The sequence below is a fragment of the Afipia felis ATCC 53690 genome (assembly GCF_000314735.2).
Lineage (GTDB): Bacteria > Pseudomonadota > Alphaproteobacteria > Rhizobiales > Xanthobacteraceae > Afipia > Afipia felis.
Genome location: NZ_KB375270.1, coordinates 2081054 through 2542426 on the forward strand (window position 1 = coordinate 2081054; position 461373 = coordinate 2542426).

432 protein-coding genes, 4 tRNA genes, 1 other RNA gene, 4 pseudogenes and 1 riboswitch (2 of these 442 only partly in view) are annotated in these 461373 nt (G+C 59.7%); of the genes and pseudogenes, 191 read left to right on the forward strand and 250 right to left on the reverse strand.

What is annotated here, in order from left to right:
• The 3 genes in view from hisS to HMPREF9697_RS09900 are tightly spaced (at most 47 nt apart) and all read right to left on the reverse strand, a layout consistent with a single transcriptional unit that may run on beyond the window.
• On the reverse strand, positions 1–1377 hold the 5' portion of the coding sequence (gene hisS / locus HMPREF9697_RS09890) for a histidine--tRNA ligase (RefSeq protein WP_002717064.1). The gene continues 156 nt to the left of window position 1, outside the view; only the first 1377 of its 1533 coding nucleotides appear in the window; it begins with the start codon at positions 1375–1377; its stop codon lies off the left edge, out of view.
• Positions 1378–1424: 47 nt separating this feature from the next.
• Entirely contained in the window at positions 1425–3092 is a 1668-nt protein-coding gene (locus HMPREF9697_RS09895; RefSeq protein WP_002717065.1) for a pilus assembly protein TadG-related protein, read from the reverse strand.
• Positions 3092–3529 carry a TadE/TadG family type IV pilus assembly protein gene (locus HMPREF9697_RS09900; RefSeq protein WP_002717066.1) on the reverse strand — a complete coding sequence of 146 codons (438 nt, stop codon included), beginning with the start codon at positions 3527–3529 and terminating at the stop codon, positions 3092–3094. Before HMPREF9697_RS09900 ends, HMPREF9697_RS09895 begins: the two co-directional genes overlap by 1 nt.
• Before the next feature lie 185 nt (positions 3530–3714).
• On the opposite strand from HMPREF9697_RS09900, the gene aptA reads away from it, so the two are divergent.
• The 3 genes from aptA (at position 3715) to HMPREF9697_RS09915 (ending at position 7668) form a co-directional block, all read left to right on the forward strand.
• Positions 3715–5055, forward strand: coding sequence for an omega-aminotransferase AptA (aptA, locus tag HMPREF9697_RS09905; RefSeq protein ID WP_002717067.1), 1341 nt, complete (start codon positions 3715–3717; stop codon positions 5053–5055).
• A gap of 157 nt (positions 5056–5212) precedes the next feature.
• The gene (locus HMPREF9697_RS09910; protein WP_002717068.1) at positions 5213–6652 is read left to right on the forward strand and encodes an EAL domain-containing protein; all 1440 of its coding nucleotides are present in this window, start codon (positions 5213–5215) and stop codon (positions 6650–6652) included.
• Between the two features lie 155 nt (positions 6653–6807).
• Complete coding sequence (locus HMPREF9697_RS09915) at positions 6808–7668, forward strand: TIGR01459 family HAD-type hydrolase (protein ID WP_002717069.1); 861 nt, start codon at positions 6808–6810, stop codon at positions 7666–7668.
• Between the two features lie 79 nt (positions 7669–7747).
• Here the strand turns inward: HMPREF9697_RS09915 and HMPREF9697_RS09920 are convergent, their stop codons facing one another.
• The gene (locus HMPREF9697_RS09920; RefSeq protein WP_002717070.1) at positions 7748–8140 is read right to left on the reverse strand and encodes a response regulator; all 393 of its coding nucleotides are present in this window, start codon (positions 8138–8140) and stop codon (positions 7748–7750) included.
• A 203-nt stretch (positions 8141–8343) separates the two neighbouring features.
• Between HMPREF9697_RS09920 and HMPREF9697_RS09925 the strand changes: the two genes are divergently transcribed.
• The 8 genes from HMPREF9697_RS09925 (at position 8344) to mutL (ending at position 18933) form a co-directional block, all read left to right on the forward strand.
• Positions 8344–9330, forward strand: coding sequence for a bifunctional riboflavin kinase/FAD synthetase (locus HMPREF9697_RS09925; RefSeq protein WP_002717071.1), 987 nt, complete (start codon positions 8344–8346; stop codon positions 9328–9330).
• A 118-nt stretch (positions 9331–9448) separates the two neighbouring features.
• Entirely contained in the window at positions 9449–12424 is a 2976-nt protein-coding gene (ileS, locus tag HMPREF9697_RS09930; RefSeq protein ID WP_002717072.1) for an isoleucine--tRNA ligase, read from the forward strand.
• Between the two features lie 3 nt (positions 12425–12427).
• Positions 12428–12928, forward strand: coding sequence for a signal peptidase II (gene lspA / locus HMPREF9697_RS09935; protein WP_002717073.1), 501 nt, complete (start codon positions 12428–12430; stop codon positions 12926–12928).
• Positions 12929–13009: 81 nt separating this feature from the next.
• A complete protein-coding gene (locus HMPREF9697_RS09940; RefSeq protein ID WP_002717074.1) occupies positions 13010–13729 on the forward strand; it encodes a hypothetical protein in 720 nt (239 codons plus the stop codon).
• A 124-nt stretch (positions 13730–13853) separates the two neighbouring features.
• Entirely contained in the window at positions 13854–15251 is a 1398-nt protein-coding gene (locus tag HMPREF9697_RS09945) for a M16 family metallopeptidase (RefSeq protein WP_002717075.1), read from the forward strand.
• Entirely contained in the window at positions 15248–16600 is a 1353-nt protein-coding gene (locus HMPREF9697_RS09950; RefSeq protein ID WP_002717076.1) for a M16 family metallopeptidase, read from the forward strand. Before HMPREF9697_RS09945 ends, HMPREF9697_RS09950 begins: the two co-directional genes overlap by 4 nt.
• Positions 16601–16634: 34 nt before the next feature.
• Positions 16635–17051 (forward strand): alternative ribosome rescue aminoacyl-tRNA hydrolase ArfB, encoded by a 417-nt coding sequence (gene arfB / locus HMPREF9697_RS09955; protein ID WP_002717077.1) that lies wholly within the window; start codon positions 16635–16637, stop codon positions 17049–17051.
• 79 nt (positions 17052–17130) lie between these two features.
• Positions 17131–18933 carry a DNA mismatch repair endonuclease MutL gene (gene mutL / locus HMPREF9697_RS09960; protein ID WP_002717078.1) on the forward strand — a complete coding sequence of 601 codons (1803 nt, stop codon included), beginning with the start codon at positions 17131–17133 and terminating at the stop codon, positions 18931–18933.
• A 1-nt stretch (position 18934) separates the two neighbouring features.
• Here the strand turns inward: mutL and rsmD are convergent, their stop codons facing one another.
• Both rsmD and HMPREF9697_RS09970 read right to left on the reverse strand, forming a co-directional pair.
• Complete coding sequence (rsmD, locus tag HMPREF9697_RS09965) at positions 18935–19492, reverse strand: 16S rRNA (guanine(966)-N(2))-methyltransferase RsmD (protein WP_002717079.1); 558 nt, start codon at positions 19490–19492, stop codon at positions 18935–18937.
• A gap of 2 nt (positions 19493–19494) precedes the next feature.
• On the reverse strand, positions 19495–21543 hold the full coding sequence (locus HMPREF9697_RS09970) for a pseudouridine synthase (RefSeq protein WP_002717080.1): 2049 nt from the start codon (positions 21541–21543) through the stop codon (positions 19495–19497).
• A gap of 137 nt (positions 21544–21680) precedes the next feature.
• On the opposite strand from HMPREF9697_RS09970, the gene HMPREF9697_RS09975 reads away from it, so the two are divergent.
• Positions 21681–22127: a nucleoside deaminase gene (locus HMPREF9697_RS09975; RefSeq protein WP_002717081.1), complete on the forward strand. Its 447-nt coding sequence runs from the start codon at positions 21681–21683 to the stop codon at positions 22125–22127.
• Between the two features lie 13 nt (positions 22128–22140).
• Here HMPREF9697_RS09975 and HMPREF9697_RS09980 read toward each other — a convergent pair whose 3' ends face one another.
• Both HMPREF9697_RS09980 and purD read right to left on the reverse strand, forming a co-directional pair.
• Positions 22141–22587: a GNAT family N-acetyltransferase gene (locus HMPREF9697_RS09980; protein WP_002717082.1), complete on the reverse strand. Its 447-nt coding sequence runs from the start codon at positions 22585–22587 to the stop codon at positions 22141–22143.
• Positions 22587–23852 carry a phosphoribosylamine--glycine ligase gene (gene purD, locus HMPREF9697_RS09985; RefSeq protein WP_002717083.1) on the reverse strand — a complete coding sequence of 422 codons (1266 nt, stop codon included), beginning with the start codon at positions 23850–23852 and terminating at the stop codon, positions 22587–22589. Before purD ends, HMPREF9697_RS09980 begins: the two co-directional genes overlap by 1 nt.
• An 81-nt stretch (positions 23853–23933) precedes the next feature.
• On the opposite strand from purD, the gene xseA reads away from it, so the two are divergent.
• Together xseA and HMPREF9697_RS09995 are read left to right on the forward strand one after the other, a co-directional pair.
• Positions 23934–25376, forward strand: coding sequence for an exodeoxyribonuclease VII large subunit (xseA, locus tag HMPREF9697_RS09990; RefSeq protein WP_002717084.1), 1443 nt, complete (start codon positions 23934–23936; stop codon positions 25374–25376).
• Positions 25377–25601: 225 nt separating this feature from the next.
• Positions 25602–25829 (forward strand): DUF2093 domain-containing protein, encoded by a 228-nt coding sequence (locus tag HMPREF9697_RS09995; RefSeq protein WP_002717085.1) that lies wholly within the window; start codon positions 25602–25604, stop codon positions 25827–25829.
• Between the two features lie 3 nt (positions 25830–25832).
• Here HMPREF9697_RS09995 and lpxK read toward each other — a convergent pair whose 3' ends face one another.
• The 6 genes from lpxK to HMPREF9697_RS10025 are packed head-to-tail and all read right to left on the reverse strand — an operon-like array spanning position 25833 to position 31353.
• Positions 25833–26843 carry a tetraacyldisaccharide 4'-kinase gene (lpxK, locus tag HMPREF9697_RS10000; RefSeq protein WP_002717086.1) on the reverse strand — a complete coding sequence of 337 codons (1011 nt, stop codon included), beginning with the start codon at positions 26841–26843 and terminating at the stop codon, positions 25833–25835.
• On the reverse strand, positions 26836–28140 hold the full coding sequence (locus tag HMPREF9697_RS10005; RefSeq protein WP_002717087.1) for a 3-deoxy-D-manno-octulosonic acid transferase: 1305 nt from the start codon (positions 28138–28140) through the stop codon (positions 26836–26838). The genes lpxK and HMPREF9697_RS10005 overlap by 8 nt, the downstream gene beginning before the upstream one ends.
• On the reverse strand, positions 28133–28846 hold the full coding sequence (locus HMPREF9697_RS10010; protein WP_172583897.1) for a lysophospholipid acyltransferase family protein: 714 nt from the start codon (positions 28844–28846) through the stop codon (positions 28133–28135). The genes HMPREF9697_RS10005 and HMPREF9697_RS10010 overlap by 8 nt, the downstream gene beginning before the upstream one ends.
• Entirely contained in the window at positions 28843–29088 is a 246-nt protein-coding gene (locus HMPREF9697_RS10015; protein ID WP_002717089.1) for a DUF4170 domain-containing protein, read from the reverse strand. The genes HMPREF9697_RS10010 and HMPREF9697_RS10015 overlap by 4 nt, the downstream gene beginning before the upstream one ends.
• Positions 29089–29129: 41 nt before the next feature.
• Positions 29130–29945, reverse strand: coding sequence for a 3'(2'),5'-bisphosphate nucleotidase CysQ (locus HMPREF9697_RS10020; RefSeq protein ID WP_002717090.1), 816 nt, complete (start codon positions 29943–29945; stop codon positions 29130–29132).
• Positions 29932–31353 (reverse strand): TldD/PmbA family protein, encoded by a 1422-nt coding sequence (locus HMPREF9697_RS10025; RefSeq protein ID WP_002717091.1) that lies wholly within the window; start codon positions 31351–31353, stop codon positions 29932–29934. Before HMPREF9697_RS10025 ends, HMPREF9697_RS10020 begins: the two co-directional genes overlap by 14 nt.
• Before the next feature lie 270 nt (positions 31354–31623).
• On the opposite strand from HMPREF9697_RS10025, the gene HMPREF9697_RS10030 reads away from it, so the two are divergent.
• Positions 31624–32154, forward strand: coding sequence for a DUF6101 family protein (locus HMPREF9697_RS10030; RefSeq protein WP_002717092.1), 531 nt, complete (start codon positions 31624–31626; stop codon positions 32152–32154).
• 20 nt (positions 32155–32174) lie between these two features.
• Here the strand turns inward: HMPREF9697_RS10030 and ubiA are convergent, their stop codons facing one another.
• Positions 32175–33110 carry a 4-hydroxybenzoate octaprenyltransferase gene (gene ubiA / locus HMPREF9697_RS10035; protein WP_040307893.1) on the reverse strand — a complete coding sequence of 312 codons (936 nt, stop codon included), beginning with the start codon at positions 33108–33110 and terminating at the stop codon, positions 32175–32177.
• Between the two features lie 39 nt (positions 33111–33149).
• The gene (locus HMPREF9697_RS10040; protein WP_002717094.1) at positions 33150–33872 is read right to left on the reverse strand and encodes a hypothetical protein; all 723 of its coding nucleotides are present in this window, start codon (positions 33870–33872) and stop codon (positions 33150–33152) included.
• Between the two features lie 172 nt (positions 33873–34044).
• On the opposite strand from HMPREF9697_RS10040, the gene HMPREF9697_RS10045 reads away from it, so the two are divergent.
• From HMPREF9697_RS10045 to HMPREF9697_RS10075, 7 genes are all read left to right on the forward strand, one after another.
• Positions 34045–34803 (forward strand): 16S rRNA (uracil(1498)-N(3))-methyltransferase, encoded by a 759-nt coding sequence (locus tag HMPREF9697_RS10045; protein ID WP_002717095.1) that lies wholly within the window; start codon positions 34045–34047, stop codon positions 34801–34803.
• 197 nt (positions 34804–35000) lie between these two features.
• Positions 35001–37163 (forward strand): TonB-dependent receptor, encoded by a 2163-nt coding sequence (locus tag HMPREF9697_RS10050; protein WP_002717096.1) that lies wholly within the window; start codon positions 35001–35003, stop codon positions 37161–37163.
• A gap of 153 nt (positions 37164–37316) precedes the next feature.
• Positions 37317–38456, forward strand: a complete 1140-nt coding sequence (locus HMPREF9697_RS10055; protein ID WP_002717097.1) for an ATP phosphoribosyltransferase regulatory subunit — start codon at positions 37317–37319, stop codon at positions 38454–38456.
• The gene (hisG, locus tag HMPREF9697_RS10060; RefSeq protein ID WP_002717098.1) at positions 38453–39430 is read left to right on the forward strand and encodes an ATP phosphoribosyltransferase; all 978 of its coding nucleotides are present in this window, start codon (positions 38453–38455) and stop codon (positions 39428–39430) included. The genes HMPREF9697_RS10055 and hisG overlap by 4 nt, the downstream gene beginning before the upstream one ends.
• Positions 39431–39514: 84 nt before the next feature.
• Entirely contained in the window at positions 39515–40570 is a 1056-nt protein-coding gene (locus tag HMPREF9697_RS10065) for a glycosyltransferase family 2 protein (protein ID WP_002717099.1), read from the forward strand.
• Complete coding sequence (locus tag HMPREF9697_RS10070; protein ID WP_002717100.1) at positions 40567–41403, forward strand: ChbG/HpnK family deacetylase; 837 nt, start codon at positions 40567–40569, stop codon at positions 41401–41403. The genes HMPREF9697_RS10065 and HMPREF9697_RS10070 overlap by 4 nt, the downstream gene beginning before the upstream one ends.
• 123 nt (positions 41404–41526) lie before the next feature.
• Positions 41527–42339, forward strand: coding sequence for a DUF2076 domain-containing protein (locus HMPREF9697_RS10075; RefSeq protein ID WP_002717101.1), 813 nt, complete (start codon positions 41527–41529; stop codon positions 42337–42339).
• Positions 42340–42414: 75 nt separating this feature from the next.
• On the opposite strand, the gene HMPREF9697_RS10080 is transcribed toward HMPREF9697_RS10075, so the two are convergent.
• The gene (locus HMPREF9697_RS10080; protein WP_002717102.1) at positions 42415–43164 is read right to left on the reverse strand and encodes a L,D-transpeptidase; all 750 of its coding nucleotides are present in this window, start codon (positions 43162–43164) and stop codon (positions 42415–42417) included.
• Positions 43165–43462: 298 nt separating this feature from the next.
• On the opposite strand from HMPREF9697_RS10080, the gene HMPREF9697_RS10085 reads away from it, so the two are divergent.
• On the forward strand, positions 43463–44227 hold the full coding sequence (locus HMPREF9697_RS10085; protein WP_002717103.1) for a protein phosphatase CheZ: 765 nt from the start codon (positions 43463–43465) through the stop codon (positions 44225–44227).
• Between the two features lie 60 nt (positions 44228–44287).
• On the opposite strand, the gene HMPREF9697_RS10090 is transcribed toward HMPREF9697_RS10085, so the two are convergent.
• Both HMPREF9697_RS10090 and HMPREF9697_RS10095 read right to left on the reverse strand, forming a co-directional pair.
• The gene (locus tag HMPREF9697_RS10090) at positions 44288–45490 is read right to left on the reverse strand and encodes an MFS transporter (RefSeq protein WP_002717104.1); all 1203 of its coding nucleotides are present in this window, start codon (positions 45488–45490) and stop codon (positions 44288–44290) included.
• 67 nt (positions 45491–45557) lie between these two features.
• Complete coding sequence (locus tag HMPREF9697_RS10095; protein ID WP_002717105.1) at positions 45558–46055, reverse strand: hypothetical protein; 498 nt, start codon at positions 46053–46055, stop codon at positions 45558–45560.
• Positions 46056–46342: 287 nt separating this feature from the next.
• Between HMPREF9697_RS10095 and HMPREF9697_RS10100 the strand changes: the two genes are divergently transcribed.
• The 4 genes from HMPREF9697_RS10100 (at position 46343) to HMPREF9697_RS10115 (ending at position 51376) form a co-directional block, all read left to right on the forward strand.
• Entirely contained in the window at positions 46343–46639 is a 297-nt protein-coding gene (locus HMPREF9697_RS10100) for a co-chaperone GroES (RefSeq protein WP_002717106.1), read from the forward strand.
• A gap of 50 nt (positions 46640–46689) precedes the next feature.
• Complete coding sequence (gene groL / locus HMPREF9697_RS10105; protein WP_002717107.1) at positions 46690–48342, forward strand: chaperonin GroEL; 1653 nt, start codon at positions 46690–46692, stop codon at positions 48340–48342.
• Between the two features lie 237 nt (positions 48343–48579).
• Entirely contained in the window at positions 48580–49803 is a 1224-nt protein-coding gene (locus tag HMPREF9697_RS10110) for a hypothetical protein (protein WP_002717108.1), read from the forward strand.
• A 37-nt stretch (positions 49804–49840) separates the two neighbouring features.
• Positions 49841–51376, forward strand: coding sequence for a phytoene desaturase family protein (locus tag HMPREF9697_RS10115; RefSeq protein WP_002717109.1), 1536 nt, complete (start codon positions 49841–49843; stop codon positions 51374–51376).
• A 21-nt stretch (positions 51377–51397) separates the two neighbouring features.
• Here the strand turns inward: HMPREF9697_RS10115 and HMPREF9697_RS10120 are convergent, their stop codons facing one another.
• The gene (locus HMPREF9697_RS10120) at positions 51398–51793 is read right to left on the reverse strand and encodes an META domain-containing protein (RefSeq protein ID WP_002717110.1); all 396 of its coding nucleotides are present in this window, start codon (positions 51791–51793) and stop codon (positions 51398–51400) included.
• Positions 51794–51942: 149 nt separating this feature from the next.
• Positions 51943–53604: an L-lactate permease gene (locus tag HMPREF9697_RS10125; RefSeq protein ID WP_002717111.1), complete on the reverse strand. Its 1662-nt coding sequence runs from the start codon at positions 53602–53604 to the stop codon at positions 51943–51945.
• 314 nt (positions 53605–53918) lie between these two features.
• On the opposite strand from HMPREF9697_RS10125, the gene HMPREF9697_RS10130 reads away from it, so the two are divergent.
• Positions 53919–55649 carry an ABC transporter ATP-binding protein/permease gene (locus HMPREF9697_RS10130; protein WP_002717112.1) on the forward strand — a complete coding sequence of 577 codons (1731 nt, stop codon included), beginning with the start codon at positions 53919–53921 and terminating at the stop codon, positions 55647–55649.
• Positions 55650–55712: 63 nt separating this feature from the next.
• Here the strand turns inward: HMPREF9697_RS10130 and HMPREF9697_RS10135 are convergent, their stop codons facing one another.
• Positions 55713–56696, reverse strand: a complete 984-nt coding sequence (locus HMPREF9697_RS10135; protein WP_002717113.1) for a TorF family putative porin — start codon at positions 56694–56696, stop codon at positions 55713–55715.
• A gap of 411 nt (positions 56697–57107) precedes the next feature.
• Between HMPREF9697_RS10135 and HMPREF9697_RS21320 the strand changes: the two genes are divergently transcribed.
• Positions 57108–57689: a hypothetical protein gene (locus HMPREF9697_RS21320; RefSeq protein WP_172583898.1), complete on the forward strand. Its 582-nt coding sequence runs from the start codon at positions 57108–57110 to the stop codon at positions 57687–57689.
• Here the strand turns inward: HMPREF9697_RS21320 and glcF are convergent.
• From glcF to HMPREF9697_RS10160, 4 genes are all read right to left on the reverse strand, one after another.
• Positions 57617–58966, reverse strand: a complete 1350-nt coding sequence (glcF, locus tag HMPREF9697_RS10145; protein ID WP_002717115.1) for a glycolate oxidase subunit GlcF — start codon at positions 58964–58966, stop codon at positions 57617–57619. The genes HMPREF9697_RS21320 and glcF overlap by 73 nt on opposite strands.
• Positions 58963–60207 carry an FAD-binding protein gene (locus HMPREF9697_RS10150; RefSeq protein ID WP_002717116.1) on the reverse strand — a complete coding sequence of 415 codons (1245 nt, stop codon included), beginning with the start codon at positions 60205–60207 and terminating at the stop codon, positions 58963–58965. The genes glcF and HMPREF9697_RS10150 overlap by 4 nt, the downstream gene beginning before the upstream one ends.
• Before the next feature lie 12 nt (positions 60208–60219).
• Positions 60220–61713: an FAD-linked oxidase C-terminal domain-containing protein gene (locus tag HMPREF9697_RS10155; RefSeq protein WP_002717117.1), complete on the reverse strand. Its 1494-nt coding sequence runs from the start codon at positions 61711–61713 to the stop codon at positions 60220–60222.
• Positions 61714–61852: 139 nt separating this feature from the next.
• Complete coding sequence (locus tag HMPREF9697_RS10160) at positions 61853–62527, reverse strand: TetR/AcrR family transcriptional regulator (protein WP_040307895.1); 675 nt, start codon at positions 62525–62527, stop codon at positions 61853–61855.
• A 60-nt stretch (positions 62528–62587) separates the two neighbouring features.
• Here HMPREF9697_RS10160 and HMPREF9697_RS20915 point away from each other — a divergent pair, with 60 nt between their 5' ends.
• Positions 62588–62836, forward strand: a complete 249-nt coding sequence (locus tag HMPREF9697_RS20915) for a hypothetical protein (protein WP_002717119.1) — start codon at positions 62588–62590, stop codon at positions 62834–62836.
• 26 nt (positions 62837–62862) lie between these two features.
• Here the strand turns inward: HMPREF9697_RS20915 and ftsH are convergent, their stop codons facing one another.
• The 21 genes from ftsH to HMPREF9697_RS10260 all read right to left on the reverse strand — a co-directional run bounded on the left by ftsH (position 62863) and on the right by HMPREF9697_RS10260 (position 80721).
• Entirely contained in the window at positions 62863–64779 is a 1917-nt protein-coding gene (ftsH, locus tag HMPREF9697_RS10165; protein WP_002717120.1) for an ATP-dependent zinc metalloprotease FtsH, read from the reverse strand.
• A gap of 198 nt (positions 64780–64977) precedes the next feature.
• Positions 64978–66021 carry a tRNA lysidine(34) synthetase TilS gene (gene tilS / locus HMPREF9697_RS10170; RefSeq protein ID WP_002717121.1) on the reverse strand — a complete coding sequence of 348 codons (1044 nt, stop codon included), beginning with the start codon at positions 66019–66021 and terminating at the stop codon, positions 64978–64980.
• Entirely contained in the window at positions 65996–67027 is a 1032-nt protein-coding gene (gene ybgF, locus HMPREF9697_RS10175) for a tol-pal system protein YbgF (protein WP_040308211.1), read from the reverse strand. Before ybgF ends, tilS begins: the two co-directional genes overlap by 26 nt.
• A 157-nt stretch (positions 67028–67184) precedes the next feature.
• Positions 67185–67679 carry a peptidoglycan-associated lipoprotein Pal gene (gene pal, locus HMPREF9697_RS10180; RefSeq protein WP_002717123.1) on the reverse strand — a complete coding sequence of 165 codons (495 nt, stop codon included), beginning with the start codon at positions 67677–67679 and terminating at the stop codon, positions 67185–67187.
• Positions 67680–67923: 244 nt separating this feature from the next.
• The gene (gene tolB, locus HMPREF9697_RS10185) at positions 67924–69243 is read right to left on the reverse strand and encodes a Tol-Pal system beta propeller repeat protein TolB (RefSeq protein WP_172583926.1); all 1320 of its coding nucleotides are present in this window, start codon (positions 69241–69243) and stop codon (positions 67924–67926) included.
• Between the two features lie 59 nt (positions 69244–69302).
• Positions 69303–70244: a cell envelope integrity TolA family protein gene (locus HMPREF9697_RS10190; RefSeq protein WP_002717125.1), complete on the reverse strand. Its 942-nt coding sequence runs from the start codon at positions 70242–70244 to the stop codon at positions 69303–69305.
• Position 70245: 1 nt separating this feature from the next.
• The gene (gene tolR / locus HMPREF9697_RS10195) at positions 70246–70698 is read right to left on the reverse strand and encodes a protein TolR (RefSeq protein WP_002717126.1); all 453 of its coding nucleotides are present in this window, start codon (positions 70696–70698) and stop codon (positions 70246–70248) included.
• Positions 70699–70718: 20 nt separating this feature from the next.
• A complete protein-coding gene (gene tolQ / locus HMPREF9697_RS10200) occupies positions 70719–71432 on the reverse strand; it encodes a protein TolQ (RefSeq protein ID WP_002717127.1) in 714 nt (237 codons plus the stop codon).
• 391 nt (positions 71433–71823) lie between these two features.
• Positions 71824–72324, reverse strand: a complete 501-nt coding sequence (locus HMPREF9697_RS10205) for a DUF2852 domain-containing protein (RefSeq protein WP_002717128.1) — start codon at positions 72322–72324, stop codon at positions 71824–71826.
• Positions 72325–72425: 101 nt separating this feature from the next.
• Positions 72426–73082, reverse strand: a complete 657-nt coding sequence (locus HMPREF9697_RS10210; protein WP_002717129.1) for a TetR/AcrR family transcriptional regulator — start codon at positions 73080–73082, stop codon at positions 72426–72428.
• Between the two features lie 50 nt (positions 73083–73132).
• Positions 73133–73609: a tol-pal system-associated acyl-CoA thioesterase gene (ybgC, locus tag HMPREF9697_RS10215; RefSeq protein WP_002717130.1), complete on the reverse strand. Its 477-nt coding sequence runs from the start codon at positions 73607–73609 to the stop codon at positions 73133–73135.
• 17 nt (positions 73610–73626) lie between these two features.
• Positions 73627–74667 carry a Holliday junction branch migration DNA helicase RuvB gene (gene ruvB, locus HMPREF9697_RS10220; RefSeq protein WP_002717131.1) on the reverse strand — a complete coding sequence of 347 codons (1041 nt, stop codon included), beginning with the start codon at positions 74665–74667 and terminating at the stop codon, positions 73627–73629.
• On the reverse strand, positions 74664–75281 hold the full coding sequence (gene ruvA, locus HMPREF9697_RS10225; protein ID WP_002717132.1) for a Holliday junction branch migration protein RuvA: 618 nt from the start codon (positions 75279–75281) through the stop codon (positions 74664–74666). Before ruvA ends, ruvB begins: the two co-directional genes overlap by 4 nt.
• Complete coding sequence (gene ruvC / locus HMPREF9697_RS10230; RefSeq protein WP_002717133.1) at positions 75278–75793, reverse strand: crossover junction endodeoxyribonuclease RuvC; 516 nt, start codon at positions 75791–75793, stop codon at positions 75278–75280. Before ruvC ends, ruvA begins: the two co-directional genes overlap by 4 nt.
• Before the next feature lie 37 nt (positions 75794–75830).
• Complete coding sequence (gene mgtE, locus HMPREF9697_RS10235) at positions 75831–77198, reverse strand: magnesium transporter (RefSeq protein ID WP_002717134.1); 1368 nt, start codon at positions 77196–77198, stop codon at positions 75831–75833.
• Positions 77199–77430: 232 nt separating this feature from the next.
• Complete coding sequence (locus tag HMPREF9697_RS10240) at positions 77431–78177, reverse strand: YebC/PmpR family DNA-binding transcriptional regulator (protein WP_002717135.1); 747 nt, start codon at positions 78175–78177, stop codon at positions 77431–77433.
• A gap of 117 nt (positions 78178–78294) precedes the next feature.
• A complete protein-coding gene (locus tag HMPREF9697_RS10245; protein ID WP_002717136.1) occupies positions 78295–79122 on the reverse strand; it encodes a TIGR00282 family metallophosphoesterase in 828 nt (275 codons plus the stop codon).
• Between the two features lie 5 nt (positions 79123–79127).
• Positions 79128–79712: a 5-formyltetrahydrofolate cyclo-ligase gene (locus HMPREF9697_RS10250; RefSeq protein WP_040307897.1), complete on the reverse strand. Its 585-nt coding sequence runs from the start codon at positions 79710–79712 to the stop codon at positions 79128–79130.
• Between the two features lie 48 nt (positions 79713–79760).
• A non-coding RNA gene (ssrS, locus tag HMPREF9697_RS20385) (6S RNA) lies at positions 79761–79921 on the reverse strand.
• An 81-nt stretch (positions 79922–80002) separates the two neighbouring features.
• Positions 80003–80386, reverse strand: coding sequence for a cell division protein ZapA (locus tag HMPREF9697_RS10255; protein WP_002717138.1), 384 nt, complete (start codon positions 80384–80386; stop codon positions 80003–80005).
• Entirely contained in the window at positions 80383–80721 is a 339-nt protein-coding gene (locus HMPREF9697_RS10260; protein ID WP_002717139.1) for a DUF4164 domain-containing protein, read from the reverse strand. The genes HMPREF9697_RS10255 and HMPREF9697_RS10260 overlap by 4 nt, the downstream gene beginning before the upstream one ends.
• A gap of 307 nt (positions 80722–81028) precedes the next feature.
• On the opposite strand from HMPREF9697_RS10260, the gene tkt reads away from it, so the two are divergent.
• The 10 genes from tkt to HMPREF9697_RS10310 all read left to right on the forward strand — a co-directional run bounded on the left by tkt (position 81029) and on the right by HMPREF9697_RS10310 (position 92049).
• Positions 81029–83035: a transketolase gene (tkt, locus tag HMPREF9697_RS10265; protein ID WP_002717140.1), complete on the forward strand. Its 2007-nt coding sequence runs from the start codon at positions 81029–81031 to the stop codon at positions 83033–83035.
• Between the two features lie 97 nt (positions 83036–83132).
• The gene (gene gap / locus HMPREF9697_RS10270) at positions 83133–84140 is read left to right on the forward strand and encodes a type I glyceraldehyde-3-phosphate dehydrogenase (protein WP_002717141.1); all 1008 of its coding nucleotides are present in this window, start codon (positions 83133–83135) and stop codon (positions 84138–84140) included.
• 147 nt (positions 84141–84287) lie between these two features.
• Positions 84288–85487 (forward strand): phosphoglycerate kinase, encoded by a 1200-nt coding sequence (locus tag HMPREF9697_RS10275; protein WP_002717142.1) that lies wholly within the window; start codon positions 84288–84290, stop codon positions 85485–85487.
• Positions 85488–85602: 115 nt separating this feature from the next.
• Positions 85603–86631 carry a class I fructose-bisphosphate aldolase gene (locus HMPREF9697_RS10280; protein ID WP_002717143.1) on the forward strand — a complete coding sequence of 343 codons (1029 nt, stop codon included), beginning with the start codon at positions 85603–85605 and terminating at the stop codon, positions 86629–86631.
• A 114-nt stretch (positions 86632–86745) separates the two neighbouring features.
• Complete coding sequence (locus HMPREF9697_RS10285) at positions 86746–87429, forward strand: thiamine phosphate synthase (protein ID WP_002717144.1); 684 nt, start codon at positions 86746–86748, stop codon at positions 87427–87429.
• On the forward strand, positions 87426–88517 hold the full coding sequence (locus HMPREF9697_RS10290; protein WP_002717145.1) for a tetratricopeptide repeat protein: 1092 nt from the start codon (positions 87426–87428) through the stop codon (positions 88515–88517). The genes HMPREF9697_RS10285 and HMPREF9697_RS10290 overlap by 4 nt, the downstream gene beginning before the upstream one ends.
• 123 nt (positions 88518–88640) lie before the next feature.
• Positions 88641–89432, forward strand: a complete 792-nt coding sequence (locus HMPREF9697_RS10295; protein ID WP_002717146.1) for an inositol monophosphatase family protein — start codon at positions 88641–88643, stop codon at positions 89430–89432.
• Positions 89433–89568: 136 nt separating this feature from the next.
• On the forward strand, positions 89569–90576 hold the full coding sequence (locus HMPREF9697_RS10300) for a MotA/TolQ/ExbB proton channel family protein (protein ID WP_002717147.1): 1008 nt from the start codon (positions 89569–89571) through the stop codon (positions 90574–90576).
• Between the two features lie 4 nt (positions 90577–90580).
• Positions 90581–91600 (forward strand): peptidoglycan -binding protein, encoded by a 1020-nt coding sequence (locus HMPREF9697_RS10305; protein ID WP_002717148.1) that lies wholly within the window; start codon positions 90581–90583, stop codon positions 91598–91600.
• A complete protein-coding gene (locus tag HMPREF9697_RS10310; protein ID WP_002717149.1) occupies positions 91597–92049 on the forward strand; it encodes a GNAT family N-acetyltransferase in 453 nt (150 codons plus the stop codon). The genes HMPREF9697_RS10305 and HMPREF9697_RS10310 overlap by 4 nt, the downstream gene beginning before the upstream one ends.
• Here the strand turns inward: HMPREF9697_RS10310 and HMPREF9697_RS10315 are convergent.
• Positions 92046–93896 (reverse strand): ABC transporter transmembrane domain-containing protein, encoded by a 1851-nt coding sequence (locus HMPREF9697_RS10315; protein ID WP_002717150.1) that lies wholly within the window; start codon positions 93894–93896, stop codon positions 92046–92048. The two genes, HMPREF9697_RS10310 and HMPREF9697_RS10315, sit on opposite strands and share 4 nt — an antisense overlap.
• 180 nt (positions 93897–94076) lie before the next feature.
• Between HMPREF9697_RS10315 and rpmE the strand changes: the two genes are divergently transcribed.
• Positions 94077–94304, forward strand: a complete 228-nt coding sequence (gene rpmE, locus HMPREF9697_RS10320; protein WP_002717151.1) for a 50S ribosomal protein L31 — start codon at positions 94077–94079, stop codon at positions 94302–94304.
• Between the two features lie 85 nt (positions 94305–94389).
• On the opposite strand, the gene rcdA is transcribed toward rpmE, so the two are convergent.
• Together rcdA and HMPREF9697_RS10330 are read right to left on the reverse strand one after the other, a co-directional pair.
• A complete protein-coding gene (rcdA, locus tag HMPREF9697_RS10325) occupies positions 94390–94896 on the reverse strand; it encodes a protease adaptor protein RcdA (protein WP_002717152.1) in 507 nt (168 codons plus the stop codon).
• A 314-nt stretch (positions 94897–95210) separates the two neighbouring features.
• Positions 95211–95402 carry a DUF1192 domain-containing protein gene (locus tag HMPREF9697_RS10330; protein ID WP_002717153.1) on the reverse strand — a complete coding sequence of 64 codons (192 nt, stop codon included), beginning with the start codon at positions 95400–95402 and terminating at the stop codon, positions 95211–95213.
• A gap of 141 nt (positions 95403–95543) precedes the next feature.
• Between HMPREF9697_RS10330 and HMPREF9697_RS10335 the strand changes: the two genes are divergently transcribed.
• Together HMPREF9697_RS10335 and HMPREF9697_RS10340 are read left to right on the forward strand one after the other, a co-directional pair.
• Positions 95544–96542 carry an NAD(P)H-quinone oxidoreductase gene (locus HMPREF9697_RS10335; protein WP_002717154.1) on the forward strand — a complete coding sequence of 333 codons (999 nt, stop codon included), beginning with the start codon at positions 95544–95546 and terminating at the stop codon, positions 96540–96542.
• 107 nt (positions 96543–96649) lie between these two features.
• Positions 96650–99652 (forward strand): EAL domain-containing protein, encoded by a 3003-nt coding sequence (locus HMPREF9697_RS10340; RefSeq protein WP_002717155.1) that lies wholly within the window; start codon positions 96650–96652, stop codon positions 99650–99652.
• Between the two features lie 20 nt (positions 99653–99672).
• Here the strand turns inward: HMPREF9697_RS10340 and HMPREF9697_RS10345 are convergent, their stop codons facing one another.
• Complete coding sequence (locus HMPREF9697_RS10345; RefSeq protein ID WP_002717156.1) at positions 99673–100326, reverse strand: YqgE/AlgH family protein; 654 nt, start codon at positions 100324–100326, stop codon at positions 99673–99675.
• A 96-nt stretch (positions 100327–100422) separates the two neighbouring features.
• Between HMPREF9697_RS10345 and HMPREF9697_RS10350 the strand changes: the two genes are divergently transcribed.
• Positions 100423–101274, forward strand: coding sequence for a protein-disulfide reductase DsbD domain-containing protein (locus HMPREF9697_RS10350; RefSeq protein ID WP_002717157.1), 852 nt, complete (start codon positions 100423–100425; stop codon positions 101272–101274).
• A gap of 72 nt (positions 101275–101346) precedes the next feature.
• On the forward strand, positions 101347–101832 hold the full coding sequence (locus tag HMPREF9697_RS10355) for a peroxiredoxin (protein WP_002717158.1): 486 nt from the start codon (positions 101347–101349) through the stop codon (positions 101830–101832).
• Positions 101833–101881: 49 nt separating this feature from the next.
• Here HMPREF9697_RS10355 and rnhA read toward each other — a convergent pair whose 3' ends face one another.
• The 3 genes from rnhA to ispH all read right to left on the reverse strand — a co-directional run bounded on the left by rnhA (position 101882) and on the right by ispH (position 104448).
• Positions 101882–102337: a ribonuclease HI gene (gene rnhA, locus HMPREF9697_RS10360; RefSeq protein ID WP_002717159.1), complete on the reverse strand. Its 456-nt coding sequence runs from the start codon at positions 102335–102337 to the stop codon at positions 101882–101884.
• Positions 102334–103314, reverse strand: coding sequence for a homoserine kinase (locus HMPREF9697_RS10365; RefSeq protein WP_002717160.1), 981 nt, complete (start codon positions 103312–103314; stop codon positions 102334–102336). Before HMPREF9697_RS10365 ends, rnhA begins: the two co-directional genes overlap by 4 nt.
• A gap of 141 nt (positions 103315–103455) precedes the next feature.
• Positions 103456–104448 carry a 4-hydroxy-3-methylbut-2-enyl diphosphate reductase gene (gene ispH, locus HMPREF9697_RS10370; RefSeq protein ID WP_002717161.1) on the reverse strand — a complete coding sequence of 331 codons (993 nt, stop codon included), beginning with the start codon at positions 104446–104448 and terminating at the stop codon, positions 103456–103458.
• A gap of 286 nt (positions 104449–104734) precedes the next feature.
• Here ispH and HMPREF9697_RS10375 point away from each other — a divergent pair, with 286 nt between their 5' ends.
• On the forward strand, positions 104735–105436 hold the full coding sequence (locus HMPREF9697_RS10375; RefSeq protein WP_002717162.1) for a DUF1013 domain-containing protein: 702 nt from the start codon (positions 104735–104737) through the stop codon (positions 105434–105436).
• A gap of 58 nt (positions 105437–105494) precedes the next feature.
• Here HMPREF9697_RS10375 and HMPREF9697_RS10380 read toward each other — a convergent pair whose 3' ends face one another.
• From HMPREF9697_RS10380 to HMPREF9697_RS10410, 7 genes are all read right to left on the reverse strand, one after another.
• The gene (locus tag HMPREF9697_RS10380) at positions 105495–106196 is read right to left on the reverse strand and encodes a DsbA family protein (protein WP_040307898.1); all 702 of its coding nucleotides are present in this window, start codon (positions 106194–106196) and stop codon (positions 105495–105497) included.
• A 40-nt stretch (positions 106197–106236) separates the two neighbouring features.
• Positions 106237–106497 (reverse strand): hypothetical protein, encoded by a 261-nt coding sequence (locus HMPREF9697_RS10385; RefSeq protein WP_002717164.1) that lies wholly within the window; start codon positions 106495–106497, stop codon positions 106237–106239.
• A 12-nt stretch (positions 106498–106509) separates the two neighbouring features.
• Positions 106510–106716 (reverse strand): DUF6494 family protein, encoded by a 207-nt coding sequence (locus tag HMPREF9697_RS10390; protein ID WP_002717165.1) that lies wholly within the window; start codon positions 106714–106716, stop codon positions 106510–106512.
• Between the two features lie 79 nt (positions 106717–106795).
• Positions 106796–108715 (reverse strand): propionyl-CoA synthetase, encoded by a 1920-nt coding sequence (locus tag HMPREF9697_RS10395; RefSeq protein ID WP_002717166.1) that lies wholly within the window; start codon positions 108713–108715, stop codon positions 106796–106798.
• A gap of 33 nt (positions 108716–108748) precedes the next feature.
• Positions 108749–110020 carry a DUF1850 domain-containing protein gene (locus tag HMPREF9697_RS10400; RefSeq protein ID WP_002717167.1) on the reverse strand — a complete coding sequence of 424 codons (1272 nt, stop codon included), beginning with the start codon at positions 110018–110020 and terminating at the stop codon, positions 108749–108751.
• 40 nt (positions 110021–110060) lie between these two features.
• Complete coding sequence (locus HMPREF9697_RS10405) at positions 110061–112193, reverse strand: TRAP transporter permease (protein WP_002717168.1); 2133 nt, start codon at positions 112191–112193, stop codon at positions 110061–110063.
• 153 nt (positions 112194–112346) lie between these two features.
• Positions 112347–113300, reverse strand: coding sequence for a TAXI family TRAP transporter solute-binding subunit (locus tag HMPREF9697_RS10410; RefSeq protein WP_002717169.1), 954 nt, complete (start codon positions 113298–113300; stop codon positions 112347–112349).
• Positions 113301–113386: 86 nt separating this feature from the next.
• On the opposite strand from HMPREF9697_RS10410, the gene HMPREF9697_RS10415 reads away from it, so the two are divergent.
• Positions 113387–114601 (forward strand): hypothetical protein, encoded by a 1215-nt coding sequence (locus HMPREF9697_RS10415; protein WP_002717170.1) that lies wholly within the window; start codon positions 113387–113389, stop codon positions 114599–114601.
• A gap of 26 nt (positions 114602–114627) precedes the next feature.
• Here HMPREF9697_RS10415 and HMPREF9697_RS10420 read toward each other — a convergent pair whose 3' ends face one another.
• The 4 genes from HMPREF9697_RS10420 to soxC (HMPREF9697_RS10435) form a co-directional block, all read right to left on the reverse strand.
• A complete protein-coding gene (locus tag HMPREF9697_RS10420) occupies positions 114628–115191 on the reverse strand; it encodes a c-type cytochrome (RefSeq protein ID WP_002717171.1) in 564 nt (187 codons plus the stop codon).
• Positions 115172–116464, reverse strand: coding sequence for a sulfite dehydrogenase (soxC, locus tag HMPREF9697_RS10425; protein ID WP_002717172.1), 1293 nt, complete (start codon positions 116462–116464; stop codon positions 115172–115174). The genes HMPREF9697_RS10420 and soxC (HMPREF9697_RS10425) overlap by 20 nt, the downstream gene beginning before the upstream one ends.
• 360 nt (positions 116465–116824) lie before the next feature.
• Positions 116825–117391, reverse strand: coding sequence for a c-type cytochrome (locus tag HMPREF9697_RS10430; protein ID WP_002717173.1), 567 nt, complete (start codon positions 117389–117391; stop codon positions 116825–116827).
• On the reverse strand, positions 117378–118658 hold the full coding sequence (gene soxC / locus HMPREF9697_RS10435) for a sulfite dehydrogenase (RefSeq protein ID WP_040308212.1): 1281 nt from the start codon (positions 118656–118658) through the stop codon (positions 117378–117380). Before soxC (HMPREF9697_RS10435) ends, HMPREF9697_RS10430 begins: the two co-directional genes overlap by 14 nt.
• A gap of 425 nt (positions 118659–119083) precedes the next feature.
• Here soxC (HMPREF9697_RS10435) and HMPREF9697_RS10440 point away from each other — a divergent pair, with 425 nt between their 5' ends.
• The gene (locus tag HMPREF9697_RS10440; protein ID WP_002717175.1) at positions 119084–119668 is read left to right on the forward strand and encodes a TetR/AcrR family transcriptional regulator; all 585 of its coding nucleotides are present in this window, start codon (positions 119084–119086) and stop codon (positions 119666–119668) included.
• Between the two features lie 125 nt (positions 119669–119793).
• A complete protein-coding gene (locus HMPREF9697_RS10445) occupies positions 119794–120744 on the forward strand; it encodes a DMT family transporter (protein WP_002717176.1) in 951 nt (316 codons plus the stop codon).
• A 3-nt stretch (positions 120745–120747) separates the two neighbouring features.
• Here HMPREF9697_RS10445 and HMPREF9697_RS10450 read toward each other — a convergent pair whose 3' ends face one another.
• A complete protein-coding gene (locus HMPREF9697_RS10450; protein WP_002717177.1) occupies positions 120748–121650 on the reverse strand; it encodes a LysR family transcriptional regulator in 903 nt (300 codons plus the stop codon).
• A gap of 181 nt (positions 121651–121831) precedes the next feature.
• On the opposite strand from HMPREF9697_RS10450, the gene HMPREF9697_RS10455 reads away from it, so the two are divergent.
• Genes HMPREF9697_RS10455 through HMPREF9697_RS10465 form a run of 3 tightly spaced genes read left to right on the forward strand, consistent with a single transcriptional unit; the run spans position 121832 to position 125031 of the window.
• On the forward strand, positions 121832–122848 hold the full coding sequence (locus HMPREF9697_RS10455; protein WP_002717178.1) for an ABC transporter substrate-binding protein: 1017 nt from the start codon (positions 121832–121834) through the stop codon (positions 122846–122848).
• Between the two features lie 32 nt (positions 122849–122880).
• Positions 122881–124221, forward strand: coding sequence for a glucarate dehydratase (gudD, locus tag HMPREF9697_RS10460; RefSeq protein ID WP_002717179.1), 1341 nt, complete (start codon positions 122881–122883; stop codon positions 124219–124221).
• Positions 124222–124242: 21 nt separating this feature from the next.
• On the forward strand, positions 124243–125031 hold the full coding sequence (locus HMPREF9697_RS10465; RefSeq protein ID WP_002717180.1) for an HpcH/HpaI aldolase family protein: 789 nt from the start codon (positions 124243–124245) through the stop codon (positions 125029–125031).
• Positions 125032–125046: 15 nt separating this feature from the next.
• Here HMPREF9697_RS10465 and HMPREF9697_RS10470 read toward each other — a convergent pair whose 3' ends face one another.
• Positions 125047–127971 carry an EAL domain-containing protein gene (locus HMPREF9697_RS10470; protein ID WP_002717181.1) on the reverse strand — a complete coding sequence of 975 codons (2925 nt, stop codon included), beginning with the start codon at positions 127969–127971 and terminating at the stop codon, positions 125047–125049.
• Between the two features lie 197 nt (positions 127972–128168).
• On the opposite strand from HMPREF9697_RS10470, the gene HMPREF9697_RS10475 reads away from it, so the two are divergent.
• Positions 128169–128555, forward strand: coding sequence for a cupredoxin domain-containing protein (locus HMPREF9697_RS10475; RefSeq protein WP_115622272.1), 387 nt, complete (start codon positions 128169–128171; stop codon positions 128553–128555).
• Between the two features lie 45 nt (positions 128556–128600).
• Here the strand turns inward: HMPREF9697_RS10475 and HMPREF9697_RS10480 are convergent, their stop codons facing one another.
• A complete protein-coding gene (locus HMPREF9697_RS10480) occupies positions 128601–129614 on the reverse strand; it encodes a hypothetical protein (RefSeq protein WP_051053912.1) in 1014 nt (337 codons plus the stop codon).
• Between the two features lie 299 nt (positions 129615–129913).
• On the opposite strand from HMPREF9697_RS10480, the gene HMPREF9697_RS21215 reads away from it, so the two are divergent.
• On the forward strand, positions 129914–130075 hold the full coding sequence (locus tag HMPREF9697_RS21215) for a hypothetical protein (protein ID WP_002717184.1): 162 nt from the start codon (positions 129914–129916) through the stop codon (positions 130073–130075).
• A gap of 50 nt (positions 130076–130125) precedes the next feature.
• Here the strand turns inward: HMPREF9697_RS21215 and HMPREF9697_RS10485 are convergent, their stop codons facing one another.
• The 11 genes from HMPREF9697_RS10485 to HMPREF9697_RS10535 all read right to left on the reverse strand — a co-directional run bounded on the left by HMPREF9697_RS10485 (position 130126) and on the right by HMPREF9697_RS10535 (position 140542).
• Positions 130126–131148: a cytochrome-c peroxidase gene (locus tag HMPREF9697_RS10485; RefSeq protein WP_002717185.1), complete on the reverse strand. Its 1023-nt coding sequence runs from the start codon at positions 131146–131148 to the stop codon at positions 130126–130128.
• A gap of 117 nt (positions 131149–131265) precedes the next feature.
• Positions 131266–131430 (reverse strand): cbb3-type cytochrome oxidase assembly protein CcoS, encoded by a 165-nt coding sequence (gene ccoS, locus HMPREF9697_RS10490; protein ID WP_002717186.1) that lies wholly within the window; start codon positions 131428–131430, stop codon positions 131266–131268.
• Positions 131431–131479: 49 nt separating this feature from the next.
• On the reverse strand, positions 131480–131974 hold the full coding sequence (locus tag HMPREF9697_RS10495; protein ID WP_002717187.1) for a FixH family protein: 495 nt from the start codon (positions 131972–131974) through the stop codon (positions 131480–131482).
• Entirely contained in the window at positions 131971–133527 is a 1557-nt protein-coding gene (gene ccoG / locus HMPREF9697_RS10500) for a cytochrome c oxidase accessory protein CcoG (protein ID WP_002717188.1), read from the reverse strand. Before ccoG ends, HMPREF9697_RS10495 begins: the two co-directional genes overlap by 4 nt.
• A 115-nt stretch (positions 133528–133642) precedes the next feature.
• Entirely contained in the window at positions 133643–134512 is an 870-nt protein-coding gene (gene ccoP, locus HMPREF9697_RS10505; protein ID WP_002717189.1) for a cytochrome-c oxidase, cbb3-type subunit III, read from the reverse strand.
• Position 134513: 1 nt separating this feature from the next.
• Positions 134514–134666, reverse strand: a complete 153-nt coding sequence (locus HMPREF9697_RS10510; protein ID WP_002717190.1) for a CcoQ/FixQ family Cbb3-type cytochrome c oxidase assembly chaperone — start codon at positions 134664–134666, stop codon at positions 134514–134516.
• A gap of 10 nt (positions 134667–134676) precedes the next feature.
• Complete coding sequence (gene ccoO / locus HMPREF9697_RS10515; protein ID WP_002717191.1) at positions 134677–135408, reverse strand: cytochrome-c oxidase, cbb3-type subunit II; 732 nt, start codon at positions 135406–135408, stop codon at positions 134677–134679.
• 13 nt (positions 135409–135421) lie between these two features.
• Positions 135422–137044: a cytochrome-c oxidase, cbb3-type subunit I gene (ccoN, locus tag HMPREF9697_RS10520; RefSeq protein WP_002717192.1), complete on the reverse strand. Its 1623-nt coding sequence runs from the start codon at positions 137042–137044 to the stop codon at positions 135422–135424.
• 174 nt (positions 137045–137218) lie between these two features.
• On the reverse strand, positions 137219–138265 hold the full coding sequence (locus HMPREF9697_RS10525) for a carbon-nitrogen hydrolase family protein (protein WP_002717193.1): 1047 nt from the start codon (positions 138263–138265) through the stop codon (positions 137219–137221).
• Between the two features lie 39 nt (positions 138266–138304).
• Positions 138305–139408, reverse strand: coding sequence for an enolase C-terminal domain-like protein (locus HMPREF9697_RS10530; RefSeq protein WP_115622231.1), 1104 nt, complete (start codon positions 139406–139408; stop codon positions 138305–138307).
• A 246-nt stretch (positions 139409–139654) separates the two neighbouring features.
• Positions 139655–140542 carry a LysR family transcriptional regulator gene (locus tag HMPREF9697_RS10535; protein ID WP_002717195.1) on the reverse strand — a complete coding sequence of 296 codons (888 nt, stop codon included), beginning with the start codon at positions 140540–140542 and terminating at the stop codon, positions 139655–139657.
• Between the two features lie 337 nt (positions 140543–140879).
• On the opposite strand from HMPREF9697_RS10535, the gene HMPREF9697_RS10540 reads away from it, so the two are divergent.
• Positions 140880–141773, forward strand: coding sequence for a LysR family transcriptional regulator (locus HMPREF9697_RS10540; protein ID WP_002717196.1), 894 nt, complete (start codon positions 140880–140882; stop codon positions 141771–141773).
• 38 nt (positions 141774–141811) lie between these two features.
• Here HMPREF9697_RS10540 and HMPREF9697_RS10545 read toward each other — a convergent pair whose 3' ends face one another.
• From HMPREF9697_RS10545 to HMPREF9697_RS10565, 5 genes are read right to left on the reverse strand one after another with little or no spacing between them, the layout of a single operon-like run.
• Positions 141812–143092: an ABC transporter substrate-binding protein gene (locus tag HMPREF9697_RS10545; RefSeq protein WP_002717197.1), complete on the reverse strand. Its 1281-nt coding sequence runs from the start codon at positions 143090–143092 to the stop codon at positions 141812–141814.
• Positions 143093–143115: 23 nt separating this feature from the next.
• Positions 143116–143823, reverse strand: a complete 708-nt coding sequence (locus HMPREF9697_RS10550) for an ABC transporter ATP-binding protein (protein WP_002717198.1) — start codon at positions 143821–143823, stop codon at positions 143116–143118.
• On the reverse strand, positions 143820–144572 hold the full coding sequence (locus HMPREF9697_RS10555) for an ABC transporter ATP-binding protein (RefSeq protein WP_002717199.1): 753 nt from the start codon (positions 144570–144572) through the stop codon (positions 143820–143822). Before HMPREF9697_RS10555 ends, HMPREF9697_RS10550 begins: the two co-directional genes overlap by 4 nt.
• Positions 144573–144577: 5 nt before the next feature.
• Positions 144578–145585: a branched-chain amino acid ABC transporter permease gene (locus HMPREF9697_RS10560; protein ID WP_002717200.1), complete on the reverse strand. Its 1008-nt coding sequence runs from the start codon at positions 145583–145585 to the stop codon at positions 144578–144580.
• A complete protein-coding gene (locus HMPREF9697_RS10565) occupies positions 145582–146436 on the reverse strand; it encodes a branched-chain amino acid ABC transporter permease (protein ID WP_002717201.1) in 855 nt (284 codons plus the stop codon). The genes HMPREF9697_RS10560 and HMPREF9697_RS10565 overlap by 4 nt, the downstream gene beginning before the upstream one ends.
• A 614-nt stretch (positions 146437–147050) precedes the next feature.
• On the opposite strand from HMPREF9697_RS10565, the gene HMPREF9697_RS10570 reads away from it, so the two are divergent.
• From HMPREF9697_RS10570 to HMPREF9697_RS10580, 3 genes are read left to right on the forward strand one after another with little or no spacing between them, the layout of a single operon-like run.
• Positions 147051–148115 (forward strand): carbon-nitrogen hydrolase family protein, encoded by a 1065-nt coding sequence (locus HMPREF9697_RS10570; RefSeq protein WP_002717202.1) that lies wholly within the window; start codon positions 147051–147053, stop codon positions 148113–148115.
• A complete protein-coding gene (locus tag HMPREF9697_RS10575; protein ID WP_002717203.1) occupies positions 148108–149475 on the forward strand; it encodes a malonyl-CoA decarboxylase in 1368 nt (455 codons plus the stop codon). The genes HMPREF9697_RS10570 and HMPREF9697_RS10575 overlap by 8 nt, the downstream gene beginning before the upstream one ends.
• Positions 149476–149493: 18 nt before the next feature.
• A complete protein-coding gene (locus tag HMPREF9697_RS10580; RefSeq protein WP_002717204.1) occupies positions 149494–151023 on the forward strand; it encodes a malonate--CoA ligase in 1530 nt (509 codons plus the stop codon).
• Between the two features lie 14 nt (positions 151024–151037).
• Here the strand turns inward: HMPREF9697_RS10580 and HMPREF9697_RS10585 are convergent, their stop codons facing one another.
• Together HMPREF9697_RS10585 and HMPREF9697_RS10590 are read right to left on the reverse strand one after the other, a co-directional pair.
• On the reverse strand, positions 151038–151991 hold the full coding sequence (locus HMPREF9697_RS10585) for a pyridoxamine 5'-phosphate oxidase family protein (protein WP_002717205.1): 954 nt from the start codon (positions 151989–151991) through the stop codon (positions 151038–151040).
• Between the two features lie 13 nt (positions 151992–152004).
• On the reverse strand, positions 152005–152625 hold the full coding sequence (locus HMPREF9697_RS10590; protein ID WP_002717206.1) for a glutathione S-transferase family protein: 621 nt from the start codon (positions 152623–152625) through the stop codon (positions 152005–152007).
• A gap of 103 nt (positions 152626–152728) precedes the next feature.
• On the opposite strand from HMPREF9697_RS10590, the gene HMPREF9697_RS10595 reads away from it, so the two are divergent.
• Positions 152729–153643: a LysR family transcriptional regulator gene (locus tag HMPREF9697_RS10595; RefSeq protein ID WP_002717207.1), complete on the forward strand. Its 915-nt coding sequence runs from the start codon at positions 152729–152731 to the stop codon at positions 153641–153643.
• A gap of 20 nt (positions 153644–153663) precedes the next feature.
• Here the strand turns inward: HMPREF9697_RS10595 and HMPREF9697_RS10600 are convergent, their stop codons facing one another.
• Positions 153664–154383 (reverse strand): DJ-1/PfpI family protein, encoded by a 720-nt coding sequence (locus HMPREF9697_RS10600; protein ID WP_002717208.1) that lies wholly within the window; start codon positions 154381–154383, stop codon positions 153664–153666.
• A gap of 203 nt (positions 154384–154586) precedes the next feature.
• Between HMPREF9697_RS10600 and HMPREF9697_RS10605 the strand changes: the two genes are divergently transcribed.
• Complete coding sequence (locus tag HMPREF9697_RS10605; RefSeq protein ID WP_002717209.1) at positions 154587–155933, forward strand: aminotransferase class I/II-fold pyridoxal phosphate-dependent enzyme; 1347 nt, start codon at positions 154587–154589, stop codon at positions 155931–155933.
• 28 nt (positions 155934–155961) lie between these two features.
• Here HMPREF9697_RS10605 and pyk read toward each other — a convergent pair whose 3' ends face one another.
• From pyk to HMPREF9697_RS10630, 5 genes are all read right to left on the reverse strand, one after another.
• Entirely contained in the window at positions 155962–157371 is a 1410-nt protein-coding gene (pyk, locus tag HMPREF9697_RS10610) for a pyruvate kinase (RefSeq protein ID WP_002716249.1), read from the reverse strand.
• Between the two features lie 66 nt (positions 157372–157437).
• Complete coding sequence (gene glxR, locus HMPREF9697_RS10615) at positions 157438–158328, reverse strand: 2-hydroxy-3-oxopropionate reductase (protein ID WP_002716252.1); 891 nt, start codon at positions 158326–158328, stop codon at positions 157438–157440.
• A 131-nt stretch (positions 158329–158459) separates the two neighbouring features.
• On the reverse strand, positions 158460–159452 hold the full coding sequence (locus tag HMPREF9697_RS10620) for a 2-hydroxyacid dehydrogenase (protein WP_002717210.1): 993 nt from the start codon (positions 159450–159452) through the stop codon (positions 158460–158462).
• 15 nt (positions 159453–159467) lie between these two features.
• Positions 159468–159896 (reverse strand): GlcG/HbpS family heme-binding protein, encoded by a 429-nt coding sequence (locus HMPREF9697_RS10625; protein WP_002717211.1) that lies wholly within the window; start codon positions 159894–159896, stop codon positions 159468–159470.
• A 71-nt stretch (positions 159897–159967) separates the two neighbouring features.
• Positions 159968–160963, reverse strand: a complete 996-nt coding sequence (locus tag HMPREF9697_RS10630) for a 2-keto-3-deoxygluconate permease (protein ID WP_244598019.1) — start codon at positions 160961–160963, stop codon at positions 159968–159970.
• Between the two features lie 170 nt (positions 160964–161133).
• On the opposite strand from HMPREF9697_RS10630, the gene HMPREF9697_RS10635 reads away from it, so the two are divergent.
• Entirely contained in the window at positions 161134–161994 is an 861-nt protein-coding gene (locus HMPREF9697_RS10635) for an IclR family transcriptional regulator (RefSeq protein ID WP_244597941.1), read from the forward strand.
• Positions 161995–162058: 64 nt separating this feature from the next.
• Positions 162059–162811, forward strand: coding sequence for a bifunctional NADP-dependent 3-hydroxy acid dehydrogenase/3-hydroxypropionate dehydrogenase YdfG (gene ydfG / locus HMPREF9697_RS10640; protein ID WP_002717214.1), 753 nt, complete (start codon positions 162059–162061; stop codon positions 162809–162811).
• A gap of 55 nt (positions 162812–162866) precedes the next feature.
• Here the strand turns inward: ydfG and HMPREF9697_RS10645 are convergent, their stop codons facing one another.
• The 9 genes from HMPREF9697_RS10645 to HMPREF9697_RS10685 all read right to left on the reverse strand — a co-directional run bounded on the left by HMPREF9697_RS10645 (position 162867) and on the right by HMPREF9697_RS10685 (position 173351).
• Entirely contained in the window at positions 162867–164402 is a 1536-nt protein-coding gene (locus HMPREF9697_RS10645) for a hypothetical protein (RefSeq protein WP_002717215.1), read from the reverse strand.
• 11 nt (positions 164403–164413) lie between these two features.
• Positions 164414–164752: a DUF3325 domain-containing protein gene (locus tag HMPREF9697_RS10650; RefSeq protein ID WP_002717216.1), complete on the reverse strand. Its 339-nt coding sequence runs from the start codon at positions 164750–164752 to the stop codon at positions 164414–164416.
• Positions 164745–166304 carry a PepSY-associated TM helix domain-containing protein gene (locus HMPREF9697_RS10655; protein ID WP_002717217.1) on the reverse strand — a complete coding sequence of 520 codons (1560 nt, stop codon included), beginning with the start codon at positions 166302–166304 and terminating at the stop codon, positions 164745–164747. The genes HMPREF9697_RS10650 and HMPREF9697_RS10655 overlap by 8 nt, the downstream gene beginning before the upstream one ends.
• 1 nt (position 166305) lies before the next feature.
• A complete protein-coding gene (locus tag HMPREF9697_RS10660) occupies positions 166306–166638 on the reverse strand; it encodes a hypothetical protein (protein ID WP_040307899.1) in 333 nt (110 codons plus the stop codon).
• 2 nt (positions 166639–166640) lie between these two features.
• Positions 166641–168878 carry a TonB-dependent receptor gene (locus HMPREF9697_RS10665; protein WP_244597945.1) on the reverse strand — a complete coding sequence of 746 codons (2238 nt, stop codon included), beginning with the start codon at positions 168876–168878 and terminating at the stop codon, positions 166641–166643.
• Positions 168879–169220: 342 nt separating this feature from the next.
• On the reverse strand, positions 169221–170261 hold the full coding sequence (locus HMPREF9697_RS10670) for a Bug family tripartite tricarboxylate transporter substrate binding protein (protein ID WP_002717220.1): 1041 nt from the start codon (positions 170259–170261) through the stop codon (positions 169221–169223).
• A gap of 50 nt (positions 170262–170311) precedes the next feature.
• Complete coding sequence (locus tag HMPREF9697_RS10675; protein WP_002717221.1) at positions 170312–171826, reverse strand: tripartite tricarboxylate transporter permease; 1515 nt, start codon at positions 171824–171826, stop codon at positions 170312–170314.
• A gap of 29 nt (positions 171827–171855) precedes the next feature.
• Positions 171856–172338: a tripartite tricarboxylate transporter TctB family protein gene (locus tag HMPREF9697_RS10680; protein WP_002717222.1), complete on the reverse strand. Its 483-nt coding sequence runs from the start codon at positions 172336–172338 to the stop codon at positions 171856–171858.
• Positions 172339–172574: 236 nt separating this feature from the next.
• The gene (locus tag HMPREF9697_RS10685; protein WP_002717223.1) at positions 172575–173351 is read right to left on the reverse strand and encodes an aldolase; all 777 of its coding nucleotides are present in this window, start codon (positions 173349–173351) and stop codon (positions 172575–172577) included.
• Positions 173352–173554: 203 nt separating this feature from the next.
• On the opposite strand from HMPREF9697_RS10685, the gene HMPREF9697_RS10690 reads away from it, so the two are divergent.
• Positions 173555–174157 (forward strand): helix-turn-helix domain-containing protein, encoded by a 603-nt coding sequence (locus HMPREF9697_RS10690; protein ID WP_002717224.1) that lies wholly within the window; start codon positions 173555–173557, stop codon positions 174155–174157.
• A 206-nt stretch (positions 174158–174363) separates the two neighbouring features.
• Here HMPREF9697_RS10690 and HMPREF9697_RS10695 read toward each other — a convergent pair whose 3' ends face one another.
• From HMPREF9697_RS10695 to HMPREF9697_RS10705, 3 genes are all read right to left on the reverse strand, one after another.
• Positions 174364–175743, reverse strand: coding sequence for an MFS transporter (locus HMPREF9697_RS10695; RefSeq protein WP_002717225.1), 1380 nt, complete (start codon positions 175741–175743; stop codon positions 174364–174366).
• A gap of 586 nt (positions 175744–176329) precedes the next feature.
• Positions 176330–177478, reverse strand: coding sequence for a Rieske 2Fe-2S domain-containing protein (locus HMPREF9697_RS10700; protein ID WP_002717226.1), 1149 nt, complete (start codon positions 177476–177478; stop codon positions 176330–176332).
• 33 nt (positions 177479–177511) lie between these two features.
• Positions 177512–178507, reverse strand: coding sequence for a PDR/VanB family oxidoreductase (locus HMPREF9697_RS10705; RefSeq protein ID WP_081602532.1), 996 nt, complete (start codon positions 178505–178507; stop codon positions 177512–177514).
• An 83-nt stretch (positions 178508–178590) separates the two neighbouring features.
• Between HMPREF9697_RS10705 and HMPREF9697_RS10710 the strand changes: the two genes are divergently transcribed.
• Positions 178591–179487: a LysR family transcriptional regulator gene (locus HMPREF9697_RS10710; protein WP_169333031.1), complete on the forward strand. Its 897-nt coding sequence runs from the start codon at positions 178591–178593 to the stop codon at positions 179485–179487.
• A gap of 59 nt (positions 179488–179546) precedes the next feature.
• On the opposite strand, the gene HMPREF9697_RS10715 is transcribed toward HMPREF9697_RS10710, so the two are convergent.
• Genes HMPREF9697_RS10715 through HMPREF9697_RS10725 form a run of 3 tightly spaced genes read right to left on the reverse strand, consistent with a single transcriptional unit; the run spans position 179547 to position 185622 of the window.
• A complete protein-coding gene (locus HMPREF9697_RS10715) occupies positions 179547–181148 on the reverse strand; it encodes an efflux transporter outer membrane subunit (protein WP_002717230.1) in 1602 nt (533 codons plus the stop codon).
• Positions 181145–184399 carry an efflux RND transporter permease subunit gene (locus HMPREF9697_RS10720; RefSeq protein ID WP_430642239.1) on the reverse strand — a complete coding sequence of 1085 codons (3255 nt, stop codon included), beginning with the start codon at positions 184397–184399 and terminating at the stop codon, positions 181145–181147. Before HMPREF9697_RS10720 ends, HMPREF9697_RS10715 begins: the two co-directional genes overlap by 4 nt.
• A gap of 44 nt (positions 184400–184443) precedes the next feature.
• On the reverse strand, positions 184444–185622 hold the full coding sequence (locus HMPREF9697_RS10725) for an efflux RND transporter periplasmic adaptor subunit (protein ID WP_040307904.1): 1179 nt from the start codon (positions 185620–185622) through the stop codon (positions 184444–184446).
• Positions 185623–185976: 354 nt separating this feature from the next.
• Between HMPREF9697_RS10725 and HMPREF9697_RS10730 the strand changes: the two genes are divergently transcribed.
• Together HMPREF9697_RS10730 and HMPREF9697_RS10735 are read left to right on the forward strand one after the other, a co-directional pair.
• Positions 185977–186651 (forward strand): response regulator transcription factor, encoded by a 675-nt coding sequence (locus tag HMPREF9697_RS10730; protein WP_002717233.1) that lies wholly within the window; start codon positions 185977–185979, stop codon positions 186649–186651.
• Between the two features lie 5 nt (positions 186652–186656).
• Positions 186657–188015 (forward strand): sensor histidine kinase, encoded by a 1359-nt coding sequence (locus HMPREF9697_RS10735; RefSeq protein ID WP_002717234.1) that lies wholly within the window; start codon positions 186657–186659, stop codon positions 188013–188015.
• A 652-nt stretch (positions 188016–188667) separates the two neighbouring features.
• Here the strand turns inward: HMPREF9697_RS10735 and HMPREF9697_RS10740 are convergent.
• A complete protein-coding gene (locus tag HMPREF9697_RS10740) occupies positions 188668–189669 on the reverse strand; it encodes an NAD-dependent epimerase/dehydratase family protein (RefSeq protein WP_040307905.1) in 1002 nt (333 codons plus the stop codon).
• Positions 189670–189816: 147 nt separating this feature from the next.
• On the opposite strand from HMPREF9697_RS10740, the gene HMPREF9697_RS10745 reads away from it, so the two are divergent.
• The 3 genes from HMPREF9697_RS10745 to HMPREF9697_RS20125 all read left to right on the forward strand — a co-directional run bounded on the left by HMPREF9697_RS10745 (position 189817) and on the right by HMPREF9697_RS20125 (position 192302).
• Entirely contained in the window at positions 189817–190482 is a 666-nt protein-coding gene (locus HMPREF9697_RS10745) for a response regulator (protein ID WP_040307906.1), read from the forward strand.
• Positions 190479–191780: an ATP-binding protein gene (locus tag HMPREF9697_RS10750; protein WP_002717238.1), complete on the forward strand. Its 1302-nt coding sequence runs from the start codon at positions 190479–190481 to the stop codon at positions 191778–191780. The genes HMPREF9697_RS10745 and HMPREF9697_RS10750 overlap by 4 nt, the downstream gene beginning before the upstream one ends.
• Before the next feature lie 324 nt (positions 191781–192104).
• Positions 192105–192302, forward strand: a complete 198-nt coding sequence (locus tag HMPREF9697_RS20125) for a hypothetical protein (RefSeq protein ID WP_147293891.1) — start codon at positions 192105–192107, stop codon at positions 192300–192302.
• On the opposite strand, the gene HMPREF9697_RS10760 is transcribed toward HMPREF9697_RS20125, so the two are convergent.
• The 3 genes from HMPREF9697_RS10760 to HMPREF9697_RS20130 form a co-directional block, all read right to left on the reverse strand.
• Positions 192299–194494 (reverse strand): tetratricopeptide repeat protein, encoded by a 2196-nt coding sequence (locus HMPREF9697_RS10760; RefSeq protein WP_169333032.1) that lies wholly within the window; start codon positions 194492–194494, stop codon positions 192299–192301. The two genes, HMPREF9697_RS20125 and HMPREF9697_RS10760, sit on opposite strands and share 4 nt — an antisense overlap.
• A gap of 410 nt (positions 194495–194904) precedes the next feature.
• Positions 194905–195222 carry a hypothetical protein gene (locus tag HMPREF9697_RS10765; RefSeq protein WP_002717242.1) on the reverse strand — a complete coding sequence of 106 codons (318 nt, stop codon included), beginning with the start codon at positions 195220–195222 and terminating at the stop codon, positions 194905–194907.
• A gap of 88 nt (positions 195223–195310) precedes the next feature.
• Positions 195311–196912 carry a porin gene (locus HMPREF9697_RS20130; RefSeq protein WP_002717243.1) on the reverse strand — a complete coding sequence of 534 codons (1602 nt, stop codon included), beginning with the start codon at positions 196910–196912 and terminating at the stop codon, positions 195311–195313.
• A gap of 406 nt (positions 196913–197318) precedes the next feature.
• On the opposite strand from HMPREF9697_RS20130, the gene HMPREF9697_RS20920 reads away from it, so the two are divergent.
• Positions 197319–197459, forward strand: coding sequence for a hypothetical protein (locus tag HMPREF9697_RS20920; RefSeq protein WP_002717244.1), 141 nt, complete (start codon positions 197319–197321; stop codon positions 197457–197459).
• A gap of 27 nt (positions 197460–197486) precedes the next feature.
• Here the strand turns inward: HMPREF9697_RS20920 and HMPREF9697_RS10775 are convergent, their stop codons facing one another.
• The gene (locus tag HMPREF9697_RS10775; protein WP_002717245.1) at positions 197487–198689 is read right to left on the reverse strand and encodes an MFS transporter; all 1203 of its coding nucleotides are present in this window, start codon (positions 198687–198689) and stop codon (positions 197487–197489) included.
• Positions 198690–198800: 111 nt separating this feature from the next.
• Here HMPREF9697_RS10775 and HMPREF9697_RS10780 point away from each other — a divergent pair, with 111 nt between their 5' ends.
• A complete protein-coding gene (locus tag HMPREF9697_RS10780) occupies positions 198801–199586 on the forward strand; it encodes an AraC family transcriptional regulator (RefSeq protein ID WP_002717246.1) in 786 nt (261 codons plus the stop codon).
• An 85-nt stretch (positions 199587–199671) separates the two neighbouring features.
• On the opposite strand, the gene panD is transcribed toward HMPREF9697_RS10780, so the two are convergent.
• Positions 199672–200019 (reverse strand): aspartate 1-decarboxylase, encoded by a 348-nt coding sequence (gene panD, locus HMPREF9697_RS10785; protein ID WP_002717247.1) that lies wholly within the window; start codon positions 200017–200019, stop codon positions 199672–199674.
• A 544-nt stretch (positions 200020–200563) separates the two neighbouring features.
• On the opposite strand from panD, the gene HMPREF9697_RS10795 reads away from it, so the two are divergent.
• Positions 200564–200659, forward strand: a tRNA-Sec gene (locus tag HMPREF9697_RS10795).
• 46 nt (positions 200660–200705) lie between these two features.
• A complete protein-coding gene (gene selB / locus HMPREF9697_RS10800) occupies positions 200706–202505 on the forward strand; it encodes a selenocysteine-specific translation elongation factor (protein WP_002717248.1) in 1800 nt (599 codons plus the stop codon).
• 88 nt (positions 202506–202593) lie between these two features.
• Here the strand turns inward: selB and HMPREF9697_RS10805 are convergent, their stop codons facing one another.
• The 3 genes and pseudogenes from HMPREF9697_RS10805 to HMPREF9697_RS10815 all read right to left on the reverse strand — a co-directional run.
• Positions 202594–203520, reverse strand: a complete 927-nt coding sequence (locus tag HMPREF9697_RS10805) for a 2Fe-2S iron-sulfur cluster-binding protein (protein WP_002717249.1) — start codon at positions 203518–203520, stop codon at positions 202594–202596.
• Positions 203517–205370: an NAD(P)H-dependent oxidoreductase subunit E gene (locus HMPREF9697_RS10810; protein WP_002717250.1), complete on the reverse strand. Its 1854-nt coding sequence runs from the start codon at positions 205368–205370 to the stop codon at positions 203517–203519. Before HMPREF9697_RS10810 ends, HMPREF9697_RS10805 begins: the two co-directional genes overlap by 4 nt.
• A gap of 63 nt (positions 205371–205433) precedes the next feature.
• Positions 205434–207353 (reverse strand): annotated as a pseudogene (locus HMPREF9697_RS10815) (molybdopterin oxidoreductase family protein); the annotation flags it as partial.
• A 68-nt stretch (positions 207354–207421) separates the two neighbouring features.
• Between HMPREF9697_RS10815 and HMPREF9697_RS20925 the strand changes: the two are divergent.
• Both HMPREF9697_RS20925 and selA read left to right on the forward strand, forming a co-directional pair.
• Positions 207422–207787 (forward strand): hypothetical protein, encoded by a 366-nt coding sequence (locus HMPREF9697_RS20925; RefSeq protein WP_002717253.1) that lies wholly within the window; start codon positions 207422–207424, stop codon positions 207785–207787.
• A gap of 20 nt (positions 207788–207807) precedes the next feature.
• Positions 207808–209223, forward strand: coding sequence for an L-seryl-tRNA(Sec) selenium transferase (gene selA / locus HMPREF9697_RS10825; protein WP_002717254.1), 1416 nt, complete (start codon positions 207808–207810; stop codon positions 209221–209223).
• Positions 209224–209237: 14 nt separating this feature from the next.
• Here the strand turns inward: selA and selD are convergent, their stop codons facing one another.
• On the reverse strand, positions 209238–210287 hold the full coding sequence (selD, locus tag HMPREF9697_RS10830; protein ID WP_002717255.1) for a selenide, water dikinase SelD: 1050 nt from the start codon (positions 210285–210287) through the stop codon (positions 209238–209240).
• A 337-nt stretch (positions 210288–210624) separates the two neighbouring features.
• Between selD and HMPREF9697_RS10835 the strand changes: the two genes are divergently transcribed.
• Entirely contained in the window at positions 210625–211218 is a 594-nt protein-coding gene (locus HMPREF9697_RS10835) for a TlpA disulfide reductase family protein (RefSeq protein WP_002717256.1), read from the forward strand.
• Positions 211219–211243: 25 nt separating this feature from the next.
• Positions 211244–212353 carry a transglutaminase-like domain-containing protein gene (locus HMPREF9697_RS10840; protein WP_002717257.1) on the forward strand — a complete coding sequence of 370 codons (1110 nt, stop codon included), beginning with the start codon at positions 211244–211246 and terminating at the stop codon, positions 212351–212353.
• Between the two features lie 317 nt (positions 212354–212670).
• On the opposite strand, the gene HMPREF9697_RS10845 is transcribed toward HMPREF9697_RS10840, so the two are convergent.
• The 11 genes from HMPREF9697_RS10845 to HMPREF9697_RS20140 form a co-directional block, all read right to left on the reverse strand.
• Positions 212671–213789 (reverse strand): M20 family metallopeptidase, encoded by a 1119-nt coding sequence (locus HMPREF9697_RS10845; protein ID WP_002717258.1) that lies wholly within the window; start codon positions 213787–213789, stop codon positions 212671–212673.
• A 7-nt stretch (positions 213790–213796) separates the two neighbouring features.
• On the reverse strand, positions 213797–215491 hold the full coding sequence (locus HMPREF9697_RS10850; RefSeq protein ID WP_002717259.1) for a thiamine pyrophosphate-requiring protein: 1695 nt from the start codon (positions 215489–215491) through the stop codon (positions 213797–213799).
• Positions 215492–215529: 38 nt separating this feature from the next.
• Positions 215530–216540 carry an ornithine cyclodeaminase family protein gene (locus HMPREF9697_RS10855; RefSeq protein WP_002717260.1) on the reverse strand — a complete coding sequence of 337 codons (1011 nt, stop codon included), beginning with the start codon at positions 216538–216540 and terminating at the stop codon, positions 215530–215532.
• Between the two features lie 23 nt (positions 216541–216563).
• Positions 216564–217622, reverse strand: a complete 1059-nt coding sequence (locus tag HMPREF9697_RS10860; RefSeq protein ID WP_002717261.1) for an ABC transporter substrate-binding protein — start codon at positions 217620–217622, stop codon at positions 216564–216566.
• 64 nt (positions 217623–217686) lie between these two features.
• Complete coding sequence (locus tag HMPREF9697_RS10865; RefSeq protein ID WP_002717262.1) at positions 217687–218535, reverse strand: ABC transporter permease; 849 nt, start codon at positions 218533–218535, stop codon at positions 217687–217689.
• Positions 218528–219406, reverse strand: a complete 879-nt coding sequence (locus HMPREF9697_RS10870) for an ABC transporter ATP-binding protein (protein WP_002717263.1) — start codon at positions 219404–219406, stop codon at positions 218528–218530. The genes HMPREF9697_RS10865 and HMPREF9697_RS10870 overlap by 8 nt, the downstream gene beginning before the upstream one ends.
• A gap of 577 nt (positions 219407–219983) precedes the next feature.
• Positions 219984–220943 (reverse strand): PDR/VanB family oxidoreductase, encoded by a 960-nt coding sequence (locus HMPREF9697_RS10880; protein ID WP_002717265.1) that lies wholly within the window; start codon positions 220941–220943, stop codon positions 219984–219986.
• 54 nt (positions 220944–220997) lie between these two features.
• Complete coding sequence (locus HMPREF9697_RS10885) at positions 220998–221681, reverse strand: GntR family transcriptional regulator (protein WP_002717266.1); 684 nt, start codon at positions 221679–221681, stop codon at positions 220998–221000.
• Between the two features lie 22 nt (positions 221682–221703).
• Complete coding sequence (locus tag HMPREF9697_RS20135) at positions 221704–222984, reverse strand: RidA family protein (protein WP_002717267.1); 1281 nt, start codon at positions 222982–222984, stop codon at positions 221704–221706.
• 1 nt (position 222985) lies between these two features.
• Positions 222986–224023, reverse strand: coding sequence for a D-2-hydroxyacid dehydrogenase (locus tag HMPREF9697_RS10895; protein WP_051053915.1), 1038 nt, complete (start codon positions 224021–224023; stop codon positions 222986–222988).
• Positions 224024–224042: 19 nt separating this feature from the next.
• The gene (locus HMPREF9697_RS20140) at positions 224043–225227 is read right to left on the reverse strand and encodes an aromatic ring-hydroxylating oxygenase subunit alpha (RefSeq protein WP_002717269.1); all 1185 of its coding nucleotides are present in this window, start codon (positions 225225–225227) and stop codon (positions 224043–224045) included.
• 113 nt (positions 225228–225340) lie between these two features.
• Here HMPREF9697_RS20140 and HMPREF9697_RS10905 point away from each other — a divergent pair, with 113 nt between their 5' ends.
• Together HMPREF9697_RS10905 and HMPREF9697_RS10910 are read left to right on the forward strand one after the other, a co-directional pair.
• Entirely contained in the window at positions 225341–226768 is a 1428-nt protein-coding gene (locus HMPREF9697_RS10905; RefSeq protein ID WP_002717270.1) for an NAD-dependent succinate-semialdehyde dehydrogenase, read from the forward strand.
• A gap of 93 nt (positions 226769–226861) precedes the next feature.
• Complete coding sequence (locus HMPREF9697_RS10910) at positions 226862–228268, forward strand: L-serine ammonia-lyase (protein WP_002717271.1); 1407 nt, start codon at positions 226862–226864, stop codon at positions 228266–228268.
• Positions 228269–228308: 40 nt separating this feature from the next.
• Here HMPREF9697_RS10910 and HMPREF9697_RS10915 read toward each other — a convergent pair whose 3' ends face one another.
• Positions 228309–229706: a UbiD family decarboxylase gene (locus HMPREF9697_RS10915; RefSeq protein ID WP_002717272.1), complete on the reverse strand. Its 1398-nt coding sequence runs from the start codon at positions 229704–229706 to the stop codon at positions 228309–228311.
• Positions 229707–230049: 343 nt separating this feature from the next.
• Between HMPREF9697_RS10915 and HMPREF9697_RS10920 the strand changes: the two genes are divergently transcribed.
• From HMPREF9697_RS10920 to HMPREF9697_RS10935, 4 genes are all read left to right on the forward strand, one after another.
• On the forward strand, positions 230050–231315 hold the full coding sequence (locus tag HMPREF9697_RS10920; protein ID WP_002717273.1) for a flavin-containing monooxygenase: 1266 nt from the start codon (positions 230050–230052) through the stop codon (positions 231313–231315).
• A gap of 85 nt (positions 231316–231400) precedes the next feature.
• On the forward strand, positions 231401–231823 hold the full coding sequence (locus HMPREF9697_RS10925) for a RidA family protein (protein WP_002717274.1): 423 nt from the start codon (positions 231401–231403) through the stop codon (positions 231821–231823).
• Positions 231823–232497: a DUF1028 domain-containing protein gene (locus HMPREF9697_RS10930; RefSeq protein WP_040307909.1), complete on the forward strand. Its 675-nt coding sequence runs from the start codon at positions 231823–231825 to the stop codon at positions 232495–232497. Before HMPREF9697_RS10925 ends, HMPREF9697_RS10930 begins: the two co-directional genes overlap by 1 nt.
• Positions 232498–232560: 63 nt before the next feature.
• A complete protein-coding gene (locus HMPREF9697_RS10935) occupies positions 232561–233496 on the forward strand; it encodes a LysR substrate-binding domain-containing protein (protein WP_002717276.1) in 936 nt (311 codons plus the stop codon).
• A gap of 8 nt (positions 233497–233504) precedes the next feature.
• On the opposite strand, the gene argE is transcribed toward HMPREF9697_RS10935, so the two are convergent.
• Positions 233505–234659: an acetylornithine deacetylase gene (gene argE / locus HMPREF9697_RS10940; RefSeq protein ID WP_002717277.1), complete on the reverse strand. Its 1155-nt coding sequence runs from the start codon at positions 234657–234659 to the stop codon at positions 233505–233507.
• Between the two features lie 210 nt (positions 234660–234869).
• Between argE and HMPREF9697_RS10945 the strand changes: the two genes are divergently transcribed.
• Positions 234870–236291, forward strand: coding sequence for an aspartate ammonia-lyase (locus tag HMPREF9697_RS10945; RefSeq protein ID WP_002717278.1), 1422 nt, complete (start codon positions 234870–234872; stop codon positions 236289–236291).
• A gap of 36 nt (positions 236292–236327) precedes the next feature.
• Here HMPREF9697_RS10945 and HMPREF9697_RS10950 read toward each other — a convergent pair whose 3' ends face one another.
• Both HMPREF9697_RS10950 and HMPREF9697_RS10955 read right to left on the reverse strand, forming a co-directional pair.
• Entirely contained in the window at positions 236328–236942 is a 615-nt protein-coding gene (locus tag HMPREF9697_RS10950) for a UbiX family flavin prenyltransferase (protein WP_002717279.1), read from the reverse strand.
• A 45-nt stretch (positions 236943–236987) separates the two neighbouring features.
• Complete coding sequence (locus HMPREF9697_RS10955) at positions 236988–237518, reverse strand: TIGR02444 family protein (RefSeq protein ID WP_002717280.1); 531 nt, start codon at positions 237516–237518, stop codon at positions 236988–236990.
• 192 nt (positions 237519–237710) lie between these two features.
• Here HMPREF9697_RS10955 and HMPREF9697_RS21220 point away from each other — a divergent pair, with 192 nt between their 5' ends.
• The gene (locus HMPREF9697_RS21220; RefSeq protein ID WP_147296381.1) at positions 237711–238133 is read left to right on the forward strand and encodes a hypothetical protein; all 423 of its coding nucleotides are present in this window, start codon (positions 237711–237713) and stop codon (positions 238131–238133) included.
• A gap of 205 nt (positions 238134–238338) precedes the next feature.
• On the opposite strand, the gene HMPREF9697_RS10960 is transcribed toward HMPREF9697_RS21220, so the two are convergent.
• The 10 genes from HMPREF9697_RS10960 to HMPREF9697_RS11005 form a co-directional block, all read right to left on the reverse strand.
• A tRNA-Phe gene (locus tag HMPREF9697_RS10960) sits at positions 238339–238414 on the reverse strand.
• A 128-nt stretch (positions 238415–238542) separates the two neighbouring features.
• A complete protein-coding gene (gene yacG / locus HMPREF9697_RS10965) occupies positions 238543–238743 on the reverse strand; it encodes a DNA gyrase inhibitor YacG (RefSeq protein WP_040307910.1) in 201 nt (66 codons plus the stop codon).
• 2 nt (positions 238744–238745) lie between these two features.
• Positions 238746–239369 carry a Maf-like protein gene (locus tag HMPREF9697_RS10970; protein ID WP_002717282.1) on the reverse strand — a complete coding sequence of 208 codons (624 nt, stop codon included), beginning with the start codon at positions 239367–239369 and terminating at the stop codon, positions 238746–238748.
• 95 nt (positions 239370–239464) lie between these two features.
• The gene (locus HMPREF9697_RS10975; RefSeq protein ID WP_002717284.1) at positions 239465–239932 is read right to left on the reverse strand and encodes an arsenate reductase ArsC; all 468 of its coding nucleotides are present in this window, start codon (positions 239930–239932) and stop codon (positions 239465–239467) included.
• 61 nt (positions 239933–239993) lie between these two features.
• Positions 239994–240491, reverse strand: a complete 498-nt coding sequence (locus HMPREF9697_RS10980) for a UPF0262 family protein (RefSeq protein WP_002717285.1) — start codon at positions 240489–240491, stop codon at positions 239994–239996.
• The gene (gene hisD / locus HMPREF9697_RS10985) at positions 240488–241783 is read right to left on the reverse strand and encodes a histidinol dehydrogenase (protein WP_002717286.1); all 1296 of its coding nucleotides are present in this window, start codon (positions 241781–241783) and stop codon (positions 240488–240490) included. The genes HMPREF9697_RS10980 and hisD overlap by 4 nt, the downstream gene beginning before the upstream one ends.
• A 99-nt stretch (positions 241784–241882) precedes the next feature.
• Positions 241883–242347 (reverse strand): DUF2948 family protein, encoded by a 465-nt coding sequence (locus tag HMPREF9697_RS10990; protein ID WP_002717287.1) that lies wholly within the window; start codon positions 242345–242347, stop codon positions 241883–241885.
• A 55-nt stretch (positions 242348–242402) separates the two neighbouring features.
• Positions 242403–243692, reverse strand: a complete 1290-nt coding sequence (gene murA, locus HMPREF9697_RS10995) for a UDP-N-acetylglucosamine 1-carboxyvinyltransferase (RefSeq protein WP_002717288.1) — start codon at positions 243690–243692, stop codon at positions 242403–242405.
• An 87-nt stretch (positions 243693–243779) separates the two neighbouring features.
• Positions 243780–244343 (reverse strand): hypothetical protein, encoded by a 564-nt coding sequence (locus tag HMPREF9697_RS11000; RefSeq protein WP_002717289.1) that lies wholly within the window; start codon positions 244341–244343, stop codon positions 243780–243782.
• A 78-nt stretch (positions 244344–244421) separates the two neighbouring features.
• A complete protein-coding gene (locus HMPREF9697_RS11005; RefSeq protein WP_002717290.1) occupies positions 244422–244610 on the reverse strand; it encodes a hypothetical protein in 189 nt (62 codons plus the stop codon).
• Between the two features lie 301 nt (positions 244611–244911).
• Between HMPREF9697_RS11005 and HMPREF9697_RS11010 the strand changes: the two genes are divergently transcribed.
• The 6 genes from HMPREF9697_RS11010 (at position 244912) to HMPREF9697_RS11035 (ending at position 249761) form a co-directional block, all read left to right on the forward strand.
• Positions 244912–244986 (forward strand) — tRNA-Thr (locus HMPREF9697_RS11010).
• Between the two features lie 80 nt (positions 244987–245066).
• Positions 245067–246602, forward strand: a complete 1536-nt coding sequence (locus tag HMPREF9697_RS11015) for a DUF6538 domain-containing protein (protein ID WP_002717291.1) — start codon at positions 245067–245069, stop codon at positions 246600–246602.
• Entirely contained in the window at positions 246599–246841 is a 243-nt protein-coding gene (locus tag HMPREF9697_RS11020; protein WP_002717292.1) for a hypothetical protein, read from the forward strand. The genes HMPREF9697_RS11015 and HMPREF9697_RS11020 overlap by 4 nt, the downstream gene beginning before the upstream one ends.
• Positions 246842–246951: 110 nt before the next feature.
• Positions 246952–247260 (forward strand): hypothetical protein, encoded by a 309-nt coding sequence (locus tag HMPREF9697_RS11025; RefSeq protein ID WP_002717293.1) that lies wholly within the window; start codon positions 246952–246954, stop codon positions 247258–247260.
• A gap of 1140 nt (positions 247261–248400) precedes the next feature.
• Positions 248401–248901, forward strand: a complete 501-nt coding sequence (locus tag HMPREF9697_RS20930) for a hypothetical protein (protein ID WP_002717294.1) — start codon at positions 248401–248403, stop codon at positions 248899–248901.
• 182 nt (positions 248902–249083) lie between these two features.
• A complete protein-coding gene (locus HMPREF9697_RS11035; RefSeq protein WP_002717295.1) occupies positions 249084–249761 on the forward strand; it encodes a recombinase family protein in 678 nt (225 codons plus the stop codon).
• A gap of 82 nt (positions 249762–249843) precedes the next feature.
• On the opposite strand, the gene HMPREF9697_RS11040 is transcribed toward HMPREF9697_RS11035, so the two are convergent.
• Complete coding sequence (locus HMPREF9697_RS11040; RefSeq protein WP_002717296.1) at positions 249844–250590, reverse strand: abortive infection family protein; 747 nt, start codon at positions 250588–250590, stop codon at positions 249844–249846.
• Entirely contained in the window at positions 250587–251186 is a 600-nt protein-coding gene (locus tag HMPREF9697_RS11045; protein WP_002717297.1) for a hypothetical protein, read from the reverse strand. Before HMPREF9697_RS11045 ends, HMPREF9697_RS11040 begins: the two co-directional genes overlap by 4 nt.
• A 781-nt stretch (positions 251187–251967) precedes the next feature.
• On the opposite strand from HMPREF9697_RS11045, the gene HMPREF9697_RS20145 reads away from it, so the two are divergent.
• Together HMPREF9697_RS20145 and HMPREF9697_RS20390 are read left to right on the forward strand one after the other, a co-directional pair.
• Complete coding sequence (locus HMPREF9697_RS20145; protein WP_081602536.1) at positions 251968–252813, forward strand: ParB N-terminal domain-containing protein; 846 nt, start codon at positions 251968–251970, stop codon at positions 252811–252813.
• Entirely contained in the window at positions 252810–253526 is a 717-nt protein-coding gene (locus HMPREF9697_RS20390) for a helix-turn-helix domain-containing protein (RefSeq protein WP_002717300.1), read from the forward strand. The genes HMPREF9697_RS20145 and HMPREF9697_RS20390 overlap by 4 nt, the downstream gene beginning before the upstream one ends.
• Before the next feature lie 458 nt (positions 253527–253984).
• Here the strand turns inward: HMPREF9697_RS20390 and HMPREF9697_RS11060 are convergent, their stop codons facing one another.
• The 7 genes and pseudogenes from HMPREF9697_RS11060 to HMPREF9697_RS11090 form a co-directional block, all read right to left on the reverse strand.
• Positions 253985–255073: a lipocalin-like domain-containing protein gene (locus HMPREF9697_RS11060; RefSeq protein ID WP_002717301.1), complete on the reverse strand. Its 1089-nt coding sequence runs from the start codon at positions 255071–255073 to the stop codon at positions 253985–253987.
• On the reverse strand, positions 255063–257528 hold the full coding sequence (locus HMPREF9697_RS11065; protein ID WP_002717302.1) for an FtsX-like permease family protein: 2466 nt from the start codon (positions 257526–257528) through the stop codon (positions 255063–255065). Before HMPREF9697_RS11065 ends, HMPREF9697_RS11060 begins: the two co-directional genes overlap by 11 nt.
• Positions 257525–258178, reverse strand: a complete 654-nt coding sequence (locus HMPREF9697_RS11070; protein ID WP_002717303.1) for an ABC transporter ATP-binding protein — start codon at positions 258176–258178, stop codon at positions 257525–257527. Before HMPREF9697_RS11070 ends, HMPREF9697_RS11065 begins: the two co-directional genes overlap by 4 nt.
• A gap of 79 nt (positions 258179–258257) precedes the next feature.
• The gene (locus HMPREF9697_RS11075; RefSeq protein WP_147293892.1) at positions 258258–258503 is read right to left on the reverse strand and encodes a hypothetical protein; all 246 of its coding nucleotides are present in this window, start codon (positions 258501–258503) and stop codon (positions 258258–258260) included.
• An 85-nt stretch (positions 258504–258588) separates the two neighbouring features.
• Positions 258589–258765, reverse strand: coding sequence for a hypothetical protein (locus tag HMPREF9697_RS21225; RefSeq protein ID WP_002717305.1), 177 nt, complete (start codon positions 258763–258765; stop codon positions 258589–258591).
• A 261-nt stretch (positions 258766–259026) separates the two neighbouring features.
• Positions 259027–259920, reverse strand: a pseudogene (locus tag HMPREF9697_RS11085) (radical SAM protein); the annotation flags it as partial.
• Between the two features lie 169 nt (positions 259921–260089).
• The gene (locus tag HMPREF9697_RS11090) at positions 260090–260923 is read right to left on the reverse strand and encodes a universal stress protein (protein WP_002717307.1); all 834 of its coding nucleotides are present in this window, start codon (positions 260921–260923) and stop codon (positions 260090–260092) included.
• Positions 260924–261105: 182 nt separating this feature from the next.
• On the opposite strand from HMPREF9697_RS11090, the gene HMPREF9697_RS11095 reads away from it, so the two are divergent.
• The 4 genes from HMPREF9697_RS11095 (at position 261106) to HMPREF9697_RS11110 (ending at position 266480) form a co-directional block, all read left to right on the forward strand.
• Positions 261106–262872: a PHA/PHB synthase family protein gene (locus HMPREF9697_RS11095; protein WP_002717308.1), complete on the forward strand. Its 1767-nt coding sequence runs from the start codon at positions 261106–261108 to the stop codon at positions 262870–262872.
• Between the two features lie 93 nt (positions 262873–262965).
• Positions 262966–263352, forward strand: a complete 387-nt coding sequence (locus tag HMPREF9697_RS11100) for a hypothetical protein (protein WP_002717309.1) — start codon at positions 262966–262968, stop codon at positions 263350–263352.
• Between the two features lie 20 nt (positions 263353–263372).
• The gene (mgtA, locus tag HMPREF9697_RS11105) at positions 263373–265937 is read left to right on the forward strand and encodes a magnesium-translocating P-type ATPase (protein WP_002717310.1); all 2565 of its coding nucleotides are present in this window, start codon (positions 263373–263375) and stop codon (positions 265935–265937) included.
• Between the two features lie 69 nt (positions 265938–266006).
• Positions 266007–266480, forward strand: coding sequence for a hypothetical protein (locus tag HMPREF9697_RS11110; protein ID WP_002717311.1), 474 nt, complete (start codon positions 266007–266009; stop codon positions 266478–266480).
• 48 nt (positions 266481–266528) lie between these two features.
• Here the strand turns inward: HMPREF9697_RS11110 and HMPREF9697_RS11115 are convergent, their stop codons facing one another.
• Positions 266529–268898 (reverse strand): phosphoketolase family protein, encoded by a 2370-nt coding sequence (locus HMPREF9697_RS11115; protein ID WP_002717312.1) that lies wholly within the window; start codon positions 268896–268898, stop codon positions 266529–266531.
• A 131-nt stretch (positions 268899–269029) separates the two neighbouring features.
• On the reverse strand, positions 269030–269710 hold the full coding sequence (locus HMPREF9697_RS11120; protein ID WP_002717313.1) for a helix-turn-helix domain-containing protein: 681 nt from the start codon (positions 269708–269710) through the stop codon (positions 269030–269032).
• Positions 269711–269866: 156 nt separating this feature from the next.
• Here HMPREF9697_RS11120 and HMPREF9697_RS11125 point away from each other — a divergent pair, with 156 nt between their 5' ends.
• A complete protein-coding gene (locus HMPREF9697_RS11125) occupies positions 269867–271126 on the forward strand; it encodes an acetate/propionate family kinase (protein ID WP_244597948.1) in 1260 nt (419 codons plus the stop codon).
• A 137-nt stretch (positions 271127–271263) separates the two neighbouring features.
• The gene (locus tag HMPREF9697_RS11130; protein ID WP_002717315.1) at positions 271264–271527 is read left to right on the forward strand and encodes a hypothetical protein; all 264 of its coding nucleotides are present in this window, start codon (positions 271264–271266) and stop codon (positions 271525–271527) included.
• Positions 271528–271643: 116 nt separating this feature from the next.
• Here HMPREF9697_RS11130 and HMPREF9697_RS20395 read toward each other — a convergent pair whose 3' ends face one another.
• On the reverse strand, positions 271644–272372 hold the full coding sequence (locus HMPREF9697_RS20395; protein ID WP_002717316.1) for a CBS domain-containing protein: 729 nt from the start codon (positions 272370–272372) through the stop codon (positions 271644–271646).
• A gap of 81 nt (positions 272373–272453) precedes the next feature.
• Entirely contained in the window at positions 272454–273437 is a 984-nt protein-coding gene (locus tag HMPREF9697_RS11145) for a zinc-dependent alcohol dehydrogenase family protein (RefSeq protein WP_002717317.1), read from the reverse strand.
• 127 nt (positions 273438–273564) lie between these two features.
• On the opposite strand from HMPREF9697_RS11145, the gene HMPREF9697_RS11150 reads away from it, so the two are divergent.
• Entirely contained in the window at positions 273565–274038 is a 474-nt protein-coding gene (locus HMPREF9697_RS11150) for an Hsp20/alpha crystallin family protein (protein ID WP_002717318.1), read from the forward strand.
• 67 nt (positions 274039–274105) lie between these two features.
• Here HMPREF9697_RS11150 and HMPREF9697_RS11155 read toward each other — a convergent pair whose 3' ends face one another.
• Positions 274106–274501 carry a hypothetical protein gene (locus HMPREF9697_RS11155; RefSeq protein WP_002717319.1) on the reverse strand — a complete coding sequence of 132 codons (396 nt, stop codon included), beginning with the start codon at positions 274499–274501 and terminating at the stop codon, positions 274106–274108.
• A 167-nt stretch (positions 274502–274668) separates the two neighbouring features.
• Here HMPREF9697_RS11155 and HMPREF9697_RS11160 point away from each other — a divergent pair, with 167 nt between their 5' ends.
• The 3 genes from HMPREF9697_RS11160 to HMPREF9697_RS11170 are packed head-to-tail and all read left to right on the forward strand — an operon-like array spanning position 274669 to position 277705.
• Positions 274669–275802: an ABC transporter permease gene (locus HMPREF9697_RS11160; RefSeq protein WP_002717320.1), complete on the forward strand. Its 1134-nt coding sequence runs from the start codon at positions 274669–274671 to the stop codon at positions 275800–275802.
• A gap of 2 nt (positions 275803–275804) precedes the next feature.
• Entirely contained in the window at positions 275805–276584 is a 780-nt protein-coding gene (locus HMPREF9697_RS11165; protein WP_002717321.1) for an ABC transporter ATP-binding protein, read from the forward strand.
• 8 nt (positions 276585–276592) lie between these two features.
• The gene (locus tag HMPREF9697_RS11170; protein WP_002717322.1) at positions 276593–277705 is read left to right on the forward strand and encodes an ABC-type transport auxiliary lipoprotein family protein; all 1113 of its coding nucleotides are present in this window, start codon (positions 276593–276595) and stop codon (positions 277703–277705) included.
• Positions 277706–277753: 48 nt separating this feature from the next.
• On the opposite strand, the gene HMPREF9697_RS11175 is transcribed toward HMPREF9697_RS11170, so the two are convergent.
• Positions 277754–278083, reverse strand: coding sequence for a c-type cytochrome (locus HMPREF9697_RS11175; RefSeq protein ID WP_002717323.1), 330 nt, complete (start codon positions 278081–278083; stop codon positions 277754–277756).
• 186 nt (positions 278084–278269) lie between these two features.
• Between HMPREF9697_RS11175 and HMPREF9697_RS21715 the strand changes: the two genes are divergently transcribed.
• The 8 genes from HMPREF9697_RS21715 to HMPREF9697_RS11215 all read left to right on the forward strand — a co-directional run bounded on the left by HMPREF9697_RS21715 (position 278270) and on the right by HMPREF9697_RS11215 (position 287886).
• On the forward strand, positions 278270–278512 hold the full coding sequence (locus HMPREF9697_RS21715) for a lipoyl domain-containing protein (protein WP_002717324.1): 243 nt from the start codon (positions 278270–278272) through the stop codon (positions 278510–278512).
• A 51-nt stretch (positions 278513–278563) separates the two neighbouring features.
• Positions 278564–279025 (forward strand): baeRF12 domain-containing protein, encoded by a 462-nt coding sequence (locus tag HMPREF9697_RS11185; RefSeq protein ID WP_002717325.1) that lies wholly within the window; start codon positions 278564–278566, stop codon positions 279023–279025.
• A gap of 259 nt (positions 279026–279284) precedes the next feature.
• Positions 279285–280394, forward strand: a complete 1110-nt coding sequence (locus HMPREF9697_RS11190; protein WP_002717326.1) for an HlyD family secretion protein — start codon at positions 279285–279287, stop codon at positions 280392–280394.
• Entirely contained in the window at positions 280391–283153 is a 2763-nt protein-coding gene (gene rbbA / locus HMPREF9697_RS11195; RefSeq protein WP_002717327.1) for a ribosome-associated ATPase/putative transporter RbbA, read from the forward strand. The genes HMPREF9697_RS11190 and rbbA overlap by 4 nt, the downstream gene beginning before the upstream one ends.
• 7 nt (positions 283154–283160) lie before the next feature.
• Complete coding sequence (locus HMPREF9697_RS11200) at positions 283161–284288, forward strand: ABC transporter permease (protein WP_002717328.1); 1128 nt, start codon at positions 283161–283163, stop codon at positions 284286–284288.
• 90 nt (positions 284289–284378) lie between these two features.
• Positions 284379–286715, forward strand: coding sequence for an HAD-IC family P-type ATPase (locus tag HMPREF9697_RS11205; protein WP_002717329.1), 2337 nt, complete (start codon positions 284379–284381; stop codon positions 286713–286715).
• 170 nt (positions 286716–286885) lie between these two features.
• Positions 286886–287536: a BON domain-containing protein gene (locus HMPREF9697_RS11210; RefSeq protein ID WP_002717330.1), complete on the forward strand. Its 651-nt coding sequence runs from the start codon at positions 286886–286888 to the stop codon at positions 287534–287536.
• Positions 287537–287652: 116 nt separating this feature from the next.
• Positions 287653–287886, forward strand: a complete 234-nt coding sequence (locus HMPREF9697_RS11215; protein WP_002717331.1) for a hypothetical protein — start codon at positions 287653–287655, stop codon at positions 287884–287886.
• A gap of 80 nt (positions 287887–287966) precedes the next feature.
• Here HMPREF9697_RS11215 and HMPREF9697_RS11220 read toward each other — a convergent pair whose 3' ends face one another.
• Positions 287967–289325, reverse strand: a complete 1359-nt coding sequence (locus HMPREF9697_RS11220) for a cyclic nucleotide-gated ion channel (RefSeq protein ID WP_002717332.1) — start codon at positions 289323–289325, stop codon at positions 287967–287969.
• A gap of 84 nt (positions 289326–289409) precedes the next feature.
• Here HMPREF9697_RS11220 and HMPREF9697_RS11225 point away from each other — a divergent pair, with 84 nt between their 5' ends.
• Positions 289410–290963 (forward strand): thymidine phosphorylase family protein, encoded by a 1554-nt coding sequence (locus HMPREF9697_RS11225; protein ID WP_002717333.1) that lies wholly within the window; start codon positions 289410–289412, stop codon positions 290961–290963.
• Positions 290960–292552 (forward strand): MBL fold metallo-hydrolase RNA specificity domain-containing protein, encoded by a 1593-nt coding sequence (locus HMPREF9697_RS11230; RefSeq protein WP_002717334.1) that lies wholly within the window; start codon positions 290960–290962, stop codon positions 292550–292552. The genes HMPREF9697_RS11225 and HMPREF9697_RS11230 overlap by 4 nt, the downstream gene beginning before the upstream one ends.
• A 110-nt stretch (positions 292553–292662) precedes the next feature.
• Here HMPREF9697_RS11230 and HMPREF9697_RS11235 read toward each other — a convergent pair whose 3' ends face one another.
• Positions 292663–294684, reverse strand: coding sequence for a protein-L-isoaspartate(D-aspartate) O-methyltransferase (locus tag HMPREF9697_RS11235; RefSeq protein WP_002717335.1), 2022 nt, complete (start codon positions 294682–294684; stop codon positions 292663–292665).
• Between the two features lie 227 nt (positions 294685–294911).
• On the opposite strand from HMPREF9697_RS11235, the gene HMPREF9697_RS11240 reads away from it, so the two are divergent.
• The 4 genes from HMPREF9697_RS11240 to HMPREF9697_RS11250 all read left to right on the forward strand — a co-directional run bounded on the left by HMPREF9697_RS11240 (position 294912) and on the right by HMPREF9697_RS11250 (position 297166).
• Complete coding sequence (locus HMPREF9697_RS11240; RefSeq protein WP_002717336.1) at positions 294912–295469, forward strand: nitroreductase; 558 nt, start codon at positions 294912–294914, stop codon at positions 295467–295469.
• 45 nt (positions 295470–295514) lie between these two features.
• Positions 295515–295733, forward strand: a complete 219-nt coding sequence (locus HMPREF9697_RS20400; RefSeq protein WP_002717337.1) for a ChaB family protein — start codon at positions 295515–295517, stop codon at positions 295731–295733.
• A 108-nt stretch (positions 295734–295841) separates the two neighbouring features.
• Positions 295842–296417 carry a nucleoside deaminase gene (locus HMPREF9697_RS11245; RefSeq protein WP_002717338.1) on the forward strand — a complete coding sequence of 192 codons (576 nt, stop codon included), beginning with the start codon at positions 295842–295844 and terminating at the stop codon, positions 296415–296417.
• A gap of 137 nt (positions 296418–296554) precedes the next feature.
• Positions 296555–297166 carry a GAF domain-containing protein gene (locus tag HMPREF9697_RS11250; RefSeq protein ID WP_002717339.1) on the forward strand — a complete coding sequence of 204 codons (612 nt, stop codon included), beginning with the start codon at positions 296555–296557 and terminating at the stop codon, positions 297164–297166.
• A 105-nt stretch (positions 297167–297271) separates the two neighbouring features.
• Here HMPREF9697_RS11250 and HMPREF9697_RS20935 read toward each other — a convergent pair.
• Positions 297272–297370, reverse strand: a pseudogene (locus HMPREF9697_RS20935) (IS5/IS1182 family transposase); the annotation flags it as partial.
• A gap of 126 nt (positions 297371–297496) precedes the next feature.
• A complete protein-coding gene (locus HMPREF9697_RS21475) occupies positions 297497–297607 on the reverse strand; it encodes a universal stress protein (protein ID WP_347329771.1) in 111 nt (36 codons plus the stop codon).
• 315 nt (positions 297608–297922) lie between these two features.
• On the opposite strand from HMPREF9697_RS21475, the gene HMPREF9697_RS11255 reads away from it, so the two are divergent.
• On the forward strand, positions 297923–298609 hold the full coding sequence (locus HMPREF9697_RS11255) for a CBS domain-containing protein (RefSeq protein ID WP_002717340.1): 687 nt from the start codon (positions 297923–297925) through the stop codon (positions 298607–298609).
• A gap of 226 nt (positions 298610–298835) precedes the next feature.
• Entirely contained in the window at positions 298836–299681 is an 846-nt protein-coding gene (locus HMPREF9697_RS11260; protein ID WP_002717341.1) for a universal stress protein, read from the forward strand.
• A gap of 331 nt (positions 299682–300012) precedes the next feature.
• On the opposite strand, the gene HMPREF9697_RS11265 is transcribed toward HMPREF9697_RS11260, so the two are convergent.
• Positions 300013–300552, reverse strand: coding sequence for a cytochrome b (locus tag HMPREF9697_RS11265; RefSeq protein ID WP_040308240.1), 540 nt, complete (start codon positions 300550–300552; stop codon positions 300013–300015).
• A 245-nt stretch (positions 300553–300797) separates the two neighbouring features.
• Positions 300798–301205, reverse strand: coding sequence for an EF-hand domain-containing protein (locus HMPREF9697_RS11270; protein WP_002717343.1), 408 nt, complete (start codon positions 301203–301205; stop codon positions 300798–300800).
• Positions 301206–301417: 212 nt separating this feature from the next.
• On the opposite strand from HMPREF9697_RS11270, the gene HMPREF9697_RS11275 reads away from it, so the two are divergent.
• The 3 genes from HMPREF9697_RS11275 (at position 301418) to HMPREF9697_RS11285 (ending at position 305290) form a co-directional block, all read left to right on the forward strand.
• Positions 301418–302305, forward strand: coding sequence for an MBL fold metallo-hydrolase (locus HMPREF9697_RS11275; protein WP_002717344.1), 888 nt, complete (start codon positions 301418–301420; stop codon positions 302303–302305).
• Between the two features lie 310 nt (positions 302306–302615).
• Entirely contained in the window at positions 302616–303311 is a 696-nt protein-coding gene (locus tag HMPREF9697_RS11280) for a VIT1/CCC1 transporter family protein (RefSeq protein ID WP_002717345.1), read from the forward strand.
• Positions 303312–303313: 2 nt separating this feature from the next.
• Complete coding sequence (locus HMPREF9697_RS11285) at positions 303314–305290, forward strand: heavy metal translocating P-type ATPase (protein WP_002717346.1); 1977 nt, start codon at positions 303314–303316, stop codon at positions 305288–305290.
• Between the two features lie 194 nt (positions 305291–305484).
• Here the strand turns inward: HMPREF9697_RS11285 and HMPREF9697_RS21765 are convergent, their stop codons facing one another.
• Positions 305485–305781 (reverse strand): hypothetical protein, encoded by a 297-nt coding sequence (locus HMPREF9697_RS21765; protein WP_488225857.1) that lies wholly within the window; start codon positions 305779–305781, stop codon positions 305485–305487.
• Here HMPREF9697_RS21765 and HMPREF9697_RS11290 point away from each other — a divergent pair.
• The 8 genes from HMPREF9697_RS11290 (at position 305752) to HMPREF9697_RS11330 (ending at position 315291) form a co-directional block, all read left to right on the forward strand.
• Entirely contained in the window at positions 305752–306675 is a 924-nt protein-coding gene (locus HMPREF9697_RS11290) for a TolC family protein (protein WP_488225858.1), read from the forward strand. The genes HMPREF9697_RS21765 and HMPREF9697_RS11290 overlap by 30 nt on opposite strands.
• Positions 306672–309953, forward strand: coding sequence for an efflux RND transporter permease subunit (locus HMPREF9697_RS11295; protein WP_244597953.1), 3282 nt, complete (start codon positions 306672–306674; stop codon positions 309951–309953). The genes HMPREF9697_RS11290 and HMPREF9697_RS11295 overlap by 4 nt, the downstream gene beginning before the upstream one ends.
• Before the next feature lie 107 nt (positions 309954–310060).
• Positions 310061–310600, forward strand: a complete 540-nt coding sequence (locus tag HMPREF9697_RS11300) for a cytochrome b (RefSeq protein WP_002717349.1) — start codon at positions 310061–310063, stop codon at positions 310598–310600.
• 433 nt (positions 310601–311033) lie between these two features.
• Positions 311034–311336, forward strand: coding sequence for a hypothetical protein (locus HMPREF9697_RS20410; RefSeq protein ID WP_002717350.1), 303 nt, complete (start codon positions 311034–311036; stop codon positions 311334–311336).
• A gap of 74 nt (positions 311337–311410) precedes the next feature.
• Positions 311411–311728, forward strand: a complete 318-nt coding sequence (locus HMPREF9697_RS20415) for a YMGG-like glycine zipper-containing protein (RefSeq protein WP_002717351.1) — start codon at positions 311411–311413, stop codon at positions 311726–311728.
• A 718-nt stretch (positions 311729–312446) separates the two neighbouring features.
• On the forward strand, positions 312447–313265 hold the full coding sequence (locus tag HMPREF9697_RS11320) for a chromate resistance protein ChrB domain-containing protein (RefSeq protein ID WP_002717353.1): 819 nt from the start codon (positions 312447–312449) through the stop codon (positions 313263–313265).
• A 23-nt stretch (positions 313266–313288) separates the two neighbouring features.
• A complete protein-coding gene (gene chrA / locus HMPREF9697_RS11325) occupies positions 313289–314428 on the forward strand; it encodes a chromate efflux transporter (protein WP_051053920.1) in 1140 nt (379 codons plus the stop codon).
• A 185-nt stretch (positions 314429–314613) separates the two neighbouring features.
• A complete protein-coding gene (locus HMPREF9697_RS11330) occupies positions 314614–315291 on the forward strand; it encodes a recombinase family protein (protein WP_002717355.1) in 678 nt (225 codons plus the stop codon).
• On the opposite strand, the gene HMPREF9697_RS11335 is transcribed toward HMPREF9697_RS11330, so the two are convergent.
• The 8 genes from HMPREF9697_RS11335 to HMPREF9697_RS11370 all read right to left on the reverse strand — a co-directional run bounded on the left by HMPREF9697_RS11335 (position 315266) and on the right by HMPREF9697_RS11370 (position 325147).
• Positions 315266–316876 (reverse strand): DUF4365 domain-containing protein, encoded by a 1611-nt coding sequence (locus tag HMPREF9697_RS11335; protein WP_002717356.1) that lies wholly within the window; start codon positions 316874–316876, stop codon positions 315266–315268. The genes HMPREF9697_RS11330 and HMPREF9697_RS11335 overlap by 26 nt on opposite strands.
• Positions 316877–316918: 42 nt before the next feature.
• A complete protein-coding gene (locus HMPREF9697_RS11340) occupies positions 316919–317299 on the reverse strand; it encodes a hypothetical protein (protein WP_002717357.1) in 381 nt (126 codons plus the stop codon).
• A 144-nt stretch (positions 317300–317443) separates the two neighbouring features.
• The gene (locus HMPREF9697_RS11345) at positions 317444–319735 is read right to left on the reverse strand and encodes an AAA family ATPase (RefSeq protein ID WP_002717358.1); all 2292 of its coding nucleotides are present in this window, start codon (positions 319733–319735) and stop codon (positions 317444–317446) included.
• Positions 319736–320007: 272 nt separating this feature from the next.
• Positions 320008–320223: a hypervirulence associated TUDOR domain-containing protein gene (locus HMPREF9697_RS11350; protein WP_002717360.1), complete on the reverse strand. Its 216-nt coding sequence runs from the start codon at positions 320221–320223 to the stop codon at positions 320008–320010.
• Positions 320224–320301: 78 nt separating this feature from the next.
• The gene (locus HMPREF9697_RS11355) at positions 320302–322668 is read right to left on the reverse strand and encodes a TonB-dependent receptor (RefSeq protein WP_002717361.1); all 2367 of its coding nucleotides are present in this window, start codon (positions 322666–322668) and stop codon (positions 320302–320304) included.
• A gap of 151 nt (positions 322669–322819) precedes the next feature.
• Positions 322820–323998 (reverse strand): MFS transporter, encoded by a 1179-nt coding sequence (locus HMPREF9697_RS11360; protein ID WP_002717362.1) that lies wholly within the window; start codon positions 323996–323998, stop codon positions 322820–322822.
• Positions 323999–324089: 91 nt separating this feature from the next.
• Positions 324090–324668 (reverse strand): TetR/AcrR family transcriptional regulator, encoded by a 579-nt coding sequence (locus HMPREF9697_RS11365; RefSeq protein WP_002717363.1) that lies wholly within the window; start codon positions 324666–324668, stop codon positions 324090–324092.
• Positions 324669–324682: 14 nt separating this feature from the next.
• Positions 324683–325147: a nuclear transport factor 2 family protein gene (locus HMPREF9697_RS11370; protein ID WP_002717364.1), complete on the reverse strand. Its 465-nt coding sequence runs from the start codon at positions 325145–325147 to the stop codon at positions 324683–324685.
• A gap of 115 nt (positions 325148–325262) precedes the next feature.
• Between HMPREF9697_RS11370 and HMPREF9697_RS11375 the strand changes: the two genes are divergently transcribed.
• The 3 genes from HMPREF9697_RS11375 to hemA all read left to right on the forward strand — a co-directional run bounded on the left by HMPREF9697_RS11375 (position 325263) and on the right by hemA (position 328708).
• Complete coding sequence (locus HMPREF9697_RS11375) at positions 325263–326186, forward strand: DMT family transporter (protein WP_002717365.1); 924 nt, start codon at positions 325263–325265, stop codon at positions 326184–326186.
• A 93-nt stretch (positions 326187–326279) separates the two neighbouring features.
• Positions 326280–327311 (forward strand): biotin synthase BioB, encoded by a 1032-nt coding sequence (gene bioB / locus HMPREF9697_RS11380; RefSeq protein ID WP_002717366.1) that lies wholly within the window; start codon positions 326280–326282, stop codon positions 327309–327311.
• Positions 327312–327481: 170 nt separating this feature from the next.
• Positions 327482–328708, forward strand: a complete 1227-nt coding sequence (gene hemA / locus HMPREF9697_RS11385) for a 5-aminolevulinate synthase (protein ID WP_002717367.1) — start codon at positions 327482–327484, stop codon at positions 328706–328708.
• A 20-nt stretch (positions 328709–328728) separates the two neighbouring features.
• Here hemA and HMPREF9697_RS11390 read toward each other — a convergent pair whose 3' ends face one another.
• Positions 328729–329379 carry a response regulator transcription factor gene (locus tag HMPREF9697_RS11390; protein ID WP_002717368.1) on the reverse strand — a complete coding sequence of 217 codons (651 nt, stop codon included), beginning with the start codon at positions 329377–329379 and terminating at the stop codon, positions 328729–328731.
• A gap of 189 nt (positions 329380–329568) precedes the next feature.
• Here HMPREF9697_RS11390 and HMPREF9697_RS11395 point away from each other — a divergent pair, with 189 nt between their 5' ends.
• Positions 329569–333138 (forward strand): hybrid sensor histidine kinase/response regulator, encoded by a 3570-nt coding sequence (locus HMPREF9697_RS11395; protein ID WP_002717369.1) that lies wholly within the window; start codon positions 329569–329571, stop codon positions 333136–333138.
• On the opposite strand, the gene HMPREF9697_RS11400 is transcribed toward HMPREF9697_RS11395, so the two are convergent.
• Positions 333117–333794, reverse strand: coding sequence for a response regulator (locus tag HMPREF9697_RS11400; protein WP_002717370.1), 678 nt, complete (start codon positions 333792–333794; stop codon positions 333117–333119). The genes HMPREF9697_RS11395 and HMPREF9697_RS11400 overlap by 22 nt on opposite strands.
• Positions 333795–334548: 754 nt before the next feature.
• Between HMPREF9697_RS11400 and HMPREF9697_RS11405 the strand changes: the two genes are divergently transcribed.
• On the forward strand, positions 334549–336210 hold the full coding sequence (locus tag HMPREF9697_RS11405) for an MFS transporter (RefSeq protein WP_002717371.1): 1662 nt from the start codon (positions 334549–334551) through the stop codon (positions 336208–336210).
• A 99-nt stretch (positions 336211–336309) separates the two neighbouring features.
• Here the strand turns inward: HMPREF9697_RS11405 and HMPREF9697_RS11410 are convergent, their stop codons facing one another.
• Together HMPREF9697_RS11410 and HMPREF9697_RS11415 are read right to left on the reverse strand one after the other, a co-directional pair.
• Positions 336310–336870 (reverse strand): hypothetical protein, encoded by a 561-nt coding sequence (locus HMPREF9697_RS11410; protein WP_002717372.1) that lies wholly within the window; start codon positions 336868–336870, stop codon positions 336310–336312.
• 24 nt (positions 336871–336894) lie between these two features.
• Positions 336895–337518 (reverse strand): 2-hydroxychromene-2-carboxylate isomerase, encoded by a 624-nt coding sequence (locus HMPREF9697_RS11415; RefSeq protein ID WP_002717373.1) that lies wholly within the window; start codon positions 337516–337518, stop codon positions 336895–336897.
• Positions 337519–337811: 293 nt separating this feature from the next.
• Between HMPREF9697_RS11415 and HMPREF9697_RS11420 the strand changes: the two genes are divergently transcribed.
• The 5 genes from HMPREF9697_RS11420 (at position 337812) to HMPREF9697_RS11440 (ending at position 340368) form a co-directional block, all read left to right on the forward strand.
• Positions 337812–338165 (forward strand): AtpZ/AtpI family protein, encoded by a 354-nt coding sequence (locus tag HMPREF9697_RS11420; protein ID WP_002717374.1) that lies wholly within the window; start codon positions 337812–337814, stop codon positions 338163–338165.
• 67 nt (positions 338166–338232) lie between these two features.
• Positions 338233–338982: a F0F1 ATP synthase subunit A gene (locus HMPREF9697_RS11425; protein WP_002717375.1), complete on the forward strand. Its 750-nt coding sequence runs from the start codon at positions 338233–338235 to the stop codon at positions 338980–338982.
• 47 nt (positions 338983–339029) lie between these two features.
• Positions 339030–339257 (forward strand): F0F1 ATP synthase subunit C, encoded by a 228-nt coding sequence (locus HMPREF9697_RS11430; RefSeq protein WP_002717376.1) that lies wholly within the window; start codon positions 339030–339032, stop codon positions 339255–339257.
• Positions 339258–339323: 66 nt separating this feature from the next.
• On the forward strand, positions 339324–339878 hold the full coding sequence (locus HMPREF9697_RS11435) for a F0F1 ATP synthase subunit B family protein (RefSeq protein ID WP_002717377.1): 555 nt from the start codon (positions 339324–339326) through the stop codon (positions 339876–339878).
• A 4-nt stretch (positions 339879–339882) separates the two neighbouring features.
• Positions 339883–340368 (forward strand): F0F1 ATP synthase subunit B family protein, encoded by a 486-nt coding sequence (locus HMPREF9697_RS11440; RefSeq protein WP_002717378.1) that lies wholly within the window; start codon positions 339883–339885, stop codon positions 340366–340368.
• A gap of 114 nt (positions 340369–340482) precedes the next feature.
• On the opposite strand, the gene HMPREF9697_RS11445 is transcribed toward HMPREF9697_RS11440, so the two are convergent.
• The 12 genes from HMPREF9697_RS11445 to coxB form a co-directional block, all read right to left on the reverse strand.
• On the reverse strand, positions 340483–341172 hold the full coding sequence (locus tag HMPREF9697_RS11445; protein ID WP_002717379.1) for a hypothetical protein: 690 nt from the start codon (positions 341170–341172) through the stop codon (positions 340483–340485).
• A 126-nt stretch (positions 341173–341298) separates the two neighbouring features.
• Positions 341299–341886, reverse strand: a complete 588-nt coding sequence (locus HMPREF9697_RS11450; RefSeq protein WP_002717380.1) for a GNAT family N-acetyltransferase — start codon at positions 341884–341886, stop codon at positions 341299–341301.
• Positions 341887–341975: 89 nt separating this feature from the next.
• Positions 341976–343265: a M16 family metallopeptidase gene (locus tag HMPREF9697_RS11455; RefSeq protein ID WP_002717381.1), complete on the reverse strand. Its 1290-nt coding sequence runs from the start codon at positions 343263–343265 to the stop codon at positions 341976–341978.
• Positions 343265–344680 (reverse strand): threonine synthase, encoded by a 1416-nt coding sequence (thrC, locus tag HMPREF9697_RS11460; protein ID WP_002717382.1) that lies wholly within the window; start codon positions 344678–344680, stop codon positions 343265–343267. The genes HMPREF9697_RS11455 and thrC overlap by 1 nt, the downstream gene beginning before the upstream one ends.
• 124 nt (positions 344681–344804) lie before the next feature.
• Complete coding sequence (locus HMPREF9697_RS11465) at positions 344805–345557, reverse strand: SURF1 family protein (RefSeq protein ID WP_002717383.1); 753 nt, start codon at positions 345555–345557, stop codon at positions 344805–344807.
• The gene (locus tag HMPREF9697_RS11470) at positions 345554–345955 is read right to left on the reverse strand and encodes a DUF983 domain-containing protein (RefSeq protein WP_002717384.1); all 402 of its coding nucleotides are present in this window, start codon (positions 345953–345955) and stop codon (positions 345554–345556) included. Before HMPREF9697_RS11470 ends, HMPREF9697_RS11465 begins: the two co-directional genes overlap by 4 nt.
• 135 nt (positions 345956–346090) lie before the next feature.
• Positions 346091–346948 (reverse strand): cytochrome c oxidase subunit 3, encoded by an 858-nt coding sequence (locus HMPREF9697_RS11475; protein ID WP_002717385.1) that lies wholly within the window; start codon positions 346946–346948, stop codon positions 346091–346093.
• A gap of 55 nt (positions 346949–347003) precedes the next feature.
• The gene (locus HMPREF9697_RS11480; RefSeq protein WP_002717386.1) at positions 347004–347621 is read right to left on the reverse strand and encodes a cytochrome c oxidase assembly protein; all 618 of its coding nucleotides are present in this window, start codon (positions 347619–347621) and stop codon (positions 347004–347006) included.
• Position 347622: 1 nt separating this feature from the next.
• Complete coding sequence (locus HMPREF9697_RS11485) at positions 347623–347790, reverse strand: hypothetical protein (protein WP_002717387.1); 168 nt, start codon at positions 347788–347790, stop codon at positions 347623–347625.
• 7 nt (positions 347791–347797) lie between these two features.
• The gene (locus HMPREF9697_RS11490) at positions 347798–348739 is read right to left on the reverse strand and encodes a heme o synthase (protein WP_002717388.1); all 942 of its coding nucleotides are present in this window, start codon (positions 348737–348739) and stop codon (positions 347798–347800) included.
• 109 nt (positions 348740–348848) lie between these two features.
• Positions 348849–350474, reverse strand: a complete 1626-nt coding sequence (gene ctaD, locus HMPREF9697_RS11495) for a cytochrome c oxidase subunit I (protein ID WP_002717389.1) — start codon at positions 350472–350474, stop codon at positions 348849–348851.
• A 64-nt stretch (positions 350475–350538) separates the two neighbouring features.
• Entirely contained in the window at positions 350539–351384 is an 846-nt protein-coding gene (coxB, locus tag HMPREF9697_RS11500) for a cytochrome c oxidase subunit II (RefSeq protein WP_002717390.1), read from the reverse strand.
• Between the two features lie 423 nt (positions 351385–351807).
• On the opposite strand from coxB, the gene HMPREF9697_RS11505 reads away from it, so the two are divergent.
• The 3 genes from HMPREF9697_RS11505 (at position 351808) to lepB (ending at position 354669) form a co-directional block, all read left to right on the forward strand.
• The gene (locus tag HMPREF9697_RS11505) at positions 351808–352350 is read left to right on the forward strand and encodes an invasion associated locus B family protein (RefSeq protein ID WP_002717391.1); all 543 of its coding nucleotides are present in this window, start codon (positions 351808–351810) and stop codon (positions 352348–352350) included.
• Between the two features lie 127 nt (positions 352351–352477).
• Positions 352478–353905, forward strand: coding sequence for a metalloprotease TldD (tldD, locus tag HMPREF9697_RS11510; RefSeq protein ID WP_002717392.1), 1428 nt, complete (start codon positions 352478–352480; stop codon positions 353903–353905).
• Positions 353902–354669 carry a signal peptidase I gene (gene lepB / locus HMPREF9697_RS11515; RefSeq protein WP_002717393.1) on the forward strand — a complete coding sequence of 256 codons (768 nt, stop codon included), beginning with the start codon at positions 353902–353904 and terminating at the stop codon, positions 354667–354669. Before tldD ends, lepB begins: the two co-directional genes overlap by 4 nt.
• Before the next feature lie 9 nt (positions 354670–354678).
• On the opposite strand, the gene HMPREF9697_RS11520 is transcribed toward lepB, so the two are convergent.
• From HMPREF9697_RS11520 to HMPREF9697_RS11530, 3 genes are all read right to left on the reverse strand, one after another.
• Positions 354679–355263, reverse strand: coding sequence for a PAN domain-containing protein (locus HMPREF9697_RS11520; RefSeq protein WP_040308245.1), 585 nt, complete (start codon positions 355261–355263; stop codon positions 354679–354681).
• Positions 355264–355408: 145 nt separating this feature from the next.
• Entirely contained in the window at positions 355409–356779 is a 1371-nt protein-coding gene (locus HMPREF9697_RS11525) for a glutamate--cysteine ligase (RefSeq protein ID WP_002717395.1), read from the reverse strand.
• Between the two features lie 96 nt (positions 356780–356875).
• Positions 356876–357355 (reverse strand): MarR family winged helix-turn-helix transcriptional regulator, encoded by a 480-nt coding sequence (locus tag HMPREF9697_RS11530; protein WP_040307919.1) that lies wholly within the window; start codon positions 357353–357355, stop codon positions 356876–356878.
• Between the two features lie 295 nt (positions 357356–357650).
• On the opposite strand from HMPREF9697_RS11530, the gene HMPREF9697_RS11535 reads away from it, so the two are divergent.
• A complete protein-coding gene (locus HMPREF9697_RS11535; RefSeq protein ID WP_002717397.1) occupies positions 357651–360818 on the forward strand; it encodes a tetratricopeptide repeat protein in 3168 nt (1055 codons plus the stop codon).
• 16 nt (positions 360819–360834) lie between these two features.
• Here the strand turns inward: HMPREF9697_RS11535 and HMPREF9697_RS11540 are convergent, their stop codons facing one another.
• Complete coding sequence (locus tag HMPREF9697_RS11540) at positions 360835–362151, reverse strand: Nramp family divalent metal transporter (protein WP_002717398.1); 1317 nt, start codon at positions 362149–362151, stop codon at positions 360835–360837.
• A 46-nt stretch (positions 362152–362197) separates the two neighbouring features.
• The gene (locus tag HMPREF9697_RS11545) at positions 362198–363124 is read right to left on the reverse strand and encodes a class I SAM-dependent DNA methyltransferase (RefSeq protein ID WP_002717399.1); all 927 of its coding nucleotides are present in this window, start codon (positions 363122–363124) and stop codon (positions 362198–362200) included.
• A gap of 236 nt (positions 363125–363360) precedes the next feature.
• Between HMPREF9697_RS11545 and HMPREF9697_RS11550 the strand changes: the two genes are divergently transcribed.
• Positions 363361–363660: a DUF6460 domain-containing protein gene (locus tag HMPREF9697_RS11550; RefSeq protein WP_002717400.1), complete on the forward strand. Its 300-nt coding sequence runs from the start codon at positions 363361–363363 to the stop codon at positions 363658–363660.
• Between the two features lie 32 nt (positions 363661–363692).
• Positions 363693–365033, forward strand: coding sequence for an MATE family efflux transporter (locus HMPREF9697_RS11555; RefSeq protein WP_040307920.1), 1341 nt, complete (start codon positions 363693–363695; stop codon positions 365031–365033).
• Here HMPREF9697_RS11555 and HMPREF9697_RS11560 read toward each other — a convergent pair.
• Positions 365008–366102 (reverse strand): quinone-dependent dihydroorotate dehydrogenase, encoded by a 1095-nt coding sequence (locus HMPREF9697_RS11560; protein ID WP_002717402.1) that lies wholly within the window; start codon positions 366100–366102, stop codon positions 365008–365010. The two genes, HMPREF9697_RS11555 and HMPREF9697_RS11560, sit on opposite strands and share 26 nt — an antisense overlap.
• Positions 366099–366443: a DUF952 domain-containing protein gene (locus tag HMPREF9697_RS11565; protein WP_002717403.1), complete on the reverse strand. Its 345-nt coding sequence runs from the start codon at positions 366441–366443 to the stop codon at positions 366099–366101. Before HMPREF9697_RS11565 ends, HMPREF9697_RS11560 begins: the two co-directional genes overlap by 4 nt.
• 195 nt (positions 366444–366638) lie before the next feature.
• Between HMPREF9697_RS11565 and HMPREF9697_RS11570 the strand changes: the two genes are divergently transcribed.
• Positions 366639–367262, forward strand: coding sequence for a S24 family peptidase (locus HMPREF9697_RS11570; protein ID WP_002717404.1), 624 nt, complete (start codon positions 366639–366641; stop codon positions 367260–367262).
• A gap of 71 nt (positions 367263–367333) precedes the next feature.
• Positions 367334–368086, forward strand: coding sequence for a carbonic anhydrase (locus HMPREF9697_RS11575; protein WP_002717405.1), 753 nt, complete (start codon positions 367334–367336; stop codon positions 368084–368086).
• A 16-nt stretch (positions 368087–368102) separates the two neighbouring features.
• On the opposite strand, the gene ybaK is transcribed toward HMPREF9697_RS11575, so the two are convergent.
• From ybaK to HMPREF9697_RS11590, 3 genes are read right to left on the reverse strand one after another with little or no spacing between them, the layout of a single operon-like run.
• A complete protein-coding gene (ybaK, locus tag HMPREF9697_RS11580; protein WP_002717406.1) occupies positions 368103–368576 on the reverse strand; it encodes a Cys-tRNA(Pro) deacylase in 474 nt (157 codons plus the stop codon).
• Between the two features lie 11 nt (positions 368577–368587).
• A complete protein-coding gene (locus HMPREF9697_RS11585) occupies positions 368588–370237 on the reverse strand; it encodes a lysine--tRNA ligase (protein ID WP_002717407.1) in 1650 nt (549 codons plus the stop codon).
• A 48-nt stretch (positions 370238–370285) separates the two neighbouring features.
• On the reverse strand, positions 370286–371089 hold the full coding sequence (locus tag HMPREF9697_RS11590) for a transporter substrate-binding domain-containing protein (RefSeq protein WP_244598027.1): 804 nt from the start codon (positions 371087–371089) through the stop codon (positions 370286–370288).
• Between the two features lie 206 nt (positions 371090–371295).
• On the opposite strand from HMPREF9697_RS11590, the gene HMPREF9697_RS11595 reads away from it, so the two are divergent.
• Positions 371296–373284 carry a glycosyltransferase family 2 protein gene (locus tag HMPREF9697_RS11595; RefSeq protein WP_002717409.1) on the forward strand — a complete coding sequence of 663 codons (1989 nt, stop codon included), beginning with the start codon at positions 371296–371298 and terminating at the stop codon, positions 373282–373284.
• Here the strand turns inward: HMPREF9697_RS11595 and HMPREF9697_RS11600 are convergent.
• The 4 genes from HMPREF9697_RS11600 to HMPREF9697_RS11615 all read right to left on the reverse strand — a co-directional run bounded on the left by HMPREF9697_RS11600 (position 373275) and on the right by HMPREF9697_RS11615 (position 375983).
• On the reverse strand, positions 373275–373868 hold the full coding sequence (locus HMPREF9697_RS11600; protein ID WP_002717410.1) for an SCO family protein: 594 nt from the start codon (positions 373866–373868) through the stop codon (positions 373275–373277). The genes HMPREF9697_RS11595 and HMPREF9697_RS11600 overlap by 10 nt on opposite strands.
• 145 nt (positions 373869–374013) lie before the next feature.
• The gene (locus HMPREF9697_RS11605; RefSeq protein ID WP_002717411.1) at positions 374014–374475 is read right to left on the reverse strand and encodes a PCRF domain-containing protein; all 462 of its coding nucleotides are present in this window, start codon (positions 374473–374475) and stop codon (positions 374014–374016) included.
• A 193-nt stretch (positions 374476–374668) separates the two neighbouring features.
• Positions 374669–374742, reverse strand: a tRNA-Gly gene (locus HMPREF9697_RS11610).
• 98 nt (positions 374743–374840) lie between these two features.
• The gene (locus HMPREF9697_RS11615) at positions 374841–375983 is read right to left on the reverse strand and encodes a 2'-deoxycytidine 5'-triphosphate deaminase (protein WP_002717412.1); all 1143 of its coding nucleotides are present in this window, start codon (positions 375981–375983) and stop codon (positions 374841–374843) included.
• Between the two features lie 62 nt (positions 375984–376045).
• A riboswitch (SAM riboswitch) is annotated at positions 376046–376125 on the forward strand.
• Between the two features lie 76 nt (positions 376126–376201).
• On the opposite strand from HMPREF9697_RS11615, the gene HMPREF9697_RS11620 reads away from it, so the two are divergent.
• On the forward strand, positions 376202–377404 hold the full coding sequence (locus HMPREF9697_RS11620; RefSeq protein ID WP_002717413.1) for an O-succinylhomoserine sulfhydrylase: 1203 nt from the start codon (positions 376202–376204) through the stop codon (positions 377402–377404).
• Between the two features lie 59 nt (positions 377405–377463).
• Here the strand turns inward: HMPREF9697_RS11620 and HMPREF9697_RS11625 are convergent, their stop codons facing one another.
• From HMPREF9697_RS11625 to HMPREF9697_RS11635, 3 genes are read right to left on the reverse strand one after another with little or no spacing between them, the layout of a single operon-like run.
• Positions 377464–378399, reverse strand: coding sequence for an SGNH/GDSL hydrolase family protein (locus HMPREF9697_RS11625; RefSeq protein WP_002717414.1), 936 nt, complete (start codon positions 378397–378399; stop codon positions 377464–377466).
• Positions 378400–378401: 2 nt separating this feature from the next.
• Complete coding sequence (locus HMPREF9697_RS11630; protein ID WP_002717415.1) at positions 378402–379160, reverse strand: SGNH/GDSL hydrolase family protein; 759 nt, start codon at positions 379158–379160, stop codon at positions 378402–378404.
• On the reverse strand, positions 379160–380383 hold the full coding sequence (locus HMPREF9697_RS11635; protein WP_002717416.1) for an OpgC domain-containing protein: 1224 nt from the start codon (positions 380381–380383) through the stop codon (positions 379160–379162). Before HMPREF9697_RS11635 ends, HMPREF9697_RS11630 begins: the two co-directional genes overlap by 1 nt.
• 248 nt (positions 380384–380631) lie before the next feature.
• On the opposite strand from HMPREF9697_RS11635, the gene apaG reads away from it, so the two are divergent.
• Entirely contained in the window at positions 380632–381024 is a 393-nt protein-coding gene (apaG, locus tag HMPREF9697_RS11640; protein WP_002717417.1) for a Co2+/Mg2+ efflux protein ApaG, read from the forward strand.
• A 27-nt stretch (positions 381025–381051) separates the two neighbouring features.
• Here the strand turns inward: apaG and HMPREF9697_RS11645 are convergent, their stop codons facing one another.
• From HMPREF9697_RS11645 to HMPREF9697_RS11655, 3 genes are all read right to left on the reverse strand, one after another.
• Complete coding sequence (locus HMPREF9697_RS11645; protein ID WP_002717418.1) at positions 381052–382032, reverse strand: Hsp33 family molecular chaperone; 981 nt, start codon at positions 382030–382032, stop codon at positions 381052–381054.
• 79 nt (positions 382033–382111) lie between these two features.
• Positions 382112–383035: an ornithine carbamoyltransferase gene (argF, locus tag HMPREF9697_RS11650; protein WP_002717419.1), complete on the reverse strand. Its 924-nt coding sequence runs from the start codon at positions 383033–383035 to the stop codon at positions 382112–382114.
• Positions 383032–384252, reverse strand: a complete 1221-nt coding sequence (locus HMPREF9697_RS11655; RefSeq protein ID WP_002717420.1) for an aspartate aminotransferase family protein — start codon at positions 384250–384252, stop codon at positions 383032–383034. Before HMPREF9697_RS11655 ends, argF begins: the two co-directional genes overlap by 4 nt.
• Before the next feature lie 465 nt (positions 384253–384717).
• Here HMPREF9697_RS11655 and HMPREF9697_RS11660 point away from each other — a divergent pair, with 465 nt between their 5' ends.
• Positions 384718–385224: a GcrA family cell cycle regulator gene (locus HMPREF9697_RS11660; RefSeq protein ID WP_002717421.1), complete on the forward strand. Its 507-nt coding sequence runs from the start codon at positions 384718–384720 to the stop codon at positions 385222–385224.
• A gap of 77 nt (positions 385225–385301) precedes the next feature.
• Here the strand turns inward: HMPREF9697_RS11660 and phoB are convergent, their stop codons facing one another.
• The 10 genes from phoB to HMPREF9697_RS11710 all read right to left on the reverse strand — a co-directional run bounded on the left by phoB (position 385302) and on the right by HMPREF9697_RS11710 (position 394839).
• On the reverse strand, positions 385302–386006 hold the full coding sequence (gene phoB, locus HMPREF9697_RS11665) for a phosphate regulon transcriptional regulator PhoB (protein ID WP_002717422.1): 705 nt from the start codon (positions 386004–386006) through the stop codon (positions 385302–385304).
• 11 nt (positions 386007–386017) lie between these two features.
• A complete protein-coding gene (gene phoU / locus HMPREF9697_RS11670) occupies positions 386018–386734 on the reverse strand; it encodes a phosphate signaling complex protein PhoU (RefSeq protein WP_002717423.1) in 717 nt (238 codons plus the stop codon).
• 25 nt (positions 386735–386759) lie between these two features.
• Positions 386760–387545: a phosphate ABC transporter ATP-binding protein PstB gene (gene pstB / locus HMPREF9697_RS11675; protein ID WP_430642240.1), complete on the reverse strand. Its 786-nt coding sequence runs from the start codon at positions 387543–387545 to the stop codon at positions 386760–386762.
• A gap of 35 nt (positions 387546–387580) precedes the next feature.
• Positions 387581–388426: a phosphate ABC transporter permease PstA gene (gene pstA / locus HMPREF9697_RS11680; protein ID WP_002717425.1), complete on the reverse strand. Its 846-nt coding sequence runs from the start codon at positions 388424–388426 to the stop codon at positions 387581–387583.
• A 3-nt stretch (positions 388427–388429) separates the two neighbouring features.
• The gene (pstC, locus tag HMPREF9697_RS11685) at positions 388430–389419 is read right to left on the reverse strand and encodes a phosphate ABC transporter permease subunit PstC (RefSeq protein ID WP_002717426.1); all 990 of its coding nucleotides are present in this window, start codon (positions 389417–389419) and stop codon (positions 388430–388432) included.
• A 112-nt stretch (positions 389420–389531) separates the two neighbouring features.
• Entirely contained in the window at positions 389532–390542 is a 1011-nt protein-coding gene (gene pstS, locus HMPREF9697_RS11690; protein WP_002717427.1) for a phosphate ABC transporter substrate-binding protein PstS, read from the reverse strand.
• Positions 390543–390672: 130 nt separating this feature from the next.
• Positions 390673–391974 carry an ATP-binding protein gene (locus tag HMPREF9697_RS11695; protein ID WP_002717428.1) on the reverse strand — a complete coding sequence of 434 codons (1302 nt, stop codon included), beginning with the start codon at positions 391972–391974 and terminating at the stop codon, positions 390673–390675.
• A 14-nt stretch (positions 391975–391988) separates the two neighbouring features.
• Entirely contained in the window at positions 391989–393020 is a 1032-nt protein-coding gene (locus HMPREF9697_RS11700) for a lysylphosphatidylglycerol synthase domain-containing protein (RefSeq protein WP_002717429.1), read from the reverse strand.
• 112 nt (positions 393021–393132) lie between these two features.
• Positions 393133–393441, reverse strand: a complete 309-nt coding sequence (locus HMPREF9697_RS11705; protein WP_002717430.1) for a hypothetical protein — start codon at positions 393439–393441, stop codon at positions 393133–393135.
• 3 nt (positions 393442–393444) lie between these two features.
• Complete coding sequence (locus tag HMPREF9697_RS11710; RefSeq protein ID WP_002717431.1) at positions 393445–394839, reverse strand: OmpA family protein; 1395 nt, start codon at positions 394837–394839, stop codon at positions 393445–393447.
• A 162-nt stretch (positions 394840–395001) separates the two neighbouring features.
• On the opposite strand from HMPREF9697_RS11710, the gene HMPREF9697_RS11715 reads away from it, so the two are divergent.
• The 7 genes from HMPREF9697_RS11715 to HMPREF9697_RS11740 all read left to right on the forward strand — a co-directional run bounded on the left by HMPREF9697_RS11715 (position 395002) and on the right by HMPREF9697_RS11740 (position 401043).
• Complete coding sequence (locus tag HMPREF9697_RS11715; protein WP_002717432.1) at positions 395002–396060, forward strand: polysaccharide deacetylase family protein; 1059 nt, start codon at positions 395002–395004, stop codon at positions 396058–396060.
• Between the two features lie 109 nt (positions 396061–396169).
• Entirely contained in the window at positions 396170–397579 is a 1410-nt protein-coding gene (locus HMPREF9697_RS11720; protein ID WP_002717433.1) for a cytochrome ubiquinol oxidase subunit I, read from the forward strand.
• Positions 397576–398589 (forward strand): cytochrome d ubiquinol oxidase subunit II, encoded by a 1014-nt coding sequence (cydB, locus tag HMPREF9697_RS11725; RefSeq protein WP_002717434.1) that lies wholly within the window; start codon positions 397576–397578, stop codon positions 398587–398589. Before HMPREF9697_RS11720 ends, cydB begins: the two co-directional genes overlap by 4 nt.
• On the forward strand, positions 398586–398717 hold the full coding sequence (locus HMPREF9697_RS20730; protein ID WP_085947183.1) for a DUF2474 domain-containing protein: 132 nt from the start codon (positions 398586–398588) through the stop codon (positions 398715–398717). Before cydB ends, HMPREF9697_RS20730 begins: the two co-directional genes overlap by 4 nt.
• A 114-nt stretch (positions 398718–398831) precedes the next feature.
• Positions 398832–399443 carry a L,D-transpeptidase gene (locus tag HMPREF9697_RS11730; protein WP_002717435.1) on the forward strand — a complete coding sequence of 204 codons (612 nt, stop codon included), beginning with the start codon at positions 398832–398834 and terminating at the stop codon, positions 399441–399443.
• 42 nt (positions 399444–399485) lie between these two features.
• Entirely contained in the window at positions 399486–400538 is a 1053-nt protein-coding gene (locus HMPREF9697_RS11735; RefSeq protein ID WP_002717436.1) for an amino acid ABC transporter substrate-binding protein, read from the forward strand.
• Positions 400539–400548: 10 nt separating this feature from the next.
• Positions 400549–401043 carry a VOC family protein gene (locus HMPREF9697_RS11740; protein WP_002717437.1) on the forward strand — a complete coding sequence of 165 codons (495 nt, stop codon included), beginning with the start codon at positions 400549–400551 and terminating at the stop codon, positions 401041–401043.
• Position 401044: 1 nt separating this feature from the next.
• Here HMPREF9697_RS11740 and feoB read toward each other — a convergent pair whose 3' ends face one another.
• The 3 genes from feoB to HMPREF9697_RS11755 all read right to left on the reverse strand — a co-directional run bounded on the left by feoB (position 401045) and on the right by HMPREF9697_RS11755 (position 404530).
• Positions 401045–402928 (reverse strand): ferrous iron transporter B, encoded by a 1884-nt coding sequence (gene feoB / locus HMPREF9697_RS11745; RefSeq protein WP_002717438.1) that lies wholly within the window; start codon positions 402926–402928, stop codon positions 401045–401047.
• Positions 402929–402939: 11 nt separating this feature from the next.
• Complete coding sequence (locus HMPREF9697_RS11750; RefSeq protein ID WP_002717439.1) at positions 402940–403224, reverse strand: FeoA family protein; 285 nt, start codon at positions 403222–403224, stop codon at positions 402940–402942.
• A gap of 136 nt (positions 403225–403360) precedes the next feature.
• Positions 403361–404530: a mandelate racemase/muconate lactonizing enzyme family protein gene (locus HMPREF9697_RS11755; protein WP_002717440.1), complete on the reverse strand. Its 1170-nt coding sequence runs from the start codon at positions 404528–404530 to the stop codon at positions 403361–403363.
• Positions 404531–404638: 108 nt separating this feature from the next.
• On the opposite strand from HMPREF9697_RS11755, the gene HMPREF9697_RS11760 reads away from it, so the two are divergent.
• On the forward strand, positions 404639–405100 hold the full coding sequence (locus tag HMPREF9697_RS11760; RefSeq protein ID WP_002717441.1) for an MEKHLA domain-containing protein: 462 nt from the start codon (positions 404639–404641) through the stop codon (positions 405098–405100).
• 13 nt (positions 405101–405113) lie between these two features.
• Here the strand turns inward: HMPREF9697_RS11760 and HMPREF9697_RS11765 are convergent, their stop codons facing one another.
• The gene (locus HMPREF9697_RS11765; RefSeq protein ID WP_002717442.1) at positions 405114–405590 is read right to left on the reverse strand and encodes a hypothetical protein; all 477 of its coding nucleotides are present in this window, start codon (positions 405588–405590) and stop codon (positions 405114–405116) included.
• Between the two features lie 29 nt (positions 405591–405619).
• Entirely contained in the window at positions 405620–406156 is a 537-nt protein-coding gene (locus tag HMPREF9697_RS11770) for a DUF488 domain-containing protein (protein WP_002717443.1), read from the reverse strand.
• A gap of 71 nt (positions 406157–406227) precedes the next feature.
• Between HMPREF9697_RS11770 and HMPREF9697_RS11775 the strand changes: the two genes are divergently transcribed.
• From HMPREF9697_RS11775 to HMPREF9697_RS11785, 3 genes are all read left to right on the forward strand, one after another.
• Positions 406228–406413, forward strand: a complete 186-nt coding sequence (locus HMPREF9697_RS11775) for a hypothetical protein (RefSeq protein ID WP_002717444.1) — start codon at positions 406228–406230, stop codon at positions 406411–406413.
• A 314-nt stretch (positions 406414–406727) separates the two neighbouring features.
• Positions 406728–407027: an HU family DNA-binding protein gene (locus tag HMPREF9697_RS11780; protein WP_002717445.1), complete on the forward strand. Its 300-nt coding sequence runs from the start codon at positions 406728–406730 to the stop codon at positions 407025–407027.
• Between the two features lie 90 nt (positions 407028–407117).
• Positions 407118–407324: a hypothetical protein gene (locus tag HMPREF9697_RS11785; protein WP_002717446.1), complete on the forward strand. Its 207-nt coding sequence runs from the start codon at positions 407118–407120 to the stop codon at positions 407322–407324.
• A 251-nt stretch (positions 407325–407575) separates the two neighbouring features.
• Here HMPREF9697_RS11785 and HMPREF9697_RS11790 read toward each other — a convergent pair whose 3' ends face one another.
• The 11 genes and pseudogenes from HMPREF9697_RS11790 to HMPREF9697_RS11835 form a co-directional block, all read right to left on the reverse strand.
• Positions 407576–408337, reverse strand: coding sequence for an SDR family NAD(P)-dependent oxidoreductase (locus HMPREF9697_RS11790; protein WP_002717447.1), 762 nt, complete (start codon positions 408335–408337; stop codon positions 407576–407578).
• A 23-nt stretch (positions 408338–408360) separates the two neighbouring features.
• Positions 408361–409353, reverse strand: a complete 993-nt coding sequence (locus HMPREF9697_RS11795; RefSeq protein WP_002717448.1) for a quinone oxidoreductase family protein — start codon at positions 409351–409353, stop codon at positions 408361–408363.
• A gap of 14 nt (positions 409354–409367) precedes the next feature.
• Positions 409368–410108 (reverse strand): sulfite exporter TauE/SafE family protein, encoded by a 741-nt coding sequence (locus tag HMPREF9697_RS11800; protein ID WP_002717449.1) that lies wholly within the window; start codon positions 410106–410108, stop codon positions 409368–409370.
• Between the two features lie 51 nt (positions 410109–410159).
• Positions 410160–410480 (reverse strand): Rieske (2Fe-2S) protein, encoded by a 321-nt coding sequence (locus HMPREF9697_RS11805; protein ID WP_002717450.1) that lies wholly within the window; start codon positions 410478–410480, stop codon positions 410160–410162.
• Positions 410464–411189: an FAD-binding oxidoreductase gene (locus HMPREF9697_RS11810; RefSeq protein ID WP_244598030.1), complete on the reverse strand. Its 726-nt coding sequence runs from the start codon at positions 411187–411189 to the stop codon at positions 410464–410466. Before HMPREF9697_RS11810 ends, HMPREF9697_RS11805 begins: the two co-directional genes overlap by 17 nt.
• Before the next feature lie 90 nt (positions 411190–411279).
• A pseudogene (locus HMPREF9697_RS21650) lies at positions 411280–411516 on the reverse strand (2Fe-2S iron-sulfur cluster-binding protein); the annotation flags it as partial.
• Positions 411513–411878, reverse strand: coding sequence for a Rieske (2Fe-2S) protein (locus tag HMPREF9697_RS11815; protein ID WP_002717452.1), 366 nt, complete (start codon positions 411876–411878; stop codon positions 411513–411515). The pseudogene HMPREF9697_RS21650 and the gene HMPREF9697_RS11815, both read right to left, overlap by 4 nt.
• Before the next feature lie 3 nt (positions 411879–411881).
• A complete protein-coding gene (locus tag HMPREF9697_RS11820) occupies positions 411882–412955 on the reverse strand; it encodes an amidohydrolase family protein (RefSeq protein ID WP_002717453.1) in 1074 nt (357 codons plus the stop codon).
• Positions 412956–412988: 33 nt separating this feature from the next.
• Positions 412989–414542: a tripartite tricarboxylate transporter permease gene (locus HMPREF9697_RS11825; protein WP_002717454.1), complete on the reverse strand. Its 1554-nt coding sequence runs from the start codon at positions 414540–414542 to the stop codon at positions 412989–412991.
• A 10-nt stretch (positions 414543–414552) separates the two neighbouring features.
• A complete protein-coding gene (locus tag HMPREF9697_RS11830; protein ID WP_040307922.1) occupies positions 414553–415146 on the reverse strand; it encodes a tripartite tricarboxylate transporter TctB family protein in 594 nt (197 codons plus the stop codon).
• 28 nt (positions 415147–415174) lie between these two features.
• Positions 415175–416140 (reverse strand): Bug family tripartite tricarboxylate transporter substrate binding protein, encoded by a 966-nt coding sequence (locus HMPREF9697_RS11835; protein ID WP_002717456.1) that lies wholly within the window; start codon positions 416138–416140, stop codon positions 415175–415177.
• A gap of 138 nt (positions 416141–416278) precedes the next feature.
• Here HMPREF9697_RS11835 and HMPREF9697_RS11840 point away from each other — a divergent pair, with 138 nt between their 5' ends.
• Together HMPREF9697_RS11840 and HMPREF9697_RS11845 are read left to right on the forward strand one after the other, a co-directional pair.
• Entirely contained in the window at positions 416279–417367 is a 1089-nt protein-coding gene (locus tag HMPREF9697_RS11840; RefSeq protein ID WP_002717457.1) for a mandelate racemase/muconate lactonizing enzyme family protein, read from the forward strand.
• Positions 417333–418178 carry an IclR family transcriptional regulator gene (locus HMPREF9697_RS11845; protein ID WP_244597957.1) on the forward strand — a complete coding sequence of 282 codons (846 nt, stop codon included), beginning with the start codon at positions 417333–417335 and terminating at the stop codon, positions 418176–418178. The genes HMPREF9697_RS11840 and HMPREF9697_RS11845 overlap by 35 nt, the downstream gene beginning before the upstream one ends.
• Before the next feature lie 116 nt (positions 418179–418294).
• Here the strand turns inward: HMPREF9697_RS11845 and arsB are convergent, their stop codons facing one another.
• The 3 genes from arsB to HMPREF9697_RS11860 are packed head-to-tail and all read right to left on the reverse strand — an operon-like array spanning position 418295 to position 420248.
• Positions 418295–419344, reverse strand: a complete 1050-nt coding sequence (arsB, locus tag HMPREF9697_RS11850) for an ACR3 family arsenite efflux transporter (RefSeq protein WP_002717459.1) — start codon at positions 419342–419344, stop codon at positions 418295–418297.
• 3 nt (positions 419345–419347) lie between these two features.
• Positions 419348–419875, reverse strand: coding sequence for an arsenate reductase ArsC (locus HMPREF9697_RS11855; RefSeq protein ID WP_002717460.1), 528 nt, complete (start codon positions 419873–419875; stop codon positions 419348–419350).
• 7 nt (positions 419876–419882) lie between these two features.
• The gene (locus HMPREF9697_RS11860) at positions 419883–420248 is read right to left on the reverse strand and encodes an ArsR/SmtB family transcription factor (protein ID WP_002717461.1); all 366 of its coding nucleotides are present in this window, start codon (positions 420246–420248) and stop codon (positions 419883–419885) included.
• A gap of 46 nt (positions 420249–420294) precedes the next feature.
• On the opposite strand from HMPREF9697_RS11860, the gene HMPREF9697_RS11865 reads away from it, so the two are divergent.
• Both HMPREF9697_RS11865 and HMPREF9697_RS11870 read left to right on the forward strand, forming a co-directional pair.
• On the forward strand, positions 420295–420807 hold the full coding sequence (locus tag HMPREF9697_RS11865) for a DUF6428 family protein (RefSeq protein WP_002717462.1): 513 nt from the start codon (positions 420295–420297) through the stop codon (positions 420805–420807).
• A 31-nt stretch (positions 420808–420838) separates the two neighbouring features.
• Positions 420839–422014 (forward strand): MFS transporter, encoded by a 1176-nt coding sequence (locus tag HMPREF9697_RS11870; protein ID WP_002717463.1) that lies wholly within the window; start codon positions 420839–420841, stop codon positions 422012–422014.
• Between the two features lie 194 nt (positions 422015–422208).
• On the opposite strand, the gene HMPREF9697_RS21485 is transcribed toward HMPREF9697_RS11870, so the two are convergent.
• Both HMPREF9697_RS21485 and HMPREF9697_RS11875 read right to left on the reverse strand, forming a co-directional pair.
• The gene (locus tag HMPREF9697_RS21485; RefSeq protein WP_081602589.1) at positions 422209–422568 is read right to left on the reverse strand and encodes a hypothetical protein; all 360 of its coding nucleotides are present in this window, start codon (positions 422566–422568) and stop codon (positions 422209–422211) included.
• 137 nt (positions 422569–422705) lie between these two features.
• Positions 422706–422972, reverse strand: a complete 267-nt coding sequence (locus tag HMPREF9697_RS11875) for a metal-sensing transcriptional repressor (protein WP_002717464.1) — start codon at positions 422970–422972, stop codon at positions 422706–422708.
• Between the two features lie 336 nt (positions 422973–423308).
• Here HMPREF9697_RS11875 and HMPREF9697_RS20940 point away from each other — a divergent pair, with 336 nt between their 5' ends.
• The 12 genes from HMPREF9697_RS20940 to HMPREF9697_RS11935 all read left to right on the forward strand — a co-directional run bounded on the left by HMPREF9697_RS20940 (position 423309) and on the right by HMPREF9697_RS11935 (position 436901).
• A complete protein-coding gene (locus HMPREF9697_RS20940) occupies positions 423309–423611 on the forward strand; it encodes a hypothetical protein (RefSeq protein WP_002717465.1) in 303 nt (100 codons plus the stop codon).
• 199 nt (positions 423612–423810) lie between these two features.
• Complete coding sequence (hisE, locus tag HMPREF9697_RS11880) at positions 423811–424356, forward strand: phosphoribosyl-ATP diphosphatase (RefSeq protein ID WP_002717467.1); 546 nt, start codon at positions 423811–423813, stop codon at positions 424354–424356.
• Positions 424353–426005, forward strand: coding sequence for an NRAMP family divalent metal transporter (locus tag HMPREF9697_RS11885; RefSeq protein ID WP_002717468.1), 1653 nt, complete (start codon positions 424353–424355; stop codon positions 426003–426005). Before hisE ends, HMPREF9697_RS11885 begins: the two co-directional genes overlap by 4 nt.
• A 379-nt stretch (positions 426006–426384) precedes the next feature.
• A complete protein-coding gene (locus HMPREF9697_RS11895; RefSeq protein WP_040307926.1) occupies positions 426385–428376 on the forward strand; it encodes a carbohydrate porin in 1992 nt (663 codons plus the stop codon).
• 515 nt (positions 428377–428891) lie between these two features.
• Positions 428892–430073: a tyrosine-type recombinase/integrase gene (locus HMPREF9697_RS11900; protein ID WP_002717470.1), complete on the forward strand. Its 1182-nt coding sequence runs from the start codon at positions 428892–428894 to the stop codon at positions 430071–430073.
• The gene (locus HMPREF9697_RS11905) at positions 430063–430905 is read left to right on the forward strand and encodes a hypothetical protein (RefSeq protein ID WP_002717471.1); all 843 of its coding nucleotides are present in this window, start codon (positions 430063–430065) and stop codon (positions 430903–430905) included. Before HMPREF9697_RS11900 ends, HMPREF9697_RS11905 begins: the two co-directional genes overlap by 11 nt.
• Positions 430906–431251: 346 nt before the next feature.
• Positions 431252–432271, forward strand: a complete 1020-nt coding sequence (locus HMPREF9697_RS11910; RefSeq protein ID WP_002717472.1) for a hypothetical protein — start codon at positions 431252–431254, stop codon at positions 432269–432271.
• Between the two features lies 1 nt (position 432272).
• Positions 432273–432902: an asparagine synthase-related protein gene (locus HMPREF9697_RS20945; RefSeq protein ID WP_002717473.1), complete on the forward strand. Its 630-nt coding sequence runs from the start codon at positions 432273–432275 to the stop codon at positions 432900–432902.
• A complete protein-coding gene (locus tag HMPREF9697_RS20150; protein WP_002717474.1) occupies positions 432871–434349 on the forward strand; it encodes a DNA cytosine methyltransferase in 1479 nt (492 codons plus the stop codon). Before HMPREF9697_RS20945 ends, HMPREF9697_RS20150 begins: the two co-directional genes overlap by 32 nt.
• On the forward strand, positions 434336–435022 hold the full coding sequence (locus HMPREF9697_RS20155) for a class I SAM-dependent methyltransferase (RefSeq protein WP_002717475.1): 687 nt from the start codon (positions 434336–434338) through the stop codon (positions 435020–435022). Before HMPREF9697_RS20150 ends, HMPREF9697_RS20155 begins: the two co-directional genes overlap by 14 nt.
• A gap of 142 nt (positions 435023–435164) precedes the next feature.
• Positions 435165–436061 (forward strand): hypothetical protein, encoded by an 897-nt coding sequence (locus HMPREF9697_RS11930; RefSeq protein WP_002717476.1) that lies wholly within the window; start codon positions 435165–435167, stop codon positions 436059–436061.
• A gap of 264 nt (positions 436062–436325) precedes the next feature.
• The gene (locus tag HMPREF9697_RS11935; RefSeq protein ID WP_002717477.1) at positions 436326–436901 is read left to right on the forward strand and encodes a hypothetical protein; all 576 of its coding nucleotides are present in this window, start codon (positions 436326–436328) and stop codon (positions 436899–436901) included.
• 147 nt (positions 436902–437048) lie between these two features.
• On the opposite strand, the gene HMPREF9697_RS11940 is transcribed toward HMPREF9697_RS11935, so the two are convergent.
• On the reverse strand, positions 437049–440726 hold the full coding sequence (locus HMPREF9697_RS11940; RefSeq protein WP_002717478.1) for a DEAD/DEAH box helicase: 3678 nt from the start codon (positions 440724–440726) through the stop codon (positions 437049–437051).
• Positions 440727–440971: 245 nt separating this feature from the next.
• Here HMPREF9697_RS11940 and HMPREF9697_RS11945 point away from each other — a divergent pair, with 245 nt between their 5' ends.
• The gene (locus HMPREF9697_RS11945) at positions 440972–444385 is read left to right on the forward strand and encodes a TM0106 family RecB-like putative nuclease (RefSeq protein ID WP_002717479.1); all 3414 of its coding nucleotides are present in this window, start codon (positions 440972–440974) and stop codon (positions 444383–444385) included.
• A gap of 531 nt (positions 444386–444916) precedes the next feature.
• Here HMPREF9697_RS11945 and HMPREF9697_RS11950 read toward each other — a convergent pair.
• Together HMPREF9697_RS11950 and HMPREF9697_RS11955 are read right to left on the reverse strand one after the other, a co-directional pair.
• Complete coding sequence (locus HMPREF9697_RS11950; protein ID WP_002717480.1) at positions 444917–445165, reverse strand: DUF6894 family protein; 249 nt, start codon at positions 445163–445165, stop codon at positions 444917–444919.
• Between the two features lie 286 nt (positions 445166–445451).
• Positions 445452–445949, reverse strand: coding sequence for a YciE/YciF ferroxidase family protein (locus HMPREF9697_RS11955; RefSeq protein WP_002717481.1), 498 nt, complete (start codon positions 445947–445949; stop codon positions 445452–445454).
• Positions 445950–446304: 355 nt separating this feature from the next.
• Here HMPREF9697_RS11955 and HMPREF9697_RS11960 point away from each other — a divergent pair, with 355 nt between their 5' ends.
• The 5 genes from HMPREF9697_RS11960 (at position 446305) to HMPREF9697_RS11980 (ending at position 448572) form a co-directional block, all read left to right on the forward strand.
• Complete coding sequence (locus tag HMPREF9697_RS11960) at positions 446305–446502, forward strand: hypothetical protein (RefSeq protein ID WP_002717482.1); 198 nt, start codon at positions 446305–446307, stop codon at positions 446500–446502.
• A complete protein-coding gene (locus HMPREF9697_RS11965; RefSeq protein WP_002717483.1) occupies positions 446489–446938 on the forward strand; it encodes an Hsp20 family protein in 450 nt (149 codons plus the stop codon). Before HMPREF9697_RS11960 ends, HMPREF9697_RS11965 begins: the two co-directional genes overlap by 14 nt.
• A 74-nt stretch (positions 446939–447012) precedes the next feature.
• Positions 447013–447339, forward strand: coding sequence for a hypothetical protein (locus HMPREF9697_RS21490; protein ID WP_081602541.1), 327 nt, complete (start codon positions 447013–447015; stop codon positions 447337–447339).
• 208 nt (positions 447340–447547) lie between these two features.
• Positions 447548–447712: a hypothetical protein gene (locus HMPREF9697_RS20950; protein WP_002717485.1), complete on the forward strand. Its 165-nt coding sequence runs from the start codon at positions 447548–447550 to the stop codon at positions 447710–447712.
• A gap of 671 nt (positions 447713–448383) precedes the next feature.
• A complete protein-coding gene (locus tag HMPREF9697_RS11980) occupies positions 448384–448572 on the forward strand; it encodes a hypothetical protein (protein ID WP_002717487.1) in 189 nt (62 codons plus the stop codon).
• 33 nt (positions 448573–448605) lie between these two features.
• Here the strand turns inward: HMPREF9697_RS11980 and HMPREF9697_RS11985 are convergent, their stop codons facing one another.
• The 4 genes from HMPREF9697_RS11985 to HMPREF9697_RS12000 form a co-directional block, all read right to left on the reverse strand.
• Entirely contained in the window at positions 448606–448893 is a 288-nt protein-coding gene (locus HMPREF9697_RS11985; RefSeq protein ID WP_002717488.1) for a hypothetical protein, read from the reverse strand.
• Between the two features lie 22 nt (positions 448894–448915).
• On the reverse strand, positions 448916–449239 hold the full coding sequence (locus tag HMPREF9697_RS11990) for a hypothetical protein (protein WP_040307929.1): 324 nt from the start codon (positions 449237–449239) through the stop codon (positions 448916–448918).
• 300 nt (positions 449240–449539) lie between these two features.
• Positions 449540–449824 carry a hypothetical protein gene (locus HMPREF9697_RS11995; protein WP_002717489.1) on the reverse strand — a complete coding sequence of 95 codons (285 nt, stop codon included), beginning with the start codon at positions 449822–449824 and terminating at the stop codon, positions 449540–449542.
• Between the two features lie 124 nt (positions 449825–449948).
• Positions 449949–450164 (reverse strand): hypothetical protein, encoded by a 216-nt coding sequence (locus tag HMPREF9697_RS12000; RefSeq protein WP_002717490.1) that lies wholly within the window; start codon positions 450162–450164, stop codon positions 449949–449951.
• 743 nt (positions 450165–450907) lie between these two features.
• Between HMPREF9697_RS12000 and folE the strand changes: the two genes are divergently transcribed.
• Both folE and trpB read left to right on the forward strand, forming a co-directional pair.
• Positions 450908–451510 carry a GTP cyclohydrolase I FolE gene (gene folE, locus HMPREF9697_RS12005; RefSeq protein ID WP_051053986.1) on the forward strand — a complete coding sequence of 201 codons (603 nt, stop codon included), beginning with the start codon at positions 450908–450910 and terminating at the stop codon, positions 451508–451510.
• Between the two features lie 160 nt (positions 451511–451670).
• Positions 451671–452882 (forward strand): tryptophan synthase subunit beta, encoded by a 1212-nt coding sequence (gene trpB, locus HMPREF9697_RS12010; RefSeq protein WP_002717492.1) that lies wholly within the window; start codon positions 451671–451673, stop codon positions 452880–452882.
• Between the two features lie 132 nt (positions 452883–453014).
• Here the strand turns inward: trpB and HMPREF9697_RS12015 are convergent, their stop codons facing one another.
• Positions 453015–453899: a LysR family transcriptional regulator gene (locus HMPREF9697_RS12015; protein ID WP_002717493.1), complete on the reverse strand. Its 885-nt coding sequence runs from the start codon at positions 453897–453899 to the stop codon at positions 453015–453017.
• A gap of 102 nt (positions 453900–454001) precedes the next feature.
• Between HMPREF9697_RS12015 and HMPREF9697_RS12020 the strand changes: the two genes are divergently transcribed.
• The 3 genes from HMPREF9697_RS12020 to HMPREF9697_RS12030 all read left to right on the forward strand — a co-directional run bounded on the left by HMPREF9697_RS12020 (position 454002) and on the right by HMPREF9697_RS12030 (position 459172).
• A complete protein-coding gene (locus HMPREF9697_RS12020) occupies positions 454002–455573 on the forward strand; it encodes a proton-conducting transporter transmembrane domain-containing protein (protein ID WP_002717494.1) in 1572 nt (523 codons plus the stop codon).
• Positions 455574–455598: 25 nt separating this feature from the next.
• Positions 455599–458022: a YbcC family protein gene (locus HMPREF9697_RS12025; RefSeq protein ID WP_002717495.1), complete on the forward strand. Its 2424-nt coding sequence runs from the start codon at positions 455599–455601 to the stop codon at positions 458020–458022.
• Positions 458023–458275: 253 nt separating this feature from the next.
• On the forward strand, positions 458276–459172 hold the full coding sequence (locus HMPREF9697_RS12030) for a DUF6671 family protein (protein ID WP_002717496.1): 897 nt from the start codon (positions 458276–458278) through the stop codon (positions 459170–459172).
• A 337-nt stretch (positions 459173–459509) separates the two neighbouring features.
• On the opposite strand, the gene HMPREF9697_RS12035 is transcribed toward HMPREF9697_RS12030, so the two are convergent.
• Positions 459510–459932, reverse strand: coding sequence for a response regulator (locus HMPREF9697_RS12035; RefSeq protein ID WP_002717497.1), 423 nt, complete (start codon positions 459930–459932; stop codon positions 459510–459512).
• Between the two features lie 114 nt (positions 459933–460046).
• Positions 460047–460418 carry a DUF2147 domain-containing protein gene (locus HMPREF9697_RS12040; RefSeq protein ID WP_040307930.1) on the reverse strand — a complete coding sequence of 124 codons (372 nt, stop codon included), beginning with the start codon at positions 460416–460418 and terminating at the stop codon, positions 460047–460049.
• A gap of 183 nt (positions 460419–460601) precedes the next feature.
• On the opposite strand from HMPREF9697_RS12040, the gene HMPREF9697_RS12045 reads away from it, so the two are divergent.
• On the forward strand, positions 460602–461012 hold the full coding sequence (locus HMPREF9697_RS12045; protein ID WP_002717499.1) for a DUF2177 family protein: 411 nt from the start codon (positions 460602–460604) through the stop codon (positions 461010–461012).
• Here the strand turns inward: HMPREF9697_RS12045 and HMPREF9697_RS12050 are convergent.
• On the reverse strand, positions 460996–461373 hold the 3' portion of the coding sequence (locus HMPREF9697_RS12050) for a hypothetical protein (protein WP_040307931.1). It continues 195 nt past the right edge of the window; 378 of the gene's 573 nt are visible here — the last part of the coding sequence; its start codon lies off the right edge, out of view; it ends in the stop codon at positions 460996–460998. The two genes, HMPREF9697_RS12045 and HMPREF9697_RS12050, sit on opposite strands and share 17 nt — an antisense overlap.

The following is a 461373-nucleotide window of genomic DNA, read 5'->3' on the forward strand; positions in this document are numbered from 1 at the left end:
CTTGATCTGCACGATACCCTTCGCCTTCTCGTCGCCGCCCTGAATGATGGCGCAAGGCGAGTTGCGACGGTCGGCATATTTGAACTGCACACCGAGATTGTTCTTCGGATTGCCGAGATACATCTCGGCACGGATACCGTCATTGCGTAAGCTCGTGACGAATTTCTGGTATTGCGCGATCTCGTTGCGATCCATCACCAGCACGACGACGGGGCCGGCTTCCGGCGTGGTGTCGACCTTGCCGAGCAGAGTGAGCGCGGCCTGCAGGCGCGAGACGCCGATGGAGAAACCCGTCGCGGGCACCGGCTCGCCACGGAAGCGCGACACGAGGCCATCGTAGCGCCCGCCGCCACCGACCGAGCCGAACCGCACCGGGCGGCCCTTCTCGTCCCTGGTCTCAAGCAGGAGTTCAACTTCGTAGACCGGACCGGTGTAATATTCGAGGCCGCGAATGACGGACGGATCGATCTTGATCCGGCCAGCATACTGCTCGGAGTAGAGCTTCGACATCTGCGCGAGTTCGTCCACGCCTTCGATGCCGACTTTGGAATTTCCAACTCGGTCGCGCATGTTGGCGAGCGTGGCCTCATCCGATACGCCGATTGCGCTCGTACCTTCACCACTGCCGATGAAATTGATGATCGCGTTGATCTGGGAGTCTTTCAGACCAGCGCCCTTGGTGAAATCGCCCTTGCCTTCTTCGCCACCATCCCAACGGCCAGGGCCAAGCAGCTTGATGATCTCGTTCGCATGAAATTTGTCGGCTTTATCTATTGCGCGCATGACGGTGAGCCATTGCCCATCGTCGGTGACTCCTTCGTTTTCACGAATGCCGTCGAGTACCTTGCGATTGTTGATCCTGACAATGCACTGCGAAGCACCGATGCCCAGCGCCTCCATCGTATCGGCGGCCATCATGCACATCTCGGCGTCGGCGGCGGGCGAAGCGGAGCCCACCGTGTCGGCATCGAACTGCATGAACTGACGGAAGCGGCCCGGGCCCGGCTTCTCGTTGCGATAAACATAGCCGTTGCGATAGCTGCGATAAGGCTTCGGCAGCGTGTCGAAATTCTCCGCCACATAGCGCGCGAGCGGCGCGGTGAGATCGTAGCGCAGCGAGATCCACTGCTCGTCGTCGTCCTGGAACGAGAACACGCCTTCGTTCGGCCGATCCTGATCGGGCAGGAATTTGCCGAGCGCGTCGGTATACTCCATCGCCGGCGTCTCGACCGGCTCGAAGCCGTAACGTTCATAGACGGCGCGGATTTTTTCCACCATCACGCGCGTCGCAGCGATCTCGGCGGGGGTGCGGTCAACGAGGCCGCGCGGCAGGCGGGCACGAAGTTTCTGCGGTTTTTTGGATTTCTTGTCGGACATGGGCGGTTGGTACCAGCCGCCTAAACGTCCGGCAAGCGCCCAAGAGGTCAGTTCACCAGCACGGCGCCGTCGCAGCGGATACCCGCGACCCAGACGTCCGCCTGACCGAGGCCGACCCCGAGCGTCTGCAGCACGGTGTTGAGCAGCGTGTCGATCGAGCCGGTCGCGCCCGAAATAATCGACGTCACCTGCGGCCCCAGTCCGGGGATCGGCAGCGCCAGCGGGCCGAGCTGGATCGCGAGCGTCAGATCACCGAGCAGGCTCCCCGTGAGCGAGGACGTGAACGAGGTGGTGTTCACGGTCTTGCGCGTCTGCGCCTGAATGTCGGCATAGGTGAAATTCACATTGGTCGGCGCGGAATTCGCCATCGTCGCATGGGCACGGCCCGTGACCTTGATGGCGCCGAGATCGACGATGGTCGCGGCCGGCGGGTTTGGCTTGCTGGTAAAGTTCGCCATGTCGGCACTGGAGACGCCGCCGATCCACGCATCGACGATACCGGGCGAGACGCCAAGTTGCGCCGTCGAAGACGAAATATTGGGATAGCCGCAACTTACATTGTTGAGCGTCGCGGTGCCGGCCGCGACTTCGACATAGACTGGCAGGTTCACCGCCCCGACCGATCCGCTGCCCAGCAAATTGACCACCGCGAGGATACGGGTCTGCGCGGTGTGCACGCTCGCCCCCGCCTGCCCGATGGTGATCCAGCTCGATCCTACCGGCCGTTCGCCGACCGTGATCTGGAGCGCCACAGACGCGATTCCGGGCAGGCCGAGTTGGAGGTTGGTCGCGATCTGATGCGTGCCATTGGCAAGCTGCGCCGTCGCCGACAACAGGTCGAGCGCGGCGAGATCGACGCCGACCTTCGGCCGCTGGCCTACAATCATATCACTGTAGGGACCCGCATTGATCAGATTGCCGAGCATAACCTTGGTGGTGACGCCTGCCAGCGACGAGCCGACGCTCGATAACGCGCTGCTCGCCGTGCCGGTGACGCCACTCGACTGTAGCGCGGCAACAATGTCCGTGACCTTCAAATTGGATTGCAGCAACGAGTCGTAACTGACGCCGGTCAAATTCGCACGCGTCGCGAGCGCCGACATGAAGTCGAACAGGTTGATCTTGGCATTCGCCAGCGCCTGATAGTCCATCACCGAGAGCGACAGCGACGTGCCGAGCATCTGCCCAAGCAACTGGTTGAGCAGTCCACCGTTCAGCGAGGCGAGCCGCGAACCGATCGCGAAGGTCGCAAGCTGCGTAGTGCTCGCGACCGAGGTGACCCGCAGATTCATCGTCGAATCGCCGGTCAGCACCTTGCCAAAGAACAGCGGCGTCCTGGTCTGCATGGTCACGCGCACGGCGTTGGCAGGCGTGCCCCCGACAGAAAAGCGCTGCTGCGGCACGAGCGACGTGTCCGCTTTGTAGATGCCGGTCTCGACAGCCACGAGCGAGTCCGGCGGGAAGTTGTTTTTGGCCACGGTGGCCGCAGCAGCGCGAGGAGCACGGGTGATGTCGCTCGCCGCCACGATGGCAGCGAGATCGGCCGCGCTTTGCGCGCGGCGTTTGTCGGTGAAGATCGCGCCGACATCGACACCGAGCGCGGCGCAGCCTGTCACGACCAGCATGCAGGCCGCCGCCATGATGGCGATGTTGCCGCGCTCGTCGATGATGAAGCGACGACCAAGGTGCCACCCGATCTTTTCCGATCGCGCCATCAATAGCCTCCGCGCGGAATGGCGGCCGAGCGCACGATGACCGGCGGCGGCGCGGGGACGAAGGATGGCAACGAATAAATGAACGTATTCGAAGCGTCGTAGTTGACGGTGACGACGAACACATTGGGATCGGCGCCGGAGGTAGCAGCGTTCACGGAAAGATGCGCGGGCACGATCAACGGATAGCTCGCCGCATTCTGGGTGACATAGTTTGCGGCGAGCGCCTTGCGTTCAGTTTCGCTCAGCCCCGCGACCGAGGTGCGCGCGGCTTCGGCCGCCAGTTGCTGCACGTCGTGGACCATTGCGAGGTAAGCGCCGAACATCACGATGCCGAACACCAGCAGCATGAACACCGGCAACACCACCGCGAATTCGACGGCGGACGCGCCTGAATGCGCGCGGCAAAAATCAGGGAAGTGGTGAAAGCGCGGTGTCATGTGGGCATGATGCACACACAACTTTTAACAGGTGACAAAAGATATATACTATCTCTGGTAGTATAAATATGCCGTCGCAGATGCGCAGGACAACGGAGGCCAGCGATGCGCGCGCCGTCGTTCCGCTTGCAATGCCGACCTGATAGGGTCCGCGCCATCTGCCTGCCGCAGGAAGGAAATCTATCTTGAATATTCAGCAGTCCCGCTCCGTTTTGTCGCCGAACGACCTCGCCGCCTATTGGATGCCGTTTACCGCCAACCGCGCCTTCAAGCAGGCGCCGCGCATGCTTACCGGCGCAAAGGACATGCACTACTTCACCAGCGACGGGCGCCAGATCATCGACGCCGCCTCCGGCATGTGGTGCTCGAACGCGGGCCATTGCCGCGAACCAATCACGCAAGCGATCGCCAAGCAGGCGGCGACGATGGACTACGCGCCGCCGTTCCAGTTCGGGCATCCGCAGGCGTTCGAGCTTGCCAATCGCGTCGCGGCGCTTGGCCCGGAGGGGCTCGACCATGTGTTCTTCTGTAATTCGGGATCGGAAGCGGTCGACACCGCGCTGAAGATCGCGCTCGCCTATCATGCGACGCGTGGCGAGGCGTCCCGCACGCGGCTGATCGGGCGCGAGCGCGGCTATCACGGCGTCGGCTTTGGCGGCATCTCGGTCGGCGGCATGGTCAACAACCGCCGCCTGTTCGGTGCGCTGCTGAACGGCACCGACCATTTGCCTACCATCTATGAGCGGGAGCATCAGGCCTTCACCAAGGGCGAGCCTGAATGGGGCGCGCACCTCGCCGACGAACTCGAGCGCATCGTCGGAATTCACGGCAAGGACACCGTCGCCGCTGTGATTGTCGAGCCGATGGCGGGCTCGACCGGCGTGCTGGTCACGCCGAAGGGCTACCTCCAGCGGCTGCGCGCGATCTGCGACAAGTACAACATCCTCTTGATCTTCGACGAGGTCATTACGGGCTTCGGCCGCCTCGGCTATGCCTTCGCCGCCGAGCGCTACGGCGTGGTGCCGGACATGATCACCTTCGCCAAGGGCATCACCAACGGCGCGGTGCCGATGGGCGGCGTGCTGATCCGCAACGACATCCACGACGCCTTCATGAAGGGGCCGGAGCACATCGTCGAACTGTTCCACGGCTACACCTACTCAGCACATCCGCTCGCCTGCGCCGCGGGTCTCGCGACGCTCGACATCTACCGCGACGAGGGACTGTTCGAGCGCGCCCGCAAGCTGGAGCCGCTGTTCGCCGACGCCGTAATGGAACTGCGCAAGGAACCGAACGTCATCGACATCCGTACCGTCGGCCTGACCGCGGGCATCGACCTCGCGCCCAAGGACGGCCAGGTCGGCCTGCGCGGCCTCACGGCGCTCGCCAACGGCTTCAGCGAGCATGACGTGATGATCCGCGTGGCGGGCGATACGATCGCCCTGACGCCACCCTTGATCGTGAGCGAGGCTCAGATCGGCGAGATCATGGACAAGGTCGCCGCCGTCATCCGCTCGGTCGCCTGAGCCAGCACCCATCCCTTCCCCGGCGCCTTGATAGCCAAGGCGCTGGGCGGCTTTTTGCTCCCCGACCATGCACCCGGCGGTGGAGAAACACCGACGGAACTTCCCGGCGTATCAATCTTGATGCTAGAATCACCCGTGCCGGGGGGATAACTGCTGCATGGTTCGCGTATCGACGATTTTCATCGCCATTTGCATGGTGCTGATCGCGGCTTCGCTCGGCCTGATTCTGTATGTGATGACCGGCCTGAGCATGCGCGAGTCCGCCCTCGTCGCGCTCGCCACTCTGACCTGCCTCATTCTCTACAACGCCATCTCGATACGCATCCGTGGCCGCGCCGACGTCAACGGCCAGATCGCAGATCTGTCGCGTGGCACCGCCGATCTCGCGCGGCAGGTCGCCGAATACGGCCGGCGCATGACGCTGATCGAAACCAGGCTCGCCAATGCGGACCATGCCGCGCAGGATCGCGCCCGCTCGGTGATGAGCGAGATCGGCGAGCTTGGCCTCATGATCAAGAACCTCGCCGGATCTGTTGCGACCCATGACGAATTGCTGACTTCAGCGACAAGCCTCACGGCCGCGCATCACCCTTCCCAGTCTCAAGTGGCGAGTGCACCTCAAGTTACGCCCATCGAGCCGCCCCGTGTGATCGAACAGCCCGCTCCGGCATCCGCCTCGCTGCAGGCCGCCGCGGAGGCGATCTCAAATCTTCCGGACGTGATCGCCGCCATCAGGAGCGCGGCGGAAGCCAACCGCATCGACCTCTATCTGCAACCGATCGTGTCGCTGCCCCAGCGCAAGGTGCGGTTCTATGAGGCCGTCTCACGCCTGCGCGACGAGAAGGACCACGTGTTCACCGCGGGCCAGTTCATCGACATCGCGGAATCGAGCGGCCTGATCGGTCAGATTGATTACACAGTACTGTTCCGCTGCGTTCAGGTACTCCGCCGCCTGCAGGTGCGGACCAAGGACGTCGGCATGTTCTGCAACATCTCCGGCGCCACGCTCGCGAACCCGGATATTTTCGGCGAGTGCATCGCCTTCCTCGAAGCCAATCGCGCGCTCGCGCCGTCACTGGTGCTGGAATTCAAACAAAGCGCATTCCGCAACTTCGGCCCCATCGAGATCGAGCATCTCGCGGCCCTGAAGCGGCTCGGCTTCCAGTTCTCGATCGACAACATCACCGACTTCAGGATCGATGGCCGCGAACTCGCCGACCGCGGCGTGCGCTATCTCAAGGTGCCGGCCCCACTCCTGCTCGACCAGCAGGACGCCGCGTCGTCCGACATCCATGCCGCCGATCTGTCGAGTCTGCTCACGCGCTTCGGCGTCGATCTGATCGCGGAAAAGATCGAGGGCGAGCGCTCCGTGCTGGATCTGCTCGACTACAATGTGCGGTTCGGCCAGGGCTTTCTGTTCTCCGCACCGCGTCCGCTGCGTCCCGAAGCCGCAGTGCCGACCCCGGTCGCCGCGAGCAGCCAGCCGAAAGCGTCCGCTCCCCCGCCTGCCGAGCAGGTCGCGATGCCAGCCCGCACGGCCGCCGAGACGCGCCTCTCGGGCACTGCCGCGCTCGCGCGGCGGATCGCGCAAAGCTAGTGTCCCGAATTCGAAATTCACCTCGATCTGCAGCAAGTTTCTTGGCTAACTTCTGAACCACCACACTGGTGCGGCCTTTCCTTCTTCGCCGCATCGTGGCAGGGGTTGATCGTGAGCGCGGCTCCCGCGCCTGATCCTTTCCCCGGACTTTCCTGATGACCCTACCCCGCTTCGCCCCGCATCTGCGCGACCTCGTTCACGACACCGACGTTCTCATCAGCGACATCTGGGGCGTGGTCCATAACGGCGTGGTTGCGTTTCCCGAAGCCTGCAAAGCCCTGCAGACATTCCGCAAGCAAGGCGGCACCGTGGTGATGCTGACGAATTCACCGCGCCCGACACCTGCCGTACAGGAGCAATTGCGCGAATTGCGCGTGCCGGACGATTGCTATGACGACATCGTCACCTCCGGCGACCTCTCCCGCCACTACATCGCGACACGTCCCGGCGAGCCGCTCTATCAGATCGGGCCTGATCGCGACGGGCCTGTCTTTCATGGTCTCGACATCGATTTCGCGCCGCTGGAGCGCGCGGATTACATCGTCTGCACCGGGCTGTTCGACGACGAGACCGAGACGCCGGAAGATTATCGCAAGACATTGCTCGCGGCCCTGGATCGCAAGCTGCCGATGATCTGCGCCAACCCCGACATCATCGTCGAGCGCGGCCACAAGATGATCTATTGCGCAGGCGCCGTCGCCGAACTGTATCGCGAACTCGGCGGCGAAGTGACGTTCTACGGCAAGCCGCACCGCCCCGCCTATCAACGTGCGTTCGAGCTCGCCACCGCACGGCGCGGTTTGGTCGTACCACGCGAGCGCATGCTGGCGATCGGAGATTCAGTGCGCACCGATTTGGCCGGCGCCAACAATTTCGGCATCGACTGCGTGTTCGTCACGCGCGGGATTCATTCGGCCGAATTCGCAAGCCTTGAGGAAATCGACGCCACCACGTCGAAACAATTATTCGGCGATACCAAACCGCCCTTCGTTCTGATGCGGGACTTGCGCTGGTAAGCGCTGGAGCAACTGCCAAAAGCAAAATGCCCGGCGCGAGCCGGGCATTTCAGAAACGAATTCGCCGTTCGATCGATGCTTAGGCGTTGCTGTCAGGGAACACCGCGTCGATCTTGGTCTTGAGCGTCGCCGCATTGAACGGCTTGACGATATAGTTGTTCACGCCGGCCTTCTTCGCCGCGATCACGTTCTCGGTCTTGGATTCGGCGGTGATCATGATGAAAGGCGTCGTCGCGAGATTGGGATCGCCACGCACTTCCTTGAGCAGGTCATAGCCCGTCATCGGCTCCATGTTCCAGTCGGAAATCACGAGCCCGTATTTCTTGCCGCGCATCTTGGCGAGCGCGGCCGAGCCGTCGCTGGCGTCGTCGATGTTCTCGAAACCGAGTTGCTTCAACAGATTGCGGATAATGCGGATCATGGTGTTGTAGTCATCTACCACCAACACCGGCATCGATAAGTCCATAGCCATCGCTCAGCTTCCCCTGAACGCCCCACACATGGGCGCGCTTCGTCTATATTCTATAGTGGCGCGATCCGGACCTTTCAGCCCCAGCTCAGCCTCAGGGGGAAATTGCTAGCATCCCGGCTTAAACAGCCAGTTAATCCGTTTCATCGCCTTGACTTCATCCCCGCCAGCCGGTCACTTCCAGCATCCTGTTTGCACTTGGCGTTATGATAAAAAATCCGTTTCAAATCATCCGCGACGCCACTCCGTCCGCCGACATACCGCGCGGCGCGGTCATCGCGCTCGGCAATTTCGACGGCGTTCACCTGGGACACCGGACCGTCATCGCGGCCGCCGAGAAAATGGCGAAAAGCGCCGGGAAAAAAGCTTTCGCGCTGAGCTTCGAGCCGCACCCGCGCAGCTTCTTCACGCCGACTGCCGCGCATTTCCGTCTCACCAATGAGCAAGCCAAGCTGCGCCTGCTCGCAGGCACCGGGCTCGACGGCGCAGTGGTGCTCGATTTCAACGCCGCCCGCGCCGCGACCACCGCACTGGATTTCATTAACCAAGAACTCGTCGAGCGGCTTGGCGTGTCCGGAATCTCCGTCGGCGACGACTTCCATTTCGGCAAGGGCCGCGGCGGCTCGCCTGCGACTTTAGCCGAACAGGGCGAGCGTCTCGGCATCAAGGTTCACATTCAATCGCATGTCGATTTGTCCGACCTGCCGATTTCATCCAGCGCCATCCGCGCCGCGCTCGCCGAAGGCCGCATCCGCGATGCCACCGCCATGCTCGGCGGGCCGTGGTTTGTCAGCGGTACGGTAATCCACGGCGAGAAGCGCGGACGCGACCTCGGCTATCCCACCGCCAACATCCGGCTCGATCCGCATGTCGATCTCAAACACGGCATTTACGCCGTGCGCGTCGGGCTCGGCGGCGGCAGCGATCCGCAGCGCTTCAACGGGGTCGCCAGTTATGGCCGGCGGCCGACCTTCGACAACGGGCCGCTGCTGCTTGAGGTCTTCCTGTTCGATTTCAACGCCGACCTCTATGGCCAGACGCTCGACGTCGCCTTTATCGAATATCTCCGCGACGAGCTGAAATTCGACAGCGTACCAGCGCTGATCCAGCAGATGGACGACGACAGCCTGCGCGCACGCGCCGTGCTGGAGGCCGCGCCCGGGGCATTTCCAACCCTCGGCGCAATCGGCTGAACGAGAAGCCGTCTTTCCCGTTCAACCCGGTCCACATGGGGCAAAAACATCGGCCTGATGAGGGTATTTACCGTTTTGGACCGTTTCCCCACGGCCAGAAAATGCTATTCACCCCGCCATGACCGAGAAGCCCAAATCCGACGCCCCCGATTATTCCAAGACCCTTTACCTGCCGCAGACGGATTTCCCGATGCGCGCGGGCCTGCCGCAGCGCGAGCCGGACTTTTTGGCGCGCTGGAACGAGATCGGCCTGTACGAGCGGCTGCGCGAACAGTCCACGGGTCGCCCAAAATTCGTACTGCACGACGGCCCGCCCTACGCCAACGGCAACATCCATATCGGCCACGCGCTCAACAAGATCCTCAAGGATCTCGTGACCAAGAGCCAGCAGATGCTCGGCTTCGATTCCAATTACGTTCCGGGCTGGGACTGCCACGGCCTGCCGATCGAATGGAAGATCGAGGAAGGCTATCGCGCCAAGGGCAAGAACAAGGATGCGGTGCCGATCAACGAATTCCGCAAGGAGTGCCGGGTCTTCGCGCAGAAATGGGTCGACATCCAGCGCGAGGAATTCAAACGCCTCGGTGTGATCGGCGACTGGGCACACCCCTACACCACCATGAACTTCGCGGCCGAAGCGCAGATCGCGCGCGAGATCATGAAGTTCGCCGCCAACGGCCTCCTGTATCGCGGCTCCAAGCCGGTGATGTGGAGCGTGGTCGAGAAGACCGCGCTCGCCGAGGCCGAAGTTGAGTACGAGGACCACATTTCCGATACGGTGTGGGTGAAGTTTCCGGTGAAAGCCGCGTTCGGCCGTCTCGCCAATGCGTCCGTCGTGATCTGGACCACGACACCATGGACGCTGCCCGGAAACCGCGCCATCTCGTTCTCCTCCAAGATCGCCTACGGTCTCTACAAGGTCATCGATGCGCCCACCGACAATTGGGCGAAGACCGGCGATCTGTTGATTCTGGCCGACAAGCTCGCGCCGGACGTGTTCAAGCAAGCGCGCGTCACTTCCTTCGAGCGCGTGTCGGACATCGACAGCGGCATCCTCGACGCACTCGAATGCAGCCATCCGCTGAAAGGTCTGGACGGTGGCTACGAATTCACCGTGCCGCTGCTCGATGGCGATCACGTCACCGACGACACCGGCACCGGTTTCGTCCACACCGCGCCGGGCCATGGCCGCGAAGACTTCGACATCTGGATGGCAAATGCGCGCGAGCTGGAAGCCCGCGGCATCTCGTCGACGATTCCCTATACGGTCGATGCCGACGGCGCGCTGACCGCGCAGGCCCCCGGCTTCACCGGCAAGCGCGTGCTTACCGACAAGGGTGAGAGGGGTGACGCCAACGACGCCGTCATCAAGACTCTGACCGAGCGCGGCGCTCTCTTAGCGCGTGGCCGCCTCAAGCATCAATACCCGCATTCCTGGCGCTCGAAGAAGCCGGTGATCTATCGCAACACACCGCAATGGTTCATTGCGATGGACAAGGACATCCTCAACAGCGGCAAAGCGAAGCCCGGTGACACGCTGCGCCACCGCGCGTTGCAGGCTATCCAGGTCACCCAATGGGTGCCCGAACAGGGCCAGAATCGCATCACCGGCATGATCGCGGGCCGCCCCGACTGGGTGGTGTCGCGCCAGCGCGCCTGGGGCGTACCGATCACCGTATTCGTGCGCGAAAAGGGCGACGGCTCGGTCGAGATTCTCCGCGATGAGACCGTCGATCTGCGGATCGCGGAAGCCTTCATGAATGAGGGCGCCGACGCCTGGTATGCCGACGGCGCACGCGAACGCTTTCTCGGCTCGCACGCCAACGAAGCCTGGAAGAAGGTCGACGACATTCTCGACGTCTGGTTCGATTCCGGTTCGACGCACGCCTTCGTGCTGGAGGACGCGCAGCAGTTTCCTGGCCTCGCCGGTATCAAACGCAAGGTCGATGGCGGCAACGATACCGTGATGTATCTCGAGGGAAGCGACCAGCATCGCGGCTGGTTTCATTCCTCGCTGCTGGAAAGCTGCGGCACACGCGGCCGCGCGCCCTACGACATCGTTCTCACCCACGGCTTCACGCTCGATGAGCATGGCCGCAAGATGTCGAAGTCGCTCGGCAACACCACCGCGCCACAGGACGTCATCAAGCAATCCGGCGCGGACATCCTGCGCCTGTGGGTAGCGCAGTCAGATTATTCCGACGATCTGCGGATCGGGCCGGAAATCCTCAAGGGCACCATCGAGACCTATCGCAAGCTGCGCAACACCATCCGCTGGATGCTAGGCAGCCTCGCTCACTTCCACGACGAGGACCGCATCAGGGTCGACGAGATGCCCGAGCTCGAACGGCTGATGCTGCATCGGCTGAGCGAGATCGATGCCATTGTGCGCAAAGCTTATGCCGAATTCGACTACAAGACGGTGATCGCCGCATTGTCGCATTTCATGAACACCGAACTGTCGGCGTTCTATTTCGACATCCGCAAGGACACGCTGTATTGCGACCCGCCGTCATCGGTCGCACGCAAGGCCTCTCTCACGGTGATCGACTATCTGTTCCGCAGCATCGTGACCTGGTTCGCGCCAATTCTATCGTTCACCGCCGAGGAAGCGTGGCTGTCGCGCTATCCCGACGCCACCTCCGTACATCTGGAGTCGTTCCAGAAGGTGCTCGCCGCATGGCGGGACAATGCGCTGGCGCAGAAATGGAACACGATCCGCGACGTGCGCCGCGTCGTCACCGGCGCGCTGGAAGTTGAGCGCGCAGCCAAGCGCATCGGCTCTTCGCTGGAAGCTTCGCCACTGGTCTACGTCTCGGACATGGCGCTGCTCGGCACCCTCGCCGATATCGATCTGGCGGAAATCTGCATTACCTCGAATGCGATGGTGACAAACGAGACGCCGCCCGCCGGTGCATTCACGCTCAGTGACGTGCCGGGCGTTGCTGTCGTGGTTGAGAAAGCCGCCGGCAAAAAATGTGCGCGCTCGTGGAAGATTCTCCCGACCGTCGGCGACGATTCCGAATATCCGGATGTCACGCCGCGCGATGCGCAGGCGCTGCGCGAATGGAAGGCGCTGGGAAGGACGGCCTAGCCGATGTCTCCCCTGCTGCGCTCCGGGCTGATTGCCGCCGCTGGCGCCCTGATCGCCGATCAGGCCTCCAAGCTGTGGCTGCTGTATGTCTTCGACATCGGCCGCCGCGGCATGGTGCAGGTCACGCCCTTCTTTGATCTCGTGCTCGCCTGGAACACAGGCATCAGCTACGGCTGGCTGCAGGACATGGGCACGACGGGCCAGACACTGCTGCTGGCCGGAAAGGCGCTTGCCGTCGTCCTGCTTGCGGTGTGGATGGCACGCTCGCAAACGCGACTCGCGGTGATCGCGCTCGGCCTCATCATCGGCGGCGCGATCGGCAACGCCATCGACCGCATCGCCTACGGAGCGGTGGTGGATTTCGCCCTGTTCCACATCGCCATCGCGGGAAAAACCTATAGTTGGTATGTGTTTAACCTTGCCGACGCGGCGATTGTTGCCGGTGTCGCCGCCCTGCTATATGACTCCCTCTTCGCGCCAACCGCCGCAAAAACGCCCCGATAAACGGCGATATACGGTCCGGCTGATGGCGCTTAAGTGACTGTGCTGTCGCCATATTTCCTGTCGAAAGCTGGACGGATCACGATGATTTCCCTGCGCCCCGATGACACCCTCACCGCCAAGGCCGCGCTGATGCGCCTGTTCAAGGTTGCCGGAATGGCCTGTGCCCTGACGCTCGTTGTCGCTTCCAACGTGGCTCGCGCCGAGGACGACGGAGAGCAGCAGCCGGAAATGAGCTTCGAGCACAAGATGATCGACGGCCTGCTGCGCGGCCTCGGCGGCCAGACCATGGAAGATAACAACAAGGGCATCGAATATCGCGAGCGCTCACCTCTGGTGATCCCGTCCAAGCTCGATCTGCCGCCACCCGCCTCGAAATCCGCGCCCGCGGTTGCGAACTGGCCGAAAGATCCGGACGTTCAGGCCCGCAAGGAAGCTATCGAAGCCAGCAAAAGATCGGCTCCGGATTGGGATGCGGCCAAACGTCCTCTGCTGCCGAGCGAGCTTGCCAAGAAGCCTTCGTCCAAGAGAAGTGCGACGGCACTTAATGACGATCGTCCCGGCATGGACAATTCCAATTACAATCTGCTGAGCCCGTCGCAGCTCGGCTTCAAGAACAGCATGATGTCGGACCTGTTCGGCGGCGGGAAGAACGAGAGCGTCAAGTTCGTGAAGGAGCCTGAGCGGAGCGAACTGAGCCAGCCGCCAGCCGGCTATCAGACGCCTTCGCCGAGCTACGCCTACGGCTCGGGTCCGATGGAAAGCAAGACCAAGAGAGACTACAATCCGCTCTTCGATAAATAGTCCGTGCAGGCGCTCCGGCTCGCACATTGATTTGTCGTAAGCTTGCATCGCGCGCCATGATCCCGCCATCTGGACGGCTCACTCACGGCTGTTCTTCGCATTCTTTCGGAGTCGATATCGGATCATGCGCGATCTCAAAATCATTTCCCGACGTGATGCACTGCGCGGTATCGCGCTGACCGCCACGGCGCTGACCACACCATGGCCCGCTTTCGCGGATACGGCGCCGACCTCGAACCAGCCCTCGACCTTCACCATCGCCAACGGCCTTCAGGTCGTGGTCATTCCCGACCATCGGACGCCGACCGTCACCCAGATGATCTGGTACAAGGTTGGCTCGGCCGACGAGACGCCGGGCAAATCGGGGCTCGCGCATTTTCTCGAACATCTGATGTTCAAGGGCACCGCGAAGCATCCGGCCGGGGAATTCTCGCAGAGCGTGGTCCGCGTCGGCGGCAGCGAGAACGCCTTCACCTCGTTCGATTACACCGGCTATTACCAGAGTGTGCCGCGCGACAAGCTCCCGCTGATGATGGATTTCGAATCCGACCGCATGACCGGGCTGATCCTCAAGGACGAGAATGTCCTACCCGAGCGCGACGTCGTGCTGGAAGAATACAACATGCGCGTCGCCAACAGCCCGGATGCGCGGCTGACTGAGCAGATCATGGCAGCGCTCTATCTCAATCATCCCTACGGCCGTCCCGTCATCGGCTGGCGCGCCGAGATCGAGAAACTCAACCGCGAGGAAGCGCTCGACTTCTATCGCCTCCACTACGCCCCCAACAATGCGACACTCGTGGTCGCGGGGGACATCACGGCCGAGGATCTGCGGCCGATGGTCGAGGCTACCTACGGCAAGGTTGCGCCGCAGCCTTCGATCCCCGCCAAGCGCATCCGCCCGCAGGAGCCGCCACCTGCGGGTCCACGCACCGTGACACTCGCCGACCCACGCGTCGAGCAACCGAACCTGCGCAGGCTTTATCTGGTGCCTTCGGCGGTCACGGCTGCTGCCGGCGAGAGCGAGGCGCTGGAAGTGCTCGCGCAGCTGATGGGCGGCGGCATCAACGCCTATCTATTCCGCGCGCTCGCGGTGGATCAGAAAATCGCGGTGAGCGCCAATGCCTGGTATCAAGGCACGGCGCTCGATCCCTCGCAGTTCGGCATCGCCGCCTCGCCGAAGCCCGGTGCCAGCTTCGAAAAGATCGAAGAGGCGATCGACAAAGTGATCGCGACCGTTGCGCAAACGCCGGTACCGGCCGAAGACCTCGAGCGCGCCAAGACGCAGTTGATCGCGGAATCGGTGTATGCGCGCGACAGCCAGAGCACGATGGCACGATGGTACGGCGCAGCAATCACTGTCGGCCTCACGGTTGCCAGTATTCAGAGCTGGCCGGACCGCATCCGCACGGTCACTGCGCAGCAAGTGAGCGATGCAGCGCGCAAATGGCTCGACAAGAAGCGCTCCGCGACGGGCTATCTCATCAAGGAAGCGCATTCGCGCGAGGAGAAACGCTCGTGAGAAACGCTTTGAAAAATCTCGTCCGGCCCCTCGCTTTCGGCGCGGCGCTGCTCGCTTTCGGCCATGTGCCCGCGCAGGCGGCAGCGAAAATCCAGCGCGTGGTTTCACCGGGCGGCATTGAGGCCTGGCTTGTGCAGGACGCGACCGTACCGCTGGTCGCAATGCAGTTCGCCTTCACCGGCGGCAGCGCGCAGGACCCCGCCGACAAGCCCGGTGTAGCCCAATTGATGGCCGACAATCTCGACGAAGGCGCGGGCGACCTCGATTCCAACGCCTATCATGAGCGGCTGGAGCGCCGCGCGATCCAGATGAACTTCACCGTGACGCGCGATCAGATCCGCGGCTCGCTGCGGATGCTGAAGGACAACCGCGATGAGGCGTTCGACCTGCTGCGCCTCGCGCTGACCGCGCCGCGTTTCGATGCCGAGCCGCTGGAGCGCGTCCGTGCGCAGACGATATCGATCCTGCGCCGTGAATCGGTCACGCCCGGCTCGATCGCCGGCAACAAGTTCTTTGCCGCCGGATTCCCGAACCATCCTTACGCGCATTCGCCGCGCGGTACACTGGAGAGCGTTCCCACGATTACCGCTGACGATCTGCGCACCTACCGCGAAAAGGTGTTCGCACGGGACGGGCTGACCGTTGCCGTGGTCGGCGACATTGATGCCGAGGCGCTGGGCCAGCTGCTCGACAAGACATTCGGCACCTTGCCCGCGAAAGGCACTCTAGCTCCCGTGCCTGATGTAACGATTGCCACAGGCGACAACAGAATTTTCGTGCCGCTCGATGTGCCGCAGACCAACATTCTATTCGGCGGACCATCAATCAAGCGCGACGATCCCGACTTCATGGCGGCCTATATCGTCAACCACATTATCGGCGGCGGCTCGCTGTCGTCGCGGCTCTATCACGAAGTGCGGGAAAAGCGCGGCCTCGTCTATTCCGTCTCCACGTCGTTGTGGTGGATGGACAAAACCTCGATCTTCCTCGGCAACACCGCGACCCGCGCCGACCGAGCCAATGAGACGGCAGACCGGATCGCCGCCGAGCTGAAGCGCATCGCCGACGACGGCCCAACCCAGCAGGAGCTGGACGAGGCCAAGTCCTATCTCAAGGGCTCGCAAATGGTGGCGCTGGATTCGTCCACCAAATTCGCCGGGGCGCTGCTGCAATACCAGCTCGACAAACTCGGCATTGACTATCTCGACCGCCGGCCGGCGATCATCGATGCCGTGACACTGGACGACGCCAAACGCGTCGCCAAGAAAATCTGGAGCCATCAGCTTCTGACGGTCAGCGTCGGTCGCCCGCCCGCAGAAGCCGCCACGCCCAAGCCGATCAAGAACTAGGTCGTTTCCGTCTCGGCTGTGCTATCTGTGATCCATGATCCGGGTCACACGCGATATCGTCATCGACGAGAGCGACATCGACATCTCCTTCGTCCGCGCCTCCGGGCCGGGCGGGCAGAATGTCAACAAGCTCTCCACCGCGGCGCAACTGCGCCTCGATGTGGGCCGCCTGCAGCTTGCCACCGATACGCTGACGCGCCTGCAGACGCTCGCGGGCCAGCGCATGACGAAGGACGGCGTGCTGGTACTGCATGCCCAGCGCTTCCGTACCCAGGAACGCAACCGTGCCGACGCTATCGAGCGCCTCCTCGTCCTGCTGCGCGAAGCGGCTGTGCGTCCGAAGACGCGCCGTCCTACCCGGCCGACGCTCGGCTCGAAAAAGCGCCGCCTTGATGGCAAGAAACGCCGCTCCGATATCAAGGCGGGTCGAAGCACGCGGTTCGACGACTAAGCGAATCAACGGCGCTACCTTGTGCGCAAGCGCAAAGGCGGCCTCCCTATTTGGACCAAACCTCCATAAAATCCGCACCATGCCCGTCCGTCAACTGCCCGAACAGATCGTCAACCGTATTGCCGCCGGTGAGGTAGTGGAGCGGCCTGCGAGCGCCGTGAAAGAACTCGTCGAGAACGCCATCGATGCGGGCGGCTCGCGCATCGACATCTTCACCGAGGGTGGCGGCCGGCGGCGCATCGCCATCACCGACGACGGCAGCGGCATGACGCGCGGCGACCTCGCGCTTGCGGTCGAGCGCCACGCCACCTCGAAACTCGACGACGAGGATCTCTTACGCATTCGCACGCTCGGCTTCCGTGGCGAAGCCCTGCCCTCGATCGGCTCCGTGGCGAAACTCGCGATCACCACACGCCACGCCAGCGAGCCGCACGCCTGGGCGCTCGAAGTCGACGCAGGAACGAAATCCGGCATCACACCCGCAGCGCTCGCCCACGGCACCCGCGTCGAGGTGAGCGACCTGTTCTATGCAACGCCTGCACGGCTGAAGTTTCTGAAAACCGACCGCACCGAAGCCGAAGCGATCCGCGAAGTCGTGCGGCGGCTGGCGATGGCGCGGCCTGACATCGCCTTCACGCTCGCGGGCGAGGAACGCGCGCCCATCACATGGGCGGCCGCACTACCCGGCGCGCCGGGGCGGCTGACGCGGCTCGGCGACATTCTCGGCAGCGATTTCCGCACCCATGCCATCGAGGTGCGCGCCGAGCGCGAAGATGTTTCTGTCGAGGGTTTTGCCGCGGCACCGTCGCTGACCCGCGCTAACGCGCTCGGGCAATATCTGTTCGTCAACGGCCGCCCGGTACGCGACAAGCTCATTCTCGGGGCGGTGCGTGCCGCCTATTCCGATTATCTGCCACGCGACCGCCATCCGATCGTGGCGCTGTTTGTCACGCTCGATCCGCAGGAGGTCGACGCCAACGTTCACCCGGCCAAGACCGAAGTGCGTTTCCGCAATGCAGGCCTCGTCCGCGCGCTGATCATTCATGCGCTGAAGGACGGCCTCGCCCGCGAAGGGCGGCGCACGGCTGCCAACACCAACGGCGCCGCAATCACGACGGCCTTCCGCCGGGAAGATTTGCCGCGCGGCGGTTACGACTGGCGATCATCGCCTGCTGCGCCTTTTGCTTCTCACCCGTCTTCTACTGCAATGGCGTTCGACGAAGCGCCGCAGGCGACTTTCGACGCTTATGCACCGAGCGCGGACGCACGAGGCCATGACACACCGCTTACCGACGCCGTCAACCAACCGCTTGGCGCCGCGCGCACGCAACTTCACGCGAACTACATCGTGGCGCAGACCAACGACGGTCTCGTGCTGGTCGACCAGCACGCGGCGCACGAGCGCATCGTCTACGAACGGCTCAAGGCTTCCCTCGAAAGAAACGGCGTGCAGCGCCAGATGCTGCTAATCCCCGAAATCGTCGAGATGGACGAGGCCGTGGTCGAGAAGCTGCTCGCGCGCACGGATGAACTTGAGAAATACGGCCTCGCCATCGAATCTTTCGGCCCGGGTGCAGTTGCGGTACGCGAGACGCCGTCGCTGCTCGGCAAGACCAACGCAGCGTCGCTATTGCGCGATTTAGCCGAGCACATGGCGGAATGGGACGAGGCGTTGCCGCTGGAACGGCGGCTGATGCATGTCGCCGCCACCATGGCCTGCCACGGTTCGGTGCGCGCGGGCCGCATTCTCAAGGTCGAGGAAATGAACGCATTGCTGCGCGAGATGGAAGCGACGCCGAATTCCGGCCAGTGCAACCATGGCCGCCCGACCTATGTGGAATTGAAACTAGCCGATATCGAGAAGCTGTTCGGACGACGCTAGATCAATCACCAGCGCGCAGAAATACGAACTCGGTATCGTCATAAGCGCGGCGCTCAAGTTCTTCGTAACCCTCAGGCGCAGCAAATGCCGCCGCCGTCGTCTCTTCAACCACCACGAGCGCACCCGGCACGAGCCATTTGCCTTCGCGCAGCGAGGCGAGCGCCTTTTCCGCAAGACCCTTGCCGTAAGGTGGATCGAGGAAGGCTAGCGTGAATGGCTCCATCGGATGTGCGGGCCCGAGTTGCGTGGCGTCGCGGCGATAGACCTTGGTGACGCCACCGAGACCCAGCGCCTCGACATTATTGCGCAACAGCGCGCGCGCCTCCGCGCCATTGTCGATGAACAGCGCGAACGACGCACCGCGCGACACCGCCTCGATGCCGAGCGCGCCGGTGCCTGCAAACAGGTCGAGCACCCGGGCATCGACCGCGGGATTCTCGTAGGCGTGCATCAGGATATTGAACACCGACTCGCGCAGGCGATCCTGCGTCGGCCTGATATCCTTCGACGCAGGCGAGGCGATGTTGCGCCCTCGCATCCTTCCGCCGACGACGCGCATCCTTAGTCCTTCGGCGTCAGATCGCGCTTGCCGTGATAGCCGCGCTTCGGCTTGCGCGGCGGACCATAACCGTTGGCCTCGGCTTCGTTGCGCGCGCGCTTCTCGTCGCTGCCGCTGCGCTGCACCACGACGGTACGGCCCTTGCGATCCTCGATCTTCGAGCGCTTGATCTTCTTGTTGTCGGCCTTGGTGCGAAGCGGCGTGCCGTCCCGGCCCACCTTCGGGCCTTCGTCATCGCGCACTGGCTTGTCGAACTGCGCGCCGGACATCGTGGCGATCTTCTCACCGAGCTGCTCGCGCAGCACCCGGCTCTTGATCTCCTCGACCTGCCCTTCCGGGATTTCGCCGAGCTGGAACGGACCATAAGAGATGCGAATGAGCCGGTTCACCTCAAGTCCGAGATGAGCCATCACGTTACGCACCTCACGGTTCTTGCCCTCGCGGATCGCGAAAGTCACCCAGACGTTGGCACCCTGATCGCGCTCAAGCGTCGCATCGATCGAACCATATTTGACGCCATCAACCTCGACGCCGTTCTTCAGCTCATCGAGTTGCGCTTGGGTCACCTCACCGTGTGCACGGACGCGATAGCGCCGCAGCCAGCCGGTGTCAGGATGTTCGAGCGCGCGTGACAACCCGCCATCATTGGTGAGCAGCAGCAGGCCTTCGGTGTTGAAGTCGAGCCGGCCGATCGAGATCAGGCGTGGCAAGCCTTCCGGCAGATGATCGAACACCGTCGGGCGGCCTTCGGGGTCGTCGTGCGTCGTCATCAACCCACGCGGCTTGTGATAGAGGAACAGCCGCGTGCGCTCGCGCTCCGGCAACGGCTTGCCGTCGATTGTAATGACGTCGCGCACGGTGACATCGAGCGCGGGCGAATTGATCACGCGGCCGTTGACGGCAACGCGCCCCTGCGTGATCCATTCCTCCGCATCGCGCCGCGAGCACAACCCTGCCCGCGCCACGGCCTTGGCAATCCGCTCGCCGGTCTTGTCCTTCTTCGGCGCGGCGCGCGGTGCGCGCTTGTCGGAATCCGCAGGCCGCTCGCGGTAAGCTCCACGGCCACCAAAGGCCGGACGCTTGGCGAAAATCTTGCTGTCGTCCTCATTGTCACGGCGCGGGCGCTCGTTGCGGTCGGCGCGGCCATGCCCCTCGCTGCGCGAATGCTCCTGCCAGGCATTGCGGCGCGGCGCGCGGTCGTCACCATCCCGCTCGAAACGCGGACGGCCGAAGCCTTCACGCTTGCGCTCAAACCGCTCGCCACCCTCGGGGCGATCTTCACGCGGGCGCGAAAAACGCGGCCGGTCGCTTGCACCACGATCGTCGCGGCGCGGCGCGCGCTTTTCCCACGGCTTCTCATTGCTGCGATCGTTGCGATCCGTGAAGTCCCGACGCGGGCCGCGCGAGGGACCTCGCTCGTCGCGGTTGAAACGCGGGCGGTCATCACGCTGTGGACGATCGTCGCGGCTAAATCGCGCCGGGCGCGACTCACCGCGCGGGCCATCCTTGCGGAAGCCCTCGCCGCGCGGCGTATAAGGCCGCTTTTCGCCAAACTTCTTGTCGCCGAATTTTTTGTCGCCAAAGCCACCCGAACGACTGGGGCGCGCATCGCCACGCGGCGCACGATCTTCACGCGGCTTGAAGGGACGCCCCTCGCCACGACCGCTCGCGCCGAATTCCTTGCGCGGACCACGCGCCGGACGATCACCCCGATCTTCGCGCGGTTTGAACGAGCGACCTTCACCACGGTCATCGCGCGAAGGCCGGTCGTCCCGGTTGAAGCGTGGACGCGGACGGTCGCCGTCTCCGTCCTTGCGGTAACCTTCGCCACGGGGCGTGTACGGCCGCTTCTCACCGAAGCTGCGCCCGCCGGGCTTTTTGTCGCCGAATTTCTTGTCACCGAACTTGCGGTCGCCGCGAGGCGCGGAGGATCGCGCGGGACGCTCGCCGGAAAACCGGCCCTTGCCGCCATCCCCGTCTCGGCCGCGTCCAGGCGGGCGGCTGCGCGAGCCGGAGCCGCTTCTGTTGTTTTTATCGTTGTCGCGGGGCATGTAAGGTCTCGCTTGAGGGGCGCCCGGGGCGCAAAAGCCGGTCCGAACGGTCGCGCTCCCCTGATCAGGGCCGCCTGTCGCCAAAGCCGGTGGATTAAGGGCGCTCTCATAACAGACTTCGGCACGGGAAACGAGGGATGACGGCACAAAGTTTCATGGATTTGGCCCTGAAACAGGCCGAAATCGCGGCTTTGAGCGGCGAGGTGCCGATCGGCTGCGTCGTGGTCCATGACGGAGCCGTGATTGCGCAGGCGGCCAACCGCACCCTCATCGACCGCGATCCGACCGCGCATGCCGAAATGGTCGCACTCCGCGAGGCGGCGCAAAAGCTCGGCCGCGAACGGCTGACCGATTGCGATCTCTACGTGACGCTGGAACCCTGCACGATGTGCGCGGGCGCGATCTCATATGCCCGCATCCGCAGGCTCTATTACGGCGCGCTAGACCCGAAGGGCGGCGCAGTCGACAGCGGGGTGCGGTTTTTCAACTCGCCCACCTGTCATCACACCCCGGATGTCTATCCGGCGGTCGGAGAGGACAAGGCGGGGACGCTGCTGCGGGATTTCTTCAAGGCGCGGCGCTAGTACCCGCTTTCCGTTACAGATCGACCGTCATCGCCTCGTGCGACATCCGCATGCCGATACGCTCGTAGAAACGATGCGCGGCAGTACGGCGCTTGTCGCTCTTGAGCTGCAGGGAGCGACAACCACGTTCGCGCGCAATGCCCATGATCGCCTGCATCATCTTCTCGCCGATGCGCTGGCCGCGTAGCGCACGATCGACACGCACGCCTTCCGCCTGTGCGATCCACGCGCCTTGGTACGACAAGCAGGGCACAAAAGTGAGCTGCACACAGCCAACCGCGAAGCCGTTTTCATCCCAGACATAGAGCACGTTGTTGGCGTCGGCGACGATCGCGTCAAACGCCGCCTCGTAAGGCGCAAGCCCCTTCGACATGTCCTCGCGTTCGTGCGCCAGATCGTCGTCCAGAAGGAGCTGAAGAATCCGCGGGAGCTCATCGCGTCTCGCTTTACGTAACGGCATTACCCCTGCTCCCGCTTGATTGCCTGCCAGCCGATATCGCGACGGCAAAATCCTTCCGGCCATCGAATCCTGTCGACCGCCTGATAGGCGCGCCGCTGCGCGTCCCCGACACTATCGCCGATGGCCGTGACGTTCAGCACGCGCCCGCCATTGGCAAGTATCCGCGTGCCGTCAGATTTGGTTCCGGCGTGGAATATCTCCACGCCCTCGATATCTCCGGCCTCATCGAGGCCTTCGATGATCGAACCTTTCGCGTAATCGCCCGGATAACCCTTCGCAGCCATCACCACGGTGAGGGCGGATTGCGGATACCAGCGCAAATCGAAATGCTTCAATTCGCCATCGACCGCAGCCATCAGCGCCGGCACGAGGTCCGACATCATCCGCATCATCAGAACCTGCGTTTCGGGGTCGCCGAAGCGGACGTTGTATTCGATCAGCTTCGGCCCCTCGGCCGTGATCATCAGGCCCGCGAACAGCACACCCTTGTAGGGCATGCCCTTGTCCTTCATTGCACGCAATGTCGGGCGGATAATCTCGTCCATCGTGCGCGCGACCATCGCATCCGTCATCACCGGGGCGGGCGAATAGGCACCCATGCCTCCGGTGTTTGGCCCCTGGTCGCCATCAAAGGCGCGCTTGTGGTCCTGCGCGGTCGCAAGCGGCAGCGCATTCTCGCCGTCGCATAGCACGAAGAACGAGGCTTCCTCGCCTTCCATGAATTCCTCGACCACGCATTCCGCACCCTGCGTGCGAAACAGCGCATCGATCGCCGCTTCCGCTTCAGCCAGCGTCATTGCGACGACGACGCCCTTGCCTGCCGCAAGCCCGTCCGCCTTCACGACGATGGGCGCGCCGTTGTCACGAACATAGGCTTTCGCGGCGGTGGCATCCTTGAATCGCTCATAAGCGGCGGTCGGGATGTTGTTCGCCTTGCACAGATCCTTGGTGAACCCCTTGGAACTCTCGAGCTGCGAGGCCGCTTTGCTCGGGCCGAACGCCTTGATGCCTGCGGCGGCCAGATCGTCGACGATGCCGGCCGCAAGGGGCGCCTCGGGACCAACGACGACCAGATCGACCTTGTTGGCCCTGCAGAAGGCCACAACCGCCGCATGATCGCCAACATCCAGCGCGATGCATTCAGCCTCGCGGGCGATCCCGGCATTGCCCGGCGCGCACCACAATTTCGTCAGCTCCGTCGAGGCCGCTATTTTCCAGGCCAGCGCATGTTCGCGCCCGCCGGAGCCGATCAAAAGGATATTCATGGGAGAAGGTCGAACCGCAGTTTATCGAGTGAAAAAACAGACTATCATGGGACTTCCTCACAAGACCAGATTCGATTGCCGATGAACAAAGCTGCCGAGACGTTATCCAATGCCGCGGAATTCACCGTTTCCGAGCTGTCTTCGGCGCTGAAACGCACCGTCGAGGACACCTATGGGCATGTCCGCGTGCGCGGGGAGATTTCCGGCTTTCGCGGGCCCCATGCCTCCGGCCACTGCTATTTCGCCCTCAAGGACGAGAGCGCCAAGATCGAGGCCGTGATCTGGAAGGGCGTACACGGGCGGATGCGGTTCAAGCCGCAGGAGGGGCTCGAGGTCATCGCCACCGGCAAGCTCACCACCTACCCGGGCTCCTCAAAATATCAGATCGTCATCGAGGCCATCGAGCCTGCCGGCGTCGGCGCGCTGATGGCGCTGATGGAAGAACGCAAGAGGAAGCTCGCCGCCGAGGGGCTGTTCGACGAGTCGCGCAAGCAATTGCTGCCGTGGCTGCCGGAAGTGATCGGCGTCATCACCTCGCCGACCGGCGCGGTGATCCGCGACATCCTGCATCGCCTCGAAGACAGGTTTCCGCGCCGCGTGCTGGTGTGGCCGGTGCGGGTGCAAGGCGAAGGCTCGGCCGAGCAGATTGCGGCGGCGATCAATGGATTCAATGCGCTCGAGGAAGGCGGCGAGATTCCGCGCCCCGATTTGCTCATCGTCGCGCGTGGCGGCGGGTCGCTGGAAGATTTGTGGTCGTTCAATGAGGAGATCGTAGTGCGCGCGGCGGCCGCGAGCATGATCCCGCTGATTTCCGCCGTCGGCCACGAGACCGACGTCACACTGATCGATTTCGCCGCCGACAAGCGCGCGCCGACACCCACCGCCGCCGCTGAGATGGCGGTACCGGTACGCGCCGATCTCGCGATCGAGATTTCATCGCTGGCGCGCCGCTCCTTCGCTTGCTGGCAGCGCGGTCAGGAAAACAGGCGCGCCGAACTGCGCGGCGCGGCGCGCGGTTTGCCGAAACTCAGCGAACTGCTGGCGATCCCGCGCCAGCGCTTCGATCGCGCCTCCGCGCACCTGCCACGTGCGTTGCGCGCCAACACCCACATCTATGATCGGCGGCTGTCGATGATCGCGGGCCGCCTCACCGTCACCACGCTGCGGACCCAGATCGCGCGCGCGAAGGATCAGGTTAGCCGCCTGTCGGAGAGTGCCCGGCGCTGCTCGGAGCATTTCATCGCCTTGCGACGCACCCGCATCCAGCATAGCGCGCAGATGCTGGCGGCCTTGTCTTACAAAGGTGTCCTGTCACGCGGGTTCGCACTGGTGCGCGACGAAGCAGGCCAGCCGCTGCATCACGCCGCGCAGGTTGGCACAGGCGAACGCATCAGCATCGAATTCGCCGATGGCCGGGTTGCTGCCACCGCTCACGGCACGCCACCATCCGCCAAGAAGGCAGCAAAACCTTCCAAACCGACCGCAGCGCCGGAGACGAAAAAGGTTCAGGGCGATCTCTTTTGATCGTGCTCAAAACGTTGCCGCGACCATGAAAATATCATGCAAATTCGATAGCGCGAACCCAACCGCGACATCTACAGCGGCGTGGTCGAGCCCGGCATGGGGCACTGACGTCGACAGACCCAAGGCCATTGATTGGCGGTTGACCCGGCCTCTCCATGGCCTATCTGTAGTATTGTCACAGCGCCTGATCGGATTGCCAGGGCGGACTTTCGGGAGACTTTTATCTTGTTGAATAAATTCGGGCCGTCCGGCCGTGGCGAAGCCAAGGTCGAATACCTGGACGGCGATTTCCGTATCCTGTCTCCAGGCTCCTATGTGGTGTGCGCCGTGACCGGCGAACACATTCCGCTTGAGGAACTCTCGCTGTGGAGCGTGGACCGGCAGGAAGCCTATGCGACGCCGCAGGCCGCGATGGAACGGACCTTTCCGGGTTCCGTGAAGAAGAAGGCTTGAGGCCTACTGGCGCGCCTGCTGTGCTCGGCGTAGTCGCTCTTTAAGAAAATCAACGAGCGCGCCCTCATCCTCGACCTGCAAGGTCACCGGAAACGGAACGATCTGTCCAACATAGCTTGCAAGCGCCAGCTCACCTTCAAGCCGCGCCAAATCTTTTTCGGTCGTCACAAGCGTCAGCGCATCCGCCTGCGCCTCGCGCATCATGACTTCAATTTCCTCCGCCGTGAACGGATGATGATCGGCGAACGCCCGCTGCGACGCCACCTCAATGCCGTGAGCACGCAGCGTAGCGAAAAACCGGGCCGGATCGCCGATCCCCGCGAAGGCCAGCACGCGCTTGCCCCGCAGCTTTGTGACGATCGATTCATCCGGAACGAACGATGCGCGCAAAACCAGCCCCCCGCGCTGCACGACACCGTGGGCGACATCGTTCGCGGCATTGCCCTCACCGATCACCATCAGCGCATTGGTGCGCGCGATCTGCCCGGCAAGTGGCGCGCGCAGAGGCCCCGCCGGAAATACATGACCATTGCCGAGCCCGCGCGTAGCGTCGATCACGATCATGGAGGCATCCTTGTCGAGCGCCGGATTCTGGAATCCGTCGTCGAGCAGGATCACGCTCGCGCCCTCGCTCTGCGCAAGCGCTGCGCCCGCGACGCGATCGTGCGAGACGATCACCGGCACATGACGCGCCATCATTCGTGGCTCATCGCCAACCTCTGACGCAGGATGATCCGCGACACGCACCGGTCCTGCGAGACTGCCACCATAACCACGGCTGACTACGACCGGCGTCTCGCCGAGTTCGCGCAGCATCTGCGCGAGCCGCAACGTGGTTGGCGTCTTGCCCGCGCCACCGAGATGGTAGTTGCCGACGCAGATCACCGGGAGCGCAACGCGCTCACCTTGACGCGCCATGCGCGCGCCCGCCACGGCGCCATAAATTGCGGCAATGGGCGCGAGCAGCAGCGAGCGAAGCGAAGACGATGCGTACCAGAAGCCTGGCTCACGCATCGACCGCCCCCTGCTCGATCCGCAGTTGGAGCAAATAGGGCTCCAGCGCCGCCATTGTCTTGTTAACCGCACCGCCCAATCGCGTCACCACGCGCTGCGCCGCCGCAGAGAGACGATTGCGCGCGATCGGATTGCCGAGCAGATGACGCAACAGCGTGACGAACTCGTCGGGATCGCGGGCGAGCAGTGCGCCTTCAGTGCGGTCGAGTTCAGCGTAAAGATTTGCGAAATTGAAAACGTGCGGTCCGTGCAGGATCGCGGCATCGAGCTTCACCGGCTCGATCGGGTTCTGTCCGCCATGCGGAACGAGCGAACCGCCCATGAACACAACCGGCGCGAGACGATAGAACAACCCGAGTTCACCCATCGTGTCGGCAACATAGATGTCGGTATCGGCCGAGGGCAGATCGCCGCGCGAGCGCAGCGCCGTCTGCAGCCGTGCTTTTGCCACCATCTGTGCAATTGCAGACCCACGTTGCGGATGACGTGGCACGATCACCGTCAACAACGAGGGAATTTCTGCCGCCAGATGGCGATGCGCCTCGATGATGATTTCTTCTTCGCCAGGATGAGTCGAGGCCGCGACGAACACGGTCCGACGCCCTGTCGCTGCCTTCAGTCGATCGAACCTTTCAGGATCCGCGGGCAGCGCTTTGATGTCGAGCTTGAGATTTCCTGAGGTGACGACATTCGGACTACCCAGCGCTGCGAACCGCTCGTGGTCGACATCCGATTGCGTCAGGCACAGATCAAAGCACGACAGCAGCGTACCGATGGTAACGCGCGCCTTGCGCCAGCGCGGGAACGAGCGCGGCGACATCCGCCCGTTGATGAGTGCCAACGGAATCCGCCGCTGCGACGCCGACAGCAAGAGGTTGGGCCAAAGATCGGACTCGATGAAAAGCCCGAGCCCTGGCTTCCAGTGATCGAGGAAGCGCGCAACGTACGCCGGTACATCGTAGGGAATGAACTGATGGATAACATCCGGCGGAAAACGCCGCGCGACAATGTCGGCAGACGTCCTGGTGCCCGAGGTGAGCAGAATGCGCAGATTGAGCGCACGCAGCCGGTCGATAAGCTCGGCCGCCGCCAGCACCTCACCGACGCTCGCACCGTGAATCCAGACGAGCGGCCCGGGCGGGCGTTCCACGCCGGCAAATCCCCGGCGTTCACCGACACGTGCGGGATCTTCCTTGCCCTGCTTCAGCCTGCGTCCGATGAGTAGGCTCGCGAGAGGCGCGGCCAGAGCCGAGGCTCGCCGGTAAACACCAAGCGTCACCGGCAAGGCTTCAGCCATTGAGTCCCTCATCGGGATGGCCGACCCGCGTATAGGCAAGACGGTTCACGCCATTGAGCGCGTCTTCGAGCTGTTGGCGCAGGATTTCCATTGCGGCGTCATCGGCATCGGCCGGCACATGAATGAGGTCGCCAGCTGCCATGATCCCGCGTCCGAACGGCAGGTTGATCACTGAGCGGTCCCAGTTCTTCAGGCGTTTGAAGCGGCTGGTCGCAATCGCGACCGGCAGGATCGGCCGCCCGGATTCGCGCGCCAGCATGATGACGCCGAGACCAGCCTTGCGCGCGACCTTCGGCACGTCGGCGGTCAGCGCCATGTTGATGTTGTCGTCCAGCGTGCGCAGCATCATCTTGAAGGCAGCAACGCCACCCTTGCGGTGAAACTCGGAGCCATGATCGCCGGACCCGCGCACGGTGCCGACATCGAGCCGTTCGGCGGCAATCGCGTTGATCTCGCCGTCGCGGTGACGCGAGATCAAGACCTTGGCGGGATATTTCTTCTTCTTCAAGAACGGCATCATGAAATGCTGTCCGTGCCAGAACGCAACAATCACCGGCATATAATGCTCGGCTTGCTCATAGACATCCGGCGGCTCGTATTCGAACCTGTTGGTCCACCACACTAACCGCAGGAACTCGGCCGCGAGAAAACCCACGGTCTGCTGCACCCAGCCGGCTCGGCCCAATTTACGAAGCGACAATTTCAATGTCCGGTTTTCGAATCGTGTCCGGGATCGAGCAGACGGTGAATATGCACGATGAAATACCGCATATGAGCATTATCGACGGTTTGCTGCGCCTTCGCCTTCCACGCCTGGTAAGCAGCGGCATAATTCGGGAACAAGCCCACAGTCTCGACCTTCGATAAGTCCTTGAAGGTCGTGCCATCGAGTTCGGAAACCTCTCCGCCGATGACAAGGTGCAGCAATTGCGGTGCGGGATCCGACATGATGGCCCTTAGAAACACGGACCGGAGCGGTAATTCAAGCCTCAAATAGACGCATTGGCATTAAAAACCGGCTTGCGGGCGAGAGTTTCCAGAAGAAGCCGATGCCGGGGCAGGCCCGCCGCCACCAGCGTGCCGTGAGCCACTTCGGGGCAATTATACCGGAGGCTTCCCCCATCCAGTTCGGTCATGGCGCCACCCGCTTCACTGATGATGAGATCGGCAGCCGCGACATCCCAGTCGCGGCTGTGGCCACCCGCGAAGGCCACATCGAGGGCGCCATTTGCGACACGGCACATCCGCAATGCGAGCGAGCCGATGCGCGGATAGCCGGCGGTGCCGCTCGCGATTTTCGCCACGCGGTCGAGGATCGACTGGGGCGCCGCAATCCGAGTCAGGTCGAGGTCGGTGCCGGAGGTCGCATTGATCGCGCTTGCGTTGAGGGTCGCACCCTTGTCGCGTTCAGCGAGATAGAATTCATCGCTCATCGGCGCGTAGACGCAACCCAGCACCGGAATTCCATGCTGGACCAAGGCTACACTGATCGACCAGTCCTTGCGCTTGTTCAGAAACGCGCGAGTGCCGTCAATCGGGTCGACCACCCAGACACGGGATTTGTCGAGACGCGCGGAATCGTCCGCGCTTTCTTCCGACAGCCAGCCATAGTCCGGATTGAACGAGCGCAGCCGTTCTTCGAGAAAATCGTTGACCGCAATGTCAGCGTCGGAAACCGGCGACGAAGCGCCCTTGATCCAGCTCTTCACGCCGGCGCCGAACATGCCGGTCGCGAGCTCGCCGGCTTCGCGCAAGGTGTTTGCGAGAAGCGCCGCCTCGGCTGCGAAGTCGTCAGCGCCCGGCAATCGTCAACCCCTCGATCCGCACGGTCGGAGAGTTCACGCCATATTTGAAAACGAGATCGTTCGCCGGCCGCATCGATTTGAAGATGTCGAACAGATGACCCGCGATCGTGACCTCGCTCACGGCATAAGTGAGTTTGCCGTTCTCGATCCAGAAACCCGAAGCGCCGCGACTGTAATCACCGGTGACGCCGTTGACGCCGGAACCGATCAGGTCGGTGATGTAGAAGCCCTCCTTGATATCGGACATCAATTCTTCCGGCGTCATCTCACCAGGCTCGAGATGCAGATTGTACGCCCCGGGCGATGGCGACGATGACACGCCGCGATGAGCGTGACCGGTCGTGGTCATGCCGAGTTCGCGTGCGGTCGCACAATCGAGAAGCCACGTGGTCAGCACGCCCTCATCCACGATCGCGTGCCGTTTAACCGCCACGCCCTCCGCGTCGAAGGTCTGCGAGCGCAGGCCGCGCACCCGCAGCGGATCGTCGATGATGCGGATGCGCTTGTCGAACAATTGCTGCCCAAGTCTGTCCTTGAGGAAACTCGTCTTGCGCGCGACGGATGCACCATTCGCAGCACCGACGAGATGCCCGATCAGCGAACCCGCCACCCGCGGATCGAACACCACCGGCGCCTTGCAGGTGGCGACCTTGCGCGGATTGATGCGGGCGACGGCGCGCTCGCCGGCACTGCGGCCGATGTCGCGCGGCGAGGCAAGGTCGGAGCCGTGAATGGCCGAGGTGAAATCGTAATCGCGCTCCATGCCGGTGCCCTCACCCGCAATCGCGGTCATTGAGACGCCCTGGCTGGAACGCAAGTAAGCGCCATGAAATCCGGTGCTGGTCACAAGCACCATGCCGCCAATGCCGGACGAGGCCGACGCGCCGCTGGATTTGGTGACGCCCTTCACCGCGAGCGCGGCAGCTTCCGCCTCATGGGCGCGACGCTCAAGTTCATCGAGCGAAGGTACATTGCGATCGAGCAGATCGAGATCGGGAAAGTCTTTCGCGAGCAGCGCCGGATCGGCAAGCCCCACAAATGCATCCTCCGGCGCGACTTTCGCCATCGCCACCGCGCGCACGGCGAGCGTGGCGACATTGTCTCCGCTGATGTCGTTGGTGGAGACGACCGCCTGCCGTTTGCCGACCAGAACCCGCAGGCCGACATCGTCGCCCTCAGAACGCTCCGATTCCTCGACACGGCCATCGCGGATTTCCACGCCTTGCGAGACACCGCGTACCGCCACCGCATCGGCAGCATCCGCGCCTGCTTTCTTCGCGGCCTCGACAAGACGCTGCGCAATATCGGTGAGCGCGCTCTGGTCGAGCAGATTGGTGACGGATGGAGAGGGCGAGGCGGCTTTGTTGGAAGGAGAAACCGAAGATGCTGCGTTTGGTGAAGAGTTCACGAACGGAATCCTGCCGCTTGGGTTGATATGCGTTAAGGATGAGATGTGCCTGTTTTATGCGGACTGCAAGCATTCCATCGCCAGAACTTACAATATTTCTTGAATGGGCAAGGTCTCGTCAATCATGTCGGCCAACCTCTTATCAAGCATGCGAATCGAAGCGACGCCTGCAACATCCGATTAACCAGCAATCTTAAGCGAATTCGGAGCCGCGCCTGACATCCTCCTCGCATCGACCGGGAAAATAATCCCGGCGGGGAGACTAAAAACGTGAGGCGTCAATACGGACTAAGCGGGGTTCAACCCGCCGGGTCGAGCCGCGATCTGCGGCTCGACCCTCTTTCCTTGCCAGCCCGGTTTGAAGCGCGCGACGGTCGCGCCGATGGCGGTGCGCGGCAGATCGAAATCAATCGCGAGCGCGTTGTCGTGCGCCGCATGGTGCGCGGCATGCGCATGACGCTGCAACTGCGCATGCCGGAATTCCTCGGCATCGTGCGGCGGCAGACGGAGGACGCCGAAGCGCTGGTGCTGATCCATCGCGATCCGTCGTTGTCCGTGCCGTTGTTTCTCAGCACCGATACAGACGAGATCGAGCGTCAGTGGTCGGCCTGGAGCGAGGCGCTGGCATTGCCACAGGTCGAAGAAGAAGGCGAAGCCACGGGCGAACCTGCGCCGCGACGCCGCCGCCACAACGTCATCCGCATCCGCAGGCCGCGTTTCCTGACGCGGCGCAAGGCAGGCCGCGCGGCATCCGAGCCGACTGTGCATCACGGCGAGCGCGAGATCATCGCCCGGAACTGATTGAAACAGACAGTGCGGGCTTAACCCCAGGCCCGCATCAGCGCGTCGATCACAAGGCCCGCGAACAGAAGCAATCCCGCATCGCGGTTGCCGAGAAACAAACGCAGGCACAGCCGGGAATCCGCGATCCTCAGGCGGACGATTTGCGACACCAGATGTGTAGCGAACGCCGCAAGTCCGAGCCAGGCAATCAAGCCTGCTTCCGCGGACCACAGCGCGATGCCGATCAGCGTCACGGCAAGTCCATAGAACAGCGTAAGCCAGTTTCGCGTATTCTTGCCGAACAGAAGCGCGGTCGATTTCACGCCGATCAATGCATCATCGTCAGTGTCCTGATGAGCATAGATCGTGTCGTAACCGATCACCCAGGCGATTGAGCCCGTATAGAGCCATAACGCCGCCGCATCGATCCGCGCGAGAATGACCGCGAAGCCCATCAGCGCGCCCCATGAAAACGCAAGGCCGAGCACTGCCTGCGGCCAGTAGGTAATGCGCTTCATGAAAGGATAGACCACGATCACGATCAGCGAGGCAACGCCGGTCGCGACCGCGAACCAGTTGAACTGTAACAGCACCGCAAGCCCGACGAGCAATTGCAGCGCAAGGAAGCCCGCGGCCTGCTTCACCGTTACCTGACCCGCCGGAATAGGGCGCGAACGCGTGCGCTCGACACGGCCATCGAGATCGCGGTCGGTGATGTCGTTCCAGGTGCAGCCAGCGCCGCGCATCGCCAAGGCGCCGATCGCAAACAGCACAAGCGTGGACGGAAGATGAGATAGATCGCCCGCGACGCCGGCCGCGAGCGCCGCCGACCACAGGCACGGCATCAGCAACAGCCATGTCCCGATCGGCCGGTCCATCCGCGCCAGCCGCAGATAAGGCCGCGCCCACAGCGGCGCGTGGGTATCGACCCAGTTCGCCGTCGCATCGGCCACGGGCGCGCTGAAATCTATCATGGGAGAGAAAACCATCCGGCCCTGCAGGCCAGCGATGCCTCAGCGCGCAAGCACATTGCCGCTCAAGGTGTCGAAGGTCGAGCCGCCATTGCGCTTGGTTGGCTTCGCCTCGGGCAATTCCACGGAAGAGCCGAGCGCCTCGCTGAGGCTCATCGCCCCTCCTCCGCGCGGCCCACGAGCCTGCTGCTCAGCCGCATTACAGACCTTCGCGCGCATCTGTTCGGTGCCCTTGTGGCCCTGCATCATCTGCTGCCCGACCTGAGGGGGAATGCCGCAACGCTGCGAGTTGGTCTCGATATATTTGATCATCTTGAGTTCGGACTGCACGAAGGCGCCGAGCGCCTTGCAGGCCTCACTCGCGGGCGCCTTACGCTTGCCGAGCGCCTTGATGACCTCGGCGCGCTTTTCGGCTTCCTGCTTCAGCGGCGTGAAACCCTTCATGCAATCCGCCTGATTGCCACCGCCCGCCCCCGGGGCCGGCCCTGGCGGGGGACCAGCTGGAGCAGCGGAGAAGCCCTGCCCCATCGGGGCCACGCCTTGAGAAGGAAACGCGAGCGGCGTGTTCAGCGGCTTCATCGGCGCACTGCCGCTAATCGGCGGAAATCCTGCGGTGTTCGCCTGCTGCGGCGCCGGCGCAGCCGTCTGACCGGGCAGCGGCGCGGGAAATGCCATCTGCGCAGACACGGATGCCGATCCGACCGAGGCAAGCGCGCAGGCCGATACGACGGCAAGTGTCCAACGCGGCAAGCAAGATGAGATCACGGCATTCCTCCGGCTGCGGCTTTCGCCTGCGCCTGCTTTTACGATTCCGGGTCGACCTTAACAACCCGCCGAATCAGGCAATAGCGCGGCGCTTGGGCGCATTCGGCGGCTATTTGGGCCGATTCAACGGGTTTTCTCACGCAGTTCCATGATCTAAAACACCGACACTCCAATGACGCAGCGCGATTTCAAAAGCCCCCGTCTGTTCGTCGATGCGCCGCTCGATTCGGGCGGTCGCGTGCCGCTCGCGCGCGAGCAGGGCCATTATCTTGGCAACGTGCTGCGGCTCGGAGCCGGTGACAGCATTCTGGTGTTCAACGGCCGCGATGGCGAATGGCGCGCCGGGATCGAAGGCCGCAAGCGCCTCGAACATCTTACCCTCATCGAGCAGACCCGGCCGCAAGAGATGTCCTGCGACCTGCATCTGCTGTTTGCACCGCTCAAGCACGCCCGGCTCGATTACATGGTGCAGAAAGCGGTCGAGATGGGAGCGAGCCTGCTCGCACCAACGCTGACGCAGTTCACGCAGGTCTCGCGCGTCAACACGGAGCGCATGCGCGCCAATGCCATCGAGGCCGCCGAACAATGTGGCATCCTTAATCTGCCCGAGATCCATGAGCCGCAGCCGCTGGCGCGCCGCCTCACCGAACGCGATGGCCAGCGCCTTCTGATTTTCTGCGACGAGGCCGCGCCGCAGGCCGATCCGCTCAAAGCTCTCGCCTCGGAGTCTGAAAAGGCGGGCGGCGTCGATGTCCTGATCGGACCGGAGGGCGGCTTTTCCGAAGAGGAGCGCGCCCTGCTGCTGCACCAGCCGCGCCTCGTCCGACTCTCGCTTGGACCGCGCATCCTGCGGGCCGATACCGCCGCCGTAGCCGCGATGGCACTGACCCAGGCAGCGCTCGGCGATTGGAACACACGTCTCGGCGAATAGCCGTGGCGGCAGATTTCAGGCCGCCGTGACATCCCCGTAGGGCGGGCCGACCATTCTCGTCGCCCGGGTTCGTCCGCTCCACCCCCAATCCAGCAGCCGTGCGCCAAACAGCCGCGCCAAATGCGGCCCTCACCATTATTGCAAATGATTTTCAACTGCATCATATATGCAATTAGGAATTAATCGCAGAATGTAGCATGATCCGAACCACCAGCCTGCTGGGATGCGCGGCCCTGATTGCCCTCCCAACGTGCGATTCCGCCGCACAGACAGAGCTTCCGGCCATCACGGTGGCCGAGCCCAAACCCACCCGGAAGAAACGGACCCGACAGGTCCGGCGGTTGGCCATCCAACCGCAAGCCGCAGCAATCACGGCAACAGCTCCCCCCGCCGAAAATGCCCTGCCACCGTCGAGCTCGTCGACACAGCCAGCGTTCGCCTCCCAATCGCAGATGACGGCCTCACAGATCGTCGGGCGCGGCGGCGCATCGCTCGGCGACACGCTCGGGACCACGGCCGGTGTGTCGGCCACTTCGTTCTCCCCAGTCGCAAGTCGGCCGGTCATTCGCGGCCTTGGCGGCTTTCGCGTCCGCACCCAAGAAAACGGAATCGGCTCCGCCGACATGGCCAATCTCGGCGAGGACCACGCCGTAACCATCGATCCTCTGATCGCGAGGGAAGTCGACGTCATTCGCGGTCCGGGCACATTGCGTTACGGCTCGCAGGCTATCGGCGGAGTCGTCAGCGCCAGCACCGGCCGCATCCCGACGACGACCCCTGCAAACGGCGTCGCCTTTGAAGCGCGCGGCGGCCTCAATAGCGTGAGCCGCGGCACAGATGGCGCAGCGCTGCTCGATGCCGGCGGCGGCAACTTTGCGATCCACGCCGATGCCTTCAGGCGACAGGCCGGCGATTACCGTATTCCCGGGGGCGTGCAGACGAATTCGAGCTATCGCTCGGACGGGCACGCGGTTGGCGGCTCTTACATCTTCGACAGCGGCTTCGCCGGCGTCGCCTATCAGGAGATGGCGATGACCTACTTCATCCCGGGGATCGATTCCGCGCGGGTGAAAAACCACATCGATCTGCACCAGTCGAAATGGACAAGCCGCGGCGAGTGGCGCGTCGGCGAGCACGGTCTCGACGCTATCCGATACTGGTTCGGCGCTACGGATTACAAGCACAATGAGATCAACGGCATCGGCGCAGCCGCCGAGATTGGCTCGCGATTCAAGAACGAGGAATTGGAATCCCGCGTCGAGGTGAGCCATCTGCCGTTCGCGACAGCGCTCGGCGATTGGCGCGGCACCGCCGGCGTGCAATGGGGACAACGCAATCTGTCCGTCGCCGGCGCAACCGAGCCGCTGCTGGCGCCCGCCAAGGCCCGTAACATCGCCGCTTTCGCGTTCGAGGAGCTCAATCTCACCCGTTCGCTGCGCGCGCAGGCGGCCATTCGCGTCGAGCGGACGCAGATCGATGGGACCGGCGCGCAATTCCCCTCATCATTTCTGCCGCCACCCGATCAGCCGATCCTATTTCCAGTCGATCGCAGCTTCATGCCTGTCAGCCTCAGCACCGGACTGCTTTATGAATTGCCGGCTGGCATCGTGGCGCGCATGACGTTGCAGCACGTCGAGCGTTCGCCCGATCCGATCGAAATGTTCTACAAAGGCCCGCACGACACCCCCCGCACGTTCGAGATCGGCGATCCGAACATGACGCTGGAAAAGGCGGACACAGCCGAGATTGGCCTCTCCCGCAAGCGTGGCGCCACCCGATTTGAAGCCTCGGTTTACGCCTCGCGCTATCGGAATTTCATCTTCAAGAATTTCACCGGCATCCGCTGCAACGAAACCTTCGCCTCGTGTGGCACGCCCGGTGCGAGCTATGACCAGATCGTCTATTCACAGCGCGACGCGCGCTTCGTCGGCGGCGAGATCGAGATCGAGCACGACGTCGCGCCGCTCTGGAACGGCGTGTGGGGCCTCGGGGCACAATACGACATCGTCCATGCGACGTTTGCCGACGGCGGCTACGTCCCGAAAATTCCGCCGCAGCGCCTCGGGGGCAGTCTCTTCTATCGCGACGAGGGCTGGAACGCGCATGTGAGCCTGCTGCATGCCTTTGCACAGACGCATCTCGGCGCCTTCGAGACGCCGACACCCGGTTTCAACCTGTTGAATGCCGAGCTGAGCCACACCCATAAATTTTCCAGAGCGGGGCTGCCGATCACCCTGACCGTCGGCCTCAAGGGAGAAAATCTGCTCGACGCCGACATCCGGCTGCACCAGTCCTACAAGAAGGACGAGGTGCTGCAACCAGGGCGAAATGTGCGTCTGTTCGCATCCATGAAGTTCTGATCCGGACAGGGCTTTCTCCCGGGAAAGGCCAATGAGGCCCCCTGAGCGGGGCTCCAGCCTTCGATTCTCATTAAGACACTTTGAGTTTCCCCATCGAAACCCGGGCTTTGCCGTGTTAAACGGCTGCAAAATTGATCGTTTACGGACTTTTCGATGAATACCGCTTCCACCTCGCCCGTGACCGGGTCCGCCGCCCGGGCGGATGCCTTGCTGTCGGCGTTCGCAGGCGCCGGCTACGAGCAGGCCGCGCCCGCGATCCTGCAGCCGGCTGAGCCCTTTCTCGACCTTTCCGGCGAGGACATTCGCAAGAGCCTCTACCTCACCACCGATCCGAACGGTGAGGATCTGTGCCTGCGCCCCGACCTCACCATCCCGGTCGCGCGCGATTATCTGGCCTCTCCCCGCGCCGGCAAGCCCGGGAACTTCTACTATCTCGGCCCGGTGTTCCGCTTTCGTGGCGGCAAACCCAGCGAATTCCTGCAGGCTGGCGTTGAATCCTTCGGACGCAACGACCGTGCCGCAGCCGACGCCGAGATGATGGCGCTGGCACTTGAAGCAACCACCGCTTTCGGCGTGCGCGACCTCGATATCCGCTCTGGCGATGCCGCGCTGTTCATGGCGCTGATCGATGCACTCAAGCTCGCGCCGGTGTGGCGGCGGCGACTGGTGAAATGTTTCAACCGCAAGACCAGCATCACCGCCGAGGTCGAAAACCTGAGGCAGGGCGCGGGCCAGAGCGACTATGAGGGCGTGCTGGCCGCGCTCGCAGGTTCCGACCGCAAGGCCGCGCTCGCGCTCGTTACCGACCTGATGTCGATCGCGGGCACAGAGAATGTCGGCGGCCGCACAACAGCGGAAATCGCAGACCGTTTCCTCGAACAGTCGACGCTGAAAGGCGGCACGCTGTCGCGCGAGACGCTGACGCTGATCGAGCGTTTCCTCGCCATTTCAGGCGAACCCGACGAGGCGCTCGCGCAATTGCGCAATCTCACCGCCGATGCCCGGCTCGATATCAACGCTGCTCTCGACGCGTTCGAGAACCGCATCGGCTTCATGGCGGCACGCGGCATCGACACCGGCAAGATCGCGTTCTCGACCTCGTTCGGCCGCGGACTCGACTATTACACCGGCTTCGAATTCGAAATCCGCCGCAACAACAATGGCGGCGAACCGCTGGTCGGCGGTGGCCGCTACGACGACCTGCTGACGCGGCTCGGCGCAGCCTCTCCCACTCCCGCCGTCGGATTCTCGGTCTGGATCGACGCGCTGACCAAGGCGGGAGGCGCCGCATGACCAATCCGTTCGTTCTTGCCGTTCCCTCCAAGGGCCGGCTTCAGGAAAATGCCGACGCCTTCTTTGCCCGCGCAGGCCTCGCGCTCGCCAAACCGCGCGGCGCACGCGACTATCGCGGCACCATCTCGGGCCTCGATCAGGTTGAGATCGCTTATCTCTCCGCGAGCGAGATCGCGGCGCAGCTCGCGCGCGGCCAGATTCACCTCGGCATCACCGGCGAGGATTTGATCCGCGAAAGTATCGCGGACGCCGACAGGCGCGTGATGCTGATCGAATCGCTCGGGTTTGGCAGCGCTAATGTGGTGGTCGCCGTGCCGCAGGCGTGGATCGATGTGCGCACCATGGCAGACCTCGACGACGTCGCGACCTCGTTCCGCGTCAAGCACAACCGCCGTATGCGGGTCGCCACCAAATACATTAACCTGACGCGCCACTTTTTCGCGCTGCACGGCATCGTCGATTATCGCATCGTCGAAAGTGCCGGCGCGACTGAAGGCGCTCCCGCGAGCGGCGCGGCCGAACTGATCGTTGACATCACCACGACCGGCGCGACGCTGGCCGCCAACGGCCTGAAGGTGCTCGACGACGGCACGATGCTGCGCAGCCAGGCCAATCTCGTTGCCTCCCGCGCCGCCGACTGGAATGCAGATGCACGCGAGACAGCGCGCATCATCCTCGACCACATTGCCGCCCGCGCTCGCGCGGCAAAGTACAAGGAAGTTCGCACCCGGCTCGCGAATTGCGACGATGTGCTGCTCACGGAGATTCACGACCGCTTCGGAGCGGTCGCGCCGTTCGGTGGTCCGGTGCCATCGGGCCTCCTCACGCTGCACTGTCCGCCCGCGCAGCTTTACGCGCTCGGCAGCCTGCTGCGCGCGCGTGGCGCCGAAACGGTGAGCATCGGCTCGCTCGACTATGTGATGGCCCGCGACAATCCGCTGTTCTCGCGGCTGGAAGCTTTTCTCGCAACATGAGCCGCGACATGGCCTCCCTTCGGCAACCTCTTGGCGAATGCCGCTTGCCATCGCCATATCAAGGTCGGTTTCTTCGAGGATTTAATGGTTATGTCCGGGTCTGAGGTTCCAGCCCCCATTCGCGAGAAACTTCCCGCTGCCACGCACGGGTTGTCCATCGTGGTGCCATTGCTCAACGAGGCCCCGGGCCTGGTGGCGCTGCACGACCGCATCTCCACGCTCGCTATCAAGCTGAAGCAGCGCTATGGCCTACCCTGCGAGGTGATTTACGTCGACGACGGTTCGACCGACGCCACGCTGACGATTGCGCGCGACCTGCCGGCCGACAAACTCGACGTGCAGACGGTGTCACTGTCGCGCAATTTCGGCAAGGAAGCTGCGCTGATGGCAGGCCTCGACCATGCCCGGCTCGGCGCGGTGCTGTTCATGGACGGCGACGGCCAGCATTCGCCGGATCTTGCCGAGCAACTGGTGCGCCACTGGATCGAGGGTGGGTACGACGTCGTCTACACCGCCAAGGCCCATCGCCAGAACGAGTCGGCGCTGCGCCGTTTGGCGGTTCATAATTTCTATTGGCTGGTGAATTGGGGCGCGCGCCAGAAAATCCCGGAGGATGCCGGCGATTTCCGCCTGCTGTCGCCGCGCGCCGCGCGTGCATTACGGATGATGCCGGAGCGCAACCGCTTCTTCAAAGGCCTGACGAGCTGGATCGGCTTCCGCCAGATGCGGGTCGATTACGAGCCGGAGCCGCGCGCCCACGGCACCACGACCTTCAACGCCCGCCGTCTGCTGGGTCTATCGATCGAGGGCATTACCTCCTTCTCGGTCGCGCCGCTGCGAATCGCGAGCCTGCTCGGCATGCTGATCGCGCTGTTTGCGCTGCTGTTCGGCCTGTCGATCATGTGGGAGACCCTGACGACCGGCAAATCGGTGCCGGGTTATCCGTCGCTCGTGATAGGCATGATGACCCTCGGTGGCGTGCAGTTGATCGTCATCGGCGTGCTTGGCGAATATATCGGCAAGATCCTCTCTGAACTGAAAGCGCGGCCGATCTATTTCGTCGCCGAACAGTCGCTGCGCACCTCGCCTGATCAGACGAACGCCACCCACTCTTCCTCGCATACGGCGGACCCGGTGTGAGCGGACCGCGCCGCATCACCCTTTGTGCCGACGATTACGGCATCAGCGAAGGCGTCAACCGCGGCATCCGCGACCTGATCGAACGCCGACGCCTTAACGCGACTTCGGTGATGGTGGTTGGCCCCGCCGCCACGCGCGAGGAAGCCGAGGCGCTGTCGCGTGTCGCTGCGAATGGCACCTGCGAGATCGGTCTGCATGTCACGCTGACCGCGCCCTTCTCCCCGCTGACAATGCATTTCCGTCCGCTCGACGGCGGCATGTTCTGGCCGGTTGGAAAGCTCTTGCGCATGGCGCTGTTACGGCGCCTCGATGCTGAATTCGTCTATGCCGAGGTGATGGCGCAGATCGTGCTGTTCCGCGAATTGTTCGGCGCACCGCCCGCCTATCTCGACGGCCACCAGCACGTCCAGTTGTTTCCGGGAAACCGCGACGGTTTCATCCGCGCCGCGCGCGACGCCGCACCTGACGCATGGGCGCGGCAATGCGGACGGACGCATGCATCTTTGCGCCTCGGCAATCCCAAGGCCATGCTGTTGGATGCTTTGAGCGCGACCTTCCGCAAGCGCTGCGCCGAGAATGGCCTGCACACCAATCCCGCTTTCGCGGGCGCGTATGATTTCCGGAAGCTCCCCGACTTCGGCAGCCTGATGCGCGGCTTCCTCGCACCCCTTCCGGACGGCGGGCTTGTGATGTGCCATCCTGGGTTCGTTGACGACACCCTACGGGAGCTCGATCCGCTGACCGACCAGCGCGAACGCGAGCATGCTTACCTCGCCGGCGACGATTTCCCACGTCTGCTCGATGAACTCGGCATCTCGCTCGCAAAGGCATAAGGGCAGTTTGCCGCAGGGCAACGCCGCACCTTGGCGAAATTTAATCTGCGTTCCCGCTTACGCCGACCCAAAACCCGCCTAGATCGTGGGAACAATCATTCGCCCAATCAGGAGAGGACGAAGATGACCCCGCAAGAGCGCCAGTTGATCGACGATCTGTTTGGCCGGCTCGAAAGGCTCGAAACCACCCCGCGTGACGCCGAGGCGGAATCCGCAATCATGGCCGGTTTGCGGCGCGCGCCGAATGCCGTCTACGCTCTGGTGCAGACGGTGCTGCTGCAGGACGAAGCGCTCAAGCACGCGACCGCGCGGATCGAACAGCTTGAGGCGGGCGAGGCTCCGCAAAACCAAGGCAGCTTCCTGGATTCACTGCGCGGCACGCTGTTCGGCGAGAACGCCGCGCCTTCGCGCGGCTCGGTGCCGAACGTGCCGCCCTCCAATCCAAACGCACGGCCGGTCTGGAACAGCGGTCAGGTACTCGGCCAGCCCGATAGCTATGCCGATCCGCGTAGCGCACCGGGTGGCTATGCCCAGCCGGGCTATGGCGCGCCGCAGCCGCAAGGCGGCGGATCGTCGTTTCTCGGCACCGCGGCTGCGGCCGCAGCCGGCATGATCGGCGGCTCCTTGCTGATGAACAGCCTGCGCGGCCTTGGAGGTGGACTTGGCGGCGGCCAGCAACAGAGTTTCGGCAATAGTTCTAATCCGTGGGGCGGCAGCAACAGCAATGACTCGCTCGCACGCGACGCCGGCATCAACGACATCGACAAGACCGGCGGCAGCATCGAGGATCGCCGCCAGAGCTTCGCCGACCGGGCGCAGGACGCCGAGCAGGACCGCTATGACGATCAAGATCAGGACCAAGATCAGGATCAGGACGATGACGACGGCGATTTCGACGATGGAAGCTTCGACTCCGACGACAGCGATTTTGCCTGAATCGAAAATCGGACGAGCCAAATAAAAAACGGCCGCTGCAATAGCGGCCGTTTTCTTATTCAAACCGACTTTTCGTCAGAGCACAACGACGCGGGTGCCAACCTTGACGCGACCATAGAGATCGATGACATCCTCATTGCGCATGCGGATGCACCCCGAGGAAACATTGGTGCCGATCGTCCACGGTTCGTTGGAGCCGTGGATGCGATACAGCGACGAGCCAAGATACATCGCACGCGCGCCAAGCGGGTTTTCCGGGCCGCCTTCCATATGGCGCGGCAGATCGGGGCGGCGCTTGAGCATTTCCGCAGGCGGCGTCCAGTCCGGCCACTCGCGCTTCGCTGAAATCGTCTTCACACCGGACCACATGAAGCCGGGCTTGCCGACACCGACGCCGTAGCGCAGCGCCTGGCCGTTGCCCTGCACCAGATAGAGAAACTTGTTCGGCGTATCGATCACGAGCGTACCGGCCGCTTCCTTGCCGTTGTAATCGACGACCTGCTTTTCATAGCGAGGATCGAAGCCGGGTTGCGCTGCTTCGACCGAACGGTCCTGCTGATAGCCGCGCTGCCGCGGATCGTACTGATCCTCGGGCATTTGCTGATACGCAGGCGCCATCTGCTCGCCACCGCCGAACAGAAACTGGATGAAGCCGCCCCCCATATTGCTGGCGGGCTGCTGATAGGCCGCGCGCTGTGGTGGCGGAGCGTAGTCAGACTGCGCGGCATAATAGACTTGAGAACCGGCGCTCTGGGCGAACGCGGGATAACTCGTGCCGATCAGACATGCGCCGGCGACGAGCGCGAGACGGATTTTTGCGGACATGGACGTACTCTGTACTGTTCGTCACGGGACCATTGCGGGCGTAACGACGCCTCGCGCCCCGATGTAACGGTGCAACCGCGGAAGTTTTGGTAAACGGCAGCCGCGTTTCGATTCACCACGTCGCGCAGCAGCCTGCGTTCCTGCCAACAGCGTTTATTTTTAATGAAAGGCGACACGCCATGGTTAATTGCCGTTGAGCATGTTCAGAATATTTTCCCAGACGCAAAGCTGCCCATGAACCGGGCGTTAAATAGCCGACCGCTACACGTTTGCGCATTGAGGTTGGGGAAGAATTCCAATGACAGCTCAGCGCAAGCGTTTTCGCATTGAAGAATTGCAATTCGGCGCCATGCCGGAATTGAACGACGCAGGATCCGATCAGATGCATGAGCGCATCATGACCGAGCTACGCGTCATTCGCGAACAGATGGGCCGGATCACGCTGGGCTCCCGCGTCCGGACTGAAGACAACACGATCACGCAGGAAGAAGCTAACGCCAAGGCCGCGCTCGAATCCTACCGTGCGCAGATCGCCCAGTGCGAGAAGCTCAAGGTCGAGCTCGACCTGATCCACGAAGCAATCAACCGCACCAAGGAAGAAATCGCCGTGCTGCACGGCACGAGCTTCAGCGGCGCGGAAATGTCGAAGGTCACCGGCGAGCTCGGAGCCATCGTCGGGGGCACCGAAGAAGCCACCGACCAGATTCTTGCCGCCGCGGAAGCCATCGATCAGGCTGCCAGCGCGCTCGCCAAAGGTACCTCGGCCGATCAGCAGGAACGTATGGTCGCCGACATCTCCGAGCGCGTCATCAGCATCTTCGAAGCCTGCAACTTCCAGGACCTCACCGGCCAGCGCATCAGCAAGGTGATGAACACGATGAAGTTCATCGAGCATCACATCAACGTCATGATGGACATCTGGGGCGGCGTCGACGCCATCAAGGCGCATGCGCCGGCGATCCTCGATACCCGCGAGGGCGACGCCAAGCTGCTCAACGGACCGAAGCTCGACGGTGACGAAGGGCACGCTTCGCAGAACGATATCGACGCGCTGTTCAACTAAAAGCCGCGTCCGCCACATTCAAAACGCCCCCGCCTCGTCGGGGGCGTTTTTGTTTCCGCTTCACACCCGCCGCAGCAGCGAGAAGGAAAGCAGCGCCAGAGCAATCGCCATGATGATAATTTCGAGAGCGGCCTGATCGGACCAGCGATCGATGACAAAGGCGAGAATGAACGGCGAGAGCGCCTGCGTGATCTGGCCCGGCCGCGAAATTCGCCCGACCACGCGGCCATAGCCTGTCGGACCAAAGGTCGCGAGCGGCAGCGCGCCACGCGCGATCGTCATCACGCCATTGGCCGCACCGAACAGAATCGCGAAGATGATGGCATGCAGCGTCTCGATGCCCGCAAACGCCAGAACCGAAAAGGCGGCCGCCATGGTGCACATCGAGAACCGCGCCACCCAGACGGGGTGCAGCCGCCCTTTGCTGGCGAAATCCGCAAAGCGCGTCACAAGCTGGGCAGGACCAAACATCGCACCGATCGTCACGGCGAGACCCGGATCGAGTCCACCACGCTGCAGGATCGGCAAAAGATGCGTCGTGGTGCCCGACAGCGCGAAAGCATGACCTGCGAAACCTGCCGCCATCAGGAAAAAAGACCAGCCATGCGGCTTGACGAAGCGCTTCTTCGCAGCCGGCTCGTCGGCCGCCGCAACCGCGGTCTTCATCTGCGCCTTGCGCCTTGGCAACGCAAACCAGTGCAACGGCGCGATCAGCAAAGCGAGCACCGCCGCCCAGGTAAAGAACACACTTTTCCAACCGAAATGCTCGATCAGGAAATGCATGAACGGCCACCCCACCGTGGAGGCAAGGCCGCCAGAGAACGTGACAACAGTGATCGGCCCGCGAGAGGCCATCCCATAAATGCGCGTGAGCGTGGTGAAGGCGGGATCGTAAAGGCAGCTGGAAATGGCAAGCCCGATCAGAATCCATGCCAGCACGTAGACGATGTAATTGGGCGCCAGTGGAAGCAACACCAGTCCAGCTGCACCGACCAATGCGCCGACAGACATCACCAGATTACCGCCGCGCTTGTCGATCAACCCACAAGTATAGGGCGCACATAGCCCCGAAATGCCAAGCGCAATGGAAAATCCGGACAACGCCAACGGCAGCGACCAGCCGTGCACATCCGCGATATAGGTCATGGTGAGGGCGGGAGGATAAAATAACGCGCCCCACCCCAGAATCTGGGTGACGCACAACACCGCAACCGCGCGATGAGGCCCTGCAATCAGCGCGGCCGGTCCGGCAAAAGGGTTCATATCACCGGCATTAATGTCAGGATTCGCGGATTAAAGAAGAGCAGCCCGCGCAGCCGGTTCCGTTTTTCTATGCACGCGGCGCGCAGCGCACATAGACCATGGTGCCGTATCGCGTCGCAGCATCCGGATCGATGAAGCGGGTGGTCAGCACGCGGCCATCGAACGAAACGATCTCGCGATCCTGCGGACCGCCGGCCGGACCCGCGGGGCCGATGTAGTTCTTGCCGCTCTGGCTGCCTTTGAGGCGCAATTCTTGCGGGGTCGCCTCATCGGCGAGATGCATGATGACGCCGCCCGTCGGCCCCTTGCCGATCACGTAAGGCTGCCTGCACTGGCCCCGCGCGGCGTTCTCGGTGCGCACGCGGTCTTCCGGCTTGTGATAGGCGGCGAGACCCCAGCGGCCAACCAGTTCATCGGCGCGGATCGTTGCGGGAATTTCCGGCGGCGCCGCCGGTTCCTGCGACACGGGCGTGTTGCCATTGAGACTGAAACTGCTGCAACCACCGATCAAGGCGGCAAGAACCGAAACTATCGCCAATTTCGAAGTGGTGCGCAGACTGATCATAAATTCTCCTACACGGACTTCATGAACCACGTTTGCCAGCCTGGCAAGCGGCGTCACTCCCTCAGAGTCCATTGTTCGAACGCGGGTGATGGCGTTCGAGCATCTTATAATGACCTCACCAAGGTCTTAAGCGAGCGGCGTTGCTTGACAGGAAAAGCGCCAACCCATATTTCCCCTCGGCAACAACATTAGCACTCCCAAAATGGGACTGCCAATCTCGTTCGAAGGGCAATCGCTCGCTTCGCCCGATTCCAAGAACACTGAAACCAACGCTGAAGGACACCATCATGGCCAAAACCACGTTCCGTCCGCTGCACGACCGTGTTGTCGTCAAGCGCATCGACGCTGAAGAAAAGACCAAGGGCGGCATCATCATTCCGGACAACGCCAAGGAAAAGCCTTCGCAGGGCAAGATCGTCGCCGTCGGCCCGGGTGGCCGCGACGAAGCCGGCAAGCTGATCCCGATCGACCTCAAGGTCGGCGACGTTGTTCTGTTCGGCAAGTGGTCGGGCACCGAAGTGAAGCTCGATGGCGAAGACCTCCTCATCATGAAGGAGTCCGACGTCATGGGCGTGCTGGCCTAAGCAGCCTCTCCCGACCTCATCCAAGACATCTCAATTCGGAGTAATTTTTCATGGCTGCCAAGGACGTTAAATTTTCGGGCGACGCGCGCGAACGCATGCTGCGCGGCGTCGACACCCTCGCCAACGCCGTCAAGGTGACGCTGGGCCCGAAGGGCCGCAACGTCGTGATCGACAAGTCGTTCGGCGCGCCACGCATCACCAAGGACGGCGTCACCGTCGCCAAGGAGATCGAGCTCGAAGACAAGTTCGAGAACATGGGCGCGCAGATGGTGCGCGAAGTGGCTTCCAAGACCAACGATCTGGCTGGCGACGGCACCACCACCGCGACCGTTCTCGCGCAGGCGATCGTGCGCGAAGGCGCGAAGTCGGTTGCCGCCGGTATGAACCCGATGGACCTGAAGCGCGGCATCGACATCGCAGTTGCCGCCGTCATCAAGGACATCGAGAAGCGCGCAAAGCCCGTCGCGTCGTCGTCGGAAGTCGCACAGGTCGGTACCATTTCGGCCAACGGCGATTCCACCATCGGCAAGATGATCGCGCAGGCGATGCAGAAAGTCGGCAACGAAGGCGTCATCACGGTTGAAGAAGCCAAGTCGCTCGACACCGAAGTCGATATCGTTGAAGGCATGAAGTTCGACCGTGGCTATCTCTCGCCCTACTTCGTCACCAATGCCGAGAAGATGACCGCCGAACTCGAGGATACCTACATCCTCCTCCACGAGAAGAAGCTCACCGGCCTGCAGGCGATGCTGCCTGTGCTGGAAGCTGTGGTGCAGTCTGGGAAGCCGCTCCTGATCATCGCGGAAGACATCGAAGGCGAGGCGCTCGCGACCCTCGTCGTCAACCGTCTGCGCGGTGGCCTCAAGGTTGCGGCTGTGAAGGCTCCGGGCTTCGGCGATCGCCGCAAGGCGATGCTCGAGGACATCGCGATCCTCACCGGCGGCCAGCTCATCTCCGAAGATCTCGGCATGAAGCTTGAGAACGTCACGCTCAAGCAGCTCGGCCGCGCCAAGAAGGCGGTGATCGACAAGGAGAACACCACCATCGTCGGCGGCGCCGGCAAAAAGGCGGAGATCGAAGCTCGCGTCAACCAGATCAAGGCGCAGATCGAAGAAACCACTTCGGACTACGACCGTGAGAAGCTGCAAGAGCGTCTTGCCAAGCTCGCGGGCGGCGTCGCGGTGATCCGCGTCGGCGGTGCGACCGAGATCGAGGTGAAGGAAAAGAAGGACCGCGTCGAAGACGCGCTCAACGCGACCCGCGCGGCCGTTCAGGAAGGCATCGTTCCCGGCGGCGGCACCGCGCTGCTGCGTGCCAAGAAGGCGGTCGGCCGCATCAACAACGACAACGCCGATGTCCAGGCTGGCATCAACATCGTGCTCAAGGCGCTGGAAGCTCCGATCCGTCAGATCGCGGAGAACGCCGGTGTCGAGGGTTCGATCGTGGTCGGCAAGATTCTGGAGAACAAGACCGAGACCTTCGGTTTCGACGCCCAGAACGAAGAGTATGTCGACATGGTCGCCAAGGGCATCATCGACCCGGCGAAGGTCGTGCGCACCGCGCTGCAGGACGCCGCTTCGGTGGCAGGCCTGCTGGTGACGACCGAAGCCATGGTCGCCGAGCTGCCGAAGGAAGCCGCACCCGCGATGCCGGGCGGCGGCGGAATGGGTGGCATGGGAGGAATGGGCGGCATGGGCTTCTAAGCCCGTCCGCTCTCCCTTCAGAGAAAACGAAAAGCCGCCTTCGGGCGGCTTTTTTGTTGCGCGGTTCGCCATGACGCAGAGCCGTCGCAATTCGCGGCAAATAATACCCGCCCGCGGAGCCTGGAACGAGGAAAATGCCGCTCTAGCAAGGAGATGGCGTTCAAATCACGCCGATAAGCGTCTATGGTCGCCCCGCTGTTTCGATGGACGTTCCCCGCTTCACGCAGGATACCCCTGATGCGACTTTCGACCGTTGTTTGCTCCGCCCTGATCCTCGGCGTCACCGCGAGTCCGTTCGCCAGCTCCCTCGTCATGGCGCAAGCGGCCAAGGCACCCGCGAAAAGTCCGCTCATCGGTGGAGAGGTCCGCTACTTCACGGGACTTGGTGACATCCTCGGCGATCTTCCCGTGGATGCCTTCATTCGGGAAACCCATGATGGCGGCAAGATCACCTCGACTGTGCTGGACGTTTGCTATTCACCTTCGATCGGCTCCGAGCGCAAGGATCGCTTCGCCGTCGAATTGAAGGCCGACGGTCAGAAGCTGAGTGGCACCGGCCAGACCACCGAAGAAAAACTGCCGGTTACCGTCAACCTCACGCGCAAGCCCGAGAACAAGGCCATCACCTTCGAGGGCAGGATCACGGTTGGCGACAAAACCTCCGAAGTCCTGTCGACCGACAACACCGATTCCGACCAGCGGGAGTTCGAGGCGGCGCAAAGCGCGGATGACAGCATCACCGAGAGCCCGGCGGACTTTACCGAACTGTCGCCGCAATCGCTCGCGCTCAAGGTCAAGCGCGAGAATTTCGCCGATCTCCTCAAAAGCCTGCGTAACGACGATGTTGAACTATCGCTCGACAGCCTCGCCACCGATTGCACGGCGCTTCGCACCGGCACGCAGCTCGTGCGGTTCGATGTCGATCCGCAGCGCGCGGGCGCCCTCATCGCGCGATTGAAAACCGCATCCGGTGTCGTCACGGCGGGCTGGACCACCGGCAGCTACGATACCGAGCGCGCCATCCGCATTCCGGCCGCGGACTGGCGCAAGGACGGCAAGCTGGACCGCGACCGTCTCGCTGCCGCACTCGCGGCGAGCGCCTCGAAAACCCTTGCAGCGCAGGCCGCCAGCACCAAATGGAGTGATACCACGGGCGAACTGACCATCACGATGAAACGCCCCAACACGCTCGTGCCCTCGCTGAACCTGACCGACACGCTGGAAGTATTGGCACTCGTCGGTCCCGAAAAGCCGGGCAACGCCGACCGGCTGGTGATCTGGCTTGGCGTACCAGCAGCGACGACCCGCGATGAAGCCGCAGACCCGCATCTGAACTTCGCGGACTCCTCGGTCGGCGACGAGACCGAAGGCACATACACCGACGACGACGGGCTCGTGCGGGGCATGGCCACCGATCTCAAGGGCCAGCGCTGGGACGCCGAGCAGGCCGCATGGAAGTGATGGTCGCCGCCTTCCGCCACAACCGGGTTCAGTTCTGATGCCATACGATGTCATCATCGTCGGCGCCGGCCTCGGCGGCCTGACCAGCGGCGCGTTGCTGGCACGGGCGGGCCGCAAGGTGCTCGTCATCGAGAAAAGCAATTCGGTTGGCGGCGCAGCGTCGAGCTACAAGGTCGGCGACCTGTTCGTCGAAGGCTCGTTGCACGAAACCGGCGATCCGCACGATCCGCGCGATCCCAAACATCTCCCGCTGTCACGCGCAGGCATCCTCGAGACATTGAAATGGTCGCCGGGTGGCGCGCTCTATGAGGTGCGCGGCGGCCCACTGTCGTCTCCGCTTCTGGTGCCTGATGATTTCGACGGCGCACGCGAGGCATTGAGCGCCCGTTTCCCGGAAGCGCGCGAGGCCATCGCGCGGCTGCTCTGCGAGATGAAGCAGATTGCATCCGCCGCCGGCGCGCTGACGCAGGGCGATGCCGCGACGCGGCGCTCCGGCGACATCTATGGCGCGTTGATGTCGATCGCACCCGCGATCCGCGACTGGAAAATGCCGCTTGCGAAAAAGCTGCAGCAGGCCTTCGGCGACAATGAAGCGCTGAAATGCGCGTTCGCAGCCAACCTCTGCTACTACCACGACGATCCCGCGACATTGTGGTGGGTCTATTTCGCCATGGCGCAAGGTGGCCTGCTGCTCAGCGGAGGCCGCTACGTCCACGGCGGATCGCAGCGGCTCTCAAGCGCGCTGGCCCGCGAGATCAAGAAGGCCGGCGGCGAAACCATCCTGCGCCGCGTCGTCACCGCCATCGACAAGGACGGCGAGACATTTCGTGTCCATCATACTGCGAAGGACGGTAGCGACCCGAAGACGGCCGAGAGCGTGCGCGTCGTCTGCAACGGCGCACCCGCCTCGATTGCCGCGCTGTTGCCGCCGAAACAGGCGAAGCCGTTTCTCAGCCCGTATGAATCGCGGCCCTCCTCGATCTCGCTGTTCGCGCTGACGCTCGGCCTCTCGAAGCCGCCGCGCGAATTCGGCTTTTCCGCCTACTCCACGCAACTGCTGCCGGACTGGATGACGACACTCGCCGACTACGCGCAGGCCACGACGCTGATGCGGGACGAGCCCGGTGAGAAGATGCCGCCGCTCGCCATCGCCGATTATGCCGCAATCGATTCGGGCGTGCCCGCGCCGCCTTATGTCTTGTCGCTGATCGCACCAGACACGCTCTCGAACTGGGAAGGCCTCGATCACGAGGGCTACCGCGCCAAGCGCGCACGCTGGCAGAGCGCCATCGTCGCCCATCTCGACCGGCATTTTCCGGGCCTTGCTGAATCCGTGGTGGCATCGTCCTTCAACACTGCGCATTCTGTCCGGCAATATCTCGGCTCGCCGGGCGGCGCGGTATACGGCTTCGCGCCAACGCCACCGCGCTCACTGTTCAGCGGGGCAAAGCGCACGTCTGCAACGCCTCTTCAGGGACTTTATCTTGCTTCCGCCTATGCAGGCTTCGGCGGCTACAGCGGCGTCATTCAAGCGGCGGGGGAATGCGCCGACATGATCCTGCGAGAGTCGTAAGCTTCGCGGCTAAGAACTGCATCAGTTCGAATTGACGCGAAAGCGCAGCGTCGTCGTGCCGATGAAGGAGACTGCGTCGCCCTGCCGCTTCCAGTTCACAGCCGTGCCGAGATTCGCGATCAGGGCGTCGTCGGCCTGCGCCAGCGCTGGCACACAACCATTGTCGGCAATCGCACCCGGCATGAAGATCACCGTATCGCCGGCTACCGAGAATTGGCCGCGGCCGGTTTTACACCACAGATCGAGCTTGGCTTCGCCGTTCTCGCCGATCTCGAGCGTCGGCAGACGCCGTGCGCCCGCGAGCTGTGACGTATCGAGAGTCAACTCAAGGCCGAATGGAAACTCCTGCGCCCGCGCAGGGACCGTGAGCATCAGTGCCGCAAACGCAGCCAGAATTATGGATTTGTAGAGCGGCATTTCAATTTCCGTCGATAATGTGCGGGTTTTCTAGACGCGAATTGTGACATTGGCGAGGGCTTGAAGGTCGCACCAGCGCACACGCCGTACCGTCAACAAAAAATCCCCGCGGCGCGCCGCGGGGATTTCTCGTTTCTGGATTCAGGCGATTACTTGATGACCATCGCTGTGAACGGATGGACGTAAGCCTGCAGCATGACCAGTACGCCGACAAGGCAGGCCAGCGTGATCGAATGCTTGAACACGAAGCGCAGGATCGAGCCTTCGTGGCCGTACCAGTTGGTCGCGGTGGAGGCCACCACGATCGACTGGGCGTCGATCATCTTGCCCATGACGCCGCCCGACGAGTTCGCGGCGCTCATCAGGATCGGCGACAGGCCGAGCTGTTCGGAGGTGATCTTCTGCAGGTTGCCGAACAGCACGTTCGATGCGGTGTCCGAACCCGTCAACGCCACGCCCAACCAACCGAGCAAGGTGCCGAAGAACGGATACAGCACACCTGTCGCGGCAAAGGCGAGGCCGAGCGTGGCATCGATGCCGGAGAGACGGGTGAGCGTGCCGATCGCCAGCATCGCCGAGATCGTGATCAGCGAATAGGAGCACAGCTTGATGGTCTGGGCATAAACCCGGATCAACCCGAACGGGGAATACCCCATCAGGAAGCCCGAGATGATGGCCGCGATCAGCATGCCGGAGCCGGTGTAGGACAGCCAGGTGAAGGCGAACACGGCCCCTTCCGGCGTCGGCTTCGCCACGATCGGCGCGACCTTCATGATCATCTTGTCGAGATCAGGAACCGCGTACTTCCACGTCGCCCAGGAGTTGACGGCGTTCTTGAAGTGGTCGGTGCCCCAGATCAGCAGCACGATGCAAACGATGATCCACGGCAGCAGCGACTTCCACACTTCCGCGCGGGTCGGTTTCACGGTGTTCTGCTTCACCGGCGCCATGGTGGCGGCAGACTCGTCATGCGCACCCAGCGTGGCGGAAGTCCAGATGTTCTTCGGATGCCATACCTTCAGGAACAGGATCAGCGCGCCCATCGAGATCAGCGAGGCGCCGATGTCGACGATCCAGGGGTTGATGAAGTTCGAGATCACGAACTGCGGAACGGCGAAGGAGATGCCGGTGACGAGGATCGCCGGCCAGACTTCCTTCATGCCTTTCCAGCCCGCGAACGCCCAGACCACCCAGAACGGCACGATCAGCGAGAAGACCGGCAACTGGCGTCCGACCATCGCACCGAGCAGAAACGGATCAAGCCCGGTGACGCTGGACAGGCCGGCGATCGGCGTACCGAGTGCGCCGTAGGCGACCGGAGCGGTGTTGGCGATCAACGACAGACCCGAAGCGGCGAGCGGCGAGAAGCCGAGGCCGATGAGGATCGCGCCGGTCACGGCAACCGGAGTGCCGAAGCCCGAAGCGCCTTCGAAGAACGCGCCGAATGAGAAGGCGATCAACAGAATCTGCAGGCGGCGGTCGCGGGTCACGCCGCCGATGGTGTTCTGCAGCGTCTCGAACACACCCTTCTCCACCGTCAAGCGGTAGAGGAAAATGACGTTGAGCACGATCCAGCCGATCGGGAAGAACCCGGTGACAACGCCGAGCAGCGAGGCCCGGATCGACATGCCGGCCGGCATGGTGAAGAAGAAGATCGCGACGAGATTGGCAACGATCAGCGCGATGATCGCGGCGATGTGAACCTTGACCTTGTTGGATGCGATCAGCACCAACAGCGTAACGACGGGAATGGCCGCCGCCAAGGTCGATAAGACCTGATTGTTGAATGGATTATAGACTTGATTCCACATGAATTCGGTCTCCCCCACGCGGTTATGTCGCTCCGGGAGAAGCGAACTGCCCGGAGCCTGAGGCTTGGCTTCTGAGGGAGGGAAACATGGACAGTCGGCGCCTGACGTAATGAACTGTATCGCCGACTCGTGAACTGCCCCCCGGCCTCGCCGTTAAGTTGCATGCTAAAAGCGGTAAGGGATTCCAGACAAGACAACGCAGTCGAACCCGGCCCTAACTTTAGTCTTATTCAGTGATTTATTTGCTGTGGGGCCTGCTTCCGTCTGCGCCACGTTCCCGTGACGTCACCCGGCCTACTCTCAGGAGATCTTCCGTGAAACGTATCGTATCGGCGCTCGCCACGATCTGGCGGCTCGCGACCCCTTATTTCCGTTCTGAGGACAAGTGGGCAGGCGGCATCCTGCTCGGAGCCGTCGTCACCATCGAACTCGGCACCGTGGCGATCGACGTCCTCATCAATCAGTGGCGCAATCGCTTCTATACCGCGCTGCAAGAATACAAGTGGGACACCTTCGTTCACGAGATCATCTACTTCAGCGTGGTGGCGGCGATTTTCATCGTCATCGCGATCTTGCAGCTTTACCTCAACCAGTGGCTGCAGATCCGCTGGCGGAAATGGATGACCGAACGCTATCTCGGCGAATGGCTAAACGACGCCACTCATTACCGGATGCAACTCGCGGGCGACCCAGCCGACAATCCCGACCAGCGTATCGCCGAGGACGTGCGTATCTTCATCGAGCAGTTTCTCACGCTCAGCCTCGGGCTCCTCAATTCCGTGGTGACGCTGGTGTCTTTCGTCGTCATCCTGTGGGGATTGTCGGAAGCCGCTCCTCTTCATCTGTTCGGCATGCCGCTCAGCATCCCCGGCTATCTGGTGTGGGCGGCGTTGATCTACGCGATCGGCGGCACCATCTTCACCCATCTGATCGGCAAGCCGCTGATCGCACTCGATTTCCATCAGCAGCGCTATGAGGCCGATTTTCGCTTCAACCTCGTGCGCGCGCGGGAGAATTCCGAGCAGATCGCGCTGCTCAAAGGCGGCGATGCCGAGCATATGCGACTGTCGGAGCGGCTGGGCGCCATCATCCGCAACTGGCACGCCATCATGATCCGCACCACGAAGATCACAGCGGTAACGCAGAGCTACGCGCAAGCCGTGCAGATCTTCCCTTACATCATGGTTGCACCTGCGTATTTCGCGCATAAAACCCTGCTCGGTGGCGTGATGCAGGCGGCATCCGCCTTTCTCAGCGTGCAGGGCGCGCTGTCGTTTTTCATCAGCGCCTATCGCCAACTGGCCGAATGGCAGGCGGTGATCGAGCGTCTCGAAGGCTTCGAACATTCCATGGCGACCGCGCGGGAAAAGCGGCGCGGCAACATCCGTGTAATGCCCGACGGGAGCGCGGACAATATCGTCCTCGACAATTTGACGCTGACCTCGCCGGCAGGCGCACCGCTTCTTGCTGCTGACCGTTTCGTCCTGTCGCATCGCCAACGGCTGCTGCTGACCGGTCCATCCGGCTCCGGCAAGTCCACCCTGTTCCGTGCCATTGCCGGAATCTGGCCGTTCGGCAAAGGCACGGTATCGATCCCGGCGGGAGCGACGCTGATGTCGCTGCCGCAACGGCCGTATTTCCCGATCGGGCCTTTGTCGGACGCACTCGCCTATCCGGCACAGCCGGGCCATTTCGAGCGTGCCACGCTTGAAGCTGCCCTAGCTGATGTCGGCCTACCCGCGCTCGCGGATCAACTCGACAAGACCGGCCATTGGAATCAATCGCTGTCGCCTGGCGAACAGCAGCGACTCGGAATCGCCCGCGCGCTTCTGCACAAACCGCAATTCCTGATGCTGGACGAGGCAACCGCCTCGCTCGACGAGGAGACGGAGGCTTTGCTGTATCGCCTTATCGCGCAACGCCTGCCTGAAAGCACGATCGTCTCGATCGGCCATCGCAGCACGCTTCAGTCATTCCATCAGCGCCATGTCGTCCTGTCGCATCATGCTCTTGTGGAACATTCCGCGTCAGCGACCGCAGGCTGACGACGCATAAAAATGGGCGGCGGATTGCTCCGCCGCCCTTTGCAGTCGGTCTTGGAGAAGAACTTACTTGATGTTGCTCATCAGCGTCAGGTCAGCCGAGAGCTTGGCGATGAAGCTCGCGCCGCACCATTTCGAGCCATAACCCGGCGCTCCGTTGATCGGCGTGATAAATCCGGTCTGGCTTGCGGTGTAATCGCTGGTGAAGGCGTTGCAATCACCCTTGCTCAGGTTGGTGTCGGAATAGCGCAGATCGAGCGTGAACACCTTGTAGGTGAAACCGATGCCGACGTTCCAGGTGTTGTAGTCCTTGTAGTTGATATTGCCGTAGAACGCGTCGGAAGTGCCGAGCCACTGGCGGCCGAATTCACCCGAGACGTAGCTGCCGATGCCGTTCGGCAGGAATGTGCTCGGCGCCGTGACCTTGGCTGTCACCGAGGCGTAGGTACCTTCCGCACCTGAGTTCAGGAAGCTCGGGGTGTAGTAGATGTTGCCACCCGCGGCGAAGTAGTCATTGAAGGTGTAATTGGCCTTACCGTAGACCTCGTAGAAGGAGACGTCCTTCTTCAGGAAGTTGCCGTTGGCCAGCACGATCTGGCTGTCGAAGCCACAGGACCCCGCCCCGCCGAACGAACCGGCGATGCCGTTGCCGACGCAGGTGCCGCCCGGATACAGGTAACCCCAGACACCGAAGTCGAGCGCGAGAGCGCCGAAGGTCGGGCGGATACCGCCGTAGATGTCGACCTCTGCGGCAGCGCGGTTCGGAAATGAAATGCTTTCGAACGAGGTGCCGACATAAAGCTGCAGGTCCTTGGTCACATTGTAGCGCGGCTCGAAATAGGCCGTGACCGACGGCTTGTGGTTGGACTGTGTAATGCCGCGAAACACGTAATCGTTCATGACACCCGCCCCGAAGGCGATGTCCCACGGATCGAACGCCGCGACCACCGGCGCCTTGTACGCCTTGACCGGAAGATCGGCCGCCGCCGCCATCTGCGCCCCAAAAAGACTGACCGCGACGGCCGCCGCAGCCGGAAGAACCAATTTCATAACAACCCCCACCGTTGGAGCCCGCCATCGCCGACAATCGGGGTGGCAGGCACTGATTCACGAGCACCCTTCGATGAACGCAATGTGCGGAGCAGCATGAAAAGGGGAAAGCAAAAATGCCGTGCAGTTGCCGCCTTATTAGGCGATTCCGACATTTGCCGTACGCTGTCTGCTGAAATGTTGCATTTCGACAACGCCTAAATGCAGGTTTTTTCTTCGGCACGATATATTTTATCTGGCAGCCGAAGACATCATGTCGGATGGGAGAGGCGCGAATCTCGGCTCTCTCCAGTCCTCATCTCGGGCGAAGCCTGTCCTTGCCGAAACGAATCTCCCTTTCCTGAAACGAAAAAGCCGCGCTTTGAGGCGCGGCTTTGTTTTTAGAGATCGCCTTGCCGTCAGGACTGATGATTGTCCTTGTCCTCACTGGTGAACCAGTTCGCGGGCGACAGGTGGGAGGATTCCGACAGATTCGCCATCGGCTCATCATACGACGGGACCGCCGCCGGGGCTGGAGCCGGAGCGGCCGGTTTACGCGGCGCGGCGCGTTTCTTTGCGGCCTTCTTCGGAGCGGCCTTCTTCGCGGTTTTCTTCACGGCCTTCTTGGCCGACTTCTTTGCCGGACGCTTGGCGGCCTTCTTGGCTGACTTCTTTGCAGCTTTCTTCGCGGCCTTCTTCACAGGGCGCTTGGCAGCCTTTCTCGTCGAGGATTTCTTCGCCGATTTCTTCGATTTTTTTGCTGACTTTTTCGTCGACTTCTTGGCCGCCTTGGCCACGTTCAATTTCTTCTGTTTCTTGTTTTTATTCTTCTTCTTTTTACCCTTCGCCATAACCGTCCTCCTGTTTCCCTTCGGTGGGATTATCGATCGACGTTTCGAAGCGCTTCCGGAATGGAAGACTTCCTGCCTCGCGGCAGCCGATCACCTGTTTGCAGGCAGGCTATTGTGCGGGGACGGGCCGCCGGTCATCCAGTCGAGCAATTCGATGGTGTGAACCACCGGGATCGGTGCGCCTTCGGCATTCTTCAGTTCGCTGCCGATCTGCACCATGCACCCAATATTGCCTGCCGACACGATGTCCGGCTTGACGGATGCGATATTGGCGACCTTACGCTCGCGCAATCTCCTTGCAATCTCGGGCTGGAGAATGTTGTACGTCCCAGCCGATCCGCAACACAGATGACCCTCAGGTACATCTTTCACCACGAATCCGCTCTTGGAAAGCAATTCTTTCGGAGCCTCTGTGATTTTCTGTCCGTGCTGCAGCGAACAGGCTGAGTGATAGGCGACGACGATTTCATTTTGAGGCCGTGGCCATTGCACATCTAACACCGCGAGATATTCGGTAATGTCCTTTGCGAGCTTCGAGACCCGCGCGGCCTTGTCCGCATAGGCTTTGTCCTCGCGCAGCAGGTAACCGTAATCCTTGATGGTCGTGCCGCAGCCCGACGTCGTCACCAGGATGGCATCGAGCCCATGGGCGTCGGCCTCGCGAACCCAGACGTCGATATTGGCCTTTGCCCGATGCAGCGCGTCGTCGTCACGGCCCATGTGGTGCGTCAGCGACCCGCAGCACTGCTCGTCCGCGACCAGCACGACTTCGACGCCGAACCTGGTGAGCAGACGAATCGCCGCCTGATTGATGTTCGGCCCCAGCACCTGCTGGGCACAGCCCTGCAGCAGCGCGACGCGGCCGCGACGCGTTCCCTGTGCGGGGAACACGGTCCCAGCCGCAGGTCCTGGCGACGGCAGCGCGCCCGGCGCCAGCGCCAGCATCGCCCGCAACCGGTCAAACAACGTCGGCGGATGGCTCGGCTGCGCCGAACCGGGCAACAGACTGACGAACGGCTTCGCCAGCCGCGCCGCCATCATGCCGGCACGGAACACCCCGGGGCGCGGCAGCACATAGGCAAGCAGCGCACGGATCAAACGGTCGGAAAGCGGCCGGGAATATTCCTCCTCGACCTTCACCCGGGCCTGATCGATGAGATGCATGTAGTTCACGCCCGAGGGGCACGTCGTCATGCAGGCAAGGCAGGACAGGCAGCGGTCGACGTGCTTCACCACTTCGGCCGACGGTTTCTGGTCCTGCTCGAGCATCTCCTTGATGAGGTAGATGCGCCCGCGCGGGCTATCGAGTTCGTCACCGAGCAGCACGTAGGTCGGGCAGGTTGCGGTGCAGAAGCCGCAATGCACGCATTTGCGCAAGATCGTGTTGGCTTCCGCAATATCCGGATCGGCAAGCTGGGCGGGCGTAAATTCGGTCTTCATGGGTTGTCGTCCCGGCGCATGCGGCCGCGATTGAGGATATGACGGGGATCGAAGCTGTGCTTGAGGCGACGGCTCAAGGCCGCAACGCCCGGCGCCTGCGGATGAAACACATCCGTCGCCGCGCGGACATCCTTCGGTGCCCGGAGCAACATGGCATGCCCCCCTGCTGCCTCGGTGTGGGCGCGCACAGTGGCTGCATGGGCATCAGTGGCAGGCGGCACAGCCGCCCAGATCAATCCACCGCCCCAGTCGTAGGTCACCTCGCCGCCGGTCTCGCGCCTGAGCGCCGTGCCGAGGGCTGCTCCCGCCGTCGGCGGGCAGACGATGCGCCAGACCGCGTAACCGCCAAGGGGCGACGCCGCCGCAAACGGTGCCACGTCGCGCAGCGCGGCCCAGATCGCCGCCGATTCATCGTCGTTGATCATCTCGACCGCGCCGAAAGACGTCAGCAAGGTCGCCAGCGAGCGCGACCGGTCCGCAACCGAAACGTCGATCCCTTCGACCCGCACCAGCGTCAGCGCCTGTTGCGGCGCGCCCGCTTTCGCCAGCGCGCCATCAAGCACCTGCAGATTCGAGACCGGCAGGTGCGCCGCACCGGAGACGTCGAAAGACGAACCCAGCGCCTTGGTCATGGCCCGATTGGCAGTGGCGTCATCGAGACCGCGCAGCACCAGTGTGGCTTGCGCCTCGGCCTTCGGCACCAGCTTGATGGTGGCTTCCGTCAGCACCGCAAGCGTGCCCCAGGAACCGGCCAGCAACTTGGAGATGTCATAGCCAGTGACGTTCTTGACCACGCGGCTTCCGGCCACGAACGAGTCGCCGAAACCCGATACGGCGTTGCCGCCAAGCAGGTGATCGCGCACGCCGCCCGAGCGGATGCGGCGCGGACCCGACAGACCCGATGCGATCATGCCGCCGATCGTGCCCTGCCCCAGCGCGGAGCCGAGCAACACCGAAGCATCCATCGGCTCGAACGCGAATTCCTGGTTCTTGGCGTCCATCATCGCGATCACGTCGGCGACCGGTGCGCCGGCCTGTACCGTGACGATCAGTTCGTGCGGCTCGTAGGACGTCACCGCATTCAGCGCCGACAGATCGAGCACCGCGTTGGTCGTCACCGGTTGGCCGATATCGCGCTTGCTGCCGTGCCCCACGATCTCCAGCGGCTGTTCCGCTGCGATCGCCTCGCGCACCGCCGTCTCGACGTCCTTGGCGTCGCGCACCTTCAACGTTTCCACCACGTCAAACCTTCCTCAGAATCGCGGAATGTCGGGGAACGGCAGCTTGCCGCCGTGCACATGCAGCCGGCCGAGTTCTGCGCAGCGATGCAGCGTCGGGAACACCTTGCCGGGATTAAGCAGCCCGTCGGCATCGAACGCACATTTGATGCGCTGATGATGGGCGAGATCGATGTCGCTCAGCATTTCCGGCATCAGGTCGCGCTTCTCGACGCCAATGCCATGCTCGCCGCTCAACACGCCGCCGAGCTTGACGCAGAGCCGCAGGATGTCGGCGCCGAAATCCTCGGCGCGCTGCATCTCATCGGCGATGTTGGCATCGTAAAGAATGAGCGGATGCAGATTGCCATCGCCTGCGTGGAACACGTTGGCGCAGCGCAGTCCGTATTTCTTGCCAAGCTCGCGAATACCGGCGAGCGCCTCCGGCAGCTTGCCGCGCGGAATGGTGCCGTCCATGCACAGATAGTCCGGCGACAGCCGTCCGACCGCCGGGAACGCGGCCTTACGCCCGGCCCAGAACAACAGTCGTTCCTGCTCGGAGGTGGAAATCTGGCAGGTCTTCGAGCCGCACCCCAGAGCGATCGCCTCGACGCGCCGGATCAGTTCGTCCACTTCGACGCTCGGCCCGTCGAGTTCGATGATCAGCAGCGCCTCGACATCGAGCGGATAACCGGCATGAACGAAGGCTTCGGCCGCATGGATAGCGTCCTTGTCCATCATCTCCATGCCGCCTGGGATGATGCCCGCGCCGATCACTCGCGCGACGCATTCGCCTGCCGCCTCAACTTCCGAGAAGCCAACCATCAGCGCACGGGCGGTTTCCGGCTTCTTCAGGATGCGCACGGTGATCTCGGTGACGACGCCGAGCAATCCTTCCGAGCCTGTGATGATGCCCATCAGGTCGTAGCCGTCGTTTTCCGGCGCGCGGCCGCCGATCTTCAGGATCTCGCCAGTGATGAGAACGAATTCGCACCCCAGCACATTGTTGGTGGTGAGACCGTACTTCAGGCTGTGCACGCCGCCGGAATTCTCCGCGATGTTGCCGCCAATCGAACAGGCGATCTGCGAAGACGGATCGGGCGCGTAGTAGAACCCCTCATGCGCTACCGCCTGGCTCACCGCGAGATTGGTCATGCCGGGCTCGACCACCGCAACGCGGTTGTCGAAATCGATTTCGCGTACGCGCTTGAACTTGGACAGGCCGAGCAGCACGCCATCGGCGAGTGGAAACGAACCGCCCGACAGCGACGTGCCATTGCCGCGCGGCACCACCTTGATGCCGTTATCGTGGCAGTATTTCAGAACCTGTGAGACCTGCTCGGTGGTGTCAGGCAACACCACGACCATCGGCGGCTGGCGATAGGCTGTCAGCGCGTCGGACTCGTAGGGCTTCATTTCCCGTTCGGTCTCGATCACGCCCTCGCCGGGCACGATGGCCCGCAGCGCGGCAATGATCTCATCGCGGCGAGCGAGAATGCCCTGATCGGGCAAAGGCATCTGAATCGTCATGGAAGTCTCCCGCCTACCGGCGCCAAATATATCACCGACATATCTAGCGCCAGAAGAATTCGTCATCCCTAGGATTTAGGGACATATTTAGTCGCGGTGATGGTGCGAAGCCATCCCCATAATGACTAGAGGATCGGGATCAGCCGCCGACCGCCATCCGGATCGGCAGCACGGCCTGCACGACAAGTCCGCGCGCACGTGCATCGAGAACGCCAGCCGCGCGCAACGCGAACAACGAGATGTTCTGCACGGCTTCCCGCAGTTTAGCCGCGTCGCCGGTTGAATCCAGCGCCAAGGGACCCACGAGCGCTTCATGCAGCGCGCCGATCAGCGCAGTCGCAGTCAGCGCAGTGTCCTGCGCGGGCAGATGACCGGCCTTGATCGCCGCTTCCAAACGCAGTTCGAGTTCGGCTGCAATGGCACGGCGGCTGGTCAGGCGCGAAGCACTGACATCGACATCCACCGGCTCCGCCAGAATACCCCAGGCGAGTTTGCGGTGAGACACGACGTGGACGGCAATGGTGGTGATGGCCGCCGCGAGCGCCGAAGATGGTCCCGGCGCGGCATCCGCCGCGCGGCGGATCGCGATCAACTCCCTGTCGGAGACATCCGAGATCAATTCCGAAATCAGGTCGGCCTTGGAGGGAAAGTAGCGATAGACCGTGCCTGCTGCGACATTCGCGCGCGCCGCCACCGGAGCAATCTGCACCGCCGCCATGCCACCTTCCGACGCCGTTTCACGCGCTGCTGCCAAAATAGCAGCACGCCGCGCTTCCAGGCGCTTCACGACTTGATGGGTACGACGATAAACCAATGAAATCCCACTCCTTTAAGGAGTGAACACCAGTTCAAAGGTAATGGCAAGGATTTCCGCATGACGCTGCGCAAATTTGTGGCACCGCGTTCGTCCCTTGCCGGAAGCCCTGAACGATATATCGGCAAAGCCTCAGCGGTACGGCAGGCGGTCGCCGGGCCAGTCCGAGAGCGCGCCGGAGAACACTTTCACAATCGACGCCGTCGCCTCGACCATGCATTCGACACCCCCACCGCCAGCGCGGAGGTGAAGCGGAAACTCGGGTCAAAGAAAAAGGCGCAGTTTCGATACTGCGCCTTTCGCGATTAGCCTAGCAGAGAGCAACGCCGAGCGGCTTACGCCTGCGGCTGCGGCTCCATTCCGGCATCAGGACGCGGACGCGGCTTGCCGGTCGGCGGCACCGCCGAGGTACGAGGCGTTGCCGGTTCAAGCACCGACTCGCGATTCGGCTTCTTGCCGTTGAGAAGGTCCGTGATCTCGTCGCCAGACAGCGTTTCAAATTCAAGCAGGCCCTTGGCCAGCGTCTCGAGATCCTCGCGCTTCTCGGTCAAAATCCGCGTCGCTTCGTTGTAGCCTTCCTCGACGAGACGCTTCACTTCCGAGTCGATCTTCTGCGCAGTGGCCTCCGAGACGTTCTGCTGACGATTCACCTGCATGCCCAGGAACACTTCGTCATTGTTCTCGCCGTAGGCCACCGTGCCGAGTTCATCCGACAGGCCCCAGCGAGTCACCATCATGCGGGCAAGGCGCGTGGCCTGCTCGATGTCCGACGAAGCGCCGGACGTGACCTTGTTGCGGCCGAAGATAAGCTCCTCGGCGACACGCCCGCCCATCATGATGGCGAGGCGCGAGGTCATCTGCTCGAGCGACATCGACATCTTGTCGCGCTCCGGCAGTTGCATGACCATGCCGAGCGCACGGCCACGCGGGATGATCGTCGCCTTGTGGATTGGATCGGTCGCAGGCACGTTGAGGCCGACGATGGCGTGGCCGCCCTCGTGATAGGCCGTCAGCATTTTCTCTTCCTCGGACATGACGAGCGACTTGCGCTCGGCGCCCATCATCACCTTGTCCTTGGCCTCCTCGAACTCGGCCTGCGTCACCATCCGCTTGTTACGGCGCGCAGCAGTGAGTGCGGCTTCGTTGACGAGGTTCATCAGGTCGGCGCCGGAGAAGCCCGGGGTGCCGCGTGCGATGGTCTTGAGGTTGATGTCGGGGGCCAGCGGCACCTTGCGGACGTGAACCTTGAGAATCTGCTCGCGGCCGACGACGTCCGGATTCGGCACCACGACCTGACGGTCGAAGCGACCCGGGCGCAGCAGCGCGGGATCGAGCACGTCGGGGCGGTTGGTCGCGGCAATGAGGATCACGCCCTCGTTCGCCTCGAAGCCGTCCATCTCGACCAGCAACTGGTTCAGCGTCTGCTCGCGCTCGTCATTGCCGCCGCCGAGACCGGCGCCGCGATGACGGCCGACCGCATCGATTTCGTCGATGAAGATGATGCACGGCGCGTTCTTCTTCGCCTGCTCGAACATGTCGCGGACGCGCGAAGCGCCGACGCCGACGAACATCTCGACGAAGTCCGAACCCGAAATGGTGAAGAACGGCACGTTGGCTTCGCCCGCGACCGCACGCGCGATCAGCGTCTTACCCGTACCGGGCGGGCCGACCAACAGCACGCCGCGCGGAATCCGTCCACCTAGCCGCTGGAACTTGCCGGGATCGCGCAGGAACTCGACGATCTCCTGCAAATCCTGTTTGGCTTCATCCACGCCTGCGACGTCCTCAAACGTCACGCGGCCATGCGCTTCGGTCAGCATCTTGGCGCGCGACTTGCCGAAGCCCATCGCCTTGCCAGCGCCGCCCTGCATCTGACGCGACAGGAAAATCCACACGCCGATCAGCGCGATGAACGGCAGCCACGAAACCAGCAGCGAGACGAACCATGGCACGTTGTCGCCCGGCGGCTTCGCGGTGATCGAGACCTTGGCATCGTACAGGCGCTTGATGAGCGTCGGGTCGCTCGGCGCATAAGTCTGGAAGGTCGAACCGTTGGTCAGCGTGCCGCGAATTTCAGGACCCTGAATGACGACATCACGCACGTGGTTCTGATCAACCTCGTTCAGCAACTGCGAAAAGGAGATGTCCTGCGACGATGTGCGCTGCGCCGGGTTCTGGAACAGCGTGAACAGCGCCAGCAGCAGGAGGACGATGATGACCCAGAGGCCAAAATTGCGCAGATTCGCGTTCATTCGTTATCCTTCACAGGCCCCGCAACGCAGGAGGCCTAACCCTAGGGTCCATTTCGTCCGATTGCCGGGTATGAACCGGCCGGCTCAATCTATGTGTCGCTGTCCCCAATGCCAAGGGAACCGCGCAAGACTATTTAACGCAATTGCGGGCTTTTGCGGAGGTTCGGCCGCTCTTTGCAGAGCCGGAATGCCGCATGGTTAAGAGCGTCCGCTCCGACCCGATGGGTGGATGCTCCGGCGCGGCGGCGCGGGGCGAACCACCAGCCGTCCTTTCTCGACACTCACCGTCATTCCGGCGAGACTCCGCTTGAAGCGCCGCCCTTCGCTTTGCGCCTGAACCAAGGCACGCAGCAACGTCTCGATCTGTCCCAGTTCCGGCGGATGGGCCGCCATTCCGCCTGCCAGCGCGCGGCGCAGCAGCCGCACCTGAATTTCCTCCGCCAGCGCGGAGAAAAGAGCGGCATCGAAACCACTGTCTTCGCCGCCGCGAAGGCGAAGATAGCGCTCCGCGCCGTCTGTCATCCGCTCAAGCGCCGCGTCGGCGCGCGACAGCCGCAGCGCGAGCCGGGCAAACGTCCTGGCGTCGGCCCCCTCGGACGCGAGCACCGGCATCAGCGTGCGCAGCCGCGAGCGCGTATAGGCGGGATCGTGATTGGTCGGATCGCTCGCATAGCCGATCCGGGCGCGGTCGAGCGTCGCCACCAGCCGCGCCTTGGGGATATCGAGAAACGGACGCAACAGTCCGATGCCGTGACGTTCCGTTTGAGCCGCCATGCCGCCGAGGCCGGTGATGCCGCTGCCGCGCGACAGCCGCATCAGAATGGTTTCCGCCTGATCGTCCTGGGTGTGGGCGGTGACGACCGCCACCGCCGAAGCGGAACGTGCCGCACGGGCCAGAAGCGTGTAGCGCGCTTCGCGCGCAGCCTGCGGCACGCCGGTTTTCGGTTTCGTTCCGCTCCACTTCAGGGTGCGATGGGCGATGCCGAGCGCGGATGCCAGCCGCTTCACGTCGCGCGCCTCGTGCGACGCCGCCGCCCGCAGACCGTGATCGACCGTCACCGCGAGCAGGTCCGGTCCCTTCTTGAGCGATTTGCGCCAGCGCGCGGCGAGCCATAACAGTGCAACGCTATCCGGGCCGCCGGACACGGCCAGCACCAGTGCGGGAATCCGCTTCCATCCGGCGAAGAGTTGCCGGGCTTCCTGCGCCGAAACGGGTTCAGCAGCCGGAGCGTTTCTGTCCACGCGCGACACCCTGCTTCACGCTGCTTGACGCGCGCGGATATTTCCGCGCGACTTCCCCAAACGCCGCACAGGCGGCATCCTTTTCCTTCAACGCGGCAAGCGACTCGCCGAGCCGCAGCATCGCATCCGGCGCCTTGGCCGATTTATCGTATTTCGAGGTCACAGCGAGAAACGCTTCCGCCGCCTCGCGGTATTTCTTGCGCTGGAACAGGCTCTCGCCAAGCCAGTATTGCGCGTCACCGACCAGACGGTCGCTCGGGTATTTCACCGTGAAATTGCGCATGGTCTCCTCGGCGAGTCCGTAATCCTTGCGCTGCATGTAACCGAGACCGAGATCGAATTCGTCCTTCGGCGACTGCGTCGGCGGCGCCGTGGTCAGTGCCGCGCTTCCACCTGCAGCGGGTGGCGGGGAGACAACGCCGTTATTGCCCTCGAGGTTCATCGGCGCGCCCGGCTGCGAAGAACCCGGCTCCGCATAGTTGGATTGACCCCGCATGCTGCCGAGCGCCCGCGGTGCACCGGGCGCGCTCGGATTCTGGTTGGGGTCGAATGCATCACCGCGGCGACCGCCTGCCGGCGGCGCGACCGGCGCCTGCCCGTCATTGTATGGCGTGGTGATCGGCGCGCCCGGCTGCTGGCCCTGATAAGCGGGCTGCTGCTGATACTGCGGATTTTGATACGGCGGATTTTGATATTGCTGGTTTTGATACGGTGCCGGTCCGGCATTCGCCGGCCCACGCGCGGGAGGAGCGCCGGCGCCGGGCGCCGCTCCGCCCTGCAACTGGCGAAGCTGTTCTTCGAGAACCTGATTGCGATGCTGCAATTCCTCGTTCTGCCCCGTCAGCTTGCGCAATTGGTCGGACAACCGGTCGATCTCCATCTGGGGATCGCCTTGAGAATCGTTGTCGTATTGCGCGTGCGCCTGCATCGGCAGCGCAAGGGACGACAGCATAGCAAGCGCGCAGGCCAATCCTGCGGCGGCGACAGTTTTCGATTTCGGTGACATGGCGATTTCGTTCTTCATTCCCGCCCTGAAATTGGGCCGTGCAGGATGAGAGTTTTACTACGCCAAAAATGTGACTGCCGACAGGGCCCTATTGACCTGCACTAACAAAAACGGCGCCCGAGGGCGCCGTTTTCATACCGTCAGTAAGACTGAATACTTACGAACTGGCGTTGAGCACCGTGACCGCGCGGCGGTTCTGCGACCAGCAGGAGATGTCGTTACACACCGCCACCGGGCGTTCCTTGCCGTAGGAGATCGTGCGCATGCGGCTCGCATTGATGCCGCGCGAGACCAGGAAGTTTCGCACCGATTGGGCACGCTTGGCGCCGAGCGCGATGTTGTATTCGCGGGTACCGCGTTCGTCGGCATGGCCTTCGATGGTGAAGCTGTAGCGCGGGTACTGTTGTAGCCACTGGGCCTGCTTCTCGAGGGTGTTGATCGCCTGCTGCGACAGTTCGGTCTGGTCGCTGTCGAAGAACACGCGGTCGCCGACGTTGACCACGAAGTCCTGCTGGCTGCCTGGCGTCGCAGCACCGGCCATGCCGTTGCCGTTCAGGTCGCCGTTCTTGTTGGCGCAGGCGCCCATCGAAAGGGCCACGACCAAGACGGCCGCCAGTTTGAATCCTTGGAGGATACGCATTTGGGAGAACATTCCGGAGCCTCCACGCTCGGGTTTTTTGAACAGATTTCGGTCTACGCCCGCTTGGTTAAGCGAACGTTCCGTCAACCTTGATGAGCCGTTGCCAAAGCCCCTCAAATGCCCCTGAATCGCTTAAAGCAATGGCGATGGTTAATAGGGTGTAAATGTGGCGCGACGTTGAAGCCCAGAAAAAGGCCCGCGCGGAACATCCGCGCGGGCCTTTTGAAAAATCGGATCAGCTGAGTCCCTGTTCCGTTCAGGACAGCAGCGGCGACCATGCCGGGTCGGACGCGAAACCCGGCGTCGGAACCTTGAGTTCATTGCGGCCGGAGATATCCACGGTGAACAGATTGGGGCCCGCACCGAGGTCGCGGAAGAACATCACCACGCGGCCGTTCGGCGCAAATGTCGGACCTTCATTGTGGAAGCCCGAGGTGAGAATGCGTTCGCCTGATCCGTCCGGCTTCATGATGCCGATGGCGAACTGGCCGCCACCCTGCTTGGTGAAAGCGATGTAGTCGCCACGCGGCGACCAGACCGGCGTCGAGTAGCTGCCGTCACCGAACGAGATGCGCTGCGCTGCGCCGCCGCCTGCTCCCATCACGTAGATCTGCGGCTTGCCGCCACGATCGCTCTCGAAGCAGATACGCGAGCCATCCGGGGCGTAGGACGGCGAGGTGTCGATCGCCGGCGTGTCGGTCAGACGGGTGGTCGATTTCGAGCGCAGGTCCATCACATAGAGATTGGAATTGCCGCCCTGCTGCAGGCTCATGATGATGCGCTGGCCGTCCGGCGAGAAACGCGGCGCGAACGACATGCCGGGGAAGTTGCCGACAATCTCGCGCTGGCCGGTTTCGACGTTGAACAGATAGACGCGCGGATCACCGCCGCCGAATTCCATGTAGGTGATTTCCTGCGTGGACGGCGAGAAGCGCGGCGTCAGCACGAGATCAGCGCCACGCGTCAGATAGCGCACGTTGGCGCCGTCCTGATCCATCATCGCGAGCCGCTTGACGCGACGCTGCGCCGGACCGGACTCGTCGACGAACACCACGCGGCTGTCGAAATAGCCCTTCTCGCCGGTGAGACGCTCGTAGATCTGGTCGGAAATGATGTGGGCCACGCGCCGCCACGACTCGGGCGAAGTGAAATATTGCTGGCCGGTGAGTTGCTGCGCGGCCGGCACGTCCCACAGCCGGAATTCCGCCTTGAGGCGGCCGTCGCCCTGCCGCGTGGCGCGGCCGGTGACGAGCGCCTGCGCGTTGATCTGCCGCCAGCTCGGAAACTGCGGCGGCACGTCGATGTTGGAGATGCGTTCGATATAAGCCGCCTGATCGATCGGCGCAAACAGGCCGCTGCGCTTGAGATTGTTGGTGATGACGGAGGCGATGCCCGCGCTGACCTCGCCATCGCTTTGGCCACCCGCGACGAAATTCGGGATCGCGATCGGGATCGGCTGGAAGTTGCCCTGGTCAACCTGAACGCGGACCTGCGCAAACGCCTTGCTGAGCGGCGCGGCCACAAGGCCCGCTGCCGTTGCGCCGACCAGTTGCCGGCGCGTCATCTTGAATGTCATGGGCGTTACGTCGTCCTTGCTCATCGGATCATGTTCCTGCGCGCATATTACGCGACTGTTTAAGAAGTACGTTCGGTGAAAACGGGCTCGAAGAATTTCCATTCGTTGAAGAACGCCGCCGGCAGCTTGTAGGGCTGGCACTCGATGATCGCGCGGCGCGCGCTCTCCTGATAGACGCGGAAATACGGCGTGTTGGTGCCGGGCAGCGGCACCGGCATCGCCTCGAGCGTGCCGTCCTGCTTCAGACGGACATCGAAGCTCGCCTGAATCTGCTGCGCCTCGATGCCGCCGTAAGGCTTTTTCCAGCAACGCTCGACCTGCTGCTTGAACATCGAGCCCCAGGTCGCCGAGTTGTCGGCGGAGCGGCCGTGCGAGAGACCGAGCGCGGCCTGCGAATTCAATTCCGAGCCGGTCATCGACTGCCGCGTCGGATCGCGCTTGTCGAGCAGTGCCGCGATCTTGGTCTGATCGAACACGCGCTCGTGCTTTTCCTTCGGCGGCGGCGGAGGCTTCGCCTGCGCCTGCTGCTTCTTCGGCTCAGGCTTTTTCGCCTGCTCCTTCTTCAGCGCTTCGGCAATGGGATCAACCTTCGCCGGGTCGGGCTTCTTTTCCGCCGGCTTGGTTTCTTCCTTTGGCTTTTCCTGCGCGACAGGCTTCGGCGGCTCCGGCTTTTTCTCAACCGGCTTTTCAACGGGCTTCGGCGGAGGCTCTGGCGCGGTGTCGGTCACGACCGGAGGCTTCTTGTCGTCGATCTTGCCGACCGGATCGTCCTGCGGCGGCGTTGCATCGGCGACTTTCTCGACGAGCGGCTTCGTCACTTCCTTCTTGCCGGTCTTGATACCCTGCGTGACCTTGGCGAACTGATCGGCGGAAATGATATCGACGGGCAGCGACTCTTCAGGAGTCGTCTCGAAGGGCTTCGTCGCGAACGAAACCAGACCCCAGCCAATCACCAGAGCGTGCAAAGCGACAGACGCTGCAAGTGTCCGGTCGATCTTCACCTCAGCTCCCCTGCTCGACCTCGGTGACCAGAGCAACGTGCTTGAATCCGGCAGCCGACAAGCGGCCCATCACCTTCATGATCGTGCCGTAGTCGGCCTTGGTATCGCCGCGCACGAAAATGCGTTCTTCGGTGCCGCCGCGCGCGTCGGTAACAGCCTTCAGCTTCGGCACGAGTTCGTCGGCAGAGATTTCGGTGTTGTTGAGAAAGATCTTGCCGGACACCTGTACTGACAGCGTCAGCGGCTCCTTGTCCTGATCAAGGCTCTTGGCCGCCGTCTGCGGCAGATCGAGTGGCACGCCGACGGTGAGCAGCGGCGCGGACACCATGAAGATGATGAGCAGCACGAGCATCACGTCCACCATCGGCGTGACGTTGATCTCGGCCATGACGTGCGCGCGCTGATGACGGCGTCGACCGCCACCGCCTGCTCCCCCGCCCATGCTCATGCCCATGATCGTTGACCCGTCGTGCTTTACGCCCGCTCGTCGATCTGACGAGACAGGATCGCGGAGAACTCGTCGGCGAAACCTTCCAGGCGCTGGGCCTGCCGGTTCACCTCGGACGTGAACTTATTGTAGAAAATTGTCGCCGGAATGGCGGCGATCAGGCCGACCGCTGTCGCGAACAGCGCCTCGGCGATGCCCGGCGCGACCACCGCGAGCGAGGTGTTCTTCGAAGCCGCAATCGACTGGAAGCTCGACATGATGCCCCAGACGGTGCCGAACAGGCCGACGAAGGGACCCGCGGAGCCGACAGTCGCGAGCACCAGCAAGCGGCGATCGAGCCGCTCGATCTCGCGCGCGATCGACACGCTCATCACCTTGTCGATGCGGGTCTGCAGACCCGCGAAGGAACGGGAGTGGCTTTCGAACGAACGCTTCCATTCACGCATCGCCGCGACGAACAGCGCCGCCATCGAATGCGTGGGCTTCGCCGACAGCGCGCGGTAGAGATCGTCGATCGACTGACCCGACCAGAACGCCTGCTCGAAACGATCCATCGCGCGCCGCGTGCGCGCGTAGAGGAATGTCTTGTCGATCGCGATCGCCCAGACCCAGACTGAACAACTCAGCAGGCCGAGCATCACGAATTTGACGACGATATGCGCCTGCCAGAACAGCGAGATCAGCGATACGTCGGAGGAGGCCACCGGCAGGGCGGACTGTGCCACGTCGGCTGGGTTCATGGTCGGGATCCTCTCAACGCAATAATCTCCAAAATGATTGCGGGAGCGCGACAACGGCTGCGCAACCCCGTGGGGTGCCGCAAAAAAGCGCCGGCACGGCCGGAACGTCGGATCGGAACAAGAGCCGCTGTCATGTTCGCACGGAACGGCCTCCCCAAGGCCGGCTCCTCCATCCTCCGCCAACATGTCAAAACAAGGGCTGTCGGCGCTGTTTCGGCCGCTTCACCAGACGCCCCGCGTGGTTAAAAGGGGGTTAAGACCGCCATTTTTAACCGCCAAAAGGTCTGCCTGATCAAGGCTAATCCGCCTCCATAAGCAAAACCGCCCGCCTGGGAGGACCAGGCGGGCGGTTTGGAGAGGCATCAGCTGAGTGCAGGGTGGGACGGCCGTCCTAGCCCTGCGGCGTAGGTGCTTCGGGCGAGGCCGGACGCTGGCGGTGCTGGGCCATGAAGGCGTCGAACTCCTCCTTGTCCTTGGCCTGACGCAGGCGATCGAGGAATTCGCGGAATTCCTTCTGCTCCTCCTCGAGACGGCGCAGCGTCTCCATGCGGTATTCGTCGAAGGCGCGGTTGCCGCTCGACGGACCCCAGAAGCCGAAGCCCCGGCCATCCATGCGGTCGCGCATCCGTTCCATCTTCCACTGCATGCGTTCCATCTTGTCGGCGAAGCGTCCGTAACGGTGATGTCCACAACCCATTTTTCTGCTCCAGAACGTGTATGCGAGCGCCGCGAGACCAAGCGGCCACCAGACGATGAAACCGGCGATGACGATCAGGATCGAGGCCGGGTGGCATGACCGGCGCCATTCGTGATCGTGCCAGCGCATGTCGTTGGGCGGAGGACCGCCCCAACCTGGCCGGCCTGAGCGGTCGAAGTCTGCGGTATTCGTCATGCGCCTCTCCTCACCGTGAATGTAAATAACATTTACATAGCTAAACCATCCATGCGGATTGTCAAGCGGCGGCGAAATTCACATGCGAGTTATTTTGCGCGCTATTTCGACGGCTGCGGTTCCAGCCGCGCCGGAAAGCCGAGACCCTTCAGGTAGACCAGGACGCCCGCCTCCAGCAGATCCTCGGCCGACATCGGCAGCTTGCGCGAAGCCGCGTCCCCTCGCCCGAACAGTGAGGCGATGCCGTGCGACAGCGACCAGATGTGCAGCGCCATCATCATCGCGGGCGGGCGCGGCACGTTCGGCGGCGCGAGGGCAATCAGCCGTTCGGCGGCGGCGCGGATGATCGCAAAGGCGCGCTCGCTTGCGATCAGCAGCGCGGGATTGTCCTGTACAGGCACGCCGGATTCGAACATCGCCGAGTAATAGGCCGGATGCTCGCGCGCGAAGGCGAGATAGGCCTTGCCGACCCGCGAGAACGCCGCGAACGTATCGGGGCGGCCGTCGTCCCACGCCGCCGAAAGCTGCTTCTCGAACAGCTCGAATCCCTGCTGCGCAATGCTCGCCAGCAATTCGTCGCGGTCACGGAAATGGCGATAGGGTGCTGCCGGACTGACACCCGCCGAACGCGCGGCCTCCGCAAAGGTGAAGCCCGCAGGGCCCTTCTGCGCAATGAGGTCGAGGGCCGCTTCGATCAGCGCCTCTTTCAGATTGCCGTGGTGATAGCCGCCTTCCCGGCGGCCGCGGTGCCAGCTCATGTGAATATCTTTAACATGGCATGCTGCGGAAGCGCCAGCGTGGGCACGGCTTAACTGCGCGCATCCGCATCCTGATCGGCCTTCATCAAGGTCCGCAGCGCCTTCGGAATCGGCCGGGCGCGGCCTTCCGAAACGAAGGCGACCTTGACCTTGGCCTCGATCAAAAGTTCGTCGCCGCGCCGCACCTCCTGCGCGAGCATCATCGAGGCGCCCTTCACCTCGTGCGGAGTCGTCGTGACGGTCAGAATGTCGTCCATCCGCGCGGGGCGCAGGAATTCGAGTTGCATCGAGCGCACCACGAAGGCGAAGCCGGGCGCCTCTGCCCCCGCCTCCGCGAACAGCGCGCTCTGCTCGGCACCTAACAGGCGCAGATAATTGGTCCGCCCGCGCTCCATGAAGCGCAGGAAATTGGCGTGATAGACGATGCCGGAGAAATCGGTGTCCTCGTAATAGACGCGGATCGCCATCACATGGCGGCCGTTCACAATTTCACCGTCGAGAGAGAACGAGGCAGGTTTTTCGGTCATCGCATCAATCTTGAAAATCAGTCGTCATCGCCATTGAACATGCCAAACTGGGCCGGGTCGCGCGAGGGCGCAGCCAGACCCAGATGCCTGAAGGCGTGATCGGTGAGCAACCGTCCGCGCGGGGTGCGCTGCAGATAGCCGCACTGGATCAGATACGGCTCGATGATGTCTTCGATGGCGTCGCGCGGCTCCGACAGCGCCGCCGCCATGGTCTCGACGCCAACGGGCCCGCCACCGTAATTGAGCGCGATGGTGGAGAGATAGCGGCGGTCCATCGCATCGAGACCGGCTTTATCTACTTCCAAAGCACCGAGCGCGTGATCGGCGATCGCCCGATCGATGGCGTCGGCATCCGCGGCTTCGGCGAAATCGCGCACGCGCCGCAACAGCCGTCCCGCGATGCGCGGCGTGCCGCGCGCGCGACGGGCGATCTCGTTGGCACCGTCTTTCGTCATGCCGATGCCGAGCACACGCGCGCCGCGAGTGACGATCTTTTCAAGCTCGTCCTCGGTGTAGAAATTCAGCCGGAGCGGAATGCCGAAACGGTCGCGTAGCGGATTAGTAAGCAGCCCCGCGCGCGTCGTCGCGCCCACCAGCGTGAACTTCGCCAGATCGACCTTGACCGAACGCGCCGCAGGTCCCTCGCCGATCATGAGATCGACCTGGAAATCCTCCATCGCGGGATAGAGAAACTCCTCCACCGCCGGACTAAGGCGATGGATTTCGTCGATGAACAGCACGTCGCGTTCTTCGAGATTAGTAAGCAGCGCGACGAGATCGCCCGCCTTCGAGATCACCGGCCCGGATGTGGCGCGAAAACCGACGCCAAGCTCGCGCGCGACGATCTGCGCCAGCGTGGTTTTGCCCAAACCGGGCGGACCGACGAACAACACGTGGTCGAGCGCTTCCTTGCGCTTGCGCGCGGCGTCGATGAACACCTGCAAATTCGCGCGCGCTTGCGCCTGGCCGACGAATTCCGACAGGTTCTGCGGGCGCAATGACGTATCGCCGACATCGTCGGCGCGGCGTTCGGGCGTGACGAGACGGGGGCCGCTCATTTTGCCAGTTCCTTCAACCCGAGCCGGATGAGCTTGGTTGTCTCCGCACCCTCACCTGCATCGCGTGCAACGCTTGCGACCGCCGCCGCCGCCTGCGGCTGGCCATAGCCGAGATTGACCAGCGCGGAAATCGCGTCGCGGATCGGCCCCGGCGCGCGGTCCTCATCCACCGCGCCGGCCAGATGCACCACCGCCGGATCGACATTGGCGAAGGCGGGGGCCTTATCCTTCAGTTCGGTGACGATGCGCTCGGCAACTTTCGGGCCGACGCCCGGCGTACGCGCCACCGCGGCCTTGTCGCGCATCGCGATCGCATTGGCGAGGTCCGACGGCGGCAAGGTCGAGAGCACCGCGAGCGAGACCTTGGCGCCGACGCCCTGTACGGTCTGCAGCAGGCGAAACCATTCGCGTTCGATATCGGTGCGAAAACCGAACAGCCTGATCTGGTCCTCCCGCACATAGGTCTCGATCGACAGCGCGGCCGCCTCGCCCGGCGACGGCAGCGCCTGCAGCGTTCGCGCCGAGCAATGGACGAGATAGCCGACGCCTTGCACGTCGAGGATGACGTAGTCCTCGCCGTAGGAATCGATCAAACCCTTGAGCTTGCCGATCATGCGCCCATCACCTTCTGCATCAGCAGCACACTCTGCCGATGATGCGCGTGCGTAATCGCGATGGCGAGCGCGTCGGCGGCGTCTGGTGTCGTCGGTGCGGCCTTCGGCAGTAGCACGCCCAACATGACGCGGATCTGGTTCTTGTCGGCGTGGCCCGCACCGACCACGGTCTTCTTCACCTGATTGGGCGCATATTCGGCGACCGAAATGCCCGCCATTGCCGGGACCAGCATGGCGACGCCGCGCGCCTGCCCGAGCTTGAGCGTGCCCGCGCCGTCCTTGTTGACGAAGGTCTGCTCGACGGCCGCTTCTAACGGAGAATGTTCGCTCACCACTCTGGCGAGTCCCTCATGGATCGCGAGCAGCCGCTCTGACAGCGGCAGGCTGTCGCGCGATTCCACGGAACCGCATCCGACATAGATCAGCCGGTTGCCGTCGACATCGATCACCCCCCAGCCGGTGCGGCGCAGGCCCGGATCGATCCCCAGAATACGAATCGCGCGCGAAGTCATGCCTTATGATAGCCGAAACCGCCGCAAAGGTCCGGCATCACAATAGCGTCCCGCGCAGGATCAGCAGCGCAACGCTGAAATAGATCATCAGCCCAGTGACATCGACCAGCGTGGCGACGAAGGGCGCGGACGCGCTCGCGGGGTCGAATCCCACCCGCTGCAACAGGAACGGCAGCATCGAGCCCGCGACAGAGCCGAACGTCACCACGCCGACCAGCGCGGCCGCGACCGTGACGCCCACCAGCAGCCAGTGCTCGCCGTAGTCATAAATGCCGAGCTTCTGCCACATCACAACCCGGAACAAGCCGATGACGCCGAGTCCAGCGCCGAGCAGAAGCCCGGTCGGGAGTTCGCGCAGCATCACATGCCACCAGTCGGACAGTTTCACGTCGTGCAGCGCCAGCGCACGGATCAGGAGCGAGGTCGCCTGCGAACCGGAATTGCCGCCCGAACTCATGATGAGCGGAATGAACAGCGTCAGTACCAAAGCCTTTTCCAGTTCGCCCTCGAAGTGTTGCATGACGCTCGCGGTGAGCATTTCGCTGATGAACAGGACGGCAAGCCAGACACCGCGCTTGCGGATCATGTTGCCGAGTCCGATCTGCAGATAAGGCTCCTCGATCGCTTCCATGCCGCCGAATTTCTGGGCGTCCTCAGTGCCTTCCTCGATGATGGCGTCGATGACATCGTCGAAGGTGACGATGCCGAGCAGATGCGAGGCCTTGTCGACCACCGGCACCGCGAGAAGGTCGTGACGCGAGATCAGCCGCGCGACGTCTTCCCGGTCGACGAGTGGCAGCGTGGTGATCGGCGTCACCGCAAGATCGCCAATCTTCTCGTTCGGCTCGCCCGCGATCAGACGGCGCAGCGACAGCGCACCAACGAGACGGCGAGTCACGGGATCGAGAACGTAGATCGCGTAGACCGTCTCGCGGGTGCGCTCGACCTGACGGATGTGCTGCAGCGTGCGCTCGACCGTCCAGTTGCTCGGCGCGCTGACGAATTCGATCGTCATCATCGCACCGGCGGTGTTCGGCGGATAGGCAAGCAGGCTCGTGATAGCGTTGCGCGAGGCGAGATCGAGCCCGTTCATCAGCTCGGTGCGCGGCGGGTCCCGCAATTGCTGGATAAGGTCGGCCGCCATATCGGACGACATGCCCGCGAGCAGCGGGATCGCGATGTCATGCGGCAGTGCCTCGACGATCTCGGCTCCGAAATCGAGTTCGGGCTTGTCGAGGACTTCAATCGCCTTTTCGCGTGGCAGCAGCCGCAAAACCTCGGCCGCCTCGTCAGGCTCAAGCCTGTTGAGAACGTCGACCGTGTCGGCAGTGTGCTCGTTGATCAGGCTTGCCGCGACCACAGCGGCGTTGAAGCCATCCTCGGAGATTGTGTGGATGTCCGTCATGACTCACCTTCGGATCTGCCGACACCGGCAGCGGGTGAGCCTTAAGAAACGCTCAGACCGCGCGGGCCGTTGCCGGCAAAATACGTTGACTGTCGCTTGGCATAGTTGAGAGTTTCCAGTGACGCGGCGCGGGATCGAACGATCTCGCGCCGCCTGTTGCTGACATGAGCTTTCGCTTTCGCGGCGTCAAGAAAAAACCGCGTGTATCGTTACGAAAGAACGAGAACGGGCCTCAGCCCGCCATCTTGGCGGCGAGCGCATCCGAGACTTCGAAATTGGCATAGACGTTCTGCACGTCGTCATGCTCGTTCAGTTGGTCGAGCAGCTTGAACAGCTTCTCGCCGACCTCGTCGCTGACGGCGATATTGTTCTGGGGCTTCCAGATCAACGCGGCCTTGCGCGGCTCGCCGAACTTGGCTTCCAGCGCCTTGGCGGCCTCGCTCAGTGAGGCCTGCGAGGTATAGATTTCATGCCCGTCGTCGGACGACACCACGTCGTCGGCGCCGGCATCGATGGCGGCTTCCAGCATGGTGTCGGCATCGGCCTTGGCCGCGTCGTACTCGATCACGCCGACATGGTCGAACATGAACGACACCGAGCCGGTTTCGCCGAGATTGCCGCCAGACTTGGTGAAGTAAGAACGGATGTCGGAGGCGGCGCGGTTGCGGTTGTCGGTCAGCGCCTCGACGATCACCGCGACGCCGCCGGGACCGTAGCCCTCGTAGCGGATTTCATCGTAGCTCTCGCCCTCGCCGCCGATGGCCTTCTTGATGGCGCGCTCGATATTATCCTTCGGCATGTTCTCGGCGCGGGCGGCGATCACGGCAGCGCGCAGGCGCGGGTTCATCGCGGGATCGGGCGTACCAAGCTTGGCCGCCACGGTGATTTCGCGAGCGAGCTTGCCGAATATCTTGGATCGCATGGCATCCTGCTTGCCCTTGCGGTGCATGATGTTCTTGAATTGGGAATGTCCGGCCATGCGAATGGTCTCTGTGAGGGGCGCGCATCGCGCGCCTTGCATTGAAGATCAGGGTTGGGTGGGGCGTTATAGGCCCGCACCCGCCAAAATCAAAGATTTTCGGGAGGCGTCCGGGCCTTAACCTTGCTGCCAGAATCCGGGCACAACCTCCTCCAGCACCGGGCCGATCCGCACCGGAGCGACCTTTTGCGCACGGCCGGTTGTATCGTCCGTTTCCACCGCGACGCCGCTCAGGGTGCCTGGACCATCCCCCGCCGTGAAGCGGGCCGCCGGATAACCGCGCAGGAAGCGGCCGAGCGGCTCCTCGCGGTCCATGCCGATGACGGTCTCGTAGTCGCCGGTCATGCCTGCATCGGTCATATAGGCGGTGCCGCGCGGCAGGATGCGATAATCGGCGGTCGGTGCATGCGTATGGGTGCCGACAACGAGGCTTGCGCGTCCGTCGCAATGATAGCCGAATGCCTGCTTCTCACTGGTCGCCTCGCCGTGGAAATCGACCACGATGGCATCGACCGCCTCACCCAGCGGACAGGCTGTGAGTTCGCGATCAATGGCGATGAAGGGATCATCGCAGGGCGACATAAAGATGCGCCCGATGGCGTTGACGACGAGCGCGTGCTGACCCTTCTTGGTCTCGATCATCGCAGCACCCCGCCCCGGCGTGCCTGCGGTGAAGTTGAGCGGACGGATCAGGCGCGGCGCGCGTTCGATGAACACCAGCGCCTCGCGCTGATCCCAGGAGTGATTGCCGAGCGTGATGGCGTCGGCTCCGGCATCGACCAGTTCTTCGTAGATCGCTTCGGTGATGCCGAAACCGCCAGCTGCGTTCTCGCCGTTGACGACGACCAGATCGAGCGCCCAGTCGTGGATCAGGCCGGGCAGCGTTTCCGTCACCACGTTGCGTCCGCTGCGTCCCACCACATCGCCGACAAAGAGAATCCGCAACTCGCCTACTCCCGGAAATCGATCACGTCTCGCTCCGTTAGCACGAGATCAAGCGGTTCGTCGTGGGTATCGTCGGGAATTTGGTCCATTTGCTGCACAGAGTACGCAAGGCCCGCGGCCGTGATGCGCTTGCTCCGGCGCAAGCCCTGCAGCGTGCGGTCGTAATAGCCGCCACCATAGCCGAGGCGATGGCCACGCCGGTCGAACGCGGCGAGCGGCACCAGCACGATATCGGGCTCGACCTCCTCCGCATCCGACGACGGTTCGAGAATTCCATAGAGGCCACGCACCAGAACGGTGTCCACCGTCCAGGCGCGAAAGATCAAGGGCTCGCCGCGACCGATTGCGACCGGCAGCGCCAGTCCCGCGCCCCGCGCGCGCAACGCTTTCATCAAGGCGGACGGATCGATCTCGGTGCGGATCGCGGAGAAGCCTGCAACTATGCAGCCGGGCCCGATCTCGAATTGCGTTGCATGCCGTGCGAGTGCTTCGCGCGCGGCGGCGCGCTCCTCAGCCGCGAGGGAATCGCGGCGGGCGAAAGCGGCGGCGCGAAGTTCGTTCTTGGATTGCTGCAAGGAGGGATCGTCCACCGTACCCCAGCGAAAATTAGGTCACACCTTAAAAGGCGGAAGAGAAGGTGCGAAGCCACGGTCGCCGTTGAAGCACTCGATCCCGGAGTTCCCTACGAAAGTAGGTGGGCACCATATGTCCGGGTCCACGGACCCGGCCAGGGACAGTTCCCTAAAGGATCGATAAGGCCCCGGGGATATATGGCTCCTGACGCGCGCTGCAGCCTCGCCCGCCCAATGTAGCGACGATCAGGCTGCGCCGCCAGCGGCACCGGGACAATTTCACTCAGCGAAAAATTTCGGAAAGCGTCTCAGCCGAGCGCGACGTTGCCGGCGAGCGGCTTGTTCAATTCCTGCGTCATCCGCTCGATGCGCTCGGATGCGGAGTTGAGCGCGTTGGCGATCGCGGACTGAGTGGCGCGGGCGCGGTCACTGGCCGCTACACGGCCCTCGCGGAGCACCTCGATCTCCTCCTCGAAACCACGGATGCGCCGCTCGGCATCTTGCAGCTCATCAGCGATGGTGAGGGAGGCCATCACGGTCAGGCGCTGGTCACCGATCTCGCCGAACTTGCCGCGCAAATCCGTGACCCGGCTCTCCAGCATCTCGGCAAGCCGCAACAGCCGCGTCTCCTGCCCTTCCTCGCAGGCCATACGATATTGCCGGCCGTTGATGGTGACGTTGACGTGGCTCACGAAGCGTCCTCCTCGATCACCGAACGGATGGTGCCGATGGCGACATCGAGACGTTCGGCGATTTCGCGGTTGGCGCGCTCCAGTTCGCGCGAACGCACCAGGGTGCCGTCGAGTTCGTTTGCGAGGCGCGAACGATCCACGCCGAGCGACTGGATGCGCGCCGCAAGCTCATCGCTACCGCGGTCATATTCGCGCCGGCGCTCCACCGCGCTCTCCATCGCATCGAGCGCTGCCGCAAGACGCCGTGTTGCCGCCTCGATCTCGCTTGCGGCGGAAGGCGCGGCTGGCGCCGCGTGCTCACCGGCAGCGAAGGCGTTGGGCATACGGTCGTTCATGTACGAGCCATTCGGTCTCGGATGGTGAACCATGGAAGGTTGAGCGGCCGATCTCATCGGAAAATCCCGGTCCAGCAAGCATTTAGTTGCTGAATCTACGGTCCGATTCGCGCTCTTGCAACGTCGCGTTGCCGCTATGCACCGTTAAGCGCGGCAACTATGTGGCATTCGCTTTGCGAACACCTCCTCCGCGCGTTGATTTCCCGTTTGATTCTTGGACTCACGAGTGCGTCGGTGCTATCCACCGGCCGCAGTCATCTGACTGCAATATCCCGCCTTTTTGGAAAAATTTTTCAGGTTCTCACTCATGACGTTTCAAGCGAAGACCCCGCGTGTCGATCCATCCCGTATGGCCAACGCGATCCGCGCTCTCGCGATGGACGCCGTGGAGAAAGCCAACTCGGGCCATCCCGGCCTGCCGATGGGCACGGCCGACATCGCCACCGTGCTGTTCACGCAATTCCTGAAGTTCGATGCGCGCGACCCGAAATGGGCCGACCGCGATCGCTTCGTGCTCTCGGCCGGTCACGGCTCGATGCTGCTCTATGCGTTGCTGTATCTCACTGGCAACGAGTCGATGACGATCGATGAGATCAAGAACTTCCGCCAGCTCGGTTCGCTGACGCCAGGACACCCGGAAAACTTCATCACCCCCGGCATCGAGATGACCACCGGCCCGCTCGGCCAGGGCATTTCCACCGCGGTCGGCATGGCGCTCGCGGAGCGTCACCTCGCGGCTGAGTTCGGCGGCGACATCGTCGATCACTACACCTATGTGCTCGCCTCCGACGGCGACCTGATGGAAGGCATCAGCCAGGAAGCCATCGCGCTCGCCGGTCACCTCAAGCTCAACAAGATGATCGTGCTGTTCGACGACAACGGCATTTCGATCGATGGCGCGATCTCGCTTTCAGACTCTGTCGATCAGGTGAAGCGCTTCGAGGCCGCAGGCTGGGCCGCCTGCCGCATCGACGGCCACGATCACGACGCTATCGCTGACGCCATCGCGCGCGCGCAGACCTCGGATCGTCCGACTCTGATCGCCTGCAAGACCACCATCGCCTACGGCGCACCGATCAAGGCGGGCACCTCGAAATCACACGGCTCGCCGCTTGGCGCCGAGGAAATCGCAGGCACGCGCAAGCAGCTCGGCTGGGACGCGCCGCCGTTCGAAATTCCGGCGGACATTCTTGAAGCCTGGCGCGCGGCCGGTTCGCGTGGCGCGGTGGCCGGCGCGGAGTGGGACAAGAAATTCGCGGCAAAGGACGCCACGCTGCGCGCCGAATTCAAGCGCCGCATGCAGGGCGATCTGCCGGTGAAGGCACTCACGGATGCCATCGCCAAGATGAAAGCGTCGCTCGCCGAGACTCCGAAGGACATCGCCACCCGCACCGCCTCCGAGCGCGCGCTGGAAGTCCTGATCCCGGCAGTGCCGGAGATGATCGGCGGTTCGGCCGATCTCACCGGCTCCAACAACACCCGCATCAAGGACATGGTCGCAATCTCCGCCAATAATTACGGCGGGCGCTACGTGAACTATGGCATCCGCGAGCACGGCATGGCGGCGGCGATGAACGGCATGGCGCTGCATGGCGGCATCATTCCGTATTCCGGTACGTTCTTGGTGTTCTCCGACTACCTGCGGCCGTCGCTACGTCTCGCAGCACTCATGGGCGAGCGCGTCATCCACGTGCTCACTCATGACTCCATCGGCCTCGGCGAGGACGGCCCAACGCACCAGCCCGTCGAACATCTCGCGGCGCTGCGTGCGATCCCGAACCTCAACGTCTTCCGTCCCTGCGACACCGTGGAAACGCTGGAATGCTGGCAGCTTGCGCTGGAAGCGAAGGATCGTCCGAGCGTGCTCGCACTGACGCGCCAGAACCTGCCGCAGCTTCGCCGCACCAACGACACGGAAAACCGCTGTGCTGCTGGCGCCTACGAAATTTCAAAGGCCGACGGCGAGGCTAAAGTCTCGATTTTCGCCTCGGGTTCAGAAGTCTCGCTCGCGGTGGAAGCGCAGAAGCTGCTCGCCGGGCGCGGCATCGCGACGCGGGTCGTGTCGGTGCCGTGCATGGACCTGTTTCTGGAGGCTCCGGAAGCTGTGCGTGCAGCGCTGATCGGCAATGCGCCGGTGAAAATCGGTGTGGAAGCGGCGATCCGGCAAGGCTGGGACGCCATCATCGGATCCGATGGAATCTTCGTCGGCATGAGCGGATTCGGCGCCAGCGCCCCATATAAGGAACTGTACAACCATTTCGGCATCACGGCGGAGGCGATCACTGCAGCCGCCGAGGGCCGGCTCAAGCGGTAACCCTGCATCAGGATTGCCGCTTCGGATAATTGCATCAGGGCGTCATTCGGGGCAAAACCGCCTCGAAAACGTCAATTCAGGCTTTGAGGAGAATGGAATGACCATCCGTGTCGCAATCAATGGATTTGGCCGCATCGGCCGCAACGTGCTGCGTGCGATTCACGAGTCGAAGCGCACCGACATCCAGGTGGTTGCGATCAACGATCTGGCTCCAGTCGAAACCAACGCCCACCTGCTGCGCTACGACTCGGTGCACGGCCGTTTCCCCGGCGAAGTGAAGGTCGACGGCGATACCATCGATATCGGCAGCGGCAAGATCAAGGTCACCGCCATCAAGGACCCGGCGACGCTGCCCTGGAAAGAACTCGGCATCGACATCGCGATGGAATGCACCGGCATCTTCACCGCGCGCGACAAGGCGGCGCTGCACCTCACAGCCGGTGCCAAGCGCGTACTGGTGTCCGCTCCCGCTGACGGCGCCGACGCCACCATCGTCTACGGCGTCAACCATGACACGCTGACCAAGGATCATGTCGTCGTCTCGAACGGCTCCTGCACGACCAACTGCCTCGCGCCGGTCGCCAAGGTGCTGAACGACGCAATCGGCATCGAGACCGGCTTCATGACCACCGTCCACGCCTACACCGGCGACCAGCCGACGCTCGACACCGTGCACAAGGATCTCTATCGCGCCCGCGCAGCCGCGCTCTCGATGATCCCAACCTCGACCGGCGCCGCCAAGGCCATCGGCCTCGTGCTGCCGGAGCTCAAGGGCAAGCTCGACGGCGTCTCGATCCGTGTGCCGACGCCGAACGTCTCGGTGATCGATCTCAAGATCGTCGCCAAGCGCGAGACGACCAAGGACGAAGTCAACGACGCTGTCCGCCGCGCCTCGCAGCAGCAGCTCAAGAACATCCTCGGCGTCACCGAGCATCCGAACGTGTCGATCGACTTCAACGGCGACAAGCACTCCTCGATCTTCGCCACCGACCAGACCAAGGTGCAGGGCGGCAAGCTGGTGCGCGTGATGTCGTGGTACGACAACGAGTGGGGCTTCTCGAATCGCATGGCCGATACCGCCGTCGCGATGGGCAAGTTGATCTGATCTTTCTGCTCCGGGCGGCGCGATCCACGAGCGATCCGCCGCCCGAAACTGTTTCACAGGATGACGGTTCAAACTTCGTCATCCGGCGTCGATGACGCATATTGATGCGCCGATGACGATGCATCGGGTTCGGGGACAAGGAGACCCATGACCACCACCCTCTTCCGCACCCTCGACGACGTCGACGTGCACAACAAGCGTGTCCTGCTGCGCGTCGATCTCAACGTCCCGATGGACAATGGCCGCGTCTCCGACGCCACGCGCCTCGAGCGCGTCACCAAGACCATCACCGAGTTGGCGGAAAAAGGCGCCAAGGTCATCCTGCTCTCGCATTTCGGACGCCCCAAGGGCGTCGATCCGAAGCAGTCGCTGAAGCCGGTCGCAATCACGCTCGCCTACATGCTGCGTCGTCATGTCGAATTCGTCGACGACTGCATCGGCGAGAAGGCGCAGGCCGCGGTGTCCCATATGAAGGCAGGCGACATCGTCTGCCTCGAAAATACACGCTTCCATAAGGGCGAAGAGAAGAACGATCCCGCTTTCGTTGCCGAACTCGCCAAGCTCGGCGACGTCTGGGTCAACGACGCGTTCTCGACCGCTCATCGCGCCCACGCCTCGACCGAAGGTCTCGGCCATGTGCTGCCCGCCTATGCCGGCCGTTCGATGCAGGCCGAACTCGATGCACTGACCAAGGCGCTGGAAGCGCCGACCCATCCGGTCGCGGCCGTGATCGGCGGCGCGAAGGTTTCGACCAAGCTCGATCTTCTCGAAAACCTCGTCACCAAGGTCGATGCGCTGGTGATCGGCGGAGGCATGGCGAACACCTTCCTGCACGCGCAGGGTATCGATGTCGGCAAGTCGCTCTGCGAGAAGGAACTGGCGCCGACCGCGTTGCGGATTCTGGAAAAGGCGGAAGCGGCCAAATGCGCCGTGATCCTGCCGGTGGACGCGGTGATCGCCCGGGAGTTCGTCGCCCACGCGCCGTCCGAGGCCTGCGGCCTCGATGCCATCCCGTCGGACGCGATGATCCTCGATGTCGGCCCGAAGTCTGTGGACCGTGTCCGCGCCGCGTTCGACGCGGCCAAGACCGTGGTCTGGAACGGCCCGCTCGGCGCGTTCGAACTGTCGCCGTTCGATCGCGGCACCGTGCAGGCCGCGCGGCACGCCGCTGGCCTCACCCTCGAGGGCAAGCTGATCTCGGTGGCGGGCGGTGGCGACACCGTCGCGGCCCTGAACCATGCCGGCGTCGCATCCGACTTCACCTATGTCTCGACTGCGGGCGGCGCCTTCCTCGAATGGATGGAAGGCAAGCCGCTGCCCGGTGTCGAGGTGCTGCGGACGAAATGACAATACCGCCCCGTTTGGGTAGATTGACCCGGACGGGGTGGAACCGGCCAGACCGTCCACGAATTACAACAACCGAACCCCCATCCCTTAAATCAGTTGCTTGCAGGAGAGCTCGATGAATCTCGCTGACCTCAACAAGGTAGCCAACGCCATGGTCGCGCCCGGGCGCGGAATCCTGGCCGCCGACGAATCCTCCGGCACCATCAAGAAGCGCTTCGACCCGATTGGCGTGGAATCGACCGAGGACAGCCGCCGCGACTATCGCGAACTGCTGTTCCGCTCGAAGGAAGCGATGACGAAGAACATCTCCGGCGTCATCCTGTACGATGAAACCTTCTGGCAGAAGGCCAAGGACGGCACGCCGCTCGTCAAACTGATCGAGCAGGCCGGCTCCATTCCCGGTATCAAGGTCGACGAAGGCACACAGCCGCTGCCCGGCTGCCCCGGCGAACTCATCACCGTCGGCCTCGACAAACTCGCCGAGCGCCTGAAGAAGTATTACGAGCACGGCGCGCGCTTCGCGAAATGGCGTGGCGTGATTGATATCGGCAAGGGTATCCCGAGCTACACCGCTGTGCGCACCAACGCACATGCGCTCGCGCGTTATGCCGCGCTGTGCCAGGCGGCGCAGATCGTGCCGATCGTCGAGCCGGAAGTGCTGATGGACGGCGATCACGACATCGACCGCTGCTACGAAGTCACCGAGTTCGTGCTCAAGGAGACCTTCCAGGAGCTTTACTACCAGAAGGTCGCGCTGGAAGGCATGATCCTGAAGCCGAACATGGCGATCTCCGGCAAGAAGGCCGCGAAGCGCGCCTCGGTACAGGAAGTTGCGGAAAAGACCATCCGCATGCTGAAGAACACGACGCCGTCGGCGGTGCCGGGCATCGCGTTCCTGTCGGGCGGCCAGTCCGATGAGGAAGCGACCGCGCATCTCGACGCCATGAACAAGATCGGCGGCCTGCCCTGGAAGCTCACCTTCTCCTACGGCCGCGCGTTGCAGGCCGCGCCGCAGAAGGCATGGTCCGGCAAGTCCGAGAACGTGCCTGCCGCGCAGAAGGCGTTCGAGCACCGCGCCCGCATGAACGGCCTCGCCAGCAAGGGCGAATGGAAGGCCGATCTTGAAGGCAAAAAGGCGGCGTAAGGCAGCCTTCCTTTCAAATTCGAACTGCCTGAAATGTGAAAATGCGCCGCATCTGCGGCGCATTTTTGCTTCAAGGCTTGTGGCCTCCCTGATCGTCGGTTACCGATTTTCCCCATGGCCTCCTCCAAATCCCCCGCACCCGCCCGGCCCGCGCCCCGCCTCTATCTGGCCACGCCCGCGCTCGATGACACGACCCCGTTCGCGGCACTCCTGCCGTCGTTGCTCGCCGAATTCGACATCGCGGCCCTGCTGCTGCGCCTCAAGGACGCCGACGAGCGCACGCTGACCTCGCGCATCAAGGCGCTCGCAGGTCCTGTGCAGGCCGCTGGTACGGCGCTCTTGGTCGAGCACCATCACAATCTTGTCGCGCGGGCAGGCGCCGACGGTGCGCATGTCGCCGGTTTGCAGGAGATGGAGGACGCGGCCTCGCTCAAGCCGCAGCGCATTCTCGGCGTCGGGCAATTGCACACGCGTCACGATGCGATGCTCGCGGGCGAAAACGGCGCGGACTATCTGCTGTTCGGCGAGCCATCATCCGCGGGCGAGCGCCCCTCGCCCGAAGCCATCTTCGAGCGCCTGCAATGGTGGGCCGAATTGTTCGAGCCGCCTTGTGTCGGCTATGCCGCGACGCTGGACGAAGCCGCACTATTCGCGGGATCTGGCGCCGACTTCATCATGGTCGCGGATTTCGTCTGGAACGATGCGCGTGGACCGGAGGCCGCGCTCGTGGCTGCGCAGGCCGCCATCGCCGAGCGCTTCGCGCAGATGCTCGATGCAGCACAGGCGTCGCACACATGAGCCGCGTTGCGTTCCGCCACATCGCCGCGCTGACGGCCATGCTGTGCCTTGCGAGCAGCAACGGCTTCGCGCAGATGGCGCTGCCCTCGGCGCAACCTGCGACCGCACCGCCGCCGAAAGCCACGCCGAAACCGGCTGCACCCAAGCCCAAGACTGTCCCGAAAGCATCCGCTAAGCCCAAGGCCGACCCGCAGGCCAAGGAAGCGCCGAAGGCCGCCAAGACAGATGCCCTCCCGCCAGAATCCGACGATCCGAATGTCGATCTCGCCTACGGCGCGTTCCAGGAAGGTCGCTACAAGACCGCGCTGGCCCTCGCCACAAGGCGCGCGACCGAAAAGGGTGATCCGAAATCGATGACCCTGATCGGCGAAATCTATTCCAACGGCTTCGGCGTCAAACGCGACGAGCCGCTCGCCGCGAGCTGGTACAAGAAAGCCGCCGATCGCGGCGACCGCGAAGCGCTCTTTGCGCTCGGCATGATGCAGATCGGCGGGCGCGGCATGCCCGTCGACCGCAGCGCAGGCGCGAAACTGCTGGTCGCTGCTGCCAAGCTCGGCAAGCCGGAGGCCGCCTACAATCTCGGCCTGCTCTATCTCGAAGGCCAGGTGTTTCCGCAGGACATCAAGCGCGCCGCCGAACTGTTCCGCCAGGCGGCCGACGCAGGCAACCCGGAGGCGCAATACGCGCTCGCGACCTTCTACAAGGAGGGCCGTGGCGTCGAAAAGAATCCCGCCGAGGCGGCGAAACTGCTCGGCGCGGCTGCACTCGCCAACAATCTCGATGCCGAGGTCGAATATGCCATCGCGCTGTTCAACGGCACCGGCATCGCCCGTGACGAGCGCACTGCCGTCGCGCTGCTCAACCGCGCTGCGCGGCAGGGCAGTCCGATCGCACAGAACCGGCTGGCGCATGTCCTGATCGAAGGCAAAGCCGCGCCGCAGAACAAGGTCGAGGGCTTCAAATGGCACCTGATCGCCAAGACCAGCGGCGCCAGCGACCCCGACCTCGACGCCCAGATGGCGCAACTGCCCGCCGAAGACCGCGCCAAGGCGGAAGCGGCTGCGAAAAAATGGTTCGGCATCAACTAGGCCCTCGCGCGCCTGCCGCGCGCGACACCCATTGCCCTTGACCTGATGGGCCTTTGACGCCAATACCCTCGCCTGACTGTGCTGGATTATTCCGGCTTTTCCCTTACCCCAAGATCGCGCACCATGCTTCATTCCGCTCTCATCAACGTCATGGTCAAGGCCGCGCGCCGCGCCGGCCGCAGCCTCAAGCGCGACCTGGGCGAAATCGAAAACCTTCAGGTGTCGCTGAAGGGCCCCGCCAATTTCGTCTCGGCGGCCGACCGCCGCGCCGAGCAGATGCTCTATGACGATCTCATCAAGGCGCGTCCCGGCTACGGCTTCCTCGGCGAAGAAGGCGGCACACGCGAGGGCACGGACAAGAGCAATACGTGGATCGTCGATCCGCTCGACGGCACCACGAACTTCCTGCATGGCATTCCGCAGTTCGCGATCTCGATCGCCTTGCAGCGCGAAGGCACGATCATCGCGGGCGTGATCTACAATCCGGGCAATGAGGAGCTCTACATCGCCGAGCGTGGCAAGGGCGCGTTCCTTAACGACACGCGGTTGCGCGTCGCCGCACGCAAGAAGCTCGAGGATTGCGTGATCGCCTGTGGCCTGCCGCATATCGGGCGCGGCGACCATGAATTGTCGCGCCGCGAAATGGCGGAGTTGCAGCCGCGCGTTGCGGGCCTGCGCCGCTTCGGCGCAGCCTCGCTCGACATGGCATTCGTCGCCGCCGGCCGCCTCGACGGCTACTGGGAACGCAATCTCAAATCATGGGACATCGCCGCAGGCCTGATCATGGTGCGCGAAGCGGGCGGCACCGTCAGCGGCATCGAGGGCGGCGACACCGCGCTCGAGACGGGGCACGTCGTGTGCGGCAACGAGATCATCCAGCGCGAACTGGTGAAGATTCTCAAGCCGCTGGGCTGACAGCGTCGCATCAATGCGGCGGCGAAAATCGCACCGATTTTAGTTCCCCACATAGCGCCTTTCGCTACTGGTTTCCTCGACGCACCGTGCCATAGTAGGCTGACGCACGGCGTTCAACGAGGAGCAACAGTCCCGCATGGCGAAGCACCCTCCTGTGACTGCTGACGACATCGTCGTCACCAAACTGTCATCGCCGCGGATCTTCCTGGTCCGCATGCTGGTGTTTCTGGTGCTATGCGCCCTCGTCTGCGTCATCCTCTACAAGCAGATCTGGACCGCCTTCCTCGCCAATCCCGGCCTCAACGCTTTGATCGGCGCTGTACTGCTGATCGGAACGCTGCTGTCGTTCCGGCAGGTGCTCCGGCTTTATCCTGAAGTCGCGTGGGTCAATCACTTCCGCGTCTCCGATCCCGGCCTTGCGCTCGACCGGCGGCCGGTGTTGCTCGCGCCGATGGCGGCGATCCTGTCCAATCGTTCGGGCCGGATGAGCATCACCCAGCAGACCATGCGGCACATGCTGGATTCGATCGCCACGCGTCTCGACGAGTCGCGCGACATCTCGCGCTACATGACCGGCCTGCTGGTTTTCCTCGGCCTGCTCGGCACCTTCTGGGGCCTGATCGAGACCGTGGGCTCCGTCGGCAAGGTGATCGACGGGCTGAAAGTCGGCGGCGAAGCAGGCGCGATGTTCGAAACGCTGAAGGAAGGCCTCGCCGCGCCGCTCGGCGGCATGGGCATTTCATTCTCGTCCTCGCTGTTCGGTCTCGCCGGATCGCTGATCCTCGGCTTCCTCGATCTGCAATCGAGCCAGGCGCAGAACCGCTTCTATACCGACCTCGAAGACTGGCTCGCGAGCACCGTGCGCGAATATGCCGGCGATGCCGCGCTCACCGGCACACATACGGACATGACGCCCGCGATCGAGCGGCTGCGCGAGGCGGTCGAAAGCATGGGCTCCAATCGCGCAGGCACCACGGCAATGGCGAACCTCGCCGAGGCCATTCAAGGCCTCGTCAATCATATGCGCGAGGAACAGGGCCTGATCCGCGAATGGGCGGATTCGCAAGGCGAGCAAAACGCCGAGATCAAGAAACTCTTGGAACGCATCGCGCGCCCGAACGGCGCGCTGCAACGGGAATCCTGACATCATGGCGTTGGCGCGCTCACGCCGCAACGGCGAGTCCAGCCTCAACTATTGGCCGGGATTCGTTGACGCGTTGTCCACGCTGGTGCTCTCCATCGTGTTCCTACTGTCGGTGTTCCTGGTGGTCCAGTTCTATCTGTCGCAGGAAGTCTCCGGCAAGGACAAGGCGCTGGAGCGACTCAACGCACAGATCGCGCAACTCACCAATCTTCTCTCGCTTGAAAAAGTCTCGAGCGGCGGCCTCAACGACCAGATCGCGCAACTGCGCGCGAGCCTCGCGACCGCTGAAGCCGAGCGCGACCGGGCCAAGGGGATGGCCGAAAGCCTCGGCGGCGGTGCGAACGGCGGCGGCGATCTCAACAAGCAGCTTGCCACCGAGAAGCAGATTTCCGAACGCGCGCTAGCGCAGGTCGAGGTCCTGAACCAGCAGATCAGCGCGCTGCGCCGCCAGCTCGCGGCGCTGGAAGATGCGCTCAACGCGTCCGAACAGAAGGGCAAGGAATCGCAGGAGAAGATCGCCGATCTCGGCCAGCGCCTGAACGTCGCGCTGGCGCAGCGGGTGCAGGAATTGTCACGCTATCGCTCTGAATTCTTCGGGCGGCTGCGCACCATCCTCGGCGACCGGCCCGACATCCGGATCGTCGGCGACCGTTTCGTATTCCAGTCGGAGGTGTTCTTCGATTCCGGAAGCGCGGCGCTGTTGCCCGAGGGGCGCAACGAACTCGACCAGCTCGCAAATGCGCTGGGTGATCTCGAAAAGAAAATCCCGGCGGAAATTCCGTGGGTGCTACGCGTCGACGGCCACACCGACGTGCGCCCGATCAACAGCCCGCAGTTCAAGTCGAATTGGGATCTGTCGGCTGCCCGCGCGATCTCGGTGGTGCAATATCTGATCTCGCGCGGGGTGTCGCCGCAGCGGCTGGTCGCGGCGGGCTTCGGCGAATTCCAGCCGCTCGACACCGGCACGACCGAGGATGCCTACAAGCGCAACCGCCGCATCGAACTCAAGCTCACCGAGCGATGAGGCTGCGCCCCTACCGCGCAGCCGACGAGGACGCGCTGATCGCGCTGTGGCAGCGCACCTGGCAATATGCCTACCCTTCGATCGATTTCGGCGAGCGGCTGTCCGCGTGGCGGCATCGCTGGCGCACCGAGCTGGTGCCGGGCGCGCGCATCACGGTTGCGGAAAATGACGCGGACGCGGTCGGCTTCGTCACGCTCGACGGCTCGGGCTATCTCGACCAGCTTGTCGTCGCGCCGGAAGCGTGGGGTTCTGGCGCTGCGGATGCCCTGGTCGATGAAGCGAAGCGGCAATCGCAAGGAACGATCACGCTATTGGTGAACGCCGACAATGCCCGCGCCATCCGCTTCTATGAGCGTCACGGCTTCCGCCACACCCACGACGACGTGAACCCGACATCCGGGCGCAAGGTGCATGGGATGAAGTGGGAGCGGCCAAAGACCGCCAGCTAACCGCCCTCGAACTGCAGCCGCGCCAGTCGCGCATAGAGACCGTTCGCTGCAACGAGCGAGGCATGTGTGCCCTGCTCGACGATGCGGCCGTGCTCCATCACCAGAATGCGGTCGCATGACAACACGGTGGCGAGGCGATGCGCGATCACCAGCGTGGTGCGGTGCTGCATCAGTTCCTCCAGCGCGGTCTGCACCAGCGTCTCGCTTTCGGCGTCGAGCGCCGACGTCGCCTCATCGAGCAACAGCAGCGGCGCATCGCGCAGAATTGCGCGCGCGATCGCGATGCGCTGGCGCTGGCCACCCGACAGAGTGACGCCGCGTTCGCCGAGCTGCGTTTCGAATCCATGTGGCAGGCGGCTGAGAAATTCCGTGGCGTGCGCCTGCTCGGCGGCGCGCTCGACATCGGCATCGGAGGCGTCGGGGCGACCGAAGCGGATATTCTCGCGCGCGGTTGTGGCAAAGATCGCCGAATCCTGCGGCACCAGCGCGATGCGCGAGCGCAAGTCTTCCGGCGTCACCTCGTCGATCGGCACACCATCGAAGGTGATCGAGCCGTTTCGCGGATCGTAGAAGCGCAACAGCAGATGAAACAGCGTGCTCTTGCCCGCACCCGACGGGCCGACCACAGCGATCTTCTCGCCTGCCTTCACTGCAAACGACACGCCGTCCACCACGAAGGCCTCCGGCCGCGTCGGATAGGCGAAGCGCACACGGTCGAACACGATGTCGCCGCGCGCGGGCTCCGGCAGATGTTTCGGATGAACGGGCGCGGTGATGTCGGACTTCACGTTGAGGATTTCGAACAGACGTTCGGCCGCGCCGGAGGCTTGCGCGATTTCACCCCAGACCTGGCTCAACTCGCCGAGCGCGCCTGCGGCAAATGCCGCATACAGGACGAACTGACCGAGCCGGCCGGCGGTGATCTGTCCGGTGATGATGTCGTGGGAGCCGACCCACAGGATCAGCACGACGGAAGAGAAGATCAGGAAGATCACGACGGCGGTGAGCCACGCGCGCGCGCGGGTCGAGGCACGGGCCGCCTCATAGGCGCGCTCGACTTCGTTGCCGAAACGCGCCTGCGCTAGCAGTTCGTTGGTGAAGGCCTGAAGGGTGCGGATCGCGCCGATTAGTTCGGACGCATAGGAAGAAGCGTCGGCCAGTGTATCCTGCGCGCCGCGCGAGAGCTTGCGCACGCGGCGGCCGAAGCCGACGAGCGGCAGCACGATCAGCGGGATCGCGGCGAGCACGAAGCCCGACAGCTTCGGGCTCGATACCACCATCATCGCCGCCGCGCCGAGGAATAGCACGAGGTTGCGCAACGCGATCGACACCGACGCTCCGACCGCCGACTTGATCTGCGTGGTGTCGGCGGTGAGCCGCGAGACCAGCTCGCCGCTATGGGCGGTGTCGAAGAAGGACGGCGACAGCCGTGTGAGATGCTTGAACACGTCGCCGCGCAGATCCGCAACAATGCGTTCGCCGAGCGTGATGACAAAGTAATAGCGCATCGCGCTGGAGGCAGCGAGCACGGCAACGACGCCGATCATGACGCCGAAGTAGCTGTTGATCATCGCCACGCTTTCGGCGCTGAATCCGAAATCGATCATGCGCCGAACCGCGAGTGGCACGGCGAGCGTCGCGAGCGAGGCGATGATCAGGGCAACCAGCGCGCCAAAGGCGCGGCCGCGGTAGCGGCCGATATAGGGCGCGAGCGCCAGCAAAGGGCGCAGGCCAGGGCGCTTGGCGCGCGTCTTGATTTCAGGCGGGGACGTCGTTTCTGCTGCCTTGACCTCGGCCGAGGCCGACACGGCCTGCCCCTCCGCCGGAATGCGTTCCACCACGTTCATCGCGCCAACACCGCTGTCTTTGTTCAGGCTTCCCAATAGGCTGCAGATATCCCGCTGGCAAATGCGGCGCTCTGCGATGGGTCAAGCTGCTTGTCTGAAACCGTCCCGTGGGGTATAGACCCGCCAAATTCGCCCCACAAATTACCGATCAGCAAGGCGCAAGCCGCCGAAGGATTTGCCATGAAAGCCGAAATTCATCCGGATTATCATACGATTAAGGTCGTGATGACCGACGGAACCGAGTACCTCACGCGCTCGACCTACGGCAAGGAAGGCGACACGCTGAACCTCGACATCGATTCCAAGTCGCATCCGGCCTGGACCGGCGGCACCCAGCAGATACTCGATCGCGGCGGCCGCGTCTCCCGGTTCCAGAAGAAATTCTCGGGCTTCCTCAAGAAGGACTAAAGTCCTCTCTTTTGCGCCCGTTCGAAAAGCAAAACGCCCCGCGCTCACGCCGGGGCGTTTTTTTCGTTGAGCGTTTCAAGGACGCTCAGTTCTCGAACGCAGCCCGCAGCCTGTCGAGTTGCGGCATCAGCGGATTGCCTGGCGCGCCCGCATCCTGCTTCTCAGCGTGCATGGTCGCGTCGAGCCGGCGTACCTTCGCCTGCAGTTCCGTTGAGCGCGTAATCAAAGCCTGCAATTGTTCCGGCAGCTTTTCGATCAGGTCGCTCGATCCCGGCTCGGCTGCGGTCAGCTTGACCTTGGTCTTTTCGCGATTGGCCTGATTGAGCGTCATCTCGCCTTCGCGCACCGCGCGATGCAGCAACAGCCACGACGCCAACTGCATCAGCCGCGTGGTGAGACGCATGCTCTCGGTCGCGTAGGTCAGGCCGACGGCGCGCTCGAGCGTCTTCGCTTCCGCGCGGCCTTCGCCATCGAGATACGCCGCCGTCTCTTCGACGAGATTCATTCCATCACGGAACAAATCCTGGAACGCCGGTGAATTGGTGAAATGCTCGCTCAGCAGGATGAGCCCATCCCGCGCCTGATCCGACATGGTTAACGCCTTGAACCTGTTACGCCTGTTACGCGCCGTTTCTTATGATGAACAAATCATTGCCCCCCGGCGGCGCAGGAGTCCAGCCGGTTAACCGACCAAATCGGGATATGGTTTCCATGACATCTGCATGAAGCAAAAAAAGAGCCGCCGGAAACCGGCGGCTTTTGAAAGTTGATAACAGGGAGGCGTCAAACAGAGTGGACAGGAGCCACTCGGCGTCCAAACAAGGACACTCTGGTCATAAACGCGAAAGCTTAATGTGTCGTAAATGAACGAATCCGTTTACCCTTCCTTTGCAAAGGTGACGGCGCTCACGACTTGAAGAAACCCGCCGCTGCATCGCGCGAAGCGCGCTTCTTTACAGCCTCCGCTTTCAGCCGCTCGATCTCCGCCTCCAGCATCCCGACACGCTCGTTCAGATCGTCAAGCGATAGAAGCGACAGATCCTGTCCGAGTTGATGCGTGATCTTCGGCCGCGGCCTGTCATCGTCGTCGATCGGCATGTCGTTCTCCCTCAAGTGGCATCTGTTGCTCCGCAGCCTGCCACAGTGCCGCGCTCCGGGTCGAGCCGTCGGGGCTGACTCCCCCGCCGTTCGATGGCATACCCTGCTGATCCCAACTTCGACTTTTCCAAGGACGCCCGCATGGACAAGCTTCCCACCCACATGACCGCGATCGCCATTTCCTCGCCGGGAGGCCCGGAGGTGCTGGTGCCCGAGCAACGCGACGTGCCGAAACCGCGCGCGGGCGAAATCCTGGTTAAGGTGGAAGCCGCCGGCGTCAATCGCCCCGACGTACTGCAGCGGATGGGCAAATATCCCGTGCCTCCGGGCGCGAGCGACCTGCCCGGCCTCGAGATCGCAGGCACCGTCGTCGCGCTCGGCGAAGGCGCACAGAAGCACAAGATCGGCGACCGGGTGATGTCGCTCACTGCGGGGGGCGGTTACGCCGAATACTGCGTTGCCCCGGATGCGCACGCCATCACCATTCCCGAAGGGCTCTCGATGAAGCAGGCGGCAACGCTACCCGAGACGGTGATGACCGTGTGGCACAACGTGTTCGAACGCGGCGCGCTCAAGCCCGGCGAGACGCTGCTTGTGCATGGCGGCTCATCCGGCATCGGCACCACCGCGATCCAGATGGCGAAGGCCTATGGCGCGAAGGTGATCGTCACCGTCGGCGGCCAGGACAAGGCCGATGCCTGCCTCAAGCTCGGTGCCGATGTCGCGGTGAACTACAAGACCCAGGATTTCGTCGCCGAGGCCAAGACCGCGACCGACGGCAAGGGCGTCAACGTCATCCTCGACATGGTCGGCGGCGATTATGTCGACCGCAACTACGATGCCGCCGCAACCGAAGGCCGCATCGTGCAGATCGCCTTCCTCGGCGGCCCGAAGGCCACCGCCAATTTCGGCAAGCTCATGATGAAGCGGCTCTGGCACACCGGATCAACACTCCGGCCGCGCTCCAACGAGGACAAAGCGGCGATGGTGGGCGCCATCGAAGCGACGGTCCTGCCCTGGATCCTGAAGGGGCAGCTAAAGCCCCTGATCGACAGCGAGTTTTCCCTCCGGGATGCCGCCAAGGCCCACGCCCGGATGGAAAGCGGCCAACATATTGGCAAAATTGTGCTCACGGTTTGACGGGACAAAAGGCTGTAAACCCTTTGATTCATCTCGCATTCGTGTCATTGATCGCGCTCCCGCCGGGCCCCTGAGGGGCCTGGCGCCCGACCGCGGAGACAGACACCTTGCGTTCGATCAGATGCTACGCGCTGCTCGCGCTCAGCTTCCTGATGTTGGCACTCTCGCAGCCGGCGCATGCGGTCGACGCCATCAGCGTCCGGACCGATGCGCCCGCCATCGACCTTACCGGCGTTCTCGAGTTCCAGCACAGCGACACCGACCGCATCCAGGTTTCGACCGCGCCCGGTCCTGACGGCATCGTGCGCCGCATCGAGGTGCGCGCGCGTGAAGGCGGCAAGAACTGGGTGGTGTTCGCGCTGACCAACACCACCGACGAGCAGATCGACCGCCTGATCGTGGTGCCGCATTATCGCATCGTGTCCTCCGGCCTGCTGTGGCCGGACCTCGGCCTGTCGCGCATCGCGACCATCACGCCATCCGCCGGCGACCGGCCCGACCGGCAGGACAGTTCAACCGCCGACATTTTCCGCATCACGCTCGATCCCGGCGCTGTCGTGACTTATGTCGCGGAACTGCGCACCGACGCCATTCCGCAGCTCTATCTGTGGGAACCGGAAGCCTACAAAGACAAGGTCAACTCCTTCACGCTGTATCAGGGCATCGTGATCGGCATCGCGGGCCTGCTCGCGCTGGTGCTGACGATCCTGTTCGTGGTGAAGGGCAGCATCATGTTCCCCGCCGCCGCGGCGCTCGCCTGGGCGGTGCTGGTCTATATCGGCGTCGACTTCGGATTCTGGGGCAAGGTGTTCGACATGTCGATCGACGCCGAGCGAGTCTGGCGAGCATCCGGCGAGGCGATGCTGGCGGCGACGCTTCTGGTGTTTTTATTCGCCTATCTCAATCTGTCGCGATGGCACGTGCGCTATTCGCACATCACCATCGGCTGGCTCGCCTTCCTCGGCGCGCTCGTGGCACTTGCGTTGTTCGATCCCGCCGTTGCCTCCGGCATCGCGCGCATCTCGCTGTTCATGATCGCCGGCGCGGGCTTCGTGCTGATCGTGTATCTCGCGACGCAGGGCTTCGACCGCGCCGTGCTGCTGATTCCGACCTGGTTCCTGTTCCTGGTCTGGGTGATCGCAGCGGGCATGACCGTCACCGGCGCGGTGACCAATGACATCGTCGGCCCCGCGCTGCTCGGCGGCCTCGTGCTGATCGTGATGCTGATCGGCTTCACGGTGATGCAGCACGCCTTTGCCGGCGGCGCGACCACCGGCATCGTCTCCGATGTCGAACGCCGTGCGCTGGCGTTGACCGGCTCAGGTGATCTGATCTGGGACTGGGACGTCTCCGCCGACAAGGTGTTCACCAGCCCCGAGACGGAAGGCCTGCTCGGTCTCAAGCGCGGCACGCTCGAAGGCCCCGCCGCGCGCTGGCTCGAAGTGCTGCACCCGCTCGATCAGGACCGCTTCCGCGCAGCGCTCGACAGCGTGCTCGACCAGCGCCGCGGCCGCCTGGTACAGGACTTCCGCCTGCGCACGCCCGACGGACATTTCATGTGGTTCGCGCTGAAGGCGCGCCCGGTGGTCGGCTCCGACGGCGAAGTAGCGCGCGTTGTCGGCACACTGTCCGACGTTACCGAGAGCAAGAACGCCGAAGAGCGCATGCTGCACGACTCGGTGCACGACAACCTCACCGGCCTTCCGAACCGGCAATTGTTCATGGACCGTCTCAACGCGATGGCGGGCTTTATCAAGACCGCGCCGAACCTGCGTCCGACCGTGATGGTGATCGATCTCGACCGCTTCAAGCAGGTCAACGATTCCGTCGGCATCGCGGTCGGCGATTCCATTCTGCTGACACTGGCGCGGCGGCTCACCCGCATCCTCAAGCCGCAGGACACGCTGGCGCGTCTCGCAGGCGATCAGTTCGGCCTGCTGCTGACCTCCGAGCACGAGCCCGCGAAGATCACCGCGCTCGCCGAGACCATCCGCAAGACGATCCGCGCACCGATCGCCTTCAACGAGCGCGAGATTTTCCTCACCGCCTCGATCGGCCTTGCGCTCAGCGACCCGCAGGCACCGCTGACCGACGAAATCGTCAAGGATGCCGAGCTTGCGATGTATCACTCCAAGCGGATCGGCGGCGACCGCATCGACGTCTACAAACCGCCGATGCGCGCGCGCAAGACCGACCGCCTGACGCTGGAGTCCGACCTGCGTCGCGCCATCGAGCGGCAGGAAATCACGATCCTCTATCAGCCGATCATGCGGCTGGAGGATCGCGCGGTGGCGGGCTTCGAGGCGCTCGCGCGCTGGGACCACCCCAAGCTCGGGCGCATGTCGCCGTCCGAATTCATCTCCATCGCCGAGGAGATCGGCCTGATCGTCGATCTCGGCCTGTTCGTGATGGACACCACCGCCAAGCAGTTGAGCACCTGGCAGCGCGCGACGCGCACCCGTGTGCCGCTGTTCGCGAGTGTGAACGTTTCCTCGCGCCAGTTGCTGCGCCACGATCTGATTCACGACGTACGCGGCGTGCTGTCACGCTCGGCCGTCGCGCGCGGATCGCTCAAGCTGGAACTGACCGAGTCGCTCGTGATGGAGAATCCCGAGCACGCCGCCCAGATGCTGCAACGGATCAAGGAGCTCGGCATCGGCCTGTCGCTCGACGATTTCGGCACCGGCCATTCCTCGCTGTCCTATCTGCAGCGCTTCCCGTTCGACACCATCAAGATCGATCAATCCTTCGTACGCACGACGCGCAACGGCGCACGACCGACGCTGCTGAAATCCATCATCGCGATGGCGCACGATCTCGGTATGGAAGTGGTTGCGGAAGGCGCTGAGACGGATTCGGACGCGGTGGAGCTTTATCAGCTCGGCTGCGAATACGCGCAGGGCTTCGCCTTCGGCGAGCCGATCGACGCGGCAAGCGCGACGCGCCTCCTGACCGGCGACAAGACTGAGACGCCGCGGCCGCGCCGCCTGTTGCAGCGCGCCTCGTCGACGCCGGCTTCGAGCGCTGCTTCGACTGCGGCCCCTGCGAAACCTGCAGCGGCAACAGTGACCACTGCCACTCCGGCCGCCGCGCCTCAGGAAAGCCGCTGACGGCTTTCCGGTAACGCGCCTCAGGCGTGGCCTGCGCTGTTGGAGAGCATCCCGAGATCGATGCCGATCTTCTTCAGTGCACGCTGATACTTGTCGTCCATGTCACGACCGAAGATCAGGTCGGGATCGGCGGGGCAATGCAGCCAGCCGTTGTGCTGGATTTCATCTTCCAGCTGCCCCGGCGCCCAGCCGGCATAGCCGAGCGCAAGAATCGCCTGTCTCGGCCCCGTACCCTGCGCAATCGCCTTGAGGATATCGAGCGTCGCGGTCAGGCAAATGCCGCCATCGATCGGCAGCGTCGCGTCCTTGATCGAATAATCGGACGAATGCAGAACAAAACCGCGGCTGGTTTCGACGGGTCCGCCGCGCAGGATCTTCACCGTTTCGCCATCATCGGGCAGTTCGATCGGCTCGGCCTCGTCGACGATATCGAGCTGCCGCAGCAACTGCGGAAAATCGATGCTGCCGGCGGGACGGTTCACGATAATTCCCATTGCGCCATCAGCGGAATGCGCACAAACATAGATAACGGAACGTGCAAACCGCTCATCTTCCATCACCGGCATCGCAATAAGGAGCTGTCCGTCGAGATAAGTCGTTTCCGTCGAAACAGCCTTTCCCGACAGCTCGTCAGAGCCGACTGGCTGTGTCCCGGATGTCCGTTTCTCGTCCATCAAACCGTCTCTTTGTTCTCGCCTGATCCTGATATTGGGTGCCCTGCCTGTCAATCAACCAACCCTCTTCTCGCACCGTGTTTGTAAAGACGTCGCATGAATGACATTGTTCCCGTAACGCTTCGTGCCTTTGCGCTCGCGGCTGCAACGCTCCTTGCCCTGCCATGCGTGTCACGCGCGCAGGATGCGTCGCCCTGGACCCGCGACAGCCATGCGCAGCTCCGGCTGCTCGCAGGCTCGCGCAACGGCCCGGTGCTGCTTGGCGGCATCAGCTTCAAGCTCGATCCGGGCTGGAAAACCTACTGGCGCACGCCCGGCGATTCCGGCGTGCCGCCGCGGTTCGATTTCTCCAAATCCGAGAATGTCGAGGCCGTCACGGTGCTGTGGCCGGCACCGAAGGCCTTTCCCGACGGCGCGGGCGGCACTGCGCTCGGCTACCACAACGACATCGTGATCCCGCTGCGCATCGCGGTGCGCGATCCGAACAAGCCGGTGACGCTGAATGCCAACATTCAGTACGCTGTCTGCGAGAAGCTGTGCGTTCCGGCGCAGGCCGATCTCACGCAAGCCTTCACCAGCGTGGCCAGCACCGAGGACAGCACGCTGAGCGCGGCGCTCGACCGCGTGCCGAAGCCAGCCAATGTCGGCGATCCGAATCCGCTGACCATTCGCGATGTCAAACGCGTCGGTCCCAAGACCGTGCAGGTCGATGTCACATCCGACCAGAAATCGGATAAGAAAGACGAGCCTGCGTTGTTCGTCGAGGGTCCGTCGCCCGACTGGGCGCTGCCGGTGCCGAAGCTTGCTCCGCATCATCCGCCTGGCGTGAAACGTTTCGTGTTCGATCTCGTCGGCGTGCCATCCGGCGTCAATCCGGAGGGCGCGGCGCTCAAATTCACCCTGACGGGCGGCGAGCGCGCTTACGAATTCAACGTCAATCTTTACTGAGCGGCGAAGCGCAACACTGGCCTGCGTAACGCCTTCCATCTAACCTGCACCATTATTTTTAGGGAGAAACTCATGACCATTAAAGTCGGCGACAACCTGCCGCAGGCGACCTTCACCGTGATGACGGAAGAAGGCCCGAAGCCGAAGACCACGGACGAGATTTTCAAGGGCAAGAAGGTGGCGCTGTTCGCCGTTCCGGGCGCCTACACCGGCACCTGCCACAAGATGCACATGCCAAGCGTGTTTCAGAACGCCGCCGCGATCAAGGCCAAGGGCGTCGACACCATCGCCGTCGTCTCCGTCAACGACGCCTTCGTGATGAAGGCCTGGAAGCGCGACACCGACTTCAATGACGAGGCGATCTACCTCGCCGACGGCAGCGCCGATTTCGCCAAGGCGATCGGCCTCGACATCGACCTGTCCGCGCGCGGCCTCGGCATCCGCTCGAACCGCTATTCGATGCTGGTCGAGAACGGCGTGGTGAAGAAACTCAACCTCGAGCCGAACCCCGGCAAAGTCGAAGTGTCCGGTGGCGACACGCTGCTCGGACAGCTTTAAGAATTCCAACGATCATTGACAAAAATGCCCGGCCTTGCGCCGGGCATTTTTATTTCAGGCGATGTTCGGCCAACCCGTCGCGCGCCAATTGATCGGCCCGCTCGTTCTCGACGTGCCCGGCGTGGCCCTTGATCCAGTGCCAGCGCACCGCGTGCGGCTTCAAGGCCGCATCCAGCCGCTGCCAGAGCTCGGCATTCTTCACCGGCTTCTTGTCGGCCGTGCGCCAGCCGTTCCTCTTCCAGTTATGAATCCAGCTCGTGATGCCCTGACGCACATACTGACTGTCGGTGGTGAGATCGACGCTCGCCGGCTTCTTCAGCGCCTCCAGCGCCGAGATCGCCGCCATTAATTCCATGCGGTTGTTGGTGCTCGGGTTCTCGCCACCCTTCAATTCTTTCTCGACCTCGCCGAAACGCAGAATCGCGCCCCAGCCGCCTGGCCCCGGATTTCCCGAGCAGGCACCGTCAGTGAAGATCGTCACATGGGGACGGGGCGGTTCGCTCACGTCACACTTTCCGACGTCGCAAGCCCGTAATCGGCGATAGTCCGCACACCCTGATGGAAGCGCAGCTTGCGGACATATTCGAGCGGATCCTTCGGCTTCACCAGTGCGCCCGGCGGCACGTTGAGCCAGTCCACCAGCCGCGTCAGCAGGAAGCGCAGCGCGGCGCCGCGCGCGAGCAGCGGAAACGCCGCCTGCTCTTTCGCGCCGAGAGGCCGCACCTTGCCGTAAGCGTTGAGAAACGCTCGCGCCTTGGTGACGTTGAAAGAATGATCGACCTCGAAGCACCACGCGTTCAGGCAGATCGCGACGTCATAGGCGAGCAGATCGTTGCAGGCGAAATAGAAGTCGATCAGGCCTGACAGCCTGTCGCCGAGAAACAGCGCATTGTCGGGAAACAGGTCGGCATGGATGATGCCGCGCGGCAGATCGGCCGGCCAGTTTTTTTCCAGATGAGCGAGTTCGACGCCGAGAAAATCGCGCAGACCCGGCTGCACCGTATCCGCGCGCGCCTCCGCCACCTCGAACAATGGCCGCCAGCCCGAAACGGACAGCGCATTGGCGCGCGACATCGCAAAATCGGCACCTGCGAGATGCAGCTTTGCGAGCGCCTCGCCGATCGCGGCGCAATGCACGACACCCGGCTTGCGCGGCCACACGCCTTCCAGAAAATCGATGATCGCCGCCGGGCGTCCCGCGAGCACACCGAGCGTCTCGCCGCTTTTGCTCGCCACAGGCTGCGGACAGATGATGCCGCGCGCAGCGAGATGTCCCATTAAGTTCAGGAAGAACGGCAGGTCGCCCTTGGCGACGCGCTTTTCATACAGCGTCAGGAAGAAATAACCGCGCGTGGTGTGCAGCAGGAAATTGGAATTCTCGACGCCCTCGGCGATGCCCTTGTAGGAGAGCAACTCGCCGAGATCGTAACCGGACAGGAAGCCCGCAAGCTCGTCGGCGGCAACGTCGGTATAAACCGCCATCTTGAGTGTTCCGATTCCGAAATTGCTGTCGTCACGACCCTTGATGCGACTGACGGAATCAAGGGCGTTGCGCGATCATATCACCGGCGGGAGGCCGGGTTGAAGATGGAGCCGCGGCGAATTCGCGCCGCTTGCACAATCTCAGCCGACGGCCTTCTCTGCAGCCGCCGCCACTTCATTGCGCAGCGGTCGCGGCAACGGGAAGAATTCGTCTTCCTCGGCCGCCGAGACGGTCTCGACATGCAGCTTATAGTGCGTGGCGAAAGCGTCCATGATCTCCTCGACGATCACTTCCGGCGCTGACGCACCCGCAGTGATGCCGAGGCTCGAAATGCCCTCGAACTTCGACCAGTCGAGCTCGGATGCGCGCTGCACCAGCACGGAGACCTTGCAGCCCTCGCGCTCGGCGACCTCGCGCAGGCGCTGGGAGTTCGAGGAGTTCGGCGAGCCGACCACGATCATCGCATCGACCTTCGGCGCGACCTTCTTCACCGCGAGCTGGCGGTTGGTGGTGGCGTAGCAGATGTCTTCCTTGTGCGGACCGTCGATGTCGGGGAAACGCTCCTTCAACACCGCGACGATCTCCTTGGTGTCGTCGATCGACAGCGTAGTCTGGGTGACGAAAGCGAGCTTGGAGGCGTCCTTCGGCTGGAACGACCGCGCCGCGTCCATGGTCTCGATCAGCACCACCGCGTCCTTCGGCAACTGACCGAGCGTGCCGACCACTTCCGGATGGCCGGCATGGCCGATCAGCAGGATTTCGCGGCCGCGCTTGAAATGGATCGCCGCCTCACGGTGAACCTTGGTCACCAGCGGGCAGGTCGCGTCCAGGGTGAAGAAATGGCGTTTGTTGGCTTCGGCCGGGATCGCCTTTGGAACCCCGTGAGCCGAAAACACCACCGGCGCGTCGGTCTGCGGAATTTCGTCCAGTTCGGCGACGAAAATCGCGCCCTTGTCACGCAGGCTCTCCACCACGTAGCGGTTGTGCACGATCTCGTGACGCACATAGACCGGCGCGCCGTAGAGTTTCAGGGCGCGTTCGACGGTATCGATGGCCCGCACCACCCCGGCGCAGAAGCCGCGGGGGGAACAGAGCACGATCGAAAGCGGCGGTTTCTCGGTTTGCAGGGTCATTTTTCAGCCGAAACAGGGGTTTAGAGCGGGTCAAGAACCGGTGTCCCTGAATATAAGGGTCCGGTCGCGCCAGGCCAAGCCAATCAGGCTTATGTAAAAGAGATAGCGGGGGAATAGGAGCCGCATCCCCTCCCCTGTCAAGCCCGCCCTTCCCGCCATTGGGCGGATTTCTGGCAGGTTGCGCGGCAAGGCGGTGACGGATTATATAGGTGCGAATTCCCGTCATCCCGATGACCAGACGGCTTCGCCCTTCAAAAAGGCGGGCGAAGCACAAAGGAGATTTGCCATGAGCAATGCACCGCTGATGCCGAAAGCGACGGCCGTATGGCTGGTCGACAACACGGCACTGTCGTTCGATCAGGTCGCCGATTTCACCAAGATGCATCCGCTCGAGGTCCGCGCCATCGCCGACGGCGACGCCGCGCAGGGCATCAAGGGCATGGATCCGATCTCCACCGGCCAGTTGACCCGCGAGGAGATCGAAAAGGGCGAGAAAGACCCGGACTACCGCCTGAGGCTGCAGGAATCCAAGGTGGTGCTGCCGACCGCCGCGAAGAAGAAGGGCCCGCGCTACACGCCGGTCTCGCGCCGCCATGAGCGCCCGAGCGCCATTCTCTGGCTGGTGCGCAGCCATCCCGAACTGAAGGACGCGCAGATCATGCGCCTCGTTGGCACCACCAAGACCACGATCGCGAGCGTGCGCGACCGCACCCACTGGAACGCTTCGACGTTGACGCCGATGGACCCGGTGACGCTCGGCCTGTGCACCCAGATCGAACTCGATTTCGAAGTGCAGCGCGCGGCGAAGGAAAAGCCAGCCACGCAGGAATATGGCGGCGTCACGCTGCTCCCGGCATCCGAGACCACGCGCCGCGAGGCCGAGCACGACGCTCCGCTCTCCGCCAAGGAGCAGGAAGACATCAATGTTGATGCGGTATTCGCCAAGTTGAAGACGCTCGGCCACGATAAGAAGTCCGACGAGGAGTAAGCACACTCCGCCGCTTCATGCGGTCACGACATCGGTGAGATGAAAAAGAAGCGCCGCGCTATTTCGCCGGCGCTTCTTTCGTTTTTGGCTTGCTCTTGGTCTTCGGCGCGGTCTTGCCGTTCTCGGCTTTCGCCTTGGCACGCGCATCGGCAATCGCGAGCTTGAACAGCTCCGGCTTCATCACGCCCGGAATGCGGAACGTGCCGACGATAAAGGACGGCGTGGAATTGAAGCCGAGCCCTTCAGCCTGCTCGTTGTTGCGCGCGAGTAGCGCCTCGATTTCGGTCTTGTGCGCTTCAAGATCGGCCTTCGCCCGCGCCACATCGACACCGGCGGCCGCGAGCGTCTCGTCGATGGTGCCCGTGGTGAGTCGTCCGACCCGCGACATCAGCGCCTTGTGTGCCGCTTCGAACTTGCCCTGATATTTCGTGGCCAACACGAGACGCGAGGCTTCCGGTGATGGCGGACCGAGGATCGGCCAGTCCTTCAGCACGAGCCGTACGTGTCCATCTTCCTTGATGATCTTTTCAAGCTCAGGCGACAGTGTCTTGCAGTACGGACATTGGTAGTCATACCACTCGACGATGGTGACATCGCCGTTGGGATTGCCGAGCGCGGGAATTTCCGGATCGCGCAGGATGCGCTCGCGGCTCGTGACATTGTCAGGCTCGGCACGAAGGTCCGACGCTACGCCGCCTGCAAGCACCAGAACCGCCAGGGCGAGAGCGGAGGCGCGAAGTCTCAATATTGTTGTCATCATGATCCGTTCTACGGCTGAAATCGTGCCGCGTTACATATGCTCAACGGCCGTTGAGCATATCCTCGGCGAGGTTCTTGTGCGCGCGTTCGACTCCAACCTCCGAGCGCGAGGCACGCGAGGCGGCAACGTCGCGATCGCGACGGCAGGCGACGTAAGGCTGCGACCCGGGCTCGCCCTGCTGGCGGCAGATCGCATCGTCATCCGTCGCTGCCGCTTGCGGCAGCGACGTGCGTTCGAACTGCGCACAGGCCGACACCAGAAGGCTCGCGGCAAGCGCAGCGATTGCAATTGCAGGTCTCACGATCGCAGCACTCTATTCGAGGTCGATGCGTGCTTCCACGACATGCGTGAAATCGATACCCCCGAGATGCAGGGTAACTTTGGCGGGAAGTTTCTCATTGCCTTTCAGCCTTCCATCGGCGATAGCGCCGCGGATGGCGGCTTCGATCTCACGTTGGCTGGTGATTCCGACTTTCTTGAGAAAGCCCCGCAGGCTGATGTTGAATGTGTCCTCATTCATCGCAAAGACTCCTCCCTGCCGACAACGACGCCACCCTCCGGCAGCATCCTTCCCTCGCTAGGCCGGATAGCCCCGCTTCTCAAGCCTTTTCTGGCGTCGAGTCCTTCAGCGCGGCGCTGATATCGTCCAGAGCCTTGGGGTCCTCGATCGTCGCAGGCATGGTCCAGGGGTCGCCGTCCGCGATTTTTTTCATCGTGCCGCGCAGAATCTTGCCAGAACGTGTCTTTGGCAGGCGCGGCACGATGACCGCACGCTTGAAGGCCGCAACCGGACCGATCCTGTCGCGAACCATGCCAACCACCTCGTTCTCGACCGCCATGGCTGCGCGTGTGACACCCGATTTCAGTACCAGGAAGCCGCAGGGCACTTCGCCCTTGAGCTGATCCTTGACGCCGAGCACGGCGCATTCGGCGACATCCGGATGCGAGGCGAGGATTTCCTCCATGCCGCCGGTCGAGAGCCTGTGCCCAGCGACATTGATGATGTCGTCGGTGCGGCCCATCACGAACACATAACCATCCTCGTCCTTGTAGCCGGCATCCGAGGTTTTGTAGTAGCCGGGGAATTCGCTGAAGTAGGCTTCCCTGCAGCGCTCGTCCTGTTGCCACAGCGTCGGCAGGCAGGACGGCGGCAGCGGCAATTTCACGACGATCGATCCCGTGGTGTTGGCAGGCACCGGCTTCGACGATTCATCGACGATATCAACCTGATAACCCGGCATCGGCACGGTCGCCGAACCCGGCTTCACAGGCAGTGCGCCGATGCCGACGGGATTGCCCGCAATCGCCCATCCGGTTTCAGTCTGCCACCAATGGTCAATCACCGGACGCTGCAGCCGCGCCTGTGCCCATTCCACCGTCGGCGGATCGGCGCGTTCGCCGGCAAGAAACAGCGTGCGGAAGTGCGACAGGTCGTACTTCTTCATCAGCACGCCGTCGGGGTCTTCCTTCTTGATCGCACGAAACGCCGTCGGCGCGGTGAACAGCGCGACAGCCTTGTGCTGCGCGATCACGCGCCAGAACGCACCGGCGTCCGGCGTGCCGACCGGCTTGCCCTCATAGAGGATCGTCGTGTTGCCGTGGAACAGCGGCCCGTACACGATGTAGCTGTGGCCGACCACCCAGCCGATGTCGGACGCGCTCCACCACACCTCACCCGACTTGATGCCGTAATGGTTCGACATCGACCATTTCAGCGCGACCATGTGGCCGCCATTGTCGCGCACCACGCCCTTCGGCACGCCGGTGGTACCAGACGTATAGAGAATGTAGAGCGGATCGGTCGCGAGCACCGGCACGCACGCCGACCGCTTGCCGGCATCGAGCGCCTTCTTGCGAAGGCTTGCCCAGTCGTGGTCGCGCCCGGCAATCAGATCGCATTGCTGCTGCGACCGTTCGAGAATGATGCAGGCATCAGGCTTGAAGGATGCAAGCCTGATCGCTTCGTCGAGCAGCGGCTTGTACTGCACGGTGCGGCCGGGCTCGATGCCGCAGCTTGCGGAGAAGATCAGCTTCGGCTTGGCGTCGTCGATGCGGGTCGCAAGCTCCTTCGCAGCGAAACCGCCGAACACCACCGAGTGGATCGCGCCGATGCGCGCGCAGGCGAGCATGGCGATCACTGCTTCCGGCACCATCGGCATGTAGATGACGACACGGTCGCCCTTGGCGACGCCGAAATCTTGCATCACCGCGCCGAGCGTTTCGACCTCCTGCTGCAACTGCGCGAAGGTGAAGGTCGTGATCGTGTTCGTTAGCGGAGAGTCGTGGATGAGAGCGAGCTGGTCGGCCCGCCCGCCTTTGACGTGGCGGTCGACCGCGTTGAAACAGGTGTTGACGACACCGCCTGCGAACCAGCGGCCGTACAGGCCCATCGCCGGATCGAAGACTTTTTTCGCAGGCTCGAACCAGTCGATTTCCTTCGCGGCTTCGCCCCAGAACCCCTGCGGATCACGCAGGGAACGTTCATGGATTTCCGCATACCGGGCTTTTGCATCACTCATCGGACAGTCTCCGGACCCTAAATTCCGTCTTTTTCAATGACGGTTACAGTCCTTTATACCGGCCGCACAGGCGAGCGTCGTATGCGACTTTAGGCCCTTTTCGCCAAGTCGCGCCATCTGCACGGCAAGCGCCTGACGGTGCTCGCGCGCAATCGCAAGGTCGGGATCAAGCTCAAGGGCGGTTGAGAAATCGGCATAGGCCCGCCCCAACTCGCCCTTGTCGCGCAGCGCGAGGCCGCGATTGTTGTAGGCAAGCGCCATGCGGTCATCGAGCGCGATAGCGCGGTCGTAATCGGCGAGCGCCCGGTCGAGATCGGCTTTGTCGCCCTTGAGATAATAGGCCATGCCGCGGTCGAGAAACGACGGCGCGACCGGATCGAGACGGATCGCATAATTGTAATCCGCAATCGCGCGATCATAGGCGTTATTGCGGGCATAGATTTCGCCGCGCGCCCGGTAGAGCATCGGCGAATCCGGCGCCAGGCCGATGGCATCGGTGAGATCGTCGAGGGCGAGATCCGTGCGCCGCACGCGTTTGAAAGCATCAGCGCGGTCGAGCAGCCGCGCGACGCTGTGATCCAGCTTCACCGCTTCGGTGGAGTCGCGCACCGCCATACGGAAATTCCGCAGCCGGACGAACGCAGCCGCACGGCTCGCATAAAGCCGCGCCACTTTCGGGGCTACGCGGATCGCGGCGTCGTAGTCGTCGAGCGCCTTCTCGTAGTTCTTCAGGCCGACCCAGGCATTGCCGCGTAGCTCGTAAACCTCGGCGTCGTCCGGCCTCGCGAGAATGATCTCACTGCTGATCGCACGCGCGCCTTCAAAATCGCCCCTGGTGTAATCCGCGCGGGCCTCCGCCAGCCGCACCGCAGCATGCTCGGCGACGATGGCGGCATTGTCCATCGTGCCGCTGTCCGCCTTCGGCGCGGGCGCACCGTCGCAGATCTTCATGGTCGTCGGCTCAGCGCCGAGATGTCGGCCGAGAACGTCAGACAGCGTGCGACAGCCGCCATCCGTGCAGATGCGCCATTCTCCAGCGAGGCCAGAATTGCCCAGCACCACCTGGGGGAGCGGCGCCATTTTCGGCGACCATTGAAACCAGCCGTCGACGAGACGGGCTTCCGGCGGCGGCTCCATGCCGGCACCCGAGCCTTTCACCCGCGCCTCGACCAGTTGTAGCCCTTGCGGGGTGACGTGCCATTCTTCCTGCCATTCGATCTTCTCGATCGAATGGGTCCACGCCAAGGTGAACGCCGCTACCGACAGCACCTTGACGACACCGGCAGCGGCAAAACAAAGACCCAAGACCACCCTCGCTTAAAGTCATCCTCGCTTAAAGACAGCCTCACGGGACGGTTGATTCCGGCGCCACCTTCAACGGCTCGGCCGGTCGCTTCCGCCACTGCCAGAGCCAGAGGGCAGCGGCCAAAACATATCCGAGTTCATCGCTGTAGGTGAATTCGCCGAGCAGCATGAGCGCGGCCGCAAAGGCAACGATCCGCTCCAGAATAGTCAGCCGGTTGAAAAGGAAGCCGATTGCCACCATACCGAACAAGGCGATCGCGACCAGCGCCTTGACGAAGGCGTAGGCGACCGCGCCGTAGAAGCCGAGTACCGGCACCATCGGATCGTTCGGCTGCATCATCAGCGCCGGCGAATAGACCGCGATGAAGGGAATGACATAGCCGGCGAGCGCGATGCGCATCGCCTCCCATCCGATCTTGTCGGGATTTTCCTTGGCTATCGGCGCAGCCGCAAGCGCCGCGAGCGCAACAGGCGGCGAGAGGTCCGCCATGATGCCGTAGTAGAACGCGAACATGTGGCTGACGATCAGCGGTACGCCGAGATGCGACAGCGCTGGCGCGGCAAGCGCGGCGACGATGATGTAGGTCGGGATCGTCGGAATGCCGGTGCCGAGCAGGATCGACAGCAGCATCGTCATGATTAGCGCGAGGAACAGGCTCTGCTTGCCGAGTCCGATAACCCAGCTTCCGAAGATGGTGCCGACGCCGGTCTGGGTCATCATGCCGATGATGGTGCCGACGATGGCGCATGCTATGCCGACCGTCAGCGCGGACTTCGAGCTTTCCGCGAGCGAGTCACGGCAGGCGACCAGCGTGGCGCGACCGCCGCGGGTCAATGCGGAGAGCAGTACCAGCGTCAGCACGACCGCCGCGATATAGCGAATATCGACACTGGTGCCGTTACGGAACAGCGATCCGACAACCAGCGCGAGGCCGATCCAGAAGATGTAGCGGGTGGCCTGGGTCGGGAAACCGGCGACGATGCTCGCACCGAGGATCAGCGTCACGGTCAAAGCGAGACCCATGCTGCCCGCATAAAGCGGCGTGAAGCCTTCGAACAGCATGAAGACAAGCGCCGCCAGCGGCAACACCAGATACCAGTTCTTGACCAGCGCCTTCCCGGCGTTCGGGATTTCTTCCTTCTTCATCCCGGTGAGGCCGTATTTGCCGGCTTCGAGATGCACCATCCAGAATGCTGATGCGAAATACAGGATCGCAGGGATCACCGCGGCCTGCACGATGACCGAATATTGGACGCCGAGAGTCTCGGCCATGATGAAGGCAACAGCACCCATCACCGGCGGCATGATCTGGCCGCCCATCGATGCGGTCGCTTCGACGCCCGCGGCGAAGGCGCGGCGATAGCCAAACCGGATCATCAGCGGAATCGTGAACTGACCCACGGTCACGACGTTGGCGACGCCCGAGCCAGAAATCGTGCCCATCATGCCCGAGGCGACAACAGCAACCTTCGCAGGCCCACCACGCGTACCTCCGAACAGACCGAGCGACACGTCGGTGAAAAGCTGGATCATGCCTGCCCGTTCGAGGAACGAGCCAAACAGAATGAACAGGAAGATGTAAGTCGCCGACACATAGATCGGCACGCCGTAGAAGCCTTCGGTGCCGTAAGACAGATGGGTGATGATCTGATCGAAATAATAACCACGGTGATTGAGTGGCGACGGCAGATACTGGCCGAACGCCCAATAGATAATGCACGCGCCGCACATCAGCGGCAGCGCCCATCCCATCAGCCGGCGGGTCGCGTCGAAAATCAGTACCGCAAGCACGGTGCCGACGACGAGATCAAGATGGCTCGGATCGCCGTCACGCTGGATGAGGTCAGCGTAATAAAGCCACTGATACAGACCGCAATAGAACCCGATGCCGCCGGTCGCCCAACCGATCAGGCGTTGCCAGTTGGTCTTGGCCGTGAAGTTAGCGACAAGGCCGTAGGATAAAAGGATCAGGAAGCCGACATGGATGCCGCGCACCGCCTGGCTCGGAAGAAAGTTCCACGCCGCCACCATGATCTGGAAGGCCGCGAACGCGATGCCGATGACATAAGCCATATGGCCCCACCAGCCGGGACCGAATCCCGGAGGAAAGCCATGTTCAAAATTGTCGAGCTCGACGTTGACGTGTTCCTGCTTCCCCGAATCCTGCAGCATCGGTCTTTCCCCACCTATCGACGCAGCGCCGCTTGAGCTTTCGCGCTGTTGCTTCCGACCTGGACGCTTGTTCCGCGTTCTTCGTAGGGCCGAGATATGGATGGCCGGGACTAAGCCCGGCCATGTTTCAGTTCAATACCGTTTTTCGGAATTCTATTTGAGAATGCCTTTTTCCTTGTAGTAGCGGATCGCACCCGGGTGCAGCGGCGCCGGGCTGCCGGTTGCTGCCTTCTCGAGCTTGATGTCCTTGCCCGCCACGTGGGCGTTGGCGAGTTCCGGCAGGTTCTCGAAGATCTGCTTGGTCATCTGGTAGGCGACGTCGTCGGAGACATCTGAATTGGTCACCAGATAATTGACGACCGCAGCGGTCTCCACGTCGGACTTCTGGCCGGTGTAGGTATTGGCCGGAATGACGACCGACACAAACGGAGGGCCGATCTTCTCGACCGTCGCCTTCGGAACGGCCACCACGTTGATCTCGGTCGAGCTGGACAGGTCCTTCAGCGAAGCCACGCCGAGGCCTGCCGACTGCAGGGTCGCGTCGAGCTGACGGTTCTTCATCAGGTCGACCGATTCCGCGAACGGCAGATACTGGACCTGCTTGAGATCCTTGTAGCTCATGCCCGCGGCTTTCAGAATCGCGCGCGAGTTCAACTCAGTGCCGGACTTCGGCGCGCCGACGGAAAGGGTCTTGCCCTTCAGATCGGCGAGCGTCTTGATGCCGCTTTCGGCGGTCGCGACGATCTGGATGTAGTTCGGATAAATCGCCGCGATGGTGCGCAGCTTGGTCAGCTTCTTCTTGAAGCCCGCTTCTTCATCGCCATCGACCGCAGCCTTGAGCGAATCGCCAAGGGTGAACCCGAGTTCGCCGCGGCCCTGCTCGAGGAGGTTGAGGTTTTCGACCGATGCCTTGGTGGCCTGCACCTGCGCGCGGACACCCGGAATCTTGTCGCCATAGATTTTTCCGATCGCGACGCCGAGCGGATAATAAACGCCGGACGTACCGCCGGTCAGAATGTTGATGAACTGCTCGGCATGCGCTGCCGGGGCCGACAGAGTTACCGCCGTGACGAGCGCAGCAACCGTGGATACGAACTTGAACCTCATAATTCCTCCCTGGGTCTTTTTGTCGTTGGCGGGAGGTTGAACGGACGAACGCCTTCGGTCAACTTCTTCTATCGGCGAGGATTCGCATGACGTTAGACATTCGTATCAGATCGGATCGCCGCTTTTATGTGCATCGCAAGATCATGCACGCGGTGCCGGTGTTCGGATTCCTCACAATTGCAGGGCTTTCAGCGGCAATTGCCGCGCCCGCGCAGCAGACAACTTCCGTCCCTGCGACCCCTTCTCAAATTAACGAATATCACCAGAAACTTGCCGTCTATCAGCGGGCGCGGGAGCGTTTCGAAACCGAGGCCGAGGCTTACTGGTCAGCGGTCGCGGAGAAGCGGCGCATCCGCAATGCCCGTCGCCGCGCCAGTGAAGCCGTCCGCGCGGAAGATTACGTCCTGACACAGCCCCCGATTTATACCGGACCGCCGAGGCCCGTCGACCCGACCGCCCCGTATAAGCCGCCGCCCAAGCAGCCTCCGCTGCCCGTGGTCGCGGACTTCGTCCGCCACGCGGCCGAGCAATTCCAGTTCACGCCGTCCCGGCCCCGCAGCGAGAACGAGTTCAAGAAGGCCTACGCGACCGTCGCCGCTTCGCTCGGCGTGAACCGCGAGCAGGCCGTGCGGGTTTACAGCTTCGAGGCTGGCGGCAACGGCAAATACGACGTGCAGGCCGGGCTCGAATCCGGCCGGGCGAACGCCCGCGCGATTTCGACCGCGCTTGGCTACAATCAATTATTGACGACCAACACGGTCGAGGTTCTGGCCGAACAGGGCGATGGCATCCTTGCTGGCCTCACCGCCGCGATGCATCGTGCACCGGAGCCCCACCGCAAGATATTGGCGGGCAAGATCGCGGTACTGCGCAGGATGATCGCCTTCGCCAAATCCGTGCCCGATGACTGGAGCGCACATGCGCGGCTCGCCAAAACCCCGAAGGGCCTCGCCATCCACGCGCTCAATCTCGATGTCGACATCGGGCCGTGGCTGCAGACCCACAAGCTTTTGACGTCGGTGCACTTCGCGCGGCGCAAGGGTCACACACGGCCATTGAGCGCCGCCGAACTGGAGATGATGAACCTGACCGGCGACGGCAACGGCTTCGATATGGTGTCGATGCCGGATTCATTGCGCACGCGGGTGCCGACCTCGAACTTCTTCCAGCGTGGCGGCTATGAGCGCAATCCGGTCGCGATCCGCAACAACACAGTGGCGAAGCTGCTTGCTGCCACCAACGCGCGGATGGACAGTGAGAGCAGCCGGCCCGGCGCAAAAGAACTCGCCGCCGCGTTTTGAGGCGCGGCGGCGATGGATGGCATCGATTAGCAGTTGCTCATGCACGCCTTGTTGTGCACGTCCGGGCGCGGGTCCTGAACGAAGCCGTCACGGTTCGGCATCTTGACCGCCGCAAGCGACTTCGCATCGAGCGTCGCGTTGTCCGGCACCAGACCGTTCAGATTGAGAACATAAGCCGAGACCGCGTAGACTTCATCGTTAGTCAGCGACTGCGGCGCATTCAGCGGCATGGCGCGCCGGATGTAGTCAAACAGCGTCGGCGCATAAGGCCAGAAGCTGCCGACGGTCTTCACCGGCTTCGGCGTGGCGAGCGTGCCCTGCCCGCCGACGAGCTTGTCGCCGAGGCCGCCCTCGCCCTTCGCGCCGTGGCACGACGCGCACTGGGCATCAAACAGTTCATGCCCCTGCGCGACGCTGCCCTTCCCCGGCGGCAGTTCCTTGCCGTCGCGACCGATGTCGATATTCCACGCCGCGATTTCGGCCGGCGTCGCCGGTTTGCCGAAGCCGTATTTCGGCTGCGCATCCGCCGCCGTTGCAGCGGCGAGAACGACGATGGCGGCACCTGCCAGCTTAAGCCTTGACGTGTGCATTGCTGACCTCCCCGCTCTCCGCGACCTTCCACGGCTGCATTGCATTGTTGTGATAGAACGACTTCAGACCGCGCACCGCCTTCAATTCCTCGAAGGACGGCTGCACGTAGCCGGTCTCGTCGGTTGCACGGCTCATGATGACGGTCGGCTTGCCGTCCCACGTCCACGGGAAGCGGAAGCGCGTCAAAGCACGAGTGAGAACCGGCTCCTGCAGCGCGGCGGCCTGCCAGGTCTTGCCGCCATCGGTGGAAATATCGACCTTGGCGATCTTGCCGTGTCCAGTCCAGGCGATACCGGTGATCTCGTTGAAACCCGGCTCGATCTTCTGCGTGCCTGAGGGCCGCGTGATGATCGACTTCGCCTCCATATAGAAAGTGAACTGCCGCGCGGTGCCGTCCGGCATCGAGTCGGTATATTTCGCGGTCTCCTCGCGCGTATAGGCTGGCTCGTTGGTGACATGCAGGCGTCGCACCCACTTGACGCTCATGTTGCCTTCGAAACCCGGCAGGAAAACGCGCAGCGGATAGCCCTGCGCGGGACGCAGCCGCTCGCCGTTCTGGCTGTAGACCAGCATCGCGTCCTCAAGGCATTTCTCGATCGGGATGCTGCGGGTGAGCGCAGCCGCGTCGGCACCTTCGGCAACGATCCACTTTGCTTCCGGCTTCAGGCCGACATCTTCCAGCACTGTCTTGAGCGGAACGCCGGTCCATTCGGCGCAACTCGTCAGCCCCACCAGATCCGACGCCGTCTTGCCGTAGATCGCCTCGAACCCCGGATTGCCCGAGCATTCGAGGAAGTGGATGCGGGACACGGACGGGTATCGCCGGATCTGATCCATGGTGAAAACTGTCGGCCGCTCCACAAGACCGTGGATCATCAGCCGGTGCTGCGCCGGATCGATCTCGGGAATGCCGCCGTGATGACGCTCATAGAACACGCCGTTCGGCGTGATGATGCCGTCGAGCTCCTGCAAGGGCGTGCGGGTCGAAGCCGAGGTATATTGCTTGAGATTCTTCGGAACGTTGCGGACGACCTTCTTTTCGAACGGCGACGGCGTTCCGTAAATCTGTCCGCCGGTGTCCGCACCGGGCATCTTCATCCATTCCGGAATGTTCGGCGGACCATTCGGGTCGGCTGTGGTGTCGAGCGCGGCAGCTTTTCCTCCGCTTGCCGCGGCAATCGCTGCGCCGCCCAGCACCGCCGAGCCCGCGCCGATGAATTGCCGCCGCGTCGTCGATTGCGCGCGGCCGGAATCCTTCTGTCGTGATGTCACGTCGTCCTCCCTGCAAACATATTTCGCACGAGACAGGCCGGTCATTTGCCTTCGGGATTACGTCCCGCGGCAACCAACCAGCTTAAACTCTTATGAAGACAGCATCTTCATGCGTCTTCATGCATCGATCCTCATACAGGAACCGTGACGCGTCAATTTTCCCAGCATGCGATACAAGGATTGCACGGTGATCGGCGCACGCTGCAGAGGCTTTGTTCTCCTGGCCGCTTCGCGCGAGCGATATTGTTCTCGTGCGGACGACGGATGATCGGGACAACGTGCCGCACCACCCCATCAAAAAAAGAGCGCCTCTTGCGAAGCGCTCTTTCCTGTCAGACGCCCGTTTGCGACGGGTACGTCTTATTTATACAGCTCCAGCTCGGGACGGCTATCGGGAATGAACCCGTCCCGGTTGGGCATCGCCACCTTCGGCAAGGTCTGCGCGTTCATGACCTCGGTCGGCTTGATGACTTTGCCTTCCGAGAGAATGTAGGCGACCACGCTGTAGACCTGATCGTCGGTCAGCGAGCCAGGCGCGCTAAACGGCATCGCCCGCTTGATGTAATCGAACAGCGTTGTGGCGTATGGCCAGTAGCTCTCGACCGTTTTTACCGGCGTCTTGGTCGCCAGCGATCCACGGCCACCGAGAAGCTTGTCGCCGCCGATGCCCGCCGCAGGATTGCCCTGCAGCTTGTCGCCGTGACAGGCCGCGCAGTTGTCAGCAAAAACGGTTGCGCCTTCTTTCGCGGTGCCGCTGCCGGGAGGAAGTCCTCGTCCCGATGGCGGAATCGAGAAATACTTGGCGATCTCCTGATCGGTTGCCGGCTTGCCGAAACCGTAGTGATCGATGATCGATTGCGCCTGGACACTGCCTGAAAACAGCATCACGCCGGCGATCAGCAACAGGGATTTCTTATGCATGGACATTGGTGACATCCCCCGTTTCGCTCACAGCCCAGCTCTGAATGGCGTTGAGATGATAGATCGACCCGAACGGGCCGTTCGACCCGCGAATGTCGATCAGTTGCTTCAACGTCGGCTGCACGTATCCGGTTTCGTCGACACACCGGCTTTGCAGAACGGCCGCCTTGCCATCCCATATCCATGGGAAGCTGAAGCGCACCGTGCACATCTGCTCCGGCGTCGAATCGATCCGGGCCGGATACCAGGTCTTGCCGCCATCCATCGACACGTCGACGGACTGAATCCGGCCGCGGCCGGTCCAGGCGAGACCCTGGATGTTGTAGAAGCCCGGCCCAGGCAGCTTCATGTCGCCTGACGGGAAGGTGATGACCGACTTCGCATCCATATCGAGACTGAAGATGCGGGCTTTGCCGTTGCCGAGGAGATCGGTGTATTTCGAGGTCTCCTCGCGCGTCATGAACGGCTTGTCGCTGACCTCGAGCCGGCGCAGCCACTTGATGTGCGTGTTGCCCTCATAACCCGGCAGCAGAAGCCGCAGCGGATAGCCCTGTTCGGGACGGATGGCTTCGCCATTCTGTCCGTAGACGATGAGCGCATCCTTGAGCATCTTCTCCAGCGGGATCGAGCGCGTCATCACCGCGGCATCGCTGCCCTCGGCAAGCACCCACGCAGCGCCGTCCTTCAGTCCGACCTCGCGAGCGAAGGTCGCAAACTGAACGCCGGTCCATTCCGACGTGCTGAGCAGACCGTGCGTGCCCTGCACCGTCTTCATGGTGGGCTTATTCCATTCCGTCAGCCCGTTGCCTGAACACTCAATAAAGTGTTTGCGCGTGACGCTCGGCATCCGCTTGATGTCGGCCATCGAAAACGTCATCGGCTTGTTCACCATGCCGTGGATCAGCATGTTGTGTTTGGCCGGATCTATCGTCGGAATACCGCCGTGATGGCGTTCGAAATGAAGACCTGACGGCGTGATGTTGCCGAGACCCTTGTCGAGCGGCGTCAGGCTCCACGACGTGTTTTCATTCGGCGTGGGATAACGCACCCGCACCTCGGTCTCGAACTGCGACCGCGAGCCGTAGCCGCCGTCCGCGCCCACCGGACGCCCCTGTTCCTTGGTCGGATCGTCGGGCACATCGAAATGCACCGCGCCGGCAGGCGCCTTGGCCGCCTCAGCGTGGGCAAATCGCATGGCTCCGAGAGCACCCGCGGCAGAACCCGCCGCGAACAAGAAGCCGCGCCGGCTCGGTAGCCCTCGTTGTGGAAACATGCCGTCCTTGCAGTCGCATTCGTCTTCGATGCGCTGCGCGATGTGGCGCTGCTCAGCCAGCACCATCTGTTCGGCCATATGACGAGCTTTGTCGTCATAGACGGGCCGTCCGTCGTTTTTCATGGTCCTCTCCCTAAGAGATGTCATGCGTCATGGGGCGATCACCGCTACGCCTAGCGGGACCGCGACTTCGAAAATGCGGGTGAAACCCTCCTTGTTCCCGCGCGGGGCCGCCTGCCCTTATGGCTGGCCGCTGCGCATCAATTCTGCTAACCTACCTACTAGAAGGTTTAACGTAAAGCGTCATGGCGCCGCGCTTGTGCGCGCTGCACAGAAGCGTTGGCGGCCTACGATTGTCGGTAGGGATTTCCACGCGACTTAACCTATAAGTTGCAGAACGGACGGCAAGACAAAGGACCTGCCCGATGGCTCCCGCGACCACGACCGAGACCAAAGCCGTCCTCCTGCGAGAGGCCGAAGTCCTTATCCGCCGCCGCGGCTATTCCGGATTCAGCTACGCGGACCTGTCAGACACGGTCGGCATCCGGAAGGCGAGCATCCACTATCACTACCCCACCAAAGAGATGCTGGTCGTCGCGGTGCTGCAGACCTATCGCGCGCGATATGCCAAAGGGCTGTCGTCGATCACGAACAAACACGCCTCCGCGCTCGACCGCATCGAAGCCTACGGGCGGCTTTACCTGACTGGCGTCGAGCAAAGTCTGGGCTGCCTGTGCGCGGCGCTCGCGGCCGAACTCGAAACCCTGCCCGAAAGCCTGCGGAGCGGCACGGCGGAGTTTTTTCAGGAACACATTAGCTGGCTGGAGAACATCTACACCGAGGGGCTCGCCACCGGCGAGGTCCGCAAGACGCTCAAAGCCAAGGAAGCCGCGCGCATGATCGTGGCGGCGCTGGAAGGCGCGCTGCTGATGGAACGGATGGTTGCGGGGCCGCAGGGATTCAAGCTGACGCTTTCGGCCTTGCGGAAAAGCCTGTCCCCCTGTGTCTAAAGGCAACAGCCGGACACCGTTCGCGCAGGCGCACCCTCAATCCACGCAATAATTGACGACGGCATCGCAAAGAGTGCTACACGCGGCGTACGTCTCTAGACCCGCCATCCGCTTCGCCGTTTTCAATGAAAATCATTCCAGCGATTTCGTTCAAGCTTTTCAGCACGGTGATGTTCGCGCTGATGGGCGCCCAGGCGCGCTATCTGGAGGGTGCCTATCCCGCCGGCGAAGTCGCGTTCTTCCGCTCCCTCTTTGCCTTGATCCCGATCTTTCTCTTCTTCGGGTCGCGCGGTGAACTGCATCAGGCATTCAGGACCAAAAATCCGGCCGCGCATTTGATCCGCGGCAGTTTCGCGGTGATCGGGACATTCTGCACCTTCGCCGCCTTGGCGCGCATGCCGATCGGCGATTACACCGCCATCGTCTACATCGCTCCTCTGCTGACCGTCGTGTTCTCCTGGCTCGTCCTCAAGGAGGAGGTCCACGCCTATCGCTGGCTGGCGGTCGCCATCGGGTTCGGCGGCGTGCTGCTGATGCTGGTGCCTTATTTCAAAGAGCATGTCGCCTGGACCTCGACGATCGGCCTCGGCATCATGTTCGCGTTCATGAACGCCTGCACGACCGCGGGCGCCACCATCCAGATCCGTCGCATCACGGCGACAGAGACGACGCCAGCCGTCGTGACTTTCATGGCGCTGATCGTGCTGACGTCCTCGCTGTTCACAATTCCGTTCGGCTGGACCCTACCGGCAACACCGCTGCACTGGCTGCTTCTGATCGGGATCGGAATCACCGGCGGCCTCGGCCAGATGGGCTTTACCGAGAGCTACCGTTACGCGCCCGCCTCGTTTCTCGCGCCGCTGGATTATTCCGCGATGATCTGGGCGTTCCTGCTCGGCTACTGGGTCTTCGACGAGGTGCCGACGGTTTATGTTCTCGGCGGAGCGGCCATCATCGCCGGCGCCGGCATTTTCGTGATCGTGCGCGAACGGCTGCTCGGCCTGAAGCGCTTGCGGGAAATGCCCACAGCCGCCATCGGTTCGATGTCGGAAGACGAGAAGGACGCGCAATACTAACGATCAGCGACGGCGCGGCCGGTGCGCCAGTCGCTTCGCGATTGCCACGATCTGCGGGATCAATGGCGACGCCGCATCACGCCGCCAGACCGCGTGCACCTCGACCGGCGCTTTTGAACGCAGCGCGACCGGACGCATCACGACATTATCGAGATGAAGTCCGGTCGCGGATTCCGGGACCAGCGCAAGCCCAAGTCCGGCCCGCACCAGCGACAGCAGGGAATGCACCTGCCCGAGATACTGAACGTATCGCGGCTGGACATTGGCCTGAGCCAGTTGAGCGACGACCAGTTCATGGAAGTAGCGGGACTCGTGGGGCGAGTACATGACGAAGGGCTGCTCGTGCAGATCCTTCAGCGTGGGCACCCTCTTGCGCGCCAGCGGATGTCCGGCCGGGGCCGCGAGGCACATGCCCTCGGCAAAGACCTTCATGGATTCGATGCCGTGCCGGACCAGAAGCGGACGGATGAACCCGATATCGATCTGGCCCGAACCGAGCGCCTCCATCTGATCGCCGGATACCATCTCCTTCAATGAGAGATCGACGTCCGGCAATTCGGCAAGACAGGCCGTCACCAGACGAGGCACAAAATCGTAAGCGGATGCCGCGGTGAAACCGATCCGGATCGAGCCGGTTTTGCCGAGCGCCACTTTCTTGGCAAGCGACGACGCTCCTTCCGCCAGCCGCAGTATCTGGCGCGCCTCGACGAGAAACCGCTCTCCCGCAGGCGTTAGCCGCACGGTGCGGCTCGTACGATCGAACAATCTTGTATCGAGATGATGTTCCAGGAGCTGAATCTGCCGACTGAGTGGCGGCTGCGTCATCGCAAGCCTCCGCGCGGCCCGGCCGAAGTGCAATTCTTCGGCCAACGTCACGAAGCAGACGAGCTGATTGAGTTCGAACACCGGATGATCCTCGCAGCGGTCCTTTTCATCGATACAAGAATTGTATCGATCCATCTACCCTTTGGATTAGACCCGCCTGCGCCGCCCGGATAGCCTTCTTTCTCAAAGATAACCCCTCGCGAAAGGGGACGCAAAGTCCGCGACAGCCGGACAATCGGGAAGAAACACACAGGAGAAGGCAATGAGGGCGCTGCCAAGCAAGATTTATCGTACCGCCATATTGGGTCTGGCACTTCTCGGTGCCGGTCCGGCACTGGCGCAGGAAAAGACCGAGATCACCATCACCCGGCAGCCAGGTATCGTGTACCTGCCAAGCCACGTGATGGAGAAGATGAACCTGATCGAGAAGCAGGCCGCGAAGCTCGGCCTGAAGGATTTCAAGGTCAACTGGGTCAACCTCAGCGGCGGCGGCGCGCAGACCGACGCCCTGCTCGCAGGCAACATCGACGCCGTGAACACCGGTGTCGGCAACCTGCTGCTCCTGAACGACCGCACCAAGGGCGGCGTGAAGGGGATCGTCGCAAGCTCCGCCCTGCCGCTGGCCCTGATCTCGCGCGATGCAAATATCAAGACGCTGGCCGACATCAAGCCAAGCGACAGAATCGCCGTGCCGACCGTGAAGGTTTCGACTCAGGCCATTCTGCTGCAAATGGCAGCCGCCAAGATGTATGGCGACAAGGAATACGCCAAGTTCGACGCCAACACCGTTCAGCTCGGACACCCCGACGCATTCGGTGCCATGACCAATCCGACGAGCGAAATCCGCAACCACTTCGCCGCGCCGCCTTTCCAGTTCCGCGAATTGAAGAGCGTCCCCGGTGCGCACATCGTCGTCCAGTCGCAGGACATCATCGGCAGCCCGCTGACGCAGTCACAGTTCTTCTGCACGACCAAGTTCGCCGACGCCAATCCAAAAGCCATTCAGGCCATCATGGCGGCGACGCTGGAAGCCCAGGCCTTCATCCGCGAGCACACGGCGGACGCGGTCAAAATGTATAAAGAGGTCACACACGATACGACCAGCGACGCCGATCTGCTGTCCTATCTGAAAGAACCCATGATGATGGAGTTCAATCCGCAGCCGCAGGGCATCATGAAGTTCGCGCAGCACCTCTACAAGATCGGTACGCTGAAGACCGAGCCGAAGTCGTGGAAGGATTATTACCTCCCGGTCGCGCACAGCCTCCCCGGCAACTAAAGCCCTACTCTCCACGATTGCATGACGATGGAATGAACGTGACACAAACTTCGACACCGATCGTGACCAACATGCGTGTTATCCCGGTCGCCGGCCGGGATAGCATGCTACTCAATCTCTCCGGCGCGCATGGTCCGTTCTTCACGCGGAACATCGTGCTTCTCACCGATAATTCGGGACGCTCCGGCGTCGGCGAAGTGCCGGGCGGCGAAAAGATACGCAGTACGCTGGAAGATTCCCGCGAACTGGTAGTCGGAAAGCCGATCGGCTCCTATCAAGCGATCCTGAATGCCGTCAGGAAAGCTTTCGGAGACAGGGATTCCGGCGGACGCGGTCAACAGACCTTCGATCTCCGCACCACGATTCACGCCGTCACCGCGTTCGAGGCCGCACTGCTCGATCTTCTCGGCCAGCATTTACAGGTGCCTGTCGCCGCCCTGCTCGGCGAAGGCCAGCAGCGCGACGCCGTCGAGATGCTCGGCTATCTGTTTTATGTCGGCGACCGCAACAAGACCAACCTGCCCTATCATCATGAGCCGTCGGCAAAAGACGACTGGACTTCGCTCCGCCATGAGGTGGCGCTGACGCCTGATGCCATCGTTCGTCTCGCCGAAGCGACAGAACAACGCTACGGCTTCAAGGATTTCAAGCTGAAGGGCGGTGTCCTCTCCGGCGATGATGAAATCGCAGCCATCGCTGCCCTGAAAAAGCGCTTTCCTGATGCGCGCATCAATCTCGACCCCAACGGCGCATGGTCACTCGACGAGGCGATCCGCCTCTGTAAGGGACGAGGCAACATCATGACCTATGCCGAGGACCCCTGCGGCGCCGAACAAGGATATTCCGGTCGCGAGATCATGGCGGAGTTTCGCCGCGCCACTGGCCTGCCGACCGCGACCAATATGGTCGCGACCGACTGGCGCCAACTCGGCCATGCGATCCAGTTGCACGCCGTCGATATTCCGCTCGCCGATCCACATTTCTGGACGATGCAGGGCTCGGTTCGCGTCGCCCAGATTTGTCATGAATGGGGCCTGACATGGGGCTCCCATTCGAACAATCACTTCGACATTTCGCTCGCCATGTTCACGCAGGTCGGCGCGGCTGCTCCGGGGCGCATCACCGCACTCGATACGCACTGGATCTGGCAGGATGGCCAGCGCCTGACGAAAGAGCCGCTGCAAATTCGGAACGGCATGATCAAGGTGCCGGAACGGTACGGCCTCGGCGTCGAACCTGACATGGCCGAGATCGAAAAGGCGCACGAACTGTACAAGAAACACGGGCTGGGTGCGCGCGACGACGCCGCTGCCATGCAGTTCCTCGTGCCGAACTGGACATTCAATCCGAAGCAGCCCTGCTTGGTGCGCTAGCTGTCATCAAGGATAAAAGTCATGCGTGAAAACAGAATTCGCTCGATCTGGAAAAGTGGCGGCGCCGTCGTCAACGGCTGGCTCGCCATTCCAAGTTCGTTCTCCGCCGAGGTCATGGCTCATCAGGGGTGGGACACGCTCACCGTCGACCTGCAGCACGGTGTCACCGATTATGCATCCGCGGTCGCGATGTTCACGGCGATCTCGACGACATCCACGATCCCTATCGCGCGCGTGCCGTGGCTCGATCCCGGCATCATCATGAAAACGCTCGACGCAGGCGCTTACGGCATCATCTGCCCGATGGTGAACTGCCGCGAGGATGCCGAGAAATTCGTCCGCGCCTGCCGCTATCCGCCCGAAGGCGGACGCAGCTTCGGCCCCATTCGCGCGACACTTTACGGCGGCGCCGAATATCCGGTGAAGGCCAACGAGACCATCGTTACTCTGGCCATGATCGAAACTCGCCAGGCTCTGGACAAGCTCGACGAAATTCTTTCGGTGAAGGGGCTCGATGCCGTCTATATCGGCCCGGCCGATCTATCGCTGTCGCTTGGATGCACGCCGACCTTTGACGATGTCGACAAGCCCGTTGCGGAAGCGATCGACATGGTTCTCGCCAAAGCCAACGAACATGGCGTCATTCCCTGTATCCACAACGGAACGCCCGAGGCCGCGCTCAAGCGGATCGAGCGCGGCTTCCGCCTCGTCACCATCAGTTCGGACGCGCGGTTGATGACCGCCGGCGCCCAGCAGGTGATGTCGAAGATGCGAAGCGCCATGAAGCCTGCTGCTGCGTCCGCCTACTGACGGGGCAAGCGCTTTTCAGCTGGCCAGTTCATAGATGCCATTCGCGTCCTTCTTGAAACCGTTCCGGCAAGCACGAAGGATGGAAGGGATTTCAGATGCCGCGACCGGCTTACTAAAGAAATAGCCCTGCACCTCGTTGCAGCCTTCGGCCGCAACGTAATTGAGCTGCGCGATGGTCTGCACACCCTCCGCCGTCGTCCGCATGCCGAGGCTTTTCCCGAGGCTTACGATCGCCCGGATAATGACCTTGGAGCCTTCGGCATCGGTCAGATCGCGAACGAACGACTGATCGATCTTCAGCTTGTTGAAGGGGAAGCTGCGCAAATAGCTCAACGACGAATATCCCGTTCCGAAATCGTCCAGCGCGATGCGCAGGCCGAGCGCGCGCAGCTTATGCAGTATCTCAATCGTTTCGGCATTGTTGGTCAGAAAGACGGATTCGGTGATTTCCAGCTCCAGCCGCTGCGGCGGAAGTTGCGAAGCGCTCAACGCGCGCGAGAAAGAGTCCAGCAATCGCGGGCTGCGGAACTGAACCGAGGAAACATTCACCGCAACTTTCAGATCATCCGGCCATATTGATGCCTGCCGACATGCCTCCTGAACCACCCATTCGCCGAGCGGAATGATGAGGCCGATTTCCTCGGCGATCGAAATGAACTGCTCCGGCGGCACCAGGCCGCGCGTCGGATGGCGCCAGCGCAGAAGCGCCTCGAAGCCGCATATCTTGTCGAGTTCGATATCGTAAAGCGGCTGATAGAACAGCTCGAACTGCTGACGGTCGAGAGCCTCCCGCAGATCAAGCTCCAAGGCCCGCCGCTTCTGCAGGCTTTCATCCATCTCGGTCTCAAAGAACCGCCAGATGCCGCGACCTTCCGACTTGGCACGATAAAGAGCAACGTCGGCGTTCTTCAGAAGCTTTTCGCCACTCGTGCCGTCGCCCGGCGAAAGCGAAATGCCGATGCTGCATCCGATCACGACACGCTGACCATCGAACTCATATGGCTCGGCAATGCATTCGACGATGCGCCGCGCCAGCCGCTCGGCATCTTCGGGCCTCTGCGTATCAGCCTGGATGATCGCGAATTCGTCACCGCCGAGACGGGCGACCGTATCGACCTCACGGACACAGGCGCACAACCTGTCCGCAACGGCGCACAGCAATTCATCGCCGACCGGATGTCCAAGCGTATCGTTGACCTGTTTGAAATTATCGAGATCGAGACAAAGAATGCTGAATCCGGTGCCGCGCCCGACCTGAGCGATCGCATGCTCGATGCGCTCTGCCAGCAGGACGCGATTGGGAAGCTGGGTCAGCGCATCGTGGCGAGCCATGAAGGTGATCTTGGATTCGGCCTGATGCTGCTCGGTAACGTCCTCGCATGTTGTCAGCCATCCGCCATCGGAGGTCGGCCTGTGCCTGACGCAAATCACGCGATCATCGCTGAGCTGCTGATAATAATTGTCGATCTTTTCGCGCGACAGGAAGCGTTTCCGTTCGGCCAGAAGATCGCTGATGTTCTGGCCTTCGTGATTTCCAGCCATGACACTCAGCATCAGAACCGATTCGAAGCTCATGCCGGCCTGAACGGAACCCACCGGAATATTGAATATCTCGCAGAACCTGCGGTTAACGACCTGAAGGCGAGCCTCCTTGTCGTACAGGCACAAACCCTGCGACATGTTCTCGAGCGCAGCGTCGAGCCGCCTGTTGGTCTCGTGCAGTTGCTCTTCCTGCTTCTTCAGCGCCGTGATGTCGCTGAACACAACAATCATGCCGCGTTCCTGGGTGACGCTGCGGCTGACCCGCAACCATCGCCCGTTCGGAAGGCGAGCCTCACTGGCCGAGTCCTGCAAGGCGGCCGGAGCAAAATCGACCAATGGGTTTTCGATCCACTGATCCTCAAACGGGCTGCACCGGAGCAGATCAGGCGCCTCCGCGAGAAACTCGGTTGCCCGCGAGTTCGCCAATGCGATCTGCCCGTCGGCCTGAAGCAGCACGACGCCGGCCTGGGATGTTTCAAGCGCATCGGTCAGGCGTGCCTGCGCGGATCGGCGCTGGGCGATCTCCCGCTCCATCATATCCTTGATGTTGTTGCGCATCACGCCCATGGCGCTGATCAGCGTGCCGAGTTCGTCAACACCGCCAGCGGGGATACCGACGTCGAGCTTGCCCTCGGCGATGCAACGCGCAGCTTTCGAGGCCACCGCAACCTGCCCGATGATCCGGCGACTCAATCGCCATGACAGAAAACCGGACAGAAGCAACGCCACTGCCAATGCGACCAGATTAAAATTGATGTCGCGATTAATCGCGGAAAGCGCATGCTGCCGGAACAGGAAACCGTCACCGGCCGTGTAATTGACCAGCAGTTCGATTTGCTGATCGACCGTCCTCGCATAATGGTCCAGATCCGCGGCATGGCCGTTTTGAGCCTGCATTGCGGGCGTGCCGCCTGCCTTGTCTTCCTCGCCGACAACCCTGTGATGCAGAGCGGTCCATGCGTCGGCGGCTTCCTGCACTTTTCGGGCTGCCGTCACGGCAAGAGCGGACTGGGAGCGCTCGGCCGCGATGTTGAGATCTTCATGAAGCGTCTTGACGAGGTTGTCGATTTCCTTGTCGAGAGCAGCGCGTGACTCAGGGTCCTTGCTCACCAGCCGGCGAGCGGACGCCGCGCGCATATTGGAAAAATCCGCCGCCGTGGCGCGCGCGTAGTTGATCGACATCAGCGATTCGTCGAAGGTCTTGGCGACCAGATCGGCTGCGTGCCTAATGCCTGAGGTCGCGTAGACGCCCAGCGCGGCGATGATGGCGCTCATCAGCAGGCAGCAGATAAGGATTTGTGTCCGAATCGTGCCCTTGACCGTCACCGCGGCCAGAAGACGACGGGGTACCGCAAGAAGCGTCTCGCGACCGGCCCTGTGGCCCGATGAAACCCACATATTGAAACTTCGCTTTCTTCATTGGCTGAAGAAGACATTCTTGTCTCACGCCTCTCCCTCGATGCGGCCCATTCTGAGGTGACATCGACTATCCAAATAGCCATATAACGTTTACAGGCAGTATCGGACGGTATTGAGTAAAAAGCCTCGCGAGTCATGGTAACCAGTTGGTGCATCTCATCGTCGAGAGTACGGTGATGAGCAGAACGGCAGAGGAGAAAAGGATGCTTGGGCACGGGCGAAAGTTCGCCATCACGCAGCATCTCGGGTTCCAAATTCTTGTCGCAAGTCTTGTCGGACTGCTCACCGGAGCGGCACTCGCGGTGGGCCCGTATCAGATTTCGCAAAAAAACCGGAAGTTCCAGCCGGGGCAGATCACCATCAATCGCGGTGAGGCCTTACGCTTCATTAACGATGACGGAGACCTGCTCCATCACGCCTATCTTAAATCGCCGGAATTCCAGTTCGATTCCGGAGACCAGAAGCCGGGCAGCAAATACGAGGTGGTGTTTCCGATCGCAGGTAATTTTACCGTGCTTTGCGCCATCCATCCCAAGATGAAGCTGGTCGTCACCGTCAAATAAGCGGGTTGACGAATAAGTTGGCTGACGAATTCGGCGCGTTCGATCTCACAAGATCGTGGTGTCGAACAAATAGGCATGTCCGACGTAGTAGACGAAAAGTGTTGTCGCGAGTGCGACGCAAAACCCCGCCGGGGCAAGCATCGGCACACGGCGGTCGTTCTCCGCAACACGCCGATTGTCGGCAATGATGGCAAACAGCACTGCGATGATGCCCGAGTGTCCGATCAGGTCGATCTTGCCAAATTCGAAGCAGGCCGCGATGAACATTCCGGCGAGAATCGATGCCGCGCAGCGCCGGACGAGCGGAGTCCACAGCAGCGCAAAAGCGAGCGTGAATTCAACGACACCAGCCGCGCGCATATAGAAATCCGGCTCGAACCCAAACGTAATGCCTGGATGCGTCACGAATATCGGAAAGCTCCACTGCGGATAGGCCCATTTTTCGACCGAAGCCCACATCAGCGTGATTGCCGTCGCATAGCGCATGACATCGATTGCCTCGATGCCGAAGAACTTCTTCTGCAGTCCGGTCAGAGCAAGGTAAGCGGCGATTCCCAAGAAGATCGGATAGTCGGCCAGGTGGAAAATGCCGTAATCATGGACGGCGATGCCGAAAAGAATAGCAATGCCGAGCGCCGAGATCGGCAAAGTGCGCCGCGACAGAAGACTCGCCGCGATCACCAGTTGAATCGGACCGATCAAAGTTGATGTCGATTTCAGTTCCGGTGTCAGAATGATGCCGCCGAGCGCCCACAACGACACGAAGAAGAAAAAGACGATCGCGCGGACCATCACCTCCGTATTAGCGTGCAGTCCACTGGTAACCCGATCCATCGATCGGAGAATGGCGTCGCCGACAGACGTTCTCTCGATCAGGCAGCCCGCGAACAGCCAGACGAGCGCCACAAAAATCAGCACTTCGAAATCCTGGCACAGCACGTTTTCCAGCCCCTCGGGCTGTCCCGCAACGTTGAAGGCGCAGAACCATTTGACGTGCGCGCTCGCACTTCCGGTGCTCAGGGCGGCGAGCAGAACAACAAGCACAAAACGAAAGATCATCGAGGATGAGCGACGGAGCACAAAGCTAACCCGCTCGCGAGAGATCATCATCACCAACCCGGTCGTTTCTTAGCGATTATGGAAAGAGTTTGTTTACTATACTGGATTTTTGGAATCGAGCGAGCGCACGCGAGAAGAGCCTTGCTTTGTGGTTAACGATTATTAAGAAGGCGAATGTACAAGGCCGGTCAATAGCTTGCTGTGAATCATCCGGACACTTCAAATTTTACGATTTCAAATCATCGAACATCAGTTCATCGGGTCCATTTTCAGACCAAGCAGATTTTCAGGAGAGCAGGATGATTGCCCTGGTGAGTGTAGCGAGTGTTCTAGGCGGCTCTGCGTTGGCCATCGCGGCCGACAGGCACATCCCATATCGCGACACACTTGAAACCTGCGCGGGCACATTGCTTTTCGCGGGCTTTGGCCTGTTGGGGTCGGTCCTGCAGCATTTCAGCTGATTAAGCGGCCCGAACGCCCGCCTCTCCAATTGTCAGATTCGCGCCCGGATTTACTTGGCCAGATTTGGCGACGACGCTTCTATCGACGGTGCCGAGAGGGTTTTGAGGAAGGCAATCAGTTCCGCCTTTTCCGCCGCATTCAGCGAAAGCGGCTTGATCGAAGGCGAACGGCTGGGGCGATCGATGCCGCCTTTATTATAAAGCTCGATAACACCTTCCAGCGTCGCAACCGAACCGTCATGCATATACGGTCCACGTTCCGCCACATCGCGCAATGTCGGCGTCTTGAACGCGTATTGCAGCTTTTCGGAATTCGGAAAGAGACGCCCGCGCCCGATATCGTCGCCAGTGGCGGAGCCGATGTCCTGAAACGACCCATCGGTGAACGAGGGCCCGCTGTGGCAGCTCGAGCAATGCGCCTTACCATTGAACAGCGCAAAACCCCGCTTGGCTTCGGGCGAAATCGCGTTCTCGTCTCCCATGATCCAGCGATCGAACGGCGCTTCGCCGGCAACGATCGTACGCTCATACGTTGCGAGCGCCAGTTCGATTCGTCGCCGCGTGATATGCTTGTCGCCGAAAGCCTTGGCGAATGCCGCGTTATAGCGCGGCAGGGCACGCAGCCGCCGCACCAGTTCGCGCTCGGTGATATTCATGTTCTGCGGACTGGTCAGCGGCCCGAAGGTTACCGATTCGAGATCGGGAAATTTTCCGTCCCATCCCAGCACATCCACAAACGCGATATCGATCAAGCTTGGCGAACGAATATCCATACCCGCGGGATCTTCACCGATCGCGTGCGGCAGCCCGTCGCTCCACGACTTGGCCGGCACATGGCACGAAGAGCACGAATGCTTGCGCGATCCGGACAGCAGCGGATCGAAGAACAGCATTTTCCCTAGATCGGCTTTGGCCTTCGAATAGGGATTGTCTTCGGGGAAGGGAATTATAGTCGGCCGGCGATACTTCGCCCGAACGGCGTCGAGATCATGCGCCCCTTCGGCTGCCATATAACCGAATGGCACCCCGAAGAGCAGCAGTGCTGCAAAGGCAAATCCCGTCCATCGCTTCATCGCATTTCACCAGACCAAACATTGGCTTGGATATGCTTTAACAAGGCTTAAGGTTTGGTAGCGCCATCCTAGGAAAGATGGGGAACAGCAAGCGGCGACCCGTCGGCGGCCAGTCGGTCAGTGGCCGCCGGTCTTGCCGTCGGTCTCGCTGTCGATGAGGATCCGCTCACCTGCTCCCTCCAGATCTTCGTACTGGCCACTTTGCAGCGCCCAGAGGAAGGCGGCGAGACTGGCAATACCAAAAAGCAGCGATACCGGGATCAGATAGACAAGGACGGTCATGCGCCCTCTCCTGCTGCTGCGCGCAGATCGGTGTTCCGCGCACGACCTCTCACTGGATGGTTCCGTTCCGAAGCGTGATCCGTCGCACATCGCGATACGGATGAGCAAGGCCCGCCTGAGCATCGATCTCGACGATCCACATGCCGTCACGCACGTCGACAGGCGCCGACAACGAGCCGTCCGCCTGAGGAATCAAATCAACCTTCTCGTCTTCCGACGCGTAGGCTGGGCGACGGAAATTCACTGTCGCATGCTTCGACGCGACGACCTTGCCGGCGCTGTCGACCAACCGATAGCTCACCTTGCCGTCCGCGATCGAGAGCTTCGCACTCCAGCCGAGTGCCGCCTGCGCGCGCCCTTCCGCCGCCTTCTGGTTGAATTGCTGGCTCGCGACATAGGTGTTCTCGACCACGAAGCCGGTCCAGCTCGAGCGGGCGAGGAACGCCATCGTCAGATTCACGGCGATGACGACCGAGAAGAACGACACCATAATGGCCAGGAAGCGCCAGCCGGTCATTTCCCGATTGCGTTGCGCGATACTCATTTGCTCATCTCCGGTGCATCGAATGTGGCGTGGTAGCGGTCGGTATCGGAGCCCGCCTTATCCTCAACGACAAAACTGAAATGCTGCGTCTGGCCGGCGATATTCTCCCGCGGCTGGCGCACGAATACCTTGAGCGTCTTGAGCTTGTCCGGTTCAACCTCGACAACGAAGGAGCGTTCTGGCGCGTGTTCCATGCCGACGACGCTCATCTCCCCACCAGGAAGCCCCTCCAGGGTCACGGTGATATTCCGCGGCTCGGGAATCATGTTGAGGAGCTTGACCGTGTAGCCGTTGCGGATCGAGCCGTCCGAAAGAACGACGAATTGCGGATTGCGATCCGCCAGCACGTTGACCTGAAGCCGTTCGCGCGTGAGCAGCGCGTAGATCAGACCCAACCCCACCAGCGACCACGCCGCAAAATAGATCAGCGTGCGCGGGCGCAGCAGCTTTTTGATGTGGAAGGTGGCAACCTTGTCCGACAGCTTCCCGCTGGCGTCATGCACTCTCGTCGGGTTGATCGCAGATGTTCCTCCGGCCGTCGCCAGCGCCATGTTGGACTGATACTCCGCAAGCGTCGCATAAGAGATCAGGCCGCGTTCCCGACCGATCTTGTCCATCACGCTGTCGCAGGCATCGATGCACAGCGCGCAGGTGATGCATTCGAGCTGCTGGCCATCGCGGATGTCGATGCCCATCGGACACACAGCGACGCAGGCATTGCAGTCGACGCAATCGCCGACCAACTGCCCCTCGGCGGCGGTCTTCTTGGCGTGACGCGAACGCGGCTCGCCGCGCCAGTCATTATAAGTGACGGTCAGCGAATTCTCGTCGAGCATCGCCGCCTGAATGCGCGGCCAAGGGCACATGTAGGTGCAGACCTGCTCGCGCATCAGTCCGCCGAAGACGTAGGTGGTGCCGGTCAGGATCGCGACCGTAATATAGGCCACCGGAGCAGCCTGGCCCGTCGCCAGATTGCGCAGCAACGTCGGCGCATCAGCGAAATAGAAAATCCACGCGCCGCCCGTCAGCACGGCGATAATCAGCCAGATCAGGTGCTTCGTCACGCGCTTGAACAGTTTGCCCACCGACCACGGCGCGGCATCGAGCTTGATGCGGGCGTTGCGATCGCCCTCGACGGCGCGCTCGACCACGAGGAACAGATCGACCCACACCGTCTGGGGACAGGTGTAGCCGCACCAGGCGCGGCCAACTGTCGAGGTCACCAGAAACAGCCCGAAGCCTGCCATGATGAGGAGACCCGCGACGAAATAGAATTCCTGCGGCCAGATTTCGATCGGGAAAAAATAGAACCGCCGGTTGGCAAGATCGATCAGCACGCCCTGGTCGGGCGCATAGGGGCCGCGATTCCAGCGCAGCCACGGCGTCAGATAGTAGATGCCAAGCGTGATCAGCATCACGATCCATTTGAATCGGCGGAAGCTGCCCTCGGCTCTTTTCGGGAAGATCTTCTTGCGCGCGGCGTAGAGCGGCTGGCGCACCCGCGCCGAATTCACCGCCGTTGCGTCAAATGTTTCGATCTCCGTCTCGGACATTGCCACGTTCCTTTACGGCGTTCCGTGAAAACGCCGCTCACTCTTTCAATGCGATCGTCCGGCCTGATGCGATTCGATCAAAGCGGGCATTCGCGTTACAATGTGCACGGCCGTCCTATTCGCCACCTCCGAGCGAATGAACGTAGACCGTCAGCTCCTTGACCGTCGTGTCGCCGAGACGCACGCCCCAGGCGGGCATGACACCGTGACGCGGAGCGCGCACCTGCGCGGCGATGGCCGCGGGCGTCGAGCCGTAGAACCAGATCGCATCCGTCAGGTTCGGTGCGCCAACCTCATGATTGCCCTTGGCGTTGTCGCCATGACAGGCGGCGCAGTTCTGCGCGAAAACTTCCTTGCCCGCGGCAATATCGGCGGCGCTGGCGTTCTCAGCCTTGCCCGACAGCGAAGCCACGAAATTCGCGACGTCGTTGATCTCCTTCGGCTTGAGTATGTCGCCGAACGCCGGCATTTCCGAAAGCCGGGTGTTCGGATCCTCTGCATAGCGAATGCCGTGCGTGATGGTCTGCTGAATCTGCTGCGGCGTGCCGCCCCACAGCCAGTCATCATCGTTGAGATTCGGATAGCCGGGCGAGCCTTGCGCGCCGGAGCCATGGCACTGCACGCAGTTGACCTTGAATGCGGCAGCACCCGCCGCCGCCGCGAAGGTACGCAGCTTCTCGTCGGCAAGGATTTCGGTGACCGACTTGGAAGCGATCGCCGCAATGTAGTCGGCCTTGGATGCCTTCGCCGCGTCGAGCTCCGTCTTGATCTCGCTGCGGCTGGAATAACCGAGCAGACCCGTCGTCGCCGTGCGCAGGAGAGGCCACGCCGGATACGCGATCATATAGGCCACCGCCCACACGATAGTCGCGTAGTAGACGATCAGCCACCAGCGTGGCATGGGATTGTCGAGTTCCTTGATGCCGTCCCACTCATGACCGGTAGTGGAGACGCCGGAAAACTCGTCGATCTGCTTGTCACTCATATCAATCTTCCTCGAAAGGAATACGGGAGGCATCGTCGGCGAGACTGCGGCTGCCGGGACGAAACGCGAAAATGATGGCGCCGATGAAGAACAGGGTCATGCACAACAGACCCCAACTGTCGGCCATGTGCCGCATGGCGGTGTAGGTTTCCATCCTCTCCTCCTCAGCGATAGCCAGCAGCATCGTCATAGGTCGAGAAATCGACCAGCGTGCCGAGCATCTGGAGATAGGCGACGAGCGCATCCATTTCGGTCAACATCTGCTTGTTGCCGTCGAAATTGCCGGCCTTGGCCTTCGGATAGCGGGATTCCAGACCGCTCGAATCAGCATCTGGATCGGCCTGCGCCTTCAAATCCGCTTCGGCGTTGGCGACCATCTCGTCCGTATAGGGAACGCCGACACGACGGTTGGCGACCAGATGAGCCGATATCTCGCTGGTGTCGAGCGGCTTGTCCTTGAGGAAGGCATAGCTCGGCATCACCGACTCAGGCACGACCGAGCGCGGCTCGATCAGATGTTGGACATGCCATTCGTTCGAATAGCGCTGGCCGACACGCGCGAGGTCAGGGCCGGTACGCTTCGATCCCCACTGGAAGGAATGGTCGTACATCGATTCCGCCGCGAGGCTGTAATGGCCATAGCGTTCGACCTCGTCACGGAACGGCCGGATCATCTGCGAATGGCAGGCATAGCAGCCCTCGCGAACGTAGATGTTGCGGCCCGCGAGTTCGAGCGGCGTATAGGGACGCATGCCGTCGACCTTTTCGACCGTGTTCTGCAGATAGAACAGCGGCGCGATCTCGACGATACCCCCCACCGTGACCACTGCGAGCGATGCGATCAACAGCAGCGTCGCGTTCTTCTCGAGCTTGGAGTGGTTCTTCAAAACAGACATTGATCTTCGCTCCTCACTCGGCAGGCTGTGCTGCGGCGTCGCGCGTCGGCAGCGTCATATCCATGGGCGCTTCATCCCGCACCCGGCCGCGGATGGTCTGATAGACGTTCCACGCCATCAGGAACCCGCCAGTGAGATAGAACAGGCCGCCCGTCACACGCATCACGTAATAGGGATGCATCGCGGCGACGGTCTCAGCGAACGAGTAGACCAGGAAGCCCTGCTCATCGTATTCGCGCCACATCAGGCCCTGCATGATGCCGGACACCCACATCGCCGAGGCGTAGAGCACGATACCGAGCGTCGCCAGCCAGAAGTGCCAGTTGACCATGCGGATCGAGTAGAGCCGCTCGCGGCCCCACAGCTTCGGAGCGAGGAAATAGACGGCGGCAAAGGTAATCATGCCGTTCCAGCCCAGCGCACCGGCATGGACGTGGGCGATGGTCCAGTCGGTGTAATGCGACAGCGAGTTGACCGACTTGATTGACAGCATCGGGCCTTCGAACGTGGCCATACCGTAGAATGCCATCGCAGTCACCATCAGACGCACGATCGGATCGGTACGGATCTTGTCCCACGCACCCGACAGCGTCATCAGGCCGTTGATCATGCCGCCCCATGAGGGCATCCACAGCATGATCGAGAACACCATGCCGAGCGTCTGCGCCCAATCGGGAACAGCCGTGTAGTGCAGGTGGTGCGGGCCGGCCCAGATATAAAGGAAGATGATCGACCAGAAGTGGACAATGGACAGGCGATAGGAATAGATCGGCCGGTTCACCTGCTTCGGTACGAAGTAGTACATCATCGCGAGGAACGGCACCGTCAGGAAGAACGCCACCGCGTTATGGCCGTACCACCATTGCGTGACCGCATCCTGTACGCCCGAGAAAGCGGAATAGCTCTTCGAGCCGGCGATGGAGACAGGGATCGCGAGATTGTTGATCACGTGCAACATCGCGATGGTGATGATGAAAGACAGGTAGAACCAGTTCGCGACGTAGATGTGTGGCTCCTTGCGTCGCAGCAGCGTTCCCATGAACACGATGAGATACACGACCCAGACAATCGTGAGCCACACGTCGACGTACCACTCGGGCTCGGCGTATTCGCGCGACTGCGTGATGCCGAGCAGGTAGCCCGTCCCCGCCATGATGATGAAGAACTGATAGCCCCAGAAGACGAACCAGACGAGATCGCCGCCGAACAGACGCGTGCGGCAGGTGCGCTGTACGACATAGAAGGACGTCGCGATCAGCGCGTTGCCGCCGAACGCGAAAATAACCGCGGAGGTGTGCAGCGGACGGACGCGACCGAAATTCAGCAGGGGCTCGAAGTTGAGATCAGGGAATGCAAGCTGAACGGCGATGAGTACGCCGACGAGGAAGCCGATCACGCCCCAGGCCACGGTGGCGATGACGCCGTAGCGAATCGGCTCGTCCATAAAAACAGAATCATCGACCGGTGGCTCCGGCACGAAGCTCGTCTTCCGCATCAGGGCGACCGTGAAGGCCGCGAGGACGAAGACTGCGATCCACATATGCTGGCGGAACGGCTCATCGACAGCAAAGGCAGCGCCCATAAGGGCGATGTAACATAGCGCTGCGGCGAGGATGATCCCTGGGCCGTACTTCATGAAATGGTCCCCTGACATGACTCACGAAGGCCGGTGCTACGGACACCGGCCTCGAACTGACCTTTTCCGCATTTTGCGCGCGGACGCCTTGATTCAAGTCAAGGATCGGACATCGCACCGGCGTGGGCTTGCCTGACACGTGAGGTACCTAGGGCCGGCAGGCCGAACATGATCTTAATCTCCTTCGGACCGCCACTCGTCCCCGACAAGTGCAGCATCCCTTGGCACATCGAAGGAAGATGACTGCTCGTTGACGAATTCCGCTGCCGTCAGCGCGCGGCGGTTGACCTTGAGCTGGAAGACATCGAAGCGGTTGTAGTAGCCGACGACATCCTGGAACTGCTTCGGCACGACACACAGCGACAGATCGATATCGGCGTAGACGATGCCTTCTTCATCCTTGAGGACATTGCTGATCGGCGCACCGCCCGGACCGATGATGAGCGAGACGCTCTTGGAGGCTTCCTCCAGAAGCTGGCGGACGCGCGCGTTGTCCCGGCTAATGATATCGATCGCCTCCGGCGGCAGGAAACCCGAAGCCACGATGTTGAATAGCTTGCCTTCGAACGCATGCGCGCCTGCTCGCAAGCGGATCGCAGCCTCAAGATCGTAAGCCACTTCGCCCGGCGGGTGGGTTGGCCAACGCGGTGAGAACGAGGAAATATGGACGTTCTCTCCCTGCGCGAGCAGCGCGAAGCGCGCGAGGCCGTTGGTATTCTCGCCGCAAACCAGCGCGCCGATGCGGCCAAGCCGGGTGTTGACCACGCGTAGGCCAGAACCGTCGCCGTTGCTCCAGGTCAGCTTTTCCCAATAAGTCGGAACGAGCTTGCGATGGACGTTCAGAAGCGAACCGTCGTCGCCGATCAGCACATTGGTATCGTAAATGCAGCCGTCGCTGATCGGCGAGGCCTCATTGATACCCATGGAGACGAACACGCCGTGACGGCGCGCCACACCGCGGATGCGCGCCAATTCCGGCCCGTCAATTTCGACCGACGAGGCTGCGAGCTTGCAAAAGAATTCATGGACATCGACCGGCGCCCATACGCCGGACCACACCGGGAACGAAGCGATGAAGGCCTCCGGGAATGCGATCAACTCCGCACCATTGCGCGCGGCCTCCTCGATCAGCGCGCAAGCCTTGTCGACGGTCGCATGCGCATCGAAATAAACCGGAGCCGCATGACAGGCAGCCGCCTTGAAGCGTGGATACTGTTTCATCCCTGGTTCCCTCTCGTTATCTATTGTTTGAAGTCGCTGTCAGACGAGCAGCTTCGCGATCGCCGCCTCATTCCATTCGATGCCGAGGCCGGGCGCATCGTCGGCGCGCACCTTGCCGCCCCGCACCGGCAGTGACTTTGCGAGAACCGGACCGGCGAGATCGAAATACTCGATGAACTGCGCGGTCGGCGTCACCGCCATCAGATGCGCGCTCGCCTCCTGGAAGAAGTGATTGCTGACGGGCATGCGCACGGCGTGGCAGATCGCTGCAGCGCGGAGCCAGCCGCTGACACCGCCGACCTTGATCAGGTCCGGCATCATCAGATCGGATGCACCAAGACGAATGCTCTCGGCGATATCCTGCGGACCCCACAGATTTTCGCCGAGTTGAAGCGGAGTGCGGATGCCGGCAGCGATCTTGGCGTGTCCTGCCGTGTCGTCGTAGGCCGTCGGCTCCTCGATCCAGGTCAGCCCCTCATCGTCGAGCGCATAGCAGCGCCGGATCGCTTCGGGGACATTGAGGCTTTGATTGTAGTCGATCAGCAGAGCGGCATCGCCAATCGCGCGCTTGACGGCACGGATCACAGCAAGATCGTCAGCGAAGTCCTCATATCCGACCTTGATCTTTACCGCGCCGAAGCCCTGCGCGATCGCTTCCGTCGTGGAACGCACGGCGTCTTCGAGCCCATCCATGCCGAAGCTTGCATAGGCCGGCAGATCGATCGGCACGCCACCGAGAAGACGCACCAGTGGCTGCTTCAGATGAAGCGCATACGCGTCCCACAGCGCGATATCGAGTGCCGCCAGCGCCATGTCGATCAGACCGCGGCTGCCGATCAGCACGAAGCGCGCACGCAATGCCTGCATCAGCACCTGCGGCTGGAGCGGCTTTCCTTCCAGCAGCTCAGAGATATCCGCCGTAAGACGCGTCAACGACGCAAGCACCACCGGCGTATAGGCGAATGCATAGCTGCGCCCGGCGACCCCACCGCTGGTCGCAATATCGACAAGCACCAGCGGCGCACTACTCATGACACCGCTTGCGGTCCGCAACGGACGCTGCATGGGCGCGACAACGCCGCGAACCACAATCCTCGTGATGTTCGGGACATCGTGCACAGGCCTGTCCGTCGACGGCGGCATAGATGGCTGATACACCGGGCGGCCCCCTTTTATGTTCGATGCCGCAGCCGATACGCGCACCCGTGCATCTGCCTGGTGTCATCAAAACTCGGGTGACGGCGGTCGCTCCGTCAAGGACGGATGCGGGTCAGCCCGGGTGTAGACCGCCCGGGGGCCGGCATAAATTGAAATGGAATCGCAATATTATTGCCTGCAGGCTAATTATGCCCAATCGACGTTTTAAGGCACACACCGCACGCTGCGCGATCAAGCCCCTGTCCGCGACAGAGCCGATTTTCCGATCTGCGCGATCAGCGCGCGGGTTGCCGGTGACCATTCGCTGCGCCGGTAGGCAACTGCGATCTCCGACAGGATCGGCGGAGCGGTCAGGTCGCGGTAGACAACGCGGCCGATATTCACGGCATGGCGTAACGAGCCCGGCACGATGGCAACGCCCGCGCCAAGCGAGACATAGGTGATGACCGCGGTGAGCCGTCCAGGCTGCGGACCCAGATTGGGCTTGAACCCTCCTCGCCGGCCGACTTCCAGCGTTCCGGCAATCTGCTCGGGAAGAACGAAAGTCTCCTTCTCGAGCTGCGACGGCTTGATGCGTTGCTGGCTTGCAAGACGGTGTCCGCGCGGTAGGGCAACGACAAACGGATCGCGCAGCAGCGTCATGGACGTCACGCTGGCGGGATAGGTCATCGGCGGACGAAGGAAAGCGATATCGATCCGGCCGTCATCCAGCATCTCCGGCAAGCGATCCATGTCGACTTCGTGAAACTGAAGATCGACCCCCGGATGAGACTTCCGGTACAGCATCGCTTCCCGTTGCAGAAGGCCGACATAGGCCGTGGAGGCGACATAGCCGACCACGATGCATCCGGCTTCACCGCGCCCGGCACGGCGGGCCGTGTCTTCCGCCCGTTCCACCTGACTCAGAAGCCGGCGTGCATCCTGAAGAAAGATCTCTCCCGCGGCGGTGAGAAAAACCTTGCGCTTGGTGCGCTGGAACAGGCGCACGCCGAGTTCGCGCTCGATTTCTTGAATCTGTTTGGTCATGGAGGGCGGGCTGATGCCGACATCGTCAGCCGCCTGCGAGAAATGCAGGCGGCTGGCAGCAGCGACAAAGTAGCGATACTGGCGCAGCTCCATAGTCACCGCCTCAATTCCAAAGATGCTGGTCTACACCACCTACTCAAGTCACCCTCGCCCACTCACGAGGCGGCGCGCCAGCTCAACAACCAATTGATGTTTATCGAAAAAATGGCATGTCCGAAAGAATTCGAACCTCTGCCCAGATTTGGAGTCTCGCGAAAACATTGAAATCGTTGATATCTGCTATCGTAAGGATCGCCAATTTTGTAATTTTCGTTGAAAATCAGAGTGACTAAAATGACGCGTTACAGTCAATTTAAGTATGCTTACTGACTGGGTGCGCCGCTGAAATTCATGTTGCGCCAATATCCCGAAATCCCGACAGCATATCGACATGTTCAATTGGAATGACCTGGTCTTCTTTCTCGAACTGGCGCGGCAGAATCGGCTCGCCCCGGCGGCGCGACGGCTGCGGGTGGATCACACCACAGTCAGCCGACGAATTTCCGAACTCGAGAAAAACCTGTCGGTCAAACTTTTCGACCGCAAGCCGGACGGCTTCGTCCTAACCGAACAAGGCCACCGCCTGTTCGTTGTCGCCGAACGAATCGAGCAGGAAATCGGCAACGTGCCGCAGGCGCTGGGTGCCGAAGACATGGCAGCGACCGGCCGCGTCCGCGTCGTCACCATGGAAGGAATCGGTGCTTTCTTTCTCGCCGAACGCCTGGCCGAGTTGGCTCAGCGCCAGCCGGGTATCGTGGTCGAACTGGTGACGGAGCGTCATATCGTCAGCCTGACCAAGCGCGAGGCCGACATCGTCATCAGCTTTGTTCCGCCAACGGGTCAGCGCCTCGTCGTCAAGAAGCTGGGCACCTTCCGTCTCGCCCTCTATGCCAGCTCGGGCTACATCAGCCAGCATGGAATGCCGAAGGATCACTCCGAGCTGATCCATCACACCTTCGTCGACTACGTCGAGGACCTGATCGCGATCCAGCCGGTGCGCTGGCTGCTCGATGTAATCGACCCGCTCACCGTTTCGTTTCGCTCGTCCAGCATGCACGCTCAGCAGAATGCAATTGCGGCCGGAGCAGGCATCGGATTACTTCCGCTGTTTTCCGCGAAACGAAACCCAGGTCTGGTGCCGGTCCTCGCCAACGCGGTGCAGGTACACCGCGACATTTACCTGTCGGTGCACGAGGATCTGGAATTCCTGGCACGGGTGCGCTCGGTGATCCGCCATCTCGGCGACGTGTTCCAGCGCGACAACGCCTACATGAACGAATTCTAGACATTGCGGGCGTCTGACGCCCGCAATGTCTAGCAGGCTCAGATCGCGGTCTTGGTGAAATCGAAGCGTGGCGGAAGCGCTTTGATCATCTCTTCCTTCGTGACCTTTTTCTTCACCTCGAACTTGCCGTTTTCGACACGGGAAATATAGCAATCCACCATGCCGGAATGATCTTCGCGGCGGAGCAGCTTTTCGCCCTGTGGATGACCGAGAGAATTGGCGAGCTTGGCGCCCTCGAGCGCCTCAATCACCAACTTATCGTCCTTTTTCGTCTTCCAGCCCGAAGTCTCGATCGCCTGCTTGATCGCGAAGACATTCTCCCACGACTGCCAGGCATGGCTCTTGGCCATCACCCGCTGCGAGTTGGACTCGCGCGCGTCGACATCGTCGATCCCCATCCGCTTATTATGCTCGCGATGAAATTCATCATCCTTGTATTTGAGCACCCGCGGGAAGTTCTCGACGATATAAACACCCTCGCCCGCCCCCTGAAGATCGTTCGGCGCGATCGCTTCCATCGTTCCGCAGATCGAATACATCTTCATGGTCTTTTCCAGCCCCATCGACTTGGCCTGGGTATAGAAAGCGACCGACTGCGCGCCGAAGAACACCGAGAACAGGACCTGTGTCTCCTGCGGAATCTTGGCGAGATAAGGCACCATGTCCTTGGCATCGAGCGGCACGAAGATCGGATCGTTGACCTTGCCACCAAGCTTTTCGATGACCGCTTTGTGCTCCTGATAGTGGCTGTGACCCCAGGCATAGTCCGGCGAAATGATCGTCCAGTTCTTGCCGAGATTCTCGAAGGCCCACGGTGCACCCGCGGCTGCCAGCGCATAGGTGTCGGTGCCGGTGCGGAACGAATAGCGGCTGCCCTTCGAGCCTGTCGCTTCCGTCGCCTCGCCCGCCGAGAAGTAGACGGTCTTGAGTTCGGTCGCGACCGGAATGGCCGACAGCATGACGCCGGAATGAACCGAGCCGACGATGAAGTTCGCACCGCTTCGCTCGATCAGAGACCGCAGCTTGCGGGTGCCGGTCGCAGGATTCGATTCGGTGTCTTCAGTAACGAGTTCAACCTTACGGCCGGCGATGCCACCCTGCTCGTTGACAAGCGCCACCGCGGCCTTCGCCGCCTTATCGTGCCAGTATCCCCACGACGCAAAGCCACCGGTGAGTTCGCAATGATTTCCGAGAATGATCGGGCCGCCATCGCGAGCATAGAGATCGCGCGTCAGGCCAAGATAGGCAGTGCCCGCTGCCACGCCTCCGGACAAGGCATGGGACAGAAAGCTTCTCCGATTCAGTCTGTATTTGCTCATGACATTCTCCATACCTTTTCACTTCAGATCGATACGCCAAGATAGCGATGAACAGCCGAAGGATCGGCGGAAAGCTGTTCCGGCGTTGCCTCATGGACGACAACGCCTTTTTCCATCAGATAAATGCGGCTCGCGAGCTTGAGCGCGGTGCGCAGATTCTGCTCGACCAGAAGCACGGCGACGCCGCGACTGGCGATGGTAGAAATTTCGCGCCGGATTTCGTTAACGAGCTTGGGCATGATGCCCTCGGTCGGCTCGTCGAGAAGGATCAGCTTGGGAGAGCGCATCAAGCAGCGCCCGAGCGCAAGTATCTGCTGTTCGCCGCCGGACAATGTCCCGGCGCTCTGGTATCGCCGCTCGAGAAGGCGGGAAAACCGGCCGTAAATATAATCGAGAATGGCGGGGTCGGGCCGCTCGCGCAATCCGAGGAACAGATTCTCCTCGACCGTCAGATGCGGAAAGATGCCGCGCCCCTGCGGCACGTAACCAATGCCCTGGCTGCTGACGCGATGCGCGGGCAGCCGCGCAAGATCCTCGCCATTGAAATGCACATGGCCGCTTTTGCGTGCAAGCAGGCCCAGAACCGCGCGCAACGTCGAGGTCTTCCCCACGCCGTTACGCCCAAGCAACGCAACGGTCTCGCCCGGCTGAACATGCAACTGAACGCCGCGCAAAACCGGGACGCGCCCGATCGAAGCCGTGAGATTGACGACATCCAGAACCGGCTTCATTCCACTTCCTCCGGCGTGCCGAGATAGACTTCCTGAACCTTGTCGTTCCTGGCTACTTCATCCGGCGTGCCCTGCACCAGAAGGCGCCCCTGCGCCATCACGGTGATGAGATCCGCAATCTTGAAAACAACTTCCATGTCGTGTTCGATGAGAATGACATCGATCGTGCGGGCAAGCTCGGTGATACGCTCCACCGTTCGCTCGGTTTCGCTCGGGCTCATGCCGCAGATCGGCTCGTCCAACAGCAAAAGCCGGGGCCGGTTGGCGAGCGCGAGCGCGATTTCCAGCAATGCGACGTCGCCATAAGACAACGCGCCAGCGCTCGCCGAGGCGAGGCGGTCAAGCCCAGTCTCCTGCAGGATTTCGTCGACACGCCTGCTGATGTCGCGATAGCCGCGCGCAGGACGAAACGGATTCGACACACCTTCATTGGCGAACACGGCGATCCGGATGTTGTCCCTCACCGACATGCCGCCGAACACGCTCTTGATCTGCAGCGTGCGGGACAGACCTCGCGCGACGATCTGGTGTGGAGGCTTGCCGATCAGATCCTCGTCCTGAAAGAAGACATGGCCGGACGTCGCAGGCAAAATCCCGGTTATGAGATTAAACAGCGTTGTCTTGCCCGCGCCGTTCGGACCGATCACCGCATTGAGAATGCCCTTCGGAAAGCGGATGTCGATATTATCGACCGCGGTGAGACCGCCAAAACGCTTGGTCAACCCCTGTATTTCGAGCGCCGTTTCCATGCCGCTTAGTCCGCCTGTGCCAGGGATTCGATGTCGGATTCCATCCGATCGTCCTTGCGCTCGCGCCGGTTGATCAGATCGTTGAAGATTCCGACGATACCGCGCGGCGCAAACATCACGACAAGGATGACCAGTGCACCAACTGCGATGAGGTAATTTTCCCAGATGCCGGAGATGACTTCGCGGAACAGGATCAGGAGCGCTGTGCCGATAAATGGTCCAAGCAACGTCCCGGCGCCGCCGACAATGCTCCACACCACAGCTTCGCCGGACACGTGATAGAACATATAGGACGCCGACGCATAGCGGCCGAACAATGCGAACAGCGCCCCGCCGACGCCGGCAAAAAATCCGGCGATTACGAAAGCTATCCAGCGTGTCAGGTAGACGTTGATGCCGATCAGCGAAGCCCGATTTTCGTTATCGCGCACCGCCGCGAACCGCATTCCGAGCGGGCTCGCAACGAGCAGCGCGAACAAAGCGAAGCAGGCAAAAACGACGATGTAGATGAAATAGAACTGCGTCACGCGGTCGGTCAGGGATAATCCCGCCGCCTCCCACAATGCAGGCGTACTAAAAGACAGGCCGTCGTCGCCACCGGTGATCGACTTCGCCGACATCGCGACGAAATAAAAGATCAGCGAGAACACGACCGTGATGATCGCGAAGTAGTGCCAGGTCAGGCGAACGGCCACCGCCCCGGAAATGGCCGCCATCGCGCTCGCAGCTCCAACACCGAGGAAGAAAGCGGGCCACAAGCCAAGGCCGAAATGGCTGATGCCGATCGCCACGCCGTACATGCCGAAGCCGAAATAAAGCGCCTGACCGAACGACAGCAGCCCGACATAACCAAGCAACAGGTTGACGCTTGCGGCGAGCAGCGACCAGATCATGATCTCTGCGATGACGTTGATCCAGAACAGGTTGCCGGTCTGCTGAAGGATCAATGGAGCGCAAGCCAGCGAGATGGCAACGACGGCGATGCCCGCCCATTTTATGCGGCTGGCTATCATCGGGTTGCTCCTGCAAAGAGACCGTTCGGCTTGAGCAGAAGAACACCGCTCATCACGGCAAGGGACGTGATTCGGGCAAGCGTGGGATCGGCAAAGCTCGACACCAGTCCTTCGAGCACCGCGAGAAGAAGCGCCGCCGCGACAGTCCCCTTGAGGTTACCAAGGCCGCCGATCACGACGGCCATGAAGCTCACCGGAAGAATGTCGACGCCGGTGCGAAATTCGACCGTGGTGATCGGCGCGGCAATGGCACCGCCCAGAAGCGCCATTGCAGTGCCAAGGCCAAAGGTGAACGCACAGACTCGCGTGACCGGAATGCCGAGCGCTGTCGCCGTTTCACGATCGTGGCGTACAGCGCGGATCCATGTTCCAAGCCTCGTACGGGACAGAAACAGGAAAAAGGCGGCAATACACAGCGCAGCGAACGCTGCCGCAAACAGCCGATAAACGTCATATTCGAGACCGAACAATGGAATGGTGCCAGGAATCGGCGGAGCCATACGGCGAGCCTGCGCACCAAACGTCGCACGCACAGTTTCCTGCAAAATCATGGACAGCCCGAATGTCGTGACGATGGTCAACGATGCGGCGCTGATGGTCGGCCGGATGACAAGACGCTCGATAACAAGACCGAGTGCGAGGCCGATCAGCGGCACCAGAACGAGCGCGATCCAGAAACCTGTCGTCCCCGCAATGACCAGCGCCAATACCGTGCCGACCATGAAAAAGTCGCCGTGCGCCACGTTGATGATGTCGAGAAGGCCGAAAATGATCGAAAGGCCGAGCGCTATCAGAGCAACGATCAGCCCCCACACCAAGCCGTTGATTGTCAAGGCAATGACAAGATCCATGCGCTCCGCCCAAATTATCGTTTTCGCAGGACCAGAAAGCTTCCGCCCGGCTTTTGACAAGTTTGCAACACTTCCCTGTCGGTGGAAGCGAGAAAACATGCAAGTGGCTTTGCGCAAATGATCTGTCGTATTTGCGTGCAGTTGCACAATGGATGGCCACGGCCATAGGCTGATGCACGGACTGTTCTCGCAAACCGCCGGTGAAGCGACTATTGCCGTTCAAATCCAACGTATGACCATCCGAACGAGATTTTTCGCGCCGCAAAATCGCGCAGCCATACGACTTGAGGAATGACAGTAAGACTGCTGGTTGGCCAAGACGATATGTCGCGGCAGGCACACCTGCTTCACCGCGTCACGTAACAGAACATCCAGCAAACCTCGCCTGAGTCAATCACGCCATAATAATGGCGGCGGCGGACAGCCGATGATATCGCGAAGGCATCGCACTTGCAGTCTTCATACCTCACACGCAACCCAACCGGGTGTAGCGTGACAAAACGTTTCGTCGATCCCAAGATGCTTGCAACACGCCTTGCAAGATTCGGCATCATTGCTCTTGAACAGACGTGCTAGCCTCCACCTCGCAATAAACAGAACGCGAGGTTTGAGTCATGTCGTCGCTTGTGAAAGTTGCTGCGGTTCATGCCGCGCCAGTCTTTCTCGATCGTTCCGCTACAACGGCGAAAGCGATTTCAATCCTGCGGGAAGCGGCGAATGCAGGCGCGGAATTGGTCGCATTTCCTGAAACCTATATTCCGGCATTTCCAGTCTGGGCCGCTCTATGGGCGCCGATCGACAATCACGACCTGTTCACGCTGATGGCCGAGCAATCCGTGTCGCTGCACGGCCCTGAAATCGCTGCACTACGCCGCGAGGCCCGCACGCTCGGTGTGATTGTCTCAATGGGCATCAGCGAAAGTTCGAGCGCCAGCGTCGGCGCCATCTGGAACAGCAATATTCTGATCGGCAGCAACGGCGACATTCTCAACCATCACCGCAAGCTCGTACCTACTTTCTACGAAAAGCTGGTATGGGCACCAGGCGACGGTGCCGGCCTCAGGGTCTCTTCGACGTCTATCGGACGAATCGGCAACCTGATCTGCGGCGAGAATACCAATCCGCTTGCGCGCTATACATTGATGGCCCAGGCCGAGCAGATTCATATTTCGAGCTGGCCGCCGATGTGGCCGACCCGTCGGCCGAGCAGTGGCGGCAATTTCAACAACGTTGCAGCGAATCGGATCCGTGCCAGCGCGCATTCCTTCGAAGCTAAAGCCTACGGCATCGTGACGGCCGGCTACATGGATGCCTCGATGCGCGATTTCCTCGTCGCGCGCGATCCGTCCGTGGTCGAGGTCATCGACCGTACACAGCGCGCCGCGAGTTTCTTTGTCGATCCGACCGGCGAAGCCGTGGGTGACCTGCTGCAGGACCAGGAAGGCATCGCCTACGCCGAGTTCGATCTGACTCGCTGCATCGAACCGAAACAATTTCATGACGTGGTCGGCTACTATAACCGTTTCGACGTCTTCGATCTCACGGTTAACCGCAAACGCCTGAAGCCTGCCACCTTCCTGGATATCGCCGACACTCCGGCCGCCTCCGAGACGGATGAGAGCAACACACTGGACGACGCTCTCTCGCGGAGCAGTAATGGAGGGCGTCTGGATGCGTGAGAGTTTCTTCGCTGATCTGCTGGCCCAGATCGCGGATCGCGGCCGCGCACTATTTCCGGGAAGCCGTCGGGTTCCGCTCTTAGGACATCAGCCCGACATTCGCGATCTGTGCAATGCCTTGCTCTCAAGGCGTGGCGAAGCGTCCGGCGTTGCGCTGGCTGACCAGATTCTGAACATCTGGAGCCAGAGCGACAGCGAACGCAAGAAGCGTTTCCTGCTGGATCTCGTGGCCGATTTCGGCCCATCGCTTCCGCAGTTCGAGGCTGCGATAGCGACATGGAAAGAACAACGCTCGGAAGCGACCCTCCGCGCGGTCCATGCAGCCGCTGAACCCCGCCGCCAGGAACTTATTCGCCGCCTCAATCTCGCACCGGGGGGCACGCGCAGGCTGGTTTCAATGCGCGAGGAGATTTTCGCTCATCGTAAAGAGCATCCCGAGCTCGACATTCTCGACGCCGATTTCGTGCATCTATTCTCATCCTGGTTCAACCGGGGCTTCCTGGTGCTAAGGCGGATCGACTGGTCTACTTCCGCCAATATCCTGGAAAAAATTATCCGCTACGAAGCGGTGCATGCCATCGATGACTGGACCGAGTTGCGACGGCGAATCGAGCCGGAAGACCGCAGGCTGTTTGCATTCTTCCATCCGCAGATGACGGACGAGCCCCTGATATTCGTCGAGGTCGCGTTGACGCGAGACATTCCCGACAGTATCGCGCCGCTGCTTGCGCCGGATCGTCAGGCAATCAGCACTGCCGAGGCCGACACCGCGGTGTTCTATTCGATTTCAAACTGTCAGGAAGGTTTGCGCGGCGTGTCGTTCGGCAACTTCCTCATCAAGCAGGTGGTTGAGGATCTTCGGCGCGAGCTGCCCAATCTTCGCACGTTCGTGACATTGTCACCGGTCCCCGGTTTTGCCAAATGGCTCGACCGGCAACTGGGCACCGCTCCGGCCTGGTTGACGCCAGCCGACATAGAGGCACTGGACATTCTGCGGCGAGGCGGCGGCATCACCAACGATCAGGAACGTGGACATCTTGCCGTCACGCTTGACGGAGCGGCGGCACAATACTTCCTGATGGAGAAGAACAACCACCAGAAGCCGATCGACCCGGTGGCGCGGTTTCATCTCGGCAATGGCGCGAGGCTCGAACGCCTCAATCCTTTCGGCGACATCTCCGCGAACGGCATTCGCCAATCCTACGGGCTGATGGTCAACTATCTCTACGATCTTAAGAGCATCGAGGAGAACCACGAGGCATTCGCAGAAGCCGGGGAAGTGGCGGCATCGTCCACCGTGCGCAACAAGCTGCGCCCCACAACCGCTGAACGCAAGGACAGCAAGAAGATCGTAGCGTAACTCAAGGCGGGAACGATCATGACAGGCGAAACGGCCAATCTGTACACGGCCTTCGTCGCGCGCTGCGCGAACCTCGACAAGACCTTTATCGAAACGCAGGACGAACGCCGCATCCGCTATCGCGAGGCTTTCAATCTTGCCGGACAGATTGCCAATGTCCTGAAAGACAAGGGCGTCAGGCCGCTCGATCGCGTCGCAGTCCAGGTCGAGAAATCAGCCGAAGCTTTGATCCTGTATCTGGCGTGCTTGCGCATAGGGGCGATCTATCTTCCGCTGAACACCGCCTATACGCTGAGTGAGCTTGACTACTTCATCAATGATGCCGAGCCGCGCGTCGTAGTTTGTGCACCCGGCTCTCACGACGGTATTCAGTCGCTCATGACGCGCCTGTCGGGGGCGTCGGTTCTTACCTTGGGAACGCAGGGAGACGGATCCCTGATGCTGCTGGCGCAAACTGCACCCACCCACATCGACGCCGCACCATGCCGCCCCGACGACATCGCAGCTATCCTTTATACATCCGGCACCACCGGACGCTCCAAGGGCGCGATGCTGACCCATCGCAATCTCCGCTCGAACGCCGAGACGCTGGCGGCCGCATGGTGCTTCACGGCAGACGACGTCCTGCTTCATGCACTGCCGCTGTTTCACACTCATGGCCTGTTCGTCGCCACCAACATCGTCCTGACGACCGGTGCATCGATGATCCTGATGCCGAAATTCGACCCCTCGGTCATTCGCGAGAGGCTTCCCGAAGCCACGGTGATGATGGGCGTACCTACATTTTATACCCGGCTGCTTCAGGAAGATTGGCTGGATGCGAAGACTGTGGCGCATATGCGCCTGTTCGTATCAGGCTCGGCTCCACTGCTGGCCGACACCCATCGCGAGTGGAGCGAGCGCACCGGCCACGCCATTCTTGAACGTTACGGCATGACGGAAACCAACATGATCACCTCCAATCCTTATTCTGGCTCGCGCATTCCCGGAACAGTTGGAACAGCGCTTGCCGGCATCGAGGTGATCGTTACGGATCCGCAGACTGGCGCCGTTCTCCCGAATGGCCAAGTCGGCGTGGTCGAGGTACGCGGGCCGAACGTCTTCAAGGGCTACTGGCGGATGCCGGAGAAAACTGAGGCCGAGTTGCGCAGCAACGGCTTCTTCATTACCGGCGACCTCGGCAAGCTCGACGACAAGGGCGTGCTCTCGATTGTCGGCCGCGGCAAGGATCTTGTTATCACCGGGGGGTACAACGTCTACCCCAAGGAAGTGGAAACCCAGATCGACGGGATTGACGGTGTCGTCGAGAGCGCCGTAATCGGCGTGCAGCACCCTGATTTTGGCGAAGGTGTTACGGCAATCGTCGTCAAGGCCGCCGCCAGCAATCTCAGCGAGGGCGCTATCGTGAAGGCGCTGGATAACCGGCTCGCGAAATTTAAGCTGCCGAAACGTATAATCTTTGTGGATGAGCTCCCACGCAACACGATGGGCAAGGTCCTGAAGGACGCGCTCCGGGCCCAATACAAATCGATCTATACTTCAGGGTAGCTTCATCGGATCGATCATGTATGGGCCAATTCGCGCGCGGCAAAAGGCGCAGGTAAGCTCATTCGCAATGGAAGAGCTTCCCTCCGCCTCATAATCCGCTCCGGAGTGAAGCGCCATGCCCGCTCGGCGTCTTCGAGCGGCGCGCGCTCACCGCAAGTGGAGAACACCTCGACCCCGCCCGTCATCTGCAACAAATCGCCGTTCCGCCAATCGACGAACACCAGGCCTGCACGCGGATTGACAAGAAAGTTGCCGAGTGTGTTGAAGAACATATTTCCCGCATAATCCGGAATCGTGAGTGTGCCGTCTTCCACGATCCGTACAAATCCGGACCTTCCGCCGCGATGTGATACGTCGACGCGCCGACCTCGCTCATCGTCGACATAGGACGCGACGAAGAACGTATCCGCGCGCACCACCAGTTCAGCCGGCGCACCCTCGAGGTGCGGTAACTCTTCAACCGTTCCCGGTCCGGCGGTAGCCGGATCGCGAGTGAGCTCCAGATTGCGAGGCGTGATGAAGCGCGGGCAATTACCAAAAGATTCTTGGACCAGAACCTCGAACGTCTCGCCCTCGCCACGCCGGACGACTCCATTCAGCCGGTTGCGGCGGCGTGTCTCGAGTTGAATGCCCAGAAGGGCAATGGCGTCGCCATCGTTCATGCCGTTGTCTGCCGGATCCGCGCGGTCACGACCAATCGCAGCACACAGCAGCAACGGATCCGGCGAGTGGAGAAATCCAGGTACGCCTGCGCGGAGCGTCGCCCACACGTCACCGTTTTCATCAACCGCGCCCAGCACGACGAACGGCAGTTCGGCAAAGAAAAGGCGATGCTGGTCGATCAGATGGCGGCGGATCACCCGCGGCCCCACCACACCCATACGGTCGGCCACGCCAACACACCGCTGCATATGGACTTCGCCAGCGTGCCACGGAGAGAACCTATCTTCGTTACTCGGATGTGACATATGCCACCCCCAATCATGCCCCTGCCTCGAGACCTGCTTTGGTTTTACGGAAGGGGAAGAAACCGGGCAGCGTTTCAACCCGGCGAAGCCATGACCTGACATTGCCGTAAACAGCGAGATCGACATTCCCTTCCGGAGCACGATCGATGTAGCTGTAGAGGGCGACGTCCGCGATGCTTGGCTCAACCGTGCCCGCAATCCAATTTTTGTTGTGGAGCTCATCATCCATCACGCGCAGCAAGGCGTGCGATCGCTCGATGGCCTCTTCGGCATTCAGCTTGTAGCCGAACACCGTGATAAGACGCGCGGCGCAGGGCCCATACGCGACCTTTCCCGCCGCCACCGAAAGCCAGCGCTGAATGTTTGCGGCCGTGACCGGGTCTTCCGGAAGCCACTCTGTCGTTCCGCCTTTCTTCGCGAGATAGACGAGAATGGCATTGGAATCCGCGATGATGGTTCCGTCGTCGTCCAGTACCGGCACCTCCCCGAAACGATTGAGCCTCAGAAATTCAGCTGCCTTGTGATCATCTGCCCGAAGGTTAACCTCGACCGGCTCGTAATCCATGCCGAGCAACGACAGGAAAAGTCGCGCACGGTGTGAGTGGCCTGAGAGTGGTCCATAATAAAGTTTCATGATACTTTCCCGCAGAATTACTTGTGTGCGAGAGACGATACGCTCTGGTTGCCGCTGAAATAATGGATGAAGTTAGCAAGACTTTATTTCGAGAAATGAAATAATGGATCGCCTCGACGCCATCCGCGCCTTCATTGCCGTTCTGGATGAAGGCAATCTGACCAAAGCAGCCATGCGCCTGAACCGCTCACCAGTCGCTGTGACGCGCGCGATTGCATTTCTGGAAGCGGATGTGGGCACTGAATTGCTCCACCGTACGACACGAAGTGTTCGCGTCAGTGAAGCCGGCGAACGATATGCGGTCGTGTGCCGCCGTATCTTGAACGACCTGGAAGAAGCGAATCTCGCGGCGACGGGGCTGCACGCCTCGCCCAGGGGCGTCCTGACAATTACCGCGCCAGTCCTGTTTGGAACAAGAATTCTGCGCCCGGTCATTGATGATTTTCTGGAGGAGTATCCGGCTCTGAGAATCCGGTATCTGCTCGTGGACCGTCAGGTCAACCTGGCTGAGGAAGGTATAGATGTCGCTCTGCGAATTGGACATCTGCCGGATTCAGGATTGATAGCAACAAGGCTCGGCAGCGTCCGCCGCGTTGTCGCCGCCTCACCATCCTATCTGAAGGGCAAGCCCGCAATCCGGACCCCATCTGATTTGGCAACCCACAATTGCCTCTCGAACTTTGAACTCGGACATGGTGAGGTCTGGACCTTTCCACCAAAGCCCGGGACGAAAGCTCATCGCAATGTACGACTGAAGCCGCGCCTGAGCGTCAACACTATCGAATCTCTGGTTCGTAGCGCGGCTGACGGACATGGCATTGTCCGTGTGCTGTCCTATCAAATCGAAGAAGAAATTCGGAAAGGGAAACTACAGATACTGCTTAAAAGCGCTGAGCCGGAACCTCTGCCCGTCCACTTGGTCGTACCCGATGGACGATCAGATCTGTCCAAAGTACGGGCATTTATCGATTACGCGACCACGCGCCTCAAAACGACGTTACGCGCTTCCGCTGTTTAGTCTATCTCCTCGAAACCGATTTAGCCGACCAATCCTGGGACTTCGACACCAAGTTTCGCCGAAATTTTCTTTGCGGTCGCCAGACGATCCGCGGTCAGCTTGCTGACTGCATTGCGCGCGTTCTCCAACACCTGCTTGGGAGCACGATCCGGAGTGCCCGCATCGAACGGCGGCTCTGGATGATACTGCATATAGAGTTGAATTTGCTCCGCTGCGGGCTGGCCACGCAGCAGCGCTGCCAAATGCAACGCGCCATCAATGCCGGACGTCACACCGGCGGCGAATACCCAGTTTCCGTCAATAACAATGCGCTGGTCTACTGGCGTAGCGCCGAAGTACGGCAGGAGATGCTGGGAGGCCCAATGTGTCGTCGCTTTCTTCCCCCTGAGCAAACCTGCAGCACCGCAAAGCAAAGCGCCCGTACAGACAGAGAATACGTACGTGGCCTTTGACGCGTGCTTGCGGATGAAGTCGAGGGTCTCCTCATCCTCCATTAAAGCCTGCTGCCCCGGACCACCCGGCACGTGCAAAACGTCGAGCTCAGGAACCTCGTCGTAGGTCATGTCTGCAACGAGGCTCAGGCCATGAAAATCCTTAATCGGACTCCTGGTCTTTGCGGCGACATGCAGCGTCGAATTAGGAATGGCCGACAGAACTTCAAAAGGTCCCGTAAGATCGATCTGATCGAGACCCGGAAACAACATCGACCCGATCGTGAGATGTTTGTCTGGTGGCAACATTTCGCGTTTCTTCCTTTTACAGCGGCCCAACTTGCAGATCTTAGCAAGTCAAATATCTGAATCAAGACATAAATAGGTCAAATGATATTTTGACTGATATGTCTTTATATGCATATTTTGTCATATCTGATTTTGAAATAATGCTATTATTCAGTAGGGTTCGCCGTTTGCATCCTTCCAAGCCAAAAGACCACGGAACGAAAATGGTAAAGACGTCTGGGAAGACGAAGTCGAGCGGCTCTTTTGAAGGGTTAGTCACCGGTCGCACAGCGACGCAAATCACAAGCAGCATCGAGGCTGCCATTCGACGCGGCACTTTTACTGTGGGCGAGGCGCTCCCGACGATTAGGACATTGGCAGACGAACTGGGCGTGAACCGCAACACTGTTGCCGCCGCCTATCGTCGACTTTCCGATGCAGGCCTTATTGAAGGTCGCGGGCGCCAAGGCAGTCGCGTAGCCGCGCTCGGCATGGGACCGGCGAGAACGCCTCCTCCCATTCACGACGTAGGAGCAGGCAATCCCGATCCACAGCTCCTTCCCGATGTTTTTGGAGCCTTGCAACGATGCCAATGGCATCCCCGTGACTACGACGACGCTCCCGACGAACCGGCACTTCTCGAATACGCCACCGCGCAGTTTCGTCAGGACGGAATACCTGTCGGCGACATCTGGATTTCAAACGGCACGTTCGACGCTATCGCTGTCGTACTGCAGGCGACCCTACCGAAAGGATCTACGATCGCAGTCGAGGATCCGTGCTTCATGACAACCTTGGGATTATTGCGCGAACTCGGCTATCAGCCCATCCCGATCAAAGTCGATGATGAAGGCGCAATTCCTAAATCTCTCGATCAAGCACTAAAGAGCGGCGTTAAAGGTGCTATTCTTACACCACGGGCACAAAATCCTTATGGAGGCTCATGGTCAGCGACTCGTCAAAAAGATCTGGCCGCAGTCATCAAGCCGTACAAAGACGTTCTTGTTATCGAAGACGACCATTTTGCAGCGCTTTCGCAGTTTAAGCCCGTCACATTGGTCTCTGACGATCGTCGTAATTGGGCAGTCATCCGCTCAGTCTCCAAATACATCGGAGCAGATATGCGGCTCGCTTTTGTAAACTCCAGCAAAGACATTGGACCTAAGGTCCTGGGGCTGAGCGCATTCACTTATCGCTGGGTCAGCAGCATTCTTCAGAAGACGTTGCTGGCGACAATCAGTGAACCAGATTACGAGACGAGGATACACAAGGCTTCCGAACTGTACAAAAAGCGGCGGGAAACTTTCGTTCAAGCGCTAACCAAGTTCGGCATCGAAAGCCACGGAGCGGACGGTATCAATGTTTGGATTCCGGTCGAGAACGAACAGTTCACCGCTCAGCGTTTGATGGAAGCCGGATGGATCGTCAAAGCAGGATCAATATTCAGGCTGGAGAGCCCCCCTGGAATTCGACTGACAACAAGTACAATCACCGAGTCTCAATCGGTCGAGTTTGCGAAGCTCTTATCCAACATTCGCCAGCACCGGGTGGGCGTGCAACGTAGCGCTTAGCGTCAGGAATTCGAACGCCCGCTTCCGGTCAGACGGTAACGACGCGGAGGTTGTTGGTCGAACCCGATTTGCCGAATGGCACGCCCGCGACCACGACGATGCAGTCGCCGTCCTTCGCAAGCCCGCTGTCCTTGGCATGATGAACCGCATGGCTCACCATTTCGTCATATGACGCAATATCGTCCGAACGCATGCTCGTCGAGCCCCACAGCCAGGCCAGCTGGCGGGCGGTCGACTCATTCGGCGTCACGCTCAGGATCGGCGTCGGCGAACGCTGGCGCGCGATCCGGTAGGCGGTCGCGCCGCTCGAGGTGAACGCCACGATACAGGCGGCACTGATGGAGTCGGCGACCTCCGTGGCCGCCGCCGCGATCGCGTGCTGCGGCAAAGGCTCGACCTGCGGATGCAGCGCCGCGACGATGCTGCGATACGCCTTGTGCTGCTCGGTCCGGCGGATGATGCGGTCCATCGTCTGGACCGCCTGCACCGGAAACTGCCCCGAAGCGGACTCGGCCGACAACATCACCGCGTCGGAGCCGTCATAGATCGCGGTCGCGACGTCGGAGGATTCCGCGCGCGTCGGCGTCGGCGTCTGGATCATCGATTCCAGCATCTGGGTCGCGATGATGACCGGCTTGCCCGCCAGACGGCACAGCCGCACCAGATCTTTCTGCGCGCCCGGCACGTCCTCCGGCGGGATTTCCACGCCGAGATCGCCGCGCGCCACCATGATGGAATCCGACAGTGCGACGATATCCTCGATCACCGACATCGCCGCCGGCTTCTCGATCTTCGACATCACGCCCGCGCGCCCGCCAACCAGCGTGTGCGCCTCGATCAGGTCGGAGGCGCGCTGCACGAACGAGAACGCGACCCAGTCGACGCCAAGCTCGAGGCCGAAGGCGAGATCGACGCGATCCTTCTCGGTGATCGGCGACAGCGCCAGAATCGTGTCCGGCAGGTTGACGCCCTTGCGGTCGCTGACGATGCCGCCGGCAATCACCCTGGCATCGATATAGCCCTCGCCCACGCCGGTCGCCGACAGCCGCACCTTGCCGTCGTCGATCAGAAGCTGGTTGCCCGGCACGATGGCGTCGAACACCTCCTTGTGCGGCAGCGGCAGGTCGTTGCCCTTCGCAGTCTTTTCGCAGACGAAGCGAACCGTGCTGCCGTTGGTCAGTTCGCGCTTGCCGCCTTCCAGCGGCCCGAGGCGGATCTTCGGACCCTGCAGATCCTGCAGGATCGCGATCGGCGTGCCGACCTCGCGCTCGACCGCGCGGATCGCCTCATAGCGCGCGCGGTGATCCTCGTGGGTACCGTGGCTGAAATTGAGCCGGAACATGTCGACCCCGGCATCATAGAGCTTGCGGATCATCTCGGGCGAGGAACTCGCCGGGCCTAGCGTCGCAACGATCTTCGCGCGCCGATTGCGGCTCATCTTCAATTCCTTCCGTCAATATAACTGGGATATCCGGGGCACGAAGCCCCGGATGTCCGGTATTGCTTACTTCTTGCCGGCGACCGCGTGGTTGGCCATCAGCTCGAGCGCCTTCACCATGCCCGAGTGATCCCACGCCTTGCCGCCATTGGCCGCACAGGTGTTGAACAATTCCTGCGCCATCGCGGTGTTCGGCAGCGCCACGCCGAGCGCCTTGGCACCCTGCAGCGCGAGGTTGAGATCCTTCTGGTGCAGTTCGATGCGGAAGCCTGGATCGAAGGTGCGCTTGATCATGCGCTCGCCATGCACCTCGAGGATGCGCGACGACGCAAAGCCGCCCATCAGCGCCTGACGCACCTTGGCCGGATCGGCGCCCGCTTTCGAGGCAAAGATCAGAGCTTCCGCCACCGCCTCGATGTTGAGCGCGACGATGATCTGGTTCGCGACCTTGGTGGTCTGACCGTCACCATTCGCACCGACATGGGTGATGTTCTTGCCCATCAGCTCGAAATACGGCTTCACGGTTGCGAAGTCGTCGTCGTGACCGCCGACCATGATGGTGAGCGACGCGGCCTTGGCACCGACCTCACCGCCGGAGACCGGCGCATCGAGATAGCGCGCACCGAGCTTTTCGACCTTCGCGGCGAACTTCTTGGTTTCGATCGGCGAGATCGAACTCATGTCGACCACGATCTTGCCCTTGCCGAGATGCTCGGCGACGCCGTTCTCTCCGAACAGCACGGATTCGACGTGCGGCGTATCCGGCACCATGATGATGATGATGTCGGCGTTCTTCGCGACTTCGGCAGCGTTCTTGGCAACCTTGCCCTTCTTGGAAAGATCGGCCGGCACGCCTTCGATAGTGTAAAGGTGAACCTCGTGACCGGCGGCGATCAGATGACCGGCCATCGGCGCACCCATCGTGCCCAGTCCGATGAAGCCCAGTTTCTTTGACATCTAAAAACTCCCTCGTGGATTTCTGAAACGGCGTCAGGCGTTACTTCGGCAACCAGCCAAGCCTGAGAGGCCTTCTAACAAAAAGAAACCGGTAGCCCGGCTTCTTTTTACTCCTTGCAGCATCGAGATGCTTATTGCGCAGCCGCCGACTTCAACACCTCGGGATTGACACAGGTGTCGGGGACCTGGCCATTCAACACCTTGATGATGTTGTTCACCGCGATTTCACCCATCGCAATGCGCGTCTGTGGCGTCGCCGAGGCGATGTGCGGCACAACCACGACATTCGGCAAATCGACAAGGCCCGAGGCAAGCTTCGGCTCGTCTTCAAACACGTCGAGGCCAGCCCCCCAGATTTCCCCGTTCTTGAGCGCCTGTACCAGCGCGACTTCGTCGACGACAGGACCGCGGCTGGCATTAATGAGAACAGCAGTCTTCTTCATCGCCTTTAGTTCTTTCGCGCCGATATAGTGGCGTGTCTCATCGGTCAGCGGAACGTGCATCGTTAGAAAATCCGACTCGCGGATCAAGGTGTCTTTGTCGACATAAGTCGCGCCGAATGCCTTCTCGAAGTCGGCATCCGGCTTCACATCGCTATAGATGATGTTCATATCGAAGCCGCGCGCGCGCTTGGCGACAGCCTTGCCGATACGGCCGAGACCTGCAATTCCGAGATTCTTTCGTTCAACATCAAGACCGACGAAGAACATCGGTGCCCAACCTTGCCACTTGCCATCGCGAACAAATTTGTCAGATTCGGCGATGCGGCGCGCCGTGGCAAGCAACAGCGTCATGGTGTGGGTTGCGGTCGCATCGTCGAGCACGCCGGGCGTGTTCGTGAGAACAACATTGCGCTGGGTTGCCCCCGCCACATCGAAATTGTTGAAGCCGACTGCGTAATTCGCAACGATCCGCAGCTGCGGGCCGGCCGCATCGAGCACGTCGCCATCGACGGCGTCCGTCAGCAGGGAGATTGCAGCGTGACGCCCCTTCAATTTCTGCTTCAGTTCATCTTTGCTAAGAGCACGATCATCAGGATTAACCTCGACATCGAAATGTTTGCGCAGTTCGTCGATATTTTCCTCAGGGATTGCGCGTGTGACGTAGACGGATTTGCGGCTCATTATTGAATCCCTTTCTTACTGTGTTGAATTTTCTGTAGCGAGTTCGGCAATCGCATTGGCGATCGCCTGATCCTCATGTGGCGCCAGGCCACTGATACCGACGGCCCCAAGCACTTTTCCGTTTGCGCTCGTAACGACCGCGCCTCCTGGCAAGGCGGTAAGCTGCGGATCGCAGAAATAGTTTGCCTGGAAGTTAGCTTGGCCCAGGCGGCCCAACCACACATCGGTGTTCACGCCAATCCGCGCGGACGAATAGGCCTTGCCCTGCGATATCGCGATGCTTCGTACCGGCGCGTCATCGTTCCGCGCAAAACTCAGGGCAAAGCCGAAGGCATCGCACACGCTGACGCAGATCGGCCGGCCATAATCGGTAGCCGCCTTGTCGAGTGCTGCCGTTACAAGTTTTTGAGCAAGCTTCAGTCCGATTGTGTCCATGCCGATCATTCCACTCCATCCAGAAGACAATGGCCGGCGATGCCCTGCGACACGCCGGCCAAGATAGCTTTCATCAGCGATTACGATTTCGCTTGTTCGTACAACGTGCCCTGAACCGGATGCTCGTTGAGCTCCTGGACCACTGTCTTCGTTTCTGTTTCTTTCTGCACCTTGCGATACATCCACGCCGTGAGCAGCGGCGTGAGCACAGCGGTCACGATCACGGACGCCGCAACCTGAACCGTGGCGACGGGTGCAATCGCGGCGTAGGAATGATCCGCCGCCGCAATGGCCGGCGGCACCGCCGCAGAATTACCCGCCGTGCTGGACGCCGCAGCCCCGGCGATGCCGGTACCACCGAGCAGTTTGTCGACGAAGATGCAGACGGTGCCGGTAACAACCAGCGTCAGGATACCGAGCCCGATACCCGACAGCCCGCCGGTGATGACGTTGGTGAGGTTGATGTTCTGCCCCAACGTGAAGGCCATGAACGGCACGATCAGGGCTTCACGCGATCCGAAGAACTCGCGAACATCCTTGTCCAGATTGCCGAGAATTGCGCCGACGACGATCGGGGCGACCACCGACACCATCGACAGCCACGGAATATTGGCCAAACCGGCGCCGACCAGAATGATCATGGTCAGGAAGGGGCCGGTTTCAACGCTCTGCGGCACGTAGGTGCCGACGTCATCCTCGTCGCCCATCGCGCTGGTGAGCGCGAGGAACATACCGCCATTGGTATCGCCGAGTGCAACGAGGAGCGCCAGCGTGCTGAGGCCGAACACTTCACCACCGAAGAACTTCGCAACCGCCAATGCGATAAGGGTTGCAACGCCAACCTTGGCGAACAACAGCCCAAAGCCGCGCTTCATCATGCGCGGTGCGGCGCTGAACTGCATCTTGGTGCCGACAGTGAACAAATACATGCCAAGCACGGTCGGGTAACCTGCCCCGCTCAATGCCTCGGTGAATCCGCCAATCTTCAGAAGGTTTGGAAAGAAGGTATTGACGACCATTCCGAGAAACAGCGGAACGACCATAAGGCCACCCGGGACCTTGTTAATGGCTTGCATGATTTTCACGGCGACTTCCTCCGGTTTGTTGTTGTGAATCGGAGGGTCAAGGCGAACGCCGGCCGTCGTACGGCATACGCCATCTATCCCTCCCACGAATTCCATATATGGAACTATTGTTCTTTATGTGGTATGCTAATTCACATACGACCGGAAGATCAACAGTGTTGATGGCATCCATCGAATTTGACAGGCACAACCTGTTGAACGTCTTTCCAAAGAAAACCCGAGCATCGGCGATGAACCTGGAAAACCTGGATATGAAACTGCCGGCTCCGGCGCTGGCTAAAGGCTTCGCCATTCTTGCGCTGGTGGCCGAGCAGCCGGGACTGAAATTCGCCGATATCCGCTTGCGTCTGAAGTTGCCCAACAGCAGCTGCCACCATCTGTTGAACACGCTCTGTCATCTCGGCGCGCTTCAGATGAATGAAGACCGGGGATTCATTCTCGGGTTGCGCCTTCTTGAGCTGGGTTCGCTCGCCGCAGGTCAGCGAACGATCGAACATCAGGCCCTGCCCTACCTGCAACGACTCTCAAACGAGTTGCAGCTCACATGCCATCTTGGTGTTCTGGAAGGCTACAATGCGATGTATCTCCTCAAGGTCGAAGGCAACCGCGAGATCCGCGTCAACACGTGGGTCGGCAAGCGACTGTCGCTACACAGCTCGTCGCTCGGCAAGATCCTGTTGGCATGGCTTCCAGAGACCGAGGTCGACGACAAACTCCGTCACGTAACCTGGCAGCAGAAGGGACCAAAGACGCTGACCGATCCGCAACAATACCGGGATCATCTGTGCGAGGTCCGCGCCCAAGGTTGGGCGCTCGACGACGAAGAAGACAATCCTAACGTCCGCTGCATCGCGGCGCCGGTGTTCGATATGCACGGGCGCGTGGTCGCCGCTGCCAGCATCGTGAGCACTGTCCTCGACATTTCAGATTCGAAAATCCCACAGCTAGCTGAGCGCGTCTGCGCGATGGCGCGGGAGATATCAAACGACCTCGGCTATCGCGAGAACGCCGGCCGCGCTTGAGCGCGATCGCACCAATTGCGGAACGCAAGTGCATCACCGCTTATTTTTGAAAATGGAGCTTCAGATGATCGTACTGATAACGGGTGCTACCGCCGGCTTCGGCGAAGCGATGGCACGCCGATTTGTAAAAGAAGGCCACCGCGTCATCGCGACCGGGCGTCGGCAGGACAGACTCGACGCACTGCGTAACGAGCTGGGGGGTGACCGGGTTTACACGCTGATGCTTGACGTACGTTCCCATGAAGCCGTTACACAGGCCATTACGAACTTGCCGTCAGACTGGTCCGAGATCGATATTTTGGTGAACAATGCTGGCCTTGCCGCCGGGGTTGAGGTCGCACAGGCGGCCAACCTCGATGATTGGGATGCAATGGTCGACACCAACATAAAGGGGTTACTCTACATGACCCGCGCCGTGCTGCCTGGCATGGTTGCACGCGATCGCGGGCACATCGTCAACATCGGTTCAACGGCAGGATCATACGCCTATGCAGGCGGCAGCGTGTATGGAGCAAGTAAGGCATTCGTCCGCCAGTTCTCGCTGGCACTTCGTTCCGACCTGCATGGCACACGCGTGCGCGCAACTGACATTGAGCCGGGTCTCGTGGGCGGCACGGAATTCTCGACAGTGCGATTCTCCGGCGACACTGAAAAGGCTTCCAAGATGTATGAGAACGCCGATCCGCTCACGCCCGATGATATCGCCGAGACGGTGCACTGGGTGACTTCGCTGCCAGCGCGGGTTAATGTCAACACCGTTGAATTGATGCCGGTCTCGCAAGCATTCGCAAGATTGGCCGTTCACCGCTGGAATTGAGGATTCGCGACTGAGCCGCCGGCGATGCAACTGTCCTCGGGCATCGGCCACGCCATCAACGCGTCGCCGGCCCAACTTTATAGCCGACAATACGCGTGTTCCAGACGCAAGGCGCGGCATCGTCGGCCCACTGCTGGGTCGCCCACAGTGTCTCGCGATCCAGCGGATCAAGCGATGTCAGCGTGCCCGCCGAATTTCCCATCGGAACCATACCCATCTTGTTCAAGCAGCTATAAGGCTGCGTTCCTGCGGCAACCGTGATCGGATCGCGGAAGGTATTGGCCGGATCACCCTGTCGGCGGGTCCAGAGAAGGACAGATAAATGCTCGCGTACACTTGATGACGCGCCGACGATGCCCAAATTGCCCGCATCATCCACGCCGATGGTCCCGAACTCGAGATGAGAGTCCGAACTCGCGATCTTACCCGTCTGGCTGACCACGCAGGCGCCCGCGTTCGAGCAATCAAGCTCCACCCAAATCAAGATATTGTTGGCGTCCACGCCTTGCGACCCGCATGAATCCGTGCAGGGTCCTGTGCCAAGGACACCGTACAAACGGGAGCCGTGCTGAACGACATTCATCAAACGATGGCTGGCCGCAGCACGAAGTCCGATCTCGCTGCCGGCTTGCGGCACTGCCATGATCTTGTCGCAGCATGGCGAGTTATAGAACCACTTGTTTTCCTGAGAACCAATAGCGGTCTTGATCACCTGTTGGGCGCCGCCGGCATTGTAAATGCCTGTGGCCCCATTCCACGTGAACGTATTGACGATCCAGTGGAAGGAGAATGCCGTCGAACGCTGGCACGCATATTGCGCAACGCGGTCGCAACTCTTGTTAGCAAAGAAGGCTGGAGCAGAGGCTGCCTTCGACGGGTTATGATCGATGGCAGGCACGATATCGAGCGGCATGTTGTGGGCGCGATTGATATGGTCTGGCGCCTTCCCCTGCCCGATCGCCCTGGCTTCTTCCGAAGGAACCGCGAAACAATCATAGGCCACGTTCGGCACAGTATTTGGATTGTCGTCGCCAATATGCCCACCACAAATATAGACACCATTTTTATCGTAACCCACTTTGACAGCGGGGTTGCGGTCAAGGCACGAGCCGCCTTGCAAGCACGATAGATAAGCGCCTCCCCATCCTTCCGTTGCATCCGACGTCGCACTCACAAGAGTGCAGTCGTTCTTGCAGGTAACAGTGATGATCCAGCGTTCGATGAATTCGTTATAAACGATATGAGGCTCGAATTGTTTTCCGGCGCCTTTCGTCAGATTCGGATCAAGGCCCGTGCTGCTGATTAGCTCGGAGAACGGCATCGATTTCAGTAACTTTCCTGCCGTATCGTAAACATTGACGTTCTGCCAGGTGACCTGCACGACTTGCTTGCCGTTGGTCGCCACATCCATTTCAGCCCGGTCACAATGGGTCGGCGCATTCTCCGATTTACAAACCTCCAGACCCGGCCCGCGGTCGCCATCGAACGAATTGACAACTTGCGCTCTCGCCGCCTCGACAGGCAACAGAGCGTGCCAGGCGATCAGCAGCGCGCCAAGCATCAGCTTTCGTCCCATTCGACGGCTATTCATTGATTTTCTCCTTATCTGCACGCTTGGCGGTCCGCTCGTGGCAAAACGGCGGCGAATGGCTTTAGAAGTTGCGGGCGCAGCGACAGTGTTGCGACAACACCGAAGGCGGCCACCGTAAGCTGGGTCACCCAGAGCAATGGGCCGTAGTCCACCCCTTCGCGCCACAGCACGATCGCACATCCCGCAGCGAGGCAAACGATCCCGCCAATCTTCAGGACACGCTTGTCAGCAAGCTTGCCGTCATGAGCGCCTGTCGCCGCCTGCCAATGCCGCTTTTGTGCCAGAGCAAAGCTGGCAAAGGCGAGATAGCTCATCGCAAAAGCTGCAAGCAAGTACACTGTGTCACGCATGACTGCTCACGCGGTTAAGATCCGGTGCCCCGGAACGTATCGGGCGCTCGGCACGCAACAACCAGCGGCTCATTCCGAATGCAACGGAGGCGAGCGACAGCAAACCAAGATCGACTCCAGCGACAGGCCACAAGTGCGGCGCAGCGAGGCTACGCAGCAGATGATCCCCCGTGGTCATCCAGTTCAGCACGACGGCCAACACGGCCAGCACCGCGATTGCACGACATTGTCCGGCCCACGCCATTTGCGGACGCCACCACGCATGAGCCAAGGTTGCGAGCCAGACCAGATAAAACACCCAGATTTCCAGCGCGTAACGCTCGATTCCCATGAAGGATACTCCGAGCGGCAGGATACGGTTGATCACCATGAAGCTGACCGATGCGACGATGATACCCACCGTGGAACTGATGGCGACCGCCTCCACGACGCGAACGCCGGACCAGGGCCCGGCTGCGTGGTTACGCCGGCGTGATTGCAGCCAGAACAGAAAGCCGGTCAAGATCAATACGCATCCAAACAGGCCGAGCGCAAAATACAGAGCCCTCAATGTCCAGTGCCGAAACTGGATTTGATGCATGCCGGAGATAAAGCGCTGCGCCTTGGCAATCGGGCGCATCTCCTTGCTTTGATGCAGCACTGCACCGGTAGCCGCATCGAAATGGATCGCCGGTGCACTTCGCACGATACCGAGATCGAACGACTGGTAGACAGTCACGAACGCCGCCGCATCGCCGGGATGCTGCACCACGATCGCCCATGGCTTCCCGCCATGCCACATCTGCTCCGCCTTCTGCGCAAGCACATCAAACGACATCAACGCTCCCGGCTTGTTGGCCTTTGGACGCGTGTAGGCACTGTACGCCTCGGCGTTGAAGGATTGCTTGTTCGGATAGGACGACTGCCACCCGCTTGGAAAAAAGGTGATTGAGAGAATCACGAGGCCGGACAATGCAACCATGAAATTGAACGGCAGGCCGAGCACGCCCGCGACCGTGTGCAGATCGAGCACCATCCGCGCCGACTTCTTCCGCGTCCGCCACGTGAAAAATTCCGCGATCATTTTACGATGGATCACAAGGCCGGATACGCAAAGCAGCAGCATCGTCATCGCCGCGATGCCCACCAGCCATTCGCCGATATCCCAGGCTTTCAGGTGAAGCCGGTAGTGAAACGGATAAAAGAAGCGCGTACCTGCCCAAGTGCCTGTGTCTGGCAGTGCCGCGCCAGTTACCGGATCGAAGTAGCGCGACAATACCTGAGGCCCGTCGCGGTAGACGATCCGCACAACAGGCTGCCGCTCGGTCGGCTGGAGCATCGTCCATGAGGGCGCATGGGCTGTGACAGCCGCATCATAGGTTCCGCGCAATGCATCAAAAGACACCGGCTTGTCCGGCATGGCAACGCGAGTCACTGGCGCCATCCAGCGGTCGATCTCGCGGTCATAGACCGACAGCGTTCCCATCCAGAAGACCGCGAACAATACCGCGCCAACCACCACGCCGGCCCATGTGTGCACCACATTCATGGATGAGCGAAGATTCTGCTCCATTTCAGCCGCCGCCCAGCACCAGCATTAACGCAACGCCGACGGTGGCCATCAGCAACAAACCCAGGATGACGTTTATCAGTCGCGACTGAGCGAAGCCCCAGGCGAGCAACCCCAGGTAAACCAAGAATCCGCACATGGAGGCCAGCGCCACCGCCTCGCTGCGTACAAGACCCGCGAGTGGCAATATTCGCGCGCTTCCAGCAACCAGCGCCGACGCAGTCACATAACCACCGACAATGATGACAAGGATGCGCAATGCGACAAACCACCAGCGCATAGCGCCGGTGGTTAAACGACCGTCAGCAAGAACGTCTGTCGTTATTCGTTCAGCCATCTTCAGAAATTAAAGGTTGTCGATGCGAGATAGGTTCTCGGCGCACCGAGATAGAGGTAGCCGCTGGTGTTCGCTGCCTGCCAGTAATTCTTGTCGAGAAGGTTCTCGACCTGAAAGCGCACGACCACAGGCTTCTTGTTCCACGGGGATACAAAGGTATAGCGCGCGCCGACATCATAACGCGCCCAGTCCGAAACGAGCTGCACGTTCGCCTGATCCGCATAGAAGCTGCCGGTATGAATCGCGCGTCCGGTCAGCGTCAGACCGGGCACGAAAGGCACGTCCCATTCGCCGCCAAGATTCAACTGCGTGTGGGAGACGCCGAAGGTACGATAGCCATCGTACTTTCCGCCCTGCGTTTTCTCCTGACGCGCATCGATGTACATGACGCCGCCGAGCAACCGGACACCCGGAGTCACCTCGCCGAACACATTAAGCTCAAGGCCGCGATTACGACTCTCGCCTGCCTGCGTCAGTGTATTGGTGGTTGTATCAACGACCTGTAGCGGCTTCGTAATGTCGAAAGCGCTGAAGGTCGTGGAGATCCGCCCCCAATCGACCTTGATGCCGGTCTCGTATTGCCGAGTCCGATAGGGTGGCAACACCTCACCCACATTGGTATAGGGAGGGGTCCCACCGCTGACCACGGTGCCGGCTTCGAGGCCCTCGATGTAGTTCGCATAGAGCGACACATTTTCCAGTGGCTTCACCACCAATGCATAGGCCGGAGTCGTCGCGGAGGAATCGTAGCCGCCGGTTTTCAACCCCGTCGTCGCACTGAACGAGCCGCTCTCGACAAACTGCCGGCGCACGCCGACAGTGAACTGAATGCGCTTGTCCCACGTCGAAATCGTATCGGCGATGCCAAAGCTCGACAGATTCGAATCCGATATCTTCGGAGGAGCACCCACCCAGAGCGAGGGCGCCGGGCTTGGTCGCGGATTGTAGATATTCGATGTGAAGGCGGTTCCAGTGGTATTGAGGATGCCGGTCTCACCTTCCGACCGTGTAGCATTGAAGTTGATCGCGTGGTTGAACGGTCCGGTATCCACCGTGGCACGGAATCCGGCCTGAGCAGCAGTCTGGTCGCGATACTGCCTGTTCAGTCGTGACGAGCCATCGAACTCACCGTTGATAGTCTTCAGCTTGATATCGGAATAGAGATATTGAGTCGTGCCGCTGACCACGCCTGCCTGCGCATAGGCGGTCAGATTCTCGGTAATATCGATCTCGCCTTGCACGAGACCGAACTTGCCTTCACCACGCCAATAACCCCAGCTTGGGTTGAAGTACGAACGCGCGTCTGGCGGAGCCGGCACGGCCGTAAAATTCGCTGGCAGCGTGACGAAGCGCGTCATCGCGTCGGTGTTGTTATTCTCATATCCGAAATCGGCCGACAGACGGACACGTTCGCCGCGATAATCGAGACCAAGCGACGCCGTCCCAAGCTCCTGACTCTGGTAGGCGAGATCAGTGTCGCCATTGCGATAACTGCCGTTGAAACGAACACCGAACTCGTTGGATTCGCCGTACCGGCGGCCAACGTCAAGATGGGTCCCGAATTGCGAGCGCGACGCATAAGTATTGGTGATCTGCGTAATCGGATCGTCAGTCGCACGCTTGGTCACGAGATTGACGCTGCCGCCGACGCCACCACCCGGCGGCATACCGTTCAACAGCGCACCCGGCCCCTTCAGCACCTCGACCCGCTCAATCGCTGAAAGCGACGAGAACGAGAAAGCCGATGCGATGCCGTACAATCCGTTGATGCCGTAAGCCGAACTCGGCACATCGAAACCGCGGATCGATATGAAGTCGAAGCCGTAAGCACGCGGCACGCTGGGGCGAACAGATGGATCATTGGCGAGCACGTCGTCGAGCTTGCGAGCCTGCTGATCCTGAATGGTCTTCGCCGTATAGCTCGTCTGGTTGAACGGCGTATCCATTATGCTGCGGTTACCGAGCAAGCCGACCTGGCTGCCAGAAGCGACCTGCCCGCCTGCGTAGGCTGGCGGCAACCCACCGATCATCCCGGTCGGTGGCGTCTTTGGTGCATGACGCTCGACAGCACGCGGAGGGGCTGCGCGCGGCGCGCGTGCGACACTTTGGCGCGGCTTCGCACGACGAACAGCGCGTGGAGCCGGCGCATGAACCTGCACCGCGGGCAATTCCTGCGCCGTCTGCGCGCGGGCCGTGTCTCCGCCGTCAAATAGCAAAGCGAGCGCACATGCTCCAGTCATAAGAGTTTTCTTGTGAAGTGTAGTCTCGCACGCCATTGAAACCAGTCGCCCCAAAATCCCCGCCGAATATCGGCCAGCGATGTCGAGGCCTACAGGAAGTTACGGTGCGGTCACAATGCGGCGCACTTAGATTCTATCTAATGATCCGAAATCGGAAACGGCTGGCATGATCTCAATTGCTCGCGGCATCGCGTGAACTCTCTACGGAGCTCTGACGCGTAAATCCGTTGCAATAAATCAATCGCCACAGGATCAAATCCTGTGGCGATGTCCTTCGTTCAATGACCGCCGTCCCGGCAATACAGCAGCCTCAGTGTGGCCGCCGATGAAGGAGGCTTGGTATTATTTTGCAGCAGTACCCTGTGCGAGAAAGTCTGCTTTCCTCATAATTTCCTTATGACGATGCTCGTCTTGCTCCAGAAATTTGGTGAACTCGTCCCCAACCAGAAAGCTGTCCTTATACGCGCCCTTGGCCACGAATTCTTTCCATTCCGGCTTTTCCCGAACCTGGCGCAACAGATTGACATAATACTCACGCTGGTCGGCGGTAACGCCTTTCGGCATCAGAATGCCGCGAAGCATCAGGTATTCCGCGTCGATCCCGGATTCCTTGCAAGTCGGGATATCATTCCACGACTCCGTTTTCGTGACTTTTTCCTTGAACGGCATGCGTTGGGTGTCAAACACGCAAAGAGGCCGGACCTCCCCGGCGCGCCAATGCGCGATATGTTCGATCGGATTGTTTACATCCGAATCAATGTGCCCCCCAACCAGCTGGGTCGAGATTTCGCCACCGCCCTTGTATGGAATGAAAGTGAATTTCGTGCCGGTCGCATGCTCGATCACCGCGGTAACGATTTCATCCTCCCGCTTGGATCCTGCTCCGCCCATCTTGAAATTGCCCGGACTGGCTTTAACAGCCGCAATATACTCCTGCGCAGTTTTATAAGGTGATTGCGCGTTGACCCACAGAACAAATTCGTCGAGCGCCATCAGCGCAACAGGCGTCGTATCGCGCCAATTGAAGTCCAGGTTTGTGGAGAGTGGAACCGAATAGAGGTTTGACAGCACGATAGCAATCTTGTGCGCATCACCGGTGCTGTTCTTGATATCTAAGAAGCCTTGGCCGCCGCCACCGCCATTTTGAATGACGACGATGATCGGCTGTTTGCTGAGTCGATATTTGGAAACAATGCCCTGGATAAGGCGAGCCATCTGATCGGCTCCGCCGCCAGCGCCGCCGGTGACAACAAAGGTAATCGACTTCGTAGGCTCCCACGCAGCTTGAGCCGCACTGGTGAATGCAAGCATGGCACCCACACACAGCCACCGAAGTAGGGATGTACGATTTGGCATCAACCAGCGCGTGATTTTAGGCGTCATGACTCCCCTCCAGTTTCCAAGTGCTTTCCGAACCATCGTCGAGAGAATAACTAAGGCACAGCTTGCCCTAGCTTTGGCGACATCACCTTGCGGCAAAGCGAAACGATCACCGGCCAGAAAAGAAGAACAATCGCCAGAAGTGTGATCGTTCCGACCAGCCCGTTCGACCAGAAGATTGCAAGATTTCCTTTGGATGCCAGCATGGTCTGCCGAAAGGCATCTTCGGCTTTGTCACCCAGCACCAACGCAAGCACGAGCGGAGCCAACGGAAATCCAAGTTTCTTGAACAGATACCCTACGGCTCCGAACCCGAGCATGAACCACACATCCAGTATCGAGTTGTGCACCGAATAGGCGCCGATCGCGCACAAGATGATGATGATGGGAGCAATGATAGGGAACGGAACGCGCAAGATCGCAGCGAATAGCGGCACTGTCGAAAGAACGATGATCAGCCCGACGATATTTCCAAGATACATGCTGGCGATCAGTCCCCACACAAAATCCTTGTGCTCGACAAACAGCAACGGCCCCGGCTCCAAGCCCCAAATCATCAAACCGCCAAGCAACACCGCCGCTGTAGCCGATCCCGGAATTCCCAAAGCCAGCATCGGCAACAACGCACTGGTTCCTGAAGCATGCGCCGCGGTTTCGGGTGCGAGAACTCCCTCTATTTCTCCCGTTCCAAATTTTTCTCGGTTGGATGAGAATTTCTGAGCGATCCCATAACCCATGAAAGATGCAGCGGTGGCGCCGCCAGGCGTGACACCCATCCAGCATCCGATCAATGAACTGCGAAAGAGTGTGGCCCAGTATTTCGGCAGCTTTGCCCAGGTCTGAAAAACGACCTTGGGACTCAAATTCGCACTCTTGCCTTTGAACGCCAGCCCCTCCTCTATCGTCACAAGAATCTCGCCAATACCGAACAATCCAATAACAGCGATAAGGAAGTCGACGCCCTGCATTAAACCTGTCCAACCAAAAGTCAGACGCATCTGCCCACTCATGGTGTCCATTCCAATCACAGCCAGAGCGAAGCCCAGCATCATTGAAACAATCGATTTCAGCGGGGACTCCTGCCCCATGCCGATGAAGCTGCAGAATGTCAGAAGATAGACGGCAAAGAATTCCGGCGGACCGAATCGAAGGGCAAACTTCGCAACAAGCGGCGCCAGAAATGTAATGAGCAACACACCGACCAGCGCCCCTAAGAACGACCCACTGAACGACGCGGTCAGCGCTTCGCCGGCCCGGCCTTGCTGCGCCAGCGGATAACCATCAAAGGTCGTCGCAACAGATGACGGCTCTCCAGGAATATTAAAAAGAATTGATGTGATTGCCCCTCCGAAGAGTGCGCCCCAATATATGCAGGACAACATCACAATTGCCGATGTCGGCTCCATGGTGAAAGTGAGTGGCAACAGGATCGCCACACCGTTCGGCCCTCCGAGACCCGGCAACACACCGACCACGATACCCAGCAAGATGCCCAGGAACATCAAGGCTATGTTGTATGAGGTCAGAACCACGGTGAACCCGTGAAGTAGCGGCAAGATGTGATCCAACTCACTCACCCTCGGTTTGTGTTGAGGATTCAGTATCCGAACAGCGCCTCCAAAGGCCCTTTCGGCAGAGGCACCAAGAACTCGAACTCAAACAGCCAAAACAGGACAATCACTGTCACGCTGCTTACTGCGATGGTCATGAGCCAGTTGAACTTCCCCGCCAGACGCATAAACCCCGCAATAAACACGGCCGAAGACACATAGATTCCGAGAAAAACGATTCCCAAGATGTAAGCCGCAGTCGGAATAAAAACCGCGAGAACCAGCTTGAATCGACACCATTCAACAAAGGGAGCTCGTGCTTCAGAAGTATTGTTCAGCAGGGATTGAACTGCGATTCCTACGCTCGCCAGCGATATGATCGCTCCGATTCTGAACGGGAAGTATCCCGATCCAGGGCTGTCCTTAACCCACCCGATACCCAGGTGATAACTCTCGGTCATCACGGCCACGCCAACCAGGAATATGAGAACAGCCACAACGAAATCGATTGTTCGGTACGAGACTCCCATCTCCACTACCCTCCGCTTTTCGTATCGAGCGCTGACGATAAGACCGTACCCCAGACTTCAGAAACCAGCGGCCCGTGCAAAGCTCGACTTAAGCTCCGAGCCCGCAGACCAGCGCACCACTCGATGTCGATATCGCCAAAGAACAGCATGATCCGACACCATCATCTTTCCTATTCTCTGACGGACTTATCGAACGATACGCAGCTGTAAAAACTCGCGCCCGGAGTCGCGAGCGCCTAGATCACACTGGCGTCGCGGGAGAGAATGCGGCGCGAGTAGTAGGCAAATGTTGCGGCGATCGCCTTGGGCTTGAGCCGATAATCGTGTGCCTCCTGTGCCAAGGCAGGATCGACCGGCAAAATAGTGCCCGCCGACATGGCGAGGAGTTGAAGTTTCGCCGCCCGCTCGATGAACATCGCGAGAATGGCAGCTTCCTCGACAGTTTCGCAGGCTGCAAGTTGTCCGTGGTGAGCAAGAAGAATCGCTCTCTTGTTACCCAGGGCGTCGGAAATAATGCGCCCTTCTTCATCGCCGATCGGCGTACCAGGCCATTCTCGCAGCCAGGCGCAGTCTTCATGAAACAAGGTTGTATCCATGTGCGATACCGCGAGCGGGACACCGATCATGGATAGCGCTGACACATGCGGTGCATGTGTATGCATGATCGCCTTGACGTGCGGCCGAGCGCGATAAACCCAGAGGTGAAAGCGGTTGGAAGGGTTCGGCATCCCGTCGCCCTCAAGCACGTTCAGGTCATCGTCGACCAGCAAGAGGTTCTCAGCCGTGATCTCGTCAAAGCCAAGACCGAAGCGGAGCATATAGTACGTGCCCGGCTTTGCCCCGCGCGCAGTTGCCTGGCCGGCCAAGCCCGAGTCGTGGCCCTCGGATGCCAGGATACGGCAGGCGAGCGCAAGCTTCTGACGAATGGTCCACTCGGGAACCACGAAATGCTTATTCATGCGTTCAGTCGTCTGCCGGTGGTAGTCCTCTTTGTCTCTGATTTTGACTTCCATCACAGATCCTCCCTTTTGCATGCAATTATGGGTCGAGTGGATCGTATATGACACAATGTGTCAAGCATGACATTTGATCATTCCACGGCACACTTTTTGTTCAATTGCCTTACTGCGTTGCACAAGCTATCGATGCGCCGGTAATTATGATTATATTCCGCCAAGACGAGTCGAATTTGCATCAGCCTCCGAGGAACCCCTGCATGGCCAAAGCGCCAGCTAAAGCCGCGCGGACAGCGAAGAAAACCCCTGCGACTAATGCCGTTTCTTTGGCTGAGCGCATGTCCTTCCTGCGTAAGCAGCGCAGCATCACGCTCGAAGCGCTCGCCGAGAAATCCGGTTTGACCAAAAGCTATTTATCCAAGGTTGAACGAGGCATGTCGGTGCCGTCGATATCGACGGCAATGAAAATCGCCGAGAGTCTCGACCTGTCAGTCGGACAGCTACTGGGAGAAATTCAATACGAGGGGGCCATATCCGTGGTTCGGCATAAAGAGCGACTCTCTTTCATGCGCGGCGGAAGCGGCTCCGGTTACAATTATGAGATGCTTGCGCCAGGAAAGCAGTTCAAGACGATGGAGCCGTTCATCATGCGGCCCCCGCTCAAATTTGAGAATGACAGACGCTTCAATCATTCAGGGCAGGAAATTATTTTCGTTCTCTCCGGGCGGATGGAAGTCGAATATGGCGGCTCGCTCTATGAATTGGCGAAAGGCGATTGCGCTTATTTTGATGCCCATGTGCCGCACCGCTCGCGTTCTATCGGGAAAATTGCAGAGGCCCTCGTAATCGTCAAAGCGACTTAAACTGTTTACCGCGGGCTCGGCTGCGGAAGCCCGTCACCGCATCAACGGGCCAAAAGGCGACATCACTTGAGCACGCGCAGAATATAACGCGACGTTGTTCGGGCCAGAATCAATATTTCAGAGCCGATAAGCCTTACTCCAGGGCTTATCGGCTCTGCTGTATTACTGGTTAGCTTCAGGCTGAACCGCACCAGTGGTCCATTTCTCTACATAACCAGTCCAGGCGAAGGTGCGACCGAGACGCCAACCTCTGCTGTCTTTTCACTTGGCTCAGATTCAGCAGAGTTGAAATTCCTTCGATATGTATCGGGAAGGAATATCGCAGAGATCACGGCGATCGAAGCAAGCGTAGCAAGATAGATACTTACAGCCAGGATAGTCCCATACTGATGAAACAGATAGGTGGCGACAAGAGGCGCCGGCCCACCAGCCGTGATTGAAGAGAGTTGATACCCGAGTGACGAGCCACTGTACCTCACCTCGGGTGGGAACGCCTCCGCGATGAAAGCCGGCTGCGGTCCATAGGAGATATCGTGGACGACAATCGACATCACGATTGCGAGCACAATAATAACCGAGTTGCCGGAATTCAGCATCGCATAGTAGGGAAATGCAAAGACACCGAGAGTCACTGCACCGATAATATAGAGCGATCTACGTCCGATGACATCAGAGAGATACCCGAACGTCGGAACGCTGATCAATGAGACCGCACACGCGAGCAGAAGTGCATTGAACAGAAAATCTCTCGAGATATGCAGCGTACCTACGCCATACGACAGCACAAAGGTCGAAAACAGATAAAATGCTGCGTGTTGGCCAGAACGAATTCCGCATACGAGGAGTATCTCACGCCAGTACTTCTTGATCGCAACCGAGACCGGCGCTTTCTTGACCGTCCCCTTACGCTCCATGTCCTTGAACGCTGGTGTTTCGTGGATCCCGATGCGGATATAGAAACCAACTCCGATCAGGATGATGCTGAACAGAAATGGAATACGCCAACCGATGGTTTCGAACCACTCGTTCGTACCAAAGCGGCTAACGGCCGAGAGCACCAGCAACGCCAGGAGAAGCCCCAACGGCGATCCAAACTGCGGCCAGCTGCCCGCCAGTCCGCGTTTTTTGTCGAGGGACTTCCACTCTGTGGCTACAGCTACAGCTCCGCCCCATTCTCCTCCGACGCCGAAACCCTGAAGCAAGCGCAGAATCGTGAGCGCGACCGCCCCCCAAATTCCGATCTTGTCATAGGTTGGCACGAGACCAACCAGAACCGTACTAACACCCATCAATAGCAGCGTTGAAACAAGTGTTGCTTTACGGCCTATCCGATCGCCAAAATGACCGAAAAAGGCGGCACCGATCGGACGAATGACAAATCCTAGGAAGAACGTCGATAACGACAGAAGGGTCGCCGAATAAGGATCAGCTTGAGGAAAGAAAAGCTTTCCAAGAACAGTCGCGGCAACCAAACCGTAGATATAGAAATCATACCACTCAATCATTGAGCCGACAGTTGACGCAATTACTGCTCGACGAGCATGCTGTTGCGTATCGATATCGATTCCTTTCTCTATCACTTTCATTGCTTCCCTCCCTATTTTTCCCATTCTGATTTTTGAATTATGGACCGATTACGAGAGAACTGATCGTGAGTTGGATCGCGCCTTTCTTGTTCTTAGACCGTAGATGTTCTTCTATTTATCAGTAAAACTTGCCCCGCTTTTTTCTGACCGCTAGTCGATCCCTCACCAAGGTACTGGCCGTGCAATGACCGAAATCTGCAGGCAGGAATGCTCATTCTTTCCTCTGAGCGAAAACTTAGCGACGGCCGCCTAGATGTGATTCAAGGTTGATCCTCCCCATAGACGAAATGCACGGACCAGTACGCTCCCCCTGAAACGCGCCTATCGAAGTAAACGGACGAGCGCTCTGCTTGCCTGCTCCGGAGTTTCCTTGGATCGCAAGCACCGCATCGCAACTGATCAGCGACAGACAACATCTCACGTCATCTGCGCCGGGCAGGCCTTCAATTCCGCAACATGTGCACCGGAGTTGATCTACAACGAGTCCGCGCAAGGACCCGCTGCAAATCAGGAAAAACTCAAGGATCCCGACACGCGCGAAAGGCTCGTCACGGCTCACATGGGAGCGTCGGGATCGCCTCATCGTTTACTCCGCGGCTACGCTGTGAGTTTCTCCCTCCTGCTCGCGGATTAGATCCTGGAAAATCACTCTTGCCCGCCGGATGGCGAGGTCCGGCTTCAGGAAGACCTCCTGATAGCCGTCGTCGGGGTATGTGAACATTTGCTGCTGCTCAGTTAGGGCGAACTTGTCCTCCTCCACGACATTCGGGAACATTTCCGCGATCTGGGATGCAGTCTGCTTCTTTGGATCCTTCTTCGACATATGATGCGCGGGCACATTGATAAGCGCCCACCACAAATGCCGATTTTCATTGATCGGCGTGTGCGTGTGAACGAGAACGTAGCCACGCTCCTTGCTGTTCAAATCCAAGGATCCAGGAAATTCCCGCTTACTGTCACGCGCCGAAAGCTCGCCAACCGGCGCATTACGCATAACAACCCGCGTAACGCCAGGGCTCATCATGCAATGAGTATGATGCCTATCGACGACGTCGTAGTGGAACCAGTCAACAAGGTAAGGCGGCTGCTTATAGTCAGTTACCTTGCGAATGGTCATCGCATAGCGATTACCGTCCTCCTCGCCCTCCTCAAGATCAACCGGAATACGGCTATTCTCGATATCACCGATATTCCCATCGTGCAGTGGATAGAAATGAGTGATGTCTAGAAGATTTTCGATCAGCAAAAGATAATTTGCTGGAATCTCCATCGGACCGATGATTTCAGTTTTCCAATCCTCAGATCCAACTTCCGGAAGCCGCGGCGGCTTGCGGGTGCCGGAAAGTGCCGGATTACCAGGCCACAACCAAATCAAGCCATCCTGCTCTACTATCGGATATGGACGGACGATCGCCTGCGGAGAAATCGGGCCTGTCGGGTGTGATGGAATCATCACACACTTGCCTGTCATGTCGTATCTTAAGCCGTGATAAGCACATTCAAGAGTGCCATCCTGCATCAAGCGTCCCTTCGACAGGGGAAACCGCTTATGCGCGCACCTATCATCGTAAGCAACGACCTGGCCGTGCTTGGTGCGCCAGGCAACAATGGGCTTTTTAGCTACAACGTGACCCGTAAGCTTTTCTGCGGGAAAATCGGCGGCGGTGCCGATCATGTACCAGCAATTCTCGACGCAGGCATAAGTTGCAAGCGCCCGACTGTCGTTGTTACTCATTATGCTTCCTCCAGTGTCCTGATCTATTTTTGACTAAAGATCGAGCGTGAGTGACGCACTCTTGGCGCGTGCGCAGCAAACCATCAGATACTTTTCACGTTCTGAGGCACTGAGCACGCAATCGCGATGCTCGGGCGTGCCATCGACGTATCGCGTAATGCACGTCCCGCAGAAGCCTTCGCGACAATCGGTCTCGATGGTGTAACCACGTCCGCGCAGCACATCGACTATCGTTTCTGTTTCAGAAACGTCGAGCACCTCACCCGTTCTACGGATGACAACCTTGAATGGATGATTTTCCTGCTCGCCATCGATTTCAGGAGCTGAAAAATGCTCAAAATGTACAGCATGCGGAGGCCACGCACCCAGATGCCTTTTTACTTCCGCCATAAATCCCGGAGGGCCGCAGAAGTAGAGATGCATTCCCGGAGAGTAGTTCGTCACAAGCTCCTTGATGTCCAATCCCTGCGCAGGATTGCCATTATCATGATGAATCCGGACGGCATTCATACGTGGCGCAAGTTCGCCAAGAAACGCAGTGTTTTGAGGAGTTCGCGTGCAATAGTGCAGGATGTATTCGGCACCTCTCGCTTCGAGCTCAGGGATCATCGACATCATTGGAGTGACGCCAATCCCGCCCGCCAACATCAGATGAAGGCTGGTCTCCTGACCCGCGAGGGCGAAATGATTGCGAGGACCTGAGATCTCAAGCAGGTCACCTTCTTTAAACTTGTGCATTGCGCGCGAGCCACCGCGGCCGGCTTCATCCAACAGAATCGCAATGCGAAACTTTCCTTGTTCGCTCGGAGCATTGGACAGGGAATACTGACGAACGATGTCTCCGCCAAGGTGAACATCGATGTGTGCACCTGCGGTAAACGGCGGAAGTTGTTCGCCATCTAGCGCGACAAGCTCGAACGAACGAATTCCAATCGCTTCGTCTTTGACCCTTCTGACCCGCACAAAATACTTCGTTCGCGCCGACCGAGTTTCAGAAGACTGACTGATATCTACGTGAGCGTTCATCATTCGAAAACGATACGAACTAGACTAATTCAAAACAAACAAGTAATCTTGACGTCACCGCTTCATCTTTTTTGAAGATCGCGCATTTGAACATCCGGCAGCTGGAAACATTCTTCTGGAGTGCAAAGCTCGGAAGCTTCGTCGCGGCTTCCGAGCGCTTGAGGGCGACACAGTCCACCGTATCAATGCGGATTCAGGAACTTGAGCGCGTTCTCGGTGTCGCTCTGTTCGAACGAAATCAACGCAGCCTGCGCTTAACCGCGAAAGGCCGCGCGCTCCTTCCTCTCGCCGAACAATACATACAACTCGAAACGGAAATTCGTACGACTATCGCCGCCCCGGAAAATATATCGGGAGTGCTGCGCATCGGCGTTGTAGAGGTCATTTCGATGACGTGGCTATCACGTCTGATTAAGGCGATGCGCGAAGCCTATCCAAAGGTTAGTATCGAGATGGACGATGGCCTTACCCTTACTTTAATCGATCAGTTGCGCAGCGGATCTCTCGATCTCGTTCTGGCTCCAGGCCGCCCGGTTGAGAGCATATTTAGATCGAAGCATCTCGGGGTATTAGATTTTTGCTGGATGGCAAGCCCTTCACTATCGCTACCTACCAATCCAATTACGCCACGAGACATCCTCGCTTGGCCAATTATCACGCTGTCTCAGCAATCCTATCACCATAGATCGATTGACGAATGGTTTCAGTCTCAGGAAATCGCCTTCAAGCGGTTCGACACATTTAAGAGCCTCAACGTGGCCGCATCTCTTGCGACCGCAGGAATGGGAATTACGCTTCTTCCCGAGCGTTGTTATAGTAAGCAGCTCGAGAAAGGCACATTAAGAATTGTCAAAACTCAGCCGCCAATGCCGCGTGTTCCATTTAGTGCCATCACGTTGATCGACGGCACGCAGCCACTGGCAGAGATCGCAGCAGCAATGGCTGCGGAAATCAGCGACTTCGATAAGGAAGGAATCTCCTAGAGGATTTCTGAAGCTTTCGGCAGTTTCGATCCGCCGGAATGATAATGTCGGCTGCTCTTTCACTGCACCTGGACAGTCTGGCTCGATGAAGCAGCCACCACCTCCTCCATCGCGCATTGCCTCCAATCCGGCCCTTTGCAATCGGCTGGCCAGCCGCCGCCGAGAGCCATGAACAATGCTGCCGTATCGGATAGCCGGTCGGCTTCAGCCTGCACACGTGTCACAGCCGCCACGAGATAGGTTTGCTGGGCATTGAGCACGGCAAGTTGGTTCACCTGGCCCGCATTCAGTTGCTTCTCTACGATGTCGAGACTGGCTTTCGCGGTGCGTTCGGCCAAGACGGCAGCTTTGACGGCCTTCGCATCGAGTTGCAGCGATCGCAGCGCATCGGCCACGTTCTGGAAGGCCGTAAGGACGGCAGCGCGATACTGAGCCTCCGCCACTTCGAGTCCCGCTTCGGCTGCCTTCTGCTTGTGATAAAGGGTAAAGCCATCGAAGATCGGCTGGGCGACGCTCGCTGCGAGCGTATAGTAGCCGGTGCCGGGCGTGAAACTCTGCGCAAAGCTATAGGCGCTCGAGCCGCCATTCGCCGACAGCGTAACATTCGGCAGCCGTGCAGCGATCGCCATGCCGACCTGCGCACTCGCGGAATGCATGGCCGCCTCTGCCGCTCGCACATCGGGACGTTGCGCCACGAGCTTGCCCGGAAGGATGACCGGTAAGTTTGCCGGAAGTTTCAAATGGGTGAGATCGAATTTTTGAGCAATCTCGTCCGCCGCATATCGGCCGGCAAGAGCCGTCAGAAGGTTGCGTTGCTGGGCAAGCTGCTTTTCGAGCGGCGGAAGCAATTGCTCAGCCTGAGCAAGAGCGGCCTCCTGAGCAAGCACGTCGGCCTCCGCTGCCTGCCCGAAGTTGAACTGTCGCTTGAGGATGTCGAGAAGATTGCGCTCGATCTTGATGATGCGTTGAGTTGCAACGATCTGACCGCGCAAGGAGGCTTCCTGAATGGCGGCGGCAACGACATTGCTCGTCAGCGTGAGATATGCTGCTTCGAGCTGGAATTGCTGCTGTTCGGTAACAGCGTCGAGATTTTCGACGGCCCGGAAGTTCGCACCCCAAATATCGGGCGTGAAGCTCACCGTCAGCTGATTTGTGACCAGCGAATATTTGGTCTGTGGCGATGACAGCGGCTCGCCCGGCGGAATGTTGCCGGCATTTGACAACAACTGACGCGAGGTCGCGGAATCGCCGGTCAATTGGGGAAAGTACAATCCGCGCTGGGCCAGTGCATTGTGCTGGGCAACCTTGATCGCAGCTTCAGCCGCCTGCAGCGTGGGATTGCTTTCGACCGATTGCTTGATCAGATCGTTGAGAGGGGGAGACTGGAAGGCCGTCCACCATCGCGCTGAGACGTCCGCACCATTGACGAAATGCTGACGGGGAACGCGGGGCGTCGGAGCACCAGGATCTGGCGACGCCAACTTGCCGGGAAGAAATCCTTGGACTTCCGGTGCCGGCGGCCGGGTAAAATTCGGCCCGACGGCACAGCCCGAAGCTGATGCCGCAAACAGGCTGGCGAGAAGTGTCCAGGCTAGAGAACGCCTGATATGCAGCAGATTGCTGTGCGGCATGCCAATATTTTTCAAACGGATGTAGTTCATGGTTTGCCCGCAGCCTGTTCGAGCAAGTCGTCATCTTCTGCCTCGGTAGGCGTCGGCTGCTCTTTACTGAGAAAGATTTGCCTGAGAGCCGGAGCAACGACGAGCAAAAGGACGGGACCAATGAACATGCCGCCGACGACGACGGTCGCTAACGGACGCTGCACTTGGCTTCCGATGCCGTGAGAAATCGCGGCCGGAAACAGTCCAACGCCAGCGGACAGAGCCGTCATCAGCATTGGGCGCATGCGTTGCTCAGCACCGTGATACACCGCTTCCGCAACGCTCATGCCTGCGGCGCGAAGCTCGCGATAGTAGGTAATATTGAGGATGCCATCCATAACGGCGACGCCGAATAGCGAGATGAACCCGATCGCTGCGGATATACTGAAATCGAGACCCGCAAGATGGAGCGCGATAAGACCTCCTCCAATCGCAAACGGAATTCCGGTCAGGGCCAGGAGGCTGTCGCGTAGCGAGTTGAACAGACCGTACAGCAGTACGAAAATCAGCAGCAAAGTGATCGGGATCACAACAAAAAGACGCTCCTTCGCCTTCTGCAGACTGTCGAATTCTCCCGCCCAGATAATCCGATACCCGTTGGGCAGCTTGATCGCTTTCGCAACCCGCTCCTGCGCCTCGGCAACGGTGCTGCCGAGATCGCGCCCGCGAACACTAAATTTGACCGGAACGTAGCGCTGGCTTCGTTCGCGGTAGATGAAGGATGCTCCGGTATCCAGGCTAATATCAGCAAGCTCGCTCAGCGGAACATAGGCGTTGGCACCGGATGGGGTTTGATAGGCTACCTGCACCGTGCGCACCGCGTCGATGCTGTCCCGGAATTTAGGGTCGAGCCGCACGGCAAGGCTGAACTGCCGGTCACCCTCCAGAACTGTCGTAGCGGTCGTACCGCCGAGAGCAGCCTGCACCACTGTATTGACGTCGCCGGTGTTGAGCCCGTAACGCGCCGTCTTCTCGCGATCGATCTTTATATTGAGATTCGGCTGACCGAGCGTTCTGAAGATGCCGAGATCCGTTACACCCTTCACCTTGGCCATCTCGGCCATGATCTGCGTCGCGAGTGATTCCAGCACCTGAAGATTGGGGCCTACGACCTTGACCGAGTTGGCTCCTTTGACGCCGGAAAGCGCTTCTTCGACATTGTCCTGGATATACTGGGAGAAGTTAAACCCGATACCCGGCAATTCTTCGCTGAACTCCTTCTGGAGTTGTTCCGTCAATTTTTCCTTGGTCAGACCAGACGGCCATTGATCGAACGGTTTCAGCGGCGCGAACAGTTCAACATTCGAAAACGGCGATGCATCGCTTCCGTTATCGGGGCGGCCATGCTGCGACACCACCGTGACGACCTCCGGGTGCTTCAGCAAAATTTGCCGCATCTTGGCGGTCGCCTTGGTTCCGGCTTCGAGCGAGATGGTTGGAGGCATTGATGCCCGAATCCAGAAATTGCCTTCCTCCAGCGCCGGAAGAAATTCGCTGCCGAGCCGAGAGGCCGCGACAGCGCTCAACGCAAGGAAAGCGCACCCGACAAGAACTGCCATTTTCACGCGCGAAAGCGCCCAGCGCAGCACCGGCGAATACGCCGCACGCAAGGCGCGCACGATCACCGTTTCGGTTTCGCTGACATGTTTCGGCAGCAGCAGGGCGGCCAGCACCGGAGTGACGGTGAAGGTCGCGATCAGCGCACCGGCCAGCGCATAGCCGTATGTCCGCGCCATTGGTCCGAAAATCTGGCCTTCGACACCCTGCATCGTGAACAACGGGACAAATGCAACCACGGTGATCGCCGCGGTAAAGAACACCGCCTTGTTCACCTGCAGCGCACTTACGAAGATCAGACGCAGCCGCTGGGTCCAGTGCGGGCTTTCAGCATCATGGCGCGGACCCGAGGTCGGATCGGAGCCCCAATAGCCCTCCGATAACCGGCTAAGAAGTGATCGTCGCTGCTCGGGCGTCGATTGGCAGTTCCGGAAGATGTTCTCCATCATGATCACAGCGGAATCGACGATGATGCCGAAGTCGACCGCGCCCAACGAAAGAAGATTGGCGTCTTCGCCGCGAATAACGAGAATGATGATCGCGAAAAACAGCGCAAACGGAATATTGGCGCCCACGATAAGGGCGCTCCGCAAGTCTCCCAAAAATATCCACTGGATCAGAAAAACCAGCAGACAACCGACGATGAGATTGTGCAGAACAGTATGGGTCGTCACGTTCACGAGCGAACTGCGATCGTAATATGGAACGATCTTGACGCCGGGAGGTAGACTCCCGTCGGCATTCATTTTCGCCACTTCGGCTTCGACGAGCGGAATGATGTCATTGGTGTGTTGCGTCCGCCCCATCACCACGATTGCCGTCGCCACATCATCTTGAGCATCACGCCCGGCGATTCCCAACCTCGGAACGTATCCGACCGTCACCTTGGCAACGTTCTTCACCTGAATCGGAAGACCGCCGGACTGGGTGAGAACCACGTTCTCGATGTCCGAGACCTTGTAGCCCTTGGTCACGTCCTCATCGCCACCACTATCGATCAATCCGATGCCACGAATATTCACCGATTGCTGGCCGATCGCGATTTCACGGCCGCCGACATTGATATTCGCGTTGGCTAGCGCGCTGAGGAGTTGCGGGACCGTAATGTTGTAGGCTTCAAGTTTTTGGGTGTCGGCCTCGACATTGAACTGCTTGGTCGTGCCGCCCCAGCTATTGATCTGCACAACACCCGGAATCGTCAGAAGGCGGCGCTCCACCACATAATCCTGCAACGTGCGGAGATTGGTGAGACCGAAGTGAGGGGGACCAACGAGCTGGTAGCGGAAAATTTCACCGACCAGACTCGACTGCTGGATGGTCGGCACCAGATTGTTCGGCAGGCTGACGTTCTGCTGGAGACTGATGGCAGCTTGGGTCAGCGCGAAATAAAAGTCCGTCCCATACTTGAACGTGACGCGAACGAAGGACAGGCCATAAAATGAAGTGGAACGGATGTTGACGACACCCGGCGTCGGATACAGCCCGACCTCCATCGGGATGGTATAGTATTTTTCCATCTCTTCGGCCGAAAGGCCGGGCGCCTGCGCGGTAATCTCGAGGATGACGGGCGCCGGATTCGGATAGGCTTCAACATTCAAGCGACTAAAGGCGACCAACCCTGCGGCGCAGAACACCACAAGGCCCAGAACGATAATCGCGCTTCGGGTCAGACCGAACTCAAGTACAGACTTTATCAAAGAATCCCCCAACCACCTGTCAGAGAATGGCGTTGCGGGGGTTAGCCATTGGCACCAAGCAAAAGTTTATTGCTGAGAAAAACCGCGCCCTCGACGACTACCAATTCACCCTGCGCCACCCCCTCAAGAATCTGGCTTTGTCCATTTTGTTGCTGCAGGCCGACCTTGACGATTCGTTTCGTGAAATGCCGGCGATCCGAAGTGACCCATACCGTCATGGTGCCATCGCCTTCCCGCACCACCGCGTCGGCCGGCACCGCCACGGAGCGGACCGGGGTGCCCGTCTGAATCACAAAGCTCGCGAACATCCCTGGTCTCAGCAGGTGCTCTGGATCGGCGATTTCAGAGCGCACGAGCTGGCGATGCGTGGTCGGGTCAATCATCGAGCCGACCACGGTCACGTGCCCCTTGAATACGGCGTCCGGATAAGCCGGCACCCGCACTTCCACCTCCTGGCCGACCTTATAAGCGGGAGCATCGGTTTCGATGACATTCGCGACCATCCACATGGTGGAGATATCCGCGACCGAGAACGGCGCAGGCGCGTTGCCGGGTTGCGTCAGAAGGCCAGGCGCAGCATTGCGGGTGATGATCCGGCCAGTAATCGGGCTCGGGACCAGCAACGTGGAATCGACATGCCGATCCTCGAGAATCTGCTCGATCTCAGCATCGGTCTTGCCGAAAATGCGTACGGCATTCTTGGCAGCCTTGAAGTTCGCTTCCGCGGTCTGCTTGTCTGAAGTAGCTTGATCGATATCTTTCTGGGCGCTGCCTCCTGCTTTCAGGAGCTGCGTGACACGTGAGAGCGTCCGCGTCTGAAGTTCGAGAACTCCGGCGCTCGCCAGCAATGCAGATTCCGCCTGCAGCAGATCGGGACTGTCGATCGTGAAAAGAAGATCGCCTTGTTTAACGTCATCGCCGATGTTGTAGAGCGCCTTGATGATCTTCCCCGGATACTGGGAGAATACCTGAATCAGCAGATTCTGATTGAAGTCGATGGTCCCGACAGCCGTCCGGCGCATCGCAAATTCCTGAACGGGAGCCGGAGCAATCGTCAGTGTTGATGCCTGCTTTTCGGTCAAATCGACAGATGATCGTGCGTCGGCGCGGCCGGATGCCGGCCGGCTCTCCGACACCTGAGGATCGGTCGCCGCTTGGACATCTGTCGATCCTAACAGGTATCTTCCGCCCAGCACTACGACCGCGCTCAAGGCAACCATCGCGGCAAGAGCGTGCCATGGTCGAATTTTTCCGGAAAGGCGACCGAGATTTTGCACGTTGAGATTCCGGTATTGTGGCGAAAACCAATGATGGACAGGACGCGTCTGCCGCTGCGCGACGGAGGCATCCCAAGTCGATCTAGACCACCATGCTTACATCAACCTTACATCGAGCGTTTCGCGGGATGCCGGGACTGCAGGCGATACAATACGCCTTGACCGGAGCCGTCAGGCTCGGAAGATTCCCTTACACCAAGCTTACAACAGGCCCTGCGACTGTTTCGTTCGGGCTTGTCCAGCGCCCGGATTCATCCCATTGGTAGGCTCTTGCTTGCCTCACCCTACAGGCCGTCGATGCGTTTGCTGATCGTGGAAGACAACGTCGAACTCGCTGGCCTCCTGGCGAAGGGGCTGCGAGCTGTCGGGTATGAGACCGATGTTCTCTCGACCATCGACGATGCCAGTACCGCTCTCCGTACCACGTTCTACGCCGCACTCATTCTCGATCTGGGCCTTCCAGACGGCGACGGTCTGACGCTTCTGCGCGAGATCAGACACCGCAATATCCCCATCCCCGTGCTAGTTCTCACGGCTCGGGGCGGACTTCAGGACCGCGTGCATGGTTTGCGCAGCGGTGCGGACGACTATCTTGTGAAACCATTCGCGCTGGAGGAGTTAGTTGCGCGTCTCGAAGCGCAGTTGCGAAGGCCTGGGCATCTACTGGGAGGAGTGCTGCGCATCGCCAATCTGGAATTCGATACCGGAAACAGGCAAGCTTCGATCAACGGTCAGCCGCAACTTCTCTCGTCGCGGGAAACCGCAGTCCTGGAGCTTCTGATGCGCAGCAAGGGACGGGTCGTATCGAAGAAGCAGGTCGAGGACCATATTTTCGGACACTCCAACGAGATCGCGTCGAATGCGGTCGAGGTTTACGTTCATCGGCTGCGCAAGCAACTTGCCGACAAGGGCGCCAAAATTCAGGTTCATACAATCCGAGGCGTCGGATACCTCCTCGCGGAGGACAAGTAACCGACGTGCCCCAATTCAAATCGATCATTTCGCGAATCGTTATTCTGCATGTCGCGGCGGTTGCCGTAACATCTGTCCTTATATCGTTGGCATTGTCATGGCTGCTCAATTACGCGACCGACAGCATTCATAACCAGGCTATGAAGAAGCAGGCCGCGGCGCTGGCCGAACACCTCAAAGTATTGCCGAATGGCAAACTTACCCTGAGCCTCACACCCGATCTTCAGGGCCTCTATTCGCAGCCCTACGGGCGCTATTCCTATGCGGTGGTCGACTCCGAGAACCGTGTGCTATTTTCTTCGCTCAATGAGCACATGGCGCTGTTCCCCACGAACACGACATCAAGACATGTCGAATTCTTTCAGCGCAACCGCCGCGGCGCCACTGTTTCAGGCGTCAGCGTCAAAAGAACTGTAGGCGGACAAACCGTCTGGATTCAGGCTGGTGAGGACCTCGACAACCGAGATGTGCTGACCGACGATATCGTCGCTGAATTCTTCCGGAAAGTCGGTTGGATCGTCCTGCCCATCCTTCTCGTCCTGTTAATCACCGACATTGCAATTTTCAGACGTGCCCTGAAACCGTTGCGGCAGGCATCGGAGATCACGAAAAAAATCGGACCGCTGCGCACGGATCTTCGCTTGCCGACCACAGAGATTCCGCGCGAGGTCAAACCACTCGTGCTCGCCGTCAATCAGGCCCTCGATCGTCTTGAAGAAGGGTTTCGCGTCCAACGCGATTTCACCGCAGATGCGGCGCACGAACTTCGTACACCGTTGAGCATCCTACGAACCCGCATTGAGACTCTTGAGGATCAGCAGGCCAGCAAAACGCTCCTCAATGACATTGACAGCATGGCGCGCATCATCAGCCAATTGCTCGACGTCGCCGAGCTGGATTCGTTCGCGGTCGAACCGCACGAAGAAGCTGACCTGCGAATGGTCTGCACAGAGGTGATCGAATTCCTCGCACCTCTGGCCTTGGCGCAAGGGAAGGAAGTTGCGTTAACAGGGACATCGAATTCAGTCCTCGTTCGCGGCAATGCCGAAATGCTCAATCGCGCCATCCGGAATCTGGCGGAGAACGCGATCAGACACACGCCCCCGGGATCGGCAGTGGAGTTCATCGTCGAGGAAAATGGGACGGTCAGCGTTCTGGACGAAGGACCGGGTATATCGGATGAGGAGCGCGACTTCATCTTCCAGCGCTTTTGGCGGCGAGATCGCAACATGCCGGGAAGCACAGGTTTGGGGCTCCCGATCGTCCAGCGCATCGTTGAATTGCACGCCGCAACTCTTACTCTCAGCAATCGCAAGCCCACCGGCGCATGCTTCTCGATAAAATTTGCACCGCTCGCGGTATGAAGGATTCGCTGTGACCCTTGCTAGGTCAACGATCAGCGCTTGGCTGGTTAGGGCAGTGCTTGTGAGATCGCAGCAATGCTCCCCAGCGCCAACTCGACCGCAGTATTCAGAAAGCTCGAAGCCTCATCTGTCAGTCAACTTTCCGGCCTCCTCTCGAGACACTTCTGCTGGTGATACACAAGAGGCTTTTCGCCTTGTTCGGCAAGGCCTTTTGCCGCGTACTTTTGTGGTCAATATTTGAAGTTGCTTATCAAGCTCCGATATTTGACGAAGTAAGCCCACTTTAATGAGGGCGTTCGCCCGCTCTGGGCCGGCGGGAAGAGCGCGCGCTGCTGCAAGCGCGTCGTCAGCCTGCTTGGACCAGCAACTGACGGGATCGTGAGAGCGTAGTTTTGCCATGAGCACCACTTGAGCTTGATAAGCCCGGTACACAGATGGTCACGAAATCCGGCATACGCGTTGCCTAGAGTATCGTGTGAGCGATTCATCATCTCAAAGCAGGGTGTCGGAATAAAATTAGCGCAGCATTAGCAGTGCAAAAGATACATGGTGGAGATTCTAAATGTATCGCATCATCGGCATGCACCCATACCCGCAGATCAGCACGAAGCTGCCGCCACTAGCGAACAACCGGCTGTCGACCAGCATTCAGCTAAGAATGAATCTCGTAATATGCCCTATACCAATCTACGAAAGCCTGAATGCCCTCGGCAAATGGCGTAAAGTGCAGTTCGCCTACAACTGCCGTCAGTTCCCCAAGATCCGCACGGCTCGACAGCACCTCGCCAGGCTGCATCGGCAAAAGAATTTTTTCCACGGACCGATCGAAAGTGCTTTCTAACGCAGCAACAAGTGTCTTGATATCTAGGGATTCGCCTGATCCGATATTCAGAATGCGCCAAGGCATTTTGGTCGAGCCAAGTTCCGCGTTAGGCGTTCCTGGAATGTTATCAACAAGTCTAGCGATTATATCGGCGGCGTCTTCTGCATAAATGAAGTCACGCTGCATGCGACCATAATTGAAAAGATTTATCGGCCTTCCCGCCATAAGCGCTCTCGCAAAAAGCGATATCGCCATATCCGGCCTCACCCAAGGGCCATACACGGTGAAAAGCCTGACTCCCGTCGTGGGCAGTCCAAAAACATGACTATACGAATGCGCTATCAGTTCGTTTGCTCTTTTGCTTGCCGCATACAAGCTGATTGGCCGCTCAGCGCTATCGTAGGTTGACCGACTAAACTCAAGAGGGCCATCTCCGTAAACGGCGGAAGACGATGCATACAGAAAATGCTTGCATTCGTGCCGTCTGCATTCGTTCAAAACATTAACAAAACCAACGACATTGGCATCGATGTGTCGGTTGGCATTTGCGAAAGAATTGCGAACATCCGGATCCGCAGCCAGGTGAATGACGCCTTCGCAACTATTCGTACCAAACAGGAATTCTGTTGCCCGCCGATCAGTGAGATCAATCTCGCTGAACCGAAAGTTTGGATTGTTCTGAAGTGCGGACAGACGCGCACGCTTTAGGTCTGGATCATAGGAATCGTTGAGCGAATCAACGCCGACAATCTTTTTCCCGGAACTCAGCAGTTTTCGTACGGTGTGATATCCGACAAATCCGGCAGCGCCAGTGACGATTATGTCTCGCATTTTCCGCTTATTTGACCGCATGCCTGTGAAATTATGGAACCCTTGGAGGATACGGCTCTAAAATTAGCTAAAAATGAGCTTTGCAGACTGGCCTTAGAATGCACTAATCGGGTGGCGATACTTCCTCAGCCAAGCCTCCGTACTTCAATGCGAGTTTTACTTATCGAAGACGATCCTATGATCGGCCAGGGTCTTCAGCGTGGGCTGGACGATCAAGGCATAAGCGTGGACTGGGTAAAAACCGGACGTGACGGCAGAACAGCCTTAAAGCAGGGCGACCATTCACTCGTTCTGCTGGACCTTGGAATTCCCGAGGTATCCGGCTTTGAGTTGATACGGGAGACCCGATCCGCTCTCCAGTCAGTCCCGATCCTCATAATTACAGCTCGAGACGATATCGACGATCGCATCAAGGGGCTCGACCTTGGAGCGGATGACTACCTCATCAAGCCTTTTGAGCTTAGAGAATTACTGGCTCGCATGAGGGCGATCGAACGGAGACAGCATGGCCAAACAAGATCGCTCCTCATAAGTGGCGACATTACGCTGGATCTTGCAACACTGGAACTAGAGTACAAGAACATCAGACGGCTTTTGTCTTCCCGGGAGTTTGCGCTCATGCGCGTTCTTATGCAGAGACCCGGGAGGATCTTTTCACGCTCCCAGATCGAGCAACAGATCTACGGCTGGGGCGAAGAAGTAGAAAGTAACGCCGTCGACGTACTCATACATTCCATTCGAAAGCGGTTCGACAAGGAAATCATACGCAATATACGTGGCGCAGGCTGGATGGTCCTTAAAGACACCCGATGATTTCGCTCAGAAATATCGCGATGCTATGGGTGACGTTGCTTCTAATCGCAATTTCCGTCGCCGCTGTTCTGGCATCGCGCGCGCTGGCCGTGATCGAGATCAATAAGTTACTCGATAACGAATTACAGCAAATCGCTTTAAACGCGGGAAGCGGACTCTATACCGGAATACATCAGCTCATATCCCATATGGAGGACGAAAATCGCATCTCGGTACAGGTGTGGGACGACAATGGCGCCTTAATCCACGAAAATCCCATGGCAATGCGTTTGCCGCAACAGCCGGCTTCTGGATTTCACGATTTGACATTCAAGGGAAAATCGTGGCGCGTTTATACGGCTAATGATGGTAAGCATACGACTCAAGCCGCGCAGAGGTGGAGCGCTCGGACGGAGATCGCGAACCATACCGCGCTCGCTGCAGCTGTTCCAATTCTCGCAGCGCTGCCGATTGCGTGGATTGCGATCATCCTGGGAGTCAACGCGCTTCTCGCTCGCTTCTCCCGATTCGCAAATGAGCTCGCCGAGCGCGGATTGGAGGCCAAAGAGCCGGTTCTTGCCAGCGGGATGCCGCATGAAATAACGCCTCTCATCAGCGCAATGAATGAGCTCATCGCGAGACACAAAGCAGCCGCGGAGCAACAAAAGCAATTTCTTTCAGACGCCGCTCACGAACTCAGGACCCCCCTTGCAGCTCTGCAGATTCAGATCGACAATTTCCACAATCAGCCGTCCGCCGACGCCAAGGATGCGGCGCTCGGTGAGTTAAAGGCTGGCATTCAACGAGCCACCGCGATGATTCGGCAACTGATGCGCATGGCCCGTTTGGATGATGGAGCGCCTGGGTCACAAACGATAGACTTAAGAGAAACCCTGATAACGGTCGTGTCCGATTTTGTCCGCATGGCTTCGGCGCGGAATATAGATCTTGAAATGGAAATCGACGAGTCGGCGTCAACAGAAATAGCAGATACAGAAATCCGCTTTCTGTTTACAAACCTGATTGACAATGCGGTTCGATATTCCGTTGCTGGCGGCCGAGTGATCGTGATCCTCCGCAGGAACGGGCCCGATATTCTTGTAGAAGTCAGAGATTACGGGATTGGTATCCCCGTTACCGCGCTTCCGCGGTTATATGATCGGTTTTATAGAGCTGCTCCCGCTGATATCGAAGGGACTGGCCTAGGCTTGGCCATAGCCCGTAAAATTGCCGACCGTAACGGCTTCGGCCTCGAGATATCGAATAACATCGGTGGTCCGGGCGCGTCCGCTACTGTCTTCATTCCGCAGTCAACTTGATTTCAGATTGGGTAATTTGTGGCCTCGCAGAGACCCGAAATCCAGCTGGCAGCTGCCGACTTTTCCACGACACGTAAGTGTGGCGATTGCGCTGCTTGCTGCGAGGGGTGGCTCAAGATCGAAATTCGAGGACATCATGTCCATCCGGGCAAGAAGTGCCCCTTCTGCACAAAGAGTGGCTGCGCCATCTACGATGAGCGGCCCGACGACCCATGTCGAAGATTCATATGCGGATGGTTGGCTCATCACAGTCCGCTGCCTGACTGGATGAGGCCCGACAAAAGCAAGGCGATTCTGCTTGTCGCAAGTTTCGCGTGGCACGGAATGCCTGTCGATGTTGCGGTGCCAGCTGGTGCCGCAATCAAAGAAAAGGCGCTTGCCTGGCTCCAGCATTTTTATGCCGAGCAAAAAAGACTACTGATCTTCAAGATCGACGAGGAATGGTATGCCTTTGGTCCACCTGCATTCCAGCACGACATTCGTTCACGCTTGCAGCGCGGGGAGACTCTCTGGAACAATTAAACTCTCGCGGCCGCAGTTTTCGTGACCTTCAAAAGGAATTCTTCGAGACCTCGAATACAGGCCTTGTCCTCGTAGAGGAGATGTTTGTTGAGCGCTATACGCGCGGAAAATTCAGAGCGCGCCGATTTGCTTTGGCCGAGCATTATGGCGCTTGCGACATAATGCGAGACATCAGCAGCAACAACATCGCTCATATTCATCATATTGAATATCGCAGACGTATGCCGGCCACGCATAAACTCGCCGGCGATTGTGACGATAGGTAAATTATGCGCCATAGCATCAAAGGTCGAGTTGCAGCCTGACCAGCCGATGCTGTCCAACATCACATCGAATAATCCCATGGCTGCCCTGAACTCAGGGGCTGGTAGCCGTGGGAGCATTACACAATGGTTCGATGCCTCTAAGCCATAGCGAGAAAATACCACCTCCAGCCGCTTTAAAAAAAACTCGGTCAAATATGGGCTGTCCGGAAATTCGATGAACGCAAACTGACAATTTGGAAGCTGCGCGGCGATGCGCGGAAAAATATCGTCATACACTGGCGTATACTTTGGCAGCGATTGGCAGCACCAAAAAGCAATCGAATCCGCTCTGATATTGTAATCTTCTCGCCGCGCCGCAGTCGAGATTGGAGATGGCCTTTCGCAAAACACCGAAAGATTCGGAAGACGCACGAGTGTTTCAGTGTAATGCTCCTGAGCGCCGGTGGGCTCCATCAAATCGCTGCTTAGAAAAAAATCAATCGTTCCAAACCCGCTTGTAACGGGGTGCCCCCACGAACAACACTGCACAGGCGCAAGCCTCTGCAACGCCAACTGACCGGCAAACCTGTCCATGCCGATTTCCGGGTAGATAAGCACATCCAGGCGATCCGCTAGAATCAGCTGCCGCCATTCGTCCAGCGATTTGGACCCTCGAACGAATTTGAAACACATCTCGGAGGCGCGCGCTGTTTCTTCGTCAGACTCATCGCCGGTATAGTAGCCGTAGATTTCATAACGGGCTGCATCCAGCTGGCTAATCCATCCCTTAATAGGCAGCCGCCAATTGGAATGTTCGCGAAAGAAGCCGCTGACAAAGCCGACCCGTATCGGAGGGGATAGCTGCTTTCGAGGACGAGGCGATGCAGCGCCATATCTGCGAGCCATCGCCTGAACTGCAATCTCACCGTAGCTTGCTTGTAGCGATTTATCGACGCACTGCTGATAAGGCAGATAGAATGGCTGATGCGAACCGATCGCTTCGGCCAGTGAGATAGGATAGTCTAGCTCCCTGAAACGCCGGGCCAAATCTGTCAGGCCCTTCGCATACTCAATACGACACGAATTAGCGTCTTCGACGCTTTCGTAAATAGGTCGCAAGCTTGCCATGCACGACGCGAGCTTGGCCTCCAAGAACTTCGGATTCTTTCGCCACGCTTCGTCAAAGCTTTTTCGGGCTTCTCCAAATTTTCCTATGCTGCGAAATGCGAGACCTTGATTATAACAGGGTATGTGAGAGGCTGGATCGAGTCGAATGGCCTCGTCGTATTGAGCAATAGCTTCGGCCGGCCGCTTCAGCGCGCGCAGCAAATTTCCAATGCCGTTTCTGAGGCCCGCGTCTTTTGGTCTAAGTTTTGCTGCTTTATCGAAATGGTCGAATGCTAGGAGATTCTCGTCCTGGCGCGCATATATCTCCGCGAGATTATAATGGCATTCGAACTGATGCGGAGATTTCGACAAGATCCCCTTGAATAGCTGGACCGCTTCCGTCAGGTCGCCAATCTGCTTTAGAAGCAAGGCCAGATTGAGCTGCGGCCCCATCTCGCGCGGCGATCGTTTGATAATCTGTCTAAGCTGAACAATGGCTTTCGCATGCTGTCCCGTCAGGTCGAGCGCCTGAGCATATTGCGATCTAGCCTCCAGTTTTTCTGGCTCCAGCTCAACCGCATGAGCAAAACTATCGCACGCCTCCTCCATTCTTCTTAGCGCGACAAGAATGACCCCTCTGTCTTGATATAACGTCGCCAGCCGAGGCGAGAGTTCTATAGCACGATCGATTGACTTAAGGGATTCAGGTCGGCCTAGTGCATGCAGCACCCCTCCGAGGAGATGATGAACCCGGTAATCGTCCGGCCTTTCGCGCAACACCTGGCGGTACAGTATTTCCGCCTCTCTCAACTCTCCGGATCGATGACGCGCGAGAGCCAAGGTAAAAGTATCCTGGCTGACACTCTTTATGACCATGTCATTTATCGAGTAGCGTTATTCAAGAAGAAGCGCCTCTCGTCGCACGGACGGGAAGCGCCCAGACCTAAATCGATTTCACATGGGCTGCCGTATACCCAGACAGGTTGGTTACACGGTATTGCTCTATAGGCCTTATCCACGTCGTCGCACGCAATGTTTAAAGCCGGATGATGGACGAGGCGACCACCAAAGGCGTTGTATTGAGGCAAAATTGATCCGACGGCAGGATAATAGTGGCGGTGCTTGTGCCGGGAGTTTGCGTGCGCGTTCGACACTAGGCCGACCGCGAGAAGCGCTGCCGACAATACGGCTAACCTGCGTGATATCATCGCCCTTCTCCCTATCAACGCCCCAGCCTGAATATCGCCGCATCACGGCTCGCGATAGTTGATGTACTGAATGTTATATTTCACAGCTCCGTAAAGCTTGATGTACAGGATGGGGCCATCAACTCGTACATCGTCGATCGAACTCCGGCCTTTGAAAACAGTTCCGCGATTCTCATCACCGGGCGCATATATTATTGCGGAAGCATCACCCGGCTCCAGCGTCACACGCAAGGTCACGACATTGGCTGATTGAGGTATCTCTTTCGAGATATCGATCTTGATCGGTATGGGGTCAGCTGGAGCATCTACTTCATCCGCGCTCACCTGCAGGACGTACGCTGGCGGTGGTGTCATATACATTGTCCATGTCCTCCAGGGAGCCGCTTATCTTCTGGGGCGACGAGCGAAAAAGAAGGCGGGCCAGGGCATCAGCCCGCCTTCCACGGGCTTAGAAGTCGAACGTTAGGCCTGTCGTGGCAGCCTTTAGCGTTGCCCCTCCAATAACGTTATTGTTCGCGTCACGACCGCAAAGCGCATAAGCGTGGCCGCTTGGTCCCAAGCAATAATGGCCACCCTTCCCTTGCGTCAGCTCACTGGCGACAACATACCAGCTTGCCCAATTGTTAAATCGGTAGCGGGCGCCGATTGCATATTGATTGGCGGCATCGCTATAGAGATTTGCCTGGACCGAGGGCGTATCCGCGAGACCTGCAACGTTCACGCTCAGCAGCGCAGGATTTCCAGGTGTCTTAAAGGCGTGCGTGTACGAACCGCTGATTGCCCATTTTCCAAAGTACTGTGTTGCACTTACGAAAACGTCGTCCTTCGACCGCTCGTTAAAGGGCTGTTGAGCAGGCGTGACATCGCGACGAATCCATTCATATACGGCGTTCAACTGAAGGTCGCCGGGCCCGGTATTAAAGCGATAACCGCCACCGACCTTTGCAGCCCATTCATTGTGAATGCCTGTAGAAACGATAGAGCCATCCGGCAAGACAATCGGCGGGGCGCCTGCATTTGCGACACCTGTATTATCGTCGCCTTGCCGATTCGTATTCTCGTGGAGCTCATAGGCCGCGATCGCGGTAAACCCACCATTCTTGTACTTCAGAGCCGCACTATAAGCGTTTCCAAACGAACCGTCGTTACAACCCCTGTCTCCCAAAGCGATCGTTGGAAAGTTGCTTCCACTGCCTCGCGTTGAAGCACCATTACACTGGCTATAATCACCGTAGGAAAAATCGCTATTGTCTTTCGCGTAGTTCTGCCCCGGCGAGAACAGCGCACTCATCTGGAAACCATTCCAGATCGGAGATTCGTACCAGACTGAGTGATTCATGCGCCAATCGAATTCCGCACGATTGTCGCCACCAGTGTTACCCATGATAGAATTATAGTCGCCGAGGGTGCCGGAGAACGGATCCATTGCAGAGGTCGCCAGCTTGTATGGCGTTTGGGTTTTACCCGCCTTGATTGCACCCCACGGCCCCTCCAACCCAACATAGGAATCACGACTTCCCAAAGCAGCACGTTCGTTTGGAGCCGCTGCAACGTCTATTTGAGCTTCCATCTGGGCAACCACTGCCCATCCGTCGTACCCATATGGAGAAAGATTGTGCCGTACCCTGAAGCCGAAATATGAAAGATTGCTGCCGATCGCGAGCTTCGTTCCCTGATCGTAAACGGTTGAGTTCAGCAGATCGCCCGAAAGATCAAAGTGGCCATAGAGCTGAACCGTCGTATTGTCGACGAGAGGTCCAAAAGCGCCGGCCTTCACCGGCATCCCGAATATCGTCCGCTGGGCCACAGGCCCTGGCGAAGGCGCTGGCTTGGCATGGGTGACCACGCTGCTTTCGACAATTGGCTTGCCGCTCTTGTCTCTCTGCACGACGGTCTTGTGATTGATCTTTGCCCGCAGATCTGCGTTTTCGCGTTCAAGTTTATCAAGACGCTTCATCACATCGTCGAGCGTCGCAGCATGTGTGCTCGTCTGGAATGCAATGACGCATAGTGTTGCACAAGCCGTCCCTGCCAGAAGCTGTTTCCTCATATTGGTCCCCTGTCTTCCGCTTGGATTAGCGGATCGGCAGAGACGCTATGGGATGCCAAATGCCAGAGGAATAACTCGTGTAACGATACATATTAGATTGCATGAGATTGTCATGGCCGCAGCACAAATTTGTTCCCGCACCGCAGCACTGTCAAAGAAAAACTGGACGCCGCTTTATTTTTAATCTTTTCAATCGACTACAAGAAACCTACTGTGAGAAATCGAAACGATTTCCACGTTAGTTGGTACAAACTGCGGTTTTGAGGACACAAGCACAGCTTTTAACGTGACATTACATGCCGCTAATTTTCAGCTAAGTGTGATCCACTCAGTCTCGGCGGGCTGGAAACGACTTCCGTTCGATCAACGCATCGGCATCCACGCAGGACAACGGGTGGAGAATTGAATGAGTGAAAAGGACAAAGTCACTGTTTTTGGCTCAGCGCTCTTACTGATCGCCATAATTAGTTTTGGCCTATACGCCATGGATAGAGCCCGCTCCTACGGAGATGAAGGCTTGTCCGACATTTCGGCCCAAAGCAAATAACGATAGGGAAGTTGCGCATCCGCCAGCTTATTTCGCTCTGCGCAGGTCCGGGAGAAAAGCGGTGAGAATGCCAATCGCCGGCAGGAATGAGCACATCAAGAACACGAACGTGATGCCCTTCCAGTCCGCCAGCATTCCGAGCAGTGCCGCACCTATACCGCCGATGCCAAAGATGAACCCGAAGAACAACCCCGACACCATCCCGACCCGACCAGGCATTAGCTCCTGTCCATAGACAACGATCGCAGGAAAAGCGGATGCAAGTACAAATCCGACCACCACGCTCAATACGACGGTGCCCTCTATACCGACATGCGGCAGCACCAGAGAGAATGGCAACACGCCTAAGATCGAAACCCAGATCACAAGTTTTCTGCCTAGCTTGTCGCCTATAGGACCACCTGCGATCGTCCCAGCAGCAACGGCAGCGAAAAACACGAACTGAAGAATTTGCGCGGTCTTCGTCGAAACCTCAAATCTCTCCATCAGATAAAATGTGTAATAGCTCGTGAAGCTCGCTAGGTAGATGTATTTCGAGAACAGCAGCGCGATGAGAACAGCCATCGCCGTCGACACTTTCCCGGGCGACAGTGTCGGATGCCGATCGGCTGTTTTAGCTGGCGGGCGAGTTGCGTGGCCATTGCTCTGATACCAATGACCAAGCCCAGTCAGAATAATCAGACCGGCAAGTGCCGCCAGCGCAAACCAAGCCAGGCCGCTTTGACCTCGAGGCAAAACAATGAAGGCCGCCGCCAAGGGCCCCAGTGCTGAGCCAAAGTTACCTCCAACCTGAAACAGCGACTGCGCCAGTCCGTGCGAACCTCCTGAGGCGAGGCGTGCAATGCGTGACGACTCAGGATGGAAGATTGACGAACCCAATCCCAGCAGCGTGCCGCCGATCAATAGAGTCCCGTAGTTTGGCGCAAACGCGAGAGTGAGCAAACCTGCCATCGACACCGCCATTCCGGCAGGCAGCGAATATGGCATTGGCCGTCGGTCCGTGTAGTGCCCGATGAACGGTTGGAAGATCGATGCTGCCAGCTGATAGCAGAAGGTCAGAAAGCCGACCTGGGCAAAGGTCAGGTTAAATCCGCCCTGAAGGATTGGATACACGGCAGGCAAAAGCGCTTGCAGCATATCATTCAGCAAGTGGCAAAAACTCGCTGCCCACAATACCGAAAAGTTGGTTTTGTTCTCTCGGACGTTGAGGGCGATAGCTTGATCGGACACCGCGATAGTCCTTGAGCTGTGCAAATCTTGCGTTTGACTTCGCTGCACAGTAAGAAAGCCTCGAGGCCCCCACCACCAATGTTGGGCCTATTTATTACGAGAGTGGGCCAGATGCAGCGATTGCATATCGATATGGTCGACCATGTCAGAAGGCCGATCATTGCATTTGGTCGCGACTACCCCGCCGACCACATCATCGAGCCTCACAAGCATCGCCGCGGCCAACTAATTTCCGGCGCATCCGGCGTGGTTGTCCTGACAACGCCTGAAGGCACATGGGTTATGCCCCCACAACGTGGAATGTGGATTCCGCCCGCTACGATCCATAATGTGCGCACGGTTGGCGCAGTCAGTATGCAGAGCTTGTATGTCGAACCGGGTGCGGTGCCCGGTATGCCGGAGCACTGCGAAGTGGTCGTTATCTCGCCGTTCATGCGAAGCCTCATGACCGAGGCATTGGGTCTCCCAGTTGAATACGACATCCATGGCCGGGGCGGCGCATTGATGGAGCTCATGCAGCACGAGATGCAACGGCTACCGGTACTGCCGCTATCTTTGCAGTACCCGGCCAATGGTCCGCTTGCAGAACAATGCCGCCGGTACGTCCAGCAGCCAGACGTTCATGAAACAATAGATGATTGGGCGAGTACCTTGGGAATGAGCCGCCGTGCGTTCACTCGTTTTTTTCGGCGGGAAACCGGTCAGAGTTTCGTCGAATGGCGACAACAAGCTCTCCTCATCAGCGCATTGCCTCGATTAGCCGCAGGAGAATCCGTCACGGGCGTTGCAATGGACCTCGGCTACGAGAACCCTGCTGCTTTCAGCATCATGTTCAAGCGCGCGTTCGGTAGCTCGCCTCTTTCATATCTTGGCTTGAGGACAAGTCACGACGCCTGAAAATATCGAATTTTTCAGGCTACGACGTCATGTCAGCTCCGGGTCAAAAACCGTCGCTAGGTGCAGCCGCTGGCCGCAAGTAGAGTTAGACTCGTCGATTCTTTTCGTCAACGAGGACAACTGAAGGCTTAAATGTGCGAGCTTCATCACTATCGAAATTGGCGTAGGCAACGATAATGACCTTGTCTCCAGCCAACGCCAAACGCGCAGCAGCTCCATTAAGACCGATGACTCCCGAACCGGCAGGAGCCTCAATTACATAAGTGGAAAATCTGGCGCCAGTATCGATATTGTAAATATCAACTCTCTCATTGACGAGGAATCCAGCAGCCTCGATTAGATTGCGGTCAATCGAAATCGATCCCTCATAATGCAAGTCCGCCTCGGTAACCTGCGCACGGTGAATCTTGCCTTTCATCAAAGTTACTTGCATTGAGCGTCTCCTCTGTAACTGTAACGTAATTTACTAAGCTTCGCCGCAGATGCACAATGCGCTCGGCACTGTCCGGCGCTTACTGCAAACGATGCACATTTCCAAGACCAAAAAATTTAAGGCCCACGTGCAACCCGCCATAGATCAGCGCAACGGGACATTCATTACTGGCCATAAAGCTGTTGATGCGCCACGAAGGGTGCACCCCTCTGAGAAAACGCGCAGGACCGCCCGGCTCCAAACTCATATCAAAACAGTTCCGCTGGTCGTTCCGGACCACGACGCGCTAATGGTTGAAACGAAGGTTGATCCCCGCGACATCAATAATGTCTCCATGGGACTACGGGCCTCTTTGCGCCAAGAGCAGATATTTGCGAACCGGCGATCTTTTCCCTAAAAGCTTATCAGTTGCGGAATGGCTTCAGCCTAAGCGTAAGCAGATGGATGGTGCCGCGTGCTGCCCTATGCGCACTTGTGCATCAGTCAGGCATATGCCTTTAAAGGAAAGCGCTCGGCGAGATGAGTGTTCAATGTGAGAGCGCTCGGAGGTGTCTGGGTTCCTGGTGGTCCTCCCGGTCTTCAAAACCGGTGAGACCGAGTATCTCGGTCTGGCAGGTTCGATTCCTGTCCGCCTCCGCCAATCGCTGCAACCCCGCTACGGTCTACGGCCCGCGTGAGAAGCGATAATGACAACACACGTCGTCGCAACGGCCGGTCACGTCGACCACGGCAAGAGCACCTTGGTCCGTGCGCTGACCGGGATGGAGCCGGACCGCTGGGAGGAAGAACGCCGGCGCGGGCTCACCATCGATCTCGGGTTCGCCTGGACCACTTTGCCCTCCGGCCGAGAGGTCGCCTTCGTGGACGTGCCCGGTCACGGGCGATTCATCCGCAACGCTCTCGCTGGCCTGGCGACCGTGCCGGTGGTGTGTTTCGTGGTGGCTGCTGACGAGGGATGGTCGGCACAGTCGAGCGACCATCGCGATGCTATCGCAGCACTCGGCATTCGCTACGGGCTGATCGTGGTGACCAAAGCAGATCGCGCGCCAGATCTCGTGGCGGCAACTATCGAGCGTGCCCGCAGCGAGCTTGCGCACACCGGCTTACATGACGCGCCGGCGGTTGCCGTGTCGGCCATGCAGAACACAGGATTAGACCAACTGAAGGAGACTCTCGACGACGTCCTGGCGAAAGCGCCCGCGCCCGACGCCGACGGCCGGCTCCGGATGTGGATCGACCGTTCGTTCAGCGTCTCAGGTGCAGGCACGGTTGTAACCGGCACCCTCGTTGCCGGTACGCTGACCAAGGATGACGGGCTTGTGGTGGTTGGCCAAGGACGGGAGCCGCGTGAGGTCGCCATCCGCGCTTTGGAATCACGGGACGCGTCTGCCGATGCCATCCGCCCCATGAACCGGGCTGCCGTCAACTTGCGCGGTGTGGCCGCGGGTGATGTCAGTCGCGGCCAGGCACTGATCGCGCCGTGCGCTTGGTTCATGTCTACAGCGATGGATGTGCGCCGCATCGGGGGCGTCGCGCTCAACGAAGTGCCCGCACAACTCACCGTGCATATCGGAACGGCAGCCGTGCCGGCGCGGCTGCGCAGCTTCGATGCCGAGCATGCCCGGGTCACTGTTGACTGGCCGCTGCCGCTGATTGTGGGCGATCGGCTGCTGCTGCGCGATCCGGCAAGTCGCATCGTGCTTGGAGGCGTCGGTGTGCTGGACCCGGATCCGCCGCAACTGGTGCGCCGCGGGGATGGTACGCGGCGCGGGGCGGCGCTAGCCATCATGCCACCAGAGGGTGACGTGCTAGCCAAGGTGGCCAGCCGGGGCGCCGTGGAAGTGAGCTATCTGCGCCACATCAATCTATTGGACAACGATGCCATACCACCACCCGAAGTCCGTGAGCTAAACGGCTGGTGGGTGCACCTTCCCTCCTATGACGAGTGGCGACAGCGGCTGCGAGCCTTGGTGGAGAAGGACGACCAGCGGGACCAACTCACGCCCGGCGTCTCCCAAGGAGCTGTACGCGAGGCCCTTGGTACATCGGCAGCGCATTTCATCGATCAACTCATCGCGGATGCCGGACTTGAGCAGCACAATGGCTACGTTCGCCTGCCGCGGGCTCGTGCCGATCTTGGCCGCGCCGAGGCCGGGGTCGCCAAGTTGGAGGCACGGCTGCTCGCCGATCCTTTTCTCGCACCATTGGCGGGTGATCTGGTTGCCCTCGGCTTGGGAGTCCGCGAATTGGCCGCAGCCGAGCGCGCCCGGCGGGTGTTCCGCCTTCAAGGAGGCGTGGTGCTGCTGCCGTCCGCGCCGGATCTCGCGATACAAGCGCTGGCGCAACTGCCGCAACCGTTCACCACCAGTCAGGCCCGACAGGCTTTGGGCACCAGCCGCCGTGTGGCAATCCCACTGCTGGAGTATCTGGACGGGCGCGGCAGAACGCGCCGGATCGACGACGAGCATCGCGAGGTGGTGCGGTGAACGGGGTGAGAGCATCGACTCAAAACACGAATGCCCGACATAAAGCCGGGCATGACGCGTGGGTGATTCCGTTTAAAGCGAAAACACTCTAGCCGTTGCCGTCTTCTTCGCGGCTCTGGACGTGCGCCCAACCGAACCTGCCCTTGATGCACAGGTTGCCGTGACTGACAGAGTGGTCGTGGGGCGAATTCACCTTGACGATCTTGTTGTCCTGGACGTGCAGCTCCAGGTTACAGCCGACGCCGCAATACGTGCACACCGTGGTGGTCTGGGTTTGCTTCGACTCGTCCCAGGTGCCAGCGGCCCGCATGTCGTATTCGGATTTGAACGACAGCGCCCCCGTCGGGCAGACCTCAACGCAGTTGCCGCAGAAGACGCACGCGGATTCAGGCAACTCCACGGCGAATTCCGTGGAGATCTGGGCATCGAACCCGCGTCCCGCGATCTGGATCGCGAAGCTGTTCTGCCACTGGGGTCCGCAAGCATCCACGCACTTGTAGCAGAGAATGCACTTGTCATACTCGCGCACGTAGAGGTCGTTATCGACCTTGTCCGGCTGGGCCATCGTGGCCGCGAGGCTACCGTTCCCGGCGTGATGCTCACCCGGCTCATGGACATCGCGCGTGAGGCTCTTGCCAGCCCTTGGACCGTAACGATCCGAGTCGACGTTGTAGCGTTCCTTCCACTCGGGAATATGCGGCGTGGTGGACAGGTCGACCGAGGAATCGAGCAGCTCCAGCACGAGGCGGCGGCTGTGCCGTACCCGGTCGGTGTCGGTGAAAACCTCCATACCCGCCTGAACCTTGCGGGAGCAAGAAGGCACAAGCACACGCGAACCCTTGAGCTCGACCATGCAAACACGGCAGGCGTTCTTGGGCGTGAGCGTATCGCCGTAGCAAAGTGTCGGCGTGTCCTTCCCCGCCGCGTTACAGGCCGTCAGGATGGTGCTACCTTCCGGGACGCTGACTTCCTTGCCGTCGATGGTGATCGTGATTTGCTGGATGGGTGCGTTCATATGCTCTTCTCCAGTACGCCGAGACGATCGATGGCCGACTCGATAGCATTCCAGGCGGCCTGACCAAGGCCACATATCGAGGCATCTTTCATCACGAGGCCGACATCGCGCAGCAGACCGACATCGCGCCCCTTGGCCGCAGCATCCTGGCGGTTGTGCGTAATGCGTAGCAACGCCTCTTCCTGACGCACGGTGCCCACCCGGCAGGGTACGCACTGGCCGCAGGATTCATCGCGGAAGAAACGCGCGACACGCAACAGAATGCTAGGCAGATCGACAGTGTCGTCGAACGCCAGCACCACACCCGAGCCCAAGGTGGCATTGTTGGCGCGCGCGCCCTCAAATGTCAGCGGGATGTGGAGTTCGTCAGCGCGCACGAACACGCCTGCCGCGCCGCCGAGCAGCACAGCCTGCAGCTTCCGGCCCTGCGGCACTCCACCGGCCAGCTTGATAATATCGCCCAAGGTCGCGCCGAATGGCACCTCGTAGACGCCGGGGCGCACGAGGTTGCCCGAAACACAGAACAGCTTGGGCCCGGTCGAGCCCTCGGTCCCGATCTTGGCGTACTCCGCGCCGCCCATCCGCATGATCAGCGGCACGTTACACAGGGTCTCGACGTTGTTGACCACCGTCGGCTTGTTGAAGAGTCCAGCCTCGAAGGGGAAAGGCGGCTTGGAACGCGGTTCGCCGCGATAGCCCTCGATCGAATTGAAGATCGCGGTCTCCTCGCCACAGATGTAGGCGCCAGCGCCGCGCCGGATTTCAAGCTCGAAGCTCCAGCCCTTGCCCAGGATGTTCTCACCAAGGAACCCGCGTTCGCGTGCCTTTTCGATGGCGTTGTGCAGCATCCGGTGAGCGCGCGGGTACTCGCCGCGCAGATAGATATAGCCCCGCTCGGCGCCGATGGCGTAACCGGCGATGGTCATCGACTCGATCAGCGCAAACGGGTCGCCCTCGAGAATGGCTCGATCCTTGAACGTGCCGGGTTCGCTCTCGTCGGCGTTGCAAACGAGATAACGAGGCGTGGCAGGCTGCTTGGCGGTGCTCTCCCACTTGATACCAGCCGGGAAGGCCGCGCCGCCGCGCCCCATCAGCCGGGAGTCCTTGACCTCGCTGATGACCTTCCCCGGCTCCATTTCGAACGCCCGCCGCAATCCGGCGTAGCCGTCGGCCGCGAGATAGTCGTCGATGCTTTCCGGATCGACCTGGCCGACGCGCTTGAGCAACATCAGACCATCTTGACCGGCTTGCGGCACTGCCATGACCGGCGGCGCCTCGGCCGCGAGTACCGCGGGACCATCATTCAGCGCGAGAGCAATTTCCTCGACAGTAGCGGGCCCGATCAGATGCTCATGAGGCGGATCGCCCGCCTCAACCGCCATTGCGGCAGGCGCACGCTCACACACGCCCAGACATGGACTGTGCTTCCAGCCGTTCACGGCACCGGCCGGACCGAGCCGTTTCTCGAGGTCGGCACAAACCTCCTTGGACCCGCGCGCCATACAGGCAATGTCGGTGCAGACATGCACGATGCGCTTCGGGCGCGGATTGGTGGAGAACAGCGCATAGAACGTCGCAACACTGTAGACATCGGCTGGCGCCATATTGAGCCGCCTTCCGATGTAGTTCAGCGCGCCGGGGCTGATCCAGCCGACGCGATCGTTCACCGCGTGCAGCGCCTCCATGACGTAATGCCGCTGGGCCCGCGCCGCGTGTCCGGTGTGCGCACGACGGTGGTCCCGCTCGTCGCGTTCGCCTCCGCGCCAACCACCATCGCCAACCCCAAGCAGCCGATCAACTGCGTCCCGTTCGTCTGCGGACGGCTCGGCATTCGAGAACTTCAGATCCACAGTTAATCCACCCTATTCCGCAGCCTCGAGCTTGGCGAAAGCATTTCTCTCCCAAGTCGGAACTTCGTTAGTCTTCTCCACCCTGACCGCTGTCGCCTTGAACTCGGCCGTTCCGGCGATCGGGTCATTTGCCTCGATGGTGAGCGCGTTGACGTCCACCTCGTCGGGGAAATTGCAGGCCATGAAGAGCAATCCCGGACGTAGCCCCGGCTCCTTGCGCACGGGTGCCAGCACCGATCCGCGGCGCGAGCTCACCCGGACCCACTCTCCTTCACTGACGTCGAGCCGAGCCATGTCCTCCGGAGAGAGATCAATGCAAGCGCCAAATCGGATTGGCGAGTTGAAGCCGCCGGACTGCACGCCGGTGTTGTAGTCGGTGAGCCGCCGCCCTGTCGTCAGGCGCAGCGGGAATTCCTCATCGAGCTTGTCCACCGGCAGGCTGTGTTTGGGCGTACCGAACGGCGCGAGCCGTCCGCGCTTCTCGGGATCTTTGTCCCAAAGCCGAGCGTGCAGGAACGATGTTTCAGGGCCGTTCTCATCGGGGAAAGGCCACTGCAATCCGCCCCGCTCCTCGAGCATCCGGTAGGACATTCCGTGGTGGTTCGGCGAAACCGCGCGCAGATCGTCCCAGACCTGCTCCGCAGTCTGTATGGGCCAGTGATATCCCATACGCTCTGCCACCAATCGTATGATCTCGATGTCGTCCTTCGCGTTTCCGGGCGGCTCCAGTGCTTTTCGCACGCGCTGGACGCGCCGTTCGCTGTTCGTGAAGGTGCCTTCGCTTTCACACCACGCTGCGGCGGACGGAAGCACAACATGAGCGTATGTCGCAGTCTTTGTAAGGAAGATATCCTGCACGACCACGTGATCCAGGTTCTCCAGACGCTTACCTACCGCGTTGGAGTCGGCGTCGGACTGCACCGGGTTCTCGCCCACGATGTAGAGGTTGGTGAGATGCCCCTCATCCATCGCGTGCATCATTTCCGAAAGCGTCATGCCGTATTTCGGCGGCATCGTGACATTCCACAGACGCTCGAATTTCGCGCGATGTTCGGCATTTCCGACGTCCTGGAATCCCGGCAGGTTCTTGGGGATCGCCCCCATGTCGCCGCCGCCCTGGACGTTGTTCTGGCCGCGCAACGGAACCAAGCCTGAGCCCCACCGGCCGACATGGCCGGTAAGCAGTGCGAGGTTACACAGCGACCTCACGTTGTCCGTGCCGTTGTGGTGTTCCGTGATACCGAGCGTCCAGCAAATCTGCGCACGCTCTGCCTTTGCGTAGTCGTGCGCGAGCTGGCGGATCAACTCCGCAGGCACCCCAGTCTCGCGGGAGGTGGCTTCCAGTGTCCATGGCTCACAGGCGGCGACGTAATCTTTGAATCCGGTGGTCGCGTTCTCAATGAACGCCTCGTTGGTCAATCCGGCATGGATGATCTCACGACCGATACCGTAGGCCAACGCAACGTCAGTGCCGACGTCGAGGCCGAGCCACGCGTCAGCCCACTCGGCCGTTTTGGCACGGCGCGGGTCGACCGAATAAACCTTGGCCCCTTTATGAATCGCTTTCAGCGCGTGATGAAAGAAAATCGGATGCGCTTCGCGGGCATTGGAGCCCCAGAAGACAAGCAAATCCGCATCTTCAGCTTCGCGATAAGAAGAGGTACCACCGCCAGCTCCGAATACCGTCACCAGACCGGCGACGCTAGGAGCGTGTCAAGTTCGATTACAGGAATCGATGTTGTTGGTGCCGATCACCGCGCGAGCAAACTTCTGGGCAATGAAGTTCAGCTCATTGGTCGAGCGGGAGCAAGAGAACATGCCGAACGCGTCGGGGCCGTGCTTCTCGCGGTTACGAAGAAAGCCTTCGGCAGCGCAATCAAGCGCTTCATCCCAAGAGGCAGGTTGCAGCACACCGTTTTTACGAACCAGCGGCTCGGTGAGTCGCGTGTAGTTCTGCTTGCCTTGTCTGGCCATATGCCTGCCTCCAGTGTTCCTCGAAGTGTTTCATACTACCACGATCCTCGTATCTCGATATATGAAGGCTATTGCACATGATTGCTTTTGCCCGTTGCGACATTGCAGACTGCTGGCTGAACTCACCCAATACTGAGATAAATCATCATCTTATAAAAGAAGCAGGCCGGGCGAGCCTGACCACCGGAATCTGTTCAAACCGCAACTCCTATCGAATGATAGTTAAATCAAATGATGTTGCATCCTCGGGCGTTTCCTTCATTAATGATCGAATGAGCTCCCTCTCTCCTCGCCGCCCCGAAAGCGATACCCACGAGAGTCCCGCGCCCTTCTCGTTGCCGGCTGCCGTTGAGTCCGGCCCGGAGGTATCGGCCAAGCTGCCAGCGCACCTCGACCCGCATATCGCGACCGTTCTGGCCGCGGTGGCGTTAATCCATTTCTGATCGGCTACTAGGAGTCCGATATGGACGCAGGGATTTCCCCCTCCATCCGAATTCCGTCCGTCGATGAGACTTTGAAAACGCCGCAAGCTCATCAGGCGATCGAACGTTTCGGACGAAAGCGCACGGTGGACGCGATACGTCATGTGACCGCGGTCGTGCGCCGTGAAATCGGTGCGGACGCGGTGCTCATGCTGGCTCCCGAGGCCATCGCGGCCGATGCTCTTGCGTGGCTTGAGGCCGATGCCCGCCCGAATGCGCGGGCAGTGTTCAACCTCACCGGCACGGTCCTGCACACCAATTTGGGCCGCGCCATTCTCGCGGAAGCAGCGATCGAGGCTGCGACGGTCGCGATGCGCGAAGCGATGGCGCTGGAATTCGATCTGGCGCAGGGCAGGCGCGGCGAACGCGACGCTCTGGTTCGCGGTCTGCTGTGCGAGTTGACCGGCGCCGAGGATGCGACGGTGGTGAACAACAATGCCGCCGCCGTGCTGCTCGCGCTCAACACCTTGGCCAAGGGAAAAGAGGCTATCGTTTCGCGCGGCGAGTTGATCGAGATCGGCGGCGCCTTCCGCATGCCGGAGATCATGGCGCGCGCCGGTGCCAGGCTGGTCGAAGTCGGGACCACCAATCGCACGCATGAAAAGGACTATGCGGCGGCGATCAACCCGAAGACCGGGTTGATTCTCAAGGTCCATACATCAAACTACCGCATCGAGGGCTTCACCAAGTCGGTGTCTGGCAAGGCGATCTCTGCGCTGGCGCGCGCGAGTCACGTTCCGCTCCTGAACGATCTTGGCTCCGGCACGCTGGTTGATCTGTCGTGCTATGGGCTGATGCATGAGCAGACCGTGGCGGAGGCGGTGGCCGAGGGCGCGGACCTCGTGACGTTCTCCGGCGACAAGCTGCTCGGTGGCCCACAGGCCGGATTCATCGTCGGGCGTCGGGATTTGATCGCGCGACTGAACCGCAACCCGATGAAGCGTGCGCTGCGTATCGACAAGATCCGTCTTGCGGCGATCGAAGCGACGCTGCGGCTTTATCGCGATCCGGACCGGCTGGCTGCACGTCTGCCGACATTGCGCATGATGGCGCGGCCGCTTGCCGACATCGAGGCCGCGGCGCAGCGTGTGTTGCCTGCCATCGCGGCCGCCGTGGGTTCTCGCTTTGACGCTGACGTGATCGCCTGCACAAGCCAGATCGGTTCGGGCTCGTTGCCGAGCGAAGTGATTCCAAGTGCGGGCATCGCGTTGCGCGTGGCCAATACGCGCGGCAAGGGCCGTGCCCTCCTGGAATTAGCGACAGCCCTTCGGACGCTGGATCAACCTGTCATCGGCCGCATCGAAAACGATGCGTTTATCCTCGATTTGCGCTGCCTCGAAGACGAGGCCGCGTTCGTGCGCAATCTCGCGACCTTGCGAACAGGGGACCGAGGCTGATGGGCTTGCACCGACTACGCTATGACGCGCACCTCGGCCGGCCCGGCTGCGGTGTAGCCGATGATCCGGGCGGCGCTGTAGCCCGCGCGGTGAATTGTCTCGAGCGCGGCCTGGGCGTGATCAGCGGCACAGGAAACTAACAACCCGCCCGACGTCTGCGGATCGACCAACAGGTTGCGCTGCCAGTCGGGCAAACCCTCGGGCAGGCGAATGGCATCGCCATAGCTTGCCCAGTTTCGTGTGGATGCACCGGTGACGTAGCCCTGCTGCGCGAGCTGGGCCGCGTGCGTGAACAGTGGCACCTCGGTGGCTTTCAGCGCGACGGTGAGCTTCGAGCCGCGTGCGAGCTCCAGCGCATGGCCGAGCAGGCCGAACCCAGTAACGTCGGTAATGGCGTGAACGGCTTCATCGTTGGCAAGCTCACTGCCAATACGGTTGAGTTGTGTCGTCGAGGCAAGCATTTCGCCGTAACCCTCGCCCGGCAGATCGCCCTTCTTGATGGCGGCGGAATAGATGCCGACGCCGATGGCCTTGGTCAGGATCAGCGCGTCGCCGGGCTTCGCATCGGCATTGCGGCGCACCTGATCGGGACGGCAGAGGCCTATGACGGCAAGACCGTAGATCGGTTCCGTCGCGTCGATCGAGTGACCGCCGGCAACCGGAATTCCGGCCGTCGCACAGACGCTATTGCCACCTGCGATGATGTTGCGCACGTCATCGATTGTGACCTTGTTGAGCGGCATGCCAAGGATCGCGAGCGCCATGATCGGTTTCGCGCCCATGGCGTAGATGTCGGAGATCGCGTTGGTTGCGGCGATGCGGCCGAAATCGAAGGGATCGTCCACCACCGGCATGAAGAAATCCGTGGTGGCCACCACGCAGGTGGAGTCATCGACTTTCCACACCGCGGCGTCGTCACCGGTCTCGACCCCGACCAGCAGTTGACGGAATGGCGCGGCGGCGGGCTGGTTGGCGAGCAACTCCTGCAAGACGGAAGGCGCAAGCTTGCAGCCGCATCCGCCACCGTGGGCAAGGCTCGTCAGGCGCACGATGGGAGCATTCATTGTCAGGTCTCCTGCGGATTGCGCCGCGCAGCGGCAGCCTCACCAGCATTCCGCGCACTGCGCGGAGAGCGGTAGCAAGCAGAATATATCGTCAGCTCAATTCAAGGAATTGGCATCTCAATTCATATTCATGGACCATCGCTTTGATACTAACTTGCACAGCATGGGAGCTAGGAAACACTCGTTTTACGACACGTGGCACCTTTGAAGCATTTGGTCGCAGCACAGCGCCGTTGACCACAAGGCCAATGAGTCACAAATCAAAAACGTGGCGACACAAACCGCTCCCGCAGGCCCGCGCTTACAAGTCAGACAGCATCAACGCGGTATATTTTTCATGCTTCAGTCGGCAGCCAGACTCGTCGTCTCACTTTTCTATGCCGCCTGCGTGTTGGCCTGCCCTCCTATGTCTGCAACCGCCGGCCCTTCAGAGGCACCCCAGACCGCCGTTCCGGCCGCGCTAAAGATCGTGTCCGGGCCGGAGAAACATGCATTTTCACTGGACGATTTGCACGGCAATCAACGCGACCTCCGGGCGTTCGCGGGAAAAGTTGTGCTGGTGCATTTCTTCGCAACGTGGTGCGAGCCATGCGTGAGCGAAATGGCATCGCTGCAGCGGCTGGCCACAACAACTCGCGGAAAGCCGTTCGTCATTCTCGCCGTCGATGTTGCCGAGGTCGATCTTCGCGTCCGGGCATTCTTCGAAAAACAGCCGGTTGATTTCACTGTCCTGCTCGACCGAGACCGAGCCGTTAGCAAATCCTGGGATGTCAGCGCGCTGCCGACTACATTCGTGCTCGACACAAATCTTGCACCGAAATTCTTCATCGAAGGCGATCTCGACTGGTCGCGCCCTGACGTTTTGGCCGCGATTGAATCTCTCTATTCCGCGGCAGACCAGCCGCCAGGGAAAACAATCAGCAGCAAATAATCCGAACATTCAAAAGGAGGAAAGTATGCAACGGCGAGAATTTCTAAAAAGCGCAGCGATCCTTTCGTTGGCGGCTGCATTGCCCCGCAGCGCCTGGGCGGAAGAAGTCGTATTCGCACCCAAGCCAGGCGCCTGGCGAGCAGTCGATCTCGTCACAAAAATCATCATCGAAAAACCTGACGGAAAGATGCAGGCATGGATTCCTTTGCCCTCCGTCACGGAATCCGAATGGGTCCGAAACGGCGAAACGACATGGACCGGCAACACCGCCTCCGCGACACGCGCGCGAGACCCGAAATACGGCGCCGAGATACTGCACGTGACCTGGAAAGAGAACGAGGCGGCTCCCGTTCTTGAAGTCACGAGTCGGGTCGAGATGCGCGACCGGGCGATCGATCTCAGCAAGCCCGGCAAGGTCACCTCGCTCAGCGAGGCCGAGCGCAAGCTCAATCTCGAGGGGACTGCCCTCATCCCGGTTGACGGCATCGTCAAGCAGACATCGGACAAAATCGTCGCGGCGGCCAACGCCAAATCCGATATGGAAAAGGCTCGCGCGATCTATGATTGGGTCGTCGAGAACACGGTTCGCGTCGCTGCAACACGCGGCTGCGGTGTTGGCGATGTCGCAGCCATGCTCAAAACCGGAAATCTCGGCGGCAAATGCGCCGATCTCAACGCGCTCTATGTTGGGCTCACCCGCGCCGCAGGCGTGCCCGCGCGCGACGTCTATGGCATCCGCGCCATTCCCTCACAATTCGGCTACAAGAGCCTCGGCGCCGGATCGAGCAACGTTACCAAGGCACAGCATTGCCGGGCCGAGGTTTTCCTGGAGGGCTTCGGCTGGGTACCGACTGATCCTGCCGACGTGCGCAAGGTGATGCTGGAGGAGCCCCCAGCAAACCTCGCAATCAACGACCCGAAAGTCGTCGCCGCGCGCAAGACACTGTTCGGTGCGTGGGAGGGCAACTGGATTCCCTACAACACCGCGCACGACGTCGCGCTGCCGGGTAGCACGCATCCGAAGCTCGGCTTCTTGATGTATCCGCAGGCAGAGCGCGCGTCGCTGCTTCTCGACTGCCACGACCCGGATAATTTCAAATACGCCCTCACCGCGAAGGAGGTGAAGGCGAGCTAATCGCACCGCCTTAACGGGCATACCGCGCCACACAAATCCAGCCCCGACGGCGAAAACCGTCAGGGCTGGATCGTTTCAGAGCACTCTGTATATTGAAAAAGTAGAAGCCTAAACGTCTGCAAAGAGCCAGTACTCAGCCGGCACCGGCGCATCATCAATCACAATCAACACGCCGCGGCAATAATCGCGCATTCCGGGCCAACTCGCCACGATCTTTACGGCCAGCGTCACGTAAGAATGCTCGGCCCAACCAATTTGATCCGCTTTGCCTCACCTCGAAAGTCCGGTCGAAGACCAAGCGCACCATTTCGTCCCATCTATCCCTGCCATCCTTCGATGAGGCGAGCATAAATCTTTTCGGCATCACGGATAGAATCAACAAGGCAATATTCGTCGGTCTGATGCGCCATGCCGGGCTCGCCCGGTCCAAGCACAACCGTCGGTGGCTCGCCAAGTGCGGGCTTCAGAACAGAGGCATCGGTGAAATATGGCACCGTCGCAATTGGCAAAGGCTCCTTGCCCGTTACCGCATGGACAGCCGCAAACACATCCGCGAGCCAAGCGTTCTTCGGTTCAGTCCACACCGCCGGCACATCGACGAGCGGGCTCATCGTGACATCTTCACCCAACTCAACCACAAGGTGCTCTTTGACCCGGACATGCGCCAGCGACGGAATGGTGCGGATATCGATATCGATCTCCGCACGGTCGGGCACCGAGTTGACATTAATGCCCGCGCGCACCGCACCAACGCTTAGCGTCGGCTTGCCGAGATGCGGATGCGGTGCCTCATTGAATTCGAAAGCCTCGAGCTTATGAAGCACGCGCGCTGCCTTATACGCGGCGTTGACGCCGAGATGCGGCATCGAGCCATGCGCCGTTACACCGGTTGTCACGGCACGCAACCACAGCGCACCCTTGTGGCCGACCATTGGCATGTTCGACGTCGGCTCCGCGACGACAAGTGCATCACCCTTCTTGAGAGCACCCGCCTTCACCAACACCTTGGCGCCATCGCAACCGGTTTCTTCCCCCGCGGTGATAATCAATGTGATCGATCCACTCGACCTACGATTCTTTCTTGCGGCGGCGCAGGCCGCCGACACGAAAGCCGCAACCCCACTCTTCATATCGGTCGAGCCACGCCCATAGAGCCGGCCATCGATGATTTCGCCACCGAACGGATCGCGCCGCCATGGCGCATTTCCAAGCGGCACGGTGTCCACGTGCCCGGTAAAGCAAAGCGCCGGCCCCTCGCCCAGGGTCGCAACTAGATTGGCACGACTTTCACCAAAGCCATGAATTTCAGTCTTCAGACCGGCATCCGACAGAATGCCGGCCAGCATTTCGATGCAGGCGAGCTCATGCCCCGGCGGGTTGATCGTGTCGATGGCGACCAATTCCTGCGTGAGACGTACCGGATCAGGATAGCTCATGCTCGACTCAAACTCCGCAAATGACGTTCAACAACGCCTGACGGCCTTCATTTTGCACGACCCCAAGCGCGCGTTCAATCGCCGCCGGAAGATCCGCCGGATCTTCGACGCGCTCACCATAGCCGCCTGCGGCGGCGCAGACCTGCTCGAACGCCGGCAAATGACCGAGCCGTGTGAACGGCGCATCGTTGCAGCACCCGGTCTGACCTTGCGGATACATCTGCAGGGTTGAGCGCCGCACCGCATTCCACATGCCGTTATTCATGACAATGAAAAGCACCGGCAGCTTGTACAGCGCGGCCGCATGATGAACCGCGACAGGATTGCTGAAGAGATACGCGCCGTCACCGCTCACCGCGATCACCTGCCGCTCGGGCGCAGCGAGCTTCGCACCGAGCGCGGCACCCGGCCCCCAGCCAAGACCGGAGGCCGAACTTGAACCGAAATAGCTGTCCGGCTGCTCAAAAGCGCAGTGGTCGAGTTGCAGCGTGTATTCGTTGACGACGATCGCGTCCGCATCCTTGGCCGCACCGATGCAGTGGCTAGCCCATGCCGGGTGAATCGGCATCTGGTGCGCACTCTTTTCGATGATCATTTGCCGTTCGGCATCGAGCTCGGCCCGGTTTTTCACAACCCAATCGCGGCGCGCCGAAACATCGGCTTTCCTGGCGTCGAGCGCTTTCGTGAGCGCGGTGAGGATCGCGACGCAACCACCAGCGATGCCGAGATCGCTGGCGAAACCGCGGATCGGGATCTGCGTATGCAGCGGATCGAATCCGCACTGGATGACTTTGCAATCTGATTTCGGCTGCGCGTGCACAGGCAGCCACGGCACATCGCTATCCAGCACCAGAACGACATCCGCGTCGCCGACGAAGCGATGCGGATCGTAGCCGAGATTCATCGGATGCGACGACGGCAACCCGAGATAGCGGGGCTTGTGCTGCGTGACGGGAATCGCGAATCGCTCTGCGAAATCGGCAAGCGCGGCAAACGCGCCGGGCTCCCTCCCGGCATTGGCGGCAACGATCAGCGGGCGCCGGGCGCCCACCAGCAGATCGCTTGCGACAGAAATTGCTTCTGCATCCGGAGCGGCAGGCGCGGCAGGGCGCAGCCTTGCCGGGCCCGATTGGGTGGCGGCCGCCGGTTCGCCTAGTACCTCACGCGGCAGCGACAGATAAACCGGGCCGCGAGGTTCCGTGCCAGCAATCGCAAGCGCTCGGTCCACAACCGTTTCGAGCTGGCCCGCACTGCGGAGCTCATATTCCCATTTCACAATCTCGCGCAGCATGCCCGCCTGGTCGTACATCTCCTGCGCCCAGTGAATGTAACCGTCGCGCGAGCCATGCCGACCGAATTCCGTGATCGGCGAGCGTCCTGCGGTCAGCAACATGCCGACATTCTCGCGGGCGGCGTTCATCGCTCCACAGATCATGTTCGCGGTGCCAACGCTGACATGCATCATCACCGCCGGGATGTTACGCGACAGCATCGCATAGCCGTGTGCCATCGATACCGCGAGATTTTCGTGCGCGGCCAGCACCGGCTGTGGGGCCGACATGCGGTTGTTCGCGAATTCGGCGTAGGCCTCGACAATCGGTGCAAAGTCGGTGCCCGCATTACCGAACAGGTATTGCACGCCACGTTCGCTAAGCAACCGGAGATAAGCCGCGGCGACACTATCGGCTGCTTTGACGGTCATCAGAAAAATCCCCTACGCGGCGAAAACCGCAATGCGGCTCACTCGTCGGGTTCGTCGAACAGCGTAAGTTGATGCCCCTTGCCCTGCACAACGGCCTGATCGAGAATGTGGCTTCCCAGCATGATATCGCTGATCGCGAATCCGCGATGCCAGAACACGATCTTTTCGCCGGGGTTGGTCCGGCCCGGTTTGCGGCCGGCGATGATCTCCCCGATCTCGGCATGAATATTCGAAGCGGTCAATTCCCCGCTCTGGATCATCGGAAACAACTGGCCACCCTTCTGACACTGCTCCCAGTCGTCGACGATGATCTTGGATGCACTCTTCACCGTCTTCGGATCAATCGCCATGACCCAGCCATAAGCGATCAGCAGGCAATTCGGCTTCAGCCATTCGTCGCGGATCAGCAAAGTCGGTTTTTCGAGCCGCGTTGCCTCCACAACGATATCTGCATCATGAACAGCCTCTTCGGCCTCCGCGACAGCCCGCGCCTCGATGCCGAGTTCGTCCCGAATCTTGCGCGCGAGCGCCTCGCGGGTTTCTGCTCGCTTGCTGTTGATACGGACTTCTTCGAGATCGAACATTCCGGCCATCGCCGCGATGTTTGAAAAGGCGGTCCCGCGTGCACCGATATGCCCGACGATCTTTGGTTTCGGCGGAGCAAGATGGCGCGCTCCAGCACCCGTAACAGCCCCTGTGCGCGCCGTCGTGAGATCAGTAGCGTCCATGATGGCGCGCGGCACACCTTTGCGTGGATCGTAAAGCGTCAGCACGGCCACTTCGGAGGGCAAACCGTGGCGATAATTATCAACGTAATCGCCGATCACCTTTACAGCTGCAGTGTCGTTGGGCTGCGCCCAACCCACTAGAATATTGAAATGACCGTTGTAGCGATCATCCAGCTGGATGTGTGATTTTGGCGGCAGCACGACTTCGCGACGGCCATGGGCGGCGAGCCCGGTTTCGATGATCTCCACGACTTCCGGCATCGGGGGCATCAACGCCCGCACTTCGCCGCGGTTCAAAAACCGGAATTCAACCCGTGCCATGACTGTTCCCTCGTAACTTTTTTTTACCAGTTCGACTGTTTCGCGAGATCTTTGAATTTGTTGCTATCGAAGTCGTTGATCTTGTCGATGAACTCATTGGTGTAAGAAGACTTCACGTCAAAGTCCTTCGGCAACAACCCCTGCTCGATCGTTAGATCGGCGAGGTCCTTCCACTTGGCATCGATGTTGGTGCCCCACTTGGTCACACCTTCCGGCAGCTTCATCAGATCGAAGCGCGAGTTGAAAACGTGCTCCGCGTCCTTGAGAGCCTTGGCATCGTCGCCACCCTGCGGCTTGGTCGAAGGGTAGAGTTTCCAGTGGTTACGCACCGAAGCGGCCGGGTTGGCAAGACCGAACACCGACGACTCGGCAATCGCGCGCGCGACCTTGACTGCTCGCTCCGGATTGGCCGCGAGTGTCTCTTCTTTGGCGATCAGAACGTTGCCAGGCAGCTGGTTCGCCCAATCCGGCGCGATCTGCACGAACTGGAAGCCGCCGTTTTCAAGCGAAGCGACCGCCGTATCCCACGCCGCCCACACGTCGACCGCCTTTTGCCGCATGGCGTTCGCCGCCGGTGCTCCAAGGCCGACTGACAGCCATTTCACGTCCTTATCGGGATCGATATTGGTGCGCTTCAGGATACTGCGGATGAAGGGCACCGAGCCCGCGCTCATATCGGGAACGCCGATCGTCTTGCCCTTGAGATCTTCGATCTTGGTGATGCCGCTGTCCTTCAATGCGACGACCTGATAGATCGGCCGCTGCGCATAGGTGTAGAAGGCCTTCACCTTGATGCCTTTGGAGCGCGCGATCATCAGCGCATCGGTGCCGACCGTCGCATAGTCGACCTGACCGCTCGCGACCTGCTGAACGCCGGCAGTCGCACCCGAGAGACCAACGACTTCAACATCAAGGCCGGCATCCTTCCAGAGTCCAAGCCCCAGAGGGATCGACGACTGGGCCGCGTGTCCAACGGTGATGTTCGTGGTGGTGACAGCGTAGGTTACCTTATCGCCAGCATTCGCCGCGGTGACCGCAGCAACAGAGACTGCCACGATCAGTGAAGCCAGTATGCGTCGCATGTTCGATGTCCCCTGTTGTTCCTGAATATTTTTATGCGTTCAGCTATGTGTTCTGCCTTGCCAATTAGATTGATTGCGAGAAGCCAGCATTCCAGAACAAGAGCCGTCCCTGAATGAATCGGACGATCATGCTCAACGCGACACCGAACACGCCGAGGATCACGAGGATCGCGAACATCTGCGCGACATTGAACTGGAAGTTGGCTTCGAGGATGAGGTTGCCGAGACCGGCTTTGGAGCCGACGAACTCTCCGACAATCGAGCCGAGAATGGCGAGCACGATCGCGACGTTCAGCCCCGCGAAAATAAAAGGCAACGCGTTAGGCAACCGCACGAGACGGAAGGTTTCCCACGGCGTGGCACCGAGCGAACGCATCAGATCGAGTTTGCCCTGATCACAGGATTTGAGACCGACGATAGTGTTCACCAGGATCGGGAACAGCGCGACGAGCGCTACGATGATCACCTTGGACTGAATGCCGTATCCCGCCCAGATAATAATGAGCGGAGCGATGGCGATCTTCGGTAGCGTCTGTAATGCGACGAGCCATGGATAGACAGTCCGCTCCACGATCCGGAATTGCGCGACGAGCGCGCCGAGGCCAATGCCGAAAAATGCCGCCAGCAAAAATCCGGTGAGCGTCTGAAACGCCGTGACGAGGAAATGCTCGATAAACAGGCCGGACTTCAGCCCATAATAAAGCGACACAATGATCGCACTCGGAGGCGGCAAGATGAATTCAGGAACACGAAATACCCGCACAGACGCTTCCCAGGCCGCCAGCAGGATAAGAAACGTGCTGAAAGAGATAAGATAATCGCCACCCGGAATGGCACGGCGGCGGACAGAAGCCCGGCCACTTGCGATGACGGGGCCTGCGATCTTGCCGTTGGCAGGAGACGTATCAGTCATAGTGCACCCTCCCCGAAGCTTCATTGCCTGTTGCCGGCGCATCCTCGCCGTGATCGAGCAGATGGCGCAGCCTGCGCGTGTAGTTGCCGAACGCCGCATCGCTCAGGAGATCGAGATTGCGCGGACGCGGCAAGCCGATCACGACGTCTTCGATAATGCGGCCCGGACGCGGCGACATCACGATTACACGGTCACTCATGAAGGCCGCTTCCGAGATCGAATGCGTGATCATGAAGACGGTCTTTTTGGCCGATTGCCAGATTTTCAGGAGTTCGAGGTTCATGTGCTCGCGCGTCAATGCGTCGAGCGCGCCGAAGGGTTCGTCCATCAGCAGCACCGATGGGTCGTGGACGAGCGCGCGGGCGATGGCAACGCGCTGACGCATTCCACCGGAAAGCTCGAATGGATACTTGCTCTCAAAACCTTTGAGGCCGACGAGATCGAGCAGATCGTAAGCGCGCGCAGTCGCCTGTTTGATGTCGAGCTTCAGAACGTGCGCAGGCAGAAGCACATTGTTCAGCACCGTCCGCCACGGCAGCAGGTTGGCGTCCTGGAATACGATACCGATGTCTTTCGTGGGACCGCTGCGCTTGCTGCCGTTCAACAAAAGGTCGCCGTCATATTCCGGCTCGAGGCCGCCGATAATACGGAGCAGCGTGGTCTTGCCGCAACCTGATGCGCCGATCACAGAGACGAACTGCTGCGAGCGAATATCAAGGTTGATCTTCTGAAGTGCGTTGACGTTCTCGCCGCTCGCAGTCGCATAGGTCTTGCTCACGCCCTGCAAGGAAACCGCGACGGAATCCTGCGAGGGTTGCGACGAGCGACTGTTTGTCGGCGCGAGCTTAAGAACAGTCGAGATAGGGTTCATGATGAGCGCATCCTTCCACGGCAATTTTCTTTTTTGTCAGAGCAAGACATGTGCCAACACAACGACCGCGGCACTGCGCTCTGCATTCAAGTGCATGCGTCGGCACCCACAGTGCGGCAACGCGCTCCTGTTGGATGTCACGCAGCAAGCCAAGCTCACCATCTCCCTTTTTGCGGATCGGGCATGAACCCCGAGCCACACAATGCGACCCACGAACCGTGTTGGTACTTTTCGACCGCACACCCGTTTTCTGACGGCAGTGAACTGCTACGCCCCACCCGTCTGCAGAAACCCACGTTCGCAAGCCCGCAGGCAGGTGTCCCCGAAAATTATGGGCGGCACCGGAAGCGGGAGTAAACAAAGCTTTTCCTTGGCCGGAGTTTAGAAAAAACGAAGCAGTTTTCGCTGCAATATCCGGCGCTTGCCTCGTAAAGCAACGCATGCGGCGCATTCTTGAGCAATCGGCTTGAGGCGCCGCTGACCGTAAGGCGTCAACGCTGCCATTCCCGCCGCAAGCAAAGCGTCCGCAACAATCATTCTGCCAACGCCCCCGAAGATTTCCGGCGCATCGCTTCCCTCACAGATTGAGTACGAGCCGCGAGCTTTTTGCGCGCGAGACGCAGATCATCATGGTCTTGTTCCCCGCACGCTCTTCTTCCGACAACAATGCATCGCGATGTTCGGGCTCACCGGAAATCACGACCGTCTCGCAAGTGCCGCAAACGCCTTCCTCGCAAGCACTGTCGACGTGATAACCGTTATCACGCAGCACCTGCAGGATCGTCCTATCGGGCGGAACGGTGAGTACGACGCCGCTACGTTTGAGTTCGACCTCAAACGTCGTGTTAGGACCGTTATTGATCTCTGGCGCTGAAAACCACTCGAAGTGAACCTGTTCTTTCGGCCACGCTGACGTCGCCCGCGCAACAGCCTCCATCAGAGGCTTCGGCCCGCAACAATAAATATGCGTGTCGGGAGACTGCTGTTTAACCAACGCATCGATATCGAGAATTGGCTTCTCGCTGAAATGAGTGTGGACACGCTCGGGCGCGAGCTTCGTGAGCTCCGGATAGAACGTGGCATGTCTTTCCGAACGCGCGCAGTAGTGCAGCGTCCAGTCCTGATTTTGTTCGTTCAGTTCCGTAATCATCGCCGTGATCGGCGTGATGCCGATGCCTCCGGCGATGAACAAATTGGGATGGCTACCGGACGCCAGCGGAAAATGATTCCGAGGACCACCGATACTGAGCAGCGTGCCGATCTCGATCCGCTCATGCATGCCGCTGGAGCCGCCGCGACTCTCGGGTTCTTTCTTTACCGCGATGGTGTAGGGGCCCGACGCCACCGCCTTCCCGCACAGCGAATATTGTCGCACCGGGCCGCCGGGAATTTGCACATCGATATGTGCACCTGGCGCAAACGGTTCGAGAGAGCGACCGTCGGCCTGCTGCAGATCGAACGTCATCACGTCGGCAGCCGGGTAGCCGACAGCAACAACACGTACGCGGCGAAGATCGAGAAGACGGCTCATCGTCATCGCGCGATGCTTTCGTACCTGCTGTGACGCACGGACGTGCTCATGACGCTCCCATTACACGGCGACCTCCAGCGAGCCTTTCGGTTGCGTGGCCATCGCTTCGGGATCAATCGCGCGGCAGAAAGCAGCGGCGTTCTGAATATGCCTGCGCATACCTTCGGCAGCGGCTTCACCATCGCGTTTCTTGAGTTCCTGAAAAATACTGTCGATCTCGCGGAAACCGTCCTGCACGCGCTCGACCGATACCGAGCAAGCGCGGCGAATCCATTGCACCTTGTCCCGCAGATTCACCAGGATATCGAGGACGAGCTCGTTACCCGCTGCCTTGTAGATCGCGAGGTGAAACTGTTTGTCGAGATCGATGAAAAGTTCCGAGCGCCCCGCCACAATGCTCGGCCCGAGCGTGTCGAAGGCAACCTGCAGTGCATCGAGATCCTTCTGCGAGATGCGCGCGGCAGCAACACGCGCCGCATGCATCTCCAGCACGGTGCGAAGCTCCGTAACTTCCTCGATATCGTTGTTGGTAAGCGCCTTCACAAAAGTGCCGCTCTGCGGCGAAACCGCGACCCAGCCCTCGCTTTTCAATCGCGCGAGCGCGGAGCGCACCGGCGAGCGCCCAACCCCGAGTTCCGATGCCAGACGCGTTTCAGACAACCGCTCGCCCAGCCGATATTCCAGCTCGACAATGCGGCGCTTGATTTCGCGATAAGTCTGGGCGGCAACGTTCAGTTCATCCATCTTCTATCTCTCAGGCCGGGCCTCAGGGAATCCGATCCGGCACAATCGCGAAACCTTCTACTTCGAGCGTGACTCCTTCAAGGCCCATAGTCCCGAGCGGCGCTTCGGTCACCGGCGGCATTAGCGAACCGAACCTGCGGTCCTGCAGCGGTGTGCTGCCCTCGGCGATGCTGCTGTATTTATAAAATCCAGTAACCTCGACGAGGTCCTGCATGCCTACGCCGAAGCCATCGAGAATGCGGCGTATGAACTCGAGCGTATTGTCGGTTTGCTTCGGCATATTCTCATCGTCGACGACAAGGCCCTTCTCGTCCATTGAGTATTGCCCGCCGAGCACAATTAATCGTCCGACCCGGATGCCCTGCTGAAACGAAACGCGCATCGGCCAGTCCCAGTGACCGAGCGGCCACGACAGCGCGCGCGGCAAGCGACCTTCAAGGCCGCGCAGCGCCATGCATTCCTGCCGGATCATCGCACCGTCCGGATAAAGACGCGGCACTGGCACACCCGTCGCACCCGGCCCCGGAAAACGGAACGCGCTGCTTCTCACTTCCGCGGCACGCCGCCAGTCGGCATCTGTGCCCTGACCGAGATACCAGGTATTGAGCTTCACCACGTCATCGAGATCGCAACCCAGCGAATCGAGCACACTGGCGATATTTCCGATCGTCAGCTTCGCCTGCGAGACGATATCGCCCTCGTGCTTGAGTGCGCCGGTGCCATCTTTCGAGGATTGCGCGCTGACGAAAACGAATTCACCGCAACGCAAGCCCTGACTGAACTCGGCACCTCGCGGCCAGCCCCAATGGTTCTTGGGATTTCCCGCATGCCGCGGCGCCTTGCCATCGGCATTGTCGATCGCAACGGCCTTGATCAGCACCGCCATGTCGGGATGCCAGAGTCGCGGCAGCGCCACGAGAGAAATCACCGGCGGTACGTCGCCCTTGATGTGTGAGCGAATGCGGCGAAGCAGCTCCTGTTCGCCTTCAACGTCAGCCACGGTATGGAAAACGACGAGCTTGACGAGATCAGCCGCACGGCCGCCGAGCGTTTCAACCGCGCGCGCGATCTTGCTCATCGCCGCATCGGTCTGCGCCAATACGCGGCCCGGATTTTCGATGCCGCCCTGCCCGTTGCCGTCATACTGACCGGCAATCCAGATCAAGCGATCGAAACGCGAGCCATCGCCTTTCTTGTGTGAGGCTTGCCATGCCGCAGGCACACCGCCATCCGGATAGAGAAAGCCATGCACCCGCGCATCGGTGCCTGACGATTTCCCCCCGACAGGGATGTGCAGCGTCATTTCAGTACTCCCGACCGAGATCGACCACGTTCGTCAGCGGCTCGCCGGCAAAATAGCGCCGAAGATTACTGAAGAAGATATCCAGCGTCCTCGGCACGTAAGCGTCAATGTCATCCGACAACACGTGCGGCGTGATGATGATATTGGGCGTCTCCCAGTAGGGCCAGTCCGCAGGCGGCGGCTCAGGGTAAGTCACATCGATAACCGCTCCGCTCAAATGGCCGCTGCGCAGGACCTTGTCGAGGGCAGCCGGATCGACCAGCCCGCCGCGCGACATGTTCACAAAACCTGCGCCCTGACGCATCAGCGCAAATTCCTTATCACCAAAAACAAAACGCGTTTCAGGGGTGAGTGCCGTATTGACGAGCACGATATCCGCGCGCGGCAGCAACGCATGCAGCGCATCAGGCTTATACATTTCTTCAACCGCCGGATGCGGCGCACCGCTGCGGCGAATGCCGATGACCTTCATGCCGAAGGCCTTGGCGTGTTCGGCCGCGCCGCCGCCAATCTGACCGACGCCGACAATAAGAAGCGTCTTGCCTTCGAGAGTCGTCGTGAAGATGCGATTCCATTTGTGCTGACGATGGCTTGTCATCAGCGTCGGCAACTGGGCATTGACCATCAGAAGCGTCATCAGCGCCGATTGCGCCGCTTTCGGCACGTGTGCACCGCTATTGGTCAGCACTGTCACACCCTGCGGCACCCAGTTGAGCGGCAAGAGATAATCGACGCCGGCGCCGAGCACCTGCAGAAGCTTCAGCTTCGGCGCGTCGATCTTCAGCGTATCCTTGGGAAACCGATAGGTAATCATCGCATCGGCCTCGGCGGCCGTTTCGCGATAATTCTCCTGATCGAATCCCCAGGTCGTTTTCACGCACTTGGCGACATCGGGATAGCGCGCGAGCGCGGGCTCGTACTGGTCTGGCCGGACGATGAAGACCGGCATAAGCGAGCGCGCATTCTCGATATGGATTCGGAAGGGATTTGTTTCCGAATATTGTTTTGCGCCAGCGGCTGTTGCGACATTCACGTTCACTTGCTTTCCCCGATCTCGTTTATTCAGCCGCCTGGCGTGCCGACCCTTCGCGCAACGCGCGCGAATGCGGATCATCAGGACCAACCACCTTGTCGAGGACGTAATTCCCGATGCGGTGAACGACATACTCTTCAAGCGAGAAACGTCCCGGACGGAACGCGCCGGACTGCATTGCCTTCTGCACGTTCGGATTGATCGTGAGATCTTCGCGGATGATCTGCGAATACTTATAATAGTATTCGGGCCCGACGATCACATTGAAGTCAGACCGCTCGACAGTGCTGCGCGGGAACGTCCAGTTCTCGTAGAGCCGCAGTTTGTTCGGTCCTTCCGGCAGATACTGCCGATACTTCATGTAGGACGATGTAATGATGATCTGCAGGCTCGGCTGCAGCCAGATGTGATAAAGGCCAACCTTGCGATCATCGCTCAGTCCTGCAATTTCCGGAAGACCCGAATAGGCCACCACACTCCGCTTGCTGAACATCGATTCCCATGGACCGCTCGGCCGTTCGAACTGCCAGTTCTGCGGATTCTTCGGGTCGTAATGCTGCCGGTGAACGGTCGCAACGTGATAGTTCTCGAACGCGTTCTCCAGCCAGACCTTCCAGTTGCAGTCGACCTCGTATTCGTCAACATGCGTCCACTGCATCTGATCTAAGTTGTAGTCGGCGACGAACGCCGGAAGATCACCGAGCCAAGTCTTGAGTGCCGGCGCTTCAGCATTGAACGTGATGAAGATGAAACCACCCCAGACTTCCGAGCGGATCGGTATCAGACCGTAATCGTCATTGCTGAAATCCTCGACGCCGGCGAGCGGATGCGGTGAACCGGGAATGCCGACCAAGCGGCCATTCAGCGCATAGGTCCAGCTATGATATGGGCAGACGAAGGAGCGGCACTTGCCCTTGCCCTGCGTGATGATCGCCCCGCGATGCCGGCAGACACCGAGGTGAACGCGCACGGCATCACCGTCGCGGACGACGATGAGCGGCTGCTTGATCACTTCGATGCTGAAATAGTCGCCGGTGTTCGGAATCTGCTCGACCCGGCCGACACACAACCACTCCTTGCGGAAGATGGTCTCCAACTCGCGTTCGTACCAGTCGGAATCGGTGTAGCACCAAGCCGGTAGCGGCCCAGCCTGCCGCAAAGGCCGACGGATCAATTCATACTGCTGCTGGTCATACATAAAGGATTTCATAGCCGCACCCGTTATCTAGTTGACTAGTAGTCCAACAAGCTTCTTATAATGAGTCAAGGCTGGAATTAGAAAAAATCCAGCGGTTCCCAATTCTGAGACGGGAAGGCAGGGCGATGTATCCGAAGCTCAAACTTTTCATCGGCGGCCAATGGAAAAACGGCGCAGGCCGGAAAACCGAAAGCGTCATCAACCCCGTCAACGAAAAGGTGCTCGCAGAACTGCCGCATGCGAGCAAAGCGGACCTCGACGACGCACTCGAAGCCGCGAAAAGGGGATTCGAGACGTGGCGCAAGACCAATGCCTGGGATCGCGCCTGCATTATGAACAAGGCCGCCGACATCATGCGTGAGCGGCTGGAAGCGATCGCGACCATCATCACCCAGGAGCAAGGCAAGCCGCTGTTCGAAGCGCGGCTCGAAGTCGCTGCTGCCGCTGACGTCATCCAGTGGATGGCGGAGGAAGGAAAGCGCAGCTACGGCCGTGTCATCCCCTCGCGCCTGCCTGGCACGCGCACCTTCACGGTGCAGGAACCGGTCGGTATCTGCGCGGCCTTCACGCCATGGAATTTCCCCGTGCTCAGCCCCGCCCGTAAGATCGCCGGGGCGCTCGGCGGCGGCTGTGCGCTCATCATTAAACCATCGGAAGAAACGCCGGGCGCAGCTGTCGAGATGACGCGCGCTTTCGCGGAGGCGAGACTGCCGGAAGGCGTGCTGAGCGTCGTCTTCGGTATGCCGGCGGAAATTTCCGAATACCTGATCGCGAAGGACGAGGTCCGCAAGATTTCCTTCACCGGTTCGATCCCGGTCGGCAAGCACCTCACGAAGCTTGCAGCCGAAAACGTCAAGCGCGTCACGATGGAGCTCGGCGGCCATTCGCCGGTCGTGGTTTTCGACGATGTCGACCCGGAGAAGACGGCGGATATAGCCGTTGGAGGCAAGTATCGCAACGCCGGACAGGTCTGCATCTCTCCGACGCGCTTCTATGTGCAGGAAAATTCCTACAAGAAATTTGCCGCGCGTTTCTCCGCACAGGCGAAAGCCGTGAAACTCGGGAATGGCCTTGAATCTGAAACCCGTATGGGACCGCTCGCTAATGCGCGCCGTCTCGACGCCATGGCCAATATCGTCGCGGATTGCCAAAGCCGGGGGGCGAAAATCGCTGCCGGCGGAACGCGGCGCGGCAATCAAGGTTATTTCTTCGAACCTACCGTCGTGACCGATCTGCAGGACGATTCGAAATTGATGACGCAGGAGCCATTCGGCCCGATCGCACCGATCATTCCCTTTAAAACCCTGGATGAGGTTGTGGCGCGCGCCAATTCCCTACCCTACGGTCTGGCTGCCTACGCCTTCACCTCCGACACCAGGAATGCGAACATCATCTCCGATGCGCTTGAGGCAGGCATGGTTGGCGTCAACACCTTCTCGATCTCGATGGCGGAAACGCCCTTCGGCGGCGTGAAGGAAAGCGGCTACGGCCACGAAGGCTCGGTCGAGGGGCTCGAAGCCTATACGTCGAAGAAATTCATCTCACAGGCCTGAACGCAGTAAGCGATCTGCCTGCCGATGGAATAACGCTCTCGGGCGAAGGTACAGCAGGATCGCAACGGCCGAATGCGCCGACGAAGGACGCCCATGGCTCTCTCGCTTGCCACGCATCCATTACATAAGCCGGATCTTTCGTCGATCTCCGTCACCGATCTTTTCACAATCGGCATTGGACCCTCGAGTTCGCACACTGTCGGGCCGATGCGGGCGGCGGCGCGCTTTGCCGATGAACTCAAGGCGCGATCCCTGGAATTCGACAGACTGGCCGCCGAGTTGTTCGGATCACTCGCTCTCACGGGGAAGGGCCACAACACTGATACCGCCGTGATGCTCGGGCTGGCGGGATGGCTGCCGGATACGGTCGATCCCGAGCAAGTTACGACGATCGTCGAGCGCATTTGCGCGGAAAAGACGCTCACGGTCAACGGACGCGAGATCGCCTTCGACGAAGCAGCCGACCTCGTGTTTCGGAAAAAGGATCTTTTGCCACGGCACCCGAACGGCATGCAGTTTACGGCTTATGCTGGCAACCAAATCGCCCTGAAACGAACATTCTATTCGATTGGCGGCGGCGCGATCATTGGCGAAGAAGATGAATCGAAGATTGCACCGCACGCGGCGCGTACCGTACTACGCCTTCCGTTCGATTCCGCAAAAACTCTACTCGAGATCGGCGAACGTGAACGGCTGAGTTTTGCCGACATCATGCAGGTCAATGAAGCCGCGTGGCGCACGCCGCAGGAAACGAATGGTTTCCTTGATCGCGTGCGTGGCGCGATGATGGGCAGCATCGAGCGCGGCTGTTGTCGCGATGGCGTGCTGCCCGGTGGGCTGCAGGTGCGAAGGCGTGCACCGGCACTGAGCAGACAGCTCGGCGAGAAGGCTTCACGCGGCGATGTGCTCGAAACACTCGATTGGGTCAGCCTTTACGCGCTTGCGGTCAACGAGGAGAACGCTGCGGGCGGCCGCATCGTCACCGCACCCACCAATGGCGCCGCGGGTGTCATCCCGGCAGTGCTGAAATATTTTGAAGAATTTCGTCCCGAGGCAACGCCGGAGAAATCGCGCGAATTTCTACTCACCGCAGCAGCGATCGGCATTCTCTACAAGAAGCGTGCCTCGATCTCGGCCGCCGAAATGGGCTGCCAAGGCGAAGTGGGTGTCGCCTGTTCGATGGCGGCGGGCGCGCTTGCCGCGGTGCTCGGCGGCTCGAACCGCCAGATCGCGAACGCTGCCGAGATCGGCATGGAGCATCATCTCGGCCTGACCTGCGATCCGATCGGCGGCCTCGTTCAGATTCCCTGCATTGAGCGCAACACCATGGGGGCCGTCAAGGCGATCACCGCGGCGCGGCTCGCACTGCGTGGCGACGGTGAACACATCGTTTCGCTCGATGCGGTGATCGAGACGATGCGCCAGACCGGACACGACATGGCGGCAAAATACAAGGAGACCAGTCTTGGTGGTCTCGCTGTCAATGTTGTGGAGTGTTGATGGGCGGGTACTCCGCCAGAGTAACGGTCTATGGTTGTAGTTACTTTACAAAACGGTTGATGATATCCCGGGCCCGCGCGGTCGCCTCGGCGGGAAGCGTATGCCGCTGCGGGAAATGTCCGCTCGGTCTTGTGGCATCGACGATCATCTTCGCCGTCAAGCCGTTGTGATTGGACGGATCGAGAATTGCCCCCATCGCGTTCCGGATGACGCTGATGTCGTCATCAGCCTGCATCCGCGTGCACATCGCCCAAAGCACATCACTGTCGTTGTGCACGTCCACGTCGTCATCGACAACCACCACGAGCTTCAGGCTTAAATCATCTCCTACCGCCACTGCGGCAGCGTTCTTGGCCTGTCCGGGTGCCGGATTTTTCATAGAAATATAGGCGTGGAAGCGGCAGGTGCCCGACTTCGGATAAGCAACCTTCGTGACGTTCTGGTAATGCTGGCGCAGCGTGCGAAGAAGCCGCGCCTCCTGCGGCACCGCGAGCATCAAGGTATGTTCCTCGGAAATGCCGGGCGTGATGTCGTGATAGATCGCACCGCGCCGATGCGTAATCGCCGAAACTTCGACGACCTGCTGGGTGGAGCGCTCCGAAGCATAACCGGTGAATTCTGCAAACGGGCCTTCGGGCTCCCGAACGCCGGGAAGAATCTGGCCCTCAATGACGATCTCGGCATGCGCCGGCGCCTCAAGCGGTACTGTCAAGGCAGGCACGATCTCAAGGCCGCGCCCCATCAGCCCGCCGACCACCGCGTATTCATCGACATTCATCGGCCCCTTCCAGAGCCCCCCGAATGTGAATAGCGGATGCGCCCCGATCACGATCAGAATCGGTGTGGGCTCGCCCTTCGCATCGTTACGCTCGACATAATTCCAGAGGTGCCGCCGGCTGTGCAGACTGGTGCCGATACGCGTAGCCCCCTTCACCTGCATCCGATGGAAGCTCGCATTGCGCACACCGGAGTCGGGGTCCTTTGCGATCACGATCGCATTCGTAATGTAGCGCCCGGCATCCTGCGAAAAGTGCGTCATTATGGGGAGAACGTCGAGATCGACATCCTTGCCCTTGTAGACAACCTCCTGCACCGGAGCTTTGTCACAAAGAACTGGCTCTATAACCTGATCGTTCCGACGGGCGAGTTCTTCTATGAGGGCTTCTTCCGCGATTCCAAGCGCCGCCGCAAAATTCCGGCGTGATGCAAACAGATTCGTCAGAATCGGGAATTCCGTGCCTTGAACGTTATCGAAGAGGAGCGCCGGGAAGTGCTTGCGTCGATCGAGCTCCATGGCGACGGCGCTGATTTCATAGTCGCGCGCGACAGGCTCGCTGATCCGCCAAAGCCCCCCGCCGGATTCAATCTTCTCGAGAAAGGCCCGTAAAGTCGGCTCCCCACCCTTTCCGCCCTCGCCTGCCCGACCCGCCGTCACCATCACCTCTCCCATCATCGCCCCACAACACTTGCAGCAAGCAACAATGTCATGGGTTATCCGGCCAAGCTAGGTGAGCCGTAATCGAGCAAAAAGAACGAGTTTCCTTATTCATGGATCGGATAAACTTCTGGGCGGTTCGTCGCCACAGAAGCGCCCCCGACCTTGTGCCCCGCATTATGTTCTATCGGAATTTTCTTGCGCCCAAATCCGTTCCTGACAAGTATTTAGGCGCAGACTAACCACTGCGATATGAAAACATAATTTTCGCACGCCCCTGCCCTCGATTAAATCGAGGCAGACCTCGCTTCCGTGAAGCAATCACGGAGCCGGAAAGGACGCGAAAATGCCAGTTGAGAAAGTCGACACAATCGTTGTCGGTGGTGGCCAGGCCGGAATCGCGATGAGCGAACATCTGAGCAAAGCTGGCGTCCCGCACATTGTGTTCGAGCGCAACCGCATCGCGGAGCGCTGGCGGTCCGAGCGATGGGATTCGTTGGTAGCAAACGGTCCGGCGTGGCACGACCGATTTCCGGGCATGGAGTTCGCTGATATCGACCCGGATGCCTTCGCGCCGAAAGAGAAGGTCGCGCAATATTTCGAGGATTACGCCAAGAAGATCGCTGCACCCATTCGCTGCGGTGTCGAGGTGAAGAGTGTCGAGCGACTGAACGGCTCTCCTGGCTTCCGGATCGAAACCTCGCACGGCCTATTCGAAGCAAATAACGTCGTGGCAGCAACCGGCCCTTTTCAGAATCCGGCGATTCCGAAGATCGTGCCGGAGAATCTGAATATCCTGCAAATCCATTCCACCGCTTATAAAAATCCCGATCAATTGCCGCAGGGCGCCGTTCTGGTCGTCGGAGCCGGCTCGTCCGGCGTCCAGATCGCCGAAGAACTGATGCTGGCGGGAAGACAGGTCTATCTCTCTGTCGGTCCGCACGAGCGACCGCCTCGCGCTTATCGCGGCATCGACTTCTGCTGGTGGCTCGGCGTACTCGGCAAATGGGAAGCTGCAACGCGAGGCCCCGGCACGGAGCATATCACCATCGCAGTCAGCGGTGCGCGTGGCGGACACACCGTCGATTTTCGCCGCCTTGCGGCTCAAGGTATGATGCTCGTTGGACTGACCGAATCCTGCGCCGACGGCACAATGTTTTTTAAAGATGACCTCACCGAGAATCTCGCTAGCGGTGACGCCAATTATCTCGGGCTGCTTGATGAAGCGGATGCCTATGTCACCCGCAACGGGCTTGACCTTCCCGCCGATCCGGATGCCCGACAAATCCTGCCGGATCCCGAATGCGTGGTCCATCCAATCCGCGAAATCAATCTCGCTAGAGCCGGTGTGACCTCGATCATCTGGGCGACAGGCTTTACGTCCGATTATAGCTGGTTGAAGGTCGATACATTCGACAATCAGGGTCACCCCAGGCATCAACGAGGCGTATCGTCCGAGCCGGGGGTCTACTTTCTCGGGTTGTCGTGGCAATCCCGCAGAGGCTCCGCCTTCATCTGGGGCGTTTGGCACGACGCCAAGCTGCTCGCGGACCGTATCACCACACATCGCAAGTATCTCGAGTACCGGATGCCCGCACGTGCGGCCGAATAACCAGCCGTAATGGCCGTCGACTGAATTTCTTTTCGGAGACGATACAGTTACCATCATCCAGAGCATTGATCGACGCGAGAGGAAAATGGCGCACACCCGAATTCGGAAGTTCAATACAAAGCAGACATATCCCGAGCAGAATCTGGATAACGACCTGTGCCATGCCGTTGTCACTCAGGGCGGGCGAACGGTTTACCTGCGGGGCCAATGCCCTCAGGATCTCGACACCGCGAAAAACATCGAGAGCCATGATCCAGCCGAGCAGACTCACAAGGTGATGCAGAACATCCGGCAATTGCTCGAAGAGTGCGGCGGGCGGATGGAGCACCTCGTCAAGGTCGTGGTTTACATCACTGACGTCCGCCATCGTGAGGCCGTCTACCGAACGATGGGCGAGTATATCAAAGGCGTCCACCCTGTTTCGACCGGCATCGTCGTACAGGCTTTGGCGCGCCCGGAGTGGCTGGTCGAAATCGATGGGACCGCCGTCATACCGGATAACGACTGATGACTTTCTCGATTGTAGCGCGGTGCAGCCGGACTGGAATGTTTGGGGTAGCGATATCGTCCTCCTCCCCCGCAGTCGCCGCACGCTGCTCTTACGCACAGGCAGGCGTTGGAGCGGTCGCAAGTCAGAACGTGACAGACCCTGCACTCGGACCCCGCACGCTGGACTATCTCGCACAGGGCTTGTCAGCCGGCGAGGCGATTTCCACCGTCATGAGCACCGCTCACTATGGCGAATATCGCCAGGTCCTTGCCGTCGACAGAAATGGCGCCAGCGCCATTCATTCCGGCGCAAAGGCTCTCGGCATATGGGCGGGCGCGCACGCAACGGACGTCGCATGCGGGGGTAACCTGCTGGCCAGCGACTGCATCCCGCAGATCATGGTCGAAAGCTTCCTTGCATCTCAGGGCGATCTTGGTGATCGGCTGGTTACAGCCATGCGTGCTGCGGTCAAAGCCGGGGGTGAGGCAGGCCCTGTCCGATCGTCTGGGCTGAAGCTCGTTCGCGAGGTATCCTGGCCCGTGGCCGATCTGCGCTGCGACTGGACCGATAGCTGCCCGATCGAGCAGCTGGCGCAGATCTGGGGCATCTATAAACCCCAGATGGAAAGCTACGTGACACGCGCTCTCAATCCGGCCGACGCGCCCAGTTACGGCGTGCCAGGAGACCAGTAGAATGCCCATGGCAAGCTTCGCCAAACCTTGATCGAGGCGCCCGAAGGCGCATTATGGATTCTCATGGCCCTCCGGTTCACATTGAGACAGTTGGAATATTTTGTCGCTGTCGGCGAGGCTGGCTCAATTGCCAAGGCGGCAGAGCTCGTGAACGTCTCGGCACCGTCCATCTCCGCCTCGATCGCACAGCTCGAAGCCGAGTTTGGTATTCAGCTGTTCGTTCGAAAACATTCGCACGGCCTGTCGCTCACGGCGGGAGGACAAGTCTTTCTGCGCGAAGCGGCCCGCATGCTGGGAGAAGCCGACGCGCTTCATGAAGTTGCGGACGATCTTGCCGAAAATGTGCGCGGCCCTTTCGCCATCGGCTGCCTGCTCACCTTCGCGCAGATCGTGCTGCCATCGTTGCGGAGGAAGTTCGAAGAACAATACCCGGAGGTCCGCATCCGCCAGTACGAACGGCATCAGGGGCAACTGCTCGAAATGCTGCAGCGTGGCGAGATCGATGCCGCCCTGACCTACGACCTCGAAGTATCACAGGATATGGCTTTCGAACCTTTGATCCAGTTGCCGGCCTTTGTGATGCTGCCCGCGTCCCATCCGATGGTGTCGCGGGCCAGCCTTTCCGTTGAGGATCTGGTCGACGAGCCGATGGTGCTGCTCGATCTGCCCTATAGCCGCGAATATTTCCTTTCGGCTTTCGTCAAGAAGGGGCTGAAGCCGAACATCGCGGAACGCACCGGCGATATCGCGATGATGCGCTCCATGGTAGCGAATGGATTTGGTTACGGCATCGCCAACATGCGACCGTTGAATGCCACGTCACCCGACGGCAAGCCGCTCGTTTTTGTTCCGCTCGATTCGAGCCTCCGTTCCGTCACGATGGGCGTCGTGGTGCCAAATGCCGAGCGCAGGACCCGCGCCGTTCAGGCCTTTATCGACCACTGCCGGCGCTTTGTTCTCGAGCAGGGCGTGTTCGGCACAGAATACAGCCGAAGATAGGATCGCGCTCAAAGTCCGGCCACGAGCCGATGGAGCAGATTGTCCAGCATGTCGTCACACCGGCGCATCTGTTCGACACTGATGAATTCGTCCGGCTTATGCCCTTGCGACATCGAGCCCGGACCGCAAACGACGGTCGGTGTGCCGACATCCCGACTGAACAGGCCGCCTTCCGTGCCGAATGCCACCTTGATGGTGTTGTTGGCACCGATCAGGGACTTTACAAACGCAACAGCCTGAGCATCCACCGGCGTGTCGAGCCCAGGATACGAATTAGTGACCTCGATCACAATCGCCGCCTCCGGCGCAATGGTTGCCGCACGGGAGACGATGCGTTCGGCACTTTGCTGAATCCGCCGCATGATCTGCGCCGGATCGTCGCCAGCGACGTAACGGATTTCAAAATCGATCTCGCAGAGGTTAGGAACGATGTTGAGCGCAACACCGGCATTCATTTTGCCAACATGCACGGTCGAATACGGAATGTCGTAACTCGGATCGTTCGCGCCCTCGGTCGCCAGATAATCCTGCTCCTGACGCAAAGCGCCAATGAAATCGCAGCCCAGGTGAATGGCATTGAGCGCCAGAGGCGCAAGCGCCGAATGCCCCTCGCGGCCTCGGCACGTGGCTCGCGCCGCGATCTTGCCTTTGTGCCCCGTCGCCACCTGCATGTCTGTCGGCTCGCCGACAAGGCACAGAAGCGGAGGGTGCGGCGCCTTGCGTAACATTTCCACCAGACTATGCACACCGATACATCCGACTTCCTCGTCGTAGGACAGCGCAAGGTGCAACGGCGTTTTCAGATCAAGGGCACTAGCCTTGAGGCACGCCGTAATCGCGCATGCAACAAATCCTTTCATGTCGGCGGTCCCGCGCCCGAACAGAAGGCCATCCCTCTGGGTCATCGAAAAAGCAGGTACTGTCCAAGCCTGCCCTTCCACCGGAACGACATCGGTGTGCCCTGACAGCATCACGCCGGGCGCGTTAGCTGATCCCATTGTTGCAAAAAGATTCGCCTTACGACCATCCGGACTTGGAATGATTGCAGATTCGATCCCTTGGGACTGCAGAATCTCCGCGACAAACTGGATGAGAGCAAGATTCGAATCAGAACTGACCGTGGGAAACGCAATCAGCTTTTCAAGCAACTCAATGCTTTTCATTCAAAGACATCCCGCAACCGACGATAGCTCGATTCTAGCATCAAGGATATCTGCCCACGAATTCTGTTTTCCCTCAGTTCAGCCTCGCAATTTCCTTCTCCGCGCAAGTTAGGCGAACCCTAAGCTTTGCAGAAGAAAACACTAGCTTTTTTCGGGCCCGCCTTTGCCTAACAAGCAAGTGTGTCAGTCCTCAGGCCCGAAGGATACACCATGACTGAGCTGTACCGTACCGAGGTGGATTTTCTCGGTGAGATGCATTTGCCGGCCGACACACTTTACGGAATTCAGACTGCGCGTGCACGGGAGAACTTTCCCATCACGGGCATTCCATTGAGCCAGTTTCCCGTACTCGTGAACGCACTGGTGATGGTGAAGAAGGCGTGTGTACTAACGAACCGCGACCTTGATTCGATCGACAGCGTACGTGCGAACGCAATTGCAGCCGCATGCGATTCCATCCTGTCGGGCGCGCATCATGAGGCGTTTGTCGTCGATATGATTCAGGGCGGCGCCGGCACATCCACCAATATGAACGTCAATGAGGTGATAGCAAATCTGGCGTTGAACCTACTCGAGCGTCCCCTCGGAGATTACCGGCACGTTCATCCAAACGACCACGTCAATCTTTCGCAGTCGACGAACGATGTGTATCCGACGGCTATCCGGCTCGCCGTACTGGCACAATGCGCGCCCCTGATCGAGGCGCAGGCGCGTCTGCATCAGACTTTGGAGAGCAAGGCCCAGGATTTTTCAACAGTTCTCAAGGTTGGCAGAACGCAACTTCAAGACGCCGTGCCAATGACGCTCGGAATGGAATTCGCAACCTTTGCCGCGACGATCAAAGGCGACATTGCCTACGTGACCCAGCAAAGCGAGTTGCTCAAAACAGTGAACCTCGGAGGCACCGCAATTGGCACAGGGATCAACGCCCCGGCTGGTTACAGCGAACTCGCGGTCGACCGTCTTTCCGAAATCAGTGGCTTCGACCTGAGCGTCGCGCCAAACCTGATCGAAGCCACGTCGGATGTCAGCGCGCTCGTTGCCTTCTCAAGCGCCCTGAAACAGACCGCAATCAAGCTTTCCAAAATCTGCAACGATCTTCGACTGCTCAGCAGCGGACCGCGCGCTGGCTTGGGCGAAATCCGATTGCCTGCGATGCAGCCCGGTTCTTCGATCATGCCGGGGAAGGTCAACCCCGTTATTCCAGAAGTCGTCAATCAGGTCGCCTATCAGGTCATCGGGAATGATCTGACGATCGCGCTTGCCGCTGAGGCGGGGCAGCTTCAACTCAACGCGATGGAGCCCATAATGGTCTTCAACATCCTGCAATCCATGCGCATCATGACTCAGGCCATCAAGGTGCTGACGGATCGTTGCGTCGCGGGCATTGAAGCAAATATCGAGCGCTGCGGCGGCATGCTTGCCGATACGGCCATCGTCTCGACAGCCCTCGTTCCTCTTTTGGGATATGAAGAAGCGGCGCGCATCGCCAAGTTGGCGGTCGCTCGCAACCAGACCGTCAGCGAAACCGTTCAGGATCTCGGAATCATGACGAGCGCACGGCTCGACGAAGTGACGCGGCTTGCTTATGCGTTTTCGCCGACGCTCGATACAAGGCATGGAAAAGCCTGAAGCGGCGAATCTGCTCCTCCATGAGCGTAAAGCGCTTCAGGCCGACGGATCATCCGGACGGCACTTTTCGCCGGACCATCTCTTGACGATGCCCATATCGAGGTCGAAGAGATCAAGTACACGTCCCAAGGTATGATCCACCATCTCCTCGAGCGTCTGGGGCCGGGAATAGAATGCGGGCACCGGAGGATAGACGATCGCACCGGCTTCGGTCACCGTGGCTATCGAACGAATGTGACCGATATGCAGTGGGGTTTCTCGCAACAGCAAAACCACGCGCCGGCGCTCCTTCAACGCGACATCAGCCGCGCGGGAGATCAAGTTGGTGGTCGTGCCCGTGGCAATTTCCGACATCGTCTTGATCGAGCACGGTGCAACGATCATGCCCAGCGTCTGGAAGGAACCGCTCGAACAAGCCGCGGCGATGTCGTCAATCGGATGAACCACCGTGGCGAGAGATTCAATCTCGGAAATCTTCAGATTTGTCTCGTAGGCAATCGTGACCTTGGCGGCTTTGGAGATAATGAGGTGCGTCTCTATTCCGCCGTCCTTCAGTAGTTCGAAAAGTCGTACGCCGTAAATCGCACCCGACGCGCCTGTGATACCGATAACGAGTCTTGGCCGCTTGCGATCAAGTATTGCTGTGACCAACTCATCTCGTTTTTCTAGCAGGAGAAGAACAAAGAACCATGAGCATCACGCCTCGACAAAACTACGCAGCTCGCTGGCCAATTGCTCGGCTACAGGCGTTGGAAGCGATAGATCCATGGCCTCGACATACGAAGCGAGATTATTAAGCGCGAGCTGATCGATGGCATCGCGGGAGACCTCGGATTTAAGATGATGAAGCGCCTGCGTATACATGATCTGCTGCTGCACCTTCTCGCATGAGAGCTCGAGCGCCTTGGCTTGAGCATAGAGCTCACCGCCCTTATCCCGGCTTTTCAAAGAATGCCGCAAGGCTCTTATCGGCAGAAGAATGGTTCTCCGCCAGTCGGCGATCGCCTCATTCAGCTTCACAAAATCATCGGATGAAACCGGATGCCCCTTACCAGCCTGCCAGAGCGCATACAACATCATGTTGATATCTAGCGCATCTTCCTGCGCCTTGAGCAGCAACTCCTGAATGCCCGGGCGGGCATAGAACGCGATCGAGAAGCGCCAGTATGGATGTTCGTGTGTCGAAGAACTGTGCTCGCCACGAATGCTTGGGTCGCCATCAGCCATTCGCCCATCCTCTCTCCGGAATGCACCGATACATTCGCTTGTCATGCGCCTGATCTTGCTAAGCCCGATGATAGAATTGGCAAGTAGGGCGGGCAAACTCGAACGAGCAAAGCAGGCGGCTGTACGCGATGTTTTTTTCGATGGCTTGACTCGTCCTATCCTAAGTAAACCTGAAATTCTCCAGGAATTTAAGTGGCAACTGGTCCGGTGCTGGAAGCGGCGACTGTCGATAGGCTACCGCGCCCTGCTTTGCGGTCGCCTTATTCGATTGAGCATTTCTCGAACCTTCCAACCAAACCGCCACTTAGTTTGAGTCGGATCAAAGAAAGCTATTTGACCTTTGCTATATTTGATACCGAGCAACTTGGGAGTCTGGGCATGAGCGTCATGACAATTGTTCGGCAATTGGCCGCGAACGTGAGCTCTTTATTAGACAAGAAGCCGACGTTTGTTTGTGGCGATTGCGACCGCTGGCAACGCTGCAACTTAATGTCTTCCGACAACTGCCCTTTCCGTCACGAGCAACTTGCGAGATTTGAGCAAGCAGGACGGACACGCTCACTTTGTTCGAGCTACCACCCGATAGCAGCAGAACACTTGTTTACGACACTCTAAAGCCGAAGTTACAGCGCCCGCAGCCGGGAATTACTTAATTGCCCGGCCTCGTCAGATTGGGATCAAAAAAAGCCGCCGCAGGGCCGACGATCTGCCGGTAAGGACGTTACAGCCCGACGTATTACCCAGATGGTACCCAAGGTCGCCCTCGCCGCGACCGAAGTAGCGCGCCAGCCTAACAACCCATTGATATTTATCGATGAAATGGTGCCCAGGGGCGGGATCGAACCACCGACACTGCGATTTTCAGTCGCATGCTCTACCAACTGAGCTACCTGGGCATTGCTCCCGGGACGTCATCCAAGGGGAGCGGGCGGGTTATAGAGAGGCTGGCGCGTCATGTCCAGCCGCGCGGGCCGGTTTTCCGCCTAACATACCATTCCCACGAGCGAGCGATAACGGAAGAAAATCAAGAAGATCTGGAAGCGCCCGGTGCGGGCGGCGGCAACGGCTCCTCGTCGTCATCCGCCTCCGTATCAGCCGCCGGGATCGCGTAGGAACCGGAGAGCCAGCGGTTGAGGTCAATATCGCGACAGCGCTCCGAGCAAAACGGCCGGGAGGCCGAAACCGCTGGCTTGCCGCAAATCGGACAGGGCTTCTGCATCGCCATCCTTAACTCGCGTTGATCCAGCCCGCGCGCACCGAAAAACCCTCGCCGTCCAGCAGCGCCGTCGACTCATATAATGGCAGCCCCACCACGCTGGTATAGGAACCGACCATCTTCACCACGAACGAGCCGGCAATGCCCTGCACGGCATAGCCGCCCGCCTTGCCGCGCCACTCGCCGGAATCGATGTAGCCCTGGATGTCGTCAGACGTCAGACGCTTGAAGCGCACTCGCGTCTCGACCAGACGCTGACGGAAGGATTCCTTCGGCGTGACGAGGCAGATCGCGGTGTAGACGCGATGATTGCGACCCGACAGCAGCCGCAGGCACTGCACAGCCTCGTCCACCAGTTCGGCCTTCGGCAGGATGCGGCGACCGACCGCAACCACCGTGTCGGCGGCCAGAATGTAGGCGCCGCGCAGATCGTCATCGAGCTGCACCGATTTCAGCGCGGCGTCCGCCTTGGCGCGCGCAAGCCGTGTCGCGCAAACGCGCGGCAGCTCGCCTCGTTTGGGTGTCTCGTCGACGTCGGCAGGACGCAATGCATCGGGCTCGATGCCGGCCTGATTGAGCAGGCTGAGGCGGCGCGGCGAGCCGGACGCAAGAACGAATTTGGGACGGCCAGTCATGAAGGAGCGATCTGATGGGGATGAGGGTGCGCGGAAACTATCGGAACCGCCGTCCGCCGACAACCGGAGAAACCACAGGGAACATGGCCTGTTTCCTACTCATTGGCGACGGACGGAGGCGCGAACCGACCGCGGATCTTGCGCAGCAGTTCGTCGCGGGTTGAGCGGTAGGCATCAAGCTGCAACTCGCGCCGCCCTTCGGTGCCGACCGGATCCTGGGTCGGCCAATATTCGACATCAGTGGCAAGCGTTGCCGTCATCTCCAGCGCTCGATGGTGAGCTTCCGGCGCGAGCGTGATGATGAGATCGAAATTGAATCCCTCCCAATCCTCCAGTTCGTCCACTGTCCAGGGCTGATGGCCTGAGATGTCGATTCCGATTTCCTCCATCACCGCCACCGCGAACGGATTGGGCTCGCCCGGCCTCACGCCGGCCGACTGCACATAAAGCCCGCGCGGGCCGGTCTGGCGCAGCAGCGCGGCCGCGATCGGCGAGCGCACGCTGTTCTGTCCGCACATGAACAGAACTGCCTGCGGCGTGCGGCGGCGTGGCGGCTCGTTCATGCGAGACCTGCCGGGCGCACTGCCCCATCGCGACACAGGAATGTGCAGCAGCGGGCCATGGTCAGCCCTTCCAGTGCAGCACGCATAAAAGAGTGAAGAGGCGGCGCGCGGTCTCGAAGTCCATATCGACCTTACTGCTCAGGCGTTCCTTCAGCGTGTTCGAGCCTTCGTTGTGCACGCCGCGGCGGCCCATATCGATCGCCTCGATCTTGTCGGGCGTCGCGGTGCGGATGGCTTGGTGGTAGCTGTCGCAGATCATGAAGTAGTCCTTCACGATGCGGCGGAACGGCGTCAGCGAGATCAGATGCACGATCACGGGATCGCCGCTCTCCTTGCGGATATCGAACATCAGGCGGTTGCCGGTGATGCCGATGCGCAGCGTGAACGGGCCTTTCGGTGTGCCCTGCGGCGCGAAGAAATTCTGCTCGATCAGGTCGTAGATCGCGATAGCACGCTCATGCTCGATGTCGGGACCCGAGCGCCCGATCGATTCCTCGTCCAGCGTCACCGCGACGAGGCGGCTGTCGGGATCGTGGTTCTGATCGGGCTCGTCACTCATGGCAAATTCAGCCGCAGGCCGACCGAGCGCGCATGCGCATCGAGACCTTCGGCGGCGCCGAGCGTCATCGCCGCGGGGCCGAGTGCACGCAACTGGTCCGGGCCGCATTTCAGGATGGAGGTACGCTTCATAAAATCGAGCACGCCCAGCGCGGAAGAGAACCGCGCCGAACGCGCCGTCGGCAACACGTGGTTGGAGCCGCCGACATAGTCGCCGATCGCTTCCGGCGTGTGCGCGCCGATGAAGATCGCACCAGCGTTGCGCACGCGCGATGCCAACGCCTCGGAATCCGCTGTCATGATCTCAAGATGCTCGGCGGCGATCGCATCGGCCAGCGGCAACGCCTCCTCCATCGACTTCACGAGAATGATCGCGCCGAAATCGTTCCAGGACGGGCGTGCGATATCCGCGCGCGGCAGCGTCGTGAGTTGCGCCTCGACCGCGCGTTCGACATTCGCGGCCAGTTCTTCGTCGTCGGTGAGAAGGATCGACTGCGCGTTGACGTCGTGCTCGGCCTGCGCCAGCAGATCGGCCGCGATCCAATCGGCATTGCCGGTTCGGTCCGCCATCACCAGCACTTCGGATGGCCCCGCGATCATGTCGATGCCGACCTTGCCGAACACGATGCGCTTCGCCGCTGCGACATAAGCATTACCGGGGCCGACGATCTTGGCGACTGGCTTGATGGTCGCGGTGCCGTAAGCGAGCGCCGCCACCGCCTGCGCGCCGCCGACGCGATAGACTTCCGTGATCCCGGCAAGCGAAGCTGCTGCCAATACCAGCGGATTGAGTTTCCCATCGGGCGACGGCACTACCATCACCACGCGCGCGACACCCGCTACCTTGGCGGGCACGGCGTTCATCAGCACCGAGGACGGATAGGCGGCGGTGCCACCGGGCACATACAGGCCCGCTGCATCGACCGCGCTCCAGCGCCAGCCGAGTTCGACGCCGAGCGCATCGGTGAAGCGCTCGTCCTTCGGCAACTGGCGACGGTGATAGATCTCGATCCGATCACGTGCGAGCTTTAATGCGTCGATGGTCTTGGGATCGCAGGATGCAGTCGCCGCCGCGACCTCCTCCGCGCTCACCCGCAACGTATCGGCCGTCAGGGTCAGGCGATCGAACTTCGCGGTCGCCTCGATCAGAGCTGCATCGCCGCGTGCCGCGACATCCTCGACGATGGCGCGGGCGGCTGTGTCGATATCGCGCGACACTTCGCGCTTCATCGACAGAAAAGCGGCAAAACGCTCAGTGAAGTCGGGGTTGCGGTGGTCGAGACGGATCGGCATTGATGGCTTTCGAATAGGTCTTTCCATCTTCAATGGCGTCCCCGGGCACCGCCGTCAACAACCGGATGCCGGGACAAGCCTTTTCAGACCGAATGCCCTTCAGACAGAGCCTCTGGCCCCGCCTTCCCCGCCGCCGGTTTCCAGCGCACCATCATCCAGCAGGTCCTCGCCGATATCGGCCAGCTCGCATTCGATGCACTCGACATCGAGCCGCAGCGCGGCCCCATCCGCAAACATCAGCACAACGCTGCCGCCGGGCGCCTTCCCCGGGTGAAACTCCAGACCGAACAATTCCAGTACCGAATTGCGGTCGACAAGATCGATCCCGCGCGCCTTGCAGGCCAGCACGCGGTCGAAGCGCAGCGCCGTGACGAGACGACGTTCCGACAATTTCCCGGAGCAGACCGCCTGATCCCAGTCCAGCCGCTTCATGCCGATGACGAGACGCTTTTCGTCCTGCCGCCACAGGATATCGGCGATATGCACCGAGGCATCCTGCACATGAGCGGAGATCACCGCGAGGTCGTCTTCATCGAGCGCGATCAGTTTCCGCAGGGAGGCCATGCCGCTCTCCAAAAATGTCACTCTCCGCAACAGGTGCGAGGATCGAGCAACCGTCTCAGCCGCTGATCCGTTCGATGGTGGCGCCGCAGGCCGAAAGCTTGTCCTCGAGCCGCTCGAAGCCGCGATCCAGATGATAGATGCGATTGACCATGGTTTCGCCTTCGGCGGCCAGCGCCGCGATCACCAGCGACACCGAGGCACGCAGATCGGTCGCCATCACGGGCGCGCCGCGCAGTTTTGGCCTGCCTTCGATGGTCGCGGTCTCACCGTCGAGCGTGATCCTGGCGCCGAACCGCGCGAGTTCCTGCACGTGCATGAAGCGGTTCTCGAAAATCGTCTCGGTGATATGGGAGGCGCCTTCGGCACGGGTCATCAGCGCCATCAACTGCGCCTGCAGGTCCGTGGGGAAGCCGGGGAACGGCGCGGTCGACACCTCGACGGGGCGGATGCCCGCGCCGTTCCGCTGCACGCGGATACCTTCATTGTTCTGCGTGATGGTCGCGCCCGCCTGAGTCAGCACGTCGAGCGCCGATTGCAACAATTCCGGCCGGGCGCCCTGCAACTGCACGTCGCCGCCCGTCATCGCCACCGCCATCGCATAGGTGCCGGTCTCGATCCGGTCCGGCAACACGGCATGGCGCGCGCCGTGAAGTTTCGACACACCCTCGATCGTGATGCGCGGGGTGCCCGCACCGGTCACCTTCGCCCCCATCTTGTTGAGGCAATCGGCGACGTCGGTGATTTCGGGTTCGCAGGCGGCATTGGTGATGACAGTCGTGCCCTTGGCGAGCGTTGCCGCCATCAGCGCGACATGGGTGCCGCTGACCGTGACCTTCGGAAAATCGATGGTCGCGCCTTGCAGGCCCTGCGGCGCGCGCGCGACCGCATAACCACCGTCGATCGCGATGTCTGCGCCGAGTTTTTCCAGCGCCATGATGAGCAGGTCGACGGGCCGCGTGCCGATGGCGCAGCCGCCCGGCAACGAGACTTTCGCCTCCTTCATGCGCGCAAGCAGCGGGCCGATCACCCAGAAGCTCGCCCGCATCTTGGAGACCAGATCGTAGGGTGCGGTCGTGTCGATGATGTTCGCCGCCGAGATATGCAGGGTCTGGCCCTGATGTTCGCGGTCCCCCGGACGCTTGCCGGCAGACATGATGTCGACGCCGTGATTGCCGAGAATCCGCTGCAGCAGCGCGACGTCCGCAAGACGCGGCACGTTCTCGAGGATCAGCGTCTCGTCCGTCAGGAGAGCGGCGATCATCAGCGGCAGCGCCGCGTTCTTCGCGCCCGAAATCGGGATGGTGCCGTTGAGTTCTTTACCGCCAATGATGCGAATGCGATCCATCGTACCCTGTCGCTTTTTGAAGGAAGGCAGTCTTAGCGCGTTTTCGGATTCCCGCAAAACTGGCGCACCCGCCCCGCAAATGCAGAATTATATCAACCTATTCAGATGGATAGATGAACATTGCCCATCATCCAGCGACGAAGGTCTGGCTCGGGCGAGATGCATGGGGCTGGGCCGGAATCGCAACGCTCCCATGGCGGTCGTTGCCACGAACAGCACAAGCACCGCGCCCTGCGCCGCGATCAGCGGCCATGCGCCTTTGGCCTGCGCCAGTTCCGCGAGCGGCGCGACCTTCTCGAACATCTGCACGATCAGCACCACGACATTGAGATAGAGAGTCAGCATCGCTGAGACGACATAGACGGTGCGCCACCGGCCATCCAGCCGCTTCACAACGAGTGCGGTTACGGCAAGTCCAATCAGCGCCAGCGTCACCACGCCAAAAGCGTGGGAGGGCTTGAGTGCAGTGACGGGAAACATGAAGCCGGTAATGCTGACGGCCAGCGCCATCAGCAGAAACAACCAGGTCCAGCCGCGCAGCAAGCTGCCGCGCAAGAGGCCCCACATCGCGATCAGCCCGGCGACGATGCCGATCAAAGCCAACAGCACATGCGCAGCGGTGAACGCCGGCAGGCTCATCCCCAGAACCATGACCAGTCCCTCGGTACCGGAGAATGATACGGCAGCCTCGCCTGATTGTCCCGATCATGAAGCAACAGGGCAGCCCTCTCATCTCCCGCCGGGAGAGGTCTCACCTTCGCCCTCACTGGTCGAAGCGGCGAGATCATCTTCCGGCGTTACGATCGCCCGGCCGGAGCGGCCCTTGGCCTGCGATTTCCGCCGTTTCAGGTTTTCCCGGAGCGCCGCGCGCAGCCGCGCCTGCCGCTCCTGATCCGCCCTGCCGGATTCACTATTCATAATGTCTCTTTCCACGTCCGCATCCGAAGTTCCCACGCCGCCCGGGGAGCAGCGAAAATCTCTAGATTATTGTTTTGACGCGTTTTCTTTACGCGCCCCGGTTTCCATTTCACTTGAAAATGCGCTGATGCCCTGATTTTCGACCATAACACGGAAAATCCTATGGTTTCAGGCGAGGTGGCCGCTCTCGCGCTTGCGCCGGAAGCCTCGTTATGGCAAGGATCGCGCGCCTTTCGAGGCTTTTGGCCGATTCCGCCTCGGCCGCCCGGTCGGCTCAAACCGATCTGCATGTCTGGCGTTCGCTGCCGTAGCTCAGTGGTAGAGCACTCCATTGGTAATGGAGAGGTCGACAGTTCAATCCTGTCTGGCAGCACCAGCCCATCCCCTTGAAATTACAGGAAGCATTGGTAGACGGCATGTCGTCGTCGTCTCGGTGGTCCACATAGGTGGTCCACAATGGTCCTTGCAATGTCTCGCCCCGCTAAGCATCCGAAAACCGGCACCTATCTTTTCAGAAAGCGAGTGCCCCGCCATTTGCAGCAGCTTGTCGGCAGTCGCGAGATTAAGCGTTCACTCGGCACAAAGAACCCGAACGAGGCCAAGCGACTCTATCTTGAAGCGGCTGAGGCCGTGGAGCGTGAATGGACATTGCTACAGGCGGCCCCCGTCGCCCTCTCACATAAAGAGATCATACGACTAGCTGGAGTCGCCTACGGCGACATTGTCGGCATTCATCCCGACAATCCCGGCCCGGCGTCGGTGTGGAAGCAGCACATTCGGATAAGCGAAGAAGCTCGCACTAAGGGCAAGCTCGAACAGTGGGTAGGTCCTTACGTTGATGCGCTACTCGTAAAAGAACAGATCAAGACGACGCCGGAATGCCGCCGGGAGATCATTGAAGAAACCGACCATGCTATCGTGCAGGCCGCGCGTCAGCGCCTAAAAGAAGCGCAAGGCGACTATTCGCCGGACCCAAAGGCAAACCGCTTTCCCAAACAGAAATCCGCAGAGGTGGGCGGCGTGACAATCACCGCGCTGTTCAAGTCGTGGCAGACCGCGCATGTGGCCGATGGCCTGTCACCCACTACAGCAACGAAGCGAAAGCCTATCGTAAAAGATTTCATCGCGTTTCTCGGGCATGATGACGCGGCTCGCGTCACAAGGAATGATGCTACGCGCTGGCGCGATCATCTCCGACAGACACGCAAGCCGCCCCTCTCCGCGAAAACAGTCCGCGATACATACTTCGCCGCGCTACGCGCAATCTTCGCCCGCGCGGTGGACGATGCGAACCTGACGGAAAACCCCTTCCTAGGTGCGCGCGTCCGCCTCCCAAAGCGAACTCAAGAACGCGAACGCGGCCTATCGGATGCGGAGGCGCAGTTGATCCTCACCAAAGCCTCATCGGCCCTTACAAATCCCGGCAAAGCATCGGGGCATCTGGTTCAGGCGCGGCGGTGGGTGCCGTGGCTATGTGCTTACACAGGTGCCCGCGTTGGCGAGATTGCACAACTCCGCAAAGAGGATGTCCGTCAGGACGGGGACATTCATTACATCAGGATCACGCCAGAGGCAGGCACCGTCAAAACCAAACAGTATCGCGATGTCCCACTACACCCCCATCTGATTAAGCAGGGCTTCCTGCTATTCGTGGCGAAGTGCCCAAAGGGACCCCTGTTCTATTCACGCTCCGCCCTCAAGAAGGGCGAAGCACCGTGGACGAATGTTTCCGGCAAGCTCTCTAAGTGGGCGCGGCAAGATGTGGGAGTCACCGATCCGCGCGTTCAACCTAATCATGGTTGGCGTCATAGGTTTAAGACCATAGGCAATGACGCGGGAATTGGAGAGCGCGTCCTCGACGCTATCTGCGGCCACGCACCTAAAACAGCTGGTGCGAGCTATGGCGATGTTACCCTCCGCGCGAAGGCAGACGGGCTTGCAAAATTCCCTGTGCAGGGAGCAACCAAAAATCAGCGAAGGAAGCACCCATGACTATTGATCCACAGCATCCGTACCGTCCGAAAATTGCAGATAGGATCAGCGCGGCAGTATGGTGGCTCTTGTTCATCGGATTTCCGGTGGTGTTTGTCGTCATGATTGCTGCTGGTTTCACCGACATACCTGAACATGAGATGCGAAGGATTGTCGGTGGAAGCGGTCTGCTCATGGGCCTCATCGGATTTCTGTATGGTCGAAAGCTCCCGGGGATACCGTGGGCACCTTATTACTGAGTCAATCCGTCGCATCGTTCTCGTGTTGTCCAACTTCTTCCGCCGTCCGATAACAGCGGAGGGAAGCAATCCCCCTGTTTTGGTAGTAGCTACCTTTTGGGGGACATCTAGTGTCGGACACCGGCCAGACCTTTCTGAACATCGCCGATTATCTTCAAGCACCCGCGCCGCTTCCGCCGGGCTATGAGACGTGCTGGGGATTCTTAGCCCGCACCGAACCTGAAACCTTATCCTTGATGATGGACCCCATCGCGGGGATCGCTCCCGATGAACTGCGGGCGCGTCGGATAGCCAAGGCCATGCTGGTGCCGGTGATGACGTTTCCTGCTCCGGCATGTCTCACAGCAGCGGAGGGGCTAACGATGATTGGAGCTTATCCCGCCGCCGTCCTTGAGCGAACATTCCCGGCGAGTCCGTAAACGCCCATAGATGGCCTGTGGTGCGTTTGGGGTATTCGGAGTCCCTTCCCACCGGCACGGGCCCAAACTTGCTGTATGACTCTCCTAGGGCCTTCCAGCAGGATTCTGCATGACGCGGCAACGGCTTAGTTGGCCAATCATGTCCCCAACAGCTTATACCGGGACCCCAATCAGGCCCACACCAGCTTAAAGCGGACCCGCCATCCAATCAGGGCCACAACAGCTTACAGCGGACCGCCTCGGTCCCTTCTCGTTCCCCCGTGCGGGTAGATCGCGGACACGGACAACCGTGCGGATGCTGCACCGATCCTCGCCGATCCCCGCGCGGGAGGACTCCCTATTAATCTGCGAGCGAGAGAACACGCAAGATAACGCTGCGGCACAGGGCTTTCCAATCATATCCCCAACAGCCTGTGCCCTCCGTTACATACCTATAGGTTATACAAGGGACCCTTGAGAGGTCTATTAGGTCATTCAAGGTCCTTGAGGACGTGGAAGATGAGCCTGTGCCGCAGGCATTTCCAATCAGGTCCACAACAGCCCTACGCCCCGTTACATACCTATAGGTTATATAGGTGATCCTTCAGTGCACTTGAGGTTTGTTCCGGTGCCTTCAAGGGACCTGTCATGAAGGGGAGGACGAAGTCTCTCTCCCGTTGCCTCTCGGCCTTGCCACCGGGACTAGCTCACCATCTAGGAGAAACGACAATAAGCCATCCCCATCCCACCACGACCATGCTCGATGATCCGCTCTCTCGCGCACCGGCTCTACGCGGTAATGCTGGCGGACTCTGGTACTACCGCCATCCCTTTCATTGCCAATTCTGTCACGTCAAGCTGACTCGAAAGAACTGGTTTCCTCGCAACTGGGCTCCCCAAGATGAGTGGTATCCCACGCGCTGGAGACGCGATGACAAGTCTCTAAATAGAGGCCGTGAGATTTGCGTGTCCTGTAATTCGCCCGAGGCTACAGAACGCAGGGACAGAGAGAGATTGGAAGCAGCCGTAAAGGCGCTCCGGGAAGAACTCTAAGCCCATCATGGTGTCGCGAATATCCCGCCGAAAAATCTTAGACACCATCTCGACCAACGCGCCCTCTGCCCTATCCCCCGTGGCCGGGCCTCCGCCCTCTAGGCCATCATGAAAAGCAAGCTCTCCATTCCAACAATCCGTCGCGGCTTCACCGACAACGGACGCCCCGCCCTTCTCCTCACAGTCGGTAGCCCGCAGCAATGGCCGGTCCTCATCAGCCCCGCCGACTTCGACTTGGTCACTCGCACCACCGGTCACCGTGCATGGGGAGTGCAAGGGCGTAACGTCGTCGTCGGTGATGCTGGCCGCATCGGTGGTCGCCCCGCAGTCGTGAAGATCATCGCGGGGATTACAGGCTCCCGCCTGCGTCCTGTCTATCGCGACAGCAACCCGCTTAACCTCATGCGCGATAACATCGGCATCCAAGGAACAGGTGGCATCTTCTGGTTGGAGCTACGGCCCGGTGAAGTAGACCCTGTCCACTTCGACGGAGCTTTCCCGAACCACGTCCCGCAGTCCCTACGCTGGCATCGTGAGACAGTGCGACCTTCATTCGATACCGCGCAAGCATCACGGCAACCGCAGGATCGTCACTGGACCCAGCGGTGAGTCAAACCGCCGCACCAGACGCACTTGACCGGAGGAATCTCTGTGTAACATCTTAGTCAACGCACGTTGACGAAGTCGTTACACAGGAGAACCCCGGTGATATTGCTAGAAGCGTTGGCCTACTGCATCTCCACAACGGCGGCGGCATCCGTAGTCGCGCTGTTCCTCATGCAGAGATGACAATGACCATGCACGGTTCATTCGTCGCCTATTACCGCGTCTCCACGGCTAAGCAGGGCAAATCCGGTCTTGGCCTGGAAGCCCAGCGATTAGCTGTCCGCTCTTTTCTCAATGGCGGAAGCTGGACGCTCACCAGTGAGTTTACAGAAGTCGAAAGCGGGAAAAGAAACGATCGCCCCGAACTTGCCAAGGCATTGCAGGCTTGCCGCGTCTATGGCGCGAAGCTCGTTATTGCGAAGCTAGACCGGCTCTCCCGTGACGCGCATTTCCTGCTCGGACTGGAGAAAGCGGGCGTCGATTTCGTCGCTGCTGACATGCCGATGGCAAACCGTCTTACAGTCGGCATCATGGCGATGGTGGCGGACGAAGAACGTCGGATGATTTCCGCCCGCACTAAAGCGGCGCTGGCGGCAGCGAAGGCCCGAGGAAAGAAGCTAGGCGGCAATCGCGGCGTTGTGTTGTCCGCCTCCGCGCGTAGGAAGGGACGTGCCGCCCAAACCGCCCGCGCTAGAGAGCGAGCCAGCGACCTTGCCCCGCTATTAGCGATGATACGGAGCGAAGGCATCACATCGCTACGGGGTATCGCCAATGCCCTTACAGAGCGGGGCGTCCCGACGCCTCGGGGAAACACGACATGGACAGCGATGCAGGTAGCCAGATTAGCTGCGGTTGCGCCGTGATGATTGCGAATGGCCTTGCGTTATAAATTCAGAGGGAGGACGTCTCAACGTCTGCTTTATGAAGCCACACTCCACGGGCGGTCTACGTGTTCCTAAAATTCCACGTTTCCACCAAGAATGTTGCGACCGCTCCTGCGAGGTTGACCGCAAGTTGGGCATGGCGTGAGCTAGGCCTTACAGGCTTCCCGCCCTGTCCATGAGCGTCCCCAATCTTGTTACGAAGTGAACCCAGCCCCTCCACAACGCTAGTCGCGCCGCCCAGGATGCGCCTGAAGGCATCCTCCGTGTACTGACTTGGGGCGATTTGTAACTTCACCGCAACGGCACGGTACAACGCCGGTAAATCATCCTTTTCATCGTACGGCTCCTCCGCCTCATCCAAAATGCGTTTGCAAACTGTTTCGAGAAGTGTACGCGCCGTCGTGATAGCTCCATCAGGATCAGAGTGCCGACGCGATAATGCTTTCTCCCAGACAACATGAACACCATCAATGTCGAACCGTTGCAACGCATCCGAAGCAACAACATCGAGAGGCGACCTGTTGACGTTTTCTAGGTGGTTGAATATCGGCGTCATAGCATCTCGCACATGCTTGCGGCGCGGAGCCCAATGCGGCGACACAGACTTGATGTACGCCCAGAAGTGATTGCCGTCCCTGCATGTGCGCACAAAGTCGGGTAACAGAGGACGGAGCACCGGGTCGTTCATAAGGTCCACGCGCAACGCTTGATAGAAGTGGTTATCAATATTGCTCCCCTCACAACCGGCGACGAGAAGGTTTTCGAGGCTCTGTGCCTGTTCAAGGGGTGTCTGGGGAAGATCGTTCACGCTTCCTGAACCTTAGCATTCGGATCAACACCGTTCGGCCAGTTACTTGGTGGCTGAACGACCGATGGCGATGGAGGATCGTCAGCCATACTGTTGTCGCCAATCTCACTCACGCGCTCCAAAAGAGCGTTGTACTTGTCTTGGCGAAGGCCGGGACTCTTTTGCTCGTGATGCCACTTGATGACCTTGTACGGGTTCCAGATTAGCGCATAGCTCATAGGCCCCGATGGGCCCTCAGCTAGACTGATGAATTGGTGTTCAGCCAGTATAGCGAGCCGACCACGCCAAGTGCGCTCAGCACGTTGGCCGTCAAACCCAGCATGAAACGCCATCTCGCGGGGCTTTGAGAGGGTTACAAAGCATTCATCGAAAGTGCGACACCACAGCCCGAAGTAAGTCGATGAAACCGGCTTCCCGTTGGACATGTCATCCATGATGCTTAGGATGAGCGGCATACCTTTGGGAATTGTGGTAAAGCCGTCATGCCTGTGGCGGGACCAAAGCCACTCATCCGTGGCCTCGGGCCATAGGTTTCTTCGAAGCTCCAGCTGCCGCTGAGCCACCGGGTTCCTAGGTTTCGGAATACGAATGCGCATCGGATCCTCTTAAGTGAAGTGGCAGGAGAAGCAGTCCCGGGTGTGGACCCCGGCGCTTACCTGCCGTTTGTCGATACCCTCCGTGCCGGAGAGGCCTCCACTGTCGTCGGATTGGAACCCGAAGACTTTGGAGGCCATCGACAACATAAAGTCTACAGCTGATCTCAATTAAAACAAGGATATAGATGTTAAATCACAACAATGGGTATGACTGTTTTCCATCCATCTCGACTATATAAATGTCTGCATACCGGGTGAGCTCAGGTATCGAGATCGGCGCAGCCCAATTTGATCTTCTAGGCCGATCAACGCCTTAGCTTCGGATCGCTATGCTCACGATGCTCCGATGCTGCACGTAATCCTATGTGCTCGCTGATACTCCGGTGCTCCAGAGCCACCGTGAAGGGTATGGAAGCAAAGTCACCGCTTAGACTCATGACGTCCGGTCGTCACTCTGGGCGATAGCGAGTGGTCCGCGGAGGTGGTACACACAGCTAACACCGAGGCCTTACTTACCCTTATTTCTCGGGGTTTTTGGTATCGTCAGGCGAAGTTCAATCCTGTCTGGCAGCACCAGCCAAACTATCCAAAAAATTAGAAATCTTCCTAGCACTTTCAAAGCATTAACGGCACTCGTGCGGGATCAGCTATCGCGAGGACCACTAGCCAGTTTGAACGGAACAAACGATGAAAATGCGTGCCATCTGGCACAAAATTGGCACACGAAATCTCGCTTTGTTCTGGCATCACTCTCTATGATCCACCGTGGGGCCAGCAAATCATGAGCACCTCACTCGCAAACCCTTTTCGCTCTCTCGAAACCGGTGCTGAACCCGAAGGAGCACCCTTCCAAGAAGGCTCCCCGCGGACCTTCGAATTTAGCGTCGCAGGCATTCACGTTCCAGGTCGCCTTAGGCCGTGTGGTGAGCAACTCGTTCAGCGTCTCGTAGATTCCATGCGAACGTGCCAACTGATCGACCCAATCACTGTCGTGATCGACGACAACTACGCGCAGCATGGCCGTCTAACCTTGATTGCCGGCCGTCACCGCCTTGAAGCCGCCCGGCGGCTTGGTTGGGAATCCATACACGCACGGCTGATTTCAGCAGATACGACGACTGCTGAGCTTATCGAAATCGACAGTAACCTCGTGCGATCAACACTGAGCCCCGCCGAGGAAGCCCTCCTCATCGGTCGCCGCAAAAAACTCTTCGAAACTCTGCACGGCCCTGCGAAGGCAAGGGGCGCACGAGCCGCCAATGCGGTCATGAACAGAGGCGCGACATCCGCCGACGCATCCGCCAACTTGGCGGATGCGTTCACAACCAATGTCGCGACACTCACTGGCAAGTCCGAGCGGTCCGTGCAACGAGCGGCAGCGCGAGAAGCCGCACTTGGCGCCAAGGTTTTGACCGCCATTCAAGGCGGCCCCTTGGATACCGGTGCTAGCATCGATCGGCTGGCCAGGGTGCAGCGCGGCGAGCGAACTACTCATGCCACGTCTCGAAAAATTTCAAACTTGGCCGATGAAAAGAATATCCTTTCTGAGTTGATGAACCTCTGGCGAGACGCGACGCCCGCAACGCGAGTTCGGTTCCTGCGATGGATCGCAGGAGAAGCATCATGAGCTTCCTTGCTGTACGTTGGGCTTTAGACCTCAAAGGCCTTTCTGCAACAGAGAAACTCGTGCTCATTGCAATATGCGACCGAGCAAATCAGAAAGGGGAATGCTGGCCATCCCAGAAAAACACCGCAGAGCGTTGCGGATTGACAGAACGAACGGTCAATTCCGCGCTGAAGTCGCTTGAAAAGAACTGTCTAATTCGGCGGCGCAGACGGATAAAAACCAGCGGCAGCCGAACTTCAGATCTGATTACGATTCTTGCTCCCGACTTGTTCGGAGCTAGAAAAAACAGCAAACCGTCAAACCAAAGCCAACCAGAAAACGCTTCATCTAACCACGTGAAGGAAATTCATCCCGCGACCAGAAATGGTTTCGGGGAAATCTATCATGACGAATACATCAGACTGAACACTATTGAAGGCTCAGTTCTGCTAGAATTCATGCCAGATTATTCAGATCCGAAAGTCACTCATCACAATGAGACAGTCGCGTTTGCTGAAAGGCTTTATCGCGAATCCGCCGATGTCATCGATTGGGACGCGAGTGGCATCGATCGGGCCAAAAAACTCACAGAGTGGCGTCTAAAACACGGGGAAGTGCACGTATGGAATAATATCATCCGCGTCGTTCAACGCTTTAGAACGGTGGCATCGCCAGAACAGAAGATATCGTCATGGAAGTATTTCGAGCCTGAAATTTTAAAAGCAGACGAATGACGGCGCCGCATCGCAGCATGCCGCGCAATGCACCAAAGAGCCGCACCCCTATTGCCAAAACATCACCCCTAAATTTTCTTTTGCAAACGCCCGCAATTTGTCGAGGCCTGAATTGAATCTAATTGGTGCGATTTTTCCAACCGCGCTCCCCGGTACATCTTCCGAGAAGAGCGCCATGTCGAAATTGATACTGTAGGGTTCCAACTATGCCGATCTGGCACGTCACTGCGTTTACCCGTCGAGGTCGCGTTCGAGCAGTCAATGAAGGCGCTATCGCAGTGGGCAAGCGCTTGGTCGAGCGTCGGGCAGAAGATGCCCTCTCGGACGAGCCCCACCGCAAAGGTTAAGACCGAAACAGCGCAAAGCAGCCGACCTCACGGCGATATAAATATCAGACACCAATCAGCAGATTCGGTCTGTCCGAGAACAACCTGTCGAGGCTCCACACGCATTTCGTTTCAATACCCTGTCATCTCCAGATAGCCGACGCCCGCGTGGCTGCCGCTGTATGCAATTGGCCCCTCCCAATAGGGAAAGCTGGTGCCCATCCAACTTTGTGCGTTGAGCGGGACGCAGTCGATCCTGAGCCCACGTTCCTCAATGGCGATGTGCCACTGCGTTGGCAGCCTGCGATTGCCGATGTCAGTTGTCGCCGTCGGCCTCATGACAATCGCCGCAGGCGGTAGTTGAGTCGAATGTCCATCGCGGTCGATCCAGTTGCCGGCGAAATAGTTCTGACCGTCGGTCTGACGCAATCGGAACAGCATGACTTTCTCGCCGGAGCGCAGGTGCAGCGAGAACCAATCCCATCCGGTTTGGTTGGAAGCCAGCGGCTGGCTCGACCATTCGCGATCCATCCAGGCCTGTCCGCTGACCGGGATCGGCTTGTCCCCGAGCGTGATCTGGCCCCGGGCTTTGTAATACGGCTGGCTGAAATAATACGACGCCTGGCCACGCTCGGATTTCCGGCTGTAGCCGCCGTCGCCTTGCAGCACCAGCGGCTGCGCGGCATCAAGGCGCAGTGCGTAGCTGAAATCCTCGCCCTGCGCGGTCAATTGCAGCGCGGCGACGGTCGCATCGCTCATCGATGCGATCGCCGCCATGTCCCAGGTGTCGATCCAGGCGTGGAACGGCGCGGCGGCGACGCCGGCCTGTCCAGTGCCGCCGCGCGCGAACGTCTCGGCAAAGCGATGCGTCGCCGCGCTGGTGACCGCGGCATGGCCCATCCAGATTTGCTGGTTGGCCCAACCTTCCCGTTGCGGTGGCGGCGCCAATGCCTGCCGGAACAGCGTCCACTGCGCGCCATAGGCCGCGCCGCCTGAATCAACGAGGTTGGCGGTGAGGTACCACCATTCGATCCGGAATGCCGGATGCGCGCCGAAGTCGGCGGGAAAGACCAGTTGCCGGCCGGGGACGACAGGCGCGAAGCTCGTTGCATCGTTGCCGAGTCCAGCAAAGCCTTGCGCAAGAGCGTTTGTCCCGCCGAGTCCGAACAACGCAAGACCGCTACCAAAAGCCCGTCGCGTGAGGTGGCGCTCAGCGCTCATCGGCGAAAATCCTGATGAGCTTCGCCGGCTGCATGCGTGCCAGCTTGAGCACCGGCAGCAGCGTCGCGCATAGCGCCGCCAGCATGGCGACACCGAGCAGCGTCAGCAATTGCATCGGGAAGACATGAAACGGCAATCGCCACCCGAAGGCCTTGACGTTGACCACGGCGATCAGACACCACGCCACGGCGAGGCCGAGCGGCAACGCCAGCAACGCGGTCAGCAACGCCACCGCCATGGTCTTCATCAGTTCGAGGGCGGCGAGCTTGCGGCGCGTCAGTCCGATCGCCCACAGCGGCGCGAGTTGCGGCAAACGCGCGTTGCCCAATGTCAGCAGGCTGGTCAGCAGCGCGACGCCGGCAACACCCAGCGTGAAGGCGTTCAGCGCCTTTGTGACGGCAAAAGTGCGTTTGAAAATGCGTCGGGACTCGGCCTTGACGGTCGCCTGGTCAGTAAGCTGGCGGCTGTCGAGATCGAAGGTCGTTCGCAGCGCGCGACTGACTTCGGCGACATGTGCTTGCGCGACGCGCAGCCCGAAGCGGGTTTGCGGTGTTCCGGGAAAGTGCCGGATCAGAGCATTGACGTTGACAGCGAATTGTCCTTTCGGATTGCCATAGTCCGCGTAGATGCCGACCACATCTAGCGACCATGGCCCGAGGTGTGTCGGCGCTTGCAGGCGACCGCCGATGTCAAGCTTGAGCCGACGCGCCAGCTGCTCGCTTACCAGCGCCGCATCGCCGGCGCGCAAGCGATCCCACACATCCGCGCTGGCGAGCAGCAGCGGCCAGTGTTCGCGATAAGTGGCGTGGTCGGCGAGGCCCATGATCTCGACCGGTGCGCCGTCGATCTGCACCTCGGCGCGTCCGCTCGGAAGCACCGCCTCGACGTCGGCGCGCCGGCCGAGCCATGCCTTGATATCGGCGGCCTGCGCATCGGTCGCTGCGTTGACGTAGATGTCGGCCGCGAGCCGGCCGTCGAGCCAGCGCAGGAAGGTGACGCTGAAACTTTCCACCATGGTGCCGACGCCCACATTGACCGCGAGCGCGAGCAGCAGCGCCATCAGCGCCAGTGACAGGCCGGGTAGCTGCTGGCGGCTGTCGGCCCATGACCAGCTGACAAGCGGTCCGCGCGTTCGGCGTGCGCAAAACGACAGAACGGCATCGAGCACCACCGGCAGAGCCAGAGCGGCGCTGAGCGTCAGCGCGGCCAGCACCGCAAACCCCGATATCAGCGAATCGCCGAGCCAGAAGAATCCTGCGGACGCAGCGATCATCGTCAGCGCCAGCGCGCCTTGCAGCCGCAGCCAACGCCGCTGGGCTTCGTGCCACGCTGCAGGCTTCGCTGCGGCAAGAACGGGAAGGCGCGCCATCTTGAACAGGCTCGCTGCCGCTGCCGCGAGCGCGCCAATCACGCTCATGGCAAGGCCTGCGAGCCACCATTGCGGCGCGAGCGTGAGCTGTCCCGGAACATGCGCGCCATACAGCCCGCGCAGGCTAGCGACGACGTCGGGCAACAATGCTGCCGCAATCAGGTAGCCGCCGACCAGCCCGATCAGTCCGGCGACGAGCGCGATCGCGACCAGTTCGGTCACCAACGCGGTGTTGAGCATGCGCGACGAGGCGCCGCAGGCGCGCAAGGTGCGCAATGTCGGTAGCCGCTGCTCGAAGGCGAGGCCGATTGCCGAATTGACGATGAAGAGGCCGACCAGAAACGACAGCAATCCGAACGCGGTCAGGTTGAGATGGAAGCTGTCGGTCAGGCGGGCGAGGTCGCTCTCGGCGTCGGGAGCAATAAGCTGGAGCCGATCGCCGACGATCGATGCCAGCGCTGTGCGCGGGCCCTGAGCTTGCCGCCCGACCAGCAACTGCGACACCTGATCCGGCTTGCCGAGCGCGCGTTGCGCAGCGCCGATGTCCATCACCAGCACGCCGGGCGCGAGTTGCGGCTGCAGCTTAAGCGGCGGCAGGACGATGGCATCATTGAGCGTCGGCGACGCGCCTTCGCGCAGGCCAAGCTCCGTGAGCGTCTCGGGCGCCACCAGCGTCTGACCGGGCGGCGCGATGAAGGACAGCAGTCCGCTCTTGCCGATCGTCGAAATCGCGGCGGTCTCCGGCGGCAGCGTCACCGGATCGATGCCGAGCAGGCGAAACGAACGGCCGCCGATCTGGACGCGCCCCTCGATCATCGGCGACACCGGCCATCCGGCGCGTCGAAGCGCGACGAACAGTTGCTGCGGGAATGTCGCGTGAGCCGGACCGATCAGCATGGCCGAGCGCGCACCGCCAAACATCGCCGCGGCGCGGTCATAACTGGCGCGTGCCTGCTGGTTCAGCGCTTGCACGCCGCTCCACAGCGCGGTCGCGGCCACAAGGCCGGTCATGAGCGTGATGAACTGCATCGGATGCCGTCGCCAGTGGCTGAGCAGCACGGCGAGAATCCACAGCGCGCGGCTCATGCGATACGTCCGGCGTGCAGATGCGCCTGGCGGTCCAGGGTCGCGGCGAGGCGCAGCGAATGCGTCACCATCAGAAAGCCGCAGCCGCTCCGCGCAACCAGTTCACGGGTCAGACGCAGCACATCGTCGGCGGTGGCTTCATCAAGGTTGCCGGTCGGCTCGTCCGCCAGAAGCAGCGCCGGCTTCACCGCGAGCGCCCGCCCGATGGCGACACGCTGTTGCTGGCCGCCGGAAAGCTGTTCAGGATAGCGAGCCAGCGTTGCGCCGAGCCCGAGCCGTTCGATCAGTTCGGCCAGCCACACCGCGTCGTGACGGCCAGCGAGGCGCGCCTGCAAGGCGATGTTGTCGGCCACGCTCAGGCTGGGCACCAAATTGAACTGCTGGAAGATCAGACCGAGCTGATGCCGCCGCACCGCCGCCCACGCGACGTCGGATAGCCCCGAAACCGGCACGTCGCCAACCCAGACCTCGCCGCTGTCGGCATCGTCGAGCCCGGCGATCAGATGCAGCAACGTGCTCTTGCCGCTGCCGGATTCGCCGGTGAGCGCGACGCTTTCGCCGGCCGCGACGTGGAGGTTTACACCGCGCAGCACGGTAAGGACGTCCTGCGCCGAACGATAGGTCTTGGTAAGATTGACAACTTTCAGCATCGGATGACCCAGCGCATGCCTCCGTTCTTCAGCGTGGAGCAAGCACAGAAATGCCCGTGTTCCGGTTCCAACATTCGCATCACTTTGCGGCAGACTCTTTGCGAATGTTAGAACCAAAGGAACACTGGAGAAGATAGAATTCTATAGCCGCACCGGCAAGGTTGCACCCACCCGGCAACAGGTTAATGAGATCGAGAGGAGGTTTGGCGATGTCATCCAACAAGAACTTAAACTCGATCCCGCAGTCCTCGCCGCAGGCGAAGCCAGCTACCTCCTCAATTTCAGGGATGCTGACGCCCTCCGAGATCATGATCCGGAGTTCCAATCGTCTAATTCCTGGATTCGTATGTACGAACTGTTCGCCTAGCGTCGAGCAGAAGAGACTCGTTCGGACAAGCCCACGGCAAAGGTTAAGACCGAAACAGCGCGAAGTAGATCACGTACAGCCAGCCCAGAATGCCGTGGATGATTGCCCAGAGAATCGACTTGTTGGTGGTGTAACTGATGGCGATGGCGAGCGCGCTGCCAAAACCTATGCCGTATTTCGTGCCCTCTGATCGCACCACGTAGTAGCGACTTCCGTTCATCGTCGCACCCTCATCATTATTGACCGCACGCCAAGCCGCCATGACGACGCGAATCGTATTCCGCTATCTTAGCTGGAGCTGATCCTGGCGGAGGCCGCCAAGGGAAGCTTTAAGCCCCTCCTGACGCCGCGTGTGCGTCGATCATGTCACAGCCGTTACATTCCGAAACATCTAAATCAGCCGTGCTGGTATCCCTAAGCTACCCACATCCAGCACTCACCTAGTCAGAAGCGGATGTGAACAGAAAACGAATTTCCATGACTACCCAAAGGAGTGCTCAACAAACACCTCCTTTCTTCGTGCTGCGGCACAAAATGCAGCTGACCGGCGCTCGCTGGAAGCGTCAGTGTAAAGAGTAGTCCGCAGACGAGGAACGCGTCCCGCTCCCAATATCAACGCCTCCATCGCCTGCGGTGTCATTTCATGACCATGACTCGCACCAGCCGAACGCGAAATTGTCTCGTCCATCAGCGTACCGCCAAGATCGTTCACTCCCGCCTTCAGACAGGCGCGTATCCCCGCTTTACCAAGCTTCACCCACGACACCTGCACATTGGCAATCCGCTCATGCAACGAAAGCCGAGCCACCGCATGCATCAGAACGGTTTCGCGGATACGCATAATGTGCCGGGCCCAATGGTCGTAACGATCGATGTGGCCGAACATAACGGTCGCTGTGCTGCGCAAACCGGCACGATGCGTAGTTCCCATCACCTCGAGCCACTGCGCCGTGTTGATCTTGTCCGGGCACAACACCGCACGGACTTCGTCGTCAAGAATCTCCGCAGCTGTCCCCGGCAACGTCCCCAGTCCGGCACCCTTCAATTCTGCAAGGAAATCTACGATTGAAACGCCAAGGGTCTTTGCTCCCTGTAATACTTCAAGCGGAGAAAATGCATGAACGTGGATACCGGGCGCCGCTTTCTTTACCGCGCGGCAGATCGAAAGATAAGTCGCACCGGTATATGAAGGATGGATTCCACCCTGCATGCAGACTTCTGTGGCACCACGCTCCCATGCCTCACGTACGCGTCCGGCGATTTCATCAAGGCCGAGGTCATATGGCCGCCCGCGCAGATTCTCCGACAGTTTTCCCTTGGAGAAAGCGCAGAACTGACATTTGAAATAGCAGATGGAATACAATGAGACCCGGCGCCGCGCAGAGTGCCGCCTGTTAGGTTGTCACTCAGGGCGCTGCTGACTTCAGCAGGCGCCGCCCATTACCGATGAGTGCGATGCCGATAGCAACTAGAACCACACTGCCAATGAAGGTCGCCCGCCAATAAATGCACCTAAAAGAATCGGCACCTGAATTGGCGGCGCGTTAATGTGAGACGAACACGGGAACGGTCATCGTCGCCAGGATTCCGCGTGTAGCACCCCCAAGGACGAACTCACGCAGTCGCGAATGCCCGTAGCCACCCATGACAATCATGTCGCCTTCGCAATCTGCCACATGCGAGAGAATGACATTTGCTACGTCGGTGTCCGCACCAGGCAATTCTGCCATTTCCACTTTAACGTCGTGCCGGGCGAGATGATGGGCCATATCGACCCCGCGGAATTCATTGCCGACCCGGGTCTTTTCATTCGTGACGATAAACAATTCGACCACCGCCGCCCGTCTCAGCATTGGTAGCGAGTCGTTGATGGCACGAGCCGCAGCACTGCTTCCATCCCAACAGCAAACAATTCGTTCGAATTTCAGCCCTCCCTTTTGAATGTAAGGGACAACGATCATTGGACGCCCCGTGTCGAACAACGCTGCCTCAATCAACAGATCATTCCCTGAACCGTTTGTATCGTCGGATTGCATGACAATGCTCAGATCGAAACGGCGCGCCATCATTGAAAAACTCTGCGCTGACGGAAAACCGTTTTCGACATCGAGTCTGCACTCGACCGAAAGAGCGCTGCGTTTGGCTGCGGCCTCAAAGCGCTCCAAAGCGGCGGTTGCCCGCTGATTTGAATCCCTCAGCATGTCATCGAGAATATAAGGGGGAACGCCTGGCATGAAATAACTGGGAACGGCATTCCGCCCCCCGAAAGCCACCCCCGCCAGATGAGCGTCAAAGGCCTCCGCGACCGAAATGGCATAGTCGCAAACACCGTCGCGCGACCTCCCCGCCTCGAGATTTACGATGATATCTTTAATCATGGCTCTCTCCAGAGAATATAACGATCAAAGGCTCTCACATGTGGGGGGCACGATATTGACCGAGGTCAAGAGGTCTTCTGCATTCCGCAGACTCGCCGCATAAGACCCTGCAACGGGCTTGATCGACATCAAGCTGACGGGACGGCGCACGACTAAAATAAACAAACACGATGGTGAGGGTAATGGCCGATCTTTTTGTCTCAAAAGTCAGTCCATTGACGAGCGCAGCCGAAACCCCGATCGCTTCACTTCGCACGATCCCGGCGGCGGAGCCGCTTTCGATCGATCGCGTCGTTCATGCAGCCGAAGCGCGATTAACCGGATCGCTCTCTACGATCTCCCTCGCGCTGGCTTACCTGGATTTCGCGTGGCATCTTGCGAACTCGCCCGGGCGCCAAATTCAACTGGCCTGCCGCGCCTTCGAATTGTTCGAACAGCTCACAAAATCGGAGCAATGGATCAACCCCTCACCGCAGGACTGGCGTTTCGATGATCCGGCATGGAATGATTATCCGTTCAATGTGATTGCGCAGAGTTTTCTGCTCACCGAGGAATGGTGGCGCGAGGCAACCACCGGGCCAGCCGGCGTTGCGAAATCGCATAGCGATGTCGTCGCTTTTGCCATGCGGCAGATTCTCGACATGTGCTCGCCATCCAATTACCCGTGGCTCAATCCGGAAGTTCTAAGAGCAACGGTTGGGCAGGCCGGCTTCAATTTCGTCAAGGGGACCTGCAATTTCGTCGAAGACGTCGTCGGCGCTGCAATCGGCGGAAAGCAGAATGACGGTCATTTCATTGTCGGCAAAAACATGGCGGTCACGCCTGGCAAGGTTGTGTTCCAAAACGAACTGATCGAGCTCATCCAGTACGAACCAGCCACCACGACAGTCCGCCCCGAGCCGGTGCTGATCGTACCGGCCTGGATCATGAAATATTACATTCTCGATCTTTCTCCGGAGAATTCGCTGATCCGCCATCTCGTTTCGCAAGGCTTCACCGTGTTCTGCATTTCATGGCGCAACCCAGATGCCGGGATGCGCGACGTCTCGATCGACGACTACCGCCGCCACGGCGTCATGACAGCGCTCGATGCGATCCGGGCGATCTGCGGAAATGCCAAAGTGCATGCCTGCGGCTATTGTCTGGGAGGCACGATCCTCGCCATCGCAGCGGCTACAATGGCGCGGGATCGCGACGATCAATTGGCCACGGTAACGCTGCTCGCCGCACAGACCGATTTCAGCGAACCTGGTGAGCTCCAGCTTTTCACCGACGAAAGCCAGTTGGCGCTGCTTGACGATGTGATGTGGCGCCAGGGCTATCTGGACAGCACGCAAATGGCAGGAGCATTTCAGCTCCTCAGATCGAATGACCTGATCTGGTCGCGCATCATCAAATCCTACATGCTCGGCAAGCGGGAGCAACCAAGCGATCTGATGGCATGGAACGCTGATGCGACACGCATGCCCTACAGAATGCATTCGGAATATCTTCATCAGATGTTTCTTCATAACGATCTGGCGGAGGGACGTTACATCGCAGGCAGCGAGAGCATTGCGCTGCAGGACATTCATGTACCGATCTTCGCCGTCAGTACGGAGACCGACCACGTTGCGCCCTGGCGGTCAGTCTACAAAATCCACCTACTGAACAGCGGCGACATCACCTTCATTCTGACGTCCGGCGGACATAACGCAGGCATTGTCAGTGAGCCGGGTCACCCAGGCCGCTATTTTCGTGCGATGAACCGCCCGCCAAAAGGCAGTTACCTGTCGCCGGACGAATGGGAGGCTCGTGCCGCGAAACAGGGCGGCTCATGGTGGCTCGCATGGGTTGACTGGCTCAAGGGCCATTCTGGTGCCGAGCTATCGCCTCCACCACTGGGCGCTCCGGAGGCGGGATATCCGATTTTGGAGGCTGCACCCGGCTCCTACGTTCGCGAACATTAGAAAATCGGCACCGGCCGGGACTGACATTGATCCGCCTCAAGTCGAGGTGCCCTCAATTTACTAGGCTAAAAACCTCAACCGGAGACTTGTGTCATGTGCAGCGCCAAAACTCCTTTGGAATCTTTCGCGATCTGGAACCTCTACAACGACTCGATGAGAGGCTTTGCCAGCAAGTTCTGGGAAGGTCAGTCAAAAGTGCTCGATAGCATGCAGAAATTTTCGACCGGTTGGTTCGATCGGCGTCATATCGGCACACAAGCCGCGCTCGAGACCTCCCTGCGTGCATGCGAGTCAAAGAACGCCATCGATATGTTCGCGTGTTATCAGGAATGGGCCGCAGGTGCGGCATCGCGCATTCTCGACGACCAGATCGCGTATCAACACCTGGTTCATACTGCGGTTTCAACGGTGGCGTCCGCTCAGGCTGAGGAGCCGACTGACGAAGTGTCCCTGCCCTTCATTTGGCCAAAAGCTGCATAAATTGCGGCTCGGGGGACTGTATGAGTTCTGATACCGTCGCGGTGGATGATTGCTTTTGGACCGCAACCAACTCGAAGCTTGCGTCCGAGGTTTCGTCCGGTTCCCGCGGCCTCTCCAGTCAGGAGGCCATCGCGAAGTTGGCGCTCTATGGCCCGAACGAGGCCGTCACAACCCTACGGCGGAGCCTTCTCATCAAGATTGGACGGCGGCTGATTGAACCGCTCACCGCCATTCTTTTGCTGGCCGCCTTGATCACCGGCGCGATGGGCGACCGGGAAAGCTGTGTGATCATTGTCGTCATTCTCACCTCATCCATTGCTCTGGATCTGTTTCAGGTTCAACGCGCGGAAGCTGCGGTCGAAGCACTACGAAAATCCGTCGCCGTAACTGCCCAAGCATGCCGCGACGGCCAGTATCAGACGGTTTTCGTCCGGGACATCGTCCCAGGCGACGTTGTTCAACTCAAGGCGGGCGGCTTGGTCCCCGCGGACGGCGTTGTCCTGACATCTCACGGCGCTCGGACCAACGAAGCCATTCTGACGGGCGAGCCTTATGCCGTCGAAAAGCGGGCAGGGCCTAGCTCGGGCGTGCTGCCGGCCGATGCGTTCAATGCGTTGTTCAGCGGCACCTGTCTCGTCAACGGCACAGCCGAAATGCTCGTGATCCGCACTGGCGCACAAACACGTTTCGGCAAGATATCTTCGTCATTGCAGGATCAGGAGGCGCCGACTGCGTTCGAGAAAGGCATTCACTCTCTCGGTGTTCTCATCTTACGTCTCACCGGATTTTTGGTTCTCTTCGTCGTGCTTGTTCAGGTGAGCAGCCACCGCTTTTCACTCGATAGCTTTCTTTTCGCGGTCGCGCTGGCGGTCGGGCTCACACCCGAACTTCTTCCCATGATCGTGACCGTCACTCTGTCGAAAGGAGCCGTTTACATGGCCCAACGCAAGGTCATCGTGAAGCGGCTGTCGGCCATTCACGACCTCGGGGCCATGGATATTCTCTGCACCGACAAGACCGGGACACTGACGGAAGCCAGCATCGCATATGACGGTAGCTTCGATTGTGACGGACGAGAAAGCGCCGCGGTCGAAGTCCTTCTCTATTTGAACTGCAAACTCTCGCGCTATGCTCACAATGAAATGGACGATGCCGTTCTCAAAACGGCGGCACCCGTCGCAGAGGATGGCTTTCTCGACGCTGCGCCCTTTGACTTCGAGCGGCGGCGATCCTCTGTTCTTCTTACGCGCGCGGGCATTCCGACAATCGTGACCAAAGGGACTCCGGAAGGCCTGATCCAGTTGTGTCCAAAAGTGCAGTACGCGGACGGTTCGATCCGCCCGATGGACGAGCCGATAAGCACCAAACTGAAGGCTTTGGTGGAGGATCGCGGTGCGAAAGGCTATCGCCTCCTTGCTGTCGCCTGGCGGGCGATGCCGAGTGGCCAAACCACGATCGACATACACGACGAACGCGATCTTGTTCTTGCAGGCTTTGCCTCGTTTCTCGATCCTCCAAAGGCTTCAGCCAAGGATGCTATCCGCGAGTTGTCGGACTCAGGCGTCAATGTAAAGATCATATCCGGCGACGCGAAACCGGTGGTGCAGCATTTACTGGAGGTATTCGGTCGCAAATCGCCGCAGATCATATCGGGTGATGAGCTCGAGCAGATGAGCGCGCCAGCCTTGGAAGCATGCGTGGCGGATGTGGATGCATTCGTGAGGACATCTCCAGATCAGAAAATGCGGATCGTCCGAGCCCTTCGCCGGTGCGGCCACACCGTGGGATTTCTGGGCGACGGAATCAATGATGCGCCCGCCATCCACGCGGCAGACGTTGGCATTTCAGTCGATACCGGGACCGATGTCGCCCGAGCGGCAGCCGATATCATTCTGCTCGCACCTGACCTCGGCGTCCTCAGCGCAGGCATCAAAGAAGGCCGTCGGACATACGCCAACATCATGAAGTATATCCGGATGGCAACCAGCTCCAACTTCGGCAACATGCTGTCGATGGCGTTTGCTTCCCTGTTATTGCCTTTTCTGCCGCTGACGCCCCTCCAGATTCTGCTCAACAATCTTCTGTATGATTTGTCTGAAACCGGCATCCCGTTCGATCGCGCCGACAAGGCCGATGTCGACAAGCCCCATGCCTGGGACATGCGATCGATCCTGCGCTTCACGCTTGTCATGGGCGCGCTGTCCTCTTTGTTCGACATCGCAACGTTCGCCCTGCTGCGTCTTGTCTTCACGCTCGACGTTCCCGCCTTTCGGACGGCGTGGTTCGTGGAATCGATCGCCAGCCAGATCTTGGTGATTTTTATCATCCGGACTGTACTTTCTCCGCTCAAAAGCCGCCCGCATGAGATGCTGGCGCTGACCTCGCTGGGTGCATTGGGCTGCGCGCTCGTCATCGCACTGACTCCGCTCGGCACATTGGCGCAGCTTGTGCCGTTGTCGTCCACGGTCATTGCCGCCATGATGGCTATGGTCGGAGTTTATTTGTTGTGTGCCGAAGCCGTCAAACGCATGGGCGCGAGATGGCTTTACCCGCCACGCGAGATATCTCCCAGCACCGATCCGTAATCATATTGAGTCAAATCAAACTCGGGTTTCATCGACCGGCTAAAATATCGTCGGATAAAGGAGGCTAATATGCACGTTCCACGGGCAATCTCCGTTTTTACAGTGATCCTTCTTGCATCTGCATTTGTATTCGGAGCGCCAAAAGAAAGTGCCGCCGATTCACTTTCGCGAGAGACATATTTTCCGCATCTCGGCGATCTCATGAACACCATGCAAGTGCGGCACTTGAAGCTATGGTTCGCCGGCAGATCGAATAACTGGCCCTTGGCTGCCTACGAAGTCGATCTGATGATGGAAAATTTCCGAGATATCGCCATTCTCTATCCGAACGTACCCGTCGCCGACGTGGAAATGCTGATCGGCCCAACTAAGGATATCGGCGAAGCCATCAAGGCCAAGAACGCCGGAAAGTTCAGTCAAGCCTATATGGAGCTTACGGCGGCCTGTAATTCCTGCCATCAAGCGATCGGTCGGGAGTATATAGTCATCCAGGTCCCTACCGCTTCGCCATTCAGCAATCAGGTTTTCCCGCTCAAGAAGTGAGAAATTCCTGCTTCGCAAGAGCCCGCACTCGGTCGAGGCTTTGACGAGTTACTTGGTACCTTTCCATCGCCAGTTCCTCACCTCCGGCAAGTCCAAGCCGTTAGCCCGAATGTAGCGTTCATGCTCGACCAGCTTGTCGCGAATAGCCTGCTTGACATAAACAGCGGTCGCGCCGAGTTGTGGCACCCGATCGACAACATCGGCTACAAGGTGGAAACGATCAAGTTTGTTACGAACGGCCATGTCGAACGATGTCGTTGTTGAGCCCTCCTCCTCATAGCCTCGTACATGGATGTTGGCGTGATTGGCACGCTTGTAGGTGAGCCGGTGGATCAACGTCGGATAGCCATGATAAGCAAAGATCACAGGCTTGTTCGTGGTAAACAACGCATCGAAATCGTTGTTGGTTAGCCCATGCGGGTGCTGCTCTTTTGATTGCAACGTCATCAGATCGACGACATTCACCACCCGGATTCTCAGTTCCGGAGTTTGTTGCCTGAGCAGGTCAACAGCAGCAAGAGTCTCCAGTGTCGGGACGTCGCCCGCGCAAGCCATCACGACGTCCGGCTCGCTGCCCCTGTCATTACTGGCCCACTCCCAAATTCCGATGCCCTGCGTGCAATGCTTGATCGCGGCGTCCATTGACAGCCATTGCGGACTTGGCGCCTTGCCTACAACGATGACGTTGACGCGGTCCCAACTCCGCAGACAGTGATCGGCCACGTATAACAGGCTGTTCGCGTCGAACGGCAGATAGACGCGAACAATATCCGCCTTCTTGTTGACGACATGATCGATGAAGCCGGGATCCTGATGACTGAAACCATTGTGATCCTGCTGCCAGACATGCGAGGTAAGCAGATAGTTCAGCGAGGCGATCGGTTGCCGCCACGGCACTTCCCGCGAAGTCTTGAGCCACTTGGCGTGCTGATTGAACATTGAATCCACGATGTGGATGAACGCTTCATAGCAGGAAAACAAACCGTGGCGCCCCGTCAGAAGATAGCCCTCAAGCCATCCCTGACAGGTATGCTCGCTCAAGATTTCCATCACACGGCCATCGGGACTGAGATAATCATCATCCGGAATTCTTTCGGCATCCCATGACCGGTCGGTGACTTCGAACAAAGCCTGCAATCGGTTTGAGGCGGTCTCGTCCGGGCCGAAGACGCGGAAATTACGATTGGCTTTGTTCGCCGACATAGTGTCGCGCAGAAACCCCCCCAGCACGCGCGTGGCCTCAGCATCGACCTTTCCCGGCGTCTCGACATCAACTGCGAATGTCGTGAAATCGGGCAGACAAAGAGGCCGCCTCTCGGCCCCTCCATTGGCATGAGGGTTGGCACTCATCCGCCTGGCGCCCTTCGGCGCGAGGGTTGCGATCTCTGAGCGGAGCTTGCCCTGATCGTCGAACAGCCGTTCAGGAATATAGTTTCGAAGCCAGTGCTCCAGCAGTTGCAGATGACCCGGCTTCTTCATGTCGCTGAACGGGACCTGATGTGATCGCCACGATCCCTCGGCCTTCTGGCCATCCACAATCTTCGGTCCGGACCATCCCTTCGGGCTTCTGAGAACGATCATGGGCCAGCGAGGACGCTCCGGCGTGATCTCGCCTCGAGCCCGCTTTTGAATTTTGGCAATATCCAAGAAGGCCGTCGCGAGCGCGGCTGCCATCTTCCGATGCATCTCGAAATGATCCTCGCCCTCGACAAAAATCGGAGCGTAACCGTAGCCTTCGAACAGCGATCGGATTTCCTCGGATGAGATTCGCGCAAGGACGGTCGGATTGGCGATCTTGTAGCCGTTGAGATGAAGGATGGGCAGAACAGCTCCGTCCGAAGCCGGATTGAGAAATTTATTGCTGTGCCAGCTCGTTGCCAGCGGCCCGGTTTCCGCTTCGCCGTCACCCACAACACAGGCAACGATCAAATCCGGATTATCGAGGACCGCCCCGAAGGCGTGGGATAGCGAATAGCCGAGTTCGCCGCCTTCATGGATCGAACCAGGCGTTTCAGGCGCGGTATGACTTGGAATGCCACCAGGAAACGAAAACTGCCGAAACAGGCGCTTGATGCCCTCAAGGTCCTGGGTGACAGCAGGATAAAGTTCGCTATAGGTACCCTCGAGATAAGCGTTCGCAATAATCCCTGGCGCACCATGCCCCGGCCCGGTCACGAACAGGACATTCAGGTCTCGCGCCTTGATGAGACGATTGAGGTGCACGTAGATGAAATTTAGCCCGGGCACCGTTCCCCAGTGGCCCAGAAGCCGTGGCTTGACGTGCTCGATGGCAAGCGGAATTTTCAGCAGCGGGTTGTCGAGCAGGTAGACCTGCCCGACGGAAAGATAATTCGCTGCCCGCCACCAGGCATCAATGAGACCAAGCTCGTGATCCGTCAGGAGCCTATCCGCTACCATGTGACCTCCGGCGTGCATACAGGAGGAATATCTTTGATCGCCGGGCTGCATAACAAGGCTGCCAGCTCGGCAAAAGTTAGCACGCGATAGGGTTCCATCGCGGATTTGTGTTTAATCCAGCTGGCGCCGCGTCATTCCAGCATGCTTGCCAAACGGTGACGGTCACGAAGCGTGATGTGTCGGGCACCTGAAAATGCCAGAACGCCTTCATCGTTGAGTTGGGATAAGGCGCGAGAGACTGTCTCAAGGGTCAGTCCCAGATAGTCGCCGATATCGCGACGACACATCGGCAACCCCATCATGCTGGCTGAGGAAAGCCGTTTGTCCATCTCGACCAGGAATGTTGCGACTCGTTCCATTGCTGTTTTCCGCCCGAGCAGCAGCATATGGTCTTCTGCATGCTTGAGGTCCGCAACCGTGATCGTCCACAGATGGTGCGCGACCTTGGCATCCGCTTCGGCCAACGTATCAAGGCTGCGTCGCTTGACCAAGCGGACCGTCGTATCGATGATGGCTTCGGCGCTGAGCCGGTGCGTCGAACCTGATTCAAGACCGAAAACATCACCTGGCAAATGAAATGCGCCAATATGCCGTCGGCCGTCGCTCATCAATTTGTACGTTCGAACCGCCCCGCGGACGACCTGATAGACAAATTCGGCAACCTCTTCCTCGCCATAAATTTCCTCGTCCTTTCCGTAGTTGAACTCCGTCGAAACCAACCCACAGTGATTGGCAATGATACTGAAACGGTCGGAAGACGGCGGGATCGTCGGCAGTTGCTTCAAGCGCAGGGCACTGGACTGGATCTGCATGGGCGGCCTCCTCGGAACGCGCGGGCCCCTCTTTTAGGTCTCCTTGTCGCCCGCTTAAATTCAGGTGGATATCCTAAGGGCTTTACCGGATGCGATAGGTCTACTGGATTAAAAGCCTAGAATAGGCTTCTCTTCCCGACACTAAAGAGTGGCCCATTGGAATCACTACCCTATCCTCAAGATGCAGGTACTCGATCGGAGGTGCGCGAGGTGGGAAAGGCAATTCTGACGATCAACGCAGGCTCATCCAGCCTGAAATTTTCAATATATCGTATCGATGATTGCAGCGCGTTGAGCCTAAATTTCGAAGGCATTGTAAGCTCGATCGACAAAATCCCTGTCCTGCAGATTAAGGACGCCACGGGAAAACAGGTCGACGGTCAGACATGGGATCGGGAGTGTCCCGAGTTCTCCGAGATTCTCTCGAGCGTCCTCGGGCGCTCTGAAACTCTTCTCGGCCCGGACGCGCTGTTTGCTGTGGGGCATCGCGTCGTCCACGGTGGGCCGAACCATACCGGCCCCGAACTCATAACGCCGGAACTTCTGGACACTCTCACCCGCCTCACCCCGCTCGCCCCTCTCCACGAACCGCATAACCTCCATCCGATCCATCTGCTTGCAGCCCTGCGTCCCAACCTGCCTCAGGTGGCCTGCTTCGATACCGCTTTTCATCACAGCCTTCCGGCAGTTGCGACCCGCTTCGGTCTCCCCCGGACTTACGAAGCCGACGGACTTCGCCGTTATGGCTTTCATGGCCTGTCATATGAATACATCGCGGAAACGCTCGGCGCCGTTTCAGCAGGCCTGACGAACAGCCGTGTTATCGTTGCCCATCTGGGAAGCGGCGCGAGCCTTTGCGCACTGAAGGCCAGTCGAAGCATCGAGACGACGATGGGATTTACCGCCCTCGACGGACTCCTGATGAGCACACGCTGCGGGAGTATAGATCCGGGCGCGATTCTGTTTCTCGCTGAGACGGAAAGGATGACGACTGCCCAACTCTCGGAGTTGCTGTACACCAAATCCGGCCTGCTGGGTGTATCGGGCCTGTCGGGTGACTTGAGAGTGTTATTGGAGAGCAAGGATCCACATGCCCATGACGCGATCGAACTATTCGTTTATCGGATCGTGAAGGAAATCGGCGCGCTGACTGCTGTGCTGGGTGGACTGGATGGTCTGGTATTCACCGCCGGCATCGGTGAACACGCTTTTCAAATCAGACAAATGGTGTGTGATCAGCTCAAATGGCTCGGCCTTGAGATCGATACGCAAGACAATCAGCGGCACGCCACGACGATCAGCACGCCGGACAGCCGAGTTAAAGTTCTGGTCATTCCGACCAATGAAGAACTGGTGATCGCACAACATACCTTCCGTGCGGTTGCCGAGAAGTGCTCTGAATTGGCGAAAGAGTAACGGCAGCAGTGCTGCCCTATCCCGGCATTGTGCGCCATGCATCTTGCGGAAGATCAAAGGCACACGCCCCCGACGCACTATCCTAAAATAAGTGAGCCCGGTGAGCAGCCGCGGCGCCTTATTTCGGGAGAAGGCAAATGCACCTCGATAAAATCCTCGTCGACGAAAAACAGCCTGCCGATCTCATCCGGGGAAGAATCATCATAAAGTACCCGACCCTTGCTGACGCCGCGGTTGAATTTCAAAGGCTCTCGCCTTGCGAACAGAAGAGCGCGCTTATGAAAAGCGCCGGCTTCACCTATACGCGCGACGAAATCGAACGACTATGCTACGCAAAAGATGATTTTGTACGCAGCCCTCTGGCCAAGCACCTCCAGAAATTGGTCCACACGCAAGCCTGAGACAGCTTACAAACCGAGGCCGGCGGTTGAAACTTCTTAACCGCCGGCCTGAGTTGTGAAATCAGGCCATTGAGAGACCTGTGTGCTTGCTAAGCATCAAGTCACGTTGGTCTGGATCAGCTTCGGGTCGCAGCGCGCTCGTCTTCCGGAGACAAAAGACTCAGGCCAGACATCGGCTCGACCCAACAGAGATGATCGTGAACTTCTTTGACGCCCTCAATATTCTCCGCGGCGACAACGGAGGCCTGTCGCGATCGCTCATCAGTGATGATGCCGTCGATCTGGACAATTCCATTGCGCACGCGAATACCGAAACTGATCGGACGCCAAGCGTTTTGCTCGATCGCGCGAACAATCCGCTGCTGAAGATGGTCGTCATCCGCCGTCGGATCAGGAACCTCCCGGTCCAGACTGGCGACGGTGCGTAACAAATCTGTGCGGGTCACGATTCCCAGAAGTTGCATTCCCCTCACCACCGGGAGCCGCTTGATGTTGTGCTTCTCCATAAGGCGCACCACTTCCTCAAGGCTGGTCAGCTCAGTAACTGTCACAGGCCGTGAGTTCATCACTTCTCCAACCTTACGGCCCTGCTCGTGAACAAACTCAGTCGCCGCTCTGCCGGGGCCGACAAAAAAGGCCAACCACCGCGCACGTTTCGTTTGAGTACCAATCTCCGCGCGGCGAACGAAATCTCCCTCCGTGATAATGCCGACGAGCTTGCCAAACTTATCGACGACGGGAAGACCGCTGATACGGTTCTCCAGCATCAGAAGGGCAGCTTCTCTCAGAGAAGTATCTTCGGTAACAGTAATGGGATTCCGGGTCATGACCTGATGGACGCGCATGTTTCTCTCCTTTGGTTGAGCAAGGAGTACCTCAGCGCCACGTAGTCGTTTTGATGCGGATCAAGCAGGCGCGCTTGCCAATCAAGGTTTCAGCACCGCCGCCCCGACAAGATCGCCTCTTCGCAACATCGCGAGCACATCATTAGCCCGCTCCAGTGGAAATGCCGTGGTGCGTGTCCGGACCTCGGCTTGGGGGGCGATCTTGAGAAACTCGACGCCGTCGTGCCGCGTAAGGTTTGCGACCGAAACTACCTGCCGTTCTTCCCATAACAGGCTGTAGGGGAAAGACGGGATATCGCTCATGTGAATGCCCGCGCAGACAACCCGGCCGCCTTTCCGCACCGCGCGCAGCGCTGTGGGGATAAGCGACCCGACAGGCGCGTACAGGATCGCTGCATCGAGGGATTCCGGCGGCAGCATCTCGGACGATCCGGTCCAAACCGCGCCCAGTTCTTTTGCAAAAACTTGCGCCGCCGTATCGCCGCTGCGGGTGAACGCATACACCGAGCGGCCCTGCCACTTCGCCACCTGAGCGACGATATGACCAGCCGCGCCGAACCCGTATATGCCAAGGTGCTTTGCATCCCCAGTCATGACCAGAGAACGCCAGCCGATCAGACCCGCGCAAAGCAATGGCGCAAGCGCCTCATCGCTACCTACTTCACCCAATGGAAACGCAAAATCCGCATCGACAATGGTGTGGGTCGCAAATCCACCGTCACGCGTATAGCCCGTGAACAAAGGGCTATCACAGAGATTTTCCATTTTGCTCCGGCAATAGAAACATTCTCCGCAGGTGTGACCAAGCCAGGGGATACCGACCCGTTCGCCGACGCGACGATTCGAAACACCAGACCCAATGGCATCCACGCGCCCGACGATCTCATGCCCCGGAACGATCGGATATTTGATGTGCGGCAGCTCGCCGTCCAGAACGTGAAGATCGGTACGGCAGACACCGCAAGCGCCGATCTTCACGCGGACTTGACCTTGCTGCGGCACGGGATCCGGAAGATCGGTCATCACAAGTTCCGTTCCCGGTCCGTTGAGAACCATCGCGCGCATTTGCGAACCTCTTGGCTGACTCAGTTCCTAAGGCCGGCAACTGGACGATCTTTGACCTTCCTCAACACCGGGCCAAATCGATCGGAAAAGATGACACTAGAGCATGTGCTCTGAAACGGAGGCTATTATGACAGCGAAATCGGTAATCCCCGTAACCCAGGACCGCGCCGTTGCTCGCCGGGAGCAGAATCCATTTTCTATGCTGCAGCATGAAATCGATCGCCTGTTCGACGGCTTCACGCGCAGCTTCGCGCCGTTCTCGCAGAATCCGGTCGTTCCCAACATGGATGTCGCCGAGACCGACAAGGAGATCGAGATCACGGCCGAACTCCCTGGCCTCGAGGAAAAGGACGTTCAGATTAACGTGACCGACAATCTGCTCACCATCCGCGGCGAGAAAAAGAATCAACGCGAGGAGAAAGAGAAAGATTATCATCTGGTGGAACGAAGCTACGGTTCGTTCCTTCGCACGGTCGAATTGCCGTCCGGCGTCAATCTCGACACTATCAAGGCAACGATCTCCAAAGGCATCCTGAAAGTGACAGTACCAAAACCCGCGCCCTCGCAGGTGAAAAAGATCGAGGTCAAGACCGCGGCGTGAGTAAGCAAACAAAAAGAGCGGCAAGGCACGTGCCCTGCCGCTCTTTTTGTTTTCGAAACCGGCCGCGTTAGAGACGCTCTACCCGCACCACGCGGAAAGGATGGGGCTCGCCCTCCTCCCGGATCGAAACGTATTCCCCTTCGACGAACCGTTCATCCTCGAAATGATATCCCGCCTCATCGGGCGCCGTCTCGTAACGAAACGCCCAAGTACCGCCCGGACGGCGGACTAGATGGCCATGAACGTCGGCTTCATCCGGCCTCACGCGCGTGACGCGGCAGGCATCCTTATGGTCACGCCAAAGCTCGTGATCAATTTTACCATCAGAGGTCAGCGGCACGAGAAGCACATAACCGATTTGCTCGTCACCCGCAGGATGGTCCGGCTCGCGCGCAAGACTTAGGTGCACCCTGCGAAAAGCAGGCGGCAGACTGCTGTTCAATATCGGCTCGAGTTTCGACATGGTGCCTCCCAACTGTCGATCCCACTACGCTTGAACAGCATAGCCCCTGCGATCTCTCCGAGATTGACCTCCCTCAAGCTATGGCCACTGGAATCCTTGAGACAAATCAACACGGCTCGCAGAGCAATCCGCTTACTGGTTCCCGGAAGCAGGCTTGAGAGCAAACCATGACCGCCGCGCCGAAATTGACGACAAGCCTGACCGATAGCCGCGCACAGATGTATGTTGCGGGCTCCTGGACGGCATCTCAGGTCTCGATACTCGAACCTGCCGTCGAAGCGGCCACGCGCACCGTGTCCGAAGCACAGATTTTACAACTCGACATGTCGGCCGTCGACGAGATCGACACCATCGGTGCATGGCTTCTCGAGCGCATGGTCCGCCGCATCCGGCAGGCGGGCTCAGACATCCAGACCGTGGGCATCCGCGAACGTTTTGCGGGACTTATCGAGGAACTGCATTCTGTCAACTTGCACCCTCCGGCGCACGAGCATCAGAATGCCGTTCTGTTCAAGCTTTATCAGATCGGCCAATCGACCGTCGCCTCTCTGCAGGAACTGCTGGTCTTTCTCGAAATGCTGGGCCGCCTCGGCAGCGTTCTCGCAAGGCTCGTCTTCAAGCCGGGCCGTTTGCGGCTGACATCCACGGTCTATCAGTTGCACAAGGTCGGGTGGCAGGCCGTCCCCATCATCATGCTGATCACCTTCCTGATCGGCGCCATCATCGCCCAGCAGGGCATCTTCCATTTCCGGAAATTCGGCGCCGATGCCTACGTCGTCGACATGGTCGGTATCCTTGTTTTGCGGGAAATCGGCGTGCTAATCGTCGCCATCATGGTCGCCGGACGATCCGGCAGCGCTTACACCGCAGAACTCGGCTCCATGAAGATGCGCGAGGAGATCGATGCCCTGACCACGATGGGCCTCGATCCGCTTGAAGTGCTGGTGCTCCCGCGCGTCATCGCCCTGGTCGTCGCGCTGCCGATCCTGACATTCATCGGATCGATCGCGGCTCTCTACGGCGGCGGCCTGATCTCGTGGCTTTACGGAGGCATGAGCCCTGCGATTTTCATCGCCCGCCTTCACGAGGCGGTGTCGGTCACTCATTTTGAAGTCGGCCTGATTAAGGCACCATTCATGGCGCTCGTCATCGGCGTCGTCGCCAGCAGCGAAGGACTGCGCGTCAAGGGAAGCGCCGAGTCGCTGGGGCGGCAGACCACGACATCGGTCGTGAAATCGATCTTCCTTGTCATCGTCCTTGATGGCCTGTTCGCGGTCTTCTTTGCATCGATCGGAATGTGACCATGACTGACCAGCGTTCCGACATTGCCATTCACGTCCACGATCTCGTCGTCGCGTTCGGCAAGCATACGGTCCTCGATCATCTCTCGCTCGATGTTCGGCGCGGGGAGATTCTCGGCCTCGTAGGAGCCTCCGGCGGGGGTAAGTCAGTGTTGATGCGCTCCATCATCGGACTGATCCCGAAGCGAAGCGGCATAATCGACGTGATGGGGGCTGAAATTCACGGCGCCGACGACAGACAGACACAGGAATCGGCTGCGCGCTGGGGCATCCTTTTTCAGCAAGGCGCCCTATTCTCGTCGCTGAACGTCCGCCAGAACGTTCAGGTTCCGCTGCGCGAACACCTTTCCATGTCTCAGGAACTGATGGATGAGGTAGCCGATGCAAAGCTCGAAATGGTGGGCTTAAGCGCGGCCGACGGTGACAAATACCCGTCAGAGCTGTCGGGCGGAATGACGAAGCGCGCCGCGCTTGCGCGCGCGCTGGCCCTGGACCCCGCGATCGTGTTTCTCGATGAGCCGACCTCCGGGCTCGATCCCATCGCAGCCGGTGATTTCGACGCACTAATCCGAACCTTGCAAAAGACACTGGCCTTCACCGTGTTCATGGTGACGCATGACCTGGCCAGCCTTCACACTGTCTGCGACAGGATCGCCGCTCTGGCCGACGGCAAGATCGTCTCGATCGGCCCAATGAATACCCTTCTCGAATCAACGCATCCGTGGGTGCGCGCATATTTCCACGGCGCGCGCTCCGAAATGCTCCAACCCCACAACAGCTGAGAGTCCCGATGGAGACCCGCGCTCCCTACATTATCGTCGGCCTGTTTGTCCTCTCGATCGCGGCAGCCATTTTCGGCTTTGTCTATTGGCTGAACAATGCCGGCGGCATCGGCGCGCGCAGCGTCTATCAGGTACAGTTCGACGAGCCCGTGCCGGGATTGCTGGTCGGCGCAGGCGTCCTGTTCAACGGGATACGCGTCGGCGAAGTAACCCGCCTTGCGCTCGATCCTCAAAGGCCCCGCCGGGTGAATGCATCGATCAGCGTTCTGACGGATACGCCCGTCCGCTCCGACACCAAAGTGGGGCTGGAATTTCAGGGACTGACCGGCGTTCCTGTGGTGGCATTGGAAGGAAACAAGGACACGCTCGCCACGGCACCCGTTGGGGTTCTGGTTGCCTCCCCCGGGGCGGGCCAGAGCATGACGCAGGCAGCCCGCGAGGCACTCCGGAAAATTGATTCCGTTCTTAGCGACAATTCGCAGCCACTCCACGATACTATCGTTAACCTGAGCACGTTTGCCGAAGGGCTGGCCCGCAACACAGGGCGTCTCGATGGTATCATCGCGGGACTGGAAAGGATGACGGGGGGAGGCGCTTCGGAGACGAAGAAACACATCTACGATCTCGAAGCCGTTCAGACATACCCTGCCCGACATCCACTTGCGCTCCAGCTCGTCATTCCGGAGCCGACCGCGATTCTGGCCCTCGATACGCAACGCCTGGTCGTAACGCCGGAGAGCGAGAGTCTCGATGCCTCCATCGTGCAGGCGCAATGGGCCGACAGCATCCCCAAGCTCGTTCAGGCGAGATTGATAGAGAGCTTCGAAAATTACAGCGAGGAGAAAGCGCCAGTCCGTCCGACTGAAGGGGTGCAAACCGATGCAACGCTGCTGAGCGACATCCAGCGTTTTCAAGTTGACATCTCTGGCAACCCGACCGCCGAGGTATCCCTCGCAGTGAAGATTGTCGCCAAATCGGGGCGGATCATGGCTTCCCGCGTTTTTCGCTCCAGTCAGCCGGTGACGCATCTCGATGCGAAGACTGCGGTGTCGGCTCTCGACCGGGCCTTCCACGAGGCCTCCGAACAGATCGTGACCTGGACTGCCGGCAACCTCAAATGAGGTCGAGGAGACGAGATATCCGCAAATCCCGAGTGTGGGGTCACAAACTCAGCGGCTTTGCTCGAACGTCTTTAGGAATGCAATGAAATCCCCGACTTGGTCGGGGTCTAACCGAAATTCCGGCATGCTCGGGTGCCCGGTCGAAATGCCCTCCGCAAGCGCCTCGGCGAGTGTCTCGACAGGATATCGCGTATGCAGCGTCCGGAATGGCGGCGCTATCCTGAGCGGACTGGCCGTCACGCGATCGATTGAATGGCATTGCGCGCAATTGACCCGCGCAAACGTCCTCCCACGCTGAACCGCGGGGTCTTCCATTGCCCAGCACGAACTGACCAGCCCGCCGACGAGAAAGGCGCCAAGGGATATTTGCTTCAGCATCCGAAAAGCCTTTCGTCTCATTCCATAACGGCAAGCAAACCGCTCCGCCGTTTGACTGTCTCGCAAAACTGCCATTCAAGCGCGCGGCCTACCTTGATGGATGTCAAGGTGAGCCCGGCCTTTCCGCGTATCAAAGTTATTGTTTACGAATCCACGATCCCGTTTCCCCTTGTTGGAGGACCAATCATGACCGACCTGATCGTTCAGCCAGATCTCTGGATCACCAGAATGCTCCCTGAGGGAATCATCGAGAAGTGGCTTGTCGCCGATGGCGCGACCGTTGCTTCGGACGATCCTGTTGTCGATCTTCGGATCGAAAATCAACTTCGGAGATTGAAGTCACCTAGCCCCGGGCGGCTGACGATCTACGCACGACCAAACAGCATTGTGGAACCCGGCACAGTGATAGGCAGGGTTGATGCCCCCTGAGGTGCGGCAGGGCAGGATTTTGCCTGCTCACTCACAGGAGGACCGCTTTCCATGACCAAGCTCAAGCTGCGCCCCGCCTCGCTGGTCCTCGTGGCCGACGGCACCAAGGCGCTTTTTCTTCGCAATGCCGGGGACGATGTCTATCCCAATCTCGTCGTCGCGCGCGCGTTCAAAGACGACAATCCCCCGACCAGAGACCAGGGAACCGATCGTCCCGGCCGTGTTCACGAGAGCGCCACCACGGGACGCAGCGCGCTGGAAACCACGGACTGGCATGTCGTCGAAGAACATCGGTTCGTCGAAACAACCGCAGCCTCTCTCAGCCGCTATGTTGAAAACGAGGGCGTCCGAAGCATTGTCATCATCGCACCGCCCCGTGTGATCGGCGACCTGCGTAAGGCTCTGCCTGAAACCATCCGGAAGCACATTCTTGCCGAAATCGAGAAAGATCTCACGAAACAACCGATTTATGAAATCGAAAAGTACCTTGCGGATTATCGCTCTGAAGCTTGAGTTGAAGCTGGCCGAGATTGACGGCCAGAGGTTCTTTCGATGACCAGTTAGCGCAGCAGTTTCTGCCCGCTGCGAACCAAAGCCCGCTAGAAATGCTTCCTGGCCACGTGAAAGAATTCTGCCGACTACTCGCCTTAGTTGATTTCGTTACAAAACTCGCAGGAACCATCCGCGCGAGCAGACAACCTTTATGCAATTGAGCCAGATCAAGCACTTCAGGTGAGAAAGTGCGACTGAGGTTTCTGTGCGGAGTCCAAGCATGGTTGTGGATCAAGAGAACTCCATTTCACAAGAACCCCAGACGTACAAAACCTCATCTGAGAGCGGGATCGTCGTCTCCCCCGACAATGCACACTTGCCCGTGGTTCAACTACGAGACAATCGAACATCCAGGCTGCGCTGGCTGCCTGCAGTCCTGCTGCTGCTCGGTGCTCTATCGGCTGGTGGAGCAGGATACTACTGGTGGGAACGGTTGCACCCGTCACTCCCGATTGGGATCAGTGACGGAAACGGCCGCATCGAAGCGGACGAAATTGATATCGCCACCAAATACGCAGGCAGAATCGCCGAATTAGGAACGGACATCGGCGACCTAGTGTCTCCCGGCCAGGTCGTCGCCAGAATGGATACTCAGGATATCCAACAGTCCCTGTCAAAATCCGAAGCGACGGCGCGGCAAGCGCAGAAGGCGATCGACGAAGCACAAGCAAACCTTGTCCAGCAACAGACCCAGCAGAGGCTCGCAGAACAGGAGATCGAGCGAACGCGCACCTTGTTGAAGAGTGGCTGGGCAACAAAAGAATTGATGGACCAACGGCAACAACAGCTTGATGGCGCCAATGCCGGCCTGACTGCCGCGAAAGCCAGGGTTCTTCAAACAGAGCATGCTCTCAGCGCAGCACAGCACGACGCCGCCTTTTATAGAGTCCAGATCGCTGACAATGCCCTCGTCGCGCCCAAGAGAGGGCGAATCCAATACCGGCTTGCCAATATTGGTGAAGTTCTTCCCGCCGGAGGCAAGGTCTTCACCATGCTCGACTTCTCATATGTCTACATGGACATTTATCTGCCGACTGCGGAAGCAGGCAAGGTCAGGGTCGGCGACGATGCACGCATCGTTCTTGACGCCTACCCAGATCATCCCATTCCTGCGAAAGTCTCGTTCGTCGCGAACCTGTCTCAGTTCACACCGAAGACCGTGGAAACGAAAAGCGAGCGCGACAAGCTGATGTTTCGAATCCGGGTGCGAATCGATCAGGATCGTTTGCTCGCACATAGCGATGCCATCAGAAGCGGCCTGCCAGGCGAGACCTATGTGCGCTGGGATCATTCAGTCGGTTGGCCCGCAAAGCTTGAGAGCACCCCATGAGCGGCTGTGATAGCCCGGCCGCTGTCGTTCGAGACCTCTCTCTCAACTACGGCCCGGTGACAGCTTTGGACGACATATCGGTCGATATTCCCGTGAGCCAACTTATTGGACTGATCGGCCCCGACGGCGTCGGGAAATCGTCGCTGCTCGCGATCCTTGCTGGCGCGCGCAAAATCCAGAAGGGCTGCGCCACGGTCCTTGGCGTCGATATCTCAAACGCTTCTGCACGTGCTCAGGCCTGCCCCAAAATCGCATACATGCCGCAAGGGCTCGGCAAGAACTTGTATCCCGACCTCAGCGTTCGTGAAAATATCGAGTTCTTTTCCAGATTGTTTGGCCAGCCCCGTCGGGAACGCGAGTGGAGAATCAAAGAACTCCTGGAAAGCACCGGACTGACGCCTTTCGCGGACCGGCCCGCCAGCAAACTCTCCGGGGGAATGCGGCAGAAGCTCGGTCTGTGCTGTTCGCTTATTCACGATCCCGATCTTTTGATTCTCGACGAACCCACGACCGGCGTCGATCCGCTGTCACGCCGACAGTTCTGGGATCTTATCGGCAGACTGCGTGCACGCCGACCGGAGATGAGCGTGGTCGTTGCAACGGCCTACATGGAAGAGGCTGAACATTTCGACTGGCTGATTGCCATGAACGAAGGACGAATCCTTGCTGCAGGCACGCCGTCCGACCTGAAACAAAAGACCCACACAGGATCTATCGAAGACGCCTTCGTTACATTGCTTCCGCAGCGGGGGCTCGCTTCCACCCAAAAAAGAAATGCTCACCCACTCGCCACGCCAACGGAACCCGTTATCGTCGCAAGAAACCTGACGTGCCGCTTCGGTAGTTTCACCGCCGTCGATCGGGTCAACTTCACGATCCTGCAAGGTGAAATCTTCGGTTTTGTCGGCTCGAACGGATCCGGCAAAACAACCACCATGAAGATGCTGACGGGCCTTCTGCCCCCCACCGAAGGCGAAGCATTGATCTTCGGAAAGCGGCTGGCAGCTGACACCATCGAATCTCGCCGCCGCGTCGGTTATATGTCGCAATCTTTTTCGCTTTATAGCGAATTGACGGTTCGGCAAAATCTCACATTGCATGCCAGGCTTTTCTATCTTCCGGAAAAGTTTGCGGAAGAGCGGATCGCCGAACTGGTCGAGAAATGCGATCTCACCGGCTACCTCGACAACCTCGCCTCCGAGCTGCCGCTTGGGATCAGACAGCGGCTATCACTCGCGGTTGCCATCGTTCATAAGCCAGACCTTCTAATACTGGATGAGCCGACCTCCGGCGTGGATCCGGTGGCCCGCGATCAGTTCTGGGACTTGCTGATCCATTTATCGAAAAACGAAGGCATGACCATCCTCGTATCGACGCACTTCATGAACGAGGCCGAGCGTTGTGATCGACTGTCGCTGATGCACGAAGGGCGGGTGCTCGCCACCGACACGCCCGCTGGCTTGATCCGGGCCAAGAACGGCAACAATCTTGAGGAGGCTTTCATCAAATTCCTCGAGCAGGAGGATCCGAGCGAACAGACGAGATCCATCGATATTCCGTCGATGACATACGACCCGCCGCAAGCTACTGGCGCCACATCGGAACGAACAGGCCACCGAGACTGCCCCGCTATCTTTCTGAGCCTCCAGAGATTGATCGCCTGTACCATTCGAGAGAGCCTCGAACTCATCCGCGATCCCATCCGCCTCATGTTCGCGCTGTTTGGCACGACACTTTTGATGGTCGTTTTTGGCCTTGGAATATCGACCGATGTCAACAATCTGACATTTGCCGTTCTCGATCGAGACCAGACTCCCGAGAGTCGCGCTTATCTCGAAGAACTCAGGGGATCGAGCTACTTCGTCGAGAAGGCCCCGCTTAAGGATTACGCAGACCTCGACCGGCGCTTGAAGGATGGAAGCATCGATGTCAGCATCGAAATTCCCCCGAATTTCGGATTGAACATCAAGCGAGACCGGCCGGTCTGGGTCTCTGCATGGATCGATGGAGCCATGCCTTTTCGAGCGGAAACCATCCGCGGCTATCTCCAGGGTATGCACCAGCTCTATCTGAGCGACCCCGCTATCAAGACAATGCAGCCTCCGAGCCCCTCCCCCGCCGATATCGAAGTCAGGTTCAAGTACAATCAGGATTTTGACAGTATCTACGCGATGGTACCGTCGACGATTGCGATGCTGCTGGCGCTGTTTCCGGCCATCCTGATGGCCCTTGCCGTTGTGCGTGAGAAAGAACTTGGCTCCATCACCAATCTGTACGTCACTCCGGTGACCCGGCTGGAATTCCTCGTCGGCAAGCAGTTGCCTTATGTCGCAGTCGCGATGATCAACTTTACGGTCATGTTCATGATCGCCACATTGCTTTTCCGGGTACCCCTGAAGGGCAGTTTCCTAGCGCTGCTTGTCGGCACAATCATTTATGTCTTCACCACCACCGGCTACGGAATGTTGATCTCGACATTTTGCAGCAGCCAGATAGCGGCGCTGTTCGGAACGGCAATCCTGACCATCCTTCCAGCCCAGCAGTTCTCCGGCATGATGACACCAGTATCCTCCCTGTCGGGAACGGCACAGGTGATCGGCCTGGCTTTTCCCATGACCTATTACCGGCCGATTAGTGTCGGGACGTTCACCAAGGGATTGGGATTCTCCGATCTCACCTCCAGCATCCTGCTTTTGGTACTGTTCATTCCGGCTCTGACGATGCTCAGCCTGTGGCTGCTTCCGAAGCAAGAACGATGAAAAGCCAATGCGAAGCCTCTCCAACATATTTTGGCTTGGCACCAAGGAGTTGCGGAGCTTTTTCAGAGACTGGGTGTTACTTGCCTTTGTAGTCTATTCATTTTCACTAGCCATCATCAGTCAGGCACAAAGCAATTCTCAGGAGCTGTATCACGCATCGATCGCTGTGGTGGACGAAGACCACTCCGAACTATCGCGGCGGATTACGCATGCGTTTCTCATGCCAAACTTCGAGCCACCTGCCCTGATCGCGGAAGCCGACATCGAACCTCTAATGAATGCAAGCCGGTATACCTTCATCATTGATATTCCGCCAAACTTTCAGCGGGACGTTATTGCGGGGCATCGTCCTGCCATTCAGGTCAATGTCGATGCCACCGCCATGGTCCAAGCCGGACTCGGCTCCGGTTATACCCAGCAGATCATCAATACCGAGATTGCACAGTTTCTGTCGCGTAACGAAGGCACGCCGCTGTCGCCTGTCAATCTGGCTATCAGGATCGCCTTCAATCCCAACGTAACGACCGCTTGGTTCACCGGTGTGATGAGCATCATCGGCAGCGTCAATATCCTGGCGATCATCCTTGCCGGCGCCGCCCTCGTCAGGGAACGGGAACACGGCACCATGGACCACCTCATGGTTATGCCGATCACCCCTTTCGAAATCGCGATGTCAAAGATCTGGGCGAACGGGCTTGTGATTGCTGTCGCCGTCGCTCTCGCAATCTATCTCGTGATTCGGCTGCTTCTGCAGATTCCGATTGCCGGCTCCATTCCGTTATTTTTGTTCGGCACCATCCTATATCTGTTCTTCGCGACAGCGCTCGGCCTGTTTCTCGGCACCGTGGCTCGATCCATGCCGCAGCTTGGCTTGCTCTTTATGCTTGTGGCAACTCCGATGAATATCCTCTCAGGCAGCGCAACCCCGCTGGAGAGTATGCCGCCTTGGCTTGCGACCATTATGCAGGCATCTCCCTCGACACATTTCGTTGCTCTTGCTCAGGCGATTCTCTACCGGGGTGCAGGATTGGACATCGTCTGGCCAGAGTTCTTGGCAATCAGCAGCATCGGCGTTCTGTTTGTATGGCTGGTACTCGTGCGCTTCCGATCCGCCATCGGTTCCGCATCGTCTTAGCTCCGCCATCTGTTGTTTGACCTATGGCAAAAAGCCAATACAGGCGGCTGCTAGAAAGGGCGATGATCGATACCAGCAAATGATGGCGCTATGGCAGGCAATCTGGCGGTGATCAGCCCTCCTCAAAAGGATATTGGCCTGTCGACACAAGAGGCAAACCGCCGCCTCCAGACCTTTGGGCCCAACTCCGCGATTGATGTCGAGGAAAGCACCTGGCGCCTGTTGTGGGCCAAGTTTCTTGCGCCCATTCCCTGCCTGTTGGAAGCCGCGATCATCCTTCAGATCATTCTCGGCGAGTACATCGAAGCCTCCCTGATCGCCGTATTGCTGATCTTCAACGCAACGCTCGGCTTCTTTCAGGAGAGCCGCGCCCGAGCGACGCTGGAAGCCTTGAGAAAACGACTGGCGCTCAAAACGACGGCGCTTCGCGACGGAGCATGGACGATCCTGCCCGCAGAGAAGCTCGTACCCGGCGATATCGTTAAACTATCTCTGGGAAGCGTCGTGGCAGCCGATGTCCGCCTGAAATCCGGCTCCGTCCTGCTCGATCAGTCGATGCTCACCGGAGAATCCCTCCCCGTCGAAGCGGGGGCCGGCCATGATACTTACGCTGGCGCCCTGATCCGGCGTGGCGAAGCCGTCGCCGAGGTCACTGCGACTGGTCATGCCACAAAATTCGGGAAAACCGCCGAACTCGTGCGCACGGCTCACAATGCGAGTTCCCAGCAGCAGGCCATCTTTCGAGTCGTCCTTTATCTCGCAATAACCAATGGCATATTTGCGATTGCCCTGATCGGATATTCGATTTTCCTCAAACTCCCCGTCGAGGAGATTCTACCGCTGGGTTTAATTGCAGTGCTGGCTTCTGTGCCAGTCGCTCTGCCCGCTACCTTCACGCTTGCTGCGGCGAACAGTGCCCAGAAACTTGCGAAAACAGGCGTACTGCCGACACGGCTTTCCGCCGTCGATGAAGCAGCTACCATGAACGTGTTGTGCGTCGACAAGACCGGCACTCTGACTCAGAACGAGCTTGCGATCGCAAAGGTTGTGCCGTTCGATGGATACGATGAAAACAGCATTCTTGGATTGGCGCTGCTCGCCAGCTCCGACGGCGGATTGGACCCCATCGACGCCGCCGTGCGCGAGGCTGCCAGGCAGGCTCCCGTCGATCTGAGACTTGTGCGATTCACGCCGTTCGATCCCGGCACCAAGATCGCGCAAGCGATGGTGCTGGACTCATCCGGAATACAAAGGACAATCATCAAAGGCGCTTTTGCTTATGTAGCAAAAGACAGTGTTTGCGCGCCGCTCGCCACCCGCAAGGCCGCCGAGTTGGAAAATCAAGGCCTGAGAGTCCTTGGCGTCGCCGAAGGATCTGCCGGGAAAATGCGTCTTGTGGGGTTGCTCGCACTCAGCGATCCGCCGCGACCAGAAGCGCATGATTGCGTCAGGACCCTGCAGCGGATGGGCATCCATGTCGTGATGGTGACCGGAGACGCGCCCGAGACTGCTGCAACAGTTGCACGAGCCGTCGGCCTCGAAGGAAAAGTCTTCACGGGAAAAACGATACCGGATCGGATAGACCCAAAAGATTTCACGGTTTTTGCCGGTTGCCTCCCGGAAGACAAGTTCACTCTTGTCAAAGCATTTCAATCGGCCGGCCATATCGTAGGAATGTGCGGCGACGGCGCAAATGATGCGCCGGCGCTGCGGCAAGCGCAGTTCGGCATCGCCGTATCCACCTCAACGGACGTTGCCAAATCTGCCGCCGGGATTGTTCTAACAGAACCGGGGTTGTCCGGAATCGTCAGCGCCGTCACCGAGGGACGTATCGCGTTCCAGCGTATTCTTACCTACACATTGCGCTCGATTCTGCACAAGGTTCGGCAGGTTCCCTATCTCGGAATTGGACTGTTCATGACGGGACACGCCATTCTGACGCCGATGCTCGTAGTGATTTCGATGATCACCGGCGATTTTCTGGCGATGTCATCCACCACTGACAACGTCGTTCCTTCGCCCAGACCAAATACGTGGAAAATCGGCGATCTGACCCTGATGGGAATCATGATGGGAGCATTCGATCTGCTCTTTTGTGTCCTCGTTCTGTGGATCGGTCATGCACGGCTGCATCTGCCGATCGAGACGATGCAGACATTGACTCTTGTCAATCTGGTGGTGAGCGGCCAGGCAATTTACTATGTCGTCAGAGAGCGGCGCCACCTCTGGTCCTCGCGCCCGAGCAAAATCGTCGTCACCTGTTCAATCATCGATCTTGCGCTGGTACCATCGCTTGCTATGACCGGAACATTAATGGCACCCCTGCCTGTTCCGATCATCGCCGGATTATTCGGAGTTGCTGCCATCTTCGCCTTCGTGCTCGATGGCGTGAAAACACTCCTTCTGCATTATCTGACGATAGATTGACAAAGCATGCGATCTCGCAGGCGTGCCTGCATCTCGCATTTTGGCTAAGTCGCCTCTTTCAGTCGTTCCCGTATTGCCGAAAATACAAGTTTACTGGCCTTGAGATGGATCAAACGAGGCGTCTTGCAGCAGGCTTTAATTCACTTCGCTATCACGAAGGAGTTCCAGTCATGAGCGATATCCAACTGCGCCAAGATATTCTCGATGAACTTGACTTCGACCCGCGGGTAGACGCGAGCCATGTCGGAGTCGCCGTCAAGGATGGAGTCGTCACCCTGACGGGGTATGTCAATAGTTATGCCGAACGCATCGCTGCGGGAAATGCTGCCCAGCGCGTCAAAGGTGTTCACGGCATCGCCCAAGACATCGAGGTCCGTTACCCCGATGAGAAAAAAACTGCTGACGACCAAATCGCAAAACGCGCGCTCGACATTATCGCCTGGGATACGACGATTCCCGACGAGCACATCCAGGTCATGGTTCAAAACGGATGGGTGACCCTCAAGGGCTACGCCGACTGGGCATTTCAAAGAAATAATGCAGAGGCGGCTGTGCGTCGGCTTAGCGGTGTTCTGGGTGTCACCAATCTTATTGAAGTTCGCCCCCCCAAGGTCAGTGCTCCCGATGTCAAGCGCCGTATCGAAGAGGCGTTGAAGCGCAATGTACAGATGGAATCCAGCAACATCATTGTTGGAGTCTCCGGCAACAAGGTCACTCTCAACGGCAAAATCCACGCTTGGCATGAAAGAACCATCGCCGAACAAGCCGCTTGGGCTGCTGCCGGCGTGAGCCAGGTTGAAGATAACCTTAGAATTGCCTGATGGAGCTCGTGGCCAGTCCGGATCGCTGGGCTGGCCACTCTTGCCATTTCTGATCCGGACGCACCTAAACCCAGGGCGGAATTTCTGCATGGATTCGTCGAGAGCGGAGAAAAGACATGCCATATGTCGATCATCACATTCTGACGCCGCGGGAAGTCTATAACGCCAATCACTGGCGTCGTCGGGCAAAACTGACTTTAGACAAAGTGAAATCCGTCGACGATCCCCAGCTCAAGGCTCGTCTGGTTCGGGTGGCTACTGAATATCAGAAACTGGCAAGGTGTGCAGACGGCGTCAAAGCCGAACTCAGCGCACACGCCGGGAGTACGCATACTACCCAGAAGACCTAACCCTCAGGGTACGAGTTCTAACATCGGCGCGGCGGACGGGCCTCTACTTTAGATCAACGACGAAATGCGAAGATGGTCAATCAGCCGAGGTCGACGGCTGGCGGCTCTTTCGATGCCCCTGTTAGCGGGGCGATCTCCGCCCGCTGCGATGCAACCCGCCGGATATGCGAGGCAATATAAGGCTCACGTTCAATCAGCATCTCCAAATCAGTGGCATCCAAGACGAGGAGCTTCGCTCTTGTACACGCCCTGGCCGTTCCTGAACGCCTAGTCCGGCGCAACAATGCCTGCTCGCCAAAAAACTGGCCCACGCTCAATTGAACTTTATGATTCTCCGCAAGCTCGATTTCTATCGAGCCACTTGCGACGAAATACATGGCATGGGCTCGATCTCCACGGCGCACGATTACCTCTCCTTTCTCGTAGCGACGCGCGCGTAAAAGACCCATAACTTCTGCGATATTTTCGGCCTTGAGATGAGAAAACGCGGGAACCTGCGCGATCATACTCCAAGTTATGACGAAATCCCGACGGTGAATGACATCTGAAAAGGCGTGAGCAATAATACCTACCGGTAATGCGATCATAATTAGACCACCTATAATCGTGCCAGCGGCAACCAGTTTGCCTATTCCTGTCAAAGGCACCACGTCGCCGTAACCGATCGTGGTCAACGTCACGAGCGACCACCACATAGCATCAGGAATCGTGCCAAACTTGTCTTTTTGTATGGTGCCTTCGATCGCATGCATAAGGCTTGCGGAAATAACAGTGCAGCAGATCAGGATGATCAGGCAAGCACCGAGCGCTCGGCGCTCAGCCCACAACACTTCCATAAGCGAACTCATTCCAGAGGAATAGCGAACCAGCTTCAGAATTCGCATCATCCGGAAGACAACCAATCCTCTCAAGTCAACGCCGCCAAAGATCGCGAACCAAAGCGGCGCAACGGCCAACAAATCAATGAACCCCCAAGCGCTGATAATGTATCGAAGGCGAGCAACAAGCGCCGACTTACCCTGATAAGAAACATGTTCTGGGGCGATCCAAATACGGATCAAATATTCAAAGCTGAAAATCGAGATGCTTATGTACTCGATCCCACGAAAGATGGCAGCGTAACGAGCGCGCAGTTCAGGAACGGACTCCAGAACTGTTGCAAGGACGCTGACGCAAATGAATAATGCGATAAACCAATTCAGGATGTATCCTAGCCCATCTTCCTCCGATCTGGCTTCAAGCGCCTGATAAAGATGGCTGCGCGGCCAGCTCGACGAAGGTGGAATTTGCCTATGCCGTGAGGTCATCGACTGCACCGGATTCACCGATCTGTTTCGATTTTGCGCCTGCGGACTGAGACAGAGCCATCGCAAGATAATGACTGCGGACACGTCTGGACCGGTAACCATGCCCGCAGAGAGCTTGATCCAGATTGCCATGCACTCCTTACGGTCATTTGATCTAGATCATCGCATTTAGAGGGCAAACGCGAGATCGAAAAATAGATGAGCAGGATCGACACAATGATGGTTTCGGCTAAAACCAGTGAGACCTGCCGCCCTTCCCTTAAACTTCGCTTCGTGAATCTGGATACAGGCCGGGAGAATGTCGCTGTGATCTCGCGGAGGTCCCAAGCGTTGCGCCCCGACGTCTTCCGGGGATTCAGTCGGGTTCAAATCCAGTGCGGAGATAAAACTCTTCTCGCTACCTTGTTAATCACGGATGATGAAACACTCGTCGGAACGGATGAATTGGGGCTCGCTGCTCCGGCATTTAGACGGATCAGCGAACCCGAAAATGCACGTGCGACGGTTTCTCCTGCGCCGCCGCCGAAGAGCCTGGATTTCGTCAGATCAAAGATTCAAGGCGATGTACTCAACCCCGCCGAAATCAAGACGATTGTCGATGACCTGATAAATCATCGATATTCGGAACTGGAGATTGCTGCTTTCCTCGTGGCCACGGCCCGCTTGATGACAAGTGAGGAAATGCTCTCGTTGACATCTTCGATGGCCGTGGCAGGTACCCAGCTTCGATGGCAGCAGCCGATGATCGTCGACAAGCACTGCATCGGAGGCATTCCCGGCAATCGAACCTCGATGATCGTCGTCCCGATTGTCGCAGCGCACGGCCTTACTATGCCGAAAACCTCGTCGCGAGCGATTACCTCCCCCGCAGGTACTGCCGACACGATGGAGGTTCTGGCCAAAGTCGACATCAATCCCGATCGGATGAAGCAAGTGGTCGAAACATGTGGGGGATGTCTTGTCTGGGGAGGTCACGTTAACCTATCGCCTGCAGACGATATTCTCATCTCGGTCGAGCGCGTGCTGGGGCTGGACACCATCGAACAAATGGTCGCCTCCATCATGTCAAAGAAGATCGCCGCCGGAGTCACCCATCTTCTCGTTGACATTCCTATTGGCTCCTCGTCCAAGGTCCGCACACCTGCTGAGGCACTACGCCTGAGAAAATTGTTCGAACTGGTGGGAGATCATTTCGGCATTGCCGTGGAAGTCGTCACCACCGAAGGCCGCCAGCCGATTGGGTGTGGTGTAGGACCGTTTCTGGAAGCCAAGGACGTGATGGCCGTGCTTGAGAACAGGCCGGATGCTCCCCAGGACCTTCGAGAAAAATCCCTCAATCTCGCAGCCCACCTCCTAGAATATGATCCGGCTCTGCGAGGCGGCACAGGTTACGCCAGGGCACTTGAACTGTTAGAGAGTGGAGCCGCTCTTCAAAAATTGCAGAGCATTATTGCAGCACAAGGCGAGCCGCCCCACCCGGTAAATCTGGGACAGCTACGAAGAGATATCGTTGCATCAAAAGACGGAATCATCAACGGCATCGACTGTCTGAGAATAAACCGCATTGCCCGTATCGCCGGTGCACCAATCGACAAAGGCGCCGGCATCCAGATCTTTAGGAAGATCGGAGATCGGGTCGCCAAAGGCGACCCTTTATATCGGATATTTGCTTCTGAAGCGTCAGGCTACGATCTCGCCGTTCGCGCATCGTGTGAGCAGGACGGAATTTCCATAGACCACAGTCCGAGCGTCGATGTGAGAACGTCATGAATACGACTATTCAATTCTGCGGCGCAGCTCACACCGTTACGGGTTCCTGTTACGTTTTCAACACCGGTCAGTCGCGCTTTCTGGTGGATTGCGGGATGTTTCAGGGCTCAAAAACTTTGAAGTCCATGAACTACGGACCCTTTCCCTTCGACCCTCACGAATTGGATGTTCTGCTCCTCACTCACGCGCATATCGATCATAGCGGGCTCATTCCAAAACTTATAAAGAATGGGTTCAAAGGACGCGTTTTGGCGACGCAAACCACCATCGATTTGTGTTCTTACATGCTGCCCGACGCCGGCGGCATTCAAGAAATGGAGGTAAAAAGTCTCAATCGACGCAATCAGGCCCGCGGCAGAGGGCCAGTCGACGCAATCTATACCCGGGAGGATGCGGTCAACGCCCTCGGATCTTTCAGCGCGGTCGAATATGAAGCGTGGATCGAAGCAGCAAAAGGAGTCCGTGCACGCTACTGGAATGCAGGCCATTTGCTTGGATCAGCATCAATCGAACTCGAGATCGATGATGGGACGACAGGTGCACCACTTCGAATTCTGATGTCCGGGGATATCGGACCAGACGGAAAGCTTCTTCAGTCCCCTCCCTTGGGACCAAACGGTCTCGATTATGTGGTTTGCGAGTCTACCTATGGCGACATGGTGCGCCCTCCCTTTACAGCAGAACAGCGTCGCATCCACCTCGCCCTTGAGGTCCAGGAAGCAGCAGCCGGCAAAGGCCCCCTGATCATTCCCGCATTCGCTGTTGAGCGAACACAGGAACTGATCGTCGATCTGGTTGGTCTAATGGAGGGCGACAAGATACCGCGCTGCCCGATCTTCCTCGACTCTCCTCTCGCCATTCGTGCGACCGAGGTTTTTCGAAAACATTCCGCGGCCCTGGGCCCGGACGCAGACGCCAGCCGGCTTTTGAACTCACCTCAACTACGATTTAGCGAGAGCGCCGAAGATAGCAAAGCAATCGAAAGATTATCGGGTTTTCACGTAATCCTGGCCGGAAGCGGCATGTGCGAAGCCGGGCGAATTCGTTACCATCTCAAAAATTGGCTGTGGCGCAAGCAGGCGACCGTGCTGCTGGTGGGCTTTCAGGCTTACGGCACACTGGGCCGGATTCTCCTTGATGGCGCCAAGGCGGTTCGCATTCAGGGAGAAGAAATTCGGGTGAACGCGCGAATCCGAAAGATGGATGAATATTCCGGCCATGCCGACGGATCCCAGCTTGAAAGCTGGATCAAGGCCCGGCTTCCGATCCGGAATGGATTATTCCTATCACACGGGGAAGATGCCGCCATGGAAGGATTCAGAAAAAGAATCGCGGATAATATTTTTCCTGCGAGCCAGATCTTCCTTCCTGTTCTCGACGAAATCTACGCTCTCACGCCGCAAGGCGCACAACCGCGTCCTTCTACGCGGCGACGCCTCCAGCCCGAAGCCGTCACGCATCTTGATTCCCATAATGATATGTCGGAGCTTATCTTGGATCTCAATGACAAGATTGAAGCCGCGGCGGATGAACGTGCACGGCGATTGATTATCAGGCGCCTTCGCCGCACGCTTGACGAACTGCCCTGATGTTACGGAACTGCTGGAGGCTCACGGTAAAGCTGCGAGTATCTTGTCCGACAAGCAAGTATCAACAACTTGACATCTCTCATACGCTTCCTGCTCCTAAAAGCGGAACCTCAAACTCCAAACGGGTAGGTATCTGGAAGGTCCTTGACGGCCTCTGTATCCAAAGGTGTTACCGCGTGGGTATCGTCGAACCAGATGTATTCGTCGAACTGCCCTGGTAGATTGCTTCGGAAATAATGACTCTCCCGTTCTGTTTCAGGCCGATAGATCACGCCAATTGCGCGTTCCAGGCGCTCCTCGCCAAGGGCCGCTGGTCCACGCAAATACCCATCGTCACGCAGGCCCAACATAAACCGCGACAGACCTGTCGCATGACACAAGCGCTCGTAACTTTCTGGAACTGAGGGGCGGACCGTTTTGATCTCCATCGGTCCATTCCAATCGGAGGCCGCAGCCACCGTCCCGCTATGGGTACCAAACCCCACAAGATACGCCAGAGCGCCAAACTTCTCGCGGCAGAGCTGTCCCAGATTATGTTCACCACGCGCAGCCATTTCAGTCGCAGCTGCGTTACCTATGTGAGAATTATGCGCCCAAACTATCGCCTTGCTGCCAAGGCCGTGAAACGCGAGCAAATTCCTCAGCGTTTCGAACATGTGACTATCGCGCAAATTCCAGGACGCTCGAGAGCCATAATACATAGTGCGATAGTAACGCTCGGCATTTGCCACGAGACGCGCATTCTGTTCAGCATCGAGGAACCGCTCACCATCATGTTCTGCGTATACCCGGCGTTTTGCAAGAAGGTCTGTAAGCGTACGCACGACATAAGGTTCGCATAGCGGATAAGAACCGGTTAGAGCTGCATGGCCATATGTTGCCGGATCATGCTGCCAAGGTGTCAAGCAACCATAGCGCTCACGGGCGATCCGAGCCGACTCCGGATCCACCTCATCGAGATAGTCCAGCACAGATCTGATCGAATCGTAGAGACTATAGAGATCCAGACCGTGAAACGCGATGCGCTCTTCACGCCCGAGCGTTCCGTTGTATTTCCGTAACCAGCTGACGAAATCTCGAACCTCAGTATTTCGCCACATCCACGTGGGGAATCTGGCGAAAGCCGTCCATTCAGAAGGCGGATACTGGAAATGCCGCACATAATGGTCGACGCGAGCGGCGTCCGGCCAGTCTGCTTCGACGGCAATAAAACGAAATCCTTTCTTGATAATAAGATCGCGCGCGATTCTATCGCGCATGCGATAAAATTCGGAGGTGCCGTGGGTAGCCTCGCCAAGCAAAACTATTCGCGCAGAACCAATTCTGTTCAGCATAGAGTTGAGATCGGCCGTCTCAATGGACGGAAATGATTCCGCTGTTTCCCCAATATGTCGGATCAGCATTTCGTCGTGGGGCGTTACGGGCTTTATTGCGCCACCACGCGCACCTGTGAACCTTTCTTCCTGAGCGCTCGCCCATCCTTCGTCCCCGATCAATGGGACAAAACGGACATCCGCGATATCTTCGCTCCGGTACTCATCCGCCGAAATGCGTGTAATCCGTATAAGCTCCTGGCCTAATCGTTCACTGCCGACCGGCATTACAAGCCGGCCACCTATTTTCAACTGATGTTTAAGCGATTCCGGAACTCTCGGCCCCCCAGCAGCCACTACGATCGCATCAAAGGGAGCATGCTTTGGCCATCCTTTGGTTCCGTCCCCATGCAATACATGAACATTATGATAGCCTAACTCCGCGAGCAGTATGGCAGCTCTCTCAGCAAGCGGCCCAAGTCGCTCGACGGTGTAAACAGCACCCGCGATCTCCGACAATACGGCCGCGGCATATCCAGATCCGGCACCGATCTCGAGGACTCTCTCACCGCCCTTGAGCAGCAATGCTTCCGCCATGAAGGCTACGATATAAGGCTGCGAGATTGTCTGCTCTTCCGCAATCGGAAGCGGAGCATCCTCGTAAGCAAATTCGCGCAGCCTTTCCGGCAAAAACAACTCACGCGGCACCCGCCTCATGGCTTCGAGCACCAGTTCGTCGCGAACGCCCCGCGCAGTGATATGGCGTTCGACCATCTGCTTGCGAAGAGACTGAAATGATACTTTGTCCGAATAATTCATGGCAACGCCCCTTCGTGATTCATAGGAAGAATCAAAAAGTAATCCTGCAATCGCCTGCTCTTTAGCGCTGCCAACCAGCGACGATCCACTCGACATCCCGAATGAAACAATCAAACAGCCAATCGGCCCGTAACCCCATAATTTTCCAATCAGCGACCAAATGGTTTGATCAATATCAAGACCGAACCATCCGATGGCGTTTGAATATAATCGATCGGAGACAGACCATGGATATCAGCGAAGCCATTCGCGGCCGACGAGCTGTTCGCGAATTCACGACGCAACCCGTGAGCGAAATTATCCTGAGCGAACTGGTCGACGCCGCGATTCAGGCTCCCAGCGCCGTCAATCAGCAGCCGTGGCTATTTACAATAGTCAGCAATAAGGAATTGCTGGCGCGCATCTCCACTGAAGCAAAATCCCATATGCTTCGAGCATCTCCCACCGCGCTGGCTTCGCATCATTTCTTGAATATTCTCAATGACGAGACATTCGATATCTTCTACGGCGCACCCGCGCTGATTATTATCTCTGCACCCAAAGGTCCGTGGGCTGTTGAGGATTGCTCGTTGGCTGCAGAAAACTTGATGCTGGCGGCGCATGCGGCGGGGATCGGGACATGCTGGATCGGCTTTGCGCAGGGCTGGCTCGGAACTCCCAACGGAAGGTCGGCAATAAAATTGCCGGACGGATATGCACCTGTTGCTCCAATCATTGCGGGTCATCCGAAATCGGCACCACCTGCAGTATTAAGGAAGATTCCGAGAATTGATTGGATATTATAGTAACGCCATCACGCGCTTCACCTGATCAATGGGGAGGCTACTACCTTGCCATATGCATCGGTCGACAAACTGCCCGCATCCATACAAGTGCATTTACCGTTCCATGCTCAGGAGATTTACCTGGCTGCCTTCAATAATGCCTGGAAGGACTACTCAGCAGGCAGCCTTCGGCAGCGAGAGCAAACAGCTCACCGGATCGCGTGGGCAGCGGTCAAACGCAAGTATCTCAAATATGGCGACAATTGGATTTCACGTGAATTCTAGCTGATGCCGCGCTTGTGGTAAGCGACTAGAACCGCGTCGAATTTCGTAGGTTTTCAAACCGCCTTCCAAACAATACTCAAAGTGACCGATAGATCTGACATTGCCTTGATGAAGCGTTGCATTGCCCTGGCGAAATCGTCCGTGGCTGCGGACGAACGCCCCTTTGCAGCCGTTATTGCATACAACGGCGCATTCCTTTGTGAATCGATCAACAGGGCGAGACAGGATCACGACGTCAACCACCACGCGGAAGTTCTTGCGATTTCGATTGCGCAGAGGATCCGAGGCCGGAATCTATCTGATTGCACCATCTATTCGACAATCGAACCTTGCGCGCAATGTGCATACGCAATTCGAGAGGCTCAGATCGGGAGGGTTATTTACGGGCTCAAATCCCCATTGATGGGCGGACATTCTCGCTGGGCCATCTTATCAGATCCGAAACTGTCCAAAGCCCTTCCCGAGGTATTTCTGCCAGCTCCCGAGATTGTATCAGGATTTTTGCAAGACGAAGTCGAAGCCCTCTTTGACCAGTGGAATCCCTTAATGTGGCGCATCATCAAAGCGCGAGGAATATTCGTCAGCGATGCAAGTGCAGGAAGCGTCTTGCCACCGCCTCAAATGCGCCTCACAGCCAGGCTCGGCAGGTTGCTTAGGGCGCATGTGATCGACCGCTTCAGATAGTTAGGCTAACACAGCCGCGCTCCTTGGGATTTCAATCCTGCCTATCCGAGGAAATCCCCGCTCTCCCTCCCTTGACTTTTTAGCTATCCAAGTGAGACTTCAGCGGCGGGCTGACCTTCTTCAACTCGAGCGCAGCAATGCGACGATTTTTGGTTCGAGAAAACATCAGGCTTTATAAGAATCAGCTGGCTTCAAAGCGTAACGATGAAAATCGCGAGGTATTAGAGAAGCTTCTCGCCGAGGCCGAGGATGAACTCGTCCATTTGGAGAATCTCTGGTTATGGACGTGTCCGCAGCGCCCAATTTCACAACAGTCTGGGACGGCGATCGAGCGCATCCTTGACGACATCGTCACAAGGAGTAATGCGGCTTTTGGCAGTGTGCAGCTTTATGATGAAAACTCTGGCGCACTTTACCTCATTGCTCAGAACAACTTAGACGGAATCTTGACCGAGAAATTTGCTGTCGTTCGAGCTGGTGACAGCACAATCGGTGCGCAAACCCTAAAGGCTCATGTATCGATTATTATTGAGGACGTCGACAATGGGTGTAATGACAAAAATCTTCTAGATTGGACCCGGCCTCTAGCCGTGCGCTCCATTCACACGACACCTATACTCGATCGCGATGGAAAGTTTGTCGGAGTATTTTCAACTCTATTCTCGCAGCCAAATGCAATGACCGACCGAGAAAGAGACGATAATGGACGCTATGCCGAGGAACTCAGCCGGCTGTTCGCGGAGCTTTAGTTTCCGCTTTTTTCTAGCCACACAGATCGCGCTAAACGTGTCATTTTCGTTAGATATACGCGCTTCTCAGCAGATCGTTGGGCATCCAACGCTATGGCATGCCTATCTTACAATGTAGCACAGCCCGTTGAATATCTCGCGAAGCGGGTGGTTCCGTTGCCCGATGCTCTCCGACAATAAGGTCAGATAGGGCGCAACAACCATTCCGACACATCCGATGGATACCGCTTACATGATTCGATTATCCCGTAAGCCTCAAAATATACTCTCAGTTAGCCCCTAACAGCCGCCAGTCTATCGTCAGAAAAGGCAGCTCCATTCTTAATCGATTTAATGCGGCATGAAGACAGGAACTGTCATCGTAGAGCAAATTCCACGCATCGCACCTCCTAAGATGAATTCACGCAACCGCGAATGTCCGTAGCAGCCCATTACAATCATGCTAGCTGCGCGCTTCGCAGCGTACAAAAGAATGACATTCTCTACGTCAGCGTCTGCATCAGGCAGCGCACCTTGGAATCCATTCACGCCTTCGGTCTTTTCATCTGTAACGACAACTAATTCTGTCGCCGCTGCTTTTTCAGAAACGACAATGAAACATTAAAACCGCGCGCCGCCGCATTGCTTCCATCCCAGCAACAGATAACAGCCTAAGCTTAAGAAAACACATTTCTAGGTGGTTGATCTGCGTCAACTGCCCTTCCCCGCAAGCCGCCAATCTTATCAAAAGCAAACGCAGGCAAAGGAGACGCTCCAATGAAAGTAAGAGACGTTATGACCAAGCATCTTGTGAGCATTTTGCCCGACGTACACGTGCGTGAAGCGGCTCAGATGATGGCTAGCAATGGAATCAGCGCACTGACCGTTGTCGACGAACTCGGGTCTCTTGTTGGCATTCTTTCCGAAGGCGACTTGTTGCACCGGCGTGAATTGAATACAGAGACGCGCCGCTCCTGGTGGCTCGACCTATTCGCATCTGATCGCGATCTTGCTGCCGATTATGTTAAATCGCACTCCCGGAGAGTGCGAGACGTCATGACCACCAAAGTTATCGCTGCATCTCCGGACGACACCCTCGGAGAGGTCGCCAGACGTTTCGAGAAGCATCATATCAAGCGAATGCCTGTGATCGAAAATGGACGTCTGATTGGCATTGTCACTAGGGCGAACCTGGTTCAGGCTCTTGCCAGTACAAAAGAGCTACCTTCGCCACGGGACACGGATGCTATGATAAAACGCGAAATCGACCACAGGATCGCGGAGCAGCCTTGGGCTCGTCGTCCATTCAGCATTTGCGTCAGCAATGGCAATGTGGACATAACCGGGATCGTTTATAATGACAACGAACGCGATGCGATCCGCGTAGTAGCTGAAAATACACCCGGCGTAGGGATCGTAGTGAATAACTTACGCGTGGTCGCGCGCCCCATTGAAGACGGCTAGCCTGCAGGCTGGCAGCCATCATGGGTCATGGGGCCTTGAAGCCAGGATTGCATCTCAGGCTGTATAGCTCCAGATCGTCGGCTCGACTTGGACGATTGCACAATCCGACTCACCAATTCAAACGTCACTTGATCTCACTCAAAAGCTTCATCTAACGACCGACTAAAGTTCCGAACACGGTTGGCTTGTGAGTGCCGCTTTCGTCACGCGCTCCCAGGAGGACAAAATGATAATTCAAGATGCGATGTTGGTTCTAAAAGCCTATCCAACACCAACCAGTGAAGAGGTCATCGCTTCTGGAGTTCGGTTGGCTGGATCGCTCAACTGTCGTATCTTTGCTTTTGTACCAGAAACTCTGATTCAACTTCCAGGTTCGTTTCTGGGGAGTTCGCTGATAAACATCTCGGGCATGGCGGCTCTCGAGATGGACAAGAGCAAACGAAATGCGGCCACGCTTATCAAGCTTTTTCGGGATTTAGCGGAACGAAATGGAATACAGTACGAAGTTATAAAGGAACGAGAACTGGCAGGCCGGATCCCTGCTTTGACGGCCGAGTACGCTCGCTTTAAGGATTTGATTCTTCTGCCGGTTAGCCCAAATGACCCGGTCGATCAGTGGGATACCGAGACCATCATTTTTAACTCCGCTCGACCGATTCTGCTGTTACCAGAGCGGAACATCTTGCCAAATACATCCATAGATTCAATCGGAATCGCTTGGGACTACAGTCGGGCAGCAGCTCGTGCCGTAGCTGATGCAATGCCTATTCTTAGGCTTGCAAAAAAAGTGCACGTTGTAGTCGCCCTCAACGAGAAAGACTTCGACATTACTCGAAAGACACACGAAATCGGCGCTTATTTAGCTCGGCATCAAGTCAATGTTGAAGTTCACGAAATTGATTCCGCTGGACAATCTATCGGCGAGGTGCTGAAAGATTTCACCAATCATCGTAGGCTAGACTTATTGGTGATGGGAGCCTACGGCCATTCTCGTTTTCGAGAACTCGTCCTTGGAGGCGCGACGAGATTCATGATTGCCAATCCGCCCGTTCCTTTGTTGCTTTCACACTGATGTTGAAATCGCCTTCGAGGAAGCATTTGTGCCTATAGCGAATGGGTATTGAACCACGGATCAGTGAAGCCCTGCGATGTTGGTCAGGGCCTGTGTATATCCGCAGATGCTCTCGTTCCATTAGGATTAATCATCCTCGACAATATTACGCGCAAGTAGCGAAAGTCCATCGATCGTTACCGCTGGATCGAGAGCGCTCCCACCTGGATCCAGTTTGCGAAATGTGGGCCAACACGCTGCTGATATGCGGGTGCCCGCGAACAGCGTCAGCGTGCGGACGCGAACAGCTCATCGCGTCCAAGCCGCCATCATCGGGGGCATAGTCGGCTAGCTATGAAGATTTGCCGGGCCACATTCTTTGCACTATGCGATCCTTGTAAACTAGCTGGTGCATGAGTGCCGCGCCCACATGAACAGTAATCACGGTGAACAGCGCCCATTCCATGATCTGATGCAGTCCGTCGATCCTGTGAATGAGTATCGAATTTTGTGATGTTAGCATCGGCAATGGAATGACGAAGAATAGTGATACTGCCCATCCACGTGCTGAAGCAAAAAGCCATCCGCTCAGCGTCGTTGCGAGAACGAGTGCATAGAGCAACCAATGGATAAGCTCGGAAAGATTGCGCTGCCATGCCGATAGCGAAGTATCTTGCGCGACCGGATGCGCCTGACGCCACACGAAACGGAACACGACTAAGACCAAAATCAAAATACCGAGCGAGATATGAAGCCCCATCGGGGTACCAGGTGGTCCGCGATGGACATCCGGCATTAGCCACCCGATCGAATATTGTCCGAGCAGCATCACTACGACCAGCCAGTGCAAGATCTTGGCGATAGCGCCATAACCTTGTGCGTATTTGACAATCACAAAGACTTCCTTGTTTGGATGCGATCTTTTTGGTTTGGCCAATCGGCCAATGCCACGACCCAAAGCGCCAACACATTGACCATCCATACATCATGGCCTGTTCCTTCAATTCATGTGGCAGCTTTTGTTTGTAGATAGCCAATCGCGCCCAGATAGGGGGTGATCGGGATCAATAATCTTTTCGGCAAATGTCGGCCAACTTCCGGGCAGCCGGCTTGCCCCACACCTCGACATAAATTTTTCTACTTCTCACTCATACCCAAGTACATGAATGCACGCATTTCTTCCGGGGTAAGCTTGCCATCCTTGTTGCTATCCATTGCTTTGAAGAGCCGTTCGTGCGCGGTCTGAAACTCTTGCAATGAGATGACTCCGTCACCATCGGCATCCATCAGCGCGAAAATCATACGAAACATCATTGGCAATCCCGCCGCGTGATTGCCCATCGCGGAGTGGTCCTTCATGCCGGGGCCCATCATTCCCATCATGCCTTTCTGTTCTTTTGACTGGTCAGAGGGAGACGCTGTTTGGGAGGGAACGAGCACTTGATCCTGCCTAAAGTAGTGACCCTCATGATCGGTTGGCGATTGCGCGTATACGGGATAGCTCAGGGCAGCGAACAGAAGCGCTGTGAGAATTGAGCGTGGCATGGAACTTCTCCGACGTTGGTACAAGGTAGCAAGGATGCCCACTTGCACGGAGCTCGGCTTGACACAGGTCAACATGCCATATGGAGAAAAAAGTTACAGGCTTCTGCGATCGATGGGCGGGTCCGACCAATAGCTTGTTTAAGCCTATCAAAGGATCGGTATCCTAAACTAGGCAAGATCAAACGAACTGGTGACATTAAGAGATTCAAGCCATGTCAGAACAACCCATTATCCGGGCGTTTTTCGACGAACCAACCAATACGGTGAGCTATCTGGTCGCCGATCCGGTGACAAAGAAAGCTGCTATCATTGATCCTGTGTTTGACTACGAACCCAGCTCGGGTGAGGTGGACACCCGATCGGTCGAGGCTATGCTGAAGGCCAGCGGAGAGGCGTGTTATGAAATCGAATGGGTGCTCGAGACACATGCCCATGCCGACCATCTCTCGGGTGCGCTTTTCGTCAAGGCGAAGACCGGCGCCAAAATCGGCATAGGTGAACACATCAAAGATGTGCAACGCATCTTCCGGCCGATATTCAACGCGACCGATTTAAAAACGGACGGTAGCGACTTCGACTATCTATTTAAGGACGGTGAGCGCTTCAAGATCGGCGAACTCGACGTGGAAGTGCTCTACACGCCGGGGCATACGCCAGCCGACGTCTCTTACAGGATCGAAGATGCCGTGTTCGTGGGCGATACTCTGTTTATGCCGGACTATGGTACGGCACGGGCTGACTTCCCCGGCGGGGATGCGCACAAGCTCTATCGATCAATCAAACGACTCCTTGCGTTGTCCTCGGAGACGCGGCTGTTTATGTGTCACGACTACAAGGCCCCCGGCCGTGACGTCTACGCTTGGGAGACGACAGTACGAGAGGAGCGCCAGAAAAACATCCATCTCAAAGAAGGCATCACAGAAGATGAATTCGTGGCCATGCGCCAAGCGCGGGACACTAAGCTGTCAGCACCAAGGCTGTTGCTGCCCTCAATCCAAGTCAACATCCGTGCAGGAAAATTCCCGCCCGCTAAAGCCAATGGGGTGCACTACCTCACGATTCCTGTAAAGCTGAAGGGCGGAGCACAAATCTGCGTTTAGGTGCGAGTCCTTAAGCAATTCTTGCTCAGCTAAATGTGGCCAAGGCAGTGTCTCAAGCTATGCAGGATTACGGCACGTTCCCCACTAAACCAGTCCGGCCTCATGTGCACATCCATATTCCCCACAGATAACTGTACGATATAATATTTAGAATCATTCTAATATGTTGACGCGCAACCGCACTCGTGTCATTTCTTTAGAATGGTTCTAATCTCTTTGTTCAAGACAACCTGTCGGCCTCATCGCTGCCGACACCCGAACAAAGACGCTGTGTTTCAGAACCTACAATTCACGGTCTGGAGCATTTTCGATGCGCGCCCTTCACAAAGAAACCCATCTGATCGAACGTATCGGATGGCTTCGAGCGGCGGTGCTGGGCGCTAACGACGGACTGATTTCGACATCCAGCCTCATCGTGGGTGTGGCAGCCGCAACCCCGGCTTCTCACGAGATTCTTGTGGCAGGTGTCGCGGGGCTGGTCGCCGGCGCAATGTCGATGGCAGCAGGAGAATATGTCTCGGTCAGCTCCCAGGCCGACACTGAAAAAGCGGATATGGCGCGTGAACAGCACGAACTGGCCACTCAGCCAGAGGCTGAACTAGCTGAACTCGCCGCGATCTATGAACAACGCGGCTTGTCGGCCGATCTGGCTCGTCAGGTTGCTGAGCAGATGATGGCAAAGGATGCATTTGAGGCGCATGCGCGTGACGAACTTGGCCTGACGAGCCATGTGATGGCGAGACCCGTCCAGGCGGCCTTCACGTCCGCAGTGACGTTCTCTATAGGTGCCGCTCTGCCACTGATCGTTGCTTTGCTCGCGCCGCCGAGAACGACAACCTGGACTGTATCCATCACTTGCTTGATCGGACTTGCTGTTCTTGGAGCAATCGGCGCTCGCACAGGCGGCGCCAGCATATGGAAGCCGACTGCGAGGGTGGTGTTCTGGGGTGCAGTTGCTCTGGCGTCGACGGCCATCATTGGTTTCCTTGTTGGGCGGGCAGTCTGAACATGAAGCGCGTGTCGTTCGACTTGCCGACCTTTATGTCGTTGTTGGCCGCCCTGGGCATGATCCTCGCCATGGCCGGGAGCTGGTTGCCGGGCGAAGGACTTGCCATTCTTCGGTGGCCTGGGCTGGTACTCGTCTATCTCGCGGGTGGGCTTCCTGCTCTGTGGAGCGCGGTGTCGGCGCTTTGGCGAGATCACATCCTCGATATCGATCTCCTGATGGTGGTTGCCGCTATTGCTGCCGCCATCGTGGGTGCGCCGTTCGAAGGCGCTGTGCTGCTGACACTCTTCAGCGTATCGACCACGCTTGAACATCAAGCGCTCGGGCGTGCGCGTCGCGCAGTCGAAGCTCTGATGGCGCTTCGCCCCGAAACGGCGTTTCGCAAGAACAAGGACGGCACAGTTGTGGAGGTCCCCGCCGCCGAGCTTACGGTCGGCGATGTCGTGATTTTGCGCCCTGGCGCTCGCGTGCCGACCGACGGCGTAATCATCCAAGGCCGGGGCGGTGTCGACGAAGCGAACATCACAGGCGAATCCATGCCTGTTTCCAAGGAACTAGGACAACAGGTGTTCGAAGCCACCGTGAATCTCGATGGGGTTTTGGAAGTTGCCGTCACCAGGACAATCGGCGACAGCACGATCGCGCGCATGATTAAGCTTGTAACGCAAGCTCAGGAGGCAAAAGCCCCGTCTGAGCGATTCAGTTCCTGGTTTGGACAGCGCTACACCATTGCAGTCATCCTGGGTGCGCTGCTCGCCTTTGCCGCGTTTTACTCGCTTGGCCGTGACTGGGAGCAGGCTCTCTACAAGGCCGCAACGCTGCTCGTTGCCGCTAGCCCCTGCGCAATCGTCATATCGGTGCCAGCCGCGATCCTGTCGGCCCTTTCAGCGGCCGCACGAGGCGGTGTGTTGTTCAAGGGAGGCAGTGCGCTTGAAACACTGGCCGCCGTCGATACCTTCGCCTTTGACAAGACCGGCACACTCACCAATGGCCGTGCAGTGGTAACGCGGATTATTGCTCTGGATGGAGATGAACGGCGCTTTCTGTCACTTCTGGCCGGGCTCGAAGCCCATTCCGAGCATCATATCGCGACAGCCATCCGTCGGGAGGCTGCGGTACGCGACATCGCGCCGGCGAATGTTATCGATGTCAGCTCCCGCCCGAGCGCAGGCATCGTCGGCTCGGATGAGCTTGGCCCGCTATGGGCGGGCAACCCCCGCCTTGTGAGGGATATGGGCGGATCCGCTGATCGCGCTGAGTTTCGGGAATTGGCCGACAGCACGCAAACCGTTGTCTATCTGGGGCGCGGATCGACTGTCCTGGGAGCCGTCAGTGTGGCGGATGAGGCAAGAATCAGCTCCGCCCCGGCGCTCGCCGCCCTGCGGGATGGCGGTGTCCGCCGCATCGTCATGATGACAGGCGACCGCAGGCCGGTGGCTCTACGGATCGGGGCGGAGCTTGGCCTCACTTCCGACGAAGTCCATGCCGAGATGCTCCCGGAGGACAAAGTCCGTCGCGTGGGCGAACTGGCGGGGCATGGCAAGGTCGCCTTCGTTGGCGACGGCGTGAATGACGCTGCGGCACTGGCACGCGCTGACGTCGGCATCGCCATGGGCGCGGCCGGCTCGGATGTTGCTCTTCAGGCAGCCGACGTCGCGTTGTTGTCGGAAGACATGAAGAAACTGGCTGATGCGCACGGTCTGGCTCGCCGCACAGCTGCGATCATTCGGCAGAATCTCACTGTTGCGATCGGCGCCATGCTGGTGCTCGTGACAGGCGGCCTATTTTTCGATCTGCCGCTTCCGATGGCGGTAATCGGACACGAGGGCGGGACCGTGCTGGTTGTCCTGAACGGGTTGCGGCTCCTGTCGGATAGGATTCGGCGAAACACGAACGAAATTTCATCGACACGCCAGACGTGGAGCGACCGAAGCGCATCGACGCTCCCGTCGAAAACGTTTTCCGCCAAAATATCGTAACGGCAAAGCTGACCCGAGTCCCTGGGCCATTTCCGCAAATGAGGTCAATTAAATTGAAGCGATGCCATCGCGCCTGCAGTGACACCGATCACGCTGACAAGGGTCAATCTATGCCCACGTGGCTTTCGATTATCATTTCCACGGCTGCACTCGCTCTGGCTGCGCCGGCCCATGCCCAGCCACCGAAGCCCGTATCAATCGATGCGCTCGCCAACATCGTTGTATCGAGCAATCCCGAGCGGCGGTTTTATGTACAGCAGATCGGTCTCGCGGGTGTCGAACGCGACGCCGCGAATCGGCTGCCAGATCCCGAAATAGCATTTGAGCTCGGACAACGTCGAACGTCCGATGTCCTGACCGGCATGCCGACGGGTGATGGGCCTACATACGGCGTGTCCCTCATGCAGCCACTTGATTTCGCCGGCCGGGGCGCTCTGCGTCGGGCTATTGCCGAACATCAAGTGGCATTGGCGCGCATCGGTCTTGCGCAATTCGATGCTACATTGGTCAGCCGGGCGCATTCGCTCGGCTACTCGCTATTTGCAGCGGAACAGAAGGCAATCGCGGCACGCGACGTCGCGACGCGGATGCGAGCGCTCGCGGAAGTGGTGGCGCAACGTGAAGCGGCTGGCCCTGCACCTGCGCTGGATGCGGCGATCCTGGAGGCCGGCGCTATCACCGCCGAACGCAACGCCGCCACTGCCGAGGCTGAAGCCCACGCCAGCCTCTATGAGTTGAACCAGCTGCGGGGAGCACCTCTTGGCGTAAGCATTCGCGTCGCTCGCCCTGATATTCGGCTTGTCGCGCTTCCAGCCGTGGGCCGCATGACGCGAGAGGTGGATGCCAACAATTTTGAGCTTCAGTCCCTGCGCACACAAACACGACAGCAGGGACTGCGTGTTGACATGGCGGAAAAATCGCGCGTGCCGAACGTGGCGGTCGGCCCTTATTATAATCACGCAAAATCTGACATTCGCGAGACCAATTTCGGTGTCCGGCTGACGACATCGCTGCCGCTTTGGAACAGCCAGGCGGCGGGCGTAGCGCAAGAGCAGAGCCGCCAGTCCGAAGCTAACGTCGCATTGCTCGCGGCCCAGCGAAGGATAGCACGACAAGTTTACGAGCGTGCCGCACTTTACGAGACCAAGCGCCGGGCGCTGGCGAACTGGCCTATATCCTCCGCGGACAAGCTCGCGGCCACAGCAGCTGCTGCCGACAATCTTTTCCGGCAGGGTGCGATCCCAACCGCAACCTATGCGGAAATGCAACGCCAATATCTCGACGCTTTATCGGCCGTGCTGGATACGAGGCGCGAAGCCTTGGAGGCCTCACTTCAACTCCGTGCGCTTAACGGGGGGCGCCGCTTCGGCGGCATGAGCCAATGATGCGCCAACTGCTTCATTGGGTAAGCAGCCGCCCGGCTGCTATAGGCGCAATGGCTCTCCTGGTCGCGGCCTTCGGAGTTTGGTCATTCCTGCAGCTTGAGGTTGACGCCATCCCCGACATCACCGGGGTGCAGGTGCAAATCAACACGACTGTGCCGGCATTTGCGCCGGAGGAAATCGAGCGTCTCGTAACCTTGCCGATCGAGCGGGCAATGGCCGGCCAGCCGGGCCTTCGCGACATGCGATCGCTGACCAAGACTGGGTTGTCACAGGTTACCCTGCTTTACGAAGATGGCACCGATCAGCTTCGTTCACGCCAGCTTGTCACCGAAAGATTAGCAACGGTCCGTGACATGCTCCCTGCTGGATCCACGTCACAGCTTGCGCCGATCACCACGGGACTTGGTGAGATCTGGTATTATACGCTCGAATGGGTACAGCCTCCGGCTAGACTAGACGAACAGCAGCAATTGATGGAGCTGTACGAGGCTCAGGAGTACATCGTCAAGCCGATGCTCCGCGCGACCCCGGGCGTAGCAGAGGTGAACTCCAACGGCGGCCTCGAACGGCAGTTTGTCGTTGAGCCCGACCTTAGCCGACTAACGGCGGCGGGCGTCACGCCTACCGAGCTTGCCCTGGCTGTAGGTGCCAACGTGGAGAATGCCGGCGGCGGAACAATTACCGCAAATGGTCAGCGCTTCACCTTGCGGACTGAGGCACGGGTCACAACCGTGGACATGATCCGTGCGCTGCCTGTCAAATTTGCTGGAAGCGTCCGGCCCCTCACAGTTGGCGACTTGGCTACCGTAACAATCGGTCATGCCTTGCGTGAAGGTGCAGCAACCGCCAACGGCAAAGAGACCGTTCTCGGCACGGTGATGATGCTCGTGGGCCAAAACAGCAGGGATGTTGCCAAACGCGTCGATGCACGATTGCCGGATCTGCGCGCGGCGCTGCCGAAGGGTATGGCCCTGCGCGTCCAGTATGACCGCTCCGAATTGGTGGATCGCACCGTCGCGACGGTCGAACGCAACCTTGGCGAAGGCGCGTTACTGGTTGCCGTGGTGTTGTTGGTCGTGCTCGGCAATTGGCGAGCGGCGATGATCGTCGCTCTCGTTATTCCGCTCGCATTTCTGATGATGATTACGGGCATGAACGTGCTTGGCGTTTCCGGCAATCTGATGAGCCTGGGAGCACTCGATTTCGGTCTCATCGTCGATGGCGCGATCGTGGTTGTTGAAAATGCCATGCGCCTGATGAGTCAAGCCAGCGCGGAAAAGAAGCGAGAGCTAACAGCGCGCGAACGCCGTACGATTGTTGTTGAGGCGACAAGTGGCGTGGCGCGCCCTGTCTTTTTCGGCGTTGCCATCATCACCCTTGTCTACGTGCCAGTGCTCAGCCTGGGCGGCGTGGAAGGCAAGCTGTTTCACCCCATGGCACAGGCTGTGATGCTCGCGCTGGGCGCTGCCCTGTTCGTCACCTTCACTCTGGTTCCGGCACTGTGCGCCTGGATGTTGCGTTCCAACATGAAGGCTCGCCAACACTCTGGCGGCGAAAATGGCGCCGCGGCCCGCACCAGTCACGATATCGGGCATAGCAGCGGCCTTTCTGGCTTTATCGCGCGCGGCTATGTCCCCCTCCTGAACTTTGCGCTCCGCCACCCTGCAGCATCGGTTTGCCTGGCAGTCTGCTTGGTGGGCGGATCGATTGCCGTTTTCCTGACGCTCGGCTCACAGTTCACCCCGCGCCTCGATGAGGGCTCCATCACGGCGATGGTTTACAAGCCAGTCGGAATGTCGCTCGACCGGAGTCTCGTGATCGAGCAAGAAACAGAGCGGGAAATTTTGCGACGCTTCCCACAGGTCACACGCACATTCTCGCGGATCGGCACCAGCGCAGTTGCGACCGATCCGATGCCGCCCAACGAGAACGACCTGTACATCTTCTACAAGCCGCTGGACCAATGGCCGCAAGGCGACGGCATGCCCCGCAACAAGGCCGAACTGGTCTCAGCCATTGAAAAAACAATAACGGCGGTTTTCCCCGAACAATCCTTTCTGTTCGCACAACCCATTGAGATGCGTTTCAACGAAATGCTGGAAGGTACGCGCGCTGATCTTTCGGTGAAAATATTCGGGAACGATTACGATATGCTTGAGAAGCTTGCCGCGCAGGCACGAGAGGAACTGCAGACCCTGCCCGGCACCGCCAATGTGCAATTTGAAACCGCCGACCGCACGCGCAGCCGAGTTGTCGACATCGATCACGAGGCGATGGTCCGCCTAGGACTTGGCGCCATGGAGGTGAACCGTGCCGTGACCTCGGCTATTGCCGGTGATGAGATCGGCTTCATCACCGAGGGCGATCATCGACATTCCATTGTCGTTCGCCTGCCCGAAATGCTCCGTGCTGACAACAAGTCGCTCCTCTCACTTCCGCTACGCGTCGGCACCACCGGTCTAGTATCGCTCGATCGGGTTGCTACTGTACGCGACACGCGAACGGTCGAACCAATCTTGCATGACAACGCCAAGCGTCGCGCGGCGTTGATGGTGAACCTCAACACTAATGATATCGAAGGCTATGTTACTGCGGCGAGAGCGCGGCTTGCCGACAAGCTGAAACTACCGGAGTCCTACCGCATTGAATTCGGCGGCCAGTTTCGCCAGTTGGAGGCCGCACGCAGCCGCTTGATGATTGTTGTACCTGCAGCACTGCTGCTGATCTTTGCATTGGTTTATTCTGCGGTCGGCAGCATACGCCAGGCAGCAGTCATCTATACAGGGATTCCGTTTGCGATCACCGGTGGCGTGTTAGCTCTATGGTTGCTCAACATGCCTTTTTCGATCACCGCTGCGATTGGATTCATAGCATTGTCCGGTATTGCGATGCTGAACGGTCTGGTGTTGGTCGATCATATCAATAGCTTGCGAAAAATTCTGCCGCTCGCAGATGCTGTACGACAAGCCGCTATGGACCGATTGCGTCCGGTGCTATCAACAGCCATGGTCGCTGGTATCGGCTTCATGCCTATGGCAATCGCCCAGGGCGCAGGGGCGGAAGTACAACGGCCGCTCGCCACCGTAGTCATCGGAGGGATTATATCCTCGACTGTACTGACGCTGCTGTTGCTTCCAACGATCTATCGCTGGGTAGAGCGGCGCTCCGCAGGTCACAACAGAGAAAAAAATCTTTCACCCAAAGATTTCGGTCAATTGTCAGCGCAGAAAACGAGCCTCTCCAACGGGTCATCTGAAGAGTCTACGTATTCCGCGTGAAGAATGCGCTGCGAATGTTCGGACAGAGACGACTGATCTGCATCAACGACACCGAGCGCACCGGGATGTCAATTATAGACACCGAACCTAAGGCGGAGTTTTAGGCAATGTCGCCAGTACTGCAGTATGGGATGACAGCTAAGATTCTACATTGGATGATAGTCGGGTTGCTAGCGGTCCAGTATCCGCTTGGTTGGCTTATGCCGGATATCCATCGTGGCATGCAACCTGGCGTCGGAATGACTCTTCACATCTCAATTGGGCTGCTCATTCTTGCCGTAATAGCTGCGCGGCTAATCTGGCGGATAACTCACCCCGTTATTCCAGAAAGTTCATTACCTCAATGGCAGAGACTCACATCTGAGCTGCTTCATTGGATGCTCTATATCATGATCCTGCTGACCGCAGTATCAGGCTGGCTCTTTGCTTCTTTTCGGGGCTGGTCGGCATCACTTTTTTATCTGCTTCCATTTCCCATGCTCACTTCTGAAGATGCCCAAGCGGTCAAAACAATTGATGGCCTCCACCAAGCGGCTGAATGGTTACTCCTTGGATTGGTAAGCGTGCATGTGATCGCCGCCTTGATCCATTTGTTTTATTACCGCGATAGGGTGATGGCTCGCATGCTGATAACAAACAAACACTAGCGCTTACGTCCGTTTGAATTTTTGGACCTCTCGTACGGGTGAATATCCTGAATGAGCCGCAAACTAGGCACTGATTATCATTAAGAGGATCGGCGCTTTTGACTGATGATACTTGATCCATTCTATAATTAGTTGGTGCAACCAGCAGCTAGCGCCGGGGCTAGCTTTCAAGCCTCCATCGACGCGAGAAAATTCCATGGCGTAATTGCGCAAGTAACCCGATGTCATGTTTGGTAAACAGTGCTTGGCGACCCGGCTATGAGGAAGGAATGACATCCTCATAAGTTCGCCGTGCCTCTTCAGCAAACCATTCATGTAAGCCGCAGACGCATCGATATCGAATTTCGGCAGAGCCACGTTCCGTCCGCAATTCATTCAATCGCCATTAATTTTGAGAAGCCTAGGCTGGGAACCTACTCCGACGGAGGCTTCTATGCGGAAGGTTGTTCTCGCTTTCATGGGCTTTGTGGCTGTCGGCACATTCGCCACGGTTGCCGACGCCAATGCGATGCCGATTGGGTCAGCTGCCCCGGTCGCATCAACGATCGACCAGGTTCGATTGGTCTGTGATGAATGGGGGCGGTGCTGGCGACGGCCGGACTATTATCGGCCCTACGGTTACTATGGGTATGGATACGGATATGATCGGCCATACTATCGCTACTATCGTCCTCGCTATTACAACGGCTATGGCTACGGTTATGGTGGTTGGCATCGCGATCGGTACGGATACTGAGCGATACGCAACGCACCAATATTGATGTTATGAGGTCTTGGATCCCAACGCCTCATGCGAGGGGAGGCGTTTGGATGAAGCTACTTAAGATCATCATCGCAGCAGCGGTTGTCACAACGGTGCTATCCGGTTGCGCGAATACTCCGCCGGAGCAGCGAACGGCAACCGGCGCCGTACTGGGCGGGGCTACCGGTGCTCTTCTCGGCAATGCTGTCGGTGGTGGTGTTGGTGGCACACTTCTTGGTGCCGGAGCTGGTGCGTTGCTTGGAGCGGCGGTCGCCGACTCAACCAATCCTTACCGAAATGGCCCGCCTATGTGTCGCTATCGTGCACCAGACGGCAGTGTCTATGTCGCGGAATGTGACGAGCGCTACTATCGAGGGCGATACTGAGCTTCCGGCGCTGAGCACGATTTTTACAAGCTCACATTAGGAGAACGACCTTTATGAAGATGAGAGCAACTTGGAAGACATGGATCCTCGCATCAACCGTCGCACTACTGGCAGCAGGTACATCGGCAACTGCGGCGCCACTATCGGCGAATCATTTGTTATCAACTGACGCTATTATGATTCAGGTCAAGGGTGGGCATGGGCGCGGTCATGGCGGCTGGCACGGAAATCGAGGAAAGCACCGCGGTTGGTATGTCGGACGTCATCGCGGCTGGTCTCACTCGCGGCATCGTCGCTTTTGGTGATTGCACCGTAATCTCGGCCGTTACGGCTGTAATGAGTTCCAGAATTAACCAGGAACGCTGCTATCAAGCTTAACTTCAATCCTTCGTTGCGCACATTTCTCGCTGGACTACGCTCGACTGACCGGACATTGCCGTTCGTCCGGACGGGTGACCCAGCGAAGCCGCCGGTGCGTTAATTTGCCGGCGGCTTCGTCATATACAGCTGGGAGGTGTAACCGGCGCGAGATATGATGAGACACGATACTTCCAAGACGACATCTACGCTCCTATCCCGATCTGCTTAGCCCCACTCTCTAACTAAACGAGATTGACAAAACCGAGGTTCGGGATTGTACTAACGGGCATGGGGAAGCGATCTCCCCACGAGGCGACATGCCCAAGAATCGCGTCCGATCATTTGAGAGGGACGCGCCATGTCTGCCATCAATTCGATATCACCCGAGAAGCTCATCAAGCTGGTTGGCACTGAATCTTGCCCAGTGCTTATCGACGTTCGTTCCGACGACAAGTTTCTGGAAAATCCAGTCCTGATTCCAGGAGCCCGGCGTTTTGAGGCTGCCAGTGCGGCAACCTGGGGAAAAGCTTTCATAAATCGCTCTGCCATCGTGATTTGTAAGAGCGGCTGCGCAGCGAGCGAAAGCGTTGCTGGCTGGTTGCGGCATTTTGGGGCTTCTGCCGATGTTCTGGATGGCGGCATGGATGCCTGGACAAAGGCTGGGCTACCGACTGTTCCAGCCGTTAAAATCCCAGCACGCGACGCGGACGCGCGAACGATTTGGGTCACGCGCGAGCGGCCAAAGATCGACCGCATTGCCTGCCCTTGGCTGATCCGCCGCTTCATTGATCCATCCGCTGTATTTCTGTTTGTCGCCCCGTCACAAGTCACCGCTGTTGCCGATCAATTTGGAGCGACTCCGTTCGACATCGAGGGCGTGCATTGGAGCCATCGCGGCGAACTTTGCACCTTCGATGTGATGGTTGAGGAATTTGGTCTTGGGACCAAACCGCTTTTGCATCTGGCAACATTGGTTCGCGCGGCGGACACAGCACGACTTGATCTTTTGCCTGAAGCGTCCGGCCTGCTGGCGGCTTCGCTCGGATTATCGCGCATCTATTCGAACGATCTTGAGCAGCTTGAGGCTGGAATGACGCTCTACGACGCCTTCTATCGCTGGTGCCGTGATGCGACAGGTGAGACTCACAACTGGCCGACGAGCAAGGTGAAGCCATGACCGGACATACCGAAAGCGGTCATATGGGCGAGTTAGTCCGCTATTTTCTGCGGCTTGGCTTTCTCGGCTTCGGCGGACCGGTGGCGTTGGTCGGCCAGATGGAGCGCGAGCTTGTTGATGACAAGAAATGGCTCACGAAAGAGCAGATGCGTGAAGCCATCGCCATCTGCCAGTCGTTGCCGGGGCCGCTCGCGATTCAGGTCGGCATCTACATTTCCTATTTGCGCTGCGGCTTCTGGGGAGCATGGGCCGGCGGCTGGACCTTTATCTTACCGAACTTCCTTATCGTCGCTGCTCTCGGCGCGCTCTATGTTTATCTTGGCGATCTTCAACCCATCACCGGCATCTTTTACGGCGTTAGCCCGGCGGTGATCGCGCTAATCCTGCATTCCTGTTATCGCCTCGCCAAACTTGGCATGGAAGACTGGCTGCAATGGGCAATAGCGGGGGTGTGCCTTGCTGTTACCGTCGCGCTGCAAGCGGAAGTGGCACTTCTGTTTATTGGCTCAGGTGTCGCCGGCATGCTCTATTATGGCAGCCTCTTCAAAAGAACGCCGGCTGCCCTTACTGTGACCGTACCGATACTGGCTCAGTTCGCACCGGGTGCGTCAGCCTCGATTCTCACCAAACTCTTGCTGTTCTTTCTCAAGGCGGGCTCGCTTACGTTCGGAAGCGGCCTTGTGATCGTGCCGTTTCTTCAACAAGGACTGGTGGAGCAGTTCGGCTGGCTCGACCAGCGCCAGTTTCTGATCGCCGTTGCGATCGGCATGATCAGCCCCGGCCCCGTGGTGATCACCGCGACCTTTGTCGGTTATCTGGTCGCGGGCTTTTGGGGATCACTGGTCTCCACTATCGGCATTTTCCTGCCGTCATTCCTACTCGTGCTGATTGCAGCACCTCTCCTCGCGCGATATCGCGGCAATCCCAACGTGCAGGGATTTGTCAAAGGTGCTTACGCAGCTGCGATTGGAACGATCCTGGGCGCTTGCATCCTGCTTGGGCGCATTGCCATTGGTGATTGGCTTACTGCGTTGATCGGAATCGTTTCGATAGTAATTCTATTCCGCTGGAAGGTGAGCAACCCGCTATTGATTGCGGCAACTGCCATTGTTGGCCTGATTGCATACCCGATGCTGCAACCAAGCTGGGTCATGGTGCACTAAGGCAGTCGAAGCGTAATGTCTGCTTTTGACCGAAGCGGGCCGCGGATCATTTTACGCCCAGTCTCGTAACTGCAGTCTGTCGTGGTTGACTGGCCCGACGATGTCGCGCCGCTCCTCGCCAGCCATTGGGTGCTCCGTCTGCGGGCGCGTCGGATAGTCGCGCTATTCCTCATGCAGAGGTGACGATGACAATGTACGGCTCATTCGTCGCTTATTACCGCGTCTCCACGGCCAAGCAGGGCAAGTCCGGTCTTGGCTTGGAGGCCCAGCGGGCGGCTGTTCGCTCATTTCTCAATGGCGGAAGCTGGACGCTCGCCAGTGAGTTTACGGAAGTCGAAAGCGGCCAGAGAAACGACCGCCCCGAGCTTGCCAAGGCATTGCAGACTTGCCGCATCTATGGCGCGAAGCTCGTTATTGCGAAGCTGGACCGCCTCTCCCGTGACGCACATTTCCTTCTCGGCCTAGAGAAGGCAGGCGTTGATTTCGTTGCTGCCGACATGCCGATGGCAAACCGTCTCACGGTCGGCATCATGGCAATGGTGGCAGATGAAGAGCGCCGGATGATTTCCGCCCGCACTAAAGCCGCGCTTGCAGCGGCAAAAGCCAGAGGAAAGAAGCTGGGCGGCAATCGCGGCACGGTGTTGTCCGCGTCCGCGCGTAAGAAGGGGCGAGCCGCGCAGACGGCCAAAGCTCAAGAACGAGCCGTTGACCTTGCTCCCGTGCTGGAGGAAATGCGCCGAGACGGGATTACATCGCTACGCGCTATTGCCGCCGCACTAACTGAAAAGGGCATCCCCACCCCGCGTGGAAATAGCAGATGGACAGCGATGCAGGTTTCTAGGCTTGTTGCGGCGGGGCATTGAGCGGTGCATCCGATCTGGGAAGGGAGGCCCGTGGCTCTCTGCTCTGCGCACCTTTCCCTGTGCGACAAAATTCTAAGATGTTTCCCAACTCAATCAATTTGCAGAATTTATCCATCTCCTTAGCGCGGCGTGTGTAATCCTCAACCATCAACGCCCGCTGCTCTTGGCTTATGCTTGCCGCCACCCAGCCCTCGCGGATCACCGGCGGGCCAAAATCAGCACGGTGCCTGTTGCCCTCAATACTGGAAATCGCACCGACTAGTGAGCGTTCAACCAACGCATAAGCCGTTAAGGAACCAACCTCGGCTACCGAGTAATAAATCATAGTATCATAGTCGTAGTTAGTATCTGGAGCCGGTTCATATTCTATACGAATGTTTGGTGACGACACCACTTGATGCAGAAAAAGCAGGTTGGAGCTGGCACTAACAGCCGCCAGACTAATTCGACAATCCGATCTATGTGCCGGACTTAAAGACCTGAGTGTACCCACGATTTTTAGATGTTCCGAGCAGTCAACATGCGGTCCGTTTGGGTTAGCCTCGGCCGTAATCACGCGGCGACCGTTCGCCCAAATTTGGAGAGCCACAGAGTCCTTTTGTAGCCATGTGATGATTTTGATGAAGTCCTCCAAGGAGACGAAATCAAGCGCCGTGGTAAAATCCAGAGTGAAAGTAAAATGCTCCTCGCTTCCGGTGGCCCATTTGATCTCTAGCCCCGGCGCAGAAAATCTTACCCGCCGCTCGGGATTCAGAGGCCCCGGGAAACTGTGAGCAAAGATTTTCCCAGGCAACGTCGCCAAGGCGCCAGTCCGCACATTCCGCAGACGCAATTCGCAATCGCCTATCGGGTCGGGCGTTACATGTATAGTCCCTTTAGAAATGTCGATTTGCGGCTTGGGGTCTAGTATGCCGAACCGCCGGGGCGTGTAAGTAAAGCGACTAACGGAAAGGCCGTTTCCTAAACCCAAAAACTCATTGTGGAGTTGTTCGATACTTTCTACTTCCACAATCATACTGCCGGTGCCGAACCCATCCTCATAACCAGCGGTTTTTGAAATCTTCCGCTTTTCCTCGCCGTATTCGCTGCCGACGCGCTCAATCTCTGACCTCATCCACTCAACGGGATCATCGGAATGATAGTCCGCCTCGGTGAATGTCAAAGAGAGCCGCTTCCTATGCTCCGGCGTGTTGTCGATATGGGCTTGGCGCACCGAGCGCAGAAAAGAAGCAATCAAATCCTTCCAGATGTGGATGACGTAAGTGCGCGGTCTATTGTTTCGTTCGACGGTTAAAACGACAAACCACGGATCGGGAGATTGGGCGGCCTTCCGTGCGTTAGACAATTTGATTGAACACGTCAGCCGCTTACCCTGTGTGGACTTGACCTGCACGAAGGCGCGCTTCGCTGGGGGGCGCGTATCCGGCGAACCAGACACCTCATTGTCGGGAAACTCTACGAGATAATCCCAGCCGTTCTCATCCTCTTGAGACTGGTGGCAAAGCACCCCAGCTTTTGCACATAGGCTCGCGAAGTTAGTTTCAGCAAACCGGGGTAGTCGCTTAATTCGAGGTGTGGATGACATCGAACCGTGGCAATCATGTTGATGTTCTAATAAGGCGTTGCACTAGGCGAGTAATCTTACTGCTCTATAGATGTTGTTGATACTCGTTATCGCCATGGGAAACGATGAGAAGGATGGCCCGGCTTCAAATTGATCTGTCCCCACCTTGCCCAAATAGGACAGGAAGCGGGCCTTCCGTCCACCGAAGAAGCCTCTGCCCCCGTCAATCTTTGCAAAGAGAATATCACGGTCCAAATCTGCGGCTTCCGAAACGAAAATGCCAACCTCGTAAGGAGGCGGCGTATCGCCCATACACCGATGAACCGACGTAAGCAGCCCCCCCGCACGATTCCGCTTCACAAAGTCAATAGCGGCCTCTACTTCAAAATTGGCGAAAGGCAGTCGGTTGGTTGCCCTATAAATCTCCGCAAAGGTAACGTCCACGCCGTCCTCACTTCTTAGGGATCAAAATATCTGGTGAGAGTGCCGGAGCGTCTGCCTTTTTGGAATCGCCTACTATCTGCATAGTTCGCTAATTAAGAAAATTGAGCGATGACCCGCCTCATGAGGTGGTCGGGCCAGATCGTTTCAAGCGGGATTGCAGTACTTCCTCAAGGCGACAAGATGCGGAGGGTCAACCTCTTTCATGAGGTTTATCAATGCAGCGTTCGCGTCCCGCGATTCTTCGACAGTCATGGCAGAATGACCCGTTAGGTCATCTAAACTGTCAGAGTGGGACTCCACTTGAACCAACCGCTCGAGTGCTACCAAGCGAACTTTATCGAGTTCTGGGTGCGCCTCCCCAATATCTTTAAGCTTATCCTTGAGGTTTCCAGCTCGCGGCAGCCTAAAGGCAAGGAATATCTCAAGCACTCGGCGCATCATGTTTGGCATCATCAGAACATAATCGAAATGCCCCTCACCAGCCGCCTCGAAATGCAAAACTTTCTGGACTGCAAATTGATACTCCGAGTCGAGTTCGCGCAACAAAGTTGGCATTTCAACAATTGACGCTTGCCGCCTAGTCTCTCCAACCGGCAACTTCACGTCGATGAAGAGAAGACGGGCTATCGGCGGCGCGCTCCGCGCCAGCCCTTTCCAAGCCTTTTTGATCTCATTCATGCAATGCTGGTTGTGCGTCAACACAAAGAGCTGAGCTACCTTGTTGAGGCGACCGAGAATGACCCCGCAGGCGTAATGCATCGCCTTCGTATCCAAGCTGGAAATTGGATCATCAACAACAACAATCAAATCCTTTTGTTTACGCCCGTCCGCCTCAAGTGTCGTCAGGAAATAGCAAAGCGCAATTGCCGTTTTCTCACCTTCGCTTGGCGTTCCTTTAGCTAGTTTGCCGTGCCGATGAAGCTCGTAGCCTTTCTCTACCGGAACGACTGCTAGCTCCCCATGACCTAGGTAGGCCTTTACAAGCTCATTAATTTTGTCGGCGGATGGAGCATGTTGCTGAACTTTAGCTTTGAGGCCAACAATATCCGCCTCAAGATTAGCGAAGGTTTGCCGCGCCTCTTCGGTCGCAACTTCAGCTTCGCTTTGGTCCCTTTCCAGAGATTTGTACGTCGCAGAACCATCTGCGAGAAAATGCTTCCGTATTGCTAGCCGGGCCTCCTCTTGATGGGAATTGAACGCATCCGAAACCTTGTTGTGCTCATCGCACACCGCGTTCAAATCGTTCACAGCAGCGACGAGCTTCACGCCGATTGCATCGATTAAACTATCATCTGGCAATTCAGCCGCTACCGGCGACATTGGCGCGGCGTCTCTGATCCTCAGCACATCAGCCGCCCGAACCAGCAAAGAACTGGCCGTCTCAGCCTCCGCCTTTAATCTGGCCTCGGCCTCAGCAAATTGCCCCCGGAATTGCAAAGCCACACGCTCGGCAGGCGGCAACGAAGCGACAGCCAGCTTGAGGGTTTCAATGACTTTTCCAACACTGATATTCTCAGTTTTCAATCTGCTAATAAACGCGCTCACCTTTTCGTCGAATGCCGCACCCAACTGCTTTAATCGCTCGACAGAAATGTCCCCTCCGCAAAATAGGCAAGAGGAAAGGTCATGGTTCAAATGATAATCGTAGCCAGATTTTACCCAAGGCACCATCGTCGGGTGTTCATCAAGGCCCTCAACAGCTACGCTGCCGACAGTTTTTGAGCCAAGCTCTATAGACGCTTTGATAGATGCGATGATTTCAGCTACAGGAAACGCCACTGGCTCAAGCTTTTCCGGTGCATCAACCCGCTCGCAGGTTGCCCTTGCTGAATCCAGTTCATCTTGCGAAAGCACAGACTTTTTATCGTAAGCTAAGCTGCTGTAATCTTCGGCGAGTTGTCCTGCTTCATATTTGCGTCCTGTTTGACGAAGAAGCTCCGAAATTGATCGTGCGCGGTCGCGCTTATAAAGGGCAAAGGCCTTTTGACGTGCGACCTGCACCTTTTCAGCAGCGCCAATACGTTGAAATATTCCAGGCTTATCAAGCTCTAGCTTCGTTAACTCAGCAACAGCGGCACCTTGCTCAGCACTGAGAGTGAAGACAGCGTTCACGGTACCTTCGCGCCAACGCAGATTCTCTTCGATGAAATCCTGATTGAAGACACACACACGCTTTTCAAGGCCAGCCAGCTGGTCAGGGCAGCTGTAAACCTTCCCATCGGTCATCTCGACCTTGAACGTGCAGTCCTCTGGCAAGTGCTGATGGCGGGCGCTGTTTTGTAAGGTGGAGAACACCCGAGAAAGAGTGCTCTTTCCTGATCCATTGAAGCCGTAAACGAGGTTGAACTTTGAGAAAGCGAGGTCATCACACTTCTCCGTCCTTTCCGCCAGCACGGTTGCCCCTTTGAGCTGGCGAATGTTCTTAATGATAGACACTACTGCCCCCCGGCGAGTGAAAACCCCCACCATCTTAAGATGAACAAACTGCCTTTGTCCGCTCTGATTATAGATGCGCGGCCAACCCGAGCTTACTCAGGGGGCGCTCTCTGATGGCAGGGCGGTTATGATTGGGTATGCAAGAGCCCACATCGGTGGTACACATGAGCGACCTCCGAGGCTAAGTTCTCCTTATTTCATAGGCTTTTAGGCTTTAGCCGCCAGAGTTCAATCCTGTCTGGCAGCACCAGCCGGCCCCCTATCCCAAGACTTTATTGCGGAAGCAATTCAAGCGCACTGCCCCTGTGGGCCGCAACATGATCGGTCCTGTCACTTTTGATTTCGTATTGAGGATTTTCTTCCGACGCGTGATGCGTGTGGCCCTTGTAATCAAAGTCCCTGGTGTGGATGGCGATGATCGTTCCGGATACCCGGCCAGCCTCTGAATTCCAGCTTACGTGATCACCGATTTTGAATCGCTTGGTCATGGCAGGGCTCCTCACAACAAAGAAGGGAGCGGCTATGACACCGCTCCCTTCTTTAACTAGCCTGCTCCAGCAAGGTTTCTAGAACTTCGCCCGCGCCAGCACGCGGAAAGTGCGGCCCTGACCGGGGGAGATGTTGTTGTTGCCGTCAGCGCTCGCCCAATATCCCTTATCGAAGATGTTCTCGATGTTGAGCTGCGCGCTCCACGTCTTATCAATCTTCAGATAAACCGCTGCATCCACGCGGACGAAGCCCGGCAATTTCACCGTGTCGTCGGAGCTCGCATAGGAATTGCCAAGATAGATCACGCCGACAGCCGCCGCCCATTGCGGGTTGAGTTGATACTTATTCCACCACGAAAACTGGTTGTAAGGCACAAGCTGCACACGGTTGCCCGCGACGACGGTGGTGGAGAGGTCCTTGGCAATTCGTGCGTCGGTATAGGCGTAACCCAGAATCGACTGCCAGTCGGCGGTGATATAGCCGTTCAGCGCGGTTTCAAATCCACGAACCGTCGTTGAGCCGTTCGGAAGCGAGAAACCAGGGTTGTTGCCGTCCGGAATCGGCTGGCCCGTCCGGTGAAGTTCGTAAAGAGCCGCAGTCCACAGCAGCTTCGGATTGATGTTCCACTTCGCGCCGACTTCGGTGTTTTCGAACTTCTGCGGATCGAGGATCAACGTTGAATCAGACAGCGTGCTGAACTGATCCCCGGAAGCCGGTAGATAGGAAATGCTGTAGGCGCCATAGATCGATACGTTGTCGACGGGCTTGAAGATCACGCCGAAACGCGGCGAGACCTTGTCGTCGGTGCGATTGCGCGTCAGCCCGCCTGGAATGTTCCGGTCGGTCGCGGTCAGATCGAAACGATCAAAGCGCACGCCGGCGATCAATTGCAGCCAGCGCGTCACATCGATCTGGTCCTGCGCATAGGCGGACGAAACATTCAGGCGATAGACGCTGTTCGCATCACCGGACGATTGCCCCGGCGCAGGATTATTGACAACGACGTGGCTGAACGTGACCGGGCCGAAATAGGTCGGATCAAACGGATTGACGCCAGGCAACGACGTTGAGCCATTGAAAAAGCCTGTCTCGCGGTAGCTGAGGCCGGTCTGCCGTCCGAACTCGGTGCCGAATGCAAGCGTGTGGAAGACCGGTCCCGTGAAGGTCTTGTAGGTAAAGTCGGTCTGGTTGAACAGGTTTTCGCGATTGGTCGTGTTCTGGTAAGCACTGAGGCTCATCGAACCGGTATCGGGACCGGTGATGGTCGCCGCGCTGCCGGGATAGACGTTGGTGTAGCCGCGATTGTAGTCGGCATACATCGTCGAGTTCTTGACGGTGAGGCCGTTGCCGAAATCATGGTCGATCACCGCCATCGTGGTCTGCACGTCGGCATAGGTGTTGTTGTAGATCGGGCTGCCGAAGAACTTCGAAAAATCGTTGTTCGGCACGAACGGCACCGTCGGGTTGAACCGCGTGGCGCCTCCCGGAACGGCCAGCGAGGGATTACCTCGATCGGCTAATTCCTTGTCGTGATAATATTCGTAGGAGAGCTTGATCTTGGTGTCGTCGGTCGGCTTCCAGGTCAGCGTCGGATTGATGCCGTAGCGCTCGAGGCGTCCGAAATCGCGGAACGTATCCGAGCCCTCATAGAATGCATTGAGGCGAACGGCGACCTTGTCATTCACCGCCTGCCCCGCATCAACCGTGAAACGACGATCACCCCATGAGCCGGTCTGCGCGGTGGCTTCATAGATACGCTGGCCGTCCGCCTCCTTCAGCGTGCGATTGACGAGACCGCCACCCGCGCCGCGGCCGAACGTCAGCGCGCTCGGGCCTTTGATGACCTCGATGCTCTGGGTGTTGTAGAGATCGCGAAAGTACTGGACGTCGTCGCGGAAGCCGTTGACGAAGAAGTTCGCACTGGAATCGACGCCACGGATCACAAGCTCGTCGCGATTGCCCTCACCCTGGTGGATCGTAATGCCCGGAATGTAGCGGGTAATGTCGGTGATGCTACGGGTCGCCTGATCCTCGATCATCTGCTTCGGGACCACATTGACCGATTGCGCGATGTTGAGCAGCGATGTGTTGGTCTTGGTGGCAGCCGACGTGCTGTTCGAATAGTAGCCCACGGTGCCGGTGCGCGCTTCGAACGTATCGGCGTTCTGCGCTGGAACAGGCGGCTGCGGAGCCTGTGTACGTCCGGAACGGCGCGACGCACGACGCGTATTCGATGAAGATGATGCTGACCGTTGCCGCTTGTGTGTCCGCGGCTTCGCCGCGTCGATCGTCACGGCTGGCAAGGTTGCACTGGTTTGTCCAGCCGCCTGCTGCGCATTCGCGGGAGCAATGAGAATTCCGAGACTGAGGGCTGCACCACCCGCTGACGCGAGCGCCGCTCGCCGAACCATCTTCAAATCGAACAGACGCTTTGAAACAGACACAATTTTCCCCCAGCAAGTCGCGCGTTGCGCGCGTATTACCGGGAATACAACGGCCCGTGACAAAAAGTCCCGGAATGCGCTTTAGATGTTCTCTAAAACGCTGAGTTTAGATCGCTTCTAAAATTTGGCACGCTAGACGCTTACAACAACATCACGCGCAAGCATCGTCCGATGCAGCTTTCAGTGACACCGTCCAGATCACCAGCAGGCACGGTGTCGCCGCGATCGCCACCGGCACGAATGCGAATACGGCCCGGCCGCCGATATCCCAGGCCATGCCGCTTACAAGCGACACGAGCATCGCACAGGAATAGCTGATCGCCAGCGCGGCGGCGAGAATTCGCGCGACATCGTCGGGATTGCGTGCAAGCAGCGGCGGCAACGCCATGCCAAGCATCAGCACCGAGCTACTCGACATTCCCGTTATGCCTGCCCACGTGATCGTCGCCCAACCGGTCGAGAACACGACGCCGAAAACGCTCGCCAACATCAGGCCGCCGAAGAAGAGAAACGGCCAGCGTTTGCCTTGAAACCAATCAGCCAGAAAGACCATCAGCAACGAGACGGGAAACTGCCCGAGGTTCAGCGCCGTGAGCGCGGCACTGACGTCCGCGCTCCGTCCCACGCTTATGAGGTAAGCCGGCAGGAAGGCATTGGTGCAGAAATAGGTACTGGCGACACTCGCGAGGATCGCGCCGATCTTCCAGTTCAATTTGCTGCCGAGATCGGGCCACAGGCGCCCTGATTTCGTGCCGGCTAGATGGTTATTTGTGCGCGGGCCGAAGGCGAGCACCATGAGCGCCACCACCAGCAACGGCGCAGACCATGTCAAAAGGCCGAGCCGCCAGCTCTGGTTGAAATACGGCAGCAGCACCGGAAGCATCAGCGCAACGGGCACGATTTCGCCGACGATCAATCCGTTGGTGTAGAGCGCCGTGCCGAACGCCGCGCGCTCCGGCATCCATTGCCGAACGGCTGCGCCCATCGCCGGCTGCATGACAGCAATGCCGCCACTCATCAGGACGCTTGCCGCATAGAGCGAATAAGCCTCGGGTGCCAACGCGCGCAGGCCGGAGCCCAATGCTGCGATCACAAGGCCGCTCACCAGCGTCCAACGCACGCCGACATGCTCGATCAGCAGCGAGCCGGGTGCGGCGGCGATCGCGAACATGATGACGGGAATGCCGGTGAGAATCCCGATCTGCGTGCCAGACAATTGCAGGTCCGACTGGATCAGCGAAATCACCGGTGGCACCGCGAGCACGCTCAAGCGCAGACCGACACCACAAAACCACAGCAACAGACCCGAGATATAATTTCGATTTTGCATGACGGCAGGAATAGAGAGAGGACGCACAGCGCGAAGTTCTGCTGTCTAGCAGAACAGACGGCCAGGTACACCCGAAAGGCCTAGAATGCGCTCACGATTGGCGCGAGGCCGGGAGCACAGCCTCGGTGCGCTGTTGCAGGCGCGCCAGCGTCCGGGCGAACATGGCGTCTTCCTTCAGTGCGCGAGCAAGCGTGAGCGCGCCCTGGATACCGCCGACAACATCTTCCGCGAGCGGCCTCGCGATCGCCGGATCGACGCCTGCCCGCACCAGCGCACCGTCAAGTGCCTCGATCCAGCGCTTGAAATACAGCCGGATTGGCTTGGCGAAGCGATCCCGTGTCTCGTCAAGCGCAAATGCGCCGAGCAGACAAATCCTGCGGCCGGAGCGAAAGTAAGCATCGACCGTCCGCCACATCCGCGCCAACGCATCGCGCGGCTCGTCCCGCTCCAGCGGCTCGAACACTTCGCGCACGAACCATCGATCGACATCGGCGAGGATTTCCGCCGCCATGCCTTCCTTCCCTTCGGGAAAGAAGTGATAGAGGCTTCCCTTCGAAAGACCGGTGCGCTCTGTGATCTCGTACAGCGACGCGCCCTCGAAGCCGAGTTCGCGAAAGACCTCGGCCACACGCGTGATTGCGTCGCTTTTCTCGAAAACCGTGCGCGCCATTCTCTCGTCAGTTCCTAGAGTCCCAAGTCAGAGAGGCCCGGATGACCGTCGGGCCGCCGCCCGAGCGGCCAGTGAAATTTGCGGTCCGATTCCTTGATCGGCATATCATTGATCGATGCGAAGCGACGCTGCATCAGCCCCGCCGCGTTGAACTCCCAGTTCTCGTTGCCATAGGCACGGAACCAGTTGCCGCTGTCGTCATGATACTCGTAGGCGAAGCGCACGGCGATGCGGGTCTCGGAGAAAGCCCAGATTTCCTTGATGAGACGATAGTCCAGTTCCCTCGCCCATTTGCGGGTGAGAAATTCGATGATCTGCTTGCGTCCAACGGGAAATTCGGCGCGATTACGCCACTGGCTGTCTTCGGTGTAGACCAGCGCTACCTTTTGCGGATCGCGGCTATTCCAGCCATCCTCCGCCAGTCGCACCTTGGCGGTGGCGGTCTCAAGGGTAAAAGGCGGTACGAGAGGCGTGGCCATGGCGGCCTCCTTGATTTGCGACGGTACGAAACGACATGTTTAAACTATTTGGTCTTGACTATACCATTCGGTTTAGTATTGCAAATCGATGGCTTGAAGCCGCTGCGGCCCTGCCATGAGCGCGGATGAAAACGCGCCATCGCAGACAGGGCTGTCCCGGCAGACGCTCGGCATGGGCCTTGGCTTCATCGGCATAGCTATTTTCGGCGGCACGCTACCCGCGACACGCCTTGCGGTGACAAGCCTCGATCCGTTCTTCATCACGGTCGGCCGCGCGGCCGCCTCCGGCCTACTGTCAGCGGCGTTGCTTCTGGTGTTGCGGCGGCGATGGCCGAACGCGCGCCAGATTCGCACGATGATGATCTGCATCGTGACCATCGTGTTCGGTTTTCCGGGGCTGATGGCGCTGGCGATGCTGACGGTGCCTGCCGCACATGGCGGTGTCGTGCTCGGCATTCTGCCGCTAACGACCGCCGCAGCTGCAAGCCTCATTCTGGGCGAGCGTCCTTCAGTGCGTTTCTGGCTGCTGGCCGTGCTCGGCACGACGGTGGTGGTGGCATTCGCGCTGCGTGACAGCGGCGGCGGCATCGCGATCGGCGACGTCTATCTGTTTCTGGCCGCGATCTCGACCTCGATCGGCTACGTGTTCTCGGCCGATCTCAGCCACGAGATGCCGGGCTGGGAAGTGATCTCGTGGATTCTGGTGCTGGCGCTTCCGCTGACACTGCCGCTCGCCATATGGCTATGGCCGGCGAACCCCGGCGCGGTATCGACCGGCGCGTGGATCGCCTTCGCCTATGTCTCCGTCTTTAGCATGTTCGTCGGCTTCTTCGCCTGGAATGCCGGCCTGGTGATGGGCGGCGTCGCTCGCGTCAGCCAGGTGCAGTTGCTGCAGACATTCGTCACGCTGGGACTGTCCGCCGTCGTCAATGGCGAGCACGTCGGCCCCTCCACCATCGCAGTGGCGGCGCTGGTGGTGGCGATCGTCGCGGCCGGCCGCAACGCCCGCATCGCGCAGAAAGTGCCCGAAGCCGGATAGCGCGCTTGGTTGACACCCTGCCAGCCGCATGGTCCACCCTTGGCTCCGGATCAGGGCGGCCCGACGCGGCCGCGGCGACAAGCAGGATCGGCCATGAACGTCTCGTCTTTTTCGGTTGTCAAAGGATCGGTGCTGCCGCGCCATGACTGGACGCGCGAGGAGGCGCAGGCACTCTACGATCTGCCCTTCGCCGACCTGATGTTCCAGGCACAGAGCGTGCACCGCGCCAACTTCGATCCCAACCATGTCGAGACCGCGAGCCTGCTCAGCATCAAGACCGGCGGTTGCCCGGAGGATTGCGGCTACTGCTCGCAGAGCGCCCACTACAAGACCGACGTCAAAGCCACCAAGCTGATGGACCATGACGACGTCGTCGCCACCGCCCGCCGCGCCAAGGAAGCGGGCGCGAACCGCTTCTGCATGGCAGCCGCGTGGCGCAACCCGAAGGACAAGGATCTCGAGCGGGTGTGCGACATGGTGAGCGCGGTGAAGGCGCTCGGCCTGGAAACCTGCGCGACGCTCGGCATGCTTAACCGCGCACAGGCCGACCGGCTTCGCGATGCCGGTCTCGATTTCTACAACCACAACGTCGATACCTCGCCGGAATTCTACGGCCATATCATCACCACCCGCACGATGCAGGACCGGATCGAGACGCTGGCGCATGCCCGCGAATCCGGCCTCAAGGTCTGCTGCGGCGGCATCGTCGGCATGGGCGAGCAGGTCGAGGACCGCCTCGGCATGCTGATGCTGCTGGCGAACCTCGCCGAGCACCCGGAGAGTGTGCCGATCAATCTGTGGAACGAAGTGAAGGGCGTTCCGGTCAACGATACCGCCAACGCGCCGGACGCCATCGACATGGTCCGCATGATCGCGGTCGCGCGCATCATGATGCCGAAAAGCGTGGTGCGACTGTCGGCCGGCCGTCAGTACATGACCGACGAGATGCAGGCGCTGTGTTTCCTCGCGGGCGCCAACTCGATCTTCATCGGCGACGTGCTGCTCACCACCAAAAACCCGCAGACCGACAAGGACGCCGCCCTGCTCGACCGGCTCGGCATCAAATCCCGTTTCGACGAGGTCCGCGCGGAAGGTCAGGCCACCGGATCAAGCCGCGCGATTTGATTTCGCGCAAGGCGCCCCCCGTAGCGATCCGCCACGTTCTGCGCGCCTGGCAGTGCAGCTTCCCGATTCGACCCTCGACACTGAAGCTGGAAACGCTCTAAAAAGGCATCCGAGAATGGTCGCCCCTTTCGTGGACGCTTTCTCGTCCATGGGTCCAGTGGGGTTTTGGTATGGATTACAATAAGTTCTTCGACGATGCCCTCAATCGGCTGCACGATGAGCGGCGCTACCGGGTGTTCGCAGATCTCGAACGCATCGCCGGTCGGTTCCCGTTTGCGACCTGGCACACCCCCAAGGGCGAGCGCAGCGTCGTGATGTGGTGCTCTAACGACTATCTCGGCATGGGCCAGCACCCCAAGGTGGTCGGCGCCATGGTCGAGACCGCGACCCGCACCGGCACCGGCGCCGGCGGCACCCGCAACATCGCTGGCAACAACCATTCCCTGATCCAGCTCGAGCAGGAGCTCGCCGACCTTCACGGCAAGGAAACGGCGCTGGTGTTCACCTCCGGCTACGTGTCCAACCAGACCGGTATCTCGACGCTCGCCAAGCTCATTCCGAACTGCCTGATCCTGTCGGACGCGCTCAACCACAATTCGATGATCGAGGGCATCCGCCAGTCCGGCTGCGAACGCATCGTGTTCCGCCACAACGATATGACCCATCTCGAGGAGCTGCTCCGCACTCATTCCGGTCGGCCGATCCTGATCGCGTGCGAGAGCCTTTATTCGATGGACGGCGACATCGCACCGCTCGGCAAGGTCTGCGACCTCGCCGAGAAGTATGGCGCCATGACCTATGTCGATGAAGTCCATGCGGTCGGCATGTACGGCCCGCGCGGCGCCGGTATCGCCGAGCGCGACGGTGTCATGCATCGTATCGATCTTCTCGAAGGCACGCTGGCCAAGGCCTTCGGCTGCCTCGGCGGTTACATCGCCGGCAAATCGAACGTGATCGACGCGATCCGCTCGCATGCGCCGGGTTTCATTTTCACCACGGCCCTGCCGCCTTCCGTGTGCTCGGCCGCGACCGCCGCGATCCGTCACTTGAAGACCTCGCAATGGGAGCGCACGCGCCAGCAGGACCGCGCCGCCCGCGTCAAGGCGATCCTGATTGCCGCCGGAATTCCGGTGATGTCGAGCGACACCCATATCGTGCCGGTTTTCGTCGGCGATCCCGAGCTGTGCAAGAAGGCGAGCGACCTGCTGCTCGAAGAGCACGGCATCTATATTCAGCCGATCAACTATCCAACCGTGCCGAAGGGCACCGAGCGGCTGCGCATCACGCCCTCGCCCTATCACGAGGACGCGCTGATCGATCAGCTCGCGGAAGCGATGGTTTCCGTCTGGGAACGGCTCGGCCTCAACTTCAACGAGAAATCGCTCGCCGCCGAATAGCGGGCGACATTCGCCTTCCGTCACGTGGCCATGCTGCGTGGCGGACGTCCCTCCTTCGACAGCACGATTCGCATCAGGTCGGCGGCGTTCTTCGCGCCCAGCTTGGCCATGATGCGGGCGCGGTGAACCTCAATGGTGCGCGGACTGATTCCAAGCCGCCGCCCCGCTTCCTTGTTCGAAGCTCCGCTTGCGACCTGTCCCAGCACCTCGCGTTCACGGCTCGTCAGCAGATGGCGGCCGTTAAAATCGCCCACTCCCGGAATCAGCCCGTCGGCCGAGCGACGATAGGTCAGCACCGCCTCGCGCACGCGATCGGCCATCACGCTCGCGGCGAAAGGCTTCTCCATGAAGTCGAGCGCGCCGCGCTTCATCGCGGTCACGGCGGTGGCGATATCCGAGTGCCCCGAGATCACCAGCACGGGCGGACCGAAACGCATCTCGCGTAAATCCCTCAGCACATCGAGGCCCGAGTAGCCCGGCAATTGCAGATCGAGGATCACGCAAGCCGGTGGCTTCAGCCGGACCGCGTCCAGAAAAGCGAGGCCATCGCTGAAACCCTGGGTTGCGAATCCCTCCAGCCGAAGCAGCAAGGCCAGCGCATCGCTGACTGATTTGTCGTCATCCACTATGAAAACGTACGCATCTCCAGGAAACGCATGGATTTGCCCCATAATTCCCCCGACGAGCATGCTAGTAAATACAACCTATACGGGTATAAGCTGATTCGAGGCGGTTTACAAATCCGGGCGTGGATCGCGCCTGCTCGCGCAAAACGCGCAACGGTATGTTTCCGTCATGCGAAAAAAACGCTTTGATGCCGCCTCGGGCGGCCGATGGGAGACTGCCTTCGGAGCGGATGGATGCTTGAAAACAGTACGGTGATTGCAGCGGCGTTCGGCTATATCGGCCTGCTGTTCGCAATCGCGTTCTACGGCGACCGCCTCAGCCCGGCGCAACGGGCGCGCGCGGGCATCATGATCTATCCGCTGTCGCTTGCGATCTACTGCACGTCCTGGACCTTCTTCGGCTCGATCGGCCTTGCGACCCGCACCAGCGTCGAGTTTCTGGCGATCTATATCGGCCCGATCATCATGCTGGTGTTCGGCAAACCGATCACCCTGCGCGTAATCCGGCTTGCGAAATCCCAGCACATCACTTCGATCGCCGACTTCATCGCCGCACGTTACGGCAAGAGCCAGGCGGTCGCAGCCACCGCCGCCATCATCGCCATCATCGGCTCGGTGCCCTATATCGCCCTGCAGTTGAAAGCGATCGCAGCGTCGCTCGAGACCATCCTCAACGGTGCCAACGATGTCTCGAGCCTGCCCTTCGCCGGCGACATCGCGGTGTTCGTGACGGTGGCGCTTGCTGTGTTCGCCGTGCTGTTCGGCACCCGGCAAAGCGACGCGACGGAACACCAGCACGGCCTGATGCTCGCCGTCGCCGCCGAATCCATCGTCAAGCTGTTCGCCTTTCTCGCCGCCGGCATCTTCGTCACCTTCGTGATGATGAGCCCGAGCGAACTGATCCAGCGGACCATGAAAACCCCGGAGGCCATTCGCGCGATCGAACACGCGCCCTCGATCGGAAACTTCCTAGCAATGACGCTGCTGTCGTTCTTCGCCATCCTGCTGCTGCCGCGCCAGTTCCATGTCAGCGTCGTCGAGAACTCCAGCGAGGCGGAAGTCTCCCGCGCCCGCTGGCTGTTTCCGCTCTATCTCGTCGCGATCAACATCTTCGTCATTCCAATCGCGCTGGCCGGTCTCGTCACCTTCCCGTTCGGGAAGGTCGACAGCGACATGTTTCTGCTGGCGCTGCCGATCGAGGCCGGCGCTCATTGGATGAGCATCATCGTCTTCGTCGGCGGCCTGTCCGCCGCGACCGCGATGGTGATCGTCGAATGCGTGGCTCTCGCGATCATGCTGTCGAACGACATCGTGATGCCGCTCGTGTTGCAGACCGACACCACACCGCGCAACGGGCGTGCCGATCTCGGCCGCCTGCTTCTGATCGTGCGACGCGTCGCCATCGTCGCCATCATGACGATGGCCTATTTCTACTATCACGCACTCGGCAACGCGCAGCTCGCCGCCATCGGCCTGTTGTCCTTCGCCGCGGTCGCGCAGCTTGCGCCAGCATTCTTCGGCGGCCTGATCTGGCGGCGCGGCACCGCAGCGGGCGCGATCGGCGGCATGCTGGTGGGCTTTGCAATCTGGGCTTACACACTGTTCCTGCCGAGCTTCATCGAGGTCGGACCGCTCGGCACGCAATGGCTGAAGGAGGGGCTGTTCGGCATCGCCGTGCTGCGGCCGCAGCATCTGTTCGGCAGCCAGATGTCGCCGCTGATCCACGGCCTGCTGTGGAGTCTCACGCTGAACATGCTGGCCTATGTCGCACTGTCGTTCTGGAAGCAGCCGACATCGATCGAACGGCTGCAGGCGGATTTATTCGTGCCGAGCGACCTCGCACCGATCTCGCCGAATTTCCGTCGCTGGCGCACGACGGTGACGGTCCAGGACCTGCTCACCACCGTCGCGCAGTATCTCGGCCATGAGCGCGCCAACGCTGAGTTCGAGGCCTTCGCGTTGGCAAACCGCATCACACTGGACCGCAACGCCTCCGCCGACTTCCAGTTGCTCAGCCATGCCGAGCATCTGATCGCCTCGTCGGTCGGCGCGGCATCCTCGCGTCTCGTGATGTCGCTGTTGCTGCGCAAGCGCGCAGTGTCCGCCAAGGCGGCGCTGAAACTGCTCGACGACGCCCACGCCGCGCTGCATTTCAATCGCGAGATCCTGCAGACCGCACTCGATCACGTCCGTCAGGGCATCGCTGTCTTCAACCGCGAACTGCAACTGATCTGCTCCAACCGGCAGTTCGGCGAGATGCTCAGCCTGCCGGCCCATGTCGCGCAGATCGGCATTCCGCTTGCGGAAATTCTGGAATTCATCGGCGACCATCCGCGCAACAGCACCGAGACGCGCGAGCAGCATCTGCGGCGGCGGCTCAACGCCTACACCACCGAGGGCGAACCCTTCCTCGAACGGTTGCCGGGACAGAACAGGGTCGTCGAGGTTCGCACCAACGCCATGCCGGGCGGCGGCCTCGTGATCACGTTCTCCGACATCACCTCGAGCTTCGAGGCGGCGGAGGCGCTGGAGCGCGCCAACGCCACGCTGGAGCGCCGCGTGCGCGAACGCACCGAGGAACTGACGCGCCTCAATAACGAATTGGCGCTCGCCAAGACCATCGCCGACGAAGCCAACATCTCCAAGACGCGCTTCCTCGCCGCCGCGAGCCACGACATTCTTCAGCCGCTCAACGCCGCGCGGCTTTATGTGACGAGCCTCGTCGAACGGCAGAGCGGCGGCGAGAACGCCCGCCTCGTCGACAACATCGACGAGTCTCTCGAAGCCATCGAGGAAATTCTCGGCGCGTTGCTCGATATCTCCCGTCTCGACGCAGGTGCGATGACGCCTTCGATCTCTAGCTTCCGCATGAGCGACCTGATGCGTTCGCTGCAGGTCGAGTTTATGCCGATGGCGAAAGAGAAGAATCTCGAACTGATCTTCGTGCCGTCGACGCTCGCGGTGAAATCCGACCGCGTGCTGCTGCGCCGGCTGCTGCAAAACCTGATCTCGAACGCGATCAAATACACGCCAACCGGCAAGGTACTGATCGGCTGCCGCGGGCGCGGTACGAACCTGCAGATCAGCATTCACGACACCGGGCTCGGCATTCCGCAGCACAAGCGCGGCGAGATTTTCAAGGAATTCCACCGCCTCGATCAGGGCGCGCGGATCGCGCGCGGCCTTGGCCTCGGCCTGTCGATCGTCGAGCGCATCGCGCGCGTGCTGGAACACCATATCTCCATCACCGCGAACAAGGGCGGCGGCTCGCACTTCGCGGTCACGCTGCCAGTGGCGAGCGGTTACAGCCAGGTTCAACTGCCGACAAACGGCTCGATGATTTCCTCAAAAACACCGATGAGCGGCACCACCATCGTCTGCGTGGAGAACGATCCCGCCATTCTCGACGGCATGAAGACCCTGCTGCGTGGCTGGGACGCCAACGTCATCGCAGCCGTCGACCCCAAACAGGCGTGCAAGGCGATCGCGAGTTCGAACGAGCCGATCACCGGCCTTCTGGTCGACTATCATCTCGACCGCGGCAACGGCATCGCCGCGATCCGCGACATCCGCCACAAGTTCGGCGCGCACATTCCGGCCATCCTGATTACGGCAGACCGCAGCCCGCCGGTGCGGGAAGCCGCACGCGCCTATGGCATCGTCGTGCTGAACAAGCCGGTGAAGCCGGCTACCCTGCGCGCACTATTGAGCCAATGGCGCAATCATCAGATGGCGACGGCGCTGTCCCCGGCCGACGCCGGGCCGCAACCGGCGGCGGAAGTTCAGGCCGACGGCTCGTTCTGACGCCACTGGCTACCGGAGATCTTCGCAGCCACGATCACCGCCTGGGTGCGGCTTTCGACGCCGAGCTTCTGCAGGATGGCCGAGACATGCGCCTTGATGGTCGCCTCCGAGACCCCGAGTTCATAGGCGATCTGCTTGTTGAGCAGGCCCTCCGACAGCATCATCAGCACGCGGACCTGCTGGGGCGTCAGCGTGATGAGCCGATCGCGGAGCTTGGCCATGTCGGGATCGACACCGGCAGAGAGATCGATATCGGACGGCGTCCAGACGTCGCCGTTCATTACCTTGCCGATGGCCTCGCGCAGCGTTTCGATCCCGTAACGCTTTGGGATGAAGCCGGACGCCCCGAATTCCATCGAGCGGCGGATGGTGTCGCCGTCGTCGCTCGCAGAGACGACCACTACCGGGATCGCCGGATACTGCGCCCGCAGGTAGATCAGGCCGGAGAAGCCACTGACGCCCGGCATCGAAAGGTCGAGCAGCACCAGATCGATATCGGATTCTTTTTCCAGCAGCGCCGTCAATTCGCCGAACGCGCCAGCCTCGTCGATACTCGCCGCCGGGACAACGCCCATAACCGCTTCCCGCAATGCCCCCCGGAACAGAGGATGGTCGTCGGCAATCACAAGCCGGGTGGAGGAAGAAGACGGGGCCATATCGTCGCTATCTCTTCGGTTCGAACTCAACTCGTTGTCTCAACGATTAAACCATACCACTCCCCCCCGGGAAGGCCGAATCCGGTTTTTTGTGATTTATCAGGTTAGTAAACCGCCTCCCGCGTGGAAAAAGCTTCTCGTCTGGCGACAAAATCGTCGCCGTCGAAGCCTCGAAAAGGACTTCTGGCTGCCACCGCACCGGAGTCGACCCCACAACCTGCAGTAAGCTTTGCATGCAGTCCGTCATGACAGACGCGGCCGTTCGCAGAACGGTGCCGCTTTCGCTCGGCTATTGAAATTTCCAGGACGAGGAATGCCCGGCATGCCGAGCTGGATGAAGACCCGCTCGACGTCCGCGCGGAACTGCCAGCCACCCGGCTGAATTTTCCTATCCGACGCTCGTCAACGCCGCCCTCGGCGCGCGACTCGCTGCCCTCACCTTCGGCATCCCGGGATGGCGGGCTGGGTTACGCTCAAGCTTGCACAGCAGGCGACGACATTGCGGCGATTTGACACGACCTGAAAAAACGCTCGGCGGAACAGCATCATGATGGCACGCCGCATAACGAGCGAGGGGGAGCGCGCTTCGCCAAAGTCTAAAGTCTATAGCACGATATATTTTCGCGCCGATTAGAGTGAACTCACTGGTACGATATATTTCCGATGGCCAGGTGAGAACTCATTGCGATGTGAACCGGCAGAAGAACGGTCCGCGCATAAGACTATTTGCTAAATGAGACATTGGGAGGATTAGATGACTACACTCACCGCCGCCTCACCGCGCAGCGGAAGAATGACCAAAGACGAACGCTTCGTGATCTTCGCGTCTTCGCTCGGCACGGTGTTCGAATGGTACGACTTCTATCTTTACGGCTCGCTCGCTGCGATCATCGGCGCACAATTCTTCAGCGCCTATCCGCCCGCGACGCGTGACATCTTCGCGCTGCTCGCCTTCGCCGCGGGCTTCCTCGTGCGCCCGTTCGGCGCGCTCGTGTTCGGCCGTATTGGCGACCTCGTCGGCCGCAAATACACCTTCCTCGTCACCATCCTGATCATGGGTCTTTCGACTTTCATCGTCGGACTGCTGCCCAACGCCGCGACGATCGGCATCGCGGCCCCGATCATCCTCATCGGTCTGCGTCTGTTGCAGGGTCTGGCGCTCGGCGGCGAATATGGCGGCGCGGCCACCTACGTTGCCGAACACGCACCTCCCGGCAAGCGTGGCTACTACACCTCGTTCATCCAGACCACGGCGACGATGGGCCTGTTCCTGTCGCTGCTGGTGATCCTGTTCACCCGCACCATCGTCGGCGAAGCAGACTTCGCTGCCTGGGGCTGGCGCATTCCTTTCCTTGTTTCGGTCGTGCTACTGGGCGTATCCGTCGTCATCCGGCTGAAGCTGAATGAATCGCCGATCTTCCAGCGCATGAAGGAAGAAGGAAAGAGCTCGAAGGCTCCGCTGACGGAAGCGTTCGGCAACTGGAGCAACGCCAAGCTCGTCCTTATCGCGCTGCTCGGCGGCGTGATGGGCCAGGGCGTCGTCTGGTACACGGGCCAGTTCTACGCGCTGTTCTTCCTGCAATCGATCCTCAAGGTCGACGGCTACACCGCGAACCTTCTGATCGCGTGGTCGCTGCTGCTGGGCACGGGCTTCTTCATCGTGTTCGGCGCGTTGTCCGACAAGATCGGCCGCAAGCCGATCATTCTCGGAGGCTGCCTGATCGCCGCCCTGGTCTACTTCCCGGTCTTCCGCATGATCACCACCCACGCCAACCCGGCGCTGGAAAAGGCGATCGAAAACGTGACCGTCACGGTCAAGGCCGATCCGAAGGCCTGCGGCGATCTGTTCAACCCGGTCGGTACCCGCGTCTTTACCGCACCCTGCGACACGGCCCGCGCTTTCCTCGCACAGTCGTCGGTGAAGTACTCGACCGTCACCGCGCCGGCCGGTTCGCCTGTCGCAGTGTCGATCAATGGCAAGGACGTTCCTTACACCAGTGCGAAGGACTCCAACCCGGCGATCACCGCGGCCCTGCTGGCAGCGGGTTATCCGAAGGCCACCGACGCGGGCATCGTGAAGATGTCGAACCCGTTCGACATCTTCCGTCCGCAGGTTGCAGCCGTCATCGGCCTGCTGTTCCTGCTCGTGCTGCTCGTGACGATGGTTTACGGCCCGATCGCGGCGATGCTGGTCGAACTGTTCCCGACCCGCATCCGCTACACGTCGATGTCGCTGCCCTATCACATCGGCAACGGCTGGTTCGGCGGCCTCCTGCCGGCAACTGCATTCGCCATCGTGGCCTCGACCGGCGATATCTATGCCGGCCTGTGGTACCCGATCATCTTCGCGGCGATCACCGTCGTCGTTGGCGTGATCGCGTTGCCTGAAACCAAGGACGCCGACATCACGAAGTAACCCGCCGCGACTAGACGCGTCGGCAAGGCGGCCGCGGAGCAATCCGCGGCCGTTTCTTTTATGCAACCAGACTGAGGTGCACGGCGCACCGTTCGTCGCTCAGATATTTTCCGAAATCTTTTTCTGGACGCGGGCGGCGATGCCAACGAGATGCTGCCAGACACGGTCGAAGGCTACCGTGAGCCTGCTCTGCGAAGACCCGCGCGACTCGACGGCGGCATCCTTGTTTGTCCCGGCGTCTGCGGATTTTTTACTCGCCTCGCTGTTTGCCGCAGGATTTTCCGGAGCATCCTTTTTCAGTGAACCGCTCTTGTTCAATGAATCGCTTTTGGCGAGCGGCTCATCGATCTTGCCCTTTACCGTGTCATCGCGGCGCGCGAGCTGCGCCTTGAGCGCATCGACCTGCTCTTGCAGGTGTCCGATCTCCTGATCGAGCGCGGCGCGCTCGTCGGGCACGACACGGCACGTCCAGCCGCCCTTGCGGGTACAGATCGACACCGCGCCGGTGCGGGTGTCGAGGCGCAGATAACCATTATCGATCGCGGACAGCGTGTAGCGGCCGTTTTCATCGGCAGGCGGATTTTGAGCGTGCGCGACATTCACGGCTGCAAGCAAAGCAACGGCCGCAGATCCGGCGCAGATGATCCCCTCAGTCCTCATACGTTTCGCGTCCCGCACGTCGCCTCACACTTCCGCGCGATACGGCGCGCGGCCCGACGTCAACGCATCAGCAAGCAGATCGATGCGGTCCTGTCCCCAGAAGACTTCGCCATCGAGCACATAGGCGGGCGAACCGAACACGCCGTGCGCGATGGCATCCTGACGATTCTGCTCATAGGAGGCTTCGACCTCCGCCGACTTTGATTGCTCGATCAGCGCCGTACCCGGCAGGCCGGATTGATCCGCCAACGCCACGACCGTGTCTGGATCCGCGAGATTGAGTTCATGCACCCAGATGCCTTCAAATACGCGCCGCATGAACGGCTCCGGATTTGCGCCCGATGCGGCGATCACGATCGCCGCGCCGTCGGCCAGCCGTGCGTTGAAAGGCCAGTATTTCGGCTGCAGATCGAAATTCAGCCCCCGCTTCTCACGCCAGCGCTGCAACTCGACCATACGATAGCGTTGCCGCAGCGGATGACGCTTGGCGAGCGGCAGGCCGCCAGTCTCGGAGAACAGCTCGCCGAGAAAAACTGGTTTGTAATCAACGTTTAGGCCGTGGGCGGCGACAAGATCGAAAAATGCCTTGTGGCCGATATAGGCCCAGGGCGACTGAAACGAAAAGTAGTACTCAACGGACCTGGCCATACCGACACCGCCACGGAATAGGACGGTATCCCAACAGAGCGGACACGCCTGCGCAAGGTCATCCACGATACTTGCATGTCACAGCAACCGCGACGTTTGGACGGCTCTATTTTCCATATGTTTTTCAATGCGTTATTCGACATATGCAACCGTCGCCCAATCTTGACTTGCCAGAAGGCCAACAGTATGGTCCGCGCGGTTTCAGGGGTGTTTGGGACGCTTTTTCCGAGATCTCGCGGCGTACAGGACAGGGTGTCAGCGCAAGCAGGCACGTCGCAACGGGCGCGAAGACGATGGACGAAAAAGACAAACCATCTGCCGATGAAGCCGCGCTCTCCGCAAGGCTTCACCATCTGGAAGACCGGCTTTCCGAAACCAGGAAAGACCGAAATCTCCAGACAGGTCAGTCGGACGGCAGGGATGGAAACGCCTCGGCCAACGCATCCGCGATGGCACGCGGTTTCCGCCTCTCATCCGAATTGATTGCAGGCGTTCTTGTCGGAGCGGCCATCGGCTGGGGTTTCGACCGTCTGCTGTCCACGTCCCCCTGGGGACTGATCGTGTTCTTCCTGCTCGGCTTCGCGGCCGGCGTGATCAACGTGATGCGGGCGGCGGGCGTGGCGAACAAGCCGGCGGACCGCCAATGATGCGCGGCATCGCCTGATCGATTGAGACAGCGCCGGCCGTGCCGGCATTTGAGAAAGACGCTTCGGAATGGCCGATCCGGTTGAACAATTCGAGATTCACAAGATCTTCTCGCTGGGCCACATCGGCGGCCAGGAGATCGCCTTCACGAATTCGTCCCTTTACATGTTCATCGCCGTCGGCGTGATCGCGCTCTTGATGCTCGGCGGCAGCGCCGGCCGCCGCCTGGTGCCGACCCGCTTCCAGTCGGTAGCGGAACTGTCCTATGAATTTGTCAGTAACATGATGAGGGAAAGCCTCGGCGAAGAAGGCATGAAGTTCTTCCCGCTGGTGTTCTCGATCTTCATGTTCGTGCTGGCGGCAAACGTAATCGGCGTAATCCCCTTCACCTTCAGCGTCACCAGCCACCTGATCGTGACCGTCGCTCTGGCGCTGATCGTGTTCCTCACCGTTCTGCTCTACGGCCTCTACAAGAACGGCTTCAAATTCTTCAAGCTGTTCGTGCCGAGCGGCGTGCCGATCTACATCCTGCCGCTGATTACCGCGATCGAAGTGATCTCGTTCCTGTCGCGCCCAGTGTCGCACTCGGTTCGTCTGTTCGCCAACATGCTGGCCGGACACATCACACTGAAGGTGTTCGCGGGCTTCGTCGCCGGTCTCGGCGCGCTCGGCGCCACCGGCATTCTCGGCGCGACGCTGCCGCTCGCGATGACCACCGCGCTCAGCGCGCTCGAGCTTCTGGTGGCGTTCCTGCAGGCCTACGTGTTCGCCATCCTCACCTGCATCTATCTCAACGACGCACTTCACCCCGGTCACTGACCGGATCGAGTTCTACCTAACACCAGCATCCAAAAAGGAGTTTCACCATGGATCCAATCGCAGCAAAGTACATCGGCGCAGGTCTCGCCACCATCGGCATGGGCGGCGCCGGCGTCGGCGTGGGCATGATCTTCAGCCAGTTCCTGAACGGCGCGCTGCGCAACCCGTCGGCCTCGCAGGGTCAGTTCGCGAACCTGATTTTCGGCTTCGCCGTGACCGAAGCGCTGGGCATCTTCTCGCTGCTCGTCGCGCTGCTCCTGCTGTTCGCTGTCTGATCTTTCGCACCGGCATTAACGCGGGCTTTATCGTAGGGCCCGCGTCGATTCCTTGAGGAGACATCTATGGCCGAGAGCCATGCAACGGGGACGACCGCGCATACCGAGGTTCCGATGAACCACGGCAAGCCGGAGTTTCCGCCGTTCAACAAAGACACCTTTGCTTCGCAGTTGGTGTCGTTCGCGGTCGCGTTTGCGTTGCTTTACGTCATCGTCTCGCGATTTGCCCTGCCGCGCGTCGGCGGGGTGATCAAGGCCCGCGAAGGCACGATCGAAAAGGATCTGTCCGAAGCCCAGGCGTTTCGCGACGAATCCGACGCCGCGCTGAAGGCTTACGAGGCCGAGCTTGCCGAGGCCCGTTCCCGGGCGCAGGCGATCGGTTCGGAAACCCGCGACACGCTTGCCGCGCAGTCCGAGGCGGAGCGCAAGGCACTCGAGATCAGCCTCTCCGCCAAACTGGCCGAGGCTGAAAAGACCATCACCGCGATGCGCGAGAAGGCGATGGGCAGCGTCAAGACGATCGCCACCGACGCTACGGCGGCGATTGTTCAACGTCTTTCGGGCGTCACTCCGGACAACCAGACCATCGACCGCGCGGTCGATGCTTCGCTGAAGGGTTGAAGCGATGCTGCATGAAGCAGAATTCTGGGTTGCAGTTGCCTTCGTCCTGATGCTGGCGATTTTCGGTTATTTCGGCGTCCACCGCGTGATCGGTGCGGCGCTGGACAACCGCAGCGCCCGCATCCGCAAGGAGCTCGACGACGCCCGCCGCCTCAAAGAGGAAGCACAGAGCCTCGTCGCCGAATATCGCGCCCGTCGTCAGAGCGCCGAGCGTGAGGCGCAGGAGATCGTCGCCGCCGCCAAGGCGGATGCCGAACGGATCGCCGTCGAAGCCAAGGCCAAGATGGAAGATTTCGTCGCACGCCGCACCAAGTCGGCCGAAAACAAGATCGCTCAGGCCGAGACGCAGGCAGTCGCCGACGTCCGCGCCGCCGCTGCCGAGGCCGCCGCTGCAGCCGCAGCCAGCGTGTTGTCGCAGACGGTCAAGGGCGATGTGGCCAACGGCCTGATCGAGAAGAGCATCAAGGACCTCGGCTCCAAGCTGAACTGAGCGTTCCCCACATCAGAGATAAAAAAGGCCGGTCGAAAGACCGGCCTTTTTTTGTTTTGTGAACTTGCGTCATTGCGAGGAGCGCATGCGACGACTCTAACCCTGTCAGCTCGCTTAATGCTTGCGGCCACGTGCGCGCGCGGCGGGCTTTTGCCCGGCCGGATCGAAGCCGATGTAGAAGATGTAGTTATCGCCGGTGTCTCCCGGCGGCACCGGATAGATGATGTCTTCGACCACGGTGCTGAAATCGGTGTAACCCGCGTCGCCGGACAATGCGACCGAGGTCTGGAACGCCTTGGTGAAGATCACCTTGGTCGTCACGCCTTCCTGCATCACCGCGACGCGCATCGGAATGTCGACCGTCGGCGGCGCGCCTGCCGCACCGGTGATGATGCGTCCCTGGATGCCGACGCGGGCGTGGATCTGCCCGCCGCTCAGGGTGCAGTCACGTGCGGTGCGCAGGATCGAGGCCTGATAGCGCAGGTCCATGCCGCTCGCAGGCTTGCCTGGAAGTCCTACCGCCAGGGTCGATGCGCCGAAGCGGACGTTCACCGGCGGACAGGTCGGCTCGTTGTTTTCGGGCGGCGGCGGCGCCTCACCCACCGCCTGCGACTTGGAGCCGAAAATCTGGCTGAACCGGCTGCCGATCGACGGACTGCTGGCGGGCGCCGAATCGGCGCTGGCACTTGAGCCGCCAAACATACTGCCGCCGCCACAACCCGCGAGCGTCACGCTCAGCAAAGCCGCTACGAGCAAAGGTGCACGATTGCGAACGCGCCCGCCATGAGGAAACTGCTGCGTCATTGCCGTTCGATATCCCCCGAAGTCCTGAATTCGGTCGCTTATAACAGGCCGATCGCGGCGAACCCAAGGCATAAGGCATAGTGCGAGCCTGAGCCGCGCCTTGGCCGCCCGGCATCCGCCTGCCCATCAGCCGACGAAATCGTCCTCCAGCAGCCCGTACAGATAATGGTCCTGCCAGGAGCCGTTGATGCACAGATAACGCCGCGCCACACCCTCGCGGATGAAGCCGCATTTCTCCAGCACCCGCGCCGACGCCAGATTGCCCGGGATGCAGGCGGCCTCAACGCGATGCAGATGAAGTTCGCCGAACAGCGTCGGCAGCAGCACCCGCAACGCCGCCGTCATGTAGCCCTGCCCGGCATAGGGCTCGCCGATCCAGTAGCCGACGGTGCCGCTCTGCACGATGCCGCGCCGGACATTGGCCAGCGTCACCGCGCCGAGAAGCCTCTGGTCGCTCTCACGGATGATGATGAAAGGATAGGAGCGGTCTTCGGTGATGTCTTCGGTATAGCGCCGCAACCGGCGGCGAAATCCCGCACGGGTGAGATCATCGGTGGGCCAGATTGGCTCCCACGGCGTGAGATAGGCCCGGCTTGTCTGCCGAAGCTCCGACCATTGTTCGTAATCCGACATCGTCGGCGGACGCAGCCAGAGCCCACGCGCGCGTGGCATCAGCACCGCGGGCAAGGTAAGAGGCAACCGGAATAACGCCATGGCCACTCTCTTTTCATTGCATCGAGGCGGACACGCAGCCCGCTCGAGCGAAGCATTCGATCAAAGCGTCTCGCGACGTAGAGAGCGCATCAATGCAGAAGCGCCCTCGCCTTCGGTCCCGACAATCCTTCCGCAAACGCAACCGCCTTGTCCAGTCCCCGGCCGCTGCCGAGCGCCACCACCGCCGGACGGCTGCGAGCCAGCAATGCCCGCGCCGCATCGCGGGCGGATTCCACACTGACATTGTCGATCCGCGCGATCATTTCATCGACGCCCAGCGGACGGTCATAGGCGAGCACATGACGGGCCAACTGCTCGGCGCGCGCGCTGCAGCTTTCCAGCGCCATCAACAGCCCCGCCTTCATCTGCGCCTTGGCGCGGGCAATTTCAGCTTCCGTCAGCGTCTCGACCGCCGCGTTCATCTCGTCGACGATGACTTCCATCATCTCCGGCGCGTCGGTCGGATCGGTGCCCGTGTAGAGACTGAAGAAGCCCGTGTCGGAGTAAGGCTGGTGGAATGTGTAGATCGAATAGCAAAGCCCGCGCTTCTCGCGCACTTCCTGAAACAGCCGCGACGACATACCTCCGCCGAGAATGTTGGTGAACACCTGCAGGCTGAACAGCGAGGGATCGGATTGCGGGATACCTTCGAGCGCCAGCGTCAGATGCGCCTGTTCTAGATCCCGGCGCACTACGCGCGAGCCGCCCTTACCGAACGACGCCGGCACGGATTTCGGACCGGCCTCGGCACCGAAACCTGCGAACCGCTGTTCGACATCGGCGACGATCCGGCGATGATCGACCGCGCCCGAAGCAGCCACCACCATGTCGGGGCCGCGATAATGCGTGGTGAGATAACCGCGCAGCTTGTCGCGGGTGAAGGTCGCAAGCGTCTCCGGCGTGCCGAGCAGCGAGCGCCCCATCGGCTGGTCGGGATAGGCCAGCTCCCCGAGATATTCGAACACGGCATCGTCCGGCGTATCCATCGCCGCGCCGATCTCCTGCACGATGACGCTTTTCTCGCGCTCCAGCTCCTCGCTGTCGAAGGAGGGATTGGCCAGGATGTCGGACAGCACGTCGATCGCGAGCGGCACGTCTGCCTTCAGCACGCGCGCGTAATAGGCCGTGCTTTCCGAACTCGTCGCGGCATTGAGATCGCCGCCGACCGCTTCGATCTGCTCGACGATCTCGCGCGAGGTGCGGCTCGCGGTGCCCTTGAACGCCATATGTTCGAGCAGATGCGAAATGCCGTGCTCGTCGATTTTCTCGTCGCGGCCACCGACCCCGGTCCACACACCGAGCGCTGCCGTTTCCAAATGCGGCATCGCATCGGTGACGACGGTGAGCCCGGAGGGAAGTTTGGTGATTTCGACGGCCATCAATGAACCTCTTGCTTGGCGACCCGGCTCGCCGACAGCACGAAGGCCTCGACCGCCGCCGGATCGTTCTTCATCACGGTGATGTGCTCCTTGCGGCTCATCAGTCCTTCGAGCCACACCGGCAGGCCGGGGCGCATGCCGCAGGCTTCCTCGACCGCATCGGGGAATTTCGCCGGATGCGCGGTGGAGAGCACCACGTTCGGATTTCTGGAATCGGCACCGTCGCGCTCGGCCACCGCCAGCGCCACTGCCGTGTGTGGATCCACGAGGTCGCCCGCCTCGCGGAATGCAGCGCGGATCGTCGCTGCGACTTCGGTCTCGTCGGCGCGCCCTGCCTCGAAATCGTTGCGGATCGCGTTAAGCACATTGCCCGGCAAAGAGAAGCGGCCGGACTGCGCGAGCGAGGCCATCAGGCCGCGCACCAATGCTGCGTCGCGCCCGCTCGCCTCGAACATCAGTCGCTCGAAATTGGACGATACCTGAATGTCCATCGATGGCGATTGCGTGGCGTGGACTTCGCGCACCTCATAGAGTCCGTTCTGCAGCGTGCGCGCGAGGATATCATTGATGTTGGTCGCGACCCGCAGCTTGCCGACCGGCAGGCCCATGCGCTTGGCGACATAGCCCGCGAAGATGTCGCCGAAATTTCCGGTCGGCACCGTAAAGTCGATCACGCGCGCGGGTGCGCCGAGCGCAACCGCCGAGGTGAAGTAATAGACCGTCTGCGCGACGATGCGCGCCCAGTTGATCGAGTTGACACCCGACAGCGACACGCGGTCGCGGAATGCATGGTGGTTGAACAGCGCCTTCACGATCGCCTGGCAATCGTCGAACGTGCCTTCCACCGCGAGCGCGTGGACATTCGCCGCGCCGGTCGTCGTCATCATCCGCCGCTGCACTTCGGAGACGCGACCGTCCGGAAACAGCACGAACAGATCGACGTTCTCGCGATTCTTGAACGCTTCGACGGCCGCGCCGCCGGTGTCGCCCGAAGTCGCAACCACGATGGTGGTGCGCGCGCCGCGCTTGGCGAGCACATGGTCCATCAGCCGCGACAGCAACTGCATCGCCACGTCCTTGAACGCGAGCGTCGGGCCGTGAAACAGTTCAAGCGTAAACTGGTTGGTCCCGCTCTGGTCGAGAGGCACCACTGCCGGATGGCGGAAGGTCGCGTAAGCCTCATTGGTCATCCGGCCGAGATCGGCATCGGAGATTTCACCCGCGACGAAGGGGCGGATCACCTCGGTCGCGACCTCCCAATAGGGACGACCGGCAAAACCGGCGATGGCGTCGCGCGACAGCGTCGGCCAGACCTCCGGCACGTAGAGGCCGCCGTCACGGGCAAGCCCGGTCAGCATCACATCGCAAAAGCCGAGCTTGGGGGCCTCGCCCCGGGTCGAAAGATAAGTCGTCAACGGTGCCTCCAAAGGAGCGGGGTTCCGCAAGCCTTTGACAAGATTGTTAATTTTATCCACATCGGGTGGAATTCCGCACCTTACCGGCTGGCTTTCCTCCCGACAAGGAAGCGAAATGATCGCCTCAGGTCCGCTGTTTGCCGAACAGCCAGAAGCCGAACGTGCCGAACACGGCGAGCGCGAGGCCGAACCAAGTGATCGCGTATTGTAGATGGTTATCCCGCAACTTCGGCACCAGCGCGCCCGGCTTCGGCACGCCTTGCGCGGGCACCGGCGTTTCGAGGTCGATGTAGAACGGTGCGACCTTGCCCCAGTTCAGCGCCGCGGCGATGCGAGGGACGTCGCGCACGAACCAGAGCCGCTTGGGCTCGTTTTCGTGGGCGGTGAAAAGCCCCGCCTGCTCCGGAAAGCGCAGATAGCCGGTCAGCGTCTCCGGCTTGCCGGTCAGCAGCGGCGCGACAGCGCGGTCTTCTTCAGCCCGGCGCTGCATATCGTTCGGCACATAGCCGGCATTCACCACCACCTGTTCGCCGTTCTCCGTCCGTGCAGGCAGGAAGGCCCAGGCGCCCGGCGTTGTGACGTCACTGCGCACCGCCGAGCTCGAGGTGTAGATCATCGCGTCGGGCTTGTTCTCGAAGGTCGCGGTGAAGCGCACGCGGCGGAATTCATCGTGGGTGGCATCCAGTTTCGACCACTCAGCAGACGGCGGCAAAAGCACTGGCTCTGCTGCCAGCCGCTCGTTGAGGGCGGCGATCAAAGCGTGTTTCTCGTCGCGGCGCTCGAGCTGCCAGAACCCGAGACCCGTGAGAAGCGCCGTCATCGCCAGCGCGAACACGGTCATACCAATGACGCCGCGTCCACGCGCCGCCATGCTCATGCCTGATCCCGCTTCACGAGCTGCCCTTCGGCGGCCTTATGGTGATATTGCAGAGCAATCATGAGCGCCTTCATCGGCCGGAGCGGCGCCAGCGTCACCAGCAGGATCAGCGGCAGCCACAGAGCGGCATGAACCCAGAACGGCGGCTGATACTTCACCTCCACGATCAGCGCCGCGCCGACCACGAGAAATCCTGCAATCAGAATGATGAACACGGCCGGCCCATCGCCGCTATCGATGAAACTATAATCAAGGCCGCAATTCTCGCAGGTAGGCCGCAGCGACAAAAATCCGGCGAACAGTTTCCCCTTGCCGCAACGCGGGCAGCGGCAGCGCAACCCGGCGGCGAAAGGCGAAATCGCCCCGGTGGCAGGTGATGAAGGCGGCAATTCGGTCATGGGTGCTTTATGACAAAAAGGTGCGGCAAAGTCTCGACGAAAGGCTGTGAAGCGGTGGTCCGGCTCTGGCGAACGCCGACGGCTTCATAAAAAAAGCGGCCCGGAGGGGCCGCTTTTCTCTGCAAGTGATGCCGATCAGTGGGCCGCGTGGGCCATGGTCTCCGCACCATGTCCCCAGACATAGATGCAGATGAACAGGAACAGCCACACCACGTCGACGAAGTGCCAATACCAGGCAGCGAACTCGAAACCGAGATGCTGCTTTGGCGTGAAGTGGCCCATATAGGCGCGTACCAGACAGACGATCAGGAAGATCGTGCCGACCAGAACGTGGAAGCCGTGGAAACCGGTCGCCATGAAGAAGGTCGAGCCATAGATATGGCCGGCGAAGGAGAACTCCGCGTGGCTGTATTCGAAGCCCTGCACGAAGGTGAAACACGCACCGAGCAGAACGGTCAGGATGAGACCCCACTTCAGGCCCTTGCGGTCGCCTTCGAGGAGCGCGTGGTGCGCCCAGGTCACGGTGGTGCCCGAGGTCAGCAGGATCAGCGTGTTGAGGAGCGGCAGGTGCCACGGATCGAAGGTCTCGATCCCCTTCGGTGGCCAGACGCCACCGAACAGCGCATCGCGGGTGAACTGTGCAGCATCGCCCGGAAACAGCGCGGCATTGAAATAGGCCCAGAACCACGCAACGAAGAACATCACCTCGGAGGCGATGAACAGGATCATGCCGTAGCGGTGATGGAGCTGTACCACGCGGGTGTGGTCGCCCTTGTACTGCGCCTCGCGGATAACGTCGCCCCACCAGCTCGCCATGGTGTAGAGCACGCCGATGGTGCCGATACCGAACACGATCGGAGCGGCGGCATACATGTGATGCATCCACGAGATCGCGCCGACCGCCATGACGAAGGCCGAAAATGAACCGACGAACGGCCAGGGGCTCGGATCGACAAGGTGGTAATCGTGATGTTTGACGTGCCCGCCAGCCATTTCGTTCTCCGTTTGCGGTGCCGGTTGCCCGGCGCTCGTATCAATTCACTCTAGTTTATAGGTTACTTTTGCGCTTGTCCGGCTCCGATGCCGCTACCGGCTTCGGCTCGGGGTTCTTCACCGGATAAAAGGTGTAGGACAGCGTGATGGTGTTGGTGCCGTCCTGATCGGAATCCTGCAGCATCGACGGATCGACATAGAACACCACCGCCATGTCGCGCTTTTCGTGCGGTGCGAAGGTCTGCTCGGTGAAGCAGAAGCAGTTGATCTTGGTGAAATACGCCCCGGTGGTCAGCGGCGTCACGTTGTAGCTCGCCTGCCCCGTGGTGGTGCGCGTGGACTGGTTGGTGACCGAATAATAGACCGTCGCGACTTCGCCGATCTTGACCCGAACTTCGTTCTGCTCGGGAACGAACTTCCACGGCAGCCCGCCCTGGATGTTCGAGTCGAAGCGGACAGTGACGGACCGATTGGTGATATGAGTCGGCGCCGAAGCCGCCACCTGGGTGGTGCCACCGAAGCCCGTGGCGCGGCAGAACCAGTTGTAAAACGGCACCGCCGCGTAAGACGCACCGACCATCAGCGCGACCACGAACCCGCAGATCGTCGCGACGAAAACGTCACGCGACATGCGCGGCTTACGGGGCGGTGTGGTTGGGGTTTCGTTGCTCATGTCACATCGGCCGAATCAGAACGGCCGGTCCCTTGACCAAGGTCACGGCGAAGAACAGCACCACCAGAATTCCGAGCGCCAACGCGATCGCGATCGACCGCTCCCGCCGTCTGCGCTTCTGCGCATCCGTCAGCACGATCCCTTCTTCCTGGCGAGGCTCGTTGTCCATCCATGCCCTACCAGACCATTGCCATCAGCGCGTTCGCTGCAACCTCGAGGGGCAGCACCGCGAACAGCAGAAACAGATACAGCAGCGAAAACTTGAATAGCGCACGCGCAGCACGGTTTGCTTCCGTGCCGGTGCGGCGACGATAGACGTTGATCGCAAGCCACAGCATGCCCGCGCCGAGCACGACCGAGGTAACGCCATAGGCCACGCCGAAATAGCCGAGCGGCCAGGGCGAGATCGCAACCGCGACCAGCACGATGGTGTAGAGCAAAATCTGCAGCCGCGTCGCATCGGGTCCGGCCACCACCGGCAGCATCGGGATGTTGGCGCGCGCGTAATCGTCGGAGCGGAACAGCGCCAGCGCCCAGAAGTGCGGCGGCGTCCACAGGAAGATGATGAGGAACAGGATGATCGGCTGCGGCGCGAGCGATCCGGTCGCGGCCGCCCAAGCCACCACCGGCGGCAACGCGCCTGCCGCGCCGCCGATCACGATGTTCTGCGCGGTCCAGCGCTTCAGCCACATCGTGTAGACGACCACGTAGAAGAAGATCGTGAAGGCGAGCAGCGCACCGGCCAGCCAGTTCACCAGAATGCCGAGCGTCGCAACCGAGAAGATCGCAAGCGTGATACCAAAGGCGGCGGCTTCTGAGGAAGAAATCCGGCCACGCGGAATCGGGCGATTGGCGGTGCGCGTCATCAGCGCGTCGACATCGCGCTCGTACCACATGTTCAGCGCGCCGGAGGCTCCGCCGCCGACGGCGATGCAAAGGATCGAGGTGATGGCGAGAACCGGATGCAAATGGCCCGGCGCGATCACGAGCCCAACGAGCGCGGTGAACACCACAAGCGACATCACCCGCGGCTTCAGCAGCGCGATGTAGTCAGAAACGCCCGCCTCGGAAATGATGAGAGGGGAATATTCGACCGAATGTTGCTCGATGACGGACAAGTCCGAACGACTCCTTGGATAGCCCCTGTCCGCCACGGCCACGCCATGACGGCGAAGCTATGGCGGACAAGTTACTGGCGCGCCGTGCCTTGCGGCACGGCGGCGCGGATTACTGAATTCGAGGCAGCACCTCGAACTGATGGAACGGAGGCGGCGACGACAGCGTCCACTCCAGCGTCGTAGCGCCCGGCCCCCACGGATTGTTGCCTGCCGGAATCTTGCGGGCGAAGGCTTCGATCACGCCGTAAAGGAAGATCAGAACGCCGAAGCCCGCAATATAGGAGCCGATCGACGAGACCAAATTCCAGCCGGCGAAAGCGTCAGGATAGTCGATGTAGCGGCGCGGCATGCCCGACAGACCCAGGAAGTGCTGCGGGAAGAACACGAGGTTGACGCCGATGAACATCACCCAGAAGTGCAGCTTGGCGATGGTCTCATTGTACATGTAGCCGAACATCTTCGGGAACCAGTAGTACCAACCGGCGAAGATCGCGAACACCGCGCCGAGCGACAGCACGTAGTGGAAGTGCGCGACGACGTAGTAGGTATCCTGCAGCACGCGGTCGACGCCCGCGTTCGCCAGCACGACGCCGGTGACGCCACCGACCGTGAACAGGAAGATAAAGCCAATCGCCCAAACCATCGGCGCCTTGAACTCGATCGAGCCGCCCCACATCGTGGCGATCCACGAAAAGATCTTCACGCCGGTCGGCACCGCGATGACCATGGTCGCCGCGACGAAGTAAGCCTGCGTCGCGCTCGACATGCCTACGGTGTACATGTGGTGGGCCCACACGACGAAGCCGATGCCGCCGATCGCGACCATCGCATAGGCCATGCCGAGATAACCGAACACCGGCTTGCGCGAAAAGGTCGAAACGATCTGCGAGATCATGCCGAAGCCCGGCAGAATCAGGATGTACACTTCGGGGTGGCCGAAGAACCAGAACAGATGCTGGTACAGGATCGGGTCGCCACCGCCATCGGCCGCGAAGAACGAGGTGCCGAAGTTACGGTCGGTCAGCAGCATGGTGATCGCACCGGCGAGAACCGGCAACGACAGCAGCAGCAGGAACACGGTCACCAGCACCGACCATACGAACAGCGGCATCTTGTGCATGGTCATGCCCGGCGCACGCATGTTGAAGATCGTGGTGATGAAGTTGATCGCACCGAGGATCGAGGACGCACCGGCGAGATGCATCGACAGGATCACGAAGTCGACCGACGGCCCCGGATGGCCGGACGTCGACAGCGGCGCGTACATCGTCCAGCCCGTGCCGGCGCCGAGCGAACCCGGTTCTCCTTCGACGAAGGTGGAGATGATGAGCAGCGCAAAGGAAGCCGGCAGCAGCCAGAACGAGATGTTGTTCATGCGCGGGAACGCCATGTCCGGCGCACCGATCATGAGCGGTACCATCCAGTTGCCGAAGCCGCCGATCATCGCCGGCATCACCATGAAGAAGATCATGATGAGGCCGTGAGACGTCACGAACACATTGTAGGTGTGGTTTTCAGCGAACAGCTGCACGCCTGGATACATCAGCTCGACGCGGATCGCGATCGACATCGCGCCGCCGATCAGACCGGCGATCACCGCGAAGATAAGGTACATCGTGCCGATGTCCTTATGGTTCGTGGAATAGAGATACCGCCGCCACCCGGTAGGATGATCGTGCGCATGGTCGTCATGGGCGTGATCGGTGTGGGCGGGAGTTGCAGCGGAGGAAGCCATTTTCTAATCCTTTGAACTTTGCAGTTCGTAACCTTGCGGTTGCCTTCTCAAGTGTGACGCCGCGTCAGTGCGCGGCAGCCTCGATTGAGGCGAAAGTGCTGTTGCGGGCGGAAGCGAACTTCTTCTGTGCTTCGGCAACCCACTTCTGGAATTCCTCGTCGGTCACGACGCGGATAGCAATCGGCATATAGGCGTGATCCTTGCCGCAAAGCTCGGAGCACTGGCCGTAAAACATGCCGGTGTGTTCGGCCTTGAACCAGGTTTCGTTGAGACGGCCCGGAACGGCGTCGATCTTGATGCCAAAGGCGGGAACCGCGAAGGAGTGGATGACGTCGGCGCCGATCACCTGGACGCGAACCACCTTGTTCACCGGCACCACCACCTCGTTATCCACCGCCAGAAGGCGCGGCTGCTTGTCAGTCGCCATCAGCGAGTCGAACTCGAACTTGCCGTTATCGGGATAAGAGTAGGTCCAGTACCACTGCTTGCCGGTGGCCTTGATCGTGAGATCGGACTTCGGAATGTCCAGCTCGGTGAACAGAAGGCGGAACGACGGCACCGAGATGCCGACAAGGATCAGCACCGGAACGATGGTCCAGACAACTTCGATCAGCGTGTGATGCGTGGTCTTGGACGCGACCGGGTTGGCCTTGGCGTTGAACTTGAAGATGACGATGAGGAGAAGGACGAGAACGAAGAGGACAATGGCGGAGATCAGCCAGAGCAGGAAATCGTGGAACCAGATGATGTTCTCCATCACCGGCGTCGCAGCCCTCTGGAGATGCATCTCCCATTCCTGAGGTTGCCCCATGACTTCGGCTGCCATCGCCACGCCGCTCATGACAAAGGTCGCGGCGACGACGCCAATCCCCTTCAATCCGCGGCTCATCCAGCCCCTCGACAACTTCATGCCGCTCACGCTCCTATATCCATAGCTCCTGAGGCCTGCCGCTCGGCAAACCTCACTTCATCCCCGTCGCCATTCTTTTTAGGGCTGTCAGACCGCAATTAGAACGCGTCGAATTCCCGCTTCTCAAACCATAATTTGATGCCTACCGCAATGTACCTCATTCGCGAGCCAGCGTTGCGGAAATTGATCGCCGGAATCGAGGAAAAACCCAGCCTTTCCGGGGGTCGGACTGGCCCCGCTGGCGGATTGTCCGTTGCAGGCGCATGATCGTCCGTTGTAGGCAGACCGGGCAGTGCGGCGGCGGCCCGATTCGGCCGCTTTTGGCCTTGCGGCGTCGTTTGTCGCCCTGAAGGCGCCGTCATTGCCCTGTCAATGACCCTGAAACGGACGAATGGCTCGAAACCGACTGAGAAAGCGCCCGGAATGAAATTTGTCGACAAGCCCGGCATTCCTGCCGCCCGCCTGCGGGGCACCCTCGCCGCCCTGATCCTGGCGGTCTGCGCCCTCGGTTTCGCCAGTACGACACCGGTTTACGCGCAAGGCGCGGTCAAATCGGTCAGCGGCGACTGGCAGATCCGCTGCGACACTCCGGCGGGCGCCCAGACCGAACAATGCGCGCTGATCCAGAGCGTGGTGGCGGAGGATCGCGCCAATGCCGGGCTGACGGTCATCATTCTCAAAACAGCCGATCAGAAAAACAAATTGATGCGCGTGGTCGCACCTCTCGGCGTGCTCCTCCCCTCCGGTCTCGGATTGAAGCTCGACGACAAGGACGTCGGCCGCGCCGGTTTCGTGCGCTGTCTGCCGAACGGATGCGTCGCCGAAATCGTGATGGACGACAAGCTGCTTGACCAGCTCAAGACCGCGAAAACCGCGACATTCATCATTTTCGAGACGCCCGAGGAAGGCATCGGCTTCCCGCTCAGTCTCAAAGGTCTGAGCGAAGGTTACGCCAAACTACCGTAACCAGACCTCCCCTCGGCGGCTGCGGCACCCTATCTGTGCCTTGATCTTTGACTTGCCGCCATTCCGCCCGGATGCACAGGTTCGCTCGGCGGAACAATTTTGATGTTGCCGACGCGCGGAGCGCCCAATGACCCAACCCCAGTCCACCTCCCTGATCGACCGCGCCGGGCTCGACCGCGACGATGTCCGCAAGGAAATCATCCGCGGCCTCGGTGGTGCCGACGACGGCGAACTGTTCATGGAATACCGCCAGTCGGAAGGTCTCGCGTTCGACAACGGTCGCCTCAAGCAGGCCACCTATGACACCGCACAGGGCTTCGGCCTGCGCGCCGTGAAGGACGACGCGGTCGGCTACGCTCATTCCTCCGATATGTCGCTGTCGGCAATCGCGCGGGCAGCCGACGCCGTCGCGGCGGTCCGTGGCGGCTATTCCGGCACCTTCGCAAGCCCGCCGCCCCACACCAACGTACGATTGTACGGCGACGCCAACCCGCTCGACGGCGAAGCTTTCGAGACCAAGGTGAAGCTGCTCGCCGAGATCGACGCCTATGTCCGCGAGAAGGACCCGCGCGTGCGTCAGGTTTCGGTCAGCCTGGGCGCAACCTGGCAGGTGGTGGAGATCGTGCGTCCGGACGGCGAGAGCTATCGCGACATCCGCCCGCTCGTGCGCGTCAACGTATCGGTGGTCGCCGGTTCCGGCGACCGGCAGGAAACCGGCAGCCAGGGCTATGGCGGGCGCGAGGGTTATACGCGCTTCATCGAGACCAAGGCGTGGCGGACCGCCGCCGACGCTGCGATCCGTCAGGCGCTGCTCAATCTGGAAGCGGTGCCTGCGCCCGCGGGCGAAATGGATGTCGTGCTCGGCCCCGGCTGGCCCGGCGTGATGCTGCATGAAGCGGTCGGCCACGGCCTCGAGGGCGATTTCAACCGCAAGGAGACCTCGGCCTTCGCGGGCCTGATGGGCCAGCAGGTCGCCGCCAAGGGCGTCACCGTGGTCGATGACGGCACCATCGCGGCGCGGCGCGGATCGCTGTCGATCGATGACGAAGGCACGCCCACCAACCGAACCTTGCTGATCGAGGACGGCATTCTCGTCGGCTACATGCAGGACCGGCAGAACGCGCGGCTGATGAAGATGAAGCCGACCGGCAACGGCAGGCGCGAATCTTACGCCCACGTGCCGATGCCGCGCATGACCAACACCTACATGCTGGCAGGCGAGCGCGACCCGGCGGAGATTCTCGCCTCGGTGAAGAACGGCATCTACGCGGTGAATTTCGGCGGCGGACAGGTCGACATCACCTCGGGCAAATATGTCTTCCAGTGCACCGAGGCCTACAGGATCGAGAACGGCAAGATCGGCGCCCCGCTGAAGGGCGCGATGCTGATCGGCAACGGCCCGACCGACCTGCACCGCATCTCGATGATCGGCAACGATCTCGAACTCGATGCGGGAATCGGGACTTGCGGCAAGAACGGACAGGGCGTGCCGGTCGGCGTCGGCCAGCCGACCCTGCGGATGGATCGCATCACCGTGGGCGGAACAGGCGCATGACAACGACGACCACACCGGCGAAACCGCAACGCGGATGGACACGCGCGCTTGGCGAGATCGTGGCTGCCTTCCTCGTCGTGATGGCGGCGAAAGCAGCACTGGCCGAGCCCTTCTACGTGCCCTCCGCCTCGATGGAACCCACGCTTTTGATCGGCGATGCGCTGCTCGCGACGAAGTTCTCTTACGGCTATGGCACCGCATCGTTGCCGTTGAACATCTCTGTGCCGACGAGCGGTCGGGTGTTCGGCAACCTGCCCGAGCGCGGCGATGTCGTGGTTTTCCGCTGGCCGGGCGACACGTCGCAGGCGTGGGTGAAACGCGTGATCGGCTTGCCAGGCGACCGGGTGCAGATGCGCGACGGACGGCTGTGGCTCAACGGCAAGCCCGTGCCGGTGTCCGCCGACGGCTTCGGCGACGCCGAGAACGAAGACGGCGGCACGCTGCCTGCGGCACGCTACACCGAGACGCTGCCCGGTGGACACAGCCACACCTTCTTCAAGCTGCGCACCCACGGCGCGCTCGACAACACCGATGAAGTCACGGTGCCATCCGGCGAACTCTTCGTGATGGGCGACAACCGCGACAATTCCGCTGACAGCCGCGTGCCGGTGGCGGAAGGCGGCGTCGGGCTGCTGCCGGTCGACAATCTGGTCGGTCGCGTCGACACCGTGATCGGCTCATGGGACATCGCCGCCAAGCGACAGCCGATCTGGAACTGGCCATCGGGCCTGCGCCTGTCGCGAACGTTTTCGTCGGTGCAGTGAGAACGAGAGTTAACGCACCACGCCGGAGATGAATCCCGGCTTGCGCCGTGGCGGCTTGATGCGATCCTTCAGATAGCAGCGTGCATCACGGCCGACATAACCGGGTCGCGCGTAGGTCCACGCGCGGCAGCGGTTGTCGGCCTCACACGCCGCCTTGCAGTGATCGCCTTCGGTATCGGCCGGCACCGAAATGCTGCGATAGTCGCCGCCAAAACGATCGGTGGCGATCTCGATCTTGCGGTTGCGTAATTCGACGACGCCGGCACCTCGCACGCCCGAGACGCAGCAGGTGTCCGCGGTGCGACGCGGCACGCCGCTCTTCAGCCAGCAGATCGCGCTGTCACGCTTGGCGGTCGGATAGTTGAAGCTCCATGAACGGCAGCGCCGGTCCCGCTCGCAGGCGAGCGCGCAGGCTGCCGGATCGCCGGACAGAATTTCCGAATGCGCGTAATCCCCACCGGGGCGGTCGAAATTGGCCTGGGCGTGAGCGGGTGACGGCATCGTCAAAGGCATCAGCACCGCAGCCAAGGCAAAAATCGCCAGAAGCTGCGCGGGCCGCAGGAACAAACATCTGAAAGTATGAAATACAGACATGCCAACATGACTTTCAGAAACCGGACCGGCACCGCGGACGGTCCGCCGCGTTGCCATCCAAGCGCGGCTTTCCTGTATCGCAGATGAATGTCAGCGAAGGCGCTGCGCTGCCGCGACGGCAAACCGTCGCAAATCTTCGATACCTCTAAAAAGCGTAGGCGTCATAGACTGGATCGACAGAGCCGCCCCAGACCCCATTAAATTTTGTCAACATTTCCTCCGCCGGAGTACGCCCGGCGTCGATAATCCGATCGAGCGGCTCGAGGAATCGTGATTCGTCGCGGCCCAGATGATCAACACGGGCGCGGCGACGCAGACCTGCGTGTGCCAGCACCAGGCATTCGCGTGCCACTTCGAAAATGTAGCGCTTGCCGACAGGCGTCTTGAAGCCGAGGCGCGGCACGGCATCGCGCATGGCTTGACGCGTTGCGGTATCCCATTCCCGAGCGATATCCCACGCCGCGTCGAGGCTGACGTCGTCATAGAGCAGGCCCGCCCAGAACGCCGGCAGCGCCGGCAATTGCTGCAGCGGCACGCCGTCGGCGCCACGCATTTCCAGGTAACGCTTCAGGCGCACCTCGGGAAAGATCGTCGACAGATGATTGGCCCAGTCCGACAACGTCGGCTTCTCACCCGGAAACTTCGGATTCCTGCCTTCGAAAAAATCGCGGAAGGAAGAGCCCGAGACATCGATGTAATCGTCGCCGCGCTTGACGAAATACATCGGCACGTCGAGCGCGTAATCGACCCAGCGCTCAAATCCCATGCCGTCCTCGAACGCCCACGGGATCATGCCCGCACGGGCGTTGTCGGTGTCGCGCCAGATTTCCGAGCGGAAGGAGAGAAAGCCGTTGGGCTTGCCTTCAGTGAAGGGCGAGTTGGCGAACAGCGCCGTCGCGATCGGCTGCAGCGCCAATGACACGCGCAGCTTCTTCACCATGTCGGCTTCCGATGAGAAGTCGAGATTGGCCTGTACGGTGCAGGTCCGGTACATCATGTCGAGGCCGTAGCGGCCGACCGTCGGCATGTAACGCGTCATGATGCCGTAGCGGCCCTTCGGCATCGCCGGGATATCTTCGCGCGACCATGATGGCGTCATGCCGAGACCCAGAAAGCCGATGCCAAGCGGCTCGGCGACTTCGCGCACCTGCGCGAGATGCGCGGCCAATTCCACCGAGGTCTGATGGATGTTGTCGAGCGGCGCGCCCGACAATTCAAACTGCCCGCCTGGCTCGAGCGAAATCGCGCCGCCGCCGGTCACATCGTACAAACCGATGCTGTTGCCGCGCTCCATGATCGGCTCCCAGCCGAGCAGGAGGCGCATGCCTTCCAGCAACGTACCGATGCCGCGCGGGCCTTCGTAGGGGACGGGGCGATGCCCCTTCAATGTAAACGGCGTCTTCTCGTGCTCGGTGCCGATCTTGAATTCGGACTTGGGCTTGCTGCCCTCTTCGAGCCATCCGACCAGCGCATCGCGCGAATCGAGCGGGGTCATATCAATCTGGTCACGCGCCATGCGGCACCTTCTCAAAATGCGCCGTGAACGACGCAGGCCGCCGGGGGCAACGGGCGTTCCCACCCGTAGACACAAGTGGTGAATAAAATCTCATTGTTAAGACGCTGCTTCCTTCGCATCGGATGGCGATGTCTGGGCACAGCAGCCCAGACGATCGAGCAGACCGCATAACCTTGCGGCGTCCGCGTCCGACAGCTTAGAGCCGACGTGGCGCTCGATCGCGACGGAATAAGCCTCCCCCATTCTCTTTTGCAGATCGCGCCCGGCGTCGGAAATCTCGACGAACAGGCCGCGCTTGTCCTTCTTGCACTCGCGCCGGGTCGCAAGCCCTTCATCGACCAGACGTTCGATCAGCCGCGAGGTGGAATATTGCGGCAGCAGCATCTGCTTTTCGAGTTCGACCGGCCGCAGCTCGCCGCCGGGCGCGCGTGACAATTCGAGCAGCGCATCATACCAGGCGAGCGGCGGAAACCCCGCCTTCTTCAGATCCTGCTCGACGGCGTCCAGCACGCAACTGCGCACCCGCATCAGACGCAGCCACGCCTCCGTCGCCTCGGTGGACGGGCGGCGTATCATCGGTCCATTGCTGTCGCCGGGGCGCGAAGATTTATGCAAATGCATCCACCTTGGTATTCATGCATCTGCATTAAGGCACGGCGAGGCGCTTGCCAAGCGGGATGCAGCGGACCGGCTATCTCCCGGTACCGCGTAAACTTTTCCGCATCTGCACACCTCTCCTTAACCCGTTGTTTACCCTGACACGGAAAAGTCTGACTTCAGGCAGTCTGCCTGCGCCGGAAATTCGTTTGTTTCTTCAATGGCGCAGCGACTGAAGACGGGCAGACAACCGGCGTCGGGTACCGGACAGGGCATGGCATTTCATCAATCATGGGGCGCTGAGGGGAACGACCCTTCCGTCAGAGAGCGCGACGCAGGTGCCGCGCAGCGTCCCGGCGCGCCCCGCGAGCTGTCGCCCGGCGAAGCCCGCAACATCGCCGAAATCCATCAGCGACTCGATTCCATTGCCCGTCAGGTCGAGCAACTGTCCCAACATCCTGCCGCGCGCGGCGAGCATGGCGTCGCCCGGCAACTCAACGACGCGATCTCGCGGCTAGACGCGCGGCTGTCGCACATGGCCGCACCGGCCCCGCAGGCGTCTTACGCCGCAGCACCACAGACGACAGCGCCCGTGACGTCTCCAGTGGCTGCTCCGCTGCAGGCGCCGGCGCTCCCACGTGCGCCCGGCCTCGATCTGTCGATTGCCGAAATCATCGCCCGTCAGGGCGAGCTCGACCGCGTCAGCCCCGCGCAGGAAGCGCTCAACCGTAGCGCGCCGAACTTCGTTCAGGCGCCGCCGATGGCGCCCGCACCTGAACATCCGGGTTTCCTCAATATCGAGCGCCAGATCGCGGGCCTCACCAGCCAGATCGAAACGCTGCGCCGCCCCGACGGGATCGAGCAATCCATCACCGCGTTCCGCTCCGAACTCGCCGAGATTCGTCACGCCATCACCGAGGCCTTGCCGCGCCGCGCGATCGAATCGCTGGAAGGCGAGATCCGCTCGCTCGGCCGGCGGATCGATGAAACGCATCAGACCGGCGGAGATGGCGCCGCGCTTGGCGCGATCGAACGCGCGCTCTCCGAAATCCGCAGCGAATTGCGCTCGCTGACGCCTGCCGAACAGCTCGCTGGATTCGACGACGCCATTCGCAATCTCGGCAGCAAGATCGACACCATCGTCCGCTCGAGCCAGGACCCCGGCACGCTGCGTCAGCTCGACGATGCGATTTCCGCGCTGAAGACCATCGTCGCCAACATCGCCTCGAACGAGGCGTTGGCGCAGTTGTCCGAGAACATCCGCACGCTGTCGCTGCGGGTCGATCAGCTTTCGCAGGCCGGCCACAGCGACATGTTCGCCGCGCTCGAACAGCGAATCGCCGCGCTGACCTCGACGCTTGAGCAGCGCGAGCGCCCCTCCGCCGATACCGGGCATTTCGACAAGGCAGTCCGCACGATATCCGATCGTCTCGACAATCTGCAGATCGGCGGCGATGCCTCTTCGTCATTCAACCATGTCGAACAGCGCGTCGCGCATCTTCTTGAGCGGCTCGAGGCCTCGGAAGCGCGTCCCGGCAATCTCGGCAGCGTTGAAAACGGCCTGTCCGAGATCATGCAGATGCTGCAGCAGCGTGGCGCGCCCGACGTTGCCCCCGCGCACGCTGCGCCCGCGATGGACCCGGCTTTCGTCGATGCGATCCGGCGCGAATTGTCGGACATGCGCCAGAGTCAGGTGGAGACGACCCGACACACCCAGGATTCGCTGGAGGTCGTGCACAACACGCTTGGTCATGTGGTCGATCGCCTCGCCCAGATCGAAGGCGATCTGCGCCAGGGGCGTCCGCCGTCCAATCCCGTTCCGCCATCCGGGCCGCAGCGTCCCGCCGCGCCGCCGATTCCGCCGCAGACGCGGCCGGAATTGCCGAACCCGGCATTGCTGCAGAGTGCCGCGCGCCCTGCCGTGCAGATGCCTGCGAAAGCGGAGCCGATTCCGTCGCAACTTCCCAGAGAGTCCGCGCCTGCCGGCGTCGTGAACGCGGCCCCGCCGCGTGCAGCACGTTCACCGATAGATCCCGACCTGCCGCCCGATCATCCGCTGGAGCCCGGCAGCCGCAACAATGCGCGGCCATCGGCGGCTGAGCGCATCGCGAGCTCCGAGAATGCCCTGCGCGACATTCCGCAGCCGAAGGGGCCGGTCAGTTCGTCGAACTTCATTCAGGCCGCGCGCCGCGCCGCGCAGGCAGCCCAGGCCGGCGAAACCAATTCCAAGCCCTCGCCCAAGAAAGCCACCCGCGTCACCGCGCTGAACGATGCGGCGCGGGCTGTCGCGGGCGCGAGAGACACATCCGCCAATACATCCCGTTCGTCGCGGGTGCGGGCGCTTCTGGTCGGCGCCAGCGTATTCGTGATCGTGCTCGGCACCTTCAAGATGGCGAGCAATCTGTGGCACAGCGGCGAGACCGGCCGTTCGGCACCTGCCATGGAATCCCATGCGGTGCCGCCTGTGCCGACGCCAGCGGCGCCTGCCCAAGCTCCGGACACGGATGAAGACGACGCACCTGTGCCTCCTCAATCGGCGCCGCAGGCGCCGTCGATGACCTCGCCGACGCCAATCGACAAGCAATCGATGAACGCACCGGCAACGACGCTGCCGGGCTGGGCGTCCAATCCATCCATCGCGCCGGTTGCGCCGACGCCCGCACAATCCGCGAACGCCGACATCACCGGCTCGATTCCGACAGTAACCGGTGCTGTCGCTCCGCTGCCGGAGTCGATCGGAGGCCCGGTGCTGCGTGCGGCGGCCCTCAAGGGCGATGCGAGCGCCGCCTACGAGATCGGCCTGCGCTATGCCGAAGGCCGTGGCGTGACCGCGAATTTCGAGGAAGCCGCGAAATGGTACGACCGCGCGGCGAAGGCCAATCTCGTGCCCGCGCTGTTCCGCCTTGGCACGCTGTATGAAAAGGGCCTCGGCGTCCGCAAGGACATCGACACTGCTAACCGCTACTACCGCCAGGCGGCCGATCGAGGCAACGCCAAGGCGATGCACAATCTCGCGGTGCTGGAAGCCGACGGCGGCGGCAAACCGAACTACAAGGCGGCCGCCTACTGGTTCTTGAAGGCAGCCGATCATGGCGTCGCCGACAGCCAGTTCAATCTCGGCATTCTCTACGCGCGCGGCATCGGCGTCGAACAGAACCTCGCCGAATCCTACAAATGGTTCAGCCTCGCGGCAGCGCAGGGCGACACCGATTCCGCGAACAAACGCGACGATATTGCCAAGCGGCTCGATCCCGCCTCGCTCGCCAAGGCCAAACTCGCGGCGCAGACCTTCAAGGCCGAACAGCAGCCGGCCGAAGCTGTTCAGGTTGCGACGCCGCCGGGCGGGTGGGACGCCAAGCGCGTGCAGAAGACGTCCAGCAAATCCGCCGCCAAGCCCAAGGCTGCGAATCACCCGACGGCTGCGAAGCACTCGACCATCTGAGCCGCTTCAGTTCAGATCACAGCATTCCGGCAAACATCGCGACCACGCAGACCGCCATCGCGGCGGTCGACAGCCAGCCTAGCCAGTACAGCCCTCCGCCGACCAGAAACTGACCCATCACATCGGTGCGGCGGACCATCACCATCAACAGCACCATGACCGGCACGGCGAGCACGCCGTTGACCACCGCGCTCCAGTACAGTGCCGCGATCGGGCTGATCGGCGTGAAATTCAACGCGATGCCGATTCCAGCGGATAATGCCATCACCGAGTAGAACGACACAGCCTCCTTCGGCTTGCGCGCGAGGCCGACCGGCCACCGACGGCCCTCACCGATCGCATAGGCCGCCGAGCCCGCCAGAACCGGCACGGCCAACAGGCCGGTGCCGATGATACCCAATGCAAAAATGATTTCCGCGAAAGCGCCCGCGACCGGCCGCAACGCTTCCGCCGCCTGCGCCGATGTCTCGATGTCGGTCTTGCCGTTGGCGTGCAGCGTCGCCGCCGCCGTCACGATGATGGCAAGCGCGATCAGCGTCGAGAAGCCCATACCTGCGATGGTATCGACGCGGATGCGGCGGAATTCGGAATCCGCATGTGCCCCCTGCTTCTTCAGCGGCTCCTTGTGGTCGTCGATGCGCTGTTCCTCGGCCTCCTGCGAAGCCTGCCAGAAAAACAGATAGGGCGAGATCGTGGTGCCAAGGATCGCCACGAGCGTGGTGAAGAACTCCGGCTTCCACTGGATCTGCGGAACGACGAGACCATGCAGCGCCTGCCCCCACGCGACATGGGCGAAGGCCAGCGCACCGACATAGGCGAACAGACTCAAGGTCAACCATTTCAGCACCGCGCTATAGTGCTGGTAGTCGAAGAAGATTTGCGCAGAGACGGACACGACGCCGAAGACCACGACGTAAACGAAGCCGGGCCCGCCGATCAGAAGCTTGAGCGCATCCGCCATTGCCGCGAGATCGGCAGCGATGTTCACCGTGTTGGCAACGAACAGCAGCACAATCACAATGTTGAGAATGGATGCGGGGTAGTACCGGCAGGCATTGCCGGCGATGCCATGGCCGGTGACCCGGCCCACGCGCGCGGAAATTTCCTGGATTGCCACCATCAGCGGCAACGTCAGCAGCATCGTCCAGGAGATGCCGTAGCCAAGCTGCGCGCCCGCCTGACTGTAGGTGCCGATGCCGGAAGGATCGTCGTCCGCAGCGCCGGTGATGAGGCCGGGACCGAGCGTTTGCAGAAAACCACGAACACCGCCTTGCTTCGTCGGCGGGGCGGTAACTTCAGCGGGTGCGTCGATATCCTGCTCGGTGTGCGTCATGCCTGCCCCGCCTGACAAGCGCGGGATGCCGCACAAGTTCCCTTGGTCAGGCCTTGCGCGCGACCGCGATCAGTCCCGGGACGGGCACGTCGTTTTCGGTGCGGGTGGAGGCTTCTTCAAGGCTGCATAACGTAAGCCCCGCCGTCCCAATCGCCCCACGCACATGAGCCGCGCCGTGCGCATAACGCAGGCCCGCGCCGATCACGACACCGTCGCCGGAATGCGTCTCGGTGGTGAATGCGACCAATCCGTTCGGCCGCAGCACCCGCGCTGCCTCCTTCAATGCAGGAGCAAGATCGGGCAGGTAGATGATCGCATCCGCCGACAGCGCGAGATCGAAGGCAGCGCCCGCCTCGCGCCTCACACCCTCGACCATGTCGGCGACCTCGAGCCGTCGGTAGAGGCCCGTCGCTTCGGCTCTGGCGATCATGCCGGGCGACAGGTCGATGCCGACAAACGCATCCACGTTTTTCTCGAAGGCGCGCGCCGCAAGCCCGGTACCACAGCCAAGATCGATCGCGGATGTGAAGAAGGCCGGACGCTTCAGGTCGTGACAGGCGGACAGCACCGCCTTCAGCAGCAACTGTGGGCCGCGATAGTTGAGGTTGTTAACGAGCGCCTCCTCGAATGTCGGCGCATATTGGTCGAATAGCGAACGCACATAGGCGGGCGGCATGTCCGAGATTGTCTCCACGCCAAGGCGTATCAGCCGTAGCTTGGCGCCGTGGCGGTCCTCAGGATCGGCTTCCTTCGCCTTGCGATAGGCCCGGATCGCCTCACCGTGCAGGTTAAGTTGCTGCTTTAGCTCACCCAGCGCGAACCAGGCTGACGCAAAGCCCGGTGCACGCTCCACCGCCTGCGCCATCAGATCGACGGCTCCGGCAATATCGCCACGCAATTGGAGATCCCGCGCAAAATCGTAGCGGCGGTCGGCGATCAGATCGCCCGACGACAGAAAAAGCGGGGCAGGCATAAGGGCCTCGAAAAAATGGCTCTCTCTACAGCCTCGCCGTGCGCCGGACAATATCGGCGCACCTAAAATTCTATCGTAACCGGCACGAACTGCCGCCTCCTGCCGAAAGGCCTGGAGGATTAAATTTGTGACAGGAGCCGCCGCCCTCCCCGGCGACGTCCTTGACGGGAACGGTTTACAGCCCCACTTGCGCCAAAGTGTGCTAAAATTAAAGCACACGGATTCTGGAGACGACGATGCAGGACGAAGCGAGAGAATTACCGGCGCGGGGCGATCAGTTCTCCCGCTTTTTCGGCGGCTCGCCGCTCGCGTTGGTGCTGAAGCTCATTCTGATGTCGGTTCTGGTCGGCGTCGTGCTCGCCGCAATCGGGCTCGATCCCTGGAACATCGTCGAAAGCCTGCGCCGCCTCGCAGATTGGGTCTGGAATCTCGGCTTCGACGCCATCAACAGCCTATGGCGCTACTTCATCCTCGGCGCGGTGATCGTCGTCCCGCTGTGGCTGCTGTCGCGGCTGTTCGGCGCACGGCCGCGCTAAGGTCGGCATATCCTTCCACTTGATCGCATCCGATGAACGACCAGCTTACGCATGGCCGGGTCTTTGCCATCGCAGGACCCGCGATGCTCGCGAACCTGACCACGCCGCTGCTCGGCATCGTCGCGACCGGCGTGATCGGGCAGCTCGGTGAAGCCCATCTGCTCGGCGGCGTCGCCATGGCATCGGTGGTGTTCGACTGCATGTTCTGGCTGTTCGGGTTCCTGCGCATGAGCACGGTGGCGCTGACCGCGCAGGCGCTCGGCGCGCATGATCCGGTCGAAGTGCGCGCATCGCTCGCCCGCGGCCTTTTGATCGCAATTCTATCGAGCGCCATCCTGCTCGCCGTGCAGAAGCCGCTGGCCGCGATCACCTTCGATCTCATGGGCGCGAGCGAGCCGGTGACGGACGCCGCACGCCTTTATTTCGAAGTGCGGCTGTGGTCCTCGCCCTTCCTGCTCGCCAATTACGCCTTGCTAGGCTGGCTGATTGGCCAGGCACGTACCGGCTGGGCGCTCACGATCCAGATCGCGATCAATCTCATCAACATTGCTTCGACCATGCTGCTGGTGATCGGCCTGAAGCAGGGCGTCGCGGGCGCGGCCTATGCCGCGATCATCGCGGAGGCCTGCGGCCTCGTATTCGGCCTCACGCTTGCCTGGCGCATGCTCGGCCGCGCCGGCTTTTGCATTCCGCGCGCGGTGCTGCTGGAGCGCACGAAACTCGCGCGGATGATGGGGATCAACCGCGATATCTTCATCCGCACCCTGGCGGTGACCGGGGTGTTCATGTTTTTCACCGCACAGGGCGCGCGCGAGGGCGACGTGGTGCTTGCGGCGAATGCGGTGCTGAACAATTTCGCGCTGATCGGTTCGTTCTTCCTCGACGGCCTCGCCACCGCCGCCGAACAATTGTCCGGCTACAGCCTCGGCGCACGCGACCGCGACCGCTTCCTGCGCACGACGAAACTCGTGCTCGGCTGGAGCATGGTGTTTGCCGTCGCGGTCGCGCTGGCGCTCACACTGGGCGGGAATGCGCTGATCGACCTGATGACCTCAAGCGCCGACGTGCGCCAGGTCGCCCGGACCTTCATGTGGCTCGCCGCGCTGGCGCCGATCTGCGGCGTGATGGCCTATGCGTTCGATGGGATCTATATCGGCGCAACATGGGCACGCGATATGCGCAATCTGATGCTCGCATCCCTTGCGCTCTATTTCGCAGCATGGGCGGCGCTGCAACCGCTCGGCAATACCGGACTGTGGCTTGCGCTTCTGATTTTCCTGCTGGCGCGCGGTTGTCTTCAGGCGCTGCGCTATCGCGGGCTGCTGGAAACGTCCTTCGCAGGGCCGCTCACACCGGCCATTCTTCCGCGGTAATCATCGCCGCATCCGCCCCGACGATCTCAGACAGCGATTCCCGCCCGGTCCGCCGCAGCGTCGACAAGAGATCGGTCTTGATCGCTTCGACGAGGCCGAGACCCTTGTAGACCAGCGACGAATAAAGCTGGATCAGCGACGCCCCGGCCCGGATTTTCATCAGCGCAGCGCCGCCGGAATCGATACCGCCGACGCCGATCAGCGGGAAAGCGCCTTCGGCCCGCACATAAGTTTCCGCCACCATGCGGGTCGAGAGACGCAGCAGCGGCCGCCCCGACAGCCCACCCTGCTCCAGCGCAAGGCCGCGCTCACGCAGCGTGTCCGGACGCGCCAGTGTGGTATTCGACACGATCATGCCGTCGACGCCGCGTGCACGGGCCACGTGCACGACATCGTCGAGTTCGGACAGCGTCAGGTCTGGCGAAATCTTGAGCAGCAGGGGCACCAGTCCCGCTTCGGTACGCGCGCGGTTGCGCGCGTCGATCACCCGCGCCAGAAGATCGTCGAGCGCGGAAGCCTGCTGCAGATTGCGCAAGCCCGGCGTGTTCGGCGAGGAAACATTGACGGTGAAATAGCTCGCGACCGGCGCGAACAGACCGATCAGCTTGACGTAATCGCCGGTGCGGTCTTCGGAATCCTTGTTGGCGCCGAGATTGACACCGACGATGCCGCCACGCCCGCGTCGTGCGTTAAGGTGGCGCAGCGCGACCTCGGCACCCTCGCTGTTGAACCCCATGCGGTTGATGACGCCGGCGTCTTCCTCCAAACGGAACATGCGCGGTCGCGGATTGCCCGGCTGCGGCAGCGGCGTGATCGAGCCAACCTCGACATAGCCGAAGCCGAGCCGCAACAGCGCGTCCGGCACCTCAGCATTCTTGTCGAAACCTGCCGCCATGCCGATCGGATTCGAAAAATCGAGACCGAAGGCGCGGGTCGCGAGCTTGGGGCTGTCCGGCTTCGCGCGCGGCATCGGAAAGCTGCGCAGGCCCTTGATCGCAAGCCGGTGCGCATCTTCGGGATCGAGCTTGCGCAGCAACGGCAGCGTCAGGTGGTCGAAAGCACGGATCACGTCAAATTCTCCGGAAGCCGGTGATGGCCATCTGGGCCCAGCACCAGCGTGGTGATGTTGTTGGCGGCAGCCGGATCGAGCTCCCCATACAAATGGGGGAACAGATCACCGCCGCGCGAGGGTTCCCACTTCAACGCCGCACCCAGCGCATCCGCATCCACCGCGATCAAAAATAAATCCGACTGGCCGGCAAAGTGCTTTGCCAGCGTGCCGGGCAATTGGGCCGCGGTGGACAAGTGAATGAAGCCATCCCGCGCATCATCCGGGCTGCCACGATAAGCACCTGCCCGTTCGGCCTCCCGCCAGGCTGGCGCCGGGCAGATTTTGTAGATGATCCGCACCACGGGTTCCTGGGAGCGCTTTGAGTTCATTGCTGTTTTTAGTGGAAGCTCACCCTAGCCACGGCAGTCTGCAACCGCAAGACTTGACCGCAAACGGCGGACGCAAAGCTGGAATGCGCTCCACCTGCCGATTGCGCGAGCGGCGCAATAAAGGTAATAATTCCTAATAGTCCAAATCCGCCGAGCGGTTCGCCGATGCTGACACACGATCAAATCTGGACGGCGCTCGACCGGCTGGCGGCCCGCGCTGGGCTGTCACCCTCAGGTCTCGCCAAGCGCGCTGGCCTCGATCCCACCACCTTCAACAAGTCGAAGCGCGTGACGAGCGACGGGCGCGAACGCTGGCCTTCAACGGAATCGGTCGCGAAGGCGCTCGCCGCCACCGGTGTCAGCGTCGACACCTTCGTGCATTTCATCGAAAGCTCCTCGCGCTCGGTGCAGGTACCGCTGCTTGGCTTCGCCGAAGCAGGGAGCGGCGGCTATTTCGACGATGGCGGCTTTCCGGTCGGCAAGGGCTGGGACGAAGTCGGGCTGCCTTCCGTCAACGACGAGCACGCCTATGCATTGGAGATTTCCGGCGACTCGATGAAGCCCGCCTATCGCGACGGCGATGTCATCGTCGTCTCGCCGAGCGCGCCGATCCGGCGTGGCGACCGTGTCGTGGTCAAGACCAAGGACGGCGAGGTGATGGTGAAAGAATTGCGCCGACGCACCCAGAAGGTGATCGAGTTGCAATCGCTCAACCCGGCGCATTCCGACCGTACTTTGCCGACGTCCGAGATCGAATGGATCGCGCGCATTCTCTGGGCGAGCCAGTGATCTCTACCCTGTCGCAGACGCCCGCCGAATCTGATTCTATTTTCGGACCACTACACCGGGGGCTGAGAGACATGCATCGCCGTCATTTTCTAAAAACACTCGCGGGCCTAGCGCTGTGCCCGCTGTGCCCACCCGCCGGCTTCGCCGCCGACACGCACTGGAGTTATGAGGGAGCGACAGGCCCGGGAAAATGGGGCGACCTCGACGCCGCCAGCAAAGTCTGCTCGATCGGCTCGCAACAATCGCCGGTCGACATCGGCCCGACCATCCGTGCGCAGTTGCCGCGGCTCAACATCAAATGGCCATCGCACGCCGACACCATCGTCAACAACGGCCACACCATCCAGCTTAACTTCGCACCGGGCGGCAAGCTCGTCCTGGGCAAGGAAAGCTATGAACTGTTGCAACTCCATTTCCATCGGCCAAGCGAGCATCTGATCGGCGGCAAGGACTTCCCCATGGAGGCGCATTTCGTGCATCGAAATGCTGCGGGCAATCTCGCTGTGGTCGGCGTGTTGATGGCTGCGGGCCGGCGCAACGCTGCCTTCGCGCGCGTGACTGCCACCATGCCAGACAAGGAAGGGCCCGCGGTGAAGGCCGATCCGGGGTTCAATCCACGTCGATTGTTGCCGGGAAAACTCGGCTATTACCGCTACCCCGGCTCGCTCACGACCCCGCCCTGCTCGGAGACCGTCGAATGGCTGGTGCTGGCAACCCCGATCACTGTTGGGGCGGGCGACATCGCAGCCTTTGCGAAACTTTATCCCATGAATGCGCGGCCGGTGCAGCAACCCAACCGCCGCGCGGTGCTGCGCTCGGAATAGCGAGCCGCGAACGTTCTCACGCCACCAGCGGCGCGGCGATGGCGTTCAGCACCTTCGCCGCATCGTGCGGATTGAGCCGAACCTGCAATCCGCGCTGCCCGCCATTGATGTAGACGAGATCCTGCGCCATCGCCTCCTGCTCGATAGCAGCACGCGGCGGGCGCATCTGGCCGAACGGGCTGATGCCGCCAACCTTGTAACCCGACAGACGTTCGGCATCGGCGGGCTTCATCATCTGTGCCGACTTGCCGCCGAACGCAGCCGCAAGCTTCTTCATCGACACTTCGCGGTCGGACGGCACGATGACGCAGACCGGCTTGCCGTCGACCAGCGCCATCAATGATTTCAGCACGCGCGAAGGGGCTTCGCCGAGCGCTTCCGCTGCCTGCAGGCCTATGCGATCGGCGTTGCCATCATACTCATAAGTATGCGTCGAGAAGGCGACGCCCGCCTGCTCCAGCATTTTTGTCGCGCGTGTCGCCTTGGACATGATGCACGTGGTCAGGCGCTGCGCGCGAGCGCCGCATCGATCATCGTCACCGCGTTGGCGACGCCGTAGACCGCGACGAAGGAGCCGAAGCGAGGGCCTTTCTCCTGCCCGAGCAGCACCTGATAGAGCATGTTGAACCAGTCGAGCGACACGCCCGGACGGCCGTCCTTGCCCTTCTTGACCTGATCGAGGAATGGCTCGCGCCGGCCGATCTCATAGACAACGTTCTGGATGTCCTCGGCGGAAGCCTCCGCCGGCAGTTGCGACAGTGCATCGCGCAGATCCTGCAGCGCCGCACGTTCGTTCGCGCTCGGCTCTCGGAACTGCTTCGTGGGCGCAACGAAATCGCGATAATAGTTGATGGCGTAACCGACGAGCGCGTTGAGTCGTGGATGTGTCTGCGGCGTCACGCCGGGACGATAGCGGCCGATGAAGCCCCACAGCGTTTCGGCGTTTTCGGCGTTCGACGACGATACCAGCGTCAGCAGCAACTGGAACGTCACCGGCATCTCGGAGGCCTCCGGCTTGCCGGAATGGATGTGCCACACCGGATTGCCAAGCCGCTGCTTCGCATCCTGCCGGCCATAGCCGTCGAGGAATTGCTGATACTCGTCGACATTGCGCGGAATTACGTCGAAGTACAGCCGCTTCGCCGCCTTCGGCTCGCGATACATGAACAGCGCCAGCGATTCCGGCGAGGCATAGCGCAGCCATTCGTCGATGGTAAGGCCGTTGCCCTTCGACTTCGAAATCTTCTGGCCCTTGTCGTCGAGGAACAGTTCGTAGTTGAAGCCTTCCGGCGGCGTGCCGCCAAGCGCGCGGCAGATCTGCCCGGACAGCTTCACCGAGTCGATCAGGTCCTTGCCCGCCATCTCGTAATCGACGCCGAGTGCCACCCAGCGCATCGCCCAGTCCGGCTTCCATTGCAGCTTGCAATGCCCGCCGGTGACCGGAACGGTGATGCGCTCCTTCGTCTCCGGATCGTCGTAGGACACAGTGCCGGCCTTCTTGTCGTGCTCGACGATCGGCACCTGCAGCACCACGCCGGTGCGCGGACAGATCGGCAGGAACGGCGAGTAGCTCGCCGCGCGCTCCTCGCGCAGCGACGGCAGCATGATCGCCATCACCTTGTCGATGTTCTCCAGCACCTTCAGCAGCGTCGCGTCGAACCGACCCGATGTGTAGTACTGCGTCGAAGACGCGAATTCGTAGTCGAAGCCGAAGGTGTCGAGAAAGGCGCGCAGCCGCGCGTTGTTGTGCGCGCCGAAGCTGCCATGGGTGCCGAACGGATCGCGCACCTTGGTCAGTGGCTTGCCGAGATCCTCCTCCAGCATCTCCTTGTTCGGCACGTTGTCCGGTACCTTGCGCAGGCCGTCCATGTCGTCGGAGAAGGCGAGCAACTTCGTCTTGATCTTGTCTTCGGTCAGCACGCGGAAGGCATGGCGCACCATCGAGGTGCGCGCGACCTCGCCGAAGGTGCCGATATGCGGCAGGCCCGAGGGGCCGTAACCGGTCTCGAATAGCACCTCATCCTTCGGTTTCTTTTTCAGGCGATTGACGATCTGTTTGGCCTGCTCGAACGGCCAGGCATTGGATTGCTCGGCAACCGCGCGCAGGTCGCTCGCCGACAGGTCTTCAAATCGCGTGATCGTCTCCGACATCTTCACTCCGCTGCGCGCGCAGCCTCTCCCGCGCGCCCTTGCTTTCTCTCAGAACGGGCTAACGGAAAAATAGCGCAACCACAAATCGGTGTAGCCGCCTTTTTCCCAGACCCGAAACATGGCCCAATTCAGCGCCTGGCGCAGTACATCGTTGCCTTTCTTGACGCCGATACCGATGCCCTCGCCGAAATAGCGGCTTTCCACGAACGGACCGCCGCTGAACGCGCAGCATCCGTCTGAATCGGTGCCGTTGATCCAGAAACCGAGCGAGATCGCGTCACCGAAAATCAGATCGACCTCGCCACGGCGCAACGCCGCGCGCATCGCATCATCTGACGGAAAGCCGACCGCGAGCGCGTCGGTGAAGAAGGCCTTCAGATACGCCTCGTGCGCGGAGCCAGAGATGACGCCGACCTTCTTGCCCGTCAGGTTTTCCGGCCGCACATCGGCGATGACCTCGTTGGCACGGGACACGAAGCGCGCCGGCGCGCGATAATAGGGATCGGTGAAATCGAGCTTGGTGCGGATGTCCGGCGTCATCGCGATCGAGGCGATCACCGCGTCGCCACGGCCGGTGTTGATGGCGTCCACCAGCGTTTCGAACCGTCGCATCTGGATGGTGCAAGGCACCTTGATCTCGTCACACAGAGCGCGCGCAAAATCGACATTGAAGCCTGCCGGATTGCCGTCCGGTCCGGTAAAGTCGAACGGCGGATAATCGGTCTCGGTGAGAAAGCGGATCATTGTAATGCGCGACAGGTCGGGCCGGTCGGGACGGCGGCGCGGATCCCAGAAACCGGGCACAGCCTGGGGGGCCGTCGCGACGGCCGACTTCACCGCCGGTTGTGCCATCACCTCGGGTGGAAGCGAGCCCACGATCAAAATACCAAGCAAAATCGCGCACATCGTCCGGCCTAAGCTTTTTGGCCAGCCGCTCGATCTTTCATTGCCGGAAATTACTATCTGTGATTGCATCGATAAGCATCCGCGAGGGGGTCTTATAGACCATCCGGCGGCGGAGGCGAGCAGCGTTTGAGTGGGTAGCGTTTGGTGGGCATATGGCTCCGACCTCCGGCCACTTCGACAATAAGGCTGGGCCGGCCCGGAAAATGCGCCGCCTGCGCGGCCCATGGCCGTCTTCCGGGCTTCTTGCCGACATTCTCAAGCGTTCCCGCCCACGACCTGCCGCGGCACCGCCCCGGCGCGAGAACGACCATGCCTTCGAACTTGACTGCCTGCGCGGCATCCTGCCGCCCGGCATTCTCGCGGAAGCGGAACGCTGCGCTGCGCTTTTGGGCGTCGGCGCCGATCAGGTCCTGATCCGCCGCGGTGTCATCCCGGAAACGGAATATGTGACCCGGCTGGCGCACCAGTGTGGGCTCGCGGTCGAGGGTTTCCGCGACATTTCCCGCGCCGACTGTCCGTTGAGCGATCCCCAACTGCGTTATGCCGCGCAGCACCGCATGCTGCCGCTCGAGCGGCCCGACGGACTTTACCATGTGCAGGCCCCGCTCGGCTTCGCCGCCCGGCGGATCGCCGCCCTGTGCGCCCGGCAGGCGCGGCCGCGCATTCGGCTGGCAACGCGCGCGTCGTTCGACCGCTATCTGATGCGCCACGATGCACTTGTTCATGAGGCTGCCGAAGGCCTCGCCCTGCAGATGCCCGAGATGTCGTGTGCGCCGCTGCGTCGCGACGACAGCAGAAAGCGTCGCTATTTTCTGCGCCTGCTCGGCTTCACTGCCGCTTTCCTTCTCGCGCCCGTTCTCATTATGCAGCTTACCGGTGCGGTGCTCGCGATCTGGTTCCTGCTGTTCAACAGCCTGCGCCTTGCCGGCTCCTTCGCGGGCCAGGCGCGAGAACCACCACTCGACCGCCTGCCCGACGAACGTCTGCCGGTCTACACCGTGATGGCCGCGCTCTATCGCGAAGGCCGTTCTGTCCCGCATTTGCTGCGCGCGCTGGCGGCGCTCGATTACCCTCGCGAAAAACTCGACATCAAATTGTTGCTGGAAGCCGACGACCGTGAGACCCGGAGCGCCATCGCGCGCCTCGATTTGCCACCGAACGTCGAAATCCTGTTCGTGCCGCCGTTCGGTCCGCGCACCAAACCGAAAGCCCTCAACGCCGGACTGCCGTTCGCGCGCGGCGAGTTCGTCGCGGTGTTCGACGCCGAGGACAGGCCCGACCCATCGCAGCTTCGCGACGCGCTCGACGCCTTCCGCCGCCACGGCACTGACATCGCCTGCGTGCAGGCGAGCCTCTGCATCGACAACAGCGCCGATAGCTGGCTCGCCTGCATGTTCACCGCCGAATATGCCGGGCAGTTCGACGTGTTCCTGCGGGGTTTCTCACAATTCGGCCTGCCCCTGCCACTCGGCGGATCGTCGAACCATTTCCGAACCGCAATCCTGCGCCAAGTCGGCGGATGGGACGCCTATAACGTTACCGAGGATGCCGATCTCGGTTTCCGGCTGGCGCGGTTCGGCTATCGCGCGGTGATGTTCTGCTCGACGACCTATGAGGAAGCACCCGCCCGCGCGGGCGCATGGCTGCGGCAGCGCTCGCGCTGGATGAAAGGCTGGATGCAGACGTGGATCGTGCATATGCGCTCGCCGCGACAACTGATCCGGCAAAGCGGATTCGCCGGATTCTTCACGCTCAACCTTCTCGTCGGCGGCAATGTCATGACCGCGCTTGCCTACCCCGTGCTGATCGGCGCGTGTCTCGTAGAAATCAGTCTCAATGCTGCTGGCAGCACGGCACTGGAGATGTTCTCCGGGCCGTTCGTCGAGTTACATTTTGCAACTATTGCCGCAGGCTATCTTTCAACCGTGGTCGTGTCGCTGATCGGCCTCGCGCGCCGAAGGCTTCTGCATCATGCCTGGGTACTGCTGCTGACGCCGTTCTATTGGGCGTGTCTTTCGGCTGCGGCCTGGCGGGCGCTGCTGCAACTCATCCGCGATCCGTATCACTGGGAAAAGACCGAACACGGCCTCGCGCAACATTCGCGCCTCGCAGCACGCACAATGACGAGCGGTCAGAAATAGCGCTTGAGATCGGCGGCTGCCTGTTGCGGCGTCTGCTTCAGGTTGAACGGCACGACAAAGCGGCCTTCGCGATCCAAGAGATAGACCGCAGCCGTGTGGTCCATGGTGTAATCGCCGTCCTTCAAGGGAATCTTCTTCGCATAAACGCGATATTCCTTGACCACCTTGGCCACCGCCTCGGACGAACCGGAGAGACCTTTAAGGTGCGGATCGAAGCTCTGCAGATATTCCTTCATCACCGTCGGCGTATCGCGTTCCGGATCGACCGAGATGAAATAGGCGTTGACGCGATTGGCATCCGGCCCCATCGCGCGCAGCACCTCCGACATTTCGAACAGCGAGGTCGGACAGATATCCGGGCAATGGGTATAGCCGAAGAACATCAGCGTCGGCTTGCCCTGCAGGTTCTTCTCCGTGACGGTCGCGCCGGTCTGGTCCGTCAACTGAAAAGGACCGCCGATCGACGAAGCGGGCGTGCTGGTCCGAAATCCGCCGACCAGAAAAAGAACACCCATCAACCCGATTGCAAGGCTGACGACGAAGGCGGCAATGACGACGCCCGGCCGCGTTGAACTTGTTGCCATAGGAACCTGAAGAATTGGAATCCTGACAGCGGAGATGCTGTTCCCGTTCAGATAGCCATGAAAGACCTCATGGGCAAGCAAACCGCCCGCGCATGAGGCATGCAGCGATCACATCATGGCGAGGCAAGATGCCGCTGTCGCAGCGTCAGCGAACCGCCGCGGAAGCGTGAGCGTCCATGTAGCAGGGTTTGTACATCGACGTCAGCTGTTGTCCGCGCAGGAAAATCATCCGTGGCTTCAACCCACCATGCCGCGCGATCCAGCGTCGGATCGAGGCCGGATACATCCGGTAGAGCATGTGGGTGGCCTCGACGTTGGTGACCGGACGGCCACCCGCGCCCGGGTCCCACGCGGCGTGGAAGCCGAGGCTGGCGCGCGATGTGACGCAGATGCGATCATGCGGAACAGCGCCGAGCACGATGGTGCAGGCGGACGCGCACAAACCGTCGATCACGACCGTGTCGCCGGAGGTACGGATGCTCTGGTATTTGTCGACATAGGTGCCGATGCGCCCGCCGCGATCATCAGAGATGCGGACCACCGCATGGCTCGCGGTCAATCCAGCCAGCAGCAACACGCCCGCCAACAATCCGGTCACGAATCTCATCGTCGCGTCCCCCACCCGGCTGCGTCGCCAAATTTGGCTGTGTCACCAAGGCATCGACAGCGTGTTGCGAGTCCGGAGTTTTGTCCAGATCGATGCGCTCAAGCGCGAATGATTTCGATGTGGTGTTGCACTGTGGATGCAGTTCGCGGGAACTGCGTGACTAAAGCATCACGGCGGGAACACAATGAGAGACTGGAGCGGGCGAAGGGAATCGAACCCTCGTATGCAGCTTGGGAAGCTGCCGTTCTACCATTGAACTACGCCCGCGAAGTCCGTTCCACCATCGCCCAACCGCTCGCATTTTGCAAACGCGACAATTGCAAACGTGACAACAATGAGACGACGGCGACGTTAACCAAACGGCGTCAGGTGGGCGCGCGGAAATGTTTGGAGAGCTTCAGCCCCTGCCCCTGATAGTTCGAGGCGATGCGGGTGCCGTACAGCGTATCCGGCAACGCCAGCATCTTCTCATAGACGAGGCGGCCGACGATCTGGCCGTGCTCGAGAATGAAGGGCACTTCACGCGAGCGCACCTCGAGCACCGCGCGGGATCCCTGTCCGCCCGCGCCCGCGTGGCCGAAGCCGGGATCAAAGAAGCCCGCATAGTGAACGCGGAATTCGCCGACCAGCGGATCGAACGGTACCATCTCGGCAGCGTAGTTCGGCGGCACCTGCACCGCTTCCTTTGACGCGAGAATGTAGAACTCGCCGGGATCGAGAATCAGGCTGCGGTCCGGCCGGGCCTGGATCGGCTCCCAGAAATCCTCCACCGCATAGCCGCCGCGCCGGTCGATATCGACGACGCCGGTGTGGCGCTTGGCGCGATAGCCGACAAACCCGTCCGAGCCCTCGCCCGACAGATCGACGCTGACCGCGACACCGCCGGTGAGATCGGCGTTCTCGCAATCGACGAGACGCTCGCTCTGATGCAGCGCCTCGAGTTCGTCATTGTCGAGCAGCGGCGCGCCGGTGCGGAAGCGGATCTGCGACAGGCGCGATCCCTGACGCAGCAGAACCGGAAATGTTTTCGGACTGATCTCGGCATAGAGTGGGCCATGATAGCCCGCGCCGATCATGTCGAAACGACGCGTGCCGTCCGCGATCACGCGGGTGAAGACATCGAGACGTCCGGTCGAGCTCTTCGGATTGGCCGACGCCAGAATCGAAGGCGGCAGCGCGAGGCTCTCAAGCAGCGGCACAATATAAACGCAATTGGTTTCGAGTACCGCGCCGTCGGACAGATCGACCTCGTGCAGTTTCAATTCGTCGATGCGCTCGGCGACCGTGGTGTCCGGGCCGGGCAAAAAGCTGGCCCGTACCCGGTAAGCCACCTCGCCCAGACGCAGATCGAGGCTCGCCGGTTGGATCTGGCTCTCCACGAACGGAAATGCGGGCAGAATCAGGCCGTCTTCTTCCATGGCCGCGATCATGCGATCGGGCAGAATACCGTTGGCGTTGGCTGGGAGAGAGAAGGCCAAATCCGGTCCCCTCAGGATTGAGCTATGCATAGAACCCTACCCCGTTATCCGATGGGTTGCTTGACGGAAAGAGCCGTGCGGATTAAGCCTCAGACTTATCCCGTGGTGATTTGGGCCGGCCGGCTTGCAGCCACGTAAAATAAGTCGCTAAACAGGCCGCGGACCTTGCGCCCCCGGCTGTTGGATTTTTTCCAGGCCGGTTTTTTTGTGCGCCTCGCTGCCTGGCGGGACGCCATTGGAGGTCCATAATGTCCGACGCAAAAAGCGCCCCTGATCTGTCCCGCTACCGCCCCGAAACCCGCCTCGTCCATGCCGGAACGATCCGCTCCGAATTCGGCGAGATGTCGGAGTCGCTGTTTCTGACGCAGGGGTTCGTCTACAAGAGCGCTGAGGAATGCGAGGCGCGCTTCAAGGGCGATCTTCCCGGCTTCATCTATTCGCGCTTCTCCAACCCAACCGTGGCGATGTTCGAGCGCCGCATGGCAGCACTTGAAGGCGCCGAAGCCGGGCGCGCTTTCGCGACCGGCATGGCGGCGATGACCACCGCGATGCTCGCGCCGCTTCAGGCCGGAGATCACGTCGTCGCTGCAAAGGCGCTGTTCGGCTCCTGCCGCTACGTCATCGAAACGCTGCTGCCGCGCTACGGCATCACCTCCACGCTGGTGGACGGCCGCGATCTCGATGCGTGGCGCAAGGCGATGCGCCCCAACACCAAAACCCTGTTCCTCGAAAGTCCGACCAACCCGACGCTCGAAGTTGTCGACATCGCCGCAGTCGCCGATATCGCCCATCAGGGCGGCGCGCGTCTCGTGGTGGACAATGTGTTCGCGACGCCGCTTTGGCAGAGTCCGCTCGAGCTCGGCGCCGACGTGGTGGTTTATTCGGCGACCAAGCACATTGACGGACAGGGCCGCTGTCTCGGCGGCATTATCCTGTCGTCGGAGCAATTCATCATGGAGCACATCCATAATTTCTTCCGACAGACCGGACCTTCGATGTCGCCGTTCAATGCGTGGGTGCTGCTGAAGGGACTGGAGACGCTGGGAGTGCGCGTCAAGGCGCAGACCGAAAGCGCGGGCAAGATCGCCGACGTGCTCGCCGCGCATCCGAAAGTGACACGGCTGATCTATCCGGGCCGCGCCGATCATCCGCAGGCCGATATCATCAAGAAGCAGATGCGCGCCGGCTCGACCATGATCGGTTTCGAGGTGAAGGGCGGCAAGGCGGGCGCATTCCGCGCCTTGAACGCTTTTCAGGTCGCGTGCATCTCCAACAATCTCGGCGACTCCAAGAGCATCGTCACCCATCCCGCCACCACAACGCATCAGCGTCTGACGCCGGAAGAACGCGCCGAACTCGGCATCAGCGACGGCTTCATCCGTCTCTCGGTCGGCCTCGAACACGTCGACGACCTGATCGAGGACGCGCAGGGCGCGCTGGAGAAAGTGTAAGCGGCACTCCTCGCCGGACAACAAAAAGCCCGCCATTCCGGCGGGCTTTTTCATTCGCGTCACATTGGTCGAAGGCTCATCACGCTTCCCGGCCTCTCGGCCCCCGGTTCGGCCCTGGCCTGGTCGACCGATTTGATGATGGTGTCGCCGAGCAACTGGGCGAAACAGGCATAGCCCCAATCGTTCAAGTGCAGTCCGTCGGAAATCGAGAAGCTTTCGAACGGCAGTTTCTCGTCCTCATGCCATTGCCGCATCACCTCGAAGCGCGGGAAGACCGAAACATGACGCAGCCGTCCAACATCGCGGATCAGTTGCACCATCTTGTTGGCGCCTTCCTTCTTCGCGGTCACGGCGGGCACGTATTGCGGATCGATCAGCACCACGTCGGCACCGGTGGCCTGTATCTTGGCGACGCCGGCCTCCACCATCGATGCGACGCCTGAGGAATCCTCGCCGCGCACCACTGTGTTGGTGCCGAGCTGCCAGATCACGAGGTCAGGATTGGAATCGAGCACGCTCGATTGCAGGCGCTGGACCATCTGCGGCACCTCCTGACCGCCCATGCCCCGATTGATGACGCTGATGCGCGCCCGGGGATATTTCCGCCGAAGCTGTTCGGCGAGGCGGCTCGGATAGGTGTAGGTGGACGATGTCGTGCCGTAGCCCGCGGTTGATGACGATCCCAGCGCCACGACGGTGATCGGTTCTCCCGCGTTGAGCTTGCGCGCCACGCGAGGCAGCGAGGCGGAGACCGCACCTGCGCCTTTCGGCGGCAAGCATGGAATGCGCGTAAGGATATCGCCGGCCCGGCTCGCGGCATTCCGCGCCGCTTCGATCGCCTTGCCGGTCAGGCCGGGCTTGGCCGGAGCCGCATCGGCAGTTGGCTGCGTTTCCGGCTGGCTTGCCGAGGTCTCGCCCGCAGCGAGACACGGCGCGCCCGCAAGCACCCCGAGAAGCCCTGCCGCAGCGAGCAGCCTGGTACCGCGCCGATACATCGTCAGCGTACCCCGAGCTCGGAAGGGTTGATGTGAGCCGCCTCGATCACAAGCTTGGACAACGCGCGCCCGAGGCAATCATGCACCCGCGCGGCGACGCCGATGCTGTGCGCCTGTGCGAACAGGTCGAAATCGCCCGCCTCGCTCCAGGCGCGCATGATCGCAAAACGGTCGAACAGCGGCGCACCGTGTTCCTGCGCCACCACGCGCAGCGTGTCGTTGTAAGTGGTAGCCGCCAGTACTGTTTCCATGCGCGGGCTGTATTGCAGGTTCATCAGGATCACGTCCGCATCCGTCTTTTGCAGGGCAGCGAGACCGGTATCGAGCGCGGTACGAAAATCGTCCGGATCGACCGCGCGCATCGCGTCGACGGTCCCGGTCTGCCACACCACCAGCGTCGGCTTCCGATCCTGCATGATCTTGTCGATCTTCGCAGCGACATCGGCGGCCGTCTCCTTGGGATGGAGGTCGGTCGTCACGCTGATCTCGATACCCGGAAGCTTGCTACGGAGGGCCGCCTCGAAGCGCGCCGGATAGGAGTTTGCGGCACCGTCCGGCCCACTCAGCACGGAGGAACGGCTGCCGATGACCAGCACGCGAATGGGAGCGCGCGTCTTGAAGGCCTCCTGGACGTTCGTCAGGGTCGCATCGGTGCTGAGCAGATAGGCCGGCACGGAACAGAAATGGGCGTCGTCGGCCACGGCCGGCGTCACCGCCAGCCACGCCAGAATCGCCATTCCCGCGATCCGCATGGTCCTCATCAACTGCTCCCGACCAGATCGGCGCTGACCGCGATCGCGGGCCGCTTGCCGCTCTTGCTCACCTCCGCCTTGTACCATGACAAAAGCCATGCGGCGCAGGACATGATGACCAGACCGGTCATACTAATGACGAAATGCAGCCCGGCCCCACCTGAGGTTTCCGCCAGGACAAAATGCCCGGCGAAGGCGAGGAACACGCCGATGCAGAAGATTTCCAGCGAATGCTGCCCGCACAGGATGATCGGCCGCAGCCATGGCGATTTCAGCCCAGGCCAGTCCTTTGGCAGGTAACGGACGACGACCGCCGCGAGGGCCAGAAAATGGGCAAACCGCAGCACATCGAGGTCGGTTTTGTTGATCGGATACATCCAGCTTTCCAGCCAGCCCGGCAGATAGCCGTGGAGCTGGGGAACATGCCAGGTCAGCGTCACGTAGAAAGCAAACAGAAGATAGGCCACCGCCAGCACGAACGTGACCCGCGAGGCGAGGATCGGCGCCATCCGCCGCGCCCCACCTAGCGCGCACCATGCGCCGAACACGAACAGCAGCTGCCATGCAAATGGATTGAACACCCACACGCCGTGCGGATAGGCCGGCAGCGCAAAGCCGAATTGCCAGGTCAGCGCATAGAGAAAGACCGCCAGCGCCAACGTGACATCGGGTATGCGGCGCATCAGCCAGAGCGTGAACGGCAGGAACAGCATCAGCACGATATAGAGCGGCAATACATCCATGTTGACCGGCTTGAACTTCAATAGCAGCGCCTGGATGATGGTGACGTCCGGGTGTTTGAGGAAATCGAGAATTCCCATTTCCTCCGAATAAAGCGGGTTCTCGAAACTCGTCGCGATGTAGGAAATCTCGGCGAGATAGATCATGAACAGAAAGACGTGCGCCACGTAGATCTGCCAGACCCGCTTGAAGATACGCGCGCTCGAAATGATGAAGCCGCGCTCCTCCATCGCCCGGCTGTAGACGAAAGCGGCGGTGTAGCCCGAAATGAAGATGAAGATTTCGGTCGCGTCGCTGAAGCCGTAATTGCGGATGGTCAGCCAGGTTAGAATGTTCGGCGGCAAATGGTCGATGAAGATCAGCCACAGCGCGAGCCCGCGAAACAGATCAAGCCGCAATTCGCGCTCGCCCGTTCCCACAGGAAGAATGGGTTTCCCGACATCCTTTGGAACAACCTTGGGTTCGGGCGCTGGTGCAGTCAGGGTTGTCATCGGCTCGAACGGTTCAGGGACAATGCGCGAAAGTCATCGGCAAGATAGAGCTTCGGCAAGCAGCCGCAAACCACAACGGTGGAACCTCACTTCGATTTGCACTCTGCCAGACGAAGGCCATGCACAGCCCAATGTGAACCGCGGTTGAACGACAGATCGCCATCAAGAACAGCCCTGAACCGGCGGGGCCGTTTTGCCATTGCTTGCGCTTGGGTCTATCATTGAGCCTCAAGCATCCGATTGAAGCAATGTACAGCGCCGTCACCCGTCAGATTGAAGTCCTCGTCGAACCCGAGTTCCTTCCCGAACGCTCGTCCCCCGAAAACCGGCAATTTTTCTGGGCTTACAGCATCGTGATCGTGAACGAGGGCAGTGAGACCGTGCAGCTCAAAACCCGGCACTGGATCATTACCGACGGTCTTGGCCAGCAACAGGAAGTCCGCGGTGAAGGCGTGGTCGGCGAACAGCCCGTCATCGGGCCGGGCGAACGCTACGAATACACGAGCGGCGTGCCGCTCACGACGCCCTCGGGCTTCATGACAGGCAGCTACCAGATGGTGACGGAGAGCGGAGAAAAGTTCGATCTCGCGATTCCACTGTTCTCGCTCGACAGCCCGGACGGCAAGCGCACGCTGAACTGACAGCGACACTTCAGCGCAACCGCGCCGTCAGCCCTCGACACCCGCTTCCTGCGGCGTGAACTCATAGATCGAGCTACAGAACTCGCACGTCACCACGACCTTGCCGTTCTCGACCATGTCGGCACGATCCTCCGGATCGAAGCTCGCCAGCATGCCCGCCACCGCTTCGCGCGAGCAGGTGCAGCTCGCACGCAACGGCAGGCTCGGAAACACCCGCACGCCACGCTCATGAAATAGCCGAAACAGAAGCCGCTCGCCCGACAGATCGGGATCGATCAGTTCGACATCCTCGACGGTCGCGAACAGCGACTGGCTCTCGGTCCAGGCATCGTCTTCCTCCACCGCGTGCGGCGTGCTGCCTTCCGGCGCATCGCCCGGATGCAGATCGGCCTGCTTGGCGCGCTCCGGCGCCTTCGGCAGAAACTGGATCAACGCACCGCCGCCGCGCCAGCGATGCTGCGGTCCGTCGCTGCCGCCACGCAATTCTTCGCCGACCGCGAGCCGAACGCGCGTCGGAATCTGCTCCGAACGCAGGAAGTACTCGTGCGCGGCTTCTTCCAGCGATCCGCCCTGCAGAGCGACGAGGCCCTGATAGCGGCTCATGTCCGGCCCCTGATCGACAGTCATCGCGAGATGGCCGTGACCGAGCAGTTCACCGGATGACAGGCCGGGCTTCAGCCGCGTCTTATCGAAGCGTGCATAGGCGCGCAGCCGGTCCGGCGCGATGAAATCGACGACGATCAGCGACACCGGGCCGTCGGTCTGGGTCTGCAGAATAAAACGTCCGTTGAATTTCAGCGACGAGCCGAGCAGCGTCGTCAGCACGATGGCTTCGCCGAGCAGCTTGCCGACCGGCGCGGGATAATCGTGACGCATCAGGATGTCGTCGAGCGCGGGGCCCATACGGGTCAGCCGACCGCGAACATCCAGCGCACTGATTTCAAACGGGAGCACCGCATCGTCGACAGGAACGGCCGACGGCGCGCGTATAGAACCTTGATCCGCCATGGGCGACCTTTTTTTCCAGTGTCCTGAGAGCAAGACCGCAATGTAGGAAGCACCGCCTGCGATTCAAGCGCTGCAGCGTCTACCCGACGGCTCCCATGCACCATGCGAGAATGCCCTTGTGTGCGTGGAGACGATTTTCCGCCTCGTCGAACACCACAGACTGCGGCCCGTCGATCACTTCATCGGTGACTTCCTCACCGCGGTGTGCCGGCAGACAATGCATGAAGATCGCATCACGGTTCGCCAACGACATCAGCTTCTCGTCGACCTGATAGGGCTTGAGAAGATTGTGCCGATGCTCGGCGTCCTTGTCGCCCATCGACATCCATGTGTCGGTGACGACGCAATCGGATCCGCGCACGGCTTCCTGCGCATCGGTGCCGAGCACGATCGGTGCGTTGGCGGCCTTGATCCAGTCGCGCAGCCGCTTGTTCGGTGCAAGTTGCGGCGGCGTCGCGACACGCAGCGTGAAGCCGAAGCGCTCGGCCGCATGCGCCCAGGACGCCAACACGTTATTGTCGTCGCCGACCCACGCCACGGTGCGGCCCTTGATCGGCCCGCGATGCTCCTCGAAGGTCATGACGTCGGCCATCACCTGCGTCGGGTGGGAGCGCCGTGTCAGGCCGTTGATGACCGGCACGGTTGCGAATTCCACCATTTCAGCAAGCGCATCGTGACTGAGAATGCGGATCATGATGATGTCGACAAAGCGCGACAGCACGCGCGCGGTGTCGGCGAAGGTCTCGCCCCGGCCGAGCTGCATTTCCTGGCCGGTCAACATGATCGCCTCGCCGCCGAGCTGACGCATGCCGACCTCGAACGACACGCGGGTGCGCGTCGAGGGGCGCTCGAAGATCATCGCCAGCGTCTTGTCCTTGAGCGGACGATCGGGATGGCCTGCCTTCAAATTCTTCTTCATCGCAACCGACGCGTCGAGGATCGCGCGCAGGTCCTGCACCGGCAGTTCAGACAAATCGAGGAAATGGCGCAGTGTCTTGCTCATGATGCCGCCTTCTCCGTGCGAGCCGCCGGCAAATTCTTCGTCAGGCGTGCGCAGGCTTTTTCCACCCGGCCGACCGCATCCTCGATCTCGGCATCCGACACGATCAACGGCGGCAGCAGCCGTACGACATTCTCACCTGCGCCGACGGTCAGGAGTTTTTCCTCGCGCAGCGCCGCGATCAGATCGGGCGTCGGCAGCGCCGCCTGCAGGCCGATCAGCAGGCCTTCGCCGCGTACCTGCGTCAAAACATCTGGATAGCGGTCGACGACGGAGGCGAGTTTCTGCTTCAGCAGAAGCGAGGCGCGCTTCACACGATCGAAGAAGCCCGGCGCCAGCATGACGTCGAGCACGGCGCTCGCCGCGGCAATCGCCAGCGGATTGCCGCCGAAGGTCGAGCCGTGGCTGCCTGCCGTCATGCCCGACGCTGTTTCGCGTGTCGCCAAACACGCGCCGATCGGAAAACCGCCGCCAAGCGCTTTCGCCAGTGCCATCACATCGGGTTCGATGCCGAGCCGCTGATAGGCGAACAATTCGCCGATGCGGCCCATGCCGGTCTGCACCTCGTCGAAAACCAACAGCAGGCCCTTGTCGTTGCACAATTCGCGCAGCGCCCGGAAGAAGCCGTGCGCGGGCTCGCGCACGCCGCCTTCGCCCTGCAGCGGCTCGATCAGGATGCCTGCGGTCTGCGGGCCGATCGCCTTCTTCACGGCCTCGATGTCGCCGAGCGGCACCTGATCGAAGCCTTCAACCCTGGGCCCGAAGCCGTCGAGATATTTCTCCTGGCCGCCGGCGGCGAGTGTCGCGAGCGTGCGGCCATGGAAGGCGCCTTCGAACGTGATGATACGGAAGCGCTCGGGATGTCCCTTCGCCGCATGGTATTTGCGCGTGACCTTGATCGCGCATTCCATCGCCTCGGCGCCGGAATTGGCGAAGAACACTTCGTCGGCGAAGCTGTTCTCGCACAGCCGCACGGCAACCCTCTCACCGTCCGGGCTCTTGAACAGGTTCGACATGTGCCAGAGCTTGGCCGCTTGCGCCTGCACCGCTGCGACGAGATGCGGATGCGCATGGCCGAGCGCGTTCACCGCAACGCCGCTGGTGAAATCGAGATATCGCTCACCGTCGGTCGCTATCAGCCACGCGCCTTCGCCGCGTTCGAAAGCGAGATCGACCCGGGCAAAGACCGGCATGAGGTGAGACGAAGCGGTGGTGGTCATGGCAACCTGACAGGACGAACGGTGGACCGGCCGGGAAACCGCGAGATTCCTCCGGTCATGACGGTCCGTAAAAATGAAACATGCCGCCCCGACGGGGCGGCATTGCGTGAGTATCCTCTCCGCATCACTTAGCTGTCAACACGCCAAAGAGCCCGTTTTGCGCCTTGCCGACCGGCTCCGCCGACGTCCCGCATAAGCCTTCGCAGCCGATTTGTGTGCATGACTGATTCGGAACATGTGGACTTTGAAGCCGGACTCTTGCGCGTGAGTCACGCCATATTGTAGCGTTCTAAGCACTGGATACGACATCTCGTGCGGCGTCCTAAATTCTGAATCCTCGAAGCGGCCTAGCGTCCGGTTCTTCCAGCCGGCGAGGGTTAAGGGATTCTGGCAGCAGAGATTTTCGGAACCATCAATCGGAGTGCCGGATTCCCCTTCCAGGCACGAGAGAGAAGGAAGAGAGCGATGACGGTGATGAATTGGACCGACGATCGCGTCGAACAGCTCAAGAAATTGTGGGAGTCCGGTCTCTCGGCGAGCCAGATTGCTGCGGAACTCGGGAACATCACGCGCAACGCCGTGATCGGCAAGGTTCACCGGCTCGGCCTGTCGGGTCGCGCCAAGAGCCCGTCGTCCGCCGCGCCGCGCCAGCGTAAGGTGCGCGCTCCACAGCACATGATGCGCATCAGCCGTCCTATGGCGCGCGGCAACACCGCGCTCGCCCATGTCTACGAGGTCGAAGCCGAACCCGATCCGATCGCCTTCGACAACGTGGTGCCGATGAACCAGCGCCGCACGTTGCTGGAGCTAACGGAGGAGACCTGCCACTGGCCGGTCGGCGATCCCGGCAGCAGCGAGTTCTTCTTCTGCGGCGGCAAGGCGCTCGGCGGCCTGCCCTACTGTGCCCATCACTCGCGCGTTGCCTACCAGCCCGCGGGCGACCGGCGGCGTGACCGCCGGCCGAACAAGTAACGCCATCAGACAAATTAAAAGCCCGCCGATCCGGCGGGCTTTTTGTTTTCAGCTCTCTACACGGAAAAAATTGACGATCAGCTTTCCACCTTGGCGAAGCGGTCGTCGAGCGCGTAACCCGCGCCGCGCACGGTGCGGATCGGGTCCTGCTCCTCGCCGGGATTGAGCAGCTTGCGCAGCCGTCCGATGTGCACGTCCACCGTGCGCTCGTCGATATAGATGTCACGGCCCCAGACGCCGTCGAGTAACTGCTCCCGGCTGAATACCCGCCCGGGATGCTGGAGGAAGAATTCGAGCAGCCGGTATTCGGTTGGGCCGAGATCAATCGGCCGGCCGGAGCGCGCCACACGACGCTTCTCGCGGTCGAGTTCGATATCGCCATAGACCAGCACGTTCGCGAGCCGCTCCGGGCTCGCGCGTCGCAGCAGACCCTTCACCCGCGCCAGCAGTTCCGGCACCGAGAACGGCTTGACGATGTAGTCGTCCGCGCCGGTCGCAAGGCCACGCACGCGCTCGCTTTCCTCGCCCCGCGCGGTCAGCATGATGATCGGCAGTTGCTTGGTTTCGGGCCGGGCCCGCAGGCGGCGGCACAGCTCGATGCCGGACAGCCCCGGCAGCATCCAGTCGAGCACCACAAGATCCGGCACGCGCTCTTTCAGCCGCGTATCGGCATCGTCGCCGCGCGCCACCGTCTCGACTTCGTAACCTTCCGCGTCGAGATTATAGCGCAGCAACGTCGCCAGCGCTTCTTCATCTTCGACGACAAGAATTCTTGCGTTCATGGATAGCCTTTTTATCCTACAGAAGGTGTGCTGGAGAAGCTCGTCATGTCGCCCTTCGGCCGCGCCGCGGCAATAGGCTGCCCCTCGATCATGTAGAACACCGTCTCGGCGATGTTGGTTGCATGGTCGCCGATCCGCTCGATGTTCTTGGCGCAGAACATCAGATGGATGCAGAAGCCGATATTGCGCGGATCTTCCATCATGTAGGTGAGAAGCTCGCGGAACAACGAGGTACAGATCGCGTCGACCTCCTCGTCGCCCTTCCACACCACCATCGCGGCAGGAACGTCATGGGCGGCGTAGGCGTCGAGCACCGCCTTGACCTGCGACTGCACGAGATCAGTCATGTGCTCCAGGCCGCGGATCAGCTTCAGCGGATGGAAATCGCTGTCGAGCGCCACGACACGCTTGGCAATGTTCTTCGACAGGTCGCCCATCCGCTCAAGATCCGTCGCGACGCGCAGGGCGCCGACGATCTCGCGCAGATCGACTGCCATCGGCTGGCGGCGCGCGATGGTGAGCACGCCGCGCTCCTCGATCATATGCTGCAACTTGTCGAGCTCGACGTCGGTGCTGACGACGCGCGCGCTCAGATTGATGTCGCGGCGGATCAGCGCGTCCACCGAATCCACGATCTGCCGCTCGACCAGGCCGCCCATCTCCGCGACCAGCCGGGCCAGTTCCTGCAGATCCTCGTCGAACGCCTTCGCGGTATGTTCCATAGCCATTTTAATTCTCCGATACCGAAGCCCGTCAGCCGAAGCGTCCGGTAATGTAATCCTGGGTCCGGCGATCGGCCGGCGAGGTGAAGATTCTGCTCGTCTCGTCGAATTCGATCAGCTCGCCGAGATACATGAACGCGGTGTAGTCCGAGCAGCGCGCCGCCTGCTGCATGTTATGGGTGACGATGGCGATCGTGTAGTCCTTCTTCAACTCCGCGATCAGTTCCTCGACCTTCGCGGTCGAGATCGGATCAAGCGCCGAACACGGCTCGTCGAACAGGATCACCTCGGGCCGCACCGCGACGGTGCGCGCGATGCAAAGACGCTGCTGCTGGCCCCCGGAGAGGCTGAGACCGCTGGCGCTGAGCTTGTCCTTGACCTCGTTCCACAACGCGCCGCCACGCAGTGCGTGCTCGACCCGGCCATCCATTTCCGACTTGGAGATTTTCTCATAAAGCCGGATGCCGAACGCGATATTTTCATAAATCGTCATCGGAAACGGCGTCGGCTTCTGAAACACCATGCCGATCCGCGCGCGCAGCAGATTGAGATCGATCTTGGGATCGAGAATGTCGGTGTTGTCGAGCTTGAGTTCACCTTCCGCGCGCTGACCCGGATAGAGATCGTACATCCGGTTGAAGATGCGCAGCAGCGTGGACTTGCCGCAGCCCGACGGGCCGATGAAGGCCGTCACCTTGTTGGCGCCCAGGATGAGGTTGATGTTCTTCAGCGCGTGGTGCTGGCCATAATAGAAATTCAGATTGTGCGCCGTGACCTTGGCCGGACCGTCGTGAGCAACGGCTGACAGCGGGGGCATGGACGGGCGGGAAACGGCGATCGAAGAAACGTCGGTCATTTTGCAGTCCTCTCAGAGCCCAGCAGGCGCGCGACGATATTGAGCGTCAACACGGTCAGCGTGATCAGCAGCGCGCCAGACCACGCCAATTCCTTCCAATAGGCGTAGGGACTCTGCACGAAATTGTTGATGGTGACGGGAAGGTTGGCGACCGCCTTGGTCAGGTCCAGGCTAAAGAACTGGTTGCTCAACGCGGTGAACAGAAGCGGCGCGGTTTCGCCGGCGACACGCGCGGTCGCAAGCAGGATGCCGGTGATGAGACCCGAGCGCGCCGCACGATAGGCGATACGCTTGATGACCAGCGAGCGCGGCAGGCCGAGCGCGGAGGCCGCCTCACGCAACGGATTGGGCACCAGCAGCAGCATGTCTTCGGTGGTGCGCACGACGACCGGAATGACGATCACCGCAAGCGCAAGTGAGCCGGCCAGCGCCGAGAAGCCACCCATCGGCACCACCACCGCGCCATAAACGAACAGGCCGATGATGATCGAGGGTGCGGACAGCAGGATGTCGTTGATGAAGCGGATCACCGAGGTGAGGCGATCATGTTTGCCGTATTCCGCCAGATACGTGCCCGCGAACATGCCGATCGGCGCGCCGATACCGACGCCGATCACCGTCATGATGATCGAACCAACGATGGCGTTGAGCAGACCGCCTTCGTTCGAACCGGGCGGCGGCGTGTTCTGGGTGAAGAGCTGCAGGCTGATGCCGGCGAGGCCGTTGTAGAACAGCGTGAACAGGATCATCGCCAGCCACGCCACGCCGAAAATAGCGGCGCCGAAGCAAAGTCCACGAATGATCAGGTCGGTACGGCGGCGGGATGCATAAATCGGATTCATAACTTAGCTCCCCGCCTTCTTCTGCAACCGCATCAGCATCAGCCGTGCGGCGGCGAGTACGAAGAATGTCAGGACGAACAGCAGAAGACCGAGCAGCATCAGGCTCGACTGGTGCAATCCGTCGCTCTCGGCGAATTCGCTGGCGATGGCGGCTGAGATCGTCGTGCCCGGCGCGAAGATCGACGGCGAGATGCGGAACGAGTTGCCGATGATGAAGGTCACGGCCATGGTCTCGCCGAGCGCGCGGCCGAGCGCGAGCATGACCCCGCCGATCACGCCGACGCGAGTATACGGCAGCACCACGTTGCGGACGACTTCCCATGTCGTGCAGCCGACGCCATAGGCCGCTTCCTTCAGCACTGGCGGCACCGTCGCGAACACGTCACGCGAGATCGCGGTGATGAACGGCAGCACCATGATCGCGAGGATCAGCGAGGCATTGAACAGGCTGAGATAGGACGGCGGCCCGCCGAAGATCGATCCCAGCACTGGCACGCCATCGAACAGATTGATGAGTGCGGGCTGCATGGTATTGGCGAGGAAGGGGCCGAGGACGAAGAAGCCCCACATGCCGTAGATGATCGAGGGGATGCCGGCGAGCAACTCGACTGCCATGCCGATCGGCCGGCGCGCCCACAGCGGGCACAGTTCGGTGAGGAAAATCGCAATACCGAGACCGACTGGAATGGCGATCAGCATGGCGATGGCCGAAGTCAGGATCGTGCCGTAGATCGGGCTCAACGCACCCAGTACCGGTGGTTCAGCCGACGGCGCCCACCGCGACGTCGTCAGGAACGCGGCGCCGTATTGCTTCATCGCGGGCCACGCGCCGATAATCAGCGAGATGATGATGCCGCCGAGCAGCACCAGAACCAGGATCGCGCAGATGCGCGTCGTCCAGTAAAATGTCTTGTCGCCCAGCTTGAAGGCGCTCAACGCGCGGGCACGGTCGTACGGTCCTGCGGCTTCCATCGAGGTACCATGAACGGCCATCTCTGCCACGCCAATCCCCTATCTTTAAAACGCAATCGAATAATCGGTCCTGCACCGTCGGGTGCTGGAAAAACGACGGGGGAAAGGCCTGCCTCTCCCCCGCCGGTTACAATCAGCTCTTGATGTCAGCCGACCAGGTCTGCTCGATCTGCTTGACCACGGAAGCCGGCATCGGGATGTAGTCGAGTTCCTCGGCCATCTTGCCGCCCTTCTCGAACGCCCACTTGAAGAACTTGAGGGCTTCGTCCGAAGCAGCCTTATCCGTCGGTACCTTGTGCATCAGGATGAAGGTCGCAGCGGTGATCGGCCAGGACGCATCGCCCGGCTGGTTGGTCAGGATCACGTAGTATCCCGGAGCCTTCGACCAGTCAGCGTTGGCAGCAGCAGCCTGGAACGCCGGAACGGTCGGCTGCACGGTCTTGCCCGCGCTGTTGACCATGCCGGTGTAGGTCAGCTTGTTCTGCTTGGCGTAAGCATACTCGACATAACCGATCGAGTTCTTGGTCTGGCCGATGTTGGCCGAAACGCCTTCGTTGCCCTTGGCGCCGACGCCGACAGGCCACTCAACCGCAGTACCCTCACCGACCTTCGACTTCCAGTCAGCGCTGACCTTCGAGAGGTAGTTGGTGAAGTTGAAGGTGGTGCCCGAACCGTCCGAACGGCGAACCACGGCGATCGCGGTCGACGGCAGGTTGACCTTCGGGTTCAGCTTCTTGATCGCAGGATCATCCCACTTGGTGATCTTGCCGAGATAGATGTTCGCAAGGGTCTCACCGTCGAAAACCATTTCGCCGGCCTTCACGCCCTCGAGGTTCACAACCGGAACAATGGCGCCCATCACCATCGGCCACTGGACGAAGCCGTCCTTCTCAAGCTGCTCAGCCTTGAGCGGCATGTCGGACGCGCCGAAGGTCACAGTCTTGGCCTGGATCTGCTTGATACCGCCGCCCGAGCCGATCGACTGATAGTTCAGGCCGTTGCCGGTTTCCTTTTTGTAGGCATCAGCCCACTTCGAATAAACTGGGAACGGGAACGTCGCACCCGCACCCGTGATGTCCGCCGCGAAGGCGGAGGTCGAGGCCGCAACCAGGCCGGCCGCAACGATGGTCTTGATGAAATTCACTGGCTGTCTCCCTGTGATCAGCGTGGGCCGATCTGGCCCGCGGCGCCCGCTTTAGAGGCGCCCCGTGCAGCTTTTATAAAGGTTGGATGACACTCATGTGACACAGCCAGGCCACTGAGATCGCTGCATTTTATGCGCCGGGGGGCGAGGCCAGCGGGGGAAAACAAACGGTGAAAGTCGCGCCCTTGCCGAAAACGCTTTCGATCAGCAGGCGGCCGCCATGGCGGCTGACGATGTGCTTGACCAGCGACAGACCAAGACCGGTACCGCCCTGCGCGCGGCTGTCGCCGACATCGGTGCGGTAGAAGCGCTCAGTGAGGCGCGGCAGATGCTCGGGCGCGATGCCCGGGCCATAATCGCGGACCGCAACGCGAATCTCGCCCGGCCCTTCCTCGGGTGCGATCCGCGCCAGCGACACCGTCACCCTGCCGCCGGATGCACCGTATTTCAGGCCGTTCTCGATCAGGTTCTCGAACACGCGCAGCAATTCCTCGGTGTCGCCGGCGATGAACACCGGCCCCTGCAGAAACTGCGTTTCGATTACGACGCCGCGCTCGTCGGCAAGCACCTCCAGCCCGTCGATCACCTGCCGCAAGATCGCGACCAGATCGACCCGGGCCTCGGGCCGCACATGCGCGCTCAATTCCACGCGCGACAACGACAGCAGATCGTCGATCAGCCGTGCCATGCGGGTCGCCTGCGCGTGCATGATGCCGAGAAAGCGCTCCCGCGCCTTGACGTCATCGCGGGCGGGGCCCTGCAGCGTATCGATAAAACCGGACAGCGCGGCAAGCGGCGTGCGCAATTCGTGGCTCGCATTGGCGACGAAGTCGGCGCGCATTTCCTCGGCGCGGCGCAGCGGCGTCTGGTCGCGGAAGGTCATCAGAAAGCAATTGTCGCTGCCGCCGAAGTCGGTCGGCACCGCCACCGGCGTGACCATAAGCTCCATCCAGCGCTCAACCGGCACCCGTTCGACATAGGTGACGCGCTGGGGCTCCAGCGTCGCGATCGCGTCGCGCAGCACCGTGATGATTTCCGGCGAGCGCAGTGCGAACAAAGCCAACTCATTGCGGCGCAGCGCCGGCGCAAGCTGCGCAGCCTGCGCGTTCAGATGCAGCACACGCCCTACCCGGTCGAGCAGCACCGTCGGCTCCGGCATGGCGCCGATCACGGCGCGCACCGCAGCGCCTTCCGTCAGCCTTTCGCTGCCCTTCTCTTCGCGCGTCCGCACGCCGTCGTGCAGTTGCAGCGGGACCAGCGAGACACCCGCGATGCACAGAAATACCAGGAGCGCGCTCGACGGCTTCAGGTCGTGCATCGCCACCAGCGCGCCGAGCGAGAGGCCTGCGACGAGCACGACAAGGCTCGATCGCCGCAACTGTTTCAACCAGAACGGCGTCGAGGATGGCGTGGTGGATGCATCGGCCGTCATGAGGGTCCCGGCGTTTAAGACTCTGACGTGGAGATATCGTCATGCTTGCGCAAGCCCGACTCACGCCGTGCTTTGGCACCCAGCATGACCTCCCGAAACAACAGCAACATGACCGAGATCACGAAAGGCACGATATAGTACAGCAGGCGAAACAGCAGCATACCGGCCAGCAGTTCTTCCTTATCGAACTGGCTGTCGAAATGCATGATGCCGTACAGCATCGCGGCGTCGAACACGCCAAGTCCACCGGGCGAATGGCTGGCGAATCCCAGGAGGGTGGCGGAAACGAAGATCACCGCCACCACGACGAAGCCGACATGGGGCTCGTCCGGCATCAGGATGTACATCGCGAGCGCGCAAAAGGAGAGGTCGACAATGCCGATCAGAACCTGCACCAGCGTCAGGCTGCCGCCCGGCAGCGTCACCGTCCAGTTACCGCGTCCAACATTGCGCGGACGCGACGAAACCCAGACGACGTAGCCCGCAAGGACCGCAAGCAGCAGCACAGCCAGCAGGCGGTTAAGCCAGATCGGCAACTGGTCGATCGAGGATGCTGCTTCCGGATGATAGGCCACCCCGATGCCGAGTACGGCGGCGTTGCCAAGCCAGAAGGTCAATCCGGCCAGGAAGCAGACCTTGGCGACATCGATCGCGGTCAGGTTCCAGGAAGAATAGATCCGGTAGCGGACAGCACCGCCGGTGAAGACGCTCGCGCCAACATTGTGGCCGATCGAATAGCTGGTGAAACCGGCGAAGGCCGCAATGCGGTATGGGATTTCGGTTCGGCCGATCGCCCGCAACGCGAAGAAGTCATAAAACGTCAGCGTGAAATATCCCGCCGCGACGCACAATCCAGCAAGGACGATGGTTCGGGTCTCGGTCCCGCTCAATGCACTGAGCACGTCGTCGAGATCGATGTCCCGCAGCATCTGATAGAGAATATAGAGGGCAAAGCCGATAACGGTGACGCTCAGCGCGACGCCCAGCTTGTGCAGGATTTGCCTCTCTCGCAGAAACGCCAACGCTCTGCGCACAGGTTCAAGCATCAAATCCTCAAAGCCTCTCCGTCCCCGACACCGTCCTAGCAGACCGCTCGTCGGATCGCGAGACAAAGCGCGAGGATTGCGGCATTTCGCGGCCTGGCCGAAGGCCGGACGCTCAACCCTCTTCGCCGCGGGGCCTGTCCGGCCGCAGCAGGAGCACATAACGCAGCCAGGAGCCGACGGCACCACCCAGCAAATAGGCTCCGAACATGACCAAGCCAAGGTCGAGCCAGTAGCCCGGCCGCCCCGGCAGCACCCGCCACAACGACACCGCCACCAGCGCCACGACCACCGCGAAGCTCATGCGCATCGTCACGGTCGACAGACTGCGGACGCGAGAGATTGGCGAAACCCATCCCGTCGCAAAGCCCAGCGCTGCAGCGCCGGCGATCCATCCCCAGTTGAACGCAACGAGAAAGCTCATGTCTCACCTCACCACGAATTCAATGCGGCGGTTTTGCGCCTTGCCTTCTTCGGTGTCGTTGCTGGCCACAGGCCGCTCGCTGCCAAAGCCGACCGCGGAGATGCGTTCCTTGGGGATACCGGCCTTGATGAGATAGTCAGCGACGGATTGCGCGCGACGGGTCGACAGCGCGAGGTTGGTCTCCTTGTCGCCGTCACTGTCGGTATAGCCCGCGATCTCGATCTGCGATGTCGGGCAGCGCAGCACCGCCTCGATCAGGCGATCGAGCAGCCCCGCCGAATCCGGATCGATCACGGCCTTGCCCGTCTCGAAGCGGATGGTGCCTTTCGCGAGCAACCCCGTCAGCAATTGCTGGCAAATCGTGGCATTCACCGGTGTGGCGACCGGCTTCACCGTCAATTCCGACTTCTGTTTCCAGCCCTGGGGCAGCTTCGCGGCGAGTTCATCGCTGATCCGCGTGTTCGCACCGGGATAAAGAGCGTCGCCGGCCAGCGTGACGTCGCGGTCCTGTATCGTCAGCGTCCCGGTGGACAGTCGCGACAGCGCGCTGAGCGCCGCTGTCGTTGCGGCAAGAAAGCCCTGGGGCGCACCGGCGCTCGCCTTAAGCTTGTCATCCACCTTTTCGCCGACAAATTTGCGCTCGATTGCACTGAGGATGGCAGCATGCGCATTGTTGTCCGGTACATAGCCGCTCAGTGTCAGCGTCGATGCCACCGGATCCTTGTTGACCTGAAAAAGATAGGGCGGCGCGTAAAGCGCGTTCTTCTCGACCGTATAACCCTCGGGAAGATTTTTTAGCGCCGCCGCGATCGCTTCGCGTCCGCCGATTTCGCGCGCCGAACCCTCCAGCGTCACCTTGGTGTTCGCCAGTGAGATCTTGCCTTCTTTCAGTTTCGATATCTGGTCGATCAGCAGCAACGCCGCCGCGTCGAACCGTACCGGTGCACCGCGCGCGAGCGCCATCTGGTCGACAACCTCGGTGCCGTTCGCAGCATTATGCGCCGCCTCGAGCAGCCGCGCCTTGATCGCCGGCAACGGCGCGTTGCCGCTCAACGTCACATGGACGACGTCGCGCTCGATCGACCAAGTGAAGGGCACCACCTCCGCGATCAGCTGGGTCTGGTCGGTAACGAGACGCACGCCCGGTACGCTCGCGACCTGATCGACGGCGGTGCGGCGGCCCTGTTCGGAGAACGCATCCGCCGACAGCCGGACGTCACGCCCAGAGACCTCGATCTGGGTCTTGTCCAGCACCGAGTCCTTCAGCGCCGCTGCGGCCTGGGCGGTCAGATGCTGTTCGATCGGCACGGTTCCGGTCCAGATCGCCGCCACCCACAAGGCGGCCAGCGGGATCAGCCCGGGCCACCATTTCCGTACCCAGTTGGAAAACTCGCTCATTCCCATCCTTTGCGTGAGATATGAGAAAAATCAAACCCTTGCGGCAGTGTCAATTTGGAAGATGCCGTCTGGCGCGCATTGCGCGGATGGGCCTCTGGATAACCTATTCTTCAACCGATTCTGTCACAAAATCCGCTCTCAAACCCGGTTTTGGACGGATGCATGAAAAAGCTGCGCGGCACGGTGATCCGGCTCGGTCTGGAAACGATGGCGGCGACCGGAGCATACCGGCTGCTCGCCCCGGTTACCGGCGGCGTCGGCTTCATCCTGATGCTGCATCACGTCCGGCCCGCCAAACCGGCGGGCTTCCAGCCTAACCGACATCTTGAAATCACCCCAAGCTTTCTCGAAGCCGTGCTTACGAATCTGCGCGCGTGCGGTATCGATATCGTCAGCCTCGATGAGGCGCGTCGCCGTCTCACTGCGCAGCAGTTTGAGCGCCGCTTCGCAGCCTTCACGTTCGATGACGGCTATCGTGACAACCGCGATTACGCGCTGCCGATCATGCGGCGTTTCGATGCGCCGATGACGGTCTATGCGGCGAGCGACTTCGCCGCAGGTACGGGCCGGTTATGGTGGGTGGCGCTGGAGCGCATCGTGGCAAAGAGCGAAGCGATCACCCTTCCCCTCGACGGCGTCGAGGTGCGGATCGAAGCCGCGACGGATGCGCAGAAGCAGGATGCGTTTGTCCGTCTTCACGATCATTTCCGCCGCCTGCCGACGGATCGCGACATCAATGCCGCCGTCGGCATGCTGGCGCGGCGCTGCGGCGTCGACGATGCAGCGATCAGCCGCGAGCTGTGCATGTCGTGGGACGAGTTGAAAGCCTTTGCCACCGACCCGCTGGTGACGATCGGCGCGCATACGATCACGCATTGCAATCTCGCGCATGAACAGGCCGATCAGGCACATCGCGAAATCTCCGCGAGTCGCGAGCGCATCGCCGCCGTGCTGGAGCAACCCGTCAACCATTTTGCTTACCCTTACGGCGACAAGGCTGCCGCCGGGCGTCGCGAGTTCGACACCACCGCAGTGCTTGGATTCCACAGCGCGGTGACGACGCGGCCTGGCATGCTGTTTCCCTCGCATGCCGATCATTTGAACGCGCTGCCGCGACTGTCGCTCAACGGCAATTTCCAAACTGAACGCGCGCTGTCGGTCCTTACATCCGGCGCTGCAACAGCATTATGGAACGGATTTCGCCGCATCGACGTGCGCTAGGTCAAACCTTCACATTCCGTTTTATTCGCAAAACGCAACGCAGACCGGTTGTTGAACGACGCGTCCGGCGTGCTATATCCCTTACATGCTGGGCTGAATGGATATCGCGATGATGGACGGTATCAGCGCTATTGATCTGGCACGCTCGCAGTTCGCTTTCACGATGTCGTTCCACATCGTGTTTCCGGCCTTCTCGATCGGCCTCGCCAGCTATCTCGCGGTGCTCGAAGCGCTCTGGCTGTGGACCGGCCGCGAGGTCTTCATCAACCTGTTCAATTACTGGCTGAAGATTTTCGCCATCGCCTTCGGTATGGGCGTCGTCTCCGGCATCGTGATGTCTTACCAGTTCGGCACCAACTGGGCGGGCTTCTCGGACAAGACCGGCCCCGTGATCGGGCCGCTGATGGCCTATGAGGTACTTACCGCATTCTTCCTCGAAGCGGGCTTCCTCGGCGTGATGCTGTTCGGGCTTGAGCGCGTCGGACATAAACTGCATTTCTTCGCGACGCTGATGGTCGCCGCCGGCACGCTGTTCTCGGCGTTCTGGATTCTGTCGGCGAATTCCTGGATGCAGACGCCCGCCGGCTACGCCGTCAACGCCGCCGGCCAGTTCGTACCGGCCGATTGGTGGGAGGTGATCTTCAATCCGTCCTTCCCCTACCGGCTGGTGCATATGGTGCTCGCGGCCTATCTCACCACCGCCCTCGTGGTCGGCGGCGTGGGCGCCTGGCATCTGCTGCGCGATTCCTCACGTGAAGCCCCGCGCATGATGTTCTCGATGGCGATGTGGATGGCGACGCTCGTCGCGCCGATCCAGATTCTCGCCGGCGACCAGCACGGACTCAACACGCTTGAACATCAGCCGGCGAAAGTGATGGCAATGGAAGGACACTTCCAGAGCCACCCTGACGGCGCACCGCTGATTTTATTTGGTTGGCCCGACCAGAAGAACGCACGCGTGAAATACAGCGTCGAGGTGCCGAAGGCCTCCTCGCTGATCCTCAAACACTCCCTTGATGCGCCGCTGAAAGGTCTCGACACCGTGCCGCGCAAGGACTGGCCGGACGTGCCGCTGATCTTCTGGTCGTTCCGCATCATGGTCGGAATCGGCTTCCTGATGCTCGGCCTTGGTCTGTTCAGCCTGTGGGAGCGCTGGCGCGGCACACTGTACACATCGCATTGGCTGCATCGTTACGCGCTGGCGATGGGGCCTGCCGGATTCATCGCCGTGCTCGCAGGCTGGATCACCACCGAAGCAGGACGACAGCCCTATCTCGTCTGGGGCCTGCTGCGCACCGCCGACAGCGCCTCGCCGCTCGACGCGCCCGCCGTCGCCTCCTCGTTGATTGCCTTCATCATCGTCTACTTCGCCGTGTTCACGATCGGCATCTTCTACATTCTGCGCCTGATGGCCAAGCCGCCACATCATGGCGAGGAAGGGCCGAGCCGGGATACGCCGGTCCGCGCTGCGGGCATCATGCCCGGCCCGGCGCCGGTCGCGCAGGAGCATCGCTCATGAACATCGCGATCGACCTTCCGACGATCTGGGCATTCATCATCGCTTTTGCAGTGTTCATGTATGTGGTGATGGACGGCTTCGACCTCGGACTCGGTATGTTGTTTCCGCTGTTTCCCGCCAAGGAAGACCGCGACGTCATCATGAATTCGGTCGCGCCGGTCTGGGACGGCAACGAAACATGGCTGGTGCTCGGTGGCGGCGGGCTGATGGCCGCCTTTCCGCTCGCCTATGCCGTGCTGATGCCCGCTCTTTACACGCCGATGATCGCGATGCTGATCGGCCTCATCTTCCGTGGTGTCGCCTTCGAATTCCGCTGGCGCACGCTGCAAAGCGACCGCAACCGCTGGGACACCGCGTTCGCTGGCGGCTCACTGCTCGCAGCGTTGGCACAAGGCATCGCGCTCGGCGCTATCCTGCAGGGCGTGCCCGTCGCAGGCCGGCATTACGGCGGCGGCTGGTGGGACTGGTTGACGCCGTTCAGCATCCTGACCGGACTGTCGATCATCGCAGGCTACAGTCTGCTCGGCGCGACCTGGCTCGTGATGAAAACCGAGGGCGACTTGCGCGAGCGCGCCTATCATTTGAGCTGGCGGCTCTTGTTCGCCACCCTGGCCGCAATCGGCACGGTCAGCCTCGCGACGCCCTTCCTGCAGAATGGTTATGCCGAGCGCTGGTTCGCATGGCCGAACGTGATGCTGACGGCACAGGTTCCTCTCGCAGTCGCGATCGTCACCGTGCTGCTGATCGTGAACCTGAAGAACCGCCACGACTATCGGCCGTTCTTCCTGACACTCCTGCTCTTCGCGCTCTCATATGCCGGGCTCGGCATCAGCATGTGGCCTTACGTGGTGCCCAACAGCATCACGATCTGGCAGGCCGCCGCTCCGGAAAAGAGCCTGACCTTCATGCTAGTCGGCGTCGCCGTCCTGGTTCCGCTCATTCTGGCTTATACGTCATGGGCCTATTGGGTCTTTCGCGGCAAGGTCCGGGCGGGAAGCGGTTACCATTGAACACATCGCACCAGCCGCCTCGCCTTCTCCAGCGCCTCGCATGGTTCGTAGCGCTCTGGCTCGGTGGCGTCGGCACCGTTGCGCTGATCTCCTACATCCTGCGCCTCTGGATCGCACCGCACCGGTAAGAGACTGCTCCCTTAAAATTTGAACGAACCAAAACCTTCGCCCGATCAAGGCGCGGATGGCTTGCCAGTGCCGCAGCGGTCAGATTTGATAGCGGTTCTAGAGCGGAGCTTCTCATGATCGCATCCCGACTGCTTTCCCTTCTCACCTGCGTCGCGGCGCTGAGTGTGCTGTCGATTCCGTCCGCCGCCGCTCAGGGCCGCTATCCGACGAAATATGTCGATGGCGATCAGCCCGGCTACGTGCCGAGTGAAGCGGAAGAAGAACTGCCGCCGGAGTTCAAACGCACCACGGTGTTCTATCGCACCACCGAAGCTCCGGGCACCATCATCGTCTCGACTTCCGAGCGTTTCCTCTATGTCGTGCAGGGCAACGGCCGCGCGCTGCGCTACGGCATCGGCGTCGGACGCGAAGGCTTTCAGTGGCAGGGGCTTTTGAAGATCACCCGCAAGCAGGAATGGCCGGACTGGACGCCGCCGCCGGAGATGATCGCACGCCAGCCTTATCTGCCGCGCTTCATGGCGGGCGGCCCCGGCAACCCGATGGGCGCGCGCGCACTCTATCTCGGCACCACCGTGTATCGAATTCACGGCACCAACCAGCCGCAGACCATCGGCACCGCGGTGTCGTCCGGCTGCTTCCGGCTGGTCAATGCCGACATTGAAGACCTTTACGACCGCATTCCGGTCGGCACCAAAGTTGTCGTCCGGCAGAAGCCGCAGATCTGATTTCGCTAGAGTCTTGACCGATTGGGGACACGGGGCACCGACATGGCCATCTTCTCACGCACCTTCCGCTCCGGGCTCCTGCTCGGACTTCTCGTGGCACTGATCGTCGCCGCCGGCGCATTCATAACCCTCGACCGTTACGATACCCAGACACTGAAACGCACGGTAAAGCGCGGCGCGGTGAACTGCGGTGTCAACGCCGGACTCCCCGGATTCTCCAACAAGGATGCGAACGGCAACTGGTCGGGCTTCGACGTCGATATCTGCCGCGCAGTCGCAGCCGCGGTCTTCGACGACGCGACCAAGGTCAACTTCATCCCGCTCGACACCAACCAGCGCTTCAAGGAGTTGCAGAACCGCAAGGTCGATATCCTGTCGCGCAATTCGACATGGAGCATGTCACGCGAGGTTGACTACGACCTGACCTTCGCGGCCGTGTCCTATTATGACGGCGAAGGCTTCATGGTGCGGCGCGCGCGCAACGTCGATTCCGCGCTGGAACTCGGCGGCACCCGTATCTGCGTACAGTCCGACACCACGACGCAGCTCAATCTCGCGGATTATTTCCGCGTCAACAACATGACCTATGACGAGATGAAGTTCGGTAATATCGGCGAGCTTCTCAAGGCCTACGAGGCCGGCCAGTGCGACGTGCTCACCACCGACACCTCGCAGCTTTATGCCTACCGGCAGAATCTCGCCAAGCCCGACGATCATGTCATTCTCGCCGACATTATCTCCAAGGAGCCGCTCGCACCCGTGGTGCGCCAGCGCGACGACCAGTGGATGCTGATCGTGAAGTGGGCGGTCTATGCGATGCTTAACGCCGAGGAGCTTGGCGTGACCTCGAAGAACATCGACGAGGCGCTGAAGTCGAAGAAGCCGGACGTGATGCGGCTTGTCGGCACCGAGGGCACCTATGGCGAAGAGCTTGGTCTCACCAAGGACTGGGCTGCACGGATCATCCGCCATGTCGGCAATTACGGCGAGGTCTACGAGCGCAATGTCGGCCTGGGCTCCAAGCTCGGCATTCCGCGCGGCCTCAATCAGCTCTGGAACGCGGGCGGCATCCAATACGCACCACCGATCCGCTGAGGATATTTGCATGACGACGCCACAACCGATTGCACCAGGCACGCGGATCGGTCACGTCCACCTGAAGGTCGCGGACCTCGACCGCGCTCTCGGCTTCTATGTCGGCGTACTCGGGTTTGAGCTGATGCAGAGCTACGGCGATCAGGCCGCCTTCATCTCGGCAGGCGGCTATCACCACCACATCGGCCTCAACACCTGGGAAAGCAAAGGCGGCTCACCGCCGGCGCCCGGCACCACAGGCCTGTTTCACACCGCGATCCTTTATCCCACCCGCGCCGATCTGGCCGATGCGCTGCATCGCGTGTTCGAAGCCGGCATTCCGCTCGACGGCGCGAGCGATCACGGCGTCAGCGAAGCGCTTTATCTGCGCGATCCGGACCAGAACGGCGTCGAACTCTATTGGGATCGGCCGAAAGAAGAATGGCCGCGCAATGCCGACGGCTCGCTTGCGATGTTCACGCGCCGCCTCGATCTCAACGACCTGCTCGCCGCACGAAAAGCCTGAGCTAACCCCAACCCAGCGCCGTGGCGATGCGGAAGGTAACGAAGGCCGCGAGATAGGCCAGCGCCAGCATGTAGAAGAAGGTGATGAACATCCAGCGCCAGCCGCCGGTCTCGCGCCGGATCACCGCGAGCGTCGAGGCGCATTGCGGAGCGAAGATGAACCAGGCAAGGAAGGCCAGCGCGGTCGCAAGACTCCAGTTGCCGGCGAGCGCCTGACCGATCTGCGCCGTCGCCTCGTCGCCACCACCAATAGCGTAGATCGTGCCGAGTGAGGCGACCGAGACTTCACGTGCGGCCATGCCGGGAATGAGAGCGACGCTGATCTGCCAGTTGAAGCCAATCGGCGCGAGGGCAGGTTCGATCCAGCGGCCGAGGATGTAAGCGAGACTGTAATCGATGGCAGGCTCGGTCGCGCCCACGGGCGGACGCGGGAACGATGCCAGGAACCAGATCACCACCATCATCGAAAAGATCGTGGTGCCCGCACGCTTGAGGAACATCATCACACGCGTGTAGAGCGCCATCGCCACGCTGCGCAGTTGCGGCAGCTTGTAGTCAGGCAATTCGAGCATGAAGGGCGGCGTCGCACTCTCGCGCCAGAAAAAATGATTGGCGACGAACGACACCGCGAGCGCGCTGAAAATACCGATGGCATAGAGGCCGAACATCACGAGCCCCTGCAATCCGACGATGCCCCATACCGTGCGATCCGGCACGAACGCACCGATGATGAGCGTGTAGACCGGAATGCGCGCCGAACACGTCATCAGCGGCGCGACCATGATGGTGGTGAGGCGGTCGCGCCGGTTGTCGATCACGCGTGTCGCCATGATGCCGGGAATGGCGCAGGCGAAACTCGACAGCAACGGAATGAAGGCGCGCCCGTGCAGACCGGCGCCGCCCATGATGCGGTCCATCAGGAAGGCCGCGCGCGCCATGTAGCCGAGGTCTTCCAGCAGCAGGATGAACAGGAACAGGATCATGATCTGCGGCAGGAACACGATGACGCTGCCGACGCCCGCAATCACGCCTTTCTGGATGAAGCTCTGCAGCAATCCGTCCGGCAGCATGGCCTGAACGAAACTGCCGAACGCATCGAACCCGCCGGAGATCATATCCATCACCGGCTGCGCCCAGGCAAACACCGCCTGGAACATGACGAACAGCACCGCGAGCAGGATCACGAGTCCCGCTACGGGATGCAGCAGCACCGCGTCGACACGGCCGGTCAGCGTATCGGGCCGCGCGGGCTCGCTGACGGCAGCCTTGATGACGCGATCGGCTTCGCGCTGCGCCGCGCGCAGATCGGCGGCGGTCGGCGCAGCCCATTTGTTTTCGCCGACCTCACCCGCGCCGTTGGCGGCGAGTTCATCGAGACGGCGCAGCAACTCCTCGGTGCCGCCCCGGCGCACGGCCGTGGAGGTCACCACCGGAATGCCAAGTTCGGCGGACAGACGCTCCAGATCGATCTCGATGCCGCGATGGCGGGCAATATCGATCATGTTGAGGACCAGCAGCATCGGCCGGCCGGCGCGCTTGAGTTCAGTGACGAGGCGTAACGCCACGCGCAGATTGGTGGCATCCGCGACGCACAACAGAAGATCGGGCTGCGCTTCGGTATTGATGCGGCCCAGCACCATGTCGCGCGTCACCTCCTCGTCGGGACTGCGGCCGCGCAAGGAATAAGTGCCAGGCAGATCGACGAGGTCGATGCGGTGGCCCGACGGCGTCTGGAATATACCGGTCTTTCGCTCAACCGTGACGCCAGGATAATTGGCAACCTTCTGACGACTGCCGGTCAGCGCGTTGAACAGCGCAGTCTTGCCGCTGTTGGGCGTGCCGACCAGCGCGAAGCGCCACGACCGGGTCTCGGTAATGCTGGTCATGCCCGTTCCGATCAGGCCACGAAAATCGACATCGCCTCACGGCGGCGCAGGGCGATGGTGTTGTTGTCAACGCGCACGGCAATCGGGTCGCCCGCGATCGGGCCTTCATGCAGCACCTCGACCCTCGCGCCCTCGACGAAGCCGAGCTCGAGCAGCCGCCGTTCGATCTCCGCCGCGGGCACGCCGTTATGATCACCGGTCACGGTGATGGCTTCGATCAAGCCACGAAAGCCACGCAGGGTGTCCCCGAGGCAGATCGGTCCGTTGCCGCCGTTCGGCTTGTGGTCGTTCTTCATGTCCGATGTCCTTGAGATATCAACTGGCCCAAGGATCGGTCGCGATCAAGTCAATGGAGCTTGATTCCGCGCAAGATTAGAACGGTTTTAAACTACGGCCGCCCACCGACGCGATTTGCCGCCAAAAGACGCGGCGTTATGACGCCAGCGCCTTCATCTCCTTGTAGAGGTCGGACTTGCCCTCGAAGCCAATGCCCGGCAGGTCCGGCATAGTGATGTGCCCGTTCTCGACCCGCACGCCGTCCGGGAAGCCGCCGTAAGGCTGGAACAGGTCCGGGTAGCTTTCATTGCCGCCGAGACCGAGACCGGCGGCGATGTTGAGCGACATCTGATGCCCGCCATGCGGGATGCAGCGCGATGGCGACCAGCCATGGGTCTTCAGCACGTCGAGCGTGCGCAGATATTCGACGAGACCGTAGGACAGCGCGCAATCGAACTGCAGCCAGTCGCGATCCGGACGCATGCCGCCATACTTGATGAGGTTGCGCGCATCCTGATGGCTGAACAGGTTCTCGCCGGTCGCCATCGGGCGCGGATAGAATTCGGCGAGCGCCGCCTGCAACGAATAATCCAGCGGATCGCCTGCCTCCTCGTACCAGAACAGCGGATAACCGCGCAGCATCTTGGCGTAGGCGATCGCGGTCTCGAGATCGAACCGGCCATTGGCGTCGACCGCGAGTTGCGCGTCGCTGCCGATTTCTTTCAATACCGCCTCGATGCGCTGCCGGTCTTCCTCCAGCGGCGCGCCGCCGATCTTCATCTTCACGACATTGTAGCCGCGGTCGAGGTAGCCGCGCATTTCCGCGCGCAACGCGGAATTGTCCTTGCCGGGATAGTAATAACCGCCCGCTGCATAAACGAATACGCGCGGATCGGCCTCGCGCTTGTGCTGTTCGGCGAGCAGGCGAAACAGCGGCTTGCCCGCGATCTTCGCCACCGCGTCCCACACCGCCATGTCGATGGTGCCGACCGCCACCGAACGCTCGCCATGACCGCCCGGCTTTTCGTTCATCATCAGCGTCGCCCACACCTTGTGCGGGTCGAGATTATCGCCGCTCTCATCCAACAGCGTCTTCGGATCGGCCTCCAGCACGCGCTGCGCGAAACGCTCGCGGATCAGGCCGCCCTGCCCGTAACGGCCGTTGGAATTGAAGCCATAGCCGACCACCGTCTTGCCGTCGCGCACCACATTGGTGACGACCGCGACGAGGCTCGAGGTCATTTTCGAGAAATCGATATAGGCGTTGCGGATCGGCGAGGCGATCGGCTTGGTGACTTCGCGGATATCGACAATGCGGACGGTCATAGGCAAATCCAATCTGGAGGGCACGCTGGCTGGGCCGCCAATCTAGCGATGGATGCCTTGCATGCAATCCCGTAAAAGAGAGGTCCTGCTTAACTTCGACAGATTCCCATGCCGCGCGCTCCTTCTATCGCAGACGATCCCCGCCTGTTCGACCTCATCACCGGCAGCTTCCGCCGCCTGCTCGGCCGCGATTTAACCGATGGCGCAGCGGACGCGACATGGCTCTATCATCAGGCACCATTCGTCGTGCTCGCGCATGATGGCGGCGCCGACCCGCGCTTCATCTATGCCAACGAGATGGCGCAGGCCTGCTTCGAATATGCAACGGATGAACTGATCGGCCTCCCCTCGCGGCTGTCAGCCGAGGCACCGGAGCGTGCCGAGCGGCAACGCCTGCTTGATCGCGTGAGCCGCGACGGCTTCATCGCCGATTATTCCGGTATCCGCATCGCGAAATCCGGCAGGCGCTTCCGGATCGAAAACGCCATCGTCTGGCAGTTAATCGACGAGAACGGCACACGTCACGGCCAGGCCGCGACCTTTTCCGAATGGCACGACATCATGCCGTAAGCGGCAATCATACTTAGAAAATCGACCAGCCGTGGCTGCCCGCTACTGCGCCGAACACGGTGATCCACGCCAATGTCACCAGTACCCAATGCGCGCGCTGCACCCAAAGGAACGCGAGGTCGGGATACGCGTGCGCCCAGCGATGGAAGCGCGGCTGCAGAATAAACGGCTCCGCGACAAACAGCACGAAGGCGAACAGCGCCCACACGCACACCATCGCATGCATCCACCAGAACGATACCGAATGGAAGCGATCCCACAGGTCGAACTTCCACACCATGTAGAATCCGCTGAGACCGACCAGAAGCACCATGGCGCGCGCCTGCCAGATGAACCGATGCTCGACAGCTTCGAACGCTGCGACCATGTCCTTGCCGAACGCGCCGCGTCGTAGCGCCGGAAGGATCACTGTCGTCGCCATCGAGGCACCGCCGATCCAGATCACGACGGCGAGCACATGGATGGCACGGGCCAGAGCAAGATCGTCCATGACAAATCCCCTTCTCTTCTATCCGCGCATCACGCCCCTGCGGCAGAATAAAGCACGGCGCCATCCGGCTGCGCCTGGGCTGAGGGCGTCATGGTCGCAGGCTCGACATGCCCCTTGCCGAGGATGTGAAAGACCTGTTTGCCGCGCGCGAGCAGATAATCGGCGATGATGCGGCGGTGGCAGCGCCACCACACGGCTTCCGCGCACATGATGGCGCAGCGCTGTTTCGCGCCGAGTTCGAGAAGCCGCGCGAAGCCCTGATGAAAGGCCTCGCCCAGTGCGTAGTCGGCATAATTGTGAAAACTCTTGTTCTTCCAGAAGCCGTTGATCTGCGGATCGACACCCTTTTTGGCCCGCAGGCCTCCGAGTTCGGCGATGTGCTCATAACCGATCTGGAAGTCGGCGAGGCTATTCGGCAGCGTATCGCGATTATATTGCGGGTTGGCGCGCGAGCGCGGAATGGTGCGCACGTCCACCACCAGCGTCACCTCGGAGTCTCGCAGCAGGTCGACGAACTCCTCGATCGTCCTGGTCGAATGCCCAATAGTGAAAAAAGGCTGGTCCATGCCGCAACTGTCCGCCCGGCAAAGCCGGGCTCGTCTTTTTTATAGCTTCGTCATTCTTCCGGAGAACAAAAATGATCCAGAACAATTCGGGACGGATTATTTTGCTCCAATTAAAGAGCCGCCTTTTCGAGCGGCCTTTTGTGAGCGCCAAACGCAATAGCAAGATGAATTGCTTCACCCCAACGATCAGCGGAGCGACCCAGCCGTCAGGCCGCGCGCTGTCGTTTGACCGCATTTGCGCTGAGGCCAACACCTGACTTGAAGCCGCACTCATTTCAGTCGCGCCATCCGATATCAAATGAATCAATCACCGCGTTCAAGATATCTGCCGCAATGACCGAGACGACATTTCACCACCTGATCGGCGGCGCGCCCGGCCATCGGGAGACAGGTCCTGTCTGCAACGGCAGGGCGATCCTGCCCCTGGAATGCCCTGAATCGGCTCGGAACCCTTAAATATTAGGCCTATTTGACCCGCGAATGCCTCTAATCCCTGGTGAGAAAGCGTATCTGGGCCACTGGACACGCGGAAAATCGAGTATTGTCAGCCGCCCGAATCAATGGAGTCGATATGGCAACCCAGATGACAAAATCGCAGCTGATCGAGAAGATCGCTGAAGCAAACGAGCTTTCGAAGCGAGACGTAAAAGGCGTTCTCGAAGCGTTGGCGACGATCGGTTATAAGGAACTGAAGAAGAACGGGCTGTTTCTTGTCCCGGGCTTTGCGAAGTTCGTTGTGATCAAAAAGCCGGCCACCAAGGCCCGCAAAGGCACCAATCCCTTCACCGGCGAGCCGATGACGTTCAAGGCGAAGCCCGCCCGGAAGATCGTCCGCGCACGCCCCGTGAAGGCTGCAAAAGACGCCGTTTGATAACAAAGAAGCGAAGACCTCAACGGTCTTCGCTTCTTGATCTCAGTCGATGATGTGTTAAAGCGCATCGATTGTGATCAGGAGGGTTGAATGGCAAAGAAGGTCAAGAAGTCTGCGAAGAAGGCTGCAAAGAAACTCGTTCGTCGGCCGTTTAGCAAAGACGATATCAAAGCCTTGAAGGCTCATTCGAAAGCCAGAACGCCTGTCGCAAAGATTGCGAAGCAGATGAAGCGTACCGAGGGCTCGCTCCGCCAGAAGGCGTTGAAGCTCGGCATCGGTCTCGGTCACCAGCGCTAGAGAAAAACCTCCCCAGTCAGACTGTCGATCTGCGGGCTTTCCCCGCAGCTGTCGGCTATCTGGACTTCTTACTTGGTTCTCCCAAGACCACCGGGCGTCCAGATCAGGACCGCTGGCGGTAACGACCGGCCGTGACAACCGGCCTGAAGATTTCAGGCCGGTTGGGAGTGTCGGATCGCAATCTCTATCTCATTTACCTGGATAGGCTGCGAGCGGCTGTCGGACCGACAAGTCGAAGAGAAGTTTTACTTTTACGCCAGCTCTCCCGCTCTGGCCTTGGTGGACACCCAGCCGCCGTCAACTTTCAACTCTGCTCCAGTGATGTAGCTGGATTCGTCGAGCGCCAGGAAAACCGCGGCATTGGCGATGTCCTCCGCCGTTCCCCAGCGACCCATGGGCGTTTCCTTGCCCCAATCATGCTCGGCATCTGCTGCCTGGGCAGCGTTCATCGGCGAATTGATGGACCCGGGCGCAATAGCGTTGCAGGTAATTCCCATCGGACCGAGATCAATCGCCATCGCCCGCGTCATGCCAAGGAGACCTGCCTTTGCCGAAACGTAAGCAACGCGATTTGGCCGGCCGACAAAACTTGCGATCGAGGCCGTGTTGATGATTCTGCCCTTGCCTGCGCGTTTCATGAACGGCACCACGGCGCGGGAGCACAGAAATGGCCCGGTGAGGTTGGTCTGGATCATCGTATTCCAGTCGGCATCCGTATGATCCAGAAACGGCTTGGTGATACGCACACCAACGTTATTGACGAGGATGTCGATCCGGCCGAACTGGCGATCGACTTCTTCCGCCATCTTGTTCATGGAGGCCGAATTCGTCACGTCCGCCTGCAGGCTGGTGCTCTGTCCGGCGATTTCCTTTGCCGCCTCTTTGCCCTTCTGCTCGTCGATGTCGACCACGACAACATTCGCACCTTCCGCAGCGAAGGCCTTGCACATGGCCTTGCCAATCCCGCTGGCACCACCCGTGACGATTGCCACCTTGCCTTTAAGACGCATCATTCCATTCCTTTTTGCATTTTGTTTTACTGTTCAACTTGGAGCAAAAGCTTTCCGCGCGTTTTGCCACCTTCCATGTAACGGTGAGCGGCCGATGCATCGGAGAGCGGGAAGATCGTATCGATCGTCAGGAACAGCCGCTTCTCCCTCGCCATCCCGAACAATTCGGCCGCCCGGCCACGAATCTCGTCAGCATTCGCCATGTAGTCCGCCAGATGCGGCCGCGTGAAAAACACCGACCCGGCTTCCGCAAGCGCAAGCGGTTCGATCGCATCCACAACGCCCGAACTCGCTCCGAACAGGACACAAAGTCCTCTTCGCCGAACGCATCGGATACTGTCGGCGATTGTTGTCTTGCCGACCGAGTCATAGACGACATCAACACCCTTGCCGGATGTGAGCTCCATGACTCCTTCGCGGAAATCGGTGTCGCGATAGAGAATGCAATGGTCGGCACCTCGGCTGCGAGCGATGTCAGCCTTCTCCGGCGTGCTGACAGTCGTGAACACGGTCGCACCCAGATTTTTCGCGAGTTGAATCAGAAGCTGGCCAACACCGCCTGCTCCGGCATGAATGAGGCAGCTCTGCCCACGCTGCAGGGGGAAGGCCGCGTGACTGAGGTAATGCGCCGTGCATCCCTGAAGCATGGCTGCGGCACCAAATTCGAAGGAAATGTCCTCTGGCAGCGGGACAAGCTTCCACGCAGGGACCGCAACATATTCGGCATAAGAACCGCGCGACAGACAGAAGGCGACACGCTGGCCGACTTTCAAATCCTTCACGTCTTTACCGCGAGCCTCAATCGTGCCGGACGCCTCCATACCGATCACCATCGGCAGCGGCGTTTTATACGTATGCGAACGCGCGTAGGTTCCGTTCCGCATGTAAATATCGATGAAGTTCACACCGGCATAGGCCACGCGGACAAGCGCCTCGCCATCTGCAGGCACCGGAGTGGCCGTATCCTGCATCTCGCAGACTTCGGGACCGCCAAACTGACTGATACTGATTGCCTTCATTCCATACCGCCTTCTCAGAGCAACGATAGCAACCCTCGAACCACAACAAGCAGACCGGCCATGGCGACACAGACTGTCGAGACGGCGCGATATCGCTTGGCATCGATTCGAACGAAGAAATGCGTGCCGACCATTTGACCCAGAAGCAGTCCCGGCACCGTGACGGCTGCGATCATCAGGCTTTCTCTGTTTACGATGCCGTGGATGGTGCCGAACACCAGACTTGCTGTACCCAGAAGCAGGAAGATGAAAGAAAGCGTGGCGCGGCAGCGGGCGGCAGTCCATGACGATGACAGTATGAGCAAAATGATCGGCGGCCCGGCCATCGCCACTGCGCCTTGCATCAACCCGCTGAGCGCTCCTGCCCCGACCAGTTCGTATGACTTGGGATCACGATTGAGCTTCCGACCGAGCGCCAGCGCCACAGTCGAGAAAACAACCACACCACCTACGATCAATCGCATGACGTCGGCAGGGAGAACGCCGAGAAAGAAGACGCCTGGAATCAAAGCAGGCATTCCGCCGATCCATGCGATCGCTGCCGCGCGAAAATTCGTATCATCCCAGTCGCGCAGAACCGTCGGCAGGCCTGAGGGGATTTGAAGGAGAGTGGCAATGGGAACAGCAACCGCTGGAGGATAAACGAGAGCCAACAGCGGCGTCGCAACGATGGCAAAACCGAAGCCTGTTAGTCCGCGCACGAAGGATGCGACGGTGACAGCCAATACCGCCCCTGATACGGCCAGCCAGTCCATGCACCCCTGCCTTCCCTATTCCCCAGCTCTTTTGACGGAGAGCGGCACGATTTATGCGCGAACGAACCATTCGCCGTTGTCATGGCGCAGCTCGAAAATTTCCAGCGGAAGCTCCGCGAGGCCAACCTCTTCGCCCGTTCGGATATCCCACTGCCAGAAATGCAGCGGGCACGTCAGGATCGTCCCCTCGACGGAACCTTCTGCAAGCGGCGTATCTTGATGAGGGCAATCGGCGCAGACGGCGTGAATCTTTTCTTCTGCCCTGATCAGCAGGATGATCTTGCCGGTCGGCAGCGTGACTTCCCGCCGCTCACCTTCTTCCATATCTTCAAGAGGCCCCAAAGGCAGCCAGGTCTCAGCCGAAACGGTCATAACGGATCTCTGTGGGGCTAATCTTGCACTGTGTGATGAGGGCGCGCATGGTCGCGTCCACCATCGGCGGCGGTCCCCCTACGAAAAACAGAGGCTTCTGCGCGCCGTCTGCCTCCACTGCGCCGCGAACATGATCGCGCGCGATCTCATGCACCGGCCCGAAGCTGAACCGAAGCAACGGGTATCGCGCTGCGATAGCTTCGGCACTCGTGACATCCGAAAAAGCCACGGTCACCTGTAATTTTCCGGGTGATTGTTCGACAAACTCCGAGAGCTCATCGAGCAAGTAACTTGCATCAGGATGGCGCAGGCCGAAGTACAGATGCGACGGATATTGCGCAAAATGATGACCGGCGAGGGCATGCCGGATGATGGCCATCATCCCCGCGATGCCTGAGCCACCAGCTATTGCAACAAACGGCCTCTGCTCGGCGGTTGTGAAAGTCGCGCGTCCAAGAGGACCAAAGACCTCGACGCGCTCGTCGCACTGGCCTTCGAATATGCGCGATGTAAATTGGCCGTCCTGACTGCGCCGAATGAGAAGGCTCAAACGCGCCTCGTCAGGCTCGTGGCTGATCATGGAATAGGCCCGAGGCCCTTCGATGCCTGGAAGAGACAGAAGAACGAATTGCCCGGGCAGATATTTCATCGGCTCGTCAAGCAAGACATCGAACAGACCAACCTCCGACGTCAGCAGGCGCTTGAGCATCAGCCGACCGGTACGAATGGCGCACGGCGGCTGATAGGGCGCGAAGAACGCCGAATTCAGCTTGACCTGCAGAGCACTCGTCGCCGCTGTCTGGCACAGCAGAACCTCTCCCGAACGGCGGCAGACTCGCGCGCCAGGCGCTTGCGGCCACAAATTGCTGACCGTGCCGGTCATGACCGACGCCTTGCAGTTGCCGCAAGTCCCCGTCCCGCATTCGTGCGGCAGACCGATCCCCTTCATCAGACCGGCATGAAGAATCCGTTGACCGGGTTCGACTGCAAAGGCAGCTCGTTCGCCTTTTCGATCAACGACCTCAACCAGCATCATGTCGTGACCACAACCTGGTTGCCTTCGACATGGACGTCGTAGAAGCGCAGCTTCATCGGCAGTCGTGTCTCGTCCTTGACCGTGGGCAGGCCATCGACCAGCGAAAACTCGAACCCATGCCACGGGCAGCGCAGAGTTTCGCCGTAACTACAAAACGTCATTTCGTTCACGGCATCGCTTTCGGTCGTCCCGGAAATGCAACCGAACTCGAGGTCGGCACCTTGATGAGGGCACCGGCCACCGACCGCCCGAATTTCGCCTGATGGCAACTTCGAAATGATAATCGGCGATCTTCCGATCTTGGCCGGGGTAATTTTGCCAACGTCCAATTCATCGACACTGCAGACAACATGTTTCGCCATAATTTATTCTGCCGCCTCGCTTGGGATCTTCTTATTGTGTCCACCGAGCTCGTAAAACTCTGCCGCATTGCGCCACAGAATTTTTTCTCGCGTGGTCGGCGGCAGTAATTTCGGAATCGCTGCGTTCGGATCGTCGAAATCGAAATGCGGATAGTCGGTGGAGAAGACGAGGATATCGTCGGTCCCCATCAGATCGATCAACTTCATCCAGTCTTCGCTGGAGATGTCCTCCGTCGGCTGCGTGGACAGCCGCAGACGCTCGCGGCAGTGCTGGCTCGGGAGCTTCTTGAGCCACGGCACCTCCACCCGGCCCTGCCTGTATTCACGATCCATTCGCCACATCACATGCGGCAACCAGCTGAACCCACCCTCGAGGATTATGAACCGGAGGTTCGGATAGGCATCGAATACCCCGTTACAGACCAGGCTGATGACCTGGGGCATCAGCGAAATCGGAATCAGGCAATGTCGTTCCATGTAGTGGAGGCCCATCCCGTAAGGGCCCTGCGCGAACGTCGTGTGATGGAATGCGACCATCAGACGATTCCGTTCCGCCGCTTCAAAGATCGGCCTGTACATCGGGTGCCCGTAAGCGATGTCGTCAACGACGGGCAACATGACCTGACGCATCTTCGGATGGGCGGCCATACGATCGATTTCGCGCGCGGCGGCTTCCGGGTCGCGGGCATTGATCTGAATGCTTCCGAGGAAGCGCTCGTCCTTCGATAGCCAGTGCTCAACGACATAATCGTTGTAGGCGGCCGCCAAGGCGGTCGCCAGACCGTACTGAAGCTTGAGCCCGGTCGGATAGAAGTAACCGGTCAGCACGGCGTGGCTGAGGTCGTACTCGTCCAGCAATTGCCGCCGCATCAACGAATAGTCGGACACCGACGCGGAGCCATCCGCGCTGCGTACATCCGCACGGTTTCCAAGCCCCGGCGAGGTGTAAGCAAATGGCTGACTGAAACCGCGCCACGCGCCGTTCGCAATCCAGCTCTTGTAGGGTTCCGGAAGATACGGAACCAGATCCTTGATGCTGGAAAAGCTCTCGTGAACGTCGGTGTCGATGATGCGCATAGTCGTCCTCGTAGTTTCTCGAATGTGTATCAATCAGTTGGGATTGGCCGCTGCAGTCGCTTCAGCCATCTGCAGGTCGGGACGCTTGTCTTTTGAAGAACGGAAAATCATTTTCTTCAGCGTCGGGAACACAAGCGACAGCAATGCAAGGAACATCAGCGTTGCACTGATTGGCGACCGGAAGAACATCGTCCAGTCGTCGTGATAAGTGATCATGCTACGCGTGAACGAGTCCTCGGCGATCGGTCCGAGAATGGAGCCGAGCACCATTGGCGCGACCGGCAGCTTGACCCGCTCCATGATCCAGGCGAGCACGCCGAAGATCACCACGACCCACAGATCGGACATGGCGTTGCGGTCGGCAAAGGCGCCGATCAGCGCGAACATGGCGATTATCGCGATCAGGATACCCGGTGGCACCTTGAGCACCTTGATGATGAGCCGGATCCAGACGAATCCGAGCAGGCACATGCCGATCACCGACACGAACATCGAGGCCAGAATAGTGTAGACGGTCAGAGCCGATTCCGGATTCTTCAGCATGAAGGGGCCGGGCTGCACGCCATGCAGCAGGAACGCTGCGAGGATCACCGCAGTCGCACCACTACCTGGCAAACCGAGCGTCAGCAGCGGCACCATATGACCCGCCACCGATGCAGTGGATGCGATCTGCGGGGCAACAATACCTTCTGGAATGCCGGTGCCGATCTGGCGACCCCGCTTACCGTACTGACGCTCGACGCCGTAGGACACGAAGGAAGATATCGTCGCGCCTGCACCGGGAATGAGACCGAGTAGCGTGCCGATGGTCGTGCTCCGCGCCAGGGTCGCACGCAGTCCCCACAATTCGCGCAATGACGGCAAGCTGGTCGCCGTGCTGCTGGCACCCGGCAAAGAGACGGACTTTGAGCCCTGCCCGATCTTGTCGAGAATTTCGCCAAAACCGTACATGCCGACCAGCACCATCACGAACGGCACGCCATTGATGAGCACATCGGATCCGAAGGTGAACCGTTCCGAGCCGTAGGTGGCGTCGATGCCGACCGTGGAAACCAGCAAACCGATGCACATGCTGATCAGCGCGTTCGGGAGAGACTTACCTGCCAGCGCGACGACGGTCGTCAAGCCGAAGAAAACGGCGGCGAAATATTCCGGCGCACCGAAACTCAGAGCGATTTTGCTGAGCGGACCGGCAAGACTGACCATGACCGCCGAGGACACAAGACCTCCGGTGAGTGCAGCAACCAGCGCCCAGCCGAGCGCCTTCGCCGCATCCCCCCGCATCGTCATGCTCCAGCCGTCCCAAAGCAGCGGGACGTCCATTGGTTCACCCGGAATTTTGTAGAGGATCGCCGTGTAGCAGCCGGCATAAGTACCGGACATGTAGATAGCAGTGAGCAGAATGATCGAGGTCTCGAGGCTCATCGAATAGGTAAAGGGCAGTGCGAGCACGACACCCATGACAAGGCCAAGACCGGGCAGCACGGACACGGCCATGCCGACGCACAGGCCGATCACCAGCGCAACCATGTCCTGCCATTTGAAGACTTCGGCAAAGCCGGCAATCAGAAGATGAAAGGTATCCATTCCATTGCCCTCAGTTAGCGCCGACGAGTTTCATGACAATCAGGGATATCTGGGCAAACGGCCCCTCCCCGAGCGGCAGGGCGACATAGATCAGCTTCATGAAGAAGAATGAGAACCCAAAGCTGATGGCCAGCGACAGCAGACCGAGGAAGACCGGTCTGCGAACCCCGCCGATCCACATCACTGCGGCGACGTACAGGACCGTCGCGACGAAGAACCCGACAAGGTCGAACAGCAGCAGATAGGCGACAGTGGCGGCGGTCGCGGCGGCAACCAGCATCGGATGGGCTTCCATTCGTTGCGAGAAGCCCTCGTCGTCCATCTCGTTCGCAGCGTCCGCAACAGGACGCGGCCTGACCCAAACGACGATCCGGCGCAGAATCTCGAATGCGGAGACGGCGATCAGCAAAGCGATGATGATCTTGGGCCACCGCTCCGGCCCCATCTGGCCGGGAACTTCGGCATAAGAAATCTCAGATGCGACGCGATAAAGAAAGATCGCGACGGCGACGATGAGAACGTAGGGCCCGAGTTCACGGAGCCATTTCAGCGGAGACATAGGAGCGCCGGACTCGGCGCCCCCATCCATTGGTTTGCTGGACATCGTATCACCAGACATGGCTGCAACGCGATTACTTGGCGGCCGCAGTGGCGGCGTTGGACTGCGAAAGCGCACTCGCCTCGCTCAACCAGTCCGTCATGAACTTCACGCTGTTCTCGGAGCCGACGAAGCTGTCGGCTTCGGCGTACTGCAGCTTGAGGTAGTCGCGATACTCTTTGGCCTGTGCGACCTTGGCCAGCGCAGTCGACAAGGTCTTCACGATCGCCGGATCGGTGCCGGAACGAACGATGACGACGCGGAACTGCGGAAGGAAGACGTTGTAGCCAAGCTTGCCCGAGTAAGCGACGTTCTCGAAGCCTTCGACCGGCTTCTTGCTGAAGAACAGCACCGGCTTGATCTGCTTGCCGTCGATGAAGCTGCGAATGTCACCGGCCTGTTCGTAGAGAAGATCGCTCTGGCCACCGACCACCGACGCATAGCGCATGCCCGGCTCGGCGAAGCCGACGCTCTGGAATTTCATGCCCTTGTTCTTGAAGTAGTTGACCGACATGTCGTCCGGGCTGCCATAGCCCGTCACCGCCATGCGCATTTCCTTGTCCTTGACCGCCTTTTGCACGTCGTCCCAGGTCTGCAGCGGCCCGGTCGCGTTCGAGAAGAACCCCGACGGCTGCTGGATCATGACCGCGATCGGCGTGATCTGCTCAAGTTTGAAGCGAGAGTTCTTCGCAGCGAACAGCGCGAACGTATCGCCCGTCATGACTTCGATGGTGTAGCCATCCGCTGGTGAGGTCACGAGCTTGGTCAGGCCGGTCTGCCCGGTCGCGCCCGGCATGTTCACCACCGGCACCGACGTCTTCAGTTCGGGCTCAACCAACTTGCTGATGATCCGCGCCACCTGATCGGCGCCGCCGCCCGGTCCCCAAGGCACAATGAAGGTGATCGGACGGGATGGATAATCGGCTGCAACCGATGCAGCCGGTGAAATAGCCACGGCACCGGCCAGGCCCGCAGCGAAAGCCAAGAAAAGACCCCTCATTAGCTTACTCCCTGATTTATTTGGATTTTTTGGAAGAACGTTTTGCTTCTTTTGATTTGGATCAAAACTTGACAGCAAATCTCCCGGGAGTCTACAAAAAAATGGTACATTTTATGTAAGAAAATGGAACGATAATTCATGTCCCCGAGCCTTTCCAATTCCAAAATCACCCTCGCCGCCGCCAAATTGCGGCTACCGCTCACCGTCCCCTACCGATTGGCGTTTGGTGAACAGACGCATTTCGACGTTCTGCTCGTGGCAGCGCTCGGCAACGGCACTGTCGGATGGGGTGAAGCGACCATCCTGCCCGGCTACACTGACGAGACGATCGAACAGGCCTGGTCACTGGCGAAAGACCTCACGGATCGCTGCACGACGATTCAGGATCTGAATTCCGCATGTGACAAAATGCTGGATAGCGCGCCATTCACCGCGACCGCATTCCTGACAGCACTGGACTGGCTCGCAGAAAATCCGATCCTCCGCCGCCGCGGCCGCTTCGAACTGCTGGGCACCGTGAATGGCAAGGCCGACAATCGCGACAAGCTCGAGCAGGAAGTCGAGACGCTGCTCGGGCGCGGCTACAAAACGCTGAAGGTCAAAATCGGATGGGAGCCGGAAGCCGATCTCAAGCAGGTCAACGTGGTCCGGGAGATCGTGAACGGGCGCGCAAAATTACGCGTCGATGGCAATCAGGGATACACCCGGGATCAAGCTATCCATTTCCTGAGCCGACTCGAGCCGGAGGATATCGAGCTTGTCGAGCAACCTTGCGCTGCGGAGGACTGGGACTCGGCGGCGGCCATCACCAAGGCCAGCAAGGTGCCTTTGATGCTCGACGAGTCGATCTATGCTCTGAGCGACATAGACCGTGCAGCCGATCTGAAATGCGCCGATTACATCAAGCTCAAACTCATGAAGCTGGGCCGATTGAATACGTTGGAGAACGGTCTTCGCCAGATTTCCGATCGCGGCATGACCGCAGTTCTCGGAAACGGCGTCGCAACGGACCTCGGCTGCTGGATGGAGCTTTGCGTAGCGCTCGGCAATGTCAAAACTGCCGGCGAAATGAATGGATTTTTGAAGACGCCGGTTCAGCTTCTTGAGCCGGTGCTGAAATGCGAGGGCGCATCCGTCATTCTCGATGGAAGCATGCCCAGGATTAATCTAGATGCTGTAAGGGGCCACGCGATTGATCGCGCCGGCGCCTGGAAAGAACTGGACTAGAGCGAAACATCCACACGGACTTAAGCGAGCTATGGCGACAAAAACGAACGATGATGCAGACAGCAAGATGACCGCGGTTCAAAAGGCCGCGCGTCTGCTTCAAGCCATTGCATCCGCCGAAGAGCCGAAGTCGCTCGCGGACCTCGCCGAACAAGCAGAAATGCCGAAACCCTCGGTCCATCGCCTTCTCCTCCAACTCGAAGATGTCGGATTCGTTCAGCGCGATCTCAGCGGCCGGGGCTATACGGTCGGCGCGTCATGGCTGCGGCTCTCGGTCGATGCACTGGTCGCCCAGGCGCGCCAACCGATCGTGCGCGGGATCATGCAGAAGCTCGTCGACCGCGTGAAAGAGTCCTGCAACCTCTCGGTTCTGCAAAATCACGAGGTGCTCTATCTCGAGCGCGTGGAATGCGACTGGCCGCTGCGCATGCAGTTGCAATCCGGCTCACGCGTTCCCATCCACGCGACCGCATCAGGCAAGCTGTTGATCGCTCAAATGTCCGAGAAAAACCGGCGAGCGCTTCTCAACAGCATTCACCGCGAAAAATTTACCGACACCACAATCGTTGATCTGGATGAGATGGAAGAAGAATGCCGCCTCATCCGAAAAAACGATCTGTCGATGAACAAGGAAGAATACCATCGCGGACTGATCGGCGTTTCCGTGCCGCTGCGGCGTTCGGACAACACGGTCATCGCCACCCTTTCGATCCATGCACCGAGCTTCAGAATGTCCGTTGAAACAGCGCTCAGCTATGCGCCGCTGTTGAAGGAATCAGCGAAAGAAATCGTGGCCGAGCTTGGGCTCTAGCGCTTCTTCCAGCCGACTAGCCAGAAGCGGAAAGGAACTGGGAGATAGTCGCTATTAGAGGACCACGCTGGTGCCTGAACATTGTCGATTCCGCATGAACTCGCAAGATTTTGGCGTCATCGCACGCGAGAAGGTACAGCTTTCGACATCGCTCCTTCTTCATACCAGCCCCTTGTTGCCTTCACGATTTTAACAACCGAAAGCATCACCGGCACTTCCACCAGAACGCCGACAACGGTGGCAAGCGCAGCTCCCGAGGTCAGACCGAACAGGCTAATGGCTGCTGCTACCGCCAACTCGAAGAAGTTGCTGGCACCGATGAGAGCACTCGGCGCGGCCACACACCACGCAACACCCAGCCGTCGGCTGAGCCAATAAGCGATACCGGCATTGAGATAAACTTGGATCAGGATTGGCACGGCCAGCAAGGCGATCACCACCGGCTGGGCAAGGATTTGCTGCCCTTGAAAGGCGAACAGCAAAACCAAGGTTGCGAGTAGAGCAACCAGCGAAACAGGCTGGAGCGTTCGCAGTGTTCGCTCCAAGCGCCCCGGACTTCCGACGATAGAGCGCCGCCATACCTGAGCGATGACGACCGGAATGACGATGTAGAGGCCGACCGATAGAAGGAGCGTCGTCCAAGGCACCGTGATGGACGCAACGCCAAGCAGCAGCCCAACCAGCGGGGCGAACAGGAAAATCATAATCACATCGTTTAGCGCCACTTGGCTAAGCGTGTAATGAGGCTCGCCTTCGCAGAGATTCGACCACACGAACACCATTGCAGTGCATGGTGCAGCAGCAAGCAAGATCAACCCAGCGATGTACGACGAGACTTGCGAGGCTGGCAGCAACGGGGCGAACCAATGGCCGATGAACAGGGAGGCAAGAAGAGCCATCGAGAAAGGCTTGATGGCCCAGTTGACGAGGAGCGTAACTCCGATCCCGCGCCAATGCTGTCGGACCTCTCCAAGTGCTCCGAAGTCAATCTTGAGGAGCATCGGAATAATCATCAGCCAGATCAGCAGGGCCACCGGAAGGTTGACCTTGGCGATCTCCGCTCTGGCAATGACTTCAAAAAGCCCCGGAAGGAAATGCCCCAAGGCAACACCGAACACGATGCAAAGAGCAACCCACAGCGAAAGGTAACGCTCGAATACGCTCATGTGTCACGCCACATCGTTACGAGGCGACGTGCTGCCCTCGCTTTGTCCAATGTCGTGGAGCTTGGTCTTGAGCGACAGCTTATCGATGCTCGCAAGGGGTAAGCTGACAAACGCATCAACCCTGCTTTTCATGTAGCGGAAGGCCGCAACGAAGGCCGCTTCCTTCTCTATCTCACTGCCAGTGACCTTTGCGGGATCATCAATGCCCCAATGCGCCACCGCAGGATGTCCGGGCCAAACTGGACACACCTCACCCGCCGCGTTGTCGCAAACGGTGAAGACGAAATCCATTACCGGAGCGTCAGGCTGCGAGAACTCAAGCCATGTTTTGGAGCGCAGTCCCTCGGTCGGATAGCCGAAGCTCTCAAGGGTCTGGATCGCGAACGGGTTGACGCGGCCGTTCGGGGTACTTCCTGCCGAGAATGCCCGGAAGCGCCCTTCCCCATCTTTTCTCAAGATGGATTCGGCAAGGATCGATCGTGCGCTATTGCCGGTGCAGAGAAACAAGACGTTGTAAATTGGATCAGTCATGTGAGCCTCACGCATGTTCCTTTTTCCGTTTCTTGGTGCTGGCCGGGGTGCAGCATGTATCGGCCAACGCGGGAGTGCAGATTTCCGGGTGGCCGCTACAGCAATCCTTCATCAGGAAGGCGATCAGCCCTCGCAGCGTTTCAAAGTCTGCCGAATAGATGATCGAACGCGCCTCACGTCTCGAATTGACAAGGCCAGCGTGTTCTAGGTCTTTCAGGTGGAACGACACGTTGGACGCGGCCACACCCGCGCGTTCGGCGATCAGCCCTGCTGCCAAACCAAGCGGCCCCGCTTTCACCAACATCCGAACAATCGCCAGTCGTGTGTCTTGAGCGAGGGCTCCGAAGGCGGAGATGGCTTGACGCTGATCCATCGACGATCCTATATTTCAATAAATATCAAAATGAAGGTATAGCAAAATGGGCGAGATTGCCAACCCCCTTTCTTCCTCCGACGAGCTTTCCCTTGATGCGTTGCTAGGTACGTTGGACGCCCACAAGGAAAAAGCGCTGATCTTTCATTACGACGGGCAGGACGTTCGTCCGAGCTACCACGTCACCGAAGTGAAGACGGGCGCGTTCAATGCGCTGGACTGCGGCGCAAATCCTGAGAGCTGGCAGGAAACCTTCATCCAGTTATGGGACATCGTCGAAGAAAATCGCGGACACATGCCGGTCGGGAAGTTCTTGGCGATCATGGGGAAGGTCGCCCAAAGCGTCCCATTCCCGCGAGATGGCAAGTTGACCTTCGAAGTGAGCGACGGCGTGAGACCGATGCAACTCTACAAGGCGGATACACTCACCATTGAAGACGATGCTGTTCGTGTACCGCTCTCGCCACGTCCATCGAGCTGCAAGCCGCGCGACCGCTGGCTTGAAGAACAAAAGGCATCGTGCTGCACTCCGAAGAATAGCCAACCCTGTTGCGGGTGAGGTTCGATTGCTTGCTCAGGGTTAGGTGACGGTGCCAAGCCAAATCAGAATTGTCGTTCCTCTCGGCATTACGCAAACGCTTGCGTGGGCATCCAGCTACTATCTTCCGGCGATTCTGGCGGACCCTATTGCTCGCGATCTCGGGCTAACGGCAAACTGGATATTCGGCGCGTTCTCAGCCGCACTCGTGATTTCGGGATTGCTGGGTCCAAGGATCGGTCGCCAAATTGATCTCGTCGGTGGCCGGTGGGTGTTATCCGGGTCGAATATTATTTTAGCTGCGGGACTCGTAGCCCTTGCGTTCACCCACTCTGTCGCGATGCTTCTATTCGCATGGCTTCTTCTCGGCATCGGTATGGGGCTCGGGCTCTATGATGCGGCGTTCGGTGCCTTGGGACGCATCTTCGGTCAATCAGCGAGGTCAGCGATTACAGGCGTGACCCTTTTCGCAGGCTTCGCGAGTACTATTGGGTGGCCTCTAACCTCACTAGGGCTTGGCGCCATCGGCTGGCGGGAAACATGCCTTGCATGGGCTGCGATTCATATTGCTATCGGGCTTCCGTTGAACCTGATCTTTATTCCCAAAGCGGCGCCACATGACTCTTTAGCGGTAAACAGCAGCAAGCCGTCCATTCCGATGGACCGCACAATGATTCTCTTGGCGTTTGTGTTCGCTGCTGCGTGGACCGTGACAGGCGCGATGGCTGCACACTTCCCAAGAATACTTGAGGCGGCAGGAGCTTCGCCCTCGCAAGCAATCTTAGCAGGCGCTTTGATTGGTCCGGCGCAGGTGGCGGCTCGGATCGCAGAGGCAGGGTTTTTATCGCGCTACCACCCGTTGATTTCTACACGGCTTGCTTGTCTCGCGCATCCAATCGGTGCGGCATTTGTAGGAATCTTTGGCGGCCCGGCAGCAATGGCTTTGGCAATCCTGCATGGTGCAGGCAACGGCATACTGACGATCGCACGAGGCACGCTGCCGCTCGCTATCTTCGGTCCTCAAAACTACGCCTATCGCTTGGGGATTCTCGGAGCGCCTTCCAGAGTGGCGCAGGCGATTGCGCCGTTCGCCTTTGGTATCCTGATCGAATACATAGGAACCGGCGTGCTGATCATTTCATCTGCGCTGAGCCTATCAGCGCTAGCCGCCCTGCTATTGCTAAGACCGAGACGCACCGAAATATGCCGTCGTGACAGACGGACATGATCGTCGTGATGAAGCAGTCGTATTCCAGTGGCCATCCATCGGGGAAAAAAAGCGGGTTCATCTAAAACCCAGGCAGGCTTCTTTTTTTGACGAAGAGTGAGGGCCCGCGTCATTTATGTCACGTTGCGATGCCATTGCTTATAGAAGCAATTTCGGTCTGAGGAATTATCTTCAAGACCGACTGCAGCAGCTCATCAACCGCAGTTCCAAATCGGCCCGATAGGTGTTCGCGTCCAGCAAGGACCAAATGTGCCACCGTTGTATCTGCCTCTATAAAAGCCTGGTCGACCGAAATAGTGCCATTCGGCATCGTACCCGTAATAGCTACGCACGGGGTCGATATACCAAGGACGTCGGCGTTCACGTGCTATGCGCTGTAATGCCTTTTTCTGCATGTAGAGCGGCATGCTGTTGCTAAGCGGCTGCTGATAGCCGGGCAAGAAGCCATAGCCGTGCGAGCGCGACGCCGACCGTTTATGGGCTGGCGCAGCTATTGCGGCCACCGATATTAATGACAGAACAACAGCAGCTATTAGACAAGCGAAGCGCGACATTCGCATACGATAGACAGTAGGCCATGAGATGGCCATTCAAATTCGAGTGCGAGGTTCATATCTCAGTTTACTCCGCAGCACTAACCGGTCCCGCGCTTCTAAAATCGCACAAATGAACCCAACTGCGAGTAAGCTGATCACAGATATTTGGCGATCAGCTTGAATTCCTTGAGAGGCGCCTGGTTCGACTTGCCGGCGGCTTTTAGCGGCCGTTCGATGCACTCGCTGATGTGATCGTGAATCAAGGCTTTCTTGGCATTCTCGATGGCACTTTCGACGGCCTGGAGCTGCTGGGCGATCTGCAGGCAGGGGCGGCCGTCCTCGATCATTTCGATAATGGTTTTGAGGTGGCCGTCAGCGCGTTTCAGACGCTTAACGATTGCAGGGTGTCTGGTGTGGGGCATCTGTTCTCCTATCCTCCATGGAGGATATCACCCATCCCCCCAGGGGGATAGATAAAAGAGCTTGACTTGCCTCTATGGCGGGCGTAGTGGCCAAGCATAGCTGGGAACATGCTGTTCTCAGCTAGTTTCAACCCAACGAAGAGCGCAAGCTCAGCAAAGAGCACATGGGCAGTACCATCTTTGGCAGCGCCATTCCGGAGACAACCGCCGGGCTCGCGATGCCGCAGGACAAAGAGATCAGTCGCGACGGCTCCAGTCGCGTGAGAGTTGATGGTCGTACCTAACTGACCGTCTGTCTCACCGGCCTGCCGCGGGACGCGGAAGTGGAGGTGAGCGATGTTCAGAAAAATCGCAAAATTCTGGTCGTGCGAGCTGCGGCGCGTTGCGCCGTCAGCCGTTCAGGCCGTGCATTCCAGCAACAAGCATTCCAATGACAACCGGCCGGGTCTTCGCCGCCCGCCCGGCCAGCGCCGGAGTCCACACCCGGGGCTGGTCTGTCATTGGACCACGACCGAAGGCAGCGGGCGGCTAGTGTGCTGCTGGCAAGCCGAGGGCGATGTTGCGACGTCGGCCGACGAGCCCGGTCGCAGTCGCGTGACCAATCGAGCGTTCGCGCAGCTTCGTCGCGCTGCAGGATGAACAGGGAGACCATGAATGGACGAGGGACCTAGTAGCCCCGTTGCGCGTCAGACCGGCGCGGCAACGGGAACCCCTCCGGGGGACGACATCGCATTTCGAATTGCCGTGATCCGATCCGGCCGAGGTGACATGAGCGCCTGACGCTCCTGCTCGCTCCGGTGCCGGCCAGCGGCATCGCGAGTGAAGACAGGAGACAATCATGACAGAGGCTATCGAACGCGAGCTGCGCAAGAGTCTGTCGCGTGGGCTGAAAGAATTTGACAGCTTCGCGATCCCAAATGCCACATCACACATTGATCGCAGGGAAACGGTCCCGCTCCCCACGCGACAGGATGCAGCCGGCATCAGGCCTGAGGACATCGGGCCTCAGGAAATCGACCGCCTTTATCATGCCTTTGCGCTGGTGACGCCTGAGAGCTATCCGCGCACGGCCCGACTACTGACGTCCGGTACACGCCGGAACGCGCAAAAGGTCATCGAGGAAGCCGGCGAAGTGGCGCTCGAGGCGATCAAGCACAGCAGAAATGGCGTCATCCGTGAGAGCGCCGATCTTCTCTACCATCTTGCCGCGCTTTGGCATCGCGCTGGAATCGACCCGAAAGACATCTGGGTCGAGATGCACCGCCGCGTCGAATTGCTCGGGATTGCCGAGAAGCTTCCAAAGACTCGCGACCGTGATTCGAAGCAGGAGCCAGGCGCGCAAGCCGCAGCCGCTCCGCAAGTGCCGAATGAGGTGAGGTCATGACTGTTATGAATGAAGTGAATGTACAGGTCGCACGCGCAGCGGTGCTGGATGAAGCTCATGTCGGCGATATCCGCGGGGCGCTCGGCACGATCCGTGAAGGCGATTATGGCCCGCGCAAGGGCCTGGCTGCGCGATGGAAGACGTTGATCGCGATCCTCGGGCCCGGGTTGATCGTGATGGTCGGCGACAACGACGCCGGTGCGTTCGGGACTTATGCCCAGGCCGGCCAGAACTACGGCACCACGCTGCTATGGACGCTGCTGCTGCTGATCCCGGTGCTCTACGTCAATCAAGAGATGGTGGTTCGCCTTGGCGCTGTGACCGGTGTCGGGCATGCGCGCCTTATCTTCGAGCGGTTCGGCAAATTCTGGGGCGCATTCAGCGTCATCGATCTATTCCTGCTCAACGCGTTGACGCTGGTGACCGAGTTCATCGGCGTGAGCCTCGCGCTGAGCTATCTGGGTCTGTCGCAATTCTGGGGTGTCATCGTATCGGCGCTGGTGGTGATGGTCGCCGTCAGTACCGGTGATTTCCGTCGCTTCGAACGGTTTGCGATCGCCCTCGTTTTCGGCAGCCTGCTATTGATTCCGATCTTTCTGATGGTGCATCCGCCGATCGGCCAGATCGCCACAGACTTCTTCGTGCCGAGAATGCCGGCGGACGGCAAGTTGAACGAGGTGATGTTGCTGATCATCGCTATCGTCGGGACCACTGTTGCGCCGTGGCAGCTATTCTTCCAGCAGAGCTACATCGTCGACAAGCGCATTACACCACGCTTCATACGTTATGAGCGATGGGACCTCTGCATCGGCATCATTCTGGTGGTGCTCGGCGCGGTCGCGATGATGAGTTTTGCGGCTGCAGTCTTTGCCGGCCGGCCCGAATTCGGCAACTACACCGATGCGCTCGGTACCGCCGTTGGGTTGGAGAAGTATGCCGGCCGGCTTCCCGCAGTGCTGTTTGCGCTTGCGCTGCTCGACGCCAGCATCATCGGGGCTGCCGCTGTCTCATTGTCGACGGCATATGCTATCGGCGACGTGTTCTCCCTCAAGCACTCGTTGCATCGCAAGCCGCAGGACGCGAAGGGATTTTACGGTGTCTACTTCGGCCTCATCGTTCTGGCGGCAGTGTTGGTGCTGACACCGGGGACGCCGCTCGGTTTGCTTACCAATGCAGTGCAGACCCTCGCAGGCGTATTGTTACCGAGCGCGACGGTGTTCTTGCTCCTGTTGTGCAACGATAAGGCCGTGCTTGGTCCGTGGGCCAACTCGTGGAAGCTGAATGTCTTCACGGGTGCAGTGATTGCGGCATTGGTGATGCTGTCGACCATTCTTACGGCTTCCGTGCTGTTTCCGGACATGAATGAACAATGGATCGTCGGGATTCTGATCGGTGGCAGCATCCTCGCGGTTGTGGTGACCGTTCTGACCAAGCTGTACCAACTGACCGAGCGCAAACCGCGCCGACGTATCGTCGCGTCGCGCCAGTTGGACCCGGACACTTGGCGCATGCCACCGCTTGGTCAGTTGCCACCAGCCAAGCTCAGCGTGTTGAGCCGGATCTGGATGATTGTGCTGCGTGGCTATCTCGTGGTTGCCGGAGGACTCGTCCTGTTCCGCATCTTCGAGCTGGCGACGGCGGGCGCATGAGCTCAAGGGCGATGGAGCGTGCACGGCAGTCTGGCGCGCTCCTCCTGCTCAAGCTGGCACGCCTGATGCTGCGCGGCGTCGTTGCGCTCCGCGTCCCGAGCCTTTCGCTTCGGTGCTCGCTTTCGATTGTGAGCGCGCTTGAGCGAATGGGAGCAAGGCTGCTGCTGGGGCATCGAGGTCGCCACAGGCGTGATTTCTGCGACGAAGACTGACTGTATGCAGCGCCGGCGCAGGGGAACCGCGTCAGGTGCTGCATGGGGGATTTATCGAGCCGGTTCGGCTCACACGTCAACAGGTTTGCAGGTCGCCGCAGCTTCAACATGCGTGTTGAGGCGCCGGATGGACCGCGATTGCTCAATTCAAGGACTGTGGGGACAACATGAAAGGAATCTGCATCGTGGCGGGAGGCATCCACGCCATCATCGTAACAAGCACGTGCGTATCGGCCGCAGATTTGCCACTCAAGACGCCGATTGCGAATGCCTATGATTGGACCGGACTGTATGTGGGCGGCCATGTCGGCTATGGCCGGGGAAAGGTTGCCTCCGATTTGGGAGCTCAGGGCTTCTTATTTTCAAAAGCATCGTTTGGTGCTCTCTATGGAGGCGCGCAGATCGGTTACAATTACCTGCTGCCTTCGCACGTTCTGCTTGGGGCGGAGGTGGACCTCTCGTTTCCAAACTATCTCAACGCCGACGACGTGGTCTGGTCAGGGATGGGAACTCCGGGCGGTACCACCGAGAAAATCGATTACATCGGGACCTTGCGTGGTCGTCTCGGCTATGCGTCTGATCAGTGGCTGGTCTACGCGACTGGAGGACTTGCGTGGTCGAGCGGGCATTTCTTTGCAGTCGATCTAGCGTCGGGTGCTGAACAAACGCTCTCGCAGGTTCGGACCGGATGGGCTGCTGGTGGTGGTGTCGAGTTCGCGTTCGATGCACGCTGGAATGCACGTCTCGAATATCTATACAGCCAGCTTGGTCCCGCCAGTGTTGCGTTCACGTCGGGTGAGCAATACGGCTCGCGCTTCGACATGCACATGATCCGGCTTGGCCTCAATTATAAGCTCACCGGTGGCACGGATGCTGCCACGCCAAAGATAGATGCCTCGTTGCAGGATAACAGCGATGTTTGGGAGATTCACGGCCAGACGACCTATGTTCAGCAGGGCTATCCGAAATTCCATGCGCTCTATTCAGGCCCGAACAGTCTGCCGACATCGGCGCAGACCAAGAGCACATGGACGGCAAGTGTCTTCATTGGCGTCAGACCGTGGGATGGCGGCGAGATCTACTACAATCCTGAACTGCTTCAGGGGTTCGGACTGAGCAGCACGGTCGGCGCGGGTGGCTTCCCGAACGGCGAAGCGCAGAAGTCGGACTTTCTGTATCCGCACTACAATTCGTCACGGCTGTTTTTGCGTCAGACGTTCGGGTTGGGCGGAGAACAGGAAACGGTCGAGAGCGGCTATGGTCAGATGGCCGGGAAGAAGGACATCTCGCGGGTGACAGTTCAGGTCGGTAAATTTGCCGTGCACGATGTTTTCGACAGCAATGCATATGCACAGGATCCCCGCGTGGATTTCCTCAATTGGTCGATCTGGGCTGCGGGTGCGTTCGATTATCCGGCAGACAAGGTCGGGCTGACCTATGGTGCCGTAGCTGAGCTGAATCAGAAATCCTGGGCCCTGCGCACTGGATATTTCCTGATTGGAAATGAGCCGAATTCAAACAACTTCGATATGGCCCTGTTCAAGCGAGGCGGTTATGTCACCGAGCTTGAGACTCGCTACGCCTTGTTCGGGCACCCCGGCAAACTCCGCGTCACAGGCTGGTTGCACGAGTCGTTCTCCGGCAGCTATCGTGACGCGGTCAATCTCGTCCTGGCGAACCCGGGTCTCGATCCTACCGATGCGATCGTCAGCACGCGTCAAGGTCGTACCAAATACGGCTATATCTTCAACCTGGAGCAGTCGGTCACGGATGACATCGGCGTGTTCGCGCGCTGGAGCTGGAATAGCGGCACGAATGAGATTTCGGCTTTCACCGATATCGATTCCAGTCTGTCATTCGGCACGTCTATTGGCGGTGCCGCGTGGGGACGCCCGAGCGATAAAATCGGTATTGCCGGAGCCATCAACGGACTTTCCAAGGATCACCGGGATTATATCGCTGCTGGAGGTCTGGGAATTCTGATCGGCGATGGCGCGCTCAACTACAGGAACGAGAAGATTCTCGAAGCCTACTACGCTTACAGCTTCAATAAATGGAGCACGCTGACATTCGACTATCAATTCCTCGCGGACCCCGCCTACAACGCGGATCGTGGCCCCATCTCGGTGTTCTCGGTGCGGGCGCATGCGGAGTTCTAGATCGTGCGCATTCCCCGTCGGAGCATGGATCTTGCAACGATTGCCTCGAATAACTTCAAAAACCGGTCTCAGAGTTTGTTGTCAGCACCGAGCGCTCTCATCGAACATCAGCCCAGGCTGTCATGAATATGTTTGCGCGATGGTACGAACAGCTTGGGTTCGTCGGCTGTTCAAGCCATTCGGGATGACGAACCTTCATCACGAACGCAGCCCGGAAGATATCGCTAGCAGGAGGATCGCTGCGTGACGTCCAGATGCTGACCGGTCACAGCAGCCCTGGCATGCCCAAAACTAAATTTGGGCCCATTGCGTTTGGCCTCAAACACCTATGTATCTGATATATATAGTATTTCTGTGATATTCTGGCGGAGAGAGCGTCTTTCCGCTTGGAGTCCAAGCAAATCCAGCCAGGTCCAACTTATCCTTTAATTCCAGGCACTATTTCAATTTTCTCGTCCAGAACCGTCGAACTTAATCCTGCCAAATCCTAAAAGTTTTGTGGTATGGATTGTGGGATGAGCGGCAAACATCCCCATAAAGTTCTTTCAACCGTTCGCATCAATTCGATCAAATCAAAGGGTCGATTTGCCGACGGCAACGGGCTCTACCTCGTTGTCGATCCATCCGGTGCAAAGCGCTGGGTCCTGCGGACAATGGTTCGGGGAAAACGGCGGGACGTCGGGCTTGGGGGATTGAAGCTGGTGTCCCTTGCCGAGGCGAGGGAAAAAGCCGCCGAGTTTCGGAAGATGGCGCGGGAGGGCGGCGATCCCGTGGCGGAGCGTCGTAAGGCCACCAAAAAAGCCCCAACGTTCAAGGAAGCCGCTAAGGCCGTATACGAAAGCTACAAAGCTGCCTGGAAGAACCCCAAGCACGTTGCTCAGTGGATCAGCAGCATGGAGGCCTATGCGTTCCCTACCATTGGGACGTTACGCGTCGACGAGATCGAGACCACGGACGTCATGAGAGTCCTGTCTCCCATTTGGCTGTCCAAGCCCGAGACGGCGCGGCGGATTCGTCAGAGAATGAAGACGACTCTCGACTGGGCCAAAGCCTCCGGGTTTCGCTCAGGCGACAACCCAGTGGAGGGCGTGACCAGCGGTCTGCCGAAGCACACCGACAGAGACAACCATTTCCAAGCCATTCCATATAAGGAAGTGCCCAAGTTCGTCGCCGCTCTCCGAGATTCAAATACCAACGAGATCATCCGTCTCGCGTTTGAATTGCTGATTTTGACGGCGACCAGAACCAACGAGGTCTTGAATACGGATTGGGCTGAGGTCGACCTGCAGAAGAAGATTTGGACCATTCCCGCATCACGGATGAAGATGTCCAGAGAGCACCGGGTACCTCTTTCAGGGCGCGCTCTGGAGCTTTTTAAGTGCGCGCAAAAGGTTGGCAATGAGGAAGGTTTAGTTTTTCCGGGGCGCGACAACGAAAAGCCCCTATCCAACATGGCGTTCTTGATGACCATTCGGCGGATGGGGTTCGAGTTCACGGCCCATGGGTTTCGTTCCGCTTTCCGAGACTGGGCAGCCGAGACGACGAACTTTCCACGCGACGTCTGTGAAATGGCACTCGCTCATGCGATCAAGAATAAGACGGAAGCAGCTTATCGTCGTGGCGACTTGTTTGAAAAACGCTGCGATTTAATGGATGCGTGGGCTCGGTATGTGGAGGAGAGACAGAATGGTAGATAAACCCTTCAAGGAGAAGCTTGAAGAGGAGGTCGAGAATTTCCAGGAAATATACGAGCAGTTTGACAGACGTCTGAAAGACCTGTTCGAGAACGAACAATGCACCAATGTTTGGGACGGCTCGTTCAACGCGCCCTTTGATGAACTGCCAGGGGGAGGTGCTGCTGCCTCCAGCGACGAGCTTGATGAGCAAGACCCTAATTTTGCGGTGCTTTACACCATTCGGTCGCTCAGGTTGCACGAGCTAAATTTCTTTACGGCGTTGAAATTTCAAGAGCTAAGTCCCGATTTCGCTGCAATATCCGATGCTTATGAATTGGGCGTTATAGACGCCAATGATGTGCCGCAACTTCAACGGATTTTCCGTACCGCTGCGGGTAATCCGCTTGTCCAAGGAGTCAAAACTGATCGATCTGACGCCATTTTTTGGAGAACCTTATTGGAAATCTTTTGTCGAGCATACGTCGGGAAGGTCGGCCGCCCGCCATGGGGCGACTTCGAATATCTGCAGCTGGCAATCGACCTGAACTGGATCTGTCATGAGAAGTTGAAGAGTTGGGACGTAAGCAAGGCCCGAGAGTACCTCAACTCAAACAAGGATTTTCGTAAGGGCTATCCGTCCAGTGAAGACCGAAATGCCGTTGGCGCTAGGCGTATTATGCAACTTGAAGAATGGGCGAAGTGCAAATTCGGCAAAAATTTTCTGTCGACAATTATCGAGACAAAACAAGACTTGGTTCTGAAACATATAAGAGAGATGCCCGCAAAAACGTACTTTTCCGACGACGCGTTAAAACAGATTATGGGATCTTTGCGTGCTCCGCGCGAGGGGTGAGCCGCGCAATAATTCTCCCTATTAGTGCAAAACCAGACTGCGTAGATCGACCTCGTCAACAATGAGCGAGGTCAAAAATGCAGTCTGGATTTCTCCGGTTGCCTTTCGTCATCAGTCCGAAGGGCCCTATCCCCTGTAGCAAATCCACCTGGTGGGCAGGCGTAAAGTCTGGTCGTTTTCCTGAGCCCAGGCGCAACGGAAGAATGACCTTCTGGCATCGGGACGATATCGCGGAACTTATTGAACTGCTGAAAGATAATCTCGACTGGCGGCACCGGCAAAACCCGTCAAGCGAGCTACAATCTCGGAAAACCTGCAACGATCCAGGTGAAGGAGGTCGTGCATCATGACCTCCGCAGTCTCAGTGCTCGTGGATCAGGATGAGGGCGCGCAGCCGTCACTTGGAACGAGCTTGATAGTGCCCGATAATCCGGAAGAGGCAGCTGATGCTGTTGTGTCCGGCCACGTTGAAACGTGCGAATCGTATATTCGGCATGTCGCTGGATTGGTCTATCTGTGCTGCAACAAATTCCAAGCCGAAGATGAGCGGACTCGCTTTTCAAAGCGGCTTGAAGAGCTGTGCTTTCTCTCGGCGAGAGATGCGGCCGCGCCTGAGCGCACAAGCAGCAAGCTTTCCATGTTGAAGAAGGTCGGAAAGCACGCAGATATCTTTTGCGGTTCTCGCGTGCTTCCATTTCTCGCGCCGGAACATTCAAAGCTTTATCAGCTTGCACTCTTGCTTGAACTGCTCGAATGCGACACCGACCGGTTTGTTAGCGAGCTGAACTGGCTTGGCTCTGATTTCACGCGCGACGACGTGATCGCTCGCATAGCTGGAATTAAATCGGGTGCGCCGCCGCAAGAGGCTTCGGCTGAGCCAAATCCGGAGGAGCATTCTGCATCCTCGCCAGTTGCTAGCGATACCACTCCGTTCGACCTAGTTGCCGGGACGGTCACAGCTAACGATGCCCGTATCCTTCGGCGCGACCCGGTGGACCCTGCCGAATGGGATCGCCTTCTGCCCAGGCCGGTCCTTTCTGAAAGCGCGGCCCTTGTCATTATCACCAAGCTTTCCGAACTCAGCGTGGTCGAAATGCGACTGGCTCCGCATTTTGGATTTAGCCGTATCGAGCACATTTTTGTGGTCGGCGATGCGGGTGCAATCGACCTGATCGACCAGCAAGTCATGGTCGTGGCCACTCGCGGCAAGACGGATTGCGCAGTTCCCGAGACGTCTATTCCAACGTCAGACAGCCCTTGTGATTCAGCAGTTGCATTTTTCGGCAACGCAGAAAGGAAATTCCAGCTTTTTAGCGGTTCTGGCGTTCGCGACGGTTGGGAAGCCCTCAGATGGAACGAGGCCTGATATGGGACCGGCCGGTCTGATGCCGTTGCTTGGACGCATTGTTGCGTCTCAGACGGTCAATCGCGATGTCGCCCTCCTGCTGTCGGGGGGTATCGACAGCTATTCGGTCGGCGTCGCCTGCGAGCGCGAGGGCAAGCGTGTGATTGCCTACACGTATGAGTTGGAAGGCATTCCGTCTGTTGATCGAACCAAGGCGGAAATCTTGGCTCGCCGTCACGGCTGGCCGTTGAAGGTCGTTATCGTTCCGACCGGGGACATCGCAAACGACTTTTTCCGCTTGGTCGGCGTTTGGAGATGCCGGAAGAAGACCCACGTCGAAGTGATGTTTCCCATGATGTACGTGCTGTCTGCCATCGACGAGCAAGACGTGTTCGCCGGTTGGAATGCCGACGATCACTACGCCAACACGGCTGAGGATCAGCGAAAGCTCGCTGTCCTTCGTCGGAACGGCGCGACCGCCAATAAACTGATCGCAGCCTTCGATGATCTCCGGCGCAATCGGTACGCCGCCCACGATGCCTCAGAGTCCCAAGACACTTTTTGGATTGCTTCTCAGATCGCCTCGGCTGCTGGGAAGAGACTTTTGGACCCGTATACCAATGACACCATCCGCCAATTCTTCTCGCTTTGATATTTCTGCGCTTTCAGACCCTCGAAAGCCGATCGTACGCGAGGCATTGCGTTCGATCGGGCTTGACGTGCGGGATACCGATTTCACGGTTAACGTGAAGCTTCAGAAGGGCGGCGGGGTCAGTGGCCTCTTCGAAGAGGCGCTTCTCAAACATCCCAAAGTCAACTTCTTCGAGCCCAAATTGGAATCGATGGTCGGTCTTTGCCGACGTTGGGCTAAGCTGACCGAGCTTGCTCGTGACAAGTTTGCCGAAATCGCGTCTCAGAAAAAGCCGGTTGTTCGGACTATCGGACAAAGCGCTAGTCTATTTCGGCGTATGGCAGAACTGCGACAGGCATCGGAGCGCAGTCGCTACACGGTGATTTCCATGTTTGCAGGTGGTGGAGGGTCAAGCCTCGGCCATCTCGCTGCAGGGGGAAAGGTCGTTCTCGCGAATGAGTTCGTTCCTGAAGCCGCAGAGACCTACCGCCGCAATTTTACGGGCACTTTCGTAGACACGAGGGATATCCGGGAACTCCTCAAAGATGAAGCTGGCTTGCTGGCCCTACTGAGGGGGCTCGATGTTGATGTCCGGAATATTGATGTCCTCGACGGCTCACCACCGTGTTCGGAATTCAGCGTCGCTGGGCGGGGTATTGCTGATCCGACCATTATGAAGAACTATTCCGACACCAAGCAACGGGACATTTCGGGGCTTCCGATCGATTTTGCACTTTTTGCTCTGCTGATCCGCCCGCGGGTCGTGGTGATGGAGAATGTGCCGAGCCTCGTTACGCGTGGAAAGGCTATCTTGGCCGCCATCGCCAGCGTCTTAGGCGAGCAGTACTTCGTTTCGTGGGTGGTGCTCAACGCAAACGATTTTGGTGTTGCCCAAGCTCGTCGTCGGCTGTTTTTCATTGCGGTACGTAAAGACGTCGGATCGGTCATCGGAATCAACAGCAACTTTGACGTTCATCGGGCTTTCCCGAACAGGACGTTCATGCATGAGACGATCAGAACCGCCTTCGCGGACCTCGATCAGACAGCGGATGACGTGCGGCCGTGGATTTATTCAGCGCGCCAGACCGGCTTGGAGCGGGCAATCGTAACGCTGCCAAAGAACCCGAACCGCCTAACCCGGCCAGTGCAATTTGATGGTGAGAAGAGACGCAATTTCACCCTCACGCGCTGCTCGTGGGATCTTCCCGCGCCCACGTTGACGGTTACGGCGCAGCAGCCGTCAGGACTGGCGGGTGCGATCCACCCTGATCAAGACAGAAAGTTCACTATCCCAGAGCTGAAGCGGCTGACAGGTCTGCCCGACGACTTTCAGCTGTCCGGAACCGTTGCCCAAGCCGCCGAACGCATCTGCAGAATGGTGCCTCCACCAATGACTCAGGCCATTGCGGAAAGCGTCTACGAACGCGTGCTCGAACCCTATCGGAAGGCAATCCATGAAGAAGGCTGAGTTTTCATTTGTAGACCAGGCAGAGGGCGACTTCGAAAACCACATCGAGTCGCACGTTCCCGACTTTGCAGGCCTTCGTCGCGAAATCGTGTCCCTCGCTCCAACGCTCGTCCAGCCAGGCACGACCGTTCTCGACGTAGGCTGTTCAAGTGGAATGCTGCTCCGATTGGTCCGCGATGAAGTCGAGAGGCGTCGCTCGGGTACCTTCGCTTATCGCGGTATCGACATCGTTCCTGAATTTCAATCAAGTTGGGATCGTGTCGCGGCACCCAATCTGTCGTTTGAGGTCGCCGATGTTTGCGATCAGGCGTATACCAGTCTCAGTTTGGCGATTAGTGTCTTCACAGCGCAGTTTGTCCCGTTCCACCGCAGGAAGCCGCTTTTTCGGACATTGTTGAACGGATTGGTAGACGGCGGTCACATGATCGTCGCGGAGAAGCTCTTGGCCTCGTCAGCGCGCTATCAGGACGCGTTGACCTTCAAATACTATGACTTCAAACGCGACCGAGGAATTCCTGCCGAGGATATTCTCGACAAAGAAAAAACGCTGCGCGGATTTATGTCTTCTTATACGAGGGATGAACTCATCGACGTGTTGAAAGAAGTGGGTTTCAGGGACATTCAAGACTTCTGGTGCCAGTTCCCTTTCGTGGGGTTCATTGCGAGCAAATGATATTGACCACGATTTTACTCGGTAAAAGTCAGGTCACGCGCGGATGCTGGCGGAGCTACCCTGATGAGCCTAAACTGGGAGTGTTCTAAGAAAATCACGGATTTAAATTGGCACACTCGCACTTTCTGTCGAAAGGCCGCCGATGAGTCTTGAGTTTGAGAAGTTAAAGCAAGAAAGAGCCACGGCTTTCAAAAAGCTGCAGGATTCGCTTCAGTCGACGCTGGGCTCCCATAGGGCCACGCGGCTAGCGAAGGCTGGCTGCCGCGACTCGGGGACTTTACTTCATGATGACATCGCGCGGCGACATGCCCGGATGCTCGCCGATGATTTGAAGGCGATGTGCGAATCGAATGCGGGCTCTCAAGATGACTTAAGATTTCTGACCATACTTCACGCTGTGTCGCCTCTATCCTGTGATGACGCATTGGCAAAGTCGTCCGAACTGGAGCGGCATCTATTGGGCTGCCTTTCTTCGGCGCGCGTCGGCTGCCTTGCAGCTGTCGAGTTTGAGGTCGTCAACCTTTCACTCCTCCGGAAGATCAAGTCACGCTCGAACAGCGAGACCCGTAAACTCGACGTCTTGGAGAAGATCGGTACGCCGGATATCGCCTCCGGTGTGCTGGTCCACTTGCATGGCGTTCTAAACTTCTCAAAGGCCAAGCTAGACGCAGATGCTTTTAGGGCAGAACTGCGAAAGGAGAAGGCCTGGTCGCGCTCGAACTATCAGATAGAAATCAAAAATTTTCACAGCGGCAAACCTCTCGCCGAAAATCTAGAGCGGATTGCGTCTTACCTTACAAAGGGCGGCAATGAGCCGCTGAAGTACAACCCCGGATTCGGGAGAGACGCTGATTCACTGCTTGATACTCAGATCTGGCGCGGAAAATCTGGCAGGGTTGAGAACGGTGCGGAGGCGGTCCCAGACGAGCGGGGTCTGACGATTGGCGAAATCGGGTTGCTCGATCAGATTTGGCAACGGCAGATGGCCACGCGCGACGACAATCGCGGATACCTGATCGAGACGCTTGAGGCGCCATAGTATTGAGTTACTGATCAGATCAAAAACCAGATATCAGTAACAGCAGCAATAAGCAGCAAGCAGTTCATAGCCATATCATTTGAACTCGGACGTCAGCCACCAGACGACCTTGACGTCGCTCGATTGAAGGCTCGTCCGAGCAAATTATCGTGAGTGGAGTCCGAAGCAGTCCAGCCACGTCCGACGGATCAGAGGCGCAGCAATCAAAGTACAACTGCGGTTCGAGCACTCGTTTAAACTGCGTATCCATAACAGGAGATACGCATGTCAAATCGTCCCGAAAAGGTTTTGAATTATCTCAGGAGCTGTAAGGTCCCATTTAGGGATTACGTTCGCTCCGCAGACAATGAAGCATTGCTCGATTTGCTGAAGCGCAATTCACGCAATGAGCAAATCGTCTGCGTGAGCGTTGATGAACTCTTCAATCGCAAGGAAACAGCTGGATTATCACGTTATGTGCCGCACACAAGCAAGGATATTGAAGCGTTGCTTGAGCCAGCCTTGCAGATCACGAGGGGTGTTTCGAAAAATCCTAAAGAGAAGCTCATTCTCGGAGGTGAGGTCCGTCGCAGCAAAAAACGCCAGATTCGAGCTTACGCTGACCTATACACACTGATCGATACGACGCTCGTGAACGCGACGCTGACTGGCTATATCGTTCACCCACTGTCAGATCCTTTCGTGATGTTGAGGATGAAGCGGCCATTTGAACAGGAGCTGTGCTTCACTTTGGCTCAGAAGGAGTTGGCATTTGCGTCCTGGCAAATCGTGGCTGAGCAAGCGCTGGGCCTTTGTCCGATCTCGCCGCTTCCGGACCCGTTCCAAGACGCCGCGGAGTGACTGTTCATCGATCGATGCTGTTGCTTGAGACTCGCGATGGAAGGCCAAATCCGGTCTTCCTTCGTCAGTTTCCACCGGCTCTTTGCGGCCAGCTATCCGTTACTTTTGCCCAACATAGGCTTTCGTGTTTTTGAAGCCATAACGTAATTAGCGAAAGCTGCCTCGTTCGTCTCGCTTCACTACAGCGACGCGTCCCAGCACCGCATTCTGATCTAGAGAGTAAAGCATTCCCGCATGCTGCGTTCGCAATCCGAGCATGGATTTGACCTCCGCTGCCAAAGCGAGTTTTCTGCAGTCGGGAGACAATTGCGCAGCCTCAATTCGGCATTTTTCTGTTTTGAGAACGGCTACCAGATGTGGGCGGATGCCGTCCCAATGTTCACGAGCATCTGCGGTGCGGCGCGTGCCGGCCAAGAGATCTTGGATTGGCTGTAAACGGCCAGAGGAGTCTGCGATGTACTGAAAATGTACAGCAAGACCGAGTAGCGTGCAGGTGCGAATATCGTCTGGATGTGTCGCCACGCCGCTCCACTGGCATCGCTTGGCCTCAATGGGTGCGCAGAATTTTCCGTAAGCCGACCGCACGCCTTCCTCTTCTAAGAATACCGCATTTGATATGCTGCTCGTTACCAGATGTTCAGACAGGGCACGCTTGCCACTGATGGAAGAAGCTGTGAGTTCACCGGGTAACACGCGCTTGCCCGTGACAGCGCAAGGCTGCAGTACATCTGGAGCAACAATCTTGCCAGTCTTTGCGCAGCGCTCGGATTCACGGGGAAGCAGTATGCGTTTTGTTTCCTGGCACCGTATGAATTCCTGGACGTGGCCGCGTTTGCCGGAAATGGCGGAAACAGCCTCCTGGTCCAGCCGATATGACTTGCCCGAAACTTCGCTTTGTCCAAGCTGCTCGTTCAGCACGTCAGCTTTTGTGAAACTGCATTGTCCAAAGTGCGCGGGCTCACCTTTCCGGCCGCTGACGGCGCATGTTTTTAGTAGTGTACGGTCAACGACCGCGTTCGTGATGTCGGACATACCCGCTTCGTCAATCAGCAACGATTTTCCTGAGAGGGAGCATTGAAGAAGATGTTCCGGCAGTGCATAGCGGCCGCTCACTTCTGAACGGGCGAGTCGGTGTTTTAGGGCGCGCGTGCCAGACAAAGCGCAAGTACCAAGGCAGTCGGCAGGCACCGTCAGATTCGTCAGTGCGCATCGCTCCAGCGCAGGCGCTGTCTCAATGCGGCCATCGGACGGTATGATGACGAGCTCGCTTTCATAGGATGTGTCGTCAAGTTGGTAGCGTGCCCGGACGTTCGCGCGTCGGCTCACCTGCCCATCCAGAGCAACAAGAGTCGTATCGATTTGTGGCGTGAAATCGTCTTCGAGTTTTTTACGTTTGCGAGCGTCATTCCCTGCAGCGCGTAATTCGTTCTCTCGCCGTTCAAGATAAAAGCGGTTGAACTCCACCACGTTCGGATCACGATGCGCCTCTTCCAGAATGCAAGCGGTATTGATGCCGGTTGCCTCAGGTTGTTGCAAAAGATCGGGCAAGGCATCGAGGGTCATGGTAGCTTGAGCGTGGTCGGAAGGTTTACAGGGGACAGTTACAAGCCGCTCATAACTGTCATGACCAGTGGTCGCGCGGACGCGAGCGACGGCGGTGCCATCGAAGCGCCGCTGCACGCTAAGTATAGCGACGTCGGGTGCAGTTCCGCCGAAGCCCGATACCCAGCCGTGTACGAGCTCCTCTATCTTTCGCCGTGGTTCTACGTCGTTATCGTGCAGCTGATGGAGGCCGGAGGTGGTCACCCGGTCCACGAGACGGAGGAAGGCCGGGCTACCTGGGAGATAAAGCGGCGCCTTGGCATACTCGACTTCAACATTCTCACTCAGTCGCGCATATTCGGGCATACCCTTTATCGTGATGCGCAGAACGCCAGGTGTTACTTCTGCGATCGTGCCGCCGAGGCACGCAAAAGCCGCCCGAACGAACGACTCGAATTCCATGGAAGGATGGACTTTTTCGAGTATCGGCGTTTGCGGTCCGACATATTCGTAACCATCCATGGCTCCAAGGGTGGTCTCGATATTCGCTTTTTCTTCTTCAAGGGTTTTCTTGGCAGCATCGATACTACGTGCAACCTTTTCGGCCGCAGCTGCCATGTCACGTCCGGCAAGGGCTGCAACAACAAGTTCACGAATCTTTTCATCGAATCCGGTGCCTTCCTCGCCATCGCCGACACCTGATGCCTCAAGCAGAGATTCGATATCGCCGATGGCGTCGGTCGCCATTTGCAGTTTGGTCATGAGGCGGCCGACGATGTATTCCTCAAACGTGCCGGCAAGCATGACATTGTAAATGACGACGTTTTTGTGCTGGGAGCCCAGGCGCTGAACACGGCCAATGCGTTGCTCGACAATCATTGGATTCCACGGCAAGTCGAAATTGATAAGGACGTTGGCAATCTGGAGATTGACGCCCTCCGATCCGGCTTCGGTTGATACAATAGCCCTTATTTCTGGAGGGTTAGCGCGAAAGCGCGCTATCGTGTCTTGGTTGCGCTGCCCGGACGAGCCGTTAATGATGCCAACTTTCAAGCCAAGCTCTTCAAGGAAAGCCTGGATAGTGGTCTGGGTCTCGCGTCGTCCCGTAAACACCACCATACGCCAACCGGTGGGATTTTGCTGCTGCAGCATGGAGACGAGTTGACGAAGCCCTTCCAGCTTCGCGCTTGTTCGCATGGGCGTGACTATGGCTTGCACAGTTGCGGCCAACTCCATCGGCACCGTCCCGTTCCGCGCCATGGTTTGCAATTGTGCCATGAGAGCGTGCGGGCTGCTGGTCAACGCTTGCAGGATGCTTATCTGCGCAAGGCGATTCAGTTTCTGGATCGGTTTAGCAATAGCCTTGATAAGGGCGAGCTCCTCCGATGAAGGGACCACTTTATGCAGTTGGATCTTGCGCTCGGGAAAATCTAAGTTGGCATCGCCACGCCGGACACGTGACATGTAACCATAGACAATCTTGCGAAAATCCTCTCGTGCATCCGGTTTTAGGATGCGTGCCGTCTCACGCTTGTCTGCGATAAAGCGGCGCGCGAACATGCCTTCGCTTCCGAAGGGATTTTCATGGCCTCGAGCAACGGTAAGCAGATCGACTAAGGAATAGAGGTCCCATAGCCGGTTCTGAATGGGTGTTGCCGTCAGCATCAGCACGTAGCGAAAGCGGCGTTGTTGCAATGTGCGGTGAAAAACCTTGGCTACCTGTGGCGTGGGGTCGACGCCGTAAAGGTTACGAAGCTTATGGGCTTCGTCCAGTACCAGCATGTCGAAGCGGTCGTCGGGAATTTTGTCGAGATGAGCGCGTGCCGAATGATAGGTTGTGATGACGGCGCCGACCTCGTCGGGTTCGGCCGAAGCAAGTTTACTTCCGGTAATGACCTCGCCTGGAATATCGAATTTCGCCTCTAACTCATCTTTCCATTGGGGGCCGAGCAGCTTGGGAGCCACAATGAGAATCTTGGCAACGCGGTTGCGCGCAATCAGTTCGCTGGCGACGAGCCCTGCGGAAATGGTTTTGCCGAGGCCAACATCGTCAGCAAGCAGGGTCACGGGCAAACGACGGCAGAAAGTGATGAGGTTCTGGACCTGATGGTGAAAGGGCTCCAGCCGGTCTTTCCAGCGGAATTCGGATTTGAAATCGTCCCGACTCTCAATCACGATAGGGTCGGTGAGACCCCATTCCAGCGCCGCGCGATAAACCGCGTATTCGCCGGTTGACCGTGCGCGCCGCAATATCTTTGTCTGTAACCCCTGATCTGAAGCCATAGTGTGCAAGTCCCGCCCTCGGAAACAAGAGTGCCGCCGAGGACAGACCTTCGCAAGCATGACTTTCGCTAGGTCCCCGAAGTTCAGTAGGGACGAGGGCGTTTGGCCGCAGAATAGTAAGTTACGGGCTGCGATCTTGTCGCCCTTCGAGCGGCGTGATCATCTAAAAAGGACCGATAGCCCGGTTCATCTGCTTAAGGCGGCGAAGCGGCAACGGCTTAAACGGTATGGGTTAGGCGTCAAATATGCAAAAGACTGGCACCACGATTGTACTCAGCGCTCACGATCTGGTGGGTAACTTGTACTGCGCTCATCTGACTGGCGTGGATCTCCAGGTTGCGCAGGGAGCGTTGGCCAAACCCGCTCGCTGGGATCCACTACTCGATATCTTGCGGGAACGCGGACAAAAGCATGAGCAGGCCTTCCTCGACCATCTTCGCGCAAGCGGCTTTGAGCCGCTTCTGATCGATGGTGTCGATGTTACGGATGATGCCGTCGCCCGCACGCGAAAAGCTATGCAGGCAGGGCCTCCAATTATTGTTCAGGCTGCACTGCGCGATGGAAACTGGGTTGGTCGGGCCGATATTCTGCGGCGGGTCGAAAAACCGAGTTCTTTGGGGGCATGGTCCTACGAGATTATTGATACAAAGTTGGCTCGAGAAACCAAGGGCGGCACCGTATTGCAGCTGTGCCTTTATGCTCAGCTCCTGACCGCCATGCAGGGCGTTGAGCCAGAATACGTATACGTCGTCGCTCCCTGGTCGGACTTTCAGCCGCAACAATTCCGTGTCGCCGATTACATGGCTTTCTTTCGAAAAGCCCAGTGTGCCGCGCAAGCTGCCGTTGATGCGGGAGATAAATACACATCGATCGACTATCCGCATCCCAGAGCGCATTGTGACGTGTGCCGGTGGGAGCCACAGTGCGATGCACGCCGCCGCGCCGATGATCATCTGTGCCTAGTGGCCAATGTCAATACTTTGCAGATGAACGAACTAAGGGCCAACGGCATATCGACCGTCAAGGCGCTTTCGGAAATGACCGTACCGCTGGCATGGAAACCTAAACGCGGCGCAGCGGCAAGCTACATCAAGGTGCGCGAACAGGCGCGCATCCAGGTTGAAGCCCGTGAAGGGGGTGGCCTGCGTTATGAATTACTTGATGTCGTTCCCGGAACAGGATTGTGCCTCTTGCCGCCTTCGTCAGCGGGTGATGTGTTCTTCGACATCGAGGGCGATCCATTTATTGGTGAAGGCGGCTTTGAATACCTGTTCGGCTACCATTATCGAGATAGCTCTGGTGAAGATCACTACGAGGCGCAATGGGCATTTGACCGTGCATCAGAAAAAAAAGTGTTCGAATCCTTCATGGATTTCATCACTGCTCGGTGCGCTGAATTTCCCGATATGCATGTTTACCACTATGCGCCTTATGAGCCTGCCGCCCTCAAGCGCATTATGGGGCGGTATGCCACGCGCCAAGCCGAGGTGGATAATCTCCTGCGCGGCAAAGTGATGGTCGATCTTTATGCCGTCGTGAGAAATGCCATCAGAGCGAGCGTCGAAAGCTACTCGATTAAGAAGCTTGAGCCCTTTTATAGTTTTGAGCGCGCCATGCCGCTTCAAGACGCCAATGTGGCCCTTGCCGCAATTCAAGCAGGTCTGGAACTTGGCGACGCGCAATCGATCGATGAAGTGACGCGCAAATCGGTCGCCGCCTACAATCAAGACGATTGTCGCTCCACCTCCGCCTTACGTGAATGGCTTGAAGAATGCCGCACACAGGCGATTGCGGATGGGGCTGTGATTGACAGGCCAGCGCCGGGCAGCGACGGACCTAGCGATGATGTCGCGGAGCAAGAAGCTCAGATTAATGCATTGATCGCGCGCCTGGTTCATGACGTGCCAGTTGATCCGGTCGAACGGACAGCCGAACAGCACGGTCGATGGATATTGGCCCATTCCCTAGATTGGCACCGCCGGGAAGAAAAAGCCGTTTGGTGGGAATACTTCCGGTTGGCGGCGCTCACGGTGGAAGAATTACTTAATGAAAAAGCGGGTTTAGGCGGGCTTACGTTTCTGAATACCGTGGATCGTAGCAAACAAGGCATTCCGACTGATCGGTACCGGTTCATCCCGCAGGACACCGATATCCGTGGTGAAGCGGACTTGCGTATGTGCGGAGGCGATAAGTTCGGCTCCGTGATCGCCATCGCCCAGGATGACCTCACAGTAGACATCAAGAAGTCGAAGGCGACAGCCGATATCCATCCGGAGGCCGTATTCGAACATACACATATTCCTACTAAGGAGCAGCAAGCCTCGCTCTTTCGGCTTGGAAGCTATGTCGCCGACAATGGCATCCAAGGTGTGGGGCAGTATCAGGCGGCCCGTGATCTTCTGCTCCGATTGCCGCCACAGCTTGGCGGCGCCGCATTACATGTTCAGGGAAAGACAGTCCTGGAAAATGCGTTGCGGATCGCTCCAGCTCTTTCCGACGGTGTCTTGGCGGTGCAAGGACCGCCCGGAACTGGAAAATCCTTCACAGGCGCGCATATGATTTGCCGGTTTATTAAAGATGGAAAGCGTGTCGGCATCACGGCAAATAGCCATAAGGTTATTCGCAACCTGATCGATAAGGCTGTCGAAATAGCGCTCGCCAGCGGACAGAACGTCAAGGCCGGGCAAAAGCTTTCTTCGAAAGAGCCGGACGGTGATCATGTACGAGTCTATACGGACAACGCCAAGACAATCGCCGCGATCGGGTCCGGCGAGGTACAGGTATTAGGCGGGACATCGTTTTTTTGGGCGCGCGAGGATGCTGCGAATCTTGTCGATGTTCTATTTGTCGATGAGGCTGCGCAAATGTCGCTCGCCAACGTTCTCGCGGTTTCCCAAGCGGCTCCTCAGCTCATTCTTTTGGGTGACCCGCAGCAGTTGGATCAGCCTATGCAAGGCTCGCATCCTGATGGAACTGGAGTCTCGGCTCTCAATCATGTTCTAGCAGGTCGTCAAACAATTGATCCGGTACAGGGACTCTTTCTGGAAGAGACCTGGCGGATGCACCCAGCCATCACGGCGTATAACTCTGAACTGTTTTATGACAGTAAGCTGGAATCTGTTCCCCAGTGTGGTGGCCAGAATGTCATCTCCAGCGGGCCTTTCACCGGTACAGGTCTGCGCTACGTGCCAGTTGTCCATACGGGCAATCAATCTAGTTCGGTAGAAGAAGCTGAGGCCGTTGGACGAATCGTCGCATCACTGCTCTCGTCAGATGCAACTTGGACGGATCGTAAAGGCGATACAAAAGCACTGGCGCTCGATGACATCATCATTATTGCGCCTTACAACGCGCAAGTATTCGAGATTCAGCAGCTCATTCCTGATGCGCATGTCGGCACTGTCGATAAATTCCAAGGACAAGAAGCTGCAATCGCGATCTATTCATTGGCAACGTCCACCTATGCCGATGCGCCACGCGGCATGGAATTTCTCTACAGCTCGAACCGGCTAAACGTTGCAATCTCTCGTGCGAAATGCCTTGCTATCATGGTAGCGTCTCCGGCGCTCTTCGAGGCCGAATGCAAAACGCCGCGTCAGATGCAATTGGCTAACGCCTTTTGCCGCTATCTCGAATTGGCGCAGACAGTTCACGTGTGACCAGTTTCGCCGCTGCGGTAGCAACGACTCGTCGTCGAGGGTCTGCCCCTGACTCAATCGTCCAAACGTTCAGCACCGATAAGCCTATAGGGAAGAATCCTTCAACTCGCAGAGTATCTACTATTGGTGCAAAGCGGACATTACTGGCCTGCTTGATGATAAAAAATACGCAAATGGCCTTTCTATAATCAGTTTATCTTTGTCGAAGAACGGTCGGAAAATATCGCACAACCAGATCAAAGGGTTGTGCGAACTGATTATAGAATGGATCAAGTATCATCAGTCAGAAGTGCTGATCCTCTTAAAAGATAATCCAGCGTTTATGTTTTACGCCTCGCGATCATCAGCTTTCTTGTTCTAAGTCCCCAATACAACAGCTAACTTAGAGCACGGATTATTCCACTGGAAATTGCGCTACGGTAGGATCAAGCTTCCAGTAAGCAACTACCTCAATATCGCTAGCCTGGTACAACCACGTCCTGTGAGCCTTAATTGATGGCTCGGGCGACACAGGCAGGATCATAGGTCGACCTAATTCTTTCGAAACACATTCCAAGAAACTGAGAAATCGATTTTAAGCCCGGGTCCATTGTCGTCTCGGACTTCTATGGCAGCTTTTTGCGGCCCGGGCTCGCCTATCTCAAAGGTCATGCTCTTAGCAAGGTCGCCCAACGTGGGCACAGCTTTGCGCTGCACGGCTTCAAGACTGGGAAATTCCATGCCTTCTTCGTCAGGCATTAGAGTGTCTGCTTCTCGTATGTCAAAATAGTATCGCGCCATTCAGTGCTCATGCTCAGCTTTCCAAGATCAAAAGCCGGAGACGCCATGAAGGTTTCAAGCGGCAATTTGCTCTTAGTGCTTTCTTTTCGCTTCCTCACTATGTTCCTTCGCCAAGGCCAAACTTTGCGGTTTTCGCGAAACGCGTGTGTGCCGTAGCTTTTTTTCTTAGCACCGCATCTTTCGGGAAAGGCAATACAACTACCGATGAGCCTAATCATTCTTCTCAATGTGATTGAGACTGTTTGCAATGAAAGAAGCGAGGCCCGTGGATTTGGGCCTCGCTTTCTTAAGCAGCTTCTGCTTCAGAATTCACCACAGTCTTTGCGAGACCTGTAAGCGTTTGATCCGTTTTCTTCTCCTCTGCCAAAGTCTCTTTTAAAAGCTTGCTGGCATTGGCGAGGCCAAGCTCGTCAGCCCAAGTAATCAGAGTGCCATAGCGTGAAATTTCGTAGTGCTCGACAGCTTGGGCGGCAGCAAGAAGACCAGCATCAAGAGCGGGCGCTCCTTTGTACTCAGACATAATCTCTTTGCCCTCGTCCAAAATACCCATAATAGCATCGCAAGTTTTCCCGCGGGGCGTTTGGCCGATTTCCTCGAACACGGCATCAAGCCGCTCGACTTGGCCTTCGGTTTCTTCCAGATGCTTTTCGAAAGCCGCTCGCAGTTCTTCGCTCTGAGCCGCCTTTGCCATCTTGGGAAGAGCACTCATGATCTTCTTTTCCGCAAAATAGATATCCTTGAGCGTATCGTGAAACAGATCGTTTAGAGTTTTGGTTTTTGACATGGCGCGCACCTCGTTAGAATTGATGGATGGAGTGCTTGTACCGAGAACAGGTCAGATGTCAGCGCGTACCAATACGTTGTTGTCGCAGCCAGAAACCGGCAAAATGGCCGCGTCCACCGTCTCTGTTGTGGCCGGTTGGCACCCGGCACAAGCGCCGGATAATGCGCGCATGATAATTTAGTTGCAGTAAGCAGGTCATCCCGGCCCGCTGAACCACTTTTCGCACGCTCGCGACGCGGTGGCATGGAGGACCTGACGCAGGGCCTTCATTCCGCGACTTCGGCTATGACATCCGCGCCCTTTTTCTCAGATCGAATGGTGGTGGGAGCCGGCCGGGGACTGGATCGAGTTTCGGATGCGGCGGCTGAAATTCATCTACCCAAAAATTTTTAAAGCTCCTCTTGACGAGAAGGGCGTCCTTTCTATTTTTTTCATCGCCACTATGAGTGGTGCGGAGCGCCTGATGGGTTCCGCGAGGCGGGCGCCGGTGGTGTCCGGTGTCCTGGTCGTATCCAACTTGCTCTGTGGAGGATTTGGCTATGAGGACTTTTGATTTTACGCCTCTCTGGCGGTCATCAATTGGCTTCGACCGATTGATCGACCTCGTTGATGCGGCGCAACGCAACAGCGAGGAAAGCTATCCCCCGTACAACATCGAGCGCGTCGGTGACAATCAGTACCAGATTTCTCTGGCGCTGGCTGGCTTCGCGCCGAGCGACGTCACCATTACTGCCGAGCAGAATGTCGTCACGATCGAGGGCCGCAAGAACGAAGAAAAGCGCGAATTCCTTTATCATGGAATATCCGCGCGGGCGTTCCGGCGGCAGTTCAGCCTTGCTGACCACGTCGAGGTGAAAGGTGCCTCGTTTGAAAATGGCATTCTGCGTATCGATCTGTTCCGAGAGGTTCCGGAGGCGATGAAGCCGCGCAAAATCGAAATCAACGCGGGCTCTTCGAACGTTCACCAGATCGAATCGAAGGCCGCCTGACCTTCCTCGAAGCGGTTCGGGTACCGAACCGCTTCGTTTGCCGTCCGAAACGAAAGGAGAAAGAGGAGGACGACATGACTGTCCGTACGAGATTCAACGATGACGATGTTTTCGACCTCAACGGTATCTTTCATCCTGGATTGGTTTACGACCATCCACGAGATGTTCTCGCCCAAGAAGGGCTTACCGTCGCAGAGAAGCGAGCCATCTTGGCGTCTTGGGCTTCGGATGCAGCAGCCGTAAAATCGTGCCCTTCGCTCAGGGCAGTCCCCGGGCAGCGGCAACCGGTGACGATCGATGAAATCCTCAAAGCCCTCTCAAGCCTTGATCACCGACCTCGACCTCCTGGAGGAAAACCGTTCCGGCGTCGGTCTGTATCTCGCGTCCTCGCCGCGGCTTGATGGAGGTCGCTATGTTCGGAAGTGTACCACAAGCTTTTGAACTTCAGCGGCTTCGACGGCTGAAAGAGGCCGTACTCGGCTCCGAAATCAAATTCGGGGTGCCGAGGATAATCCCGGCGGAGGATTGGATGAGGGATCTAGAATCCAGGATTGCCAGCCTCGAGCGTGGCCTCGGCATTGATAGCCGCCCCAACAGGTGAGCCTGTGCATGGCCGGTACGGTTCCTGACCTTACCGGCCTGATGCGGCGGCTGAGGAGTGCGGATAAGGAACTTGAAGAGCCTTACACGCGGATTTTGTTCTTTAACCCCGCTCCGGCGGGGTTTTCTATTTCAATGCGCAAGCATCGCGAGCGCGGCAATAAGCAGCAATAGCCCTGCAAAGATCGCGATCAGAAATATGTTCTGCACTTAAGGCCATCACGATAAAAACAGCAGGCTATAGGCAATAACGCCGAAAAGACTGATCGTTCCTAATGCGGCCAGCATCAAGAAGATGCGCTCTATTTTGTCTGAGTTTTCGAATGAGAACATGAGCCGCTCCCCTCCTTGTTGGAGTTGGACGGGAGCGCAACTGGCGGTCTCATCACCGATAGATGCCACGAGCCGTGCGGTGATGAATCGAATATGGGCCGTTAAGCTAAGATCGCCATTAACATACGTTTATTAATATGCGGGAACGAAAATTATTGTGGCGCGGCGGGGCTGCCAAATTGATTACGATCCGGGCTTGCCATCAGGTCAAGAGCCACGTCAGGGCCAAAAGCGAAGAGCTGGCCGTGAGGTAAACAAACCAGAAGTCTGTATCTTCCCGCGTCATAAGGAGGCATCCTTCTGCAATCAAGCTGCTCCCCATTAAGACCAGAAAAAGCCCTAGTCATTGATTTTGGATAACACGCCGCGCCCTCCCTTAGGTGCTTGCCAGACGGCAGGATTTTTCTATCGCATCTTCAGAAGACTGTTTACGCAACGTTAACTACGAAACTAGCGGTCATGGAAATCTGCCTAAAAACGGGGGTTCACTCCGACCACCATGGAGGTGCCCGATGGGACAGATGTACGACCCGGAGTTGGTTAAACGTCGCCTGAAGGATATGGCGTATCAATTGCGACAAGACGCGATCAAGAACGGCGACATGGAAAGTTGGCGGATTTCTCGTCTGATACGCGAAGTCTCAACAATGGAGCAAGCTCGCGAAATGGAGCGCAGGCTCAGACGATGGCGCGGGCTTTAGCTCTTAGTAATCAAGGCCTTTGCGAGCAGTCTTCTAATCTGACTCGGAGCGCGCTTCGGCCCAGAGGCAGGCCGCTGCGAGTGCAGCAGCATAAAGGGCCTCCAATCTCTCATGATCCTCCCCTTCGTCTATCGACTGCCGAAGGTTTCGAATAGCCACGAAGGTGTTCTCCCTAAAGAGATCGCCTAACGTGCCGTGCTCGGGAAGCGCCAGCGCACCTGCTTTTGTTAGATTAGCATCGCCCGGAACTAGATGAGCTTTATCTAGGGCTTCGAAAACGCTGATTGCGATCACTCGTTCATGGGCTTTCATGACCGCCATGGAGTCGTTGTTCCATATGCCTTTACTTACGTATCCTACTTTGCAGCGCCTTGGCTAGCCTCTTATCGAAATCTGCTTTGCGTAATGCAATGGGTCGATCAAACGTATTGTTTTCGGAGAGGATGCCCCGAATTACATTTTCTTCGATTTTATCGATGTTGCAGTCTTTGAACATGCAATTCGTGAACGCTAACTGTTCCGTGCCTTCGTCTAGTAGCAAGATGCAATCAACAAAGACGCAGTCATCAAACCGCGTAAAATTTAACTGCGATCGGAAGTCGAAAGTCCGCCCATGATATGCTTCTTGCCAGAAGACCCGCTCCTCGCGCAGGCTGATAGTGCTCACGGTGAACTGCTCGGTTTATCTCGGTGGGGACGAATTACTCGCTTCAACATTTGCCGCTTTCAATGCTCGGCTCGCCTCTTGGCCACTGCGAATGGAAATGCCATGCCGCTGAGCCATCGATCGAACCCCGGAGGCAGTTCGATTCAGCGCCGCTGCTATTCGATAAATGGACCGTCCTTGCTCAGCATACAAACGCAAGGTGCGCAAATCGTCGTCACTCCAACTTCCGTTTTTCACAGCAACCCTCATAGGTACGATAGATTGCCGTATAACGATGAGATAGTCAGCTAGTTCCGAGGGCTACGGCTTCGGCGTTGCCGAACTCAGCACTTTGGCTATCTCCGCGAGACTGTCAGCAGTGCTGGTATTGCCGCCAAGTACCCCAAGCAGATTCTTTTCCCGCTCCTCGTCGAGGACGGCATGAGCAGCAGCGATCCGCTCCATTTCGTTGGCTAGCTTGCGATACGTCTCGGCAAGCGCACTGAAGATCTTACGCTTCCCTTCGTTCGACGCCGTTTCACCAATAGTCTCGCAGGCTTCGGCATCAGCGTGGAGTTTGTCGATGAAGAGCCGAATATCTTGCATTTCTACCCTTTCGCGTTAACTAGCCGACTTTCAGCAGACTCATCGCTAAAGGTCATCTGAACAGCATGAAGCTTTTCGATAGCCTTCTTAACTGCGGCTGATCAATCATATTGGAGAAGATAGTTTACCCCGAATAGCAATTGAACCGCCCGTGCTTCACGCCGCGCAAAAACCCGCGCGAGACGTTCTGCTCCATTTCCCATTCCAGATATTCGTTTGCGAGGATTAGCGAGCGTATTGCGCTGCGAAGATCGCCGCCACAAGCGGCTATCGCCTGATCGGCAGCCGCGTCCAATCGATCCGATTCCGCCTGGGGAGCAGGCTCCGGTTGTGCCGACATGAGGATGTTCCGTATTGACCTCTTGCGGACCATGTTCCTATTTTGTTCTCATGGAGTCAAGTGGACCAAAACGTCGTTTTCCCCGCCGTGGAAGCTGGAAAGGCCGAACCCCATACGTTCATGGTGACGGATGCAAACAACATCCCGCTCGCTATTGTGCCGTGTCGTGATGATCTGAAAATGTGCCGTTCTATCATCGGTCGCTCACGTCCGACGAAGCGCGGCGGATCGCAAAGGCGATCACTCGTCTGCCTGAATTTTTTTAATGCAGCGACAAGACTTCCACCCTCGCAGAAGTGGGAAGCCGTTGTCGGCGCTACGTCCGTATCACGTGGCGCTTGAGGAGAATCGGCTTATCTTCGCGCAATGATATGTGGTTTTCATGCCGCTGTAACATTTGCCAGTGCGAAACGATCGACAGGGCGCTTCAGTTTGTCGTCACCAGATGTTCGCTCAGGCGCGTGCCGATTGTTTCTTTTATTTTCAGGACATGCGGGCATGTTATGCAACAGAACGGCGCCCCATTAATCTGACTGCAGCTAGTATGCACTCCACTGCGAGTTAGCGTGAGCAAATTTCTGCCGCTTTCGGTGATCTAACCCAACCACGCCATCGTATTATTTGCTGCGTCTATATTGCAGCCGCCCCCGCTGCAAGCTGACGCAAAGTATGCTCCCTGGTTGGCGAGCCATCCGACCGGGGATTTTATCGATTTTAGGGGCGACGCAACGGAGTCGAAAAGCTTGACAATTAGTACACTGCCTTCGTCTAACGAAATTGCCACACCTTCTCGGGAGGAAGTCGAGTCCGCTTTTCGTACTATCATACGTTGGGCAGGAGATGACCCGTGCAGACCCGGATTAGTAGAAACGCCTTCAAGAGCTGCCCGAGCGTTTCGCGAGTACTTTGAAGGTTACGGCCAAGATCCCATTCAAATTTTGAATAAGACATTCGACGAGACGGGTGGCTACGAGGGGATGGTGGTTCTCCGGGGTATCGCATTCGAAAGCCACTGTGAGCATCATCTGGCGCCGATCGTTGGAAAGGCGTGGGTTGCATATGTGCCGAATGGCCGCGTTGTTGGACTTTCAAAGCTTGCGCGCGTCGTCGAAGCCTATGCTAAGCGGCTTCAAATACAAGAACGACTGACCTCCGAGATCGCCTCAACCATCCAGGAAGTATTGAAGCCTCAAGGCGTAGGAGTTGTGATCAAGGCTACGCATCATTGCATGTCTAGCCGTGGGGTTCACAAAGTCGGTTCGGAAATGATCACGAGCTGCATGCTTGGCTGCTTCCGGGACAACGCGAGCACAAGGCACGAGTTCTTGGCTATGGCAACCAAATGATCTCATACCACCACGACAGCTATTTTACATTTTCCGAACTTATGCAGATCCTTCGCGTGTATGCGCGAAACCACCTTCGCGGCGAGTAAATTTTTTTTTGCAAGTAAAACATGCAGAGAGCCAGCAAGATCGTGCGCAACCCTCGTCTGGGTTAAAGTGAATGAGGATTAAGCGAACCGAATCCTTGCGCTCCGGACCCGATGAGCGCGGCCACTTTGGCTTGTTTGGTGGACGCTACGTACCTGAAACATTGATGCCGCTTATCCTCCAGCTGGAGAGCGCGTACATAGAAGCGCGCGAGTGCCATCAATTCCAAAGCGAGATGGATTTCTATCTCCAAAACTATGTAGGCCGACCCAGCCCGCTGTACTTCGCCGAGCGTCTGACAGACCACTGCAAGGGCGCGAAAATATACTTTAAACGCGACGAGCTGAACCACACCGGTGCGCACAAGGTCAACAACGTGCTCGGTCAGATCTTGATCGCCCGGCGCATGGGGAAAAAACGAATTATCGCTGAAACTGGAGCTGGTATGCATGGCGTAGCGACCGCTACGTTATGCGCTCGTTTTGGTCTCCAATGCGTAATCTACATGGGATCTTTAGACGTTGAAAGGCAGCAAACCAACGTTCTACGGATGAAGATACTCGGTGCAGATGTCAGGCCGGTTGAAGCGGGATCAAAAACTCTGAAAGACGCGATGAATGAGGCATTGCGTGATTGGGTGACTAATGTTGACGATACTTTTTACTGCATCGGCACTGTGGCTGGGCCTCATCCATATCCCATGATGGTTAGAGATTTTCAGTGCGTCATCGGACGAGAAACGCGTTCTCAAATGCTGGTATCTGAAGGTCGCCTTCCCAATTCCTTGATTGCATGTATTGGTGGCGGTTCCAATGCGATTGGCTTGTTTCATCCTTTTCTTGATGAGCCTACGGTTGAAATGTATGGCGTTGAAGCCGCCGGTAATGGGCTCACAAGTGGGATGCATGCGGCGTCCATCGCCAAAGGGCAGCCCGGAGTGCTTCATGGAAACCGGACGCGTTTACTGATGGACGACAATGGCCAGATTGAGAATGTACATTCAATCTCAGCAGGTCTCGATTATCCAGGTGTAGGGCCAGAACATGCGTGGTTGGATGCTATCGGACGTGTAATGTACATTTCTGCAACGGACGAAGAAGCGGTGTCAGCGCTTTGTCTCTGCGCAGAGCTAGAAGGTATTATTCCAGCTCTTGAACCTGCACATGCCTTGGCGAGGGTCCTGACCCTCGCGCCGCAAAGACAAAGAGAGCATTTGATGGTTGTGAATTTATGTGGCCGCGGCGATAAAGACCTTCTGACGATCTCTGGATTTTTAAGGACCTGAGCCGAGAGTTCTAGACTACCGACGTATTTTATATAGACACGCTAAAGACTCATGCGGAGTCACTGCTAGGAAAAGCCAAAGATCACGCAGAATATCAAAATCTACGCGCTAACTCGCATGAACAGCTCTTCATTAAATTAAAAGATCGTGAGTCAATAATGGACGCAGGAGCGGATTTGGGAATTTTCTTTTCATCGTAACGGCATAGAAATTCTCAGTTATGCCTGGCAGTCTGTTCGCCTCGACAAGGGCGCCAGAGTCCAATTCATCTTTAACAACGATCGACGGCAGGACGGCAAGCCCGATGTCTTGGCGTGCTAGCAAGCGCATCATCGCCATGTCCTCCACTTCCGCAACGATTTGCGGGCGAATGCCCAGCCGATCGACAAGAGCATCAAAGCCAATCTTCACGCTGCTATCGGTTGTTGGCAAGATGATCGGGTGAGACCCTAGCCGCTGGACTAAATCCTCCTTCTTTATGCCAAGTCGAGCTCTCGTGCCGATCAAGCTAACAGGTTGTTCGGCGAGGCGGTGAGCGACAAAGCGCGTCAAGGCATCGCGAGACGGTGCCTGGTTAATGAGAACAACATCGAGACTTAGTTCCTCAAGCGACTGCAAAAGCTCGCTAGCGCTACCTGAGCGCAGTACCAGTTCAACGTCGGCGCGTCCAAATAACGGTTTCAAGAAAGCCATTTGGAAATTGCGAGAAAGTGTCGCTAAGGCGCCAACTCTAAGTACTCGCCGCGCACCCCTCGTGTTGCGCAAGGTGCCAACTAGTTCGTCTCCGGCCGAGAAGATCGCATCGGCATGATCGAGCGCGATCCGTCCCGCTTCCGTCAGGTGTAGTTGCCGACCCCTTCGGTCGAATAAAGGATGACCTAAACGGGCTTCAAGTTTACGGATTTGAACCGATAAAGCCGACTGGGTGACGTTCAATGTCTCGGCCGTGCGCGTGAGGTTCCCATCATGGGCAACGGCCCAGAAATATCGCAAATGGTTGTAATTGAGCGTGCTCATTTCGTTTCATTATAGCGAACGAAAGTGCGCAAACAATGCATTTTCTTCCTAATCTGCATCCGAGTATCAGCTGGGCGATGAAACCCAATTTGGAGTTTATTCGTGTCGCCTTACGCCTTCTCGTTGATTGCTCCCTTCGTCCTTATTATTTCCGCCGCCCTTTCGTTTTTGCTCTCGGAACAGCACTCTCGCTTAGTGGCAACCCTTGCCGAAATTGCTGCGCTTTTGGCGCTGGCAGTGGCCTTGGCGTCGATCGTTACGCTTGTCTTCCTTGGCGCTGGCGAAAGTAACCTTTTTGGCACGGCCGGGATCGGTCTATCGACGCGTCTCGATGCCGTTAGCGTGACGATGCTTGCACTTGTCGCTTTCGTCGGCTGGATCGTGGTGCGTTATTCGCGCACATATCTGGACGGTGAGCAGCGCCAGAGCACCTTCACCGGTTGGCTAACCACAGCTCTGGCGGCCGTGCTTCTTCTCGTGCAGGCTGGCAATCTTTCCCAGCTTGTCGTGGCATGGATAGCGACCAGCCTGTGCCTTCATCGTTTGTTGTTATTTTATCCCAGCCGGATCGCCGCGCAGCGCGCAGCACGAAAGAAACTGTTTTTTACGCGGATTGGCGCCGTGAGCCTCATCACGGCAGCTGTTATGCTGGCGCTCGCCTTTGGCACAACCGACATCGCTGCGATCAATGCAGCCGCCAGGAATGGCAATGCGCCCTTGCTGGCAGTTTCCGCGACCATTCTTATTGCGATTGCGGCATTGTTGAAGTCGGCGCAATTCCCCACGCATGGTTGGCTGACCGAAGTCATGGAAGCGCCAACACCGGTCTCCGCATTGCTGCATGCCGGCGTCATAAATGGCGGCGGATTTCTGCTCGTCCGGTTCGCCGATGTGATGTTGCTCTCGCCTGGAATCTTGGCCGTCCTGGCTATCCTAGGTGGCTTCACCGCACTTTTCGGCGCACTTGTGATGTTGACGCAGCCTTCAGTCAAAACTTCGCTTGCTTGGTCGACGGTGGCGCAAATGGGGTTCATGACGCTTCAATGCGGGCTGGGACTCTTCCCATTAGCGTTGCTGCACATAGTCGCGCATTCACTCTACAAAGCGCACGCCTTCCTCTCTTCTGGCGGCGCCGTTGATCAAGTAGCGGCCATCCGGCGACCAGGACCGGTTGCGATACCTGACGGCGCTGCAGTCGGCTGGGCCTTTATTGCGGCGCTTACGATTTATGCCGCGATCGGCGCGGCGTTTGGCACCATTTTCGGCTTTGATCACAAATCACCGCAATCTCTAGCACTGGGCGCCATCCTAATTTTCGGCGTAGCTTATCTATTGGCACAGGGAATGGCCGATGCCGCTCCGCGTGTTTTGACCCGTATGACTGCGGTCTACTCGCTGGCCGCAGCGTTCGGCTACTTCGCCCTGCAAACGCTGGCAGAGCGGCTGACCGCTGGCGCGCTGCCTACAACGCCTACACCAGGCCGCCTAGAGTGGACACTGATGATTCTCGCGATCATCTCGTTTGGGACGGTAGCGGTTGCTCAAGCACTTTTCCCGCTTTGGTCTAATCACCCTGCTGCAGCCGGTCTGCGGGTTCATCTTTCGAACGGCCTTTACATCAACGCAACACTCGACCGGATGCTTGGCGGATGGTCCGTCCGTAAGCCGTCTTGAAAAAAATACAGCCAGGAACAAATCAATGCTGATGATTACGCCTGAACCCGCAACTCTGGAATCGGATGTTATTCTAGCCGCTGCGAAACAAGCGGCTCGCGCCATTCCACCTCTTTGGCCGCTAACATCCAGTGTAGCGGTAAATCCTTTCTTGGGACAAACCGAGGAACCGTTAGCCATCGCTGCAGTTCGCCTCAGAAGAGCTGCTGGGATTGCTCTGACAATGTCGCGCGCATGGTACGCAGACCGTATTCACACTGGTGAAATTTCCGACGAAGATATAGAGGGGGCTCTTGGGGCGGCAAGGGAACTAGCCCCAACCGAAACTCTCGCTTCCGTTAAGTCCAAAGCAGAGGAGCAAACACCGGCTTTGCCCCCGCTTCCAACCATTGCGGATTTTGCAGCCAAAGCTTCAAGCATTGATTGGCCGGGAATTTTGTCGGAGCGCTTTGGTCACTGGGCTGCCAGCTATTTCGACGCCGGCCACGCACTCTGGGCTGCACCGCAGAGTCGAAGCGCCTACGCTGCTTGGCGCGCGGTCGCGACGAATGACCTAACGCCGGAGATACTTGGTTTGTCAGGATTTGCCGCTCATATCGCGCAGGCGCCCGAGCACCAAAATGACGTTGTGATCCAAGTGGTCAAAAGGTTGGGGTTGAGTGAGGGCGCGCTAGAGATGTACTTCCACCGGCTGCTTCTGAGCCTGGGTGGCTGGGCACAGTACGCCCGCTACAGACTTTGGAAGGCTGAACTCTCGGGCAGCTCGGACGACACAATAGCCGAACTATTGGCTATCCGTATGATGTGGGAAAGCGCGTTGTTTGAACAATATGGTTCAAAGATCGCCGACCAATGGGAAGAGGCGCTTTGCGCTTATGCATCGTCAATCGAACCCACACTGGACGACGCGATCAATATGATCCTGCAGGAGGCGACTGAGCGCTCGTTGCAACGGCGCTTAGCCAAAACCCTCGCAGTCCCTGCACTGACAAATGTATCGTCACGCCCGGCAATGCAGATGGCTTTTTGCATAGACGTGCGCTCAGAGGTATTTCGCCGGGCGCTTGAAAGCACTGATCCATGCATCGAAACCCTCGGGTTTGCTGGCTTTTTTGGTCTCGGCATTTCGCATAAGCGTTTTGCCTCCGATGTGCCCGAAGCTCATCTGCCGGTATTGCTGTATCCCAAAATACACACATGCTCTGGCGGTCATTCACACGATAACGGCAACCGAGACCAAACCGCCAGAGTTGTTGCTCGTGCGAAGCGTGCTTGGGGTAGATTCAAGCTTGCAGCAATTTCCTCTTTTGCGTTCGTCGAAGCGACTGGACCCATTTATGCAAGCAAACTGATACATGACGGCCTCGGCTTGTCCAAAAACGAGGTCCCAAACGATCCGCCTCCGCGATTTGATCCGGCGCTACCTCTCGACGCGCGCATCAGCATAGCAGAGAGCGTCCTCAAGGCGATGTGCCTTATTGAGCGGTTTGCACCGCTCATTCTTGTCGCTGGACACGGCGCTAATGTCATCAACAATCCACATGCAAGCGCGCTCCACTGCGGTGCATGCGGCGGCTACTCTGGTGATGTCAACGCACGGTTGCTCGCCGGGCTGCTCAACGATCCCGAGGTACGCCTAGGTCTGGTAGAGCGTGGGATCAATATTCCGGACGACACGCTGTTTGTCGGCGCGTTGCATGACACGACTACGGACAGAGTGACCGTGTATGAAGCGGATCATCCATCTTCGACTCATAGAGAGAAAATCGTAACGGCAAAGGCTTGGCTTAAAGTCGCGGGGCAGCAGGCGCGGACTGAGCGCGCCTTAAGGTTGCCAAGAGCTACCGGGCCGAATGAGATCGTGAGTCGCTCTCGCGACTGGTCCGAAATTCGTCCGGAGTGGGGGTTGGCCGGCTGTGATGCGTTTATCGCAGCACCGCGCCGTCAAACTGTCGGCCGAGACCTCAAAGGCCGCGTTTTTCTTCATGACTATGATTGGCGGCTGGACGAGGAATTCAGCATCCTCGAATTGATCATGACAGCGCCGGTCGTGGTAGCAAGTTGGATCAGCCTTCAATATTATGGATCTACGGTTGCCCCAGAACTGTTTGGTGGCGGCAATAAACTTCTTCACAACGTCACCGGCGGGATCGGCGTCTTGGAGGGGAATGGCGGACTTTTGCGGGCGGGACTTCCTTGGCAGTCAGTTCATGACGGCAAGCATTACGTGCACGATCCTGTTCGCTTGACCGTACTTCTTGAAGCACCTCGGGACGCGATGAGCGCGATCCTGAAGCGTCATGATCAAGTGAGAGCCCTATTCGACAATAAATGGCTTCATTTGATAGCTCTCGATGACAATGGCTTCATGGCTTGGCGGTATATTGGCGGTCTGCGCTGGCAGGCGATTGCCACCAACAAAGATGAACGACATCCCATGGCAGTATGAGCCGGCGTTATCGGCTAAAAGGCGAGACTCGTCGTCGAATCTAGCTACCTTCGCGTTCAAGCCTATCGGAAGCTGACAGCTGAACGGAATTGCGCTTCGGAGAAGCAATCATCCAATGATGGAAGGGTCGTACCTTCTTGTCACAGGTTCGCGGACCGCTGTCTTTCCAAAAGTAGGTAACCTCAAATCCTAAGCGTGCCGAAAATTGATCAGCAATAGCGGGTTGCTCAAACGCAGATGAGGGAGGCTATCTTTGAGCAAAGCTAATCATCAGGCTCCAACGAGCGAGTTTACGTCTAGTCCGTATTCTGGCCGCCGCGGCGTGCTTGCGACGATGCACGGCAAAGAGGCTGCCATCTCGCCAGCGTTCCGAAAACGGCTCGGCCTTCGAGTCGAAACGGCAATGGGGCTCGACACCGACGCACTTGGCACTTTCACAGGCGAAATTGCGCGATTCGGAACCATCCGCGAGACTGCAATCGCTAAAGCTCGTCTTGGAATGGCGGCGGTAGGTATATCTATCGGCATCGCCAGCGAGGGAAGCTATGGCCCCCATCCGCACATTCCCTTTATCGCTGGTGGGATAGAACTTATAGCTATCGTCGACGATGACCTAGGAATTGTCGTGTGCGAACACCTAATTGACGATGCCCCGGCTTACGACCACGTGATTACGGCTGAGATAGGCAATATCAACTCGTTTCTGAATCGAATACGATTTCCAAATCATGCCCTGATCGTGCGACCTCATCAGACTGATGGCAGCGAGGTCATGATCCACAAGGGATTGCGCACCGTCGAGGCGTTGGCCAACGCGATTGCGTCGGCAGCAGCTCGCTCGGACGACAAACGCGCGCTCGTGCAGACAGACATGCGCGCACATATGAATCCGACGCGGATGGTGACGCTCCGTCGTCTGGCTATCTCTCTTTGCGACCGTCTGGCCACGCGCTGTCCGAGTTGTGCTATGCCAGGCTACGGACTGATTGATGTTGAATCCGGTTTGCCCTGTGAATGGTGCGGCGCACCGAGCTTGATGGCTCGCCATCATCTATTCGGCTGCGTTGCCTGCGATTTCAGCGAAAGGCGCCCTCGACCCGACGGGCGTACCAGCGCTGATCCTGGTCAGTGCCCGAAGTGCAATCCATGATCGCCTTGAAATCTTTATGCACGTAGGCCCGATTGCCGAAAGTTGTCGAATTTGGCGCGTGACCAGCAGAGCAAAGCAAATACTGAATTTAACGCTACCGTTATGAGATCGACGTGCCGATCGCACAAATTTTGAATGTCAGGCAATGACATGTTGGTGAGCAGCACTAAGTCGGCGCTTAATTGTGATCTTGGCTATATTTTGAATGACCCAGGAATCCTAAGCCCTCGTTTACGCGCACGTTCCGATGAGTGCTTCGGAAGGCTTGGGTTGGTCGAAAAGAGAACTATGAAATCAAGTTTGATAAGCTGCGCTTGGTGAGCGCACCTTCGTATTGTCATTCATTCGAACTCTTTCCATGATGCAATCCAAGGAGCTCGTTGGTGAGCCGATTCAAGTCGGATAGTGAGTAAGGTTTCGCAATGAATGCTACCGCCTCGGCTGCACGTGCAATAGTGGTATCACTTGAAGAGAGGACCACCGGCAACCCCGGTCGTTCAATCTTTAGACGTCGAGCGAGTGCCACTCCATCCATTGTCCCAGGCATTTGAAAATCGCTCAGAACGAGATCGCAGTTCACCCCGGAATTTAAAAGTATTATGGCTTCATCAGCGTTCGCGGCTTCAAGCACTTCAAATCCACCTGCTCGCAGGAATTCCGCAACAGGAATACGGAGCAGAACCTCATCCTCAACAATGAGTATTGTCTTCTGCTCTAAATTTGGAAATTTCTCGTAGCTCGTGGTCGGTTCATGGGCCATTCCGATTGTGCTCCAAACAAAGTAACATCTCGCCTCAGAGGTTAGTTGGGGTCAAACAGCAGCTATTTTGCGCCCGTTGGCCAGAAATGCATGGAAAAATCCATTCGGCTAAATTCAATTTACCTGTGCCCAATTTACGTTCCGGCAAAGCAGTCCGCCCAATATGCACCCGTGCGTGATCAAGCTATTGCGACCGACAATCACCGTTAATGCATAGCTTATATCGCGTTTAGGGTCGTAGGCGGTGCCTGCAAGCTTCGTTTCGGACTTGCGATCCAGCGACATCACCAATCGATCGCCGACCTTCTCGCCCTTGCTCGCATCTTTGATCCAAAGATTGGTTGCGCAAATCTTGGATCCGCACGGTGCGATCCTGACGCGAGCATTCCCGTCATCGCGCAACCACACCCCGTCAGGGCTGCGTTCCTGGGCGGCCAATGCGGTGCACCCTATAAGATAAAGGATAGAGAACGCTGCTGCGCGCATTATCACGACATAGACTCCTGAAGGTTTGCGCTTCTATCTTCGCTATACGCAGGCCTTCCCTGTTCGGATCACATACCGTGTGGGGGCCGCTTTCGTGAGACCATCGTAACGCGCAGCACCGTGTGATCTGATGATCCCGCAAGGGCGTAACAGGAGTAATCTCGGGCAAAGAAAGGCCAACCTTTGAAAACTTATGGCATTGCCTACATCGCGACCGGTTTGGTGTTTCTTGCCATTGATGCGATCTGGCTGACCGTGGCCGCGCAACGGCTTTACCGACCGCTAATGGGTGATATGTTGGTCGACGGCTTCAGACTGGCGCCAGCAGCACTGTTCTATCTCATCTACATCGCCGGAATCGTCTTGTTTGCCGTCGCGCCTGCTTTGGCCAGCGGGAGGTGGACGACAGCAATATCCTACGGCGCGCTCCTCGGGCTTTTTGCCTATGCGACCTATGACCTGACCAACCAGGCGACATTGAAAAATTGGCCGGTAGCGGTGACCATCGCCGACCTGTGCTGGGGAACGTGTCTGACCGCTGTTGCAGCAACGGCAGGTTTTCTGATCACGCGCGCCTTCACGCCCGCGCCTTGATCTGGCTTATCAGGCCTGACGCGATAAGCCCGACGAAGACGGAAAGTGTGCCGGCACTCATGGCGTTCAACCTGACAAATGCTTGGTATTCGGAACTGGTATAAATGTGTACGGGGGGGGTTCCATACGCACCGTTGAATCCGAAATAGATGAGTATAGCCCCGCCAATCAAGATGAAGGCGAGTAGCCGCTCGGAAGGGCGGAAGAACGTTGCGGCAATTAGGGCGCATGGGATCAAGAAAATCTCCACGCCCGACGCCGGGCCGAATACCTTCGCGCTCAAGATCGTGTTGGCCATCCCAACAATAGGGAGCAGCGCTCGGCCAATCTTGGAATATCGCCGGGCAACGGCTGGCACGGC

Coding starts and splice junctions, on each gene's coding strand:
- HMPREF9697_RS09895 (WP_002717065.1), bottom strand. CDS start 3,092: ATGGCGCGATCGGAAAAGATCGGGTGGCACCTTGGTCGTCGCTTCATC.
- HMPREF9697_RS09900 (WP_002717066.1), bottom strand. CDS start 3,529: ATGACACCGCGCTTTCACCACTTCCCTGATTTTTGCCGCGCGCATTCA.
- HMPREF9697_RS09910 (WP_002717068.1), top strand. CDS start 5,213: ATGGTTCGCGTATCGACGATTTTCATCGCCATTTGCATGGTGCTGATC.
- HMPREF9697_RS09915 (WP_002717069.1), top strand. CDS start 6,808: ATGACCCTACCCCGCTTCGCCCCGCATCTGCGCGACCTCGTTCACGAC.
- HMPREF9697_RS09920 (WP_002717070.1), bottom strand. CDS start 8,140: ATGGCTATGGACTTATCGATGCCGGTGTTGGTGGTAGATGACTACAAC.
- HMPREF9697_RS09925 (WP_002717071.1), top strand. CDS start 8,344: ATGATAAAAAATCCGTTTCAAATCATCCGCGACGCCACTCCGTCCGCC.
- ileS (WP_002717072.1), top strand. CDS start 9,449: ATGACCGAGAAGCCCAAATCCGACGCCCCCGATTATTCCAAGACCCTT.
- lspA (WP_002717073.1), top strand. CDS start 12,428: ATGTCTCCCCTGCTGCGCTCCGGGCTGATTGCCGCCGCTGGCGCCCTG.
- HMPREF9697_RS09940 (WP_002717074.1), top strand. CDS start 13,010: ATGATTTCCCTGCGCCCCGATGACACCCTCACCGCCAAGGCCGCGCTG.
- HMPREF9697_RS09945 (WP_002717075.1), top strand. CDS start 13,854: ATGCGCGATCTCAAAATCATTTCCCGACGTGATGCACTGCGCGGTATC.
- arfB (WP_002717077.1), top strand. CDS start 16,635: ATGATCCGGGTCACACGCGATATCGTCATCGACGAGAGCGACATCGAC.
- mutL (WP_002717078.1), top strand. CDS start 17,131: ATGCCCGTCCGTCAACTGCCCGAACAGATCGTCAACCGTATTGCCGCC.
- rsmD (WP_002717079.1), bottom strand. CDS start 19,492: ATGCGCGTCGTCGGCGGAAGGATGCGAGGGCGCAACATCGCCTCGCCT.
- HMPREF9697_RS09970 (WP_002717080.1), bottom strand. CDS start 21,543: ATGCCCCGCGACAACGATAAAAACAACAGAAGCGGCTCCGGCTCGCGC.
- HMPREF9697_RS09975 (WP_002717081.1), top strand. CDS start 21,681: ATGACGGCACAAAGTTTCATGGATTTGGCCCTGAAACAGGCCGAAATC.
- HMPREF9697_RS09980 (WP_002717082.1), bottom strand. CDS start 22,587: ATGCCGTTACGTAAAGCGAGACGCGATGAGCTCCCGCGGATTCTTCAG.
- purD (WP_002717083.1), bottom strand. CDS start 23,852: ATGAATATCCTTTTGATCGGCTCCGGCGGGCGCGAACATGCGCTGGCC.
- xseA (WP_002717084.1), top strand. CDS start 23,934: ATGAACAAAGCTGCCGAGACGTTATCCAATGCCGCGGAATTCACCGTT.
- lpxK (WP_002717086.1), bottom strand. CDS start 26,843: ATGCGTGAGCCAGGCTTCTGGTACGCATCGTCTTCGCTTCGCTCGCTG.
- HMPREF9697_RS10005 (WP_002717087.1), bottom strand. CDS start 28,140: ATGGCTGAAGCCTTGCCGGTGACGCTTGGTGTTTACCGGCGAGCCTCG.
- HMPREF9697_RS10015 (WP_002717089.1), bottom strand. CDS start 29,088: ATGTCGGATCCCGCACCGCAATTGCTGCACCTTGTCATCGGCGGAGAG.
- ubiA (WP_040307893.1), bottom strand. CDS start 33,110: ATGATAGATTTCAGCGCGCCCGTGGCCGATGCGACGGCGAACTGGGTC.
- HMPREF9697_RS10045 (WP_002717095.1), top strand. CDS start 34,045: ATGACGCAGCGCGATTTCAAAAGCCCCCGTCTGTTCGTCGATGCGCCG.
- HMPREF9697_RS10050 (WP_002717096.1), top strand. CDS start 35,001: ATGATCCGAACCACCAGCCTGCTGGGATGCGCGGCCCTGATTGCCCTC.
- HMPREF9697_RS10055 (WP_002717097.1), top strand. CDS start 37,317: ATGAATACCGCTTCCACCTCGCCCGTGACCGGGTCCGCCGCCCGGGCG.
- hisG (WP_002717098.1), top strand. CDS start 38,453: ATGACCAATCCGTTCGTTCTTGCCGTTCCCTCCAAGGGCCGGCTTCAG.
- HMPREF9697_RS10065 (WP_002717099.1), top strand. CDS start 39,515: ATGGTTATGTCCGGGTCTGAGGTTCCAGCCCCCATTCGCGAGAAACTT.
- HMPREF9697_RS10075 (WP_002717101.1), top strand. CDS start 41,527: ATGACCCCGCAAGAGCGCCAGTTGATCGACGATCTGTTTGGCCGGCTC.
- HMPREF9697_RS10080 (WP_002717102.1), bottom strand. CDS start 43,164: ATGTCCGCAAAAATCCGTCTCGCGCTCGTCGCCGGCGCATGTCTGATC.
- HMPREF9697_RS10085 (WP_002717103.1), top strand. CDS start 43,463: ATGACAGCTCAGCGCAAGCGTTTTCGCATTGAAGAATTGCAATTCGGC.
- HMPREF9697_RS10090 (WP_002717104.1), bottom strand. CDS start 45,490: ATGAACCCTTTTGCCGGACCGGCCGCGCTGATTGCAGGGCCTCATCGC.
- HMPREF9697_RS10095 (WP_002717105.1), bottom strand. CDS start 46,055: ATGATCAGTCTGCGCACCACTTCGAAATTGGCGATAGTTTCGGTTCTT.
- HMPREF9697_RS10100 (WP_002717106.1), top strand. CDS start 46,343: ATGGCCAAAACCACGTTCCGTCCGCTGCACGACCGTGTTGTCGTCAAG.
- groL (WP_002717107.1), top strand. CDS start 46,690: ATGGCTGCCAAGGACGTTAAATTTTCGGGCGACGCGCGCGAACGCATG.
- HMPREF9697_RS10110 (WP_002717108.1), top strand. CDS start 48,580: ATGCGACTTTCGACCGTTGTTTGCTCCGCCCTGATCCTCGGCGTCACC.
- HMPREF9697_RS10115 (WP_002717109.1), top strand. CDS start 49,841: ATGCCATACGATGTCATCATCGTCGGCGCCGGCCTCGGCGGCCTGACC.
- HMPREF9697_RS10120 (WP_002717110.1), bottom strand. CDS start 51,793: ATGCCGCTCTACAAATCCATAATTCTGGCTGCGTTTGCGGCACTGATG.
- HMPREF9697_RS10125 (WP_002717111.1), bottom strand. CDS start 53,604: ATGTGGAATCAAGTCTATAATCCATTCAACAATCAGGTCTTATCGACC.
- HMPREF9697_RS10135 (WP_002717113.1), bottom strand. CDS start 56,696: ATGAAATTGGTTCTTCCGGCTGCGGCGGCCGTCGCGGTCAGTCTTTTT.
- glcF (WP_002717115.1), bottom strand. CDS start 58,966: ATGAAGACCGAATTTACGCCCGCCCAGCTTGCCGATCCGGATATTGCG.
- HMPREF9697_RS10155 (WP_002717117.1), bottom strand. CDS start 61,713: ATGACGATTCAGATGCCTTTGCCCGATCAGGGCATTCTCGCTCGCCGC.
- HMPREF9697_RS20915 (WP_002717119.1), top strand. CDS start 62,588: ATGACGCTGCGCAAATTTGTGGCACCGCGTTCGTCCCTTGCCGGAAGC.
- ftsH (WP_002717120.1), bottom strand. CDS start 64,779: ATGAACGCGAATCTGCGCAATTTTGGCCTCTGGGTCATCATCGTCCTC.
- ybgF (WP_040308211.1), bottom strand. CDS start 67,027: ATGTCACCGAAATCGAAAACTGTCGCCGCCGCAGGATTGGCCTGCGCG.
- pal (WP_002717123.1), bottom strand. CDS start 67,679: ATGTTCTCCCAAATGCGTATCCTCCAAGGATTCAAACTGGCGGCCGTC.
- tolB (WP_172583926.1), bottom strand. CDS start 69,243: ATGACATTCAAGATGACGCGCCGGCAACTGGTCGGCGCAACGGCAGCG.
- tolR (WP_002717126.1), bottom strand. CDS start 70,698: ATGGGCATGAGCATGGGCGGGGGAGCAGGCGGTGGCGGTCGACGCCGT.
- tolQ (WP_002717127.1), bottom strand. CDS start 71,432: ATGAACCCAGCCGACGTGGCACAGTCCGCCCTGCCGGTGGCCTCCTCC.
- HMPREF9697_RS10205 (WP_002717128.1), bottom strand. CDS start 72,324: ATGACGAATACCGCAGACTTCGACCGCTCAGGCCGGCCAGGTTGGGGC.
- HMPREF9697_RS10210 (WP_002717129.1), bottom strand. CDS start 73,082: ATGAGCTGGCACCGCGGCCGCCGGGAAGGCGGCTATCACCACGGCAAT.
- ybgC (WP_002717130.1), bottom strand. CDS start 73,609: ATGACCGAAAAACCTGCCTCGTTCTCTCTCGACGGTGAAATTGTGAAC.
- ruvB (WP_002717131.1), bottom strand. CDS start 74,667: ATGAGCGGCCCCCGTCTCGTCACGCCCGAACGCCGCGCCGACGATGTC.
- ruvA (WP_002717132.1), bottom strand. CDS start 75,281: ATGATCGGCAAGCTCAAGGGTTTGATCGATTCCTACGGCGAGGACTAC.
- ruvC (WP_002717133.1), bottom strand. CDS start 75,793: ATGACTTCGCGCGCGATTCGTATTCTGGGGATCGATCCGGGCCTGCGC.
- mgtE (WP_002717134.1), bottom strand. CDS start 77,198: ATGACGGACATCCACACAATCTCCGAGGATGGCTTCAACGCCGCTGTG.
- HMPREF9697_RS10240 (WP_002717135.1), bottom strand. CDS start 78,177: ATGGCCGGACATTCCCAATTCAAGAACATCATGCACCGCAAGGGCAAG.
- HMPREF9697_RS10260 (WP_002717139.1), bottom strand. CDS start 80,721: ATGAACGACCGTATGCCCAACGCCTTCGCTGCCGGTGAGCACGCGGCG.
- tkt (WP_002717140.1), top strand. CDS start 81,029: ATGACGTTTCAAGCGAAGACCCCGCGTGTCGATCCATCCCGTATGGCC.
- gap (WP_002717141.1), top strand. CDS start 83,133: ATGACCATCCGTGTCGCAATCAATGGATTTGGCCGCATCGGCCGCAAC.
- HMPREF9697_RS10275 (WP_002717142.1), top strand. CDS start 84,288: ATGACCACCACCCTCTTCCGCACCCTCGACGACGTCGACGTGCACAAC.
- HMPREF9697_RS10280 (WP_002717143.1), top strand. CDS start 85,603: ATGAATCTCGCTGACCTCAACAAGGTAGCCAACGCCATGGTCGCGCCC.
- HMPREF9697_RS10285 (WP_002717144.1), top strand. CDS start 86,746: ATGGCCTCCTCCAAATCCCCCGCACCCGCCCGGCCCGCGCCCCGCCTC.
- HMPREF9697_RS10290 (WP_002717145.1), top strand. CDS start 87,426: ATGAGCCGCGTTGCGTTCCGCCACATCGCCGCGCTGACGGCCATGCTG.
- HMPREF9697_RS10295 (WP_002717146.1), top strand. CDS start 88,641: ATGCTTCATTCCGCTCTCATCAACGTCATGGTCAAGGCCGCGCGCCGC.
- HMPREF9697_RS10300 (WP_002717147.1), top strand. CDS start 89,569: ATGGCGAAGCACCCTCCTGTGACTGCTGACGACATCGTCGTCACCAAA.
- HMPREF9697_RS10305 (WP_002717148.1), top strand. CDS start 90,581: ATGGCGTTGGCGCGCTCACGCCGCAACGGCGAGTCCAGCCTCAACTAT.
- HMPREF9697_RS10310 (WP_002717149.1), top strand. CDS start 91,597: ATGAGGCTGCGCCCCTACCGCGCAGCCGACGAGGACGCGCTGATCGCG.
- HMPREF9697_RS10315 (WP_002717150.1), bottom strand. CDS start 93,896: ATGAACGTGGTGGAACGCATTCCGGCGGAGGGGCAGGCCGTGTCGGCC.
- rpmE (WP_002717151.1), top strand. CDS start 94,077: ATGAAAGCCGAAATTCATCCGGATTATCATACGATTAAGGTCGTGATG.
- rcdA (WP_002717152.1), bottom strand. CDS start 94,896: ATGTCGGATCAGGCGCGGGATGGGCTCATCCTGCTGAGCGAGCATTTC.
- HMPREF9697_RS10330 (WP_002717153.1), bottom strand. CDS start 95,402: ATGCCGATCGACGACGATGACAGGCCGCGGCCGAAGATCACGCATCAA.
- HMPREF9697_RS10335 (WP_002717154.1), top strand. CDS start 95,544: ATGGACAAGCTTCCCACCCACATGACCGCGATCGCCATTTCCTCGCCG.
- HMPREF9697_RS10345 (WP_002717156.1), bottom strand. CDS start 100,326: ATGGACGAGAAACGGACATCCGGGACACAGCCAGTCGGCTCTGACGAG.
- HMPREF9697_RS10350 (WP_002717157.1), top strand. CDS start 100,423: ATGAATGACATTGTTCCCGTAACGCTTCGTGCCTTTGCGCTCGCGGCT.
- HMPREF9697_RS10355 (WP_002717158.1), top strand. CDS start 101,347: ATGACCATTAAAGTCGGCGACAACCTGCCGCAGGCGACCTTCACCGTG.
- HMPREF9697_RS10365 (WP_002717160.1), bottom strand. CDS start 103,314: ATGGCGGTTTATACCGACGTTGCCGCCGACGAGCTTGCGGGCTTCCTG.
- ispH (WP_002717161.1), bottom strand. CDS start 104,448: ATGACCCTGCAAACCGAGAAACCGCCGCTTTCGATCGTGCTCTGTTCC.
- HMPREF9697_RS10375 (WP_002717162.1), top strand. CDS start 104,735: ATGAGCAATGCACCGCTGATGCCGAAAGCGACGGCCGTATGGCTGGTC.
- HMPREF9697_RS10380 (WP_040307898.1), bottom strand. CDS start 106,196: ATGATGACAACAATATTGAGACTTCGCGCCTCCGCTCTCGCCCTGGCG.
- HMPREF9697_RS10390 (WP_002717165.1), bottom strand. CDS start 106,716: ATGAATGAGGACACATTCAACATCAGCCTGCGGGGCTTTCTCAAGAAA.
- HMPREF9697_RS10395 (WP_002717166.1), bottom strand. CDS start 108,715: ATGAGTGATGCAAAAGCCCGGTATGCGGAAATCCATGAACGTTCCCTG.
- HMPREF9697_RS10405 (WP_002717168.1), bottom strand. CDS start 112,193: ATGCTGCAGGATTCGGGGAAGCAGGAACACGTCAACGTCGAGCTCGAC.
- HMPREF9697_RS10410 (WP_002717169.1), bottom strand. CDS start 113,300: ATGAGGTTCAAGTTCGTATCCACGGTTGCTGCGCTCGTCACGGCGGTA.
- HMPREF9697_RS10415 (WP_002717170.1), top strand. CDS start 113,387: ATGACGTTAGACATTCGTATCAGATCGGATCGCCGCTTTTATGTGCAT.
- HMPREF9697_RS10420 (WP_002717171.1), bottom strand. CDS start 115,191: ATGCACACGTCAAGGCTTAAGCTGGCAGGTGCCGCCATCGTCGTTCTC.
- HMPREF9697_RS10430 (WP_002717173.1), bottom strand. CDS start 117,391: ATGTCCATGCATAAGAAATCCCTGTTGCTGATCGCCGGCGTGATGCTG.
- soxC (WP_040308212.1), bottom strand. CDS start 118,658: ATGTTTCCACAACGAGGGCTACCGAGCCGGCGCGGCTTCTTGTTCGCG.
- HMPREF9697_RS10440 (WP_002717175.1), top strand. CDS start 119,084: ATGGCTCCCGCGACCACGACCGAGACCAAAGCCGTCCTCCTGCGAGAG.
- HMPREF9697_RS10445 (WP_002717176.1), top strand. CDS start 119,794: ATGAAAATCATTCCAGCGATTTCGTTCAAGCTTTTCAGCACGGTGATG.
- HMPREF9697_RS10455 (WP_002717178.1), top strand. CDS start 121,832: ATGAGGGCGCTGCCAAGCAAGATTTATCGTACCGCCATATTGGGTCTG.
- gudD (WP_002717179.1), top strand. CDS start 122,881: ATGAACGTGACACAAACTTCGACACCGATCGTGACCAACATGCGTGTT.
- HMPREF9697_RS10465 (WP_002717180.1), top strand. CDS start 124,243: ATGCGTGAAAACAGAATTCGCTCGATCTGGAAAAGTGGCGGCGCCGTC.
- HMPREF9697_RS10470 (WP_002717181.1), bottom strand. CDS start 127,971: ATGTGGGTTTCATCGGGCCACAGGGCCGGTCGCGAGACGCTTCTTGCG.
- HMPREF9697_RS10475 (WP_115622272.1), top strand. CDS start 128,169: ATGAGCAGAACGGCAGAGGAGAAAAGGATGCTTGGGCACGGGCGAAAG.
- HMPREF9697_RS10480 (WP_051053912.1), bottom strand. CDS start 129,614: ATGATCTTTCGTTTTGTGCTTGTTGTTCTGCTCGCCGCCCTGAGCACC.
- HMPREF9697_RS21215 (WP_002717184.1), top strand. CDS start 129,914: ATGATTGCCCTGGTGAGTGTAGCGAGTGTTCTAGGCGGCTCTGCGTTG.
- HMPREF9697_RS10485 (WP_002717185.1), bottom strand. CDS start 131,148: ATGAAGCGATGGACGGGATTTGCCTTTGCAGCACTGCTGCTCTTCGGG.
- ccoS (WP_002717186.1), bottom strand. CDS start 131,430: ATGACCGTCCTTGTCTATCTGATCCCGGTATCGCTGCTTTTTGGTATT.
- HMPREF9697_RS10495 (WP_002717187.1), bottom strand. CDS start 131,974: ATGAGTATCGCGCAACGCAATCGGGAAATGACCGGCTGGCGCTTCCTG.
- ccoG (WP_002717188.1), bottom strand. CDS start 133,527: ATGTCCGAGACGGAGATCGAAACATTTGACGCAACGGCGGTGAATTCG.
- ccoP (WP_002717189.1), bottom strand. CDS start 134,512: ATGAGTGACAAGCAGATCGACGAGTTTTCCGGCGTCTCCACTACCGGT.
- HMPREF9697_RS10510 (WP_002717190.1), bottom strand. CDS start 134,666: ATGGAAACCTACACCGCCATGCGGCACATGGCCGACAGTTGGGGTCTG.
- ccoO (WP_002717191.1), bottom strand. CDS start 135,408: ATGTCTGTTTTGAAGAACCACTCCAAGCTCGAGAAGAACGCGACGCTG.
- ccoN (WP_002717192.1), bottom strand. CDS start 137,044: ATGAAGTACGGCCCAGGGATCATCCTCGCCGCAGCGCTATGTTACATC.
- HMPREF9697_RS10525 (WP_002717193.1), bottom strand. CDS start 138,265: ATGAAACAGTATCCACGCTTCAAGGCGGCTGCCTGTCATGCGGCTCCG.
- HMPREF9697_RS10530 (WP_115622231.1), bottom strand. CDS start 139,408: ATGCCGCCGTCGACGGACAGGCCTGTGCACGATGTCCCGAACATCACG.
- HMPREF9697_RS10535 (WP_002717195.1), bottom strand. CDS start 140,542: ATGGAGCTGCGCCAGTATCGCTACTTTGTCGCTGCTGCCAGCCGCCTG.
- HMPREF9697_RS10540 (WP_002717196.1), top strand. CDS start 140,880: ATGTTCAATTGGAATGACCTGGTCTTCTTTCTCGAACTGGCGCGGCAG.
- HMPREF9697_RS10545 (WP_002717197.1), bottom strand. CDS start 143,092: ATGAGCAAATACAGACTGAATCGGAGAAGCTTTCTGTCCCATGCCTTG.
- HMPREF9697_RS10550 (WP_002717198.1), bottom strand. CDS start 143,823: ATGAAGCCGGTTCTGGATGTCGTCAATCTCACGGCTTCGATCGGGCGC.
- HMPREF9697_RS10555 (WP_002717199.1), bottom strand. CDS start 144,572: ATGGAAACGGCGCTCGAAATACAGGGGTTGACCAAGCGTTTTGGCGGT.
- HMPREF9697_RS10560 (WP_002717200.1), bottom strand. CDS start 145,585: ATGATAGCCAGCCGCATAAAATGGGCGGGCATCGCCGTCGTTGCCATC.
- HMPREF9697_RS10565 (WP_002717201.1), bottom strand. CDS start 146,436: ATGGATCTTGTCATTGCCTTGACAATCAACGGCTTGGTGTGGGGGCTG.
- HMPREF9697_RS10570 (WP_002717202.1), top strand. CDS start 147,051: ATGTCGTCGCTTGTGAAAGTTGCTGCGGTTCATGCCGCGCCAGTCTTT.
- HMPREF9697_RS10575 (WP_002717203.1), top strand. CDS start 148,108: ATGCGTGAGAGTTTCTTCGCTGATCTGCTGGCCCAGATCGCGGATCGC.
- HMPREF9697_RS10580 (WP_002717204.1), top strand. CDS start 149,494: ATGACAGGCGAAACGGCCAATCTGTACACGGCCTTCGTCGCGCGCTGC.
- HMPREF9697_RS10585 (WP_002717205.1), bottom strand. CDS start 151,991: ATGTCACATCCGAGTAACGAAGATAGGTTCTCTCCGTGGCACGCTGGC.
- HMPREF9697_RS10590 (WP_002717206.1), bottom strand. CDS start 152,625: ATGAAACTTTATTATGGACCACTCTCAGGCCACTCACACCGTGCGCGA.
- HMPREF9697_RS10595 (WP_002717207.1), top strand. CDS start 152,729: ATGGATCGCCTCGACGCCATCCGCGCCTTCATTGCCGTTCTGGATGAA.
- HMPREF9697_RS10600 (WP_002717208.1), bottom strand. CDS start 154,383: ATGTTGCCACCAGACAAACATCTCACGATCGGGTCGATGTTGTTTCCG.
- HMPREF9697_RS10605 (WP_002717209.1), top strand. CDS start 154,587: ATGGTAAAGACGTCTGGGAAGACGAAGTCGAGCGGCTCTTTTGAAGGG.
- pyk (WP_002716249.1), bottom strand. CDS start 157,371: ATGAGCCGCAATCGGCGCGCGAAGATCGTTGCGACGCTAGGCCCGGCG.
- glxR (WP_002716252.1), bottom strand. CDS start 158,328: ATGTCAAAGAAACTGGGCTTCATCGGACTGGGCACGATGGGTGCGCCG.
- HMPREF9697_RS10620 (WP_002717210.1), bottom strand. CDS start 159,452: ATGAGCCGCAAATCCGTCTACGTCACACGCGCAATCCCTGAGGAAAAT.
- HMPREF9697_RS10625 (WP_002717211.1), bottom strand. CDS start 159,896: ATGATCGGCATGGACACAATCGGACTGAAGCTTGCTCAAAAACTTGTA.
- HMPREF9697_RS10630 (WP_244598019.1), bottom strand. CDS start 160,963: ATGCAAGCCATTAACAAGGTCCCGGGTGGCCTTATGGTCGTTCCGCTG.
- HMPREF9697_RS10635 (WP_244597941.1), top strand. CDS start 161,134: ATGGCATCCATCGAATTTGACAGGCACAACCTGTTGAACGTCTTTCCA.
- ydfG (WP_002717214.1), top strand. CDS start 162,059: ATGATCGTACTGATAACGGGTGCTACCGCCGGCTTCGGCGAAGCGATG.
- HMPREF9697_RS10645 (WP_002717215.1), bottom strand. CDS start 164,402: ATGAATAGCCGTCGAATGGGACGAAAGCTGATGCTTGGCGCGCTGCTG.
- HMPREF9697_RS10650 (WP_002717216.1), bottom strand. CDS start 164,752: ATGCGTGACACAGTGTACTTGCTTGCAGCTTTTGCGATGAGCTATCTC.
- HMPREF9697_RS10655 (WP_002717217.1), bottom strand. CDS start 166,304: ATGGAGCAGAATCTTCGCTCATCCATGAATGTGGTGCACACATGGGCC.
- HMPREF9697_RS10660 (WP_040307899.1), bottom strand. CDS start 166,638: ATGGCTGAACGAATAACGACAGACGTTCTTGCTGACGGTCGTTTAACC.
- HMPREF9697_RS10665 (WP_244597945.1), bottom strand. CDS start 168,878: ATGACTGGAGCATGTGCGCTCGCTTTGCTATTTGACGGCGGAGACACG.
- HMPREF9697_RS10670 (WP_002717220.1), bottom strand. CDS start 170,261: ATGACGCCTAAAATCACGCGCTGGTTGATGCCAAATCGTACATCCCTA.
- HMPREF9697_RS10680 (WP_002717222.1), bottom strand. CDS start 172,338: ATGGGAGTCTCGTACCGAACAATCGATTTCGTTGTGGCTGTTCTCATA.
- HMPREF9697_RS10685 (WP_002717223.1), bottom strand. CDS start 173,351: ATGGAAGTCAAAATCAGAGACAAAGAGGACTACCACCGGCAGACGACT.
- HMPREF9697_RS10690 (WP_002717224.1), top strand. CDS start 173,555: ATGGCCAAAGCGCCAGCTAAAGCCGCGCGGACAGCGAAGAAAACCCCT.
- HMPREF9697_RS10695 (WP_002717225.1), bottom strand. CDS start 175,743: ATGAAAGTGATAGAGAAAGGAATCGATATCGATACGCAACAGCATGCT.
- HMPREF9697_RS10700 (WP_002717226.1), bottom strand. CDS start 177,478: ATGAGTAACAACGACAGTCGGGCGCTTGCAACTTATGCCTGCGTCGAG.
- HMPREF9697_RS10705 (WP_081602532.1), bottom strand. CDS start 178,507: ATGATGAACGCTCACGTAGATATCAGTCAGTCTTCTGAAACTCGGTCG.
- HMPREF9697_RS10715 (WP_002717230.1), bottom strand. CDS start 181,148: ATGAACTACATCCGTTTGAAAAATATTGGCATGCCGCACAGCAATCTG.
- HMPREF9697_RS10725 (WP_040307904.1), bottom strand. CDS start 185,622: ATGGTTGCCTTGAGCGCGGTCGTAGTGCTGGGCGGAAGATACCTGTTA.
- HMPREF9697_RS10730 (WP_002717233.1), top strand. CDS start 185,977: ATGCGTTTGCTGATCGTGGAAGACAACGTCGAACTCGCTGGCCTCCTG.
- HMPREF9697_RS10740 (WP_040307905.1), bottom strand. CDS start 189,669: ATGCGAGACATAATCGTCACTGGCGCTGCCGGATTTGTCGGATATCAC.
- HMPREF9697_RS10745 (WP_040307906.1), top strand. CDS start 189,817: ATGCGAGTTTTACTTATCGAAGACGATCCTATGATCGGCCAGGGTCTT.
- HMPREF9697_RS10750 (WP_002717238.1), top strand. CDS start 190,479: ATGATTTCGCTCAGAAATATCGCGATGCTATGGGTGACGTTGCTTCTA.
- HMPREF9697_RS20125 (WP_147293891.1), top strand. CDS start 192,105: ATGCCTGTCGATGTTGCGGTGCCAGCTGGTGCCGCAATCAAAGAAAAG.
- HMPREF9697_RS10765 (WP_002717242.1), bottom strand. CDS start 195,222: ATGTATATGACACCACCGCCAGCGTACGTCCTGCAGGTGAGCGCGGAT.
- HMPREF9697_RS20130 (WP_002717243.1), bottom strand. CDS start 196,912: ATGAGGAAACAGCTTCTGGCAGGGACGGCTTGTGCAACACTATGCGTC.
- HMPREF9697_RS20920 (WP_002717244.1), top strand. CDS start 197,319: ATGAGTGAAAAGGACAAAGTCACTGTTTTTGGCTCAGCGCTCTTACTG.
- HMPREF9697_RS10780 (WP_002717246.1), top strand. CDS start 198,801: ATGCAGCGATTGCATATCGATATGGTCGACCATGTCAGAAGGCCGATC.
- panD (WP_002717247.1), bottom strand. CDS start 200,019: ATGCAAGTAACTTTGATGAAAGGCAAGATTCACCGTGCGCAGGTTACC.
- selB (WP_002717248.1), top strand. CDS start 200,706: ATGACAACACACGTCGTCGCAACGGCCGGTCACGTCGACCACGGCAAG.
- HMPREF9697_RS10805 (WP_002717249.1), bottom strand. CDS start 203,520: ATGAACGCACCCATCCAGCAAATCACGATCACCATCGACGGCAAGGAA.
- HMPREF9697_RS20925 (WP_002717253.1), top strand. CDS start 207,422: ATGATTGCTTTTGCCCGTTGCGACATTGCAGACTGCTGGCTGAACTCA.
- selA (WP_002717254.1), top strand. CDS start 207,808: ATGGACGCAGGGATTTCCCCCTCCATCCGAATTCCGTCCGTCGATGAG.
- selD (WP_002717255.1), bottom strand. CDS start 210,287: ATGAATGCTCCCATCGTGCGCCTGACGAGCCTTGCCCACGGTGGCGGA.
- HMPREF9697_RS10835 (WP_002717256.1), top strand. CDS start 210,625: ATGCTTCAGTCGGCAGCCAGACTCGTCGTCTCACTTTTCTATGCCGCC.
- HMPREF9697_RS10840 (WP_002717257.1), top strand. CDS start 211,244: ATGCAACGGCGAGAATTTCTAAAAAGCGCAGCGATCCTTTCGTTGGCG.
- HMPREF9697_RS10845 (WP_002717258.1), bottom strand. CDS start 213,789: ATGAGCTATCCTGATCCGGTACGTCTCACGCAGGAATTGGTCGCCATC.
- HMPREF9697_RS10850 (WP_002717259.1), bottom strand. CDS start 215,491: ATGACCGTCAAAGCAGCCGATAGTGTCGCCGCGGCTTATCTCCGGTTG.
- HMPREF9697_RS10855 (WP_002717260.1), bottom strand. CDS start 216,540: ATGGCACGGGTTGAATTCCGGTTTTTGAACCGCGGCGAAGTGCGGGCG.
- HMPREF9697_RS10860 (WP_002717261.1), bottom strand. CDS start 217,622: ATGCGACGCATACTGGCTTCACTGATCGTGGCAGTCTCTGTTGCTGCG.
- HMPREF9697_RS10865 (WP_002717262.1), bottom strand. CDS start 218,535: ATGACTGATACGTCTCCTGCCAACGGCAAGATCGCAGGCCCCGTCATC.
- HMPREF9697_RS10870 (WP_002717263.1), bottom strand. CDS start 219,406: ATGAACCCTATCTCGACTGTTCTTAAGCTCGCGCCGACAAACAGTCGC.
- HMPREF9697_RS10880 (WP_002717265.1), bottom strand. CDS start 220,943: ATGACGATGAGCCGTCTTCTCGATCTTCGCCGCGTACGTGTTGTTGCT.
- HMPREF9697_RS10885 (WP_002717266.1), bottom strand. CDS start 221,681: ATGGATGAACTGAACGTTGCCGCCCAGACTTATCGCGAAATCAAGCGC.
- HMPREF9697_RS20135 (WP_002717267.1), bottom strand. CDS start 222,984: ATGACGCTGCACATCCCTGTCGGGGGGAAATCGTCAGGCACCGATGCG.
- HMPREF9697_RS20140 (WP_002717269.1), bottom strand. CDS start 225,227: ATGAAATCCTTTATGTATGACCAGCAGCAGTATGAATTGATCCGTCGG.
- HMPREF9697_RS10905 (WP_002717270.1), top strand. CDS start 225,341: ATGTATCCGAAGCTCAAACTTTTCATCGGCGGCCAATGGAAAAACGGC.
- HMPREF9697_RS10910 (WP_002717271.1), top strand. CDS start 226,862: ATGGCTCTCTCGCTTGCCACGCATCCATTACATAAGCCGGATCTTTCG.
- HMPREF9697_RS10915 (WP_002717272.1), bottom strand. CDS start 229,706: ATGGTGACGGCGGGTCGGGCAGGCGAGGGCGGAAAGGGTGGGGAGCCG.
- HMPREF9697_RS10920 (WP_002717273.1), top strand. CDS start 230,050: ATGCCAGTTGAGAAAGTCGACACAATCGTTGTCGGTGGTGGCCAGGCC.
- HMPREF9697_RS10925 (WP_002717274.1), top strand. CDS start 231,401: ATGGCGCACACCCGAATTCGGAAGTTCAATACAAAGCAGACATATCCC.
- HMPREF9697_RS10930 (WP_040307909.1), top strand. CDS start 231,823: ATGACTTTCTCGATTGTAGCGCGGTGCAGCCGGACTGGAATGTTTGGG.
- HMPREF9697_RS10935 (WP_002717276.1), top strand. CDS start 232,561: ATGGCCCTCCGGTTCACATTGAGACAGTTGGAATATTTTGTCGCTGTC.
- argE (WP_002717277.1), bottom strand. CDS start 234,659: ATGAAAAGCATTGAGTTGCTTGAAAAGCTGATTGCGTTTCCCACGGTC.
- HMPREF9697_RS10945 (WP_002717278.1), top strand. CDS start 234,870: ATGACTGAGCTGTACCGTACCGAGGTGGATTTTCTCGGTGAGATGCAT.
- HMPREF9697_RS10955 (WP_002717280.1), bottom strand. CDS start 237,518: ATGGCTGATGGCGACCCAAGCATTCGTGGCGAGCACAGTTCTTCGACA.
- yacG (WP_040307910.1), bottom strand. CDS start 238,743: ATGGCGATGCAGAAGCCCTGTCCGATTTGCGGCAAGCCAGCGGTTTCG.
- HMPREF9697_RS10970 (WP_002717282.1), bottom strand. CDS start 239,369: ATGACTGGCCGTCCCAAATTCGTTCTTGCGTCCGGCTCGCCGCGCCGC.
- HMPREF9697_RS10975 (WP_002717284.1), bottom strand. CDS start 239,932: ATGAACGAGCCGCCACGCCGCCGCACGCCGCAGGCAGTTCTGTTCATG.
- HMPREF9697_RS10980 (WP_002717285.1), bottom strand. CDS start 240,491: ATGAGTGACGAGCCCGATCAGAACCACGATCCCGACAGCCGCCTCGTC.
- hisD (WP_002717286.1), bottom strand. CDS start 241,783: ATGCCGATCCGTCTCGACCACCGCAACCCCGACTTCACTGAGCGTTTT.
- HMPREF9697_RS10990 (WP_002717287.1), bottom strand. CDS start 242,347: ATGGCCTCCCTGCGGAAACTGATCGCGCTCGATGAAGACGACCTCGCG.
- murA (WP_002717288.1), bottom strand. CDS start 243,692: ATGGATCGCATTCGCATCATTGGCGGTAAAGAACTCAACGGCACCATC.
- HMPREF9697_RS11000 (WP_002717289.1), bottom strand. CDS start 244,343: ATGGTTCTGGGGATGAGCCTGCCGGCGTTCACCGCTGCGCATGTGCTG.
- HMPREF9697_RS11005 (WP_002717290.1), bottom strand. CDS start 244,610: ATGAATAGTGAATCCGGCAGGGCGGATCAGGAGCGGCAGGCGCGGCTG.
- HMPREF9697_RS11015 (WP_002717291.1), top strand. CDS start 245,067: ATGGTCCTTGCAATGTCTCGCCCCGCTAAGCATCCGAAAACCGGCACC.
- HMPREF9697_RS11020 (WP_002717292.1), top strand. CDS start 246,599: ATGACTATTGATCCACAGCATCCGTACCGTCCGAAAATTGCAGATAGG.
- HMPREF9697_RS20930 (WP_002717294.1), top strand. CDS start 248,401: ATGAAAAGCAAGCTCTCCATTCCAACAATCCGTCGCGGCTTCACCGAC.
- HMPREF9697_RS11035 (WP_002717295.1), top strand. CDS start 249,084: ATGACCATGCACGGTTCATTCGTCGCCTATTACCGCGTCTCCACGGCT.
- HMPREF9697_RS11045 (WP_002717297.1), bottom strand. CDS start 251,186: ATGCGCATTCGTATTCCGAAACCTAGGAACCCGGTGGCTCAGCGGCAG.
- HMPREF9697_RS20145 (WP_081602536.1), top strand. CDS start 251,968: ATGAGCACCTCACTCGCAAACCCTTTTCGCTCTCTCGAAACCGGTGCT.
- HMPREF9697_RS20390 (WP_002717300.1), top strand. CDS start 252,810: ATGAGCTTCCTTGCTGTACGTTGGGCTTTAGACCTCAAAGGCCTTTCT.
- HMPREF9697_RS11060 (WP_002717301.1), bottom strand. CDS start 255,073: ATGAGCGCTGAGCGCCACCTCACGCGACGGGCTTTTGGTAGCGGTCTT.
- HMPREF9697_RS11065 (WP_002717302.1), bottom strand. CDS start 257,528: ATGAGCCGCGCGCTGTGGATTCTCGCCGTGCTGCTCAGCCACTGGCGA.
- HMPREF9697_RS11070 (WP_002717303.1), bottom strand. CDS start 258,178: ATGCTGAAAGTTGTCAATCTTACCAAGACCTATCGTTCGGCGCAGGAC.
- HMPREF9697_RS21225 (WP_002717305.1), bottom strand. CDS start 258,765: ATGAACGGAAGTCGCTACTACGTGGTGCGATCAGAGGGCACGAAATAC.
- HMPREF9697_RS11090 (WP_002717307.1), bottom strand. CDS start 260,923: ATGATTAAAGATATCATCGTAAATCTCGAGGCGGGGAGGTCGCGCGAC.
- HMPREF9697_RS11095 (WP_002717308.1), top strand. CDS start 261,106: ATGGCCGATCTTTTTGTCTCAAAAGTCAGTCCATTGACGAGCGCAGCC.
- HMPREF9697_RS11100 (WP_002717309.1), top strand. CDS start 262,966: ATGTGCAGCGCCAAAACTCCTTTGGAATCTTTCGCGATCTGGAACCTC.
- mgtA (WP_002717310.1), top strand. CDS start 263,373: ATGAGTTCTGATACCGTCGCGGTGGATGATTGCTTTTGGACCGCAACC.
- HMPREF9697_RS11110 (WP_002717311.1), top strand. CDS start 266,007: ATGCACGTTCCACGGGCAATCTCCGTTTTTACAGTGATCCTTCTTGCA.
- HMPREF9697_RS11115 (WP_002717312.1), bottom strand. CDS start 268,898: ATGGTAGCGGATAGGCTCCTGACGGATCACGAGCTTGGTCTCATTGAT.
- HMPREF9697_RS11120 (WP_002717313.1), bottom strand. CDS start 269,710: ATGCAGATCCAGTCCAGTGCCCTGCGCTTGAAGCAACTGCCGACGATC.
- HMPREF9697_RS11130 (WP_002717315.1), top strand. CDS start 271,264: ATGCACCTCGATAAAATCCTCGTCGACGAAAAACAGCCTGCCGATCTC.
- HMPREF9697_RS20395 (WP_002717316.1), bottom strand. CDS start 272,372: ATGCGCGTCCATCAGGTCATGACCCGGAATCCCATTACTGTTACCGAA.
- HMPREF9697_RS11145 (WP_002717317.1), bottom strand. CDS start 273,437: ATGCGCGCGATGGTTCTCAACGGACCGGGAACGGAACTTGTGATGACC.
- HMPREF9697_RS11150 (WP_002717318.1), top strand. CDS start 273,565: ATGACAGCGAAATCGGTAATCCCCGTAACCCAGGACCGCGCCGTTGCT.
- HMPREF9697_RS11155 (WP_002717319.1), bottom strand. CDS start 274,501: ATGTCGAAACTCGAGCCGATATTGAACAGCAGTCTGCCGCCTGCTTTT.
- HMPREF9697_RS11160 (WP_002717320.1), top strand. CDS start 274,669: ATGACCGCCGCGCCGAAATTGACGACAAGCCTGACCGATAGCCGCGCA.
- HMPREF9697_RS11165 (WP_002717321.1), top strand. CDS start 275,805: ATGACTGACCAGCGTTCCGACATTGCCATTCACGTCCACGATCTCGTC.
- HMPREF9697_RS11170 (WP_002717322.1), top strand. CDS start 276,593: ATGGAGACCCGCGCTCCCTACATTATCGTCGGCCTGTTTGTCCTCTCG.
- HMPREF9697_RS11175 (WP_002717323.1), bottom strand. CDS start 278,083: ATGCTGAAGCAAATATCCCTTGGCGCCTTTCTCGTCGGCGGGCTGGTC.
- HMPREF9697_RS21715 (WP_002717324.1), top strand. CDS start 278,270: ATGACCGACCTGATCGTTCAGCCAGATCTCTGGATCACCAGAATGCTC.
- HMPREF9697_RS11185 (WP_002717325.1), top strand. CDS start 278,564: ATGACCAAGCTCAAGCTGCGCCCCGCCTCGCTGGTCCTCGTGGCCGAC.
- HMPREF9697_RS11190 (WP_002717326.1), top strand. CDS start 279,285: ATGGTTGTGGATCAAGAGAACTCCATTTCACAAGAACCCCAGACGTAC.
- rbbA (WP_002717327.1), top strand. CDS start 280,391: ATGAGCGGCTGTGATAGCCCGGCCGCTGTCGTTCGAGACCTCTCTCTC.
- HMPREF9697_RS11200 (WP_002717328.1), top strand. CDS start 283,161: ATGCGAAGCCTCTCCAACATATTTTGGCTTGGCACCAAGGAGTTGCGG.
- HMPREF9697_RS11205 (WP_002717329.1), top strand. CDS start 284,379: ATGGCAGGCAATCTGGCGGTGATCAGCCCTCCTCAAAAGGATATTGGC.
- HMPREF9697_RS11210 (WP_002717330.1), top strand. CDS start 286,886: ATGAGCGATATCCAACTGCGCCAAGATATTCTCGATGAACTTGACTTC.
- HMPREF9697_RS11215 (WP_002717331.1), top strand. CDS start 287,653: ATGCCATATGTCGATCATCACATTCTGACGCCGCGGGAAGTCTATAAC.
- HMPREF9697_RS11220 (WP_002717332.1), bottom strand. CDS start 289,325: ATGGCAATCTGGATCAAGCTCTCTGCGGGCATGGTTACCGGTCCAGAC.
- HMPREF9697_RS11225 (WP_002717333.1), top strand. CDS start 289,410: ATGATGGTTTCGGCTAAAACCAGTGAGACCTGCCGCCCTTCCCTTAAA.
- HMPREF9697_RS11230 (WP_002717334.1), top strand. CDS start 290,960: ATGAATACGACTATTCAATTCTGCGGCGCAGCTCACACCGTTACGGGT.
- HMPREF9697_RS11235 (WP_002717335.1), bottom strand. CDS start 294,684: ATGAATTATTCGGACAAAGTATCATTTCAGTCTCTTCGCAAGCAGATG.
- HMPREF9697_RS11240 (WP_002717336.1), top strand. CDS start 294,912: ATGGATATCAGCGAAGCCATTCGCGGCCGACGAGCTGTTCGCGAATTC.
- HMPREF9697_RS11245 (WP_002717338.1), top strand. CDS start 295,842: ATGAAGCGTTGCATTGCCCTGGCGAAATCGTCCGTGGCTGCGGACGAA.
- HMPREF9697_RS11250 (WP_002717339.1), top strand. CDS start 296,555: ATGCGACGATTTTTGGTTCGAGAAAACATCAGGCTTTATAAGAATCAG.
- HMPREF9697_RS21475 (WP_347329771.1), bottom strand. CDS start 297,607: ATGATTGTAATGGGCTGCTACGGACATTCGCGGTTGCGTGAATTCATC.
- HMPREF9697_RS11255 (WP_002717340.1), top strand. CDS start 297,923: ATGAAAGTAAGAGACGTTATGACCAAGCATCTTGTGAGCATTTTGCCC.
- HMPREF9697_RS11260 (WP_002717341.1), top strand. CDS start 298,836: ATGATAATTCAAGATGCGATGTTGGTTCTAAAAGCCTATCCAACACCA.
- HMPREF9697_RS11270 (WP_002717343.1), bottom strand. CDS start 301,205: ATGCCACGCTCAATTCTCACAGCGCTTCTGTTCGCTGCCCTGAGCTAT.
- HMPREF9697_RS11275 (WP_002717344.1), top strand. CDS start 301,418: ATGTCAGAACAACCCATTATCCGGGCGTTTTTCGACGAACCAACCAAT.
- HMPREF9697_RS11280 (WP_002717345.1), top strand. CDS start 302,616: ATGCGCGCCCTTCACAAAGAAACCCATCTGATCGAACGTATCGGATGG.
- HMPREF9697_RS11285 (WP_002717346.1), top strand. CDS start 303,314: ATGAAGCGCGTGTCGTTCGACTTGCCGACCTTTATGTCGTTGTTGGCC.
- HMPREF9697_RS11295 (WP_244597953.1), top strand. CDS start 306,672: ATGATGCGCCAACTGCTTCATTGGGTAAGCAGCCGCCCGGCTGCTATA.
- HMPREF9697_RS11300 (WP_002717349.1), top strand. CDS start 310,061: ATGTCGCCAGTACTGCAGTATGGGATGACAGCTAAGATTCTACATTGG.
- HMPREF9697_RS20410 (WP_002717350.1), top strand. CDS start 311,034: ATGCGGAAGGTTGTTCTCGCTTTCATGGGCTTTGTGGCTGTCGGCACA.
- HMPREF9697_RS20415 (WP_002717351.1), top strand. CDS start 311,411: ATGAAGCTACTTAAGATCATCATCGCAGCAGCGGTTGTCACAACGGTG.
- HMPREF9697_RS11320 (WP_002717353.1), top strand. CDS start 312,447: ATGTCTGCCATCAATTCGATATCACCCGAGAAGCTCATCAAGCTGGTT.
- chrA (WP_051053920.1), top strand. CDS start 313,289: ATGGGCGAGTTAGTCCGCTATTTTCTGCGGCTTGGCTTTCTCGGCTTC.
- HMPREF9697_RS11330 (WP_002717355.1), top strand. CDS start 314,614: ATGACAATGTACGGCTCATTCGTCGCTTATTACCGCGTCTCCACGGCC.
- HMPREF9697_RS11335 (WP_002717356.1), bottom strand. CDS start 316,876: ATGTCATCCACACCTCGAATTAAGCGACTACCCCGGTTTGCTGAAACT.
- HMPREF9697_RS11350 (WP_002717360.1), bottom strand. CDS start 320,223: ATGACCAAGCGATTCAAAATCGGTGATCACGTAAGCTGGAATTCAGAG.
- HMPREF9697_RS11360 (WP_002717362.1), bottom strand. CDS start 323,998: ATGCAAAATCGAAATTATATCTCGGGTCTGTTGCTGTGGTTTTGTGGT.
- HMPREF9697_RS11365 (WP_002717363.1), bottom strand. CDS start 324,668: ATGGCGCGCACGGTTTTCGAGAAAAGCGACGCAATCACGCGTGTGGCC.
- HMPREF9697_RS11370 (WP_002717364.1), bottom strand. CDS start 325,147: ATGGCCACGCCTCTCGTACCGCCTTTTACCCTTGAGACCGCCACCGCC.
- HMPREF9697_RS11375 (WP_002717365.1), top strand. CDS start 325,263: ATGAGCGCGGATGAAAACGCGCCATCGCAGACAGGGCTGTCCCGGCAG.
- bioB (WP_002717366.1), top strand. CDS start 326,280: ATGAACGTCTCGTCTTTTTCGGTTGTCAAAGGATCGGTGCTGCCGCGC.
- hemA (WP_002717367.1), top strand. CDS start 327,482: ATGGATTACAATAAGTTCTTCGACGATGCCCTCAATCGGCTGCACGAT.
- HMPREF9697_RS11390 (WP_002717368.1), bottom strand. CDS start 329,379: ATGGGGCAAATCCATGCGTTTCCTGGAGATGCGTACGTTTTCATAGTG.
- HMPREF9697_RS11395 (WP_002717369.1), top strand. CDS start 329,569: ATGCTTGAAAACAGTACGGTGATTGCAGCGGCGTTCGGCTATATCGGC.
- HMPREF9697_RS11400 (WP_002717370.1), bottom strand. CDS start 333,794: ATGGCCCCGTCTTCTTCCTCCACCCGGCTTGTGATTGCCGACGACCAT.
- HMPREF9697_RS11405 (WP_002717371.1), top strand. CDS start 334,549: ATGACTACACTCACCGCCGCCTCACCGCGCAGCGGAAGAATGACCAAA.
- HMPREF9697_RS11410 (WP_002717372.1), bottom strand. CDS start 336,870: ATGAGGACTGAGGGGATCATCTGCGCCGGATCTGCGGCCGTTGCTTTG.
- HMPREF9697_RS11415 (WP_002717373.1), bottom strand. CDS start 337,518: ATGGCCAGGTCCGTTGAGTACTACTTTTCGTTTCAGTCGCCCTGGGCC.
- HMPREF9697_RS11420 (WP_002717374.1), top strand. CDS start 337,812: ATGGACGAAAAAGACAAACCATCTGCCGATGAAGCCGCGCTCTCCGCA.
- HMPREF9697_RS11425 (WP_002717375.1), top strand. CDS start 338,233: ATGGCCGATCCGGTTGAACAATTCGAGATTCACAAGATCTTCTCGCTG.
- HMPREF9697_RS11430 (WP_002717376.1), top strand. CDS start 339,030: ATGGATCCAATCGCAGCAAAGTACATCGGCGCAGGTCTCGCCACCATC.
- HMPREF9697_RS11435 (WP_002717377.1), top strand. CDS start 339,324: ATGGCCGAGAGCCATGCAACGGGGACGACCGCGCATACCGAGGTTCCG.
- HMPREF9697_RS11440 (WP_002717378.1), top strand. CDS start 339,883: ATGCTGCATGAAGCAGAATTCTGGGTTGCAGTTGCCTTCGTCCTGATG.
- HMPREF9697_RS11445 (WP_002717379.1), bottom strand. CDS start 341,172: ATGACGCAGCAGTTTCCTCATGGCGGGCGCGTTCGCAATCGTGCACCT.
- HMPREF9697_RS11450 (WP_002717380.1), bottom strand. CDS start 341,886: ATGGCGTTATTCCGGTTGCCTCTTACCTTGCCCGCGGTGCTGATGCCA.
- HMPREF9697_RS11455 (WP_002717381.1), bottom strand. CDS start 343,265: ATGGCCGTCGAAATCACCAAACTTCCCTCCGGGCTCACCGTCGTCACC.
- HMPREF9697_RS11465 (WP_002717383.1), bottom strand. CDS start 345,557: ATGAGCATGGCGGCGCGTGGACGCGGCGTCATTGGTATGACCGTGTTC.
- HMPREF9697_RS11470 (WP_002717384.1), bottom strand. CDS start 345,955: ATGACCGAATTGCCGCCTTCATCACCTGCCACCGGGGCGATTTCGCCT.
- HMPREF9697_RS11475 (WP_002717385.1), bottom strand. CDS start 346,948: ATGGCTGGCGGGCACGTCAAACATCACGATTACCACCTTGTCGATCCG.
- HMPREF9697_RS11480 (WP_002717386.1), bottom strand. CDS start 347,621: ATGAGCAACGAAACCCCAACCACACCGCCCCGTAAGCCGCGCATGTCG.
- HMPREF9697_RS11485 (WP_002717387.1), bottom strand. CDS start 347,790: ATGGACAACGAGCCTCGCCAGGAAGAAGGGATCGTGCTGACGGATGCG.
- ctaD (WP_002717389.1), bottom strand. CDS start 350,474: ATGGCTTCCTCCGCTGCAACTCCCGCCCACACCGATCACGCCCATGAC.
- coxB (WP_002717390.1), bottom strand. CDS start 351,384: ATGAAGTTGTCGAGGGGCTGGATGAGCCGCGGATTGAAGGGGATTGGC.
- HMPREF9697_RS11505 (WP_002717391.1), top strand. CDS start 351,808: ATGAAATTTGTCGACAAGCCCGGCATTCCTGCCGCCCGCCTGCGGGGC.
- tldD (WP_002717392.1), top strand. CDS start 352,478: ATGACCCAACCCCAGTCCACCTCCCTGATCGACCGCGCCGGGCTCGAC.
- lepB (WP_002717393.1), top strand. CDS start 353,902: ATGACAACGACGACCACACCGGCGAAACCGCAACGCGGATGGACACGC.
- HMPREF9697_RS11520 (WP_040308245.1), bottom strand. CDS start 355,263: ATGTCTGTATTTCATACTTTCAGATGTTTGTTCCTGCGGCCCGCGCAG.
- HMPREF9697_RS11525 (WP_002717395.1), bottom strand. CDS start 356,779: ATGGCGCGTGACCAGATTGATATGACCCCGCTCGATTCGCGCGATGCG.
- HMPREF9697_RS11530 (WP_040307919.1), bottom strand. CDS start 357,355: ATGATACGCCGCCCGTCCACCGAGGCGACGGAGGCGTGGCTGCGTCTG.
- HMPREF9697_RS11535 (WP_002717397.1), top strand. CDS start 357,651: ATGGCATTTCATCAATCATGGGGCGCTGAGGGGAACGACCCTTCCGTC.
- HMPREF9697_RS11540 (WP_002717398.1), bottom strand. CDS start 362,151: ATGACGCACACCGAGCAGGATATCGACGCACCCGCTGAAGTTACCGCC.
- HMPREF9697_RS11545 (WP_002717399.1), bottom strand. CDS start 363,124: ATGCCTGCCCCGCTTTTTCTGTCGTCGGGCGATCTGATCGCCGACCGC.
- HMPREF9697_RS11550 (WP_002717400.1), top strand. CDS start 363,361: ATGCAGGACGAAGCGAGAGAATTACCGGCGCGGGGCGATCAGTTCTCC.
- HMPREF9697_RS11555 (WP_040307920.1), top strand. CDS start 363,693: ATGAACGACCAGCTTACGCATGGCCGGGTCTTTGCCATCGCAGGACCC.
- HMPREF9697_RS11570 (WP_002717404.1), top strand. CDS start 366,639: ATGCTGACACACGATCAAATCTGGACGGCGCTCGACCGGCTGGCGGCC.
- HMPREF9697_RS11575 (WP_002717405.1), top strand. CDS start 367,334: ATGCATCGCCGTCATTTTCTAAAAACACTCGCGGGCCTAGCGCTGTGC.
- ybaK (WP_002717406.1), bottom strand. CDS start 368,576: ATGTCCAAGGCGACACGCGCGACAAAAATGCTGGAGCAGGCGGGCGTC.
- HMPREF9697_RS11585 (WP_002717407.1), bottom strand. CDS start 370,237: ATGTCGGAGACGATCACGCGATTTGAAGACCTGTCGGCGAGCGACCTG.
- HMPREF9697_RS11590 (WP_244598027.1), bottom strand. CDS start 371,089: ATGGCACAACCGGCGGTGAAGTCGGCCGTCGCGACGGCCCCCCAGGCT.
- HMPREF9697_RS11595 (WP_002717409.1), top strand. CDS start 371,296: ATGGCTCCGACCTCCGGCCACTTCGACAATAAGGCTGGGCCGGCCCGG.
- HMPREF9697_RS11600 (WP_002717410.1), bottom strand. CDS start 373,868: ATGGCAACAAGTTCAACGCGGCCGGGCGTCGTCATTGCCGCCTTCGTC.
- HMPREF9697_RS11605 (WP_002717411.1), bottom strand. CDS start 374,475: ATGAGATTCGTGACCGGATTGTTGGCGGGCGTGTTGCTGCTGGCTGGA.
- HMPREF9697_RS11615 (WP_002717412.1), bottom strand. CDS start 375,983: ATGCATAGCTCAATCCTGAGGGGACCGGATTTGGCCTTCTCTCTCCCA.
- HMPREF9697_RS11620 (WP_002717413.1), top strand. CDS start 376,202: ATGTCCGACGCAAAAAGCGCCCCTGATCTGTCCCGCTACCGCCCCGAA.
- HMPREF9697_RS11625 (WP_002717414.1), bottom strand. CDS start 378,399: ATGTATCGGCGCGGTACCAGGCTGCTCGCTGCGGCAGGGCTTCTCGGG.
- HMPREF9697_RS11630 (WP_002717415.1), bottom strand. CDS start 379,160: ATGAGGACCATGCGGATCGCGGGAATGGCGATTCTGGCGTGGCTGGCG.
- HMPREF9697_RS11635 (WP_002717416.1), bottom strand. CDS start 380,383: ATGACAACCCTGACTGCACCAGCGCCCGAACCCAAGGTTGTTCCAAAG.
- apaG (WP_002717417.1), top strand. CDS start 380,632: ATGTACAGCGCCGTCACCCGTCAGATTGAAGTCCTCGTCGAACCCGAG.
- HMPREF9697_RS11645 (WP_002717418.1), bottom strand. CDS start 382,032: ATGGCGGATCAAGGTTCTATACGCGCGCCGTCGGCCGTTCCTGTCGAC.
- argF (WP_002717419.1), bottom strand. CDS start 383,035: ATGAGCAAGACACTGCGCCATTTCCTCGATTTGTCTGAACTGCCGGTG.
- HMPREF9697_RS11655 (WP_002717420.1), bottom strand. CDS start 384,252: ATGACCACCACCGCTTCGTCTCACCTCATGCCGGTCTTTGCCCGGGTC.
- HMPREF9697_RS11660 (WP_002717421.1), top strand. CDS start 384,718: ATGACGGTGATGAATTGGACCGACGATCGCGTCGAACAGCTCAAGAAA.
- phoB (WP_002717422.1), bottom strand. CDS start 386,006: ATGAACGCAAGAATTCTTGTCGTCGAAGATGAAGAAGCGCTGGCGACG.
- phoU (WP_002717423.1), bottom strand. CDS start 386,734: ATGGCTATGGAACATACCGCGAAGGCGTTCGACGAGGATCTGCAGGAA.
- pstB (WP_430642240.1), bottom strand. CDS start 387,545: ATGCCCCCGCTGTCAGCCGTTGCTCACGACGGTCCGGCCAAGGTCACG.
- pstA (WP_002717425.1), bottom strand. CDS start 388,426: ATGAATCCGATTTATGCATCCCGCCGCCGTACCGACCTGATCATTCGT.
- pstC (WP_002717426.1), bottom strand. CDS start 389,419: ATGGCCGTTCATGGTACCTCGATGGAAGCCGCAGGACCGTACGACCGT.
- HMPREF9697_RS11695 (WP_002717428.1), bottom strand. CDS start 391,974: ATGACGGCCGATGCATCCACCACGCCATCCTCGACGCCGTTCTGGTTG.
- HMPREF9697_RS11700 (WP_002717429.1), bottom strand. CDS start 393,020: ATGCTTGAACCTGTGCGCAGAGCGTTGGCGTTTCTGCGAGAGAGGCAA.
- HMPREF9697_RS11705 (WP_002717430.1), bottom strand. CDS start 393,441: ATGAGCTTTCTCGTTGCGTTCAACTGGGGATGGATCGCCGGCGCTGCA.
- HMPREF9697_RS11710 (WP_002717431.1), bottom strand. CDS start 394,839: ATGAGCGAGTTTTCCAACTGGGTACGGAAATGGTGGCCCGGGCTGATC.
- HMPREF9697_RS11715 (WP_002717432.1), top strand. CDS start 395,002: ATGAAAAAGCTGCGCGGCACGGTGATCCGGCTCGGTCTGGAAACGATG.
- HMPREF9697_RS11720 (WP_002717433.1), top strand. CDS start 396,170: ATGATGGACGGTATCAGCGCTATTGATCTGGCACGCTCGCAGTTCGCT.
- cydB (WP_002717434.1), top strand. CDS start 397,576: ATGAACATCGCGATCGACCTTCCGACGATCTGGGCATTCATCATCGCT.
- HMPREF9697_RS11730 (WP_002717435.1), top strand. CDS start 398,832: ATGATCGCATCCCGACTGCTTTCCCTTCTCACCTGCGTCGCGGCGCTG.
- HMPREF9697_RS11735 (WP_002717436.1), top strand. CDS start 399,486: ATGGCCATCTTCTCACGCACCTTCCGCTCCGGGCTCCTGCTCGGACTT.
- HMPREF9697_RS11740 (WP_002717437.1), top strand. CDS start 400,549: ATGACGACGCCACAACCGATTGCACCAGGCACGCGGATCGGTCACGTC.
- feoB (WP_002717438.1), bottom strand. CDS start 402,928: ATGACCAGCATTACCGAGACCCGGTCGTGGCGCTTCGCGCTGGTCGGC.
- HMPREF9697_RS11750 (WP_002717439.1), bottom strand. CDS start 403,224: ATGAAGAACGACCACAAGCCGAACGGCGGCAACGGACCGATCTGCCTC.
- HMPREF9697_RS11755 (WP_002717440.1), bottom strand. CDS start 404,530: ATGACCGTCCGCATTGTCGATATCCGCGAAGTCACCAAGCCGATCGCC.
- HMPREF9697_RS11760 (WP_002717441.1), top strand. CDS start 404,639: ATGCCGCGCGCTCCTTCTATCGCAGACGATCCCCGCCTGTTCGACCTC.
- HMPREF9697_RS11765 (WP_002717442.1), bottom strand. CDS start 405,590: ATGGACGATCTTGCTCTGGCCCGTGCCATCCATGTGCTCGCCGTCGTG.
- HMPREF9697_RS11770 (WP_002717443.1), bottom strand. CDS start 406,156: ATGGACCAGCCTTTTTTCACTATTGGGCATTCGACCAGGACGATCGAG.
- HMPREF9697_RS11775 (WP_002717444.1), top strand. CDS start 406,228: ATGATCCAGAACAATTCGGGACGGATTATTTTGCTCCAATTAAAGAGC.
- HMPREF9697_RS11780 (WP_002717445.1), top strand. CDS start 406,728: ATGGCAACCCAGATGACAAAATCGCAGCTGATCGAGAAGATCGCTGAA.
- HMPREF9697_RS11785 (WP_002717446.1), top strand. CDS start 407,118: ATGGCAAAGAAGGTCAAGAAGTCTGCGAAGAAGGCTGCAAAGAAACTC.
- HMPREF9697_RS11790 (WP_002717447.1), bottom strand. CDS start 408,337: ATGATGCGTCTTAAAGGCAAGGTGGCAATCGTCACGGGTGGTGCCAGC.
- HMPREF9697_RS11795 (WP_002717448.1), bottom strand. CDS start 409,353: ATGAAGGCAATCAGTATCAGTCAGTTTGGCGGTCCCGAAGTCTGCGAG.
- HMPREF9697_RS11800 (WP_002717449.1), bottom strand. CDS start 410,108: ATGGACTGGCTGGCCGTATCAGGGGCGGTATTGGCTGTCACCGTCGCA.
- HMPREF9697_RS11805 (WP_002717450.1), bottom strand. CDS start 410,480: ATGACCGTTTCGGCTGAGACCTGGCTGCCTTTGGGGCCTCTTGAAGAT.
- HMPREF9697_RS11810 (WP_244598030.1), bottom strand. CDS start 411,189: ATGCTCAAGCGCCTGCTGACGTCGGAGGTTGGTCTGTTCGATGTCTTG.
- HMPREF9697_RS11815 (WP_002717452.1), bottom strand. CDS start 411,878: ATGGCGAAACATGTTGTCTGCAGTGTCGATGAATTGGACGTTGGCAAA.
- HMPREF9697_RS11820 (WP_002717453.1), bottom strand. CDS start 412,955: ATGCGCATCATCGACACCGACGTTCACGAGAGCTTTTCCAGCATCAAG.
- HMPREF9697_RS11825 (WP_002717454.1), bottom strand. CDS start 414,542: ATGGATACCTTTCATCTTCTGATTGCCGGCTTTGCCGAAGTCTTCAAA.
- HMPREF9697_RS11830 (WP_040307922.1), bottom strand. CDS start 415,146: ATGTCCAGCAAACCAATGGATGGGGGCGCCGAGTCCGGCGCTCCTATG.
- HMPREF9697_RS11835 (WP_002717456.1), bottom strand. CDS start 416,140: ATGAGGGGTCTTTTCTTGGCTTTCGCTGCGGGCCTGGCCGGTGCCGTG.
- HMPREF9697_RS11840 (WP_002717457.1), top strand. CDS start 416,279: ATGTCCCCGAGCCTTTCCAATTCCAAAATCACCCTCGCCGCCGCCAAA.
- arsB (WP_002717459.1), bottom strand. CDS start 419,344: ATGAGCGTATTCGAGCGTTACCTTTCGCTGTGGGTTGCTCTTTGCATC.
- HMPREF9697_RS11855 (WP_002717460.1), bottom strand. CDS start 419,875: ATGACTGATCCAATTTACAACGTCTTGTTTCTCTGCACCGGCAATAGC.
- HMPREF9697_RS11860 (WP_002717461.1), bottom strand. CDS start 420,248: ATGGATCAGCGTCAAGCCATCTCCGCCTTCGGAGCCCTCGCTCAAGAC.
- HMPREF9697_RS11865 (WP_002717462.1), top strand. CDS start 420,295: ATGGGCGAGATTGCCAACCCCCTTTCTTCCTCCGACGAGCTTTCCCTT.
- HMPREF9697_RS21485 (WP_081602589.1), bottom strand. CDS start 422,568: ATGTCGCGCTTCGCTTGTCTAATAGCTGCTGTTGTTCTGTCATTAATA.
- HMPREF9697_RS11875 (WP_002717464.1), bottom strand. CDS start 422,972: ATGCCCCACACCAGACACCCTGCAATCGTTAAGCGTCTGAAACGCGCT.
- HMPREF9697_RS20940 (WP_002717465.1), top strand. CDS start 423,309: ATGTTCAGAAAAATCGCAAAATTCTGGTCGTGCGAGCTGCGGCGCGTT.
- hisE (WP_002717467.1), top strand. CDS start 423,811: ATGACAGAGGCTATCGAACGCGAGCTGCGCAAGAGTCTGTCGCGTGGG.
- HMPREF9697_RS11885 (WP_002717468.1), top strand. CDS start 424,353: ATGACTGTTATGAATGAAGTGAATGTACAGGTCGCACGCGCAGCGGTG.
- HMPREF9697_RS11895 (WP_040307926.1), top strand. CDS start 426,385: ATGAAAGGAATCTGCATCGTGGCGGGAGGCATCCACGCCATCATCGTA.
- HMPREF9697_RS11900 (WP_002717470.1), top strand. CDS start 428,892: ATGAGCGGCAAACATCCCCATAAAGTTCTTTCAACCGTTCGCATCAAT.
- HMPREF9697_RS11905 (WP_002717471.1), top strand. CDS start 430,063: ATGGTAGATAAACCCTTCAAGGAGAAGCTTGAAGAGGAGGTCGAGAAT.
- HMPREF9697_RS11910 (WP_002717472.1), top strand. CDS start 431,252: ATGACCTCCGCAGTCTCAGTGCTCGTGGATCAGGATGAGGGCGCGCAG.
- HMPREF9697_RS20945 (WP_002717473.1), top strand. CDS start 432,273: ATGGGACCGGCCGGTCTGATGCCGTTGCTTGGACGCATTGTTGCGTCT.
- HMPREF9697_RS20150 (WP_002717474.1), top strand. CDS start 432,871: ATGACACCATCCGCCAATTCTTCTCGCTTTGATATTTCTGCGCTTTCA.
- HMPREF9697_RS20155 (WP_002717475.1), top strand. CDS start 434,336: ATGAAGAAGGCTGAGTTTTCATTTGTAGACCAGGCAGAGGGCGACTTC.
- HMPREF9697_RS11930 (WP_002717476.1), top strand. CDS start 435,165: ATGAGTCTTGAGTTTGAGAAGTTAAAGCAAGAAAGAGCCACGGCTTTC.
- HMPREF9697_RS11935 (WP_002717477.1), top strand. CDS start 436,326: ATGTCAAATCGTCCCGAAAAGGTTTTGAATTATCTCAGGAGCTGTAAG.
- HMPREF9697_RS11940 (WP_002717478.1), bottom strand. CDS start 440,726: ATGGCTTCAGATCAGGGGTTACAGACAAAGATATTGCGGCGCGCACGG.
- HMPREF9697_RS11945 (WP_002717479.1), top strand. CDS start 440,972: ATGCAAAAGACTGGCACCACGATTGTACTCAGCGCTCACGATCTGGTG.
- HMPREF9697_RS11950 (WP_002717480.1), bottom strand. CDS start 445,165: ATGGCGCGATACTATTTTGACATACGAGAAGCAGACACTCTAATGCCT.
- HMPREF9697_RS11955 (WP_002717481.1), bottom strand. CDS start 445,949: ATGTCAAAAACCAAAACTCTAAACGATCTGTTTCACGATACGCTCAAG.
- HMPREF9697_RS11960 (WP_002717482.1), top strand. CDS start 446,305: ATGCGGCGGCTGAAATTCATCTACCCAAAAATTTTTAAAGCTCCTCTT.
- HMPREF9697_RS11965 (WP_002717483.1), top strand. CDS start 446,489: ATGAGGACTTTTGATTTTACGCCTCTCTGGCGGTCATCAATTGGCTTC.
- HMPREF9697_RS21490 (WP_081602541.1), top strand. CDS start 447,013: ATGACTGTCCGTACGAGATTCAACGATGACGATGTTTTCGACCTCAAC.
- HMPREF9697_RS20950 (WP_002717485.1), top strand. CDS start 447,548: ATGGCCGGTACGGTTCCTGACCTTACCGGCCTGATGCGGCGGCTGAGG.
- HMPREF9697_RS11980 (WP_002717487.1), top strand. CDS start 448,384: ATGGGACAGATGTACGACCCGGAGTTGGTTAAACGTCGCCTGAAGGAT.
- HMPREF9697_RS11985 (WP_002717488.1), bottom strand. CDS start 448,893: ATGGCGGTCATGAAAGCCCATGAACGAGTGATCGCAATCAGCGTTTTC.
- HMPREF9697_RS11995 (WP_002717489.1), bottom strand. CDS start 449,824: ATGCAAGATATTCGGCTCTTCATCGACAAACTCCACGCTGATGCCGAA.
- HMPREF9697_RS12000 (WP_002717490.1), bottom strand. CDS start 450,164: ATGTCGGCACAACCGGAGCCTGCTCCCCAGGCGGAATCGGATCGATTG.
- trpB (WP_002717492.1), top strand. CDS start 451,671: ATGAGGATTAAGCGAACCGAATCCTTGCGCTCCGGACCCGATGAGCGC.
- HMPREF9697_RS12015 (WP_002717493.1), bottom strand. CDS start 453,899: ATGAGCACGCTCAATTACAACCATTTGCGATATTTCTGGGCCGTTGCC.
- HMPREF9697_RS12025 (WP_002717495.1), top strand. CDS start 455,599: ATGCTGATGATTACGCCTGAACCCGCAACTCTGGAATCGGATGTTATT.
- HMPREF9697_RS12035 (WP_002717497.1), bottom strand. CDS start 459,932: ATGGCCCATGAACCGACCACGAGCTACGAGAAATTTCCAAATTTAGAG.
- HMPREF9697_RS12040 (WP_040307930.1), bottom strand. CDS start 460,418: ATGCGCGCAGCAGCGTTCTCTATCCTTTATCTTATAGGGTGCACCGCA.